This window comes from Cryptosporangium minutisporangium (assembly GCF_039536245.1).
GTDB lineage: Bacteria > Actinomycetota > Actinomycetes > Mycobacteriales > Cryptosporangiaceae > Cryptosporangium > Cryptosporangium minutisporangium.
This window is the reverse complement of record NZ_BAAAYN010000023.1, coordinates 1-457106: the sequence shown is the minus strand read 5'-3', so window position 1 is coordinate 457106 and position 457106 is coordinate 1. Positions and strand designations below refer to the sequence as shown.

The window sequence follows — 457106 nt, the reverse complement described above, 5'->3', positions numbered from 1 at the left end:
TGGTCGGGCCGACCGGCAGCTGGGACCGCGGTTCCGGATTCGCGCGGCTCCGGTGGTCGGCGCGTGCGGCCAGGTCGAGGCCGGGGTTGCTGTCGCGCTCGACCGTAAGTCGCATCAGGAAGCCCAGCGGATCGGTGCACCGGCCGCCCGCACCGAACTCGGCGACGAACCGGTCGACCAGGAAGTCGTAGACGTGCGACCGGAAGATTCCGGGGCGTACCAGAGCCGCGTACGAGGTCAGGTCGGCGCGGACGGTCGGCGTCCCGGTGGGGTCGGTGAGGTCCAGGTCGGTCTCCCGGTCCTCGTAGATCAGCCCGCTGGGCAGGTTCCCGGCGTCGTCCTCGGTCATCCACAGGCTCGCCAGTCGGCTGACCTCCGTCGCGGCTCGGAGCCGGGCCGCGGTGTCCTGCAGCGCGACCTGCTCGCCGCACTCGTACGCTCGGCGCAGGTCGGCATGGAGGTCCACGTGCTGTTCGGCGTTCGACCCGTCGGTGACCAGCGCCGCCAGCGCGGGCAACGGCGTCGCTCCGAGTTGCCAGGGCGGCACCGGCTGGAGGAGCCCGGAATCCAGCAGTCGCAGGTAGCGCCGGAACGGGATCGCACCGCCGATCGCGGCGAGGATCTCGTCGAGGGTCATCCGGTCCCCGCCGGCGGTCGACAGCCGGTTCAGCCAGCTGATCGCGTGATCCGCCTCGACCACGCGGTCCTGCCGCCAGATCGTTCCGTCCGCGATCATCAGCTCGGCATGGAGCAGGACGCCGTTCGGTTCGTCCGGACCGCCCGGGCGCACCGGTGCCGTCCGGTAGCGCAGCAGGCCCGCCGTGGCGGGGTCGCGCGCCAGGCGCAGCAGCGCGAGATACCCGACGGTCACCGACGTCTGGCTCCGGACGGCGCCCCGGCCCCGGGTGCCGGCCGAGCCGACGGTCGTGAGCCCGGAGAACGGGCTGGTCTTGAGCGCCGCACGAGTGACGTAGGAGTAGAGCGTCTGCAGGCTGCGGGCGGACAGCGCCTTCGGCTCGTCGAACCGGCCGTAACGCAAGAAACTCGGTGCGGCCAGCGCGAGCGAGGTGCGGAACGCGGGATCGTTCAGCGTCGCGGCGAGCGCGCGGCCGACTTCGGTGTGGTGGTCGGCCAACTGCACGTCGAGTTGCTCCACGAGCGTCGCTCGGCGGGTGACGTGGCGTTCCCAGGCGTCGAGTGTGGCGGCGTCCTCGGCGGTGAGCCGGTCGGTCAACCGTTCGCGGGTGGTGTCCGGCCACGACGGCAGCTGCCGGCGATTGATCGCGCGCTTGCCCGCCAGCACCGCTCGGCGCAGCGCGACGTCGTCGTCCAGCTGGGGGACCAACCGGTACAACACGTCGACGGCCGCGGTCGTGGCCTGGGTGAGTTCGTCCTCGATCGTCAGCACGTCGTCGACCGTCGTCCGGACATCGGGGACGACGACGTCGGCCGCGGTCGAGGGCAGGCCGCCGATGCGGGTCAGGATCGGACCGAGGCGCGGGATCACAGCACGACTCCGATCAACAGGTCGGCCACCGGCCATAGCGCGCTCAGCACCCAGACGACGAGGAAGCAGCCGTAGAGGAAGCAGAAGAGGCCGAACGCGGCATGGAGTGCCTTGCTCCAGTCGGGGAGATTGGCGAGGTAGGACGGCAGCGGCTTGCGCCGGGCGGTGAGTCCGAGCAGCGCGAGCGACCGGCCGCGGACGTCGATCCAGCCGGTCGATGCTTCCAGCGCCGCGTAGCCGTCGGACGGCAGCAGCGGGTTGAGGTTGACCAGCAGCGCGGTGAGCTGGATGCCGATCAGAGCGACGGCCACGTTCTGGACGAACCCGTCCGCGACCACGGCCACGATCGCGGTCACTCCGCACGCGATGCCGTCACAGACCACCCCGGCGAGGGCGAGCGCGATTCGTCCCGGGCGCTTCCGGACCCGATAGGCATCGGTCCGGTCGACGTAGGCGACCGGCAGGAAGTAGAAGAGCAGGGCCACGCCCAGGCCGCGCACCGGTACCCGGAGGTACTGGGCGACGAGGGCGTGGGACAGTTCGTGCAGCAGGATCAGTCCGAGTTGGAGCACGACGGCGATCAGCACGGCCGTTCCGTGGTGCAGGATCCGCTCCGGTGACCAGGAGATCGTCCAGGCGCCGGCGGCGAAGCCGAGGACTGCGAGGACGGCCGCGACGACGCCGAGCCACCGCGCCGCGCTGATCGCCACCACTCGGGTCACGGGCTCGAGCAGGCGGGGGAGCGATCGGCTCACCACGAACCGGGGCATCAGTCGCTCGCGGCTGATCCGGCGCCGGTGCGACGCCTCGGGGGGCGCCGAGCCGACGAGCAGGCCGCTGGTCTCCAGGTTGTCCAGGAACGGATCGAGCAGGCGGCGGGCGCTGCCCACGTTCTCGGGCCCGCTGGCCAGGAGTTCGGCCAGGTCGTCCGTGGTACGGCGGCCGTCGAGAAGCTGGATCAGCCGCTCGGCCGACGGGGAGATGCGGTGGTACCGGCCGCTGACCGGGTCGAAGATCAGCGGCAGATCGTCCATGCCTCGGAGCAGTTCCAGATCCTGCCGCAAAGCCGGCGCCGAGATAGTCATGCCTGTGCCTTCCTCGGACGGTCCAGGAGGGGTTCGGGTCGTGCATCGGATGCGGCCGCCGGACCGCGTGGTGCGCCCACGCGGTCCGGCGCCGCGATCGGTCTCAGCCCGACGAGGACGCCGAGGCGACCGTGCTGGCCGAGCTGGCAGGGCAGCTCATCGTGGTTGCGGTGCTGGACGTGCCCCAGGTGCCGAGCGCGTTGCCGTCCGGCAACTCCTCGACGCCGAGGTCATCGATGGCCTGCAGATCGAGCTCTGACTCGTTCATGACTCTCCTCCCGAGTGGGGTCGGTGAGCTGACGCTCAGCTGATCGTCGAAGCGCTGCTGGCCGTGGCGGCCGAGCTGCCCGGGCAGGACGCGGTGGATGCGCTGCCCGCGCAGGCGAAGCAGCCGGCGAGGGCGTCGCCGTCGGGCAGTTCCTCGACGGTCAGGTCCTCGATGGCGACCAATTCGAAGGTGTCGTTCTGGTTCATGGCTCTTCCTCCAGTCGATGGCAGTCGATGGGTTTGTCAGCCGGCGCTGCTGGCAGATGAAGCGGTTCCGGCGGTGCTCGCCGGGCAGCTCCCGGTGCCGACGCTGGACGTCGTGCCCCAGGTGCCGAGCGAGGTGTCTTCGGCCAGTTCCTCGATGTCGAGGGATCCGATGGCCTGCAGGTCGAAGTCGTCGTCCTGAGTCATGTGCACTCCTCCCGGGTGACCGGCAGCGCCGATCACGTGTAGGTCGACGCGGAGCTGACCGACGACGCGGAGGTCGCCGGGCAGGACGCCGTGGAGGCGCTTCCCGCGGTGGCGACCGACGCGAGGGCGTTGCCGTCGGCCAGCGACTCGAACTCCAGGTCCTCGGCGGACGCCGACAGTTCGAGCTCGTTCCTCTGCTCGTCCATCTCGTTCTCCTTCCTGTTCTCCGTGGTTTCTCCACGGAGTCGATTCCGTGGCAGTCCCACGGAAGTTCTGGTGTTCCGCGCACTCGGGCGCGGACGCGGCGCTCAGCCGACGGCGGTACGGGGCGCGCCGAGGGCGAGCGCGAACAGCTGGTGGCGGGAGGCGCCGTCGCTGCGCAAACTCGTGCGCACGGTCGCCGGGATGAATCCGGCGAACACCGACCCGATCAGTCCGCGGGCGATGCCCTCCAACCACGTGCGGTAGAGGACCGCCCCCGCCCTCGTCATCAGCTCGCGGTAGCCGGCTGCGCCGTCGCGGGTCGCGACGTCCTGCAGATCGGCGGCGACCGAGACGAGTACCGGCGCGTAGCTGAACTCCTGCTGCAGAGTGAGATCACGCAGCCGGTCCTCGGGCGGTAGCGGCGCGATCAGCTCGGTGGTTCGCTCGGTGCGGCTGAACCGGTAGATCCCCGGGGCGAGCGGGCCCATCCGTACGGCCAGCAGCGTGATCTCGAACGGAGCGGCGTCCGGCCCGGCGGTCGTGGAGTCGGCGTCCAGGGCGACGGTCAGCGCGTCGAGGACGTCGGCGGCCTGGATCGGGGCGTCCGCGAAGTCGCGGATCGAGGTGCGCCCGCTCAAGACGTCGAGGACGGAGGCGCCGACGGGTGTCGGCGAGGTGCCGACCCGGACCGGTGACTCGAGGGCGGGCAGCGGCTGTGGCCGGTGCGTCCGGTCGGTACTCGGCCCGGCGACGCCGGACGCGAGCTCGTCGAGCAGATCGACGGCGTACTGGCTCATCGGGCACCTCCGAGGTCGGCGACGGCCGTGATCGGTTCGGCGGCCAGGTCAAGGCCGAGCGCGGTACCGATCGCCGCGTCGTCCCAGGACGTCCGGAACCGAGGCGGGACACCGAGCGCCTCACCGACGACCTGCGTGGTCGTGCGGGCGCACCCGGCGTCGAGGAAGACGATGCGCAGGGCGAACGCGTTGTACTTCTCGGCGACCTTTCGGAAGTCGCCGGTCAGCACCATCGTGACGGGGCCCGGGCCGGCGAACGTCGGTACTCGGGCGGACAGCTGAGCCAGCGCATGGTCGGCGCTCGCGTACCCGTACAGGCCGGGCGCGAGTCCGTCGCAGTCCCGGACCGCGAGGTACGCCACGCAGGAGCCGATGTTGCCGCCGCTCGCGGTCCACCGCTGGACCTTTCCGGTGTCCGGACCGGGGCGTCGACCCGCCACCGTGCGCAGCAGGAGCGACAGCTCCGCCGGCGTCGGCCGCGGCCGCGCCTCCGGGGCGGTCACCCACGGCACCGCGAGGCGGGTCAGCTCGGCGTCCGGAAGGGCGACCGAGCGGGCGGCCGGCCAGCCGCGCGAACGCTCCTGGAGCGCGATGTTGGAAGCCCGGTAGTGCACCTGATGAGCCTTGAGGTCCGCGAACTCCTTGGGCGGCATCGCGACCGACGCCTCGTAGCGGACCGGCAGTGGCGCGACCGGGACGGGGTCCGCCGGCGCGGCGGAGCAGCGCGGGCATCCGGCTCGGGTGGCGCCGGACACGTCGGCGGTGGTCAGGTCGGCGAGGTCGACGCGGCGCCAGCGCCCGGCCAGGCTGACGGTGACGCTGCGGGAGAGCAAGCCGAGCAGGTCCCGCGCGAACAGGGCGAGAGCCAAGCGCCGATCGGCTGTTTGGCCGGTGCGCTCGTCGTCGAACGGCTCGGCGTCCAGGCAGTCCAGACAGGGGGTCAGCCGCGGATCGACCAGCGGGCCGATCTCGGTGGTGCGGCCGTGCAGGCGGAGCCGGACCAGCCGGATCCCGCGCTGCCAGCACGTCTCGATCACCGTGGAGTAGTCGGTCTGCCCGTCGTCGACCAGCGCGACGAGTGTGGTGTCCGCCGACGGGCGGTCGATGCCTGCACGACACTCGACGACGTCTCGCAGGGACTCGGTGAGTGTGGCTGCGGTGACCGGATCGGCGAACACCTCGACCTGGGCGCCCTGCAGTCGTGCGGCGGCGGTCTCCCAGGACGGGTTCGCCGCGGTCGCGTCGCCGATGCGCGAGAGGAAGTCGGCCAGCTCGTCGTCGATCGGGTCGATCGGCGCCGTCTCGGCCGGTCCTTCCTCGATCACGCCGCTGGTCCAGAGCAACGCGAGGCTGCGGAACACGTGCTCGGCGGGCACGCCGAGCGCGTCGGCGAGCTCCGGGTAGGTCCGTTCGCCGTCGAGCGCGTCGAGCAGAGCGGGCAGCAGCGTCGTTGCGGACCGTCCGCGGAACCGCTGGCGCCGTGGTCCTCCGTGGACGGCGAGCTCGGCGTCGCCGGGCACGAGCGTCAACCCGCGGCGCAGCCGTGGCCGGACCGGAACGCTCAGTTGAGGGTCGTAGTGGGCAGCGAGGCCGATCCGGCCGGCGTCGACTGCCGCGTTCGCGCTCACCGGAGCACCGCCTCGGACGGCGTGGCTGCGGGATGCGCGGCTACGGGATGAGCGGCTGCGGGTTGGGCGGCCGCGGCCGCCAGGTGCTGCCAGAGTTCGCTGTTCTCTTCGTCCTCGAGCTTCGGGCGGCATCGTCGGCACCGGTTCACCGCGAGCACGCTGCTGCGACTCAGCCCACCGGAGACCTGGTCGAAGGTGCGGACGGTCGCCGCGCCCCCGTGGAGGACCTCGTCGAGCGACTGCTCGGCCAGCGCGACGGCGATGTCGACGTGCGGCGTCGGCTGAGCGAACTCGACGTCGGGGCGCCCGGCGTCGTCGGCGCCTCGGTGCTGATCCCGGCGACGGGTGTAGCACTGGTAACACGCGGTCCGGCCCGGGACCACGACGGGTCCGCTCACCAGCGTCGTCGCGGTCGCGAACACCGGGAACCAGGAGCGATCCCAGTGGAACGCCATCCGGTCGACGAGTTCCGCGAGCCGCGGCCGCTCGAACCCGGTCGCCAGCACGACGAGGTCGGCGTGCGGCCAGAAGCCCGGATGGGTGCCGTGCGGATCGACGGACTGGACCGTCGCCGCGCGGCTTCGGCGGAGTAGTGATCCCACGCGGTCGCCGAACGTGCCGCCGGTGAGGACCAGGATCGAGGGCTGTGAGGGAAATGTCGAGTGCGTCATCGTCCGACCCCTAAGCGAAGGGTTGCAGGTGGGGGTTGATCTCCGGCTCCGGGTGCACCTGTTGACCGATTCGGGCCGGCGCGCGATAGAGCCGCGGATGGCCGAGGTACCGGGCCCGGTGGACGAAGCTGAGCGGCATCGCCTCCGGCACGAGTACACGGACGACGGTGGCTCCGACCTGGCGCGCCTCGTCGGTGGTCAGGTCCACCACGATCACCTCGGCTCCGGCGTCGTGGACCCGCCGCAGAAGCCAGGGCAGCGTCGCCTCACCGGACGGGACGGTGGGCAGGTCCGCGAGCCGTCGGGTCGTCCGGTCGCCGTCGAGCAGGAAGTCGAAGTAGTTCCGGTTCTCCGGTAGGCCCGCGTTGAGTGCTCCGCCGGTAACACTGACGTTGTCCGCGAGCGTGTCGACCGACGGCCGGGCGCCACGTGCGCTCATGGCCCGGAGCGCGATCCGCAGACAGGAGCTCTCGCGGTACAGCTTGGCTACGGCGCGTCCGGGATGGACGTCGCACGTGGCAGCCACCAGCTGCGCCAGCTCCGTGTCGTGCGGCGCGAGCTGCAGCCCGTAGATCACCGGGATGCCGAAGTCAGTGGTGGCGTCGAACAGGAGGGTCTGGATGTTCTCCGATCGACCGGCCCGGACGAACGACCGATACGGCTCGTCGAGCTCGTCCGGATCGACCGCCAGCCGCGGCAAGCGCATCCGCTGCAACCAGGTCAGCGCGATCGAGTCTCGCTCGACGACCTCCAGCAGACCGTTGACGACGGCGTCCACCGGATCGGCGTGCGCCGCGCAGCCGGTGGACACCGGATGGGTGTAGCGCTCGGCTGTCGACTCGAACGTGAACTTCATGAAAGCGCTGACCGCCGGGACGTAGACGGGCTTCGCCCGGGTCAACGACCAGCCACGGACCCACCGCAGCGGCGTCCGCGGGTCCCAGGCCACCAATCCGCAGCGAGGGTCCGCCAGCTCCGTCTCCGAGCAGGTCGGGAACGACGACGGCGGAATCGCGTCGGCGCCGAGGTCGCCGGCGGTGGCCCAGATCAGGCGATCCTCGGACCAGGCGCAGGACGAGTAGCGCTCGAGCGACTCGGCGACCGCCAGGTGGGCGGCGGTCTCCGGATCGGTACTGCCGCCCGCGCCGTCGAAGTTTCCCGACGTGGGGTCGTGTTGCCAACCGCTCTGGGCATCGAGCGCGCGGCCCGGGTCCCCGAGCGAGGCGGAGTAAATCGCGAAGTCGATGTCGCCCTCGGTGACCGGCAGTCGGTCGACGCGCGAGACCAACCCGTACGGCCCGACCAATTTGCGCATAGGTCGCAGCGAGGGAGGTACCTGTGGCGCAGGTAAAAACATTGCCATGCGATCCTCCTCCGGAATTGCATTCCGAATGCCGACACGGATTGCCGATGCTCGGAATGAACTCCGGCTGATCGGCGAGTTGTGCACTGACCGCTCTCGCGGCTACCGATCGGCGTGTCGTCGTCTGCCGCAATCTTGGCGGCACTCGCTGAACGGCCGCTTAACGTCGTTTACGCACCTCTGCGGGATGCACCGTGAAAGATGCATAGAGATGCTGTGATCCAGCTCACAGAGGACGCCTCACCTGGGATCGGCCGCTCATTCGACGCGTCGGGTGTTGACGTCTTGTCTCGCTGTGGTAACAAATTCTTATCGAGCAACACATTCGCAGGTACACGGGGGTGTGTCATGCAAGTGTCGCTTCTCGGGCCATTCGATGTGCGGGCAGGTGCGCGGCCGGTGCGGTTCTCCAGGCCACGTCAGCGCGCCGTATTCGCAGCTCTGGCCTTATCCGCGAACAGGCCGGTCAACGCCGAGGCGATCGTCGACATGCTCTGGGGTTGGTCGCCGCCGGCCGCAGCGCGGAATCAGATTCAGGTGCACATTTCGCACATCCGGAAACGGTTACGCGAGGTGGGTGCGGACGATCGACTCGAAACTAGGACAGACGGGTACGTGCTTCGACCGGTCCGCTCCGACGTCGAGGTATTCACGTCGCTGGCCGACGAAGCAGCCGGCGATTTCCGCGCGCATCGCTATCATTCCGCAGCTGACGGTTGCCGACGCGCGCTACAAGCGTGGAGCGGTCCGGCGCTCAGCGGTCTGGACGCGGAATTCGTGTCCGGACAAGCGCGCATCCTGGAAGAACAACGAAGCGTGGTGTTCCGCCGTCTGGTCGATTTGGAGCTGAATTTCGGGCATTTCGAAGCCCTCATTCCGGAGCTGACCGAGGCGGTCCAAAAAGACCCCCTCGACGATGGACTGCGTCTCCGGCTGATGACCGCGCTCCAGCGGTCCGGACGCAGCGCGGACGCTCTCGACGTCTACCAGGACGGGCGCCGGCAGCTGAATCGGGAGCTCGGTCTCGACCCGACGAGAATGCTGCAGAATGCGGAGACGGCGGTATTGCACAGCCGGCCGATCGAGCACGAGGCGTGGGATTTCGGCGACTCGACCGACTGACCGGGACGGCGAGCCGCGCCGGTGGCGCGTCCGTCGACTGTGTCGCGAGGCGAACACTCGGGGCGTCACGGTGGCGAGTGAGCCGGTCGCGGATTCGCGGGAGTCTTCTGGTGCAGGCGGAACGGGCACCGGCCCTCCGCCACAGACTTCGAGGAGATGGCGACGATGAGCGACTACAACCACTGCGGTTACGAGCAGTCCTGGGACTACAACGACTGCCACAAGCCGCGCCGGCACCGTCGTCGTCGCCACCAGAAGCGCTACGACGACTGCTGGAGCTACAACTCGTACTGAACAACCCGATAGCCGCACCCAGCGGGGCCGGAGAGCAATCGCTCCCGGCCCCGCCGCTGTTGTGCGGGAACGCTTCTCAACCTGCCACTGATGTCTTCGGACGGGGCCGGGATTCGCGGGGTTGATGCTGCTCAACCGACGGCTGAACTGCAAATGTCCGCAGCTTCGGGGTAACCGCAACGACACCATCGCCTACCGCGACTCGGGATGATGGACCAGCTCGACGGCCGCCCGGTCGTGGCCGACGGTGGCTACCAGGCCAACCCGGACGTGATCCTGCCCTCGAGCTCCGTATTCTTGCCGCGGCTGACGAACGGGTGGTGCGATTGATCGCCGAGGCGTGGGCGCGCATCGAGGACTGGCTGGCGTCGCACGCTCCGGTGAGCGCGGCAGTGCTGGCACCGCCGGCTGCCCCGGAGGTGATCACTGCCGCCGAGGCCGCGCTGGGGCTGGAGTTTCCCCGGCAACTCGTCGAATCGCTGCGTCGGCACGACGGGCTGACCGAGTGGGCGAACGTCCTGCCGGAGTCGCGCCCGCTGGCCGTTGCCGAGATCCTCGAGCATCACCGGATCCGGATGGAGATCGCGCCGTCCGTCGACGGGTTCTCCACGGGCCCGGACACGGAGGCGTGATGGCACGGGCGGTGGCTCCCGTTCGGTGACGTCGAAGGCGATCTGCAGGTCCTTGACCTGCGGCCCGGCCCGGGGGAGGGCCGGTTGGGCTGGGCCCCGCACGACAATCCGGCAGATTTCACCGATGCCTGGCCGTCGCTGGCCACCTACCTGACCGCGGTCGCGGACGCACTGGACACCGGCGAACCGGTCGGCGCCTTCTCCGCGTTCCTCACCGTGGGCGGATCGCTCTGGTGGGACCTATCCGGCGCGACCGAACTCAATGGCGAGCCGCTGCGGTCGGCGCCGGTTGGATGCGTCTGACCGGCTGGGTCAGCCGACGAGAAGCTGCGGGCGGCTTCGTCCAGCGCAATCCGGATGACTCGCCACCCATCGAAGCGCGACAGTGCACGCATGCCCAACCAGATGATCAACCCGCCAGGCCTCGCCACCACCGCGCCCTACGCCTACGCCGCCCTCGCCACTGCAGGGCAGATGGTGTTCACCGCCGGAGCCTGCCCCCTCGACCCAACCGGCCGCACCACACCCGTCGGCGACCTGGACGGTCAATGTCATCAGGCCATCACCAACCTGACGATCGCTCTGCAGGCGGCCGGCGCGGACCTCTCCGACGTCGTCAAAACCACCATCTACGTCGCGTCCGATCAGCGAGAAGACCTCTCTGCCGCATGGACGGCCATCAGCGCCTACTTCACGCCCCACCCACCCAGCACACTGCTCGGCGTCACCGTCCTCGGCTACCCCGACCAACTCGTCGAGGTCGAAGCGATCGCGGTGATACCAGCCTGAACGGCGTGCCGGTACGACCGGCGCTCTGGCGTACGGCGTGACGGCGCGGCAGCGGATGTTTCACGCACGGTGCAGCAGAGTCTTGACTTGCGGACGATGACTACGTAGACATAGTGCCCATGACTACGTAGACATCGATTGCGCTGGAGAACGGTTGACAGACATTGGGTTGCGACGCGAGGGACAGGATCGTCGGCCGGGCGGTACCGACGTGGCTCGGCTGGCCGGCGTCTCCCAGAAAACCGTGTCCCGGGTTTTCAACAACGAGACGAACGTTTCGGCAGAGACCAGGGATCGCGTCCTCACCGCCGCTCGACGACTCGGCTATCGGCCGAACGGCGCCGCACGTGCTCTGCTCACCGGTCGTACCCACCGGATCGGGGTCGTGTCGCTCGGCACGGCCCACTTCGGACCGTCGTCCCTGCTCGTGGCGCTCGAACGGGCCGCACGCCGGATCGACTACTCGCTCACGATCGCCAACTCCTTCGAGGAGGACGTCACCGGTCTGGTCCAAGCCGCTGACAACCTGCTGGCTCAGGGCGTCGATGCCATCATCCTGTCGGAGCCGGTCGACGACGGCGAAGAAGCACTACGCGTCGACGTTCCGGTCCTCACCCTCGGTGCCGCGCCCGCCGTGCACGCGCCGACGGTGCTGTCGGTGCAGGCGGCCGAGGGGGGCGATGCCGCGGCTGAGGTGACCGAGTACCTGCTCCGGCTGGGCCACCGGACGGTTCACCACATCGCCGGGCCGCAACGATGGTGGGCGGCCCGCGAACGTCTGCAGAACTGGCGGAAGACGCTGATCGCGGCCGGCGCCGACGTGCCGGCAGCCGTCGAGGGCGATTGGACGGCGGGTCGTGGCTACGAGATCGGGACGGCGCTCGCACGCGATCCGGACGTGACGGCCATCTTCGCTGCCAACGACGAGATGGCGGTCGGGGCAATCCACGCCCTGCACGAAGCGGGTCGTTCGGTGCCGGGCGAGGTCAGCGTGGTGGGGTTCGACGACATTCCGGTCGCGGCCCACGTCTGGCCACCGCTGACCACGGTCAGCTCGGACAATGCCGAACTTGCGACGGTCGGCCTGACCTACCTGGTCGACTTCCTGAACAACCCGGACAGTCCACCCGCACCGCCGCCGAGGCACGTGCATCGCCTGGTGATTCGGGCCTCGACGTCCCGGCCCTCGTCGCGACCCGAGGGAGGCGATACCGGCACCTGACCGTGGCGTCACCGAACCGAGAGAAACGTCGGCCACATCCTTGCGACCCGACGGCTGCGAACCGACGGGCCGGACGGATGCGGCCGACGCAGAAGCCATCCCGCTCCCGGGAGCCAGCCTGCCAGCCCTCCCGGGAGATGTTCCGACGTGCGCAAAAGCGTCGTCGAAGACACGGAGGAGTGATCTCCCATGCCGACTTCCGCTCCGCATTTTACCCGTCGAAGGTTACTGAAACTCACCGCAGTTACCGCGGCGGCCGCCACTCTCGCCGCCTGCTCGGGCTCGGCGTCGAACCCGGCGTCAGGCCCGACAGAGGCGGTCAGTCAGGACGACATCGACAAGGCCATGATGACGCCGACCACACTGACCTTCTGGACCTGGGTACCGAATATCGACCAAGAGGTCGCACTCTTCCAGAAGAAGTACCCGGCCATAAAGGTCGACGTGGTGAACGCCGGCCAGGGTCTGGATGCCTACACCAAGCTTCGCACGGCGCTGAAGGCCGGCACGGGCGCTCCGGATGTCGCCCAGATCGAGTACCAGTACGTTCCGACGTTCTCCATCACCAAGAGCCTGGTGGACCTGCGCCCCTACGGTGCGGCGGCTAACCGGTCGAAGTTCGTCGACTGGACCTGGCAGCAGGTGACCGGGCCGAACGGAGAGGTCTTCGCGTATCCCCAGGACACCGGCCCCATGGGCATGCTCTACCGGGCCGACCTGTTCGAGAAGTACGGCATCGAGGTGCCCCGGACCTGGGACGAGTTCGCCGCCGCTGCCCGGAAGTTGCATGCTGCCGATCCGAAGGTGTACCTGACCAACCTGGCCGCCAACGAGACCGCGGGCTGGCACGGCTTGATGTGGCAGGCGGGCTCCGAGGCCTACTCGGTCAAGGGCACCGAGGTGGGATTGGCCGTCAACGACGCGGCCTCCAAGAAGGTGGCGAGCTACTGGGGCGGACTGGTCCGCGAAGGCGTGGTCTCCACCGACCCCGACTTCACGGACAACTGGTTCCAGGGCTTCAACAGCGGTAAGTACGCCACCTGGCTGACCGCTGCGTGGGGGCCGGTCTTTCTCAGCGGCAGTGCGAAGTCGACCACCGGCAAGTGGCGCGCGGCCCCGTTGCCGCAGTGGGACACGGCCGAGCCGGTCTCGGGCAACTGGGGCGGATCCACGACCGCAGTCATCACCGGCAGCAAGAATCCCATCGTCGCGGCCAAGTTCGCCGAGTTCCTGAACACCGACCTCAACGCCACGAAGATGTTCAGCGAGGTCCAGAACTTCTTCCCCGCGTCCACGACGCTGCTGGCGGACCCGTCGTTCGCCGGTCGGAAATCCGAGTTCTTCGGCGGCCAGCAGGTCAACAAACTCTTCGCCCAGATCAGCGCCACCGTCGACGTCGGCTGGCAGTGGCCGCCGTTCCTGGACCAATCAGTGAAGGACTGGACCGAGACCGCCGGAAAGTCGCTGGCCGACAAGAGCGACGTGGCCGCGGCCACCGACGAGTGGCAGGCGCGGCTGAAGGCGTACGCCAAGGATCAAGGTTTCACCGTCAGCGCCGGTTGACCCGCCGTAAAGCTTCCCGCCGGTCTCGGCGGGAAGCGCCGCGCCGAATGTTGCTGCTGTCGCGAAACGAGACCTCGCCATGATCACCAGAACTGCGGCGTCGTCCCGCCTCGGCGGGCGCCGCTCGCACCCGGGCAACCACGCCTATATTTTCGTCGCCCCATTCCTCGCCTGCTTCGTCGTGCTGTTCCTGCTGCCGTTGGGGTACGCGGGCTACCTCAGCCTGTTCAAGGACCAACTCGTCGGCGGCACAGTCTTCGTCGGACTGGACAACTATCTCCGCGCCGTTCAGGACCCGCAGCTACTCGACGGCCTCCGCCGAGTTCTGCTGTTCTTCCTCATTCAAGTGCCCCTCATGCTGCTGGTCGCGCTCGGCTTGGCTCTCGCTCTCGACAGCGGCTTACTCCGCCTGCCGAAACTGATCCGATTGAGCGCCTTCATCCCGTACGCGGTTCCGAGTGTCGTCGCCACCTTGATGTGGGGCTACCTGTACGGACCCGACTTCGGCCCACTGACCCAGCTGGGCGACCGGCTCGGGTTCACCGCCCCCGACCTGCTCGGCGACGCCTGGATGCTGGCCTCGCTCGGCAACATCGTCACCTGGGAATTCGCTGGCTACAACATGATCATCCTGTACGCCGCTCTTCGGACCGTGCCCTCCGAACGTTATGAAGCCGCGGCGGTCGACGGAGCCGGACCGTGGCGAATCGCCTGGCACATCAAGATCCCCGCGCTGCGACCGGCACTGTTGCTCTGCCTCATCTTCTCGGTGATCGGCAGCTTCCAGCTGTTCGCCGAACCCAACCTCATCCAACGGCTCGCGCCCACCGTCATCAACTCGTCGTACACCCCCAACGTGTACGCCCACAGTCTCGCCTTCGTCTCCCAGCAGGTGAACTACGCGGCCGCGGTTTCGTTCCTGCTCGGCTTCGTCATCCTGGCCGTCTCGTACGCCGTGCTGTTCGTGTCGAGCAGGAACCGACGCCGATGACTGCGACCATGACCGGACGTCCCCCATCCCGGCGCGCCCGTGCCGACGGCCCGGTGGCCACGCGTCGGCGACCACACGACCGACGCAGAAGCAACGTTCTGACGCTGGGGATGATGGCGCTCCTCGCCTATTTCCTGTCCCCGCTGTTCTGGTTGGCCGTCGCGTCCACCAAAACGACCGAAGACCTCTTCTCCACCTTCGGCCTGTGGTTCGGTGACGACTTCGCGCTCTTCAGCAACGTTCGCGCGACCTTCGCGCACAACGGGGGCGAGTACGCCCGCTGGATGGCCAATACCTTCCTGTACGCGGGGGTGAGCTCCGTCGGCGCGGCTTCGCTGGCGACGTTCGCCGGCTACGGTTTCGCCCGGTACACCTTCCGCGGCCGCGGACCGATGCTCGGGTTGATCCTGGGCACGATCATGGTGCCGACCACGGCGCTGGCGATCCCTACCTATCTGCTGTTCAGCAAGGTGGGCCTGGTGAACACGCCGTGGGCCATCATTCTGCCGTCGCTGGTCAGCCCATTCGGGGTGTTCCTGATGTGGGTCTACGCCCGCGACGCGGTTTCGGACAGTGTCCTGGAAGCGGCCCGGATCGACGGTGCCGGTGAGTTGGCCATTTTCTTCCGGGTGACCTTGCGGAGCCTCGTCCCGGGCTTCGTCACGGTCCTGCTGTTCACGCTGGTCGCCACCTGGAACAACTACTTCCTACCGTTGATCATGCTCAACGACCCGGCCTACTACCCGATCACCGTCGGGCTCAGCTCCTGGTCGGCACAGGCGGTCGGCGGCAACGGCTCGAACGCCGAACTACTGGCTTTCGTCGTGACTGGGTCACTGCTCTCGGTCATCCCGCTGATCGCCGCATTCGTTCTTCTCCAGCGGTACTGGCAGTCCGGCCTGTCGGCCGGTGCCGTGAAGGAGTAATTCGCACCGCCCTTATTGCGTTCTGACTCTCGCTTGGAGCCGATGATCCATGCCTTCGTTGCCCAACCATGTCCTCTTCGGAGCGGCGTACTACCACGAGTACCAGCTCACCGATCGCCTGGACACCGACCTCGATCAAATGGCCGACGCCGGTTTCACCGTCATCCGAGTCGGTGAATCGGTGTGGTCCACCTGGGAACCCGAGGAGGGCCTGTTCGACCTCGACTGGTTGCAACCGGTCCTGGACGGTGCCCACGACCGAGGTATCGCCGTCATCCTCGGCACCCCGACCTACGCCGTCCCGCCCTGGCTGGCCCGGTTGTATCCGGAGGTCGCCGGCGAACGAGCCTCCGGGCACCGCATTCCGTGGGGCGCGCGGCAGGAAGTGGACTTCACCCATCCCGCTTTCCGTTTCCATGCCGAACGGATCATCCGTTGCGTCGTCGGCCGCTACGCGCGGCACCCGGCCGTCCTCGGCTTCCAGGTCGACAACGAGCCCGGCCTGGAGTTACTGCATAACCACGGCGTGTTCCAGCGCTTCGTCGACCACCTCCGCCAGGAGTACGGCACGGTGGAGAACCTGAACCGCCAGTGGGGCCTGGTCTACTGGTCGCACCGGCTCTCGACCTGGGCCGACCTGTGGGCGCCCGACGGCAACGCCCAACCCCAGTACGAGCTCGCCTGGCGCGCGTTCCAGGCCCGGCAGACCGAGGAGTTCATCGCCTGGCAGGCCGCCATCGTGCGCGAGTACGCCACCGCAGAGCAGTTCGTCACCACCTGCATCGCCTACGACCGGCCGGCCTTCGACGACGACCGCCTGACCGATGCACTGGACATCTCCGCGGCCAATGCCTACTACGTCATGCAGGACGGCCTGAGCGTGCCGGATGAGCGCACGCCCACCCAGACCTGGACTACCGACGGCACCTGGGCCCTGTACCTGAGCGCTGACCGGATGTACTCGTCGAAGCAGGCACCGTTCCTCGTCACCGAAACGAACGCTTCGCACATCGGCTTCTCCTGGGACAGCCGGCCCGCCTACGACGGGCAATGGCGCCAAGCAGCCTGGGCGCTCATCGCCCGCGGCGCCCGCATGATCGGCTACTGGCACTGGCACACCCTGCACTTCGGCACCGAGACCTACTGGGGCGGGATCCTTCCGCACAGCGGCCGGCCAGGCCGTACCTACCGCGAACTCGCCGAGCTCGGCAACGAACTCAAGCAGGCCGGCGAACTCGTCGCCGGACTCACCCCGGACGCCGACGTCGCCCTGCTCTTCTCCATGCCCACTCGCTGGATCATGCAGAAGTACCCCGCCCTGTCCCACCCCGACGGCACCCCCGACGAACGCGCCTACCAAGGACTCATCGAGCCGTTCTACCGCGGCGCCTTCGACGCCGGCCTCCAGGTGCGAATCGTGCACGCCGCCCGGCTCGCGAACGGGGCCGACCGGCGCCTCGAAGTCGACGACGCCGTCCGACAGTTCCCTGTGCTCGTCGCAGCCGGTCTCTACCTCACCGACGACGAAACCCTCGACTGGCTGCGAAAGTACGCGCTCGCCGGCGGTCACCTCATCGTCGGACCGCGCACCGGCTACGCCGACCAGGAAGCGCGTGCCCGCACCGACAGGATGCCGGCCCGGCTCGCCGACGCTGCCGGGGTCTGGTACGACGAGTTCAGCACCATCCACGCCCCCATCGAGGTGGACACGGCGGACCCGACCAGGCTGTCGGTACCCCCCGGAGCAACCGCGACCCGCTGGGTGGACGGGCTGCTACTCGACGGAGCCGAGGTTCTGGCGCACTACCGGCATCCGCACTTCGGCCGCTGGCCGGCGATCACCACACGAATCGCGGGCAAGGGCCGGATCACTCACGTCGGCACCGTGCCCGACCACACGCTCGCCGAGGCGCTCTTCCGGTGGGCCCAGCCCTCATCCGCCACCGCCTGGAGTGATCTGCCGAAGTCCGTGACGTGCACCGGGGCCACCTCGGCCGACGGCAGTCGGCTGCGCTTCCTGCACAACTGGTCCTGGCACCCCGCCGCCGTCACCGTACCGACCGACTGCCGGGAGGTGCTCACCGGCAAGCCGGTGCCGGCCAACGACGCGATCGACCTGACCGCCTGGGACGTCCGCGTCCTCGTCGAAGACGCGCCACGGCGGAAGGAAGGAACACCATGAACCGTCGATCAGCCAGCCAATACCTCCGCAGCCCCGACCTCCGGACCCGGAAATCGCTGCTGCGGACCACGGTAGGCCTGTTCGTCCTGCTGCTCTCTCTGGTTGGGTCGGCCCTGCCTGCGCAGGCCGCCAGCCCGACGCCCCGGACGCTCTACCAACTGCCCGGCAACGCCCAGTGCACCAAAGGTCTCGGCAACTGTTCGGTGTATCCGAAGGCCGCGGCGCTGCCGAGCGGACGCCTGGTCGCCGCCTTCGAGAGAGCCACCGTCGGACCGACCGGCGCGGCCGCCGGTCAGGTCATCCCGGTGTACCGCAGTGACGACGACGGCACGACCTGGCAGTGGTTGTCGGACGTCCGCGCGCCGGCGGCCCTGTCGAACGATCCCGCGTACGCGCGGTACACGAGCAGCTGGACCAACCCGTACTTCTATGTACTACCGCAGAATGTCGGGGACCTGAGCGCCGGCACGTTGCTGCTCTCCACGGTGGTGTCGGGCGAAGACGTCTATTACACCGAGCAGAAGGCGGCGAATCCGGCCTGGGTGCCGACGAACGACGGCGACCGGCGTGACCTGGCGATCGCCCTCTACTCCAGCACGAACCAGGGTGCTTCCTGGACCTTCCTCAACATCATCGCCACGGGTGGCTGGCAGGGCGGCAGCGCCGGCGCCATCGGTCAGCGCGTCGCACGTGCCAACGCCCACCGGCAGGTCGACCCGGTGTGGGAGCCGTACCTCATGGTGTACGACGACCAACTCGTCGCGTACTACTCCGACGAGAATGACTACACCGGCTACAACCCGTCCACCGGAGTGCTCACACGGCGCGGGGACAACGACACGGCCGGGGACTCCCACGGCCAGGTCATCGCGCACCGCACCTGGAACGGCGACACCGGCAGTGGATGGAGCGCGCCCGTGCTCGACGTCGCCGGCTTCACCCAGAACGTCGGTGGGGTCGGACAGATCGGCGGCGGGCGCCCCGGCATGCCGAACGTGGCGCAGACCAGTGACGGCCGGTGGATGCTGACGTACGAGTACTTCGGTGGCGGCGACAACGTGCGCTACGAGATCTCGTCGAATCCCTTGAACTTCTTCTCCGCCGGCGGGGACGCCGGAACGAACATCACCGCCCTACCTGTCACGGCGGGATCTCCCGCGTTGACCACGGGCGGGAGCCCGGTGATCGTCCGACTTCCCGACGGCCGGCTGATGTACAACGCGGCGGGAAGCGGCGACGTCTGGGTCAATCCCACCGGTAGCAGCACCGGCAGATGGACCCGGCAGCACACCACCATCGAGGCCGGATACAGCCGAAACCTCACCTACGTGCCACGCACCGGCCGGGTGCTCGTCCTTTCCGGTGCGAGCACGATTCGGTACGCCGACATCGACTTCGGGCGGTCCGCTGGCGCCTACTACAAGCTGGTCAACCGGCGCAGCGGCAAGGTGCTCGACGCGTTCGACGCCAGCTTGGCCGACGGTGCGAACCTCGTGCAGTGGGTGGACAACGGCGGGCTCAACCAGCACTGGCACGTCACCGACATCGGCGGCGGCTACCGCTCCCTGCTCAACCGCAACAGCGGCCGCGCCGTGTCCGTTTGGGAGACGAGCACCACCGACGCTGCCCGAGCTGTGCAGTGGGTCGAGAACCGCGGCCTCGACCAGGCCTATGCGCTCGAACCGGTGGGTGGCTACTACGAGATCCGAGCCCGCCACAGCGGCAAGCTCTTGACCGTTTCGGGAGGATCGGCCGACAACGGCGCGCAAGTCATCCAATGGCCGGACCAGAACTTGACCGAACAGCAGTGGTCGCTGGTGCCGGTACCCAGCTGAGCACTGCACAACCGGAACGAGAGCTGCGGCGGCGGACCAAATCGGGACACACGGCAGAGGCGAGCCGATGCGGCGAAAGCCACCCGAGTTCGCGGTCTCCCTCGGAGAGGGGAGGCGGCTCCCTCCACGCGGGGAAGGCACGGCCGCGCCCGCCCACCAGGCTCGTAGGCAGCGCTTCCACCGCTCGAGGAGAACCGATGTCCCGCTCGCCGTCGCACTGGCCCGCTCTGGCCGCCGCAGCCCTCCTGGCCTTTACTCTCCCTGCCGTCGCGGACACACCCGCCGCCGCCTCATCGACGATCCGCTCGAGCATGAGCAGTTTGACCGGCACCGCCCGCCTGTCGTATCCGATCGCCGCCGACAACGTCCGGTTCTCGTTCGACGTGCACGCCGATGCCACCGGGTCCGGTCCGCAGAAGGCCCACGGAACCCTGCACATCCGCCATTACGTCTCTGGAGAGCGCACCAGCTATTTCTGGACGGCCAGGGCCGAATGTCTGCTGACCAGCGGACGGGTCGCCGTGGTCACCGGAACCATCACCGACACCTCGCCGAAGCTCGAGCCGTGGAGAGGGCAGCGGCTCTCGTTCACGGTCGTCGACGGACAACCCGACCAAACCGGCACCTCGGGCCCGCGGCCGGTGTCGGAAGCACCGGCGTGCCAAGTCGGCAGCAAGACGCCGGCGACGGCCCCCGCCCCCCTCATGCAGGTCACCTCAGGCGGCTACCGCGTGCACGACGGCCAAGCCTGAGGCGTTCCCCGATGGTGGGGACCTCATCGCGTGGCTCGAGCCCCTTCCACAGGAGGAGTACGAGAAGGCGAACCAGCCGGCGTATAGCCCGCATGAATCGGAGGGATAGCGAGGACGCATTTCCGCTCGGCGGCGTGAATTCCTAGCGTCTTCCCCAGGTCATCCGAATCACATCGGGGTGACAGCCGCTCGGCATCGAGGAGAACAATGATGTCTGCTCCGTCGACCCCTCCCAGACGTGGACGCGTCGCCGTGCTCGGCGGCGGACCGGCCGGCATGGCCACGGCGCTCTCCGTCCACCAGGCCGGTCACGAGGTGGTGATTTTCGAGCGCTACCGAGAGGCCCGTCCGGCCGGCAACGTGTTGAATCTGTGGCCGCCGCCGCTGAAGGCGCTCGGGTTGATCGGGGTGGACACCACGGACCTGGGTGCGCCGTGCGTGTCGCAGTTCCGTAACGACAAGGGGCGGGTTCGGGCCACGATCAAGAGCGACCCGGAGATCGAGAAGCGGTACGGCCGTGGCGGGGGCTTCATCGGGCTGCTCCGGCCGGAGCTGTACGAGCGGATGCTCGCCGCGCTACCGCCGGGTGTGCTGCGCACGAATCAGACCGTGGAGCGGATCGAGCAGGACGACCGGGCCGTCATGCTGCACTTCGCCGACGGCACCAGCTACGAGGCGGACGTGCTGGTGGGGGCGGACGGGATCGACTCGCTGGTGCGGCGCACGCTGTGGGGCGATTCGCCCAAGCGGGAACACCGGCTGCACGCGATCGCGGGGTACACGTTCGCCGAGGACATCGGCGGCGACACGGGTTTCTGTGTGATCGGGCACGGCCGCGAGGTGCAGGGCAGCTGGACCTCGATCCGGTACAAGGGCCGGGACGGCTATCAGTGGTGGGTCCTGGAGGCGTGTGATCCGGACGCGCCGCCGCCGCCTGATCTGCTGGCCCGGGCCAAGCAGCTGGGGCGGACGTTTCCGCATCCGTTGCCGCAGCTGATCGAGCGGACCGAAGCGCAGCAGGTGCAGCGGTGGGTGTTGCGGGACCGCGGTTTCCTGCCGCAGTGGTCGAAGGGCCGAATAACGCTCGCGGGCGACGCGGCGCATGCGACGTCGCCGTACGCCGCGTACGGGGCCGGGATGGCGATCGAGGACGGTTACTTCATCGGCCGGCGGTTGCGTGGCGTCGACCTGACCGACGCCGACGCGGTCCAGCGTGCGCTGCAGGCCTACGAGGAGCCGCGGAAGCCGCACACGGCGTTCCAGGTGAAGATGGCCTATCGCAATGGGCAGATGTTCCACCACGCCCCGCGGTTGCTGCGGCCGGTCCGGGACTTCCTCTTCGACCGCACCCCGTTCCTGCAGAAAGTCGTCGGGGACACCAACCCGGCCGAGATCAACAAGCAGCTAGCCCTGATCACCGACTGACGTTCCGCGAAGCGGCGGGCCCCGGACTTCGGGACCCGCCGTTTTCACACGTCCAGGACGAGCCGGGCGCTGTCGGCCGCGGACACGCAGGTGACGACCGAACGCCCGGAGGCTCGTTCGGTGTCGGTCAGGATCGAGTCCCGGTGCCGGACGGTGCCGTCCAGCAGCGGGACGATGCACGCGCCGCAGATGCCGACTCCGCACGAGACGGGCACCGGGACGCCCGCGTCGAGAAGCGCGTCGAGCAGAGACGTGCCGGCCGGTACGGGGATCGTGTCACCGCGCCGGGCGAGGACCAGCTCGCAGGCCGGCGTCCCACCAGGCACCGGCTCGGGGCGGTCGAACTGTTGGCGGTGCAGATCGAGCCGATTCCCTGCCAGCTCGGCCACCGCGTCGACGAAACGGGCGCTGCCGCAGGCGTACACCGCGGTGCCGTCCGCAGCAGCGCGCACGGCGTCGGCGACCAGGCCGAACTCGCCGACGGTCGTGCCGAGCGTCTCGTCCGCGAGGAGCGAAGCGTCTCGGTCGAGGTGCAGAAGCTGCCACGGGTAGATGCGCGCCGCTGCGACCCACCGCACCATCGGCAAGAGCGGAGCGATGCCGGCCCCGCCAGCGAGGAACAGATATCGCGCGGCGGCGACCAGGGGAAAGCGGTCGCGCGGTCCCCGCGCGTGGACGACGTCCCCGACTTGCAGCCGGTCGTGCACGTAGGCCGAGGCGTCGCCGGCGCGCCGCACCAGCAGCCGCCAGGACGTGGTGTCGTGCGGGTCCCCGCACAGCGAGTACGGACGGACGAGCCCGCTGGGCAGCACCAGGTCGATGTGTGCGCCCGGCGCCCACCTGGGCAGGGCGCCTCCGTCGGCCGCCGTCAGGCGTATCTCGACCGTCACCGCGTCCGCTGGCCGCCGGGAGTCGACGACCAGCGGACGGCCCGTCACTGGTCCCGCACGCACGTGTTGCGCTGGGCGCCCAAGCCGGCGATCGCGGTGACCATGACGTCGCCTGGCTGCAGCCAGCGGTTGTAGTGGCCGCCGTTGCCTGCGGGGCTGCCGGTGAGGATCAGGTCGCCGGGGTAGAGGGTGGTGGCCGCCGATGCCTCGGCGATGAGCGCGGGGACGTCGAACAGCATGTTGCGCGGCAGATCCCGCTGGAGGCGTTCGCCGTTGAGGTCGAACGTGATCTCCAGAGCGCGGTGGTCGCCGACCTGGTCGGCGGGGACCAGGAACGGTCCGGTCGGCAGGAACGTCGGTCGGTTCTTCGCCCGCACCCAGTCGCCGCCGAGCGCCTTGTGCTCGGCCGGGAACTGCAGATCACGGGCGCTGACGTCGTTGCAGACCGTGTAGCCGGCGACGTAGTCGAGCGCCCGCTCGCGGGAGACCCGGCGGGCCACGGTGCCGATCACCACGGCCAGCTCGGCCTCCCAGTCGACCTGCGCAGCCTCAGAAGGCAGCAGGACGTCGTCGTCGGGGCCGCAGATCGCGGCCGGCATGCCGCTGAAGAAGAACGGGCTGCCGGTGCGGGCCCGCTCGTCCATCATCTCCTCGGCGAAGCGACGCAGCTCGTCGTCGGACCGGGGGTCGTCGGCGGCGCGGCTCGACACGATGATCTGGGCGACGTGGGACCGGTAGTTCGCGCCGGCCTGGAGAATCTGCCGCGGCTCGACCGGTGCCAGAATCCGGAGGTCGGCCAGCGGGACGCCGTCGGCCCCGGACGCGGCAAGGTCCGCCAGCCGAGGATGGGTCCACGCCCAGTCGTCCAGCAGCGCGCGAATCGTGGCCGGGCCCTTCGTCAGTCCGTCGTCCTGCAGCCGGATCGCACGGTCACCGACCACCAGCGCGGCGAACTCGCTCACGCCGTCGTCGAACCGGCCGAGCGCCCAGCCGTTCACGGACCTGGTCATCGGATACCTCCCAGAGCAGTGCGGCCCGCGTACTCGGCGCGGGAACCCAGCTCGGCCTCCAGACGGAGCAGCCGGTTCCACTTCGCGGTGCGCTCGGAACGGGTGGTGGAGCCGACCTTGATCTGGCCGGTGCGCCACCCGACGGCGAGGTCGGCGAGCCAGTCGTCCTCGGTCTCGCCGGAGCGGGCGGAGAGGACGGTGGTGTAGCCGGCGGCCTGGGCCCGACGGACGACCGCGCGGGCCGTGTCGAGGGTGCCGATCTGGTTCGGCTTGACCAGGACGGCGTTGGCGACGTGCTCGCGGATGCCTCGGTCGAGCCGGTCGGGGTTGGTGACGAACAAGTCGTCTCCGAGGAGCTGCCGCCCGGACAGGCGCTCGGTGGCGGTGCGCCAACCGGCCCAGTCGTCCTCGGCGAGCGCATCCTCCAGTGAGACGATCGGGTAGGACGCGCACCAGTCGGCCAGCTCGTCGACCAGGCCGTCGGCGGTCAGTTCGCGGTTCTCGGCGGCGAGCACGTAGCGGCCGTCCGCGCGGGCGAACTGCGTCGCGGCGACGTCGATCGCGATCCCGACGTCGTCGCCGGGCCGGAGACCGGCCCGTTCGATGCCCGCGACGAGGACGTCGAGCGCGGCGCGGTTGGTGTGCAGGAAGGGGCCGAGGCCGCCCTCGTCGGCCACCAGTGCGACCGGGAAATTACGGTGCTCCAGCTCCTCCGCCGCGCCGGCGCGGACCCGGGCCGCCCACTCGATCGCTTCGGCGAACGTGCGGGCGCCGAGTGGCACGGCGAGGAAGTCCTGGACGTCGATCGAGCGGCCGGAGTGCGCGCCGCCGGAGATGATGTTGACCATCGGAAGTGGCAGCAGAGGAGCGGCGCCCTCGTCGGCGACGGCCCGATGGAGCGGGAGACCGCGGGCGGCGGCACCGGCCACCGCCGCCCCGACCGAGACCGCGAGAACCGCGTTCGCGCCGAGCCGGCCCAGGTCGGCGGTGCCGTCCAGGGTGCGGAGGCTCACGTCTAGGTCGGCGACGTCCAGGCCTCGGACGGCGTCGGCGATCTCGCCGGTCACGTTCGCCACGGCTTTCCGCACGCCGTTGCCGCCGTAGCGGGCTTCGCCGTCGCGCAGCTCCCGCGCCTCGTGGCGTCCGGTGGAGGCGCCGGACGGGACGGTGGCGCGGCCGATCGCGCCGCCGTCGAGACGTACCTCGCAGCCGACGGTGGGTTTGCCGCGGGAGTCCAGCGCCTCCCAGGCGAACAGGCCGGTGATCGTGGTGTCGCTCATGCGAGTAGCTCCCAGGCGTCGAGCACGTGCGGAGGTGGGTCGGTCAGCAGCCGGCGGGCCAGGGCGCGGGTGCAGTGGCGCTCCGCGTCGGTGAGGTAGTCGGCCGGGCTCTTGCCGTCGACGCGGGCGAGCAGCAGGCAGCCCGTCTGCCGGACCAGTTGAACGGCATCGTGCTGGGTGCCCCAGGCCTCCAGAAACGCCCGCCCCGCAGCCGCATAGGGCGGACCCGGCCGGTGCACGGTCTTGAGCAGCAGGTGTCCGATCGTCCACGCGGGGTCGAACGTGGGATCTCCGACGTGGGCGACCTCCCAGTCGATGACCCAGAGGCCGTCTCCCTCCGGGTCGACCAGGACGTTCTTCGGCGTGTAGTCGCCGTGCACGAGGCAGGACGCCGAAGCCTCCATCACCGCGATCGTGTGGTTCACGACGTCGGCCAGATCCGGGTGGCGCTGAGCCACCGTCCGGTGGAACGGGTCGACGCGAAGCTGGCCGAACGCGGTCCGGTCGCCGAACTCGCGGGCCACGTGGGCGTCGCCTGCCGTGCCGCGTTGCCAATCCCCGAGGGCACGCCCCAGCTGGGCGGCCACCTCGACGTCGACGGCACCGCCCAGCAGGTCCTCTTTCCAGGTCCGCCAGCTCTCCGGCGCGCGTTCGATCACGAGGTAGCCGTCGGCCAGGTCGTAGACCTGCGGCACCGCCCCGGGCAGCAGCCGACCGGCGAGACGCAGCGCACGGCCCTCGGTGTCCAGGCGCGCGGGGTCCGCCAGCCACTCCTCGGCGACCCGCAGCCGACCGAGGGCCTGCTTGACCACCGCGTCGAGACCCGGCGCGGTCACCGCGACGACGTCGTTGGAGACGCCTCCGGTCAATGACTGCACACGGACGTCGGACGAGGACGTCAGCCCGCGCCGCACCAGGTGATCAACGAGTGCGGTCATCGCGGCAGCCGCAGCGCCGGGCTGTCCAGCACGGCCGTGTTGACGACGGTCGCCGGAACCCGCCCTTCGAGCACGTCGACGACGTTCGTCGCGGCTTTGCGGGCGAGCTCGGCCAGCGAGCCGTCCGAGGAGAACGCGGTATGCGGGGTGAGGACGACGTCGTCGCGCGTGCGGAACGGATGATCGGCAGGTAGCGGCTCCGGGTCCGTGACGTCCAGCGCAGCACCGGCGATCTCCCCGCGTTCCAACGCGTCGAGAAGAGCCGCGTTGTCCACCAGGGGCCCGCGGGCGGTGTTCACCACCCACGCCGTGGGCTTCATCGTCGCGAGCTCGGCGGCGCCGATCAGGTGCCGGGTGCTCTCGGTGAGCGGCACGTGCAGCGATACGACGTCGGCCTCGGCGAGCAACTCCTCCAGCGACGCCGCCAGGCGCACGCCGGGGACCGGTCGCCGGTCGAAGGCGACGACCTCCAGACCCAGGGCCTGGGCACGTACGGCCAGCGCGCTGCCGATCGTCCCGACGCCGACCAGGCCCAGCACCTTGCCGCGGAGCCGGGTGCCGGCTCCGGGCACGTCCCGCCCCCACCGCCCGGCGGCGACGTCACGGGTGAGCGGAAGCAGGCGCCGTGCCAGCGCGAGGATGCCCAGCAGCGCCGAGTCGGCCACCTCGTCGACGCAGTAGACCGGCACGTTGCTGACGACCATGCCGAGCCGGGTGGCGTGGTCGACGTCGATGTTGTCGACTCCGACGCCGTACCGCGCCACCGTCCGGCAGCGGGTCGCGGCGTCCAGCACCTCGGCGGGCACCTTGGCGAAACAGGTCAGGATCGCGTCCGCGTCCCGAGCGAGCTCGACCAACTCGGCCGTGTCACCGGACGCGGCGAGGACCAGCTCGGCGCCGGCGTCGGCGAGGACCGACCGTTCGACCTCGACGGTCGGCCAGGCGACGTCGGTCACCAGCACTCGGGTCATGGGTGATCTCCTTCAGGCCGGTTGGCTGACGACGGCGGCGACCCGGCGGGTCACCGTGGGGACGTCGCCCTGGACGTGGTCGAGGTTCCACTGCGCGATCTGCACCGAGGCGTCGACGACGGTCTTCACCCGGTCGTGGCGGCGCGCCATGAACGCCTCCCAGAGCGTCTCGTCGACCCGGTCGGACGTCGTGAGCAGCTCGGCGAGGACGGCCGCGTCCTCCAGGCCCATCGCCGCGCCCTGCGCGATGGTGGGCGGACAGACGTGGGTGGCGTCGCCGATGAGCACGACGCGGCCGCGGTGCCACGGCGCGTCCAGCAGGTGGGTCTCGAACCACGTGTAGTGCAGCTTCGCGGGGTCGGTGAACGCGTCCCGGACCTCGTCCCACGGGCCGTGGTAGCCCCGGGTCAGCTCCCGGAACGTCGCCAACCGTTCGTCCGGGCTCTGCCCGCTGCGGTCCTGCGCGTCCTCCAGGAGCGACCAGTACGCGGTGTCCTCCGAGGTCGGGCACACACTGACCATGTGCGAGGGCCCTCCGAAGATGACGTTGAACGCCGTGATCTCCGCCGGCCGCGGACCGAACATGCGCCAGGCGCCCAACCCCACGGACCGGGTCTCCAGCTGGATGCCCAGCGCGCGCCGCAGGGCTGAGCGCACCCCGTCGGCGCCCACGACCAGGTCGTAGCGTCCGGACGTGCCGTCGGAGAAGCGGACGTTCACCCCGTGGTCGTCCTGCTGGAAGGTGTCGACGGTGGTCGAGAACCGAACCTTGGCGCCGGCCCGATCGGCGCGGGCCATCAGGATCCGCGCGAGGTCCGGCCGGTACATACCCATGGTCGACGGCAGGTCGGGACCGCCGAACGGGAGGTCGTCGACCTCGGCGACCACCGTGGCGGCCGGGTCCGGAGCGCGGATGACCAGCTTCGAGAACGGGTAGCCGAGCGCGAGGCAGTCGTCGAGCACACCGAGCTGCCGGAGCACGCGCAGGGCGTTGCCCTGCAGCGTGATGCCGGACCCCAGGGCGGTCACCGCGGGCATGACCTCGACGAGGTCGACGGCCACACCGGCGTCCGCGAGCAGGATGGCGGCGGCCGCTCCGGCCGCTCCGCCGCCCACGACCAGGACGTGGTTCACCGCGGGCATGACAGGACTCCTTTGTCCGGTTGAAGGCGGTGATCAGGCCTGATACGGGTGGACGGCCTCGTTCGGCTGGAAGCGGAACTTGTGGCCCCACATCTCCTGCCGCTTGCCGTTGCGGAAGTTGAGGTTGTTGGGCGAGCGCTTGTCCATCTCGTCGATCGCCAGGCCGCCCCAGCCGTACTCGATCATGAAGCCGCCGGGGGTATGGATGTAGTAGGAGATGACCTGGTCGCCGATGTGCCGGCCGAACGCCATCTGCAGGTCGGGGTTGGCGTCGCCACCGAGCACGTCGAAGTAGGAGTAGCCGACGTCGTCGAGGTCGACCGACTCGAGGTAGACGTGGTGCAGGCCGACCGAGTTCGGGACCTCGAGGAACGCGACGCTGTGGTGGCGCGGGTTGACCCGGAGGAACCACATCTCACCGAGCGGCTCGTTCATCGTCAGCACCTCGCTGGGGATGAAGCCCATCGCGTCGATGTAGAAGTCGACGGCCTTTCGCGCGTCCGGGACGGCGAAGACGACGTGCCCGAGGCCCTGCTCCTTGGTGACGAAGCCGGCGTGCGGGCGCGGCGGGTGCCAGTAGTGGTAGTTGGCCTCCTGGTAGCAGAACAGCTCCAGGGGCAGGCCGAACGGGTCCTCGAACTGCACGAGCCGCTGGACGCCGCGCGCGGCGGTGGTGGCCTCGTCGGCGTAGCGGGGCTTGGCGCCGTTGTCCTCCAGGCGCTTGATCGCCGCATCGAGGTCCCGGTGGTTGAGCACCTCCCAGCCGGCGTAGGCGGTGCGGTACTCCTCACCGGGGTGGAACGACAGCCGGTAGTCGGCGTCGTCGATCTTCAGGCGGACGGCGCCGTCCTCCCCGTCGGGGCCGAGCATGCAGCCCAGCACCTCGGGTCCCCAGGTACGGAACTCCTCGTAGCGGGGGGTTTGGACGCCGACGTAGCCGAGTTTCGCGATGAGGCTGCCCATGATGTCTCCGATGACGGCGGGATTCCTTGCTGTCGACGACGCTAGGAATCAGCGGGGCGGGGCGGAAATGCATGGTTGCTATCGCTCCGATTCGTCAGCGGCATGGCCGGACTGCGCGTCGAGGTCGGTAACGTCAGCGCCGACCGGGATCGTGAGGAGAGCGATGAAGCTCGGACAGGTCGACCTGAACTTGTTGGTGGTGCTCGACGCGCTACTGCGGGAGAAGAACGTCACGCGTGCCGCCGAGAGCCTGCACATGTCCCAGCCCGCCACGAGCACGGCGCTGGCCCGGCTGCGCAAGGTCCTCGGCGACGAGCTGCTCACCAAGCACGGCCGCTACCTGGAGCTGACGCCGCGGGCGGAGTCGCTCATCGAGCCCGTGCGCGAGGTCTTGGCGACGATCGAACAGACGATCGTCCGGCCGCCGGTCTTCGATCCGGCGAGTGACAGCCGGAGGTTCACGGTTATCGCGAGCGACTACGTCGGGGCGATGCTTCTCCGGCCGCTGCTGGGCCGGCTGTCGGGCCTGGCGGCCGGCCTCCGGTTGGACGCGGCGCCGGTCGGTGCGCGCTACCTGACCGCGCTGCAGCGGGACGAGCTGGACATCGCGATCCTGCCCGACCGGATCGTCGGTGACGACGTCCTCCCGGCCTGCTCCCGGCTGCCGGTGCTCAGCGATCGCTTCGTCGGCGCGGTATGGACCGGCCACCCCAGCGCGGGAGATCGGCTGGACGCGGAGCTCCTGGCCGCCTCGCCGTACCTCATGTACACCGTCGAGGGCGCGCGCGCGATCTTCGAGGACGAACTGGACGCCGCCGGGTGCGTGCGGCATGTCGTCGCGACCGCCAGCACCTTCATGACGATGCCGTTCATGCTGGCCGGAACGGAGCTCGTCGCGATGGTGCCCGAGCGGTTGGCCCGGCGCGTCGCCGCCGCCGCGGACATCCGCATTCTCGAGCCGGAGATCCCGCTCCAGCCGCTGCAGCAGTCGGCGTACTGGCACACCCGGCGCGACCGGGACCCCGGCCACGTGTGGCTGCGCGGGGAACTCTTGGCGGTTGCCACTGCCGAGAACGCGGGTCTGCCTGATTGACGCATCATTGATGCGCTGAATGCCAGGGCATACGGAATCGCAAGTTCCCCTGTCGCCGCCGACGTTCGATGCTGTTCGCACGCCGTGGCAATGCCGTCGCGGTGGCGAAGGGATGAGATGACGTGACCCAAGCGATCGATGTCCACGCCCACCTGGCGGTCCCGGCAGTCGACGCGCTGATCGACGGCCACCCGGGCTTGGTCCGTCAGCGGCAGATCGACGCGGCCACACTCGGCCCCGCATCGCTGGCCGTGAACGTCCAGCAGATCGCCGAGCTGGGACCCAGGCTGACCGACCTCGAGGTGCGCCTCGCCGCGATGGACGCCGCGCGGGTGGACGTCCAGGCGGTGAGTGCGGTGCCGTTGCCGCACGCGTGGGCTGATCCGGATCTGGCGTCGCGCATCGTGGCTACCACCAACGAGGGCGTGGCTGCCTACTGCGCGAAAGAGCCGACCCGGCTGATCCCGATCGGCACGGTGTCGTTGCAGCATCCGAGCCTCGTCGTGTCGCAGTTGCGGGCGGCCGCTGACCTGGGCCTGCGCGGGGTGCAGATCTCGACGGCCGCAGGGCCGGACCGCGAGCTGGACGACCCGTCCCTCACGGAATTCTGGGCCGCCGCCGAAGAGCTGGACCTCGCTGTGTTGATCCACCCCTGGGGGTGCACGCTCGGCGAGCGGCTCAACGCGTACTACCTGTTCAACAGCGTGGGGAACCCGACCGAGACAGCGTTGGCGCTCTCCCGTCTGCTCTTCTCGGGAGTGCTCGAACGCCATCCGCGGCTACGAGTCTGGTCCGCGCACGGCGGTGGTTACCTGCCGTCGTACGTCGTTCGCGCCGACCACGCCTGGGCCGCCCGCTCCGACGCGCGGACGACGACCGAGCCGCCGAGCGCGCTGCTGCGCCGGACGTTCGTCGACTCGCTGGTCTACACACCCGAACAGCTGCGGCATCTCGTCGCGGTGATGGGGGCTTCGCAGGTGACGCTCGGCTCCGACTACCCGTTCGACATGGGCGTCGACGACCCGGTCGACCGGCTGGAGGCCGCCGGTCTCGACGCCGCGACGACCGACGCGATCCGCGGCGGCAACGCCGCCCGACTCCTGGGGCTGGAACAGTGATCGGCTACGACGTCACCGCGGAGTTCGGGTCGGATCCCGAGGCAGCGATCGCCGAGGCGGCGAAGCGGCACAGCAACTGGAATCGGTGGGGGGCCGACGACGGCGTCGGAACGGTGAACTTTCTTGACGACGCCAAGCGCGCCGCGGCCGCGAGCCTGATCCGGCGTGGTGCCAGCTTCAGCCTCTCGCTGCCGTTCGACGAGAACGGGCCGCAGTTCGGGTGGAAACGCCGGGTCAACCCCGTGCACACGATGACCTCGACCGGCATGGACACCCCGGAACAGATGGGGTTGCCGCACGGGCTCTCGGTCGCCGACGACGCGGTGTTCATGCCGCTGCAGTGCAGTACGCAGTGGGACGGGCTGGGGCACGTGTTCGATCACGGCGTGGCCTGGAACGGCCGGGCCGGTCGGGAGGTCGTGACCAGCGAGGGCGACTTCGCGACCGGCATCGAACGGATCGCCGCGCCGGTGATCGGCCGAGGCGTGCTGCTCGACGTCGGTCGGGCACTGGGCGAGAACGGCGAGCTGCCGGACGGCTGTCCGATCACGAGCGCGGATCTGGACGAGACGATCCGCCGCCAGGGCACGAGCGTCGGCCGGGGCGACCTCGTACTGGTGCGGACCGGTCAGCTCACCCGCGTCCGGCGACGCCTCGCCGCGGGCGAAGGCTGGGGCTCCTACGCGGGCGGCCCGGCACCGGGTCTGTCGTTCGAGACCGCCGGATGGCTGCACCGCACCGAGATCGCGGCGGTCGCCACCGACACCTGGGGCGTGGAGGTGCGACCCAACGAGTGGCCGGACGCGATGCAGCCGCTCCACCAGGTCGCCCTGCCGCACATCGGCCTTCTGCTGGGTGAGATGTGGGATCCGGACGCGCTCGCCGCGGACTGCGCGGAGGACGGCGTCTACGAGTTCCTCCTTGCGGCGCAGCCGCTGCCGTTCACCCGGGCGGTCGGCTCGCCGGTCAACCCCGTGGCGGTGAAGTGACATGCGGCTGACGACGGTGCTGACCGCGGAGGGCGCCCGCGTCGGTGTCCTGGACGGGGACGTGATCCGGCTGGCTGCACCGGGGCCGACGCTGCTCGACGTCATCGCCGAGGGTGTCGAGGCGCTCCGCACCCGCGACGCGATCGGAGTCGAGGAGGCGGTGTTCGGGCCGCTGCTGGCGCCGCCGTCGGTACGGGACTTCCTGACCTACGAACAGCACCTGGCCGCGCTGGCCGGTGCGGTCCCCGAGGAGTGGTACGACCAGCCGCTATTCTACTTCTCCAATCCGGCCGCGATCGTCGCGCCGTACGGCGAGGTCCGGATGCCGCCGCTGGTGACGCAGTACGACTACGAACTCGAAGTCGCCGCGGTGATCGGCAAGGCAGGCTCGGATCTGACTCCGGAGCAGGGCGCCGCGCACATCGTCGGCTACACGATCATGAACGACTGGTCGGCCCGCGACCTGCAGGTCGCGGAGTTCAAGCAGCCGATGGGCCCATCCAAGTCCAAGGACGCGGCGATCACGCTCGGGCCGTGGCTGGTGACCGCCGACGAGCTCGCCGACTTCGTCGAGGACGGCCGGCTCGCGCTGCGCACCGAAGTCCGGCTCAACGGCGCGCGGACCGGCGGGGACACCACCGCGAACATGTCGTGGTCGTTCGGGGATCTGGTGGCCTACGCCTCCCGGGGCACGGTGGTCCGGCCCGGGGACGTGCTCGGATCGGGTACCTGCGGCACCGGGTGCCTCGCGGAGATCAAACGGACACAGCCGGAGACCGCACCGGACTGGCTGAAGGCCGGGGACGTCGTCCGCATCGAGGTCGAGCAGCTGGGCTCCATCGAGAACCGGCTGGTTCCCGGGTCTGCTCCGGTGGAGATTCCCAAGGCACGGCGGAGAATCAAGGAGAGCGTTCAGTGAAGGTCGAGAATGCGGTCGTGGTCGTCACCGGTGCCGGCAGCGGCATCGGTGCGGCGCTGGCCCGGCGCTTCGCCGCCGACGGCGCGGCGACGGTGATCGTCAGCGATCGCGACGGCACGGCGGCACAGCAGGTCGCCGACGAGATCGGCGGAACCGCCGACACCACGGACGTCACCGACGAGGCGGCCGTCACCGCGCTCGTCGACCGAGTGCTCGCCGAGTACGGCCGGATCGACCTGTTCTGCTCGAACGCCGGCGTGTTCACCGGTGGTGGCGTCGAGGTCGAGACCGACGTCTGGCAGCAGGTCTTCGCGGTCAACGTCCTCGCGCACGTGTACGCGGCACGGGCGGTGACGCCGTCGATGCTGGCGCGGGGGAGCGGCTACCTACTCAACGTCGCCTCGGCCGCGGGGTTGCTGACGACGCCGGGGGATGCACCGTACACCGTCACCAAGCACGGAGCGGTCGGGCTGGCCGAGTGGCTGGCCGTGACCTACGGCGACCGGGGGATCGGCGTCAGCGTGGTGTGCCCGCTCGGCGTGTCCACGCCGTTGCTGCTGAATCCGCTGGAGGAGGGCAGCGCGGCTGCGTCGGTGGTCGCCGCCTCCGGCGAAGTGATCTCGCCGGAGGACGTCGCCCAGTCGGTCGTCGAGGGCCTCGCCGAGGAGCGGTTCCTGATCCTGCCGCATCCGGAGGTCGGCGCCTACTGGGCGCAGAAGGCCGCCGACCCGGGCCGGTGGTTGTCCGGCGTCCGCCGCCTGGTGACGAAGACGGCTCCGCAGGAGCGCTGACTCGGAGCGTCAGCAGCTGGCGGCGATTTCCGCGAGGAGCGCCGCCACCTGCTCGGGGCGGGTCAGCGCGGGGCTGTGCCCGCTCGGCCACTCAACGGTGCGGGTCGCACGGCGGGCCATGGCACGCTGCAACTCCGGGTGGACGACGCGGTCCTCGGCGCAGACGAGATAGGTGGACGGCGTGGAGCGCCACGCGATCGGTGCCGGTACACCGCGGAACAGTCTCCGGCCGACCGGGCGCAGGCGGGCGGTGGCCGCCGAAGCGACATCCGCCGACGCATCGCTGTAGAGCAGCTGCGCGCCGAGCACGGGGTCGAGGCCGACCTCCGTCTCTTCCACCCGCATCGCCTCCGGCAGCGAGGTCTCCGGGAAAGACTCGCCGGGCAGGAGTCGGCTGACCGACTCGCCCTCGTCCAGTTGGAACGCCGCGACGTACAGCAGGTGCCGTACCAGCGGGTGCGACCCGGCCGCGGTGATGACCGCGCCGCCGTAGGAATGGCCGACCAGCACGGCAGGTCGTCCGAGATCGTCGAGCGCGGCACGGGTGGTCGCCACATCCGCGTTCAGATCGGTCAACGGCAGCTCGACCGCGACACTGTCCACGCCGCGATCGGTGAGCGCCGCACGCACCGCATCCCACGTCCACGCGCCGTGCCACAGCCCGTGGACGAGAACTACACCCACCGGGGTGCCCGTTTCTCCGCGAACGCGGTGCGGCCCTCGACGTGATCGGGGTGCGCGGCGGCGTCGCCCTGGTGGCGCGCCTCCAACGCGAGGGCGGCCTCGAACGAAAGCTCGGAGACCGCACGGAACTGCCGCTTGGTCAGCGCGAGCGCGTGCGCGGGCCCGGCCGCGAACAGCTGGGCCAGCCCGTGAGCACGGGACGCCAGTTCGTCGTCGGCAACCACTTCGTTGAGCAGCCCGAGCCGGTGCGCCTCGGCGGCGGGAATCGGCCGACCACTGGCCGCGAACCAGAACGCGCGCGCGTAGCCGAGCTCCCGGACCAAGTACCACGACACCGCGGTGTCGGGTACGAGCCCGACCTTGCCGAACGCGCAGGAGAACGACGCGGACTCGGCGGCCAGACGCTGGTCACAAGCGAGCGCCAGGCCCATCCCGGCACCGACCGCCAATCCGTTGACCGCGGCGATCACCGGCTGGGGCATCGTCGCTATCGTCTGCGCGATCGGGTTGTAGGTGCCGGCCACGGTCTCGTCGGCGTGCTCGAGTTCCTCGACGGCGGCCAGGTCCTGCCCCACGGAGAACGCGCGGCCCGTGCCGGTCAGCACGACCGCGCGCACGGTCGCATCGGCGGCCACGCTCCGGAGCGCCTCGATCAGTTCCCAGCGGGTGCTGCGGTCCAGCGCGTTGAGCTTGTCGGGACGGCTCAGCGTGACGGTGGCGACGGCACCGTCCCGGGCGACGGCGATCATCGCGTTCCTCCTGGATGGATGGCGCTGTTTTCGCGGCCGGGTACCGAGTAGCCGCGGTCGGCGTAGGGAAAGCCGTCGAGTTCGGTGGTCTCCGGCCGCATCTGGTAGTACGAGCGGATCTCGGTGATGAGACCGTCGGCTGTGGTGAACCACTCGGCGCCGCGGGTGGCGACCCGCTCGGCCGCGCCGTCGGGCAGCCACCACATCGTCCACTCGATCACGGCCTGCTCGGGTGTGGCGCAGATCGTGTCGACGACCCAGCGGGCCTGGATTCGCCTGGCCACCTTGCGCCAGTAACGGGCGAGGTGTTCACCTCCGGCGACCGCGGCCGAGCCGGTGTTCGGGGCGAGGAACCAGTGGACGACGTCCGGGTGGAGCGTCTGGAGCATGAGCTCGACGTCTCCGGTGCTGCACCCGTCGTAGTAGCGGGTGATCAATGCGGTCCAGGCGGCGGTCGGGTTGGTCGCCGTCCGCGGGTCGGCCAGGGGAGTGGTCATCGTTGGGGCACCTTCGGTCGGCGTGGCGTCGTCTCAGTCGTAGGTGTAGAAGCCGCGGCCGGTTTTGCGGCCGAGCCGACCGGCGGCGACGAGCGAGCGCAGCAGCGGTGCGGGCTCCAGCCGTGGATCGGGGTCGACCGCGGCCATCGACTCCAGCGCGGCGACCGTAACGTCCAGCCCGATGAGATCGACCAGCGCGAGCGGCCCCATCGGGTGGCCCGCGCCGGTGCGCATCCGGTCGTCGATCTCCGCGGCGTCGACGCCGGCGGCGTGCGCGTGGACGGCGTCGTTCAGGTACGGGATGAGCAGCCGGTTGACGATGAAGCCGCGCTCGTCGGCGCTGAGTACCGGAGTCTTGCCCAGGTCACATACCCAGGCGCTCGCGGTGGTGCGCAGGTCGGCGGGCGCGACGACCTCGACGAGCTTCATCACCGGGGCGGGGTTGAAGAAGTGCAGCGCGAGCACCGGCCGGTCGGGGGAGACGGCCGAGCGGAGATCGGCCACCCGGAACGACGAGGTGTTCGTGGCGATCGGCACGCCGGGGGGCAGCGCGGCGTCCAGCCGGGTCAGGACGGCCGCCTTCACCGCGGCGTCCTCGGTGACCGCCTCGACGACGACGTCGACGCTCGCGCCGGCCAGGTCGGTCGGGTTCTCGGTGGGGGAGATCCGGGACAGGACGGTGTCGCGCCCGGCTTCGTCGAGGCGACCGCGGGCGACCGCCCGGTCGAGGCTGCGCGCGACGCGGATCCGTAACGCCTGCCCGGACTCGGCGCTGCGGGCCAGTACCGCGACGGGCCGGCCGCTGCGGGCGATCGCCTCGGCGATCCCGGACGCCATGTGCCCGGTGCCCACCAGACCGACTGCGCCGGTCCACGCAGTGGCCGCGCCGGACGCATCTTCCGTGCTGGTTGGGTGGGGCGTGTGCGTGCCGTCGGGCGCGATCGCGGCCGCACGGGCTTCGGCGGCCAGGCCTAGCGCGGCTCGGCGGTTGGGTGGGAGTCCGGCCAGCAGCGCGAACGGGCCATCGGGGTGGCCCGCGCCGAGGCGCATCGCCACGTCGATGTCCTCCCGGGTCGCCACCGCGCGCTCGGCGAGCGTCACCGCGTCGCGCAGGAGCCCGGACAGCAGCGTTGCCGCGTGCGGCGTCAGCGTCGTCGCCATGAGATTTCCTCTCTACCGGCCAGCCGGTAGGTAAATTATGCTGCGCGGCAGCGGACTGTCAACGAAGGGAGTCCCATGGCCCTGGACAAGGTTCTGGCGGACGCGGCCACCGCGATCGCCGACGTCGAGCGCGCTACCGCAGCGTCGCTACGGGTGCCCGCGGGCCTGCGTTAGCGTTGCCGGTCGACCAACCGCACCGGAAGGAAACCGATGGCGCAGCGCACTGACGGGGCCACCCGCCGGGCCCAGATCATCGACGTCGCCGCCGGGCTGTTCCGGGAGCGCGGCTACCACGAGACGTCGCTGGAGACGCTGGCCGCCGCGGTCGGCATCCGTAAGGCGTCGCTGTACTACCACTTCCCGAGCAAGGACGCGATCCTGCTCGAGATCCACGAGGAGATGATCGAACACCTGCTCGGTCGGGCCCGGCAACGGACCGGCAGCCCGACCGAGCGGTTGCGCGGCGTCATGCGCGATCTCGTCGAGCTGATGGAGCTGTTCCCGGGCCGGCTGCAGATCTTCTTCGAGCACTACCGCGAGTTGCCCTCCGCGCAGCGGGTGGCGAGCACCGCGAAACGCGACGAGTACCACGCGATCCTCGTCGGCATCCTGCGCGACGGCGTGGCGGCCGGCGAGTTCGCGGTCGACGACGTCGAGCTGACCGCGCTCTCCATCCTCGGGTCGTGCAACTGGACCTACCAGTGGTTCCGGCCGGGCGGTCGGCTGTCCGCCGCCGAGGTGGCCGACGGCTTCCTGCGCGTGTTGCTGGGCGGGATCGCTGCGAGCGGTCAGCCGTCGACCAGCTGATCGCCCTGGTCACGTGCTCAGTGGGCGCCCCGGCCGGAGTACCGTGCCTCCCACAGGCATGCGTAGGCGCCCCGCGCCGCGACGAGTTCCTCGTGGGTACCCGCCTCGATGAAGCGGCCATGGACTACTTGCGTCGCATCGGTACTTCCGGCGGGTCAGGGCTCGACGTGCCCGCCGACCTCCAGCGGACCTTCCACGAACAGACCGGTACGAGCTTCGCCCGGTGGTGCTACGCCGCCCGCATGCGCATCGCCCGAGACATGCTCGCCGGCGGTGCCAAGCCCAGCGCCGTCTCACGCCGCGTCGGCTACGCCCACCTGCCGACTTCAGCGCCGCCTTCACCCGCTTCCACGGACTATCGCCGCGCGACTATCAGGAGCGCGAGACCAAGGAAAGTCTGACCCACGTCAAGCCGTCCGGATAGCCGAGGGGAGCGTTGGTCTCGGAGGGCATCCGGCCTCCGAGACCTAGGCCTTGCGCGCCAGGCCACCGTACTGCGGCACATCCAGATCGACGTATTCAGTCGATGGATCGGGCCGCCACTGCGGTAGCTGCACCACGCCCGGCGGCACCAACTCCAGGCCGTCGAGGAATGCCCCGATCTCTACGGCTGTCCGCAAGGTGATCGGGGTGGCGCCGCTGGCGTTCCACAACTCTGCGGCCTGCGGCAACGGGCCCTCCGAGGCGCTACTGGCGACCGCCACATAGCTCCCCACCGCAAGGGTCTGCTTGATCACCGCGAGAATCTGCGCGACCTGATCGTCGTCGATGAACTCAAGAATCCCCAGCACGGTCACCGCTACCGGCTGACTGAAATCCAGTAGACCGGAGGCAGCCTCCAACACCCGGCCGACGTCGCGAAGGTCCGCGTCGATGTAATCGACGGTTCCCGGCGGTGCCGCCACCAACAGTGCCCGCGCATGCGCAAGCACGATCGGGTCGTTGTCGACGTACACGACCTTCGACTCGGGAGCGACTGCCTGCGCCACCTCGTGGGTGTTTCCTGCGGTCGGAATCCCGGTACCGATGTCGAGGAACTGCCGGACCTCGCAAGTACCGGCCAGGTACCCGACAGCTCGGCCAATGAATTGGCGCTCGGCACGCATCACGACCGGCAGGATCGGGGCGCCCGCGACGATCTGCTCGCCCACCGCCCGGTCTGCGGCAAAATGATCCTTGCCGCCGAGCCAGAAATCCATCACCCGCGCGGGATGGGGTACACCGGTATCGATCGCCACTGGTTTCCTGTCAGGGTCGATCGGTCGGGTCATGAAGTCTCCCGCCCGGTCAGAGGGTGTCTCGGTAGCCATTGGCCCCTTCTCGGCTTCTTCGGACAGCATGGACCCAGCTGAATCGGGTGTTCCCCGGGTCGGAGCAGCGGGCGATACACAAAGGATGTTCGGCCGCCACGCTAGTACACGACCGACACTTACACCCCCAACCGGGCGGTTAGCTAGTCGGGCGCGTATTGGTACACACGGGCCTCCCCCGCTTCGTGCAGGTACTTCGCGCGTTCCTCGGGTGGTGCGCTGCTCGGCGAGCGCGAGTACCTCGTCGATCGGTCCGCATACTTCGCAGGGCATGATGCGGAGGTTGGTTGCGTACACGGTATTGAGCTGCCGTCCGTCGGCGCTGAAGACGAGTTGCAGAGCGTCGGCGGGTTGGTCGAAGGTGAGGGCTTCGCCGCTGCCGTCGGTGTTCCACAGGCGCACGGTGCCGTCGGTGCCGACGCCGGCGATCAGCGTGCCGTCGGGGCTGAAGCCGATCGCCGTGATCTGTCCGACGGTGCCGGTGAGCACGACTGGGTCGCCGTCCCCGGCGATGTCCCAGACCCGTATTGCTCCGTCATCGCCCGCGACTGCCATCAGCCGTCCGTCCGGACTGAACCGGACGTGATCGACACGCCCAGGCATGCCTTCCTGTCCGCTCAAGCCCCTCAGCGTCCGCACGACCCGCCCGGCGGCTGGATCCCAGAGGACCACCTCGTGCGCGCGCTCGAGCATCCGGCGGTGGGCGCGCTCGTCGCGTGACGACCACGCGACCGCCGCACTGGATCCGCGGGCCGAACTGGAAATCTTCGGCCGGGCGGGCACCTGGGCGGTGGCGAGCGCAGCGTCGTCTTGATCACCCATCGACTCGCGTCCGTTTGCCGAGCGAACCGGATCTACGTGCTCGAGCACGGTACCCACGCCGACCTGATGGCTCGGAACGGGCGCTATGCCGAGTTGTACCGGCTGCAGGCCGACCAGCAGCGCTGACCGCGACGGTCACGGAGCGCTGCACTCGACACCGCATAGCGCCGGGGCCGCTCCCGCGAGAGGTTGCCCCTCCTCGGACCGTCCCAGCGCGGTGAGGAGAGCGGCCGCGGTGGCGTCCTCGGCCTGCGCGGCCGCCGGATCGTCGTGCCGGAGTGCCGCGGCCGCTACCTGCCGGGCCGCTGCCTCGCCCAGCCGGTAACCGGAGGCCCGGAAGAGGTCCGTGGCGGCGGCCACGGTGGCGGCCGCCAATTCGCAGCGCCCGGCCGCCAGCTGCGCCCGCGCGACGATCATCCGCGCGGCGCCGCTGAGAAGGCGCATTCCCCTCCGGTCGGCCTCCCTTCGGGCAGCGTCGGCCAGCGCCGCTGCGGTCGCCGGCTCGCCGTCGTCCAGCGCCAGGTGGGCCAGGCCCAGCTGGGCCTCACAGATCCACCGCGGCAGCCGAGCCGAGTCGGCGAGGTCCGCGGCCCGGCCGTAGATGGTGCGGGCCTGGTCGATTTGGCCACTGCGCTGGTACAGGTCGGCCAGGATCGTGAGGGCCGTGCACAACACTCGTGGCGAGCGCATGCCGTCGGCCAATTCGCTGGCCTGCTGCGCCAGGGGAAGCGCTCGGCCGGGCCGTCCGGCGTCCCGGTGGAGCGCGGCGAGGTGGGCCAGCATCTCCGCCTCGTCGATAGCCGACCCGAGGACGCCAACCGCGTCCAAAGCCTGCGACAGGTGCTCTTCGGCTTCCGCCCAGAGGCCCAGCGCGGTGCAGGCCTGTCCGAGGTTGGACCGCGCGATCGCGCCGGCCAGCGCGGCACCCAGTTGATCGCATGCGTCGACCGCTTCGACGCTCGTCGCCCTGGCTTCGGCGAGCCGGCCCAGTTCCAAGTAGGCGCTGGCGGCGTTCACCGCGGAGTTGGCGACGACGAACGGCTGCCGACGGGAACGTCCGAGCTCGACGGCCTGCCCCAGGTAACTCAGCGCCTGCTCCGCCTCGCCCCGGTCGAGATGGACGATGCCGAGGTTGTTCAGGGCCGCGCCGGCCAGAGCGGGCAGCTTCGCGGTCCTGCTCGCGGTGAGTGCCTGCTCGAGTTGCGTGATGGCCTCCCGCTGGTGGCCCTGGGACCACTCCAGGTTGCCTGCCGACAGACGCATCGCTGCGATCGCCGCCGGGGCACCGTCGGCCGTTGCTGCGTCCAACCCGACGCGCACGGCCGACGCCCACGCCCCGGTGGCGTGGTGCGCGGCGAACTCGCCGCGGAGCGCGTCAGCGAGGTGCCAGGAGTAGGGCCGGAAGGTCTCGTCCCGGGCAGCCTGCGCGGCAGTGGCCACGAGATTCCAGCATTCGGCGTCGAGGAAGGCGCGAGCGGCCACGGTGTCCATCGACGGAACCACGACGGCGAGGCGGCCGCGTGCGAGGCGGCTCAGGTCCGGGTGGAGTGCGGCGGCGGCTGCGTCCGCGGTGCCGAGGTAGTGGGCGTACAGGTTGCCGAGCGCAGCCCGCCGCTGGGCGGGCGTCAGGTCTCTGGTTCCGTACTCCGCGGCGCCCAACTTGATCACGTCATGCAGGCTGTACCGGCCCGGCGTGGGTCGATGGACGAGGTGGTCGACGACGAGGGCGTCCAGTCCGGCCTCGGCGAGGTCGAGCGGCGCGCCGATCAGGGCGGCCACACTGGCGACCGAGAAGTCGCGGCCGGGCGCGAGCCCGAGCAGGCCGAAGACGAATTGCTCGCGAGATTTCAACCGGGCGTAGGACTGGCCGATGGTCCGGCGGATCGTGGCCTCCCGGTCACCAGGCACACCGAGCCGGTCGAGACGCGCGTCGCCCCGTAGGTCGGCGAGGTAAGCCGACGTCTCAGCCGCCGACCGGCCGACGAGGTTCGCGGCTGCCAAGCACAGGGCGAGGGGGAGATGCCCGCAGAGCTCCGCGACCTCGTCGAGCCACGGGGGGAGGGATGCTCCGTGGTCCAGTCCCAGTAGCCGCACCAGCAAGGTCCGGGACTGGTTCGCCTGGAGCGGTCCGACATCGACGAGGTGTGCTTGGTCCAGCGCGGCGAGGCCACGAAGATCGGTCCGGCTGGTCACCAGCACGGCGCAGCCGCGACCACCCGGCAGCAGCGGGCGAACCTGCGCCGAATCGACGGCGTCGTCGAGCACCAGGAGCACCGCACGGTCGGCCAGCCGGGCCCGAAGCATCGCCGCCCGCTCCTCCAGGCTCTCCGGCAGCAGCACGGGATCGGCGCCGGAGGCCTCCAGCAGGCCGGCGAGGATCGCACTGGGCGTCCGCGGGCACAACCCCAGACCGCCCAGCTGGACGTACCACTGCCCGTCCGGGAACCGCTCCCGGACCTGATGAGCGACCCGGACGGCCAACGTCGTCTTGCCGGCACCGGGTAAGCCGCAGAGCGCGACGACCGGTGTGCCGTCGCTGTCAGCCGTGAGCAGCGCGGCGATCTCGTCGGTCAGCCCTGCGCGATCCTGGTAGACCCGCCGGTCGGACGGCAACTGGTCCAGTACACGCCAGGCGGGCGCCGGATGGGTCGGTGGGTCACAGGGCCCGGCGTCCTCTGCCGCGCCGCAGCCGTCCGCCGGACTCGCGGGGCTGCCGGGATCGGCGGACCGTGTGGTCAGCTCACCGGTCAGCACGCTCTGGTGGACGGCGCGGAGAGCGTCCCCGGGGTCGATCCCGAGTTCGTCCCGCAACCGTCGGCGGACGGCGTGGAAGGCGTCGAGTGCGTCGGCGCGCTGGCCGGTGCGCGCGAGCGCCTCGACGAGGTAGGCCGAGAGTCGTTCTCGTAGCGGGTAGACGCGGGAGAGTTCGCGCAGCTCCGCGACGAGCGGCTCGTAGCGTCCGAGCCGGAGGTCGAGCCCCACCCGGGTCTCCAGTGCGGTCAGCCGCTCCTCCTCCAGCCGCACGACCGTCGGGCGCAGCGAGGTGGACGGTACATCGCTCAATGCGGGTCCGCGCCACAGCGCGAGCGCCGACCGCAGCAACTCGGCGCGCGCCGCCAGGTCCGCAGCGGGGCCGGCCTTCTCCTGCGCGACCGTGCGGCGGAACCGATGGAGGTCGACGGTCTCCGGGGGGACGCGAAGTCGGTATCCGCTACCGCCCGTGACGATCAGCGTGGGATCGCCCAAGGCCCGCCGCACCCTGGCCACGTACGACTGCACCGCACCACGCGCGCCCCGCGGTGGGTGACCGTCCCAAATGTATTCCGCGAGCTGCTCAGCAGATACGACCCGGTCCGCCTGGACGAGGAGAGCCGCGAGAACGATGCGGTGCTTCGCCGCGGACAGCACGACCGTACGGCCGCCGACGACCACCTCCATCGCGCCAAGAATGCGGAACTCGACCTCAGCGTTGAACACGCGTTCCTCCCCCGTGGAATTCTCCGTTCCGGCTAGCCTCACCTGCCGGGGCGCGCGGAGTCTCCCGGGTTAGTGCCGGGTCGCACGGTACGAGTGCCGCTTCGAACGGTTCCCGGGGACGGCCTGCGCCCCGTCGACCAGGTGGTCGACGGGGCGCTGAGGGTGACGAGCCGCCGGTTCGGCGGGTACTACTACCGAACCGAGCGGTCAGAAGTCGCGGTTCTGGATCCCTACGTCACCGGCCGACTGGGTGACGTCGTCGGTGATCCGAACCGAGTCCCCGTCCCCGGCGACGTGAACAGGGGACGCACCGTCCTGACCGCTGCCGGCCGCTGCGACAACGCCGAACGTCGCAGCAACCGCCAGAGCCGCTCCGACAACGATGCGTGAGATGACAGCCATTGCACTCCTTCGATTCCACTGCCCTACTTTCGGGTCGTCCAGCACTGAATCACCTCGCGCTGACGCGACGCTTTCGTCTCGCTGTCGCCGCGGTCAGAGGCGGGATGGACGCCCCGGAGGCCGCGCACCTCGAGTAGCCGCAGCCGATCCGTGCGGTCGGGTCCGCACCGCGGAAAGGCTGCCGGCAACGGCCTCAGGGGTTACCGGCGCACCGTCCATACCACCGGGCGGGTTCCGTCGGCGGTGGTGATCGAGCCGGCGATTTGGCCTCGGTTGTTGATCGCGGTCGCGGTGCTGGCCGTCTCGCCCGGGGCGAGGTCGATCATCCGGCCGCCGGTCCACAGGAAGGCGTGCGTCTCGCCGGACTCGGTCGTGCTGGTGCCGACGATCTGACCGAGATCGTCGACCGCGGCCGGTGTGCTCGACGGCCCGCCGAGCGTCCCGATATCAGTCATCCGGCCCAGTCGCCAGCGGAAACCGTGGGTCTGTCCGGACGCGGTGACTGAGGTTCCGACGATGTCGCCGATCCGGTTCACGCCCCGACCGGTCGTCAGTGGCGCACTGGTCGGACCGCCGAGCGTGCCCAGCCGGATCATCCGGTCGCCCACCCAGACCACGGCCTGTTCGGGGATCAGGGTGAAGCCCCAGACTCCGGACGAGCCCGAGCTGAGCGTCGGTTGTCCGAGGGCGCCCACCACCGTCCCGGCCGGCCCGAAGTCGTAGACATGCCCGGCGGTGCCCTCTGGTATCGGTAGGTACACCGGGTCCGCGCCGGGCCGCACGATCGTGGGTCGATGCTTGCGCTCGGCGACGAAGACCGTGCCACCGCCCACCCGGCCCGCATCGTCGATCCCGTAGGCCCGGACGAAGTAGCCCCCGGTTGGCGTGACGTGCCCAACGGCGGGGCAGAACAGCACTCCGTTCGAGCCACCGCCCCTGGGCTGGCTCGTCTCCAGGACCGACTGGTCGCGCTCGTTGAGCCGCAGGAGCCCGGTGAAGTAGTAACCCGCGGCGCAGTCCTCGGTGGAGCCATCGGCGCGCCAGAGCCGGGCGAAATTGTAGGTGCCCGCGCCGCCCCCGACGATGCCGAACACCGTGCCGGCATCGTTGATCTCCGCCGCTCCACCCGCGGGTAGCTCGCCGATCGGCAGATCCACCCGGGTGCTGCCGTCCCAGCGGACCGGCTGCCTGGTGGCACCGCGCTCTACCGAGCCCGCGACCTGACCGGAGGAGTTGATGTCCTCGGCTGAGCCGGTATATCCGGCCGGGACCGGCAGCGCGACGGTGACTATCCGTGGAGCCGCGGCCCCGGCCGGATCGCCCACCAGGAGCGAGGCCAGCAGGAGCGTCAACACGGCGAGTGTCCTCACCGGACGGTAGACGCTACGCGGTCGCCGTCGCACTAGCATTGCAGCCCCCGGCGGCTTCGGCAGTGGGACGCAGAGTGTCCCATCGATCACTCGGCTCAGGCGGGCGTCGCCGTACTGGACCGATCGTGCACTCAGTTCGGCCAGCCGATGGCGTCCAGGAAATGCTCGACAGTGTTCTCGAAACTCCGTCTCGTCCGCTTCAAGCAGCCGCGAGGCGCGGCCCGCCGAGCCGAGTGTCTCCAGCGCTGATATCCGGAGCAGTAGTGCGGGCCAGTTCCTCGGCTTAGCCGACTGCACACCTCCGCGGCCGTGGGGCGGCAGGTGGCGGCCCGCGAGGCAAAGCCACCGCGGACCTGCCTATCCCCGCGCGCGGGAGATGCTCGACGCGCTGCGCAGCAGCCTCCGCGCCGTCGATGATGTCGCGCATATCATCAGCGGAGCCGCCCGGCAGACCAATCTGCTCGCGCTCAACGCCACCATCGAAGCCTCTCGCGCCGGGCAGGCCGGGGCCGGCTTCGCCGTGGTCGCCAACGAGGTCAAGACGCTGGCCGGGAACACCGCCGACTCCTCGGCGTCGATCACCGAAACGCTCGGGCAGCTCAACCGCGACACGACCGCCGTTGTCGGCGCCATCCAGACCGTCAGCGAGTCGATCTCCGGCATCGACACCACGATCTCCGACGTCCGGGCGGTCACGGCCGCGCAGCAGGCCACCCTCGACGAGGTCATCCGACGGCTCAACGATGCCACCGCGCAGGTCACCGCATCGACGACCGGTCAGTGACCGCTCTCGGTCGACCGCGGCACCAACAGTCAGGCGCGCCCACCGAGCACGATATCCTTCTCTGCATTATATTGTGGCGGTGAACAAGCGGCTGACGGAACCGACCTTCTTCCTCCTCACTGCGCTCGCCGACGAACCACGGCACGGTTACGGCATCGTGAAGGAGGTCGCCAACCTGTCGAACGACCAGGTGCACCTCAAGATCGGGTCGCTGTACGGGATGCTGGACCGGCTGGTCACCGACGGCCTGGTCGAATACGACCGGGAAGAGGCCTGGCAGGGGCGGCTACGCCGGTACTACCGGATCACCGACGCCGGTCGACAGGCGCTCGCCGCCGAGGCAGCACGGATGGTCGTGAACGCCCGGCTGGCGGCGCGCCGGCTCGACGCCCCAGGGCCGGCGCCGGCTCTGGGCGGTGAGTCGTGAATCAGCTGGAGGAACGGTACCGACGGGTGCTGCGGGTCCTGCCGGCGTCGCATCGGGCCGCGTGGGAAGAGGACATGGTTGCGGCGTTCCTGGAGAGCGCGCTGACCGGAGACCCCGAACACGACGAGTACATCGCCGACTTCGGCCGGCCGGACTGGTCGGAGGTGGCCAGCGTTCTGGCGCTGGCGGTTCGGCTGCGCCTGGCCCGAGTCGGTTCGCCGCCCTGGCCCGCGGCCATCCGGTGGGCCGTACTGACCGCCCTTCTGGCGTCGGCGGTGGTCTCCACCGGCGGGCTGGCGATCCAGGCGTGGGCAGCCGGGTCGCTCACTTGGCTGCCGGCGGCCCCGCCCGGCTGGACGCTCGGGCAGCAGCACTCGACGTGGTCCGCGGCGTCGATGGTCGTCGGCTCCGCCTGGGCGCTGCCCTACCTGGCGCTGGTACTCGGCAACCGCCGCGCCGCCCAGGCGCTGGCCCTGCTGGCGACCGCCGCCGCGCTGACGCCGACCCTGACGACGATCCTGACGACGACGGGTGATGCCCCGTGGCGCGTCTACCCGTGGGTGCATCTGCTCGTCGGTCTCCTGCTGGTCGCGGCGATGTCCGCGTTCACCGACGAGGCTCCGCCGCTCGCCGCGACACCCTGGCTGATGGCGCTGGCGATCGGCACGGTCGCTGCTGTGCCAGTACTGCTGGGCGTCGAGCAGGCGAGCCGGTATGGCACGGAGTACGCCCTCGACCCGGTCGGACTGTCGTGCGCGCTGCTCGTCCTCGCCGCCTGCGGCCACCTGCTGCGTCAGGCCGTGGCCCCGAATCCGGCCGGCGACGCGTGGGCCAGGGCGCTCTTGCTCCTCGCCAGTGGTGCGCTGGCCCAGCGACTGCTCACCCTGCCCGACCTGCTCGGCCAGCCGACGTCGGCGTCGCAGGTCGCGATCGCTCTGGCCGAGGCGTCCGCCGTCGCGGTCGTCGGCCTTCTCCTGCTGCGTTCGAGCACTGCAGCCGGAGCTGCGGCGGCCTACGGCGAGCGGTCCGCGCTCGGTCCTGGCTCCGAGCCGGACTCCCACCTCGACGGTGACGTCGTGCGTCGCCCGCCGCGCTGAGTCAATTCCTCGCGGCAGCGAGTCGGGCCACCAGCGTGCTGTTGCGTTCTTCGGGCTCGGTCCGACCTGGACGAGGCCAAATCAAGCTGGGGCTGGTTTTGTCGGTGCGCGGACCTAGTATCCGGAGCATGACGCGGTATGTCGATGAGGATCTGCACGGTGCCGAGTTCCGCGAGTGCGACCTGACCGGGGCACGCCTGGTCGGCGTCGTCATGCAGGATGCCGTGATCGACGGGCTCGTCACCAACCTCGTGGTGAACGGTGTCGAGGTCACCGAGTACGTCGAGGCAGAGCTCGACCGGCGTCATCCGGTGCGGGTGCTGATCCGCTCCGAGGACCCTGCCGATCTGCGCGAGGCATCGCGTCAGCTCCATGCCGGCTGGGCCGCCACGGTCGAGCGGATCCGCCGTACGCCCGGCATCGAGCGCCTCAGCGTGAACGACGAGTGGTCGGCGGTGCAGACGATGCGCCACCTGGTCTTCGTCCACGACTCGTGGTTCCGCCGCTGCTGCTTGGGCTCGACGGAGCTGTTCACGCCGATGGGCCTCGGGACGACCGTCGAGCCCTACCGTGGAGCGCACGGGCTTGACCTCTCGCTCGATCCGGTGCTCGACGAGATCGTGCGCGTGCGTGAGGCGCAGGCCGCTGAGCTCGAGGGCTGGCTCGACGAGGTCACCGCTGTGCAGCTGGCGGCGCGAGCGCCGGTGCCCGACGACGATGTCTGGCCCCCGTACGCCCGGGGCCGCTCGGTCCGGCAGTGCCTCGGCACGGTGCTCAACGAGACCTTCCAGCACCACGGCTTCTGCGTCCGCGACCTCGACCTGATCGAGGCACAGGGCGCTGAGTAGGGCCCCGAGCGATCCACGACGCGAGTTTCGCGACGCGGCCAGCTTCCGGGGGCCTAGACGTGGTCGCCGGTGCCCGCGGGGCACCGGCGAGCACGCTTCCTCCCCTACCCAGTGACGCAGATGATGCTGGAACGGAGCTGCCAGGTCGGCTCATAGCCGTCGTCGTCCTCGGAGGCGCCGGTGTCCGCCCCGAGTTCTCCGGTGTTGACGGAGGTGATCAGCGTCTGGCCACCGCCAGTGGCGGTCCACCCCGCCGCGAGCGACTTGTCGCCGGTCGCGCACCGGGCGGTGTCGAACCTGACTGCATTGCTGCTGACCTGGGATCCCTGACCGGGAAGGATCTTGTACCCCGGCAGCGGATTCGCGCAGACCGCCGTCACCAGCAGCCTCCTGTTTCCCGCACCGCCGTCCTGGTCCTCGAAGTCAGTGGCGAAGACGCCCGTCGACCCGAAACCGAGCGATGCGATCGAAACCTGACCGAACAACGGAAAGGCCGGGTCGAGTTCCACTCCGTAGCCGATCAACTGCTTGCCGGGAGTGCAGTCCGCAGTCGACTGGGACACGGAATTCGACGTGACCGACGCCGGCCCGGGCTTGTACTCCAGGCCCGGGAGCGGGTTGGCGCACAGGACCCCGCCGCTGATCCGCCAGTTGGCGGTCGTCCCGTCCTGGTCCTCGGTGGCGGTGATGGTCGCCTTGGTCGCGCTGATCCTCTGAGCGGTGAGCGCGACGTTGCCCTCGGCGCCGATCAGGGCGAACCCGGATGAGATGGCGCGCTTACCGGACGGGCAGGACACCTCCAGTTTCTTGAACGTATCCGAGTTGAACGCGGTGCCTCCTGGCTTGAACTCGTAGCCGGGCACGGCGGCCGACGCCGGTGCCGGAGCCACGAGCGCCAGGAGTGCGCTCGCGAACATCGCCGCGATGATGCCGAGCACCATCGTCGTCGGTGGCCGCACCGTGAATCGTCTTTCCACGCGCTTCGGATTCGCCGCCGCCGCGGCTGTCACCCCCAGCAGAAGGAGAATTCGCAGTGCTTTTCGTTTACTCACTTGGTTCCTTTCGGTCACGAGACCTACCAGAACTAGTAAATGGCTGGCGCTATCGCCGGACATCCGTGGCCGCTACGGACTCGCAAGTCCGTAGCGGGCTCCGTGCTCGGCGCGGATGCTCGGCATCTACGGCCGTGCGCTCGGCGGCGGCGCCTTTCTCCGCTACCGCAACGCGGGGCGTTGCGGTGTGCACAATCGTGACGTGGTCCAACGGGGGATCGAGGTAGACATCTCCGCCCGGGAGGCGGAGGTGCTGGCCGCGATCGGCGAACATTTGACCAATGCGGAGATCAGCGCGCGGCTCTTCATCTCCATCCGCACCGTCGAGAGCCATGTCTCCTCGTTGCTGCGCAAATTGCAGGCGCCGGTCGCCGGTCGCCGATCGCCGATCGCCGATCGCCGATCGCCGATCGCCGATCGCCGATCGCCGATCGCCGGGAGCTGGCCACGATCGCGCCGAATCATCAACCCGGTCGAGAATCCATCGCCGCGTCGCTGCCGTCGACGTTGACGCCGTTCGTCGGGCGGGTGGCCGAGCGAGCGGCGCTCTCCGCGGCGCTGCGGCACCATCGTCTGGTCACGGCCGTCGGGCCGGGGGGCGTCGGCAAGACGCGGCTGGCGTTGAGCGTCGCCCCTGACCTGGGCGAGCGGTTCGCCGACGGGGTCTGGTACGTCGACCTGGTGCCGATCGCGGACCCGCTGCAGATCGCGTCCGCGATCGCCGGTGTGCTGGGCCTCGGCGAGCGTGCGGGTAGCTCCGCGGTGGACGACGTCCTCCAGTGGCTGGCCGACCGGGAGACGCTGCTCGTCCTGGACAACTGCGAGCACCTGCTGGGCGGCCTGGCAGCCGTGCTCGAACGGCTGCTGGCCGGTAGCCCACGCCTGGCGGTCCTCGCGACCAGCCGCTCCCGGTTGCTGGTTCCGTTCGAGCGGGTCTTCCCGGTCCCCGGACTGTCGGTCGAGGCGGACCACCGCGGTCCGGGCGATGCGGTCGAACTGTTCCTGGGACGGGCAGCCGCCGGGGGAAGCCCGATCCGACCCGACGACACGGCACGCGTCGCCGCCGTGGCGCCGTCGTCGACGATGCGCGCGCACCTGCAGCGAGTCACGGGGCTGTACCAAATCCCGATGTTCGAGTCCCTCGACCATGCCCTCCTGAAGGCGCCGCTCCTCCCTCTACCGGTCCTTCGGGTTCACCGCGCACTGCGTTCGGGAACGGTGGCATTGCCGCAGGCACGCGCCTTGGTCAGCGACGCATGCAGCGGTGGGACCTGGGGGGATCCGGCGGTCGCCGCTGAACTCGTCCTCTCCGAGTTGGTCAGGAACGCGGTGCAGCACGCGGGCACTGACTTGACCGTCGACGTGTTTTACCAGCGCGACCTGCTGCACTGACGGCTTTCGATGGGAACCCCGACCCGCCGCGCCCGTCCCCAGCCCCGACCACGGACGACCGCCGACGCCCGGTCCGAGCGGTTGGCGAGGCAAATGCCAATCAGGGCCCGGTCGGCGGAGTACCGAGCGTCAGCGGTCGATCGGGCTCGATCCGCAGGCCGCTGGCGCGGAACGCGGTCTCGAAGACGCTCCAGACCCAGTCCGTGAGCTGGTCGGCGAACTCCTCGCGAATGAGGCCTGCCGGGCGGTCCATCCATCTGGTCGCTGCCGCGTCCACCATCGACACCAGCCCGTAGGCGAGGGGCTCCGCGATCTCGACCTCCAGCGACTGAGCGCGGACCACGTCCTGAACGAGTGCGCCGACGTGCGCGGCGATACCGCTGCGGGCGGCGTCGACCGGGTCAGCCACATCGGTGACGCCGATGTGGGCGCGGTGGTCGCTGGCAACGTCCCGAGCTGCCCGGAGCGCGTAGCGGTGGAGCTGGGGATGCGTCGAGAGCCAATCCAGATGCGCGTCGACCGCTGCGCGGACCATCTGCCGTGGCGTTCCCTGCGGACGCCAGACCGGGGCGAGGCCGGCCTGGTACAGCGCGAGCGCGCGGTCGACGACCGCGTGGCGCAGGTCTGCGGCGTCGTCGAAGTGCCGGTAGAGGTGCGGTCGGGCGACGCCGGCCGCGGCCGCGATCTGCCCGGCGGTGACCTCCGGACCGTGCTGCTCGATCGCCGCGACGGCGGCGTCGACCAGCTCGGCACGCCGCCGGGCCCGGTGGGCGCTCCAGCGGGCGGACCGGCCGTCGGGCCGGCTGTTGACACTGTCGGACATCGACCCCACCATATTCCTGGTACAGCGTGTACCAGATAGATTATTCCTTCCGAGGGAGACATCATGAGCCCCTCCGCTCCGCTGCGGAACCGGGACGAGGTCGGCGCCCGCCTGCTCACCGCGTCGGCCCGTCACTCGTTCGACCCGGCCGTCGACGTCGATTGGGACGCGCCGCTGGTGGACGGTGCGCCAGCGATGCCGCTCCATCGCGTCACCCTCTACGGCACGCCGCTCTGGGACGAGCTCAGCGAGGAACAGCGCATCGCTCTGTCGTTCCACGAGACCGCGAGCATGCTGAGCGTCGGGCTCTGGTTCGAGATCGTCCTGATGCAGATGCTGGCCCGGTACGTGCAGCGAATGGACGTCCGGCGTCCGCACGCCCAGTACGCGCTGACCGAGGTCGGCGACGAGACCCGTCACTCGGTGATGTTCGCCCGGACGCTGACGAAGTTGGGCTGCCCCGACTACCGGCCGGGACGTCACCTGCAGCGGCTGGGCGGCCTCTACGGGCATCTGTCCGGTGGCCCGTCGCTGTTCGCCAGCGTCCTCGTGGTGGAGGAGACGCTCGATCGGCTGCAGCGGGAGGGCATGGCCGACGAGACGGTCCAGCCGTTGCTGCGGACGGTCAGCCGGATCCACGTGGTGGAGGAGGCCAGGCACGTCAGTTACGCGCGCGACGAGGTCGCGCGGACGGTGCCGAAACTGACGAAAGCGCAACTCGAACTGCACCGGCTGGTCACCGCGTCGGTCGCGGCGATCGTGGTGGACGCCTATGTCCGGCCGCGGGCGTACGCGTCGATCGGGCTGGACCCGGCCCGGGCCCGCGCGGAGGCCAGGGCGAACCCCCACCACCGCGAGACGCGCCGGTGGATGGCCGAGCGGATCACCGCTTTCCTGACCGAGGTGGGCTTGCTCGGCGGGCGGAGCGAGAAAATCTGGCGCCGCGCCGATCTGCTCTGACTGCTCGGTGCCGGAGCGCGCGAGCCGCTGCTGCTCGAGGGTGTCCGGGCTCCTGTACCTGGCCGTCAGCTCTCGGTAGCCTGTGGATCATGTCCCTGGCGATGACGGCCGCCGAACGCGAGGCATTCCTCGCCGAGGTGCACGTCGCGGTCGTGACCGTGGCCGACGACGACGGCCGAGGTCCGCTGGCCATCCCACTTTGGTATGCCTACCAGCCCGGCGGCGAGATCATCGTGGTGACCGACGGTAACAGCCGCAAAGCTCAGCTGATCCGCAAGGCCGGCCGGGTCACCGTCTGCGCACAGACCCAGGAGATGCCCTACCGGTACGCCTCGGTCGAGGGGCCGGTCACCACGATCGAGGACACCGTCACCGTCGAGCAGCGCTGGGAGCTCGCCCGCCGTTACCTGGGCCCCGAGGGCGCCGACGGCTACATCGCGGCGACCCGGGACGTCACCGACCGCATGTGCGCGATCCACATCCGCCCCGAGCACTGGCTGACCCGCGACTACACGAAGGCCGGTGGATAGGTCTTCGACGCTGCTCGCCGGGCCGGTTCGACCGGGCTCGACGTGTGCCGGACCCGCGCGGCGCCGACGCGGCCAGCCGACGAATCGGGGTCAGCGCCTCGCCCGGTCAGCGAGGAGCGACCGGATATGGGGGCCACCGGCTGGGCGCCGCGCGGCGTCCGTCTACTTCAGACGCCTCCGCCGGCCTCTTGCCGGGGTCGATCGAGGAAGCTTCGCAGGCCGTCGCGTACGCCGTCGCTGGCCACTGTGGTGGCGAACCAGGATGCTTCGACCGCGAGGGCTTCGTCGATCGGCAAGTTGATGCCCCGGGTCACCGCGCTCAGGCAGGCCGCGACCGCCGACGTCGGATGGCGCGTGATGCGCTGGGCGAGCCGGTGCGCCGCCTCGAGCAGGTCATCGACCGGAACGATCGCGTTGACCAGGCCGATCGCTTCCGCCCGTGTGGCCGGAATGGGGTCGCCGGTGAGGATCAATTCCAAGGCGCGTTTGCGCCCGACGTGGCGTGGCAAGCGCTGGGATCCGCCGAACGGCGGTGGGAAGCCGAGCGTGATCTCGGGCTTGGCGAACGTCGCGTGCTCGGCGGCGATCGCCAGCGGGGCGGCTTCGACGATCTCGCAACCACCGCCGTAAGCCAAACCGTTGACTGCGGCGATCACCGGCTTGGGGAACTCCTCGATCCGCCTGGTCAGGCCCTGGCCCCGATGGACGATCTCGCGGAGGGCCCGCTCCACCCCGCCCGCGATGCTGCCGGCAAGCGACGGGATGTCAGCACCCGCGCTGAACGCGCGGTACCCGGTTCCGGTCAGAACCACCGCGCGGACGTCGGCGTCGGCTTCCAAGCGATCGAAGGCAGTGCGGAGCTCGTCGATCATCTCGTAGTCGAGGGCGTTGAGCTTTTCCTCGCGGTCGAGGTACACCGTGGCGACCGCATCGGCCTGGTCAATGTGAACAGCCATGCAGAGCAGGCTAGGCATCCTAAAGTGTGACGATCGAAATATTGTCCTAGATACAGGTGCTCCGTGCGTCCACCCTCGTACAAGGCCGTTGTCGACGAGTTCGCCGCGACGATCCGCAGTGGCTGCCTCTCACCCGGCACCCGGCTACCGACCCACCGCCAGCTGGCCGCGCAACGGCGCATTGCGCTCGGCACGGCCACCCGGGTCTATGCCGAACTGGCCGCGATGGGGCTGGTGCTCGGCGAGCCCGGGCGCGGCACCTTCGTCCGCGAACAAGCCGGGTTCGACGGCCTGGAGCCGTCCCGCAACTTGCCGGTGCGGCGCACCGCGGACCTCTCTTTCGCCCAGCCGCTCGCCGACGAGCAACCCGACCAGCTCCGCCACGCGCTGCGCGAGCTGGCCAACTCGGGCGACATCGGCTCCCTGCTGCGCCAGCAGCCACCGGGCGGGCGCCAGCACGAGCGGGCGGTGGTGGCAACGCACCTGCTCGACCGGGGCATCGACACCGCGCCGGCCGGCGTGCTGCTGACCAACGGCGCCCAGCACGCACTCGACACCGTCCTGCGCGTCGTGGCCCGCCCCGGCGACGTCGTCGCCGCCGACGCGCTGACCTACCCGGGTCTGCGGCTGCTCGCGGCGGCCCACCACCTCGAGCTGGCCCCGGTAGCCGGCGGCGCGGCAGGCCCGGATCTCGACGCCCTCGACCGGCTCTGCCGGGCCCGACGCGTCCGCGTCCTCTACACGATCCCGACACTGCACAACCCGCTCGGCTGGGTCCTCGACCGTGCCACCCGCGAGCGTATGGCCGACCTCGCTCGCGAGCACGACGTGACGATCGTGGAAGACGGCACGTACGGGTTCCTGGATTCGTCCGCCCCGCCGCCGCTCCAGACGTTCGCCCCGCAGCGCACCTGCTACGTCTCAGGCCTCTCGAAGAGTCTGGCCAGCGGGGTGCGCTTGGGCTTCGCGGTCGTCCCCGAGCCGCTCGCCAAAGCCTGCGCCGCGAGCTTGCGCGCCTCGACCTGGGGTCTGCCCGCGTTGGTCAGCGCGCTGGCCACCGGCTGGATCGCCGATGGCACACTGACCCGGCTGGAGAAGCGTCGCCGTGACGACGCCCGGGCTCGACAGATCGTCGCGCGGACAGCCCTCGCCGACTTGGACGTGACCGCGCACCCGGCGTCCTACTTCAGCTGGCTGCGACTCGAGCCGCACCTGCGCAGGGACCGCGTCGCTGCCGCGCTCGCCCAGGAGGGAATTCTCGTCTCCACTGCCGACGCCTTCGCTACCGACGGCAATCCGCCGCAGGCGTTGCGGCTTGCTCTGAGCGAGCCGCCGCTGGAAGACCTGCCCGCCGTCCTCACCCGCCTCCGCGCGGTACTGGAGGCCTTCCCGCTTTAGCTCTCGGAAGGCGGGCAGTCCGTCCCACGACCGGGTTCGGCTGACCGTGATAACCAGACAGAGCGGGCCGCGGATGCAGGTAGTGGTCGATTTTTCGGGTTTAGGCAGGTTCTCGGAGGGTAATTCGCCCCAAATTTGGCGTGCTCAGGCCGCCGTGGACCGGGACGCAGGGCCGGGGTGCAATCCGACACCGGAGGCTACCCGTGACTCGATCGGCAACAACCCGGCAGGCGTTGAAGGCCAGGCAGGACGAGGTGCAGCGGCGGGGCCGTGGACTCGGCTGGATGAGTCTCGGTCTGGGTGTGGCTCAGCTGGCGGCGCCGGACACAGTGCGTCGGCTCAGCGGTGTTGACGACTCTCCGACGTCCCGGGCGGTGGTGCCGCTGGTCGGGGCGCGCGAGTTGGTCCACGCGGCCGGGCTGCTGACGAGCCGGCGGAAGGGCGCCTGGGCGTGGACCCGGGTCGTGGGTGACGCGATGGACCTGACCGCGCTCGGCATGGCCCTCGTGCGCCGTGGCGGGCGCCGTCGGCGGCGGCTCATCGGTGTCACCGGCGCCGTCGTCGGGATCACGGTGGTGGACCTGCTGACCGCCGTGCAAGCCACCGGGGCGAAGGAGATCGACTCCGTGCCGAAGGTGCGGAACTCACGAAAAGGAGGGTTCATGGAGCTGACAGCCACGACAACCATTCGTAAATCCCCGCCGGAGGTCTATACGTTCTGGCGTGACTGGAGAATCTTCCGACGTTCATGGCGCATCTGGAGGCGGTCCGCGCCACCGGTGACCGTACGAGCCATTGGTCGGCCAGCGCTCCGTTCGGCAAGAACGTCGAGTGGGACGCGGAGATCGTCGATGAGGCGCCCGGCGAGAAGATCGCGTGGCGGTCTACCGGGGACGCCGACGTGCCGAACACCGGCGCGGTTCGGTTCGTGCCCGCCCCCGACGGGGTGAGCACCGAGGTGCACGTCGTCCTCACCTACGACATTCCGGGCGGTTCGGTCGGCAAGGCGGTCGCCAAGTACCTCGGCGAGGAACCGCATCAGCAGCTCGACGACGACCTGCGTCGGCTCAAGCAGGTACTGGAGACCGGCGAGGTGGTCCGGTCCGACGGCGCCCCGTGGGGAAAGAAGGCCCGCAAGGAGTTCCCGCAGCGCCCGGCGCAACCCCTGTCGGACGCCGAGCTGGAGAAGGGAGCGGACGCGTGAGGGCGAACACCTGGGCGGGTCGCAACAAGGTCAAGGTCCGTGACGTGCCGGACCCGAAGATCCTGAACAAGCGCGACGCCATCGTGCGGATCACCTCCACCGCGATCTGCGGCTCGGACCTGCACCTGGTCAACGGGTACGTGCCCACCATGCAGGACGGCGACGTCATGGGGCACGAGTTCATGGGCGAGGTGATCGAAGTCGGATCCGCGGTGCCCGCAGAGAAGCTGCGGGTCGGGGACCGGGTCGTCGTGCCGTTCCCGATCGCCTGCGGCGCGTGCGGCGCCTGCACCGCCCAGCTGTACTCCTGCTGCGAGAACTCCAACCCCAACGCCGGCATCGCGGAGAAGATGTTCGGTCACCCGGTCGCCGGGATCTTCGGCTACTCACACCTGACCGGTGGCTTCGCGGGCGGTCAGGCGCAATACGCGCGGGTACCGTTCGCCGACGTCGGCCCGCTCAAGATCGAGTCCGATCTGACCGACGAACAGGTCCTGTTCCTCTCCGACATCCTGCCCACCGGCTACATGGGCGCCGAGATGTGCGACATCCAGTCCAGCGACGTGGTAGCGGTGTGGGGCGCCGGCCCGGTCGGCCAGTTCGCCATGGACAGCGCCCGGGTGCTCGGCGCCGCGAAGGTCATCGCCATCGACAAGGAGCCCTACCGGCTGCAGATGGCCGAACGGGCCGGCCACATCCCGGTGAACTTCGAGGAAGTCGACGTGCGGTCGCGGCTGCTGGAACTGACCGGTGGGCGGGGACCGGACAAGTGCATCGACGCGGTCGGCCTGGAAGCCACCCACGGAAGCGCGCACATCGCCGCCTACGACCACCTCAAGCAGGCCGTGCGGTCGGAGAGCGACCGTCCGCACGCGCTGCGCCAGGCGATCATGTCCTGCCGCAGCGGCGGCGTGGTCTCGGTGATCGGCGTCTACGGCGGTCTGGTGGACAAGTTCCCCGCCGGCGCCTGGATGAACCGGTCGCTGACCCTGCGCACCGGACAATGTCACGTGCAGCGCTACATGAAGCCGCTGCTGCAGCGCATCGAACGCGGAGAGATCGACCCGACCCGGATCATCACCCACACCCTGCCGCTCGACGACGCATCACGCGGCTTCGACATCTTCAAGAACAAGCAGGAGGACTGCGAGAAGGTCGTCCTCAAGCCCTGACGGCACCCGCACCCGGCCACCGCGGGCACGTGCGGTCGCCGCAGGTCGGCGTCGCCTCGGCGCCGACCTGCGATGCCCGCTCGGCGGAGAACGGATGCCACTCGCTCGTCGGCTACAGTGCCGGGCGTGAGGCTGCCACGGTTGTCCATGTTGGAAGTCGCACCGGTCGAGCACGGCCATTCCGCGCGGGAGGCGCTGGCCGCGGCCGTTTCCGCCGCGCGGTTCGCCGACGAACTCGGTCTGCATCGCGTGTGGTTCGCCGAGCATCACGGGGCACCATCGATCAGCAGCGTCGCTCCACCGGTACTCGTCGCGCACGCCGCAGCGATCACCGGACAGATCCGAGTCGGCTCCGGTGGAGTGCTTCTGCCGAACCACGCACCGCGAGCGGTCGCCGAGCAGTTCGCCACACTCGACGCCCTGCATCCCAATCGGATCGACCTGGGAATCGGCCGCGGACCCGGTACCTTCGACGCCTCGATCGTCGCCGCGTTACAACGCGGTACCCGGCCAACGACCGACGACAGCTATCGCGCAGGCGTCATCGAGCTGCTCGGCTACCTGTCCGGAGAGCACGCCGCACCCGTACTGCCCGGCGGTTCGGTCGCCGTTGCGCCGTGGCTGCTGTCGTCGAGCACCGCGGGCGCATCGCTCGCCGGCGAGCTCGGCCTGCCGCTCGCGTTCGCCCATCACATCCGTCCGCAGAACACCGCCGAGGCGTTGCACCGCTACCGTGAACGCTTCCGGCCGTCGCGCTGGCGGGAGCGCCCGTACGTGCTGCTCGCCGTCGAAACGGTCTGCGCGGACTCCGACGCGGAGGCTGCGCACCTTGCACGACCGCTGGACCTCGTCAAAGCTGGTCTGTTCGCCGGCCAAGCCGACCAGCCCCTGCTGTCTCCCGAGGCCGCTGCCGCAGTGAGCCTGCCGGACCACGTCGAGCAACAACTCGCGGGATACCGGGCCCAGCAGGCGCAGGGCTCATCGGCAACCGTCATACGACAACTGGCGGCGCTCGCCGTCGACACCGGAGCCGATGAGATCATGCTCGCGAGCACGGTCTACGACTCAGCGGCCCGACGGCGCTCTCTCGAGCTGCTGGCGAAAGCAGCGGGCTGAGCGCTGGCTGACCCATCCCCTCAGGTGGAGCGCGGGATGAGCTTCGGGGGGAAGATGCGGCTGGTGATGGGCGCGTCGGGGTCGCCGATGCGGTCGAGCAGGCTCAGCGTCAGCGCCTTGGCCATCTCCTCGACCGGCTGCCGGACGGTAGTGAGCGCCGGCCGGGCCTGGGTGGCGGCGACCGAGTCGTCGAAGCCGACGACTCCCACGTCCTCGGGCACCCGCAGCGCGTGCTCGCGCAGCACCGCCAGTACGTCCAGCGCCATCAGGTCGGAGGCGACGAACACCCCGTCGAAGTCGACTCCGCGGGCGAGCAGCTCCTCCATCGCCCGGGCGCCGCTTCCCCGATCGAAGTCCCCGTACGCCACGAGCTCACGGTCGGCCGGCAGCCCTCGTGCGAGCAAGGCCTTCCGCCAGCCGCGGAGCCGGTCCTGGCCCGCCGGCATGTCCTGCGGACCGGCGATGGTGGCGATCCGGCGGCAGCCCCGGCTCACCAGATGCTCGACGGCGAGGCCCGCGCCGGCCACGCTGTCCACGTCGACGTAACTGATCGGCAGCCGTCCGACCGGCCGGCCGGACAGCACAGCCGGCAACCGCTCGGCGACCAGGATCCGAGGCAGTGGGTCGGCGGCGTGGGTAGAGACGAGCAGCACACCGTCGACGTGGCCGCGCCGCAGGTAGTCGAGCAGTTGGTCGCGTGCGTGCTGGTCCTCGGCCAGCATCAGCACCAGGTGGATGCCGAGCGGCCGGACCACCTGGGTGGCGCCGCGCACCATGCTGGCGAAGAACGGATCGCTGAGGATCCGCCCGTGCGGCTCGGAGACCACCAGGCCGATCGACCCGGTCGTCCGAGTCACCAGGGTGCGGGCGGCTCGGTTGGGCTGGTAGCCGGTTCGAGCGATGACCGACAGCACCAGCTCCCGCGCCTTCGGGCTGACACCCGGCGTGTCGTTCAGGACCCGAGACACAGTGGACTTGGACACCCCGGCGACCGCGGCGATCTCCTTGATCGTCCGCGCCTGCGGGGCGTCCATGTGGCCGGCCATGGCCCCGTTATACCGCGCCCGGCACGCACTGGGACCGAATGCCGGTCTTCGTCCAGCCTAGTGACTTCTTGGGATCGCTCCCAGCGGCACTCGGGGGGTTCGCCATCACCTCACCACGCCTGACGTCGACCGAGCAGCTCCGGACCGTGCTGAAAAGCACCTATTGACCGTCGAACATCGGCGGGTCTACCGTCCTTATTGGGAACGGTCCCAGGAGTTCCCACCCGTGGGGGGCTTGTCGCGAAAGGGAGCCGTCATGCCCGCACCCACGTTCGCGCGTCGTCTGCGATGGCGAGCCCTCGCCGCCGCCGGGTTCGCCGCCGCTCTAGTCGCCGCACTCTTGGCCGCCCTGCCGAGCGCCGCCGGCGCGGTCCCCGCCCCGGCCGCCGGGTACACCTTGGTCTGGGGCGACGACTTCACCGGCGCGGCCGGCGCTCGCATCAACGAGAGCGACTGGCTGTACAGCCTCGGCACCAGCTACCCCGGGGGAGCGCCGAACTGGGGCACCGGCGAAGTGGAGCGGATGACCAGCGACACGCAGAACGTCAGCCTGGACGGGGCCGGTCACCTGGCGATCACCCCCCGCCGAGACGCGGACGGCAACTGGACCTCGGCCCGCATCGAAACCCGGCGCACCGACTTCCAGCCGCCGGTCGGCGGCAAGCTGCGGATCGAGGCGTCGCTGCAGCAGGGTGACGTCACCGGGGCCGAGGCGGCCGGCTACTGGCCGGCGTTCTGGGCGATGGGCGAGGGAGCCCGGCCGGTCGGCGCGACGAACTGGCCCAGCATCGGCGAGATCGACATCATGGAGGCGATCAACGGGCGGAGCACCCACTTCGCCACGCTCCACTGCGGACCGAGCATCCCCGGGACCTGTAACGAGACATCCGGGCTGGGCAGCGGCGAGCGTGCTTGCCCCGGCTGCCTGAACAGCTTCCACACCTACGGCGTGGAGTGGGACCGGAGCGTGACCCCGGAGACGCTGCGGTGGTACCGGGACGGCAGCGTCTACTTCACCCTCGACGCGAGTCAGGTGGACGGCCCGTCATGGACCGCAGCCACCAATCACGGCTACTTCATCATCCTCAACGTCGCGATGGGCGGCGGCTTCCCGGCCGCGTTCGGCGGCGGCCCGACCGCGGCCACCCGGCCGGGTGTGCCGATGCTGGTCGACTACGTGGCGGTCTACTCGAGCGGCGGCGGCGGCACTCCGCCGACCACGCCGGCCAGCCAGCCGACTACGTGAACGGCAACTGGTTCACGTTCGCCCACTAGCAGCGCGTCCCCGACCGAGCGCTCGACGCCACCGAGAGCCCGCCGTCGACCGAATCTCACGTCTACTTCCGCGGATGGAGCGCTGCGTGCCCGAAGAACCGAATCGGATCGAGTCTGCCTTCGGCGGCCCGCTCGCGGGTGCTGAGTGGAACCCGGCCAACGGCTGGTACGTCCGCTTCCTCGAGACGCCAGGGTATGAACACGCCATCTCCATCACCGCACCCTGGCGCGGAGCCGACGACACGCTCCACACTCCGCTCGACGATGCTCGTCGGCTGGTCGCAGCCGTGCAGGCCGCGATCACCTGGGCTGACGCGCGCATTCGCGGTGAGGCACCGCGGGCCGGTTCGCTCGGCGACCGACTCCGACAGTTGCGCACAAGGGCGCGCCTGGAGGTCGACGAACTCGCCCGCTGCCTCGGCCGGGAGATCGGTCAGGTGCGGGCGGTCGAATCCGACGAGGTCGTGCCGTCGGCGGTGGAGATCGGCATGTGGGCGGCGGTCTGTTGTGCAGAGCCGGAGACCGCCGAGGCGCTCGAAGACATGGCTGCCGGCCTGCGGCGCAAGCCATGACGCGCTTGGCCTGGCGCCTGCGAGCCCGGACGGAACGGTACGGCCGGGGAGCGTCAGCTCCCCGGCCGCGCCGCGCTGCGGTTCCTACCGCTGGATACCCGAACGCGACATGAACGTGGCGATGTCCATGCACAGCTGACGGGCCCGGTCGGCGTCGGTGACGTCACCCCGTGTCGCGACCTCGGTCCGAACCTCGTCGCAGGTGGTTTGGTTGAGCGGCTGACCAGCCACCGCCTGGCGGCAGATGTCGCCTGCTCGGTCCCCTCGTGCGCGGCCTCTTTCCCCGGCGACTTCCTCCGCGATCGCCGCACACGCCGCCTCAGCCGTCGTGCCGCCCTGAGCTAGCACCCCGCACGAACTCTGCACGGCCCGGATGTGTTGCCGCTCCGCGCCGGTCTCGGACATTCCCGCCACGGCGACCTTGCACGCCGCCCCTTCCCATGTGGTCTGCCCGGTGACGACCTCGCAGGCGCCGCCGACGGCGGCTCCAGCCGTCTGGCTCTGCGTGGCGTCCTGGGCACCCGCAGCCGCGGTGTCGCACGCTACTTCTTCGGATGTGGCCCGTCCGTTCCATACCCGGCAGGTGCCTTCGCTGGCCGTCGCACCGGCGCGTGGGGCTTGGAAGATTCCGCCTACCACTCCGCCGCCGACGCCGATGACCGCGCAGGTGTAGTCCTGCGGAGTACCGCCTCGAGTGATGCGCTGGCAGATTCTGAACATCGGGTCGACGTCGTCGTCGTCACTCTGCGGTGCCTGGGTGTTCGTCGCCTGAGCGCACGCCTCGGTGAAGTTCCCGCTGGCGCCGTCCCGCCACGCCTGCTGGATGTCCTGCCAGGCTTGCTGCGGGCTCCGGATGGGTCCGCCCGGCAGCCTCCCCGGTACGGCCGGTATCGAGCCGGTGGAACCTCTCGGCCGATCCGGTAGATGCTCTAGAACATCTGCCGGGTCGGTCGGAACCCTCGGCACGCGCGGCGCGCCTTGTGCCGTGTCGCTGATGACCTCCGGCAACGTCGGCAAACGAGGCCCGCGAGGCCCGCGAGGCCCGCGAGGCCCGCGTACGTCGGGTACGCGTACGTCGGTTACGCGTACGTCGGGTACGCGTACGTCGGGTACGCGTACGTCGGGTACGCGTACGTCGGGCACGCGCACGTCGGGCACGCGCACGTCGGGCACGTTCGGTACCTGGGCCGTGTCGTTGATGACCTCCGGCACGCCCGGTGCCGGAGGTGCCCCGCCGGTGGACCCGCCCGGTACGCCGGGTATGTGCTGGAGGATGTCTCCCGGGCTGGTCGGAAGGTCCGGCACGCGCGGTACGAGGTCTCCCGGTTCGGTCGGAATGCCCGGCACCGGCGGGTCCCACTGCGGCAAGGCCTGCGGCCCTCCACTCGGCACCGCCGCCTCGGCCTGTGATGCGGAACCAGTCGCCGCGGCGGTGAACACCGCTGCCGCGAGGCTCGCAGCGGCGGCGAATCGGATCGCTCTCACATCACGCCTCCTAAACAGTTAAAGCTCGCTAAGGAGGTATAACGCCCAGAACTATCTCGAGATATGAGGGAGTTCCCTCCCTCGGGAGGAGGTCGATGCGGCTGCGACCCCTGTCCTACGGGGCTGAGGGCGCAGGTGAACTCGAGGAATGCTTCGTGGCCGGAGGCCCGGGCACCGATGGGGTCGTATCTGCCAATTCCGGACCGGGAATGCGCTGAGCAGGGCGGCGCGGGGTAGCAGGCCAGCATTCGTTGTCATACGCTGATGAGCGGTATGGGCGATATAGGGGATTTCCCTATGGTTCGCTTAGCGTGCACGGTCGGGAGCTGCGGTCACCGAAGGAGCGGGACGGGCGCATGGGAGCTGAGCTGCCGATGGAGCCGGATGTCGGCGACGGGGTGGTCGGCAGATCTAGCGAACGGGAGATCCTGGCAAGTGCCTTGGCTGGCCTTCCGGCCTCCGGTCGAGCGATCCTCCTTCGTGGCGACCCCGGCGTTGGTAAGACCACGCTGCTCGAGTGCGCCGCCCGGCAAGCCGCCACGCGGTACCGGGTCTACCGGATCAGTGGCGTGGAGAGTGAGGCGACGCTGCCCTTCGCCGCGCTCGGCGAGTTGCTCGTGCCGTTGGCCGGCTACTTCCCCGCCCTGCCGCGGGCGCAGCAGGAGAGTCTTGAAGGAGCGCTCGCGCTGGGTGCCCGCTCCGGCCCGGTGAATCCGTACGCGGTGTGTGTTGCTGTCCTGAACGTTCTCTCGCTGGCCGGTCAGGAGCAGCCGCTGGTCGTCCTCGTTGATGATCTGCAATGGGTGGATCCTGACTCGCTGCGGGTATTCCAGTTCCTGGCTCGACGAATCGCCGCAGAACCTGTCGTCCTGGTCGCTGCAAGTAGAGAGCACCTGGACGCCCGGGACGGAATCGTCGCCGTGGATGTGGGCGGGTTGCCGGAGCGGGAATGCCACCGGATCCTGCATTCACGCGGTCTGGACCTGGCGGCTGGCGTGTTCCGTGCGCTGCTGGACTTCTCTCGGGGAAACCCTCTGGTGCTACTCGAATACGCCTCGCGGCTCTCCGCTGAGCAGCGCAGCGGGCAGTGCCCGCTGCCGAGATCACCGGACGTCGGTGGGCGAGCCGAGCGAGGCTGGTTCATCCGGCTGGAGGCCCTGCCGGTGCCGACCCTGCTCGCACTGACGGTGGTCGCGGCCGCTCGTCACGCCACCGTTGAGTTGCTCGAACGCGCTGCGCCGGATCGGCGTCACGATCCACGACCTCGATCCCGCGGAGCGGGCTCGCGTGGTCGTGGCCGATGACCGCGGTTATGAACTTGTACATCCGATCGTGCGCGGTGTCGTGCTGAACATGGCTCCGGCCTCACGTCGCCGGGATGTCTACCGGGCGCTGGCGGAGGAGTCGACCGGTGCCCAACGCGCGTGGTACCTGTCCTCAGCGGCCGTCGCGCCGGACGAGGACATCGCCCAGGAACTCGTGCGTGCGGCGACCGACGCGCGGCAGTGCGGTTCGTACCTGGCCGCCGCGCAGGCCTGGCACCGGGCGGCCGAGCTGACTCCGCTGTCTGACCTGTCCGCGAGCCGGTTGCTCGAGGGTTCGGCCGACGCGTTCCTCGGCGGAGCGTGCGGCGACGCGGCCACCTGGTGCGAGGTTGCCCAGAACGTCGCAAGCGATCCTCGGCTTCGCGCCGATCTGGCGCTGCTCTACGGCCGGGTGCTCACCTGGATGGGGCACGTCAGCCGTGCCTACCGCCTCTTGGCCGGCGCGGCCGAACAGATCGCCGCAATCGACGCGGGCCGGGCGTATCTGCTCAGCAGCGAAGCAGCGCTTCCGGCGGCGATGTACATGGACATGGCAGGCGGTATCCGGGCCGCTCGACGATGCCAGGACTTCCCGCCCCCGGCGACCGTAGCCGCCGGTAACGGTCCGCTGCTCCTCTCCCTCAACCTCGCCCTGATCGGCGACGTACCCGAAGCCAAAGTCGAACTGCAGCGCGCGATGACGGCCCTGGCCGACGTCGACCCCGCCGAGGCCATGATGGAACTCGGTGTCCTCGGCCAAACCTGCACCGGCCTGGAGTACTACGACGATGCTCAGCGCCTGCTGCAGACAGTCTTGGACGAGGCACGACGCGCGGTGAATCCGTTGGCGTTCGCCTATGCCTGCGGCGCCCGGTGCGATCTGGGGTGGTGGCTAGGGCAATGGTCCGCGGCCTACTCGGATGCCCTGGAATCGGCGTCCACGAGCATGTCCCTGCGGCATCCCGGCATCGCGGCGTTCGCGTCACTGTCGCTGGCCCGGATCGACGCCGCCCGCGGCGATCGTTCCGCCTGCGCACGTCACATCGCCGACGCGCAGGAGTCCGCCGACTTCACCGAAATACGCAACATGTCGATCATCCGGGACGCGGCGCTCGGCCTCGACAGCCTGAGTCAGGGCGCCTGCGCAGATGCCGTGGTCCACCTCGACCAGGCATTCGCCGACTACACGCGCTTGGGGCTGGGGAACCCGAACCTTCCTCCGTTCGCTGCTGACCTCGTCGAAGCCCATAGCCGGGCCGGCAATCCGATGGCCGCCCGAGAAGTTCTCGCGTGGCTGGAAGACGCAGCCAAACGGACCGGCTTGATCTGGCCGGCTGCCGTGACCGCCCGTTGCCGCGCGTTGCTCGCCGACGACCCGGATGAGGCCGCAGCCGCGTTCGAGTACGCGCTGGCCGAACACGAGCAGCATCCGGTGCCGTTCGAACGTGCGCGGACGCTGCTCTGTCAGGGAGCGGCGCTGCGTCGGATCCGGCGTAAAGGCCAGTCGCGCGCGCCCCTGCTCGCCGCGCATCGCATCTTCAGCGCCCTCGGGGCGACCCCGTGGACCCAGCGAACGGTTGCCGAACTAACCGCCAGCGGTCACCCGCCGCCCGGCGACCGCCCCGCCGACCTGCCCGGCGGCGGGGGCGGCAGCGGCCTCGACGGACTCAGTCCTCAAGAACTCCAGGTGGCACGGATGGTGGCCGACGGCCTCAACAACGTGGAGGTCGGCGCCGCCCTGTTCATCTCGGTCAAGACCGTCGAGGCGCACCTCGCCCACATCTACCGCAAACTCGGGCTACGCTCACGAACCGCGCTGACGCGATTGGTTTCCACGAGCGGCCTGTAGCGGCGCACAGCCCGGCTTCGCCAGGTAGGTGCGTATTCAACGTCGGTAACTCTCGGTGAGCGAGTGCAGTTCGGCCACTACCTCGTTGGCGGACGGCGCGTGCTCGAGGTCAACCAGCCACTGCAGCATCAGGCCGGTCAGCAACGCGAGCGGTACTGAACGGCCGAGCCCTTCGCGTCCCTGGCGCTGCCCCTCGGCGAGGTGTTTGCGCACTTCCGGTGATCGTTCGGCCTGTACGACTGCTTCGAGTTGGGCGACCCACAGTGCGCGATGCGTGGTGAAGGTGTCGATCAGGGCGTGCCACTGCTCCTCCGGGTTCTCCGCGGGCACGCTGCGTGCGAGTTCGTCGCCGAGTTCGTCCACCGCTTGCACCGCTGGTTGCACCGCGACGGCTACCAGGTGACCGTTGTGGAGAGCGCGCTGTCGGTGCGCGACAGCGGATACGCGGTCGATGTCCGCGGTGCGGCTCTCGGCTTGTTGGAGGAGATGGGCATCCTCGGTGAGGTTCGCGAGCACGAGACGAAGATGCGTGGCACCACGCTGGTCGACGAGACGGGCGCCGAGACCGGACGGCTACCGGCTGAGGCGTTCGCCGGCGACGCGGATCGCCTCACGGTAAGTCTCTCCTTCGCGACCGATACTGCCGCGCTGGACCAGCGTGATCGGGACGGACAGGAACAGGCAATCCGGGCGGCGTTCGCCGGGAACGGCTGGGAAGCGCCTCGGCTGCTGGACGAGATGGCGCAGGCAGCGGACTTCTACTTCGCCTCAGCCTGCCAGGTGGAGCTGGACCGCTGGTCGCACGGCAGGATCGCCCTGATCGGCGACGCGGGCTACTGCGCGGCCCCGACCAGCGGTATGGGCACCTCTCAGGCACTGATCGGCGCCCGGGTACTGGCGCGCGAACTCGCCGAATCCGGAGGCGACCACCGGGCTGGGTTCGTCGCCTACGAGCGGGAACTGCGGCCCGACGTTCTGAAGACCCAGGCCATAGGCCGGGAAGGCGCGAAAATGTTCGGCGCTGCCGCCTGACGTTTCACCTGACTCCACAGGGGCCCGGCGTGTGGAGGACGCCGTCGAGGCGACGCGGGATCGAGTCGAAGCCGTCGCGCAACTCGGCCGGGAGTATCTCCTGCGGCGCGTTCTGCCAGGTAACCGGCCGGAGGAACCGGCGAACGGCGGTGGCGCCCACCGACGTGTGCTGGGTGTTCGTTGCGGGCCACGGCCCCCCGTGGTGCTGGGCCCAGGACACGGCGACGCCGGTGGGGTATCCGTCGTAGATCAGCCGTCCGACGCGCGACCGCAACCGGCGGCTGAGCCGTGCCGGTAGTGCGGTCTCGTCCGGTCCGCGATGGATGGTGGCGGTCAACGAGGACGGGAGCACGTCGATCGCGGCGAGCAGCTCGTGTTCGTCGCGGTAGCGGGCGACGACCGCCACCGGCCCGAAGAGCTCTTCGGTGGCTTCGCGCGGCAAGTCGGCGGCGGTTGTGGTGAGCAGTAGGGGAGACACGCGGAAGCCGCCGTTCGTACCGCTTCGGCCGGAGGCGATGGGGGCGACGGCTGCCGCCTCGCTCAGCCGGGTGGCCCCCTCGTGGTAGCCGGCGGCGATCCGGTCGTTGAGGGCGGTCATCTCCGCGGTGACGGAGACGGCTCGCTGCATCGACGCGACGAGGAGGTCGCCGTCCGGGCCGGTTGGGACGAAGGCGAGTCCGGGCTTGGTGCAGAACTGGCCGGCGCCGAGCGTGAACGAGGCGACGAGTTCCGAGCCGATGCTCGCCGCACGGTCGGCGGCGGCTGCAGGCGTCACGATCAGGGGGTTGAGGCTGCTGAGTTCGCCGTAGAACGGGATGGGGTCCGGTCGCCGGTTGATGATCGCGAGGAGCGCCTGGGCGCCGGCGGTGGAGCCGGTGAAGCCGGCGGCCCGGATCGCGGGGTGGGCGACGAGATCGGCGCCGGCCTGTCTGCCGTGGACGATACCGATCGTGCCGGCGGGCGCCCCGGCCTGACGTGCGGCAGCATCGATGAGGTCGAAGCACAGCTGGGCGGTCGCCGGGTGCGACTCGTGGGCCTTGACCACGACCGGACAGCCGGCGGCGAGGGCGGACGCGGTGTCGCCGCCGGGGACGGAGAACGCGAGCGGGAAGTTGCTCGCGCCGAAGACGGCGACCGGGCCGATCGGGACGAGCAAGCGGCGCAGGTCGGGCCGGGGGCCCATCGGGGTGTCGTCGGCGTGGTCGACGGTGGCCTCGAGGTAGCTGCCTTCGCGCACCGCGTCGGCGAACAGGCTCAGCTGGTAGCAGGTGCGGGTGAGTTCCCCGCCGAGGCGGGTCGCGCCGAGCGCGGTCTCGCGGTCGGCGACCGCGACGATCTCCGTGCGCTGAGCCTCCAGCGCGTCGGCGAGGGCGTCGAGTAGCGCGGCGCGTCCGTCGCGGCCGAGCGCTTCGAGTGCGTCGGTGGCGTCGGCGGCGAGGCGGCAGGCTTCGTCGACCTCGGCCGTCGTGGTCGCCGTCGCCACGATTTCGACGGTCGCGCCGGTGCGGGGATCAACGCTGAGTACCTCGGTCATGGTGCTTCTCCCTGGAGAACGGACCGGTCTGTGGTCCAGGCGCGGGCCTGGTCGCTGATCGTCACGCCGAGCCCGGGCCGGTCGGAGAGGTGGAGGCGGCCGTCGGCGATGTGCAGCCGTTCGTTGAACAGCGGGTGCAGCCAGTCGAAGTGCTCTACCCACGGCTCGGAGGGGTAGGCGGCGGCGAGGTGGACGTGGATCTCCATCGCGAAGTGCGGTGCGAGGGTCAGATGACGCTGTTCGGCGAGGGCGGCGAGGCGTAGGAATTGGGTGATGCCGCCGATCCGGGGCGCGTCGGGCTGGAGGACGTCGACGGCGTCGTAGTGGATCAGCTCGGCGTGCTCGGCGACACTGGTCAGCATCTCGCCGGACGCGATCGGGGTGTCCAGTGAGCGGGCGAGCGCGGCATGGCCGGCAGCGTCGTAGGCGTCGAGGGGCTCTTCGATCCAGACCAGGCCGAACTCCTCCAGCGCGCGGCCCATCCGCTGTGCGGTGGTGCGGTCCCACTGCTGGTTCGCGTCAACCATCAGCGGGACGTCGTCCCCCAGGCGTTCGCGGACCGCACCGACCCGGGCGAGGTCGACGGCCGGAGACGGGTGACCGACCTTGATCTTGACGCCGCCGATCCCGGCGCCGCGGGCCGCAACGGCGTTCTCGACGATCCGCTCCACGGGCTCGTGCAGGAAACCGCCGGACGTGTCGTAGCAGCGGACCGAGTCGCGGTACGCGCCGAGCAGCTTGGCCAGGGGCAGCCCGGCGCGCTTGGCTTTCAGGTCCCAGAGTGCGACGTCGATCGCGGCGACGGCCTGGGTCGCGGCGCCGCTACGGCCGACCGAGGCGCCGGCCCAGACGAGCTTGGTCCACAACCGGCCGATGTCGTTGGGATCCTCGCCGAGCAGTTCCGGGGCGACCTGGTTCGCGTGGGCGAATTGAGCCGGACCGCCGGCCCGCTTGCTGTAGCTGAACCCGACGCCCTCGTGGCCGTTGGCCGTGCGGACCTCGGCGAACAGGAACGCGACCTCGGTCATCGGACGCTGGCGGCCGCTGAGGACCTTCGCGTCGCTGATCGGATTCTTCAGCGGCAGTGTGACCGAGGACAGCACGACCTCGACGATGCGATCGGTCATGGCGGGTTCTCCGCCAGGCACGGCCGTTTGGGATCGAACCGCCAGCCTGGGACGAGGTACTGCATCGCCGCGGCGTCGTCGCGCGCACCGAGGCCGTGTTCGAGGTAGAGCGCGTGTGCGGCGGCCAGCGCGTCGCGATCGAGTTCGACGCCGAGCCCGGGGCGATCGGGCACCGCGATCCGGCCGTCGCGGATGCGGAAGGGAGCCCGGGTGAGCCGCTGTCCGTCCTGCCAGATCCAGTGCGTGTCCAGCGCGGTGATGGCACCGGGCGCCGCGGCGGCGACATGCGTGAACATCGCCAGCGAGATGTCGAAGTGGTTGTTGGAGTGCGAACCCCAGGTCAGGCCGAAGTCGTCGCAGAGCTGCGCCACCCGGATCGATCCGCGCATCGTCCAGAAGTGCGGGTCGGCCAGCGGGATGTCGACCGCGTCGCTGCGCACGGCGTGCGCCAGCTGGCGCCAATCGGTGGCGATCATGTTGGTGGCGGTGCGCAGACCGGTGGCGCGCCGGAACTCGGCCATCGTCTCCCGGCCGGACAGGTCGCCCTCGGCGCCGACGGGATCCTCGGCGTAGGCGAGTACCCCGTGCAGGTCGCGGCAGAGCGCCACGGCGTCGGCGAGCGGCCAGGCACCGTTCGGGTCGATCGTGATCCGGGCCTGCGGGAACCGGGCGGCGAGCGCGCGGACGGCGTCGATCTCCTCCTTCGCCGGGAAGACACCGCCCTTGAGCTTGAAGTCGGCGAAGCCGTACCGCTGCTGGGCCGCCTCGGCGAGGGCGACGATCGCGTCCGGGGTGAGCGCGGGTTCGCGCCGGAGCCGCTCCCAGTCGTCGGCGGGTGCCTCTTCCACGGCGTAGGGCAGGTCGGTCCGGGTGCGGTCGCCGACGTAGAAGAGGTAGCCGAGCACCGGCACGGACGTGCGCTGCACGCCCTCGCCGAGCAACTCGGCGACCGGCACCCCGAGGTGCTGACCGAGCAGGTCCAGCAGGGCGGACTCCAGGGCGGTGACCGCGTGGACGGTGGTGCGCTGGTCGAACGTCTGGCGGCCCCGGCCGGAGGCGTCGAGATGTGCGTACGCGGTCGTGACCTCGCGCAGCAGGCGGCTGTACTCGGCGATCGATCGACCGAGCAGCTGTTCCCCGGCCGCCTCGATCGTGGCGCGGATCGCCTCTCCGCCGGGCACCTCGCCGACGCCGACGTTGCCCGCGCTGTCGGTGACCACCGCGACGGTTCTGGTGAAGAACGGACCGTGTGCGCCGCTGAGGTTGAGCAGCATGCTGTCGTGGCCGGCGACCGGGACCACCTCGACCCGCGCGACCGTGGGCGTCATTTCACGTCCTGGATCAGGGCGGCGAGGTCGGCCCTCTCCTCCGGCGTCAGGTCGGTCAGCGGCGGTCGGACGCGTCCGCCGTCGCGTCCGACCGCGGTCAGGCCGGCCTTGACGATCGAGACGGCGTAGCCGCGCGAGCGGTCGCGGATGTCCAGGTACGGGATGACGAAGTCGTTGAGCATGCCGTAGACGGTGACGCGGTCCTGCGCGCGGACGGCGGCGAAGAAGCGCAGCGCGAACTCGGGCAGGAAGTTGTAGAGGGCCGAGGAGTAGGTGCTCACCCCGAGTTGCAGCAGCGGCAGCGCGAACGTCTCGGCGGTGGGGAGGCCCCCGACGTAGATCAGTCGGTCACCGACCTTGGCGTACGTGCGAGTCAGCCGCTCGATGTCGCCGACGCCGTCCTTCAGGCCGATCAGGTTCGGATGCCGGTCGGCGAGTTCCGCGACGCTGACGTCGTCGAAGACCGCGTTGCCGCGGCTGTAGATGATGACGCCGAGCTCGGTCGCCCGGCAGACGGCGCCGACGTGGGCGATCAGCCCGGCCTGATCGGCTTCGGTGAGGTACGGCGGTAGCAGCAGGACGCCGGCGGCACCGGCCTCCTGTGCGGCGGCGGCCTGCGCGGCGGCCGGGGCGGTGCCGCCGGTGGCCGGGGCCACCACCGGGACGAGGTCGCCGACCTCGCCGACGGCGGCGCGGACCACCGCGTCGATCTCGGCTGGGGTGAGCGAGAACCCTTCGCCGGTGCCGCCGGCGGCGAACAGGCCCGCGACACCGAAGCCTGCCTGCCAGCCCAGGTGCGCGCGGTAGCGGGGCTCGTCGAACGCGAGCTGGTCGTCGAAGTGCGTCACCGGGAACGAGAGCAGGCCGGTTGCCAACCGGGCGGCGAGCTCAGGGGGAGGCATCAGCGTCACGCGGTCACGGTAAGAACCCGCAACGATGCCTGTCCAAGAGTGTTTCGGCATCGTTGGATACCTGGGCGGCATCGCTAGTACTCGACGTCCCGCAATGCCTCGAGTACCCGGGCGAGCGCGGGGTTGTGGGTCCGGCGTGGCCAGAGCAGGTGCAGCTCGACCGGCTCGGGGACCGGCGTCGCCAGCGGGATCAGTGCCACGTCCGGAATTGCCAGCAGCGTCGCCGACGCGGGCACGAACGCGATCCCGCGGCCGGCGGCGACCAGCCAGAGCATCGTCAGGATCTGGCTGACGCTGTGCACGACCCGCTCCTGCGCCAGCGGCACCATGCTCACGACGAGGTCGTAGAAGTACCGGGCCTTCTGCTGCGAATGGAATATGAGTGGCTCGGTGGCGAGGTCCGCGGGGACGGCCGGGCGGTCCAGTGAGGCCAGCGGGTGCCCGCTCGGCACGGCCAGCAGCAGCGCTTCGCGGTGCAGCAGTCGGGAGTCGAACAACTCCGGGTCGAACGGCGGGCGGGCCAGCCCGAGGTCGAGGTCCTCGTTCGCCAGCGCCGCGATCTGTTCGCGGGTGACCATCTCGAACAGCTCGATCCGGACCTCGGGTAACTCGCGCTCCAGCCGGTCGAGTAACCGTCCGAGGATGCCGAACGTCGACGCTGCGGTGAACCCGAGCCGCACCAGACCGCGTGAGCCGGACGAGACCCGCTGTGCGAGATCGGGTGCGGCCTCCGCGATCGCCAGGATCCGCCGGGCCTCGGCGAGGAAGGCTTCGCCGGCCGGGGTGAGTGCGACCCGTCGGTTGTCCCGATCGAGCAGTCGGACCCCGACCTGGGCCTCCAGCTTCTGGATCTGCCTGCTCAGTGGGGGCTGGGTCATCCGCAGCCGGGCCGCCGCGCGTCCGAAATGGAGCTCCTCGGCGACCGCGACCAGACCGCGGAGTTGCTCCAGCGTGTAGGTCATGCTGTGAAGGTATCAATCAATGCAGTAAGAGAGTTAGACAGGCATTTACTCCGATCATAGGCTGCCCCGAAGTCCGGATCGTGACCCGCTTCACAGACTCCCCGCTCAGGAGGAGAGACCCATGCAGAGCAGCATTCGGGCTCGCCGCCGCGTCATCGCGAGCGCCGCGCTGGCCGCCGTTCTCGCGCTCACCGGCTGCGGCGGCAACCTCGGCGACGAGGAGTCCGACGCCGCGTCGTCCTATCCGGAACGGCCGGTGCAGCTACTGGTCGGGCAGGACGCCGGCGGCAGCACCGACCTGATCGCCCGGGCGCTCGCCGACGAGGTGGGCAAGGATCTCGATCAGTCGATCACCGTGCTCAACCGGCCGGGGGCCAACGGCGGGGTCGCCGCGAAGGAACTCGCCTCGGCCAAGCCCGACGGGTACACCGTGATGATCTTCGTCGGCTCTCTCGCGTACATCACTCCGCTGGCCGTGCCGCCGGCGGAGGCAGTCGACATCAACGACTACACGGTCGTCACCGGTATCTCCCAGGACGACTACGTGCTGGTCGCCCACCCGAAGACCGGCTTCCGGACGGTCAAGGACATCCAGGACGCCAAGCGGCCGATCAAGTACGCCACCACGGGGGTCGGCACCGGCAGCCAGCTCACCTCGGCGCTCCTGTTCGCCCAGGCCGACGTGAAAGCCACCGCGGTGCCGTTCGACGGCGGCGCCCCGGCGCTGACCGCGGTACTGGGCGGCCAGGTCGATGTCGCCTCCATCCAGCTCGGCGAAGCCCAAGAGCAGATCAAGGCCAAGAAGCTCCTTCCGATCGTCACGTTCGCCACGAAGCGGCCGTCGTACCTGCCGGACACGCCGACCGCGAAGGACGCCGGGTTCGACGTTCCGGTGCAGCAGTCGCGGGCGATCGTGGCACCGAAGGGCACGCCGACGGAGGTCGTCGACCGGCTCCGCGCAGCGTTCGGCAAGGCCTTCGAGACGCAGGCCTACCGCGACTTCAACACCGAGCGGTCGCTGACCCCGAACGAGGTCGACGGCCCGACGCTGCTCGAACAGTGGACGGAAGCGCTGAGTAAGAACCGCGAGCTGACCACCGAGTACAAGGTTGATCTGAGCGGTACGGAATGACCCCGTCGATCGGCGACCGGCCGGCTTCGAACGACGCTTCGAAGCCGGCCGATGCCCCGCCGTCCGTCGACCCGACCGGCGATGCAGACCCGCCCGACGGTACGGAGGTCGCACCCGACGACATGGCGGAAGTGGAGTCGGAGCGACCGCCTGCCGCGGGGCCGGTGGCGAACATCGTCGCCGGCGTGCTCGTGACGGTTCTCGGTGCGGCGTCGCTCGTCGGTTCGCTGAGCCTGGGCGCCGGCTCCGCGGCCTCGCCCCGGCCCGGCACGTGGCCGGCTCTGGTCAGCGCTGGACTCATCGCGCTCGGCCTGACGCTGATCGTGCGGGCCCGCACGGCGGGGGACGCGGAGCGGTACACCTCCGCCGCGCTCCTCGTACTGGCCGGCGTGGCCACGATGGTCGTCTACGTGGTGATGCTGCCCGTCGTCGGCTTCGAAATCCCGACCGCCCTGCTGGCCTTCGTCTGGCTGCGGTACCTCGGCCGGGAGGGCTGGCGGATCTCGATCGTCGTCAGCCTGGGCGCTACCGCCGCGTTCTACGCCCTGTTCGTCGGCGCGCTCGACGTCGCGATACCGCACCTGTTCTGACTCACCGCACGCTGGGAGGACCGTTGGACAGCCTGTCCCCGGTGCTGGACGGGTTCGCCGTCGTCGCAGAGCCGAAGAACCTGCTGTACTGCTTCATCGGTGTCGTCATCGGCATGCTCATCGGCGTCCTGCCCGGCCTCGGACCCGCTGCCACGATCGCCATCCTGTTGCCGCTGACCTTCGGTCTGGAGCCGGTCACCGCGATCATCATGCTGGCCGGCATCTTCTACGGCGCTCAGTACGGCGGCACCGTCACCTCGGTTCTGCTCCGCCTTCCGGGTGAGGCGTCGTCGGTCGTCACGGTGTTCGACGGCCACGCGCTCGCCCGGAAGGGCAAGGCCGGCACGGCCCTGGGAATCGCGGCGATCGGGTCGTTCGTCGGCGGCACCCTCTCGATCGTCGCGCTGAGCCTGGTGGCGCCGCTCGTCGCGGACTTCGCCCTGAAGTTCGGCCCGCCCGAGTACACGGCACTGGCACTGCTCGGCATCCTGCTGCTGGCGGCGATCACCGCGACCGGAACACTGAAGGCCCTCATCGCGGCCGTGCTCGGACTCCTGCTCGCCACTGCCGGGCGGGACGCGTTCACCAGCGCGGAGCGGTTCACGTTCGGGAACCTGTCGCTCGCCGACGGACTGGACTTCGTGCCGATCGCGATGGGCCTCTTCGGCCTCGGGGAGATCCTCTACAACCTGGAGGAGCGCCACCGCGCCGTCCGCGCTCCAGCCCCCGTCGCCGACGTCTGGCCCAGCCGGAGCGACCTCCGCCAGGCTTCCGGCGCGATCGGCCGGGGTGGGGTCCTCGGCTTCTTCCTGGGCATCCTTCCGGGCGGGGGAGCGGTGCTCTCCTCGATGGCCGCCTACGCGCTGGAGAAACGCCGATCCCGGCACCCCGAACGCTTCGGACAGGGGGCGATCGAGGGTGTCGCCGCGCCGGAGACCGCGAACAACGCGGCCGCAACCTCGTCGTTCATCCCGCTGCTGTCGCTCGGGCTGCCGGCCAACGCCACCATGGCCGTCCTGTTCGGAGCGCTGCTCATCCAGGGAGTCACCCCGGGACCGCAGCTGGTCACCGAGCAACCCGAGCTGTTCTGGGGCGTCGTCAACTCGATGTACGTCGGCAACGTGCTGCTGCTCGTCATGAGCATTCCGCTGGTCGGGCTGTTCGTCCGCATCCTCCGCGTCCGGGCGGGCATCCTCGCTCCGATCACCGTCCTGATCACGTTGATCGGGGCCTACACGGTCAACAACAGCGTGTTCGACATCGGCCTGGTCGTCGCCTTCGGCGTCGTCGGGTACCTGATGAAGAAGGCCGGCTTCGACCCCGGCCCGCTGGTGCTGGCCTTCGTCCTCGGGTCTCTGCTGGAGACCTCGCTGCGCCGATCGCTGTTGCTGTTCGACGGCGATCCCAGCGGTTTCTTCACCCGTCCGATCTCCGGCACGCTGCTCGCCGTGTTCCTCACCGTGGCACTGCTGCCGGTCGGTCGGACGCTGTGGCGCATCCAGCGCGCCCGCAGCCTCGGTCGTGATCACGCCGACGAGCGTGAGAGCGAGGACGTCGTCACCTAGTGTCCGCCGACGCTGGGAGGCCTGCGATGCTCCGGGCGCATCACCCCTTGCGCGCGTAGTGCCCACCGCCGAAGTCCAGACGCGAACCGGAACAGGAGAGCGGTACAGCATTGTCATTCATCCAGGACGGTTGGCTGTCCTGCAGTACTCCGTCGGTGTAATATTCGATCTCGCCAGTGGTATAGGTGGCGTACGTGGTGATCGTGCCGTCTCCCAGGGTGTACGTGAAGCGGGTTTGGCCGACTATTCGCACCTCGGCTCCGTTGGGTCCAGCCAAGGTCACGTCGGAACTAAATGCGGCGGTACCGCTTGGAGTGAAAACGTAGGCCTGAGCACCGTTGGTGATTTCGTAGGTGCTGCCATCGTCGGCGGTGACGCTGACCAGTATCCACGTATCCACGATGCACGTCTCTAATTGGTCCGCCGAGGATTTTTCCTCCTGCGAGTAGGTTGGCGTGGAGCTGTTCTGATCTTTCAAAACCACCGCAACGGCCGCCAGCGCGCCGAGCACGGCGATGACCAGAACCGCCCGGAACAAGCGTGCACCACTCCGTCGCCGCGTTGGCCGATCGAGGTCCGACGTCCCTGGATCGGCCGAAGCCGGTACAACCACTGGCGGTGCGGCTTCGTGGAACTCCACGGTCGGAGTAGTGCGGGGCGGTGGTGATCGGGGCGGTGGGGGCCTGGGCGGCGATGGCTTGGGCGGCTCTGGATTGGGCGGCTCGGGAGCGGGCCCGGGGGACGTTCGCTCTCCGGTCAGTTCCTCGGTGAACCGCCGCGAGAGCTCTGACTCGATCGCGGCCCGGTCGGCGGCCGGCGTATCGGCGCGGCGCAGGCGGTCTTCGAGCTGTTCGGTCGAGAGGTCGGCGTGCCGACTCCGGGGGGCGTTGTCCATGGCGCTCCGTCACATTCCGAGCAGTCGACGGACGCGGGACTCGTTGAGCGGAGCAAGCCGAAATCCTTGGAGCGTGTCCACCGTCGGACGGATCGAGTCGGAACTCTGTTTCAGAAAATTCAGCATCGCGACGAGTTGCAGTGCGGTGATCTGCCGCTCGGCATTCTCTCGGATCGTCTCCAGCGTAGGTATGCTGCGCCGAACTTCGTCGATTCGACCGCGCATGTCGCCCATCTCGCCCAGGTACCGATCCCACTCCCGGTCGAGCAGATCGAGTGCCTCCTCGCGGGCGCGTATATCGGCGAGCGTCTGCTCCAGCACGCCAACCTCCACCTCTCGCTCGCGGATGCGGGCAGCGAATTCCTTCTCCGCCCGCCGTGCGTCGTCGACACGCTTTTTCGCATCGGCACGCAGACCTTCGAGGTCGCCGCCTAGGGTGAAAGACCGGATGTAGCCGATCACGAAGTCGGTCAGTTCGTAGATCATCACGGCGTTTCCGAACATCATGTTCGCCTGCCGGCTTCGCGACTGCTCCTCTTCGATCCGGCTGAGAACGCTACGATTGATCTCACTGAAGAACTCGACGGTGACCCGGAGAGACTCATAGGAAATGTGGAGCAGCTTATCCGCTTGCACCAGGCGGTCGGCCCGCTGTCGTTCAGCGAGCCCGGCAGGAAATTCTTCGACTGCCGCCTCGACCTCTCGATAGCGGGACTCTTCAATAGTGGTGGATATCTGCTGGATGACCTGTCGCATCCGATGGCGTAATTGGGTCGCGCTGTCCCGGATTGCGAGCGGAACTTCTGCCGCGCTGCCCTTGATGTTGCCGGAAAGAAGGTCTCTGTCCTCCACAAGGTGTCTCGACCGTACTGCGAGAACCTTACTCAGGTGCTCTTCGAGTAACCCGCTCACCACTTTCATTCCGGTGGTCCGTCGAAGATCTGCAACCGGATCCGTTACGACGGCTTCGGAATGACTGGAGCGCTCTGGGTTCTCCACCAGGTCGGTGAGCTCTCTGGCCAATCTCATCAGCTCGGGATCGTTGTCGGCGCCCGCAGTGCGCAACCGCCAGGCCAGGTCGCTTTGATATTCGAGGGACCGGGGATTCTTCTCGAGTTGCGCGACGCTGACCTCGACCTCGGTACCGTAGCGCTGGGTGAGATAGCGTTTGAACGCGCCATAACCCTCGGTGGCTGCCTTTTGAGCGACGGTATTCAATATCCCATTCACGAGGGCTAGTACCACAAAGCTCACGGGATCGAACACGGGTCATCTCCTCTCGGATTCACTCCCCGGATCCGCGCTATCAGGCAGGCCGGAGGTGGCGCTCCGCGCGCTGGGGCGACTTCGAGGATTCGCGGGCCCAGTTTCGGGCCGCTACGGGGGAAACCCTCGATCACTCCGGGCCGGTCCGGGTGAGAAGGTCGCGGCGTCCACCGGCGTCCACCGGCACCCGCGTCCACTGGCGACGATCCGGTGCTCTACGCGCTGCTGATCGGCCTGCACACCGGGACAGCCCGCACGCGCGGTGTGTCTGCGTAGTTGGGCCGGACCCGCGGATGTATCTGACGCAGCCCGCGGCCCTCCTTACAGTCAGATGGATCTTCCAACGCTGCGCACGCGCCGGTCGTGGGAGTCGGGATGGACGAGGTGTCACGGAGCTGTGCCCTGGTCGAACAGGCCGTGCAGGGCGACGCTGCCGCATGGCGGGAGATCGTCGACCTCTACGGCATGCTCGTCGTCGGCGTGATCCGGCGGCACCGGGTCGAGCCGAACGAGGTCGAGGATGTCGCGCAGACGGTGTGGCTGCGTGCCGTGGAACACCTCGAGACTCTGCGGGATCCGCAGGCACTTCCGATGTGGCTCATCGTCACCGCGCAACGCGAGGCGATCCGGGTCCGATCGTTCCGGCAGCGCACCGACGCGCACGCTCCGGCTGATCCGGTCTGGGACGACGAGACCGTGGTGGTCGCCGACCTCTTCTCCGAGCGATACGCCGACATGGTGCGGCTGGAGCGCCGGGAGGCCCTCCTGGCGGGCCTGGCCGAGCTGACCCCCCGTCACCGGGAGCTGCTGCTCCTGCTGCTCGTCGATCCGCCGCTCAGCTACGCCGAGATCCATCGGCGAACCGGCATCCCGGTCGGCAGCATTGGACCCACCCGGGCCAGAGCTTTGCAGCGGCTGCGCGGTACGTCGGCGTTACGAACGCTGCTCGCCGAAGCTGATCAGCCGGACGGGGCAGGAGGTGACCGGCATGACGAAGCAGCGCTGGGATGACGACGACAATCTCTTCGCGGACCTCGCAGAGGTCGTCCGGGAGACCGGTCCGATCGCGCAACGCGTGGCACTGCACGCCCAGCACCTGTTCTCCTGGCGCACGGTCGACGACGACCTGCACGTTGCCGGTCTGGTTTTTGATTCCGACGTCGAGCAGGACGCGTTGAGCACGATGCGCGCCGGGCCCGGGGACGTGCGTGTCCTGGTGTTCGACGCGGCTCGGCTCTCGGTCGAGCTGGAGGTGGCGTCCGACCAGATCATCGGCCAGCTCATCCCGCCGGGGCCGGCCGAGATCTTCGTGGAGAGCGAAGGCGGCGCGCTGCTGCAGCTCAGCGCCGACGACCGCGGGCTGTTCGTGATGTCGCCCCTCCCCTCGAACCGGATCCGGCTCCGCTGCGACACCACCGCGGGCCGCGTGCTCACGGATTGGGTGCTGCTGTGAGCCTCAGCTTCCGAGCGCGATGAAGGCCTCCGCGACCGTGCGTGTCACGGTCTCGTGCGTGCCCGACTCACCCCGGGCGCGCGCGAGCGCCTCGCCCGGTGGGCAGCCCTCCTTCAAGTGCTGGTGCACCGTCGACATGAACGGCACCGTGGCAGGGTCGTTGACCGGTACGACGCTGGCCACCATCCCCGCCGCGCCCAGCCCGATCAGCGACGTCACGACCCCGACGAGCTCGTCCGCCCCGGCCGGGGCGCCGACGGCCGAGTTGCAGCTGGAGAGGACGACCCGGTGCGGTGCGCGGCGCAGCCGCTCGAGGTCGTACACGGTCAGCGGGCCGTCGTCCAGCTCGAGCGCCGAGAACAGCGGGCTGTCCGCACGGAAGGTGCCGTGCGCGGCGATGTGGACGAGATGCGCGCCGTCGATCGCGGCCATCACCCGTTCCGCGGTCGCAGCGCCGTGGGCGAGGACCTCCGCTCGCGGGTACAGACTGCTCAGCGCCTGGATCTCCGCGGTCCCCGTGGACAGCTTCGGACCGCCCACCAGCACGACCTTGGCGTCCGGCGGAGGCGCTGCCCGCCGGGACCGCAGCCACGCCGCCGCCGAGGGCATGACGCTCGTCGGCCGGTCGCGGAGCGAGGGCAGCAGACCCCACGGCACCGCGTGCAGCCGTCCGGTCGGGATGACGACGATCGATCCGTCATCGCCGAGCAGCGGTACGGCGCCGCCGAGCAGATCGGCCTCCAGGCGGGCGCCGATGACGCCGAGATCGAGCCGGTGGACGCCCCGACGGCCGCCCTCGCGACGGAGCGCGAACAACGCGTGCGCCAGCGAGCGCGCCGCTTCCGCGGTCGGTCCGACCCGGTGCAGACGCACCCGATGGCTCCGGACGACGACCGCGATCAGCTGGCCGTCCAGATCGATGAGTTCGAGCAGCGTCGTCGCGCTGCCGAGCTCGGCGAGCAGGTCCCGGATCCGGAACCGGGCGGTGGACCCCGCGCTCCCCGGCGCGAGCAGCGCGCGCCGCCGGATCGCGTCCTCCAACCGGCGCCGATCGCGCTGCAGCGTGCCGGGTGTTCCGGGCGGACCTGCGCCCTCTTCGAGACGGCTGACGAGACTGCGCAGCGCCGCGAGGTCCCGGTCGGCCGTCGGGGTGTCATCCGGCGGCCGGACCTGGGGCACCGCGAGCGCGGCGGCGCGCCAGCGCTCGCTCCACTGCAGAACTTGCCGGGCGTCGGCGCGCTCGACGGCGTGCCGCAGCGCCAGCGTGGCCAGATCCGATCCCTGTGCGCTGGCCAGCACTCGCAACTCGGTCGCGCCGAGCGTCCGTAAGTACGCGTCCAACTGGCGGAGGCCGCGGGCGCACGCGCCGAGCATCGCGCGGTGGCGTCCCTCCGCCTCGGCGAGCAGCGCCTGCGCGAGACAGGCGGAGACCCGGCCGGACAGGCCGCTGGGCCGTCCGGCCGCAGCCGCACGCAGGTGCGACCGGCCGACGGCGGGCTTCCCGACGGCGAACGCGGTCCGGGCGGTGAGCAAATGAGCGCTGATCGCCTGCTCGGGATCGAGCACGTCGAGCTGCCGGGAGAGGCGGCGCGCACGTCGGAGCAGGCCGTCTCCGGGGTGCTCCTGCGCCTGCAGGAACACCAACTCGGTGCGGGCGGCCCACCAGGGGCGCTGCTGCTGTCGGAACGCGCGCAGCGCCTCTCGGGCGTGGGCCCGCGCGGTCTCGCTCTTCCCGGCCGCGTGCGCGGCCAGCGCGGCGCAGTGCAGCAGCTCCGACCGCTGCGTGGCCGACCCGCGGTGTTCGCTGATCCGCGCCAGGGCGTACTCGACTGTCGTCAGAGCGTCCCGGTGCAGGCCCGCGGCGAGCAGCACGGTCGTTTTGGTGACGTACAGCCCGGCATCGAAGACGCCGAGCTTTTCGACGATCCGCTCGGCGTCGTCCAGATGAGCGAGCGCGACCGGCATGTCCCCGCGGGCGAACGCGGTGGCGCCGCGCTCCTGCCGCGCCGATGCGTATTCGAGGTCCTGCTGCGCCTGGGCGTAGAGCGCGCCGCACCGTGCGTAGTCCCGGTCGGCCCGCGTCGTGTCGCCCATCGCGAGCAGCAGCGCGGCCCGGTGCTGATAGGCGCGGGCAGCCCAGACCGCGTCCCCGTCGGCCAGCAGATCGACGGCGCGCTGGGCATCGTCCAGCGCTTCCGCGTACCGGCCGAGCGACCACAACACGTACACCCGCCGGATCAGCACGCGGCCGGTCAGCTGCCCGTCCGCAGCGCGGACGGCCCGCTCCAGCGTGCTCAGCCCTGCGCGAGTCCGGCCGGACATGACCAGCGCGACACCGAGGCTGGCCAGCACGTCAGTCTCCCGGTCGTGGTCCCGGGCGGCCCGAGCCCAGCGCGCTGCGGCGCGCAGCTCGGCGATCGCGTCGGAGATGTTCCCGAAGTCGCGCAGCACGACGCCGACGGCCTGGTGTGCCACGGCGGCCCGGGCGGGGCCGGGGTGCTCCGCGAGGATCGCGCGCGCGGCGGCGAGCGCCTCGTTCGGGCGAGCCAGGGCGAGCGTCAGTAGCTCGTCCGTAGACGGTTGTTCGATGTCGTCGCTCGTCGCCGACATCCCCCGATCGTAAATCGATCCGAGTACGCGTCACAGAAGGGAAACCGACGGAATGCCTGAAGATCCTCGACTGATCGCCCAGGTGCAACTCGTGCTCAACAACCTGAAGGGCTCAGCTGCCTCGCCACTCTCCTGGCGGGAAGACGGGCTGGATTTCCTGTATCGCGAGCACAGCCTGCTCGTCCGGCTGGCGGATGTCCCGAGGGTTGTCCCGGCGCTGCGGTCGTACCTGCGGGCCGTGCTCCGCAACGGCGCCCGCGACTGGCCGGGCGACGGGGGATACGACCCGGAAAGGTCGGATCGGCCGGGCGCCCGCCGCGACGACGACGGGGAGCCGATCATCCGGCAGCGGCCGGTGATCGCCGACGTCATCAGGCTCGACTACGAGAATGACGCGTGGGACAGCGATGATCCGCTGTCTCCCAGCGACGACCGGCGCGCGAGCGAGGCGCGAGTGCCGGCGGTCATCGACGCGCTCACCGAGCACGCGGTCGGGCGGGGAACGATCCGGCCGGAGTCCGTGCTCTACGTCGCGCCGCACCCGTGCCCGGCCACCGAGCCGGAAGAAGTCCCGCGTGGTACGCACCGGCCCTACCCGGAGATCAGCACGCGGGCCGGCTGCGGCTGTGGCCCCGAACACTGCACGGGCGCCGGGATCACCGTGACCGTCGCGGACCTCGGAGTCGACCAGGCGTCGGTCGCGCGCCACGACTGGCTGACCGGCGTGGACGGTGAAGCGGAGGACCCGTACCAGCCGGGCGGGACGACGATGATCCGCCCCTACGCCGGCCACGGCACGTTCGTTGCCGGGTGCGTCCGGGTGACCGCGCCGGACGCGGAGGTCTACGTCGAGAAGTTCGTCGAGATCACGCAGCCGCCGGACCCCACCATTCCGAACGCCGGCGCGGTCTTCGAAGCCCTTGCCGTCGAGAAGCTCGCCGAGACGCTGAGCCGGTCGCCGGACGTCGTCATGTTCGAGTTCACCACGTCGACCATGGACGACCTGCCGCTGATGGCGTTCGACGCGCTCTACGAGTCGCGGATCAAGCACCTACCCGGCATGGCGATCGTGACGCCGGCCGGGAACGAAGGCGAGCGGCGCGTCAACTGGCCGGGCGCCTACGAGTGGGCGATCTCGGTCGGTGCGCTGTCGTCGAACGGGCGGAGCCGTGCCGACTTCAGCAACTACGGCTTCTGGGTCGACGTGTATGCGCCGGGAGAAGGCCTCGTCAATGCATTCCCGAAAGGAAAGTACCGCTGCACGGAGCCGCCGAACGCGGGCGAGAAGCGCCGGTTCCCAGATGGGATGGCCCGCTGGAGCGGGACGTCGTTCTCGGCTCCGCTGGTCGCCGGGCTGATTGCCGCCCGGGTGTCGTGCACCGGCGAGAGCCCGCGTCAGGCTGCCGACACACTGCTCGGAATCGCACGCGAGCAGCACCTTCCGGGCGTCGGACCGGTGCTGTATCCGGGCCGGACGTGCTGCGGTGCCGCCGACGAAAAGCGGTGTGTATCCAGCGAACGGCGGTGCCCTCCTACTAAGTAGAAGCCCACGACGCGGGTGCGGCCGGCCGGAGGGGTCCGGCCGCGCGGCGCGTCTCGTCGTCACGGGGGTGACATGACGCTCCTCTTGGGCCGGGAATCAGAACTCGGAATGCTACGGCGGTTGCGGGCCTCACCCGAGCGGTACGGCTCGACGCTCGTCGTCGCCGGGCCGCCGGGAATCGGCCGCACCGCGTTGCTCACGGAGATCGCCAGGGCCGACGACGCGCAGGTCCTCTCCGCCCGCGGCAGACGGGCGGAGAGTGACCTCCCGTTCGCGGTCCTCGCCGACCTCGTACAGCCACTGCGGACGCAGATCGACGCGCTACCGCCGACCCAGCGGTCGGCACTGGAGCAGGCGCTGGCACTCGCGAACGGCGCCGGAGCGCTCAACCCGTACGCGGTGGGTACCGCGACCCACACCCTGTTCGACGCGGCCGGCGCCCGGCGTTCGCTGCTCGTCCTCGTCGACGACGTGGAACGGGCCGACGAAGCGTCGATCCGGACGCTGATGTTCGCGCTCCGACGACTTCCCGCCGGGCGGGCGACCGTCGTCTGGGCCGGACGGGACGTGGCGCGTTTGGATGCCGAGCGGGCCGGATGGGCGCGGACCGTACTTCGTCCGCTCCGGCGCGTCGAGGCGCGTCGCGTCCTGGCTCACCGCGGGTTCGACGTCGCCGATCGCGTGCTCGACGCGCTGTTCGACGCCGGCGGGGGCAACCCGGCGGCACTGCTGGCCGCGGTCGCCACGCTCGGGCCGGCCCAGCGCTCCGGGCACGAGTCGCTGCCGCCGGTGCTGCCGGTCGGGGAGCGGCTCGCCGCCGCCTGGACCGAGCGGCTGGCGCCGCTGGACGCCGCGGCCCGCACCGCGCTCACGCTGGTCGCTGCGTGTCGTCGACCGCTGGTGGAGGTCCTCGACGCCGCGCTCGCCGAGGCGGGTCTCGACCTCGCCGACCTCGACGTGGCCGAGTGGGCCGGCTTGCTGCGAGTGGCGCCGGACGCCCGTTACGAACTGAGCGATCCCGTGCTGCGCGGAGTCCTCCTGCACGCCGTGCCGCAGGCGACCCGCCGCGCCGCGTACCGGGCGCTGGCCGCGGTGTCCTCCGGACCGGAGCGGGCGTGGTACCGCGACCGGGAAGCAGGCCCGGGCAGCCCGGCGGCGGAGCAGTTCGTGCGCACCATTGTGCGCGCGCTGAACAGCGGAGACGCGTGGCTGGCGGCACGTTGGGCGGAGCAGACCGTGCCGCGCACGCGTACCGACCCGCGCCTGCGCGCCGACCTGGAGCTGTCCCTCGGGCGCGCCTACGGCTGTCTGGGTCTGCTGGAGCGAGCGCAAGCCACGCTGGTCGAGGCCGCGGACACGGTGCGTCCGGTCGACCCGCAACGCGCGGACGCCCTGCTGGTCGAGGCACTGCTGCCGGCCACGCTGAACGGAGACGTGAACGGGGCGCTGCGCATCACCGGGCAGCTCACCCGGCCCGCCGAGGGGCTCCTGCGATTGCATTCGACGCACCCGACGACACTGACGTGCGACGTCTTCGCGGTGGACGATCTCCTTCTGGGTCCGCCGGTCTGCCCGGAGCCGGCGACGCGCCTGGTGCTCGCCCGGTCGTGCGTGTACGCCGAGCGGTTCGGCGACGCGCGGACGGTACTCGACCGGCCCGGCGAGCCGACCCCGGTGACGCTGCCCGCGCTGCTGCTGACCCGCGCCGAACTCGACCGCTGGAACGGCCGGTGGGCGTCCGCGCGGGCGGCTGCGGTCCAGGCCGGCCGCGCGGCCGAGGATCTGGGACAACGGCACGTCGTCGGTGCGGCGTCCGCGTTCCTGGCCTACGTCGAGGCGGCCTGCGGCCGCGAGGAGCGTCTGGCGGCCCACGTCGAGAACGCTCAGGCCGCGTTCGCCGATGCGGACGCCGGGCTCGCCGACGTCGTCCTCTCCGCAGCACTGGGTTTGGACGCGCTGGCGCGGGGCGACGCGGGCACCGCGGCGTCGCATCTGGACGCCGCACACGACCGTGCCCTCGAGGGTGGGATCACCAATCCGAGCGTCGTCCCGTACGCGGCCGACCGGGTCGAGGCCCATCTGCGGGCAGGTGACCGGACCGCGGCGGAGAAAGCGCTCGAATGGCTCGCGGGCGTCGCGGACGTGAGCGGGCGCGAATGGCAGTCGGCGGCTGCTGCGCGGTGCACGGGAATGCTGGCCGGAACCCTCGCGGAGGCCGAGGAGCAGTTCGCCCGGGCGGAACGGCACCATCGGCGGACCGACACCCCGTACGAATTGGCGCGGACGCTGCTGGCCGCGGGTGAGGCACTGCGGCGGTTCCGCCGCCCGGCAGCGGCCCGGGAGCCGTTGCTCGCGGCCGAGCGGCTGTTCCGGACGCTGTCCGCGGTGCCCTGGGCGCGCCGGGCAGCGACGGAGTCGGCGGCGACCGGGGCCAGGGCGTCGTCGTCCGGCGGGCGCGAGTCGTCCGAGCGGCTGACACCGCAGGAGATCGAGGTGGCGACGGCGGTCGCGCGGGGAGCCACTAACGCCGAGGCGGCGGGTGCGCTGTACCTGTCGCCGAAGACCGTCGAGGCGCACCTGAGCCATACGTACCGCAAGCTCGGGGTGCGTTCCCGCGTGGACCTGGCGCTCCGCTTGGCTCGCGACGGTTGCCTGGAATGACGGACAGCGGCCCGGCGCTGGATGCGCCGGGCCGCGATTGTCACTGGCTGACGAGGAACGTCGTGGTGGTGGCGGCGTCCTGGTCGTCGATCGAACCGGTTTTGTAGAGCAGCGAGACCAGCACGTCCAGTACGTCACCGGTATTGGCGACCCAGCCGGCGGGGATCTCGATGGTTTCCGGAACCGTCGTCGGCTCCAGTGTCTGCTGGCCGGCCAAGCTGCCGCTCTTCGAGACCGTGGCGACCGGGGCCAGCGTGGTCTGGTTCCGGACCGTCGCGTAGAGCGTGTAGTCGCCGTTGAATGCGCGAACCGCGCTGCCGACCTCGAACTCGACGAGGACGTCGAATCGCGCGCCCGGCAGGATGACGTCGATCGCGGAGGTCTTCTTCTCGTCGACGGCGCGGGCGGAAGTGAGGTTGACGTCGTACTGGCGTCCCATGAAATCCCCCAGAGAGTTGGTGGTGTTCTGAGCACCTCCAACGGTCCGCTCCGGGGGGACCGAGGGCTTCGGGAGGATCCCTCGGTATCGGGGCGGGGAAGCGGTTACCCCTGCGACAGGTGGGCACTAGCGCTCAGCCCGGGCCATCCGCGTAGGTAGGATCCCTCGACGGCCAACGGTGGGGGAGGAATGTCGCAGGTCTTGGAGCTCTGGGGACAGCGAGGCTGGGCCAGCCAGGAGGTGGTGGGCGAGTCGCACCACGTCGCGGCGATTCGCCGGCTCTTCGGTCCGGTGCTACCCGACGACGGGGCCGACATCGAAGTTCCCGCACTCCTGCTCCCGAACCCGAACAACCGCTACGACCGCAACGCGATCGAGGTGCGATGCGAGAGTGGGCTGGTCGGGCACCTGCCACGCGAAGACGCTGCTCGCTACGCCCCGGTACTCACCGAGTTGGTGCGCCAGGGTTGGTCTCCGCAGATCACTGCGGCGGTGTGGTGTGGATACGACTACGAGTACCACTTCGACGATCGTCGGGACGAGCCGGTGCGCCGTCAGCGCGGCGAGGTCGGCCGGGTCCGGCTCCGGTTAGCCGAGCCGCATCTGCTGGTGCCGCTCAACCTGCCGCCCGCCGAGGCTCATGTCTGTCTTCCGGCGGGCAGTTCGATCCAGGTGACCGGGGAGGAGAAATACCTCTCCGTGCTCCATCCCTTTCTGCGCCCAGAGGGGGAGGCGTGGGTCTACGCCACTGTGCACGAGCTGACCGAACAGCGACCGCGGTCCACCCGGACGGTGGCCGAGGTCCGGATCGATGGACGGGCCGTCGGTACGTTGACGCCGAAGATGAGCGCCGAGCTGCTTCCCGCCGTGTCGTTCCTCGCCGAGCAGGGACGAGTGACGGCCGCGCGCGCGATCGTGAAGGGCAACCGCCTGAAGGCCGACGTCACGCTCCACGCCGCACGGGCAGGCGAACTCTCCCACGAATGGCTCGAGAGGATGTCGCGTGGCGGGGGAGCCGTTCGCGTACACAGTGACGACCTGAACGGCGGCGGGCCACCGGTTGAGCCGCGTCCGGTGCCGGCGCGCGCCACCGTGCGGCGGTTCAACCCGCCGCCCGGCTGGCCAGAGCCCCCACCGGGATGGGTGCCGCCCGAGGGCTGGCAGCCTGACCCCCGCTGGCCGGCGCCACCGCGGAACTGGGCATTCTGGCTACCAGCGTAGGGACTGGCAGACTGTCGTGCACGACGGCCTTCAGCCGACGGGAAGGCGGATGAATGACCAGCGGCCCCAAATCTGACCTGCAGTCCCGGTTGCGCACCGACCAGCCGGCCAGCGCGCGGATGTGGGACTACCTGCTCGGCGGCAAGGACAACTTCGCCGCGGACCGGGCCGCCGCCGACGCCGTCACCGCTCAGCTTCCGGAGATGGCCGAGTTCGCCCGAGCGGGCCGCCGGTTCCTGTCCCGTGCCATCGGGTTCCTGGCCGGCGAGGCCGGCATCCGCCAGTTCCTCGACATCGGACCAGGACTACCCACCGTCGAGAACACGCACGAACTGGCCCAGCGCATCGCCCCCGAGTCCAGGGTCGTCTACGTCGACAACGATCCGCTGGTTCTGGTGCACGCCCGCGCGCTGCTGACCAGCAGCCCGGAAGGCGCTACCGACTACGTCGACGCCGATGCCCGGGATCCAGCGCGAATACTGCAAGCAGCGGCGGCCACCCTCGATTTTTCCCGTCCGGTCGCCGTCATGTTGATCGGCATTCTGGGCCACATCCCGGACGAAGACAATCCTGCGGAGATCGTGCGCGCCCTCGTCGACTCCCTGGCCCCCGGCAGCTACGTCGCCATCAACGACAGCATCACCACGCCGCAGAACGACGACGCAGCCCACACCGCGCACCGGAAGGGCGCGGCGGACTACACCCTGCGGACCGTCGAGCAGATAACCGCGTTCTTCGACGGCCTCGAGCTGGTCGAGCCCGGCATCGTCTCGAATCCACTGTGGCGACCAGAACCCGGCACCCGCCCGGCGGAACTGGCCGTCTACTGCGGTGTGGCTCGCAAAGTCTGAGGCGCTCCACAGATGCTGCGATGCCGTTGTCTGGGCACGCTGGAAGTCCGCAACGGCGACCAGTGGCGTCCGATTCGAGGTGGACGCGCTCGTGCGCTGCTCGCCGTTCTCGTCCGGCACCGCCGCGAGCACGTCTCGGTCGGCCGACTGGCGGACGAGGTGTGGGACGGTCGGCCGCCGCCGTCCGCGGGCACTCTGGTCCGTGGATACGTGTCCGCGCTGCGCCGGGCGTTCGGCGCCGACGGTGCACGGGTCATCGTCGGCCATGGTGGTGGCTATCGGCTCGACCTACCTCCCGACGCGGTCGACGTCGACCTGTTCGACGCGTTGTGCAGTGACGGCGAGACGGCCCTGCGACGCGGCGACCCGGAGGGTGCCGCGTTGCTGCTGTCCGACGCGCTCGCTCTCCACCGGGGACCGGCCTGTGCCGACGTGCCCCGGACGCGAACGCTCACGGCGTTCGTCGACGGGGTGGAGGAGCGTCGTCTCGTCGCGGTCGAGGCACGGATCGAGGCGGAACTCGGCTGTTCCCGCCACACCGAGGTGCTCGGCGAACTGTGTCGCCTGGTCGCTGAGCACCCGACCCGCGAGCGACTGCTGGCCCAGTGGATGCGCGCCCTGCACGCCGACGGTCGGCAGGCGGAGGCGCTCGACGTCTATCTGGCCATTCACAAGCGCCTGGTCGAGCAGCGCGGCATCGACCCCGGCCCGGAGCTGCGCGCGGCCCACCGGATGATCCTGGCGGCCGAGGACGCGCCGGCCCCGCGCACCCGCGATGCGCTGCCCGACGTCCGGGGCACCGGCTGGACCGGGCCGTCCCAGGCGCCTGCCGGGATCTCCGACTTCACCGGGCGCGACACCGAGCTGGCCCACTGCCTGAAGGTTCTCACCGAGGCCGAGGCGCGGGCGCTCCGCGTGGTGGCGATCTCCGGACGCGCCGGAGTCGGCAAGAGCGCGCTGGCGGTCACGCTCACGCACGGCCTGCGTGCGTGGTATCCGGACGGTCAGCTCTACGTCGACCTGACCAGGGAGACGAGCCGGTCGGTTGAGCCAGCTGACGTGCTTGGCATGTTTCTGCGGGCCGTCGGCGTGCCGGGCTCCGCCGTACCGGACCGGACCGACGAGCGGGCCGCGCTCCTGCGCAGCATCGTGGCCGACCGTCGCCTCCTCATCGTGCTGGAGAACGCGACCGACGAGCGCCGGATCCGCGCGTTGCTTCCCGGCGGGGTCGGCTGCGCGGTGCTCGTGACCAGCCGGATCCGTCTGTCCGCGCTGGAAGGCGCGCACTTCGTCGAACTCGACGTGTTCACGCAGGAGGAGGCGCTGGCCCTCTTCGAGCGGATCGTCGGGACGGAGCGTGTTCACGATCAGATCGACGCCGCTCAACGGCTGCTCGCCCTCTGCGGCCGTCTTCCGCTCGCCGTGCGCATCATGGCGGCCCGGATCGCCAGCGCGCCGGAGACGTCGCTGGAGTGGTTCGTCGAGCGGCTGGCCGACGAGCACCGGCGGCTGGACGAGCTGCGTCTGCACGATCTCGACGTCCGCGCCAGCATCGGAGCCGGATACGCGTTGCTGAGCAGCCGGCAGCGCCGGGTCCTACGGATGCTGGCCGTGCTCGACCTCGCCGCGTTCCCCGGCTGGCTGGCCGCCGTCGTCACCGGTCTGGACGAGAGCGCCGCCGACGAGGCGGTCGACGTCCTGGTCGAGCAGCGGCTGCTCGACGTGGCGGGCCCGGACAGCAGCGGTCGGCCCCGCTACCGGTTCCACGCCCTGGTTCGGCCCTTCGCCCGAGAACAGGCCGCGACCGACCCTGACCTCGCGCCGCCCACGGTGCTGGAGCGCGCCGTCGGGGGATGGCTCACGCTCGCCGATCAGGCGAACGCCCGGCTGCCTGCCCGCACGCTGGCGGCCATACCCGAGGTGACGCCGGCTGCCCCGCTGCCCGAGTCGGTCCTGGCAGGCGTCGCGCGGGCGCCGTTCGCCTGGTTCGAGGCCGAGCGCGAGTCGATCGGGGAGCTGGTCGCGCAGAGCGTCGAAATCGGCCGCGCCGACCTGGCCTGGACGCTGGCTGCGGCTGCGCACTCCTGCTACGAACTCCGCGATTTCACCGACGACGGCAGCCGGGTCCACCGCCTGGCCCTCCGCGCGTGCCAGGTCGCAGGAGACACGCTGGGGGAGGCGGTGATGAACCGCAACCTCGCCGATCTCTACACGACGAAGCCGGGATCGGACATCACCGAGAAGCTGGCCCACGCGGAGCGGGCGCTGGAGTTGTTCCGCGCGGCTCAGCACGCGCCGGGCGAGGCTGACGCGCTCTACCTGGCCGCCACCGTCCACCGTCTCCTCGGAGCGGCCGACCGGGTCGAGTCCTGCCTCGACGCGAGTCTGGAGGTGGCCAGCCGGGTCGGCTACCGCCTCGGCGAGGTCCACGTCTGGCAGCTGCGGGGCATTCTCCGACGTCAGCAGGGACGCCAGGCAGATGCCATCGCCGCCGCCGACCGGGCGCTCGCGGTCGCCAGGGAGCTCGGCAGCTCCCGCGACGAGAGCGTCCTGCTCGGGCTGATCGGCCTGGCCCACCGCGATCAAGGCGACCTGGTACGGGCGGAGGCCGCGCTGGCGGAGGCGGTCGCGATCTCGGAAGACACCGGTGACCCGGTGCAGCTCGCGTTCCTCTGTGCGCACCTGGGCGGCGTCTACGTCGACACCGACGACGTCCGGGCGCAGCAGGTGCTGGAGCGCGGCCTCGCGCTCAGCACCACCAGCCGGTCCGAGTTCGGACAGGCGATGGCGTTGTACGGGCTGGGCCGGTTGGCGCTCCGCTGCGGGGCACCGCGCCGGGCGGTGGCGCGCTTCACCGAGGCGGTCACCCTGCATCGGACGGCCAGCAACCTGCAGGCCGAGGCGAAGGCACTCGCGGGCCTGGCGTCGGCCTGGCTACTGGCGGGAAATCCGGTGGAGGCGCGCGCCTCCGGCCTGGCCGCCCGGGAGATCTTCCGCCCTGGGCTACCTGCGGCAGGCGACCCGTCATCTCGGGAACCCCGGCGGTGATAGCCATCGGTGGTCCCTCGTCCTGTTCGAGTTAGGTCGGGCGCACGCACGGCTCGACCACCGCGTCGTCGCCCCGCTGCTGTTCCGCCGGGCGATCACCAACTTCGAGGCATACGGCAACCAGATCGGGGTTGCCGAGGCTCTCGCGGAGCTCGGCATCGTCCGCCTCCGCGCCGGATACGTCTGTGAGGCCCGCCGTCTGCATGAGGAGGCGGTCGAACGAACGGACCGCGCCGGCAGCCCGCAGAGTCGCTGCTATGCCCACAATCGGCTCGGCGGCACGCTTCTGCGAGCCGGACAGCCTGCATCCGCCGCCACCTGCCATCGACAGGCACTAGCAATCGCCCAGCGCGTCGAGGCCAGGTACGAGGAGGCCGTGGCGCACGTCGGCTTGGGGAAGGCGCTGGTCAACACGGATACCGAACTGGCCGACCGCCACCGCCGAGAAGGACGCCGGCTATTCGCAATGATGCAGGCCGTTGACCCCTACCATGTCGCGGGAATGGGACCGACCATCATTGATGAAGCCTCGACCATGGCGGGCGGGATCGCGTCGACTAATCCAGAGGGCGGTATTCATCCCACATAATGGTGGGACCTCGTGCCGACGATCCGGGCGGCCCCTTCTAGGGTCCGCAGTGGGTGCCGGTGGTGAAGCGGTCCAGCTCGCCGGTGGTCGAGACCGACCAAAACGTCGCTTGCATACCCGTCCTCATCGTCGTCGTCGACCACACTGTTTTGGACTGGCGGCCGATGACGCCGTCCAAGCGCACAGTGGTGACCCCCGGCCCGGTGCGTTCGGTGATCCAGACGACCTGCCCGGCGGGGCACGCTAAATACCCGCTTTCACTAGCGGCCGCGGCCATTGAACCGCTCGCTGCGTGCGCCGTAGAGGTCACCCCGACCATCGTGAGTAATAGCGGAACGGCGGCGATCATCACCCGCTCCGGCCAAGCGTTCGTCGTCGCCCGAATGCGCATTCGTAACCCCCTCAGCTCGGTCATCCGTGAAAGAAGCGGTCCTCAGCTGGCCGAGCGGCAGCCGCTCAACTCGGGCGAGGCATGCCTCGACGACAAGCATCCATCCAACTCGTGTTCGCTCCACAGGACACAGGGCGGTCGTTCATCGGCCATTCGACATCGCGGGCCGCCCTGCGACGGCGGCTAGGTTCGACGTGTCCCACGGGGCCGGGACTGCGGGACTCGGCGAAGAAAGACCGACGGCGCGCCTCTCCGAGGAGGCGCGGGCGGTGTCGGAATCATGACGTCCACAGTGGCCGGACAACAGGCGACCGGCACTCTCGGGCGGGTGAACTTCCACTCCCGCAAGCCGTTGCTCTGGAGCATTCCGCGACGATGGTCCTGATCCCCTCGGTGGCGCAGTGGCGCTCCAGGCGGTCAAGTTCGTCGGCTGGGGATATCCGCTCCTCGCTGCTCCCCTCGTGTTCTTCGTCGGTGCCTGCCTGCTGCACGCGGTGAACCCGTGGGTCCACGCGGCCTTTCCGTTCCTCGGCGGCAACATGTGCTTCTTCGCCGGCATGGCCGGCTACGGAGTGTTGGTCCTGTCGGGCCAGGGCGTGGTGGCCGGCCCATTGCTGATCGGTGCCGGCGGTTTCGGCATGTGGCGTCAGTGGGTCGCCTACTGGGCGTTGCGGACCACCGCGTCGGCGAAGGAATCCATCAGCCTCCTCGACGCGCTGAGCGCGAGCAGCCCCGCTGAGCCCGGGCGCCAGCACGGGTCGGGCCAGGCGTCCGAGCGCAGCAGCAGGCGGCCGGCGAGGACCAGCGATCCCTCGTGATCGGCTCGTACGCCGCGCAGGGGCCTAGTGCCGCTCCACCGCAGCACGACGTCTATTCTCAAATCTATCATTACGGAATAAAGGTGTATCCGATGCCAAGGGTGCAGGCCGATGACGGCCTTCGGAGTCCCGAGAGGCCTCACCATGCTCACAGACGTCGCGCAACGGAACTACGCGCAGGCCGTCGACGCCGCTGATCGTCGGACGGGCATCAAGGTCGTCCACGACGCGCTGTCCTGCGGGACCGATCCGCTCCAGGTGCTGACCGGTCTGATCGCACCGATCCAGGACGCAGTCGGTCAACGCTGGCAGGAGGGGCAGTACACGGTCGCGCAGGAACACGCGGCGACCGCTGTCGCCGATGCAGCGGTGGCGGCCGTCGAGGCGTGGATCCCGAACCCCACCGAACCACACGGTCACGTCGTCGTGGCCTGCCCCGAGCGGGAGTGGCACGCGCTGGCCGCCCGGATCCTCGCCGAATCGCTTCGACATCTCGGATGGCGTACGACGTTCCTCGGAGCGTCCACCCCCGCACGCTATCTGCCCGGATATCTGCGCCGTCTTCGACCGGACGTGATGGCCGTGAGCTGCACGGTGCCCGCAGCGCTGCCCGGTGCCCGGCGGATCGTCGAGGTCGCAGCCGCCGCCGGTATGCCGACGATCGTCGGCGGCAGAGCCCTGGGCGTCGACTCGTCCCGAGCAACGGTCCTGGGCGCGAGCGGATGGGGTGCCTCACCGCAGGAGACCGCTGACGTTTTGGCCGAGACGCACCCGCTCGACCAACCGGTGCCGGCACTACCCCGTCCCGGGGCTGCCGAGCGGGCCGAGGCGCTGCTGCGCGACCGGCAGCTGCCCGGCCTCGTCCGAGTCGCCTGGGACGGGACCGTCAGCGACACCTGCTTGCCGGACCTCGACGTGGAGGCGGAGTTCGCGGTCGATCACGTGATCCAAGCGCTGGCCGCCGCCACGCTCCTCGACGACCCGTCCCTTCTGCGCGACGCCAACGAGTGGCTGGAAGCACTGCTGACCGCGCGCGGCTGCCGGCCGGACACGGTCGCGCCGTTGTGGACCGCGCTCTTCCGGGTGCTCGACCATCGGTGCCCGCCGGCCGACGTCCTGCTGCGTGAAGGACTTGGGGGCAGCTGAACTCCTCGCTCGAGTCACCGCAGCGCGCCGATGATGCGGGCGGCCGAACCGTTCTAATTCGCCAGCGGTGGATGTCCTGGACGGTACGGTGCTGCACGTGTCCGCACCCCTCGCGCCTCCCGCGCCACGGCCGGGCGCACGCGTTGCGCTCGGCCTCGGCCTACTCACGCCAGCCGTCCTCGCCCTCCTCTGGTCCTACGTAGCGCCAACCGTGACCACGGTGCTCGGCAGCTTCCAGGACTTCCGGCTGACCGAAGCCGAGGAGTACATCGGCTTCCAGAACTATGACGCCGTCTGGCAGAGCGGAGTGGGTGGCCGCTTCGGGTTCGCGATCGTGCTGGCGCTGGCGCCCCTCGCCGTCGGCCTGGTCGTAGCTCCGCTGCTCGCAGTCGCAGCCCAGCTCGGCGGCCGGTCGGCGCGCTGGGTCGTGCGGGGCCTGCTGGCGCTGCCGCTCGCGACGTACGCGCCGGTCGCGTACGCGGTCGGATGGGCGACCTCTCGCCGCGAGTTCCACGATCAGGCGCAGCCCCGAGGGTGGGTCCTCTCGGAGGTGGCCTGGACGACGGCCGGTCTGGCGCTCGCGGTGGGGGTGACCATCTATCTGGCGGCGCTGCGTACTCCCAGCGTCCCGGCGGTTCCCCAGCCGGTCCCGCCGGCGACCGCCGGGTACCCGCCGACGGTGGCGGAGAGGCCGGCGACCGGTCCCTCCGTCGGACGTCGGGTCGGCGCATTCGTCGTCGGCGGGATCGTGCTGGCGCTCGGCGTGCTCGCACTCTCGCTCCAGACGTTCACCGGGCCGTTCGTGCTCTCGGCCGGGGTCGGCCCGGCCGAGACACCGCTGACGTTCATGATCTCCAGCGCATTTCGCACGTTCGGGTTCGGGCCCGGGTACGCCGAGTCGACGCTGTTGCTGATCGTGTTGGCTGTGCTGGGCATCGCCGCGGTCGTTGTGTTACTGGCGACCCGTACCCGGATCGAGCTCGAGGACGGGCCGGGCAACGGCCGTGTCCGTCGGCCGGCGTGGTTCGGCGTCGTGATCGGGCTCGTGCTGGCGCTCGTCGCGCTCGGGTACGGCGCTTGGCCGTGGCTGCACACGAGCGGCACAGCAGGCACGAGTCCGGTCGACTTCTCGCCGTGGCGGGCATTGCTGCACACCTGGGCGCCGCCGCTGTTGCCGGCGGTGGTCGGGGTGCTGTTCGCGGCGTTGGCTGGGTTCGGGATCGGTGCGGTGCGGCCGTTCGGGCGGCGGAGCGAGTTGCTGCTCCTACCGTTCGCGCCCTGGCTGTTCGTCGGGGTGGGTCCGCTCGTGCTGGCACATTTCAACCGCGCCGGCGACGCGGACAGCGTCGGGACGTTCCTCGGTTCGATCCCGCCGGGCTGGATCTCGATCCCCGCGCTGGTCGTGTTCACCCTGTTCTTCCGGGGCCAGCACGGCCGCGGCGCGCGCGGCGTCCGCCTGCTGGTTCCCGCGCTGCCGATGGTCGGGATCGCCGTCGTGCTCCACTGGGTGCTGGGCGCACAGGGTCTGATCTGGCAGTACGCGACAACCATCGATGGGGATTCGGCAGCGACCACCCTGCACGCTGCGCGCACCCTCCAGAACTTCCAGGCCGTGCCGAACCCGGCGCTGTCCTGGATACTTCCGATCCCGATCGCCGTGGTGCTGTTCGCTCTGGCTCTCGCAGCGCAACTGGCCTACCTGGATCGGCTCGCGCTGCGGATCGGAGAGCAGGGTGCCCCGGCACTGCCGCCACCGCCCGCGTCGTCGTTCCCGCCCCAGCCGATGCCGGCCGGTGCACCGGCGGGGGACGGGCAGGGTCAGATCAGCAACAGCAGCAGGCAGACCGCGACGTCGACGACGAAGCACCACTCGGCGTAGGAGCGGGAGACCACCCTGTCGAGCTTCAGGTGGACGACGTCCCAGACGCCGTGCGTCAGCCAGCCCGCCGCCACCAGGTAGCGGCCGAGGTCGGGGTCGACGATCATCCCGGCCAGCGCGATCGCGCCGAACCCGAGCATGCCGGCGGCCTGCAGGTTGAAGGTCGCCCGGCCGTTCGGCGTACCGGTGACCGCGCCCCAGACCAGCAGGATCAGGGCTAGCGCGACGAGCACGGTGGACAGCGGCACCACGCCGGTCAGCTCGACCACGAAGATGACCACGACGAGGCCGCCCAGCGCCCACCAGCTCGCGTCCCGCCTGCCGAGCTGGTTGATGAGCAGGTAGTCCAGCGGCAACACCAGTAGCGTCGCCGCGATCCCGGAGATCGCGTCCTGGCCCACGTCGGCGCCGATCAGCAGGGCGCACGGCAGGGCCAGCAGGGTCGGCCAGCGACGGGCCAGCGTCGTCGTGAACTCAGCCATGGGTGTACTCGCTCCGACGGCGCAGCATCACGACGAACATCAGCGGGAGCATCAGCGCGTGCTCGACCATCATCAGGTCGTCCGCGGTGATCACACCGGCCCAGAGCAGCGGGAACAGCAGGACCAGTGGCACGAACATCGACGCGCACATCTCCAGCGTCGCCGGCCAGCCGTGGCCACGGATCCGCATCCAGACGAGCATGCCGACCGACATGTCGAACGCCATCTCCACCGAGGCCAGCTCGGTCGACAACTCGGCTCCGGTCAGCGCGAGGACGCCCCGCACGGCGGCGCCCAGGACCAACATCCCGGCCGCCATCGCGATCAGCATCTCGACGTAGTGCCGCGCGAAGTGGCCCCAACCGCCGCGTCGTTTCGTGGAAACGTCCTGCATGGTGTTCTCCTCCCGTGTTCTCCGACGTCCTCACGGTGTCGTGCGGCGGGGGCCAACCCGTAGTGGCGGATCACTACGTCTCCGAATGACATCTGTCATGCGACGACCGGACGGATGACACTGCGCCTGGTCAGCGGCCCGCTGGGAGAATGGCGGGGTGAACGAGACCGGTCTGGACGGCTTCCGCCGGTACACCTGGTGGGTGGTGCCGGGCAGCAACGCGATCGTGTTGATCCTGTTCACCGGTGAGTGGGTGCTCGACGGGGACGTCCCGGCGCCGGCGCGGCTGTTCAGCGCCGGAGCGCTGGTCGTCGAGGTGGCGGCCGTGCTGGTGCTGCTCACGCTGCGGCTGCGGGCCGGCGAGCGGATCCGGTTGCCCGCGGGTTGGCCGGTCGCCGGGGCACTCGCCGGGGCGGTGCTCGCGGCCTGCGCGCTGCCGCTGCGGAACTACGGGCTCTGGGCGGTCGGCCCGGCGGTGATGGTCGCGGTGGTCGCGACCTACCTGGAGCCCCGCGCCCGGCGCCGGCTGATCCTGGGAGCAACGGTCCTGGCCGCGGTGCCGGGCGGTGTCGTCAGCCTGCTCGCCGACGACGGCCGGCTGCTCTACGCGACGCTGTTCCCGCCCGGCATGACCGCGTTCGTCAGCTGGGCGGTCCTGGGCCCGCTCTGGGCCTGGGACATCGCCGGACGGCTGGAGGAGGCCCGACGGATATCGGCGGAGCTGGCGGTCAAGGACGAACGGCTGCGGTTCGCCGCCGAGTTGCACGACATCCAGGGTCATCATCTCCAGGTGATCGCGTTGAAGAGCGAGCTGGCGGCCCGGCTGGTCGAGACCGACCCGCAGCGGGCCGTCGCCGAGATGGGGGAGGTCCGGCAGCTGGCGGCCGACGCGCTGCGTGATACCCGCGCAGTGGTGCGGGGCTACCGGCGCACGAGCCTGGACGACGAGATCACGAACGCGACCCGGGTGCTGGCATCGGCCGGCATCGACGCCCGGACGACGCTGGAGCCGGCCACGATCCCGGAGGCCGCCCGGCACCTGCTCGGGCTGGTGATGCGGGAGGCAGCCACGAACGTGCTGCGCCACAGCACCGCACGGGAGGCGTCGATCGAGTACCGGGTGTCGTCCGGGACCGCCTGTCTCCGGGTGAGCAACGACGGCGCCGGGCCGGGCCCCGACACCGAGGGCACCGGTCTGCGGGCACTCGCCGAGCGGCTGGAAGCCGGCGGTGGGGTGCTCGAATGGACCCGCACCGATGATCGGTTCACGGTGAGCGCCTCGATACCCGGGAGTAGCCGATGATCCGCCTGCTGCTCGCCGACGACGAGGACCTCCTGCGTAGCGCGCTGACCGCACTGCTCGCGCTGGAGGAGGACCTGGAGGTCGTCGCCACGGCGTCCACCTCGACCGACGCGGTGCGGCTGGCGCGGGAGCTCCGGCCGGACATCGCGGTGCTCGACCTGGAGATGCCGCCGACCGACGGTCTGCGCGCGGCGGAGGAGATCCGCGCCGGGTTGCCGACGCAGATCGTCCTGGTGACCCGCCACGCGCGTCCCGCCGTTCTCCGGCGCGCGCTGGCCGTGGGTGTCCGCGGGTTCGTGCCGAAGACCACCTCCGCTGCCCGGCTCGCCGAGATCATTCGGGACGTTGCCGGTGGCCGACGTTACGTCGACCCCGACATCGCCGCCTCCGCCCTGACCGAGGACGACTGCCCGCTCACCGACCGCGAGCTGGAGGTGCTGCGGGCCGCGCGCACCGGTGCCTCGGTGAACGAGATCGCCGCCGCCGTCCACCTGGCGCCGGGCACGGTCCGCAACTACCTGTCGGCCGCGATGACCAAGCTGCAGTTGCCGACCCGGCACGCGGCCGCCCATCACGCGTGGCAACAAGGGTGGATCTGACTACGATCCAGCGCTCAGGCGGTACCGAAATCCCCCAGACGCCGGATCAGCGGCTCCCGCCCGACCGGCTGTCGCACCGGCTCCACCGTGGGCGCGGGTGGGATCGCGGCGGTCACCTCCTCGGACGCGCCGACGACGAGTCGCTCGCCGTGATGGAGGAACTCCAGGTCCGGGCCGTCGAGCAGGCGGTAGCGCGCCTCCCTGGGAGTGATCTCGGTTCGCAGCCGCCTGCCCCGCCAGCGGATCATGAACGTGATCCGGTTCAGTTCCTCGGGTAGGCGAGGGGCGAACGAGAGCCCCGCCGCCATGTGACGCAGACCCCCGAAACCGAGGACGATCCCGGACCACACGCCGGCCAGCGCGGCGATGTGCAGGCCGTGGTCGGTGTTACCGGCCAAGTCGTGCAGGTCGAGCATCGCGGTCTCGCAGAGGTACTCGTACGCCAGCCGGAGGTGCCCGGTCTCGGCGGCCAGCACCGCCTGGCTCGCCGCCGAGAGCGACGAGTCCCGGACCGTGATCTGCTCGTAGTAGGCGAAGTTCCGCTGCTTCTCCTCGAGCGTGAACGCTTCCGGGCAGAGCTGCATCGCGAGGACCAGATCGGCCTGCTTGATCACCTGCATCCGGTAGAGCTGCAGATAGGGGAAGTGCAGCAGGAGCGGGTACTCGTCGCTGCGGGTTCCGGCAAAGTCCCAGACGGCGTACTCGGTGAAATTTTGCGCCTGCGCGTGGACGCCCCGCTTCTCGTCGTAGGGAATCGCCATCGCGTCGGCCGCCGCACGCCAGGACGCGAGCTCCGCGCTGTCGACGCGCAATGCAGCGGCCTCCGCCGGATGCCGCTCGCAGGCGTCGGCAGCACCCCGCAGGTTCCGCTGCGCCATCAGGTTCGTGAACAGGTTGTTGTCGGCCAGCGCGCTGTACTCGTCGGGCCCGGTGACGCCGTCGATCCGGAAGTCGCCGTCGGCGCAGTAGTGGCCGACCGAGCGCCACAGCCGGGCGGTCGCGGTCAGCAACTCGATCCCGACCGTACGCTCGAACTCCTCGTCACCGGTTGCGGCGACGTGCCGCAGCACGGCGTCCGCGATGTCGGCGTTGACGTGCAGCGCGGCGGTCCCGGCGGGCCAGTAGCCGGAGCATTCCTGGCCGCGAATCGTCCGCCAGGGGAACGCCGCACCCGCGAAGCCGAGCATCTCGGCGCGCTCCTCCGCGAGCGGAAGCGTCAACTGCCGCCACCGCAGGGCGTCGGCGGCGGCGTCCGGGAGCGTGTGGCTGAGCATCGGCAGGACGAACGTCTCGGTGTCCCAGAACGTGTGGCCGTCGTAGCCGGGACCGGTCAGGCCCTTGGCGGAGATCGCCCGCCCCTCGGCCCTGGCGCCGGCCTGCAGAACGTGGAACAGCCCGAAGCGGACGGCCTGCTGCAGCCGGCCGTCACCCTCCACCTCGACGTCGGCGCTCTCCCAGAACGCGTCCAGGTACGCGCGCTGCTCCTGCCGGAGCCCTTCCCACCCGCGGTAGCGGGCGGCGCTGAGCGCCGCTCGTACCTGGTCGTTGAGCGCGGGCAGCGACCGCTGGGACGACCAGCCGTACGCCAGGTACTTGATGATCCGCAGCGGACGGCCGGGCTGGATCCGGCAGATCACGGTCGTGCGGCCGATGTTCTCACTGGCGTCGGAGCGGATCTCGACGTCGCCCGGGCCGTCGACCTCGTGGTCCATCGCGGCCGCCATCCGCAGGCCCATGCCGTCGAGGCTGTGCAGCAGCGTCGCGCCGGTGGGCTCGGCGGTGTGGATCTCCGGGCGTAGCGGACGAGCGAGTGCTGCCTCGATCCGCGGGTCCTTTCCGCTGGGCGGCAACTCCTCGTTCGCGAACAACTCGGACTGGACCACGAGTTGCACCGGTGTCTCGGCGCTCACCGTGTAACAGATCGCCGCGACCGACCGCTGGGCCAGCGAGACCAGCCGCTCGGTCTCGAGCCGGATCGCGGTGCCCGCTGGGGAGACCCAGTCCAGTCGCCGGGTGAGGATGCCCGCGCGGAAGTCGAGGACCCGCTCGTGGGTCAGCGTCTTCCCGTACCTGACGTCGAGCGGCTCGTCGTCCACGAGGAGGCGGAACAGCTTGCCGTTCGTCACGTTGACGATCGCCTGGCCGCTCTCCGGATAGCCGTAACCACCCTCGGCGTAGGGCAGCGGCCGCAGCTCGCAGAACGAGTTGAGGTACGTGCCCGGCATCCCGTGCGGGTCACCCTCGTCGAGGTTGCCGCGCATTCCGATGTGACCGTTGGCGAGCGCGAACACCGCCTCGCTCATGCCTAGCCGGTCGAGGTCGACGCTCTCCTCCCGGATCGCCCACGGGTCGACGGCGAACGGTCCCGGCCGCGTCATGCGTACCCCAGCAGATCGGTCAGCGCCGTCACCACGACGTCGGCGCCGTGCGCCTTCAACTCGTCCGCCTGCCCGACCCGGTCGACGCCGACGACCAGGCCGAAATCGCCCGCCCGCCCGGCTTCCACACCGGCGAGCGCGTCCTCGAAGACCACGGCCTCGTGCGGGCGCAGGTCGAGCAGCTCCGCACCGGCCAGGAACGTGTCCGGAGCGGGCTTACCCGCCAAACCGCGCTCGGCGGCGACGAGTGCGTCCACCCGAACGTCGAAGAAGTCGATCAGCCCGGTGACGGTGAGCACCTGTACGGCGTTCGCCGACGACGTCACCACCGCGCGCGCGAGGCCCGCGTCGCGCACCGCGTTCAGGTAGCGGACCGCGTCGTCGAACACCTCGACGCCTTCGGCGTCGATCAGCCGCAGGACCAGCGCGTTCTTCGTGTTCGAGAGGCCGAGGACGGTGTGGGCGGACGCGGTGTCGGACGCCGTTCCCTCCGGCAACGTGATACCCCGGGACGCGAGGAACGCCCGCGTGCCGTCGAGCCGCTTCCGCCCGTCCACGTACCGTACGTAATCGGTGTCGACGTCGAACGGCTGTTGGCCGTTCCCGTACTCGGCGAGGAACTGGTCGAACGTCGTCTTCCAAGCCTTGGCGTGTTGCGCGGCGGTCCGCGTCACCACACCGTCCAAATCGAAGAGGCAGCCCCGGGCTCGTGCGGGAAGTCCGAGTGTCGTCGGCGAGTGCATGCCGCCACGCTAGCGAGGCCGCGCTCGTTCGGTGGTGCCGCGGTCGTGGCGAGTCGCGGCGCGCCGGTGCGCGCCCCTCGGGCGAGGGCCGGCGTCCGCCGGCCGGGCTTCTGTCCGAACCGGGCCTCCGGTGACGACGGACCGGCGCACCCTGGAGATATGACGCTGCAGCGGGCACGGCGAGCCGGGGTCGAGATCGCGTACGACGTCGAGGGGCGACCGGCGGACGAGCCGGTACTACTGATCATGGGTCTGGGTCTGCAGATGCTGTTCTGGCCGGACCACTTCCGGCAGCTGCTGGTCGACCGGGGATTTCAGGTGGCGCGGTTCGACAATCGCGACGTCGGACTCTCCACCCATCTCCACGGGCTGGGGACGCCGTCGCCGCTGGTATTCGTGAGCCGCCGCTGGCGCGGCTACCGCGTCGCGGACATGGCCGACGACGCGGTGGGCGTCCTGGACGCGCTCGGGTGGTCGAGCGCCCACGTCGTGGGGGTGTCGCTCGGGGGGATGATCGCGCAGACGCTCGCCGGCCTCCATCCGGACCGCGTGCGTACCTTGACCTCGATCTCCTCCACCCCCGACGTCCGGATCGGTGGCGCCCACCCACGCCTGCTGCCGGCACTGCTCGGCGGCCGGGGCAGGACTCGGGAGGGTGCAGCTCGGCACGTCGTCCGGGTGTTCCGGACGATCGGCTCCCCGGCCTACGCCCGGAACGAGCCGTGGCTGCGGGAGATGGCCCGACAGTCCTTCGACCGGGCACACGACAACGCCGGTGTACGGCGTCAACTCGCCGCGATCATCTCCTCGCCGGACCGACGGCCGCTGCTGGCCGGCGTGCGCGCGCCCACGCTGGTCGTGCACGGCGAGGCCGACCTCCTCGTCCGCCCGTCCGGCGGCCGCGCTACCGCGGCCGCCGTGGCCGGGGCCCGGCTGGTGACCTACCCCGGGATGGGCCACGATCTCCCGGACGCACTGCAGCAGCCGATCGCCGAGGAGATCGCCGCCTTGGCCGCGCGCTGGCGTGCCGAGCGCAGCAATCCCTGAATCCACTCCCCAACGCCCGGCACGGTCAGCGGCGGAGCCGACGCAGCAGTAGTCGCCGCTGTTCGGCGGAGAGGTCGCGAACCGACGTCGAAGGCTGCCGGTTCGGTCCGGTCAGCGTCGCCTCGATCAGGTCGGCGGCGGACTCGCTACCGCTGGCCGGGTCCTGGCGGGTCACCTCGTCGGCACGCTCGGCGTAGTCGTGGTCGGCCAGGGCCTCGGCGAGCTGGCCGGCGACGGCCTCCGCCGACCAGCGGGCGGCGTCCAGCCATCGGCCCAGCCGGTGGCTCGCGAGGCGTTCGGCGTTGTCCGGGCGGTCGGCGCCGTGGGCCATGATGACCTGCGGTGTGCCGGATCGCAGCGCCCTGACCGCCGTCCCGATGCCGCCGTGGTGCAGAAGCGCACCGACCTCGGGGATCAGCCTCGGGAACGGCAATCGGGGATGCCAGTGGGTTCCGGGCGGTAAGCGCTCCGGGAGCATGGTCCGGTCCGGTGCGACCACGACGGCATCGCGACCCGTCGCCGTGATCGCGTCGAGTGCCACGGCGTAGAACCGGGGGTGCAGCATCGCGCCGGTGCCACCGGTGACCAGGATCGGAGCCCGTTCCGCGGCGAGGAGAGTTGCTACCTCGGGCGGCAGTTGCTCGTCGCTGTCGTCGCCGGTGACAAAACCGACCAGATCGACGCCGCCCGGCGCGCGTGTTCCCGCCTCGTCGAACCAGCGCGTCCACAGGCCCAGAGTTCGGTCGGCCGAGCCGAGCCAGCGCAGCCAATCGTTCCGCGGGAGCAGCCCGTGCTCGGCGCGCACCGCGTCGATGCCGTCGGCGAGCCCACGCGCGAGGTGGAGCGCGGCGACCGGTGCGACGAGCAGCTGGATCGGTGCCACCGCGATGGACACCGTGGGTGCGCCGAGGGCCTCCCCGGCGATCAGGACGGACAGCGCCGACGTGTGCCGCCCGACCAGCACCGTCCGACCCGGACGGTGCCGGGCCGTCAGCGACGCTACCTCGTCGCGCAGCTGTCTGAACAGTCCCCTCTCGTCGTAGTACCGGCGGAGGTCGGCCGGGCTTCGGACGTCGAGCAGATCCCGCGATCGCGCCTGGCTGTCGCGGTAGGCCGACTCCGTGTCGATCGGCACGAACGCGAGTCCCGCGCTGCACACCTGCTCGGCGTAGGGCGCGTGGGTCAGCAGGCTGACGTCGTGGCCACGGGCGGCGAGCGCCGAGCCGATGCGGACGAACGGCAGCACGTCGCCGGCGGTGCCGTGGGTGACCAACAGGATGACCGCCATCGGCCGAGTATCCACAGGACGGTGCGCGTCCTCAATGACTAGTCCGGTCTGGACGGCTCGCCGGGAGATGACGAACGGGTTAACTCAACTCTTGACGCTACGTAGCACGGTTAGTACCGTTCGCCACGTCTGAAAGCGCTCTCATGAGACCCGGCGGCTCATCGAGCCTTCCCGCACTGTCGATCCGCAACACATCCAGACAATCGCGATGACGTTTCGGGGGTTACGTTCATGGCTCTCCCTGTCGTCGGCTCGTTACCCGCCGACCCCCACCTGAGTGCCGGTCCGGGCGCCGGATCCGGCGCCGACCGCCTCGCCGGACTGGATCCGCGGCGGCGTGCGGCCCTGGCGGCCCTCCTCGCCGCCCGCGACCGTGGCGACCACGGGGTGTCAGCCATCCCCGTCCTGCCCCGGGACGGGCGCGCGTTCCCGTGCACACCCGCGCAGACGCGGATGTGGCTCGCCGACCAGGTCGAGTCCGGGCGGGTGGTGGTGCCGAACGCGACGTTCGGCCTCCGGCTGCGCGGCGCCCTCCGACCCGAGGCGCTGCGCACGGCGCTGTCCGAGGTGGTGGCCCGCCACGAGTCGATGCGGACCCGCTACCAGGTCGTGGGCGGTGCGCCCCACCAATTCGTGCTGCCGACGACCGAGGCGCGGCTCGACGTCGTCGACCTCACCGATCTGCCCGTCGACGACCGCGAGGCGCGTGCCGGGGAGGTCACCGCTGCCGCCGCTGCCGAACGGTTCGACCTGGCCCGGGGCCCACTGTTCCGGGTGACGCTCTGCCGCCTCGGCGACGACGACCACGTCCTGCTCTTCGCCGGCCACCACATCGCCTTCGACGAACAGTCCGTCGACATCGTGCTGCGTGATCTCGCGGCCGGGTACGCGAGGGCGGTCGGTGCGACGACGAGGATTCCGGAGGCGTCGGGAGTCGAGTACGCGGACTACGCGTCCTGGCTCGCCGACCAGGCCCCGTCGACGTCGAACGCGGAGTACTGGCGGAACCGGCTCGCCACCCCGCCCGCCGAACTGAACCTGCCGTTCCTGCTCCGACCGGCGGGCGGTGGTACCGAGAGCGTGCGCCTGCGCCTGGCGTCGGGCCGACTGGACCGGCTGCGCGCGATCAGCGGGAACCCCACGCCGTTCGTCACCCTTCTCGCGGTGCTCACGGTGGTCCTCGGCCGGTACACGCAGTCGAACGACATCACCGTGGGGACGGTCTCGGCCGGCCGGACCCGGACGGAGCTGGAGCCGCTGGTCGGCTGCTTCCTCAACCCGCTGGTGCTGCGGACCGATCTCGACGGCGCGGAGACCTTCGTCGACGTGGTGCAGCGCGTGCGCACCACGGTGCTGGAGGCATTCGCCCACGAAGTGCCGTTCGACGAGGTGGTCGCGCGGACCGCGACGATCCGCCGCGGCGGTGCTCACCCGCTCTTCCAGGTCGCACTCCACGTCCATCGGCACCGGGCCGACGAGGGCGCCTGGCCCGGACTGGCGACCACGGTGTGGCACCACGAAGTCGGCGCGGACGCCCTCGACCTCACTGTCGAGGCGACGCCGCTGCCCGGCGGAAGCACCGACCTGACGTTCCGCTACCCACCGGGGGCAGCGGAACCCGGGGCGGTCGAACGGTTCGCCGACACGTACCGGACGCTGGTCGACGTCCTGGCCGACGAGCCGGGCGTCCTTCTGGCGACGGCCGCCCTTCCCACGCTGGGGGACCGGGAGACGCTGCGCCGGTGGAACGACACCGCGCGTCCGGTGCCGACGGCAGGCGTGGCCGAACTCATCGCCGAGCGGATGCGAACGACGCCGGACCGGATGGCCGTGATCGGCACGGGGGCCGAACTCATCGCCGAGCGGATGCGAACGACGCCGGACCGGATGGCCGTGATCGGCACGGGGGCCGAGCTGACCTACGGCGACCTGGGCCGGGAAGTGGACGCCCTGGCCGCGCGGCTGCGCGCGGCCGGCTGCCGTCGCGGCACGCTCGTGGCGGTCTGTCTGGAGCGCTCGCCCCGAATGGTGGTCGCCACGTTGGCGGTGTGGCGTGCGGGAGGAGCGTACGTACCGATCGATCCGGAGTACCCGGCCGAGCGTCAGGCCTTCGTGCTCGCCGATTGCCGAGCCGCGGTGCTGGTGACCGAGAGCGCGCTGCACGATCGCCTGCCGACGACCGGGGCCACGGTGCTCCTCGTCGACGAGCCGGACGCCGAGCGCCCCCACGACGAAGCGATCGTGGCCGCTCCCGACGACGTCGCCTACGTCCTCTACACCTCGGGCTCCACCGGACGGCCCAAGGGCGTCGCCGTGGAGCACCGGGCGCTGGGCAACCTGATCGCCGATTTCGCGCGTCGGCTGGGCGCCGGCCCGGCCGACCGGTGGCTGGCGGTGACCTCGCTCGCGTTCGACATCGCGGCGCTCGAGCTCTACCTGCCGCTGGCGTCCGGAGCGCGGCTCGTCGTGGCGGACGAGGCGGCGGCCCGGGACGGCGTCGCGCTCACGGACCTGATCCGCCGCACCGGCGTCACCCACGTCCAGACCACGCCGTCGCGGTGGCGGCTCCTCCTCGCCGGCGGATTCGACGACCCGGAGGTGACCGCCCTGGCGGGTGGCGAGGCACTGCCGCCTGCGCTCGCCCGGCAGCTGCGGTCCCGAGTCGGTCGGCTGGTCAACGTCTACGGACCGACCGAGACCACGGTGTGGTCCTGCGCGTGGGAGGTGCCCACGGACGTCGTCGACGTGGTGATCGGCACGCCGCTCGCCAACACCCGGGTCGATCTGCGCGCTCCGGACGGACGCCCGGTGCCGATCGGGGCGCCCGGCGAGCTGTGGATCGCGGGCCTCGGAGTGGCCCGTGGGTACCTCGACCGCCCGGCACTGACCGCCGACAAGTTCCGGCCGGACCCCGAAGGCCCACCCGGCGCACGGCTGTACCGCACCGGCGACCTGGCCCGCTGGCGCGGCGACGGGCAACTCGTCTTCCTCGGTCGGACCGACGACCAGGTGAAGCTGAACGGACACCGCGTCGAGCTCGGCGAGATCGAGAACCACCTGGCCGGGATCCACGGCGTCGCCGAGGCCGCGGTCGCCGTCGGCGGGGACGTGACCGGGGAACGACACCTGGTCGCCTACGTCGTACCGGCCCCCGGCGTGCCGTGGGACCCGGCCGGCCTGCGCACCGGACTGGCGGGGGCCCTGCCCGACTACCTGCTGCCGCGCCGGTACGTCGCCCTGGAGCGGTTGCCGCTGACGCCCAACGGCAAGCTCGACCGCGCTGCGCTGCCGACGCCCGAGGTCGGTGCCGAGCCTGCCGACGACTACCGGCCGCCGCGGACACCCACCGAGGAGGTCGTCGCGGAGGTGTTCCGGGACGTCCTCGGCCGCGAGCGGGTCGGCGCGACCGACGACTTCCTGCTGCTCGGTGGCCACTCGCTGCTCGCGATGGCGATCGCTGCCCGGCTGTCGGGCCGGCTCGACCGCGAGGTCGGCGTCGCGTCGCTCTTCGCCCACCCCGTCGTCGCCGACCTGGCCGCCGCGCTCGACGCGGGATCGGCCGTCGTGCCCCTGCCGCCGGTGACCGTCCGGTCCGGAACCGCCGGTCCGGCGCCGCTCTCCCGCGGGCAGGAGCAGCTGTGGTTCCTGCACCAGCTCGATCCCGCGGACGCCTCCTACAACATGCCGCTGGCCTACCGGCTGCACGGTCGGATCGACTCGGATGCCCTGGAGCGGGCGCTCAACGAAGTGGTCGATCGCCACGAGGCACTGCGCACCCGGTTCGTGCTCGGGGAGGGCGAGCCGGTGCAGGAGGTGCTGCCGCCAGCGCGGGTGCCGCTGGAGCGGGTGGACGCATCCGGCGCCGAGGAGGCCTGCCGGGTCGTGGCCGGATGGACGAACACCCCGTTCGACCTGGCGCGTGGGCCGCTGGTCCGGGCGGGCCTCATCCGGCTGGGCCCCGACGACCACGTCTGGTGCCTGGTCGTGCACCACATCGGGGGCGACGGCCAGTCGTTGCGGATCCTCGTCGACGAGATCCGCGCCGCATACGCCGTAGGGGCGCTTCCCGACCTGCCGGTCCAGTACTCCGACTTCGCGGTCTGGGAACGCGACGTGGTTCGCGCCGGAGAGGACGAGGCGCTGGCGTACTGGCAGGACCAGCTCGCCGGCGTGCCGGTGCTGGACGTGCCGACCGATCGACCGCGGCCGTCGACGCCCAGCTCCCGCGGTGCGTTCGTGCGCCGCTCCCTGCCGGCCGAGCTCACCGAGGCGCTCGAACGACTGGCCACCGCACACCGGTGCACGCTGTTCATGGTGCTGCTGGCGGGATACCAGGCGTTGCTGTCCCGGCTGAGCGGGCAGACCGACCTCTGCGTCGGCACGTCGATCTCCGACCGAGCCCGGCCCGAGCTCGCGCCGCTCATCGGGATGTTCACCCACACGCTGGCGTTGCGGGCCGACCTGGCCGACGATCCGAGCTTCGGTGAGCTACTGAGCCGGACCCGGGAGACCGCGCTCGCCGCGTACGCCCATCCGCGCATTCCGTTCGAGCGGCTGGCCGCCGCCTGGAACCTGCCGCGCGACGCCGGCTACTCGCCGATCTTCCAAACGATGCTGATCTTGCACACCGAGGACAGCGCGGGCACCGACGTGCTGCCGGGCGTCCGGGCCGAGCTCTTCGCCGACGGCGTCGCCCAGGCGAAGTTCGACCTGCTGGCGGAGCTCTGGCGGGAGCCGACCGGCCTCGAGCTCTCGATCAACTACCGGACCGACCTGTTCGACTCCTCGACCGTCGCCGGCCTGGCCGAACGGCTGGAAGACTTGCTGCGAGCCGCGGTCGCCGGGCCGGACCGACCACTGTCCACCCTGGATCTGATACCGGCGGCGGAGCGCTCCCGGCTGCTGGCTCTCGGCGAAGGCCCGGCGGACGGCCCGGCCGAGGACGTCGTGGCGCTGGTCGCCGCCCGGACACTGGCCCGGCCGGACGCGATCGCGGTCCTCGACGGGGAGCACGAACTCACCTACGCGGAGCTCGATCAGCGGGCCGACGGGCTCGCAGCCCGCCTGCGGACGCTCGGCGTCGAGGCCGAGGTCCCGGTCGCCGTGGCACTGCCGCGGACCGCGGATCTGATCGTGACGCTGCTCGCGGTGCTCAAGGCCGGCGGCGCGTACGTGCCGATCGACGTCGGGTACCCGCGCGCACGGATCGAGTTCCTGCTGCGCGACAGCGGCGCCACCGTCCTGGTCACCGAAGCCCGACGGGCCGGGCAGCTGCCGCCGGTGGAACACCTGGTGTGCGTGGACGACCGCACCTCCGAGCCCGGGTCGACCGTTCCACCGTCCTCCGGTGCGACGGCGTACGTCATCTACACCTCTGGCTCGACCGGGACGCCGAAAGGCGTCGCCGTGTCCCGCCACGCGCTGGCCGCCCGGGTGGCGTGGATGCGCAGCCGGTACGCGTTGACCCCGGCCGATCGGGTGGTGCAGTTCGCCTCGGTCAGCTTCGACACCCACGTCGAGGAGGTGTGGCCGGCGCTCGCCTCGGGGGCGCGGCTGGTGCTCCTCCCACCCGGTCGGGATCTTCCCGAGTTACTGGGCGGCGCCGACATCACCGTGCTCGACCTTCCTACTCCCTACTGGCACGAGCTGGTGGCCACGCTCGACCAGGTTCCGATCCCGGCCGGGCTGCGGCTGCTGATTCTCGGCGCGGACCAGGTGCACGCCGACGCGCTCGCCACTTGGCGGCACCGGGTCGGCGACCGGGTCGAAGTACTCAACACGTACGGCCCGACCGAGACCACGGTCATCGCCACCGCCGCCGCCCTCGGTGAACGCGACGTCGAGGGACAGCCGCCGATCGGCCGGCCGATCGGGCGGACCCGGCTCTACGTCCTCGACGACCGGGGCACGCTGGCGCCGACCGGGGTGCCGGGGGAGCTGTGGATCGCTGGCGCCGGCCTGGCCCGCGGCTACCTCGGGCGCCCCGGGCTCACCGCGGACCGTTTCCGGCCCGACCCTTTCGGGCGGCCCGGAGCCCGCATGTACCGCACCGGCGATCGGGTGCGCTGGCGGGCCGACGGCCAGCTGGAGTTCCTCGGCCGACTCGACGACCAGGTGAAGATCCGCGGTTACCGCGTGGAACTGGGGGAGGTCGAGGCGGCGCTGACCGCGCAGCCCGGGGTTCGCCGGGCGGTGGTGGTTCCCCGGACGGATGCGGCGGGCCACCGGACCCTCGTCGGCTACGTGACCGGCGAGCGGGCCGACCAGGGTGCGCCCGGCGACCTGCGCCCGGCGGACCTGCGCGCCGGACTGGCCGAGCGGCTGCCCTCCTTCCTCGTTCCGGCACACCTTGTGGTCCTCGACGAGATCCCGCTGACCACCAGCGGCAAGGTGGACCGTCGCGCTCTGCCCGCTCCGGAGACCCGGTCGGCCACGGACTTCGTGGCGCCGCGCACGCCGACCGAGGAACTGGTCGCCCAGGTGTGGGCCGCCGTCCTCGGTCCGGACCGCATCGGGGTGCACGACAACTTCTTCGCGCTCGGCGGCCACTCGCTGCTTGCCATCAGCGCGATCGCCCGACTGTGCACCGCTGCCGACTGCGCCCTGACGGTCCGGCACCTGTTCAGTGCGCCCACGGTCGCCGGCCTGGCCACGGTGATCGACCGGCTGCGGGCCCGGCCGGGCGCGGTGGACCGGCCCGTTCTCGCCCGTCCGGCCGACGCCGGTCCGGTCCCTCTCTCCCTCGGCCAGGAGCGGCTGTGGTTCCTGCAGCAGCTCGATCCGGACGATGCCTCCTACAACATCTACCTGGCGTACCGACTGCGCGGCCCGGTCGATCCCGACCTCCTCGAAGGCGCACTCGGAGTGGTCGTGAACCGGCACGAGGCGCTCCGGACCCGGTTCCTCGAGTTCGACGGCGAGCCGGTTCAAGAAGTCCTGCCGCCGACCGGAGTCGAGCTCGTCCGGGCCGACGGCGATGGCGAGGCGGAGGCCCGGCGGATCGTCGCCGGGTGGACGAACGCGCCGTTCGACCTCGCCACCGGACCGCTGATCCGCGCCGGGTTGGTCCGGCTCTCCGACGACGACCACGTGCTGGCCGTCGTCGTCCACCACATCGCCGGTGACGGCCGATCGGCGGGGCTGCTCGTCGCCGAGGTGCACCGGGCCTACGCCGCCCTCGCCTCGGGGTTCGAACCCGAGCTACCCGACCTGCCCGTGCAGTACGCGGACTACGCGCTGTGGCAGCGAGTCCAGCCGGCGGGCGACTCGTTGGCGTACTGGCGGCGGCAGCTCGCCGACGTGCGTCCGCTGGACCTGCCGACCGACCGCCCGCGCCCGCCGGTGCCGGGGTCGGCGGGCGACTTCCTGGTGCTCGACCTGCCCGCTGCGGTGTCCCGCAGCGTGCAACGCCTCGCCGCCGAGACGACCGGCACCCCGTTCATGGTGCTGCTCGCGGCGTACCAGGTGCTGCTCGCGCAGCTGACCGGCCACGACGACATCTGCGTCGGGTCGCCGATCGAGAACCGGCCCCGTGTGGAGGTGGCCGACCTGATCGGCTTCTTCGTCAACACGCTGGCGCTCCGGGGTGACCTGTCCGGCGACCCGACGTTCCGGCGGCTGCTGGCCCGGACCCGGGACGTCGCGCTCGAGGCCTACGCACACCAGGACGTCCCGTTCGACCGGCTCCTCGGAGCGCTCGACGTCCCCCGGGACCTGAGCCGCACACCGCTGTTCCAGACCATGTTCGTCCTGCACACCGAGGAGGCCGCCGGAACCGAGGTCCTGCCCGGTGTCCACGCCGAGTTCTTCGACGGCGAGCACCGCCAGGTCAAGTTCGACCTCAGCCTCGACGCCTGGCGGACGCGCTCCGGGCTGCGGTTGGTCTTCGGGTACCGCACCGAGCTGTTCGAGCGGGACACCGTCCGGCGGGTGGCGGACCGCTTCGGCGCGCTGCTGACCGCCCTGCTCACCGATCCCGACGCGCCGCTGTCCACGGTGGCCGGCCGCGGGTCGGCCGCGCCACCCCCGCTACCCCTGCCACGGGCGACTCCCTCGCGCCCGGCGCCGTACGTCGCGCCGCGGACGGCCGCGGAGGAGCTGGTCGCCGAGGTCTGGGCGGACGTGCTCGGCCTGGATCGGGTCGGGCTCTACGCCGACTTCTTCGCCGGAGGCGGGCACTCGCTACTGGCGATGAAGATGCTCGCCCGGTTACGCGGCGCGGCGGGAGTGCGCGTACCGCTGCGTGCGGTGTTCCAGTACCCGGTGCTGGAGCAGTTCGCCGCCGCGGTCGAGGAGGCGCTGCTCGCCGATCTCGCCGACCTCTCCGACGTCGAGGCGGCGGCACTGCTCGCCGACGAGACCCTGCCCGCCGCCGACGAGAGGCCGACGCGATGACGACGACGTCCGACGCAGGGTCCCGGGCTGCTGCGTCCCGGGCCGCGCTGTCCCCGGCGAAGCGTGCTCTGCTCGAACGACGGCTCCGCGGGCGGCACACCGCCACCGTGGCGATTCCCGTGCGCGCGGGCGACGAGTCCCCGCAGCTGTCGTTCGCGCAGGAGCGGCTGTGGTTCCTGGAGCAGCTGAGCCCTGGCAGCGGCGCGTACACGATCCCCGTGGTGCTGCGGGTGCGCGGCCTGCTGGACCGGTCCGCGCTGGTCGCCGCGGTGCGCGGCGTGGTGGCCCGGCACGAGACGCTCCGCAGCCGGATCCGCGACGCCGGGGACGGCCGTCCGGTGCTCACGGTCGAACCCTCGTCGACGGCCTCCGCGCTCGACATCGACGTCGTCGAGGTCTCCGCCGACGACGCGCAAGCGCTGATCACCGCCCACGTCACCCAGGCGTTCAACCTGGCCAGCGGCCCGCTGGTGCGGCCGCTCCTTCTCCGCTTGGCCGCCGACGACCACCTGTTCGTGCTGGCCATTCACCACATCGTCACCGACGGCTGGTCCATGGACCTGTTCGTCAACGAGATGTCGGCGCTCTACGACGCGGCCCGGAACGGCTCGCCCCCCGACCTGGCCGACCTGCCCGTGCGCTACCGGGACTACGCGGCGTGGCAGCGGGAGCGGATGGCCGGACCGGAGAAGGACGCCGACGTCGCCTACTGGCGGGGCGCGATCGCCGGGCTCGAGCCGTTGGAGCTGCCGATCGACCACCCCCGCCCCGCTCGGCAGACGTTCGCCGGCGCCGAGTACACACTCGACCTCGGTGCCGACGTGCAGGCCGGCGTGGCGTGCCTGGCGGAGGAGCGCGGCGCGACTCCCTACATGGTTCTGCTCGCCGCCGTCCACGCGGTGCTGGGCCGGTACAGCGGGCAGTCCGACTTCGCCGTCGGATCACCGGTGGCGGGCCGTGCTCACGGTGAGCTGGAAAAGCTGATCGGGATGTTCGTGAACACACTGACGCTGCGCGCCTCGCTCGACGGCGACCCGACGTTCGCCGAGCTGGTCGACCGCACCAAGGAGACGTGCCTGGACGCGTTCGCCCACGCGGAACTTCCGTTCGAGCAGCTGGTCCAGGCGCTGAACGTGCCGCGGGACGTGAGCCGCTCGCCGCTGTTCCAGGTGCTGTTCGCGGTGCAGAACTACGCCGAACACGGCGGCCGGGCACCCACCGGGATCACCTTCGGCCACTGGCCGGCTCCGGTCACCGCGACCCGGTTCGACCTCGAGATCTACGTCAAGGAGGACGCCGGGCACCTGTGGGCGACGTTCGTCTACAACACCGATCTGTTCCAGGCCGGCACCGTCGAGCGTCTCGCCGGACACCTGCAACGCTTGCTCGACGCCGGGCTCGGCGACCCGCACCGGCGGCTGTCGGAGATCGAGCTGGTCACCGAGGCGGAGCGGGCCGCTCTGGTCGCCCCGCCGGTCCACGTCGAGGTACCGAGCGACGCCACGCTGCCGTCGTTGATCGCCGAGGCGGTGCGCCGCGATCCCGCGGCGATCGCCGTGACGTTCGAGGACACCCACCTCACCTACGCCGACCTGGACGAGCGCGCCACCGCGCTGGCGGGCCGGCTGGGCGTCGGGCCGGGTGATCTGGTGGCGGTCTGTGCCGAGCGCTCGCCGGAGCTGGTCGTCGCGCTGTACGCGGTGCTCAAGACCGGAGCCGCGTACGTGCCGCTCGACCCCGAGTACCCGGCGCAGCGGCTGGAGTTCATGCTCGCCGACAGCGCCGCCTCCGTCGTCCTCACCCAGCGGAAGTTCGCGGCCCTCTTCTCCGCGGCGTCCACGGTCCTGCTGGACGAGGCAGCCGAGCCCGGCCCGCCGTCGGCACCCCGGCCGGGCCCCGTACCCGGCGACGCCGCCTACGTCATCTACACCTCCGGCTCGACCGGCAGGCCGAAAGGCGTTCCGAACACCCACCGGGGAATCGTCAACCGGCTGGACTGGATGCAGCGCACGTACCGGCTGGGCGCCGACGACGTCGTGCTGCAGAAGACCCCGGCGAGCTTCGACGTGTCGGTGTGGGAGTTCTTCTGGCCGTTGCTGGCCGGTGCCCGGTTGGTCCTGGCCAAGCCCGGCGGCCACAAGGACGCCGAGTACCTGCGTGATCTGGTGCGCGCCGAAGGCGTCACGACGCTGCATTTCGTTCCGTCGATGCTCGCTGTCTTCCTCGCCGCCGACGGGGTCTCCGGCTGCACGTCGCTGCGGCGGGTGATCTGCAGCGGTGAGGAGCTGCCGGTCGACCTGGCCCGCCGCTGCCTCGCCACGGTGCCCGCGGAGCTGCACAACCTGTACGGGCCCACCGAGGCGGCCATCGACGTCACGTCCTGGCAGTGCACGGCCGACGCGTTGACCGGCCTGGCGCGGGTCCCGATCGGCACCCCGATCCAGAACCTGGCTCTGTACGTGTTGGACGACCGGTTGCGGCCGGTGCCGGTCGGCGTGCCCGGTCAGCTCTTTCTCGCCGGTGTCGGCCTCGCCACCGGATATCTGCACCGCCCCGCGCTCACCGCGGAGCGGTTCCGGCCCGACCCCTACGGCCCGCCCGGCTCGCGGATGTACGCCACCGGTGACCTGGCCCGGTGGCGGCCGGACGGAACGCTGGACTTCCTCGGCCGGATGGACAGCCAGGTCAAGCTCCGAGGACTGCGGATCGAGCTCGGCGAGATCGAGGCGGAGCTGCGACGGCAACCCGGTGTGCGGGATGCCGCGGTGGTCGTCCGGGAGGACGCGCCCGGAGACAAGCGCCTGGTCGGTTACCTGGTGACCGAGGCTCTCGACGAGGCGGCGTTGCGAACCGCGCTGCGGAGCACGCTGCCCGACTACTTCGTGCCGAACGCCTTCGTGGAGGTGCCTGCCCTGCCGCTGAGCCCGAGCGGCAAGCTCGACCGGCGGGCGCTCCCGGCCCCGGTCGTCCGGCGGGACGCGTCCACGGCGCTGGTCGAGCCGCGGACCGAAACCGAGCGGCTGATCGCCGGCCTCTGGCGCGAGCTGCTCGGCGTCGAGACCGTCGGCATCGACGACGACTTCTTCGACCTGGGCGGCCACTCGTTGATCGCCACCCAGGTGGCGGCCCGGCTGCGCCGGACGTCCGACGCCGGTGTCTCGGTCCTCGACTTGTTCACCCATCGCACGATCCGGGACCTCGCAGCTCTCGTTGAGCAACCGGCGCGGACACGGGGGCCGCGCCGGTTGCTCAACGAGCTCACCCGCCCCGTCCCGACCGACCAACGCGTGGCGACGCTGGTCTGTGTCCCGTACGGCGGTGGGTCTGCCGTCGTTTACCAGCCGCTGGCGGACGTCCTGCCGACCGGCTGGTCGCTGTACTCGGTGGCGATCCCGGGGCAGGACATCGGGTTGCGCGAGGACCCGCTGCCCTTCGACGAGCTGGCCGCCCGCTGCGCCGCCGAGGTGATCGAGCGGATCGAGGGGCCGGTCGTGGTCTACGGGCACTGCGGAGTCGGCTCGTCCCTCGCCGTCGAGCTGACCCGGCGATTGGAGGCGGCCGGGCGGACCGTCGACGCGGTCTACATCGGCGCCGTGTTCCCGTTCGCCCGCCCGACCGGTCGGCTGCTGTCGCTGCTGTCGAAGATCGCCGGACGCGAGGCGCTGGTCGGCAACCGGATCTACGAGAACTGGCTGCGGTCGATGGGCGTCGACATGACGGAGCTGGATCCGGCCGAGGCGGACGTGATCGTCGCGAACATGCGCAAGGCGTCCGAGGTGGCGGAGGAGTACTTCACCGCGTTGTTCACCGCGCGGACCGCTCCGCTGCGGGCACCGATCGTCTCGGTGGTGGGCAACCAGGATCCCCAGACGGAGTTCTACCAGGAGCGGTACCGCGAGTGGCACTTCCTGACCGGGACGGCGACGCTGGTCGTCCTGGACGAGGGCGGTCACTTCTTCCTCAAGTACCGGGCCGCCGAGCTCGCCGACATCGTGACCACCGTGCACCGCACCGACGAGCAGATCGGTGCTGCCGATGGCGGCTGGGCCGTCGCCGGGCGTTCGACCATGGCGCTCGCGGACACCCCGGACGACACCCCACCGGTAGGCGGCACGCCGTCCGGGGAAACCGGGCCGGAACCGAGCCTGCGGCGCTTCGGAACGGTCGCGGCCGGCCAGCTGCTGTCGATCGTCGGCTCCGCGTTGAGCGAGTTCGCGATCCCGCTCTGGATCTATCTGGAGACCGGATCCCTGCTGAAGTTAGCGACGTTCGCGGTACTCGGCCTGGTCCCCGGGATGCTCGTCGCCCCGTTCGCCGGTGCGGTCGTCGACCGCTACGACCGGCGGCGGGTGATGCTGCTGGCTGATCTCGCCGCCGGTAGCAGCCAGGCCGTGCTGCTGGGCCTCGCGCTGACCGGCAACCTCGGGCCCGTACCCATCTACGTGATGCTGGTGACGCTCTCGGTGGCGCTGACGTTCCAGCGGCTCGCGTTCGCCTCCGCCGTGCCCCAGCTCGTGCCGAAGCGCTACCTGGGGCACGCCAACGGCATCGTGCAGATGAGCTTCGGCGCCGGCCAGTTCCTGGTGCCGCTGGCAGCAGCAGGTCTGATCGCGACGATCGGTCTGGCCGGGATCCTCGTCATCGACGTGGTGAGTTACGCCTGCGCGATCGCGGTGCTGCTCTGCGTCCAGTTCCCGAAGACGATGGCGTGGGTTCGGCGGGAGACGTTCTGGCAGGAGGTCGTCGGCGGCTGGCGGTACTCCCTGGGCGACGGCGGCCTCCGCCCGGTCCTGCTCTTCTTCGCCGTGCTGAACCTGTTCATGACACCGCTGTTCCTCCTGCTCTCGCCGCTGGTGCTGTCCTTCTCCGATCTGGACGCGGTGGCTCGCACCAGCATGGCCGGCGGTCTCGGCGCGATCCTCGGCGGCTTGCTGATGAGCATCTGGGGTGGCCCCCGGCATGCTCGGGTGCGCGGAATGCTGCTGGTGGTGCTCGTGCTCGCGCTGTTCAGCGCGGTCCCCGGTCTGCGCGTTTCCGAGTGGCTGGTCGCGGTCGGCGCGTTCGGGATGTCGTTCGGGCTCACCCTGGCCAACGGCGTCTACACCACGGTCGTGCAGGTCAAGGTTCCCCAGCGGTTCCACGGCCGGGTGTTCGCCGTCAACACGGTGATCGCGTTCTCCACGATCCCGATCGGCTACGCGGTCGTGGCGCCGCTCGGGAGCCAGTTGCTGGAGCCGCTGATGGCGCCCGACGGCGCGCTGGCCGGCAGCGTCGGTGCGCTCATCGGCGTCGGACCGGGCCGGGGGACCGCGCTGCTGTTCCTGCTTCTGTCCGCGGCGATGGTCGTCCAGGTAGTGGTCTCGCTGCGCCTGCCCAGCCTCGCCCGGTTCGACGACCGGGTGCCCGACGCGGTGCCCGACGACCTCATCGGGGCGGAGGTGCGGGCGGCGAAGGTACGCGGCCGGCGAGGCGTCCGAACGAACGACACGACGGCCGGAAGGCCGGAACCGAGCCGGATCGAGAAGGAGCTGACCCAGTGAGCGAGCCGGTGGAGCGGGAGTACCAGGTCGTCGTCAACGACGAGGAGCAGTACTCGATCTGGCCATGCGACGAGGAGCGCCCGGCCGGCTGGCGGGCGGAGGGCACGGTCGGTGCCCGGCAGCAGTGCCTGGATCACATCGACGCCGTGTGGACCGACATGCGCCCGTTGAGTGCGCGTACCCGAGGGGAGGCCTGATGACGACGACAGCGGGAGTACCGGAGGGCGCCGACGCCACCGAGGCGGCGGTCGCGCGGATCTGGATCGGCCTGGGTCTGGCGCCGACGTCGGTGCAGGACGACTTCTTCGCGCTGGGTGGTCAGTCGTTGACGCTGGTCCGGTTCCTGGCGACGGTGCAGGAGGAGTTGGGCCTGGAGCTCCCGATCGACGCCCTGTTCGAAACGGACCTGACGATCGCGGCCGTGGCGAGGGTCGTGACCGCCGCCCGGCTGGAGGCCGCCGACGCCGACGAACTCGCGCTGGCGCTCGCGGAACTGGACCGGATGTCCGAGGACGAACTGGCGGCTCTCCTGGCCGAGAACGAATGACGATGCGGATCCTGCTGGCGCAGAACATGCGGTACCTGCCCGGCCACGGGGGCGCCACCAAATCCAACCGGATCCTGCTGGAGGACCTCGCGGCCGCGGGGCACCGCTGCGTCGCGGTCACCCCGTTGCACGGGTCCTCGATCGAGTCGCTGCCGGAATCGCGGCTGGTCGACGGCGTCCTGACGTTCACCCATCGCGGTGTGGAGGTGCACGCGGTCGCCTCCGCCGCCGGCCTGGCGGCCCACGTCGCGCGGGTGGCCGCCGCCGAGCGACCCGACTGGACCCTGGTGCCCTCCGACGACCCCGGCCTGCTGATGCTCGGCACCGCCCTGCGCGCGACCCCCGGGCGGGTCGTCTACCTGCTGCACACGCTCCAGCAGCTCCCGTTCGGGCCGCGGTCCTTCTACCCCGGCGGCTCCGGAATGCGGCTGGTGCAGCGCTGCGCCGGGGTGGTGGCCGTGAGCCGGACCGCGGCGGAGTACGCACACCGGTGGGGCGGCCTGGACGCGACGGTGATACACCCCGCGGTGTACGGCCGTGGACCGCACCCGGGACTCGGCCGTCCGGACCGCGGCGCGGTCACCCTCGTCAACCCGTGCGGTTTCAAGGGCCTGGGCATCCTGCTGGAGCTCGCCGACGCCGAGCCGGAGGTGGATTTCCTGGCGGTCCCGACCTGGGGAACCGAGCCGTCCGAGGAGGCCGAGCTGGCCCGCAGGCCCAACATCGCGCTCGCCGAGCCGGTGGACGACATCGCCGATCTGCTGGCGCGGACGCGAATCCTGCTGATGCCGTCGCTGTGGGACGAGACGTTCGGGTACACCGCCGTCGAGGCGATGCTGCACGGCGTGCCGGTGCTCGCCAGCGACGTGGGCGGGCTCCGCGAGGCGAAGCTCGGCGTGCCCTACCTCCTCCCGGTCGAGCACATCCGGGAGTACCGGCCCCAACGCGCCGACGAGGCCTATCCGCGGCCGATCGTGCCTCCGCAGGACATCACTCCCTGGCGGAGCGCGTTACGGCGGCTCCTGGACGACCCGTCGCACTACACGGAGCTGGCGGAGCAGGGGAGGCAGGCGGCCGCGGAATTCGTCGGCGGCCTCGACGCCGGAGCGCTGGAACGGTATCTGGACGGCCTGTCGCCGGCCGCGCCCTCGGCGGAGGGCGCCGCGCTCAGCCCTTCCCGTCAGCGGGCGCTGGCGGCGGTGCTCGCACGGCGAAGGGCGCGGACGTGAGCGACGACGACCTGCGGCTGATGCTGCTGATCCGGCACTTCGAGTACGCGCTGCTCGACCTGTTCGCGCGCGGGGAGTTGCACGGGACGACACACACCTGCCTGGGGCAGGAAGCGGTACCGGTCGCCCTTCGTGCGCTGCTGAGCCCGGACGACTTCGTCTTCAGCAACCACCGTGGCCACGGCCACTACCTGGCCCGGTTCGACGACCCGGCTGGGTTGCTCGCCGAGATCCTGGGCCGGGTCGGGGCCGTCAGCGGGGGGATGGGCGGCAGCCAGCACCTGCGACGCGGCCGGTACCTGTCCACCGGGGTGCAGGGCGAGAGCCTCCCCGTCGCGGCCGGTGCCGCGCTCCACGTGGCCCACCGCGAGCCCGGTCGGTTGGCGTGCGTCTACATCGGTGACGGCACCTGGGGTGAGGGAGCCGTCTACGAGGCGCTGAACATGGCGGCGCTGTGGCGATTGCCCGTCCTGGTCGTGGTGGAGCACAACGGCATCGCGCAGAGCACTCCCACGAGCGCGGCGATGGCCGGCACGATCGCCGGCCGAGCCGCCGCGTTCGGCGTCGCCCACCACTACGTCGGCACCGACGACGTGCCGACGATCCGGCAGTCGCTCGACGAGCCGGTGGGCCGGGTCCGGGCCGGCGCCGGTCCGCTCGTGGTGGAGTTCGCCACCCAGCGGATCGGCCCGCACAGCAAAGGCGATGACTCGCGACCACCGGAGGAGCTCGACCGGCTGCGGGCCACCGACTGGTACCAGCGGTACCGCGGACCGGTGTTCCAGCGGCTGGACGCCGAACAACGGAGCCGGGTGGCCGAGGTGGTGCGCGACGTCACCGCCCGCCCACCGGCGCGGCCGGGCACGTCGTCCTCCCTCGTCGTCGTGGAGGAGGAGCAATGGCAGCGCGCCAACGCGTAGCGGACCACCTCAACGCCGCGCTCTGCGCGGCGCTCGCCGCTGATGACCGGCTGTACGTACTGGGGCAGGACATCACCGATCCCTACGGCGGCGCCTTCAAGATCACCCGCGGCCTGTCCACGCGCTTTCCCCGCCAGGTCATCGGCACACCGATCAGCGAGGGCGGGACGGTCGGGCTCGCCAACGGTCTGGCCCTCGCCGGGAACCGGGCCATCGTCGAGATGATGTTCGCCGACTTCGTGACGCTCGCCTTCGACCAGATCGTCAACTTCGCAGCGAAGTCGGTGAGCATGTACGGCCGGCGGGCACCGATGCCGATCCTCGTGCGGTGCCCGACCGGTGGCCACCGCGGCTACGGCCCGACCCACAGCCAGAGCCTGCAGAAACACTTCCTCGGGGTCCCGGATCTCGACGTCTACGAGATCAGCCCGTTCCACGACTACGGCGACCTGCTCGACGGTGCGCTGGCCTCCGGCGTTCCGTCCGTGGTGTTCGAGGACAAGGTCCTGTACACGGGATGGAGACGACCGCCGGGCACCGCGGACGACCTGTTCTCCTACCACCTGATCGGCTCCTGGCCGGGCACCGCGGTGGCGCGGATCGAGGAGGCACCGCCGGACTGCGTGCTGATCACTCCCGGCGGCGTCGCCGAGCGCACGCTGACCGCGATGCGGGAACTGTTCGTGCGCTACGAGATCAGCTGTGAGCTGTACGTGCCCGCCCGGCTCGACCCGATGGACGTCGAGCCGATCCTTCCGGCGGCCGCGCGGGCCGGGCAGGTCGTCGTCGTGGAGGACGGGACGTCCGGCGGCACCTGGGCGGCGGATCTCGCCCACCGGCTGCACACCGCGTTGTGGGGCCGGCTGTCCCGGCCGGTGCGCGTGCTCTGCGCGGCGGACAGCGTGGTGCCCAGCGCCGCACACCTCGAGCGCGAGGTCCTCGTGCAGGCCGAATCGATCAGTACGGCGGTCCTGGAGGGACGCTCGTGACCGAGGTCAGGATTCCGAAGCTCAACTCCAACGACACGACGTACACGCTGGTCTCCTGGCTGGTCGCAGCGGGTGCGGCGGTGCGTGCCGGGGACCTGGTCGCGACCGTCGAGACCTCCAAGGCGGCCGAGGACCTGGCCAGTGACGCCGACGGGGTGCTCCACCAGCTGATCGGGGAGGGGTCCGACTGCGCGGTGGGCCAGGTGATCGGCCGGGTGCTGCCCGTGTCGGTCGATCCGGCCGGTGCCGCGACTGCCACGGACGGCGATGCGGGACCGATCATCACCGAACCGGCGCGGCGCCTGATGGCCGAGCGCGGAATCGACCTCGCCGCCGTCCGAGCGCTCAACCGGCCCTTGATCCGCACCGCGGACATCGAGGCGCTGGCCCCGCGGGCCGAGGCGCCGGACTCGGCACCGGCCGAGGCCGGTGCGGAGTCCGGCCGGGTCGAGCCGTTGTCCCCGGTGCAGCGGGCCGTCGCCGCCGTGGTCAGCGCGTCGCACCGGTCGATCCCGACCGGCTTCGTCGCGATCCGGGTCCCGGTCGACGCGGCCCTCCGGCACGCGCAGGAGCTCACCGGAGTCCATCGCTGCCTCATCGGCCTGCCGGAGCTCGTGGTGGCGTCGCTCGGAGCGGTGGCCGAGCGATTCCCGTACTGCTTCGGCGCGTACGTCGAGCCCGACGCGGTACGCCTCGCCGAGCGCATCGACGTCGGGGTGACGATCGACGTGGGACAGGGCCTTCACGTGCCGGTCGTCCGGGACGTCGCCGCGACGCCGCTCGCCGACATCGCCAAGACGCTCATGCGGTTCCGGCTCACCGCGATGCGTGGCACGTTCCGCGCCGGTGACCTCACCGGCGCGAGCGTGCTGCTGGCGCTGCACACCGACGAGGACGTCAGCGTGGCCGTCCCGATGGTGCTGCCGGGCACCGTCTGCGCGCTCTCGCTCGGCGGCAACGAGCGAGTCGTCCAGCTGGATGCGGCTGGTGCACCGGTGGCGCACACCGTCGTGCAGCTCGGCGTGGCCTACGACCACCGGGTGGTGAACGGCGCGCAGGCGGTCGAGCTTCTGCGCGCGATCCGGGAGGTCCTGCTGGCGCCCGCGACGCTGGCTCCCGCCTCGACGCCGCGGTCGTCGTGAGCGCCTCTGGCGGAGGGCTCCCCGTCCGGATCACCGGTGGGCGGCGATGTGGTTGGCGGCGACGTAACCGAAGGTCATCGCGGGCCCGATCGTGGAGCCGGCCCCCGCATAACTGCGACCCATCACCGCCGCGCTGGCGTTGCCGGCGGCGTAGAGGCCCGGGATGACGGCTCCGCCGGGGGTCAGGACCCGGGCGTCGGCGTCGGTCACCATGCCGCCCTTGGTGCCCAGGTCGCCGGGGACGATCTTGAACGCGTAGTACGGGGGGAGCCGCAGCGGCGCGAGGCAGGAGTTCGGCTTCACCGCCGGATCGGTGTAGTAGTGGTCGTAGGCACTGTCGCCGCGCTGGAAGTCCAGGTCCTTGCCGGACGCTGCGAACCCGTTGAACCGGGTGACGGTGCTCTGCAACGTGGCGGCCGGGACGCCCATCTTCGCCGCGAGGCCCGCGATCGTGGTGGACCTGACGACGGCGCCGCTGTCGTACCAGGCGTCCGGGAACGGCAGCGCCGGTGCGATGTCTTTGAACAGGTAGCGGTTGCGGTAGTTCTGATCGATGACCATCCAGGCCGGGATGTCCGGAGCGGCAGCGTGCTTCTCGTACATCACGTGGACGACGTCGCTGTAGGGAGCGGCCTCGTTGACGAAGCGGTTCCCGGCCTGGTTCACGATGATGCTGCCCGGGAGCGTGCGTTCGGCGAGACAGAAGTACGGCTCGTCGGGCAGCGGAATCGCCGGTCCCCACCAGGAGTCGTCCATCAGGGCGAGCGCCGCTCCGACCTGCTGCCCGGCCCGGATACCGTCCCCGGTGTTGCTGGCCGCGCCGACCGTCCACTCGGTGCCGATCGGCTCCTGCTGGTACTGATCGCGCATGGCGCCGTTGTGCTCGAACCCTCCGGAGCCGATGATGACGCCGTGCCGGGCGGCAATCACCGTCGGCGCGCCGTTCCGCGTGACCAGCACACCGGTGACCCGTCCGCCCTCGACCCTCAGGTCCACCATCGGGCTGCTCAGCCAGACCGGCACCCCAGCCGTCTTCAGTCCCGCACGCAGGGCACCGGCCAGCGCCTGGCCCATGGTCAGTGGTGTCTTCCCGGCCGCTGCGGCCGCCACCCAGCGGGCCACCGTCTCGGCGGCGACCGCGGTGCCCTTCGGATTGACCAGCGCCAGATTCAGCCATTTGTAGTCGGCGCTGAACACCACCGTGCCGGTCGGCACCGGAATGTAGGCCGGGTTCAGATCGGCGAGGTCGGCACCGAGGCGCTTCCCGTCGAACAGGTCCGGCTCGATCGACCGGCCGTTGGGCATCCCGCCGGGAAGCTCCGGGTAGTAGTCGGAGTAGCCGGCCATGAAGCGGAAGCGCAGCGGACTGTTGGCCATGACGAACGAGATCATCGCCGGGCCGTTGTCCAGGAACGCCGCCTGCCGTGCCGCGGGCACCTCCGCACCCACGACGGCCGCCAGGTAGGTGGCGGCCTTCGCCGGCGTGTCGGGCACTCCGGCAGCGCGGATGACCTGGTTGTTCGGGATCCAGATCCCGGCGCCCGATCGTGCGGCCGAGCCACCGTACTTCGCCGCCTTCTCGACGACGAGTACGGTCATCCCGCGCTTGGCCGCCGTGAGCGCCGCGGTCATCCCGGCAGCGCCGGATCCGACCACCACGACGTCGTACGTCGGGGTGTCGGCGGCAGCGGCCGTGGTCGCGGCGACGGCGCCGAACACCTGGGAACCGGCGACGGCTCCCGCTCCGGCGGCCAGACCTTGCAGGAAGCGACGGCGGGTCGGTCGGGGACTCGTGGGTGGCATGGCAAGCCTTTCGCGAGAGGCCACGTCGTCGTCGACGTTGGAGCTCGGGACGGCGCGGTGAACCGGAGGAACTCTGCCGAGCGAAGGAGCGAGCGCGCCGAATCATAGGCGACCAAGCGATTGCTTGGCTACGCGCGCGCCGGGATTGTGATGACCCGGAATACTGGCGCCATGTCCACGAAGGCGCGCTCCCAGGAGCGCGACGCCGGCTCAACTCGGCGACCGCTCGTCTTTCTGTGCCTCTTCGCTACCGCCACGCTGCTCCTCGCCGCGTGGATCGCGTCGTTACCTGGCACTGCGGTGCTGTGGCTCATTGGATGCGGCTGCGCGGTTGTGACCACTGTGGTCGCTGGCGTGGTGGCCGGGGCGAGGGCGAGACCGGGTGGCCGTGCGCCCTGGTTCGCGATCGCCGCGCTGACACCCGTGATCGCGCTCGTGGCCCTCTGTGCCGGTCTGCCGCTGAGCGTTCGCTGGGGAGTGAGCCAGTCCGCGTTCGAGCGGGCGCTGGGTGACGCGGAACCGTCCTGCCCTGACCTCGAAGCGCCGCATGACCCCCGACTGGTCGGCGCCTATCGGGTGACCCTCATCTGCCGACATGCGGGCAACGTCTTCTTTTTCGAAGTCCATGGCGAGCCGGATGGCTTCGCGGGTTTCGTTCGGGCGCGGCAGGCCCTACCGGAGCAGGGTCGGCCAGACGACTTCCCTGGTGGAGTGGTCGGGGGTCCGGTTCACTATCGATCTCTCGGCGACGGCTGGTACGCCTTCAGCGCCATCTACTGACTCACTTCGGACCGGCCAATCCGTTGAGCAGCAGTGCGGTAACGGTGCCGATGATCTCGTCGTCGGACGCCTCGAGGGCGCCGGAGGACAGCGTCGCGTAGGCGAGCATCGAGAGCATTCCACCCATCGCCGCGGCGACGAGCGTGGGGTCGCCGGGCAGCGTGCGACCGAGCTCGCGGCCGTACTCCAGGTGGTCGCGGAGCATGTCGGTGTCCTGGGTGAGCCGGCGCCACATCGCGTCCGACTTCGGCCCGGCCGCCACCGTCGACTCGAACAGCGCGACGACCACCGGAAGGTTCGCGCGCATCACCTGCCAGGTCGCCGCGACGTGCTCGCGGAGCACGTCCGGGTCGGTCAGGTCGTGTTCGCGCGGATGCGTCCCGCCCGCCAGTCGCTCGCGCGCCTGGCCGTGCATCTCCATCAGCAGCGCCTGGAGCAGCTCTTCCTTGTCCGCGAAGTGGTCGTAGAACACACCGGTGGCCCGCCCCGCAGCCGAGGTGATGTCGACGATCTTCGTGTTGAGGTACCCGCGCTCGACGAACACGGTGCGGGCCGCATTCAGCAGGGCGGCCCGGGTCTCGGCCGCCTTGGCCTTACGAACACTCATCTCGACGCTCCCTTGACGACGCTCCGACGGTGTCAGCATACTGAACCCCAGTTCGCCGAATGAAGATTCGGCGAATCCTGATTCGGAGGATGGGTTCATGACCGCAGGAACCGCTTTACGGCTGGTGGACGTCAGCAAGACCTACGGGGACGCCGAGAACGCGCTGCGTGCGCTGGACGGCATCTCGTTGAGCCTGCTGGCCGGCTCCTTCACCGCTGTCATGGGGCCATCCGGCTCCGGCAAGTCGACGCTGCTGCAGTGCGCCGCCGGACTCGACCGCCCGGACTCCGGGTTGATCGAGATCGACGGCGCGCCGATGGCGGTCGGCAGCGAAGCAAAGCTGACGAAATTTCGTCGGGAACGAATCGGCTTCGTGTTCCAGCAGTACAACCTGCTGCCGACGCTGACCGTGGTGGAGAACACGACCCTGCCGCTGACTCTCGCCGGCCGGCGGGTCGATAAGGCCCGGGCTCGCCAGATCCTCACCCAGGTCGGCCTCGGCGACCGTCTCGACCACCGGCCCGACCAGCTCTCCGGCGGACAGCGTCAGCGTGTCGCCATCGCGCGGGCGCTGGTCACCGAACCGCCGGTCGTCTTCGCGGACGAACCAACGGGCGCCCTGGACACCCGCAGTGCTCGCGATGTTCTGCGCCTGCTGCGGCGGGCGGTCGACGAGCACGGACGCACCGTGGTGATGGTGACGCACGATCCGGTCGCTGCGTCGTTCGCCGACTCCGTGGTGTTCCTCGCCGACGGTCGGCTGGCCGGCGAATTTCGGGCGCCGACGGCAGACGCAGTCGCCGAGCGGCTGGCGCACCTCGCCGACACCGTGTCCGTGGGGGTGTGAGACAGATGTTCCGACTCGCGATCCGATCGATCCAGCAGCGGCCGGGGCGCCTCGTCGCCACGCTGCTGGCCGCCTTCCTCGGCAGCGTCATCGTCATGACGTTCAATTCGCTGCACGACACGGCCGCCGGGGCGGGCGTCGACCCGGCCAGCGCCGAGTCGCTCAGCCTCACCGGAGGTGTCGTCGGCGGTTACGGCACGCTGTTGGTCCTCTTCGCCGTCGCGTCGACCTTGACGGTGAACGTCCGCCAACGCGGCAGCGAGATGGAGCTGCTTCGCTCCACCGGCGCCACGCCGGGGCAGATCAGCCGGATGATCGTCGGCGAAGCCGCGATCGTCGCCGTTGCTGGTGCCCTGCTCTCGGTGTGGCCGGCGATGCTGGCCGGCCGGTCCCTGGTGGATCGCTTCCACGCCAGCGGCCAGGTCGCGGAATCGACGCCCTACGTGTTCGGACCGATCGGGCTGGGCGCCGGTTTCGCCATCACCGTGATCGCGTCGGTGGGCGCCGCGTTCCTGGCCGTGCGCCGAGGATTGTGGTCCGCCGCGGGCACGCGGTCCTCCCGCGGGCGGCTCCGGCAGGTGGCGGGCGTGGTCGCACTGCTCGCCGGTGCTGGTGCGGTCAGCGCGACCTTTGCGATGCAGGCGACCGACACCGCGTTGATGGCCGCGCCCGCCTACGGCGCCATCCTGTTGTCGATCGGCCTCGCGGTCTTCTCGCCCCTGCTGCTGCGCGCACTGCTCGCGGTGGCGGAGCGTCCCCTCCGTCGGGTGCTCGGAGCCGGTGGCCACCTCGCCGTGCTCAACCTGCGCCGACGTGCCGACGAACTCGCCGGCATCCTCATGCCGCTGGTCGTCTTCGTCGGAATGGCGACCGCCACCCTCTACCTGCAGGCCGTCGAGAGCGACGCGATCGAGTCCTCCGGCGTGACCAAGTCGGTCGAAGACAAAAACCTGGAGACGCTCAACGTGGTGGTCGTCGGCATCATCGCGGCGTTCTCCTGCCTCATGCTCGTCAACGCGCTGTACGCAGCCACCTCGTATCGGCGGCAGGAGTTCGGACAGCAGCGGCTGGCCGGCGCGACACCGGGGCAGGTGCTCCGCATGGTCGGTGGTGAGGCGGCCGTGCTGTCACTCGCCGGTGTCCTGTTCGGGACGACGGCGGGCGTCGCCGGAATCCTCTCCTTCACGCTCGTCCGTACGGATGCCCTGCGTCCGGACGTGGGCCCGGGGATCTGGCTCGGCATCGTGGCCATCGCGGCGGTCGCGACGCTGGCCACCAGCCTCGGTACGGCGATCCGGACCCTCCGTGCACCGGCGATCTCCACGGTGGCCGCGTAGGTCGCACGCGGACTACGTCTCCGGTCGCATGCGATCGAGACCGGGGACAGATGTGGCGGGGCATGCCCCGCCCGGAGGATTGCCGGGTGACCGAGACCATCCCGGGCCTGTACCTGTCTCCGCTGGAATTCCTTGTCCTGCTGGGTGGCGTTCTGCTGGTGGTGGCGCGTTGGTTTCCGCCCGCTGCGCGCGCACGCGTCACGATCGCGGCGGGGACGATCTTCGTACTGTCTGCGAGCGCGCTGAGTGTGGTGGGGATTCGCTGGCAGATGCTGCCGGTACTGGCAGGCGCCGCCGTCGCGTTGCCGTTCACCGTCTCTCCGCTGCTACGACGCCGTACCGGCCGGCCCGTACGGCGGGCCCGCTGGTGGCTGGCGTTGCCGGGATCGATGGCCTGCCTCGGCCTGATCGCGACGAGTCCGGCGGCCGCCTGGGCCTTTCCGGTACCCGAGTTCCCCGAGCCGTCGGGCCAGTTCGCGGTCGGCACCCACGTGGTGCAGTGGACCGACCCCCACCGCCCGGAGAGCTTCACCGCCGTTCCGCACGACCGGCGCACGGTCGTCGTCCAGCTCTGGTATCCCGCGCAGGAAGGCCCCACGAACGCGCCGCGGGCCCGGTACCTCGGGCGCACGGAGCACGAAGCGCGCACCGTCTCCGAGGCCCTCGCCCGCCAGGTCGGCTTGCCGGGCTTCCTGGTCGACGGCGTCCCGCGTGCCCACACCCGGTCGGTCGTCGACGCCCCGGTCGCCGGTGGGGGCGGACGGTTTCCGGTCGTGCTGTTCTCTCCCGGGTCGGGCGGAGTGCGTACCCAAAACACCGCATGGGCGGAGGAGCTGGCCAGCCATGGCTATGTGGTCGCCGCACTCGACCACCCGTACGACTCCGCCGCCGTCGTCCTCGCCGACGGCCGGACGATCCGCACGAGGACCGTCTCCACCGGAGACCGGAACGAGGACGACAAGTTGGCGGTTGGCTGGACGGTGATTCGGGCGGCTGACCTCAGCTTCGTCCTCACCCAGCTGGACCATCTCGGCCGAGGCGAGATCAAGGGCCCGCTGACCGGACGCCTGGACACCTCCCGGGTCGCGGTCACCGGCCACTCCATGGGTGGTGCCGCGGCTCTGCAGGCAGCCCGGCAGGACGGCCGGTTCGACGCCGTCATCGATCTGGACGGCTACCCCCACGGCCTTACCTCCCCCTCTCTCCAGCAGCCGACGCTCGCGCTCACCCAGGCCATCACCGCCGGAACCGACCCGCGGTACCTACCCCGCCTCACCAAGGCCCTCCGGTCCAGCACCGCGACGAGCTACCGGCTCACCATCCCCGGCGCCGCGCACCTCACCTTCTCCGACGGCCCGCTGTACCTGCCGCCGGTGCCCTCGATCGTCGGCTCGCTGGGCCGCACCGAGAGCCCGCGCGTCGTCGCCGCAGCCACGCTCGTCTTCCTGGACAGCGCTCTACGGCACGAACCGGGTGACCTGGCCGGGGTGCTGTCGGCCCACGGCGAACTCAGCGTCTACCGTCCGGGCAACAGCCGCTGATCCGAAGCGCGGAGAGGAGCGCACTCCCGGCGTGTCCCACACGAAGGATTGGCTCAGGCATGCCCTGTCCGCACCGATGGGTCGATCGGTGCGGAGGGCGGGTGAGAAGATTGACGAGGTGGCCGCGGGCGTCGGCGCAGGCGTGGCCGGTGCATGCCCGCTTCGCGGGGGCTGCGGCGCTGTGCGGGATCGCTTATGCGGTGGCCGGGCCGGGCCCGCGTGCGGTGATCTTCGCCGTGGCGTCGGCCCTGCCGATTCTGATGTGCGCCCTGGCTCTGTGGGCCCGACACCTGATCGACCGGGCCCCGTGGCTCACGGCGACGGCGGGAATGATCATGCTCGCGGTCAGCATGAACCTGTGGCCGGAGTGGATCACCGAGCATCATCTCGGCCGGGCCGAAGGGCGGCCGGTCGACCTCGTCATCGCGACCGCGCACGGGCTTCTCTTGGTCGGCACCGCCTGGGCGCTGCGCCTGCACGGAAAGAACGACTCGGGCGGAATGCTGGACGCCGGCCTTCTCGGGCTCTGCGCGGCCGCGCCGCTGTGGGTGGGGTTGGTCGCTCCCAATCTGACCCCTGACGCGACCCTGCTCGGCGAGACCCTGATGCTCGTCGACCTGATGTTGCTCTGCGGCGTGATGGGCTGTCTGCTCCGGATCGGGTTCCGGGCGAGGAAATCGCGCGGACCGATCTTCTACCTGCTGCTCGCTGCGACGACGACGCTCGCCGCCGAGGTGTGTGCGGTGCTGACCGTGAACGGCACCACGACGTGGACCAGCGAGTTGATCATGATGGCATACCTGGCCATGGGGACCGCTGTCCTGCTGCCCGCCGCGCCGCACATCACCTTCCCGAGCGGCCGGATCAAGCCCGCCACGGGTGAGCCGCCGCTCGGCTGGATCGGCGCTGCGTTGTGTACCAACCCGCTGATGGGTGCGGTGCAGGCTATCCGCGGTGACGACGGTGCGAGCGTACTGCTCGCGGTCGGCTCGATGCTGATCGTCCCGCTGGTCCTGCTCCGCCTCAAACTGTTGTCGGCGCAGCGGTGCGAAGCCGAACGCGAGCTAGCGCACTACGCGCACCACGACGAGCTGACCGGCCTGTTCAACCGGCGGCACATCACCGCCCAGATCGACGAGGCGTTGGCTGAGCTGCGCAACGGCGACCTCCGGCACATCACGCTGCTGCTCTGCGATCTGGACGGTTTCAAGCCGATCAACGACCAGTACGGGCATCGAGCCGGCGATTCGGTCCTCAAGGCGATCGCGGTGCGGCTGGCCGGCGCCGTAGAGGATGCCGACGTGGTCGGCCGGATCGGTGGCGACGAGTTCCTCATTCTGATCAAGGGCGAGGTCGCCGACGACGCGGCCGAGCGCATCGCCGAACTCGTGCGTCAACCGATCCAGCTCGACGAGTCGGCCGTTCGCGTCGGCGTGTCCATCGGCGCAGCCACCGCGTCTCACGGAGGCGCCTACCCCGATCGGGACGCATTTATCAACCTGGCGGATACCGGAATGTATGCCGCGAAGGTCGCCCGCAGCGAGGCCGGGGTGCCCCGGCCGATCAACCCGGCGCGGGGCCAGACAGCCGCCGTCACGCGACCGTCTCAGCGGGTGGAAACGGATCGTCGAGGCAGGTCGGGGACCCGTGGGGCGGTGGCGAGTGCCGCCAGCGCTCCGGGCGGACCGGGGCGCCCGAAAAGCCAGCCCTGACCCGCCTTGCATCCGTGCGCGATCAACGCAGCGGCCTGGTAGGGCTCTTCGATACCCTCGGCGACCGTGGTCATCCCGAGGGCGTGCGCCAGCGCGACGATCGCGGTGATCACCGGCGCGGCCGGAGCGTCCGGCCGGAGTGCGGTCACGAACGAGCGGTCGATCTTCAGGATGTCGACGGGCAGCCGCTCCAAGCGGCCCAGTGACGAGTAGCCGGTGCCGAAGTCGTCCACGGCGATCCGGACGCCGTCGGCCCGGAGTGCCTGCAGGGCAGCTAGCGCGATCGGTGCATCGGCGTGGAGCAAGCTCTCGGTCACCTCCAGCACGAGCTGGGTGGGCGGCAGACCGGTCTCGGCGTCGCGATGAGCAGCGTCCCGACGACGACGAGATGGAACGTCCATCGCGACCAGCGGGGACCGACCACTGCTCGATCAGCGGGGACGAAGACGAGGACGTAGTGTCCTATCGACTCCGCAGCCAGGGTCCTGAGGACGCGGAAGCCACCGCTAGAGGTCGATTCGTCGTTCGATCGCGGTGGGATCGTCGGCCTCGCCGTAGCGGAGCACAGCGTGGCCAGGCCGCGCGGGAAAGGCACGCAACGCTGGCTCCATCACCGCGAACAGTCGGCTGGCATCGGGGCCGTACGCGTAAAGCACCGCCTCGCCTCCGCCGAACTCATCGCCGTCGAGCTCCCCGGCGCCTGCGGCCTCGATAGCGGTGGTCAAGCGCTTCTCCAGCGCGTGCACCGACTCCCGCTCCTGAGGTTCTCCGAGGGCGTTGCCGGACAGGGAGTAGGTCACTATGACCGCGTGCTCCGGTGAAACCATGGCTCCTCCGATGTCGCCGCCGAATCGTGGTGTTTACCGGCGATCATCCCTCCCAGGAGCTGCGTTCCGCTGGCACCCGGGGGCGCCGGCGCAGTCGGCGTCCGGTCAGCTCGGTCGGCGCTGGATCGGGACCGGACGGCCCGGCGTGATCCCGTTCTCGTCGAAAGCGTCCACTGCGACCCAGTAGTCGGCTTCGGCGTTGAGTGCACGCAGGTCGAGATCGGTCTGCTCGTACACCAGCCAGCTGCGGTAGAGCTTCTCCGGGTTGAGCCCGTAGCGGACGTTGTAGCCCTGGGCGTCGTGGGCGGCGTCCCACTCGATCAGGGCCTGTCGTCCGTCGACCCGCGTCGCTCGCGGTGTGACCTCGGTCGGGGCCTGACCGCTGCCCAGCCCGAAGACCCGGAGCCCGCTGACGGCGAACGCACCACCGAACGGCAGGTGCCCGGCGGTGACCCGGACGTACCGGACGGGGCGAACCTCGTCGAGGACGACGAACGAGTGCGGCATGTCCCGACCGATGCCCGCGTGCCGGGTCATCCAGGCGCCTCGAGGAACGGGGCGTCGCCGACGTACTGGGCGATCAGCCGGTCCCGCTCGGCGCGGGGCGGCTGCTTGATGTGGTTGTCCCCGGAGTTCTCCCAGCCGCGTGCCGCTGGGTCCGAGTGGGTCACCTCGACGCGTTCACCGATCGGTGCGAACGTCGACGGATCGATCCGGGTCCCGTAGACCGGAGTCTTGTTACTGCATCCCCAGTAGAAGTAGGTCGATCCGTCGTCGTCCTGGAACAGGTTCGGATCCCAGAAGTCGAACGAGCCCGGCGTCACCTCGACGAAGTCGTCCGCCAGCGGTTCGACCGAACGGAAGAACGGGCACGGTTCGTCGCGGCGTGACGCGGAGATGTAGAGCGCGCCGTCGATCTCCCGGACGTCGGGCGTGTAATCCAGCGGCGGCAACTTGTCGGTCTGGCGGTACTCCCACGTCACCAGGTCGGTCGAGTGCCAGAACCCGTAGGACATCGATGCGAACAGGTAGAACCGGCCGCGGTACAGCACGATCGAGGGATCCGCCGCTTCGCGGTGCACGGTCCGAGGGTCCAGCGGGAGCTGATCTCCTGGTACCGGTAGGACAGGTCGAGCGGATTGCAGATGACGCGGTTCATGGGACGTCCTCGATCGGAGCGCATGTCCGCACCAGTAGCGTCGTCGCTGGGCGCCGCCGGCAACGGGTTGCCAGGAATTGCCGACCGGCTGACGGCGGCCGTGCCCGGCCTCAGTCGTTGACGTTCATCGGCTGGTGCGGCGGTGCGGACTGGAGGTCGGCGTGGGAGTCCGGCGGTGCGGGACTGGTCCACTCGGCGAGCAGGACGGTGGCGTCGTCTCGGAGATCGTCGTTCTGGAAGTCGAGGATGGCGTGCACCAGTCGCCGGGTGGTCTCTGGTGCGGGGAGCCGGTCGGCTTCGGCTTTGACGGCGTAGTCGATGAGTCGATCGATGCCGAAGGATTCGCCGTCGGGGGAGCGCGCTTCGGTGACGCCGTCGGTATAGAGGAGCACCCGGTCGCCGGGCTCGAGGGCTTCCTCGACCACCACCGGTGGGCGGTGGTCGCCGAGGCTGACCGGGAGCGCGGTCGGGCTGGGAAGTACCTTCACCACCTTGCCGCGGCGCAGCACGATGCCGTTGGGGTGTCCGGCGGAGATCACCCGGAGGATGCCGGTCCGCAGATCGATCTGGGCGAGTACTCCGGTGATCATTCCGGCGGGGTCATGAGCGCGGATCGCGTCGTCGAGGTGGTGGTAGGTGGCGATCAGGTCGTGGTCGGCGCGGCGGGCGTTGCGGTAGGCGGCCAGAGTGATGGAGGCGAGCACGACCGCGCGCATGCCGCCGGCCGAGCCGTGGCCGGGTGCGTCGAACAGCGCGAGGTGGGCGGTGTGGCCGTTGACGGCGTAATCGAACGCGTCGCCGCCCACGTCGTAGCAGGGTTCCAGGATGCCGCTGATGACCAGGCGGCCGGTGGAGTAGGTCAGCGGGGGCAGCTGAGCGCGCAGCATCTCGGCGGCGAGTTGCATCGGTTCCCGTCGCCGTATCCGCTCGATGGTGTCGCTGTAGAAGCTGCGGGACACGACCAGCTCGGCCAGGATCGCGGCGGCTGCGGCGCAGTCGTCGAGAGCGCTCTCGCTCAGTGGTCGGTCGGCGCAGACTTCCAGCACCCCGAGGCGTTCGGCGCCGTTCAGCAAGGGTAGCCAGACGCGGATTCCGCCCTCGGCTTCATGAGTGACCGTGCTGACCTGGGAGTAGGCGCGGCCCGCTACGGTCGCGTCGATCCGCATGGGTTCCCGAGCAGGAGTCGATTCGCCGGGCATCGGCAGTAGCAGCCGCTGCCGGTGGTCGACCAGGTAGATGACCAGCGTCTGTGCCTCCAGCAGGGGCGCGGCGCGCATCGCCATCTCCGGTAGGTCTTCCGGCCGTGCGTGATGCGATTGCCGCAGAAGCTGCTGCAGAACCGTCAACTCGGTCACTTCGTCTCCTCAGCAGCTGCCCGGCGATCGCCGCGCCGCAATGATGCCGGAGGAGCGGGCCCACCGGTATGCGCGAACGTACGTCCCCCGTGTGACATGCGCCCGCTGGCGGGTGCGGTGGGTCTGCCGTTCGGGTTTCTCGGAGTGGTTCGCCTGCTCATGCTCAGGGAACCGCATGGCGCGTCGATGAGAGAGGTCGGGAGATCGCGGCTCGCGCGGAAAGGGAAGGCCCGTTCATGGCTCGAACTCGTTCCGTGCGCCTTGACCGACTAGCGGCAACAGCGATGCGCAGGTTGACCCAGCTGGGGCCGGTCGGCTGGTGGCAGGCACCCGTGGTCGCCACCCCTTGGCTGATGGCTGCGGTCACCGGCGCCTGCTCGGTCGTGGCCGGCCTCGTCGCCATGATCATCGCGTGGTGCAACGAACCGCTCCGCGAGGCGGTAGGGGAGACCGCGGTGGGTGCCGCGGCGATCGTCGTCGGAGTGTTCCTCGGGGTCCGGGCGCGCCGCTGGCCACGCATCGCCTTCCACGGCGTCGTCGGGAGCGCGGTGGCCGTGACGACGCTGCTGATCTGGCTCGCCAGGGACGAAGGTCACGCCACGGCGTACGTCATCATCTATTCGCTGGTCTCGCTGTTCACCTTGTTCTTCTTCTCCTGGCCGGCCGGAGTCGTCCACCAGGTCGTCATCGCGGCCTCGCTGGCGGTCGCCCAGCTGGTCTGGCAGGCCGTCCCGGGCAGCGTCGTGTTCGCGCTCGTCTCGATCAACGCGTTGGTGGCGGTGATCATCGGGATGTTGGTGCGGATGGCCGCCGACGCCGACATGGACCCGCTCACCGGCCTGTTCAACCGCCGAGGGCTGGATCGGGCCCTGGACGAGGCGTTCGCTGATCGGGAGGTGACGGGGCGGGCGATGAGCGTGGCGATCGTCAACCTGGACGGCTTCCGCGTGGTCAATCAGCGCATCGGACGCGCCCAGGCGGACCGGCTGCTGCGCGCCACGGCGCGCGCCTGGCGGCTCGCCCGGCCGGCCGGCGGGACGCTGGCCCGCACCCGGGGTGACGAATTCGTCCTCCTGTTGCCGGGGGCGGACGCATCCGCCGCCGCCACCCAAGCCGACGCGTTGCGGGCTCTGCTGGAGCTCCCGTGCGGCCTGTCCGCGGGGGTGGCCGAAGCCAGCCAGGCCGAGAGCGCCTCGCATCTGCTCGGACGTGCGGACGCCGCTCTTCGCAGGGCCAAGCGTGAGGAGCCCGGCAGCACGGTCGTCGATACTCCAAGCGATGCGCGGAATCAGGACATGGTCCGCGCGCTGCCGGCCGGAGAGTTCGCCGTGGTCTACCAGCCGATCGTCAACCTGGCGACCGGCGCGGTGCGCGGCGCCGAGGCGCTGCTGCGCTGGACCCACCCCGAGCGTGGCGCCATCCCTCCGGTCGAGTTCATTCCGGTCGCCGAGCAGTCCGGATTCATCCTCGACCTCGGGCGCTGGGTTCTGCGTACGGCCTGTCAGGAGGCGGCCGGCTGGGACTGGGCGGACAACCCGCGGGTGACGGTTAACGTGTCCGGCCGGCAACTGCACGATCCCTGTTTCGTCCAGGACGTTCGGCAAATACTCGCCGAGACCGGCCTGGCGCCGTCCCGGCTGGTTCTGGAGATCACCGAAAGCATGGTCGAAGCCGACGCACCCTCGGCTTTCGCGGCACTCTCCACGCTGCGCCGCGACGGCGTACAGGTGGCGATCGACGACTTCGGAACTGGCTACTCGTCGCTCAGTCGCCTGGACCGACTTCCGGTCGACATCCTCAAGATCGACCAGTCGTTCGTCCGGGCGCTGCGCCCCGAGGGCGCCATCTCGCCGGTCATCACGGCCGTCGTCGCCCTGGCCCGCGCCATGGGCATGACTACGGTCGCCGAGGGCATCGAGGAGCCCTACCAAGCCGCAGCGCTCCGCGCCCACGGCGTCGACGCCGGACAGGGCTGGCTCTACGGTAAGCCCGGCACACCGCACGCCCTTGCGACCACGGCGGCCACGGAGCATCACCTAATCGCCGCGGGCTGACCGGACGAACTGGCGGGTGCTGATCTCAGTTCTTCAGGTAACTGTCCGATAGACGAACATGTCCGAACAGACTTTCCTGCTCGGCAATCTGGTGATCATGGTCTCGTACGCCGCGATCATGGTCGCTATTCTGGTGCCGCTGGCCCGAGCTGGGCAGTTGCGGTCGAACAAGCTGGCTATGGCGACGGCGTTGATCTTCTTCAGCTGCGCCATCGGGCACGGTCTGCACGCGGTGATGTCCTACGAGATGATCCTGCACGCGGCGTCCATGGGTGGAACAGCGATGGACGCGAGCGGGATACCGTGGCCGTCGGCGCTCTGGGACCTGCTCACTGCCGGCGTCGGCATTTACTACTGGTCCTTGCGCCGGAGCTACGGCGTGCTGCTCGGCAAGGGCGCCATTTATGTGGATCCGTGGGGCCAGCATCGGCTCGACGAGGCCGACGCGCGGGAACGTGCCGCCCGTCACGCGGCCGAGAACCATCGGGCCACGCTCGCCGCGGTGGTCGAACATACGAATGACGCGATCATCGGGGCGACGCTGGACGGCACGGTCAACGCGTGGAACCGCGGCGCCGAGCGGCTCTTCGGGTATGCGGCTGAGGAAGTGATCGGGCGGCCCGCGGCGATCCTCGCGGACGACGAGCATGCCGGTGATCAGGCGGCCGCCCTCGCGCGCATCATCGCGGGCGAACAAGGGCTCCACTACGAGGCGCGACGCCGGCACAAGGACGGCTCGCCGCTCGAGGTCTCGGTCGGTGTCGCGCCGGTCCAGGACGACGTCGGAACCCTCATCGGTATCTCCGTGGTCGCTCGCGACATCAGCGCGATGAAGGAAGCGGCCGAGCGACAGCGCGCCATCGAGGAGCGCACCCACCAGGCCCAGCGTATGGAGAGTCTGGGGAAACTGGCCGGTGGTGTCGCCCACGACTTCAACAACATCCTGGCCATCATCGCCAACTACACCGAGTTCGCCGCCGAGGCCACCGGAGACAACGACGCGGTGCAGGCCGACCTCGCCCAGGTGCAGAAGGCGACCGAGCGCGCGATCGGTCTCACCCGCCAGTTGTTGACCTTCACCCGCGGAGACACCATCCAGCCGCAGGACGTGGACCTCAACGCCGCGATCGCCGAGGTGCACGCGATGCTCGAACGCACCATCGGTGAGCACATCATCGTGCAGACCGTGCCCGCGCCGGAGGCTCCGGTGATCCATGCCGATCCCGGTCAAATTCAGCAGGTTCTGCTCAACCTCGCCATCAACGCCCGAGACGCCATGCCGGACGGTGGCACGCTGGTCCTCGAGGCCCGCCGAACCGCGCTCGACGGACGCGAGGTGAACATGCAGCCTCCCTTGGAGGCGGGGGTCTACGCGTGCCTGCTCGTCAGCGACACCGGGGAAGGTATGCCACCGGACGTAGCCGAGCACATCTTCGAGCCGTTCTACACCACCAAGCCACGGGGCCGAGGCACCGGATTGGGCCTCTCGACCGTCTACGGCATCGTCACCGAGGCCGCCGGCAGCATCAACGTGTACTCCGAGCCCGGGGTCGGCACCACGTTCCGCATGTACTTCCCGCTGGCGACAGCGCCGGAGAGCGCGGGCGAAACCGCCGACCCGGATGCCGAGCCAGCTCCCGCCGAGGGAAGCACGGTCCTGGTCGTCGAGGACGAGCCCGCCCTGGCCCGCGTCATCACCCGCATCCTGACCAAAGCCGGGTATCACGTCCTGTCGGCGACCAACGGGCAGGACGCGCTGGTCCTCCACGAGCAGCAGGGCTGCGACCTGCTGCTCACCGACGTGATCATGCCCGAGATGTCCGGGCCGAGGCTGGCTGAGCTACTCCAGCATCGCCATCCGGGGCTCCCTGTGCTCTACATGTCCGGATACAGCAACGGACTGCTCGGCACCACCCACGTGCTCGACGAGGACGTCGCCTTCATCGAGAAGCCTTTCACCAGCAAGGACCTCCGCGCCAAGATCGGCGACGTCTTGGCCAGCGCGGCAAGGCTCTAGCGTCGTCGTTCGCTCGCCGGGGAGGAGAGCAGTGCCTCGACACGCTCGCGTAGGACGCGGGGCCGGAAGGGCTTGGCCAGGCTGCTGGTCACACAAGGCAGGCCGGCCTCGACTTGGGCTTCGGTCAGAGACCCGCTGATCATCAGCACGGGGATGTGACGCGTCGCGGCCGACTCTTTCAACCGCTTGCACAGCTCGAAGCCCGAGATCCCCGGCATGTCGTTGTCGGTGATCATCAGATCTGGGCGGTGGGCGTACGCCTCGGACAGTGCGCTGACACCATCGGGTGCGCCGACGACCGTATGCCCTTCCCGCTGCAAAAGGGCGATGATGAGCTCACGGACATCGGGATCATCCTCGGCCGTCACGATGAGCGCCATCGATACCCCCTTTCTGCGTCCGGGTGGGGTACCCGACCAGGACTGGGACAAACTTCGCTTTCAGGGAACCGTTCTGGCCAACTTACTTTACCAACCGGATGGTATAGTAAGCATATGACGCTCGGGAATGCTCCGCACCGGCCCTCCCAGCGGGAGGCGGCGTTGGACCACGCCCTCGACCTGCTCCGTGTCGGCGGAGCCCTGTCGCTGGAATCGGCCGCCCGCGCCGCCGGCCTGAGCAAACCCGGGCTGATGTACCACTTCCCGACCAAGGAAGCGCTCATCACGGCGATGGTCGACCACCTGGTCGACGGCTACGAGCGCGAACTCTTCGCCCTGCTACCCGAGCCCTCGGTATCGACGCCCACTACGGCCGAACGGCTCACTGCCTACCTGCGGTGGGCACTCACCAGCACTCACGACGCGGCCGACCTGGTCATACTCAGCGACCCGAAACTACGGGACCGCATGATCGTCCGCTGGACCGACCGGCTCCGCGCCTGGATCGAAGTCCCCGCCGACCTTCCCGCCGAGCACCGCGCTCGCCTGCACGCGCTGCGCTTCATCGCCGACGGCTGCTGGTTCGCCGACGCCAGCAACGTCCTGCCGCTGCCCGCCGCCGACCGCCCGGCGCTGCTTGCCATCGCACTCGAACTGCTGAACGGAATCGACTCATGACCAAATGGCTGCTGCTGGTCGGTGCGATCGCCAGCGAAGTCGTCGCCACGCTGTCCCTCAAGGGCGCCCTCGACCACCCCGCCCTCTACGTGTTGGTCGTCGTTGGCTACACCGCATCCTTCATCCTGATCACCGGCGTCCTCCGTCAGGGAATGGGCATCGGTGTGGCCTACGGCATCTGGGCCGCTCTCGGCGTCGCGAGTACCGCGGTCCTCTCCGCGCTCATCTACGACGAGCCCTTCACCCTCGTCATGGCCGGGGGCCTGCTGCTCATCATCGGTGGCGTCCTCCTCGTCGAACTGGGCTCCCAAGCCGCCCACGCCAAGCAGGCACGCCTCGAAACCGGAGTCAGCTGATGCAGTGGGCTTTCCTCGCCGCCGCCATCCTGTTCGAACTCGGCGGCACCCTCTCTCTCCGCGCCGCCTCCACCGGGCGCTCCGCCTGGTACGTCGGCGTACTCATCGGCTACGTCGGTGCCTTCGCCCAACTGTCGCTGGCGCTCGACCACGGTCTCGCGCTCGGCGTCGGCTACGGGATCTGGGCTGCCAGTGGCGTCGCCCTCACCGCGATCGCCGCCCGCGTCCTGTTCGAAGAACCCCTCACCGTCGTCATGCTCGGCGGCATCGTGCTCATCGTCGGAGGCGTCCTCCTCGTCGAGCTCGGCGCCGCCCACTGACCTCCGTCGAACGCTGCTCCGCGATCGCGGACGGGGCGGCGAGCAGGTGGATGCCGTTGAGGTAGCGGGCGTCGATTGCCCTAGCGGATCTCCGTCCGGCGGTATCGGATGTGGGTGGCGAGCGGTGAGTGAAGCACCTCGACGGGTTCGAACCCGAACGATTCGACGCCGTCGAAGATGCGCTCGCCGGAACCGAGCAGAACCGGTGCGACGTCGAGTGTGAGCTCGTCGATCACGCCGGCGATCAGTGCCTGCCGGACGGTCGAGGCCCCACCGGCGATGTCCACGCCCTGGTCGCCGGCGGCCTGGCGCGCCGCGGCGTAGGCCGCGTCGAAGCCCTCGGTGACGAAGTGGAACGTCGTCCCGCCGTCCATCCGGATCGGGTCGTGTGCGTGGTGGCTCAGCACGAACACCGGCGCGTGATACGGCGGCTCGGCGCCCCACCACCCGGTCCATTCCTCGTCCCAGTCCCCGCGGATCGGGCCGTACATGTTGCGACCCATCACGTACGCGCCACGCGGGCGCATGAGCCACTCGTTCGCGATCTTGTCGGCGTCGTTGGCCCGCGGGTCGCCGATGTGCCAGGTGTGCAGCTCCAGACCTCGCTTGCCCAGGGGCTGCTCGCGGCTCTGGCCAGGCCCGGCGACGAAGCCGTCCAGAGAGATCGACATGTGGCACGTGGTGTCCGACACCGGGAACCTCCAGAAGCAGTGCGACGAACTCTTCTCGGCAGGGTGTCGGAGCCGGCTGCGCCTGCTCGACGTCCGAGAGTGTGACCTGGGCCACAACCCGGGCGGGCCGCGCGGGTTGCTGGTGGTCGCTGTAATCGTGGGGGATGCGGGACAGTTCGAGAGGATCGATCGTGCGGGACGTGGTGGTCCAAGGATTAACGGCTCCGGTGACGGCAGCCGAGCGCGAGGCCGCCGCCAAACCTCCCTATCCGGTGCCTGCTTCCCGCGTCGCGCCGCGCGAACGCCTGATCCGCGAACTCGTCGCCCGGCTTCCGGCAACTGGCGACGGGCCGCGGACAGTCACCAGAATCCTGGGAACACCGCGGACCTACCGCGGAGTGGTGCGGTCGTTGTCCAGGCCGGGTGGCTTCCGGTTCGCCGACGCAGCCTGCGCCCTGCTCGCGGTCGGGGCGCTGGACGATTCCGACATCGATGCGCTGATCCCGCTCCTGCCGCAGTCGTGCAGGATCCGACGGCAACAGGTCCTGAACCGTCTCGCCGCCGACGACCTCGCCGGTGCCCTCGAGGCCGCCGATCGGATCACGGGCGGCACGTCGTGGGCCGGCCACCGCGACGTCGCCGCCGTACTCGCCGACCGAGGAGACGTGGCGGGGTTCTTCGCCGGTTGGAGCCGCTACTCCGCCACGCAGAGCCGCGACGGGATGGTCAGCCTCAAGATGAGTCTGGTAGCCGGGGTCGCACGCGCCGAAGGCTGGCGGGCCGCGCTGGCGGTGACTCGGGACAAGCGGCTAGGCCCCAGTTTCGCCCAGAACGCGTTCAGTGCGTTCGGCGCCGACGTCGAGGGGCTCTCCCGCGTCTTGACCGGGGAGGCCGCGGGCGTTCTCTCGGAGATCGACGAGCTCGGCGTGCTCGCACAGGCGCTGCGGAAGGCCACCGGTAGAGATCCTGAGAGCAACCATCCGCTCCTGGACCAGACCGTGGACCGAATCATCGCCGTCGACCCGACCACCGACAAGGCCACCATGCGCGCCCGTGACGGACTGCTGTTCTCCCTGTGGCCGGCGATCGGCGAGCAGGCGACGCTCGATCGCGTACGCAAGGCGGTCCGCACACCCAATTTGCGGCGGGAACTGACGACGCTGGCCCGCGACGTGCCCGTTCGCGTCCAGACGGCGACCGATGGCCCTTCGCACGACGTACCGGGGCCGTAAGCGGACCAGCCGGAATCAGGTTGCCGGGCTGCGACAGAATGCCTTCGCCTCTCGCGATGCGGGGCGCCGGCCGATCCGGAGGAAACGCGTGTCCGGGCAACGAACGTTCAAGGTCGATCTGCGTGGGATGGTCGACCTGCTGAGCCACCATCTGTACTCCAGCCCTCGGGTCTACATCCGGGAACTGCTGCAAAACGCGGTGGACGCGATCACCGCGCGGCGAGCGTCCGATCCGGCGGCACCGGCACGGATCGCGCTCACGACGGACGGTGAGACGCTCACCGTCGTCGACACCGGCGTTGGCCTGACCGAGACGCAGGTGCACGAGTTCCTCGCGACCATCGGCCGGAGCTCCAAGCGCGACGAGATCGGCTTCGCGCGCCACGAGTTCCTCGGTCAGTTCGGCATCGGACTGCTGTCGGCGTTCCTCGTCGCCGACGAGGTGCGGGTGGTCACCCGCGCGGAGGGGTGCGCCGCCGTCGAGTGGGTCGGGCGCTCGGATGGCACGTACCGGGTCGGCCCGACCGACCGCGCGGAGACCGGGACGACCGTCACGCTCGTCGCGCGTCGCGGAGCCGAGCAGTGGTTCCGGCCGGTGACGGTGGCCGAGCTGGTCGCGCACTACGGAGCGATCCTGCCGTTCGAGGTCACGGTCGACGGCGAGCCGGCGACCGGGTCCGTTCTGCCTTGGCGGATCGACGGCTGGGGTGACGCCGAGCGCAGGGCAGCGCTCGTCGGCTACGCCCAGGAAACGCTGGGCATCACACCGTTCGACGTGGTGGACCTCGACGTTCCCGAGGCCGGTCTCACCGGCGTCGCATATGTACTGCCGGTCGCGACCAACCCTGCCGACCGCGGCGGCCACCGCGTCTACCTCAAGCGGATGCTGCTCTCCGAGACCGCGGAAGGGCTGCTACCGGACTGGGCCTTCTTCGCCCGCTGCGTCGTCGACGCCACCGAACTGCGCCCGACCGCCAGCCGTGAGGCGCTCTACGCGGACGGGCTGCTCGACCGGGTCCGGGACGCGATCGGCGACCGGCTGCGCGGCTGGCTGGTCGGGCTGGCTCACAGCGCGCCGGCGCGGTTGACGAAGTTCCTCGAGATCCACCACCTCGGCGTGAAGGCGTTGGCGCTGCACGACGACGACATGCTGCGGCTGGTCGACGAGTGGTGGCCGATGGAGACGAACGTCGGCCGGATGCCGCTGGCCGACTTCCGGGCCCGCTACGGCGTGATCCGCTACACCGCGACGACCGACGACTTCCGCCAACTCGCCGGAGTCGCGGCCGGGCAGGACATCGCGGTGGTCAACGGCGGCTACACCTACGACAGCGAGCTGATCGAGCGGCTACCGGGCCTCGGCGACGGCGTCGTCGTCGAGCGGCTCGACCCGACCGACCTCGCAACCCGGTTCGATTCGGTGGAACCGGAGGTCGAGCTGTCGCTGCGACCGTTCCTCGCGGCCGCGCAGACCGCGATGGATCGACTCGGCTGCGAGGTCGTCCTCCGCACGTTCGAGCCGTCGTCGGTACCGGTGCTCTACCTCGTCGACCGGTCCGCCGCGTTCCGCGCGGAACTGCGGGCGACCCGCGATCAGGTCGACGAGCTGTGGGCCGGCGTCCTCTCCGCGTTCGACAAGCCCACCGACGAACGGCCGCAGCTCGTGCTCAATCACCGCAGCCCGCTGGTCCGGCGGATCTGCGCACTGACCGATCCGCACTTGGTCGCGCTGGCCGTCGAGGCGCTCTACGGACAGGCGCTGCTGCTGGGCTACCACCCGATCCGCCCAGCCGACGCCGCGCTCCTCAACCGTTCGTTCATCGGGCTGCTGGAGCAGGCCGTGCCGATGGGAGACACCGACCGATGAACCCCACCCCGCACGATCTGCGCCACCTGCTCGGCACGGCCTGGCAGATGCCCTACGGGCGCGCGCAGGTGGCCGCCGTCGAAGAGGTCATCCGGCACGCGGACGCCCAGCAGCTCGCCGATCTGCAGTACGCCGCACGCATCCTCGCGATCAAGGCGTACAACTACGCCGGTGAGAAAGCGAAGGTGTTCGTGCCGTTCGCCTGGTGCCTGTCGGTCTACGACCGTGGCGACGCCGACCCGCACTACGACCACTCGCTGATGTGGGCGTTCAAGTACGTGGTCAGCGGGCTGTCGGGGTTTCCGGAGGTTCCGCTCGACCGGACCCGTGCGGTGCTGGACGACATGGAGCGTCGGTACCGGTTGGCTGGTCAGTCGTTGAACCCGGTGTACATGCTCCGCACCGAGCTGGCCGATCACCTCGGGGACGAGGCCGACGCGGCGGAGCAGTACCGGCTGTGGTGCGCCGCGCCGCGCGGCGAGTTCTCGGACTGCATCGGGTGCGAGCCCACGCAGAAGGCGCGGCACCTGATGGTCGCCGGGCGGTACGAGGACGCGATGACGGTGGCGGCGCCGGTGCTGAGCGGATCGCAGACCTGCGTCGAGCAGCCGGCGGCGATCCTGACCGCGTTGCTCGAGCCGTTCGTCCGTACCGGCAGGCACACCGAGGCGGCGGACGCCCATCGACGGGCCTACCGGCAGCTGCAGACCTCCCGCAGCGACCTCGCGCTGATCGGCGAGCACGTGGCGTTCTGCGCGCGGACCGGCAACCTGCCGCGGGCCGTGGAGCTGATCCAGCGGCACGTCGGTTGGCTGGACGACCCGGCGACGCCAATGGCCGACCTGGTGTTCAGCGCGTCCGCGGCGGATGCGCTGCGGAAGACCGCATCGGCCGGGTACGACGAGCTCGTCATTCGGTGGGGCGGCGAGGAACATTCGGCTGCCGTGCTCGGGGAAGAGCTCGCTGCGCGAGCGTTGGCGCTGGCCGCACGGTTCGACGCGCGGAACGGGACGCCCGCGGTGGGGATCCGGACGCGCGAGCGGCTGGCAGCGGAACCGCTGGCCGACACGTTGCCGCTGTCGGGGGTCGCGCGCCGACGGGCGGCGTCGTCAGGCGATCCGGCCGGTGGGACCGTCGGGAGCGCGGCCGACGGGCCGACGCCCGAGCTGCCCGCGACGCCCGAGGGACTGGCCGACTGGGCGGATCTGCAGGGATACCTCGACAACGACGTCGCGATCGCGGCGGCTTGGGCGCGCTTCGACGAGCTCTGCCCGGAGCCGACCGGAGTGCTGCGGGGAAGGCGCCTGATCGCCGCGGGCATCGAGCGGGCTCAGGTCGGCGACGTGGCCGCTGCCGACCGGTTCTGGTCGGAGGCCGCGGACGTCTTCGCCGGCCACGACGACGTCCGCGCGGCCGCGGCACGGCAGCGGCGAGGGCTGCTGCTGTGCCTGACCGACCGGGCGGACGAGGGCTTACCGGCCGTCGAGATTGAGGCCGCGCTGGTGGACACGGAGGGAAGCGCCGGGCAGCGGTGCGCGTCCGCCCTCCGGCTCTCGCAGGCCCGTTGGATCGTCGGTCGCCGGGAGGAAGCGGTCGAAGCCGCTCGCCGCGCGCTGGCGATCGCTGACTCGGCGTCCGACGCGGACGCGCCCGCCCGTCGAGCCGACGCGGAGCAACTGCTCGCTCAGCTGCTCACCGAGTTCGGACCGGCCCACTACGCCGAGGCGGCGGAGCACGCCGACCGGGCGATCGCGCTGTTCACACCGCTGGCGCCGGCCGAGGCCCTGCACGACGCGCAGCTGCTCGCCGGCCGGCTCCGTGCGGTCGGCGGCGAGCTGGAGGACGCGTACGCGCTCCTCGGCGAGGCAGCGCGCCTCACCGACCCGGTCGAGCGCGCGGAAGCCCTCGGGCTGCGGGGACGGGTGGCGTTCCAGCTCGAGCGTCCGGCCGACGCCGCCGCGGCGTTCGCCGACGCCGTCACCGCGCTCGACGCCGCGGCCATTCCCCGCGCCGCGGGCCATGTTCGGGTCGACTTGGCCCGTGCGTGCCTGGCCGGAGAGCGGCCGGACGAGGCGGTGGACGCGCTCGAGGAGGCGATCGGCGCGCTGACCGCCGACGAGGACGCCGACACGTTGCTCGACGCGAAGTCCCTGCTGGCCGACTGCTACATCGACCTCCGCTACCACGAACAGGCGCTGCTACTGCTGGACGAGACCGCCGAGGAGTACGCGGTGCGCGGCGAGCACGGCGCGCTGGGCCGGGCGCGTGGCGTCGCCGCCGATGTTCTCGACAGCCTCGACCGCGACGAAGCCGCCGCGATCCGCTACGAGCAGGCCGCCGATGCGTTCGCCGAGATCGACGACGTGCTCCGGCACCTCCACAACCGTCGCGGCGCCGGGCTGTCCTGGCACTGGGCCGGCCGCCCCGAGCGGAGCCTCGCCGCGCTGGAGGCTGCGGCGAAGCTCGGCGACACGATCGCCGAGGAGACGCCCGCGAAGACGTGGGAGCTCGGCATGATGCACTACGACACCGCACGTGTCCTGGCTCGGCTGAACCGCCTCGACGACGCCGTGACCCACGCCGCGACGTCGGCCGAGCTGTTCGTCGCGCTCGACGCCACGCTGCAAGTCACGGCGGCCCACACCCTGCACGGCCGGCTCCTTGCCGAGCTCGGCCGAACCGCGGAGGCCCGGACCGCGTTGAGCGCGGCCCTCGAGCTGCTCTCCGATGAGGACCACGGTTTACGTGCGGAGATCGGCGAGCTGCTCCAACAGCTCGACGAGTGACCTTGGGCCACCGACTGGACGGATGCCCAGTCGGGCGAGAATCAGAGGCAGCTCCACGTCTCAGTAAGAGCTGTGCCTCTCGCGAGAACGTCGCGCAAGGGCCAATCGTGTGGCCCGCAGCGGCTACGTTCCCGATGCGCCGCTTGGATCTCTGTCGCATTAGAACCAGTGGAGGATCTCGTAGATCTCTTCTGCCCACGCTGAGTCGAGGCCGTTGTCGCCTAGCGTGGGATCGAGCAATGCCATCCGGGCGAGGAAGGTTGCGCACGACAGTTTCAACTCTGCGTAGTACCAGTGATGCGCTTCGAGGGGCGCGCTGTCGTCGGGTCCGGGATGGTCTCCAATCAGTCGGTCGGCGGCATACCAGCGCCAGGCGACCTCGACAAACGCCGATACCGATCCGTTGTAGTGGCTGACGGCCGGGTAGTACAGGTCTGGCTTGAACGGGCGCAGCCCTGGAGCGAGGTCATCGGCGGTCATCGGACGCGCGCTGATGCCCATGACTCGCCCGGTGCCGGCGATCGCACCGACTTGAACCATTAGTTCCGGATCGGTGTCGGTGCCATCGATTCCTAACAGGTAAAGCTGTTCGTCGCCCGAGACCAGCTGACGTTCTCGCTCACCAGCTACGGTGGGTCTCAGCGTAGGGAGCGCGCCGGGTTGCGGCGCCGGGCGCAGTGCGGGCCCGACGGGTAGTCCCCACGTCAGCAGCGCCGAACGATCTGATTCGGGCAGGTCCCAGCGCTCGACCACTCGATCGAATCGAACCTGGACCTGCGGCACGACCAGCGCGGACAAGGGCGCCTCGATGAGGACCATCATCTCGTCATACAGACCTGACACTCTCACCCCCCGTTGCACCAGCTACCCAGGTGAGCATCGCAGGGCGCCGGACACCCCAGCACAGCCCTCGCCGAATACGCTGGCCGCGGCCAGGAGAGTGCGCCAGGAGAGTGCGCCGCGCTCCGCGCAACTTTGAGTGCAACTTCGTGGCCAGGAATTATTCGCATGAGAGCCCAGCGTCGGTCGTCGGCAAGTTCTAGAGTGGATGGCCCGAGGAGTTGCCGTGGCTGTCTACGAGCGTCGTGCGGAAGCGGTTCGGGTCGCCTTGATCACTGCATCGTGGGCATGGGTTCCCGCACTGGCGTTCCGGCAGAGCGCGATCGCGTTCCTTCTGATGTGGCAGGGAATCGTGTCAGTGCCGATCTGGTATTACCTGTGCGACGCGCGGCGTTGGAGTCATCGCACCATCTTCGGCGGTTCGTTCATGCTGGTCGGTGTGGCGTTGACCGCCTGCTTACTGATCGCGGTCGGGTGGCTAGCCGGGCTTCTGGCGGTGTTGGTGTTCGCGCCGGTTGCAGTGCTCATGCCGTTCACCGATTTCGACCAAGCCGGCAGCGGCCTCGACATGCAGGACTAGCCGAGCTCTGTGACGTATACGATTCCGCTGGCACTGCGATGGTGCTGGTCTCCAGCAGGATCGACCTCGTAGAACAGTGCGCAGCGAGAGAACGCACCGCCGCCGTGCCTACGCAGTCCCACCGAACGCCCGCTGCGCGGCATAGTAGTGCGTTCGCGCGAAGCACCATGTCCGCCGGTGACTTCGGGGTAATTCGGGCGCGGGTTTACTCCGATAGGTCGTCGACCGAAGCGACGATCTGACACGCACTCTCGTCGGCACGGTCGCGCATCCGCGTTACGTTCCGGAGGCCATGTAGGCGGCGAGTATGTAGTTGGGGTGTCGGTCGAGGTTCTTGCGGGCTCGGTCGTAGCGCATCGTGGTGCGCGGGCCGGCGTGGAGGGCGGCGATCTGTGTGTCGCGGAGGCTGACGCCGGCGTCGAGCATGGTGGTGACGAAAGTGTGTCTGAGCATGTGCGGGTGCATCCTGGGCATCCGGATCCCGGCGGTGGCCGCGAGGTGCTCGAGGCGGCGGGTCGCGGCGTGCCGATCCATCCGGCCCCCGGGGTGTTGCGCAGGATCGGTCCGCCGGATCGTTCGTCGACGGCGCGGTCGAGCGCTCGTCCGACGGCAGGGGGTAGTGGGGCGAGGACGACCTTGCCGCCTTTGCCGCGTACGCGTAGGACGCGGTGTCCGTGTTCCTCGCCGAGGTCGGCGATGTTGGCTCCGGTGGCTTCGAATGTGCAGCACCTGGATGGCGATCAGTGGGAACGCTCCGAACGCGAGCCGCGTGCCGAGGGCGCTGGTGACGTAAGCGCCCAGAGCCACCCGAACTCCCGCCCCAATCGACCGGCACTTCTCATGTCGGCATTCCTCATTCGCACAACCAAATGTTGGTCGGGGGAAATCAAAGCGGGGGATGTCGTCCGAGGCCAAACAACCACTACGGCGAACTGAACAACGATCGGTTGTGTCGGCAGGGTGTCCGCGGAGGTCGCCGAGCGGATCGCGGTGCTGTGTGATCGCCGCCCACCGTGGCTCAGGGATGGGTGTCCAGGGTTCGGCGTGCCATGGCGTTTCGATCCTTGGAGAGGCTCTCGGCGTGCTTGCGGGCGGCGTCGGCATCGGTGTCGGTGGCGTACCCGAACACGACGAGCAGGATGAACCGCGGACCCGTGGTGTAGGCGAACGCCTGATAGTCCCAGTAGGTGTGCGTGGACGGCCGAGGATCGTCGAAGCGCTTCCACTCCTCGTGGACGAGTTGAGAGAGCCGCATGCCGCTTCGCCCGTCGATGGTGTCCGGCGAGCTCTGGAGCGGTCCAGCCGTGGTGGGTGGCTGTGACGGGTCCTTCTGCGAGTCGTCGTGCCTCGTCCGCAGGTAGGCGTCCCACACCTCGGCGGCCTGACGGACGAGCGGTCCGGAGGCGTCGTTCTCGACGATCTCGACGATGTCCAGGACGTTGCAGAGGCGGGCGAGCGGTCCGGGCCGGGGAAGCCAGCGAAGCTGCGTCGCGCCCTGCTGCTCCTCCGCGAAGACGATGAGGGGGTCGCGGTGGAGGCGCAGGCGGACAGAAGCGTCCGGGCAGCGTGACGTGCCTTTCCCGACGCTCAGAGGGAGTAGGTGCCAGGGCTGGTAGCCGATCCCGACGAGTAGCACGATCGTCAGGGCGGCCGCCGTCCACCGCTGTCCTCGGGTCATCGCGCCGAGAGGCCCTGGATCGCTGGCACGGTCAGCGCCGGATGGTCAGGCTGGAGCGGACCGCGTCGACGCGTTCCTTCGCGAGTTCCTCCGCCTCCGCGCGGGCGACGTCCGGGCCATACATGTCCGTGACGCTGGTGCCGATCACGACGACCATCATGAGCTCCCGTGACGTGGTGTAGGAGAACGCCCAGAGCTCCGTATGGGTGTGTTCCCCCAACCGGAGGTACTCCGCGTCGGGCGAGGGAGCCCATTCGACCTGCAGACTCTGGTGGAACTCGACGCCCTGCTGGCCGTCGAGGATTGCGGGGCGTCTTTTCAGTGGTCCGCTCGTCCGCCGGGGGTCGGCCCCCTCCCTGGGTGGGTCGTTCTGGTACGCCCGCACGACGCTGCTCCAGACGTCTGTCATGCGTTCGCTGGGCACCGTGGCGATCACGTCGACCACCCCGTCGACATGACAGAGGTGAGGAGGCACCGAACTGTGCTGCGCCAACGCGCTCAGGAGCGCCGGCCCTCGCCGGTAGAGGACCACCTCCGGCTCGGTGTCGACCGGCAGCTGGAACCGGACGTCGAAACCCGCGCAGTACGAAGGAGCATCTCCTCCCGTCGGCTCCGCGCGGAGCTGCAGCTCATCGGAGCGGCACACGGACACGAGGAAGACCGCTACGGCGACCAGCCACGAGCACCGGCCGAGGCGGACGGGCCGTCGGCGTGGTGCGTGGCGCCTGACCGGCATACCGTTCAAATTCGAGGTTCCCCTGCTCGCAGCCGGAGAGACTGTCCGTAATGGAACGCCTGGCGACTCGGAGAACCTATCAGTGGGGGCGGCCGAACCATCGGCGCGCAGCGAGTCTGCGCTGCAAATCGGCCGGTCGCCCACCACAGGACGTTACCGATGCCGGACAGCGTGGCATCGCTCGGTCGCAATGCTCCGGCCGATGAGCGCGTCGTCGCTGACCGAAAGGTGTAGTTTGTCGAACTCGGAGCATATGCGATTCAGTGCTCTTGGGCGGCTGCGTTCATGGTGTGACCCGACATGCCTGCGACGTTCCGAGCCCGCGGGGCGGGTCCGACCGTGTCGGCAGGCCGGATCGGCTGGAGGTCGCCGTAGTAGATGGCCAGGGTGTTCAGGACGCTTTTCCAGCCGCTGGTTTGCCGGTGACGTTGGCCCGGTTGGGTCGCGGGGACCGGATGACCAGGTAGAGCACTTTCAGCGCGGCTGGTCGTTGGGGAAGTGCCCGCGCCGGCGGGTGGTTTGCCGGGAATCGGGCGTTGAGCGACTCGATGGCGTTGGTGGTGTAGATCAGCCGGTGCAGCTCGGGCGGGAAGTCCAGGAACGGAACGAATTGCTCCCACGCGTTGCGCCAGAGTCGCACGATCGCCGGATACTTGCCGCCCCAGACCTCGTCGAACTCCTCGAATCTGCTTTGGATCGCAGCGAAGCTCCGGGCCGCGCACGGGGTAGTCGCCGACGGCAGGCGGCTAGTGTGGATCGATGATGACGCGATACCCACGGCGGGCACTGACCGCGACGCACTGGTCGTCGGCGAGCGCGCGCTGCTGATCTCTCCAGACCACCGGCGGGGACTTCGACCCGGCGACCTCGATGCGATCGAGAAATTCTTGCGCCGCACTTGACGCCTGACCCTTGCCTGCCAACGGCAGATGAGTGCCTTCGCCTGGGGGTCGTGGCTGCGGTGCGAAAGCGGTGTTGAGCAGCCGCGTTGACTCCATAGCGATTTGGCGTCGATGCAGGCGGTCCGGGCCGGTCGTTACCGGGTTGCCGTGGCTGGTTCGGCGGTCATCTCACCTTGAGAGGTTGACCCTGACGCAGGGTCAATGTCTGAGCATGGCTGGCATGACGAAAACCGGTGCTATTGACGTTGACGGACCGCGCGATTGGTCCGGCGACGAGACGAAAGGGCTCAAGCAAGACGACAGGACGGTTCGGCACTTCACGGTCCACCACGACGGGGTCGCGATCCCGGTGTCTCGCGGCGGCCGGGGGCGACCACTCATTCTTTGCCCTGGGCTGAACTCGACACAGGCGGATCTGCACACGCTGATCGAGTTGCTCCGGCACGACAACGACGTGATGACCTTCGACCTCAGAGGGCACGGCCGCACCTCAGCCACCGACCGGTACTCCTTCGAGGCATTTCTCGGCGATCTCGTCGCCGTGATGGCGGAGTCGCGGCGCCTCGATCTGTCTTCGGCGCCCGTGCTCGTCGGCTATTCCCTGGGCGCGGATCTGGCCGTGCACTATGCCTCTGAGCGTCCTGAGACGGTGGCCGAACTCGTTCTCATCGACGGGGCGAACCCGGTGCCCGAGCGGTTCATCACCGAGGCCGACCTGCCGGATTTCCGTGCGATGTGGGAGGGTCTGGCGACGCAGCAGGAAGCCAAGCGGGGGACCGCGGGTCAGGTTCTGCTCACGGGCCGGGATATTCTCGAGGTGAACCTCGAGGTCGACGCGGTTCGGTCCGGCATCCTCGACCGATACCGGCAGATCGACCAACCGATCACGATGATCATGTCGACGTCGATGGCCGGCGCCAGCGGCGACGAGCGTGCACTGCGGCTCAATCTGAACTGGCGTGCCGGCGTCGATCGGCTCGCCCGTGCCCGGCCGCACGTCTCCACGTTCTGGTTGGACGCCGATCACGGGCTCGTCTTCTCCCACGCCGAGCACATCGCCCAGATCATTCGGGGCGAGCGACGCTCAGCTGACTAGGTGTCTTTCATAAGCGCTTCCGGCGAGGAGACTGGTCTGATGCTGACCATCGGTGAGCTGGCGTCCTACGCCGGAGTGACCGTGCGCGCGGTGCGGCACTATCACGCCAAGGGACTGCTCCCGGAGCCGGAGCGCGACCAGTCGGGATATCGACGGTATGACGCCCGCGCCGTGGTGGAGCTGATCAAGATCCGGACTCTCGCCGAGGCCGGGGTTCCACTCGCTCGCGTTCGGGAATTGCTGCGGGCCGACGAGGAGACGTTCGCGGCAGCGATCGCAGAGATCGATGGGCGGCTGCGGGCAGAGATCCGGGAGCGGCAACGACACCGCCAGCGGATCGCCCGTCTCGCCGTCGGGGACAGCCTGGCGCTACCCCCGGAGGTGGTGGAATATCTCGACCGACTGCGGGCGCTCGGTGTGGACGAGCGCATCGTCCAAGTCGAACGCGACGGCTGGATTCCGCTGGCCGCGCATTCACCTGAGCGAGTTCCGGAGTGGATAGCACGCAAGCGCGAACAGATCGCCGACCCGCAGCTCATCGACTTCTATCTCATCTTGGGCCGGGCTTTCGACCGGGCCCACGACGACACATACCTGGTCGAGTTGGCCGACAAGCTAGCCGCCTACCTCACCCAGATAGCCGACGAGCACGGCGAGAACCACGTGAGCGACGTCGACGTCGAACCGCCGCTCGCCACGCTAATGGACACGCTGGCGTTCGACGCGGTGCCGCCGGCTCGTCGATTGATCGAACTGATGAGGAAGCGAGGCTGGACCGGGTGGACCAAGCTCGAACGCGCACAGCCAACTGATGCACAGCAAGACCCGTAACAGCGCACGGCCTGCGGCCAGCGCACTAACGGTTCGATGAACCTCAGGATGCGGCCAACGGATACATCACCTATTGGACGCAACCCTTCAGGCGACCTTCACACCCGCCATGCGGCGTGACGCCGATTCGTAGGCGCGGCAATGCCTTCTCTGACGCTTCTAGTTGCCATGAACGCACGTTCGGCGACCGCGTGATCGGAAGGGGCGAGCAAGGGCAATGGCGTTCTGAGGTGCATTCAATGCGCGGCTATAGGCCTTCGTGCGGCTAATTCTGTCGGCGCCGTTGGCGCTGTAGTAGACACAGACTTCCGTCGGCATCCGCAGGGATTTTCTGAGTACTCCGATTGCAACGCCCAGACCAACTGGATCAGCGTTGGCACGGGCCAGGTGGTTGTGATGGCGGGATGTCTTAGCGAATCCATCGGTGGGCTCTCGTCCGGTCATGGCAGGGCAGGGACGACTCGCTTGGCGTAGGCGGTGATCGGGGCGGTTTCGACACGCTCGACGCCGCGCAACGCTCCGATCCGATCGCTGAGATAGGCGTAGAGGGCGGTCTCGTCGCGGCATACGGCGATCACGAGCAGATTCGCCGCGCCGGTGATCGCGCCGACGAACGCGGTCTCAGTGTCCCCGGCCACGGCCTGGGCGACGACGGCCAGCCGCGGCGGAGCGACGGTCAGCCAGAGCAGGCATTGGGTGGAGAAGCCGAACAGTGCCGGGTCGGCTTCGACGTCGAACCGGACTGCGCCAGACCGCCGCAGGTCCTCCAGGCGCCGCCGGACCGCGGATTCCGACCACCCTACAGAGCGGGCCAGATGCGGGTACCCGGCACGGCCATCAGCGGCCAGCGCGGGCAGCAGCCGACGGTCGAGATCGTTGAGGGCGATCGGTGCGGCGTTGTCCGAGAGGGGCGCTTGCAGCGCGGCAGCCTGATCGTCGGAGAGGGCGGAGGTCCGGCCTGCCCAGCGGCGGTTCATCAGGTGTCGCAGCACTCGGTGCGCATAGGCGTCGCGGATGTGCGGGTGTCGGGTCAGCGTTTCCAACGGAGCCGGAGCTCCGGCAGGTGCGCGCACGAGGCACACGATCTCGGTTCCGCTGGACAGAACCGTCACCCAGGACGTGTCGGGACGCCCGGCCAGCGCCCGAGCCAGGGCGCCGGCTCCCGAGGGCATGACCCGCAGGCGAACCAGCCAGTCCGCGGAGCCGGTGGCGCGGTTGTCGACCACGGCGGTGACCCGGGCCGCACCGGTCGCGCGTAGCCGGGCGACGCGTCGGCCGACCGTGCGGTCAGATACTCCGAGGACGTTGGCGATGGTGGCGAAGGGAGCCCGCCCGTCGAGGTGCAACGCGTGCAGGAGCTGCCGGTCCAGCGGGTCGAGCGTGTCCGCATCCACCGGCCGAGCATAGTCCGGTGTCCGATCCCGGCGTCCGCGACAGTTCCGAGAGCCGGGGACCCGTATTCGGCTCAGCATCGGTGCCATGACAAGCGTTATCAACGGCTTCCACCACGTCGGCTTGCTGACCTGTGACCTGGACGGGCTCGAGCGCGCCTATACGTCCTTCGGCTTCACCCTTAGCCCCCGCTCGCGACACCTGCTGACCGAGCATCCCGGCGCGGCGCCGGTTCCCGGCTGCACGGCCAACCGGTGCGCCCTGTTCGGCGATGCCTACCTGGAACTCCTCGGGATCGTGGACGACGCGGCGCCCGACCCCTGGCACACCCGGGCGATCGCAGCGGAGTACGAGGGCTTCCGGCTGCTCAACTTCGACACCACCGACGCCAGCGTCACCGCCGCACACCTCGACGACGCCGGACTCCGCACCTCGGGCGTACTGGATCTGGAACGCGACGTCGACACCGAGGACGGACCGCGGACGGTGCGAGCCCGGGCAGTGCACGTCGATCCGCGCTCCACACCGGAAGGGCACCTCGGCTTCGCGCAGCACCTCACCCGCGAGTACGTGCATCAACCGCGCTACTTGCACCACCGCAACGGGGCACGCGCACTGGACGCGGTGCTGATCGTCGCCGAGGACGACGCCTTCGATGACACCACCGACCGATACACCCGCGTCCTGCGACCCACCGTCGAGCGACGCGGGCCGGTCACCGTGCTGCGTATGAGCACCGGACGGCTGGAGATCGTCCGAGCCTCGGATGCCCCCGCCGTGCTGCCCGACCAGCCCGTCCCCGCCCCGTCCTACCTGGCTGCCCTGACCATTCGGGTCGACGACCTCGCGACCGCACGTGACGTCGTGGAGAACGGCGGCACCGCGACCCGGACCACCGGCGACGGCTTCTTCGTCTCGGCCCGCGATGCCTACGGCGCAGCCCTGTTCTTCACTGCGCGCTGACCGAAGGACGAAAATGTTCGACACTGTTCTCCTGCTCATCGGCCCCTGGCTGGGTTACCGGCTGCTGGGGGTCCTCGGCATCCGCCGATTCGCCGACTGGCGGACCAGCGGAGCCCACGCGCTGGCCACGATGCTGCTCTTCACCGGCGCGGCACACTTCGCGCCGGACAGCGTCTCGGCGATGCCCAGCCACGCCGACCTGACGGCCATGGTTCCGCCGCTCGTGCCCTTCCCCGACCTGATGGTCTATGCGACCGGTGCGCTGGAACTCCTCAGCGCGCTCGGACTCGTCATCTCCAAAACCCGCGCCGCCACCGGGATCGGCCTCGCCGTCCTGTTCTTACTGATGCTCCCGGCGAACGTCTACGCGGCGATCGAACACGTGCCTCTCAACGGCGACCCCGCGACCCCCCTTGTGGTTCCGAATCCCGGAACAGATCCTCTTCATCACCGTCGCGCTCTGGTCGACCAGGTCTATCTGCCGACCGGCTGGCTTGCCGCACAGGAGCGTCGCATCAAGCACCCGACACCTGTCCGACCACGATCACCGCCACGGGAATAATCAGCGGCGATAGCAGACGTGCGCGTTGTGCTCGGCCGTCAGCGCGGTTGTCGTCACGCCGTCGCCGACGACCGGCGCGGACTCGTCGAGCCACGCGTCGCCGCCGTCGGCGTACACGAACGCGATCGACTCCTGCAGGAGCCGGGGTACGCGGGCGGCACTGGCAGCGCGCGCGATCGCCGTCGACGCCTCGGTGCGCACGCGGTCGTTCTCCTCCCAGGCGGACGGGTCGGCCATCCGATCGGCGCTCGGGATGTGCGTCAGCAGGTTGACGACGGCGTCCGCTCCGTCGAACGCGCGGCGCAGCGGCGCCTCGTCGAACACGTCGGCCTCGATGGCCCTGGCCCCGAGGCTCTGCAGCCGCTCACGGCCGCGCGCGGATCGCGTCACGCCGGTGACGTGGTGGCCGGCGGCCAGCAGGTCGCGAACGGCGCGCCGCCCGATGACGCCGGTGGATCCGGTGGTCACGATGTCGTTCATGCCGACCTGACGAGGTACCCCGCGAGACCGTGACATGCCTCCGCGCGGAGGGGGGTCGCTAGCGGTGCCCGCCCATCGGGCCGATTTCCCGAATATCAACCTCCGCGCGCGTCCGGAGAGGTTGGGTTCCCGAAGACGCGCTCGGCGCTTCCCTCTCGCCCCGGCCGCCGTGCTGTGTTCCTCGAGGTCGAAGACACTCGCTGATCTGCGCCCGCCGGTCGCTGATTGACCGTTTCAACCCCTCTTCAGTGCAGGAACGTAGACTGCGTCGAGACGTATCGAGGCGAGGGGACCGACAGGATGACAGACGGGCTCTGGCCCGCGGCCGGCCTGGCGGAGAAGGCGGGTCCCTCCGACGGCGACACGGCTGAGCGGTTGCTCGACGCGACCGAGCGTCTGATGAAGCAGATCGGCATCGGCAAAACGAGCATGGCCGACGTCGCGCGCGCGGCCAACGTCTCCCGCGGGACGCTGTACCGGTACTTCGACTCGCGCGAGACGCTGCTCGACGCCTTGTCGCAGCGCACGACCGATCGGTTCTTCGCGGACGCCGCCGCGGCGATGGACGCGAGCACCGGCCTCGCCGAGCAGGTCGGGAAGTTCTCGGAGACGATGATCCGGGCCCTTCACCCGGGCCCGGATCAGTTCGGCAACAGTCGGACGGCGATGATCCGGATGCTGATCACCCAGAGTCCTCAGGCGCTGCGCCGGACGTCGAAATTCTTGCGTCCCTACATCCAAGCCGCACTGGAACGCGGAGAGGTGCGGACGGACCTCGACGTCGACGACGCCAGCGAGTGGCTGGCCCGGATGCTCTTGTCGTTCACGGTGTTCCAGACCTCGATCGCGTACGAGGCCGACGATCCGGAGTCGGTGAGCTCGTTCGTGCAGCGGTACGCCATCGATGGCCTGACCGGGGCGTGATTCCGGCGGCGACCCGTCGCCGGGCCACTGCCCGTAGTCAGCTGTCGATCGTCGCGTTCGTGAGCTGATCCCGCAGGATGCTTTTGACGAGTTTCCCGCTCGCCGTCCGTGGCAGCGGCTCTTGCGTGAGGTGCCACTGTGTCGGCACCTTGTAGTGGGCGAGGCCGCTGCGGCACCACGCGGTCAGCTCTGCGGTGCCCACGGAGCTCGTCGGCCCGGTGACCACCACGGCGCACACCGCGTCGCCCGTGAGGTCGTCGTCGACCGCGAAGACGGCGGCTTCCAACACGTCCGGATGCTCGTCCAGTCGGTACTCGACCTCGGTGGGGGACACGTTCTCGGCACTGACGAGAATCATGTCCCGGGCCCGGGAGTCGATGTACAGCAGACCGCTCCGGAGGCGCGCCATGTCGCCCATCGCCAGCCAGCCTCCGGTCTTGAGCACCGCGGCGGAGGCATCCGGGTCGTTCCAGTAGCCGAGCATCACGTACGGGCTGCGGACGTGGACCTCGCCGAGTTCGCCCTCCGGGACGGGTGCGCCGAGGGGATCCCGCAGCTCGACCGTGGTGGTGGGGAAGACCCGGCCGGTCGAGGTCGGATGAGCGACGTACTCCGGCCCGTTGATGCTCGCAACCGTGGCGCCGGCCTCGGTGCTGGTGTAGCCCATGCCGAGTGCCTGAGACGCACTGGGGAACGCCTCCCGCAGGCCGCGCTGCACCGCCGGGCTGACCGGGGCGCCGCCGACCCCGAGCACACGGACACTGCTGGTGTCGTAGCGTCCAAGAGCAGGGGAGGCGCACAGCCGCGGGGCAGCACTGCCGAGCGCCATCCACATGGTCACTCGCTCCTGCTCGATCACCCGGAGGACGCGTTCCGGGTCGAAGCGGCCGGGGACGACAACCATCTGGGATCCCTTGGCCAGCGTGGGGAAGACCGCGCCGTACAACATCGAGACGTGGAACAGCGGGGACGTCAGCAAGACGACGTCGTCGCTCACCGGGACCGGATCGTCGGCGGCCGGCACCGGCTGCCCGAAGAACGCGACCCGGGCCGCGGTCTCGGCGAGGCCGACCAGCTGGAGGTGTCCGGACACCGCCCGGTGGGGCACGGCGACCGCTTTCGCCCGGCCGGTCGTGCCGCTGGTGAAGATCAACATCGCCGGGTCGTCCTCGCTGACCGGCGCCGGCGTGGGACTCAGGCGGCGGTGCCGATCCAGCACGGCCGGGAGATCTTCGTCCATTCCGAGTAGGCGCAGCGCCAGCCCCGACTCGGCCGCGCGTTCGAGACGAGGTCCGTCGCCGATCAGTAAGACCGGCTCCACCAGGCGGGCGGCCGCGGTGAACTCGTCGACGCTCCACCATCCGTTGAAGGCGCTCGGGATCGCGCCGGCGACGGTGATCGCCCAGAAGCAGACGATCCACTCCCAACGGTTGGCGGCGTAGAGCGCGACCCGGTCGCCGGGCCGCACGCGGAACTCCGTCTGCAGGGCGGCCGCGAGCGCGTCGACCAGCTCCGCATGCGTCCGGAAGTCGAGTCGCACGTCGCCGTCGACGACGTACGTGCGGGTGTCGTGTCGCCGCGACGTCTGGAACAGGTCGGATAACGAGGGGATGCGATGGCGGAACACCGGCATCCGGTTGCCCCGGACGTCCTCCTCGAGGATCTCGAACGGTGTACCGGGCGCGGTGAGAGTCTGACGTGCCTGCCGCAGCAGGGCGGTAGTCGTTTCGTCGGCTGTGGGTTGTGATTCGCTGAGGGGCATCGGTCAGCCGACCCGGCCGGACCAGTTCTGGGCATCCCGGAGCACGTCGCGGAACGGCTTGCGGGAGTCGAACGACGGCTCGCGGGGTAGCCCGAGCACGCGTTCGGAGATGGAGTTGCGTTGCATCTCGCAGGTCCCGCCGGCGATCGACATGAACCTGCCGTTCAGCAGCCCGGTCGCGGCGTCGGCGGCGGGGGAGTCGCTGCTCTCCCAGACGACCGCGTGGTCGGCGGCGAGCTCCATCGCGAACGCGGCCCGACGTGGATCGAAGACGCCGGACATGAGCTTGCCGTACGAAGCGATGTTGGCGCCCCGGACCGGATCTGCGGCCATCAGTGCACCCACCCGGCGCGCCATCGCCGCGCGGACCAGGTCGTCGACATGGGCCTTGGCGAGGAGGTCGCGAGCGTGTGGATCGCCGAGACGGCCGGCCGCCGTGGCGAGCTCTACCAGATCGGGCGCGATTCCGATCGGCCGTGCGGCGTGGGCGGTCGCGGTGCCACCGCCGCCGCGTTCGAAGTACAGCATGGTCTGGGTGACGGTCCAGCCGTCGTTGACCTGCCCGACGATGTCGTCATCGGTCAGCTCGACGTCGTCGAAGAACTCTTGGCAGAACTCGGCGTCGCCGTTGATCTGCTTGATTCGCTGGACGGTGACGCCCTGGGCGTTCGTCGGTACCGCGAACCAGGTCAGGCCGCGGTGTTTCGGGGCGTCCCAGTTGGTGCGGGCCAGGCAGAGCCCGTAATCGGCGAGGTAAGCGCCGCTGCTCCAGATCTTCGAGCCGTTGAGGATCCAGCGGTCACCGTCCTTCACCGCTTGAGTGCGCACACCAGCGAGGTCGGAGCCGGCTTCGGGATCAGAGAAGAACTGGGCGATGAGTTCGTCCCCGGCCAACACCCGGGGAATGTGGCGCTCGAGGAACTCTGGTGATCCGTGGGCGAGCATGGTCGTCGCGCAGACGCCGAACGTCGTGCCGCCGATGACGCCGAAGTCGGGGCGAGCGTAACCCTTGGCTTCCTCGTCGAAGGCGCGCTGGTACTCCGGCCCCAGCCCCTGCCCGCCGTACTCCGTCGGCCACGTGATACCGGCGTAGCCGGCTTCCCACAGGCGCCGCTGCAGGGCGCGCTGCTCGGCGATGTACGCGTCGGTGCGGTGGTCACTTCCGAACATCGGGTTGCGGCCGCCGGGAGTGCGGCGTTCCAGGTTGGTGGCGATCCACTCCCGGGCTCGTGCCCGGTAGGCGTCCAGGTCCTCGCTCATAGGTTCCCCAGCTTCAGAAGTTGGTCGCGGTGCCAGGACGGTGAGCCGAACGCGACCCGCTCGGCGGCGAGCCGGCGGAGGAACAGGTGCTGATCGTGCTCCCAGGTGTAGCCGATCCCGCCGAAGATCTGGAAGCAGTTCTGCGTCAGCTCGGCGCTACGTTCGCCGACGAACGACTTCGCGGCGTGGGCGAGGGCCGCTCCGCCGGTCACGTCGCGTTGTCCCAGCGCTTCGGCCGCGTTGGCGACGATGGCCTTGGACATCTCCAGCCACAGGCTGGTGTCGGCCAGCAGATGCTTGATCGCTTGGAACGACCCGATGGGCCGTCCGAACGCGATGCGCGACTTCGCGTACTCCAGCGCGAGCGCGAAGTTCGCGTGCATCGCGCCGACGGCTTCGGCAGCCGAGAGCACAGCGGCGATCTGCTCCTGTCGTGCGACAGCCCGTGCGGTCTCGGCGCCGGGACCGCCGATGACCGTGTCCGGCACCACGCCGTCGAACTCGACGCGGAACCAGCGACGCGTCAGGTCCAGGCCATCGAGGGGGTGGACCGTCAGGCCGGGCGCGTCGGTCGGTACGAGCAGCTGTGCCGGCCCTTCCGGCGACCGGGCGGTGACCAGCAGCCAGGCGCAGTCATCGATCTCGGCCGCAGCCCCGACGACGCCGTGCAGCGCCGAACCCCGTAGCTCGGCGCCGCCGGGGATCCACGTCGCCCACGAATTGCCCTGCAGGAGATCCGGGAGCCGCGGGTCGCCGCCCGCGGTGGACAGCGCATGCACGACGACGCTGTGCCCCACGTACGGCCCCGGCTGGAGGACCGCCCCGCGTTCCGCGGCGATCATCGCGGCGTCGACCAGGCCGTTGTCCGACGCGCTGCCGCCGCCGTGCGTCTCGTCGGCGAGCATGCCGAACCAGCCCAGCTCGGCCGCGCCTTTCCGGTACCCGCTGCCGACGCCGTCCCGGCCGTCGACCCGCTCCCGGACCCTGGTGAGCGGGAACTCGTTCTGGATGAACCGGACGGTGGCGTCGAGCACCATCGCCTGCTCCTCGGTAGGAGCGGGTATCAGATCGACGGTCATGGCCTCACGCACCCGTGAAGTTCGGGTCGCGGCGTTCCAGGAAGGCCTGGATGCCTTCTTTCATGTCCTCGGTGGTGTACGCGATGTGCTGGGCCCGTGCCTCGTCCTCGAGGGCCTGCTCGAAGCTTCCTTCGGCATCCAGCAGGCGTTTGATGAGGCTCAATGCGGTGGTCGGCCCGGTCGCGAGCCGTCGGCCCCACTCCTGCGCGGCCTTGGCCAGATCGTCGGCCGGAACGACGTCGTTGACCAATCCCCACTGCTCCGCCTGCTGGGCGTCGAGGAAGTCTCCGAAGAACGCCAGCTGCTTCGCCCGTCGGAGCCCGATCTGGCGGGGGAGCGTCCACGACGTCCCGCCGTCGAGCGCGAGCCCTCGTTTGACGAAGACCTCCGCGAAGCGGGCCCGGTCGGAGCAGACGATCAGGTCGCAGGCGAGAGCGAGCCCCAGGGCGACTCCGATCGCCACGCCGTCGACCGCGGCGACCGTGGGTTTCGGCAGTCGCTGGAGGCGGTGGACGATCTCCCCGGCCGCGCGCATCTCGTGCACGATCGCCTGGGTCGGCCGTCCGGTCAGCCCCGTGCCGCTGGGACTCCCGCCGAGGTCGGCGCCTGCGGAGAAGTGCCCCCCGGACCCGGTGAGGATCAGCGCGCGGTCGGCCGGGTCGTACATCACTTCGGTCAGGACACCGTCCAGCGCGTTCCACATGGACGCGTTGATCGCGTTCTTCTTCGCCGGCCGGTTGAACGTGACCGTGACCAGGCCGTCGGAACGTTCCACGAGGAGGTCACTCATGCGTGGACTCCCAGGTTCTGGAAGAAGAACTGCTCGGCGTTGCCGTAGAGGTAGTTGTCCATGACCTCGGGCGGCAGGTCGAGCTTCGTCGCCTCGCCGACCGTGCGGGTGATAGAGAGCACCGGGGCGTCGGACGCGAAGATGACCTTGTTCTTGCCGCGGGTGCGCATGAAGTGCAGCAGGCTCTCCGGCAGGTACTTCGGTGCCCAGGCCGAGGTCATCAGGCGCAGGTTGGGGTACTTGCCGAGCAGCCGGATCGCGGTGTCCCACCACGGGTCGGCGCCGTGGATCATGCAGAGCTTGAGCTCGGGGAACCGGACGCAGACCCGGTCGAGGTAGATCGGGTTCTGCGCCTCGCCGGGGATCGGGGGGCCCGGCAGGCCGGTGTTCATGCAGAGCGGCAGTTCCAGCTCGGCGCACTTCGTGTACAGCGGGAAGTACACCGCGTTGTCCGGCGCGTACATTCCGTCGCCCCAGAACGCGGGGCCGACATTGGCGGAGGTGACCGGGTAGTCCGCGACCATCGACTGCAGCGTGCGCAGCGTCGGCATCGGTTTGAGCAGGTCGAATCCACCCAGCGCGAGGGAGAATCGGTCCGGGTGGGCGTCGACGAACTTGTACGGCGAACCACCCGGCTTGCGGACGTCGGCGGTCAGGACGGCCCGCTCGACACCGTTGGCGTCCATCTCGTCGAGGACGGCGGACATGTCCCAGGGGTCGAAGATGGAGTCGGCCCGCTTGAAGTACTCGTTCTTGACGCGGTGCATGTACTCGGCCTGCTGCTCGTCACCGAAGTGGACGTTGATGAGGCAGTCGTGGACCCGCGGCATCAGTAGGCCAGGCCGAGCAAGTCGAGGGCGTTGGTGCGCATGATCTGGTCCTTCTCCGCCTCGTTGAAGGCGTGCAGCTCCTTGACGAAGTCGGTCGGCGTCTCGAGACCCTCGCCGTGCGGCCAGTCCGAGCCGAACAGCACCTTGTCGACGCCGATGACGTCGGCGAGCTTGCGGATGTCCTCCTCGTAGTAGGGCGTCACCCACAGGTGCTTGCGGATCGTGTCGGCCGGGTCCTCGTGGAACACGTGCGGGCTCTGGTTGGCCTGCTTGCGCAGCCGCTTGATCAGCAGGTGGACGAAGTCCGAGCCGTTCTCGATGCTGGCGATCTTCAGCGTCGGGTGCCGGTGCAGAACGCCGCCCATGATGACGCTGGCGAGGGTGTCGTGAATGGCGCGGTCGGAGACGAGGACGCTGGACAGCGGGTTGTGGTTCCGGAAGGGCACGAACCGCTCGGGACCGCCCCAGGCGGCGGCTAAGGAGTTGTAGCCACTGTCGCTGAGGTGGAAGGCGACCACGATGCCGGCCTCGGCCAGCTTCGCCCACACCTTGTCGTACTCCGGCGCACCGAAGGGCTTGGAGCGGCCGTACCCGGCCGGGATCGGGGCCGGTCGCACGTAGACGACGCGGGTACCCCGCTCGATGAGCCAGTCGAGCTCGGTGACCGCCGCGTCGGGGTCGGCGAACGAGAGCATCGGGGCGGAGAAGATCCGGCCCTGGTACGCGAAGCCCCAGTCCTCGTCCAGCCAGCGGTTGAACGCACTGGCGCTGGCCATCAGCGCGGGGATGTCCTTCTTCAGAGCCTCTTCGACCCCGCAGGCGAGCGTCGGCAGCATGAGCACGCCGGACAGGCCCTGCTCCTCGATCATCCCCAGTCGCACGCCGTGGTCGCGGTAGGCGGGGCTCAACGGCTCGACCTTCATCAGGTCGCGCGGGCTCACACCCTCCGGGATCTGGCCGCGGAAGAGCAGGTCCTGGCAGCCGGGAACGATGACGGGGTCGAACGTCGGGTTCGGGACGAACTCGAACAGCTCGCTACCGGCCAGCAACTCGGTGCGCTTGCCGCGCTGGATCACGCGGATCCCGCGGTCCTTGTACTTCGGGTCCAGGTGGCGGGTGAATGCGTCCAGCGTCTCGTAGTAGTGGTTGTCGCTGTCGAACGGGCGGTCGTAGACCACCGTGCTGGTCGTCTGCTCCGAAGCCGTCAACGTCATGGGAACCCCTCCGTGGATCGGCGACCCTCGCCCCGTGCGGACCACCGTTGCGGTTGCCGAAACGGTAAGACACAATCTGTTCAAGTGTCCAGCAGTGGCGCCGACGATCTCGGCGGATGAGGCGAGGGGCTCGGATGACCGACCGAGCCGGATCGAGCGGCGATGTGATTCCGCTGCGCAGAGGGGCCGGTGGTGGCGTGATACTGGACGGGGCGGTCCGCGATCGACTGCTCGACGCGACCGATCGGCTCGTGCAGCAGATCGGTTCCGGGAAGACGAGCATGGCGGACGTCGCACGAGGGGCGGGGGTCTCGCGCGGGACCCTCTACCGCTACTTCGAGTCGAGAGAAGTCCTGCTCGACGCGTTGTCGAACCGTGGCGCGGACCGGTTCTTCGCCGAGGCGGCGGCCCTGATGGAGCCGCAGCCGACGCTCTCCGCCCGGCTCGGCGCACTGTCTGAACTCATGGTGCGGGCGATCCATCCGGATGTCGACGATCCGGAAGCCAATCGGGTGGCCATGGTCCGCATGCTCGGCACCCAGGGCGCGCACGCGCTGGTGCGGACGGCGCGGCTTCTCCGCCCGTTCCTGGAGAGCGCGCGCCGGAACGGCGAGGTGCGGTCCGATCTCGACGTCGCCGATGCCAGCGAGTGGCTGGCCCGAATCATCCTGTCCTTCACGGTGTTCCAGGCGTCGATCGCGTACACGGCGGACGATCCGGCGTCGGTTGCCTCGTTCGTGCAGCGGTACGCGATCGACGGCTTGACGTAGGGCCGGTCAGGTCTCGTGCTGCATCAGGTCGATCACGGTCTTCGCTCGCTGGGCCAGCATCACGCGGCCGACCACCTTCATGTGCTCGGCCCAGTGGGATTCGGCGGCGGTCGCGTCGCCGTCCTCGATCAGCGCGGCGAGTCGTGCCTGGGCGCGGAGGCCTTTCAGCCGGACGACGCTCCGATCGATGCCTTCTTCGCCGGTGCCGGAATCGGGGCTGGGTTGGCTGACCGTCGCTACGGCTCTGGCGACGATCTCGTTGAGCATTTCGGCGACGATGCCGAGCGTCTGATTACCGGCCATCTCGACGAGGCGGGCGTGGAACTGCGAGTTGGCGAGCCCGAACGCTGCCGGGTCGCTCACGGCCTCGAGTTGCTCGGAGATCAGCCGCCGCAGCTCCGCGGCGGCCTCACGGTGAGAAGGCGACGCTGCCACCGTCCGCGCAGCGATCGGCTCGAGCAGCCTCCGGGCCTCCCAGACGTCGGAGAGGGGCACGTTCCGCGCCTGGAGAACCAGGGCTGCGGTGCGCGCGGTCATCCGGTGGTCGGGGCGATGGGCGACGACCCCGCCGGTGGCACCCCGTTTGACCGAGATCAGACCTTCGGCCTCGAGGGTGCGCAGGGCTTCACGCAGCGAGGGCCGGGAAACGCCGAACCGCTCGACGAGGTCGGGCTCGCGTCCGAGCGACTCGCCTTCCGCCAGCTCGCCCCGCAGGATGAGCGCGCGGATCTCGTCCGCGATCTGCAGCGGCTTCTCCCGTGCCGGGGCGCTGCGCCCGTTCTCGCTCCGCCGTGCCGCGGCAGCCATGCCGGCCCCTTCCTCCGTCCGCTGCTCCGGAGCGAACGTCATCCGTCGGACCTCGATGTGGGATGCCGATACCTCTGGATCTTTGTGGCGAAGTCTAAAGCAGCGTCATTGGGGTCCGCCGTGCGGGCTCGACGGCTGCGGGGCGGGCACGTCGAAGTGGGCGTCCCGCAGTTCGAACGCGCGGCGGGTGCCGTGCTCGGCGCGGGTCTTCACGAAGTTGAACTCGTCCTCTTCGAACTGCAGGTTGGTGCCGAATGCATGGAACAGATAGCTGGCCACCTCTTCGCCCTGGTAGCCCTGCAACTGTTCGACGAGCCGGAACGCCTCTTTCGCGATCACCAAGCCGTCGGCGGGCATCCGCGCGATCTTCCGGGCCCACCAGTCGGCCCGGGGCGCGACGTCGGCCGCGTTCACGACCTCGGTGAAGATCGACAAGTGAGCCAACTCGCCGGCCGGGATGACGTCGCCGGTCAGCAGCAGGCGTCGGGCCAGCGTCGGTCCGAGTCGGTAGAAGAACATGTGCAGCGATCCCAGTGCGGGGCCCAGGAAACGCGTCGCGGGCATGCCGATCTTGGTGTCTTCGGCGATCACCGAGATGTCGGCCATCAGTGCCAGTTCGAATCCGCCGCCGAGGGCGAACCCCCGGACCTCGGCGATCGTCACCTTCGGGTAGCCCATGAAGTCGTGGTAGAAGCTGAACGACTTCCGATCGACGGTCAACCGCCGCCGCTGACTCGGGCGACGCCGGCGCTCGGGCCCGCCCTCGCCGTACCAGCCGTAGGCATTGTTCATGTCCGCGCCGGTACTGAACGTGTCGCCGCTTCCGCGCAGAACGACGACCTTGATCGCGTCGTCGGCGGCGAGATCGTCGAGATGGCCGCCGAGCTGCTCGCGCATGCCGGGGTCGTAGGCGTTCCGCCGTTCGGGGTTGTCGATGGTGAGGCAAGCGATGCCCGCCTCGGTGTCGCGGTCGAGCTCTATCCGGCCTGCGTCCATCGGTGACCCCTTCGTTCGCGATCGTCGACGCCCACGGTGCCATACATCTAGATCTTTCGCGGATGCCTTGGTTAGCATCGCAGCTAGTGATCCGTCGTTTCGTGTAGTGCCACGAGGAGGGACGGCCGGATGGAGAACACTTCGACCGGCTTCGCCGTGAGCCGGGACGGTGGCGTGCTCCGCATCGACCTCGATCGGTCGGCGCGCAAGAACGCTCTCGACGCGGCGACGGTGTGCCGGCTGATCGAGGTGTTCACCGCTGCCGCGACCGATGACGATCTGCGTGTCGTCGTGCTCGGGAGCCGCGGCCCGGACTTCTGTTCCGGCGCCGACTGGGTGAGGACCAATCGCGGGGATCAGCCGCGACCTCGTACCGGCGCCGTGCAGCGGCGTACCGCGGTCGAGGCGCACCGGCTGGTCCAGCTGATCACCGAGGTCCAACTACCGGTCGTGTGCGCGGTCCGCGGGTACGCGGCCGGGCTGGGGTGCCAGCTAGCGCTGGCCGCTGACTTCACGGTCGCCGCCGAGGACAGTTGCTTCTGGGAGCCGTTCGTCCAGCGCGGGTTCAGCGCCGACGGCGGCGCGACCTGGCTACTGCCGCGCCTGGCCGGGGTCGCGCGGGCCAAGGACATGTTGCTGCTCGGGAGGAAGGTCACGGGCGCCGAGGCCGCCGCTTGGGGCATGATCCACCGGGCCGTGCCGGCTGCTGACGTCGAATCGGCCGCTGCGGACGTCGTCGAACGGCTCGCCGTGGGCCCCACGGTCGCGGTCGGCCTCACCAAACGCGCGATCCACCGTGGCCTCTCGCTCGGCCTGGGCGACGCGATGGAGTACGAGGCGACGGCGCTCGAACTGTCGTCCCGGACGACCGACTTCAAAGAAGGACTCGCGGCGTTCACCCAGCGCCGCCCGCCCCGCTTCACCGGACGGTAGGTGCCGATGCAGTTCGAGACGATCCAGTACGAGGTGGCCGATCGGGTCGCCACCCTCACGTTCAACCGACCCGACCAGCTCAACGCGGTGAACCCACTGATGGCCCGCGAGCTGCGGACCGCGTACGCGGCGGCCGAGGCCGACGAGAACGTGTGGACGATCATCGTCACCGGCACCGGGCGGGCGTTCTGCGCCGGCGCCGACGTGGGGCAGATCCCCGACGACGGGCGGGTGATCTACGACGAGCCGTACCTCTCCACGTACCCGCAGTGGGAAGCGCCCCAAGAGGCCACGCCACCGTTCCGGACGATGACCAAACCGGTGCTCGCGGCGGTCAACGGCCTGTGCTGCGGCGCCGGGCTGGATCTCGTCACGACCGGCGACATCGCGATCGCGTCGGAGCGGGCGGAGTTCTTCGACCCGCACGTGAGCATCGGCCTGGTGTCCGGACGCGAGTCGGTCCGGCTCGCACGGGTGCTTCCGCCGGGTATCGCGCTGCGGGTGGCCCTGATGGGAAAGCACGAGCGGCTGAGCGCCGAACGGGCCTACCAGTTCGGGCTGGTGTCCGAGGTCGTCCCGCACGATCAACTGATGGCCCGGGCCCGGGAGGTCGCCGAGTTGATCAACCGGAACGCGCCGCTGGCCGTGCGGGGCACCCGGCTCGCGATCCGTCGCGGGCTCGACCTTCCGCTGCACGACGCGGAGATCCTCGCCGAGGCCTACCGGGAGCGGGTGGTGCGCACCGAGGACGCTCGGGAGGGGCCACGCGCGTTCCTGGAGAAGCGCGCGCCGAGGTGGCAGTGCCGATGACGATCTCGTACCAAGTCACGCCGGATCACGTCGCCACGATCACGCTGAACCGGCCGGAGGTCCTGAACGCGTTCGACCGACAGATGTGCCACGACATCCGGGACGCCTGGCGACAAGTCAAAGCCGACCCGAACGTGCACGCAGTGGTGCTGCGGGCGGCGGGGGAGCGCGCGTTCTGCGCCGGGCTCGACGTCACGAAGCCCTACGGGCAGCCCGACGACGTCTGGAACCACGAGGACCCGGGCGAGTTGCTCAGCCCGAAGTGGCAGAAGGTCTGGAAGCCGGTGGTCTGCGCCGTGCAGGGACTCTGCACGGCCGGCGCGTTCTACTTCGTGAACGAGGCCGACGTGGTGATCTGCTCGACCGACGCCACGTTCTTCGACTCGCACGTCAGCGGCGGCCGGGTCAGCGCGGTGGAGCCGGTCGGTCTGATGCGCCGGATCGGGCTCGGCGAGACGCTGCGGATGGCGCTGCTCGGCAACGACGAGCGGGTGTCCGCCGCGACCGCGCTGCGGATCGGACTGGTGACCGAGGTGACCGAGCCGGACGCGCTGCACGGCCGCGCCCACGAGATCGCCGCGGCGATCGCGGAGAAGCCGACCGCAGCCACCCAGGGCACCGTGCGTGCGATCTGGGAATCGCTGGACCGGCCCTACCGGGCCGCGACCGAGCAGGCACTGATCTACACGCGGCTGGGCAACCCGGTCGGGATGGCGGCGGCGGATGCCGCGGCGCCGCGGCGGGGGTGGGTCCGATGAGCGGGCCCGGCAGCGGCCGTACCCTCGGCGAGCGCAGCGCCGCGGTGACCGCGCTGGACCCGGACCGACCGGCGATCGAGTTCCAGGGCCGCTGGTGGACGTGGGGCGAGCTCGGTGCGACCGCCGAGGCTGTCGCCGCACACGTGCCGGAGCCGGGAACCCGGGTCGCGGTGCTGCTGCGCAACAGCCCGGTCTCGGTGGCGTTCGTGCTCGGGGTGCTGCGCGCGGGTGGCTGCGTCGTGACGGTCAACCCACACCGGGGCGCCGAGCGGGTCCGCGCGGAGATCGCCGCGCTGCGACCCGCGCTCGTCGCCGGCGGTCCGGCCGACCTGGTGGGCCTCCCGGGAGCCGTGCTCGCGGCCGACGAGCTCGGCGCACCGGTCGAGGCACGCGGTACCGCCGCTGCGGCAGAGCCGCGGCCGGGCGTCGCGGTGCAGATGTTGACCAGCGGCACCACCGGACCGCCGAAGCGGGTCGACCTGTCCTACCGGATGCTGGAGCGGGTCTTCGCGGGCGCGAAGCACTACGAGGGTAATCGCGACTCCGCCGTCCGGCTGCGGTCGGGCATCGCGGTGGTCAACGCGCCGCTGGTCCACCTGGGCGGGCTGTTCCGGGTGCTGCAGTGCGTCGTCGACGGGCGGTCGTTCGCGCTGCTCGAACGTTTCACGGTCGAAGCCTGGGCGGACGCGGTCCGGCGACACCGTCCGGCGACGGTGAGCCTGGTCCCGGCCGCACTGCGGATGGTCCTCGACGCCGACCTGGACCCGTCCGACCTGCGGTCGGTCCGGTCGGTCGTGTGCGGCACGGCGCCGCTCTCCGCCGACGACGCCGACGCGTTCACCGGGAAGTACGGAGTCCCGGTGCTGGTCTCCTACGCCGCGACCGAGTTCGGCGGCGGCGTCGCCGGCTGGAACCTCGCCGACCACCAGCGGTACTGGTCGACGAAACGCGGCAGCGTCGGGCGGGCCCACGCGGGGTGCGCGCTGCGGGTGGTCTCCTCGGAGACCGGCGCCGTGCTACCGCCCGACCAGCCGGGCCTGCTGGAGGTGCGGGCCGCCCAGCTGGGCACCGGCGACGAGTGGATCCGGACCACCGACCTGGCCCGGATCGACGCCGACGGGTTCGTCTGGATCCTCGGCCGGGCCGACCAGGCGATCATCCGCGGCGGCTTCAAGATCCTGCCGGACGACGTCCGCGCGGTGTTGGAGCGGCACCCCGCGGTGCGAGCCGCCGCGGTCGTCGGCCTCCCCGACCGGCGGCTGGGTGCGGTGCCGGTGGCCGCCGTCGAGATCCGGGCTCCCGTCACCGCCGACGACCTGGCCGCGCACGTCTCGACCCAGCTGGCCCCGTACGAGCGGCCGGTGGAGATCCGGATCGTCGACGCGTTACCCCGCACCCCGTCGGCCAAGGTCGATCTCGGCGCCGTGCGGGCGTTGCTGGGTGGTGGGCGGTGACGTTCGGCCCTCCGCTCACGCTCCCGGCGTTGCTCCGGGAACGGGCCGGTCGCTACGGCTCGCGGCCTTTTCTCGTCTGCGACGACGACCGGTTGACCTACGCCGACGCCGACCGCTGGTCCGGCTTGCTCGCCCGCGGTCTGCTCGCGATCGGGGCGGGTAAGGGCACCCACGTCGGTGTGCTGCAGCCGAACGGCGGCGATTTTGTCGTCGGGTGGCTGGCGGCGGCCCGGATCGGGGCGGTGACCGTGCCGGTGAGCACGTTCTCGACCAGCGTCGAACTGCGGAGACTCCTGCGCGACGCCGACGTCGAGGTACTGCTGAGCGCGCGGTCGTATCGTTCGCACGACTACCTGGCGACGGTCGCCGCAGCAGTGCCCGAACTCGACCTCGCCACCGGCGGCCCGACCCTCGCGGCCTCGGTACCGGCCCTGCGGCACGTGTTCGTCCACACCGACGACGGGATTCCTCCACCCCGGACGGCCGCCGCGTTGCTCGCCTCGGGTGACGCGGTGTCGCGGTCCGTGCTGCGCGCCGCCGAAAACGCCGTCGACCCCGGGGACCGGCTGGTGATCGTGCACACGTCGGGCTCGACCAGCGCGCCGAAGGGCGTCATCCACACCCACGGCGCGCTGCTCCAGCACCTGGCGAACCTGAACACGATTCGCCGCTACACCGACGACGAGGTGCTGTTCTCCAACTCGCCGTTCTTCTGGATCGGCGGCTTCGCGTACGCGCTGCTCGGAACCCTGCTGGCCGGCGGGACGCTGGTCTGCTCCAACGCGTCCGACGCCGCCGGAGTACTGGACGTCCTGGAGCGCGAACGCCCCACCATGGTCAACGGCTACGCGCAGTCGGTCGCGCACCTGGCGCAAGACCCGACGTTCGCACGGAGGAATCTGACGTCGATCCGGCGCGGAAACCTGTACCCGATCATGCCGGCCGAGGTCCGGCCGGCCGATCCGCAGCTGCGGCACCAGATGCTGGGGATGACCGAGACCGGCAGCGTCTGCCTGGTCGACCCGGACGAGAGCGACCAGCCCGAACGGCGGCGGGGCTCGTTCGGGCGGCCCGCGCCGGGGTTCGGGGCCCGAATCGTCGACCCGGAGGAGGGGACGGACTGCGGCCCTGGAGCGGTCGGCGAGCTCTGGTTGCGCGGTCCCTTCCTGATGGAGGGCTACTACGGACGCGAGCGGCACGAGGTGTTCGACGCGGACGGCTGGTTCCGCACCGGCGATCTGTTCCTCGTCGACGAGGAGGGTTTCTACTACTTCCGCGGCCGCGGCGGTGACGTCATCAAGACGTCCGGCGCCAACGTGTCCCCAGTTGAGGTCGAGCAGGTGATCCGCGAGGTCGCCGGGCTGACCGCGCACGTCGTGGGCCTGGAGGACCCCGACCGCGGGCAGATCGTGGCGGCCGCGATCCGCGTCCCGCCGGGCGAGGGCATCGACGCCGAAGACTTGCGGCGACGGTTGGCCGATCACCTCTCGACCTACAAGATTCCCCACCGCATCGTGCTGTTCGCCGAGGGCGAGGTACCGATCATGTCCAGCGGAAAGTTGGACGTCCCGGCGCTCAAGGAGCGGCTTCGTGCCGGCGGATGACCTGACCGTGCCGACGCTGCTCGCCACCCACCGGCGGCACGCGGGGGACCGGGACGCGGTCGTGGACGACGACCGGACGATCACCTATGCCGACCTCCACCGCGACAGCCGTGCCCTGGCCGCGAGGCTGGTGCACGCCGGTATGGGGACGAGCAGCCGGGTCGGACTGCTGCTCCCGAACAGCGTCGACTGGGTGGTCACCGCGCTGGCGGTCACCCGGACCGGTGCGGTTCTCGTTCCACTCAGCACGCTGCTTCGGCCGCCAGAGCTGCTCGCGCAGCTCCGGTCCGCCTCGGTGACGCACCTGATCGCCGCGCCGCGCTTCCGCGGTCGGACTTACCTCGAGGAGCTGGACGCGGAGGTGCCCGGTCTCGGCGGGGTGGCCGAGGACCGGCGGAGTGCAGCGGTGCCGTCGCTCCGCCGAGTGTGGACACCGGACAGTGTGCCCGGCGAGGCGGCGCCGCCGGCGCTGGTCGACGCTCTCGAAGCCGGCGTCCGGCCCGCTGATGACCTGGTGGTTCTCTTCACCTCCGGCAGCCGCGGCCGGCCGAAGGGCGTCATCCACACCCACGGGAGCGCGCTCCGGGCTGTCGGTGCGGGGCTCGAGGCCCGCTGCGTCGGCGCCGACGACCGGCTGTACCTGCCGATGCCGTTCTTCTGGACCGGCGGTTTCGGTGCCGGGATTCTCTCCGCGCTGGTCGCCGGCGCCACGTTGGTGACCGAGGCGGAACCGGAGCCGGGGCGGACGCTCCGGTTCCTCGAACGAAGCGGTGTCACGCTCTTCCGGGGCTGGCCGGACCAGGCGCAACGCCTGGCTGCGCACCCGGACTTCCGGGCGACCGACCTGTCGCGGTTGCGCCCGGCGAGCCTGCCGGCGCTGCTCCCGGACGACCGGCGTCCGCCCCCGGGCGCGCGGGCCGCGCTGCTCGGCATGACCGAAACGATGGGCCCGTACTCCGGCGCGCGGCTCGACGAGGATCTGCCCGACGGCAAGGCCGGGAGTTGCGGGCGCCCGTTCGCCGGGATCGAGGCGCGGATCGTCGCGCCCGGGACCGAAACCGAGGTCGACGCCGGTACGGAGGGGGAGATCCGCGTCCGCGGCCGCGCCGTGATGCGCGGTATCTGTGGCCGGACACGCCCCGAGCTGTTTGATCGCGACGGGTTTTACCCCACCGGCGACCTCGGCGTCCTCGATGCCGACGGTTACCTCTGGTATCGCGGACGGCTCGACGACATGTTCAAGGTCAGCGGCGCCACCGTGTACCCGATCGAGGTGGAACAGGCCCTACGTGGGCTCGCCGGCGTTTCCGAGGCCTCTGTCACCGACTCCGTCGACGATCAGGGCATCTGCCGTGTCGCCGCGATGGTCGTGGTGGAGCACTCGGTCGACGTGGCGACGCTGGCCGACGGCGCGCGGCAGCGGCTGTCCGCCTTCAAGGTGCCGACGCGCTGGGTCATCGTGGACGATCCAGGCCGGGTGCCGCGGCTGGCCAGCGGAAAGGTCGACGTGGCGGCGCTCCGTCGCCTCGTTCGGACCGACGGCCTCACCGCGTGAACAGCCGCGGACGGTGGTCTACCGACCGCCGTCCGCGGTCAGCTCGCGCTTGACGACCTTGCCCATCGCGTTGCGCGGTATTGCGTCGGCGAGCCGGAAGTCCTCCGGCCACTTGTACCGAGCCAGGCCTGCGCGTCGGCAGTGCTCCACCACGTCGGCCAGGGACACGTCGATACCGGGCACCGTGACGACGACCGCGCGGACCCGTTCACCGGTGCGTGCGTCCGGAACGCCGATCACCGCGGCGTCGGCCACTCCGGGGCACCGCAGCACGACCTCCTCGACCTCCGAAGCGGAGATGTTCTCGGCGTTGCGGAGGATCACGTCCTTGCGGCGGCCACTGATCCGGACCCGGCCGTCGCCGTCCACGACACCGAGGTCGCCGGTTCGCACCCAGCCGTCATCGTCAAAGGCCTCGGCGTCGAGGGACGCGTCGACGTAGCCGAGGAACTTCTGTGGGCCGTTCAGACGCAGCTCCCCGCCGACGACGCGGACCTCGACGCCGTGGGCGGGCCGTCCGACGCTGCACCCGACGCCGTCGTCCGCGGGTGTTTCGCTGGTCGCGACCGGGAACTCGGTCAGTCCCCACGAACCGGCCACGCCCGGCACGCCGAGCACGTCGGCGACCTGCTGGTTGATGGCTTCCGGAGTCGGTGCGCCGCCGCCCACGCAGGCCCGTAACTCCGGGAAGAGCGGCCGGTCGCCGTGGCGTCGTTGGGCGGCCACATAGGCCTGGAAGAACGGCGTGGCCGAGCCGAGGATCGTCGGCCGGTGCGCCGCCATCCGGTCCGGCGTCGTCGGTGGGTCGAACGTGTCGAACAGAACGAGGCGAGCACCGGTCCGTAACGCTGCTCCGAGCATCGCCACGCCGCCGATGTGCGCGATCGGCCAGGCGATCGGGTAGACGTCGTCCGCGCGCAGGCCCAACTGGTCGACGACACCGTTCGACGCGGCGAGCGCCGACCGGTCGGTGTGCCGCGCGCCCTTCGGCTCGGCGGTGGTCCCCGACGAGTAGTAGATCCACCGGCAGGCCGTCGACGGCCCTGAGGGTGCGGGAAGCGGGTCGGTGATGTCACCGGGCAGCCGGATCGCGGCGCCGGGCGGACCGTCCAGCGCCACCGGGAGGACGTCGCGCCCCAGCGTCCTGGCCATGTCGCCGTGGTCGAAGCCGTTCCAGGCCTCGGGTATGACGACGAGCCGGGACCGCACCTGGTCGACGATGAACGTCACTTCCCGGGCACGGAAGTTCGGAATGATCGGGTTCTGCACCGCGCCGAGACGTGCGCACGCGGCCATGAGCACGGCCGCTTCGAGCGTCGTCGGTAGTTGCCACGACACCACGTCTCCGGTCGTGACGCCGCGAGCATGCAGCCCGGCCGCCACCCGCTCCGCCTCGGTGCGGAAGGCCACGGTGGTCAGGGAACGACCGTGGTCGTCGGAGAGCATCACGGCGGCGGGCCGCCACTGGGCGGACTCCTCGACGAGATCCCAGAACGCTGCGACTGTGGTCGGCATAGAGGGATTCTCATACATCTAGAGGTTATAACGCTAGTCCACGTCAGGAGCGCAAGATCGCCTCTGGTGTGGCGGGCAAGCATCTATAGATTTCGGTGTGTTTCCCGTCTTACGTCGGCTCCCGCTGGAGCACGAGGTAGGGTTTCCGCGCGGTCGTCATGCCGAACGTGTGCATCGCGTGCTCACCCGGCTCGACGACGAGACGTGTTCCCTCGCCCGGAGGCACGTTCACCTCGAGTGGGTGGCTGCCTTGAAGTCGATCAACGCCTGCATCGTGCAGGAACCGCGCGGTGACGGCGTCAGGGTCCCTCGACCGTGACTCGGCGACGCGCCGACGACTTATCGTGGTAGTGACCGGCCTCATGACAACGATGAGTCGTCGTCACGCCGGGCGGGCAACGCGCGGACGCAGATCAGTGCGTTCGGCCGGGGCGGCGCGGTGTCCGGTTGCGGTCGGCGGCTCCGACGTCCCCTGCGACAGCGCTCTCGCGGAGAGAGCCGATCGTGGAGAGGTTGAACCATGAAGTACCTGATCATGATGTACAGCTCCCAGCGCGACCACGACCTGATGGCAGGACGAGCCGCCGACGGCCCGGCGTTGACGCCGGAGGACTTCGCGCCGATGCACGAGTTCATGGAGTCCTTCACGAAGGAGCTGGTCGACTCCGGTGAGTTCGTCGACACCCAGGGCCTCGACGCGCCGGTCCACACCAGGCGCGTGCAGGTGCGGGACGGCGTACCGGTGGTGACCGACGGCCCGTACGCCGAGACGCAGGAGGTACTGGCCGGTTACTGGGTCGTCGACTGCGCGAGCTTCGACCGGGCCACCCAGATCGCTGCCCGGCTGTCGGCCTGCCCCAGCCCCGGTGACGTCTTCGCCGACAGCTACGCCGATGTCCGGCCGATCCTCGACCACGCGCCAGAGCCGGAGCTCTGACCAGCTCTGTCGATGTCCGGCCCGTCCGCCGTCGAGGACCTGTTGCGCGAACTGGCGCCGCAGGTCCTCGCCGCGGTCGTCCGGCGGTACGGCCACTTCGACGTCGCCGAGGACGCGACCCAGGAAGCGCTGCTCGCCGCCGCGCTCCAGTGGCCACGCGACGGGCTTCCAACCGATCCGCGCGCCTGGCTGATCCGCGTCGCGGCTCGCCGCCTGACCGACCTGCTCCGCAGCGATCAGGCGCGGCAGCGCCGGGAAGGCACGGTGGCGAGCCGGTCCCTGCCCGGCGACTGGCTTGCGCCGGCTGCCGACCAGGTCGCCCCGGCCTCCGACGACACACTCATCCTGCTGTTCTTGGCGTGTCACCCGTCGCTGCCGGTGGCCTCGCAGATCGCGCTGACGCTCCGCACGGTCGGCGGCCTGACCACGGCCGAGATCGCCCGCGCGTTCCTGGTGCCGGAGGCGACGATGACCCGCCGCATCACCCGGGCCAAGCAGCGCATCAAGGACAGCGGCGTGCCGTTCGCGCTTCCGTCGGCCGCCGACCGGAACGCCCGCCTCGGCGCGGTCCTGCACGTGCTCTACCTCGTCTTCACCGAGGGTTACGCCACCACGGCGGGGCCGTCCCTGCAGCGGGTCGACCTGACCGAGGAGGCGATCCGGCTCACCCGGATGGTGCACGCCCTGCTGCCTGCGGACAGCGAGGTCAGCGGTCTGCTCGCGTTGATGCTTCTTACCGACGCGCGGCGCGCGGCGCGGACCGGGCCGGACGGCGCGCTGGTTCCGATGTCCGAGCAAGACCGGACGCGGTGGGACGCTCAACGCATCGCCGAGGGGATCGAGCTGCTCACCGCGGCGCTGCCCCGCGGGGCGACCGGCGCGTACCAGGTGCAGGCGGCGATCGCGGCGCTGCACGACGAGGCGCCGACCGCCGAGGAGACCGACTGGCCGCAGATCCTCGCGCTCTACGAGGTGCTGCTGCGGATCGCCGACAACCCCGTCGTCCGGATCAACCACACGGTTGCGGTCGCGATGGTGCACGGGCCGGACGCCGGCCTACGGCTACTCGACGAACTGGCGGACGACGGGTGGCTCGCCGCCGATTACCGGGTTCCCGCGGTGCGGGCGCATCTTCTCGAGCGTGCCGGCGACGCGGCGGGAGCGCGCGCGGCGTACGAGGAAGCGGCCGGCCGGACCGGCAGCCCGCCTCAGGCCCGGTACCTCCGCGCCCGCGCGGCACGCCTTCCGGGCTCAGCGGCCTGCCCTCCGGACTGAAAGGGCTGCCCTCTCCGAAGAGCATCCCTCCGCCGGGCAGCGAGCCGTCCGGATCGCGGACGCCGCTCCGACGTCCCGGATACGAGGCGCCACCGCGGCGCCGGAATCCCGGAGGAGTTCGCGAATGTCCGCTCTGCGCCCCACCCCCGTCCGCCCGAGAGTCCGAGCGCTCGACGCCGGTCTCGCCGCCGGACCGCTGTTTCTCGTCGTTTGGGCCGCTCAGGCGTTCACCCGGAGCGGGTTCGAGCCGGATCGCCACCCGCTGAGCCTGCTGGCGCTCGGCGCTCTCGGCTGGATCCAGATCGCGAACTTCGTCGTCACGGGCACTTTGCTCATCGCGGCGGGAGCAGGGCTGTGGCGAACACTCGGGCCCGGGCGGAGCGTCGGCTGGGGCAGTGCACTTATCGCCGGCTTCGGCGTCGGCATGATCGTCGCCGGGGTGTTCGTCACCGATCCGGGTGCCGGTTTCCCGGCCGGGGCACCGGCCGGGGCGCCCGAGCGTTTCACCTGGCACGGCGCCCTGCACGAGATCGGATTCGTGGTCGCCTCCCTCTGCTGGACCGCCGCCGCGGTTCTCTTCCTGGTCCGCTTCCTGCGCCGTCGCCGGTGGGTCGCGAGCGCGGCGACCGCGGTGACGTTCTCGGCAGTGCTCACGCTCGCGGCCTGGCCGGACCTGGACGGGCTGAGCGTCCGGCTCGTCGTCGCGACCGCTCTGCAGTTCGCGTTCGTGGCGGCGCTGACCGTGGACGCGCGTCAATTCGCCCGTTACCCAAGCGCTTGAGGCCGGTCACCGGGCCGCGGGGTAGCCAGGAATCTGCCGACGCTGCGTCGCACTCGCTGCCCAGTGTCCGACGTCCAGAACCGCCGCTAACCCGACCCAGAACCACCCCCAGCCCGTCAGGCCGACGCCCGGGGCGTAGAGGATGACGTACATCAGGGTGGCGAACGGCAGGAAGAGGATTCCGAGCAGGGGCAAGATCCAGGTGTCGAAGGCCGCGTTGACCAACGCCGGGCGGACGAGCCAGACGATGAACAAGCCCAGCCGGGGGAAGGTCCCTGCGAACAATGCGAACAGACAGCCCATGGCCGTCCTCCTCTCGGGGCTCCGGCCCCTGATGGTCGCGGCCGGGTCGGGCGCGCGCTTCATCCCCGAGGGGTGGCTGGTCAGTGTGCGTCGGCCGGAACGAGGGCTGGCAGACACGCTCTCGCTCTGTCCATCACCAATCCGCGCTTACTTGCGGCGGATCGTGTAGTGCAGGACGAGGAACGGCAAGCCGTACAGCGAAAACGCATGCTCGGCGCGTAGCTCGCCGTCCGTCGTGTAGACGTCGAGTTGCTCGGCGAAGCCGGGAACGCTCAGCGTGGTGAGCTCGCGGGTGCCGGGGTCGATGTAGGTCAGGTAGTGGCCGGGGTGGGCGAGCGGGCTGTGGCTGGTCAAACGGAGCCCGCCGTCCGGGCGGGGTTGGGGCAGCAGGGTGGCGGTGAAGCTGCCCTGCGGCACCGGGAAGCCGACGCTCACATAGCCGCGTCCCTCGTGCCGGTACGTGGTGTAGATGCCTACGTAGATGGGCTCGTCGGTGTCGGCGAACGAGCGAATCCATCCCCGAACACCGATCAGGTCGGTGCCGTCCGGCGTGATCGTGTCGATGCGGCTGTGCACTCCTCGTACGATCTCGCGCTGGTTCATCGGCACGTTGGCCTGGCCCACCGGACGCGCCACGAGCGTGCGGTAGAGCAGGTAGCCCGGCCGCACCCAGAGCCGCCACTCGGGCACGATGTCGAGCCGGAACCGGGTGGTGTGCTCGTAGAACTCGCGGACCAGCGGCTGGACGCCCGCGGGGTCGAACTGCGGACCGGCCACGTCATCGAGAGAGGCCACGATCCCCACGTCGGGGGCGTCGGCCTCGTACTTACCGCCGATCACGTCGGCGAGCTCGCGCACGTAGTTGGTGCCGACGTAGCGCGCACGGGCTTCGAGCGGCACGACGAACGGCAACTCCTCGGCCTGCACGCCTTCGGCCAGCAGGCTTACCTGGGCGTCGCGGAACAGCAGAGCGGACAACACGCGGAAACCGACCACCGCGGTGGCCGCCACCGCACCGGGTTCCTTGCCGCCGGCCACCCGCCAGGCAGCTCCTACGGCAGCACCCGCCACCGGGCCGAGCGCCACCTTCTGCGGCCGCAACCCGAGCGCGCCCGCCATCGCGCCGGCCGTCGTACCCACCGCCACCGGCCCGGCGTTGGTGAGTCGCCCACCGAGCCAGCCCACCGGCGCCGCCAGCGCACCGCTCATCAGGACCCGCGACCACCACGCAGGAATCTCACCGGGCCGCTGCCGGGCGCGCGCCACCGCTTCGATCGCGGCAAGCGCCACCGCCCCAGCTACCGCCGCGCGCCCCTTCCGGCGTGGCGTCACCGAAGCGCCGGCCAACGCTCCCACCGCTGCGGCGAAGACCAACCCGCCGACACGTTCGCGACTTCCTGCAGGTCGGCTGGGTCCGGTCGCCGTCATGGGCGCACGCTAGCGCACCCTCCCCGGCCTGCTGCCGGCCGCATACGGCCACCAAGAACGGCGGCGCGCTCTCGGATCTCCCCGTTCGATCCGCGGCCCGGCCGGGAGTTCCCGGCCGGGCCGCCAATCGTGTTTCAGTCCAGCAGTTCGGTGACCGTGCCGGCGGCGACCGTGCGATTGCCCTCACGGACGGCGAAGCCCAAGCCGACCTCGAGCGCGACCGGCTTGCTCAGGTCCACCACGACCGAGTCGAGAGTGTCCCCCGGCATCACGATCTCCACCCCGTCCAGCTCCAGCCCGCCCGACACGTCGGTCGTGTGGAAGTAGAACTGGGGCCGGTAGTTGGCCTCGAACGGCGTGTGGCGGCCGCCCTCGGCGTAGGTCAGTGCGTACAGCGTAGCCCGGAACCGCTGGTGCGGCGTCACGCTGCCGGGCACCGCGACCACCTGGCCACGCTGCACCTGCTCGCGCTTGACCCCACGGAGCAGGACCGCGGCGTTGTCGCCGGCCTGTGCCGCGTCGAGGGACTTGCCGAACATCTCCAGGCCCGTGGCGACGCTCGCCACCGTCGGCCCGAGGCCGACGACCTCGACCGGGTCGCCGACGCGCAGCGTGCCGCGCTCGACCTTGCCGGTGACGACGGTGCCCCGGCCGCTGATCGACAAGACATTCTCGATCGGCATCAGGAACGGCTCGCCGAGTTCGCGCGGCGGCACCGGTACGTAGTCGTCGACCGCGTCGAGCAGGTCGGCTATGGACTGCACCCAGCGCGGGTCGCCGTCCAGCGCCTTGAGCGCGCTGACCGGAACCACCGGCACCTCGTCACCGGGGAATCCGTACGTCGACAGCAGCTCGCGGACCTCCAGTTCGACCAGGTCGAGCAGCTCGGGGTCGTCGACGGTGTCGCTCTTGTTGAGCGCCACCACCAGGTACGGCACGCCGACCCGCCGGGCGAGCAGCACGTGCTCGCGGGTCTGCGGCATCGACCCGTCCTGCGCCGACACGACGAGAATGGCGCCGTCCACCTGCGCCGCCCCCGTGATCATGTTCTTCACGTAGTCGGCGTGGCCGGGCATGTCCACGTGCGCGTAGTGGCGCGTCGGCGTCTCGTACTCGACGTGCGCGATGGTGATGGTGATCCCGCGGGCAGCCTCCTCCGGCGCCTTGTCGATGCCCTCGAACGCGACGTACCGGTTGGCGGCCGGGTCGCGGTCGGCGAGCACCTTCGTGATGGCGGCGGTCAGGGTCGTCTTGCCGTGGTCGACGTGCCCCATCGTCCCGATGTTGACGTGCGGCTTGTTACGGACGAACTGGCTCTTGGCCATGATTTCCTCACTGGTTGTAAGGCATTCTCGACGGTGAACCGCGGCTTCCGCCGCGTCAGAACCCACGCAGGGGACAGCGACCCTTCCCCGGGGTTCTGCTGCCAGTGGGGAAGGGTCAGCTTCGGGTATCGACGCCGCTGACCCAGAACGCGCGCACGGGAGCCACCGACGAGGGCAGCTGCAGACCGAACGCGAACATGAGGATCACGGTAGTCGGAAACACCACACGACCCGATTCAATTTCCGGTGCGGTCGACCGACCCCGTGACCAGCGCGGGCACCATGCCCCAAGTGATCGTCGGCGCTGATCAGCTCGTCCGGCGCTCACCTCAACTCCGACGATGCGGCGCCGACGTAGCGAGGGCCCCGTCCGACGATCAACGTAGGCGCAACGCCCTCGTTGGTACATGCCGCCCTGGAGTCCGCGTGATCACCAATAACCGTCTTTCTGTCAAGGACCTGCTCATCGACGATGGGTTCGCGCCCGAATGGGTGTCCACGTACGCGGCCATCGTCAGCCGGATTTACTACCACGACGTGATGAAGGGCGTCGGAATGCGCAAGGACGCGCAGGGCGCGGTCTACGGGCAGTCCCATGCTTCCGGACTGCTCCAGGTAGCACGGGGACTGAGAGACAACCCCAATGGCGTCGCACGCGCCCAGTCGGAGAAGGCGGCGTGCCAGAACGACAAATGCGCGATGTGGATGACTGTGCACGGTGGGCCGTGCGATTGACCAACGGCTGCGTACTGGAGGCGCTGCCGGATGTACGTCGACGAGCCACGCGGTGATCCGTCCGTGGCCGGTGATCAGCTCGGTGGCGACCTGGCGGTGCTGGCCACGGCCGAGCACGGCGTCGGCCGCTCTCAAGCGGGCTGCTTCTCGCGGGGCCGCACCGTGTCCGGGTTGGACCGGCGGTGGCCGCGCGAGCGCGCGGCGACAACGAGCAGCCACACCATCAGGATCACCTCACCGACGAACGTCACCGCGGCGACCTGCACTGGATATGGGGCCGAGTACAGCGCGCCGATCGAGTCGGCGAGGTAGCCCGCCCCGGCGATCGCGACGAGTACCGCCAACCAGGTCGGCACGGTGCGGGACCGCCATGCCAGCCACCCGATTATCAGCAGGTGGACGCCGAACACGGTCAGGCCCAGGCTCCAGATCTCCTCGAATTCCGTGACCCGTGCGTACACCCTGGAGCTGAGCTGGTCGGTCGCCGCAGCGTCGCGCAGGAGACCGGCGGCGGCGATCAGGTGGGTGATCGCCACCGCGAAGACGACCGCGTACACGGTGCGACACCAGGCCGACAGCTGTGCGACGGCGCGGTGGGTGTCGTCGAAGAACGCCCGCAGCGCCCAGGCGACCAAGACGTCGAGGCAAGCGACCGCGAGCAGGGCCACGACGGCGAGGACGAACGCCCGTTGGTTCGACAGCAGCCGGGTCGTCGTCTCGGTGGCGTCAGTGGAGACCAGCCGATCCACGACGCCGAAGTTGGCGAGCCCGGCGAGTACCACCATGAGTAGGAGGCCTGCCCCGGCGGCCAGTGCCGCGCGCTGTGCCCGGGCGTCGCCGGGGCCGGCGGCCGCCGAGCTCGACGCCTCGTCGGGAACGGTGCCCGGCGGAACAGCGCCAGACGGCGCGAAGCCGCGAGCGAGCAACAGCAGACCGAAGGCGAACTCGAACAGGCCTCCCGGGATCGCGAGCACCAGCCCGACCGAGACTCCCATCAGCTCGGCCACCGCGCCCGTCGCGAACAGCGCGTATCCGGCGAAGCCCCAGATCGCCAGCCAGTTCGGTACCCAGCGCTGCCGCTTGAGGGCCAGACAGAACGGCAGGCTGCCCAGCGACAACGACAGCATGGCCGCCTGATAGGCGATATCGGCAGCACCGTCACCGACCGAGTCCAGCAGCACCATGCCGGCGGTGAGCAAGAACGCTTCCGCGCCGCGCGCGACTAGGTACGTCCAGGCGATCGCCGGATGCGCTCGGCTCAACGCCCCGAAGGCCAGGACGCCGATCGCGGTCACCATCGCGGAGTTGAGCACCACCAGCGCCGACCCGACGAGCTGCCCGGCCAGAGCGCTGCCGAGGCCGTAGGCGACGAACGCCGACAAGAACAAGGCGCCGGCAAATCGCCCGCGCGTGCGGAGGGACATCATGCCTCCCGGCGTTCGTACTAAGTAAGGGGTACTAAGTACGATAGGCATAATGCGGTGGCGGGTCAACGCAGCGTCGAGGAGATGGGAACCGAACGGTGGGCGAACAAGGGCGGCAGCTGAGTCGCGAGCGAGTGCTGCAGGCCGCCGTCGGCATCGCCGATGCGCACGGCCTGGCGGCGCTGACGATCCGGTCGCTCGCCGCCGAACTGAACGCCAAGCCGATGTCGCTCTACTACTACATCCGCAACAAGGACGAGTTGCTCGACGCCCTCGTCGACGGGGTGTTCGCCGAGATCGAACTGCCGCAGGTGGGCGGCGACTGGCGCGCGGAGGTGCGCCGCCGGTCGCTGTCAGCCCGGAAGGTCCTCGCGCGGCACGCCTGGGCGCTGGCCCTGGTGGAGAGCCGGACCAGTCCGGGCCCGGCCACGCTGCGCCATCACGACGCCATGCTCGGCGTGCTGCGAGCCGGGGGGTTCTCCCTGGAGATGACGGCCCACGCGTACGCAATCGTCGACGCGTACGTCTACGGCTTCGTGCTGCAGGAGGCGTCGCTGCCGTTCGACCGCGCAGGGTCCGCCGGTGCGGTCGCGGATTCGATCATGGAAGCCTTCGCGGCGGGGGAGTACCCGCATCTGGTCGAGTTCGCCACGCAGCACGTCCAGCAGCCCGGCTACGACTTCGGCGGGCAGTTCGAGGTCGGCCTCGATCTGATCCTCGACGGGCTGGCGGTGCACAGCGGCGCTCCGCGTCCGTCGTGAACCGTTCCGCGGCCCGGCTGTCCTCTGCCTGAGCCGACCGGGTGAACGTGGATTGTGAGCCACCGCACTGCGCAGTCCTCGGTGGACAAATAACCGCAGCTGAATCCAGCCCCGATTGGGAAGACCCGACCGCTGGGGTACGCCGGCAGAGCTGGCCCGTCAGCAGAACGACGCGCTGGGTGTCACTGACGATGCCAAGCTGCACCCCGTGAAGATCCGGACCAAGATCGTCATGTCGGTTGTGCTGATCGCGGTCGGAGTCTGGTGGGGTGCGTTCACCTCGCCGTGGATCGGCGACTGGCTTACCGAGCCGCACCGGCACGGCACAATTGGGAAATGCGACTTCATCGGCACTGAGTACGGCTGCTCCGCACAGACTGACGACGGCGGGGCCATAGTCGCGGACCGAGGCCAGAACTTCGAGCCCGGCGATGAGTTCACGTACATCACTACCGAGCACTACCGCTGGCGGAACGACTCCGGCGAGAGGATGCTCGTGCCAAACCCGACCGACTGGGGGCACGTGGCGCTCGCGGTCGCGCTGGTGCTCGGCGGGTACGGAACCGCTATGACCGCTGGTACTCGTCGTGGAGACGCAGCCACTGCATGGTCGGGGTCTGCGGCCAGCCTGCCGGTGAGTCCTCCCAGGCTTCCTGCCGACCGTAGGGGGTGAGGTCGAGCAGGTTGAAGTCCAGTCGTAGCCGGTCGACGCCTCGGCCGCGGGTGAAGTAGGTCCGAAATACTTCGTCGCCGTCGCGGAGCAAGACGCTGAGGCCGAAGCCGCCGTCGAGCCCGATGTCGTCGTTGAAGTCGCTGCCGTAGCTGGAGTACCAGGGCACTGTCCACGTCATCCGCTGCTGAACCGAGCGGATTTGGTCCTGCGCGGCGCGGGACATGAGGATCAGCCTCGTGTCGCGTGCACGGAGATGCGAGGCCGTGTGTTCCGCGAGGTTGTCGGTGAAGGTGCTGCAGCCTTCGCAGAGGTGCTGCTCACCAGGCTCGAGCATGAAGTGGTAGATGACGAGCTGGCGGCAGCCGTCGAAGAGGTCCACGAGGCCGACCTCGGCGCCGTCCGGTGCGGTGAAGCGGTACGGCTTGTCCAGCCGGGTCATCGGCAGTCGGCGTCGTTCGGCGGCGAGTCGGTCGAGCGCGTGGGTGAGCTCTTTCTCCTTCGTGAGGAGGGAGTCTCGTGCTTCCTGCCACTCCGCTAGGGACACGACGGGCGGGCGATTCATGCGCAGCCTCCACTCTCTGAGGAATCTCGCTCCGTTACCGTAGCAGGTGTCAGTCTCCTTAGGGAACCGACTGAGTTATGCTCCGTCCATGCAGCGCACGCAGTTTGCCGAGATGGCCTGCTCGATCGCCCGAACGCTCGACGTCATCGGGGAACCGTGGTCGCCGCTGATCCTGCGCGACGTCTATGTCGGCATCAATCGGTTCGATCAGTTGCAGGGCGACCTCGGTATCTCCCGCAAGGTGCTCGCGCAGCGCCTCGCGTGGTTGGTGGAACAAGGCGTATTGGAACGACGCCAGTACTCCGACCGGCCGGTCCGGCAGGAGTACGTGCTGACCGTGAAGGGGCAAGAGCTGTGTGACCTGTTACTGGTGATGGTGCGCTGGGGAGACCGCTGGACCGCCGGGGACGCGGGGCCACCCGTCCTCTACCGGCATCACGCCTGCGGCGAGATCGGCCAGGTGGAGCTGTGCTGCTCGCACTGCGGCGAGACGATGCGAGCCACCGACGTCGACGTGCTCCCCGGTCCTGGCGCTCAACAGGTCTGAGGGCGGCGAGGCGGGCGGCGGTGCTTGATCAACGCGGAGCCGGGCGGGGGCAACAACCCCGGCCTGGGCGTGGGCTTCGCACGCGTCACTCCTCCTCGAGGGCGTCGAAACGGAGGCGCATGGTCGGTGGTGCAGCCAGTGGTAGGCGCCTGCGCTGCAGCCACAGCACGGGTTCTCCGTCGACTCTGCGGCCGAGTTGGTAGCGCCGCTCGATCTGCAGCCCGTCGACCGGGACGGCGGAGGGCTGGAGGCTGTGGATCCGCTCCCCGCCGCCTGGCGTCGGCCGGAGCAGCGTGGTGATCGGTGCGGGCATGGGCGGCGGGCGTCGGCCGGGGCGGTCGGCGACGCCGGCCAAGTCGGCCAGACGCGCCTGGACGAGGAGCCGGGAGGTCGGACGCTCCTCGTCGACTAGGTACGGATGCCAGTGCGCAGGGACGTCGGCACCGGGGACGTAGGTGTAATGGTGCGCCGCGGTCGCATCGGCGCCGGTGCCGGCGGCGTCTGTGCCGCCGGTTCCCTCGGCGCCCTGCGGAGTGAGGAGGTCACGCCCACCGACCCGGCGTTCGACCGCCCACACCAGGTTGGCGTCCTCGTCGACGCCGAGGTCGACTTGGTCGAGGACGGAACCGGTCAGCGCCGTGGTCACCGTGGACCACACCACGAGCGAGCGGGGATCCAGACCGGTGACGGTGAACATCGTCCAGCCGTCGTCGGGAGGCCGGACGACCCACGGTTCGCCGGTCGAGTCGATCACGGTGACCTCGTGCAGCGTCAGGACGCTGCCCACCGGTGCGACGATCGGGAAGGTGTACCAGTCGTCGGAGTGGGAGCTAATCAGTTCGACTAGCAGGAGCGTGCCGAAGTGGCTGCGGTCAGTGTCGTAGGCGCCGAGGTCGGCCGCGGACTCCTCGATCTGCCACCAGCGCGGGTTGGGCGCGCCGGGGTACTGGATCCGGGTGGCGACGACGGACGTGACGTCTGGGGGACGCGCGGGATCGGGCACGGGCGCCGTGGCGTCGACGGACCACCAATCGACGGTGCCGCCGTCGTGCCGACGCAGGGCGAGCGTGGCTGGCCCGGCGGTGAAATCGGCGTCGTAGGCGAGTTCGGCGGAGTTCCACAAATCCCGTGGCGCCGGTCGGGGCGGGCTTTCGGGGAACCACGCCTCGGGCAGCTCGAGTTGGGCGCGGTCCCGGAACAGAACCCGGCCGTCGAAGGCGCCGTTGAGCAGGTCGTACGGGGGTGCGAGGTCGGCGAGGCGCAGCGCGTCGTCGTCGGGGAGCGGCCGCCCGGCGTCGGCGGCGGCACGCTCGACGCCGCGCCCCACCGTGACGCGGCGCCCGACGGTCCAGAACTCGTCCGGTTCGGACTCGACTATGGCCTCGGTCGGAACCGATCGCGGATCGAGGCGCGGGTCGGCGTCGAACGGCCGGATCGGCGATCGTTCGGCCCGGTATTCGACGCGGACCGGTGAGGCGGCGTCCTCGCCGCGGTGCTCGCCCAGCTGCCACTGCCGACCGAGGAACCACACGGGGTCGGCGATCTCGGCGCGCAGCCCCCGCGTCAGGTCGGAGTACGGGTGGGCCGGCTCCAGCCGGAGGACCGAGTCGTAGCGGTAGGCCATTATCGCTCCAGTCGGACGGCGGTGTCGCCGCTCGCAGGGAGCAGCGGGAGCGGCACCAGGCCAGTGACGTCGTCGAGGTCGTCCGGCGTGGCCATGCGCGCCCGCGTCAGCTCGCGGGTCTCGGCGACGATCCGGATGAGGGTCGCCGGATCGAGATCACGGTCGGGATCCGGCGGAACCGCGAGCAGAATGGCTTGCGGCGCGCGGGCGCCCGGCGCGTCGAATCCGAACGCGGCCGTGGTCGTGTGCTCGGCGTCGGGGATCGTCTCGGAGAATCGGTCGAGCAGGCCGGCGGCCATCGTCCGGCCCGGTGGCCCCGCGGTCGGGTCCAGGTCGTGCGGGGTGTACGCGGCCACCAGGCGCCGCATGTCCTCGGGATCGGTCTGCCACGGATCGGTCGGCCGGTTGGTCCAGCCGGTCAGCGGCGGTCCGAGTCCGGCTACGACGCCGGCCCCGAGTTGGAACGCTTCGAGCCGCGCGAGCGGCGGCCGCACCGGCGCAACGAACGGCAGCCATGTCGCGTCCAGCCCGGTGGCGCCGGACTCGCTGCGTTGCAGCGGAGCGAACGCGTCCCGGCGCAGCCGGCCCAGCACCGCGATCTGCCCGGTCGATGAGGTGAGTGCGGCGAGTGCGGCGGCCAGCGCGAGGTGGTCGAGGCTCGCGGAGGCGGTGTCGTCGGGGGCCGCGGCGAGCCGGTCGAGGAAGTGCTCACGAGCGCGATCCCGCCGATCGGCGAGGGCGTCCGCCGCGCCGGAATCGGGCTCGGGAGCGATGCCCCACCGAGCGGCGAGCGGCAGGGCGCCGGCGTCGGTACGCAGCCGTTCGGCGAGTACCTGCGCGGCGGTGCGCAAGTCGGCCAGGCGGCTCCGCAAGTCGGCTGCGGCAGTCCCGTCCGGGTCCGGCCGGGGGGAGCCCTCGGCGGCGTCCGCCGCGGTGGCGGGTGAGCGGCCGAGGAGTGCGGCCAGTCGGGCGGCATGCTCGTACCGGACGCTGCCGTCCCGGTCGATGATCGTGGCGCCGGGATCGGGTACGGCCTGCCGGACCAGTCGTTCCAGCACACCCAGCGGCAGCGCCAAGGCGTCCGCGGGTTCCAGGTCGAGATCGGCGAGCGTGATCTCCCGCGCTGTGCCCGCGACGTCGAGTCGCCACCGCCACTGGCGGGCCGTGCCGGTGCGGGCGGCGAGGAACGCGGCGGTGGCCGGATCGGCCAGCAGAGCCGGGTGGACGGTGGCCGGATCGTCGGGCAGCGCCAGGAACGGTGCGTCGGGTATGGCGATCAGGCACGTGGACTCGGCGGGGCGTCCTTCCCGCCGGGTGCGCAGCACGTCGAACGTCGGGGGCCGGGCCAGTCCGGCGGCGGCGTCCAGTGCCGCTCCGGCCTGACCGGTGCGACCGTCGACCACGTGCTGAACGGCCTCGGCGACGAGCAGATCGGCGTAGACGTCGACGGACTCGCGCAACAGAAGCAGCTCGTGTCGTACGGGGTCAGGGAATTCGAGGTCGTCGAGATCGGCGAGCACTCGCAGACCGTCGCAGGTACGGCGGCCCGCGTGCTCACCGCGCAGTGGATACCGCTGACGCAGTGCCCGGATCCGCAGCGGATCGTCCACCACTCGTTCGGCCTCCCGGCCGAGCGCCTCGGCGGGGTGCGCCCCGCCGCGGACCTCATCGGCGAGCCGCGCGGCCCGTCGTGCGCGGGCGGAGGTGATGTCCAGGTGCCACCGGTCGGGCTCGGGGTCGTTGATCATCCGGTCGCGGATGAGCGCAGCGGTAAGCGCCTGCGGGTACGAGGGAGCGTGCAGCAGCCCGCCCGCCGTGGGCCCGGGCTGCCCCGGACGTGGTCCGTCCACCCAGCCGTAGGCACCCAGCAGCGGGGGCTGCTCGGGAAGTCGCCGTAAGCGGGCCCGGGCCAGCCCGACCACCCACGGGTCGATGCGGTGGCTGGTGCAGTCGACGGCAGCCGGGACCAGCTGCTCCAGGTGCCCCAGCGCGTCGCCGCTGAGGCGGATCAGGGCTTCGGTGAGACGGCGCAGGTCGCGGGCGGCGTCGGTGTCGGCGTCGAGGTCCTCCGGGGCGACTGCCCGGATCCAGTCCGAGAGCAGTTGAGGGGTCTCGGCGGGCACCGCCGCGGCCTGGTGCTTCTCCGGCGGGATGTCGAGCTTCTGCCGGCCGAGGTCGCCGAGGGCGACCTGCAGGGAGCGGACGGCCAGCCGAAGCAGCAGGCTGCCGAGCGGTGCGGCGACGGACGCCTCGACCGCCGCGGTGGTGGCAAACGTCGTCGGCGCTTGCCTGGCGAGGTCGACCAGGCGCCGCAGCACAGTCGCGACGCCGACGCCGCCGGGCAGACCGCGGGGCGTGACCAGCGGGAGTCGCGTCCGGTGCGCCCAGCCCCTGGCGCCGTAGTACCGCCGTGGACGCAGCGCGAACTCCGCGGCGAGCGGATACCGGTCGTGCCATGCCTCTACCAGCCGCCGCCAGCCCATCGCCCGGTCCGTCGGCCCGGGGATCTGTCCGTGCCCGGTGGCCAGCAGACCGAGCAGCCACAGCTCCATCGCGTGCATCGGTCGAAGCGCGTACGCCGACGACGCCGGGGGCTGGCCGAGGAGGCTGAGTAGCTGATCGGTGTCGGCACCGTCTACCGCACCGCGCCCGCCTCGCACGGCCGCCGCCGCCCACCGTGCCCGCAGGGTACTCAGCCGCCGGCCCAGCACCGCCTCGAACGGCGGGTCGTCGCCGGCGGGTACCCAGTCGCGCAGGGAAGTCGCGGGCAGCAGCCCGTAGGGCTGGCTCCCGACCCGCAGCGCCGGAAACGGTCCGATCGGGTCGACGTTGTCGGCAACCCAGCGTGGGGTCTGCGCGGAGTTCAGCACGTCCAGCACGTGGGTGAGAGTGTGTCCGGCCAACGCCGGCCACAGCGCGGTCAGCACCTGCCGGGCCCAGAACTGGTAGGGCCGGTTGTCGCCAGGCAGCGCGCCGAGCAGCTCGCGGTCGCCGGTGAGCGCGAAACCAGCGATTCGCTCGGTCTCGTCGGCCGACCGTCGCAGCAACCGCAGCCAGGGCAGCGGGTCGCGGCCGAGGTCGGCGGTGGGCACGCCGTCGACCGAGTTGGTCGGCGTGCCCGGCGCCAGCAGGCCGAGCTGACCGGCGTCGCGGTGCCGGGCGAACAACGCCGCCGCGGTCGTGTCGGCCAGTCCCACCACGTACAGCGCCTCGATGTCGTCGCTGCGCTCACCCAGGTCGATCTCGACGCCGAGTCCGGCCCGCTTCGCCTCGTCCCACGACTCCCACCACCGCTGCTCCGGGTCCACCTCGGTTTCGGGACCGTCCGGCTCGGACGGCTCGGGCGCGGGTGGGTTGGGATCCGGCGGGTCGAGCCGGAGCCGGGCGGCGTCGATCGGCAGGGTCGCGGCGAGCGCCGGTTCGGAGTCCCCGCGGGCGATCCAGACCTGGAGTTCGGAGGGGAAGTCGGGGAGCGCGGTGAACCAGAACTCCTCCCGCAGCTCCGACGGTCGGTCGAGAAGGCCGCGGGCACCGCCGGGCGCCCGCGGGAACGTGCGGACCAGCCAGGCGGCTCGGCCCGGTCCGTGACGGCCGGCGAACAGTCGCCACGGGGCCTGCGCTGGCGGCTGGTCGAGGTCGCCCCCGGCCGCGGCGTAGAACCGCTCCAGGTCGTCCAGTTCGGCCGCGGTCGGGATCGGATCGTGCCGGTCGAACCAGGGCTCATCGGGCACGACCAGCACGCGCAGCGTGGTACCGAGAAACCGGGTTTCCAGGCGCAGCGGTAGCAGCACGGCGGTGGTGGTCACGACGATGCTCCGGGTACGAGGTGGTCGCCGCGGATCAGCACCCGAGTGGGGTCGTCGAACGCGACGTGGGCGAACTGTGCGCCGTCGTCGACGCCGGTCGCGGGCTGGTCGTTGCGGAACCGGAACCCGGACGGCGGTTCCTCCAGCGCGATCCACAAGCCGGTCACCGCCTGCGGACGCACCCCGACGAAGCCGAAGAACGTGACGTCCTCGCCGATGCGTCCCTGGAAGGTCGGGAGCGTTCGCGGTGCGTCGTCGTCCGGCGGTTCGGTGAAGCCCGAGCTGTCGGAGACGAGGTACAGCAGCGTGTGCGGGTAGCGCTGGAAGAGTCGCGTGCGGAAGACCAGCACGAGGTCGCTCTCGGTTGCGCCGGGTGGGCGGGGCAGGATGTGGCCGAGCGAGCTGTCGTCGGCCCAGTCGGCGATGCCGGCGATGTCGTCGAGGCGGTCACCGGTGGACTCGTCGGTGCGGAGCCAGAACGCGCGGATCGGGGTGCAGCCGGTGGCGATCCGCAGGTTGCGCCAGCGCAGTTCCTCCAGCAGGCGGGTGTTCAGGCCGATCAGGAACGCGTCGACGAAGGCGGGATTGGTGCCGAGCGCGAGGACGACGTCCTCGCCGAGCTGACCGATGCCCGGCAGCAGCCAGTCCGGAGCCCGATCGGCCAGGCGACGCCAGACCGGGAGGTCCAGGCGGGGGCACTGCTCCGGCGGTTCGAGCGGCCGGGCTGGATCCAGACCGGTGAGCGTGGACAGCACCCGGCGTCGTGCCGGGGCGGCGATGCCGGTCGGGTCGAACGCGGCCGCCAGCTCGGTGCCGAGCCCGCCGAGGTCCACGGGCCGGAAGAGCGGTGGCGGGTCTTCGTCGTCACCCAGCTCGCGCAGCAACGCGGGCAGCACGTCCGCGTCGTCGTTCTGCTCGTCGAGGTCCGCGGCGAGACCCGGCAGCAGGTCCCCCACGGTCGCCGCGTCGAAGCCGGGATCGTCCTCGCCGTCGGCGAGCGCGGTCAGCAGGAGCGTGAGCCGCACCCAGGGGAGTTCCCGGCGCGACCGTCGCAGCTGCAGGCTGTCCCGGACCTCGAGGAGATCGTCGGTGTGACTGCGGAAGCGGCTCATGTCGAGGCTGCCGAACGCGTGGGCCACGGCGCCGGCGTCCACGCGTTGGCTCTCGGCGGCCTCGGCGCGCTCGCGGTCGAACTCGGCGGCGCCGAGGCGACCGAACGACGGGAGGCCCGGGTCGGCGAACGATGGCCGCGTCGGCGGGCGGTTCGCGACCTGGTTCAGCGGTGCCGGATCCGCCGCGGCCGGGTGCGCGAGGGCGACGCGCGCCGGTCCGCGCCGCAGGGTCCGCCGCGCTGCCGGGGAGAACCAGCCGCGCGGCAGCGGCCGGTCATCGGCGGTCGCCCGATCGGCCACCGGTCCGGCGGCGGTCACCACCCGCCGCAGCGCCGGTCCGAACAGCCAGACACGGCGCGCGGGGTCGGTCGGCAGGCGGCGGCGCCAGAGCGCTTCGGACGCGGCGAGCCCGAGCGTCAGATGGCGGATCCGTTCCTCCGCGGCGTCCTGGGCGCCGGCCTGCTGAGCGACCCGCTCGGCCAGTTCCTCCTGGAGCACGACACCCAACTCCGAGCCGAGACCGGCGATCCCGCGATGGCGTGGGTCGGTGTTGAGCGGGCCGCCCCACGCCGTCTCGTCCGGCTGGTCCTTCCAGGCCCCGCCGTACGTCGGCAGCCCGAGGATGCGCCGGCCGATTCCGTCGGTGGGTCGCCCGCGGAGGAGGTCCACGTCGTCGCGGATCGCCTGCGGTGGGACGTCGGCCGGCGGATCGACCGCGGTGAGGGCCCCGCCGACGCTCAGCACCGGCTGGTCCGGCAGCCGCGGATAACGCACGGTGGTCAGGCCGGTCGACGCATCCGCCGCACCGGGTTCCAGCGCATCGGCCAGCGTCCGGAAGTCACCGCCGGGCCCCGTCCGGAATCGCCACCGGGCGTAGACCGGCAGTGTCACCGGACCCGGCGGAGAGGCCGCCCAGGCGTTGGCGAGCTCGCCGTCGCCACCGACGACGAACGTGGGCACCAGCAGCGCGTGGTAGGTCACCCGCGGTTGCAGGAGACGGCGGCACAGCAGCCGGGCCAGCCGATGGCCGTCGAGCTCCTGGACGTGCGCCCAGGTGGGCGACTGCCGCAACGGGTGCTCGCGGAGCGCCGCCGCACCGATCGTCGCCGTCTCGCCGGCGAGCTCGACCTCGTCGTCGGTGCCGACCACCAGCGCCAGCCACGGCCGCAGGCTCAGGTCGTCCGCTCTCGGGTTGCCTGCCGGGGTGTACCGCCAGGGCAGGGTCGGATCGGCGAACTCCACGTGCGGGCAGAGGGGGGTTTCCGCATCCGGGGCACCCGGCGTCGGGTACCGGCCGGTGATCGCGTCCGGCGCAAGCGCCCGGACGTCGCCGGGCCCGGCGGTCCGCACGGTGAGCCTGGCCGTGGTGGTGCGGTTGACTTCGCCGTCTGGAGCGAGGCTGCGCGCTTGGGTAGCCAGTCGCACCCGGGCGCGCGCGCCCTCGACGCCGTCGACGAGGTCGTAGATCGCCGGCCGCTGCCAACCGAAGAAGGTGAGCTCGATGGGCATGCGTCCCCCTCACAGGCCGATGTCGACGACGTCGCCGGCGGCCACCGCGACGAAGCCGCGCGCACGAGCGATCTGATGTGCTTGTGCCTCGCCGACCTCGGTCAGCACTCCGCCGTCCTGGTCGAGTACCTGCCATCGCTCCGGTTCCACACGGTGGACGGGCTGCGATCGGCGACCGTCCGAGCGGCCCTCCCGGACCTGGGCGGCCTCGATCAGCCACGGCGGGGCGGCTCTCGGCGTCCGCGCCGAGGGCGGCTGCGGCGTCGGGGCGGGCAGGATGAACTCGCGCGTCGTCACGTCGTGCCGGACGCCGGCGGAGACCACATCGTTCTGGGTGCCGAACCGGACGCCGGACGGCAGCCGCTCGAACGAGCGGCGGTTGAGTGCTTCGGCGTCGCTCAGCTCCGCGAAGCCACCCGGCGCGAACCAGTCCCGCTCCTCGCCGGATGCCGCGTCGCCGATCACCTCGACGATCTCCGCGCGGCCCAGCGGAGTGCCCTCGAACCGATCCAGCAGCAGGCCGAGGGGTGCCCTGGTCTGCTCCCAGATCAGGCCGGTCGGCGGGAACACCGAGCTGGGCATCCGGCGCAGGACCACCGTCCGGTCTTCCGCCGCTGCGCGCAGGTTGGCCGGGTTCCGCAACTCGTCCGCGACCACGTCCAGCACGTTCGGCGCCGGCCCGACCGCGGGCGGCGCCTCACTGCCCAGCGTGAAACTCGCGCTCGCGCAGATGTCGAAGAACAACACCTCGATGCAGGCCTTGCCGGTGAATCGCACCGGGCCAGGGCCGGAGAGCGTGCCGCGCACCTTCAGGCCGAGCAGCGTGCGACCGCGCCACTCCGCGCGCATGCCGGCCTCGAACGTGATCTGGAAGAAGAACGGCTCGAACCGGATCAGCGCGTTGAACGCGAGGACGCCCCGGACCCGGATGGGCCCTAGCTTCGCCGCCACCTCGACCGATGCGCCGAACTGGACGGTGTTCGGTGTGAGCGCGAAGTAGCCCTCGAATCGGAGGTACAGCCGGTCGCCGGGAGAGCCGGACGACATCGCCAGCCGGGTGAGCGTCTTCGGCACCTTCAGCGGCCCGGGCGCGAAGTCCGGGTGGAACCCCCCGACGCTGAACACCGCGTAGGGCTCGTCGCCCCAACTCGCGCGGACCAGCAGCCCGCCGGTGACCGGGAAGCTCTCCAGGAGGCGCGAGTCGACCAGCACCGCGTCGAACGCCAGCGTGCTTTTGACCATGTCGAGCACACCGACGAAGTCGGCTCGCAGCCGCAGCAGGGGACCGGCCGCGAGGGGATTGGTGACGTCGGCCCGCGCGGTGCCGAGCACCACGACCCGGGTGGGACCGGGGAACTCCAGGAACACCCCCACATCGAGCGTGACGATCTTCGCCCACTGCAGTCTCAGCGTCGGCCCCACCACGAACACGCCCGGGGCAGGCGGGAAGATCGCGGACAGCTCGGTCACCGCGGCGGGCAGGTCGCGCACCGGGTCCTCGGCGGCCAGGATGCGGGCGGCCGTGCCGCTGGCGTACCGCTCGTACAGGGCGTCCACGTCGATGCGGCGGTTGACGCCGACCAGGCCGCCGACGCCGGTCAGCGTCACGCCGAACCCGACCTGGATGCCCGGGGAGAACCGGGCGGACAGCAGGACCAGCAGCGAGAAGCCCCGCTGACCGCCCGGCAGCCGGGTGTCGAGCAGTCCGATCGCCCGGACGCTGATCCGCGTCAGCTGCAGTGCCAGCGCGCCTGTGTACCGCCCGGTGCTCTCGTCGAAGCCCACGACGCCGCCGCCGGTGACCGGTCCGGCCTCGAGCGCTAGGCCGATCGCGTCCGGCGCACGCACACCGAGCCCGACGTCGAGCGGGCCGGCGTTGCCCGCAGCGAACGACAGCTCCAGCCTCAGGCCGAGGTCGCGGACCTCGAGTCGGACCGGCCCCACAGCGGCGCTGACCGACAGCCCCACCTCAACGAACGCTTTCGGTACCGCCCCCGGGCCCGCGGTGCCGGCCACCCGAACCCGTCCGGCGAGGACGGTGAACGCACCGAGCCGATATCCGGCGGCGATCGCGCGTTCGAGACCCGCACCGGCGACGAAGCCCACCCCGGTGCGGCTCGACCACTGCAGCGCCAGGGGGATCGGGATACGGCCCTCCGCGCTGCCCAGCAGGTCGCCGAGAAAGCCGTCGAGGTCACCGGCGGAGAGGGTGAACACGAGCCGGTCCACGGCCAGGCCCAGCCGAAGCTCGAGCGCGTCGCCGACGCGGTCCACCTCGAACGTCCCGGTGGCGCCCTGCGCCTCGAGGCGGGTGCCGCCGGGTCGGCCCAGGAGCACGCTGGGCGCGTCGGCGCGATACTCGACGGCGACGCCGAAGCCGGCGGCCGGCAGGGCGGTTCCGGGTTGGAACGGGTACCGCACCGCGACCTCGCTCCCGCGCACGAGGATGCCGAACGTGTTCTCGACGTCTGACCCGGCGCGTACCCGGAACGTGGTCCGGTCGTCGACCCGCACCTCCCCCTCGACGGACCCTGGCACAGCCGGTTGCAGGATCACGCCCGCGGGTGCCGAGCCTTCGGCCGGCAACTCCAGCAGTACGAGCGATACGTTGACGGGGACGTCGTCGACCCGCAGTTCCAGCAGCGGGATCAGCAGGGAGAAGCCCGGCTCCCCCGTCGCATCGTCGGGAGCGGGTTGATAGCCGCGCGCCTGCTCCGGCCCCACCGGCTCGAGGACCACCGGCAGCCGGAGCGCCGAGGACAACCCCAGCAGGTGCTCGGCGAGCAGGTCGGTGTCGACGTCGTCGGTGCCCCAGCCGTAAAGCCGCCCGGGAACCGAGCCGGGGTCGTCGAGGGCCCGGGCGAGCAGGTCGTAACGGAGCCGGGTCCGGACGAAACCCGGCCGGCCCGCGGTTTCCGGATGATCCTCGTGCTCGATCGCCCCGAGCAGCCGCAGCCCGTCGTGGAGGGCGGGGAGGGCCACGGCGAGGTACTCGACGAGCAGGAGTTCGAACAGGCTCTCCCCGATCTCGGCGAGGAACTCGGCCGGTTCGACGCCCGCGGGCGCCTCGGTGAGTTCGCCGATCGCGTCGTAGAGCTCCTGGACTCCGGCCAGCACGTCGAGCACGCGCTCCGGATCGTCGGAGTCGGCGAGCGTCGCCGCGCTGTCCAGCACGCGTTCGACCCGCGTGGCCAGTGCGGCGAAGCCGGAAGGCCGCGAGTCCACCGTCCAGCCGAGGCGCAGCATGAACGCCTGGAAACTCGCCAGATCCGTCGTAGCCCGGCGTAGCGGGGCCACCGCCTGCGCGAGGTGGCGAGCGATCGTCGCGAGAGTGCTCATGGCCGGGGGTAGTCCGGTGCGTAGTACGCGTCGACCTCACCGTGCCGGGTCGGGTCGAGCACATCGACGAGCAGGTAACGGCACACCGGGCAGAAGCCGGCGAGGTGAGGGAGCTTCTCGACGAGCGACCTGGTGTCGCGCATGAGACACGCCCCGGTCGGGTGGTACACCCCACAGTTGAACTCGGCGCCGCCCTCGCTGAGGCCGACGAGCAGCTCCCGGAAGCGGGGTCGGCGGGGATCCAGACCGCTCGGCAAGCTCGTCGGCTTCTGCACCACCGATGCGTCGAACCCGCAGCCGGCCACCGGATTGGCATAGAGCGGACGCCGGGTCGTCCGCAGGTGTCGCTGGATCGCGGGTGCCACGAGCGTCAACTCGGTGGTGCCGTCGGCTGCGCGGACCGGCGCGTACACGATGCTGTCGAGCTGCGGATCGGCCCCGGCCGGGAACAGTGCGGGATCCAGCGCGGTCGGCAACCCCTCGATCTGCTCCGCCGACAGTTCGTCACCGGTCCTGGCCGTCACGCGGAGCGCGAACGACGGGTCGGGTCGCTGTGTCAGCGGGCGTCCTCGCAGCCGAACGAGGTCGTCGACTTGGAACGGGAACGCGTCGCCCGGCCGCAGCCGCAGCGTGTACTCGTTGTCGCCGCGCGGAACGGGTGCGGTGGCGAGCACGCCGCAGCGCGCGATCCGGTGCCAGGTCCATATGATCCGGTCGGCATCGATGTTCCCGGTCGACCCGAGGTCGCTCGCGAGCTGCACGTTGCCATGGCGGCGAACTTCGGCGGCCTCGGTCACCGTAGGCGGGCCGGGCGCCCGCCCGTACTCGTCGGCGAGGTTCACGCAGTGCGAGAACTCATGGGCCGCACTTCCGACCGCGGTCAGCGGCACGGTGCGGGGAACCGCGGGAACGACGAGGTCCGTGCCGTCGCCGCTCGCGGCGTCGCGCACCAGTAGCTCCTGCTTGCTGCCGAGCGCCATCGAGAAGTGATGGCCGAACGCGTTGCCGCTGATGAACCGGCTGCGGAGAACGAGGCACACGAGCCGACGGTCCTTGCCGGTCGTCCACGTGGGTCCGATCGGCTCGGTGCCAAACCGCAGTGAGCCGAGGAAGTCGAGGAAGGGCGCTTCGCGCAGGCGTCGACGGTGGAACGGCTCGGTGTCGGGGTCCTGGAACGTGGGCCGCTCGCCGTACCCGAAGCCGAAGGCGGTGTCGCGTTCGTTGACCAGGATGCGCCCGGCCTGCGCCCGCCAGTCGGCGTACACCTCGGGGGTGACCGCGTCCGCGGGAACCCGGCCCGGGTACAGGCGCTCCCAGTCGCGGAGTTTTTGCTGAAGCGTCGTGTTCGTTCCCGGGCCGTCGTCGACCGGGACGGGTAGCCCCACGGCGTCCACGAGGTTCGCCACGGACCATTCGGACGTGGCGGTCAATGGCAGGGCGGGGCGGGTGACCAGTCGCGCGCCCGTCGTCCGGTTCCGGCGTGGCGTGGTGTAACACTCCGAGAGGAAGCTCACCCCGGCCTCCCGGGAGGGCCGGAAGCAGGTCCAGACGTTGAGGAAGTCCCCCACCAGGTTGTACGGCCGGGCGGAGGGCCAGGTCCGCAAGTTCTTGACGACGGCCCGCACCACCCGGAGGAACTCCTGCGCCTCGTCGGCCTCGAAGCCCTCGGACAGGAACAGGACATTCGGGCGCTGCCGCCAGTCGCCGCCCGGGCGGCGCGCGAGCGGTGTGACCTGCGTCGGCGTCGACCATGCCGGTTCGGTGCGCACCGTGGCGGTCGCGGTGCGGCGTGGCGGGCCGGGGAACGCGACGGAGACCTGTGCCTCCCGGCCCACTGCGAGCGTCTGAAGGCCGACGTCCGGGGCGAACCGTACGGCCTGGCTCGGCGTGCCGGCGCCGGGCTCGGTGACGGTCCAGATCAAATTCGGCCAGTTCGTGACGTCCCCGATGGTCCCGTCATCGAACCGTGCGAGGACGGTGAACCGAGAGCCGTCCGCGCCGCTGCGGATCGCGAGTGTCGCTGGCGTCAACCACATGCGCGCGACGGAGGTGTGGAGGTGAACCCGGATCCGCTGCTCGAATGTCTTGCCGGAGACTTGATCGATCACTCCCGCGACGACCATGAAATTGCGCACCAGCGCACCCGAAGGGGGATTGGTGTCCGCGTCGAGGAAGCCGTCGGCCGCGCGGATCGTGACCCCGTGTCGCGGCCGGTCGAGGACCGTACGGGCCGCGAAGCTCACCGAGACGTTGAGGCCGGCCGGAAGGTTCTGGGCGCTAACCGGAGGCCCGTCGTCGCGTTCCAGGATCAGGCTCTCGGCGAGCAGCCGGGTGGTGCCGCGCAGTAGGTGCACGTCGTACTGCTGCTCGTCGGCCCAGCGTATGGCCGTCACCGCCACGGTCGGCCCCTTTGCCGTCGCTTGCCGCGGTCATTCAGGCGTTCAGCGCGTATGGAGCATCTACTTCATGCTTGCACAGGGCCGGCGACGTGCGCCGCGTCAATGAACTCTTTTCGACCTCCGGCCCTATCCCGGGTCAAGCGACCTCAGCAGACACCGGTCGAAAACAACCCATCGGCTAGGTTGCGCTTCATGGCGAACAGAGACGTTCGGACGTTCTTCAGCGGCGGCGCGTACTTCGAGGGACCCCGGTGGCGGGACGGCAACTGGTGGGTCTCGGACTTCTATCGGCACACGGTCAGCACGATCACCCCGGACGGCCGGGAGACGGTCATCGTCGAGGTCGAGCAGCAGCCCTCCGGCCTCGGTTGGCTGCCGGACGGTGCGCTCGTGATCAGCTCGATGAAGGACCACCGGCTCCTCCGGTTCGCCGGCGACGGCCTCACGCCGCTGGCCGACCTGACCGAACACTGCGGCGGTCACCTCAACGACCTCGTGATCGACGCCGTCGGGCGCATCTACGTCGGTGATTTCGGGTTCGACATCATGGCCGGCGCCGCGCCCGCGACGACGAGCCTCAAGCGGGTCGACCCGGACGGGACGGTCACGATCGTCGCCGACGGCCTGCACTTCCCCAACGGCTCGGTGATCACGCCAGACGGCACGACACTCATCGTCGGCGAGACGCTCGGCAATCGGTACACCGCGTTCGACATCTCACCCGACGGGTCGCTCACCAACCGGCGCATCTGGGCGGAGTTCGGCGCGATCCCGACCGGAACGACGACCGAGGAGGTCATCCCGCAGCTGGCCGTGGCCCCGGACGGGTGCTCGCTCGACGCGGAGGGTCACATCTGGGCCGCGGACGCGGTGGGCGGCCGAGTGGTTCGGGTCGCGCCCGGCGGCGCGGTGGTCGACGAGATCCGCGCTCCGGACGGACTCGGCGTTTATGCCTGCGCGCTCGGCGGCGACGACGGACGGACGCTGCTGATGTGCGCGGCCCCGGACTTCTACGAACACCTCCGTGCCCCCACCCGGGAGGCGGTGCTCCTCGCCGTCGGTGTCGACGTCCCGCACAGCGGTCGTCCGTAGCGTCCCGGCGGCGCGGTCGCAGCCACCGAGGTGCGGCTGCGGCTCGCGCCGCCTTACGGAAGGAGTGCGGTCAGCGCTGGCGGACGTTCCCTCTGGCCCTCAACGAAGCCTGGTCGTCGGTTAGGCCGGCGCGTCTGCGCGCGCCGCCCGCCCCCGGACAGAACCAGGGAGGCTGCCGCATTCCAGTGCTGGGTGCCCCGTCACTGACCGCACGGCGCCACCATAGGGAAAGCCTCCGACAGTTCCAGTGCGGCCTCTACCGGTACCGGGTGCATCCACGAGGTCCTGCCACCGTCATCACTCGTGGCCGCCACCCTGACCTTGCGTGAAGACCTACCGGGGCTGTAGCCGGGGTACGTCTTCACGCACGACCGACGCGGGCGACGCGCACGCCCCGCGCATCCAGGCTCTCCACCGCGAAGTCTCCCGGAGCGAGCGGACGAACCGTGTCCCCGACCACGTCCTCGATCTCGGCATGCGACGACAGGTAACGCGGCCGAGGTCGCCCACCGTCGAACAGCACCTCGTTGGTGACTGCGCCGATCGACCCGATCGGCGGGCTGATCGTGATCCAGCGCCCGACCGAGCCGAGCTGCTCCATCGTCGTGTCAGGCTGGTCGAGCAGCGTGCGAGCGGTAACCCAGGCAACGACGTCGATTTGGTTGACGACCGACGCCTCCGGGATGTTTCCGGTATCGGCCAGCACGATCACGGGCTGAGCCTCGGCGCTCTTCCGGAAGATACGCACGTAGTAATACCCCGGCTGGCCAGCGAGGAGGAAAGAGTGGCGCAATAAGTCCGGATCGATGCTCAGTACTGCCTCGGTGACCAGGCTCGTACCGTCAGAAGCTGCTGGTGAGGGCGGCATGCGAGGAGGGTAGCGTCGGGGAACAAAGAGAACCGCGAACGCGAATGTGGATCGCGCCGCTAGCCTCGCTTTCGTGACGGGGGACTGGCGAGTCGGTGACGTCGTGCAGGGCCTGTATCGGGTGCTCGCAATACACGGCGAGGGCGGTATGGGCCTGGTGTACCGGGTCGGACACCTGGCGTGGGGCGTCGACCTGGCGGTCAAGACTCCCCGGCCGCAGCTGTTCCGCAGCGACGCCGATCGGGACCGGTTCGTCCAGGAGGCGAACATCTGGGTGGACCTCGGCGTCCACCCGCACGTGTGCACCTGTCACTACGTGCGCACGATCGACGGGGTCCCTCGGGTCTTCGCCGAGTACGTCGCCGGTGGGAGCCTCCGCGACTGGATCGCCGGCGAGTTGCTCTACCGCGGCACGCCGCAGCAGGCGCTCGGCCGGATCCTCGACCTCGCGATCCAGGTGGCCTGGGGCCTGGCGTACACACACGACCAGGGCGTGGTGCACCAGGACGTCAAACCCGGCAACGTGCTGCTCGACGAGGAGGGCACGGCCCGGGTCACCGACTTCGGGCTCGCGCGGGCGCGTCAGCTGGGCACCGCGGAGTCCGCGTCGGACTCAGCGCGCGCACGCTCGCCGCTGGTCACCTCGGCAGGCATGACCCCCGCCTACGCCTCGCCCGAGCAGGCCGGCGGCCAGCCGCTGGATCAACGCTCGGACGTCTGGAGTTTCGCCGCCACCGTGCTGGAGATGTTCACCGGCGGTGTGTCCTGGGCCGTCGGCCCGGTTGCCGGTGCGGCGCTGGCGGACTACCGGCAGCGCGGCGCACCGAGGCCTGGCCTGCCTGTGATGCCTGCCTCGGTGGCTGATCTGCTCGAGCCGTGCCTGCGCACCGACCCGGCGGACCGCCAGTCGTCGCTGACCGAGGTCGCGGCGGGACTCGTGAGCGCGTACGAGCAGGAGACGGGGAGCGAGTATCCCCGCCGGAGCCCGAGCCCGGCGCAGTTGCGCGCCGACGACCTGAACAACCGCGCGCTGTCCTTACTCGACCTCGACCGACCCGATCAGGCGGACGAGGCACTCGCACACGCATTGCGAATCGACCCGCAACACCCGGAGGCCACCTACAACCAGGGACTCCTGGGCTGGCGGGCGGGGACGCTCGGCGACGACGAACTGCTCAACCGGCTGGGCCGGGCCGCCGCCAGCCCGTCCACCGGCGCCAGGGTTCCGGCGTTGCTCGCGCACGTCCACCTCGAACGGAGCGATCCCGCGGCGGCCGAGAAGGCCCTGCAGCCCGCGTTGGACGCCGATCCCGACGCGCCGACGCTGGTCGCCCTGGCCTCCGCCACCACGACCGCCCTCGACCGCGCGGCCGGCCGGACGCCGTTCACGGTCACGCTGAATCTCTCGGACGATCTGGGGGCGGAGGTGCGCGCGCTGAGCGTGACCCACGACGGACGGCTGGTGCTCGTCGGGGCCGTGTTCGGGTTGCTGGTGCTCTGCGACACCGTGGGGCATCGCGTTCGGGTGCTCTCCGATGGCCGGGACGTCCACCGCTCGGGCGTGGACGCGGTGAGCTTGAGCGGCGACGGTGCGCTGGCGTTGAGCGGCGATCAGGACGGCAACCTCTTCACCTGGGACCTTTCAGCCGACCGCCTGGTCGACCACCGGGTCCACCCGCAGAGGGTCACGGCCGCGTGCCTGTCGTCCGACGGGCGTTTGGCCGCCAGCGCGGGCCGCGACGGCACCCTCTACTGGTGGGAGACGTCCGCACCGCAGCGTTCCGTGCGGGAGGTGGTCGTCCGGCTGCCGGAGCAGTGGTCGGAAGCGTTCCGGAGGTCCGGGCACGCGGGCCTCCCGGATCGCGACGAGGTGACCTCCTTGCAGTTCTCGGCCGACGGCCAGACGCTCCTGGCCGGGCTCCAGCACGGCGGCGTGGCGCTGTGGCATCTCCCGACCGGTCGTCGTGTTCTCGACCTGACGCAGGCCCGCGTTCCGGCGGTGATCCCGGCGGACGCCGCTCGCGTCCTTGCCACCGGCGTCGGGGACGGGCGCCTGTCGTGGTGGTCGTCGGGTGAACCGGCGTCCGGCGCCGCGTCGGCGGGGAGCACGCCGCTCCGCACCCAACAGGTGGCCGCCGCGGTGTCCGCCCTCGCCATGACGCCGGACGGCACGGTCGGCGTCAGTGGCCACCGCGACGACGTACTGCGCTGGTGGGACCTCACGTCGTTCCGGTGCCTGCGCACGGACCACACTCCGCACGGTCACGTGGGCGCGGTGGCGCTCAGCGGCGACGGCAGCACGGTCGTGACCGGCACCGCGTGGGGAGTCGTGGAAGCCGCGCCGGCTCCGCGGTTCGACGCCTCCCCGGCGCCGTACCAGCTGTGCCGCCCGGGTTCGTCGCGGAAGCTCGCCGACCGGCGAAGCCACGTCGACCAGCTGCTCGACCAGGCGCGGGAGGCGACGAACCGCCGCGATCTGCGCCGCGCGCACGCGCTGATCACCCAGGCGCGGAAGGTGCCAGGGCACGAGCGCGACGAGCGGGCCCTGTCCGCCTGGCACGGGCTCGCCGGTCACCTGACCCGCACCGGCCTGCGCGGGGCCTGGGCAGCCGGCACCGTGCCCACCTCGGCCGGCTCGATCAAGCAGGTGCGGCTCCTGCCCGATGGGCACACCGCGGTGTGCGGCGGCTGGGACGGTCTGCAAGTACGGGACTTCGAGAACAGCACCGACGTCCGGCAACTGACCACCGAGATGGTCAACTGCCTGGCGGTGAGCCCGGACGGGCAGCGCGCGCTGACCGGGGGCTCGGACGGCCTGGTGCGGTACTGGGACCTGGCGACCGAGCAGTGCCTGCGCACCGAGCCGGCCGGCGACCCGAAGCGCGTGCCCGACTCGTCGGATCGCTGCTGGGTCAGGACCGTCTGTTTCAGCCCGGACGGACGCCGATTCTTCGCCGGCGCGGACGACGGCTGGGTCCGCGGCTGGGGCATCGCCGACGAGACCTGGACGGTGGCCTATCGCGGTCACGAACGGTCGCTGGCGGCCCTCTGCCTGTCTCCCGACGGGCGCACGCTGCTCTCCGGCGGGAACGACCCGGCTCTGCTCTGGTGGGATCTGGAGGCGCACCGAACCGTTGGCGCCCAGCCCGAGTTGCACGGGCAGTGGATGGGCGGAAGCATGGCCGCTCCGGCCGCCCTGGTCGACGCCCAGCTCACCCCCGACGGCGCCCGGTTGGTCACCGCGACCTCCGACAACTCGGTGCGGATCTGGGACACCGACGGCAGGCTTCAGCATGCGATCCAGGTCGGTGCGGGCTCCCGCTACGGCGACGAGGTCATTCCGTTGTCGATCGGGACCGACGGCCGGTTCGCCGTCGTCGGCGGCGCCGACGGCCTCGTGCGGGTGCTGGACCTGCGCAGCGGGCAATGGCTGCAGACGCTAGCCGGACACGGGCGCGGGGTCCGTTCGGTGCACCTCGGTAGCGACGGCCGGTACGCCGTGTCGGTCGGCGATACGGACGACGCGCTGCGGCGCTGGGAGCTCGACTGGGAGCTGGATCCCGATGACGCGAACGGATCGATGACGCGATGACCGCCAGCGTCACCCTGCGGGTGGTCCGTGGCCGGCTGCGGCCCGACACCTACGTGTTCGACGAACGCACGACCTGCCTGATCGGGCGAGCGCCGGTCTGCTCGCCGCAGATCCCCAACGACGAGCACCACCGCACGATCTCCCGCCACCACTGCCTGCTCGACCTCAACCCACCACACGCCCGGATCCGCGACTTCGGCAGCCTCAACGGCACCTACCTCAACGGCCGCCGGATCGGTCGTCGCAAGAGCGGGCAGACCCCGGAAGAGGCCGCGGCGGAAGATTTTCCCGAGCACGACCTCGCCGACGGTGACGAGATCCAACTCGGAGACACCGTGTTCCGGGTGACGATCCGCCCGAAACCCACGCTGCGCATGGACTCCCCCGAACCGGACGACCAGCACGGCGCCGCCGGACCCGGTGTGGCTGCCACGCCGGACGACGCGGGTGCCCGCCCGGATCCGCGCGTCGTCCTCGAACGCATCCTCCGGTTGGCCCACCGCGACGGCCACCTGGCGCCGATCGCCGGTTACGAACTGCTGGACGAACTCGGCCGGGGTGGCAACGGCGCGGTCTATCTCGCCCGGCGCGACGGGGGCAGCCCCATCGCGCTGAAGGTGATGCTGCCCGCGGTCGCCGCCGACGAGGAGACTCGCCGCCGGTTCCTCCGCGAGGTAGAGATCACCCGCAGGCTCCGCCATCCCCACATCGCCGCGCTGTACGAGGCCGGTACCGCCGAGGGCGGCTTCTACTTCACGCTCGAATTCTGCGACGGCGGGAGCCTCGATCGCCTCCTCGCCCGGGCCGGCGGCACGCTGCCTGTCCCGGACGCCGTCGGACTGGCTCTGCAGGCCCTCGAAGGCCTCGAACACGCCCACGCCGAGGGCGTCGTGCACCGCGACCTCAGTCCACAGAACATTCTTCTCACCCGCACCGGTGGCGGTCTGGTCGCGAAGGTCGCCGACTTCGGCCTCGCCAAAGCGTTCGACCAGGCCGGCCTCTCCGGACTGACGCGCACCGGCAGCTTCGCCGGCAAACCCGTGTACCTGCCTCGCCAACAGATGATCAACTTCCGCGACGCCCGACCGGTCGTCGACGTCTGGGCCCTCGCGGCCTGTCTGTACCACGCTCTCACCGGCGACTACCCGCGGGACTTCCCGCCCGGCCGCGACCCGTGGCTGGTCGTCCTGCAAGACGCGGCGGTACCCATCCGCGACCGCGACCCCGGTATCCCGGCGGCCGTGGCGGACGTGATCGACGAGGCACTTCGCGAGGATCCCGAGCCGGGTATCACCACGGCCGCCGCACTACGCCAGGCCCTTCGCGCCGCGCTCCGCTGACCCCCGCTGGCGGAGGTTGGACGCTCGGAAGACCGCTGATCAGGCCTTTGCGTCGCGGACGTCTTGTCCCTGCTCGGCGAATGCTTTGAAGTCCTGCAGGTGCTGCCGCGACTGCTTGCGAAAGGCGCCGGGCATCAACAGCCCCACCAGCCGCATCATCACACCGCTGAACCGGTACTCGTTCTCGCTCTGCCAGAGCGTCGTCTCCGGACCGGCTTCGGTCAGCCGGTCGCGCACGGCGCTCCACATGCCCTCGCCGACGATCTCGCGGTCGAATCGAACGACGGTCTCCCGTGGAATCCCGTGCAGGTCCACCGGTTCCCGGCGGGTGATCGTCTCGATGCACTCCATCTTCTGCTTGCCCGTCTGAAACACCACTCGCGACGTGGTGCCGAGCTGTCCGTGCGCGCCGCTGATCGGCTCGTGCAGCACCAAGCCCCGCAGCCACTTCGGCAGATGTGCTGGATCTGCCAGCAGCTGCGCCACTCTCTCCCGCGGCAGGGCGATCTCGATCGAGACGGTGTACTTCATCGTGGCGCGCTCCAACCCCTCGAGTGCACCAGCGCAACCTAGCAGCGCCGCGACCCGCGTGGGCGGCATGACAGTGCCTTCACCCGCGCGAGCGGCCCGGCGCCACTAGCCGGGCAGCGGCGGCGACCGGCCCGCTGCCCGGCAGAACGTGCCTGGCGTCGTGGAGAGCGGCGTCAGCGCGGGGTGGGGCGGTAGACGAGTTCCTGGGTGTGGCCGTCGAGCGTCCGGCTCTCCAGTAGTTCGAGGTCGAAGTCGCCCGCGCCTCCGAGGATCGGGCTGGCTCCGGTCCGTCCGGAGATGACCGGGAAGATCGTGACCTGTAGACGGTCGACCAGGCCGGCGGCCATCAGTGCCCGGTTCAGGCTCAAGCTGGCCTGCGAGCGCAGCGGCACGTCCGACTCCTGCTTGAGCTGCGTGACGATCTCCACCGCGTCACCGCTGACGATGGTGGCGTTCGGCCAGCCGAGGGTGTCCTGCAAGGTGGAGGAGAGCACCGTCGCTGGCGTGTGCATGGTCCGGACGTTCCACTCGTCGAGCGTGTTGGGATCGATGCCGGAGGACATGATCTGGGCGGTCTCTCGGAAGGTCGTGGCGCCGAAGACCATCCGCTGCTCGGTGTCGAAGAGGGCGGCGCGGTGCTCGAGCAGCTCGGGGCCCTGCTTGCTCCAGTAGCCGCCCCAGTCGGCACCTTCGGTGTAGGTGCCGTAGCCGTCGAGGGTGGAGAAGACGTCCCAGGTGTAGATCGCGGTCATGTCGAGTTCCTTAGTGTTCGTAGTACTGGCCGGGTGCGGCTCCGGGCATCGCAGACCTCGCTGTTCGGGCGATGCCGCCAGCCGCCTCTGACACCTCCACGAACGACTCGCTCGGATCCGACACCGCCCGAGGGAACAATTTCGGCGAGCGCGTCCAATGGTGGTCAGTCGTCAGCTGTCGACGTCCGGGTGATGGTCGAACGGTCTGCCAGGAGCCGTCGGCAGGCTTGCGCGGCGGGGGAGCCGGTGGTCTCGGTGGTGGATCAGGCCGATGGGCGGATGGGGCGGGAGTGCGGGAGTGCGGTAGACGGCGATCGGCGGCCCGGGGCTCTCGGTAGTGGAACGCGCGAGCAGCGCGACACCGAGTCCGGCGCTGACCAGTCCCCGGATGCTGGTGGGACTGTGGGCCTCCAGACGGATGTGCGGCTGGAAGCCTGCGGCGGCAGGCGCGGAATCCAGTAGCCCGCGCATACCGCTACGGCCGGGCAGGCAGACGAACGGCTCGTCGCGCAGGCGATCGACAGGCTTTCGCGGCGCAAGGCTCGACCCGCACGTCCGTATCCCGCTGACGCGGATCGGGTATCCGCCGCCGAGAGCAGGACGTCCTGGTCCGTACCGGTTACGGCGGAGGAACCAAGGGACGGCAAGGTGCGTTCTTCCCTCGTCGTCGAGGGTGTCCGACGATGCCGTCATGACCACCACTGCGCCGGCCTTCGCCGCGATCGAGGAGCAGTTCGACGCCTACCTCGGCGACATCAAGTACGCCACGATGACCACGGTCGACGCCAAGGGCCGGCCCCGGACCCGGATTCTGATCGCCGTCTGGGAGAAGGTCGACGGGCAGCCGCTGGGGTGGCTGGCGACGTACCGCACACCGGTGAAGGCGGCCCACCTGGCCCACAACCCGCACACCACGTTCTCGTACTGGAGCCCTCGGCAGAACGTCGTGGCCATCGATGCCGTCGCCGAGTGGGTCGACGACCCCGCGGTCAAGGACCACGTCTGGCAGTTGTACGAGCGGACCAGCCCGACCGGCGTCGGCTACCCGCTCGGCAAGTTCTGGAAGAGTCCGCTCGACCCGAAGCTGCACGTGCTGCGGCTGACACCCTGGCGCGTCCAAACCATTCGCGGCACGGATCTGCGCAGCACCATCTGGCGCCCCGGTAAGGACTGAACTCGCCCGGCTGGCGGCTACTGCCCCAGCGCCTCCGTCAGCAGTGCGACCAGCGCCTCCAGTTGCACGTCAGCCGAGGGGACGATCTGCTCGTCCGACCCGTCCAGCGCGCGGGCGGCGAGCCCCGCCTTGGTGTCGATCAGCTCGGCGATCCGCGCGTCGATGGTCTGCGCCGCGATGATGCGCCACGCGGTGACCGGCTCCGTCTGGCCGATGCGGTGACTGCGGTCGATGGCCTGGGTCTGCTCCGCGTCGGTCCAGGACAGCTCCGCGAGCACGACGTTCGACGCGACCTGCAGGTTGAGCCCCACCCCGGCCGCCGTCAACGAGCACACCGCGATCGCGACCTCGGGGTCGTTCACGAACGCGTCGATGTTGCGCTGCCGCACCTTGGGGGTCTGATCGCCGCGGATCGACGAGAACCGCACGCCCTGCTTGGCGAAGATCTCCTCGGCCCCGTCCATCACGTCGACGTGCTTGGCGAAGAAGATGACCTTGCCGGCGCTGCGGGCCAACTGGGCAGCGTAATCGGCGGCGGGGCCGGCCTTCGCCTGCCCGATGCGCCGCATCATGCTGAACACGTTCTCGCCGGACGACTTCGTGGCGTCCTTGAGCTCGGCCTTGGCGATCCGACGCACGAGCTCGTGGTCGATGCCGTCCCCGGGCGACGCGCTCCGCTTGTACTGCGTGACCAGGCGGCGAGCCAGGTTCCGCTCGGCCGCGCGGATCGACCGGCCGGCCGAACCGTCGAGCTCGACGGGCAGGTCGGCGATGCGGCGGTCGGGGATGTCGGCGGCGACGTCAACCTTGCGGCGCCGGACGATGCCACGGTCGATGACGCACCGGCGGGCCGCGGGGTAGAAGCCCGGGTCCGCGGGGGTCAGATCGGTCTCCTCCAGCGCCTGCATCAGCTCGCCGAGCGGCTTCGTCTCGTCGATCCAACCGAGGAACTGCCAGATCGCCCGGAAGTCGTCGATGTCGTTGATCAGCGGGGTACCGGTCAGGGCCATCAACAGCGGCTCCGCGGTACGCGACCGAATGCGCTCGGCGAGCTCGAGGACGTGCTGCGAGCGCTGCGAGGTCTTGTTCTTGATGAAGTGGGCCTCGTCGACGACCATCCCGCGGAAACCGAAGTCGCCGAGCCAGCCCACGTGGCGGTCGAGCACCTCGTAGTTGACGACGACGATGTCGGCGTAACCGTCGACGGTGTCGCCGTTGCCCTGCACGACGGTGGCGGGGCGGTGGGGCGTCCAGAGGTTCGCTTCACGGGCCCAGTTCGTCTTGACGACGTTCGGCACGACCGCGAGCAGCGGATATGCGCCTGCCGCCTCCGCAGCGAGCAGCGCCTGGGCCGTCTTGCCCAGGCCGGGTTCGTCAGCGAGCAGGAAAGTCCGGTGACCGGCGGCGGCCGCGGCGACCAGCTGTGCCTGGTGCGCCATGAGCTTCGGGTACCGCTTGGACGGAGCCGGCAGAGTCATGCACGCGGAATCGCCGCTCCCGGCGCGCTCGAACGAGCTGAGCAGCGGACCGAGCAGCTCCCAGCTGGCCAGGCGGCGCGGACGGGCGGTGGAGCGCTGCGCGAAGGCGGAGTAGTCCGGGGCCAGGAACGGAGTGGCCAGCTGCCGGGTGGCGACCGACTGCGGCACTACTCGGCGCTCGGGGGCGGCCGGGGTCTCGGCGGGCGGCGGCGCTTCCTCGGGTGCCGGCTCGACGCCGGCGGAGATGAGCATCTCGCGCTTGAGCGACCGGACCGCGTCGGCGACCACGGCGTCCTCGTCGAGCAACGCCATCAACTCGACGTCGCGGACCGCGGTCGTCGCGAGGATCTGCGCGATCCCGTCCAGGCGCTTGAGCTGCTCGGCGCGGTGACTTTCGGAACCGGCCGCTTCCGTGCGGAGGCGGGCGCGCTCTTCCCTCAGCAGAAGGGCGACGGCGTGGAACTTCGTGCGGACGGCGGGCGTCACGCGTCCGTGCTGGGCGGCCGCCTCGACTTCGCGGGCGGTGCCGGCGAGCAGCGCGATGACGTCGCCGCGATGGCGGCCTCGCTGGTTGCGCGGGGCGGTACGGCGAGCACCCGTTCGGCGCTGGCCTGGTCGAGCCATAGAAATCTCCTTCGAGTGCAGGCACGCCTGTGAGGGCCTCGGTGGGTGTCCTCCGGGCGCCGGCATCCAGCGGGTACGCGAGCCGGCGAGCGTGCCCCGCTGATGTCAACGCCTGCGAGGGCGCGGTGTTCCCGTGAACTCGTCACAGCGACGGGAGAACAGGTGCTGATCGCCGTCCCCCAGGAGTCCAACCCAGGCCTCCCGCCGGCTGCTCGAACACGTCGGCGCGACGCCGACGGGACGTTCGAGCAGTACGGTGCGGTGCGGGTGAGGTACGAGTTCGGCGGGCGCACCGTGCCGGGTGGCTGTGCCAGTAGCCACGACATTGCCTCTGCAGACGATACCGTCATCCGGCAACCACCGCTGCTCGGGGTCCCCTGAATCGCAGCGGCGGTTCTGCCCGCCCGTCAGTTCGGGAGCGCCCGTTCGGCGAACCACTGGACCGCGGTGACCGCAAATCGATACCGGCTCGACCGTTCCGTCACGGTCGAGGGAGTCGTCGATGAGCAGCATCGCCCGCCCGTGCACGGTCGCCCAGGCGGTCACGGCGGCGACGTCAGCGTCGGATCGGCTCCGCCCTCTCGATAACGGGGGGAACCGGCGCCGGCTGATCTCCTCCCTCGACACGAGCCGGAGGCAGCTTGGGCCGAGACGCCCCGTCGTGCACGGGTGATGGTCTACTTCTGTGCCCAGACGACGTAGTCGTCGAGCAGTTGCCAGACCGTGCCGACGGCCCCGAACCCGGCTTGACGCAGTGCGGCGAGCCGGAAATCCACGGTGGTCTCCGGCGTCGAGGTGCGCCGCCCGTAGCGGCGGTCTCGCTCGGCGACGTGCGGCTGCAGCAGCGGATGTGCCGATGCGGCGTCCCACCAGCTCGCCCAGTCCTCGGCACCCGCGGCGAACGCAGCCCGCTGAGTGAGGTCGTCGTGGTCGGCGGCGATCGTGCGCAGCGCGGGATCACGATCGCCGAAGCGGAAGTGGTCGCCGTCGAGCAGTACCCCGCTGGGGCTGAGCCGGTCGCGGATTTGCGCATAGAGCCGGATGAGCTGATCGGGGGCGAGCCAGTGCAGCGCGGTCGTGGAGACCATCGCCGAGACCTCGCCGGCGAAGGAGGCCCAGCCTGCGTCGCGCAGGTCGGTGTCGAGGACGGTGACCCGGGACCCGTACTCGGTGAGGGTCGCGCGGGCGAGGGCGAGCAGGACTGGGTCGTAGTCGACGGCCACGACGCGTGTGTCCGGGAAGCGGTCGAGGAGGCGGCGGGTCAGGGATCCAGGTCCGCAGCCGAGGTCGACGATCGTGCGGTCGCCGCCGACGGTGAGCTCGACGACGTCGAGCATCGCGGTGAAACGTTGCTCCCGGCCGGCGATGTAGGCGGCCTGCTGGGCGTCCCAGCGCTTCACGAGGTCGGGCAGGTCGGAGATGCGGTCCTGGACGCTCATACGAGGACTCCCTTCGGGTGGAACAGCAGGTGGATCGCACCGTCGAGTTCGAGCCGGTGGATGCCGATTCCGTAAACCGGTTCCAGGACGGCCGGGTCGAGGACGTCGCTCGTCGGGCCGGCCGCCACGACCTCGCCGTCGCCGAGCAGGATCAGGTCGTCGCAGTAGCGCGCGGCCAGATTGAGGTCATGGAGCACGACGACCGAACACGTCCCCAGGCCCTGCACGAGTCGGAGGATCTCGTGTTGGTAGCGGATGTCGAGGTGATTGGTCGGCTCGTCGAGCAGCAGGTGCGTGGCCTCCTGGGTCAGCGCGCGGGCGATGAGCACCCGTTGCCGCTCACCGCCGGACAGCTCCGCGAACGACCGGGCACCCAGGTGGCTGGCGCCGACCCGTTCCAGCGCGCGGGCGGCGATCGCGTGATCCGCCGGTCCGGTGCGCTGGAACGTCGACAGGTGCGGCCCGCGGCCGAGGAGCACCATTTCGCCGACGGTCAGCGAGGTCTCGCCGCCGGTCTCCTGAACCACGACGGCCAGCCGGCGGGCGGCCTCCCGAGGCGGTAACGTCGCCAGCTCCGCACCGTCGATGCGCACGTTCCCGGTGGGGCTGCGCAGCGCGCCGTGGAGCAGCCGAAGAAGCGTGGTCTTGCCGCTGCCGTTCGGCCCGATCAGTCCGAGTACCCGGCCAGGTGTGGCATCCACGTCGACCCCGTCGATGACCAGCTTGGAGCCGTAGCGCCAGGAGACGCCGGTGGCGGTGATCATCCGAACCGCTTCCGGATCATCTCCAGGCCGGTGATCGAGAGCGGGGTGGGCGGCTCGGTGAAGTTGAACAGCTGGGCCAGGACGTTGCCGTTCTGGACGGCCTTCAGCTGGTCGGCGCCCGGCAAGCTGGTGATTGCCTGCTCTACGGCCTTCGGGTCGCCGTCGCTGTAGAGCAGGATCAGCACGTCGGGGTTGCGTCCCAGCAGCTCTTCGCGGGTGACTTCGAAGACGCGCTCATCGACGTTGCCGAAGACGTTGGTGAACCCGGCGGCCGTCAGCTGCGGGTCGGCCATGCTCAGCGTGCCGTAGGCGTAGGTGGTGCCGCCGCCGACGGTCGGGTAGAGCACGGCGGCGGTGCGGCCGGAGGGCTTCGGCGCGGTCGCGGCTTCGGTGCGTTTCTTCAAAGCTGCCACGGCGCTCGCAGCCTCGTCATACCTGTTGAAGACCTTGCCGTAGTTCTGTGTCTGCTCGTAGATGTCGTCGAACGTCGGCTTGGTCTTCGTGGTCTCGCAGAGCGCGGGCTCCTCGAGCAGCGGGATGTCGACGGCCGAGAGCGTCTCGCGGGAGAGGTTGTCGACCTGGCCGAGGACCAGGTCGGGCTCCTGCGCGATCACCACTTCCTTGGAGATCTGCAGGTGGCCGCTGGTGTCGGTCTTGTCGGTCAGCAGCGGGATCCGGTCGAGCTCCGCGATCGTCTCCGCGTCGTAGTACGCCTTCGGGTACTGACCGGCGCGGGCGGTGACGCGGTCCATGACGCCGAGCTCGTGCAGGAACGGCACGGCGGCGCTCTTGAGCATGACGACGCGTTCGGGTTCGGCGTCGAACGTCACGTCGGTGCCGCAGTTGTTGATCGTGACCGGGTAGATGCCGTCGGATGACGTCGTTCCCGGGTCGCTACCGCCGCCGCACCCGGTGGTCAGCAGGAGAGCAGCCGCGGTCAGCGCGACTGGGAGTTTGCGCATGAGGGTCCTTAAGCGCTGGTGGCGTGGAAACGGCGGATCAGGACGAGGAGGAAGGGGGCGCCGAGCAGGGAGGTGATGATGCCGATCGGGATCTCCTGCGGCTCCAACAGCACGCGCGCGATGACGTCCGCCCAGATCAGCAGGATCGCCCCGAGCAGCGCGGCGACCGGCACGACCCGCACGTGGGTAGCCCCGACCAGCCGGCGCGCGACGTGCGGGACGACGAGCCCGACGAACCCGATGCTGCCGGCGGCTGAGACGAGGACGCCGATGGTGAGCGCGACGAGGACGAGCAGCCGGACGCGGAAGCGTTCGGGGGAGATGCCGAGGGTGTGAGCGGTTTCGTCGCCGATGGCCAGCGAGTCCATCTGCCGACCCCAGATCGTCAGCAGGAAAGTCGTCACCATGATGACGACGGCGACCACCGTGAGGGGTGCGTCCCACTGCGCGAGGCCCAGCGAGCCGAGCAGCCAGAACATCACCGACCGGGCGCCTTCGGCGGAGCCGGAGGCGAAGATCAGGAAGCTGGTCGCGGCATACAGCGCGTAGCCGACCGCGACACCGGCCAGCAGCAGCCGCAGCGACGTGACCCGGCCGCCGCTGCGGGCGAGGAAGAACACCAGGAATGACGCGGCGAGCGCACCGAGGAACGCGCTGAGTGGCAGGGCGTGCTCACCGAAGCCCGCGCCGAAGCCGAACAGGATCGCCGCGGCGGCACCGCTGGACGCGCCGGAGTTCACGCCGAGCAGGTAGGGATCGGCGAGCACGTTGCGGACCATGGCCTGCAGCGCGACGCCGCAGACCGCGAGCCCGGCTCCGACCAGCGCGCCGAGGAGGACGCGGGGGAGGCGGACGTCCCAGACGATCGCGTCCTGAGCCAGGTCCCAGGTCGCCTCGCCGGGCCAACCGACCAGGTGGTGGCCGATGATCCGGGCGACGGTGGCCGGGTTGATGCCGACCGCACCGAACCCGACACCGGCGATCACCGTGGCGACGAGGCCGACGATCAGCGCGGCCAGCCAGAGGGCGGTGCGACGGCGCCGGGCCCCCAAGCCGAGTGCATCGACGGGCGCAGCCGGATCACGGCCTCCGATCACCAGCCCGGATCCCACACCGCCTCCTTGATGCCAAATTGATGCTGTTGCAAGATACTTGCATCAAGGGCGGCGCGAGAAAACGGAGGGCGACGAGCATCACGGCTGGCGCGTCAGTCGCTGAGCCTTGGTGTCGGCGTGCGCAGCGCCCAGCGGAACGCGCCGACGAGCAGGTCGAAGAGCAGGAACGCGCCGAGGGTGACGCCGAGCAGGGGCATGGCCCAGGCGACGAACAGCGTCACCGGGGCGCCGACCAGCAGGAACCAGCGTGGGAGCGTCCGCCAGCCGCCGCGGGGTGGAGCGGAACCGAGTACGGCGCGCCGGTCGCTTCGGGTGGGGCGTCGTTGCCACCACATCCGGTAGCCCCAGATCAGAACGCTGAGCAGGCCGAGCGCGAGCGCGGCGAGCAGGATCTGGTTGACGACGCAGAACAGCTCGCCCATGTGCGCGCGGATACCGAGCTTGCTGAGCTTGGCCAGGAACGGCCAGTCGGCGTAGTCGACGCGCTGGGTGACCTCGCCGGTCGTGGGGTCGACGGCGACTTGGTCGAAGCTGGCCGGCCACTGCCCCTTGTCCTGGGCGACGCGGTACGCGGTGTCGGCGTCGGCCGGGATCGTGACGTCGATCCGGCCGCCCATGGGTCCGGCGGCGATGATCTCCTCGAGGGGCTTGCCGGCTGGGAGGTCGTTTTCGCGAGGTTCGGCCGGTGCGCCCGCGTCGTGGTGCCCACCGCCCTCGGCGGGGGCAGCGCTCTCGCCGAGGGCGGTGTTCAGCGCCGGGGCGGAGCCCTGGACGGCGTCGAGCGCGGCGTCGAAGCGGGCGCCGGCGTACTGCGACCAGGTCAGGCCGGTCGCGGACAGGAACAGCAAGCCGACGATGATCCAGACGCCGATCGACGCGTGCCAGCCACGGGTCCGCCGCACACCGCGCGCGGTCAGATCCGGTAGCACGGCCCGACGCCGGGCGGCGCGCTCACCACGGTAGGCGCGCTTGCGGCCGATCCAGAGCGCGAGACCGCCGAGCGAGATCACCCAGAGCCAGGACGCGGCGAGCTCGGAGTACATCCGGCCGACGTCGCCCAGGTGCAGGCTGCGGTGAAAGCCGTCCAGCCAGGTCTGCAGCGGCGTCGCGGTGAACCAGGTGGTCAGCTGGCCACGGACCTCGCCGGTGTAGGGGTCGACGTAGACGGTGTGCACCTTGCTCTCGGCCGCGAGCTCGGGCACCGAGAAGGCGATCTGCGTGGTCGCTTCCGGGTCGTCGAAGACGGAGACGGTGGCCAGGGTGCCGTCCGGGTGCGCCTCGCGGGCAGCGGCGACCTGTTCGGCGAGCGGCACCGTGGTGTCGCCCACCTCGTCCACGGACAGCTCGTGGCCGTGGACGATCTGGTTGAGCTGCGGCGCCAGTGTGTAGGCCAGGCCGGTCAGCGCGGCGACGAACAGGAACGGCGCGACGAAGACCCCGGCGTAGAAGTGCAGCCGCCGCAGCAGCGCCCACCGGGCCGGACGCATCGGTACCTTCATTCGGGCCGGTTCGACCGGCGGCGGTTCGACGACCGCCGTGACGGTGCTGGTCTCCGGCTCGGACTCGCGGGGCGGATCGGCGTTCACGGTCATGCGGAACTCCAGAAGTCATCGCGGCGGCACGCGGTGCGGCGTCCGCCGAACAAGGCAGTGGGAGCCGCTCAGTCAGCGGCAGCATCGAACGCGCCGTACCGGCGGAGCCGGCAGGCGAAGAGTGGAGGTCAGACGGCCGGAGCAGTGGGGCCGCGTCGGACGCACGACGCGCCAGACCGCGACCTCACGCGCGTAGAGCCAGCCCGCGATCAGCGCACCAACGACACGGACAGGCTCAGACCGACCAGCGCGAACATGACGGCCCGCGCCTCGCGGAGGAGGCTCGGCTCCGCCACGTGGCGGCGGTCGGTCCGGGTCATGGCGTGCGACGCCTCCGCGCCAACGCGACGATGCCCACGATCACGACGAGAGCACCCACACCCGCGGCAGCGAGCAACAGCCCGTTACCGCCGTCCTCGTCGTCCGACGGCGCGGCGGCCCGGGACGGCTCCGGAGTCGTCGCCGGGGGCGCCGCGCTGGTGGCGCTCGGAGTCGGTTCGGCGACGGGCAGGTCGGCGGTGAACGTGAAGACGCCCTGCAGCGGATGACCGTCGCCCGCCACGATGCGCCAAGCCACGGTGTACCGGCCGGAGACCAGCGGTTTCACCGGCTGATGCAGTGTCCGGTCGATGGCACGGGGCTTCCCGTCGCCGTACGTGGCGCCGTCCGGGCCGGTGACCACAACCGTGCTGAAGTTTCCGCGGATCGCCCCGGCGAACGTCAGGGTGATCTCGTCGGGCGCGGTGGTGATCGTGCTGTTGGCGGCCGGGTTGCTGCTGGCGATTCCCGAGTGCGCGTGCGCGGGAGTGGCGAGGAGCACCGTCAGGACGGCGCCCACGAGTACCAGGGCTGTCCTCACGAGAGCACCTGCTCGCCGACCCAGCCACCCTCGGCGCACCCGGGCGGAATCGCGAACACGGCCGATCCGATCGGCGTCGTCCATTCGTTCATCAGGTCCTGTTCGGCGAGGCGCTGCTGGATGGGGATGAACTGCTCGGTGATGTCAGCCTGGAAGGCCGCGAAGATCAGACCACTGTCCGGAACGCCTGCCGCGTCTGGCTCGCCGTCATAACTGTAGGGACGACGCAGAATGCGGAGCCGTTCATCGCTGACGTGCGCGCGAGTGACGTGGGCGAAGTCCGGCATCACCGGCAGACCGCTGGCATCGACGGCGGTGAAATCCGGTTCGTCGTGCTCGGCTGTGCCGGTGAGTGGGGCACCGGTGTCCAGGCGGCGGCCGGTGACGAGCTCCTTGTCGGTGCGGGACAGCTTGTCCCACGTCTCGATCTCCATCCGGATCCGACGGAGCACGAGAGTCGTGCTGTCGCCGGACCAGACCGCGGGGTCGTACGACGGGGTGCCCGGCTTCGGGTTGACGGTGCCGTCGAGCTGGCCCATCAGGTTGCGGTGCGTGGCGCCGTCGGCCTCGACCCCGCGTCCGCGCCGGAAGCCGCGCTGCACCCACCGCACGCTCGCGAACGGCCGGGCGTCCTTGATGAGCATGCGCTGGGCGTGGGCGACCGTCGTCGGATCGTCCGCACAGACCTGCAGCAGCAGATCGCCGCCGGACCACCGCGCCTGCAGCCGGTCGATGGGGAACCTCGGCAGGTCGGCCAACGGGGATGCGAGGCCGGCGGCCCGGTAGAGGCCGGGACCGAAACCGAACGTGACCGTCAGCCGCGCGGGCGTCGTGGCCAGGTCGGCCTCGGTGTCGCCGAGAGCGGGGCGCCCCTGGGTGAGACGGGCCGCGTCGTCGGAGAGCAGGCGCAGCATGCGGCGGAGCGCGGCCCGATCGGTGCCCGGCTTCAGCGCGAACGCGAGGAACGACGCGAACGCCTGCGGGCGGGTGTCGACGCCGGCTTGGCGGCGGCCGTGGAACGGCTCGCGCTGTTGCCCGTAGTCGGCAGGTTCGGTGCGCGGGGCGGGTGCTGGATCGGTGGTGGAAGCGGCGACCGCCGTGGCGGAGGCGGCGCCCACCAGGGCACCGCCCACCGCCGCGGCACCGCCGGTGAGCAGACCCCGCCTGCTCACCCCGCGGCTGTTCGGACGCTCGCTCATGCCGACGGGCTGGCGCTCGCGTCCGCGCCGTTGTGGGAGTCGGTCATGTCCATGCCGCCGTCCGGTGCATAGCTCTCCTCGGCACCGGAGTACGGCTTGCCGACCGCGGTGAACGGAACGCTGCTGCCGTCGGAGAGCTTCAGGGTGATCGTGACTTCGTCGCCGGCCTTCACCGGCGTCTTCACGTCCATGAACATGAGGTGGTCGCCGCCGGGGGACAGCTCGTGCGAGCCCTTGGCCGGCAGCGTGAAGCCGTTCGTCTTGGGCTGCATGATCATTTTGCCGTCCTTCATCACCATCTCGTGCAGTTCCATGACCGAGACGGACGAGGACGCGCTGACCACCGTCAGCGGCTTGTCGGTGTTGTTCACCAGCGTGCCGAACGCGGCGGTCATGCCCTTGTCGGCGGCCTTGACCCAGGGGTCGGTGATCGAGACGGCTGTGGCCGCCGACTCCGACACCGTCGGGCTCACCGACGTGGAGGGGGTCGACGTCGACGAGTTGTCCGAGTTGCCGCAACCGGCGAGCAGGCCTGCGGAGACGACGGTGAGGGTGAGGACGGCGAGTCCACGGGCACGACGGGTCGAGCAGTACATGGATACCTCGAGAGATCTCAAAGCGGGCAGGGGAAGGCCGCTAGTTGGGCGGCGGAAGACCACGCCATGACCCGCTCAGGTACTCGACACGCGCATCGCCCGGCGCGCACCCCCTCAGGCCGCGCCTCGGCGAGGCACGGCGGGAAGACGCCGGATCAAGTAATCGGCGCCGGGGGGAGCAAGGAGGCGTCCGCAAACGCTGCGGGTGGCCGCACTGTCCTCGCGACCGGGCTGGCGACGGGTCGAAGTGACCAGCGTCGGACCTGCCGACCGGAAGAGACGTCGAGTCAGGAAGTCACGGCGCGCACGCGCGGCGGACCGCGCCGAACCACACTGCGTAGCCACGTGGGCTCCGGCAGAGGCGCCGCCAACTCGGCGAGCCGGGCCCAGAAACGACGCGGCGCCGGCGCGGGCACCCGCAGTGCCGCCAGCGCGAACAACCCAGCGAACGAGGGCAAACGCCGGGCGAGCCAGTGGACCAGGCGCCAGACCGCGACCTCACCGGCGTAGAGCCAGAGCGCAGTCAGCCCACCGGCGACGACGTGCGCGGTGAGCATCGCACCGGGCGCGGGCGTCGCCATCATGGCGTGCGCGTCCGCCGACGGAACGACGCTGAACAGTCCGTGCAGACCTACCTGAGTGACGGCGAGACCGGCGGCGATGACCGGCAGGCCGCGCTGCCGACCGGTCAGCAGCATCGCCACCGGAATGACCGAGCCGGCGCCGGCGAGCAGCGCCATCAGCGGCGGCAGTCCACCGTGCGCCCAGCTGTGCAACGTCACCGACAGGCTCAGGCAGACGAGGACGAAGACCAGAGCGCGCGCTTCGCGCAGCAATCCCTGGCTCGTCATGGCCCGAATGATGCCAGACGCCGGTAGCGCTCCGTATTCGTGTCCCGACTTTCACTCGCGGTCAAAGTTGGAGCGTGTGGTCGGCTAACGATGCTTCGGCGGTGTCGTGGCTGGCCAGGACCACGGCGGCGCCGCCCCGGCTCCGTTCGGCGAGTAGCTCGTGCACACGGTGCCTGCTGCGGGTGTCGAGCGCGGCGGTGGGCTCGTCGAGGACGTAGACGTCGGCGTCCTGGACGAGCGTCTGGGCGATGAGAGTGCGCTGCCGCTGCCCGCCGGACAGTTCGCGGAGCCGTCGGCGGGCCAGGTGCGCGAGGTCCAGCCGCTCCATCATTCCGGTCACGGCCGCGCGATCGGTACGGCCGAGGCGTCGCAGCAGTCGGCCGGGGGAGAAGCGTCCGATCGCGACGCATTCCGCGACCGTCAGCGGGAGTGCGTCGATGCCCTGGGTGCGCTGGGGAAGGAGGGCCACGCGGGCGCCCTCGCGGCGGTGGACGCAGCCTTCGGTGGGTGTCTCGACGCCCGCCAGTAGGTGCAGGAACGTGCTCTTGCCCGAGCCGTTCGCGCCGACGACCACCAGCGTGGACGCGGATTCGACGCCCAGGCTCATCGCGCGCAGGACGGGGACGCCGGCGTAGCGGAAGCCCACGCCCTCGACGGTGACGACCTCGACCATGCGACCTCCAACTAGAAATGACAACCGTTTTCAGTATAGTGGGCCGCGTGATGTCGTCCCTGGTCGAGCCGTTCACCGTTCCGTTCGTCGTCCGCGCGCTGGCGGGCGGTGTGCTGTTGGCGGCGGTGTGCGCGCTCGCCGGGGTCTGGGTGATCGCCCGTGGGATGACCTTTCTCGGCGAGGCGATGAGCCACGGCATGCTGCCCGGCGTCGCGATCGCGTCGATCCTGGGCGGCAGCCTGGTCGTGGGCGCCGCGGCGAGCGCGTTCGCCATGGCGATCGGCGTCAACGCCCTACGGCACAGCCGCGAGTTCGGGCGGGACACCAGCATCGGCCTGCTGTTCGTCGGGATGCTCTCGGTCGGGGTCATCGTCGTGTCCCACTCCCGGTCGTTCGCGACCGACCTGACGGCCTTCCTCTTCGGTGACGTGCTGGCGATCCGGGCACCTGACCTGCTCTTGCTGGGTGGGGCCGTCCTCGTCGTCGCGGTCGTCACCTTCGTCGGTTACCGGCCGTTCCTGGCCTTGACGTTCGATGCGCGCAAGGCCCGGACGCTCGGCTTACGCCCGGATCTCGCGAACGCGGTGATGCTGGTCCTGCTCACGATCACGATGGCGGTGGCCTTCAGCGTCGTGGGCACGCTGCTCGCCTTCGGCATGCTCATCGCGCCCTCGGCGGCGGCGCTGCTGGTGGCACGACGGCTGCCGATCGTCATGCTCACCGCGTTCGGGATCGGCTCGGCCGCCACCGTGCTCGGACTGTGGATCTCCTGGTTCGCGGCGACGGCGGCCGGCGCCACGATCGCCGCCGTTGCCGTGTCCCTCTTCTTCGTGATCCTCGGCGCGCGCCGGACCGCGTCCGCGGTGCTGCGCGCCCGGTCGTCGACGGTCGCGTCCACCGCTGCCGAGAAAGGATGGCTGTGATCAACCGCAGGACGCGCCCGGCTCGTTGGCGCCTGCTCGGGACCGCGGTGAGCGTCGTCGTGGCGTTATCGGCGTGCGGCTCACCGGAGAACACACCGCGGGGCGCGGACGAGACACCGCACGGCTACGTCGAAGGCGCACAGGAGTTACCCGAGCCGCAGTCGGCCATCGCCTACGCGAGCCGCGGTTCGGAGCGGCTGCAGCTGCTGGACCTGACCACGCAGAAGGAGAAGGACGTCGAGCTGTCGCTCGGCGCGCAGCGCATCGCCGAGGACGGCCGCTTCGTCTACGTCGACGACGGTGATCGACGGCTCGAGATCGTCGATTCCGGCGTCTGGACGGTCGATCACACCGACCACGTCCACTACTACCGCGCGCCGGCCCGATCGGTCGGCGTCGTCTCGCTCGACGCCGCGATCGACACGATCACCGGCTCCGAAGCCCACACGACGATCGGCACGGCCGACGGACGAATCACCGTGCTCGATCGCCGGAAACTCCAATCGGGCGACGTGGCCGAACTGTCGACGATCGATACCCGCAGTTCGACGCCGTTGGCCGTGCCGTACGCGGACGCGCTGCTCGTTGCCCTCGGCGACGATCCGGGTCGGCCGGCGAACCGCATCGTCGCGATGGACGCACGCGGCACGCCGACCGGCGCCCTGGACGTCCCGTGCGCGGCGCCGCGCGGATGGGCGGTTCTGCGCGGCGGTGCGGTCATCGCGTGCGAGACCACCGTCGTCCGCGTCAAGCGGCAGGGCGATCGGCTCGCGGCTACGGCAGTGGCAGCTCCCGAGGCGCCGATCCCGCCCGACGGACTGGCCTACCGTCCGCGCAGCAACGAGGCGGCCGTGGCGGACCGCACCGGCATCTGGTCGGTGAACGCCGCCAAGGCCACCGTGCGGTACGTGCCCGCCGGCGACCGGCGCCTCGTGGCGGCCGCGTCACCGGCGGACGGCGACACCGTGCTGGCCCTGGACGAGTCCGGCGCGTTGACCAGCTACGACGTTGCGACCGGCAAGGCTCTCGCCACGGCGTCCGTGCTGGGCTCGCCCAGCGGCGCAAGCCTGACGCTCGACATCAACCGGGCGTACGTCGCCGAGCCGGAAGCCCGGGTCATCCGCGAGATCGACTACCGCGACGGGCTCCGGACGGCCCGCACGTTTCGGGCTTCCGAACGACCCGATCTGGCTGTCGAGGTCGGCCGATGAGACCTCGGCTGCTGACGGCGCTCGTCGCCACTATCGGCCTGCTGGCCGCCGGCGTCGCCTGCACGCCGTCCGCGCGCACCCACATCGTCGTGACGACGAACATCCTCGGCGACGTCGTCCGGGAGATCGTCGGCGACGAGGCCCGCGTGACCGTTCTGATGAAACCCAACGCCGACCCGCACTCCTTCGCGATCTCCGCCCGCGAGGCCCGCACCATGCAGACGGCCGACCTGCTCGTCTACAACGGCCTCGGCCTCGAGGAGGGCGTGCTCCGTCACGTCGAGGCGGCGAAGGACGCTGACGTGCCCACCGTCGAGGTGGGCGCGCGAGCCGACCCGATCGAGTACCAGGACGGCGACGCCGCCGGACTACCCGATCCGCACTTCTGGACCGATCCGATCCGTATGCAGACGGCGGTGCGCCTGCTCGCGGACGAGATCGTCGAACACGTCGACGGTGTGGACGCAGACGTCGTCCGGCAGCGCGCGAAGTCGTACCAGGTCGAACTCGGCGAACTGAGCCGCGAGCTGGCGACGGGCTTCGCGGGGATACCGGCGGACCGCCGGGTCCTCGTCACCAACCACCACGTGTTCGGCTACCTCGCCGCCCGCTACGACCTGACGGTCGTCGGCACGATCATCCCGAGCGGAACGACGCTCGCGTCGCCGAGCGCCTCCGACCTCGCGTCGCTGACCACCGCGATCAAGACCCACCGGGTGCGGGCGATCTTCGCCGACACCTCGCAGCCCGCGCGCCTCGCCGAGGTGCTCGCATCGTCGGCGAGAGTCACGGTGCGCGTGATCGCGCTCTACTCGGAATCGCTCAGCGAGGCGGACGGTGAGGCCGCGAGCTACCTGGCGATGATGCGCTTCAACACCGACGCGATTCTCGACGGCCTCACCGGCTGATCCCACGCCTGCGCTGTCGCGGACCCCTGCTCGTTTCTGAATGAAAATGATTGTCAAACTCATCTAGGAGGATGTGGTGACTCACCTCGGGACGCGCGGCCTGGTAGCCCTGGCTGCCGCCGCGTTACTGGCGCTCAGCGCCTGTGCGAACGAGGCGGACGGTGGGACGGCTTCGCCCTCCGCGTCGTCCGCCACCACTTCGGCGAAGAATCCGGTAGCGATCACCTACGACGGTGGCATCTACGTGCTCGACGGCGAATCCCTGGCCGTGGCGCACGACGTGAAGCTCGACGGCTTCAACCGCGTGAACCCGGCCGGCAACGACACCCACGTCGTCGTGACAGCCGCGGACGGGTTCCGAGTGCTCGACGCGGTGACCGGCCGGATGACCGACATCACCTACCCGGGCAGCAAGCCCGGTCACGTGGTGCTGCACGGTGATCGCACGATCCTGTTCACCGACGGCACCGGCGATGTGAACAGCTTCGACCCGAAGGACCTCGCGAAGGGCAAGCCCGAGGGGCGTACCTACCAGACGGCGCAGCCGCACCACGGCGTAGCCGTCGAGCTGAGCGACGGCACGATGGTGGTCACCCTCGGCACGGACGAGTCACGCCCGGGTGCGATCGCCCTGGACGAACAGGGCAAGGAGATCGCCCGCAGCGAGGAGTGCGAGGGCGTCCACGGGGAGGCCGTCGCGAAGGGCGAGGTCGTCGCGCTGGGCTGCGAGGACGGCGTGCTGCTGTTCAAGAAGGGCACGTTCGTCAAGGTCAAGGGCGACCGGGCCTACAGCGCCGTCGGTACGCAGGTCGGCAGCGAGGTGTCGCCGATCGTGCTCGGCGACTACAAGGTCGACCCGGACGCGGAGCGGGAGTTCCCCGAGCAGTTCGCGCTCGTCGACACCGCGGCCCACACGTTGCGGGTGGTGCCGATGCCGAAGGGCGTGAGTTACAGCTTCCGCTCGCTGGCGCGTGGCCCGGAGGGTGAGGGACTGATCCTCGGCACCGACGGCAAACTGCACGTCGTCGACCCGGCCGTCGGCAAGATCGTGAGCTCGTGGCCCGTGGTCGGCCAGTGGAAGGAGCCGATGGACTGGCAGCAGCCGCGTCCGGCCCTGTTCGTGCGCGGCGGCGACGCGTACGTGACCGAGCCGGCGACGAAGAAGGTGCACCGGCTCGACCTCGCCACCGGCAAGGTCGTCGGATCCACCTCCCTCGGTGGCATCCCCAACGAGATCAGCGGAACGCTGTCCACGCACTGACGGTGCGTGCCATTGCGACGGCCGCCGAGCACGGCGGCCGTCGCAGTCCGTTGCTGTCCGGTCAAGCCGACTGAGCTTGGTGCAGGCCGAAGCGCACACCCTGGTCGTCCTGGCAGAAGCGAATCGGCCGAAACCCGGTTCCGCGGGGCCGGGATCCTCGGCCTTCCCACCGAGTTCACGGACGGCCGCGACGGCCGCGACGATGTCCGAAACCGCGAAGAAGACATCGATGCGACGCTCCTCGTCGTCGTCGTGCAGCCCACCACGGATCGTCGGGGTCTCGACCCATGCCTGGTCGCCGCCGCCCATCGGATGGAAAGTCCACTCCAGCAACGAGCCGTAGAACGCCTTCGCGCGTTTGGCGTCCGGGACGCCGATCTCGAAGAAGCCTGGTTCCCCGCTCATGAGTGTTCCCTCGGTCGTCGCGACGTTGATGGCACCGACGGTAGGGGGACGGCCCGCGGCGGTCTTGGACGTTTGTTACCAGGGGAGCGCACCGGGCTGCAGGCCGGCCAGGTCAGTGCCCGGTGCCCGGTAGGTCAGCCAGTTGCGCGGCGAGGTACTCCGTGGGCGTGCACTGCCCGAGCGCCTGGAAGTCCCGGTTCAAGTGGGCCTGGTCGTAGTAACCGCAGGCCAGCGCGATCGACGCGAGTGACCGATGGCCGGGGCGGGTCAACAAGTCCCTGGCGCGGGTGAAACGCAAGATCCGCGCTGCGGACTTCGGAGTGAGCCCGGTCTGTGTCCGGAACCGTTCCGCGAGCCTGCGCCGACTCCAACCGGTGTCCGCGATCAGGTCGCTGATCGGCAGATCGCCGTGGCAGCGTTCGAGCCGTTCCCATGCGGCGACGAGGGTCCGGTCCGGACGGGGGCCGGTGGCGGCAGCGCGGCTGAACACCGTGTCGAGGACCGCGAATCGCGTCCGCCAGTCGGTGGCATCGGCCAGCCGCTCGCTCAATCGTGTGCCCGCGCGCCCGAGCACTTCGTCCAGGCCGACCACGCGCCCTGCGATCTCATCGGTGGGCACGCCCAGCAGTTGGTAGGCGCCCCACGGACTGAGCCGAACCTCGACCCCGTCCTGCACGCCGGCATGCTCGGTTCGCGTCACGCCTTCACCCGGCCCGGCCACGAACGACGACAGCCGGCGCCCGCCGTCGCGCCCGGACGCGTCGGCCACCAGCAGCGGGTCACCGAAGCACACGATCAGGACGACGTTCGCGGCCCCGAACTCTCGCCGGGCAACCGGCCGGAGCGACTTCTCGGAGAACCCGTGGTACGACCCGACCAAACCCGCCAAGCCCGCGCCGGGAGCACCGTGGGTCGTCTCCCAGTGCGCGGTCGAGGACTCGCCCCGCTCGACGCGCAGCTCACCGGCCATGCCAGCAGTATCCACGGTAGGAGCGAGGTAGCCGGCTAGCGAGATGCGAGTGCTCGGTACGGTGCCGGCATGGACGACGACCTGCGCGAATCGATGATCGATCATGTCCGCACCGAGGTCGGGCGCGGCTCGGCGACGTTCCTCGAGGTCGTTGAGAGCACCGTCGAGTACCTCGAGGACGAGGTGGACTCGGACGACCTGCGGGCGCTGGCGTGGTCGGTGGCGAGCGAGGAGTTCGCGGCCGCGCTGGCCGCGCAGGCGACCTGGCCGGAGCGCACCGACAACGACCGGCTCACGGAGGCGTTTCGTGCGCTCGACGCCGCCGGGATCGTCGCCAGGCAGGATTTCGCCTGCTGCCAGAACTGCGGGCTCGCCGAGATCGGCGGTACGGTGCCCGACCCGACCGCCGCTCGCGGGTACGTCTTCTACCACCAGCAGGACGCGGAGCACGCGGTCGAAGGCGGCGGTGTCTTCCTCGCCTACGGGCTGTTCGGCCAGGCGCCGACGGCGGAGATCGGCGCCGAGGTGGCGGCCGCGCTGACCGCAGCCGGCCTCACCGTGAACTGGGACGGCGCCACCGAGAAGCGGATCCACGTGTCGCTCGACTGGGCGGTTCGCCGGCACGGCCCGCGGGCCGCGTTTCCGTCCGGCCCGGCGCCGGAGCTCGACGTCGAGGTGGAGGTCGTCTCCGGTGCGAAGTGGTTCGCGATCGAGGGCGAGCAATCCGCCGAGGTGCTGGCGCTGCTCGACCTGCCGTGGCTGCCGACCGACGTGCGCTTACGGGTCACCGGTGAGGGCGAACCGGTCGTCGTCCACCGGGAGTTCGACCGGCTCCTCACCGGCGACGGACGGGTCGCCGGGCGCTTCGACGGCCTGCGGCTGCTCCGCGGCGAGGCGTCCGGGGAGTACACCCCCGAGCCGAACCTCCTGGAGGTCCGCTACGACGACGGCAGCTACCACCACGACCGTCCGATGACACTCGCCGAGACCCTCGACGTGGTGCGGGCCGTGCCGACCGCCGGAACGTGGCTGTGCGCGTTGGGCCGTAGCGGTGGCGTTGTCCAGATGAGCTGGTCGGACGGGCGACTCTGGGTGGAGTCGCCGAACGCGGCCGAACAGACGACGACCGGCGCGCACGCGTCGATCGCGGACGCCGAGCGGATGCTGAGGGTGCTCGCGACCGAGGACCGCGTCGCCGTCCACGAGCTGGACGGCGTCGGCACAGCGCCCTGGTAGCGGTCCCCACACCCTCTTGGGTCTTCGGTAGCGGTATATCTTCGTCACCGATATATTACTCAGTATGACGATGCCGCTCCGGGAACCCACGTTCCTGATCCTCACCGCCCTGGCGCGCCGGCCGTTGCACGGGTACGGGCTGATCACCGAGGTCGCCGAGCTCTCCGAGGGGCGCATCACGCTGCGACCCGGAACGCTCTACGGCGCGCTCGACCGCCTCACCGACGACGGCTTGGTGGCCCTCGACCACGAAGAGGTCGTGGACGGCCGGCTTCGCCGGTACTACCGGCTGACCGACGAGGGCCTGCAGGTGCTCGGCGCGGAGACCGAGCGCATGCGCCGCAACCTCGAGGCCGCGACCGCCCGACTGAAAGCCTCCGGGTGGGTCGCGCGTCCGCGGTCGGCGGGCGGTGCGGCATGAGCGACCGTCTGGAGCGACGTTACCGGCGGCTGCTCCGCGCCTACCCCGCGGACTATCGGGCCGAACGCGGCGACGAGCTGGTCGGCACCTATCTGGACACCGTCGCGCCGGGCCGGAGCCGGCCGGGAGTTCGTGACGCCGCCGACGTGCTGGCCGGCGCGTTCCGGCAGCGCTTACGGGCGCGGGGAGCGTCCGGGTTGCCCGGCGGCGTCTCGATCGCCGCGGTGCTGGCGCTGGCGACCGGTTCGATACTGGCCACCTGCTGGCTAGTGACGATCGAACTCGCACCCCATACGTTCAACTACACACCGGGGCGTCCGTTCGGGCCGTTCCACACGTCCGCCGCGTTCGCCTGGCTCGCGTGGCTGGCCGCGGCCGTCGCGTTCGCCGCTGGAGCGGGCCGGTGGTGCCGGTGGCTGATCGGGTCCGCGCTCGTGTTGATGGTCCTCGCGAAACCGATCGGGGTAGTGGCCGCCCGCGCCGTGGACGCCGAGCCGTGGTTCGACCTCTACGAGCCGTCGTTCGTCGTCCTCGTCCCGCACGCCGCACTCAGCGTCCTGGCGCTGGCCGCGCCGAGCCGCCCGGGGCCGGTCGTGCGGTGGATGCCGCTGGTCGTGGCTCTCCTGTCGGTCGTACCGGCCGTGCGGAAGCAGGACGCGGCCTACTGGGAATACGCTGTCTTCGGTTCGCGCCTGTTGCTGGGAGTAGCGGCGCCCCTCCTCCTGCTCGCCACCGTCCTCGTGGTCATCTACTTGCTGGCGCGGCGGGACGCGCGAGCGCTCTGGGTCCCGTTCGCGGTGTTGCCGCCCCTGGCGCTCATGTCGGTGGACCTGACCATCTACTTCGGGCTAGTGCTCTCCGACTACCCGGGCGGTCGGGACTCCACCCCGATGTGGTTGTGGCGGTCGACGGTCAGCGTCGTGTCGGCGACCGTCACAGTCGGCGCGTTCTGCCTGGCGGTTGCGCTCAGCGGCCGCCCCTCGGCCCGGACGACCCGGGGGAGCGGCCACGGCCTTCAGCCTGTTCCCGGGGAGAACGCGTGATCTGTCGGCGTTCCTGGGATGATCAGAGCTGACATCGTTTGACCCGAGAACCAGCGCCGTGGTGGTAGGTGGGTGCGCTGGCGTGTTCGTGCTGGTCGCGAACGCGCCCGACCCACTAGGAGTAGAGGTGTCCCACCACCATGACGCCGACGTTGTCGTCGTCGGCGCCGGTATGGCCGGTCTCGTCTGCGCTGACCGGCTGCGGCTGCGCGGCGTCCGCGTCGTACTGCTCGAGGCAGAACCGCAGGCCGGCGGCCGGACCGCCGGCCTCGACCTCGACGGCGAGGCCGTTGACCTCGGCGGCCAGTTCATCGGGCCGGGCCAGGACCGGGTGTATGCGCTGGCCGCGGAGCTCGGTGTCCGCGCGTTCCCGACGCACACCGCGGGGGCGAATGTCCTGGAGACCGAAGCCGGCGAGGTCCGGCGCTTCCGGGGCATGGTGCCGAAGCTCGGCCCGCTGGCTCTGCTGGACGTCGCACGCGCGCAGAGGCGTCTTGACCGGCTCGCCCGCACTGTCGATCCCGAACGGCCGTGGGCCGGCACGAACGCGGCCACCCTCGACGGGCAGACCTTCCGGTCGTGGATCGACCGCACCGCGAAGACAGCGGGTGGTCGGCGCTTTCTGGACCTGGCCTGCCGGGCGATCTGGTGCTGCGAGCCGAGCGAGGTCTCGCTCCTGCACGCGGTGTTCATGGTCAGGGCCGCCGGCAGCATCGCGGCGCTGACCGACTTCGAGGGCGGTGCCCAACAGGACCGGCTGGACGGCGGAGCCCATGGTCTCGCCCAGCGGCTCGCCGACCGGCTCGGCACGGCGGTACGACTCGGCGCACCCGTGCGGCGGATCACGCAGCACGAGTCGGGGGCCACGGTGACCACCGCCGACGGCACGGAGTGGTGCGCCGGACACGTCGTGGTCGCGGTGACTCCTCCGCTCGCGGGACGCATCGAGTACGACCCGCCGTTGCCCGCCGACCGCGACAACCTCACCCAGCGGCTACCGATGGGCAGCGTGATCAAGTGCGTCGCCACGTATCCGGAACCGTTCTGGCGGAGGGCCGGCCTCAGCGGTGCCGCGCTCAGCCTGCGTGGTCCGCTCACGCTGACCGTCGACAGCAGCCCGCGGTCGGGACACCGAGGGATCCTGATCGGGTTCGCGACCGGGTCTCCCGCCCGCGACCTCGCCGGCCGGACACCCGCCGACCGCAGAACAACTCTTCTCGACGCCCTGTCGCGGCTGTTCGGCCCGGAAGCCGGGACGCCGACCGGCTACCTGGAGCGTGATTGGAACTCGGTGGCGTTCACCCGTGGCGCCTACGCCGCGGTATTTCCCCCGGGTGCCTGGACCCAGCTCGGCGCTGCGCTCCGTAAACCGGTCGGACGGATCCACTGGGCCGGGTCGGAGACGTCGTCGCGCTGGTACGGCTACATCGAGGGCGCGGTGCGCTCCGGGGAGGCCGCTGCGGATGCGATAGCTCCGACCTGAGCCTGTGCACGCGTGAAGATCCGGCGACCGGCAGCCGCCGGATCGTCACGGCGCGAGGGCCCGGCGGCTCGGGTCGGGTCCGGTACGGCAGCTGTCGACCGGGCCGATGGCTCCCGCGGCCATGCCCCGTCATGTCGGTTTGTTAGGGTCTGAGGCGGCGTATCCGAACAACTCCCCGCGGGAGCAAGCAATGGCTGACGAAATTGAGCCGCAGGACACGCCTGACGGTGCCGAGGCGGAGGCCGAACCGTTCCTGAACCGGGCCGCCCGCCGGGCGAAGGGCAAGGGCGGCGCCACCACGAGTCAGCCGACCTCCGATGGAGGCAAGATCGGTAACCGGGGACCGGTTGCCAGTCAGCGCCAGTGGGCGAACCGGCGCAGCGGCGGCTGACCTTCAAGGGCTAGCCGGAGTGGGGATCGGCGATGGCGCGCACTGGCGCGCCCGCTGATCCCCTGGCTCGTTTTGGCCCGACGACGAACTGGCAGGGCACGCCGCGATTGCCCTGCCTTCACTGACCGTTCGGCACGGGGGCGCGATCCGCGTCGCACGTAGGCAGGACGGCATGGACGAGGTCCCGCACGGCGGCATCGATGTCGGCGGCATCCAAAGGCTGGTTCGCGTTGGCCCCGGCGATGTTGTCGAAGAGGATCCCGTCGATACAGGCCACTAGCCACCGCGCTTGGCGAGGCGGATCGCTGGCGCCGAGCCTGGCGAGGATCGCCGCGATTCGTTGGCGCAGGTCGGTGCCGGAACGGTGGAGCGCTGAAGCGACCTTTGGCCGGCGCACCGACTCGAGCGTGAGTTCGTATCGGGCGAGGTGGCGTCCTCGACCGGTCGTCAGCCACCGGTGCAGGACCTCGGTGAGGGCTCGGACGAGAGCGGTCCGGTCCGCCGCTGTGATCAGCGGTGCCAGCGCGTCGAGTTCGGCGTGGTCGTCCTCAACCAGTCGCTGGACGCAAGCGCTCAGGAGCGCTGCACGGGTGCGGTAGTAGTACGAGGTGGAGCCGGGCGGCAGGTCGGCGGCCGCGTCCACCGCGCGGTAGGTCAAACCTCGCGAACCGTGTTGCGCGAGGACCTCGAGGGCGGCGTCGGCGACGAGTCCATGCCGGGAAGAGACCACCGGCACACTCTATCGATGTAGAGCCGAGCGAATCGCGACGGTAGTGTCGCCTCTATGGATGTAGAGGGACGTCGGTCGGCTGTGGTGGTGGGTGGCGGCATCGGAGGACTCGCCGCCGCCGTGGCCCTGCATCGCGCTGGGTGGACGGTGGCGGTCTACGAACGGTCTCCGAGCCGGGAGCAGATCGGCGCGGGACTGACCTTGTGGCCGAACGCGGTGCGGGCTTTGCATGCCCTGGGGCTCGCCGAGGCGCTGCAGGCCCGGGCCACGGCCCTTCTCGGTTCGGGTGTGCGTCGCCCGGACGGGCGATGGCTGTCGCGCACCAACGCTGATCAGGTGACCGCCCGTCATGGTTGTCCGCAGCTGGCGATCTTGCGAGCTGATCTGGTGGACCTGCTCGCCGCTGCGCTGCCGTCCGAATGTCTGCAGCTGGGCGCGAACGTGACGGACGTCGACGCCGGGGGCGCGGACCGGCAGGCGAGCATTCGCTGTGGTGACCGGCTCGTCTCCGCCGATCTCGTCGTTGCGGCCGACGGTGTGAACTCCCTACTGCGCCGGACGCTGTTACCGGCCCAGCCGCCGGCGGAGTACCGCGGATATGTCGCCTGGCGCGCCGTGGTGCGTGTCCCGACGATGGAGGTCGGCCCGGCCAGCGAAACGTGGGGGCGGGCAGACCGCTTCGGCGTCGTGCCGATGGGTCCTGACCTGACTTATCTTTACGCCACCGCGAACGCCACGGCCGGCGAGCCGAGCGCGGATGAGCTGGCCGAACTCCGCCGCCGCTTCGGGCACTGGCACGATCCGATCCCGGCGTTGCTCGACGCGATCTCGCCCGGTGACCTGTTGCGCCACGACATCGTGGCCGTGCAGCCGTCTCTGCGGCGCCTTCATCACGGCAGGGTGGCGCTGCTCGGCGATGCCGCCCACGCCATGGAACCCAACCTCGGACAAGGCGCCGGCCTCGCCCTCGAAGACGCCGTCGTCCTGGCGCACGCGGTAGCCGCAGGGCCGTCGATCGTCACCGGTCTCACGTCCTATGACCGAGCCCGAGCCGGACGGGTCACCCGGCTTGCTCGGCAGTCGCGTCTACTGGGTCAGCTCACGCAGAGCCCGTCTGCCACCGTCGCGGCGCTGCGCGACATCACCACCCGCCTGATTCCCGACCGCTTCGCGCTGCGCGGGTTCGACAGTGCCGCGAGCTGGCGTCCGCCGACGTCGAGTCCCGTACCCGCCAGCCAGTCGGAGCTCTGAGTCCTCGAACCCGCCCCGACAATGCTCTCGAGAACCCCCGGACCCCCTATGCTCTGGCCGTCCATCCAGGAGCGACAACGGGGCGCGTGATGAGCACTGGTACCGCGGAGCCGAAATTACCCAGCCAGGTGGCGGAGCTCGCCGCCCAACAGGGGTTGGGCGAGCTGATCGACCAGCGCAGTAACGGCAATCCGTTCAAGGGCGCAGTGATGGCGCTGGCCGGTGGTCTGCTCTCCACCGTGCTCTCTTGCGGCGTGCTGGCGCTGGCGGCCCAGACGGTGAAGTTCCTCCGGGTGATCGCGATCTTGTTGTTCGCCGTGGGCATCGTATCGGTGGCTTGGTCCGTCGTGATGCTCTTCCGCGGGTTCCAAGCGATCTACGTGTACCAAGGCGGCGTCGTCTACACGCGCAACGGCAAGGCCCGCGCCGCGCGCTGGTCCGACGTGAGCGAGGTAGAGGTCCAGGTAATCCGCGAAGGCAACCTGTTCGCGGGCAACATCTCCAACTACGTCGTGAAGCCGGTCGGCCAGGCGCCAATGCGGGTCAGCGCAATCGACATCGCGCTCCCCGACGGGGAACGGGATCCGATCGGCGCCTTGCTGATCCGTCTCGCGAACGAGACGGGACGGCCGGTCAGTCAGCGGCTCGTGGGCAAGAAGTAACTGCGAGGACTTCCCGGCACGACGGAATGGTTCAACAGCGACGGTTCTGCCTACTGAGGAAGTAGCCGTGCGCTCCGCCGCTATAGTCGGAAGATGCGGTCGGTCGACGGGGAATCGATCATCGAGGTGCGCGATCTGCGGATGCGCTACGGGTCGACCGATGTGCTGAAGGGCGTCGATTTCACCGTAGGCAGAGGTGAGGTCGTCACGCTTCTCGGGCCTAACGGGGCTGGCAAGACCACCACCATCGAGATCCTCGAAGGCTTCCGTCTGCCTTCGGACGGCACGGTCGCCGTGCTGGGAGCCGATCCGGCCAAGGGCGACGAGGACTGGCGTGCCCGCACCGGTGTGGTGCTGCAGTCCTGGCGCGACCACGCGCGTTGGACGCCCCGGAAGCTCCTCACCCACCTGGGTCGCTACTACCTGCCCTACTCCACGCCCGAGCGCACCCGGCCGTACGGCGTGGAGGAGTTGATCGCCATGGTCGGGCTGGCCGAACAAGCGGACCAGAAGATCCGCACCCTGTCCGGTGGGCAGCGCCGCCGCCTCGACGTAGCGATCGGCATCATTGGCCGCCCCGAACTGCTCTTCCTCGACGAACCGACGGCGGGATTCGACCCGCAGGCCCGTCGCGAGTTCCACGACTTGATCCACCGCCTGACCGACCTCGAAGAAACGACGATCCTGCTCACCACCCATGATCTGAGCGAGGCGGAGAAGCTGGCCGACCGCATCCTGATCCTGGCCGGTGGCCGGATCGTCGCCGACGGCAGCGCGGACGAACTGGCCAGGCAGGTGGCGGCCGAAGGCCAGGTGCGGTGGAGCCGCGACGGTGAGCACTTCGTGCAGTCCACAGCCGAACCCACGGAATTCGTCTGGGACCTGTTCGCCCGCTACGGCAGGGAGATCACGGATCTCGAGGTCCGGCGGGCCAGCCTCGAGGACACGTATCTGACGATGGTCCAGCAGTACGAGTCCGGCCGCGCCGACCAGGCGGCGATGGCGTTCGGACCGGCCGACGCGGAGGCCGAGACGGAGGACGCCCGATGAACAGCATCCAACACCGCACCGTGCACGCCGTCCGCGTCGGCCTCGCCCGTGGCTGGACGGAGTTCCTACTCAGCATCCGCAGCCCGCAGGACCAGGGGTTCTACCTGTTCACGGCGGTCGCGATCGTCGGCTACCTCTTCCTGCGGCGCGACACCGAGGTGGAGGGAACCTCGCTGCTGCTGCCGTCGGTCGTGATGCCGAGCATCCTCGGTGCACTGGTGGCCTTCGGCGTGATCATCGGCCCGGCATACGCCCTCGCCATGGAACGCGAGGACGGCACGCTCCTGCGCGCGAAGGCGGTGCCGCGCGGAATCCTCGGTTACGTCAGCGGCCAGGTGCTCTACCACTCGCTGAACTTGATCCCGTCCCTCGTGACCATCCTGATCCCGAGCCTCCTGCTCTTCGAGAACCTGGTCCATCGTGGCGCTGCGGGATGGCTCACCGTGGTCTGGGTGCTGGTGCTCGGGCTCCTCGCGACGATGCCGATCGGTATCGTCATCGGCTCCCTGGTGCCGAACGTGCAGAAGGTCAGCACCTGGGGCATGCTCCCGGTCATGGTGCTCACCGGCATCTCCGGGATCTTCTACCCGATCGACGCGCTGTGGGGCTGGGTTCAGGTCGTCGCCCAGCTCTTCCCCATTTACTGGCTCGGGCTCGGCATGCGCTCCGCCTTCCTGCCGGAATCCGCGGCGGCCCTGGAGGTCGGCGGGTCCTGGCGCACGCTGGAGACGGTGGGCGTCCTCAGCGCCTGGGCTGTCCTCGGCGTGCTGGTCGCTCCGATCGTGCTGCGGCGGATGGCCCGTAGGCAGTCGGGTTCCCAGGTGGAGGCGGCTCGTCAGGAAGCCGTTCAGTGGGTGCGGTAGCTCTCTGACGTTGCCGAGGGCCGCTCCGCGATACTCGACGGGTGGGCACAGTCGACGATCTGCTGGCTCTGGCCAGGCAAGCCGGTGCGCAGCGCGACTTCTCCGAACAGTACCGATGGTCGGTCGAAGCGATGAGGGTCAGCCGCGTGCTGGTTGCGCGACAGCCGGACGACCGGCAGCCGCTCGGATTGCTAGCCCGCGGCCTGTATCACCACGCGTACCGCGCACTGCAGGATGGGCGCACGAGCGTGGCTCAGGACGCCCTGACCGAAGCTGCTCGGCACTACACGGCGCTGGTCGCGGCCGAGCCGGAGGTTTACGCCGTCGAAGCCTGCGATGTCCGCTTACGAGAAGCCTTGGTCTGGTACGCCCGGGAAGACTTCGTCGCCGCCGCGCGAGTCGCCGAGGAAGCGGCGGCGGTCTATGAAGCCGTGAGCCATGGTGATCCCATCGCACGGGACCTCGGAGTACTCCGCGCGTATGCGATGGCCGGGCGCGCCTGGCTTTACGAAGGGCACCCGGCCGAGGCGATGGCAGCGTTCGATGAAGTTCTCTTCGTTCTCGAAGGCTGGCTGGAGAATGAGGAGGTCGAACCCGACGACCTCGATTGGTTCGCCGCCGCTCCGGCCGATTTCCGCCGGTCGGCACCCGAGCTGCTGGGTGCGGCGGTGGCCGGCGCCGAGTTACACGACGCTGCCGGCGAGCTGAGCCTCGCGAACGCGGCGGCGGCCATCGCGGCACAGATCGTCCGAGGCCTGGCCAGCACCGGGAACGAGTCGGCTGCCCGCCGGGCCGAACCCATCCTCGCCCGGGCACAGGAAATCTCCTCGAGGCTAGAACAGGCGGCCCTGGCCGAAGGCCTCACACCAACACTCTTCACCGGGGGCCTGGCCGCCGTCCGGGGCCCGTGGCGACCGGTAGACGTCGAGTGGATCATCGGGTCCGCCGGTTGGCGAGAGTCCGTCATCGAATGACGTCCCCTCGTGCTCCGCAGCACTGCTCACAGTGCGGCCAACATTTTCACCGCCTCGGTCTCGGCGGCGTGGACCGCGCGCAGCCGCTCGGCTAGCACGCCGAGGTCTGGTGCCACCGGTGGCCGCCGGTCCAGCTCGGCCCGGCTCGCCCAGAGCTCGGCGGCCGCCTCGGCCCGGACGTCCGCGCCGTCGTCGCCGAGTGCGACTCCCTCGGCGACCGCGGCCACCAGTTCGCGCAGGCGCGCGTACTCCGGTACGTCGGTCGGCACCGCCGCCTCCGCGAACGCGTGCCAGCGTCGGCCGGATTCGCGGAATGCCTCCGCTGCCTGTGCTGCTCGCTCGCCGAGCAGCGGCGTCGCCTCGTCGAGGAAGTCCGCGTACAGATCGCGCAGGTGACCGCCGGTCATGCCGACCGGCTCGATCCCCTCCCACGCGGTGAGCAGCGCGGTGGCCAGGCCGCGGCCGTTCGCGAAGACGGTCGGCCAGCCCTTGGCGTTGCGGCGGTCGGTGAGCAGCTTGGCCCACTTCTGCCAGGCCGGGAGCGCGAACGACGCGGACGTGCCGCCCAGCTTTTCGGCACACTCCCGAACTGCTTCGCGGACCAGGTCGGCGAGCTTGTCGGGCGCGGTCGCTTCCTCGACCACCAGCATGCGGTTCCGGTACGAGCTGACCCGCGCCCTGGCTCGGTGCAGCACGTCGGCCGGGACGGTCAGCGGACGGGTGTTGCGGTCGTCGATGCGGATTCCCGCCTCGCTCGCCGTGTAGGCGATCACTGAATGCCCGCCGTGCGCCTCGAGGTGCGCTGGCAGGTTCCAGTAGCCGACCAGGTACCGGTCCGGGACGACGATGGCCCGTTCGCCCGCCGCGAGCGCCGCGTCCAACGCGTTCGCCGCACCCTTCGCTCCGGCCGTGGTGTGCACCCGGTACCGGGCGCCGATCCGGTCGAGCACTCGGTCGGTCCAGTCGAGGTAGTTCCACCGGTGCCGGAAGCCCAGCGTCAGGTGGGTGGTGTCGTGCGCGGCGAACTCCCAGAGGATGTACCCGGCGCCGACACCGCCGCCGAGGCCGAGAACCATGGCCTCGGACAGCTCCACACCCCGATCGGCGAGTACGTGCGCTACCGCGGCGGTGTCCGGGTGCAGTCCGCCGCGCAACGTCCAGCCGTGGTCGGTACCCGGCTGGTCGGTGTCGCCCACCAGGTGTCGGCGCGCCACGGTGTACCGCTCGCCGGTCCGAGCCATCCGCGCACGGATGCGGGCCTTGAGATGCTTCTGCTCGGTCATCGCTATCCCGTCCGGTTCCGCGCACCCCGGGACCCCCACGCAGCGGAGATGCGCACAACCGTCGGTTCCAGGCAGCGATGGACGGTCGCTCTCCCGAGGCCGGACACCCCTTTGCCTCCGCGATGCCGAGCGGCGTGGGCGCCCGGAAGGAGGTTGGGCACGGGAGCGTGCCAGCCGTCACGGTAGCGCCACAGCGCGGTCACGTCGAGCGTCGTCGATCCTCACGCATGGACGAGCGATCGCCGCGGACGGCCTCCACTGCGAGCTGATTGCGGAACCGACGTTCTGCGCCGGAGGCACCTGGGTAGGACTGCCCAGGATTGGATGCGGGAGAGCGAGGAGTGAGCACGTTGGCCGTCGTTGCTGTTCGCGGTGGACGTGCCGGGTCTCCGCCTTCGTCGTCCGAGAAGGCTGAGCGATGACGACCGAGACGCATGCCCCCGACCGGAGCTCGGGAAGCGGGCCTCTGGCCCGGAGTCTGGTGAAGCTGGCCGGCACGCCCGACGACGCGTCGGACCTCGACGCGCAGTTGGTCGCGATCGCGCAGCTCGCGGTGGAGTGTCTGCCTGCGGTGGCGTATTCGTCGACCACGGCGCTGCGCGAGAAGGCCTACACGACGGTCGCGGCGACGAGTGCCTTGGCGGCGGCCGTGGACGACGCCCAGTACGACGCGCGCAGCGGCCCTTGCCTGGAGGCGCTGGAGTCCGGTGCGCCGGTAGCCGTTCCGGACATGGCGACGACGATGCAGTGGCCGGGGTTTCGGCGGACGGCTCGCCGCCTCGGTTTGGACGCCTCCCTGTCGATACCGCTGTTCGCCGGTCGCGGCGACGCGGTGGCGTCGATGAACCTCTACAGCCGGGACAAGACTGCGATGGCAGACGTGGCGGCGCACGTCCGGGCGGCCTTCGGCACCGGCGACTCCGCGCCACCCAAGCGGCGACACACCGCCCGGCCCCCCGCGACGGGTGCCGACGAGCTTGCCGCGGGGCTCGTGGAGGCGCTCGCCGTTCGCGACCGCATCCAGTTGGCGATCGGCATGGTCGCGGGGCGCGCCCGGTGCACCGCGACGGACGCGTACGTGTCGCTGCGGGTACGAGCCGCCGAAGCCGGAGTGCCGCTACTCGAAATCGCCACCAGGACACTGCGCCGGCTGCCCTGATCGGGGCATAGGGCGCGGCGTCCCCCGACCGGCGCGACTCCCTCCGGCCCGGAGAGGCGCGGACCGCAGGGATGTCACACTGTCTGACGCCATCGTGGGGCAGGCGGGTCTCGCGAGGTGGACGAGGGGGAGCCGCAGGGTGGCTTCGGGTGAGGCGTTGCCGACGCGCGAGTCGCGACTGACCACGCAGGGTTGGCTCGGTGTGGTCCTGTCGGTGCTTGCTGTCGTCGTGGTGGCGGGCGCGGTGGTGGGCGCCGTGATGCTGCAGCGCACCGCGGTGACGTCCAACCGGCTCGCGGACCGGATCTCCCCGGCCAGCACCGGGGTGCAGCAACTCGTGACCGCGCTCGCCGACCAGGACGGCGGTCTGCGTGGGTATCTGACGACCGGGGATCGGCAGTTCCTCGCCCAGTACCAGGCGGGCCGGCGTGCCGAGCAAGAGACCGTGGCCAGACTGCGAATCCTGCTGGGGTCGGAGCCGGAGCTGCTCACTCGGATCGATCAGGCCGAGGCGATGGCTGATCGGTGGCGGGCACGGTTCGCCGCCGGCCCGCTGGCCGGACCGGCAACGACCGGGCGAGGTGTGAGCAACGTGGCGGAGGTCGTGGAGGCAGGTCGAGGCTCCCAGGAGATCCGGACGGTGCTGAGTCGGCTCAGCCGCGACCTGCAGAACGCGCGCGATGCGGCGCGGTCGGACCTGAACACGGCGCGGGCGATCCGGGACGCCACGTTCATCACCATTCTCGTCACCGTGCTCGTCGGCGGCGTCCTGATGATGCTGCTGCTGCGAACCGTGGTGCTCAAGCCGCTCAGCCGGCTCCGCGCGGAGGTACGGGCGGTCTCCGCGGGCGACTTCGAGCGCGTCATCGTCGGGCACGGTCCGGCCGACCTGGTGGAGCTCGCCGACGATGTCGAAGTGATGCGTCGCCGGATCACCGGCCAGCTGCGCGCCACGGCCGAAGTTCGTGCCCGGCTGGAAGCTCAGACCGAAGAGCTCAGCCGATCCAACGCCGAGCTCGAGCAGTTCGCCTACGTCGCTTCGCACGATCTGCAGGAGCCGTTGCGCAAGGTCGCCTCGTTCTGCCAGCTGTTGGAGAACCGCTACGGCGATGTGCTGGACGAGCGCGGACGAAAGTACATCAGCTTCGCGGTCGACGGCGCGCACCGCATGCAGTCGCTGATCGTCGATCTGCTGACCTTCTCCCGCGTCGGCCGGGTACACGACAAGGTGCGGGAACTCGACCTCGACGAGGCGCTCGACAGGGCGCTGAGCAACCTCGCTCGCTCCGTCCGGGACAGCGGAGCGACGATCCACCGGGAACCGTTGCCTCGGGTGACCGGCGAACCCACCCAACTCACCATGCTGTTCCAGAACCTGCTCGGCAACGCCCTCAAGTTCCGCCGCCCGGACACCCCTCCGGTGATCAGCGTGGCCTGCAGTGCGGTCGACGACGGCTGGCAGATCACGGTGACCGACAACGGGATCGGTATCGAAGCGCAGTACGCGGACAGGATCTTCGTCCTCTTCCAACGACTGCACACGCGGGACGCGTACGACGGAACCGGCATCGGGTTGGCGGTCTGCCGCAAGGTCGTCGATTACCACGGGGGCCGCATCTGGCTCGACGCCGACTATCACGACGGCACCCGCATCCACCTCACACTTCCCGCGGCACAGAGCGGGGACAGCGGTGCCGCGGACGCCGGTGACGACAGCGACCTTGCTGCGGTGCCCGCCGCCCACCAGTCACCCTCGTGACCCGCTAGGGCACCCGCAGGGCGAGGATCGCGACGTCGTCTTATTTCTCAGCTCCGAATGGACTATCTCGGCCCTGCGACGGGCCCACGAAGTGTGTGGTAGTTGACTAAGCAGCGTGCCGTTCCCACGGGCCGGAGGATGTGTCATGTCGGACGAGCAGGTCCACCCCGAGACCGATCCCCAGGCGGTGGTCGTCGCGTTCCTGGCGGCGCTGGAGCGAATGGACCTGGAGGCCGCGTTCCTCCTCGTCTCCGACGACGTCGTCTACCAGAACGTCCCGCTACGGCCCGCGCGCGGACGCCGTGCCGCCGAGCGGACGCTGCGGCAAATGATGCGGTACTGCACCGGGTTCGAAGCCCGCATGCGCCACATCGCAGCGAACGGACCGATCGTGCTCACCGAACGGATCGACGTGCTCCGGTCCGGATCGTGGGAGGCCGAGTTCTGGGTGTGCGGAACGTTCGAGGTGCACGCGGGCCGCATCACGCTCTGGCGCGACTACTTCGACTGGACGACATTCCTGGCGGCCGGCGTCCGCGGCGCCGGCAAGGCGGCGCTGGCCCGACTCACCAAGAACCGTGCGTTTCGTCCTCGGCGTGCACAGCCCTGAAGCGCTACGCGGCGGGGGAGTGCGCCGCACTCCGCGCTGCACGCAGGTCGCGAGTTCCAAATCGGATTGACGCCTGCCTCGTGGCGATCCACCGTGAGGGCCATGGACCAGATCACGCGGGGCAACTTGAAGGCCTGGGAGACCGCATCCGAGAAGTACGTCCGGGAATACTCCGACTGGCTGGCGGTGGCCGCGGCCGGCTCCTCGCTGATCGACCTCGAGCGTGAACTGCTGCACGACATCCTCGAGCGTTCCCCGGAGGTCGTCCATCTGCAGAGCGGTAACGGCACCGACGACGTCGCGCTGGTTCAGGCGGGTGCGCGGTCGGTGGTCGGGGTGGATTTCAGCGAGGTCGCGGTCGATGCGGCGCAACGGCGTGCGGACGAGCTCGGCGCTGAATGCCGCTATGTCGTCGGAGTGTTGCCCGGCGCCCCGCTGCCCGACGCGAGCGCCGATCTGGTCTACACCGGCAAGGGCGCGGTGATCTGGATCAGCGACCTGACGGCGTGGGCGGCGGACGTCGCTCGGCTCTTGCGCCCGTCGGGGCATCTGTTCGTCTACGACGAGCACCCTGCCTTCTCGCTGTGGACGTGGGACGAGGACGAACCCCGCATCCGACCGGACCGCAGCTACTTCGCCCGAAGCCATATCGACGACACGTACCCGGCCAACGGAGCGGTCCAGTTCCAGGCGACGCTCGGCCAGATCGTCACCGCGGTGGCGGCAGCCGGACTGGAGATTCTGCACCTGGGGGAGTACCCCGAGCCGTTCTGGCGGATGGACGGGGTGTCGGCGGCCTCTTGGAACGGGCGCCTGCCCAACTCCTTCTCACTGCTGGCCCGACGGCCCTGACCCTTTCCGGGGGCGGCGCAGCCATTGCGCGCCGCGAGCGCTCAGCGGCACGAGAGCGCGTTCACGGTTCGGCGCCGACGGCATGTGGTCGTAATCGCAACCATCGATAGGTCCGTATGGCGTCAACCGCGAGGCGCGCTCAACCACCGATCGTCGCCCGCGCGCTATCCGCGGCCAGTAGCGGACTTACCCGCGTGGCTACTCCGGGCAGCGTGAGTATTCATTAGCGTCGACCTGGAGGAGCGGCCACGACGCTGGCGGGTGCGGACGGCGGCGGGGTAAGTGCTGCGGTCGGGGCGATGGAGCTCGTCTGCGCCTGCTGTACGAAGGTAGCGAGCCATTGGAAGCGGCCGCGCTGGTTGAAGGTGAAGACGACGCTGTTTTCGTCGTGTATGGCGTCCATAGTCTGACGGCCGACTGAGAGCGGCGTTCGATTCCGCGACCGACGCCGAAGGCTATGGAGCCACTGATGACTTGCCCTGCCGGCTTGAGCTTGCCCGCTGACTGACGTCTGATCTCTTAGTTCCTATGCCGACGGTTGGGCGTGCCACGCCGCCGGTGCGTTGTATCTCGATCCATTGACCGTCGAAGACGGCTGTGCCGTCGCGTCCGCGGGCAGCAGTGGTTGCGGCGGGCTGGGGTTCCGGAGCGGTTGGACCGTGGACCGCATCCGGGTCACCCGCCTCGAGTACGGCCAGCGCGACGGGGGAGGAGCGCTGGGCGACGTACGCGACGAGCGTCGGCCCAGCAGGGTGCGGCACGCCAACCATCGGGCCCCGCGGCGAGGATGGTCTCCGCCCGAACGGCAGACAGAAGGACGACGGCGCTGGCAGGCTATCCACTCTCGAATCCGTTGCGGGTGAGGTGACGCGGTGACGGCACGGCGCCGTGCCTGGTGGATCGCGGCATTCGTCGGCGTTCTGCTGCTCGCCGTCACATCTGTCGGCGTGCTGTACCTCCGCGACGAGCCGATCCCCCGCCTCGCTCGTGCGTCGGCCGCGGCGCCGACGGCCTTGGGTCTGTACGAGACCCGCTTCGAGCCCGGCTGGCTCCCCCGCGAGTTCGCGCTGGAGCACCGCTGGTCGCAGACCACCCAGCAGGGCTACCTGGCGCGGCGCAGAGGCGACCACGAGTGGGAGCGGATTGAGATCCAGCTCGGCCCGCGCAACGGCACGCTGCTCGGTTGGCGTGCGCCGCGACAGCCCACCTGGAAAGGGCCCCCGCTCCCTGGCGTGGCGTACCTGCTCTGGGAGTGGGCCCCTGGTGCACCGGCATTGGTCCAGGTGGGGAACCGGAAGGACGCCAGGGAGGTCGCACAACGGGTCGCCGCCTCCCTGCGGATCACCGACCCGCAGCCGGTCCGGTACCCGTTCACCGTGCGGCAGCCCGCCGGGTACACGGTGGAGATCACCAGCACGTTCCACGGGACCGGTGCGGTCAGGTCCAGCGTGGGCTTCGGCCCCGGCGACCCGAACATCGACATCGGGGTGCTGGTCTACCCGTCCGAACCGCCGCTCGCGTCCGCGAACACGACAGTGCGCGGCCTTCCAGCCCGGGTCTACGTCGCCGATCAAAACGCCTCGTTCGACGTCCAGCTCGCCCACGCCGTCGCTCAGGTGAATTGCCACCACCCGGACCAGCCCGCGGCCGACCTGCGTGCCGCGTGTCTGGCGACGGCCGAGACCGTTCGGCTGGTGGGTAACCCCCGCGATCCCGCGACCTGGCGCACGCCGCCGGTGCACCGCTGACCGGCCGGGGAGCGCCTATTACCTTTTGCCCTGCTTCACAGGCTGCGTGGCTTCTGTTGCTTGCCGGCGGGCAGCCGGAAAATCTGACGGGCGACGTCTCGTGGTGACCTGATCGGATGACTGGCCGTATTTCAGTCGACGACACCCGCTGTCACGTCGGCGCCGTGAGAGTGCGGACGAGCCGGCCGGCCTCGGTCACCATGCGGGTGTGACCGCCACGGATGGCGACGTTCTCGACCTCGGGAATGGTCTCGCGCGCTCCGACCGCTGATGCGGCGGTGCTCGCCAGCGCCAGCAGGTCCGGTCCGCCTGCGCTCGCGGTGAGCGCGGCGGGTACGAGGGCGCGGGCCGCAGCCCACGCTTCGGCAGCGGCACCTGCGCGAAGAGCACCGGTCAGGGCCTCGGCGACTCGGCGCAGGACGAGAACGCCGTCGTCGTGGAGGGCAGCCAGTCCGTGGCCCACCAGAGCGCCGAGGTCGGCGCCGTCGAGGTCGGTGCGCGCGGCGGTGAGCACGAACGCGTCGGTGGCGGCGAGCCGTTCGGCGGGTCGACCGGCGGTGAGGCCGTAGGCGAGGCAGAGCGCGAAGGCCGGGCCGAGCGGCCCGGACGCGCGGGCGAGGGAGGGCAGGAGGTCGCCGGCGCCGCGGACGTTGCCGTCGGCGGCTCGGGCGAGCGCCGGCTGCACGTACGCGGCGACCAACTCCCGGTGGCTGGGTAAGGCCAGCGGCCAGGGCACCATGCTCAGTGTGTAGTGGTGGAGATAGACGTGCTGATAGGCGTGTTCCGGCGGGCGGCTGAGCAGCTCCTGCGGGAGCGTGAGATCAGGGTGCGCCAGTGGCGAGAACGTCACGGAGCGCCGGTGCGCCACCGTGGAGCCACACTCGCACGGCAGGTACCGGCCGTGAGTCTGGTGCCCGGGACGGCACCGCTTCTGCTGCACTGCGACGATGTTGATGTCCGGGTCGGCGAGCGCGCCGCCGGCCACCCACCGCGCGAAGGCGCGCCCGGCAGGTGAGCGCAGCCGGGCGGCGGCCTCGGCGACCTCAGGTTCGATCACGCGAGGTAGGCGTAGCAGCGCCTGGGTGAGGTCGTAGGGGGCGGGCGAGGGGCCCGCGGCCTCGGCGGCGGCAACAAGGTCGAGCACGCGTACCGGGTCGACGTGCCCGTCGACCGTGGCAGGCGTGGCGAGCAGTGCGGCCGGAGGTTCGCCTGCCAACTGCTCGGCCAGCTCGATCGAGCGTCGGGCGGTGAGATGCGACGGGTAGGCCGGGTCGCGCTCGTATTCGTTGAGCGCGTACGTCCGCTGGCGCCCGGTTACCGCCGACTGCAGCATCAGCACGAACGAATCGGTCCAGTACTCCGGGAGCAGCGGTGCCAGGGCCGCCGCCACGGCCGGCCGGTCGGCGCGAACGAACACCGGCAGCGCGGCGACGAACCGTTCGAACAGGATGGGATCGTCGCGGTGGCGCAGCAGGCACGCCGCTGCGGCGGCCAACTCGGCGACCGACGCGATCGGCGGCGGCAGCGCGGCTGGCGGCGGCAGCGGGGCCGGGCGGGCAGCGGTCCGGTCCACGGCCGCAGCGGCGGTGCCGCCGTGCGGTCCGCCCAACAGCGCGTCAGCCTGGCGACGTAGGTCACCGTCGAGGGCGTCGGCGACGTCGCGCAGCACCGCGCGCCCGTCGTCGCCGAACACCGGCAGGTGCCGGGCGGTCAGCGCGAGAGTGCGCTCGGCGAGGTCGACGGCCTCGTTGTCGATTCCGGCGGTCAGTGCCGCGAACAGCTGCGGGTCGCGGGTGCGGCGCAAGGCCTCGTCGAGCCAGTCGAGGGCAGCCCGGACGAGCTTCTTCTCCGGCCGAGGCAGCACCGCGTAGGCGGCCTCCGCGATCAGGTCGGCGGGAAGCCGACCCGCGTCGTCCACGGCCCGTAATGCCGCCAGCGCCAAGGCGGCGACAGCCACGTGGGGCGACGACAGCATGCCGAGGTACTCCTGGCGATGCTCGGCGCATTCGGCCGTGGTGGGCGCCAGTATCCGGTGGACCCGTACGACGACCCGGACGGCTCCGGGGCGATCGCCAGCGCGCAGCCGCAGCAGGACATCAGCGAGCAGGTCGGCGCGCGGGTAGCCGCCGTCGGCGACGAGCCGGGCCAGCGCGGGCGGCCACTCCTCGCGCAGCTCGACGGCCACCCTCGGGATTCGGAACACGTGCGGCAGCAGCAGGGCGGTGTGCGGATGCGCCTGCAGACGTTCGGCGACCTGGGCCCATCCGATCTCACGGATCCAGCCCCGCACGACCGCTTCGGTCGTGGGCGGGGCCAGCCCGGCCGCGGTCAGCAGCCCGCTGACCATCGGCCACTGCCGGTCGACCTGAGCCGGTCGCAACCGGTCCGCGAGCTGTCGAGCGACGCTCGCCAGCGCCGGGCGCCCCGGAGCGGACAACACCCGGACCAGGGCGTTCACCGCTACGAGCTGCGGTTGCTCCCAGAATCTGTCCGAGCGCAGCCAGGACACGACGTCGGCAGCACGCGGCAGGCATGCAGCGCCCGCCACACGCAACGCATCCTCCCGATTCCGCTTCAGCGTCTCCCACTGCTGCCATGCCTGCTGGTACCTGTACTCGGTGGACTCCGAGGGGTCGTCGGAGTGGTACGGGTTCTCAAAGCCGGAGACGGCGGACCCATTTGACTGGTACGCCTTCAATCGCGGGCCGAGCGCGCGCCGCTCGGCCTCTGAGGCAGCGAGCAACGCGTCCGCCACCTGCTCGACGCTGCCAGCCTCGATCCACGAGATCAGCTGCTCGACGGTGAGGGCACTCATGCCGGGCCGTCCGCCGCGAGCAGGGATACAGCGAGGATGTGCTTGCACGGCCCGCGCCGCCCGTACCGTTCCGTCCACCACGGGCAGGTACACCCCCAGGTGCCATCGGCAGCGCGGTGCACGAGCCGGGTCCTGACCTGGTAGCCACTCGCGGTCGGCCGTACCTCGCCGGCGGCGACGAGTGCGCGGGCCGCTACGTGCCGGGGTTGCAACGCGGTCAGTAGGTCTGACCGGTAGGGCAGCTCACGGTGGAACCAGCCGGCCTCGGACCAGTCGTAACCCACCTTGCCGGAGATGGCCAGCGCAGCGAGCGCACTGCGGACCTGTTCGCCGGTCAGGCCCTCGGCGGCCGCCAAGGCGGCAGGGTCGACCGTGCCGTCCCAGCCGAGCCGGTCGGCGAGTGCGTCAGCATCCTCCAAATACGACAGCAGGCCACCCTCGCCCGACAAGCCACGGAATACCCCCGGCGACAGCAGCACGGAGAACCGGACGGCGCCCAGGTCGAACTCCCAGCCGCTGGGCATCGGCCCGCTGCCCGCGGTCACGGAGGGCCCGTAGAGCCGCAGGGTGCGGGTGTACGGCAGCAACGGACGGAAGAGGCTCAGCCGGTGCGCACCCGCCAGGCACACCGCGCCGGGCGCAGCGACGGCCGCGGCACGCACCGAGCGGCCAGCGGGCACCAGCCAGCGATCGTCGCCGCGATGTGCCGGGAGCCGGTGCAGCAGCGCCGCGGCTTGCCCACCGGAGATCTCGGCATGCAGGTCGAACCCGGCGGCGAGGAAGCCGGCCTCGGCCAGACCGCGCAGCCAGCGCTCAGGCAGCGGGACACGCTTCTCGACGACATGTGCGCCCAGCGTGGTGACGGCGAGCTCATCGGGCCCGACCGTCAACCGCAGCGGATCGCCGCCGCCGACCTGCGTCAGGGCGGTGTAGAGCGGCGGATTGATGTCGACATTGGTCGTGCCGCGCGCATTGACCGCCCCGTCCAGCGCGGCCGGCAGCACGTCGAGGCGGGCGTAGAGCCCGCAGCAGCCCGATAACGATTCGAACCGCAGCCGCTCCCCGCCGCAGGTGACCACCGGATCCCGCAGCCCCCGGGAGCCGAACTGGTCTCGCCGGAAGTCTGCAGCGGCGACGTCGGCCAGCGTGGCGAGGCACATCGCGGCCGGCCGTGCAGCGGTGAGGAAGCCCGTGAAGTAGGAGGCGTGCAGCCCGGCCGTCTCGAGTGTCAGCCCGTCGTCGGCCAGCGCGGAGGGCCGCCGGTAGACGACCTCCTGGATCCCTGGGGTCATGGATCGGCACGCTATCTCCGGCCACCGACACAATCCCGATGAACGGCCGCCATCGCCGCCGCGGCCTCGGCGGCTCCCTCCGTTCCATGGGCCGGCGTACCAGCGGGCGATTCCTCGTCCTGGTGCGACAGCCACACTCGTTTGCATGCTTGTCGTGGGGTCAGATGCTCCAAGAGGCGCGCGATGCGCTGAGGCGGGATTCCACTGGGCCGCTGAGCATGCCCACGGAGCGGCAGAAGCGGATGTCCTGCGGCGGTCAAGACTTCCGCGGAGTGATGACGGATTACGCGAGTGCCCGCTGCAGTAATTCGTCATCACTCCTGGCGGCACACGGCCAGAAGTGACTGGGACGGCGCGAGTTGCCGAGTTATCGCTCACCTCGTTGCTGCTCATGAGGTCGGCCGAGACGACACCAAACCGGGGTGGAAGCGGCGCTCACAGCCCGATCTGTTGTCGGCGGAGCCCGGAAGCTTACGGCGCGCCCGCCGACCCGCGGACGCTACTCTCCTGGTCCACGTCGGTCGCCGACCGACGCGGAAGCATCCGGTGCACCGACTCGACCATCGCGATCATCCCGGAAAGCACCACGACCGTATCGGTTGCTCCGAGTCCGAACGCCGCCCCACCACCGATGGCAGTGGCCGATACCGCGAGCGCCGCCACCAGACGCCACGAGACCGCAGTTCTCCACCGCCGCTTCACGGCCCCTCACACCCAGACCTCGGGACGGGCACGGTGCTGGTACGAGCCCCATGCGATCTGGTCCGCGGCGAGTTGGAGACGGCGTGTGAGGTCAGGTGTTCCGTGTCCCGGGTTGAACTCGACGACGATGCCGCGGGCCATGGCTTCGGCGGCGTCGGGGAGCTCCTGACAGATCGCCTTCGCTAATCCGATGTGCATGATCATCGCGATCTCGGCTGGCTGCTCCGGGTAGTAGCTCGCGGTGCCGACGACCCTCCCACGGCTGGGCGGCGCGCACCGCTGGAGCCGGTGTTCGAGGGCGAGCTTGACGTTCGTTGCGTCCGCCGCGAAGAACGGATTGCCGCTGGCAGTCAAGATTCGCGTATGGAAAAGTACGTCCGTAGCGCCGAACTGGTCGCGATTCTCCGCGAATTGGTGCGGATCGACGGATCCCAGTGCGTCGATTCGTTCCGCGAGGAGGGCGATCTCCCTGGCGTCTTCACACGATCTGCGTGCGGCGTGGGCTGCGGCGATCGGTTCGATCGCCTCTCGAACCTCGAGTAGCCGACGAATCGTCACATCGTAATTGTGCGCAAGCATCCAGCGCACCAACTCCGGGTCGCGATGATTCCATTGGTCCTGCGGCTGAACCAGGCTTCCGGCGCCTGATTTGCCCTTGAAGAGCCCCATCCTGATCGCGACGTGGCGCACTTGTTCCGCGATATTCGGGATGACACCGAGATCGGCTTGGAGCTGATTCGGCCTGATCGCCTCTCCGACTGGCCAGTCCGCGTTCAGTACCCGCATGACCATTGCTCCGGTAGCGTTCTCGACCTCATTCATGGAATCCCCCTCGCCGATCGGCAGACATTGCACCCGGCTCATGGAGTTATTTTTCCGTCAACCCGGCGAAGTACTCAAGCGCACGTCTTCGCGGGGTTCGCGCGGAGAACCAAGAGGGTTCGGGAATCGATCTCCGGGGGTGCGCCTCCGCGAAGCGCTGGCCGTCGACGAGGGCCGCGCGGTCCGGCCGTCGGCGCTCGACCGGACCGGTGCGCTGCACCGACAGGAATCGACGCCTCATCGTCCACTGCGGCTGCGGTAGCGGTAGCGAACCTCCTCCAGCGGAGCTCCTCGAGTGTCGTTCCTCTTGCTCGCTCCGTCGGCACGCCAGCCGCCTGCCTCGTAGAAGCGCCGCGCGGACGCGTTGGTCTCCAGAACCCACAGCACGACCTCTCGGTAACCGCCCTGCGCCAACCTGCTGAGACCCGCATCCATCAACAGCCTGCCCACGCCCCGACCCTGGTGCTCCGGCAGCAGATAGATGGCCTGCACCTCGCCGACGTGCTCCGGGTCTGTGTCCGCGTCCCGGCTCGGCGAGACGCTGACGAACCCGACGACACCGCGTGCTTCGTCCTCGGCGACCAGGGTGGCGGCCGGTGGCCTGGCCTCCTCGACCCAGCGCCGCCATGGTTCGTGGCGGCGCGAGGGATCGAGTTGATCGAGGTGTTCCTGCGGAACCTGTCCGCGGTAGGCGTCCTGCCAGGTGCGTACCTGCACGACCGCGAGCGCTTCGGCGTCCGCGGCAGTCGCCGGCCTGACGATCACCCCGGCATTCTCCTAGGGTTCGACGCGGTCCGCACCACCCTTTCCGCGAGCGCCTGCAGCCGCTACTGTCCGCCGCGCCCGGAGTTCACACACGGCGAATCTGTCCACTGGCAGCCCCGTGGTTCCGGCCGGTCGTCGACAGGCCGGTTCTCGGCAGGCCGACGGCGAGCAGTGCGCCGAGCAGGGTCGGCACTGCCACCACGACGAAGGCGACGCCGGTCGGCCCGGCGACGGTGAGCGCGCCGGCCGCGACCGCTACTCCGAGCGCCGATCCGACGTTCATCGTGGTCTGCTGCACGCCACCGGCCACGCCGGCGCCGGCCACCGGAACGCTCGTGACGAGCACCGCGGTCGCGACCACCAGCACGGTGCCGAACCCGGCCCCCAGGAGGATGAACGCGCCGGTCAACACCCATCCGGACGGCGGCCGGACGGCCGGCAGCGTCGCCAGGACCAGTGCCCCGGTCGTCGCCATGGTCAGCGCGCCGGCCACAGTGGTGCGGGCGCCGACCCGGCGGGCCAGCCGTGGGGCCAGCGGTGCGGCGGCGGCCACTGCGGCGGCGAGCGGAAGGCCGCGCAGCGCGCTGTCGAACGCTTTCAGGCCGACGACGTCCTGGAGGTAGAAGCTGCCGACGAACAGGACGCCCAGCATGGTCGCGGACGCGGCCACGAGGACGCTGATCGCGGTGACGACCGGCCGCGTGGCGAACGCAGCCGGCGGTGTCCCGCGTCCGCAATCCGGCCCACTCGGCCCCGCCGGCTCCACCCACCGCAGTGCCAGCAGGCCCGCGAGCAGGGCCGGAACCGCGGTCAGCACGAAGATCGCCCGCCAGCCGACCGCCGCGGTCAGCGCGCCTCCGAGCAGTGGCCCGAGCGCGGAGGCCACCCCGATCGCGGCGGCCCGCGCTCCGATCGCGGAAGGCAGCCGGTCGGGTGGGTAGGCCACCCGCAGCATGCCGAGCGTCGCCGGTTGGAGGAGCGCCCCGCAGACGCCCTGTGCCACCCGTAACGCGATGACGGCCTCAACGGTCGGCGCGACGCTGATCGCGGCGGAGGTCGCGGCGAACCCGAGCATGCCGACCGCGAACAACCGGTAGTGGCCGTGGCGGTCACCGAGACGGCCGGCGACGATCAGCAGAGAGGCCACCGCGAGCAGGTAGCCGCCGCTGACCCACTGCGCCTGGGCGTAGGACGCGGCCAGGTCGTGACGCAGGTCCGGTTGGGCCAGCGCGAGCGCCGAACCGTCCACCGCGACGATCGCCGCCCCGGTGACGCTGGTGCCCAGAGTCACCGTCGCCCGGCTCACGGCGCTCCGAGGTGTGCGTCGAGCGCGGCGCGGATCAGCGGGTCGACGTCGTCCAGGCCGGTCGCCAGCGGCAGGCTGCCCCACCCCCACAGTTGGGCGATGCCGTGCAGGTTCGCCCAGAGTGCGGCCGCCACCAACGGCGGGTCCGCCCCCGAGGCGGGTCCCGCATCGGCGACGAGTTCCGTCAATCGATGGAACAGCGGCAGGCTGGTCTCGCGCAGGCCCAACCGATTGCTCTCCAGCAGGTCGTGCCGGAACATCAGCTCGTACATGCCCCGCCGCGTCAGCGCGAACTCCAGATAGCAGCGGGCGCCGGCGGCCAGCTGGGCCCGCGCGTCCGACCCACCCGCCGACGCGGCATCGGCCATCGCGGCGGCGGCCCGCTCGGCCAGGTCACGGAAGCCTTCGCGGGCGATCGCGGAGAGCAGCTCCAGGTGAGTGGGGAAGTAGCGGCGGGGCGCGCCGTGCGAAACGCCGGCCCGGCGGGCGATCTCCCGCAGTGACAGCGCCACGACGCCGTCGCTGGTCACCAGCGCAACCCCGGTGGCGACCAACCGATCCCGCAACCCCTCGTCAGCACCCATAGACACTGTCTACCGGATGGACGTAGACGTTGTCTACCGGCACTCTCACATTGTGCGGCTGCGTACGACGGATGTACCGTCGTTCTATACGAGACCGTATAACTTACCGCGCGTCAGCGCGCGCGAGAGAAAGGACATGCAGGTGACGAGACCAACTCGGGCATTCTCCGACGTGGCTCTCCCGACGACCTTGCTCACCGCCTCCGGGATTCGAGACGACTGGAGCGATCGCCAACGCCAGCCGGTGTCGCCGTGTGCGTGCACCGATCCGGGTGAATGGGCAAGAAGCCTGTTCCACAATCCACCGTCGTGGGTTGCCTCTGCACTTTCGCTGCGCGACAAGGCGGTTGCGTTGCTGGGGATTCGGGCCGCCACGCCGGAGACGTTCCGGGTGCTGGCTCGGAACGAACACGAGGTGCTGGTCGGCAGCGACGACAGGCATCTCGATTTCCGCGCATCGGTGCGGTGCGCCGACGGCACGGTCGACGTGGTCACGTTCGTCCAGATCCACAATCTGCTCGGGCGGCTCTACTTAGCACCGGTGAGGCTCGGGCACGCGTTCATGCTTCGACGAATGCTGGCGCGGGCGGCCGCGCAACTGGATCCGTTCTAAGGCTCTCGTCTGGTTGTGCGGTTGCGTATAACGGGTGTACTTTCGATCTGTACGTATCCGTACAACGCGAGAGGTAGTCATGGCAGCCGTCGCAATGACTGAGGGGTCGCGGTGTCGATGAGGCTTCCCGACACCGAGCACACCACCCGCCCGTGGCGGATCCACGAGATCGCGCACGACTTCCGGATCGAGGACGTGTGGGCCTACCGCACGCCGGGTGCCGGGCCTGACGACTTCCCGGCCATGCTGGCCGCACTGCGTTCCGGGGGCGGGGTCCACGACAACCCCACGGTGGTCCAGTTCCTGTTCGACGTGCGTTGGAAGCTCGGCGCCGTGCTCGGCTGGGAGAAGCCGGAGCACGGCCTCGCCGGGCGGGTTCGTTCGTTGTGCGACAGGTTGCCTTCCGACCTGCGTCAGGACACGGCCGGTGGGGCGGAGCCGGACACCCCGTTCACGCTGGTGTACGAGCTGCCCGACGAGTGTGCCCTCGAGTTGGCCAACAAGACCGTCCACACCGTCTGCCACCTCGGCTGGGTGCCGACCGGCGACGGCGAGTACGAGCTGCGGATGGCGGCGCTGGTCAAGACCAACGGCGTTCTCGGACGGGTGTACATGGCCGCGATCAAGCCCTTCCGTTACCTGATCGTCTACCCCGCACTGACCCGGAAATGGGAACGCGCGTGGCTGAACCGGGACCGGCACACCCTGGGCGCGTGATCGCGGGTCGGGCAGGACCGCCGATCGTCCTGCGGCTGCAGTCTGCCGCGCACGCGGGGATGCTGCGGCGCACGAGCGGCCGGCTGGTCGGCAGCGCGGGTGGCCTCCGCTCGTTCGAATCGACCCGATAAGAGGACTCGAATGCCCAACATCCTGATCATCGGCGGCGGCTACGTGGGCATGTACACCGCGTACCGGCTGCAGAAGCGATTGCGACGCGGCGAAGCCACCGTGACCGTGGTCGACCCACAGCCCAACATGACCTACCAGCCGTTCCTCGCCGAGGCTGCGGCCGGCTCGGTCGAGGCGCGACACGTCGTGGTGCCGCTGCGTCGGGTGTTGCCCAAGACCCGGGTGCTGGCCGGTTCGCTCACCGGAGTGGACCCCGTCCGACGAACGGCCACCGTGATGACTACTGGCGGGGAGACCACAGAACTGGCGTACGACCACCTCGTGGTCGCCGTGGGCTCGGTGTCCCGCACGCTGCCGATTCCGGGCCTGGCCCAGGCAGGAATCGGCTTCACCACGATCGGCGAGGCGATCTGGCTACGCAACCACGTGCTCTCCAGGCTGGATGCGGCGGCCTCCACCGATAGCGCGGCCCGTCGCAGGCGGTTGCTGACCTTCGTCGTCGTCGGTGGGGGCTACTCCGGGGTGGAGGTCTTCGCCGAGCTGCAGGACATGGCGCGACATGCCACGCGTCGCTACCCCGAGCTCGGCCCGGCCGACATGCGGTGGGTGCTCGTCGACGCGGCCGATCGCATCCTTCCCGAGGTCAGCGCCTCGCTCGCGAGTTACACGGTTGAGCGGCTCGCGAAGCGGGGGATGGAGGTCAAGCTCGGCACCCGGGTCGAGTCGATGGTGGACGGCCACGTGGTCCTCTCCGACGGAGAGCGGCTCGAGTCCGACACCATCGTGTGGACAGCCGGAGTACGCCCCAACCCCGTGGTTGCCCGGCTCGGATTGCCGACCGACGCCCAGGGCCGGCTGGACGTCACGGCCGAGTTGAAGGTCGCCGGCGTTCCTGGCGTGTGGTCCGCGGGCGACGCAGCGGCCGTACCCGACCTGAGCCGGGCCGATGACCCCGGCGCACGGTGTGGCGCGAGCGCGCAGCACGCGGTGCGCCAGGCCAGCAGGCTGGCCGACAACATCGTCGCCACGCTTCGGGACCGCCGCACCCGGACGTACCGGCACGCGTATGTCGGCTCGGTGGCCAGTCTCGGCCTGCACAAGGGGCGTCGCCGAGCTCTACGGCGTCAAGCTGCGCGGGTTTCCGGCTTGGTTACTGCACCGCGCCTACCACCTCAGCCGCGTCCCCACGCTCAACCGGAAGGCGAGAGTCGTCGCGGACTGGATCCTGGCGCTGTTCTTCCGCCGTGACGTGGTGTCACTGGATCAGGTCCAGCACCCGCGCGACGCGTGGGACTCGTCGAACGAAAGGCACGGGCCGGCCGTGGGCTCCGCCCTCTCCTCAGACCGGTCACCGCAGGCCGCGGTCTAGTTGGACCCCACGATCACGACGAGCCGCCCCCGCGGCTCCGCCACAGGAAGGGAATCCACATGGTCAAGTGGGCTGGTCGGCTCATCGTCTTCTACGGGGCGGCGCACGTGCTCGGCGCCTTGTTCGGTGAGGGCGCCGCACGCCACGTCGGAGCATGGTTCAGCGGGGAGTTGTGGGGGCAGAGCCTCGCCGACATGAGCCCCGCGATGAGCGCATATTGGCTGACCCTGAACAGCTTCGCCCCGGCCCTCATCCTCGTCGGGCTCACCGTCCTGTGGCTCGACCGCCGCGGCATCACCCCTCCGCAGTTCCTCGCGTGGTCGATGGCGGCGTGGGTCGTGGTCGGGATCGTCATCGCCGGACCGGGGATCGGGCAGGACGTGATCCTCCTGATCGCCGCTGGGCTGCTGCTGGCCGGAGCCCGCGCCACGGCGCCGGCCACGAGCGCCGGCCATACACTCTGACCATGGTGGAGGCCCGTGCACAGAAGGTCATGGCATGCGCTTCCGATGAATTTCTCGAATTCGTGATGGATGTCGAGCGCTATGCCGTCGTCGACGACAAACTCGGCCCATTCGACTGGGTTCGCCGCGAGGGAAGCCTCGCCCAGTTCAAATTCCGTCCCAAGATGCCCGGACTTCCCGGTCCGGCGCCAAAAATGGTGGCACAGGCAATTCTCACGCCGGGCGAACGAGTCGACGTCAGTCTCGTCCCACCGCCGCAGAACAAACTGTGGAACCGGCTGATGGAATTCACCGCGAGCTTCGCCTGCGAACCGGTGGACGACGGCATCCTGGTAACCAGAACGATGACGGCCGAACTGAGCCCGGTGGTGCGGTGGCTGGTCGAGCCGATTCTGCAGCGCAATCTGCCGAGGAACCTCGAGACCGAGTTGGAGCAGGCGAAGGTCTACCTCGAAAGTCCTCGCAAGGACTGACCACCGAAGGCCGACCGTGCTCCGAGCCGGTGCGCCCACCCGGAGACGGCCAACCGCTCTTATACGATGCCGTACACACGAGAGGTTCTACGCAAGTTAGAGAGCGAGCTGATCACGCCATGGGCGCGTTGCGCACACCGCGCGAGAAGTGGGTCGAGGCGGGATTGCAGGCGCTAGCCGCAGGTGGCGTGGACGCCGTGCGGGTCGAGGCCTTGGCGAAGACGCTCGGGGTGACCAAGGGCGGTTTCTACGGGTATTTCGCCGACCGTGACGCGCTGCTGACCGAGGTGCTGGATGCCTGGGAGCGCGAGAGCGTCGATGACGTCATCGATCGGGTGCGGCGCATGACCGATGACCCACTGGAGCAGGTTCGCCTGGCCGGTCAGCTCACCTTCTCCGACAAGCGCCTGCTCCCGATCGACCTCGCCATCCGCGACTGGGCCCGCCGTGATCCGGAGGTATACCGGCGGCTTCGCCGGGTGGACAACCGACGAATTCAGCTCCTGCGCGATGCGATCAGTACCTTCTGTTCCGATCCCGACGAGGTGGAGGCCCGCAGCCTGCTCGCCTTCTGCATGGCGATCGGCATGCACATCGTCGCGGCCGACCATGCGGGTCGCAGTCGTGACGAGGTGGCCGCTCGTGCTAGTCAGCTCCTTCTCAGTCTTTCCACGGGGAACGAGCCGGCCTGAGGGTCGCCGACGCCGAGCGCCGGCGAGATGCAGGTCGGCGCTCACTGTTGGGTGAGGTCGACGCGTCGGCCCAGGCCGAGTTCTCGGAACGTGAAGCTCGACGAGGAGGGCCATGCGGATCAGGATCCCGGGCCTCGACGGGTGAGGCCCGCAGCGGCAGGAGCGGATGGTCGCTCCTGCACGACGGGCCGTACGCCCGGCGCTGGTGGCATCGCGGCCGCTAGAGCAGCACTGGGTTGACCAGATCGGCAGCGACGGTCAGCAGGGTGAACGCCGCGAAGAGAAGGATGGCCGCGACCGTCAGCGGTGCGAGCTTGTAGTAGTCGACGCTGCCCGGATCCGGGCGCCGTAGCCGTCCGTACAGCCAGCTCCGGGTTCGCTCGAACCAGACGATCGTGATGTGACCGCCGTCCAGCGGCAGGAGCGGCAGCAGATTGAAGGCCGCGAGGAAGAAGTTCAGCCCGGCGAGCATCAGGAGGAACGAGGGCCAGTCGCCGCGGTCGGCGAGCTGCCCGCCGACGTGACTGGCGCCGACCATGCTCAGCGGACTCTCCGGATCGCGTTCGTCGCCGGTCAGCGACCTCCACACCGCCGGGATCCGCTCCGGGAGGTGGACCAGAGCGGTGAACGTGCCGCCGATCATGGTGGCCGTCTGGTCGGCGGTCGCGCCCACCGCCCGGATCGGCCCGGCCGTGGTTCGTGGCACCTCCGCGCTGACCCCGAGCTGACCGGCGCGGTCGACGACGGGGATCCGGACCGCGCCGGTACGGGCGGCGCCATCGCGCTCGTAGCTGATCTGGAGCGTCCGGCCGCCGGAGGCACGCACCGAAGCCGTGAACGCGTCCCATCCGCGGACTTCCCGACCGTCCAGAGCGGTGATCACGTCACCCGGGCGCAGGCCCAGCCGGGCCGCGGCGCTCGACTCGCCGACGGCCGCCACCCGCACCGGCTCGCTCTGGAGCCGACTCTCGTCCGGAAGCGGCGTGAAGGCGAACATTCCCCAGATCAGCACGACGCCGAAGACGACGTTCACGGCCACTCCGGCGCCCATTACGACCGTTCGCTTCCACGCCGGGAAACGCCACATGGCGCGGGGCTCGTCGTCGGTGTCGTCGAACTGGCGCACCATTCCGACGATCGACACGAACGCTCCGGCCGGGATCGCCTTGACGCCGTACTCGATCTCGCCGCGTCGGAAAGCCCACAGCGTGCGTCCGTACCCGACGAAAAATCGAGTCACCCGCATCCCGAAGGCACGGGCGGCGACGAGGTGACCAGCTTCGTGCAAGCAGAGCGACAACACGATGCCGAACACGAACAGAACGATCCCGAGGACCTCGAACACAGCCGGGAGGGTATCGGCCCACTGCCACCCGTCCTCCCGCGCGGAGTGCGCCCCGGTGCCTCGGCGCGGTCTTGCGCATCCCGCGTCCGTAGGCTGCGGCGGTGCGTGTTCCGATCTTCCAGCTCGACGCTTTCACCACTCGTCGGTTCGCCGGCAATCCGGCCGCCGTCGTGGTGCTGGACCACTTTTCCGACGACGCCCTGCTGCAGGCCGTGGCGGCGGAGAACAACCTCGCCGAGACGGCGTTCCTCGCGTTCTCCGAGGGCCGGTACCGGCTGCGGTGGTTCACACCAACGGTGGAAGTGCCGCTGTGCGGACACGCGACGCTGGCCGCCGGAGCGGTAGTCCTCGAACGGTTGGAGCCCGGCCGCGACAGCGTCACGTTCGACACCGCGAGCGGACCGCTGACGGTCGACCGGGAGGGCCACGCGTACCGGATGGACTTGCCGGCTCGTACGGTGTCCACGGTCGCGCCGTCGCCGTCGTTGTCCGAGGCGCTCGGTGTCACTCCGCTGGAGACGGCGATCGATGGGACCAACTACCTCGCACTGCTGTCCGGGGCCGACGAGGTTCGGTCGCTCGCCCCCGACCTCGTCGCGATTGCCCGGCTGGACCGCATCGGGGTCGTGGTGACCGCCGCCGGTGACGGCACGTACGACTTCGTCAGCCGTTACTTCGCCCCGGCCAAAGGCATCCCCGAGGATCCGGTGACCGGCGGAGCACACTGTGCGCTGGTGCCTTTCTGGAAAGCACGCACGGGCAAGGACGCCTTCTTCGCCTACCAGGCCTCGCGGCGCGGCGGTGAGCTGAACTGCCGGCTCCTCGGCGACCGCGTGCAACTGCAGGGCGCATGCGCGTTCTACCTCGAGGGTCACATCGAGATCTGACGCTTCCGCGGAGTGCGGCCGCCCTGTCCCCGGCGCCGCGTCAACTCGAATCACCCACACGTCAACCCGCGGGATGCCACAAGTGGGCACAGCACTTCGCGGCTGACCTCTTGGCGTGGTGTGGGCGATCGCCCACACCACGCCAAGAGGTCAGTCCGGGTCGTGGACCGACGCACCCAACCCGGGATGCACTCAACTCGGCTACTTGCGTAGGACGTTGCCCAGCGGGGTAGTGGCCCGGCGGCGGCATGGCCGGATGTTCACGGCGGCCGGTGCGGGTATCGTCCAGTACGGTCATGTCGTCGTCGATGGCTCGGGTGCGCCGAGAAGCACCCTGACTGTGGCAACAGAGATTTGGGGCGGATCCGCCTCTCTGCGATGAGCCCGGCGATCCGGGTCAAGCCCCGGAAGGAACTGCGCCGGACCCGACGTGAACGCGCGCACCAATGTTGGGGACACCTGCTGGCCGCTCCGCTGTGGCCGATGCACGGGGCGAACCTGGGCACGCTGCTGCGCACCTGCGACGCGGTCGGGGCGTGCCTGGCGGTTCCACCGTTCCGCTGGGTGGACGAGGCCCTCGCCCGCGGCAACACTCTGCGCCGACCCGGATGTGTCCACCGGATCGGCAACCCGACCGACTGGCTGACCACGGAACGCGCTGCCGGTTCACACATCGTCGGGGTGGAACTGGCAGACGAGGCGGTCCGCCTCGCCGATCTGCCGGCTGCCCGGCGGCGGACCGTCATCGTGCTGGGTCACGAATCGACCGGCATTCCGCCCGACGCGCTCGACCTTCTCGATCTCGCCGTCGAGATCCCGATGATCGGGACCGGTCACAGCCTCAACGTCGCCGTCGCCGGCTCGCTGGCGCTCTACAAACTAGCCGGACTCCTGTAGAAGCGATGCGCTGTCGCGGCGAGCGGCAAGGCTATCGACCTGCTCTGGGCGTGCGGGGTGGCACCGGCGTGGCGACCACGAACGAGCTGTGGGTTTGGCCGTGGAGTAGGAACTGGTCGAGGACGCCTTCGAGGTCTTCGATGGTGGGCACGTGCACCTTCAGCAGGAAGCAGTCCTCGCCGGAGATGCGATGACACTCGCTGACCTGCGGAGTGCGGTTGGCGAGTTCGGCGATCCTGGGCAACTGACCGGGGCCGGGCCGGATCCGCACCCAGGCGGCGACGGGTAGGCCGAGCGCGGCGGGGTCGACGTCGAGGCGGTAGCCGCGGATGACGCCGGCCTCCTCGAGCCGTGCGAGCCGTTCCCGCACGGCGGGCGCGGACATGCCCACGCGGCGTGCCAGCTCGGCGGCGGTCGCGCGCGGATCAGCGGCGAGCGCGTCGAGCAGCCGTACGTTGACCTCGTCCAGCAGCGACTTTCCTGCAGGAAGGCCATTCGCGCCTTTGCTTTCCCGAGGCGGCATATCAGGACTCCCGCGCTTCCGTTCGTGCATGGCCTTATCGCATTTTCCTTTCGAGAATAGAGGCATGGCAGAGACCGCTAGGGCGCCGATCGTGCAGCGGATTCCGCCACACGCGTACTTCGTGGTCAGCGCGGTGTTCCACTACCTCGGCCCGGCGCTGGCGGTGCTGCTGTTCGCCCGCATCGACGTGCTCGGGGTCGCGTGGCTGCGGATCGCGGCCGCCGCGGTGGTGTTCGCGGTGTGGCGGCGGCCGTGGCGGCTGTGGCAGTGGCTCGACCGCCCCACCAGATGGCTGCTCACCGGCTGGGCGGCCGTGCTCGCGGTGATGAACAGCGTGTTCTACTTGGCCATCGACCGGCTCCCGCTGGGTAGCGTCGCCGCGATCGAGTTCCTGCCGGTCATCGTGCTCGCCGCGTTCGCCGCCCGGACCCGCCGCAACATCGTCGCGCTGATCGCCGCGGTGGGCGGGGTGTACCTGCTCACCGACGTCCAGCTGATCGCCGAACCACTCGGCATCGCCTTCGCCGTCGGCAACGCCGTGCTGTTCGCCCTCTACATCGTGCTCGGGCACCGCGTCGCGCGGAGCCGCCACGTCGCCGGGATCGACGGTCTCGCGCTGTCGATGCTGATCGCCGCGGTCATCGCCCTGCCCATCGGCATCGGGCAGGCAGCGTCCGCCTTCGCCGACCCGATCGCTTTGGCCGCCGCCACGGGTGTGGGGATCTGCTCGTCGGTCATCCCGTACGTCAGCGACCAACTCGCGATGGCCCGCCTGCCCCGCGCCACCTACGCCCTGATGGTGTCGCTGTTACCGGCTACGGCCACCGTCATCGGCGTCCTCGTGCTCACCCAGATCCCCAGTCCCACGGAGATCATCGGTGTGGGGCTGGTAGTCGCAGGCGTCGCCTTGCACCAGGAACGGCCATCGGAGCCGGCCGAGCCGCCAGGATCCCGCGACGTCTCGGCCGCGCGCTGACCCGCTACCGCAGCCCTCGAAGGAACTTCTCGGCCACGGGCACCGACACCGAGGTGCTGTGACCGCCGTTCTCGACGAACACCGCGAACGCGACGTCGCCCTGCCAGCCGATCCACCACGCGTGCGCATGCTCCGGGTTGTTGTCGAACTCCGCGGTGCCGGTTTTCCCGAACACCGGGCCGCCGGGCACGTCGCTCAAGGAGGTCGCCGTGCCGTCGGTGACGACCTGCCGCATCATCGCGCGCAGGGGCTGCAGCGCCGCAGGCTTCAACGGGGGCCCGCTGGCCGCGGTCGGCGACGACGCCGGTTCCGTCACGAGGATCGGCTGCGTCCAACGGCCGGACGCCACCGCGGCGGTCGCCGAGGCCATCGACAGCGGGCTCACCACGGTCGTGCCCTGGCCGAACGCCGCGGCTGCACGTTCCGCCGCGTCGCCGCCGGTAGAAGTCTTGCCGGAGAAGGCGGGCAGACCGAGCTTGTAGTCCGCTTCCAAGCCGAGCATCCGGCCTGCGTCGGCCAGCCCATCGGGCCCGAGCCGGGGTGCCAGTGCGACGAAGGCCGTGTTGCACGACTCGGCGAAGTCGGTCCGGAACGGCACGTTGCCCAGCTCGAAATCGTCGAAGTTCTTGAACTCGCGGCCACCCGCGGCGAGGCGCTTGGGGCAGGGCACGGTTTCGTCGGCCTTGACCGCGCCCTGCTCGAGCAGACCGAGCGCGGACACCATCTTGAACGTCGAACCCGGCGGAACCTCGGCCTCGAACGCGGCGTTGAACGACCCGCCATCGGGCCCGTTGGCGGCCGCGATCACCGAGCCGTCGCTGATTCGCACCGCGACCAGAGCGCTCGGTTGGGAGATTTCCTCCAGCGCCGCGTCCGCGGCAGTCTGAACGCGCTGGTCAAGGGTGGTGCGGATCGGCTGGCCGGGCTTCGGTTCGGTGGTGAACAGTTCGGTCGCCGGGGCGTCCGCACCAGCGGCCGCGCGACGCACCACGACCGTCAGTCCGGGGGTGCCACGGAGCCGCTCGTCGAACGCTGCCTGTAGGCCGCCGTGCCCGACCTGGTCACCGACGGCGTAGAGACCGGGCTTTTTGGTCAGGTCGTCTTTGGTGGCGTCCGAGACCGACCCGAGCAACGCTCGGGCGAACTGGCGGGTCGGCGCAAGAGCACGCATGGACTTCACGACGCTGGTGCCGGCGACCGCGGTGATCTGCGACGCGATCTTGTCGTACGCCTCCTGGCGGAGGACGACGACGTCGACCGTGTTCCCCGGCTTGGTCTCAGCCAGCCGCGCGGGGAGATCCGACAGGTCGACCTCGGTGTCGATCTTCGAGAACGCGGCGGTGAGCTGCTTGGCGGCCGCTGCGGCGTCGGTGACCCTCGCGGGATCGAGCAGGACGGTGACGACCGGGCGGGGGCGAACGATCGGGTTTCCGGCTCCGTCGAGAATGCTGCTGCGGGGAGCTTCCTGCCGACGGAGCCCCAGGGTCTCTCCGGGCTTCATGTCCTTGTGGACGAGAGCGGGCTCCACGACGACGTCCCAGTCGTCATCGCGCTTCTGCAGCCGCACCGACGTGTCGTACGACCAGGTCACGCGGCCCGGCAGGGTCCAGGTGACTTTTACCGCGCTGACCGCGGTATCGCCTTTCACCACCGCGTCACCTGCGCGCTCGACCTTCGTGGGCGTTCCGGGAAGATCTCCGGCGAACTTCCCCAGCTGCTCCTCGACGTCGCCCGCCGGGATGGACTTGCCTGCCGGGTCCACGAAGCTGACCTTGTCGAGCTGGGTCTGTCGCCAGCCCTTGAGGAAGGCGTCGACGGTGGGTTCGGGACCGCTGTCGCCGCTGCAGGCCGTCAGGACGCCGGCCACCAGGACGCTGAGGGCGGCGGCGACCGCACGGCCTTTCGGGACGCTCCTCAGTGAAGGGTCTCCGGTCATTGACTTCCGCTCCGCCACGTCACCCCGTCCGTACGACGACCTGCCGACGACGGAAAGATCCGCACATCGGCCGAATAGTGCGATCGGAAGGGTACGCGGGACGCGCAACATCTCTGCACAGCGGATGCGGCGGTCACCGCGACCGGTTAGCTGGGAGCGTGGCTCTCGCGCCGTTCGAGCGGGCGACCCAGCATGCCCATGCCGTCGCCAGAGAATAGTTCGGCGGTTCCGAACTCGGCGAAGTAGGCGGCGCATTCGTCGTCCGCCGGGTAGTAGGACTCGATCGCTATCTCGTCCAGCGTGATGTCCGTCGGCGTGCCGAACGTGGTGATGGTCGAGAACAATCGCAGCTCCCGGCCGCCGATGCGAATAATCATCGGAATCACCGCGTCGAATTCAGCCTGTTGGCTCGGCGTCTCCCCGAGTTCGGGCGCCAGCAGTTCCTCGTAGAGAGCGGTGAGGGCGGGGTCGGGAGCGGCGGCGAGTTGGCGCGAGATCCGGGTGCGGAACGCCGCTCGCACGTCGGCCAAGTTCACGACCATCGACGCGAATCCGCGCGGGTCCAGTCCCAGCCGTACGAGATTGACCGGTGGCCGTAACAGGTCGGGAGCCACCTGCGCCAGAAACGGCGCGACGGCACGATTGGTCATCACGATGTTCCACCCGCGGTCGAAGACCAGCGCGGGATAGGGCTCGTGTGCGCGCAGCACCCGGCGAATGGCGTCGCTGGCCGCCGACAACGCGACGTCGTCGAGCGGACGCTCGGTGTACCGGGGCGCGAAGCCGGCCGCGAGCAATAGCCGGTTGCGGTCGCGCAGCGGTACGTGGAGCTGATCCGCGAGCCGGACGACCATGTCGGCGCTCGGCCGGGACTTGCCCGTCTCGACCAGGCTGACGTGACGAGCCGAGACATCCGCAGCGATCGCGAGGTCCAGCTGACTGAGCCCGCGGTGCTGCCGCCACTGCCGCAAGAGTTCACCTACCGTGTGCACGCTCCGGAAGCGTACTCAGGGCCGAGCTCAGCGCCATGAACTGCCATTTCATCGACATTCGGAGCGACCGTCGAAACACTGCGCTGGTGACTACCGAGAACAAGATCCTCGTCCAACAGGCGCTGGCGGGACTGATCGAGACCCACGACGCCGATGCGCTCGCCCCCTTCCTCAGCGACGGCTTCGTCCATCACCGGCCGGACTCGACTACCTCGACCAAGACCGAATGGCTCGCCGCGGTCCGTGCCGCCCTCGTGCCGCTCGCCGACATGCAGGTCGAGGTCCTCCAACTACTGGCCGACGGAGATCACGTGGTCGTCCACTCGCGGCGCTGGCTTCCCGGCCCTGGACCGGAGATCACCGTCGTCGACATCTGGCGGGTCGAGGACGGCCTGATCGCCGAGGGGTGGGAGATCATCGAGCCGGTGGCCCAGGCGGCCGCCAATCTGGTGTGGTGGAACTCGGCTCAGCAGCACGTCAGCTGAACCTCGACGGCGCCGCGCGATCCACGGCATCCTCCTCTGTCATGAGCGGCACTGACCATTCCCGAGCGTGGTCGCCGGGTGTCTGGCTGGTCGTGACACTGCTGGTGCTCGTAGAGATATGGGCGGCCTGGGTGGCGATGGTGATGGTGACGTTCGTGGTGAGCTCGACGTGTTCGGAACCCGCCTACCGAACGCAGATAATCGCCGGAGAGGTGACGCTCCTGGTCGCGGCCGCAGCGGGCCTGGTGCCGTGGATATTCGGCGCCGTCCGCTCCAAGCTGCCCGGACGCACGCTTCTGGCCGGGGTGATCGCAGTGAGCCCGCTTCTGGTAGCGGTCGTCGCCGGCCTCCGCCCGAGTTTCTGGGTCGGCGAGTTCTGCTTCTGAAAAGGCTGATGGGACACTCCGGCGGTGAGTTGGTCGCTCTTCATGGTTCCTCTCCACAGCCTCGCCCGGGACGGCCTCGCGGAATGGCTCGCGTCCGCGACGTCTACGCGAGGACTGCCTGACGAGATCCCCCTGCCGCGACCCCTCCCGACCGTCGCCGAGGTTTTGGACGCCTTCCGGTTGGCGGGCTGCCACGGGACCAACTGGTTCGAAGTCATCGATGAAGACGCGGGCACACGCTTACCGGAGTGTCCGGAGCCGACCACCTGCGCGAGCGTCGGAGGACTGGACCTGGGAGAGGTCAGCCTCTACGCCACCGGACAGACCAGTAGCCTGCCGCCGATACCGGCCGATGTGCCGGTTGAGACAGTGACGTTCCGGAAGCCGAGCGCTGCCGCGGTGATGCGTGCGGCGTGCGCGTTGGCGTCGAGTGCCGGTCCTCAGCTGCTCTTCGATCACTCGGGCGACCCGGTCTTCGTCGTGTGGCCTGGCGAGGTCACCCGCGAGCTGGAGCTCGACTGGCCCTGGTGAGTGCTGAGCGCAGCCGCCGCCGACGTCGCTCGCGGCCGCTGGAAACGTGGCTTCAGCCGCCACGCGGAGCGGTACTAGCCAGGGCAGAATCGGCCGGTCACTTCCCTGCGACATGGACGTAACCAACAACCATGGTCACAAGGAGGGTTATCGAGAGCAGGCTGAGAATCAGCGCCATGACCGCCATCCCGGTGCCGCGCTCGCCTCGTTCTTTGATCTGGCGCAAGGCAAGGACGGCTAGGATGAGACCGAGCGGCCAAAGGAAGATTGCAACGATCAGTGACGCCGTCGCCAGCCCGTTGCGCGGCCGGGTATCCATTGGGATCTGGTAGTCGGACGTTGTCTTGGCGCCACCGAGATCGATTTGGCCGAGCCCTTCCGGTCGACCGTGCCGCCAGCCGCCGCCGTGTCGAAGTCCGGATACGTCGTACCCTGATTCAGACATTTTCCCCCCTCGAATCACCCCGTAAGGCTGAACCCTAGAATCTCAGGCGGCCGATACCAAGGCGTGCGCACGAGTTGGCCCCCATTCGGGGTCTCTCAGTAGGCCATGGCAGAGCGGAAAGCCGGATCACTGTCGTTTCCGGGTTCCTCACGGGTTTGACCACCAAGCGGACTGCAGCGCGCTCGTCCGCTTGAGTCTAACCTCCAATTGGGAGGGACGTGATGGGGTATTGGGAGGACCATGGACTTCAGCCGTCCACCCCTTCGGAGGGTGGACTGGAAGGCTGCATAGGCTGTCTCGGGGTTCTCGCGATAGCTGGCTTCCTTATGTTCATTGCGATGGTCGTTGCCAACTTCACGATTTTCGCGCGATAGGGCGGCTGCCGGGGGATAGGTGGACCGCCGAGGTGCTGCGCGATTCTAGCTGCCATTTATTGGGGGGATCTGTGTGTCTCAACTTTCCGATGCTAGTCAACTGGGTGCCGAGGAACGCCAGCGATTGGCCGGCATGGTCGAACAAGCGTCGAGCAGACCGCTGACTGTCGCCATAATGGGGCAGACTGGCGTCGGCAAGTCGTCGCTACTCAACGCGTTATTCGGTACTAGTTTGAACGTTGGCGACGTGCGGCCGACCACCAAGCTTCCCGAGCCCGTCAGCGTGCGCGGTGCCACTGGGCACCCCATGACTTTCTGGGACATGCCAGGGATCGGTGAGTCCGATTCTGCCGATGCTGGTTACCTGGATCTGTATCGCGAAAAGTTGGTCGAAGCGGACATCGTGCTGTGGGCAATACATGCAGATACACGCTCGACGGCCTTCGACTCCATCGCCTTGCGGGAACTGGTCTCCACGGCTTCGGATCCTGAAGAGAAGCAGCTCCTGATCGCAAAGATCTCGTTCGTTCTCACTAAGGTCGACTTGCTCACGCCACCACCGTGGATCTACTTCCGCGAGGGGAAGAGTGGCACATTCGGGCCGAGCTCGAGAATCCGGGCGAGGATGCAGGAGAAGGCCGAGTTTTACCAGGAGATGCTGGTTCGGCCCTTCGGAATTCTTGGTTTGACCGAGACATTCGTTCCCGAGGGATTCTGCTTGGTTGCGCCGGGATTCGAGCACGATCAGTTCCACGTGCGGTATTCCGGCCTCATGACCGACGAACTGTGCGCGGAGTTCAGCGGGAAGCACCCACGCTGGGCAGATGTTTTTGAGCGGTTGCGCGACAACCAGCGGGTGATCCCTTGCTCCGCGCTGTTCAGATATAACCTGCTACCGCTTCTGATTTCTACGGTGAATCGGCTCGGAGAGGATGCAATCGGTCGTTTCCAGCGAATTCTCGGAAATACCGAGGTGCTGACTTCCGTCCCAGTGGATGTCGCAACCAAGTACGGCAACATCGTGGTCTTCGACAAGACAAAGGGCGGAGTGGAATTCGATCTCGATACGATCGGGTTGGGGCGGTAGAAGCGATGGGAAGCCTTTCCGACGACGACATCCTCGACGCCGTCGCTTACAATATGCGTACGAATCGGCAGTACCGTGATGATCTCGTAAATGCGATCGACACTAAGAACCATAGCTGGATGAACACGCTGATCCGCCGGGCGCTCGGCTTCGTCCGAGAGGTTGGCAAGGCGGTGCTCAGCGTGATCGTCGGCTGGTTCATCCCGAAGCCATGGTGAGGGCAGGCGCCGCAGCTATCGCCTGCCCGGGCGTCGGTCATCGGCGCGCGTAGAACGCCCGGCTGCTCCGGGCCAGAAGCAACAACACCACGGCGACGCCGAGCGCGAGCTGGATGAGCGAGATCGCGCCGTTTCCCGGCCACACCCCGCTGCCCGAGGAATCGCCACCGGGAACGACGGCGGACGCTCCGTCGATCAACGCCGACAAGATATTCAGCGCGGCGAGGACGAGCGCGATCGTGAACGCGCCGTGTCCGCCCTGCCAGAGTCCCTTGAGTACCAGGACCCACAGGACGCCGAAGGCGAGCGGAAAGAGCCCGATCAGGTCGCCGCGCAGCAGAAGCCAGAAGGCGAGATAGACCGAAGCGAGCGTGAGCAACACGATCGCGATCAGCGCCGGTGTCGGCGGACGCATCGGGCGTGTGGGCGCGGTGGAGAGCGGAGCGGCGTTCACATGGACCCCCGTGAGAGTGACGTATCGACGTCCACAGGGTCGGAGGCGGAAGAGGAACGGTTGGTTACATCACCGACATCACGAACGTACGGCTCGTAACACTCTCGAGCGCCGAGCACGGGTTGCCGACGGCCGTCTCAGGTGAGGTGGCCGCGGATGGCGTCGAGCGTCGTGGCGAGGCCGATCGTGTCGTCGAGCGGCATCGTCGGGCTCTCGCTGAGGCCTGCGGCGAGGCAGCGGTGCACCTCGGCGATCTCGAACCGCAATCCGTTGCCCAGGTAGGACGCGTCGTTCTGCTCGAGGCCGGCGAGCGTCTGAACAGTGAGCGAGTCGGGGCAGTGCATGAACGCGGGCAGCGCGATCCACCCGTCGGTGCCGGTGATACGGGCCGTGCAGGCCATGCCGACGCGGATCGCGGCCTTGACGACGCCGAGCTTGCCGCCGGCATGGTGCAGGATCGCGGCGACCTGCTCGTCGACGCCGGTTTCGCCGAGAACGCCGTCCGCCACCACCTTCTCGACCGGGCCGAGCACCAGCGAGCTGAGCTGCACCGGATAGATGCCGAGATCCAGGAGGGCGCCGCCGTCGAGAGCCGGGTCGAACAGACGGTGGGTGGCGTCGACCGGCATGCGGAAGCCGAAGTCGGCCTCCACCAGGAGCGGTTCTCCGATCCGACCCTCGGCCAGAATCTCGGCGAGGGTCCGATAGGCCGGGAGGAAGCGGCTCCAGATCGCCTCCATCAGGAACAGTCCGCGCTCGCGCGCGGCCGCCGCCATGCGTCGGGCCTGCTCCGCGTTGAGCGCGAACGGCTTCTCGCAGAGGACGTGCTTCCCGGCGTCGAGGTAGGTCAGGGTGTCGGCCTCGTGGCGCGACTGCGGCGTCGCGATGTAGACGACGTCGACGTTGGGGTCGGCGGCGAGCGCTGCGTAGTCGTCGTACCGGGTGGGGACATCGAAGCGGTCGCCGAATGCGTTGGCTCGCTCCGCCGAACGGGACGCGACGGCGACGATCCGCCCGTCGTCGACCATCGTCATGGCTTCGGCGAACCCGGCAGCGATAGCACCCGGACCTGCAACACCCCAGCGGATCACGCGCGAACCCCGTTCGGTCGGTGGCTGAGAAACGGAGGTTACTCGTGTTACGGCACAACGGCCGCGGAGGCCCGATCAGCCCACGCCCACCGGCTGCTTTGACGCCGGGACAGGGACGTCGCTGGGCCGGTCGGGACGCTTTCCGCGCAGTTGCAGCACGGCGACGGAGGACAGCACGAGCAGTCCGCCCGTCAGCTGCAACGGTGTCAGGAGCTCGCCGAGCGTGAGCGCCGCCAGCGTCGTGGTGACGACCGGTTCGAACGTCGACAGGATCGCCGCGGTCGAGGGACCCGTCCGCCGCAGGCCGGCGAAGAACGTCAGCATCGCCACGACGGTGGAGACGACCGCGATGCACGCGAGCCAGAACCAGCCCTGCACTCCGAAGCCGAGGTCCACCCCGCCCGTCACCAGAGTGCGAGCGGTCATCGTCACGGTGGCGCCGGTCATCACCAGCGCCGCCAGTACCACCGCAGGCACTCGCCCCACGACGGTGTCCGCGACGAGGATGTAGACGGTGTAGGTGGCCGCCGTACCGAACGCCAGGGCCGCGCCGAGTGGGTGGAGGTCGACGCTTCCGGCTCCGATCAGGACCAGCAGCGTCCCGCAAGAGGCGGCGACCAGCGCGGCGCACCGGCCAGGCGTCAGGCGGTCCCGGCCGAGCAGCACCGCCACGAGAGTGACCAGCAGTGGGTATGTGTAGAAGATCAACGACAGCACCGAGGCGTCCATGAGCTCCAGGGCCGCGAAGTACAGGCTCGCCTGGGCGGCGTACCCGACGGCACCCAGACCGAGGCACGTTGCCAGCAGCGTGGGGGTGCTCAGGACCGAGTCAGTCGTCCGCTCGGGGCTCCCCGGGCTCCGGCGCAGTCCGGGCCGCAGTAGCAGCAGCGCCCAGAGCAGCGCGGCGGCGAGACCGAAGCGCACCAGGAGCAGTGCGGCGGGCGAGACGTCTGCGGCGTAGGCGAGCTTCCCGAAGATCGCCATGGCGCCGAAGCACGCGGCGGACAGCAGGCAGAGAGCAATACCCATGCCGTCGAGCATCGTCGCCCGGATACTTCGGGTCCAGCGATGATTTCCGGGGTTCATTCGATAGGTTTTCCGAATGATGGACCTGGATCTGCGGAGGCTCCGGTTGCTCCGCGAACTACAGGAGAGGGGCACGCTGGGCGCGGTCGCGTCGGCGTTGGGCTACAGCCCGTCGTCGGTGTCCCAGCAGCTCAGCGTGTTGGAGAAGGAGGTCGGCGCGCGCCTGCTGGAGAAGGCCGGGCGGGGCGTGCGGCTCACCGAGGCGGGACGTCTGCTCGCGCAGCACGCCGGTGTCCTCCTGGCGGCGGCCGAGGCCGCGGTGACCGACCTGGCCGCGCTCGGCGCTGAGGTGCGAGGCACCGTGCGCGCCAGTGGCCTGCAGTCCGCGACGCGCCGGCTGCTGATTCCCGCGGTCGCGGACATGAGGAGCCGGCATCCCCGGGTACGCACCGAGATCAGCGAGCTCGAACTCGAGCAGGCGTTGCCGGGGCTGCGGCTCGGGTCGATCGATCTCGTGATCAGCGACGAGTACGACGGTCACCCGCGCCCTCGCCCGGCGGGGCTGCGGTTCACGCTGCTCCTCGAAGAGCCCTTGAAGCTGGTCCTCTCGGCGGGTCATCGGCTGGCCGGGCGCGACGGTCCGGTCGCGTTGTCCGAGCTCCGGGACGACGTCTGGGTGGCCTCCGGCCGAGGCACCGGCCACCACGAGATGGTGGTCGGGAGTTGTCGATCCATCGGCGGTTACGAGCCGGACGTGCGCCATCGCTCCAACGACGCGGACGTCCAGCTCGAACTCGTACGCACGACCGGAGCGGTAGCGCTGCTTCCGGCGCTGACGCTGCCCACCGTGGGTGATCCCGCCGTGGTCATCCACGACATCGCGGAGGTCAGGCTGAGGCGCCGGCTGGTGGTCATCGTCCGGGAGGGCCCGTCGGCCCCCGCGCTCACGGCGTTCCTGACCGTCGTCACGGAGCAGGCGCACCGGCACGCGGCGGTCCTCCGCTGAGGGTCGAGGCGTCCGCTCGGCCGCCGACGGCGCGCTAGACGTAGGCCGCGACCGTCATTGCGGCCCGCAGCGGCCCCGGAGAGTGGCGACGCCCGGACCGGTGAGGTCGTCGCAGTACGCGGCGCGGCCGGCCAGGGCCATCGTCAGCGCGAGTGTGGTGCCGCTGACCAGGGGGCCGGTGCCGGCGGCGAACGGGCCGTCTGTCGCCTCCAGGCGGAGGCCGGCCGCTGCGGTGCGGCTGGCGACGGTGAAGTTCCGGGCCGTGAAGAAGCGCGCGACCGGGGTGACGGACTCGACCGGCGGGGTGCGGGGGAGCCCGAGCGGGCGGCGGATGTCCTGGGCGTGGACGACGACTTCGCCGAGCCAGGCGGCGGTGTCCCCGGTCGCGGCGGTGGTGCTGGTGACCACGGCCCGGAAGCGCTCGAGGGTCTCCGCGTGGGTGGCGCCGCGGTGCTCGGCGAGGCGCCGGTCGTTGTGCCGGTCGGCGTCGAACCGAGCGCCCACGATGCTGACCAGCCATCGCGCCGTGCCGATGCTGGCCGCGGCCGTGAGGTGCGCGACGACCTCTTCGACGGTCCAGCGTCCGCAGAGCGTCTGCCGGGCCCACTGGGCGTCGGCGAGGTCGGCGAGGTCCTCGGCCAGCGCGGCACGCTCGGCGTGCGTGGCCGCCCACAGCGCGGCGCGGGTGTCGGTCTTCGTGCTCACGGAGTCCTCCGGTGGTTGGGGCTGTCACCGGGTTCGACTCCGCCGGGGCTCCGAAATCATCGCAGTCCCGACGTCGGTCCGAGGGGGCCTCCGACCGACGTCAGGACCGCTAGATGCGCCGGGTCTACTTGGGGGGCATCCTGATGCCGCCGTCGACGCGGATGACCTCGGCGTTCATGTAGCTGTTGGTGAGCACCTCGACGACCATGCGGGCGAGCTCGTCAGCGGTACCGAGCCGTTTGGGGAAGAGCACGCTCTGCCCGAGCTTGGCCTTGAACGCCTCGGCGCCTTCGCCTTCGCCGTAGATCGGGGTGTCGATCAGCCCGGGTGCGACGGTGTTGAGGCGCACGCCGACAGCGGACAGGTCGCGGGCAACCGGAAGCGTCATCCCGACGACGCCACCCTTCGAGGCGGAGTACGACGCCTGGCCGATCTGCCCGTCGAACGCGGCTACCGACGCGAGGTTGACGATGGAGCCCCGGGAGCCGTCGGCGTCGGGCTCGTTGCGGCTCATCGCGGTCGCGGCCAGCCGCACGACGTCGAAGGTGCCGATCAGGTTGATCGCGATCACCTTGCGGAAGGCTTCGAGGTCGTGGGCGGAGTCGAACGCGCCGTCGCGCCCGACGGTGCGCTGCGCCCAGCCGATGCCCGCGGAGTTGACGACCGCGCGCAGCGGGGCGAGCTCGGTCGCGGCGTTCACGGCCGCCTTGATCTGGTCGGTGTCGGTGACGTCGACCCGGACGAAGACGCCGCCGATGTCCTTCGCGAGTGCCTCGCCCTTGTCGGCCTGCAGGTCGGCGACCACGACGGTCGCCCCCTTCGCGGCCAGCTGGCGGGCGGCGGCGGCACCGATGCCTGACGCGCCACCGGTGACGATGGCGCTTGCGCCGTGGATCTCCATGCTCGGGCGTCCACCAATCTATTGCGGAACAGTTGGATGCCGCACGACGACTCAGCAGTGCTGTCGCGGGCAATCAGGCGTTCACTCTAGTGAACAGCGGTTCTCATTTTGCGCGTAATGGTGAAACACCGACCAGCAGTCCTCCGCCGGCGTCGCGGCGGTACCGCTGACGGTACGGGAGGGGCTGCTGAGGTGATCGGCCGCTGTGCCTTCGCGGTGTTGCGCCGGGAGGGCACAGCGATCTCAAGGTGGCCCGACGGCGGCCGCGCGGAGCGCGTTGAGCACGGCGTGGATGTCGTCGTCGTTGGTGAAGTAGTGGACGCCGAACCGGACCCGGTCGCCGTGCGTGCTCGCGCGGATCCCTCGCCGCGCCAACGTGTGTGCGACCCTCGCGGGATCGTCGACGCGGACAGCGACGATCTGGGACCCGCTGCCGCACGGCGTCAGGCCGAGGTCCGCGGCGCCCTCGACGAGCAGCTGCGCGAGGTGCAGGCAGTGTTGCTCAACGGCCCTCGGGTCGAGGGTCGTGAGAAGTTCGAGGGCCGCGACCGCCCCGACCCACGAGAACCAGGCCGGTGACGAGTCGCAGCGGGACGCGTCGGGGGCCAGTGCGGCGGCACCGAAGTAGCCTCGGGGGACACCGGTGGAGTGCCAGTTGGGGCTCAGCGGCCGCAGTTGTTCCACCCGGTCGGGGCGGGCGACCAGCCAGGCCGCCCCGCGTGGGCAGAGCATCCACTTGTAGCCGTGTACGGCCAGGTAGTCCGCACGGACAACGGCCGGATCGTGCGGCAACACCCCGCAGGACTGGGTGAGGTTGACGAACAGCCGGGCTCCGACGGCATCTGTCGCCGCGCGCAACGCGGGCAGGTCGAGCCGTTCTCCCGCCCAGGTGGTCACCTCGCTAACCACGAGCAGGTCGCAGCGCTCGTCCAGCGCCGCGATCAAATCTTCGGTGCGGGTAACGCCGTCGCGCGAGGGCACCGGCACCACCTCGTGCCGGTCCTGCCAGGGCAGCAAGTTGCTGCGGAATTCGTTCTCCCCGAGCACGACCCGCCCCGGCGGCAGCGAGTTCGCTACGGCGGAGGCCGCCTCCGCGAGCGATCCCACTCCGGCCACGGTTTCGGGTTGGACGCTCAGTAGGCATGCGAAGCGCTGGCGTGCGTCGTCGATGGCGTTGTCCCACGCCGGCCAATCGAACTCACCCGACGACCAGTCCGCGACGGCCTTCTGCAGCGCCGCCGCGACCGGCGCGGCCGCGGGTGGCGCGGCCGGAGTGTCCAGCCAGATGATCCGCCGCAGCGCGGGGAAGGCGGCGCGGAAGTCCCCGTGTCCGGTGGCGGCCGCTTGAGTCCCGGTGGAAGGGATCATCGCGTCGACGCCTGCGTGAGCGCCCAGACCAAGAGGGTGCCGGTGGCGCCGAGCGTCGTCAGGCGGATGTAGTTCAGCCTGGCCCAGCGCCGCGCCAGCATGACTTTCTGCTCCGCTGGTGTGTCGGCGACGAAGAACAGCGGAAGGTTGACCCGAGCCACGATGTAGCCGGTGACAGCGGCGCTGATCAAGGACAATGCGACCCCCAGCCCGAGCGCGGGATGGGGTCCGTCCGGGGTGCGCCAGCCGGCTATCCCGGCGGAGACGGTCACCAGGACGGTGAGCGGGGTGATCGGGACGTAGTAGCGGACCGGGCTTCCAGGCGCGAGTACACCACCCCCCACACTGAGCGGTTCGTCGGCCATCGATCGCCAGCCTGGCGCGAGCACGATCGCCTCGTACAGGTTGCCGAAGAACCAGTGCGCATGGCCGAGGACCGCAAGACAGGTCAATGCCACGAGGGGGTCGCTGACTGTCATGTCCGACTCCGGACGTGTTCACGCACGCGCAGGCCTTTCGATCCCTCATTTGTTGGCTGTGGTGGTCGTGGTGGTGCGGACGAGGTGGGCCACCGATCGGTCGGGTGCCGGTCGGCCGGGCCACCAACTGGACCGGCCGGTCAGGCGGACGATCGCGGGCACGAGTAGCCCTCGGACGAGGAAGGTGTCCAGCAGGATGCCGAACGCGAGCGCGAAGCCGAACTGGAACAGGGTGTCCAACGGTTGGGTCATGAGTACCGCGAAGGTGCCGGCGAGGATGAGTCCGGCCGAGGTGATGACGCCTCCGGTCCGGGTCAGGGCGAGGCGCAGTCCCTCGGTGGTGCCGTGTGCGGCGGTCTCCTCGCGGATCCGGGTGGCGAGCAGGATGTTGTAGTCGACGCCGAGCGCGACCAGGAACACGAAGATGTACAGGGCAGCGCCCTCGGCGATGCCGGCTCGACCGCCGAGAACGACGGCGGTGAGCACGGTGGCTCCCAGAGCGGCGAGGAACGAAGCCACCATCGTGGCGACCAGGTACAGGGGTGCCAGCACGGAGCGCAGCAACGCCGCGATGAGGATCGTGATCAGCCCGAGCAGGAGGATCGCGATGATCGTGGCGTCCCGGGTGGCGGCGGTGCGGCGGTCCAGCGCGGCGGCGCTCTCCCCGCCGACCAGGACCTCGACGGAGGGCAGGGTGGCGGCGGTGGCGGTGTGCACGATGTTGCGTAGCTGCCCGGTCCGGTCCAGTGCTGCCGGGTGGTACGGGTCGTCGGCGTAGACGACGTCCAACCGGGCGGTGCGTCCGTCCGGGGACAGGTAGGACCGTCCGGCGCCGTCGGCCAGGGCGGTGAGGCTGGCCGGCCCGTCCGGCGCGGTGCCGCCGGGTCGGGTGGGGCCGGTGACCTGCCGGACGCCGGGGATGGCCGCGATCCGTGCGCTGAGCTGCTCGACCGCGTCGAGATGGGGGTGGAGAGCGGTGCGCGCGTCCAGGACGACGTGGGTGGGTGCGAGTCGGCCGGCCGGGAACGCGTCGCTGAGCACCTGTTGGCCCCTGGCGGAGTCCGTCTGGGCCCGGAAGCCGGCGATCGCGTCGTAGCTTTCCCGGTAGCCGACCAGACCGGCGGAGAGCGCGGCCAGCACAGCGAGGCAGGCGGCGGCGGTGAGTGCCGGGCGTCGGATGACCACAGTGGCGACCCGGCCCCACGGAGAAGACGTCGCCACCGTCCGGGTGTGTGTCTTGAGCGGCCAGAACGCGTACCGGCCCAGCAGCAGTACCAGCGCGGGGACGAAGGTCACCGCGACGACGAGCATCACCGCGACGGAGACGGCCAGGTAGGGGCCGAGCGACCGGTAGGCGGGAAGGTCGGCGGCGAGCAGGGTGAGCAGGCCGACGATCACGGTGGCGGCGCTGAACACGATCGCCGGACCGACCCGGCGAAGTGCGACGGCCATCGCGGCGTAACGGTCCGGGGCGCCGGCGAGCTCCTCGCGGTACCTCATGATCAGGAACAGGCAGTAGTCGGTGCCCACGCCGAAGAGCAGGACGGTTCCGATCGAGGCGGTCATCTCGCTGACGCTGACCACCCCGGCGCGGGCGAGCACCGCGCCGATCGCGCTGGTGACCGCCATCGCCACGCCGACCGCCAGCAACGGCACCGCAGCCAGCACGGGTGACCGGTAGATCACCAGCAGGAGCATCAGGACGAGTCCGACGGTGACCGTCAGCAGGGTGGTGTCCGCTTGGCGGAACACGGTCACGCTGTCGCGGATGACGCCCGCCGGCCCGGTGACCAGAATTTCCAGGTCTCCGGTGCCGTCGCCGGCGATGGTCCTGATCGCCTCGACGGTGTCGCCGAAGGCCGGGTCGGCCGGGTCGAGCTCGATCCCGGTGACGATCATCGTCGTGGTGCCGTCCGCGGACCGCAGGCCGGCCGCCTCGGAGCTGGTCGCGACCGACACCACACCCCGCACGCCGGCCGGTCGGCCGTCACCGGTCAACCGCTCGGTGATCCGCCGGACCTCGGCCAGGTCGCGGTCGGTCAGGCCGGTGGGATTGCGCAGCACCACGATCGCCGGAGTGCCGGCGCCGTCCGGAAACGCTTCGGCCAGCAGCTGCGTGGCCCGTACCGACTCGGCCGTCGCGGGCGCGGCGCCGGGACCCTCGTTGTCGGTCACCTCGTCCGTCGTGGGGGCCAGCATCGGTGCGATCGCCGCCAGCACCAGCCACCCGGTCACGAGGCCGAGGGCTAGGCGCTTGATGCGGACGGAAGGACCGGTCACGACACCTCCAGGCAGAGTTTTACCGACGCAGCGTCGACAAGTTACCAACGAGGTGTCGGTAAAACAAGGTATGAGCTAGTGGCATGACTAGACTGCCGATGTGCCTCGGATCACCGCGCCGACCGTTGCGGAGCACCGCTCTCGGCAGCTCGCGGTGCTGCTCGACGCGGCACGTGATCTCGTCGTCGAGGAGGGGCCCGCGGCCCTCACCCTGGCCGCGTTGGCCCGCCGAGCCGGTCTGTCCCGGCCGGGCCTGTACGAGTACTTCCGCTCCCGCGAGAGCCTGGTGGCGGCGATCGTCGAGGACGAACTGCCCCGCGCCGCGGAGACCGTCCGGCAGGCCCTGGACGAGGCCGGCCCCGACCTCGCTGCCCAGATCCGCGCCTATGTGCACGTCCAGATCGAGATGATGCGCGATCCCCGCCACGCCACCGTAAGCACGCTCGCGGTTCAGTCGCTACCCGCCACCGACGTCCAGCGCATCCTCGACGGACACGGCGCCGTGATCACACCGCTCGCCGACGTCCTCACCAGAGCGGGCGTACCCGACCCGGAGCTGCGAGCCGAACTCGTCCAAGCGGTGGTGGACGCCGCAGCCCGCCGCGTCCAGCACGACGGGGCGACCGCCGACGCCGTTGCCGGCGCGGCGGTCGCCCAGATCCTGCACGGTCTGACGCCGGTCAAGCCTCCCCGCCGTCGGCGTACCGCCGCGCCTCCGAGCTGACCACCGTCCGCAGCCCGTTCGCCTCCACCGACCCGGTCCGGACGCTGATCACTGACCGGCGAGAGCCGGTGCACGGTCGAGCTCGTCCGTCGGGGGCGGCGGATCATCGGGACGCCGAGAGAGCTGGCTGGGCCACCACATCCACCAGCCCACATCGAGGGTCAGGGCGGTGACCAGGATCGAACGGACGATCAAGGTGTCCAGCAGGACGCCGAAGGCGACCGCAAATCCGAGTTCGGCCGCGAACACGAGCGGCAGCGACGCCATCGCCGCGAAGGTTCCGGCCAGCACCAGTCCCGCTGAGGTGATGACGCCGCCGGTGGCGGACAAGCCCTGGAGAGCGCCGCGTCGGGTGCCGTGCCGAAGGGCCTCTTCACGCACGCGGGTGACGAGGAAGATGTTGTAGTCGATGCCGAGGGCGACCAGGAACACGAACGTCAGGAGAGGGAACGAGGCCTCCGCCCCGGCGAAGCCGAAGAGGTGGTTGAACACCAGGCTGCTGACGCCGAGGGCGGCTGCGAACGACAGGACCACCGTCGCGATGAGCAGCAGGGGTGCGACGATCGCACGCAGCAGCAGCACGAGGATCAGGAAGACGGTGACCAGGACGGCGGGGATGATCACTTCGGAGTCGCGGGCCGCTGCGTCCTGCGTGTCCAGGCTGATCGCCGTACTGCCTCCGACCTGGGCGTCCGCACCGTCGATCCGGTGGACGGCAGATCTGGCCTGTTCGACCGCGCGGATCGCGGCCTCGCTACCGGCGGGACCGGCGAGCTCACCGACGAGGAGCGCGTCGCCGTCTTCGATCAGCGGCGGAGAGACCGCCACGACTCCGGGTACCTCGGACAGAACGGTTCGGACCTGCTCCGCGGTGGTGGCCTCGGCGACGACGTAGAGCGGGTCACCCGACCCAGCCGGGAAGTGCCTGGACTGAATCTGCTCACCGACGGCCATCTGCGGTTCGTTGGTGAACTGGTCGGAGTTGGCGAGCCCGTCAGCCTTGAGCCCGATCACCCCGATCGCCATGACGCCGAGCGCGAGTGCGGTGCCGACCCACACGAGCCGCGGGCGGCCCGACACCGCCGTCCCGAGCCGCGTCCAGATGCCCGCCTTGCTCTCCTCGACCGCTCCGTACGTCGGCTTGACCGGCCAGAAGATCCACCGGCCGCAGATGACGAGAAGGGCAGGCATGAGCGTCACCATCGCGAGCAGTCCGACGAGGATGCCGACGGCGCAGGCGGGTCCCAGCCCCTGGGTGGAGTTGAGGGTGGCGAGCATCAGCAGCGTCAGGCTGACCGCGACGGTCGCCGCACTCGCGATGATCGCGGGACCGGACCGGCGCAGCGCCTCCGCCATCGCCTCGTGCCGGTCTTCCTGCCGCCGCAGTTCCTCTCGGTACCGGGCGATGAGCAGCAATGCGTAGTCGGTGGCGGCCCCGAACACCAGCACGGTCAGGATGAAACTGGTCTGTTTGTTGACGACGAGCCCGGCGTGTTTCGCCAGCAGATAGATGACGGCCTCGGACATCAGCAGTGCCCCGCCCGCGGTCAGCAGCGGCAACAGTGGCAGCAACGGGCTGCGGTAGGTGAGCAGCAGGATGAGGACCACCACGATCGCGGTGATCGTGGTCAGGCCACCGCCGCTGCTGAAGGCCTTGATCGAGTCGGACGCGTACCCGGCCGGCCCGGTGACGTGGAAACCGAGACCGTTGGCGTTGGCTTCGCCCACTTCGGTCATCGCGTCGACGACCTTCCCGATCCCTTCCCAACCCTCCTTGTCCGTCCGCACCTCCACCACCGTTTGGATGGCCTTACCGTCCCGGGAGGGCAGAGGGCCCTGGGGCAGCCCCGCGACGTCCGGAATGCCGGTGAACGCTTCCGCGTCGGCTCGCGCCTTGGCCAGGTCAGCAGGGGTGACACCGGCGGGTCGGTCGTAGATCACGATCGCGGGCACGGTGTCGGTGGGCCGGAACTTCGCGGCGCGGTCGATGACGGCGGTCGACTCCGCGTTGCCGGGTAGCCAGGCGGCGTTGTCGTTCTGCTCGACGTCACCGAGCTTTCCCGCCAGCAGGAAGGCCGGGATCAACAAGGCGATCCACAGCGCGACGATGACCCACTTCGCCACCCGCCCGCTCGGCAGCGACGCCAGTTTTCGCATGGTGAGTAGTCCTTCGTCGTCAGTCGAGGTGGGCGAGCTTGTCGGGGTTGGAGACCGTGTAGATCCCGCACACCTGGTCGCCGTCGGGTGTCAGGTCGAGCACGAGGACGGCGTGGACGGTGTCGCCGGCGTAGAGCACCGCCGAGGGATCGCCGTTGACGCTGCGGTACGCGATGTCGAGACGCTTGTCGAACCGGCCGCCGACGAGGGCGAGTAGGTGGGCAACCCGGCTCCTGCCCCGGACCGGCCGCAACTGGCCCGCCGTGGCCTTACCGCCCCCGTCGCTCCACAGGGTCACGTCCGGCGCCAGGACCTCCAGGAGAGCGTCCAGGTCGCCACCGAGCGCGGCGGCCAGGAACCGTTCGGTCACCTGCCGCCGGACGCCCGGGTCCGGCTCGTACCGGGGCCGTCGGGCATGGACGTGTTCCCGGGCTCGATGGGCGAGCTGGCGTACCGACGAGTCAGTCCGGTTGAGGATGCCGGCGATCTCGGCGTGCGCGTAGCCGAACACCTCGTGCAGGACGAACACCGCCCGCTCCATCGGAGTGAGCGTCTCCAGCACCACGAGCAGCGCCATCGACACCGACTCGGCACGGACGACCGCGTCAGCGGCGTCGTCGGCGTCGGAAGCGCTGGACAGGGGTGTCACCAGCGGCTCGGGCAACCACGGTCCGACGTAGGTCTCCCGGCGGCGGCGCACGGCGGCCTGCTGGGCGAGAGCCCGGTTCACCGCGATCCGCACCAGGTAGGCGCGAGCGTTCTCGATCCGGCCGGTGCTCGGTACTGCGTTCCTGCTCATCCACGCCAGCCAGGTCTCCTGCACCACGTCCTCGGCGTCGGCGACGCTGCCGAGCATGTTGTAGACCACGGAGAACAGCAGCTCGCGGTGGTCGTCGAAGACCTGTGTCGGGTGCGTCGCCGGAGCTGAGCCAGGCGAAGTGTCGGGCATCGTGTGACCTCCCGGTTGGGCGATTGCATCCTGAGAGCGATCCCGGGGCGCGGATGTGACACTCCGCGCCGTGTTGTGACGGGCATCTCACCAGGGAGCCTCGCCGACCACCGAGCCGGTCGGCATTGACGAATAAGCGCGACGCCGGAGGTCAGCAGGCGCCGGTTCTGGCCACAATGGTCCGTGCTAATTTCCGCACATGGTCGAATCGAGGTTTCGTGACGCAGTAATTCGGAACCCGCTCGCCGACGATCATCCGCGTATTCTCCGCGTGCTGGATCATTGGTGGGGCGAGTTCGAGGGAAGTGCGGGAAGCCTGCAGCGCGCAATGCTCCTACCGCGCTTGTATTTTCAGCACTTCACCTCGGGGAGCTTCCTCGCGGAACGGAACGGCGAGTTGGTCGGCTTCTTGATCGGGTTCCTCTCGGAAAGCCGACGGGGCGAGAGTTACATTCATTTCGTCGGGGTAGCGCCGGAATGGCAAGGAGGCGGTCTCGGCGGGTACCTCTATCAACTGTTCTTCGATTACAGCCGAGCTCATGGCCGCACGGTCGTGCGGGCGATCACTTCTCCCGGAAATGCAGGCTCCTACACCTTCCATCGGCGGATGGGTTTCGACGTGGAGCCAGGTCCGGTGGCGTTCGACGGCCGGCCTGTGCATCCCGACTACGACGGACCCGGCCTCGATCGGGTCTGCTTCGTCCGCAGCCTCTGATGCGCGGCGGTCAGCAAGCGATCGAACGGCCCGGTGTCAGGGGGCGGTCGCTCGAACCTTCGTCGCAGCGTCGCGGAGGACACCCGGCGTCAGTCGCCGGTGCACGCGGGACAGCGGACGCCAGATCCATCCACCCAGTCGTCGGTCGTAGCGGATGAAGGTTCCCAGCGAGACCTGCCCGTCGGCGGCTTGCACGACGAGGTTCGCGGACAGGAACCAGGACGCGGTCTCCAGGCGGATCCAGCCGTTCCCGCGTTCGCCGATGCGCCAACCGGCGACGGTGTCGGGCGATCGCCCGGGGCTGAGGCGAAGGCCGAGCAGGCCGCGCCAGATGAACCGCTCGCCGGGATTGGGCACGTCGCCGAACATCGCCCGTGCCCACTGCTCCGGGGTTGCGTCGGCCGCCGAATCGGTGACGAGGGCAAAGTGGTCGGCGTAGTGGGCGTCGGCCAGTGAACTGAGCGCACGAACGGACTCGGTGACGTTCAGCCTGGTCACTGTACGAGTGGTCATCGCGGCGTCCTCCTCTATACGGTGCCGTATAACGAGCAGCATAGCGGCTTAATACGGAGGCGTATATAGAAGGAGTGCCCGATGCTCGAGCCATGGGCACCCGACTGGCGACGTTCCGTTTCCCGGACGGCACCACGCTGTACGGGACGCACCACACGACGACCAACGCCACCGGCGGCCCGCTCTACCGTGATCATGCCGAGGACGGCTACCGCGACCGCCCGTGCGGCGAGCCGGTGCCCGAGCGGCCCGACGTTCCACCGGCCCCGCTCGACCGGCTGATCCGGGTGGTCGTCGGCTATGCCTACGGCGACTACGAGTGGTACGGCCTCTACGATCCCGAGCGGTGCGAGTTCCTCGGACCGGTCTCGGGCACCTGGTACGGGTACCTCCAAGACCAGCAGGACCTGGTCCGTGGCGACGACGGCCGCCGCCACCTGATACCCGAGGATCTCCCGGTCCGGCTCCGGGTCCGCTCCGGACGGACGGTGTGCGGTGCCGACGTGACCGACGTCCCGGTCCTGCCGTACCACCGGCCCGACGTCGTCCTCGGGCTCTCCGAGGACGAGATCCGCCAGTTCGACGACGTGGAGGACGTCGACCTGCTCGCCGACTGGGACGAGCCGGACCTCTGTCGCGCCTGCGTCAAGACCGCCGCGACGCGCAACCGTGGCTGGTGGTGCTAGTCCGGTTCGGACGCTTGACCAGGTCGCGCAGTAAGTCTTAGTTTGTGACGCACGCCACACTCCGCGCCGTCGGATCCGGACAGCCCGCCACCGAAGAGGTCTTGGTGAGGAGCCCGTATGCGCTCACGACGACGCGCCTCGATGATCGCGACGGTGGCGGCGGTGATCTGCGCGCTCCTCGCCGGAGGCGGTGGCGCGACCGCGACCGAACGCCCGTGGTACGAGCCGGTGAGCAGGCCCAGCCCCGACGCCGAGATCGGCGTCACGGGTGCGCCCTTCAAAGGCACGGACGCGCGGGGACGGGTGCGCGGGTTCGTGGACACCCACAACCACGTCATGACGAACGAAGCGTTCGGCGGGAAGGTCATCTGTGGTCGGCCGTTCTCCGCGAGCGGCATCGCCGACGCGCTCAAGGACTGCCCGGAGCACTATCCCGACGGTGGTGGCGCTCTCCTGGAGAACCTCACAGTGGACTCCGACGGGCGCCACGACCCGGTCGGATGGCCGACGTTCCGCGACTGGCCATCGCACACCACGCTGACGCACCAGCAGAACTACTACGCGTGGATCGAGCGCGCCTGGCGAGCGGGCCAGCGCGTCATGGTCACCAATCTCACGTCCAACGCGGTGCTCTGCACGATCCACGTGCGCGACCGCGGCTGCGACGAGATGGAATCGATCCGCCTGCAGGCGCGGAATACCCGTGAGCTGCAGACCTACATCGACACGATGTACGGCGGGCCCGGCAAGGGCTGGTTCCGGATCGTCTCGTCGCCGGCCGACGCCCGCAGAGTGATCAAGGCGGGCAAGCTCGCGGTGGTTCTCGGTGTCGAGACGTCCGAGCCGTTCGGCTGCAAGCAGACCTTCGACTTCGCCCGGTGCACAACCGCCGACATCGACCGGGGCCTCGACGAGTTCAAGGCGCTCGGAGTGCAGAGCATGTTCCTCTGCCACAAGTTCGACAACGCGCTCTGCGGCGTCCGGTTCGATCAGGGTGCGACCGGCACGATCCTCAACGTCGGCCAGTTCGTCTCCACCGGAACGTGGTGGCAGACGGAGGCCTGCAAGGGACCGCAGAAGGACAACCCGATCGGCAGCGTCCCGGTCCCGGCGATCGAGAACTGGTTGCCGCCGGGGACGACCGTTCCGAAGTACCCGAGCGGCGCGCAGTGCAACGTCCGCGGGCTGACGGAGCTGGGGGAGTACGCGCTCCGCGGAATGATGAAGCGCGGCATGATGGTCGAGCTGGACCACATGAGCGTCAAGGCCGCCGGGAGCGCACTCGACCTGCTGGAGGCCCGGCGCTACGGCGGGGTGATCTCGAGCCACAGCTGGATGGATCAGGCCTGGATCCAGCGGCTCTACGCGCTGGGCGGGTTCATCGGCTCCTACGGTATGGACAGCGAGAGCTTCGTCAGGGACGCCGGCGCCACCGCCGCACTCCGGCGGCAGTACGGCGTCGGGCTGGGCTTCGGGTCCGACTTCAACGGTCTCGGCAGTCACCCGACGCCTCGGGGAGCCGACGCGCCCGACAAGGTCACCTACCCGTTCCGGACGTTCTCCGGCGGACCGCTGGTCGACCGTCAGGTAACTGGTCAGCGCACCTGGGACGTCAACACCGACGGTGGTGCCCACTACGGTCTCGTGCCCGACTGGATCGAGGACGTCCACCGCCTGGGCGGCGACGACGTTCTCCACGAGTTGCTGGCTGGTGCACAGTCCTACCTGAACACCTGGAGCCGCGCCCGCGGACGAAAGGCGCCACCGTCCTGACGGAGGGATGGTGTGTCGGGCGCGGTCAGCCGCGCTCGCGGACGATCGCGAGGGCAACGGACCGCAGTTCGTCGTGGTCGGGCGCGAAACCGGCCGCGATATCGGGGTGCAGGCCCATCTTGGTCTGCGTCACCAGCTCCGCCACCACCTGCTCGACGTCCTGCCCGGCGTAGGCCGCGCCGACGGTCTCGATCGCGTTCTGGAGCGCGGACGTCAGCTGCTCCTCCAGCGGACCGCGCAGCCTCTCCACCGCCGGACTCAGCGACGCGGCGTCGAGGCTGACGTGTGCTTCGGTCATGAGGTTCCTCCGGAGAGAGCGGTGCCGGGATGTGCTGGGACGCGTTCCGGCCAGTATCGCCGGTCAGGGCTCCCGCCGTTGTCGCGGATAGACACAACATTTGATCCGGTTTGCACTAAAGCGCACGTCTAGTCCATGTTTAACCCTAGATTCTGAGTAATCTACGGCCGCCTGCCCATTTGGGTGGCATCACAGGGTCATCCAGGCCCACGGGGGAGAACCATGGCTGGTCGCAGAATGACGATGCTCGGACGGCTCGGGATCGCGGTGCTCAGCGTGCTGGGGGTGATGCTGACCTCCGTCGAGCCGGTCACCGCGCAAGTCCGCACGGTCGATCCGCCCGACGGGCACTTCGGAATGAGCGCCGTGTCGGTGCGGGGCACCGGGTGCCCGGTCGGCACGACCAGCGTGATCGCCAACAGCGACAAAACCGCGTTCACGGTGACCTACAGCAACTACACCGCGCAGAACGGGGGCGGGGTTGCCCTCTTCCAGGCGCGTGCGCAGTGCGTCATCGGCGTCAGCGTCAGCGTTCCGCAGGGCTTCACGTTCGGAATCAAAAGCACCACCTTCCGTGGCTACGCCGACCTCGCCGCCGGGGCCACCGGAACGCTGGACACGCAGTACTGGTTCGTCGGACAGCCGATGACCGGTCGCATCCAGCGGGAGTACCGAGGCCCGTTCCAGGACAACTGGCAGGCCACCGACGAGGTCCCGATCTCCGCTGTGCAGTGGATGCCGTGCCGAGCCAACTATCCGTTGAACATCAATTCTCAATTGATCGTCCGGGCCGGCAGTGTCAATCCGAACACCACCAGCCTCATGACGATGGACGCCACCGACAGCCAGATCACCACGCTCTACGGCGTCACCTGGCGTGCTTGCTAGCGAGCGCGGTCGCTCATCCTGCTGGTCGTCCGGGGGGCGTGCTGCGCGTCCCGGGCGACCGGCTCGGCAGGTCAGAAACGAACGGAGCGAATCGACATGCTCGATCAGTCAGACAAGGCTCTCCGCAACAAGACCTCGCTCGGTGTGCTGGCGGTTGCGCTGACCGCTCCGCTGCTGGCCGGCGGGCTCACGACGCCCCACGCGGCGGCTGCGGTCCCGTCGACCGTTGATCCACCGGCCGGGCGGTTCGTCGTCCAGTCGATCAACGGCACCGGGTGCCGTGCCGCCGATACGCAGGTCACGACGCGCGGCCTGGGCAGGCTCAACGTGAACTTCGGCGCACTGCAGGCGCGGACCGGCGGTGGTGCACCCGCCACCGCTGCGCGCGCGAACTGCGTCGTGTCGGTCCGGGCCAGTGCCCCGCGTGGGTACACCTTCGGCGTCGACAACATTCTGGTGCGGGGACGTGCGTCGCTCCCCGCGGACGCGGTCGGTACGGCGAGTGCGAGCTTCTGGTTCGTCGGCCGGACCGACACGGCAACCACTGACCGCACGGTCCCTGGCCCGTACATCGCGACCTGGGACCTGCGCCGGGTGGTTCGTCCCGCGTCGATCGCGTGGATGCCGTGCCGGGCGAACTACCCGATCAATCTCAACATCGCCGTGGCCGTCCGGGGTGGGGCACGTGCGGGCGCCCCTGCGTCGATGACGATCGGCGACGGCACCAATGAGCCGTCGGCGTCCTATCGCTTCGCGTGGAAGCGCTGCTAGCCGGTCGACGCGTCCGGCCTAACCGGCCCGGATTCGCCCAGCGCCAACACCTGCCTCCGAACGATGTGGCGCCGAGCTCGTGATAACGAGCCTGGCGCCACATCGTTCGACTCGATTCCATCGTAGAACCCCCATGAAGGCGGACAACGCGCACAGGAGTAGCGGGATCGGACTAGCTGTCTCGAGTAGTGAGAAAGCGCCCGCATCGTGGAACGAGGACGTCCGCGATGCCGTCCGGCCTTCCCGCGATCGCAACGCCCGCTCCTCGAGGGCGTTGGCGCGGAACGCGCGGGGGATTCGGTGTGTGCGGCGAGCGCCTCCAGTTCGGTGCCTGCGCGGATCGCGGCCCGGGCGCCCCGGACGACGGAAAGCGCCGCCTGCCCGCGCCCCGGTCGTCCCAATCTCCGGAATCCTAGTTGACAGATAGGATTACAGGGCTAAGGCTCTAGGCACTCCGACTCCCGTGGAAACGCGAAGGAGCCTTCATGTCTTCATCCGTGCTCGACCGGCGCACCCCGCCGGCCGTCCCGGCCTCCGCGTCCCGCGGTACCAGCCCCGCGGCGCCGCCACCCTGGCGCCGCTTAGCCACCGCCCTCACCCCTGCACGCCGGCTCGTCGGCCTGCTGTCCGTCCTGATCCTGTGGCACGTCGGTGCCGGCTCCGGATGGCTCGGCAGCACGACACCGTCCCCGGCCGACGTGTTCCGCGCCGCCGATGAGCTGATCAGCTCGGGCGAACTGGCACACCACCTCGGCGTCTCGCTGACCCGGGTAGCCAAGGGCCTCGCCATCGGGCTCACCGCCGGGCTGCTGCTCGGCCTCGCCGCCGGCCTGCTCCGGCTCGCCGAGGACCTGGTCGACGCCCCGATCCAGGCGCTCCGGATGCTGCCGCACCTGGCTCTCGTACCGATCTTCATCATCTGGTTCGGCATCGGCGAAACCTCGAAGATCGCTCTGATCGCGATCGGGCCGATCTTCCCGCTCTACCTCAACGTGCTGCACGGCATCCGAGGCGTCGACGAGCGGCTCGTCGAGTCCGCACGCTCCTGCGGGGTGGGCCGGTTCGGGCTGATCCGCCGGGTCATCCTGCCCGGTGCACTGCCCCAGATCCTGATCGGACTGCGGCAAGCCCTCGGCATCGGGTGGCTGAGCCTGGTCGTCGCCGAGCAAACCGCCACCACGAGCGGGGTCGGATTCCTCATGAACGATGCGCGCGAGTTCCTCCGGACCGACGTCATCTTCGTGGTCCTCGTGCTCTACGCCCTGCTCGGCCTCGGCACCGACCTGTTCGTCCGGTTGATCGAGCGGCGCGCGCTGGCGTGGCGTCGCGGATTCGCGGGGGAGTGAGATGACCGCGGTCGTAGTGGAGGACGCGCGGCGCGAGTTCGACGGGCGCCTCGTGCTCGAAGGGGTCGACCTGACGATCGCGCCCGGCGAGTTCGTCGCGCTGCTCGGAGCGAGCGGCTCCGGCAAGAGCACGCTGCTGCGCGCACTCGCCGGACTGGATCGGGGCGCTACCGGCAGCTTCGACGTGCCCCAGCGGCGGGCGGTCGTGTTCCAGGAACACCGGCTCATGCCGTGGAGCCGGGTGTGGCGCAACGTCACGCTCGGCCTGGACGGCCCCGACCTGCGGAACCGGGCGCTCGCCGCGCTGACCGAGGTGGGGCTGGCGGCCCGCGCCGACGCGTGGCCGCGGACGCTCTCCGGCGGTGAATCGCAGCGGGTCGCGCTGGCCCGCGCGCTCGTCCGCACCCCTGAGCTGCTGCTCCTCGACGAGCCGTTCGGCGCACTCGACGCGCTCACCCGGCTCAAGGCGCAGGGCTTGGTGGCACGGCTCTGGGCCGAGCACCGGCCCGCGGTGCTGCTGGTGACCCACGACGTGGAGGAGGCACTGCTGCTCGCCGACCGCGCGCTGCTCCTGCGGGACGGCCGAATCGCCGAGGAGTTCGTGGTCGACGTGCCACGGCCCCGCGTCATCGACAACCCCCGACTACTCGCACTGCGCCGCGCGCTGCTCAGCGGGCTGGGCGTGAACACCGAATCGGAGGATTCCGATGATCACTCTTGACCTCACCGCCGACGTGGTCGTGGTCGGCGGCGGACCGGCCGGCACCTGGGCCGCGCTGACCGCCGCCGAAGCCGGCGCCGACGTGATCCTGCTGGACAAGGGTTACTGCGGCACCAGCGGTCCGACGGCCTCCGGCGGCACCGGCGTCTGGTACGTGCAGCCCGACCCGGCCCAGCGCGAGAAGGCGATGGCCAGCCGCGAGGCGCTGGGCGGGTTCCTGCAGGACCGGCGCTGGATGAGCCGGGTGCTGGACCAGACGTACGAGAACATGAACCGCCTCGAAGCCGAGGCCCGCTACCCGTTCCCGGTGATCGACGGCGTGCCGCACAAGCGGGGCGTTCAGGGCCCCGAGTACATGCGCCGGATGCGCTCCTGGATCAAGCGTGCCGGGGTGACGGTCCTCGATCACAGCCCGGTCAACGAGTTGCTGGTCGACGGCACCGGCACGGTCGCCGGGGTGCGCGGGCACCGGCGTCAGCACAACAGCGACTACCGGGTGCGTGCGGGTGCGGTGGTGCTCGCCACCGGCGGGTGCGCGTTCCTCAGCAAGGCGCTGGGCTGTGACGTGGCCACCGGGGACGGGGCGCTGTTCGCGGCCGAGGCGGGCGCGGAGATGTCCGGAATGGAGTTCTCCACCGCGTACGCGATCGCGCCCGCTTTCACGTCGGTGACCAAGACCGCCTACTACGGGTTCGCGACGTTCTTCCGAGGCGACGGCACCCCGCTCGAGGGTGCGGGCAGCCAGGGTGGCCGGTCCGTGATCGCCAAGGAACTGCTGCGCGCCGGAACCGTCCTCTGCCAGATCGATCAGGCCACCGCGGCACAGCAGCAGCAAATGCGGCTGGGCCAGCCGAACTTCTTCCTTCCGTTCGACCGGCTGGGCATCGATCCGTTCGCCGAGAAGTTCCCGATCACGCTGCTGCTCGAGGGCACGGTCCGCGGCACCGGCGGCATCCGGATCGTCGCCGACGATTGCGCCACCACGGTCCCCGGCTTGTACGCGGCCGGTGACGCCGCCACCCGCGAACTCGTGTGCGGTGGCTTCACCGGGGGAGGGAGCCACAACTCGGCGTGGGCGATGTCGTCCGGCACGTTCGCCGGCCGGGGTGCCGCGGCGTTCGCCGCCGGACTGGGCGCGGCCGCCACCAGGCGCAAGCTCACCGGCGTCGGCGCGACCGGCATTCGACCGGCGTCCTCGGCGACGGGCGTGGGCCGCGCCGAGGCGATCGACGTGATCCGCCGCGAGGTGCACCCGTACGACAAGAACTACCTGCGCAACGGCTCCCGGCTACGGCCGGCGCTGGCCGAACTGGACGCGATCTGGGAGAGCCTGCGCGGCGGAGCCGTCGCCGACGGCGGGAACCTGGCCGGACTGCGGCAGGCGGCCGCGATGGTGGCGCACGCGCGGTGGATGTACACGAGCGCGCTGGCCCGTACCGAGAGCCGTGGCATGGCCCGGCGGGAGGAGTTCCCGGAATTGGACCCGAACCAGTACCACCGGCTCGCGGTCGGCGGGCTGGACTCACTGTGGACCCGAGCCGAGCCGGTCACCGGGCGCGAGTTGGCGATCGCCTGATGATCGAACTGGTCTCCGAGAGCCGCTGCGTGACCTGCGACGTCTGCGTCGCCGTCTGCCCCACCAACGTCTTCGACCGCGGGCCCGACGGGATCCCGGTGATCGCCAGGCAGGGCGACTGCCAGACCTGCTTCATGTGCGAAGCGCACTGCCCGGCCGATGCGCTGTTCGTCGCGCCGCTGACCCATCCGGTGCCCGAGGACTCCCCACTGCGCGACGAGGCGCATCTGGCCGAGGCGGGGCTGCTCGGCAGCTACCGCCGGGAGATCGGCTGGGGGCGCGGGCGCAAGCCCGGCGCCCGCCTGGCCGTCGGCCCCGAACTGGGTCGAGCCCGGATCACCCCCGCAGCGTTGTCATGAGGAGAGAGACGATGTTCCGAAAGTTACTCGCCGCCGCTGTGGCCGCCGCCGCGCTGCTGGCCACCGGTGCGTGCGGCGGAGCGTCCCAGGCCGCAGCGCCCGGCGACAAGTTCGTGCTGCGCGTGGGCTCGATCGGCAACTCCAACGCGATCAGCGGCCCGATCGGGTACTGGCACGAGCAGGGCAAGCTCGTTCCCGCCCTGGAGTCGCTCGGGGTCACCGACATCAAGGTCGTCACGTTCCAGAACGGCCCGGACCTGAACCAGGCCCTCGCCGCCGACGAACTGGACCTCGCCCTCTACGGCGACACCCCGGCGCTGGTCGCGAAGGGGGCGGGGCAGCCGACCCGGCTGATCGCACAGTCCCAGATCAAGCTGGACGCGGGCATCCTCGCCAAGAAGTCCGGCGGCCCGGCCTCCGTCGCCGACCTGGCCGGTAAGAAGGTGGCCGTGCAGACCGGCTCCTACATCCACCGGTACCTGCTGGGTGCGCTCGCCGACGCGAACGTGAAGCCGGCCGAGGTCGTGCACATCTACAGCACCGACGTGGAGGCGGCGCTGGAGCGCGGTGACGTGGACGCGGCCGCGGTGCCGATCGCGAACTACGTCGCGCTCAAGGCGAAGGGCTACCCGTCGATCGACCTCGCGTCGCAGACCCACCCGAAGTACCTGGGCACCAGCTCGGCTGTCGTCACCGAGAACTTCCTCGAGGCCAAGCCGGGCATCGTCGACGCGTGGCAGAGCGCCCACCGCGAGGCGGTCAAGGCAGCCAAGGCGGACTGGGCCGGTTTCGTCGACTACTCGGTGAGCATCCAGGGCTTCCCGAAGAAGATCCTCGAGGAGTCGCTGAAGCCCGAGCAGTGGGTGGAGGAACCCTTCTCCGAGGAGGGCCTGGCCCTGCTCACCGGCACCAAGCAGTTCCTCGCCGAGAACAAGTTCATCCGCAAGGACTTCGACCTCGACGCATGGCGGGTCAAAGACTCCGCCTGACGACGGTGATCGGCGGACCGCGCCGCAGCCGGTGCGGTCCGCCGAGGAGCCGTTCACGGCAGCGGCGCGGCCTCGGCGACAACACGGACAGGAAGGCCGCGCGGCGTGCGCAGGGTTTCCGGCGTGTGTCCAGAGACGGCGGCCAGAATCACAAACACGGCCCCGCGGTGGTCCGTTCCGGGGCGAGGTGCCAAGCTGCAGTCCAAAGCTGGCTCCGGCCGCACCGTCGAACGAGCCAGAGGACCATCGCCGCGGTGACCCCGCGGGAGCGATCGATCCGGAGAGCGACCCGATGACCGGACCAGGGCAGCCGCAACAGGCCGACGACGTATCGGAGGAGTTCGACCTCCGCTTCGGCGACGAGAGCCTTCCGATACCGGTTCGGAAGGCCACCGAGGGCGCAGACGGGCTCGACATCGGGCCTCTGCTCAGCCGCACCGGCAAGGTCACCCTCGACACCGGGTTCGTCAACACGGCGTCGTGCACCTCGGCGATCACCTACATCGACGGCGCGGCCGGCATCCTGCGCTATCGCGGATACCCCATCGACCAGCTCGCCGAGCGGTCCTCGTTCCTCGAGGTCGCCTACCTGCTGATCTACGGCGAGCTGCCGACCGAGGCCGAGCTGGGTGGCTTCGTCGACCGGATCAAGGAGCACACGCTGCTCCGCGAGGAGATGCGGCGCTTCTTCGACGGTTTCCCGCGGGACGCGCACCCGATGGCGGTGCTCTCCTCCGGGGTGAGCGCGCTCTCGACGTTCTACCAGGACAGCCTCGACCCGTTCGACACCGCGCAGGTCGAGATCTCCACCGTGCGCCTGCTCGCGAAGCTCCCCACGATCGCGGCCCACTCGTACAAGAACTCGATCGGGCACCCGACGCTCTACCCGGACAACTCCCTCTCGTACGTCGAGAACTTCCTGCGGATGACGTTCGGCCTGCCGACGACCCCGTACGAGGTCGATCCCGTCCACGCGCGCGTGCTGGACATGCTGTTCGTCCTGCACGCCGACCACGAGCAGAACTGCTCCACGTCGACGGTCCGGCTGGTCGGGTCGAGCCAGGCGAACCTCTTCGCGTCGGTGTCGGCCGGCGTCAACGCGCTCTTCGGCCCGCTGCACGGTGGCGCCAACGAGGCAGTGCTCACGATGTTGAGCCAGATCCAGGCGAGCGGCGGAGACGTCTCGGCGTTCGTCCGCGCGGTCAAGGACCGCACGGCCGGTACCCGCCTGATGGGCTTCGGTCACCGGGTGTACCGCAACTACGATCCGCGCGCGACGATTGTCAAGAAGGCGGCGCGGGAGGTCATCGATCGGATGGAGCGTCCCGACCCGCTGCTGGACATCGCCGTGCAGCTGGAGGAGATCGCGCTCTCCGACGACTACTTCATCGAGCGCAAGCTCTACCCGAACGTGGACTTCTACACCGGGCTGATCTACAAGGCGATGGGCTTCCCCACCCGGATGTTCACCGTGCTCTTCGCGCTCGGGCGGCTGCCGGGCTGGATCGCGCAGTGGCGCGAGATGATGGCCGACCCGGCGACCAAGATCGGCCGTCCGCGGCAGGTGTACACGGGCTCGGGGGCCCGCGACTACCAGACGTTCGACCAGCGCTGACCGTGCCAATCGCGGGTCGGGGCCTGGACAGCTGCCGCTGAACCCCGGAAGAATTCGTCCGGGCACAGCCGCACAGCCAGTAATGCCGGCCTCCACTCGACCCTCGATCGGGCGTGTTCCCCGCGGGTGACGCGTCGCCCAGGCAGGGGTGCCATGGCGTTCACGTCGCTGCAGAGCCGCCTCGGTCAGCTCCCGCTGGTCCTGGCCGGCCCGATCCTGCGCCGCACCGACGCGCGGACCGTCACCGTGTGGGTCGCCCTTCGGGAGGCCCGCTCGGTCGCGGTGGAAGTGTTCGCCGACGGAGCCGGAGCCGTACCACTTCTCCGGGGCGAGCGAGCCACGGTGCGGCTGGGCGAACGCTTGCACGTCGTCGCGGTCACCGCCCGGTCGAGCCAGGCCGTGCTCGAGCCGGGGAAGATCTACCTCTACGACCTGGACTTCGGGAACAACCAGCGGCTGGCCTCGCCGAACGTCCTGTCCTCCACCGGTGGAGTCACCGCGATGGCCGCGGTCGCGTACGCGGGCTTCTCGAAGACCCTGCCGAGTTTCGCGCTCCCGCCGTCCTCGCTCGGACAGCTGCGCATCGTGCACGGGTCCTGCCGGAAGTCGCACGGCGGCGGGGCGGATGCGCTCACCGCCCTGCACACCATGCTGCTCGACAGCGTCACCGATCCGTTCGCACGCCCCCACCACCTGCTCCTCACCGGCGACCAGATCTACGCCGACGACGTGCCCGACGTGCTGCTCCACCTGATTCGCGACGCGCGAACGGCGCTGGGGCTGCCGGGCGAGGCGCTACCCGATATCGCACCCGACTCGCCGGAACTGGAGCCGGGGCATCGCGGCCTCTACGCCACCGATCAAGCCGGCATGACGGCGGTCGTCGGTATCGGGAGCTCGTCGGATTTCAAGGTCGCGAAGAGCCATCTGCTGACGTTCGCCGAGTACGCCCTGATGTACCTTTTCGCGTGGTCGCCCGTCCTGTGGCCGGCCGCCGGCGATCTGCCCGCCGTCGACCGCGTGCACCCGCCCGGGACGACCGTCGACGGCAAGGATCCACGCAAGTACTACGCGGAGGAACTAGCTGCTGTCACGCGCTTCCGCGCGGCGCTGGCCGACGTGCGGCACGGGCTCGCCAACGTCCCGACGTACATGATCTTCGACGATCACGACGTCAGCGACGACTGGTTCCTCAACCAGGCGTGGTCCCGGCGAGTGCTGACCAAACCGGCGGGCAGGCAGGTGGTGCAGAACGGGCTCCTGGCTTTCGCGCTGTTCCAGGCCTGGGGCAACACCCCGGAAGCATTCGAGAGCGGCTGGGGCGCCGGGCTGCTTGCCGTCGCCCCCAACTGGGCCGGCAGTACGCCGATCCTCGAGTCGACCCTCGAGAACAACCGGTTACGGCACCCGAGCGACTGGCCGACCTGGAACTTCCGCGTCACCGGGCCGGACGTCGAGGCGGGCGGGGTCACCGGGCCGCGTTACGAGCTCATCGTGCTCGACGCACGGACCTGGCGGTCCTTCCCGGGAGGCATGTCCGACCCACCCGCGTTGATCGAGGACGGACGGATGGCGCTGCAGTTCCCACCGCGGGAGCAGACGGTCGAGGTCTCGTTCGTCGTCGCTCCGGCGCCGGTGGTCGGGAACCCGCTTCCGGAGCTGATCCAGGAGAAGGTCGGCACCGGACCCTACGGAGCGTTCATCGGCGACCGGGAGACGTGGGAGCTGCACCGGGGCACGTTCGAGGCTCTGATCACCCGGCTCGCGGCCCGCGGCAGGCCCGGTGCCGACGGGCGTCGCAAAGCGCGCGTCGTCCTCCTCAGCGGCGACGTGCACTACGGGTTCACCACCCGCCTGCAGTACTGGGGCGACCGACCGTTCCGCGAACTGGCCCCGGCCGGGAGCGATCTCGTCGCGGCCCAGCTCACCGCGAGCGCGTGCAAGAACCAAGAGATCAAGACGTACGTCGTCCACGCAGCCGGGTACGGGGGCCTGCCCGAGTCCGGGAGCAAGCGGACGCTCGGCTGGCGCGCGCGACCGCAGGTCCGGACAGGACTGCCGAGCGTTCTCCCCGCCGCCTGGGTGAAGACTCGCTGGCAGCCGTGGCTACTCGCGGGCGAGCCGCCGGTGCTGGAGCTCGAGACGACGCCACCGCTGATCGACGTCACCCCGCCGCCCGACTGGGCCCACCGTCGTGACTACCTCGTCGCGGCGGGAGACCTGCCGACCGCGCTGGACTGGGCCGCCATTCTTCCCGTGGGAGTTCCCGGGAACCCCGACCCGGAACAGTTCCGTCGGGCCATCGGGAAGTTCCTCGGCCGACGCGCCGTCGGCGTCAACAACTTCGGAGAGGTCCGCCTGACCTGGGGGTCCGGCGAGGACAAGGCAGTCGTCCACACACTCTGGTGGCGCAGGAAGGGCGAATCCACGGTACCGATCGAACCTCTTCGCGTCTTCACGGTCTCGCTGTCGTTCAGCGATGCGAACTATCCCCGGCCGACGGCGGCGGGTGCACCGTGACCGCCGATGCACTCGGGGCGCTGCTGCGCGAACTCGAGCGTCTCGTTCAACCGCTCGACGACGCGGTGGAGAGCGAGGAGGCACGACGGCTGCTGCTGATCAGCCTCGGCTGGGATCTCGATGCGGTCGACGGTTACCCGATCCCGGAGCTGCTCACCGGACTCGGGCAGATCGGCGGGGCGCTCCGGGCGCTGACCACGCGCGGCGAACCGACCGGCCTGTCCGACGTCGTGGCTACGCTCGGCGACCTGGGTGAGGCGGCATCCGGGCTCCAGCGCCTCGCCGAGCTCGCCGACCAGGTGAGTGCCCTCGGGGCCGGCGAGGTCGCCGCCGCGCTCGGGCACCTCGGCGCCGAGCTCGGCGAACTCGTCGTCTTCGTCTACCTCGCCCGGTACCGGCCGACCGCCTTGCAGGTGGCGCGGCTGCTCACCCTGGCCGTGACGCCGGATGACGTGCCACTCGACGAGCGCACCGAAGTCCTCGTCGACGACGCCTCCGGGCTCGTCCGGCGCTATCCGGTCGCGCGGCCGAGGCTGCGATTGGACCGGCTCCCCGACCTGGTGCGCGATCCGGCCGGGCTGCTGAAGGCCGAGTACCCGCTGCACGACATGGCCGACGACGCGGCAGCGCGGGAACTGGCCGCCCACCTGTTCGGACGGCTCGGACCGCTGCTGGCCGGGCTCGGCGTCGACGTCACCGTGGGCGCGCCGCTGGACCCCGGCGACGGCGCCACACCCGCCGCGGCGAGCCTGGTCGCCCGCTCCCTCATCCTGCGGTTCCCGGCCGACGCTCCGGCAGACGCGTCGGCGCTCGAGCTGACCCTGGCGCTCGTCCCGGCGTCGGACGGTGGACCCGCGGTCACCGCCGCGCTGGCCGGTACGGTCGCATTCACCTGGGAGGGCGGCGCCTGGCGAGTCGGGATTTCGGTGACCGGCACCGTGACGGGCTTCGGCGTCGGCCCGAACGGGGTGACGCTGCCGGACGGCGTCGAGGACGCCGACGTCCGGGCTACGGTCACCGCGGAGCGCGTCGGTGTCGACCCGAACGCACCGGCACTGCGGATCGGCGGCGCGGAAGGCACCCGGCTCGAGCTCGGCCGCATCGGCCTGCGTGCCGACGTGGGGCTGACCAGCGAGCACCAGGAGTACGGGCTCGCGCTCGAGATCGGGACCGCCGCGATGGTGATCGCGGCGGGGGACGGAGACGGCTTCCTGCAAAAGATTCTCCCCGCCGAGGGGATCCGCGCTCCGTTCGATCTGGCCCTCGGCTGGTCCAACACCCGCGGTCTGCACTTCCGCGCGGGAACGCCGAGCGGTGGCGGCGGCGCGCCGGGCCTGTCGACGACGATCGACGTCCCGCTCGACCTGGGGTTCCTCAAGATCCCCTCGGTCTACCTGGCGGTCGAGCCGACCGACGGGGAGGTCGCCGCGACCGTCGCGCTGAACGTCGAGGCCAAGCTGGGACCGTTCTCCGCGTCGGCTGAGCGGCTCGGGCTGCGCCTCGTGCTCACGTTCCCGGAGGACGGCGGCAACCTCGGGCCGGTCGATCTCGCCGTCGAGTTCCAGCCGCCGATCGGCGTCGGACTGGCGATCGACAGCAGCGTCGTCACCGGGGGCGGCTACCTGTTCATCGACCGGGTCAACCGGCAGTACGCCGGAGCCCTGGAACTGCAGTTCGCCGGCATCGCGCTGAAGGCCGTCGGGCTGCTCGCCACCCGGATGCCCGACGGTTCCGACGGGTTCTCGCTGTTCGTGTTGATCTCGGCGGAGTTCACGCCGATCCAGCTCGGCTTCGGCTTCACGCTGAGCGGCGTGGGCGGGTTCCTCGGCGTGAACCGCCGCATCGCCATCGACGCGATCCGCGACGGGCTGCGCACCGGTGGACTCGACTCGGTGTTGTTCCCCCAGAATCTCGCCGCGAACGCCCGCCGCGTGGTCAGCGATCTCGGGCGATTCTTCCCGATCGCACCGGGCCAGTTCCTGCTGGGTCCGATGGTGAAGCTGAACTGGGGCTCGCCACCGCTGATCACGGCCGTGCTCGGCGTGATGGTGGAGCTGCCGAACCCGGTACGCGTCGTCCTGCTGGGCAGGTTGACGATGGCTCTGCCGAAACCGGAGTCGCCGGTCGTCGACCTCAAGATCGACGTGCTCGGGACGCTCGATTTCGCCGCTCGGGAGCTGGCCATCGACGCCGTGCTCCGCGACTCCCGGATCGCGGCGTTCACCGTCGCCGGCGAGATGGCGATCCGGGTCAACTTCGGTGCCCGGCCCGAGTTGATCATCGCCGTGGGCGGCTTCAACCCCCGCTTCGCCCCGCCCGCCGGCTTCCCACGCCTGCGGCGGATGACGATCGCCCTGGCCAGCGGTGACAATCCCCGGCTCCGGCTGGAGACCTACCTGGCCCTCACGCCGAACACTGCGCAGATGGGCGCCCGCCTGGATCTGTTCGTGGGCGTCGGCCCGTTCAGCATCGAGGCCAACTTCGGCTTCGACGCGCTGCTGCAGTTCGTGCCGTTCGCGTTCCTCGTCGACGTGCACGCCGGAGTGGCGTTGAAGTGGGGCGGCTCGCCCCTGTTCGCGATCCGGCTGGAGGGCACGCTCAGCGGACCGGCGCCGACGCGGATCGTCGGCGCAGCGACGTTCGACTTCTTCGGCTCCCACACGATCCAGGTCGACCACACGTTCGGCCTACCCGAGCCGCCGGTTCCGCCGGAGGTCGTGGACGTCGGGGATCGGCTGCGGAAGGCACTCGGCGACCGGACGAACTGGCGCGGCCAGCTCCCGCCGGACGGCACCACGATGGTGAGTCTCCGCGCCGGCGACCCGGACACCGACGACCCGGACACCGACGAACCGCTGCTGCTCCATCCGTTGGGCACGATCGCGGTACAGCAGCGCGTCGTACCGCTGGAGCTGGAGATCACCCGCTACGGCAGCGCCCAGCTCGCGGGGGAGGAGCGGTTCTTCGCGATCGGCGCTGTCCGAGTCGGGAGTGAGAGTCCGAAGCTCGCGACCGTCCGCGAGCCGGTCGCGCTCGGCCAGTACCAGGATCTCTCCGATCCGCTCACCGCCCCGTCGTTCCAGCAGCTACCGGTGGGCAAACGAGTAGAGCCCGCCCGGTACGGCCTGCCGCCGACCGGTTCCGGGGCCCTCACGATCGACCTGGGCTACGAGGACCGCGTCTACGACCGTGCTTCGCCCGACAGCGACGACCTCGTCGTGGCCTCCCGGAGCACGCGCGACCTCACGGACGAACGCGCGACCGGACTCGCGGCCGGCGGGGCGGCGGGCCGCACGGAGCTGCGCCGCCTCGGTGGGAGACCGCTGGACGTCAGCCTGCAGGAGTCGGCGTGGGTCGTCGCCGTCACCGGCGAGCGTGTCCCGGCCACGCCGTTCACCGCGGAGTTCGACTCCGGCGTCGGGTACGGCCAGGCGGCCGGGCTTCTGCGGCGGCTGCGGATCGAGCAGCCGGGCCTCGCTCGCGGGCTGCGCCTGACACCCGCGCACGAGGTGACGCCGTGACCACCGCACGTTCGACGCTGCTCTCGTGGGTCCGCGAAGGAACCGCCGTGGGCATCGAGGCCCGCGACGGGCAGGACGGACTGACCAACCGCGTCGAGCTGACCCTCACCGCCGAGGTGAACGGTGTGCCGGCTCCGGACGTCCGGGCGCATCTCCTCGGCCCGGGTGACGTCGTCGGCCTCGATCCCCGGCTGGTCGTGCGGACCGATCCGCCGCACCTCGGCGTCGACTACGAGCCGAACAACTTCCCGAGCATCGAGTTCGACCCGCCGGCGTTGCCGTGGCTGTTCACTCCGGCCAGCGCCGACGACAACGGTCGGCTGCGCCCGTGGATCAGTCTGGTCGTCGTTCCGCAGCAGGGTGCCACGGTGACCGCGGATCCGCAGCAGCCCACGCCGGTCCTGCGTGTTCCCGGCGCCGAGCTGCCGAACCCCCGCGAGGCCTGGGCCTGGGCGCACACCGAGGTCACCGGGGTTCCGGCGATGCCGGACGCGTTGACGACCATCCTGAGCGACGCGCCCGAGCGCACGGTCTCCCGCCTGATCTGCCCGCGGCGGCTCCGTCCGTACACGGCGTACCTCGCCTGCGTCGTGCCCACGTTCCTGGCCGGGCGTCTGGCCGGTCTCGGCGAACCCGTGGAGAACCGCGGACCCCTGCTGCCCGCGTGGGAGCCGACCGATGCCGAGGTCGCTCTCCCGGTGTACTACTCGTGGCAGTTCTCCACCGGTGAGCAGGAAGACTTCGAGTCGCTCGTCAGTCGGCTCACCGGACGGCGGGGGATACCGGGCGTCGGCACGCGGGTGCTCGACCTCGGCGGCCTCGGTCATGAACTGGCCGGGCTCGACCTGGGACCGGACGAACGCCGGCTCGGCTTCGAAGGAGCGCTCCGGGTCCCGGAAGCCGATCGCGCCGAGGAAGCGGATCCCGACGTCGCCGTCGATCTGCGGGCGCGTCTCGCGCAGCTGGTCAACGCCGGAGCCGCGGACGGGACCCCACGGCTCACCCCACCGTTGTACGGCGGCATCCAGACGACGGCGACCGGGGTCGATCCCGACGCGCCCGGGTGGTTGGCGGAGCTCAACCTGGACCCGCGGTTCCGCGCGGCTGCCGGACTCGGCAGCCGCGCGGTGGCCGATCGTCAGGAAGAGTTGATGGCTGCGGCCTGGACCCGTGCCGGAGACCTCCCCGCGGTCAACAGGCTGCACGCTCGCGCGCAGCTCGCCCGCAGCGCCGCGGAGTCGCTGCTCGCCCGACATCTGGGACCGCTCCCCGCCGACGCGCTGCTCCGCATCACGGCGTCCGTTCAGGCCGGTGTCGACTTCGGATCCTCCACGGTCACCGGAGACCTACGGACCGCTGGACTACCGCTGGCGCTGCTCTCGGTGCCCGCTCGTCGGCTGCTGCGCCCGCGCGGACCGCTGCTGCGGCGCGCTGGACTCACCGGGACGCCCGACGGCGAGCGCCTGCTGCGGATCAACCGCGCGCCGGACGCGCCGTCGGACGCGCCCCCGGTGATGAACACGCTGGACACGTCGATGCTCGATCTGACGTCGACGGCCACGGACTCCGCCGCGGCCTCCTTCCGGACAGCGACGACCCGGGTGCTCGACCCGCTGACCGCACTGGCGCCGGTACCCGTCCCGACGATTCCGGATCTCGCACTGCCCCAGCTGCGGGCGGCACTGCTCCTCGGCCTCGCCCCGCGGAACACGGTCGGCCGTCGGGTGCGGGCGCGGGTGCGGCTTCCCGCCGGACATCAACCGGCGGGCGACGACCTCGCGCCGGCACTCGCGCCGCCCACGTTCACCGACGCGATATACGAGGCGCTGAAGCGGATCAGCGACGACCTGCTGCTGCCCGGCGCCGAGCGGATTCCCTCGAACACCGTCCTGCTCCTGGAGACCAACCCCCGTTTCGTCGAGGCGTTCATGGTGGGTCTGAACCACGAGTTCGCCCGCGAGCTTCGCTGGCGCGGCTACCCGACCGACCTGCGCGCCACCTACTTCCGGCACTTCTGGGACGTTCGCGGTACCGGTCGGGCAGCGGTCGACGGGGACATCCTGCCGATCGACGAGGAGAACTGGCCCGCAGGCTCCGCACTCGGCAGCCACCTGACCGCGCAGCACGCCGCCGACCAGCTGGTGATGGTGCTCCGGAGCGATCTTCTTCGCCGCTATCCGCGGACGATGGTCCGTGCCGTCCTCGCCGCGCGCGAGGCCGGAGCCGCGCAACGCACGCTCGCCGACGACTCGATCGCCGCGAACGTGAAGGAGCCGGTGTTCGCCGGCAGCATCGGTACCGACCTCAGCTTCTTCGGCTTCGACCTGGACGAAGAGGAGGCCCGAAGCGGCGGGGGCCCGGGCGAGGGCTGGTTCGTGGTACTCGAGCAGCCTCCGACCGAGTCCCGCTTCGGTCTCGATCAGCCGGACGAAACGCTGCCCGAGGCGGAGTGGGTCGGCGGCCGGCCCGGACGCGGGGCCGACCTCAGCTGGGGCCACCTCGCCGACTCGCGCGCGGAGTACGACCAGTTGACCTACGCGCCCGCCGTCGTCGATCGCCTCGCGGACCTGCCGATGCCGGACCGCGCCGGAGCACGGTGGGGAGCGGGGTCGGCGGATCTGGCGGTTCTGACCAGGCAGCTTCCCGTGCGGATCGCCCTGCACGCGGACCTGCTGCTGCCGCCGCGCCGAGCCGAGGAGCCGCGGCAGTGATCGGGGTCGACGAACTACTCGCGTGGGCGGGCGTGCAGGCCGATCTCGCCGCGACGGCGGCTGCCGGGCAGTTCCCGGACAACCTGACGCGGTTGCGAGCCCTGGAGTGGGCGGTGCGCACCGAGCAGTGGCGCGTGGATCTCGGCGCGCTCGCCGGGGCGCTGCGCCGCGTTCCCGCCGATCCGGGTGTCCTCCGGGCCGGGGATCGCGCGCTGGCCGACATCTCCGACCAAGCCGGTCAGGGCAGGGTCGAGTGGGAGCCGCGGACGGGCCTCCAGCTCGACCGGATCCGGGCGGCGATCGCGGTGCTCCTCAGCGGGGACGCCCCGGGGGGCTGGCCGGTCGCGCTGTTCCCGGTGCGGCTCGAGGTGTGCCTCAGCGACGGTCCCGACGGTAGCGAGCTCGTGCTGCGCGTCTTCACCGATGAGGTTCAGCAGTACGCGTTCGAAGCCGAGCTGACGTCCGACGAAGCCGAGTGGGGAGCCAACTATTGGGCCCAGCGCGGAGCCGAGGGCGGAACCCCCGCCGACCGCGCTGCCTGGCGTCAGCTCGCCGAGCGGTACGGACCGCGGCGAGCGGCCTGGATCGCTCGGCAGTCCGCCCCCGGTGCGCGCGGCGCCGGAACTCGCACGCATACCTGGAACCGAGCTGACGAGGCGCGTCTGTTGCCGGACCGCTGGGTCGTGTTCGGATACCGGGGCGGCGAGCGGGTGCTGGTGGCCGCGGGCGCCCCGATCCGCACTCCACTGCAGACCGGGCCGTCGCCGAACGCGGACCAGCCGGGTGGTCCCGCCGTCGACGAGGGGATCCGCTGGCTGGTCGAGATCGACGAGGCGGTCGCGGCGGGTATGGCGGTGCGCGTACCGCTCGACCCGGACGCGGCGGGCGGGCTCGATCGGCTGCTGGTCCTCGGAGTGCGCACCGGGGAAGGGCCGGACATCGGCGCCACCGCGCTGGCGGAGGTGCTCGACGGTCACCACTACACCGACGGGTTGGCGTTGGTTCCGCGCGGGACCCCGACGAACAATACGGTCGAGGGCGGTTCGGGATGGTCGGCGAAGCCGTCGGCCGAGAGCACGTTCTCCGCCGAGCGCGGCGCACCGTTGTGCGCGAGCGGCGACGGCTCCGACGGTGATCGGCTCGCGGTGGCACTCGGGCTGGACAGCGGCGTCTTCGCCCACGTCGCCGGTGCGGACGGGCGGCAGGAAACCGACGCCCTCGCGATGAACACCGCACTGTGGCCGGCCACTTGGGGATACTACCTCCGCCAGCTGATGGCACCGACGCTGAGCGATACGGCGATCGCACACGGACGTCGTCACTTCACGGACTGGGTGCGGGCCGGCGGTCCGCTTCCGACCGTCCGGATCGGCCGTCAGCCGTACGGCGTGCTGCCGGTGACCAGCCTGGACCGGTTCGTCCCGGACGACGGCGCCCCGATCGACGCCGCCGTCACCGGCTTCCTCCGACGCGTGCGCGAGCTGTGGCGCGCGGCCGCGGCGACCACCCCACGGGTCCGCCCGGAGGGAACGAGCAGCGACGAGTTCCTCCGCATGCTCCAGCAGGAGCCGGTGTCGGCGAACTACACATGCCGGGCCGTCTTCGGTACCGAGTGGGTCCGCAACGCCCTGTCGTTCATGGGCATGCCCCGCGCCGAGATCCTCGACCTGCTGGCGCGCCAGCGCGCACTGATCACCGAGGCGCTCGCCGGAGTGGGCAAGCCCGACTGGCAGCCACGGATCGCCGGCGCGTTCTTCCTCCCACCCGACCGGTCGTGGGCGCTCGCACCACCCGTGGTGCAGCCGGGGAACGGGTCGGCCCCGGTCTGGTTCGCCGAATTGCGGGGCACCGACCCGATCGCGCTCGCTGCGCGCGCGCTCGATCCGGACACCAACTCGCTGCTGTTCCTGTTGCTCCGGCACGCGCTCCTCCGGCAGTACCTGGCGGCCGGTGACGCGCTGCTGATCGAACACGGCCTGCTCGCGCCGGACGCCACCGACGAGACCGAGCTGGTCGGTCTGGCCGGTGGGGGCCCGCTGCCGCGGGAGCGACTCGCGACCGCCGTTCCCGCGGTCACCGGCGCGACTCCGCTGGGCACCTGGCTCCAGCAGCAGCACGTCGCCACCCCGGCAGACGACCTGCGCTCACTCGCGGCGCTGGACGCGCCGCGGCGACCCTCGGCCACGCCGTCGCAGGCACTGGCCGAGGTCCGCGACGGCCTCGTGCACCTCGAGTCGTGCGCGCCGGCCACCCTCGACCGGTTGCTGCGCGAGACCCTCGATCTCTCCGCTCACCGGCTAGACGCCTGGATCACGTCGTTCGCGACCAAACGGCTCGCCACGCTGCGGGCTTCGTCGCCCGAACGCTCCCGCGGTGTGCTGGTCGGCGGGTGGGGAGTGCTCACCGGGCTTTCGCCGGCGCCCACGCGTCGCCCGGTGACGGTGCCGCAGGAGGTGGCGGAGGGCGACGTCAGCGAGGCGGTCGACAACCACGGCTACGTGCACGCGCCGTCGATCCCGCAGGCCGCTGCCGCCGCCGTGCTCCGCAACGGTCACCTGAGCCACCCCGGTGACGCGTTCACCTTCGATCTCTCGTCGGCGCGGGTACGGCTCGCCCACGGCTTGCTCGAGGGCTCGCGGCAGGGACAGACACTGGGAACGTTGCTGGGTTACCGCTTCGAACGGGCGCTGCACGACGCCCGGCTGGACCGCTGGATCGACCCGTTCCGGCGGCTCGCCCCGACGGCGGTCACCGTCGCGGCCGACCCGCCGCTCGCCGCCGGGATCGTCGTCGACGGGTTGAAGCTGGTGGAGCTGCACACCGGTGCCGGGATCCCGTTCGGTACCGGTGACCTGCCGCCGTCCGGCGGGCCGGATGCCGAGAAGATCCTCGCAGTACTCGCGGAGCTGGCCGACGTCCTGGACGCGACCAGCGACCTCCTGGTCGCGGAGAGCGTCTACCAGGCCGTACAGGGCAATCCCACCAGGTCCGCGGCCGCGCTGCAGGCGGCGGCAACCGGTGACGAGGCGGCCCCGGAGCCCGAGTTCTCCCGCACACCGCGCACCGGCGTCGGCATCACCCACCGCGTCGTCCTGCTGTTCGGCGGCGCGCCCCCGACCTTCCCGCACTGGCCGACCGGCGCCCGACAGGTTCGTGCTCACGCGGAGCCGCAGCTCAACGCCTGGGCGGGTGCGCTGCTCGGGGATCCGGCGCGGATCACCTGCCGGGCCCGGACAGTCGGCAGCGACGGGCAGTCCACCGAGCGCCGGGTGGGCCTGGACGAACTGCAGTTGTCCCCGCTCGACTTCGTGCACGTCGCCGGGCGCCCGGCAGAGCTCGAGGAGCGGTTGCGCTGGCTGGTCGGGCGGGGCGCGCCACCCGGCGCGGTCGTCGAGCTGATCGTCGGCCCCGAGGGATCCGGTGCGGACGAGCTCAGCATCGCCGAGGCGCTGGAGGTCGCTCGTACCGCCGGCGTGCTGATCGCGTCCGCCAGGGCGCTCGACGACCGGGACCTCGCACCGTCTGGCGAACGCGTCGAGTCCGGCACGGACCCGGAGGACCTGGCCGATCGAGCCGAGTTCGTCGTCGGCGTCCTCGACGAGATCCGCGCGGTCCTGGCGGCGAACCTGAACGGCGACGGAACGGTCAGCGACGCCGAGGCCGTCCGGTCCACGCTGCTGGACGCCGCCGGGTTCGACGACCCGGACGCCGTTCCGCGCCTGGACGGCCCGGACGGCCCGGACGGCCCGGATGGCCCGGACGGCCCGGACGGCCCGGGCGGCCCGCAGGCAGCGGCGGCCCTCGGCAGGCAGGCCGGCCTGGTCGCCGCCGAGATGTCGCGCCGGGCCCGCATCGCGACGGAACTGGCCGACGCCCTCACCGCGCCCGGCCGCACCGCACCACCCACGTCCGACGAGCGGGCAGCCGCGCACCTCGGTCGGTTGCACGCGCTCCTCGGAGCCGAGTTCCGCGTCCTTCCCCGCTTCGTCCTCGCCGAGCCCCATCGGCTCGCCGAGGCGTTCGCCACCACCGATGCGACCGGCGAGGACCCGGCCGACCATCCGCTCACCTGGTTCGCCCGGGTGGGCCGGGTCCGCCCGGCGCTCGCGGTCTTCGACGAGGTCGCGGCCTACGGCGAGGCCCTGGGGACCCGTCCGCCGCTGGCGCTCCGAGTCGGACAGTTGCCGGTACCGGGCGGCCGTTGGGCGGGTCGTGCTCTCGACGGAGCGTTGCGGCCACCGGGCGGGCGGCTCTCGCTGGTCCACTGTGCGGAGGCCCTGCCCGCGCTGACCGGCCCGCTCTGCGGCCTCCTCGTCGACGACTGGGTCGAGGTGGTGCCCAGCCCTCGGGAGACGACCGCGATCACGTTCCACTTCGACACGCCCGCCTCCGAGCCGCCACAGTCCGTCCTTCTCGCGGTTCCACCCGACCCGCGTGCCGAGACCTGGGACCTCGCCACGCTGGAGGCGGTCGTCGACGAGACCGTGGACCTGGTCCGGCTGCGCCTCGTCGAGCCCGGCACCGTGGGCTCGGCCGAGCAGTTCCTGCCCACGGTGTGGCTGGCCAACAACGCCGACGGCGACACGATCACGGTTCCCGCCGACGCGCTGGGCTCCCTCCCGGAAGGCTTCGGCGTCCCGCAGGTGGCCGGGGTACCGCGGGTGACCGCCCTGGATCGCGCCCAGGCCGAGCAGGGCGAAGGCCCGTTCGACGTGGTGGTCACCGGCGAGCGCTTCCTGTCCGAGATCGGCCTGGCGGTCACCGGGGGCGGCGTCCGCACCGAGGTCCTCGGCGTCGCCGGGCCGACCAGGGTCCGGCTGCGGGTCACGGTCGAGCCGGATGCGGTCCCCGGGCCGCGTGGGGTTCGCGTGGAGACGATCGGCGGTGCCACCGAGACGCCCGGGCTGTTCACCGTGGTGCACCGTCCCGTGATCTCCGGTGTCCGTCCGACACAGATCCGGCGCACGCGAACCGACCAGACGGTGTCGGTCACGATCACCGGACAGCGTCTCGCCACTGCACAGTCGGTCAGGTTCAGCTTCGGCGGGCAGCGGTTCGCGGTGCAGAGTTCGGACACCGAGCTGGTCGTCAACCTCCCGCTCGCCGGTCACCAGCCACCGGCGTTTCCTCCCGGCGTCTGGATCGACGTGCGCGAGGAGGTCCCGCTGGGAGTGATCGTGACGCTCGCCGACGGTCGAGAGCTGGACAGCGGTCCGATCGGGACGTTCATCGAGCTCGATTTCCGGGAGCGGTTCGGGTGAGCGGGCGGGGGAGGGACCCACGATGGCGTCGGTGACCGGCTGGACACGACTCGAGCCACACGTGGTCGACCGCGAGTTGACCGGGGCGCTCCAGGCCCGCATCGCCGATCCGCTCTGGCTGGTCGCCCGCCAGTACGCGATCGGTGCGCTGCACGGCGAGACCGGTGCGGCGACACCGGTCTGGGTGCAGGTACGCGGCGAGGCCGGACGTCTGACCCGGTTCCTTCCGTCGAGGCCGGACGGATCCCCCGGCGTGCTCTACGACAGCGCGACCGTGCCGCTGGAGGAGCTGGTGGAGGCCGAGCGGTTACCGGTCGACGCCGAACACCGCCGGGTCCGGCTCGCACCGCTCGCCGGTCTCCAGTTCCTGCGCTTCCTCGCGGACGCCGGGCAGAGCGCGTACCGGAACGCCTATCGGGAGCGCTATCGCTCGCTCGACTCCGCCGACTCGCCGTTCGGATCGGTCCTCGGCCGTCGGGCGCCCGACGGCGTGAGGCTCCACGACGAGCTCCGGCAGGCCTTCGACGCAGCCGGAGGCGCAGTGGGAGGCGCAGCGGCCTGGCTGCCGAACGAGCCCTCGATCGCCGGGCCGGACGTCCCGGCGGTCACCGCGGCGGCCGCGCGATTCCTGGCCTGGTACGAGGTGCTGATCGGCCGGATGCCGGAGGGCGAGCCGGCGTGGCGTCCCGAGCGGCTGGAGTACTCGTTCGCGGTCTCCGCCCGCCTGTCGGATCGCGAGAAGGTTCTCACCGCCGGCGAGTACGCCGAGGGGAACCTGGACTGGTACGCGTTCGACCTGGATCCGGACGCGGAGCTGGGGGCATCGAGCCTGGACCCGGGTGGCGAGCTCGCCACCCTCAGCCACGCCGGACCGCCGGTGCCGCTCTCCTACCGCGGCATGCCGTCGGCGCGTTTCTGGGAGTTCGAAGACGCCGAAGTGGACTTCGGGGAAGTCACCGCGGCCACCGACGATCTGGCGACGCTCATGCTCGTCGAGTTCGCCATCACGCACGGCAACGACTTCTATCTCGTTCCGGTCGAGGTCGATGTCGGCTCGCTCTGCCGGATCAACTGGCTCGTCGTGACCGACTGCTTCGGGCGGCAGACGCTGGTTCGCTCCAGCGCGGAGCGCGACGAGGCGGACGGCCGGTTCCGGCTGTTCGAACTCACCGTGCCCGGGTCGACACGGCAGAGCGTGCTGTTCGTCCCGCCCGCGCTCGGACCCAGCGCAGAGTCGTCGCCGCTGGAGCACGTCGTGGTGTTCCGCGACGAGGCCGCGAACCTGGCTTGGGCCGTCGAACGGATCGCAGGCGGGCCCGCCGGGACACCCTCTGACCGCGCCGAGGCCTATCAGGAACGCCGTCGCCGCGAGGAAGCCGCCACGCAGACGGCGCCGCAGCCGGCGACCGGTGCCGTGCCCGACTTGAGCTACCGGCTCCGAACCGACCTTCCCGACCACTGGTACCCCTTGCTCGCCGCTCCGGCCGGGGCCGGAGCGAGGCAGCTGGTGCTCGGGACCGTGCCGAGGGCGGACGGCAGTCCGGGACCACCGCCCTGGGGGCGGGTGCTGAGCGAGCTCACTGACGTCGCGGTGCCCGAAGAGGAGGTTCCGCGGAGCGGCGTCGAGGTCACGCGGGCCTGGCAGTACGCCCGCTGGACGGACGGCGGGCACCGGCTCTGGGTGGGCCGACGTAAACGCCCGGGATGCGGGGAGGGCGTGAGCGGGCTCCTGTTCGACGTCGCCGTACCGCGCTCGGGCGCCGCGGGGCCGCAGTGACCCGGCTGCGGATCACGTCGTCGGCGGATCCGCCCGGCGGGCCGTCCGCGAACCGCGGCGGGCATGGGTGCTGGACTCCCGCACCACCAGCTCCGGCTGGAACACCACCTGTCGGTGGCGGTGACGCTCCGCGAAGTCGATCGAGTCGAAGAGCAGATCCGCGGCCACCTGCCCGAGCTCTTCCCGGGGCTGCTGCACGGTCGTGAGGGGAACCGCGGCGCCCGCGGCGTAGTCGATGTCGTCGTACCCGACGATCGCGACGTCCTGCGGCACCCGCAGCCCTTCGCGCGTCACGGCTTGGAGCAATCCCAGGGCGAGCAGATCGTTCGCGCAGAACGCCGCGGTGGGCCGGGTACGGCTCGCGCGCCGGGCGATCGCGGCCCCCGCGGCCCGACCGGCGGCGACGGTCAGGCCGGGAGTCTCGATCACCTCCACCGCGGTCCCGGTCTCGTCCGCCACCTCGCGGGCGCCCGCGAGGCGGTCGGTCACCTGCGGCACCACCAGCGGGCCGCCGACGAAGGCCAGCCGTCGATGTCCTTGCTCGACGAGGTGCTCGGCGGCGAGGCGACCTCCCCAGACGTCGTCGACGGCGACCGAGCAGACGTCGCGGCGAGCGGAGTGCCGATCGACGAGGACCACGGGTGTGCCCCGGCGCAGCAGCTCGTCGAGGTGCCTGCTCTGCTGGTCGACCGGTGTCACGAGGACGCCCTGTACCCGACGTTCCTCGAGCTGCCCGAAGTAGCGCAGCTCGCGCTCGGGCGAGGCGCCGGTGTTGTAGAGGATCACGACCACGTCGTGCCGGTCGGCCACCGCCTCCGCGCCGCGAGCCACGTCGGCGAAGAACGGGTTGGTCACGTCCGGCACGACCAAGCCGACGGTGCGGCTGCGACCGGCGCTCAGCGCGCGGGCGGCCTCGTGCGGAACGAAACCGAGCTCGGCGATCGCGGCGCGGACGCGCTTCAGGGTGGCCGGCGCGACCGCTTCGGGCCGGTTGAGCACGTTGCTCACGGTGCCGGCCGAGACTCCGGCGTGCGCAGCCACGTCCTCGATCCTCGCCACGCGCTGAGCGTACGTGAGTAGTGATGTCGCGAGCCGCACGCTCGGCCGCCACCCTTGATTGAACCGTTATAAACGCCTTCCCGCAGGGGAGAGTGCGTATCCGGCAGGTTAATGCGCGGTATCAGCTTCACCTTCTTGACGCGTACGCGCAGCGCCCGCACTATTTAGACGCTTCAACTAACCCCCAGTCAAGGAGGACCTGTGGCACGTGCATTCCGGTGGGCCGGACATCGGCCCGCGTACACGGCAGCGGTTGGCGCCGCGGCTCTCGTGCTCTCCGTCGCGGCCTGTGGCGGCGACGGTGGCGGGAACTCCGGGGGGTCGGCCAAGAACTTCACGTTCCTGGCCATCAACGAGAACACCACGATCCCGACGACGCTGACGACGCTGAGCAAGTCCGCGTGTGCGGACGAGAACAAGACCCAGCCGTTAGTGATCAAGAAGCAGGCGCAGGGCAGCCTCGACCAGCAGTTGCAGCTGCTGGCCGGTCAGGGCGCGCTGCCGCAGGCGTTCATCGCCGCGAACGCTCCGGCGCTGACCCAGCAGCTCTTCGACAACGGCTCGGTGCTCGACCTGGGCAATGCGGTCAAGTCCGCCGGGCTGGAGGAGAACATCCTGCCGGCCGCCGGTTCGACCATCGAGGCGCTCTACGACGGCAAGCAGCTCGTGCTGCCGTCGGAGCTGAACATCGAAGGCATTTGGTACAACAAGAAGCTGCTCCAGGACAACGGCATCGCAGTGCCGACGACGTGGGAGCAGCTCGTCGCGGCGTTCGCGAAGCTGCAGGCCGCGGGCGTGCAGCCGATCTCGAACGCCGGCAAGGGCGGCGACGGCTGGGGCGTCACCCGGTGGGTCGGCAACTACATCGTGCGCGAGCAGGGTCCGGACGCGCTGAAGAAGGTCGCCGACGGGGACGCGAAGCTGACCGACGCGGCGTACGCCAAGGGCGCGCAGGCCATCTCGGATCTCGGCAAGAAGGGCTATTTCGGCAAGTCGCCGACGTCGATCGACTACGCCACGGCGCTCAACACGTTCGCCACCGGCAAGGCGGCGTTCATCTACATGGGCTCCTGGGCGCTGTCGGCCTTCAACGACCCGAAGCAGACCACCATCGGTGCCGAGAACATCGGCTTCCTGAAGTTCCCGACCGTCTCCGGGGGCACCGGGACGGCCGACCAGGTGTCGGCCAACGTCGGTACGGCGATCGCGATCTCCAAGAAGGCCTACGACGGCGACAAGAACACGCAGGCCTGGGTCGAGTGCATCGTCGAGAACTACGGCAACGTCGCGCTGCGCGACTCCAGCCAGATCACCGGCTTCAAGACCGACGGCAGCGTCGAGGTGCCTGCGCTGACCAAGCAGATCCAGGACGAGATCAGCAACATCCAGGACAGCGTGCTGTGGTTCGAGGCCTACTTCCCGGCCAAAGCCACCACGGTCAGCCAGAACAGCGGCGGTCAGCTCGGTAGCGGCCAGCTCTCCGGAGAGAAGTTCATGCAGACGGTCAGCGCGAACCTGAGCTGACCACCGCCCGGCAGTGGCTCCCTCCGTCGACGTACCGAGGGGCCGCTGCCGGGTCGAGAAGTACTCGCAGGACGCTCAGAGCTGAGAGGACAGTCGATGCACAGCGTGTTGGGCGATCGCCGATCGATCGCCATCCTTCTAGGACCGGCACTCCTGGTCTACTCCCTGGTGATGCTGCTGCCCATGCTGTGGTCGCTCGGCTACACCTTCTTCACCGGCAGCGTCATCTCCGGCTTCTCCTACGCCGGCACAGCCAACTTCGAGAAGCTCTTCAACGATCCGGCGCTGCCCAGCTCGCTCTGGTTCACGGTGAAGTACGCCGCCGCGATCACCCTGGGCCAGGTCTTCGTCGGGTACGCGCTAGCGCTGCTCTACGTGTTCTTCCTCCGCAAGGCGGGCTCTGTCGTTCGCACGCTCGTGTTCTTCCCGGTCGTGCTGCCCACGGTGGCCGTCGGCCTGCTCTTCCAGAAGTTCTTCGAGTTCGCGCCGCAGACCGGCCCGGTCAACTCGATGCTGGAGACGTTCGGCTTCGAAGCCGTCGACTGGTTCGGTACGCCGGGTAAGGCGTTCTTCGTCATCGCGGTGATGGACATCTGGCGGTCGATGGGCTTCTACGCGATCTTGCTGTACACCGGCCTGCTCGACATCCCCGACGACGTGATGGAGGCCGCCGCGATCGACGGCGCCTCGACGTGGCGGCTGATCCGGAGCATCATCGTCCCGCTGTCCCTGCCGGTCCTGGTGTCGTCGCTGGTCTTCAGCATCAACGGGACGCTCAAAGCGTTCGACTCGATCTACGCGCTCACCGGAGGCGGGCCCGGCAACGCCACCACTCCGTTGACGCTCTACATGTACCAAACGTCGTTCGCGTACGGCGACTACGGCTACGGGGCGACGATCGCACTCACGCTCACCGTGCTGTGCCTGCTGGTCACCGCGTTCATCTTCCGCGCGACCCGCCGCGCTCCGGAGCAGGGGTAGACATGGCTCTCACCATCGACTCGCCACCCAGCTCGCCCGCCGCTCAGGTTCGGCCGCGCCCGCGGAAGCCGCGCCGGGTGCTGCGCTTCGTACGTCGTATCCCCGGTTACCTCTGCGTCGCGGTGCTGCTGCTTCTCGTCGCCTACCCGCTCGTCTGGCTGTTCCTCGGGTCGTTCAAGACCCAAGCGGAGTTCCTCAACGACTCGACGCTGGCGTTGCCGGACAGCTTCACGAACTTCGACAACTACTCGCAGGCGTGGTCGTCGGTCGCGCTCTATCTCCGGAACAGCCTGCTCACCGTCCTGCCGGCGCTGGCGATCATCGTGGTGATCGGCACGGCGGCCGGCTTCGCGCTCGAGGTCATGGTGTGGCGCGGACGGGGCACCACCCTGCTGCTGTTCCTCGCCGGAATCATGATCCCCGGCCAGATGATCCTGCTGCCGCTGTTCACGGCCTACTTCGAGCTCCACCTCACCGGAACGCTGTGGCCGCTGATCATCACGTACACGGCCACCGGTCTGCCGCTGACCGTGTTCATGATGGCGACGTACTTCCGCGCGATCCCGCGTGAGGTCTTCGAAGCCTCCACCCTCGACGGCGCGAGCATCATCCGATCGTTCGTCTCGGTGGCCTTCCCGATGATGCGCAACGCGGTGCTGACGATCGCGCTGGTCCAGTTCTTCTTCCTCTGGAACGACCTGCTGATCGCACTGACGTTCACGACCTCGGACGAGCTGCGGACCGTCCAGGTCGGGCTGCTCAACTTCACCGGCCAGTTCGGCGCGGTGGAGTACGGCCCGACGTTCGCGGCCATCTGCATCAACGTGCTGCTGATCCTGGCGATCTACCTGTTCCTCAACCAGCGAGTGATGCGCGGGCTCGCCGCCGGCGCCGTGAAGGGCTAGGCGTGACGTCGCACAACAGCCTGGTATCGGCACCGCGCGTCGAGCAGCACACGGAACCACTCGGTATCGGCGAACGGACGCCTCGACTGTCCTGGCAGGTGCAGACCGGTGCGCGGGGCTGGCGCCAGCGGGCGTACGAGATCGAAGCGATCGGAGCGGACTCGGATCGGTCCTGGTGCAGCGGCCGAGTGGAGTCGTCCGACAGCGTCCTGGTGCCGTGGCCAGGGCCGCCGCTGCAGAGCCGGGAGCGCGTCGACGTCCGGGTCCGGGTGTGGGGTCTGGACGAGAGCGACCCCATGCCGTGGAGCGAGCCGACCACGGTCGAGGCCGGGTTGCTCGACCCGGACGACTGGACCGCCACGTTCGTCGGCTCGACCGAGGAATCGGACGGGGACCGGCCGCCGGTGCTGCTGCGCCGCGAGTTCGCCGTGCGGGACGGGCTCGTGCGTGCCCGCGCGTACGCCACCGCGTGCGGGGTCTACGAGCTGGAGATCAACGGCGCGCGCGTCGGGAACGAGGTGCTCGCCCCCGGCTGGACGAGCTACTCCCACCGGCTGCGCTATCAGACCTACGACGTCACCGACCTGATCCGCCCCGGCGCCAACGCGGTGGGAGGGTGGCTGGCCGACGGTTGGTGGCGGGGAAGCTACGGCTGGAACCGCGTCGGTGAGCGTTACGGGGCACGAACCGGGCTGACCGTGCAGCTCGAACTCACCTACGACGACGGGTCGGTCGACACCGTCGTCACCGATCGGACCTGGACCTGGACCACGAGTCCGATCACCCGCGCCAGCATCTACGACGGCGAGCGCTACGACGCCCGGCTCGCGGACCCGGACTGGTCCCGGCCCGGTTCCGTGGCCGGCTGGTCGAGCGTCGACGAACTCACTCCGAACGTCGGCGCGCTGGTCGCGCCGATCGGGCCACCGGTGCGCCGCATCGAGGAGGTCCTGCCGGTCGCCGCGACCCGCCTCGACGACGGCACCTACCTGCTCGACTTCGGACAGAACCTCGCCGGACGGTTGCGGCTGCGGGTCAGTGGACCGGCCGGCACCACCGTCGGCCTGCGGCACGCCGAGGTACTGGAGAACGGGCGCCTCTGCACCCGTCCGATCCGCACGGCCGCCGCTCATGACGAGTACGTGCTGAGTGGTGTCGGAGTCGAGACGTGGGAGCCGCGGTTCACCTACCACGGGTTCCGGTACGCCGAGGTCAGCGGCTGGCCGGGTGACCTCGAACGCGGTGACGTGGTGGCGGTGGTGTGCCACGACGACATGGCGCCCGCAGGTGAGTTCACCTGCTCGGACCCGCTGCTGCGCCGTCTGCACGAGAACGTGCGCTGGAGCATGCGGGGGAACTTCGTCTCGGTGCCGACCGATTGCCCGCAGCGCGACGAGCGTCTCGGGTGGACCGGTGACCTCCAGGTGTTCGCTCCCACGGCGGCCTACCTGTACGACTCGACCGGCAGCATCGCCGACTGGCTCGCCGACGTTGACGCGGAGACCGGCCCGGACGGCCTCGTACCGCTCTACGTGCCGCACATCGAGACGTCGTTCCCGCAGTTCCACTGCGCGGTCTGGGGCGACGCCACCACGGTGGTTCCGCTGGTGCTCCTCGAACGCGCCGGTGACCTGGGGCCGCTGACCAGCGGATACGAGACGGCGCGGGCCTGGGTCGAGGGATGCAGGCGCCTGCTCGACGAGCGGAACGTGATCTCCGCCGGGCTGCAGCTGGGGGACTGGCTCGACCCGGCCGCGCCGGCCGACCGCCCTCAGGAAGCACGTACCGATCCCTATCTGGTCGCGACCGCCTACCTCGTGCACTCCGCCCGGCTGCTAGCCCGGCAGGCGGACCTGATCGGCAAGACCGACGACGCCGCGGAGTACCGCGACCTCGCCGACCGGGTGGCTGCGGGCTTCCGCCGGGAGTTCGTGACCGGCTCCGGTCGATGCGTCTCGGACACCCAGACCGCGTACGCGCTCCTGCTCTGCTTCGACCTTCTCGACGACGCGGCGCAGCGACGCCACGCCGGTGACCGATTGGCTCGGCTGGTGCGGGACGCCGAGTTCCGGATCGGGACCGGGTTCGCGGGGACACCGCTGGTGCTCGACGCGCTCAGCGAGTCCGGGCACCTGGAGGAGGCCTACCGGCTACTCCTGGAGAAGGGCTGCCCGTCCTGGCTGTACCCGGTCACGATGGGCGCCACCACCATCTGGGAACGCTGGGACAGCCTCCTGCCGGACGGCACGGTGAACCCCGGCAACATGACCTCGTTCAACCACTACGCGCTCGGGGCGGTGGCCGACTGGATGCACCGCGTCGTCGCGGGGCTCGCCCCGGCGGCGCCCGGCTACCGCTCGATGCTGGTCCGGCCCCAACCCGGCGGGGGCCTGACCTGGGCGGCCGCGCGGCACCGAACCCCCTACGGGCTGGCCGCCGTCAGCTGGCGCCGGGAGGGCACCACGCTGCGCGTCGAGGTCAGTGTCCCGCCGGGATGCGACGCGACGGTCGCACTGCCCGGCGCCGGGACCGTTCCGGTCGACGCGGGCCACCACATGTTCGAGGTGGCGTACCGAGCGGCGCACGACGACCCGATCGAGCCGCTACCCGCCCCTCACCGCTTCTGACGCCACGATGGCTCCCGTACCCTGGCTACGGGAGCCATCGTCGGCGGACAGTCCGACGCGAGGTGCATAGGACCAGGTGAGAGCTGTGGCGCGCGCGACCATCCGCGACGTGGCGCGCGTGGCCGGGGTGTCGGACGGCACCGTGAGCAACACGTTGAACCGACCGCATCTGGTCAACGAGACCACGCGGGAACGCGTGCTGCGCGCGATCGAGACGGTCGGCTACATCCCGAACGCCGCCGCCAGAGCCCTGCGCGTCGGCCGGAGCCGATCGATCGGCCTGGTGGTGCTCAGCGTCGGCAACCCGTTCTTCGCCGATGTCGCCAACGGAGCCGAGCAGGCCGCCACCGACGCCGGGGCCGATCTCGCGCTCTTCGAGACCGGTCTCGGTGAGCGGCAGCGCGAAGAACGCCTGCTGCGCCGGCTCGGCGAGCGCCGGCTCGATGGCCTGATCATCACGCCGCAGGACGTGGAGGATCCGCTGCTGGAGGACCTCGAGCGGCGCGGCACACCCGTCGTGGTGCTCGCCCGGGAGGTGCCCAGCCGTCGTCGTAGCGCGGTGCGCAGCGACGACGACCTCGGTGGCGTCCTCGCGGCGCGGCATCTGCTGGAGATGGGCCACCGGCGCCTGGCGTTCGCGGGGTGGCGGCGGGACGAGCGCTACGACGGTGCGATCCGAACGGCCAGTGCGGCGGGCGGCTCGCTGACCTGGATGGATACCACCAGCGACCGGATCACCGACGGGATCGCCGTCGGTACTCACCTGGTGTCCCTCGACGCGGCCGAGCGCCCGACGGCGGTGTTCTGCGCCAACGACTTGATCGCGGTGGGTCTCGTCCGCGCGGCCACCCACGCGGGCCTGCGTATCCCGGAGGACCTGGCCGTGGTGGGGTTCGACGACACGGATCTGGCCAGCGCGGCCAGCGCCGTCGAGCTGACCAGCGTGCACCAGCCGGCGACCGAGATCGGCCGGGCCGCGGTGCGGATCGTCCTCGACGAGATGGCCGACCGGACGCGGGAACGCCGTGACCTGGTCTTCGAGCCCGAGTTGGTCGTGCGGGAGTCGAGCACCGCCCGCCAGGCGCGCCGCCGTTCGTCGGGGCGCCGGACCTAGAGTCCGTTCTTGCGCAAACGAGCCGGATTCAGCGGCATCGTGCCCCAGGGCACCCGGATCAGCAGGCGGACCAGCAACAGCCCGAGCAGGTAGCCGCCGATGCTGTCGGTCAGCCAATGCCAGGCCAGATAGACGGTGGCGACGAAGACGAGGACGCTGGGGACCCAGCGCAGCACCTCGCGCAGGGCCGGACGCAGGAAGCCCGCGAGGAGGAAAGCCAGCACCGCGAAGTAGACGAGGCTGTTGCTGACGTGCCCGGACGGATACTCCACCGCCGGGTCGCCGCTGAACATGCGGATCGATCCGTGGTGTGGCGCGCCCCGTGAGGTCCACTGCTTCAGTACCTCGATGACCACGCTGTTGACGGTTGCGGCCACGACGACCAGCAGGACGGGCCGAACCGTGCGCCATCGCACCGCCAGCACCACCGCGACGACCAGCGCGACCGGCAACACGAGTGCGCGCTGACCGAGGCGGTCGGCCCCCACCGCGATCGTGTGCGCCCAGGAGGGCCGGTGCGCGTCGCACCAGTCCCGCACGGCGCGGTCGAGGTCCAACAGCGGCGGCCACCAGACGAGAGCGGCGGTGAGCGCGACGAAGCCGCCGAACAACAGCCCTTCCACCCACCAGCCGGACGGGGAGATCCGGAGCGGAACGAAACCGCGCGGCGCCCGGGCCCGCGAAGCGGCGGCGGATGGCTGCATCGATTGACGCTACCGCGCATCGGTCGTCCACCGGTCCGTCCGTTGACCAATCCGCCGCCAAGGGCGAACGTTGGTTTACAGAGCACATGAACCAAAGGAGTCTCATGTCTCGACCGGCGTCCGACCTCACCACGTCCACCCCCGCCCGGCGGCGGGTAGCGAATTGGCTCGGCGACTTCGAAGCAGCGCTCGCCGCTCGCGACGCGGAGCGCGTGGCCCAGCTGTTCGCGCCGAGCAGCTTCTGGCGCGACCTCACCGCGTTCAGCTGGAACATCACCACTGTCGAGAACCCCGACGGGGTGCGGGATCTGGTGGCCGCGACCGCGGAAGCCACCGACGCGTCGAACTTCCGCATCACCGAGGGTGAGGAACCCGACGAGGCCGACGGTGTCACCACGGCGTACTTCACGTTCGAGACGGCGGTCGGGCGAGGCTCCGGCCTGTTACGGCTCCTCGACGACGGCGCGTTCACCCTCCTCACCACCCTCGACGAGCTGAAGGGCCATGAAGAGAGCCGCCCCAAGGGCGTCGAGCACGGCGCCCGGAGGGACCGCGTCACCTGGCGGGAGCGGCGCACCGCGGAGATCGAGGGCCTCGGCAAGGACCGTCAGCCCTACGTCGTGGTCGTCGGTGGCGGGCAGGGCGGTATCGCGCTGGGCGCGCGGCTGCGCCAGCTCGGCGTCGACCATGTCGTGGTCGACAAGCACGAGCGCCCCGGTGACCAGTGGCGTAGCCGCTACAAGTCGCTGTGCCTGCACGACCCGGTCTGGTACGACCACCTGCCCTACCTCCCGTTCCCCACCAACTGGCCGGTGTTCGCGCCGAAGGACAAGATCGGCGACTGGCTGGAGATGTACGCAGCCGTCATGGAGGTCAACTACTGGGGTTCCACCACCGCGAAGAGCGCGGTCTGGGACGACGTCGGCAAAGAGTGGACGGTCACCGTGGACCGCGCGGGGGAGGAGGTCGTGCTCCGTCCCCAGCAGCTCGTCTTCGCCCTCGGTGTCTCCGGGAAGCCCAACGTTCCGGTCATCCCGGGACAGGACGTGTTCGCCGGCGAGCAGCACCACAGCTCGCACCATCCCGGCCCGGACGCCTACCGGGACTCTCGTGTCGTCGTGATCGGGTCGAACAACTCGGCGTTCGACATCTGCGGCGCGCTGTGGGAGGCCGGGGCGGACGTCACGATGGTGCAGCGCAGCTCGACCCACATCGTGCGGTCCGACTCGCTGATGGAGTTCGCGCTCGGCGACCTCTACTCCGAGCGAGCCCTCGCCGCGGGCGTCACCACGCACAAGGCCGACACGATCTTCGCGTCGCTGCCGTACCGGCTCCTGCCCGATGTCCAGATCCCGGTCTACGCGGCGATCGCCGAACACGACAAGGACTTCTACGCCCGCCTGGAGAAGTCCGGCTTCCGCCACGACTGGGGCGACGACGGGTCCGGGCTGTTCCTGAAGTACCTGCGTCGCGGATCGGGCTACTACATCGACGTCGGTGCGGCGGACCTCGTGGCCGATGGCGAGGTCAAGCTGGCGCAGGGCCAGGTCGTCGCTCTCACGGAGAACTCCGTTCAGCTCGACACCGGTCAAGAGCTGCCGGCCGACGTCGTCGTCTACGCCACCGGCTACAACTCGATGAACGGCCTGGCCGCGGACGTCGTGGGGCAGCCCATGGCCGACAAGGTCGGCAAGGTGTGGGGGCTCGGGTCCGACACGGCCAAGGACCCGGGCCCCTGGGAGGGCGAGGAGCGCAACATGTGGAAGCCCACCCAGCAAGAAGGACTGTGGTTCCACGGGGGCAACCTGCACCAGTCGCGCTACTACTCCCTCTACCTCGCGTTACAGCTCAAGGCCCGGCAGGAGGGCATCCCCACGCCCGTTTACGCACTCCAGGAGGTACATCACACGTCCTGACCGCGGCTCGTCGCTCACTGATCACTCCGGTGACGAGACCTGCGGCGATCGCGGAGACGCCGGCTGCGGCGGCGAAGCGAACGCTGCGCGGTCTGCTGGACGTGAGCGCCGTGGTCAGCAGGCCCCACCCGGCGGTCGCGGCAAGTGCTGCAGCGCCGCGTCGGCTTCCCGCTACACCGGCGGCTACCGCGGCGCCGACCCCGATCAGCCCGGCGACCGAGGCTCTGACGGTGCTCGGCGAGGTCTTCTGCGCCGCGGCGAGGTTCGCGCCGGCGGCGATGTTGACCGCGCTGGCGAGCGTCGTCCAGCCCAGCAGCAGGCCGGTGCTGACCGGCGTGACCCGCGCGAATCCGTGGTCGGCTTCGGCCGGAAGATCTTGCAGGCGGACGTGTGCAGCGGCGGCGAAGGCGGCCGCCGTCGGCAACAGGAGCGGCGTCAGTGTGAAGCGGTCGCTCTGGGCGGCCAGGGACCAGAGGGCATTGGTGGCGTAGGCGCCGACGAGTGGCCAGCCGGTGCGGCGGCTCAAGGCCAGGCGACGGCCGTCGGGCGCGCATTGGCCGACCGTCGAGAGTGCGCAGCCGGCGAAGATCGGCGCCCAGACGACGAAGGCGTAGTTCGGAGGGGTGAGGACGGTGTCGTATCGCTCCGTCTGCTCGCCCTCGCCGATCAGGGCACCGACGTTGGGAACCGCGATGAAGGCCGTGCACGCGCCGGCCAGCGCGAGGGAGCGGATGCGGTCCTGTGTGTCCGGGTCCATGGCGGCCTCCCCAAGCGAGGGTAGCTCAGATACTAAGCTACCCTGGCCGGCGTGGAGCTGGATTGGGCCGTGCACCACTTCGCAGCGGCCGCAGCGGAGCTGGATGCCGCCATGGCCCACCGGATGAGCCTGACGGCCGGGGACTTCCTCGCGTTGAAACACCTGTTGGTCACCGACGAGCCTGTCGGCTCGGTAGAGCTCGGACGCCGGCTCGGCATCACGTCAGGTGCCGCGACGGGGCTGGTCGACAGGCTGGAAGCGGCCGGGTACGCGCAGCGCCGACCTCATCCGCGCGACCGCCGCCGCCGGATCGTCACCGTGACCCGGCGCGCGGAGGACGACATCGTTCGCGAACTGCGCCCGTTGGCCGAGGAGATCAGCCACCTCGCCACCGGCCTCACCGCCGACCAACGGCAGGTGGTCAGCGAGGTGCTCGCCCAGCTGGCCACGCTGCACCGACACTACGCCCGAGGGCGGTGACCACACCCGGCGAGTTCTTCGCCGCCTCGGATCTCAGGAAGCGCTCGGGAACCAGGGGCGTCCGGGACGGCGGGAAGCGAGCCTGGTGCGGGCCAACTCGAGGGCGACCGACACACTGTCGGTGTGCGTGGCCTGAGCGCGGCTCAGGATCGCCACCGCGGTGTCGCCGATGCCGTCGACCCGGTCCAGCACCCCGGAGTCGTCGCCGCGGAGCTCCGCCTCGCAGGCGATGAGGCCACCGGCGTTGGCGACGAAGTCCGGGACGTGGACGATCCCGCGCTGCATGAGTCCACCGGCGAGGCTCTGGTCGGCGAGCACGTTGTTGGCGGCACCGATGACGTAGCGCGCCTTGAGGCGGTCGAGTACCGGCTCGGTGATCGCTGCTCCGCCCGCGCAGGGGCAGACGACGTCGGCGTCGGTGATCAGCACCTCGTCCGCCGGGACGGCCGTGGCCCCGAATCGATCGCGAACCTCGCGGACCCGTGCCGCGTCGATGTCGCCGACGGTCAGCCGGGCGCCCTCCTCGGCGAGCAACGCGACGACGTGCCGGCCGACGTGACCGAGACCCTGCACGGCCACGTGCGCGTCCCGCAGGCCGGTAGCGCTGGTGAGCCCGAGCGCGGCGCGGATGCTCGCGACCACACCGCGCGCGGTGAAGTACGACGGATCGCGACGCTGGCTCGCGACCGTCGGCACGTAGTGACCGACGAGCTCCAGGTCTTCGGGGCTGGTGCCCATGTCGACCGCGGGAATGTAGCGGCCACCCAACCCGGCGATGTAGCGCGCGTGCGCGGCCAGCAACTCTCGACGGTGGGGGGACGTCGGATCCGCGTTGATGACGCTCTTGCCGCCGCCGAGCTCCAGACCGGCGAGGGCGGCCTTGTAGGTCATCGCCTCGGCGAGGTCCAGCGCGTCGGCCAGAGCGGCGTCCTGGCTGGGGTAGGCCCGCATGCGGATGCCACCCAACGACGGGCCGAGGGTGGTGTCGTGCACGGCGATCACCGACTCGAGGCCGCTGTTCGGATCACGGCAGACCACGACCTGCTCGAAGTCGCGGGCGGCCATCGTCTGGGACAACGTCATTGAATTCTTTTCGACCGACCCCTGCGGACGGCGCTCACCCTGCGGAGATGTGTGAGGTTGAAAAGAGTTCATCGTTGTTCCTCTCCGAGGGATGTGAGCAGGGCTGCTGCCTGCGTCCGGAACCGTTCGACGTTCGCGAGCTTGATGTCCTCGTATCCGCGGACGACGTCGGGAAGGCCGGCGAGCGCCTCGACCCGGTCCGCGGTGCCCGCGTCGAGATGGCGGAGCGCACGGCGCACGAGCGCTCGGTACTCGCCGATGAGTGCCCGCTCGACCCGGCGGACCTCGGCGTAGCCGAACGCGTCGAGTCGGGTGCCGCGCAGACGCCGCGCGGCGCGCAGAGTGGTGAAGGCGGCGGTGGCGCTGCGGCCGCCCAGCCGGATCTTGCGCTTCATCCCGAGGGCCCGCAGCACCGGCGGGTGCAACAGGACGGAGACAGTGGCGTCGGCGCCGAACTGCTCGGCCCGGCGAGCCCGCTCCACCGGATCGAGGTGGAGCCGGGCCACCTCGTACTCGTCCTTGTACGCCATGAGCTTGTGCAGGCCCCGGGCGTAGGCGAGGCCGATCCGGTGCCCGGCGTCGACACCGGCGCGCTCGGTCGCCAGCGTGGTGACCCGGCGGACGTCCTCGGCGTAGCGGGCCGCGTAGGCCTCGTCCTGGAAGCCGGTGAGGTCGGCGACCCGGGTGGCCAGCACGGAAGTCAGCGCATCGGCCCCCGCTCCGGCGAGCGCGCGGTCGCGCGGGCCGACCTCAACCACGGCCTGCGCGGGCGTGGTCACCGCGGCGAACACCGCCTCGCGGTCGAGCACCGCGGCGCGGCCCCAGCGGAACGCGGCGAGAGTCTTGTCGACCGCCGACCCGTTGAGCCGGATCGCCGCTTCGATGGCCTCAGCCGGGATCGGTATCACCCCGTGCTGGTAGGCGGCGCCCACCAGCAGCATGTTCGCCGGCAGGTGGTCGTCGAAGAGCAGTTCGGAGAGGCGCTGCGCGTCCAGGTGGAGCGGGTCCACCGTCGTCGCGGCGATCCGCTCCAGCGCGTCGTCCGGAGAGCCGGGCAGCACCCGGCCGGTGACCATCGCCGCCGTCGGAACGATCGCGGAGTTGATTACTGCAACGGTGTGGCCGGGCCGGGTGACGGCGAGATTGGCGGCGTCGGCGGCACCGAGCAGGTCGAAGCCGAGCAGCACGTCCGCGGTGCCGCGCGACGCCCGCAGCGAGCCGCTCACCCGGCTCTTGGCGATTCGGACGTCGGAGACGACCGGACCACCCTTCTGCGCCAAGCCCACCTGCTCCAGCCCCGCGGCGAACCGCCCGTCGAGGTGGGCGGCCATCTGCAGGATCTGCGAGACGGTCACCACGCCGGTTCCGCCGATGCCGGGCATCCGGATCAGCGTGCTGTCCCCGGTGAGCCGCGACTCCGGCTCGACCAGGTCGACGGGGAGCGCGGGCACCTCCCGGCGGGCCCGGCTGCCGGGCTCGACCAGCAGGAACGAGGGACAGTCACCCTTGAGGCAGCTGAAGTCGGAGTTGCAGGACGGCTGGTGGATGCGGGTCTTGCGGCCGAACTCGGTCTCGACCGGCTGCACCGACAGGCAGGTGGAGACGTCACCGCAGTCGCCGCAGCCCTCGCACACGCGCTCGTTGACGACCACCCTCTCGGCGGGAGTCGGGAGCGCTCCCCGCTTGCGCAGCCGCCGCTCCTCGGCCGCGCAGCGATCGTCGTGGATCAGCACGGTGACGCCGTCGAGCGCGGTGAGCTCGTCCTCCGCCGCGGCGAAGTCGTCCCGGTGGCGGACCGAGGCGATCGGGTCCAGTGCGACGCCCCGGTACCGATCCGGGTCGTCGGTCGTGACGACGATGCGGCGCACACCCTCCAACGCCAGGAGCCGGGTGATCGTGGGGACGTCCATCCGCCCCTCGGCGCGCTGCCCACCGGTCATCGCGACCGCGTCGTTGTACAGCAGCTTGTAGGTCATGGTCAGGCCGGCGGCGACCGCGGCGCGGACGGCCAGCGACCCGGAGTGGAAGAACGTGCCGTCCCCGAGGTTCTGCACGAACGTCCGGTCGTCGGTGAACGGCGCCAGACCGATCCACTGGGCGCCCTCCCCGCCCATCTGGGTGAGGCCGATCTGGTTGCCGCGGCCTTCCCCGGAGATCGCGATCATCGCGTGGCAGCCGATGCCGACGCCGACCAGCGTGTCGTCGGACGTGCGGGTCGAGGTGTTGTGCGGGCAGCCGGAGCAGAAGTAGGGGGTGCGGCGGCCGGAATCCGACGCCAGCGGCAGCGCGATCCGAGCCGTGCGGACCGGCCGGATCGACTCCAGATACGCCGTCGCGCTGCGCGGCAACCGGTCGGGGCCGAGCACCGTCTCGATCCGAGTGGCCAGCGCGCGAGCCACGTCCTCGGCGCCGAGCTGTCCACGCGGCGTCAGCAGCGGCCGCCCGCGCTCGTCCCGCCGCCCGACGACGTTGGGCGCCTCCGCCCGACGGTACAGCGACGCCTTCAGGTGATCCTCGAGGAACGGCACCTTGTCCTCGACGACGAGCACCTCCTCGAGGTCACCGGTCAGCTCGGCGAGCGTGTCGGCGTCGACCGGGAACGGCATCGCCAGGCGGATCAGGCGCAGGCCGAGCGTCGCCATCGCCCCCTCGTCCAGGCCGAGGTCCTCCAGCGCCCGCTGCACGACGGCGTAGCCGGTGCCGGAAGCGAGAATGCCGAGGCGGGCGCGGTGTGCCGAGAACGCGACGCGGTTGAGCCCCGCCTCCCGGGCATAGGCCCGAGCCAGGTCCAGCCGGCGGGTGAGGACGTCGAACTCGGCGTCGAGCGCGGCCGGACCGACCAACGGCGGTGAGACGGAACGGGCAGCAGCCGACGTCCTCGGGATCCCGTGCCCGCACCCACCGATGTCGATCACGGCCGAGGCGTCGGCGATGTCCGCGACGATCTTCAACCCGGTCCACAAGCCGGAAGCCCGCGATATCGCGACGGCGTGCAGGCCGAACTCGATGATCTCGGCCACCGACCCCGGAGCGAGCAGCGGCATCGACAAGCTTTGTGCGATCGGCTCGCAGGAGCTCGGCACGGTCGAGGACTTGCTGGCCGGGTCGTCCCCGATCCAGGCGACTGCCCCGCCGAGCGCGGACGTGCCGGCGAGGTTGCCGTGGCGGATGGCGTCGGCGGCCCGGTCGAGGCCGGGGTTCTTGCCGTACCAGTAGCCGGTGACCGCGTCGTGCCGTCGACCCGGCAGCGCGCCGAGCAGCTGGGTGCCGGCGACCGCGGTCGCCGCGAGCTCCTCGTTCACGCCGGCCCGGAAGACGACCCCCCGCTCGTCGAGGAAGCGCTTCGCCCGGCCCATCTCCGCGTCGACCCCACCCAGCGGCGACCCCTGGTAACCGGAGACGAAGGCTCGCGTGTCGAGTCCCCGCGCCGCATCGATGCGGCGTTGTTCGAGGGTCAGCCGAACCAGTGCCTGGATGCCGGAGATCAGAACGTTGCCGCGTTCGGCGAGGTACTTGTCGTCGAGGGTCACGGTGCTGGTCATGCGTCCTCCGTCCTGGGCGAGGAGCCGAGGATGTGCCTTCGGTCGAGGAGTACAGGAGAAGGTGTCGCCCATCACAGACGCAACCTTCTGACGCAATCAGGCGAAGGCAACGCAAAGGAAGTGTTGAATCAGCGCCGGAGCCGGCAATAGTTTGCGCAGACGGATGGAGGGTCCGAGCGTGACCACCAGCGAGATCGACGAGATCGACGAGCGCCTGCTCACCCTGCTGCGCGAGGACGGCCGGCGCACCTACTCGGACATGGCGAGCACCGTGGGGCTGTCCGTCGCCGCGGTCAAGCGCCGGGTGGACCGCATGCGGGAGATCGGGGTGATCACCGGCTTCACCGTGCAGGTCGACTACGCGCGCCTGGGGTGGGGGATCGAGGCGTTCACCGAGTTGCGCTACACCGGCCGGACCCGGGTGAGCGAGATCGTCGCGTCGGCGTCGAAGGTGCCTGCGGTCCAGGCCATCTACGGGATCGCCGGCGACCCCGACGCCCTCATCTACCTGCGGGCCCGCGACGTGGCGCATCTGCGCGAGACGATCGACACCCTGCGCAACGCCGGCCCGGTCACCGGCACGAAGACGCTGATGGTGGTCGGGACGTGGACACGCGACCAGTGAACAGGCACCGGGTTTCAGTGCCTGCCTGATCCGCCCCGCCGCAGCGCCGGTCCGTCCTCGCCCCGGGCGGCGCCGCAGCGGGAGAGGTCAGCAGCACCCGGGCCGGGTGCTGTACGGCGACGAGTAGCAGGAGTTCTCCCGCATCGCAAAACAGTACTGACCGCCGGACACGTACTTGTTCCAGTAGTAGACGCAGGTGCCGCCGCCGCAGGCGGTGTAGGCATGCCGGCACATGATGCCGCACGCGGACGCCTTCGCCTTGGGCAGCATGCTGGCGAGCATCTTGTCGCCCATCCGGTTGAGGAGCTTGGTCATGGTGTTCCTTCCGCCGCTGGAGCCGACGCCCTGTCGGCAGAGGGACCCTTACACGTGCCCTTAACGTTCCGCTAACGATGTGCTATCGGCCCGGGACTGCCGGATCGCGCCGATCAGGCGGCTGATGCGCACCCCCGGTGCCGCGCCGAGATCTCCCGCGAGAATCCGGCACAGCTGCTCGTGCACCGCGAGTGCGGACGCGAGATCGCCGCGTCCCAGGTGTGCGCTGATCAGGTGCTCCCACGCACGTTCCCGGTAGGGCGTCAGCCGCACCAGCGACTGCATCGCGTCGATGACGGCGTCGTGGTCGCCGAGCGCCAGCCGCGCCTCCGCGAGGTCCTCGGTGGCCCGTCGTCGGCGCTCGTCCAGCGACGCCGCCACCGCGGCCACCCAGGGGGAGGGGACGTCGGTACATGCGTCCCCGCGCCAGAGCCGCAAGGCCTGCTCCAGTGCGGCCGCGCGCCGGGCCGCGCCGGACGGAAGCGGCGTGCTCCGGGCCTGCTGCACGAGGTCGTCGAAGGCGGCGAGGTCAGTAGCCGCGTCCGGCGCGCAGAGCACGTACCCGGGGCGCCGCGTCCGGACGACCCGCGCGGCTCGCGACCCGCCGAGCCGCCCGAGTCCTTGCCGGAGCGCGCACACATGTCCCTGCAACTTGGTCGTCGCCGTAACCGGTGGGCGGTCGTCCCAGATGGCCTCCAGTAGCTGGGAGACGCCGACCACGGTGCCGACGTTGAGCGCGAGCGCCGCGATCAGCGCTCGGCGTCCGGGCCCGCCGAGCCCGAGCGGCTGGCCGGCGACGGTGACCTCGATCGGGCCGAGCAGGGATACCTTCACCGGGGCGTCGGTGCTCACGGCGCGATCCGATCGGCGTGCGCGTCGTCGTACCCGGACGCCTGCAGGCGGAAGAGGTCGGCGTAGTGCCCGTTGGACGCCATGAGTTCCGCGTGGGTGCCGATCTCGGCGATCCTGCCCTCCCGGAGGACGGCGATGGCGGTGGCGTCGCGCACGGTGTTGAGTCGGTGGGAGATGAGGAGGCCGGTTCGCTGCTCCCGCAGCGCGGTGAGCCGCCGATGGACCTCGTGCTCGGCCTCGACGTCGAGCCCCGCGGACGGTTCGTCGAGGATCAGCACGTCGGCCTCGACGCGCAGTGCCGCCCGCGCGAGCGCCATTCGTTGCCACTGCCCGCCGGAGAGCACGACGCCGGTGCTGCGGGGGCCTCCGTCGTCGTCGTGGAAGGCCCGCGTCAGCAGGGTGTCGTAGCCACGCGGAAGCCCCTGCAGGGTTTCGTCCAACCCGGCGGTGCCCGCCGCCGTCCGTACCTCGTCTCGGTCGTCGAGCATGCGCAGCTCGCCGAGGGCGATGTTCTCGTGCGCGGACAGGTCGTAGGTCATGAAGTCCTGGAAGGTGGCGCCGATACGGGCCCGGACCGAATCCGGGTCGTACGAGCTGATGTCGACGCCATCCCAGCGGATGACGCCCCGGGTGGGGGCGTAGAAGCCGCAGAGCAGCTTCACCACCGTCGACTTCCCGGCGCCGTTGCCCCCGACGAGGGCCAGCGACGTCCCGCGCGGGATCCGGAGCGTCAGGCCGCGTAGTACCCAGTCGTGGTCGGCCGCGTACCGGAACCAGACGTCGTCGAACTCCACCGCGTCCAGCAGCCGGGGAGCGGGCGGGAGCGGGGCGGTGCTCGCGGACTTCCGGGCCCCGGCGGTGACATCCACGTAGTGGCCGAACATGATCAGGGTCTCTCCGAGGCTGGCGATCTGCTGCACCAGGCTGGCCATCGACATCTGGAGGGCTCCGAGAGCGGCGATCACGACGATCAGGTCGCCCACGGTGGCCCGCCCGGCGGCGACCTCCCGGACGAACACCGCGAGCGCGGCCAACGACACGAGCCCGGTGAGGGTGGCCAGCGCACTGTCGACGCGGAGCGCGAGCCGGTCCTGGTCCCGTTCCTGCCGCTGCGCCGCCCGGAGTTCGCGCAGCATGCGGCCGCGGAAGAACGTGCTCAGACCGAAGAGCCGGATCTCCTTGGCGGCGCGCATGTCGAGGAGGAGAGCGGCGTAGAACGCCTGGCGTCGGAAGATCGGGGTGACCCGCTCCATCATCGCGCCACGGAGTCGTGCCAACCGCACCTGGGCGACGAAGGTCGGGACGGTGGCGAGGAGGATGAGCAGACCGACCAACCCCGACCATCGCAGCAGCGGAGCCGCGAACCCGACGATCGTGATCACCTCCTGACCGACGCCGAGGAAGACCATGCTGAGCTGGGCGGGTGCGAACTGGCTGGCCTCCCGGGCCAGGCGGAGGCGGTCGTGATAGGTGCTGTCCTCGAGTTCAGCCAGGCCGGGGTTGGCTGAGACGGCCGTGAACAGCTCCACCTGGGTCCGCACCGTCACCCGGCGTTCGGTCTCTTGACGTACGTAGCCGGAGAGGTGGCTGACGACCGGTGCCAGGACCGCGAGCGCACCGAAGCCGAGGACGCCGACCCAGATCCGTGTGTCGTCCCGCGCGGACAGACCGTCGACGATCGCGCGAGTGGACCAAGCCAAGGCCACTGGCGCCAGCCCGGCCACGATCATGACGACGACGCTCATCGCGGCCGCCCACGGCGCCGCTCCGACGTAGATTCCCAACGCGCGTCGGAAGATCGACGCGGCTCGGCGGACCTCCCGCAGCGACCGCCGGGTCATCCGCTACCCAGTACGTCGCTCAGTTCATGCCCCTTCCGCATGAGCCGTCCCTCCGCGTCGAAGAGCAGGAAGCTGGGCGTCGCGGTCTCGCCGAACACGGCCATCAGGCCGTCCGGACCACTCTCGGTGAGCAGCCGTCCGGCCTTCCGGAGCGTCGGGGTGAGGTCGTCGGTCGTCCCCTCGGCCACGGCCAGCACGCTGACCACTCGTGTGCCGTGGCCGGCCAGCTCGTCGGCGCGTGCGGCCAGTCGTTCGGCCTGAGCGGGGCAGTGCGGACAACCGGTGGAGAAGAAGGCGATCACTGCGGGCTCGCCGACGAGGTCCCGGCTGCTCAGGTCGCCGTTGACCGCACTGAACTCCGGCATGGTCGCCCCCACCGGCAGCCCGGTGTCGGGAGGCGTACGGAGCTCGATGAGGGTCGTCTCGGTTTGCCGAAGGCGGCGGATGATCGCTGCGCTGAGCACGAGGTCGACGAGGACGAGGACCGCCAGTACGGCCACTATTGCGGCGAGTAATTCCACGTGAACTCCCCTGTGGAGACGGCTACGCCCGATCCGGGTCAGGAGGGGGACGCAGGGCGGCGGAAGAGCCAGACCAAGTCGTCGAGCCAGACGAGGCCCGCCACGAGAATTCCGGCGGCCGCCAGCGCGGCGATCAGCTGTGCCGCCGGGAGGCCGGTCAGTCGTTCGGACGAGGTGGTCGCGGCGCCGCAGAACGCGGCGAGTGAGGTGACAGCGAGAAATCCGCTGCGCACCACGTGACGTGGGGCGACCGGAGCGCTGGTCACGCCGAAGCAGTGGCAGCCGACGGTGGCCCGTCGCCGAACCGCGACGGACAACGCCACAGTGAAGCCGGCGAAAAGAACCGCGCCCCCGGCCAGGCCGACGACGGTGCCGCCGGGCCACAGGAGAGCGCCGACCACCGCCATCTCGGCCGCGACGGACAGCCCGGCCAGCGCAGGCGCCCAGCGGCCGGGAACCACTCGGAGTGCGGCCAGGCCGTCCGCGAATGCGCGGAAGGCGGCGCGGCTGCGGAGCTTGCTGAGAAGTGACACCGAAAGTACCCCGATGACCAGTAGAGCCACCGTGGCGACGACGACGCGCATGAGGCCCCCCGTGGGCCGATGGTCGGGTCGTGGAGCTACGAGTCCTGAAGGAATGGCTACCTACGGAGAATCGCAACGTACGCTTTGTTAGCGTTAACGTCAACTGGCTGCCGAGGCGCCGTAACGAGCGACAGGTAGGAACGTGAACCACTGTGGACGCTGGCGATCCACCCCCCGCCCGGTGTGGCCGGTGGTCGCCCTAGCCGTCGCGGGCGCCCTTCTTGGAGGCGTCTGGCTGGCGCGCCGGCGCCTACTCCTGGTCGAGGTGGTGGGCGACAGCATGTCGCCGGTCTTCGACCACGGTGACCGCCTCCTGGTCCGTCGGGCGCGTCGGTTCCGGGTCGGTGACGTGGTGATCGCCCACCATCAGATCGGTGGCCGCCGGACGGTCAAGAAGGGCTCTCCCGAGACGAATTGGCTGGTCAAGAAGTTGGCAGCGATGCCAGGAGACCCGGTTCCGGCGTCGGTCGCCGCCGCAGTCGGCAGCGACCGACGAACCGTGCCGCCCGGCGCGGTGGTTCTCCTCGGCGCCAGTCCCGACAGCGCGGACTCGCGGATGTGGGGCTTCGTCCCGGTCGAGGATCTCGCCGGGGTGGTGATCACCGGCCTCGGCACCGGCCGCGGTGCCGATCAAGGGCCGGACACGCCCGGCCGCTGATCGAACGGCGCCGCCGGACGCGGCAACTGATCCAAATAGGAGATGCGTTCTGGATGTTAACGGTCCCATTCGCCACCGGCGATTTCGGTCGAATGGGGTCGGCGTCGGGTCGTGATGGATGTCCCTACGGGCCGGGAACGATCGCGATCGCCGCGATCTCGATCTGCCAGTCCGGAGACGCCAGGGAGCCGATCTGCGCGATCGTGTCGGCGGGAAACGGCTGCGAGAAGAACTCCCGGCGTAGGGCGATCACCTGGTCGATCACCGCCATGTCGGTCACCAGGATCGTCACCTTGACGACGTGCTCGAGGCCTGAACCGGCGGCCTTGCTGGGCCGCAGCCTCGTCCCGTTGCTCGACGAGCTGCGCAGCTGGGGCCAGCAGTACGGGCGTCGCTACGCCGCGATGGTCGAGGTGGCCGAGGGTCAGTAGCGCCGTACGAAGGGGATGGTCTGCGGCCCTTCCGGCAGCACGCAGACCCGCGCGTCCGGGCCTTCGGCGGCGATCGCCGCCGCGATGTCGTCCACCTTCGCCAGGTGCGCGCTTCGCAGGTCGTCGGCGGAGAGGTGATCGGTGTAGACGCCGACCCGCGCGTGGTCGAGCACCCGAGCGAGGATCTGGACCTGCCATTGGTCGGGGACCGTGCGCTCCCGCGCGGCGATCGTGGCCAGTAGCGCCTGCGGGGTAGGAGCCGAGGCCAGCACCTCGCGGAACTCGCCGTGGTCGGGGAAGCCGTCGGAGCACTCCGCGGCACAGATGATCAGGCCGCCTGGGCGGACCACGGTCGCCGCCGCGGACATGCCCTTCACCGACTGGTAGAGGTTCTGGTCCAGGGGATAGCCGGCGTTGGTGGTGACGACGACGTCGAACAGTCCGTCGACGGGACACATCGAGATCTCGCGCACCGTGTCGCGGGCCACCGCGTGCATGCTCAGCACGTCACCGCCGAACGCGGCGATGATCTGCTGCTCCCGGTTGAGCACGACGTCCAGCGCGTAGTCGACGCCGGTCGCCGCGGCGATGGCGCGGACGTCGTCGTGGACCGGGTTGCCCTCGCAGACCGCCCAGGTCGCCCGCGGATCGCCGATCCGGCGCGCGTCGTGGAGGACGAGGACGGTCTCCAGGCCGGCGAGTCCCGGTGCGACGAGTTTCGGGCCCCCGCTGAAGCCGGCGAAGAAGTGCGGCTCGACGAAGCCGGTCGTGATCCGCACGTCCGCCTCGACCCAGTGCCGGTTGAGCCAGACCGGCACCCCGTTGCCGTGGACACCGCACCAGCGCAGTGCGTCGGCGTCCCGGGCGTCGTGGTTGACGATGCGCATCGTGTCGACCAGTTCGTCGCCGAGCATGCTGCGCAGCTCCGCGTCCGTGTTGCCGCGGTGCGTACCGGTCGCCACCAGCAGGGTGACGTCGTCGCGCGACACGAGCCCGGTGAGCTCCGCGAGGAGCGCCTCGACCATCTCCCGCCGCGGCTGCGGCCGGGTGACGTCGCACAGCGACACCGCCACCCGCTGGCCTGGCCGGACCTTCTCCCGCAACGCCGGCCCGACGACCGGTGTGCGCAGCGCGGCGGCGAGCGTCGCCGCCGGGTCGGCTGCGGGTGCGTGGTGCTGCGGCGTCACCACCGTCGTGCGGTCGTCGGGGAACCGGACGCGCAGCCCGGTTCGGCCGTACGCGAGCCGAACGTCGGGCATCTCAGGTCCGGGGCCGCAGCCTTAGCCCGGCCATGCCGCCGTCGACGGCCAGTTCGGTACCGGTGGTCGACCCCGCACGGGGAGAGGCGAGGTAGACCACGGCGTGGGCGATCTCCTCGGCGCTGACCAGGCGACCGTGTGGTTGCCGTGCCTCGAGGGTGGCACGTTCGGCGTCCGGGTCGGGCGCGGCGGCCAGCAACCGTCCGATCCAGGGGGTGTCGGCGGTGCCGGGGTTGACCGCGTTGACGCGGATGCCGTCCGGCATGCCGTCCGCCGCCATCGCGCGGGTCAGCGCGAGCACGGCGCCCTTGCTCGCCGAGTAGATCGCGCGTTCGGGCAGACCGGCGACGGCCGCGATCGAGGACGTGTTGACGACCGCCGCGTGCGCCGACGCCCGCAGGTGCGGCCAGGCGGCGCGGGAGACCCGGGCGGTGCCGACGACGTTGACGTCGAGCACCCGCTGCCACTCGGCGTCCGTGCTCCGCTCGACGGAGCCCTGCGCGCCGATCCCGGCGTTGTTCACGAGGATGTCGAGCCCGCCGAGCGCTTCGGCGGCGGACGCGACGGCGGTGCGCACCGCGTCGTCGTCGGTGAGGTCGGCGCGCAGGTAGAGCACGTCGGCGGGTCCGGAAGGAGCGACGTCGAGGACCGCGACGCGCGCGCCCTTGGCGCGGAAGGCCTGGGTGATCGCCAGGCCGATGCCGGACGCGCCGCCGGTGACCAGCGCGATGAGGCCGTCGAGTTCGCTCATCTCAGGCCTGCCGGAAGATCTGGCGCTGCCGGCCGAGGCCGCTGATCTCCAGCTCGACGACGTCGCCATCGCGCAGGAACGCGCCGTCGGGGCGGCCCAGCGCCACCCCGGCGGGTGTACCGGTGTTGATCACGTCTCCGGGGTAGAGCGTCATGAACTGGCTCACGTACCGGACCACCTCGTGGACGCCGAAGATCATGTCCTTGGTCGTGCCGTTCTGGCGGAGCTCCCCGTTGACCGAGAGCCGCAGCGCGAGGTCCTGTGGATCCCCGGCCTCGTCCGGGGTGACCAGCCACGGGCCGAACGGATTGAACGTCTCGCAGTTCTTGCCCTTGTCCCACTGCCCGCCGCGCTCGATCTGGAACGCCCGCTCGCTGACGTCGTTGCTGATCGCGTACCCGGCGATGTACGCCGCGGCGTGCTCGGCCGACGGCAGGTACCGCGCCGTCGTGCCGATGACGACGGCCAACTCGACCTCGTAGTCGGTCTTCACCGACGTCCGCGGGATCAACACGTCGTCGTCCGGGCCCACCACGGTGTCGGGCGCCTTGAGGAACAGGATCGGCTCGTCCGGCGGCGGCGTGTTGGTCTCCGCGGCGTGGTCTTGGTAGTTCAGGCCGATGCAGACGATCTTCCCGATCCCGGACAGCGGTGGCGCGTAGGCCGTGGGGGCGTCGACCTCCGGCAGTTCGTCGGCGTCGAGCGCGGTGCGGATGCCGGCGAGCGCGGTCGGACTCAGCGTGGCCGGAGCGATCGCGGCGGTCAGCGGACGGAGATCGAACCACCGTTGGTCGTGGCTGACGACGGGCACGTCACCGGCGGCGGTGCGGGCATGGGCGAGGCGCATGATCAGTGCCCTTCTGGGGTGAGACGGTAGATCCGTTCCGCGGTGCCGCCGAGGACGGCGTCGCGTGCGTCCGGGTCGAGTGCGGTGACCGTGCCGCGCAGCGCGGCGTGCACGTGGGCGTAGGAGTCCGCGGCGAGCAGGGCGAACGGCCAGTCGCCGCCGTACATCAGCCGGGCCGGGCCGAACACCTCCAGGGCATGGTCGACGTAGGGCTGGAAGCTCGCCGCGGTCCAGCCGTCCTCGGCTGCGGTGTTCAGTCCGGAGAGCTTGGCGACCACGGTGGGCGCGGCGGCGGCGTCCCGGAGTAGACCCGCCCACGGTTCCCAGCCGCGCGAGCGGATCGGTGGCTTGCCGAGGTGGTCGACGACGAGCGTCAACGTCGGGTGGGCGGCGGCGAGCGCGGGCACCTGCGCCAGCAGCTCCGGCGTCTCCGCGCAGACGTCGAAGGTCAGGCCGCGTTCGGCGAGCAGCGCCAGTCCGTCCGCGACGTCGGCCCGCAGCAGCCACTTCGGATCGGGATCGCGGTGGACCATGTGCCGGACCCCGACGATCGGGCCACCGGCCCAGCGGTCGAGGAGGGCGGCGGCGTCGTCCGGGCGCGCCAGCGGTATCCAGGCCACCACTCCGGCGATGGTGGGGTCGGCCGCGGCTTCCCGCAGCATGTTCTCGGTGTCGGCGACGTTGTCGGCGGCCTGCACCAGCACGGTCCGGTCGACTCCGGCGGCCCGCAGTTGGTCGGCGACGTCCGCCTGCGTGAAGACCCGGTCGAGAGGCACGAGGTCGGGCGTCAGCCACGGGTAGTCCGCGGTCGCCGGATTCCAGAGGTGCTGGTGCGCGTCGACGACGGTCATGGCTCCTCCGTACGGTGTCCGCTCGTCGGCTCGTCGGGCAGGTGCCACACCTCGGTCGCCGGGGACCACTGCGCGCCGGGCGGAGCGTCCGGTAGGCGCTCCTGGCAGGGGTCGGTCAGCGCCCACCACCGACGAGTCTCCGGGTCGGCGGCGATCCGCGCTTGATCAGCCGCGAAATCGTCCCCGTGGTACTCGTAGTAGCCGAAGAGCAGGTCGTCGTGCAGGAAGATCGTGTAATTGCGGATCCCGGTCGACCGGAGCGTCGCCTCCACCGACGGCCAGACGGCGGCGTGCAGCGCGAGGTACTCCTCCCGGCGCTCCGGACGGAGCCGGATCACGGTGCCGTAGCGCTTCATCGACTGTTCTCCGGTCGGCCGACCGGCCAGCCGGCGTCCCGCTGGTCGCCGAGGATCTCCTCGACGGCGGCGAGCAGCTCGGTGTCGGGCGGCTCCGCGGTCCACGCCAGGTTCCGCGCGACGGTCTCCGGATCCGCCATCCCCACGATTGTGGACGCGACGCCGGGCAGCGCCAGCGCGAACTGCAGCGCGAGCCGGGCCAGTTCCGCACCCTCGCGGCGGCAGAACGCCGCGGCCTCGGCGCACGCCGCCCGCAGCTCGGCCGACGCCGGGTGCCAGTCCGGCGGGCCGGCGTCGGTGAGCAGGCCCATGCCGAGGGGCGAGGCGTTCAGCACGCCGATGTCCCGCTCGGCGAAGAACGGTAGCTGCGGGGCGAGCGTCCGATTCTGCACGGTGTAGTGGCAGTAGGAGAGAACCGTGTCGACGGGGGCGCGGCCGGCCACCGAGACGAGCGCGGGCAGTGGGTAGCCGGTGATGCCCACCGCCCGCACCAGGCCCTTTTCCTCCAGTCCGCGCAGCGCGGGAAGTGTCTCGTCGACGACCTGGTCGAGGTCGCCGAACTCGATGTCGTGGCACTGGATCAGGTCGATGTGGTCGGTGCCGAGCCGGCGCAGGCTCTCCTCGACACTGCGGACGACCCGGTCGGCGGAGAAGTCGAACTCCGCGACGTCGTAACGACCGACCTTGGTGGCGAGCACGTAGGAGTCGCGGTCGACGCCGCGGAGGGCGTCGCCGAGAACCGTCTCCGCCGCGGTCCGTCCGTAGTACGGGGAGACGTCGATCAGCGTGACGCCGGCGTCGAGAGCGGTCCGGACGGTGGCGGTCGCGGTCGCAGGTTCGATCGTCCCGTACTCGCCGCCCAGCGGCGCCGCGCCCAGCCCGATCGAGCTCACGGTCAGCGTCGTGCCGGGCAGTGGCCGATAGATCATTCCTGGGCCCTTCCGCTGGTGATTCGCGAGATGATCAGCGCACAGAGGATGATCGCGCCGTTGAGCGCGGCGATCCACTGGGCCGGCACACCGGCCAGCGTCAGCACGTTCTGGATCACGTAGAGCAGCAGGATGCCGGTGAACGCGCCGAAGACGGTTCCCTTGCCGCCGTTGAGGCTCACCCCGCCGATCACCGCCGCCGCGAAGACCGTGAAGATCGCGCCGTTGCCCTGGGCGGCGGCGACCGACGCGAGCCGGCCGGAGAGCATCAACCCGCCCAGCGCGGCGAGCATCGACGCGATCACCAGAACCGCCCACAGCACACGGTCGGTGCGGATACCGGCGGCGCGAGCGGCATCGACGTTGCCGCCGATCGCGTAGAGCGAGCGGCCCACCCGGGTGTAGCCGAGGGCGACGATCCCCAGCCCGAAGAGGGCGAAGCAGACGTAGACGCTCACCGGGACCCCGAGCCAGACGGTGCTGCCCAGGTAGAGCATCGAGGTCGGGAGCCCGAAGAACGTCTGGCCGCCGGAGATGCCGGTGAGCAGCCCGCGGAGCACGATGAGCATGCCCAGCGTGACGACGAAGCCGTGCAGCCGGAACCGGACGATCAGCAGCCCGTTGATCAGCCCGATCACCGCACCGACGGCGAGCGTGATCGGAACGCCCGCCCAGCCGGGCACCGCACCGAGCCCGTGGGTGACGCCGGGTTCGACGATCAGCCACGCGGCGAGGCCGGGAGCCAGGCCGAACGTCGACTCGAGGGAGAGGTCCATCTTGCCGGCGACGAGTACCAGGGTCTGGGCGAGTACCAGCAGGCCGATCTCGGCCATCGTCTGCAGGATGTTGACCAGGTTCTGCGAGCTGAGGAAGACCGGGTTGACCAGGTAGCCGACGACCGCGATCGCCGCGATCGCGGGCACCAGAGCCAGGTCCCGCAGGCGGGCCAGCTGGAGCCGTCGCGGGGAAGTAGCGGCCACGGGCGGCGGGCCCAGACGGTCAGTGGTGGTTTCACTGGTCATCGATGCGCCGTCCTTTGTCGTCAACATCCAGGCCCTCCATCGCCGCGACCAGGTCGTGATCGCTCCAGTCGCTTCCGAATTCGGCCACCGTGCGGCCTTGGAACAGCACGAGCACCCGGTCGCACGTGCGGAGATCGTCGAGCTCGTCGGAGGCGATGAGGACGCCCGTGCCGCCCTCCCGGACGCGGTCGACGACGCCGAGCAGCGTCTCCTTCGAGCGGACGTCGACTCCCGCGGTCGGCTGGATGAGCACCAGCACCTTCGGGTCGTTGGCGAGCGCCCGGCCCATCACGACCTTCTGCTGGTTGCCGCCGGAGAGGGCGGAGACCGGTAGCTCCGGGCCGGGCGTCTTCACCGCCAGCTCGTCGATGAGCGTGTGGGCGATCGTGTCGCGCCGCTTGCGGGAGATCGTGCCGAACCGGCCGAGGCGCCGCGGAACCGTCATCGTGAGGTTCTCGGCGATCGACAGGTCCGGGACGAACCCCTCGTGATGACGGTCCTGCGGCACCAGCCCGACGCCGGCGGCGAGCGACGCCGGGACGCTGCCCGGCGCGAGCGGCGTGCCGCCGACCCGGACCGTGCCCGCCCGGGCCCGCCGCAGGCCCACGACGGCCTCGGCGATCTCCTTCTTGCCGCTGCCGCCGCTGCCGGCGAGCCCGACCACCTCGCCGGCCCGAACCGTGAACGACACACCGTCGAGATCCCGGACCTCCAGGACCGCCGGGGTCTCGGCGGGCAGCGGCGGACGGGAAGCGCGCTCGGTCAGCCGGGTCGCTTCCCCGGTCATCGCGGCGACGAGGTCGGCCGGTGGGAGTTCGGAGACCGGGCCGGTGACGATGTGCTGCGCGTCGCGGAACACCGTCACCTCGTCACAAACCCGGTAGATCTCCTCCAGGTGGTGGCTGATGAAGAGGAACGTCACCCCGCGGTCCTGCAGACCACGCATGCGATCGAACAGCCGGTTGATCGCCGGGCCGTCCAGCTGGGCCGTGGGCTCGTCGAGGATGATCAGCCGCGCGTCGTAGGAGAGCGCGCGGGCGATCTCCACGAGCTGGCGCTGCTCGACGGTGAGCTCACCAGCCGGCCGCGTCACGTCGACCGCCACGTCCCAGGTGGCGAGTAGCTCGCCGGCCTTGCGGCGGAGCGCCGACCAGTTGATCACCCCCCGGCCGGCGGGATGCCGGTTGAGGAACAGGTTCTCCGCGACGGTCAGCTCGGGGATGATCGTCGACTTCTGGTAGACGCACGCCACCCGCTGACGCCAGGCGTCGCGATCGGGGAGCGGCGGCGCCGGTTCGCCGCCGAACGTCACCGTTCCCTCGTCCGGTGCCTGGAGTCCGGTGAGGATGCTGACCAGGGTGGACTTGCCTGCGCCGTTCCGTCCGACGAGGGCGTGGGTGGCGCCGGCGCGGACCACGAGCCCGGCGTCGCGCAGCGCCAGCGTGGTGCCGTAACGCTTGGTGACGTGAGCTGCCTCGACGAGGTGCTCAGCTGACATTGTTGCCCCAGAGGCTCTTGTCGTCGAAGCGGAGCGTCTTCTCGCCGTCGATCGTGGCCCCGTCCCGGGTGACCAGCGGGGCGGCGAGCTGGTCTTCGAGGACACCGTCGCGCACCTGGATGATCGTGCTGTCGTGGTCGGTGGGGCCGGGCTTGAACGTCTTGCCGGCGAGGGCCTGCTGGACGTAGAAGAGGCCGTACTTGGCGTACAGGTCGGCCGGCTGCGAGACCGTGGCGTCGATCTGACCGGACCCGATGTTCTTGAGCTCCTCCGGGATGCCGTCGTTGGAGACGATGAAGACGTGCTTCGGGTCGGTCGGCGGCACCAGCAGGCCGCGCTGCTTGAGAACCTGCAGCGTGCCGGAGAGCGCGAAGCTGGCCTGCATGTAGATGCCCTTGATGTCCGGGTGGGCCGCGAGCCGGGTCTGCAGCTGGTTGGCGGCCGTCGCCCCGTCCCACTTCGACGGCTCGGCGAACACCGTGATGCCGGGGTAGTTCTTCTTCATGCAGTCGTTGAACGCCTCGGTGCGGTCGCGGCCGTTGATCGAGGCGACGTCGCCCATCAGCATCACGACCTTGCCCTTACCCTGCAGTTTCGTGCCGAGGAAGTGGCAGGACTTCTCGCCGTAGGCGCGGTTGTCGGCGCGCACGACCATGAACACCTTGCCGGTGTCCGGGCGGGTGTCGATCGTGACGACCGGGATCTTCTTGCTCTCCAGCTGCGCGAGCGTCGGGGCGACGGCTGCGGTGTCCTGCGGGGCCATGACGATGCCCTTGGAACCCTGGCTGAGCAGCGTCTGCACGTTCGCGGTGAGCTTGGCGATGTCGTTCTCGGAGTTGGTGGTCTTCAGATTCGTGATGCCGAGCTTCTCGGCCTCGTCCGGCGTGTAGCGGACGTAGGCGTTCCAGAAGTCGGTGTCCGACCGCGGATAGTCCGACCCGATCACCGGGTCGGAGCCGGAGGAACCTCCGCCTTCGGAATTGCACGCGGCGAGCACAGCCGCCAGCGGGATAGCGGTGGCGACTGCTAAGAGACGAAGCATTCTCGGACGCACGGGGACTCCTTCGTCGGTGCGGATGGGCCGTGATGCGGTCGGCGGAGTGCGATCAGGTCGACGAGGCCCACGCGGGGCCGTCGGGATACGTGAACTCGGCCAGCGACGCGGCGTGCATGCGGGCGCCGATGCCGGGCGTCGTCGGGGCGCGGTACCGGCCGCCGCGCAGCTCGACGGGGTCGACAAAATGCTGGTGCAGATGGTCGACGTACTCGATCATCCGGCCGTCCTGGGTGGCGCTGACCGCCATGTAGTCGAACATCGCCAGGTGCTGCACCATCTCGCAGAGGCCGACCCCGCCGGCGTGCGGACAGACCGGCACGCCGAACTTCGCGGCCAACAGCAGGATCGCGACGTTGTCGTTGATGCCGCCGACCCGGGTGGCGTCGATCTGGACGACGTCGATCGCGTGTGCTTGGAGCAGTTGTTTGAACAGCACCGGATTGGCGCCGTGCTCACCGGTGGCGACCCGGATCGGGCCGACCGCCTGCCGGATCCGCGCGTGCCCGAGGATGTCGTCCGGTGAGGTGGGTTCTTCGATCCAGTAGGGACGGTACGGCGCGAGCGCGGCCATCCACTCGATCGCCTCGTCGACTCCCCAGATCTGGTTGGCGTCGACCGCGATCGGAACGTCGGAGCCCACCGCGTCGCGGGCGATCCGCAGCCGGCGCAGATCGTCCGAGAGGTCGCTGCCGACCTTGAGTTTGATCATCCGGAAGCCGTCGGCCACGGCTTCCTTCGACAGTCGGGCCAGCTTCTCGTCGTCGTAGCCGAGCCAGCCGGGGGTGGTCGTGTAGGCGGGGTAGCCGTCGGCCAGCAACCGGCGTTCCCGTGCGGCGCGGCCGTCGGATGCGGCTCGCAGCAGGTCCAGGGCCTCGGCCGGCGTGAGGGCGTCGCGCAGGTAGCGGAAGTCGACCAGGCCGACGATCTCCTCGGGGGAGAGCCCGGCGAGCAACTGCCAGAGCGGGAGCCCTTCCCGGCGGGCCCGCAGGTCCCAGGCGGCGTTGACGATCGCACCGGTGGCCATGGCGATGACGCCCTTGTCCGGGCCGAGCCAGCGGAACTGGCTGTCGCCGGCCAGCCGCCGTCCGAACGCGCCGAGGTCACCGAGGACCTCGTCCACCGGCAACCCGACCACCAGGGACGACAACGCCTGGATGGCGGCGACCTGCACGTCGTTGCCCCGGCCCACCGTGAAGACGAGCGAGTGGCCTTCGGCGCCGTCGCTGGTGCGCAACACCAGATAGGCCGCCGAGTAGTCGGGGAACGGGTTCATCGCGTCCGAGCCGTCGAGGAAACGTGAGGTGGGGAACCGCACGTCCCGCGTCTCCAACTCGACGATCGAGGTCGTCACTGAGGCATCCACCTTCCGGCAGCTCGGCGGGCAGACCCAGTCCTCCGAGCGATTTCACTGAACAGCGGGTCATGAGTGAGGCGCAGGTCTCATTGGTGGCCGAGACATAGGAGGTTTACACCTGATCTCCTCGCGATGGCGAGGGGTCCGTTGGTAACGAACCGGTAACAACCCTCGGAGGTCTGCCGCTCTTGCCGGGCGAGGAGAGCCCGTCTAGCGTGGGTTCGCCGTAGATCCCTGGGATGTTTGCAACCGAAGAGGTGGTACCGCTGTCGCTGACCGACGAGGCGATCGCCCGCATCCGCGGTCTCATCCAGGCCGGCGACCTCGCGCCCGGTAGTCGGCTGCCCCCGGAGAACCAGCTGGCCGCGCAGCTCGGCATCTCCCGCAACTCGATGCGGGAGGCGGTCAAGGCGCTGCAGTTCGCCCGCGTGCTCGACGCCCGGCCGGGCGACGGCACCTACGTCACGAGCCTCGCTCCCGATCTCCTGCTGGGCGGGCTCGGCTCGGCGGTCGAGCTGTTGCGTGACGACACGCTGCTCGAGGTGATGGAGATCCGCTCGATGCTCGAGCCGGCCGCCACCTCCGCCGCGGCTCTCCGAATCACCGCCGACGACCTCGCCGAACTGGAGTTCCTACTCGGACGGATGCGCGCCTCGGCCGCCGACGCCGAGGAGTTGGTCCGCTACGACATGGACTTCCACCGCACCGTGGTGGCCGCGACCGGCAACCAGTCCCTCACGTCGGTTCTGGACGGGCTCTCCGGGCGAACCGCGCGGGCCCGGGTGTGGCGTGGACTGCTCAACGCCGATGCGGCGGCGCAGACGCTCGCCGAGCATCAGGCGATCTACGACGCGCTCGCCGCCGGCGACCCCGAACTGGCCCGCGCGGCAGCGCTGCTGCACGTCAGCTCCTCCGCGCGGTGGCTGCGGCACGCGCTGGCGGAGGGATCCGCCGGCTCGATGGTCGGTCCGGCGCTCGACCCCGGTCGCTGACCGGGGGAGGTGCTCCGACCGAGCCGGAACTCTCCGCCAGCTTCAAGCTATAGCGCACCCCAGGGCTTGCGGCAAGACCCACCTGGTGCCGCAGAATCCTCCGCCGACGGGGTTCACCAGCGGAAACAGGAGAGTGGATACGTGAGCGATGCCGACGTGATCATCGTGGGCGCCGGCCCGACGGGCCTGATGCTCGCCGGTGAGCTGTGCTTGGCGGGCGTGCGACCGCTGGTGCTGGAGCGGCATCCGCAGATCCGGGACATCCCGAAAGCCAGTGGGCTCGGCGGTCAGATCCTGGAGCTCCTGCGCTACCGCGGGCTGCTGGCCTGGTTCAGCTCGGCCAGCGACGATCCTCACCCGCCTCTGCGAGTCCCGTTCGGTGGGGTGCACGTCGACCTCACCGAACTGGTGGAGTCCCCGCTGCACGCGATGGCGATTCCGCAGTCGCGACTGGAGCGCTTGCTCGACGAGCGCGCCTGCGAACTCGGCGCCGAGATCCGCCGCGGACACGAGGTGACCGGGGTGAGCCAGGACGGCGCCACGGTGACCGTGGACGTGCGTGGCCCGGCCGTTCCGTACCAGGTGTCCACCGGCTACCTGGTGGGCTGCGACGGTCCGCGCAGCCGCGTCCGTGACCTGACGGGCATTCCGTTCCCGGGTACTACCTACCCCGAGGTCAACCGGCTGGGTGTGGTCACCGTGCCCGACTCGGTGACCCGGCTGGACAACGGCGACCTCGAGGTTCCCGGGCTGGGCACGATCCGCACCGGCTTCACCCGGACCGAGCGCGGTCTGTTCGGGTTCGGCGGAGCGAACGGCGGCACGATGTCGGTCTTCACCATCGAGGACGAGCCCGTCGAGTACGACGACGACGAACCGATGACGCTTCCCGAGTTCCGGGCCAGCGTCCGGCGGGTGCTCGGCGGGGATCTGCCGCTCGGCGAGGCGCGGCGGCTGTCGCGCTGGCAGTTCCAGGACCGGCAGGCCGAGCGGTACCGGGACGGGCGGGTCCTGCTGGCCGGCGACGCCGCCCACCTGCTTCCCGCCACCGGCGCGGCGCTCAACCTCGGCATGCTCGACGCGGTGAACCTCGCCTGGAAGCTGGCCGCGGAGATCCAGAGCTGGGCACCGCCCGGCCTGCTCGGGACCTACCACGACGAGCGGCAGTACGCCGGTGCCCGTGCGCTGCTCCAGACCCGTGCTCAGGTCGCCCTGCGGCGCGGACACGACCCCGCTGCCGACGCGCTCCGTCAGGTCTTCCAGGAACTGCTCGTCGACGAGCCGGCGCGGCGCCGGATCGGAGCCCTCATCGCCGGCGCCGACCTCCGCTACCCCGGCGGGAACTCGCATCCGCTGATCGGCACGTTCGCACCCGATCTCACGCTGCAGACCGACCGGGGCGAGACCAGCGTCGCCGGGCTGCTGGACCGCGCCCGGCCGGTCTTCCTCGACCTGGCCGGTCGCACCGATCTCCGGGACATCGCGGGGGACTGGGCGGACCGCGTCGAGATCCGTACCGCCAAGACCGACGATCGACCGGCCGACGCCCTGCTGATCCGCCCGGACGCCCACGTCGCCTGGGTGGCGGCGGTCAGCGAACCGGCGGACACCGCGGCGCCCGCGCTCCGCGAAGCGCTCACCCACTGGTTCGGCGCGCCCCTGGAGCCGGGGGGCTGACTACGAATCGGCGACCTCTCACAGTCCTTACGGTCGTCACGCTCATGAGATAGCCTCGTCAGGAGACCAGGGGGACGGAGACTTCTCATGAGCATCAGCAACGGCGAGCGCCCGCTCGAAAGCGGAGTGCGGACGGACTTCCGGGACGCGATGAGCTACGCGTCCTACCTCCGTCTGGACCTGGTTCTCGGGGCGCAGCAGCCGCTGAGCGCCCCGGCCCACCACGACGAAATGCTGTTCATCATCCAGCACCAGACGTCCGAGCTCTGGCTCAAGCTGATGCTGCACGAGCTGCGCTCCGCGCGGGAGCTGCTCGACGCCGATCAGCTGTCGTGGTCGCTCAAGCGGCTCGCGAGGGTCAAGCGGATCCTCGAGACGATGACCGAGCAGTGGGCGGTGCTGGCCACGATGACGCCGAGCGAGTACGCGGAGTTCCGTACGATCCTCGGCCCGTCGTCGGGCTTCCAGTCGCACCAGTACCGGGCGGTCGAGTTCCTCCTCGGCAACAAGAACGCCGACATGCTCGCGGTCTTCGAGGCCGACCCACCCGCCTGGGAGACGCTGAACACGCTGCTGGGAGAACCGAGCCTCTACGACGCGTTCCTGCGGATGCTCGCTCGTCGTGGCTACGCGATCCCGGCCAGCGTGCTCGGCCGGGACGTGCGGCAAGGCTGGGTCGAGGCGCCGGAGCTGATCGGGGTGTTCGAGGGCGTCTACGACGACCCGGCCGCGGCCTGGGACGTCTACGAGGCTTGCGAGGACCTGGTCGACCTGGAGGACGCGTTCCAGTTCTGGCGCTTCCGTCACCTGCGCACGGTGCAGCGTATGATCGGCACCCAGCCCGGCACCGGCGGCTCGTCCGGTGTGCCGTTCCTCCGCCGGGCCCTCGACCTCACGTTCTTCCCCGAGCTGTACAGCGTCCGCGCGCGGATCGGGGGCTGAGATGACGCTGGACCGCGCGGAAGCATTCGACGCCGCCGACCCGCTGGCCGCGTTCCGCGACCGGTTCGTGCCGGCCGACGTCGTCGCCTACCTGGACGGGAACTCGCTGGGCCGCCCGCTGCTGGCGACCCGGGACCACCTGGTGCGGTTCGTCGACGAGACCTGGGGCGGCCGGCTGATCCGCGCCTGGAACGAGGGCTGGACCGAGACGCCGACCACGCTGGGCGACACGATCGGCCGGGTGGCGCTGGGCGCGGCGCCTGGGCAGACCGTCGTCGGGGACTCGACGACCGTGATGCTCTACAAGGTCGCCAGGGCCGCTCTCGACGCGCGTCCCGGCCGCGCCGAGATCGTGCTGGACACCGAGAACTTCCCCACCGACCGATACGTCCTGGAGGGCATCGCCGCCGAGCGCGGCGCGACGCTCCGCTGGATCGACGCCGACCCGTCGGCTGGCGTGACGCCCGCGCAGGTGGCCGCGGTGGTGGGCCCCGACACCGCGATGGTCGTCCTCAGCCAGGTCGCGTACCGCTCCGGTTACCTGGCCGACGTGTCCGCGATCACTGCGATCGCCCACCGTGCCGGCGCGCTCGTGATCTGGGACCTCTGCCACTCCGTCGGCGTCGTCCCGGTGGAGCTGGACGCCTGGGGCGTCGACTTCGCGGTCGGCTGCACCTACAAGTACCTCAACGGCGGTCCCGGAGCACCGGCGTTCGCCTACGTCGCCAGCCGGCTCCACGACGAGGCCCGGCAGCCGATCCAGGGCTGGATGGGCTCGGCCGATCCGTTCGCGATGAGGCCGGGTTACCAGCCGGCCACCGGCGTCCGCCAGTTCGTCAGCGGCACCCCGCCGGTGCTCGCCATGCTCCCCATGCGGGACATGCTCGACCTCATCGACGAGGCCGGCCTGGACGCCATCCGCCGCAAGTCGATCGCGCTCACCGAGTTCGTGCTGGAGCTCTCCGACGAGCTGCTCGCCCCGCTGGACGTCCGGGTCTCCACTCCCCGCGACGCCGCCCTGCGCGGCGGCCACGTGACGCTCGACCATCCGGACTTCCAGGAGCTCGTGCCGTTGCTCTGGGAGCGCGGCGTCGTGCCGGACTTCCGCCACCCGGACGGCATGCGGGTCGGGCTCTCCCCGCTCTCCACGAGTTTCACCGAGGTCGCCCGCGGCCTGCTGATCGTCGCGGAGGAGTTGGGCGCCGGGCACCGGAAGAAGGCCGCGTGATCCTCGACGACATGGAGTCCTCGCCGGGCAGCACCACGTCGCTGCTCCGGACGATCGTCGGCACCTCGCTGCGCCGGATCGGTGGCTGGATCGCGGTCGCGCACCTCGTCGAGCTGGCCGGAACCGTCGGCCTCCCGGAGTCGCGCACCCGGACCGCGCTGGCGCGGATCAAGGCCAAAGGGCTGCTCGAGGCGGACAACCGAGAGGGTGTGCCCGGCTACGCGCTCGCCCCGGACGCGGTTCCGATGCTCGAACGCGGCGACCGGCGCATCTTCCAGCCCCGTTCGATGGCCGATAACGACCGCTGGTGCCTGATCTCCTACTCCGTGCCGGAGCAGAACCGCGACGTGCGTCACCAGCTGCGGCGTCGACTGACGTGGATCGGCTGCGGCGCCGTGTCGCCGGCCCTCTGGATCTGCCCGGAATCCCTGACCGAGGAGGTCGAGGACATCCTGGCCGACCTGGACCTCTCGGCCAACGCGACGGTGTTCCTGGCGAACGAGGTCCGGGGGCCCGGCGAGCCGGCCCGCTGGTGGGACCTCGCGTCGATCCGGGCCCGGCACGACGCGTTCCTCGGGGCGCACGCCGACGCGGTGGCCACCCTGGGCGACGCGCCGGAGGACGCGTTCCGCGCATGGATTCACGGGTTGGACAGCTGGCGGATCATCCCGTACATCGACCCCGGCTTGCCGGCCCGGTTACTCCCCGACGACTGGCCCGGCCACCAGAGCGCCGCCCTCTTTCTCCAGCTCCGCGACCAGGTGCTGCCGCGCGCCCACGCCTACGTCGCGCGGGTCACGGGCACGCCCTCCCTCGGATGACGCACGGACCGGTTCCCCGGCGTCCCGGTCGCTGAGGGCCCCCGCGCAGGTGACCTCTCGCGAGACGATGCGTGTCGAGAACGGCCCGACGGCTCCGTCCCCGGGGCGGTTGCGGCCAGGCGGCCGCACGGATCAAGGAGGCCCGGCATGACGCTTCAGCGGATGGACAACGTTCTCATCGTTGTCGACGACCTCGACGCAGTGATCTCGTTCTTCCTCGAACTCGGCATGGAGCTGGACGGCAGGGCCCCCATCGAGGGCCGCTGGGTGGAGCGCGTCATCGGGATCGACGACGTCCGACAGGAAATCGCCATGCTGCGGACCCCGGACGGCCAGGGCCGAATCGAGCTCGCGATGTTCCACGCACCGAAGGCGATCAGCGCCGAGCCGAAGAACGCACCCGCCAACACGCTGGGCATTCGCCGCATCATGTTCGCCGTCGACGACATCGACGACGTGCTGGAGCGCCTGCGCAACCACGGCGCCGAACTCGTCGGGGAGTTGGTGCGGTACCAGCACCAGCCGGGTGATCCCGGCGTCGACGACAGCTATCGCCTCTGTTACGTCCGCGGCCCCGAGGGCATCCTCGTCGGGCTCGCCGAACAGGTCCGCTGACCCACGGTCTCGTGGTGGGTTGACACGGTCACGTCCGGGCGCAACAGTAAACCGTATGGTTCACCGTCAGTTCGCGGCTCTGGGCGACCCGACCCGCCTCGCCATCGTCGAGCGGCTCGCCCGCGGGCCGACGACCGCCGGTGATCTCGCGGCGCCGACGTCGCTGTCGCTGCCCGCCGTCCTCAAGCACGTCCGCGTGCTGGAGGAGGCGGGCTTGGTGACGACGGTCAAGCGCGGCCGCGTGCGCGAATGCCGGCTGCGAGACGACGCCCTCGTCGCCGTAGCCGAGTGGACCGCACAGCAGCAGGCGCTCTGGTCGACCCGGCTGGACGCTCTCGGCACCCTCCTGGAGGACATGTGACCACCGCCCCGCTCCTCTCGTTCGACCTCGACCGCACCTACCCGGCGCCGCCCGAGCGGGTGTGGGCCGCCTTCACCCGCGCCGACCTGCTGGAGCGCTGGGCCTGCCCCGACCCCGACTGGCGTGTGTCGACGTGCGAGGTCGACGCCCGCGAGGGCGGGGGCTACCGGCTGCGATTCGGCCCGCGTCCGGCCGGCGAGGGGTACCGCGAGACGGCGACCTTCGCGGTGTTCGAGCCGGTGGAGCGACTCGTGCTCGACGTGCTCACCGAGGGGGAGGGCATGCTGGAGCGCTCCCGCTGCACGGTGCTGCTCCTGCCGGTCGAGGGCGGGACCCGACTGGAGCTCACGGTCGAGGGCTTGGCGGACGCGAAGGCGGTCGACGGCCTGCGGGAGGGGTGGCAGTGGTGCCTGGAGGGCATCGGCACGCAGCTCGACGTACCTACCACGGCATCCGGTTGCGGCGCTCCCCTGTCCGTGCAGGTCCGCTGCGAACACGATCACCACGTCGCGGCAGCCGAAATCGAGACCGTCCCAGGCCCGGGCTTCCGTACGAGAGTGGCCTCGGACGACTAGCCCTTGATCGACCGGCCAACGCGAAGACGTCGGAATCAGCTACCGGATCGGTGCCGTGCTCCAGGTCTCCGGCCGGTTGAGTTCGCCGACTGGCCGGACGCTGCCGATGAATCGCATGCACTCGTCGCGCAGGCCGATCCCCGTCAGACCTTTCCAGGGCAGGCAGAACACGGTGAGCTCGTGGCCTCCGAGCATCTGCACCGCCTCGACCCGCTCGCCCTGCACGGCGACCATGGTCGGCCGGCCACCGGCCGTCGTGTTCGGCTCGAAGCGGGGCCTGCGGTTCGGCGAGTACCGCGAGAGCATCAGCCGTGCGGTCGGCTGCTTCTGACCTCCGCGGCCCTCGAACGACAGCACTACGTTGCCGGAATCCGACCGGCTCTCGGCCATCTCCGACACCCGCAGCCCTGGAGGGACCTCCACCGTGAACGGCAACGCCGCCGGGCGTTCGGCGCCCACCCGCAGGTCGGCGGCCACCCGAGCGACCAGCGCCCGCAGGTCGGGGTAGCCCTTGAAGGGCAAGATGTCGATGTAGACGAGAGCATCCGGTGCCCATTCCCAGCTGAGCCGGCCCCTCTGTCCGTCCAAGGAGACGGTCCAGGTCGAGGGGGCCCCGCGGACCGCCGGACCAGGCTCCGACATCGCGACGAAGGCCGGTGGCGTGCCCCCGCGCGGCAGCAGCGTGATCGTGACCATCCCGCCCTCGACCCGTGACGCGCTGTGCGCCTCCCGGCGTGGGTCGGCGAGGTGCCCGCGGTTGTCGATGCCGTCCGGCAGCCAGCCGGGGACGATCCGCGTCGTGCGCGGGTCGAAGCTGGTCGGTGCCACGGTGGGCGGCGGTGGCTTCTCCCCGTCGGGGCGGAGCAGCGCGACGGTGGTGATCGTCAGGAGCAGAACGACTGCCGCTGCCGCGGCGACGATCCATCGAGGTGCTCGCTTGCGTCGGCGTCGGCCAATTTTGACGATGCCGGCCAGGTCGACGCCGGTAGGCGGAGCGGCGTCGGCCGCAATGGTCGTGAGCAGGGCTCGGGTCCGTGTCTCGTCCATGGTCAGCTCCTCGGCCCGCTCGTGAACCGGTCGATGTGCTCGGGATCCGGCAGGGCGCGCCGTAACGCGGCGAGGGCCTTGGACGTCTGGCTCTTCACCGTGCCGGTGGAGCACTCCAGCGCCTCGGCGGTCTGCTCGACCGACAGGTCGGAGAGGAACCGCAGCACCAGCACCGCCCGCTGCCGGGCCGGCAGCCCGGCAAGCGCCGCCCGCAGCGTCACCGACGCCGCGGTGTCCGGCTCGCGGGTGACCTCGCGGTCCGGCACGTCGTCGACCAGCACCACGCGCTTACCCCAGAACGTGCGCTTCTCGTTGAGGAAGACACGCATCAGTACGGTCCGCGCGTAGGCGGCCCGGTCGGTCGCGGCGCTGACCGTCTCCCAGTGGACGTAGAGCTGCACGAGCGCGCCCTGCACCAGGTCGTCCGCGCGGTGCCAGTCCTGGCAGAGCACGTAGGCCAGACGGCGCAGGACCGGCAGGCGTTCCCCGGCGAACTCCAAGTACGCCTGTTCCCATGGGTCGAGCACACGTTCCCTTCGCCCCGGACTGCCCCGTCGATGAGGAGAGGCAGCGAGAACGGGATTCGGTTGCCTGCTAGCTTGTCGCTCCGACGAGGCGCCGCACCTCGTCGAGGTCGCCGATGACCTCTTCGGCGCGGTCGGGCGTCCGATGGAGTGCCAGGAACCGCCCGCGCGCCGCCGCCGCTCACACCCTCAGTTGGGGTGTTCTCAGGAAGTCGGGGCCGGGTCGCAGGAGGCGATCGGCCAGGAAGAAGTTGAGGTAGTCCGGTGTCGCGCCGCCGGTGACGGTGCCTCGCGCGGTGATCGTGCCGGTGTGGTCGAGTGTCCACAGTTGCGGTGCGCCTTCGGCGGGGCTGGTGCCTTGGATGGTCCAGGCGATCATGTCCGGGCTCTGGCCGGCGAGGCTTGTTTCGCAGGAGACCGGACAGCGGGCGGGTGCGTATCGCCGGGGCGGCTCGGTGCTGCCCAGTAGCCACACGCCGGAAGAGGTCAGAAAGAGGGGTCGGTTCTCTCCGTCGAAGGTGCCCGTCGCTCCGTTCAGCTCGTCGGCGGTGATCTCCCGCGGAACCGGATGGTCGCCGAGGAGCGCGCCGGTGGTTGCCGAGCGTATGCGCAGGCGGTTGCGTCCGTAGGTCAGGATGCGTCCGTCCGCTGACAGTGCCCAGATGTTCTCCGCGTCGTCCAGGGCGAGGTTCGCTCCGGTCGACTCCCATCCTTCCGGCGTGTGTTTTCGTAGTCGCGCCCGCTCGCACTCGCGCTGGATCAGGGTGCGGGAGTCGGTCGCGAACACGATCAGGGGGATGCCGCCGCACGTCTCCGAATGCGTGATCTGGGTGGCCTCGCCGGTGGTCAGGTCCAGAAGGGTGGTGCTCGTCGGAAAGCCGTTGGGCTCGAGGTCCCCCTCGATCGCGGCGTACCGGCCGGAAGGATCGAATCTGACGTCACCGGGGCCGCTGCCCGAGTAGACGTCCGGCAAGGTGGCCCCGTCGGGAGCGCCGCGACCGACCAGGCGCACTCGGGCCCCCAACTCGGAACCGTACGACGTCACCGCTGAGTCAGCGGGTCCCGGTGGGTCGTCGAACTCGAAGTCGCTGGGGTTGAGTGAGCAGCCCGAGACCGCCAGCACCGTGGCCAGAAGGGCGGGGCCCAGCCGGGAACCGGTACACCACCGCATCGCCACCTCGACATCCTGACGTAGCTCAGCCAGTCTGGCTTTCGTGGCCGAGCTTTCCGACGGGGACGAAGCGTTGCGTGAGGAAGTCGAGGAGCTCACGGAACTGCTTCGCGAAGACTCCGACTTCGGCGACCTCCGAACGCTGCTCCGGGCCCACGGCATGCACGAGTCGGACGTCATCCTGGCGGGACTCATCGGAGGAGAAGACAACCGGCAGGATGGCGTTTTCATCGACGCCGACCTACGGTGCATTCGGTTCGAGATCGATTCGGCTGGCCGAGGCGCCCGGTGGGAGGAGACCGACGTCGAAAGCCTCGCGCAGTACTTCGGAGCCGTCGCGATCGGCTTGGCGATGAGGCGCGCCGGCGACCTCGCCTGACGCGCCGAGGCGGCCGGGCGCGGGCGACTTGGTCGATGACGCAGACGGCGGCGGCGGGTTCCCGCAAGGTAGCGACATGACGCAGAAGCAGCAGCCCATCGGTACGGGCTTCACCGCCGCCTCAACGGCCGACGATGTCCTCTCGGGCATCGATCTGTCCGGTACGAACGTCATCGTCACCGGCGGCCACGTGGGGCTCGGTCTGGAGACCACCCGTGCGCTCAGCAAGGCCGGCGCGTCGGTCGTCGTGGGCTCGCGTGCTCCGGACCGCGCCGCCCCGCCGCTGGCCGGAATCGAGCGGGTCGAGATCAGCCGGCTGGACCTTCTCGACCCGATGTCGATCGACGCCTTCGCCGCTCGCTACCTCGACTCCGGCCGTCCGCTGCACATTTTGATCAACGGTGCCGGGATCATGGGCGGCCCACTGGTGCGCGACGCCCGGGGCTACGAATCGCAGTTCGCGACCAATCATCTCGGCCATTTCCAGCTGACGTTGCAGTTACTGCCCGCGCTGCGCGCCGCACACAGTGCTCGTGTGGTCAACGTGTCATCCGCCGCCCACCACATCGGGGGCATCCGCTGGGACGACCCGCACTTCACCACCGGGTACCGGCCCTTCGTTGCGTACGCCCAGTCCAAGACCGCCAACGTCCTGTTCGCCGTCGAACTGGATCGACGCTGGGGCGACGCGGGGATCCACGGTTACGCGGTGCACCCGGGCATGGTCGTCGGCACCAGCTTGGGATCGTCGATGCCGGAGGACAAGGTTCGGGCGACGAATTCAGCCATGGGACTGATCGACGAGGCCGGCCGACCGATCATCGAACCCGAGCACGACAAGAAGACACCGCAGCAAGGCGCCAGCACCATCGTGTTCGCCGCAGCCAGCCCACTGCTCACCGGCATCGGCGGCGTCTACCTGAAAGACAACGACATCGCCCGGCTGCGCGATTCTGTGGCGTCCACCGACTCCGGCGCGCCCGAGGCCGCCACGTCCGACGTCGCTGCGCACGCCGTCGACCCGCAGTCCGCCCAGAAACTCTGGGAGCTGAGCGAACAGCTGCTCAAAGCATGACGCCCACCGCTGCCCATCAGCGGGCGGCGGCCCGGCTGTGCCGGGCCGCCGTTCGCTCGCGAGTCACTTGATCTGGCCGGCGAGATCCGAGACGACCGCGACCAGCTGCTCCTTGGTCACCACTTGGTTGTGGGCCTCCAGGATCAGGACGCGCTTCTCCGGCAGCGCGATCCGCACCTCGGTGTAGTCGGCCTTCGGCGAGATTCGCCAGTGCCGGACCGTCATCGCCTGGCCCTGCGGACCTTTCCGTGCGCTGCAGTCGCCCTGCGCCGTACACGTGAGGGACCTGACCGCGTCCTGGTTGACGGCCTCCCGGACCTCCTCGCACTGTGCCGGGCTGCCCTTGCACGGGCCGGGGTCGTACGGCCCCTCCACCCTCAGCAGCAGCAGGCCGGAGCGGCCTCGGTAGTCGATCGATCCGGTCACCGTGAACAGGTCTGTTGCCTCCCGGTCCGTGATGACCGGCGGGTGACCCTCGCGCCAGCGGAAGCCTGGCGCCGCCTTCGTCAGCGCCTCGTCGTACGCCTCGCTCAAGCGGGCGCCGCTGACCTCTGCCGCCTCCTCGGTGTCGACGACCAGCCGGAACCGGGTATCCACCGCGACCGGTGGCGCGGCCGACTGCGTCCCGGTCTGGAAGTAGCTGGCACCGGTGGCCATCGCGAGGACGACGACGAACGCGAGCGCTGATCGCTGCAGCCTGCGCACGCGGCGGACCCGGCGGACGATCCGATGGACGTCGACCGTCGAGGGCGGCGGCTCACCGATCAGGTCATCGAACATTTGCTGGTTCATGGTCGTCTCCCTAGGGGTGGGGCGGCTGGTCACGGACGCCGAGGGGTGGACCGCACCCGGAGGGAAGCCAGCCCGCGGGCCGCCTGGCTCTTCACGGTGCCGGGCGCGATCCGGAGAATCTCTGCGGTCTCCTCGATGCTGAAGTCGAGGTAGTAGCGCAGGACCAGTACTGCGCGCTGCCGCGGGCCGACCGAGTCGAGCAGGGCCTCGAGCGACGCCTGGTCCTCGACGCGGTCGTCGGGTAGGGATCCGCGGTCGGGCAATTCGTCGCTCGCGTGCTCCCGGCGCCACGGACGACGACGCTCGTCCAGCCACGATCGCGTCAGGATGCGCTGTGCGTACGCCTCCGGATTGCCTGCGGCGCACACCTTCCGCCAGTTCTGGAACAGCTTGGTGACGGTCGTCGAGACCAGATCGTCGGCGGTGTGCCAGTCGCGGCACAGCAGGTACGCGCTGCGTCGCCAGCGGTCCATCCGCTCCTCGACGAAGGCCGTGAACCGTTCGTCGTCTGCTCTGCGCATGGCCGGACTCCTGTCGGACGAGAGATACCCGTACGACGGAGCGATCGAGGCTCGGGGTTGCAGGGCAGGCGATGCCAGGCACCATGTGACGCCGCCCGCGGCGGCAGTGTCGCCGCTCGGGCATTATGTCCTGGTGTCCACCGAACCGCCGTCCGGAATAGACGCCCGTGGTCCTGCGGACGGTCCGCACCCAGCGCGATGGGCTGTCTGGCGACAGGACGACAACGGCAACCGGTACGAGATCGTCCGGAAGGATTCGCGGGCGGAGGCCGAAGCGCTCGCGGCGGAGTTCGAGGCACGTGGCCACAAGCAGATGTACTGGGTGGCCGAGGTGCCCGCGCCGCCGCCCTGATGCGACAGAGCGGCACCATCGGCCCGGATCAAATGTCGATCGCTGCGGACCCTCTCGCGCTCAGCGCGGCGGGACGCGTGGTTCCTCGGATCGCTTCCGGAGTGCGACCACGCCGGCGACCAGTCCGGACGCCATCGAGAGCAACGCGAGCACGGTGAGCGACCACCCGAGGGCGTTCGGTCGAGCGAGGTGGGCGAAGCCGTTGAGGGCCGCTCCCGTTCCGAGCAGTGCGAACTGCGCGCAGAACCACCACAGCGCTGGCGCGTTCAGCTCGTGGGTGCCGCTCATCCGCCTCGCGAGCCGCTGCGGGAACGAGGGCTCCTGGCGCTGAGGACCGTTCGTCAGCGCGCGCCTGTTCACAGCCGTCCAGACGCCGGCACCGGCGAAGGCGAAGAGGATGGACGCGCTCAGGAACGACGCCCAGTGCATGCAGTCCTCCCGTCATAGTGAACGCGGCACCCTGGCTGATGCCCACTCGGGCGGCGGACCACTCCCGTCACCGTTCGGCGAGCCATAGACGGACCTGGGTGAGGTCCGGCGGGATTTGCGGGGGTGTGGAAGGTTCAGAACGGCACCACGTCTCGATCGGTGTGTGATGCTTCGCCGGTGTCCGTGATCTGGGTGACCGGGAATTCCGGCGCAGGAAAGTCCACGGTCTGCGAGCTACTGAAGCGCCACGGGCACGACGCGGTCGATGCCGACTGGGAGGGCTACAACCACTGGGTGGATCGGACCACCGACCGAATCGTGGTCAGTCCGCCCTACCCGGCGCCCCGCGGGTGGTTGCATCGCTTCGGATGGAAGATCGACCGTGCGCGCGTCGAGGCTCTCGCGGCGCGGGCCGCCGGTAAGACCGTGTTCCTCTGCGGATCAGTCGAGAACGAGGACGAGGTGCGGGATCTGTTCGACCTCATGATTTGCCTGGTGGTCGACGACGAGACGGTGGCGACGCGGTTGGCGAGCCGCACCACGAACGCGTTCGGCCAGCACCCGGAGGAGTTGGCCGCAGCGTTGGACGACAACGTCATTACAGAGTCCACGTACCGGCGGCTCGGCGCGACGATCATCGACGGCACGCAAGCTCCCGAGGCGGTCGTGGAGGAGGTTCTCGCTGCCGCCAGCGCCGTTCAGCGAGAACGACGAGCCGCCGACAACTAAGTGTGGTGTGGGCGATCGCCCACACCACACGTAGTTGTCAGCCGGGTCGCGGGCGTGGAAAGGGGCTGTTTATCGGAGCAGCGGTCCCGACCCGCCGTCGACGTAGAACCAGCGGCCGTCAACGCGCGTGAACGTGCTGCGCTCGTGCTGCACGTGACGCTCGCCGTCCGCCGAGCGCGCGATCGCCCGGAACTCCACGACCCCGGTGTCGTCGTCCGGGCCGCCGTCCACGGTGTCGACGATCTGTAGGGCGCGCCAAGTGATCTCGGCGTCCAGATCGAGATGATCGGGGCGCGTCGAGGGGTGCCAGGTGCGCAGCAGGTACGGAGCGAGGCTGCGGGCGAAGGCGCTGTACCGGGAGCGCATGAGCGCCTCGGCGGTCGGCGCGGCGGCCCCGAGGTGGAACGGCTCGCAGCACTCGGCGTACTCCCGGCGGGAGCCGCACGGGCACCGGTCGGGAACGCTCATGCGGTGCGGCGCAGTGTCACGCCGGTCATTCAGGCACCTCCGCGAGCTGGGTCGATGCCAGTGAGGGTATCGCGTGACAAACCCGGCGAAGTCGATGGTCATCCCCGCGAAGATGACCGCATGGAGGTCGAGGTAGTCGTCGCGCACTCCGAGCGCGCGACCCTGCGCGTCGGTGTTCACGCACGGGGACCTGCAGGTCACGCACGTGTTCGTCGACGGGGACGAGATCACCGGCGTGGTCGACTGGTCCGAGGCAGCTCGGGGTGACGCGTATTACCAGCTGTAGTTCGGTCGGCGCCGGCGGGCGGAGGGTGGCGCCTCGCTCGTCGGCGAGGCACTCGCCGGGAGGGAATCACTCCGGCCGGGTGAGCCGGACGCCCCCGCGTCGGCGGCACGCTTCGCGTCGGGGCCCGCCTACGGGCCCGCGGCCGCAGGGGAGGACGACGATGGCGACGCGATCAGTGGGGCGGACGACCGGGCCGAGCGGCGCATGGCTGGGGGAGGCCGCCCTCGGGATGGCGTGGGTCGCACTCGGAGTGGCGGTTCTAATCTGGCCCGAGGCGACCCTGCGGGTAGTGGCCGTGCTGCTCGGCCTCGGCCTCGTGGTCGTCGGAGTGGCCCGGGTGTTGCTGGGTCTCTCGATGAAACGTCCGGCGGGAACCCTCGCGATCGGAGTGGTGCTCGTGGTGGGCGGCGTGCTGTGTCTCGCCGACGTCGCCGCCAGTGTCGGGGTGCTGGCCGCCCTGGTGGCGGTGCTCTGGATCCTCGACGGCACGTCAGCGCTGTTCCTCGCGTTCCGGGTGCACGGCAGCGTGCGGATCTGGTTGATCGTGGTGGGGACCGTGACCGTCTTGGCCGGCTGCGTGTTCCTGTTCTGGCCGACGCTGTCGCTCGCCACCATCGTTCTCACGATCAGTATTACGGCGATCGTCATCGGCTTCTGCGAACTGGGGCTCGCCGCGTCGATCCGGCGCGAGGCGATGCTCCGGAGCGACGTGGCGCCGCCCGCCGCTGCGGCGTGAGCCGCCTGCTGCTGCGGCGTGACGGACGCTGACCGGCCGGTGCCCACCCCCCTCGGGGTGGGCACCGGCCGGTCGCCACGTGCGCAGGGGTTCAGTCCACGACGGCCAACGCGTGGCTGGTCTCGTTCAGGCGTTGGCCGCCGTCACGGGTGACCGTGACGATGTCCTCGATCCGGACACCGAAGTGTCCCGGTAGGTAGACGCCCGGCTCGATCGAGAAACACATCCCCGGCTCCAGCGGCTGCTTCTCACCCTCGACGATGTACGGCGGCTCGTGAGTGGTGAGGCCGATCCCGTGGCCGGTGCGGTGCACGAAGTGCGGGCCGTACCCGGCCTCGGTGATGACTTGCCGCGCGACCCGGTCGATGGCCTCGCAGGTCACCCCCGGGTATACCGCGACGAAGGCAGCCTCCTGTGCCTGACGGACCACCTCGTGGACGTGCCGTACTTCGGCGGACGGTTCCCCGATGCTCACCGTCCTGGTGGTGTCCGAGCCGTAGCCGGCCTTGAGGCCGCCGAAGTCCAACACCACGGTGTCGCCCACCCGCATGACCCGGTCACCGGCCTCGTGATGCGGGTTCGCGCCGTTGGGGCCGGAGCCGACGACCGTGAAATCGACCTGCGAGTGGCCGTGCTTCGTCAGCAGGTCGGCGAGGTCGCGGGCAACCTCGTTCTCCCGGCGACCGGCGAAGCGGACACTCAGAATCTCACCGTACGTCAGGTCGGCGGCGGTCGCGGCAGCCGCCAACCGCTGCAGCTCGTCGGCGTCCTTGACCGCCCGGAGCATCGGCAGCGCGGTGGTCAGCGGAGCGAAACCGGTGCCGGGCAGCTGGGCCTGCAATCCGAGCAACTGCAGAGCCCACGCCGAGTCGGAGATCGCGTACCGACCGCCGGCGTCGAGCACGCCGGCAGCCAGGCGGTACGGATCACTGCCGTCTCCCCAGTCCCGCACGATGAGCCGCTCGGCGGCCGGCGCCGCCTCGGCGTCCGGGCGTTCGAGCGTCGGCACGATCAACGTCGGGTCACCGTCCGCCGGGACGATCAGCAGCGTGAGCCGCTCGGTGACCGCCACCGGGGCGTAGCCGGTGAGGTAGAGCAGATCGGGTCCCGGCGTGGCCAGGATCCCGCGGAAGCCGGCCTCGCCGGCGGCGCGGGCGGCCCTGGCCATCCGGGCAGTGAAATCGTCCGGGGTGAACGGGGCGGGTTCGCCGGTGGCGCGGTGGCTGTTGCCACGCAGGGATCGTCGCTGATCGGCTTGGGTCACGATCGCTCCTCGGGTCTACGAGTACCGGAGACTGTCGCGATAGCGCTCGAACGTCGCCAGCTGGTCCGGGCAGTAGACGCCGAGGACGATGGCTTCGGCGCGCACCAGGTTGCGGGTAACCAGCACCGGCCGTACGCCGACGTGGGCGGCCCCGTTGGTCAGCTGCAGGTTCCAGACCGCCTTCTCGAAGGCGCCGCCCGGGTCGCGGCACGGGAAGCCGCCGTCGGTGCCGAGCGTGCGAACCAGGAAGTCCCGGGACGGCGTCGGCAATCCGGCCTCTTCCATCGCGTCGATCGTCCGATCGGCCTTCTGCCTGGCCTCAGCGTTCTCGGTGACGCCCGGGTAGGCGATCAGCCCCCAGATCGCCAGGATGACGAAGACAGCGGCGATGATCGAGTAGAGGAGCAGGTGGCTCCGGTCGCGCCTCGGCGCGTCGGTCTCGACGGACATCAGATACTCCTCACACCTTGGCTGCGTCGGCGTCGACCGGGGCGTCGGGCTCGTCCGGGGTAGCCGTCTTCCAGCTCGGCTTCCGGAACCGGTAGAGCAGGAACGGGATCAGCAGGCCGATGAGGACGGTTCCGCTTCCCACGATCGCGATGTAGCTGGCCGGGTTGCCGCCGCCGAACTGCGACGGGGGTACGAAGCCGATGAAGAGCGCGGCCAGCGAGGCGGCGAACCCGACCCCGCAGAGCAGGACGAGCCCAGGCGCGCGGTAGCCGCGCGGGTGGTCCGGCTCCTTCCGACGCAGTCGCACCGCGGCGACGAACATCAGCAGGTACATGATCAGGTACACCTGGGTGGTCATCACCGAGAAGATCCAGTAGACGCTGGACACGTCCGGGATCAGCCCGTAGGCCAGGGCGATCACCGTGGTGAGGACGCCCTGGGTGACCAGGATGTTCTGCTGGACACCGTTCTTGTTCATCTTCTGCAGGAACGGCGGTAGGTAGCCCTCGCGCCGACTGATCAGCAGGAGGCCTTTGGAGGGTCCGGCCAGCCAGGTGAGCATGCCGCCGAGCGAGGCGCAGACGATCATCAGCGCGAGGATCGGCGTCAGGAACTCGATCCCGAACTCGGCGAAGAAGCCTTGGAACGCCTGCATGAGGCCGGCGGTCAGGCTGAGGTCCTCGGCCGGGATGACGAAGCTGATCGCGAGCGCCGGCAGCACGAAGATCGCCAGGACCAGGCCCATGGCGAGGAACATCGCGCGCGGGAACTCCTTGGCGGGGCGGCGGAGGGAGGAGACGTGTACGGCGTTCATCTCCATGCCGGAGTAGCTCAAGAAGTTGTTGACGATGAGCACGAGGCTGGCCAGCCCGGCCCACTCGGGCAGCAGGTGCCCGGCGTCCATCGGTGCCGCGGACTCGTTGCCCTGGAGCAGATAGACGATGCCGAGCACGACCAGGGCGACGCCGGGGATCAGCGTTCCGATGATCAGGCCGCTACTGGCGAGCCCGGCCAGTGCCTTGGTGCCGCGGGACGAGACGTACACGCCCAGCCAGTAGACGATGATGATCACGGCGGCGACGTACACGCCGTTGCTGGCGAGGTCGGGAGCGAAGACATAGGCCAGCGTGCTCGCGACGAACGAGAGCAAGCTCGGGTAGTAGAAGATCGTCATCGCGAACTGGCACCAGACGGCGAGGAAGCCGGCGGGCGACGAGATGCCTCGGCTGACCCAGTTGTAGACGCCGCCCGACCACCCGGACGCCAGCTCCGCCGAGACCAGCGAGGTCGGCAGGAGGAAGACGACGGCCGGAACCAGATAGAGGAAGACGCAGGCCAGTCCGTAGACGGCCATCGTGGGGGAGGGCCGGAGACTCGCCACCGAGGACGTGGTCATGAACGCCAACGCGGTCCAGGCGAGGAACTGCGGGCTGGTGGCGACGGTCCGGACCCGGCTCACCCCCGAGTCCGAACCGCCTGACCCTGGAGCGCGGGGCTTGGCAGAGTCCGCGCCACTCAACGCATCCGTACTCATGCGTCCTCCGTAAGCCTCGTCGTTCCTGCCACGTCGCGGCCGACTGTGGGCAGTGGACGGTGGTCGGCCGTGTGGGCAAGTTAGCCATCGCGACACGCCCACGCCTCACCCGCGAGGAGTGACTGCTACCGAGCGCGTCGCGGGCGCTGCCAGGGCCGATACGACGGCGGGGCCGTTCACCCCAGCGGGACGAAGCCAGGTCGAGCCGGGATGACGAGGGTCATCGGCAGAGGCGACATGCGCTTCCTCTCTCGAGGGAGCCGGCACACCCGAGGAGGCGGTATGACCCGCAGGTATCCCAGCGAAGGAACGGCCGGAGGGCCACCGGGGCTGGCGGTGGACGCCGGACGTCTCTGGGCGGGCGGATTCGCCACGGCCCTGGTCGCCGCGCTGATCGTCGTCACCGGCATCCTCATCGCCCGCGGCGTGTTCGACATCGCGATCATGGCGCCGAAGGGCCAAGGGGTCTGGGGCGATGCGACCACTGTCGGGTATGCGCTCGGTGCCGGCCTGCTGAGCCTGGCCGCGACCGGCCTGATGCACGTCCTGATCCTCTCGACGCCGCGCCCGATGCGGTTCTTCAGCTGGATCGTCGGGCTGGCGACGGTCGTCGGCGTGGTCGCCCCGTTCGCCGGCGAGGCGCCCCTGTCGGCGAAGTTCACCACGGCGGTCCTCAACCTCGTGCTGGGCGCCGCGATCGGCGCGTTGGTCGCCGGCACGGCGCGGAGCGCGGTCCGCACCGTTCCGCCGGGCGGTGTGCGGGACCGCTACCGCTGATCCGGACCCCGGCGGGTGCCTCGACCGGGCCTCGGCGGCTCGTCGTGTGCCGGGCCGCCGGGCGTCGCCGGCTTCGAGCGGCGGACGAGCCGCGCCGGCCACGAGGTAACCGTCGCCATCCGGGCATCGACCGCGGCCGGGCCAGGCGTGTTCCAGCCGAACCGCAGGGAGCCGAGCCGCATCAGGACGGTGAGGGCCAGCGCGGGCACGAACCAGACTGCGGTGCTGCCGCCGAGCGCCAGGGCGACGGTGAACAGCGTGGTGCCGCCGGCCGCGGCCGATGCGTACACCGCGCCGGGGAGCAGCAGCATCGGCCGATCGCCGACCAGGATGTCCCGGAGCAAGCCTCCGCCCACGCCGGTGACCACGCCCAGCAGCACGCACGAGAGCAACGGGAGGTCCGCACGGAACGCCTTCTCGGTGCCCACGATCGAGTAGATGCCCAGGAAGAGGGCGTCGAGGAGCGTCAGCAGCAGGGTGAGGCGGACGACCGGACGCGCGAACAACAAACCCACCAGCGCGGCGCCGAGCGCCGTCGGGACCAGCCACGGATTCGTCAGCGCGGCGGGGGTGCCTCGCTGGAGCAGCGTGTCGCGGATCAGCCCGCCGCCGATCCCGGTCGCGACCGCGATGAAGAGCGCGCCCATCACGTCGAGGTCGGCCCGCCGGGCGGTGAGCGCGCCGAACACGCCGCCGACGGCGGCTGACATCGCGTCCAGCCAGACCGGCGTCGCCAGCTCCGCCGGAGGCAGGACATCCGACGAAGCCAGCAGCACGAGGCTCTACCCCGCGCTCGTCGACGCGTAGTGGCGGAGGAACAGTGCCTCGGCGAGAGCGATGTGGGCTATCTCGTCGGGATCGACGCTCTCGTTCGGCGCGTGGATGAGGCAGCGCGGCTCCTCGACGCCCAGGATCATGATCTCGGCGTCGGGGTAGGTCTCCCGCAGCACGTTGCAGAGCGGGATCGAGCCACCCTGTCCCTGCGTCGTCAGCGCGGTGCCGTACGAGTCCTCCAGCGCGGTGCGGAGCGCGGTGTACCCGGGGCCGTCGGTGGTGCCGGCGAACGGCTGACCGAAGGACTCCCGCTCGATCTCGAGCTGGACGTGCCAGGGTGCCACGGCCTCCAGATGCGCGATCAGTGCGTCCTGGGCCTCCCGGGCGTCGGTGCCGGGTGGGACCCGCAGGCTGAGCCGGGCCCTGGCTTCCGGTTGCACGGCCGCCGACGATCCGACCACCGGCGGGCAGTCGATGCCGAGCACGGTGAGGGCCGGACGCGCCCAGAGCAGGTCGGCAGGGTCGCCGCTGCCGATCAGATCGACGCCCTCGCGGACGTTCGCGTCCACCCGGAACTGGTCGGGCGAGTAGGCGACGCCCGGCCACTTCTGCGTCGAGTCCAGGCCGCGTACGGTCGTGTTGCCCTCGGCGTCGTGCAGCGTCGCGAGCATCTGCACCAGCGCCAACAACGCGTCCGGTGCCACGCCGCCGAACTGCCCGGAGTGCATCGCGCTGGTCAACGTTCGCACGGTGACCACGACGTTCGCCAGTCCGCGCAGCGTGGTGGTGAGCGTCGGGACGCCGGCCGCGAAGTTGCCGGCGTCGCACACCAGGACGGTGTCGGCGCGGAGCAACTCGGCGTGCTCGGGGACGAACGCCTCCAGGCCGCCGGTGCCCTGTTCCTCGGAGCCCTCAGCGATCAGCTTGACCGTCACTGGGAATTCGCCGTCCAACGTCCGCAACGCGGCCAGGTGTGCGGCGATGTTGCCCTTGCAGTCGGCCGTGCCGCGCCCGTACCAGCGTCCGTCCTTCTCGGTGAGCTCGAACACCGGTGTCAACCAGGCCGCTTCGTCCAGCGGCGGCTGCACGTCGTAGTGGCAGTAGAGGAGCACCGTGGGCGCTCCTGGTGGCCCTGGCGCCCAGCCGTAGACGGCCTGGCTGCCGTCCGGCGTCTCGTAGGCACGCAGGTCCGTCAGCCCGACCCCGCGGAAAGCTTCGATCAGGTAGTCGGCAGTGCGGGTGCACTCCTCCGGCGGGTACTGCTTGGGGTCCGCCACCGACCGGAACGACACCATCCGTGCAAGGTCCTCCTTGACCTGCGGCATCAGGGCGCTGATCCGCGCACGGACCTCTTCGGTCTCGATCTGCCCGATCGTCATCCGAGCCTCCGCCGGTCGACATTCATGCGGGTGCGCGGTCCGGGCGGAGCGCGCTGGGGTCAGCATCGGTGGCCGGGCGCGCCGATTCCTCACCCGCGCCGGGTGAGCGCCGGACGCCGTCGACCCCGCACCGTCGAGCCGGAGGGCTCGAGCACCGCCCGGCGGCAAAGATCAACCCGCCAGGGTGAGCCCCGAGCCGAGGCCGCCCGCCAGGGTCTGACGTGCGCCCGGATCGTCCCGGCGCCACCACCAGATCGTCGATCGTGGGCACCGAGAGGCTGATCACCGTGACGACGCACCCGAACACCGATCCGACCGAGACCGCCCCCAGCGACGCGGCATCTCCCGCCCGAGCGGCGCAGGCCCCGCCCGAGATGACCAAATGGGTGGGCTGGGTTCTGTTCGGCGGGCTCCTCCTGTCCCTGTCGGGCATGGTCAACGTCATCGAAGGCCTCGTCGCGGTCTTCAACGAGTCGTACTACCTGGTCACCCCGTCGGGACTCGCGCTCGAGGTCGACTACGCGGTCTGGGGCTGGATCCTGATCCTGTTCGGACTCGTCCTGACCGTCACCGGATGGGGTGTGATGGCGGGCCGGACCTGGGCGCTCGTCGTCGGCGTCGCCGCGGCGGGACTCAACGCCGTGGTCAACCTGGCGTTCCTCGCTGCGTACCCGGTGTGGACGACGCTTCTGGTCGCCCTGGACGTCATCGTGATCTATGCGCTCGTCGTCCACGGACGCGAAGCGCGGGCGTTCCGCTCCTGAGCGTTCGGCCCGCGCCGCCTTTCCGGAGACTGGAGCAGAGGATGACATCTCGAACGCCGCCACCGGACGTACCCGACGCCGGTGCAACGTCGGCGACCACCGTCGAGGGGCGTGACACCCCGACCCCGGAACCCGCCCTGACCACCGACCGCCCCCAAGCGGAGGAGACTGCTCCGGCAGCCGCTGCGCCGACGGCGGCGTCGGCCGCTGCGCCGGCGGAGGCGTCGGCCGCTGCGTCGGCGGAGGCGTCGGCCGCTCCGGACGCCGAGGTGGCGAGGCTGCGCGAGGAACTCGCCGCACTGCGCGGGCGGCTCGACACCCGACGGCGGCGCGGCGAGACCGTGTTGGCGCTGCGCCGGATCGCTGCGGCGGTCTTCGTCATGCTGGCCGCGTTCGCCCTCACCGCCAGCGTCGTCGGGGTCTGGGCGGCACGCACCGCGCTCGACACCGACCGATGGGTGACGGCCGTCGCCCCACTGCCGCGTGATCCGCAGGTCTCGGCGGCGGTCGCCCAGTACGCGACCACCCAGTTGTCCGAGGTCCTGCAGATCGAGCAGCGGCTCCGGGACGTGCTTCCACCGCGAGCCGGGTTCGTCGTCGGACCGCTGGCGGGACAGGTCCGCACTGCCGTGCAGCGAACCGTCACCAACGTGATCCGCAGTGACCGATTCCAGCCGATCTGGGTCGAGGCGAACCGGCGGGCACACCAGCGTGCGCTCGCCATCATCGAGGGCCGCAGCACGATCGTCACCGCCCGCGGCGATCGGGTGGAGATCGACCTGCTTCCCTTGATCAACCAGGCGTTGCGGCAGTTGAGCGCCCAGCTCCCGACGTTGTTCGGCAAGCAGATCAGCCTGCCGGACCTCGGGAGCGGCGCGATACCGGAGAACCTTCGGCAACGGATCGAGCAGGCCCTCGGGGTCTCGTTACCGGCGAACTTCGCCCAGTTCACGGTCTACGACGCCGGGCGGCTGCGCGCCGTGCAGGAAACCGTGGTGGCCGTGAAGCGGGATCTGGCGTTGCTGGTCGGCGCCGGGATCGTGCTGCTCATCGCAGCGTTCGCAGTGTCACCGCGGCGTCGACGCACGCTGCTGCAGTTCGGCGTCTGGTTGGTGCTCGCCGCGGTGACCGTGACGGTCTCGCTCCGCGCCGGCCGCACGCAGCTCCTGCGACAGGTGCCCGAAGGCACGTACCGCGACGGCGTCGCCGCCACGATCGTCACGGTCACCCGGTCGCTGCACGACCGCGGTGTGCAACTGGTGGTCCTCGGCGTCGTGATCGCGGTGCTGGCGTACCTGATCGGACCCGGCAGGCTGCCGGCCTCGCTGCGGCGGAACGCCGTTCGAGGCGGACGGGCGGGTGGCCGGTGGACGGTGGCGCGGGGACGCGACGTCCGCACCCACGGGCGCGGATGGACCGCGCAGCACCTCGATCCACTGCGGATCGCCGGCGTCGTGGCCGCCGTCCTGCTGGCCCTGGTGCTGTCGTCGTGGGCCGCGCTGGTCGTCATCGTCGTTCTCCTCGCGGTGTTCGAGATCGTCGTGACGCTGCTCGGCCGACCACAGCGTGCGCCCGTGTAGTCCGTGCTTTCCAGCTCTGCGTGGCGACGGCGAGAGGGGGCGGACATGGAGGCCACCGCATTCGCCGTCGTGGCGGCGGTGGTCTTCCTCTGGGGCGCGGTGTCGGCCCGGATGGAGCGGGCCGACCTGACGGCGCCCATCGTCTTCACGGCAGTGGGCGTCGTCGTGGCCGGCGTCGGTCTGATGCCGGGAACGGTGGCCCCCGAGACGCTGAAACCCTTGCTGGACGTCACGCTGGTCTGGGTGCTCTTCGCCGATGCCGCCCGGGTGCGAGTGCACGACCTGCGCGGGGACCTCGGCATGGTGGTGCGGCTGCTCGCCGTCGGTCTGCCGCTCACGCTCCTGGCAGGCTGGGGGCTCGCGGCCTGGCTGCTGCCGGGGCTCGGCGTGTGGCTGGCCCTGCTGGTCGGTGCCGCGCTCGCTCCCACCGACGCGGCACTGGGCGTGCCGGTCGTCACCAACCCGGTGGTGCCCTCCCGGGTGCGCCGTCTGATCACCGTCGAGAGCGGTCTCAACGACGGGATCGCCACCCCGGTCGTGCTGGTCGCCGTGGCGGGGGCGGCGTCCATGGCAGAGGTCGACGAGTGGGGTGCCGGCAGCGCGCTGGTGGAATTGGCGATCGGCGCGGCGATCGGGGGAGCCGTCGGTTACGCCGGTGGCTGGCTCCTGCGCTGGGCGCGGGAACGAGGATGGGCCGCCGAGGACTTCGTCGGTGTCGCGGTGCTGGCGCTGGCGCTGCTGTCCTACCTGGTGGCGCTGTCCGTGCACGGCAACGGGTTCGTCGCCGCCTTCTGCGGAGGGATCGCCTTCGGTGCCGCGGCCGGTCGGCGTGGCCCGGCCGAGCTGGTCTTCCTGGAACAAACCAGTGGCGCGGTCTCCTTGCTCGTCTGGCTGGCATTCGGTGCGATCGCTGTCCCGATCATGCTCGACCGCTTGGACTGGGCCCGGCTGTTGTACGCCGTGCTGAGCCTCACGGTGATCCGGATGGTTCCGGTCGCCCTCGCGTTGATCGGCGCCGGGCTCGACCGTAAAACCGTTCTGTTCGTCGGCTGGTTCGGTCCGCGTGGGCTGGCGTCACTCGTTTTCGCGCTGCTGGCTCTCGAACAACTCGGAGCCGACGCAGACGGCGCGGTGGCGGTGATCGCGGCGACGGTGCTCTTGAGCGTCGTCGCGCACGGCATCAGCGCGAGTCCGCTGGCGGCGCGATACGGCAGGTCGGTCGCTGCTGGAGCCGGTGAAGAGGAGCCCGGCGATCCGATCCCCGATGTTCCGGTCCGCGGATTGCCGCGTCCACGGGCTCGCTGAGCCGCCAACGGTGAGTGTCGATCATCCCTACCGGATGAGGACTCCGGCCGACGCGGGCGGAAGGGTGATCGGTGTCCCGCGGTACCGCTGCCGCGGACGCGTCCGAGCCCGCGCACCGATCGTGCGGACCCGACCGTGACCCCGACCCGGGAGGCAGAGATGGCCGCTGACAGCAGAATTGGTGACCGGAGCTACGTGGACCGGCGGATGGTCGTCGGCAGCGTGGTGCTCCTGACCGGCGGTCTGCTGGTCTGTCTGGCCGGCGCGACGCTGGGCACGGTCGCAGCGGTGAAAGGATGCCGTCGGTATGTCGCCGATCTGAAGGAACCGCCGACGGTCACCGCGCGCCGTCGCTTGGGCCAGGCCCGCACCGCGACGATGGCGGGGGTCGGCGCGTGGCGGGACTACGACGGGCAGATCCGGGCCGACGCCCTACGGTCCTAAGCCGCGCGCAGCCGAACACTGGGGGAGAGGGGCGCTCGTCGCGCTGATCGTGGCGGGCTCCCTCGCGGCTGCCCCGAGCTCCGCGGTGGCGTTCGGGACAGTTGACGGCGGCTCGCAGAACCGGGAGCACGAGCGCATCACGCGAGCCGCGGTCGCGTGTTCGGCGATGCCGCGCCCGGCCGGCGGCTGCTTCGAACCGGTGTCGATGGACCAGCTCGCCGGCCGTGGGAGTGGTTTCGGAGCGGTCGGATCCCCGGATTCGACCGAGGTGTCCGACCCGGCGGCGCACTGCGACGACGCGGACCACCTCGTCGGCGGGTATCCGCGGACGCTCGGCGAGGCGACGACCAGCCTCCGCGACTGCGTCACCCACCTCCGTCGGCGCTTCGCCGAAGCGGTCGACGGTGCCGCCGACCTGCTCGACGACGAGGGGCGGGTCGTCGGCGCGGAGGTCGATCTGGACGCCGACTGCGAGCTGGGCCCGACCGAGATGCGGGCCAAGTGCACGGCTCTGGAGGCCTTCGGTCGAGCCTTGCACGGCGTGCAGGACTTCTACTCGCACAGCAATTGGACCGACGTGGCGGACCCGACCCGTCCGATCGGCGCGGAAAATCCCCCCGGCTTGTCTCGCCCGGCGCCGAGCTCGCTGCTCGACCTGCGCGGCAGCGGCATCCCGACGGTCCCTCGCGGCTTGACGACCGGGTGCTTCGTGCTTCCCGATCGTGTCACCGGCGTCCGCGTGTGCGAACGGAGAGTCACCCACGCCGCCCTCAACAAGGACACGGGGACGATCGATCAGCGCACCGGGAGGGCTGCGGACCCGACGACGCCGCGAGGCGAGGTGGGCGACAACTTCGCGAGAGCGGTCGCGGGCGCGGTGATCGAGACCCGCCATCAGTGGCAGGAACTGCGGACCGCGCTGCGGAGCGCCTACGGTGCGGAGCGCGCGTCGCTCCTGGCATGTGCGCTCACCCACGACGATCCGGTGAGCGAGTGCGCGCAGCGGAACCAGGCCACGAGTTCTGGGCGGGTCCCGGCTGTCGCCGTGGTGCTCGTTCTCCTCGGAGCTCTGGCAGCGAGCGCCCTGTTGCTGCGACTCCGCCGTCGTGGTGCGGCGTAGGCACCGGCCACGGATCCGCGGTTACGGACGGGCCGGTGGCCCCGCGCCACCGGCCCCGCCGCTCAGTACTTGACCTCCCGGCCGTGGACCGTGAGCGCGTAGATGATCAGGACGTCCACGGTGACGATGATGATCGACCAGATCGGATAGGCCGCTCCGAAGAGCAGGTGGGACAGGGCGCTGATCACCGCGAAGACGATTCCGAGAACCCGCGCCCACATCTGGCCGTAGAGCATCCCGAAGCCGGCCGCGAACGCGATCACGCCGACGAGCAGGTGGATCCAGGCCCAGGCGGTGAGGTCGATCGGCAGCATCAGGCCGCTCGAGCCGACCAGGTAGAACTCGTCGCGGAAGAGGGCGACGATTCCCTCGAAAATCTGGAAACTGCCGACCATCAGCAGCAGCATCCCCGCGAAGGCCACGAGACCGACCCACCCGGTCTGCCTGCGCTGCTCGGTGGGGGCCGACGACAGCCGGTCGGAACCGGCTCGGGCGTCCGTCATGGTTTTCTCCTCGGCTTGGTCAGCGAAGTGGGCTGAGCCTTCTCGTGATCGCGCCGATCGTGCGCCGGTGGGAACGTGTGCGCGCCACCCGCGGCGGACGAGATCGCCGTTCGACTCGGACCGTCCGGCCGTCCGCCGAACCGAGCCGGACCCGCCACCGCAGCACACCGGGGTCATCCCGCCAGGATGGCGCCCATACCGCGGTGCGCCGGAACACTGCTGGCATGTCCGCCCTCCTCACGATCGGTCTCGGCGCGCTGGTGCTCGGCATCACCATCGCCGTGCTCCCGGGCGTCACCGCCGACAGCGGGTGGGCCGTGCTACTGGGAGCGGCCGTCGTCGGACTGGTCGGGACCCTGCTCCGGCCGGCACTGGTCCGCCTGCTGTCCGCCATCGGCTGGGTCGGTGTCGTCGTCGGCTGGTTGGTGGTCCAGGCCGTGCTGGTCTACGCAGCGCTGCTGCTGACGCCGGGAGTCGAGGTAGACGGGTTCTGGGCCGCGTTCTGGGCGGCGTGGCTGAGTGCGGCTCTGATGAGCGTCGGCTGGTGGGCGGTGACCGCCGGGCAGCCGGGCGCGGCGACCCAGCACCTGCTCCGGGCCAACCGGCGGTTCCGGCGGGACGTGCCGCGCAGCGACGCGCCCGGCGTCGTGATGATCCAGATCGACGGGTTGTCGGCACCGCTCGCCCGGTGGGCCGTCGAGGCGGGCAACCTGCCGACGCTCGGCCGTTGGCTCCGCGACGGCAGCCACACGCTGACCGAGTGGTACGCGGAGCTCCCGGCGACGACGCCGGCCAGCCAGGCCGGTCTCCTGCACGGGGCAAGTGACCACATACCGGCGTTCCGCTGGTACGAAAAGGACTCCGGCCGGCTCCTGGTGACGAACCGGCCGCAAGACAGCGCGTTGATCGAGTCCCGGTTTTCGGACGGGCGCGGTCTGCTGGCCGACGGGGGCGTCAGCGTCAGCAACGTCTTCTCCGGCGATGCCGCGACCTCGCTGCTCACGATGAGCACGGTCGCGGAACGGCGGCGGACGAGCGGGCCGGCCCAGTACGTCAGCGCTTACCTGCTCGACCCGTTCGGGCTGACCCGGTCGATCGTGCTGACCGTCGGCGAGATCGCCAAGGAGCTCTATCAGGGCCGACGCCGGCGGCTGCGGCACGTGTGGCCACGCTTGCGACAGACCTGGGACTACGTGCTGCTCCGGGGCGCGACGAACGTTCTGCTCCGGAGCCTGAACCTCGCGGTCGTGGCCGAGCAGATGATGCGCGGCGCGCCGTCGATCTACTGCGACTTCGTCGACTACGACGAGATCGCCCACCACGCCGGTCCGGCCCGGCCGGAGGCCCTGGCGTCGTTGGAAGGACTCGACGGTGTGCTCGCCACCCTTGAGGAGGTGGCCGCCGCCGCGCCGCGCCCGTACCACTTCGTCGTGCTGTCCGACCACGGCCAGAGCCAGGGCGCGACGTTCGTCCAGCGCTACGGCGTCGGGCTGGAGGAGCTGGTGCGGCGGTTGACCGCCGGGGGCACGCTGCTGGTCACCGGCGACGACGAGCGCAAGGGCCGGACCCGGCTGTTGCGGGCGGGACTGCGCCGCTCCCCGGAGAAGACGCCGCCGGACGGCGCGTCCACCACCGTGGTCACCGATCGTCCGGAGGTGGTCGTCGCGGCCTCCGGCAACCTCGCGATGGTTTACCTGGCCCGGCTCCCCGGCCGGGTGTTGCTGGAGGATCTCGAGGTCCGGCATCCCGAACTGCTGCCCGGCCTCACCAGCCATCCGGGCGTCGGCTGGGTGATGGTCCGGTCCCGCCGGTGGGGCGCGGTCGTGCTCGGCCCGGCCGGGCGTCGCCGGCTCGCGGACGACTCCGTGGAGGGCGTCGACCCGCTCGCCGGATTCGGGGACCGCGCCGCGGACGACCTGCGTCGGCACGACGGCCTCGCGAACGTCGGTGACCTGCTCGTCAACAGCAGCTGGGATCCGGTCACGCAGGAAGTCGCGGCGTTCGAGGAGCTGATCGGCTGCCACGGCGGCCTCGGCGGCTGGCAGAACCGGCCGGTGCTGATTCATCCGCAGGCCTGGACGGTGCCGGACGAGCTGGTCGGAGCCGACGCCGTTCACCGGGTGCTCTGCGGGTGGCTCCAGGACGTGGGGTGCCGGACGATCGCCGACCCCTCGGTTGCGGGCGCCGCCGATCGCCCCGCCGCGGACCGATAGGTGGACCGGATGCTGGTCGTCGCACACGTCTCCGACCTGCACCTCGGCGCTCACCTGCCGGGCGCGGTGGATGATCTGGTCGCCGACGTGGTGGCCGCCGCGCCGGCGTTGACCGTCGTGACGGGCGATCACACGATGCGGGCCAGGACCGGCCAGTTCCGCGCGGTGCGGACGCTCCTCGACCGGCTGCCGCACCCGCTGCTCGCGGTCCTCGGCAACCACGACGTGCCGCTCGGACCAGCGCGGGCGTTCACCCCGTACACCCGCTACCGGCGCTGGGTCGAGGCCGATCTGGATCCCGTCGTCCGGATTCCCGGGCTCACCGCCCTCGGGCTGCAATCGATGCCCCGCTGGCGTTGGAAGAACGGCCGCGTGTCACGCCGCCAGGCGTCCCTGCTCGTGGGGACGCTCGGGGCCGCGCCCACCGGCGACGTCCGGCTGCTGGCGCTGCACCATCCACCGTTCGCCCGTGGGACGGCGCAATTGGTGGGGCGTGGTCGGCTCGGGCGGGGGGTCGCCGAGGCAGGCGCCGATCTCGTGCTCGCCGGCCACACCCACGTGCCCGACGTCCGGGAGAAGACGCTGGTAGCACCGGACGGTACGCGACGCCGAGCAGTGGTGGTGATCGCCGGTACCGCCACGAGTCGCAGGCACCGCGGTGTCGGTCTGTCGTGGAGCCGGATCATGGTCGACGACGACGAGATCGTGGTGGACGAGCGCTATTGCGGTGACTCCGGATGGCGCACCGGCAGGACCGTCAGCTGCCGTAGGGCCGACCACACCAGCCGGTGACGACCGCGCCGGCAGATTCACCCGCCGCGGGGGACCCCGCCCGCAACGGAGGTGGCGCATGGTGCCGGAGCTACCGACCACCATCGACGTCGGAAGGGTGTGCGTAACCATGACCACGCTGGTCGCGATCGGATATGCGGACGAGACGACCGCCACCGTGGCAGCCGAGGAGGCACGTCGGCTAACCAAGGACCTGATTCTTCAACCGGACGCCATCGCCGTCATCACCCGCGATCTCGAAGGCAAATTCCACGTCACGACCAGCCACCGGCCGGTCGCGTCGGGTATGTCCTGGGGGATGTTCTGGGGCCTGCTCTTCGGCATGCTGTTCTTCGTCCCGTTCCTCGGCATGGCCGTCGGCGCGGGGATGGGTGCGCTGATGGGCAAGATGACGAAGGGCGTGGTGAACAAGCAGTTCGAAGAGCGCGTGCGTGAGTTGCTCAAGCCGGGCACCTCCGCGCTGTTCCTCGTCGTCGAGAAGGCCACCCCGGACAAGGCGATCGAGGCGCTGGCACCGTACGGCGGCACCGTGCTCAAGTCGTCGCTGTCCCACGAGGCCGAGGCAGAGCTGCAGGAGGCCCTGCACGGCCCGCAGGCGGCCGCGACCGTCTGACCGGAGGCAACCACTCAGTCGGGCGCGCCGGACTCCCTGTCCTTCGGCGGGGAGTCCGGCGGGGAGTCCGGCGGGTGAGCGGCGACGAATGCGCGGATCGCGTCCTCGATCGTCGGGTAGAAGTGGGTCGGGTCGATCGTCCTGGTCAGCTCGTAGCGCGCGACCTTCTCCCGGACCGGGGTCTTCAGCTCGGCGAACACCAGCGAGACCCCGCGCGCGTTGAGGTCCTGGTCGAGCTCCTCGAGCATGTCCGCGGCCGTCGTGTCGACGTCGGTGATCGGCTCGGCGGCGACGACGATCCACTGCGGGCGGGGGTCGGCGTCGGCCAGCCGTTGGACCTCGGTCCGGAAGGTTCGGGCGTTCGCGAAGATCAGCGGCGAGTCGAACCGGTAGAGAACGAGTCCGGGGACCAGCTGCGCGTCGGGGTGGACGCTCACGTCGTGGTACCCGTCGATGCCGCTCACTCGTCCCAGCACCGCCTGGTACGGCCACCAGATCCGACGGAACACGTTGAGCACCGAGAGCCCGACCGCGATGGCGATGCCGGGCAGCACACCGAAGACGACGACACCGACGAACGCGGCCATCGACACCGCGAACTCCAGTGGGCGCTGCTTCCAGAGTCGCTTGGTCGCCGAGACCTCGGTCAGGGAGAGCGCAGCCACGATCACGACCGCCGCCAGCGTGGCTTGCGGCAGCGTCCGCAACAGCTGGGGAGCGAGCAGAATCAGCAACAGGATGCCGGCCGCGCCGACCAGGCCGGTGACCTGGGTCCGGGCGCCGGACTGGTGGGCTACCGCGGTGCGCGAGCCGCTCGTGCTTACCGGAAAGCCCTGGAAGAAGCCGGCCGCGACGTTCGCGGTGCCGATGCCGATCATCTCCTGGTTGGGGCGCACCGCGCTGCCGGTTCGGGCGGCGAACGCGGACGCTGTCGAGATCGTGTCGGTCAGGGCGACCAGCGTGATCCCCAGCGCGGCAGCGGCGAGCAGCCCGAGTTCCGACCAGGAGGCGTGCGGAATCGTGAACGGGGGCAGGCCCTGCGGCAGACCGCCGACGACGTCGACCCCGCGCTCGTCGAGGTTCAGCAGCCAGGTCAGGCCGGTGGCCAGCACGACCGCGAGCAAGATGCCGGGGACGCGGGGAGCGACTCGCCGCAGCCCGAGGATGAGCGCGAGGCTCAGCAGCCCGATCGCCGCCGCGATCCCGTTCGCCTCACCGGTGACGACCGCGCGGACCGCACCGACGAACTCCGCGGCGACGCCGTCGGCGTCCACGGACGTGCCGAACAGCGAGGGCAGCCGGCCGACCAGGATCGTCAGCGCCAACCCGTTGAGGTAGCCGATCCGGGTGGGCTTGGCCAGTAGGTCGGCGACGAAGCCGAGGTGGCCCGCTCCGGCCGCGATCATGAGGGCGCCGACCATCAGCGACAGCATGGCCGCGAGCGTTACCGCCTTCGCCGGATCGTCGCCGGCGACCATCAGCGGGAGAATCGCGGCGGCGATCATCGGCCCGAGCGAGGAGTCCGGGCCCAGCACCAGCACGCGGGACGGCCCGAACACCGCGTACGCGATCAAGCACGTGATCGAGGTGTACAGGCCGGTGATCGGCGGGAGCCCGGCCAGTTCGGCGTAGGCCATGCCCTGTGGCACGAGCAGCGTGGTGAGTACGAGGCCGGCGATGACGTCCCGCCGGGCGTAGCCGGCCCGGTAGGTCTTGAGGACGGTCAGCCCCGGCACCCAGCGGGCCCACCCGGCCGACGGCCCCTCGTCGGCCGGGCCGGAGCCGGTCGGGGTGGAAATGTCCGGTGGCGGCGGGGCCGGTTCGGCCGTCGGGTTCGTCGACGAGGACGGCGGGGTGGGCCCGGATGGCGGGCCGGTCTCGGTGGACACCCTCAGCCTGCCGCGACAGCGCCGCGGGTCGCTCGGTGCCGGCGCGCGGCGAGCTTGCCCAGTTCCCAGAGCACCAGGACGACGATCGCGGGTACCAGCGCCCACAGCGTCTCGGCGAACGTCAGCTGGGTGGTGCCGAGCACGGTGCGCAGGACGTCGGTCTGCGTGGCGAGGATGGCGAGCACGAACTCGGCGAGCACGGCCCGGTTGAACACCCGGCTCTCCAGCGAGGCTCGGCTGAACGCGGTCGCGGTTTGGCTGCGGCACTCGAACGCGGCGACGATCAGGCAGAACGCGAACGAGGTGAACGCGATCGACCGGCCGGTGTCCAGGCTGTCGAACTGCTCTTGGCCCAGCACGATCAGGGCGAGGAGGCCCGCGCTGATCACCAGGCCGGTGAGCACCACCGTGACGACGACGGCCCGATCGGCGATCGACTGCCCGCGCCGACGCGGTGGCCGGGCCATCAGCCCCGGACTCTGCGCGTCGAAGCCCAGCGCGAAGCCGAACGCCGCGTTGACGAAGAAGTGGATCCACAACACCTGGATCGGGGTGAACGGTGCGCCTTCCGCGATGTTGAAGAGCGACGCGCCGAGGAACGTCAGCACGAACACGACGAGCAAGACCAAGACGAACCGGATGTACTTCAGCAGGTTGTCGAAGATCTTCCGGCCCTGCTCGACAGCGAAGACGATCGTCGCGAAGTTGTCGTTCGACAGGATCATCCGGCTGGATTCCTTCGCCACCTCGGTGCCGCTGCCCACCGCGATGCCGATGTCCGCGGCCTTGATCGCCGGGGCGTCGTTGACACCGTCCCCGGTCATCGCCACCACGTCACCGTTGGCCTGGAGCGTCTCGGCCAGCATCACCTTGTGCTCCGGAGCGACTCGGCCGAGCACCCCGATGTCGTTGATCTTCTCCCGTCGTTCGGCCTCGGAGAGTGCGGCGAAGTCCGCGCCGAGCATCGCCTCGCCGGGGATGCCGACCTGGCGGGCGACGGCCGCGCCGGTACCCACGTCGTCGCCGGTCACCATGCGGACGCGGATGTGGGCGCTCTGCGCGCCGGCGACCGCGTCGGCGGACTCCTTCCGCGGCGGGTCGACCATCGCGACCAGGCTGGTCAGTCGCAGGTCGCGGACGAAGTCCAGGAGATCACCGTCGGGTTGGAACTCGGCGGCGTCGATGTCCCGGGTGGCAGCGGCCATGACCCGCAGGCCCGCGGCGGCCATCCGCTGTTCCGGCTCGACCGTCCAGGACGCGGGGGCGGCTTCCTCCGAGGCCGGCAGCGTGCGGGCGATGACCGCGGGCGCGGCGCCCTTCACGTAGCAGCGGACGAGCTCGCGTCCGCCCGGGTCGGTGATCCGGTGGAACGTCGCCATCAGCTTGTAGGTGGGGTCGAACGGAAGTGTCGCCAATCGAGGCGAGCGCGCTCGGGTCGCGTCGATGTCCAGGCCCGCTTTGTGTGCGAGGACCAGCAGTGCCCCCTCGGTGGGGTCGCCGACCACCTTGTCGTCGACGAGCGTGGCGTCGTTGGCCATCACGTAGGGCAGGATCGCCTCGTCGATCCGGTCGGCCGCGCCGGCCTCGTGGTGGATGCGGCCGGTGAGTTCGTAGCCGGACCCGGAAACGGTGTACCGGTTGGTGGCGTCGACGACCTCGACCGCGGTCATCTGATTCAGCGTCAGCGTTCCGGTCTTGTCCGTGTTGATCGCCGAGACGAACCCCAGCGTCTCGACCGACGGCAGGTCCTTGACGATGGCTTCCTGGTCGGCGAGTTCCAGGCTGCCGCGGGAGAGGATCGCCTGCGACACCGTGGGCAGCGCCTCGGGGATCGCGGCGATCGCCAGTGAGACCGCGCTGAGGAACAGCACGTCCCAGTCCTCGCCGCGGATCCGCCCGAGGATGAACATGACGAGCATGGTGAGGGCGGCGGCACCGACGATCCAGAGCGTGAGCCGGTCGAGCTGCCGGGCCAGCGGAGACTTCCTCCGCCCACCCCCGGCCAGCATCCCGGAGATCTTCCCGACCTCGGTGCTCTGCCCGGTACCGGTGACGACGACGACCGCGGAGCCGTGCGTGACCAGCGTGTTCATGAAGACCATGTCGGCTTGGTCGCCCGGGCCGACCGGGTCGGACGGTAGCGTCCCCGGGCTCTTCGCAGAAGGTACGCTCTCGCCGGTCAGCGCCGACTCGTCGATCTGCAACGCGTTCGCGGAGACGATCCGCCCGTCGGCGGGCACTTGGTCACCGGCGCTGAGCAGCACGACGTCACCGGCGACCAGCCCGGAGGCCGGAATCGTGGCCTCGGCGCCGCCGTCGCGCCGCACGCGCGCGGTGGCCTCCGTCATCGAGCGCAGCGCGGCCATCGCGTCCTCGGCTTTGCCCTGCTGACGCAGGCCGAGGACCGCGTTGAGCACGGTCAGCGCGAGCAGGATGACGACCGTGCTCCACTCGGGGATCAGCACCGCGACGATCGCCGCGCCGAGCAGGATGAGCTGCATGTAGCTGCGGTACTCGTCGACGAACCGGCGCCAGCCGGGCACCGGCGGGCTGGCCGGCAGTTCGTTCCGGCCGTCCCGCCCGAGCCGGTCGGTCACCTGCTCGGCGGTGAGCCCGTGCAGCGGGTCCACCGAGAGCGAACGCCCCACGGCCTCCGGGGTGACTGCATACCACGGTGCGTCGGTGGCGCGGTCGAGCTGCTCCGTCACGACTTCGCCTCCCGCCGCGCCCGCTTCTTCACCCCGGCGGCGTACGGATCCGCCGGCCTGCCCGCGGGCGCCTCCTTCTCCAGCGCCCGCTTCACCTTCGCCAGGTCCCGGTGCGCGGTCGCCCCGACGTCCGGGTACTGCGGATCGAGGTCGATCAGCGTGTGGACGAGCACCGCCGCGGCGCAGATCCGGGTGAACCACTTCCGGTCGGCGGGGAGGACGTACCACGGTGCCCACGGCGTACTGGTCGCCGACAGCATCTCGGAGAACGCACTCTGGTAGTCGTCCCAGTAGCGGCGCTCGCGCGCGTCGGCGGCGGAGAACTTCCAGTTCTTGTCCGGCCGGTCGATCCGGCGCAGGAACCGTGTCCGCTGCTCTTCCTTGGACAGGTTGAGGAACATCTTGACGACCCGGAACCCGTTCTCGGACAGGTAACGCTCCCAGTCGTTGATCTCCCGGTACCGACGCTCCCAGATGTCGCCGGCCTTGGCCGCCGGTGGGAGGTGCTGGCGGTCGAGCAGCTCCGGGTGAACCCGGACAACCAGCACCTCCTCGTAGTGCGACCGGTTGAAGATCCCGATGTCACCGCGCCCTGGGAGCTCCTTGGCGTATCGCCACAGGTAGTCGTGGTCGAGCTCCTCGGACGAGGGCACCTTGAAACCCCGCACTCCGACGCCCTGCGGATTGACTCCGCTCATGACGTGGCGAATCGTCCCGTCCTTCCCGCCGGCGTCCAGGGACTGCAAGCAGACCAGGACACCGTGGGTGTTCTGCGCGGCCAGCCGCGCCTGGTAGTCCGCCAGCATCGCGATCCCGGCGCGGAGCAGCTCGTCGCCGTCCCGCTTCCGGATCAGATCGGCCTTGTAGCCGGGATCGAAGTCCCGGGAGAGAACTACCTCGGACCCTGGTTCGACGCGGAGTACGCGGACGAGCTCCGCGATCCGCGCGGCTCTCGATTCGGCGGCGGCCATCGGTTATCGCACTCCTTCGTCGACGGGCGGGGCGGGCACCTCAGCGGCGTGACTTGAGTTCCCGGCCGTGCACGACGATCGCGTAGATGACGAGGACGTCGAGCGCGATGAGCATCGTCGACCAGATCGGATACGCGGCGAGGAACGCCAGGTTCACCAGTGCGCCGAACGACGCGAGCACGACCCCCACCACCCGGGCCCACATCTGCCCGGCGATCAGACCTGCGCCGGCGCCGATGAGCAGCAGGCTCAGGATCAGGTGCACCCAGCCCCAGCCGGTGTAGTCGATCTCGATCGCCAGGCCGTTCTCGGTCACCGCGTAGTAGCCCGGGTCGAAGATGGCGACCAGCCCTTCACAGGCGTGGAACGCGCCGATCAAGATCAAGAGGACGCCGGCGAATATGACCCAGCCGGCCCATCCGGTCATTTCGGCCCTCGGCTGCGTATGGCTGGCCGGTCCGGTCGGCGCGACCGCCGGAGCCTCGGTGTCAGACATGTCTCTGCCCTCCGTTGTCCCACGAGCGTCCGCTTCAGAGTGGCGGCGGAGGCGCCCGGCAGGGTCATCCCTGGAGGGTGATCAGTCATTGTCCGCGCAGGTACTGCACGCTCCGGCCGGTGCGCCATCCGCCGTCCAGCAGGTGACGTTGCTCGACGGTGATCGAGTGCGCGTCGACGCGGAGCAGGCTCCACGACAGGGAGCCGGACCGCGTCGCCGAGGCGCCAGGGCATTCGGAGACCACCTCCACCACCGGATACCGCAGACCACCGCTCCACAGCTGGCTGCGGCGGACGCTCGGTACCCGGGAGGAGCCCGCGAGCACGACGTCGACGCGCGCATCGACCAGGGCGCCGGTCAACGACCGGGGCCCGCCGGGGCTGGACAGGGCCGGGCGATGATGCAGTGCGACCAGGCGCGCGGTGGAGGGCGGGGTGTCGACCAGCGCCCGGCGCACCGCGGCCGCATGCCGTGCCGGGATCTGACCGGTGGCGCACTGCCAGGCGGACATCGACTGCAGCCCGACTCCCCGGACACCCGGCACGTCTGCCAACGGATCCGGCGTCTCCTGCTCGGGGCCGTTGGGGCGGGTGATCGGCCCGGACAGGCGGTCACGGAGCCGGGGCGGAACGTGCGCGCCGAACAGCGTCAGCCGGGGGAGCGGAAGGCGGTTGAGGAGAGCGTGTACCGCGCCGAGCTCGTCGTCCCCGAACGGTGTCGTGCACTCCCCGGTCACCACGGTCAGCGTCGGCTTGGCCGCGACGACGTCTGCGGCCAGCGTCTCGATCGCGGCCGACAGGTGGCTGCCGGCCCGGGATCCGGCGCGCCGGGGCCGAGCGACGTGCGGACCGGCGACGTGGGCGACGAGGATCGGCGGTCCGTCGGCGCCGCGACGGTCAGGCATCGACGGCGCGGTGGCCGGTGGACAACGCCAGCCGACCCAGACGCCGCCAGTTCATCGTCGGCCTCGGCGGCCGGACTCCCGGCCGGTTCCGCGGCACCCGGACCCGGAGCGCGCGCGGTCGGAGTGTGCACCGCACCGGGGTGTGCAACCAGAACGACTCGCCGTCGATCCCGACCGGAATGGACGGAGCGTCCGCGTCGACCGTCACTTCGCGGCCCTGTACGACCTGGAGTGACCGGGATCGGCGCCCGCGCAGCAGGCGGGTCGCGTCCCGGGCCCCGCGGACGGTGACCGCCAGGACGCCGAGCACTCCGACGTCCAGCCGGGAGCGGCGCCCGAAGTGCGCCACGTCGTCGACGCAGTAGGGATTGTTGCTCACCAGCGCGGCGACCGGTCCCTCGAGCACGGTCTGCCCGACGGTCACCCGCAGCGCGGGACCGGTGTGATCGGTCAGCAGATCGGGCAGGACGTCGAGCGCGGTGCCCGCCTTCTTGCCCCGGTACGACGGTCGATCCACCACCGTCGCGTAGGCACCGAACGACGCGTTGTTGACGAACGTACGGCCACCGACCCGGCCGAGGTCGACACGCAGCTCGACGCCGTCGGTCAGCGCGTCCAGGCAGGCCATCGGATGCTCGCGATCGAGCCCCAGGTCGAGCGCGAAGTGGTTACGGGTGCCTGCCGAGATGACCATGAACGGCACACCGGTCTCCGCTGCGACATCGGCGACGAGGGCCTGGGTGCCGTCACCGCCGGCGACCCCGAGCAGGTCGGCTCCGGCGTAGACGGCCTCCCTGGCCAGGCTGGCGGCGTTCTTGTGCTCGTCGTCGAGCAGTACGACCTCGGCGCCACGGGCTCGTGCGGCGTCCGCGAGTCCGAACCGGGTGACCTTACCGCCGCCCGAGCGCGGGTTCATGATCAAGAACGGGTGACGGGGTGAGGGCGTGTCGTACTCGGCCGGTGGGGCCGGGCGGGGCAGCTCGGACAGCGCGGTGCGGCCGAGCCCGAGCGCGAGAACCCAGAGGAGCGCGGTGACCACCACCACCCAGAGCAGCTCGGCCCGGATGTACCAGGCAGCGACAGCAAGGGGAGTCACGAGGAGCACGCCTGCGGCGACCCAGCGCAGCACCCCCCTGCGGCTGAGGAACCACCACCCGGCCGCCAACGTCAGCGCCGCGCCACCGAGTCCGATCAGCAGCAGGCCGACGCTACGGACACCGGCGACGGCGAGCGGCAGTACCAGGCACGCCGCGGCCGCGAGGAAGGCGGACCGGGCCAGCCAGCGTTGCAGGTAGACGATCCGTCGCGGTATCGGGGCGGTCGTCGTGACCATGTCCAGCACGGGCTCCTCGTCGCCCACGGCCGCGCTACCGCCCGTGCGTCGGGCCGCCGACGCGCTGCTGCTCGACGCGAGTCGCGTCCATGATGCCTGCTGCGGATGACATGTCGGCCACCTCCCCGGTAACTTTCTCCGAACCCACGATCGAGCATCGGCCGGTCCCGGGGGTCATCCGCAGCGGGCGAGAACGGCGGCCCGGTCCGCGGCGCCGGCCGGCAGGTCGGCGCGGCGGCGTCAGAACCGGTCCCGGCGCAGCATGGCGTAGGTAGGCATCGTGTGCACAGCTGAGGCGGTCGCGACCGCGTAGTCGGCCCTCCGCGGCCGCTCCGGACGGTGGCGCGCGGCGAGTGCGGCCAGCACCACGCCGAGTGCCGACACCACGGCCAGCAGAACGTTGGCGCGGGCGAAATGGTCCGCCGCCGACGCAGCGTGCTCCGGGTCGGCCGCGGGTGCTGCGTTCCCGTACATCGCCGCCACGACCGCGACGAAGACCGACGCACCGACGTAGCGAGCCATGTTCGAGATGCCCGAGCCGGCGCCGACGTCGTCCTCCGAAACCGCGCTGGTCGCCACGGACGAGCAGGGACCGTTGGAGAGCCCGAGACCGGCGGCGACCGCGACCAGCGGGATGACGAACGCCGCGTAGCTCCACTCCGGGCTGACCGGGACGAGGAACACGAATCCGGCGGTGCTGATCGCGAAGCCCAGGCCGATCACGGTCCGGGTGCCGAGCCTCCGAGCGAGACCGACCACCATCGGCGCGACCAGGACGAGGGTCGCCGTGAGCGGTAGCGTCGCCAGGCCGGCCTCGAGGGCACTCATACCCAGCGTCGCCGGGTCCTGGAAGTAGATGCTGATCAGGTAGCCGAGGGCGTTGATCGTTCCGGAACCGATCAGGATGCCCAGCGTGCCGGCCATCAGCAGCCGGTTGGAGAGCAGCTCCGGGGCGATCAGCGGGGCCGCCGACCGTCGCTCCGCCCAGACCAGCGCGATCGCCGCGACGACGCTGACGAGCAAGGACCCGAGCGTCGACGGGGACGTCCAGCCCCAGTCGCCGCCCTTCGTGACGGCCAGGATGAAGGGGGCGAGCACCGCGGCGACCAGGATCGAACCGACGACGTCCAGGGACCCGGAATGATGCTCGTCGCGGGACTCCGCGACCGCCCGCAGGGTGATGGGGATACAGATGGCTGCGACCGCCGCATCGAGCCAGAACAGGCCCTGCCAGCCGGTCAGGCCGGCCAGCGCGCCGCCGACCAACGGTCCTGCGGCTGCGCCGACGGCCGCGGCCGCGCCCCAGAGCGAGATCGCAGCCACCCGGCCCGCCCCCGCCGAGCCCAGCGTCAACAGACTGAGTCCGCACGCGAGGATCGTCGCGCCGGCCGCGCCCTGAACTGCCCGGCCGAGCACGACCCCGGCGCCGCCGGAGGACAGCGCGATCCAGACGCAGGACGCGATGAACAGGCCGAGACCCCAGAGGAAAACGCGCCGCCGCCCGAGCATGTCGCCCAGGGCGCCGGCGGTGATGATCACGGCGGCGCCCACCAGGCTGTAGCCGGTCACCGCCCACTGCAGCACCGACAACGGGGAGTCGACGTCCTCGCTGATCGCCGGCAGCAGGATCGAGACCGCCGAGGTGTTCGCGTTGACCACGAGCGTCGAGAGGCAGGCGACGAAGAGGAGGCCGCCGGCGGCCCGGTGGCCCGGCGTGGTGGTCACGGGTTCGGCGCCGGTCATCGGCACTCCTTCGGTCGTCGGGTCGCACCCAGGCCGCGGCGCGGGCCTCCCGCAGGGCCCGGCCGGTTCTGCCTCGGCCCCATGCTCGGCATTTGCACCACGCTGCGGCTCATCCCCGACGGGTGACGCGGGCGCGGGCGAGGGAATCGCCCCTCCGGGATGAGGTCCGGAGACGAGCGGGCGGAGACCGTGGAACTCCCGCGGTGAGTCACCGTGCACCGCCCCGGTCCGAGGAGCACGAGCGATGACCCAAACGCCGTATCGGCCCCGGCGAGGCCGGTTTTCGCTCAGCGACGGCCACGGGCCGACAGAGCTCGCGAAGGACTTCGACGGACGCCTGGAACGCGTCGCCGCCGACGCCGCGCGCGCCGGCTTCCAGGGGATTCTCGTGACGGTCGGACCCGACCTGAGGTATCTCTGCGGCTACTCACCGCCGTCCGGCGCCGACCGGCTGACCGTGCTCGTCGTGTCGGCGGGGCAGCCACCGACGCTGGTTCTGCCGCGCCGGGACCTACCCGCCGCTGCGGCGATGCCGGTCGTCGAGCCGCTCGTCATCGAGTCCTGGGACGACGGCGAGAGCCCGTACCAGCGGCTCATCGACGCCCTCGACCCGGTTGGTGTCTACGCGGCGTCCGACTCGATGTGGGCGCGCCACGTCGTCGGCATCGAGCGCATCGCGCCGGCTGTGGTCATCCATCCCCTCACCGAGGCGCTCCCGATGCTGCGGGCGCTGAAGGACGAGGGCGAGGTCGCGCGGCTGGCCGCGGCCGCGGCGGCGACCGACGCCGCCTACACCCGGATTCTCCGCATTCAGTTCGCGGGCCGCACCGAGCGCGAGGTCGCCGCGGAGCTCAGCGAGTATCTGACCGCGTACGGCCTGTCCGAGGTGGTAGCTGGTGTGGCCTCCGGCCCGAACGGGGCCGATCCGGAGCACGAGCCGGCTTCCCGGCCGATCCAGTTCGGAGACACCGTCGTGCTGCGCCTCGGCGGCGCCGTCGAGGAGTACCGCTCCGAGCTCGTGCGGACGGTGAGCGTCGGGCCGCCGGGCATCGCCGTGGCGCGGGCGCACGACGTTCTCCAGCTCGCCGCCCGCGCAGCCTTCGACGTCGTGCGGCCCGGCGCGCCGAGCCAGGAGGTCGAGCGGGCGGTGCGACGGACGGTGGTCGACGCCGGTTACGCCGAGGCCGACGTGCGGTACGCGGGGCACGGCATCGGCCTCACCGCCGACGAGCCGCCGTGGACGGTCGAGGGCGAGATGCGACCGCTGAACGTCGGGATGTGTTTCTCGGTCGAGCCCGGAATCCAGCTGGCGCACGGGCTCGGCGCGCGGCTCGGCGACGTCGTCGCGGTGACCCGGACCGGTGCGCGCCGGCTCGGCCGGACCGAGCACGAGGTCGCGGTGGTCTACTGATGCCCGCCAGGAGACCGTCGCGGACGTGGAGAGGAGAGCCGTGGCAACGGAGACGACCGGGGCCGAGCGGCCGGGTACCCGGGTGCGTGGCCGCGGACTGAAACCGGTCCCCGCGACGCTGCTGCGGTCCGCGATCACGACGACGCTGCTGCTCGGCACGTACTACGCGGTTCCGGCGGTGCCCGCCCGCACGAGCTGGGGCGTGCTGGTGCTGGTAATCGCCGGTGCGGTCGCCGTCGTGTCGGTTCTGATCCTGCAGTTCCGGGCGATCAGCCGGTCGCCGGTGCCACGCCTCCGCGCGATCCAGGCGCTCGCCGTCGCCGCCCCGCTGTTCCTCGTCGTGTTCGCCACGGCCTATCTCATGCTGGCCGGGGTGGACAGGGCGAGCTTCAGCGAGCCGCTGTCCCACCACGATGCGCTCTACTTCACGATCACCGTGTTCTCCACGACCGGGTTCGGTGACGTCGTCCCGCAGACCGGCGCCGCGCGGCTCCTGGCCAGCGCGCAGATGATCGGCGGCATGGTCTTCCTCGGGCTCGGTATCCGCTTCCTGGTGACCGCCGCGCAGATCGGAGCCGCAGGTCGCCGGACCGAGTGATCCGGCGACCCGCGCTCACGCTTCCTCGTCGCTCGCCGTACCCGCCGCCTCGAGCCTGCCGACGCGCACGGCCTCCTGGAGGGCCGCGTAGTCGCGCTCCGACTGGTCCGCGTAACGCTCGGAGAATTCGACCAGCGCCTCGTCGAACGTCGGTTCGTCGCCGAGGTACGCCGCGATCGCGATCCGATCGCCGGTGCGGGCGTGCGCGCGGGACAGCGTCCACGCACACAGCTCGCCGTAGGTTCGCAACCCAGCACGGTCCATCTCCTCGACGACCGCGGATCCTTTCCAGTCCCGGAGCTGGCGCACGTAGAAGTCGCGGGTTTGGCCGTCCGATCCCGCTGCCCGTTCCCAGCCCAGGAAGATGTCGCTGGCCACCTGCATGAGCCGTTGGCCGTTGACCACCCGCTGGCCCTCGTTCAGTCGGTGCGGCAACGCCAGGCCGGACGGAACATGCCCGGCCAGCACCGATCGTTGGGCCTCCTTCACCTGGAGGAGCAGCGGATCGTTGTCGTCGCGTCCGCGGAGCAACACGATCCAGCAGCGAGTACCGACGCTGCCGACGCCGACCACCTTGCGGGCCATGTCGACGTACTCGAACGCGTCGAAGAGCCGGCGGCGCTCGGGAGCCAGGCTTCGTCGGTAACGGCTGAGCAGCCCGCGGATCTCAGCGGCGAGATCCTCGCTGTCGCGGCCGGGGAGCAGATCGCCCACCGGCACCAGGAGCGGCGGGTCGGCGACGATCCGCCGCCGACCGTTCTGGATCGCGGTGAGCTTGCGGTAGGCCTGCAGACTGTTCCGCGACCGGGCCTTGGCCTGCGCCTTGCCCAGCTGCTTGCGCCGCTGTGCGGTGCTGAGTTGGGCCGACAACTGCGGAGCCAGCTGATCGAAATCGGCGTGGGCGTACCAAACCTCGAGTTCGCCGGCCGCGGCGAACTCTGCCATCGCGCCTCGATACCTGGCGACCGCAGCCCGGACGATCTCGGCGCGGGCCTTCCGGCGGAAGCCGTTGGCTCGAGCCGCGACGACGAGACTGGCCGCCAACCGTTTGATGTCCCACTCCCAGGGACCGGGATGCGTCTCGTCGAAGTCGTTGACGTCGAAGAGCATCCGCCGCTCGGGTGATCCGAACACTCCGAAGTTGGACAGGTGCGCGTCCCCGCAGAGCTGAACTGGGAAGCCCGAGTGCGGTGTCGCAGCCAGGTCGGCGGCCATGATCGCGGCCGCGCCCCGGTAGAACGTGAAGGGGGAGACCAGCATCCGTGCGTGTCGTACCGGCACCAGTTCCGGCACCCGCTCAGTGGCCTGTGCCGCGAGAATGGCGACCGGATCGACCCGGTCGAGGGCCGGCGCGTAGTCCGCGTGGCTCGCCAGCGGCGCCCGTTCCCGCGCGGACAACCCGGCCTCGGCTCGCCCGGCCGGATCCCGGTGGCGCGCCGACGGGACCGTCGCCCTCATGACGCGGGGGCGATCGGCTGGAACGGATGAGTCTCCTGTTGGCTCTGGCGGACGAGCGCCCAGGAACCCTCGGGGACCTCCGACCAGGCGCCGGGCAGGTCTCGCAGCGGCTCGGAGACGATGAATCGGCTGTCGTCGAGCTCACGCAGGTTCTGGTCGGTCCAGGCCGGGTGGGTGCCCTTGCACACGGTCGGTGACGTGCGATCGTCGATGCCGTACCACCCGATGCCGAAACCGTCACCGTTCGTGGTGATGCCGCCGAGGTCCGCGTGCAGACTCTGGTCGATGATCGAGTGCTTGGGCCGGAACAACAAGTCGTCGGCGAGGACGGGGCCGCCTGAGTAAGCCATTAACCTGCACATCGCTCCCACGCCCTCTCGGTCGTGCGCTTCGGCATCCGCGGCCCACAACCAACCACGCGGCGCCGGGGAGGGGCCTCACCCAGCCGGGGTGAGTTGGGCCGGCGTCAGCCCACTGGGCCGGCGCTCGCCTCGGGGCCGTAGCGTCGGCGGAGGTCCGCGACCACTTCGAGGTCGACCAGCCCGTCGGCGTGGATGCGGTTGTCGTAGTTCTCACTGCCGAGGAAGAGCTGGAACCGTCGCTGTGCGGGCTCGTCCCACGAGGCGTCGAGCTCACCCCGGAAGTAGCCGGAGACCGCCATCAGCCGCTTGAGCTCGAGCGCGAGGTCCGGTGTGATCGGCACCAGGTTCGCCGGGTCGCTCGGGAAGTACGCAAGCCGGTGCAGCGCGTAGCAGCGGATCAGCTCCGCGATCGGCCGCTCGTGGTCGTAAATCGAGATCACCACGTGCCGGTCGTCCAGCGACCCGTAGCCACCGTCGCGCCGCACGATCAGCAGTGCCGCGGACTGCTGGCCGCGGATGTCGCCGCCCGCCTGTTCGCCCGCGTCGAGGCCGGCCATCAGCCGCTCGGCCAGCGAGCCGGGCGCGCCCTCGAAGGTCCGAACCATCCGCTCGACGACGTCGCCGCTCGCCAGGCCGTTCCCCAGTGCGACGCAGTCGCGCCCCGAAACACTGCCGGACCACCCGTCCCAGGTCTGCAACTCCCCGCCGGTGTGGGCGGCGACGCGGCCGTCCCGGTCGATCAGGGCGAACTGCCGCTTGTGCTGGTCGGGGTCGCCGTTGAGCAGGATGTCGACGGCCTGGCGAGGCGTCGCCCCGCACCGCAGCAGCTGCAGGCCGACCGATCCGTGGCGCGGATTACCGAATCCCTGGGTAGCGACGGCACCGACCTCGGCCTCGCCGTACGGGACGAGGCTGCCGACGCCCGGGAACTTCGACTGCACGGCGGTGCCGAGGTCACCGTTGGTGGCATCGCGGCCGAGGAGCGAGTACGTCATCGTCGTTCTCAGCCGCGGTGGTCGCCGAACGTCTCGAAGAGGATCTCCCGCTCACCCTCGGTGAGGTTGGTCGCCACCAGCGTGCTGTGCATGCCGTGGAACCGCTCGCCCAAGCGGTCCAGGTCACCCTTGTCGGTGACGAGGAACAGCGCCGACGTTCCCTCGGTCACCTGCGTGCGGATCCTCTCCAGATCCTCCTTGGTGATGCCGGTGCCCTCCGTCGCCTTGCTGATCGCACCGATCGAGGCGCCGACCACCCCACCCACGACCGGAACGAAGAACAGCGCACCGACGACGAGACCCCAGAGCGCCCCCCACCCAGCGCCTTTCCGGACGCTGTTGTGCTTGTGGTCGATGTCCGGCCGGTCCGCGCCTTCCGGCCAGCGGACGACGGCGTGGTCGACGATCGTGACCAGTCCGTCGTCGGCCGCCTGTTGGAGGGCCGAGTAGATCCCGTCCGCGTCCGTGGTGTTGTCGAACTTCCATACCGTGAAAGTGGTCATGGCCGTGCCTCCCGCCGAGTGGGCTGAGATGTGGTCCTTCGCCGTCGCAGAGCGTGCGCCGATCCGCGTACGCGCGCGCCATCCGCAGCGGGCGAGTTCGTCGGGGCGGCCGGTGGCCGGGCCGTTCAGCAGGTTCCGGCCAACGCGTCGCGCAGCTGCCGCGCGCTCTCGCGGACGCCACCGACCGCGCTCCGCACTGCGGCGATGTTCTCCGTGTTCGGGTCGGCCTTCGCGGTGTCCACGCGTGTCGAGAGCTCGTCCACGGAGGTCCGCAGAGCTTCGGCCTGCGGCGCGTACTGCGTCTTGGCGTCGGCGTAGAGCTGTTGCAGATCGGTCCTCAGCTGTGCCAGATAGGGCCTGAGCTGGCTGAGTCCGTTCTCGGAGTCGTTGGTTTCCCGGATGTGGTCGACGGTCACCTGAGCGGCGGCGAGGCTCTCGCACACCGGGGGCTCGGTCGGATCGTCCGCGCATCCTCCGACGCCGAGGGCGACGAGAACGGCGGCGGCGGTGAGCAGTCTGCGGTATCGCCTCATTCCGGCAGGTTGCGACGGACTCGGCGGTGGCACCTCATCTAGGGAGGGTGAATCCCGCGCGGCAGTGCACGCACGACAGCTGAGGCGGCTTTCCGTCCAGAAGGGATTGGCCTCAAGACAACGATTACTCATCCAAACTCACCCGATTCGGGGGATCCGCCCGCGTCGCGTCGTGTGGTGTCATGCCGGGGCATGGTCGCGTCCGGAAGGTCCGGGTGGCCCAGCGCCTCCATGCCGGGTCCCGGCAGACCCGCTGTGTGCGACGTCGCTCTGGACACTTGCCGCTGCCGCACCGGAACGCCCAGCCGGGACGGCGGAACGCCTGCGCTCGTCGTCACCGGGCGTTGATGCCGTTCCGTCCACGCGCGAGGCGCCGGAACCTCGGGGCCCGCCGCGAATCGGGCGGCATCGACCGGCGGCGAACCGGGATCGAGCACAGGAGGTGTGCGGCGGCGTGCGCGAACCACGCCCCGTAGGGCGGCGAGGGGTGGTCGAGCAGCGTGCGAGGCAGGGACGGACTACAGAATTCTGACGGTGCACCGCGGCGCTATGCCGAACCAGCGATTCGGAGCCGACGGCCCGTGCGGAGCCGCACGTCCGAACGGCGGGGGGCGGAGATCCTTCGCTACCGCCCGCCGGAAGACGAGTCTCCGCGACTACCTCCCGTTCTGATCGAACGAGAACGGCTGACCGCCACGATCGAGGCGAGCACCCGACAGGGCACCACGCTGGTGTGCGCCGGCGCGGGGTGGGGGAAGACGGTGGCCGTACGGGCGTGGGCCGCGACCACGTCGCGGTCGGTCGGCTGGCTGACGCTGACCGCGGCGGACAGCGATCCGGACACGTTCCGATCCCGCCTCTTCGCCGTCCTCGGACGCGCCGGCGGCGTCGGCCCGGCATCCGCGCCGCCCGCCGACTGCGCGGTGGCGGCCCACGAATGCGCAGCCACCCTCGACGACTTCGTCCTCGTTCTGGACGGCGTTGACGAGATCTGCGAACCGCGGGTCCTCGAGGACATCCGCGCCCTGCTGCGCTACCCGTCGAATCAGCTGGCGGTGGTGCTGCTGGCGCGGGTCGAGCCCCGGCTGTCCCTCCACCGGGAGCGGGTGAGCGGGGAACTGACCGACCTCCGCGACAGCGACCTGCGCTTCTTCGACGACGAGTGCGCGCAACTGCTGGCTCGGCACGGTGTGGAGCTGACCGTGGGCGATGCGCGCCGAGTACAGCGACGAACCGGTGGCTGGCCGGCCGGCCTGAGTCTCGCCGCCGCGTTTCTCGGCGGCGGCTCGGGTGCAGATCGTCGGGTCGAGGGTTTCACCGGCGCGCTGCCCGCGGTCGCGGCGTACCTGACCCACGAAGTGCTCAGCGGCCTACCCGCATCGGTGCGCTCGTTCCTCCGACGGACCAGCCTGCCCGACGAGGTGTGCGCCGGGCTGGCGGACGCGCTGACCGAAGGATCCGACAGCGCCCGCCTCCTGGAGAACCTCGAACAAACGAACGCGCTCGTCACCGCATGCGGAGAGAAGGCCGGATGGTACCGGTACCACCCGCTGCTTCGTGATCTGCTCCGCTACGAGCTGAGCCGGGAGGAACCAGGAGCCGGCGCCGAGATCCACCGCCGAGCGGCGCGGTGGTACGACGACGAGAACGACACATTGGCCGCAATTCGGAGCGCGGTCGCGGGCGCACACTGGCCGTTCCTCGCCCGTCTGCTGGAGACCGGGGGCGGGCCGCTGGCGCTCGCCGGCGATCACACCGCGCTCGTGGCGGCACTGAACCGGGTTCCCGCGAGCGCGTACCTGACGGACGCGCGGTTGGAGCTGTGCACGGTGCTTCTCCGGTACTGCGCCGGTGACTACGAAGCGGTACCGAAGTACACGGGCCGGATCAGGCGCCGCCTCGCCGGGCGGTTCGAGGTGGAGCGACGATCGATCGAGGTCACGCTGCGGACCCTCGAGCTGGCCGCCGCGACGGCCCAGGGCAACTTCACCACTCGGACCGCCGCCGCGACCGACATCCTGGATCGGCTCGCCGCTGTCCCGACCGCGCAGTTCCCCGCATTACTCCAGTACCGGTCCCTCGCGCTGGGCAGTAAGGGCGTGGGTCTGTTCTGGACCGGCCGTCAGGACAAGGCCGAACGGTATCTGGAAGCCGCCCGGGCCGCGGCGCGGATCGCCGGCGTCCAGCGGGTCGAACTCGACGCACAGGGCCACCTCGCGCTCCTGGCCTACCTGCGGGGCTTCCCGGAGGAGGCGCGGGAGCACGCGGTGGCCTGCCACGAACTCGCCGTGCAGACCGCCGCCGACGGGTCCCGAACCGGGCAGTCGCACAGCCCGGACTGCGTTGCCGCGTACGTCGCCCTGGTGCTGGTCGAGTCCGACCGGCAGAACGTCCCCGCGGCGCGGCAGGCGCTGCTGGCCGCGCAGGCCGCCCGAGCAGGTTCCGACGCGCTGTCCTCGGTCCTGGTCGACGTCGCACACTGCGTCTACTCCCGCCTGATCGACGACGTTCCGACGGCCCGGACGGCTTTGCGTCGGATCCGGTCGGAGACGCTGCTGCTCCGCACCGCGTCGACGGTGGCCCGCTGGGTGGCGCTGGTGGAGGCCGAGATCGATCTGGTGGACGGGCATCCCGAACGGGTGGAGGCGCAACTGGCGGGACGTGATCCACTCACCCGGCGGGAAGCGATCTGCCTGGCCCGCGCCGAAATCGCGCTCGGCGACTTCCGAGGCGCCGAATCCCTCCTGGCCCGACTCGGCACCACGCCGGCGGACCTGGCGGGCGTCGTGGACTCCTGCATCCGCGAAGTCTTGCTCGGCCTCGCGCGCCGACGCACCGATCGGATGCTCGGCCTACCTGCTCCCGAGGCAGTCGGGTTCGGCTCCGAGCGCTGGCTGCCCGACCGCCCGTCACCGCTGATCGCCGACCTGCTGACCGACTCGAGCTCTGGGGGGAGCATCGGGGGTACGGCCGGCGTCGTGGTCCCACCGGTCGATCGGCTCAGCGAGCGGGAGGACGACGTGCTCCGCTACCTGCCGACGATGCTCAGCGCCCAAGAGATCGCCGACGAGCTGCACGTCTCGGTGAACACCGTGAAGGCCCACCTGAAATCGATCTACCGGAAACTGGGTGCCTCGCGGCGGCGGGAAGCGGTCATGCGCGCTCGGGGTCTGGGAATCCTCGGCGCACCGGACTGACTCCGCAGCGACCCAGGTCGCCGAACCCACACCGGGACGGGATCGAGCGCGCGGGCGAAGTTCACCTCTGGCGGAGGAGTCCGGCCACCGGCGGATGTGGCGCACTGGGCGGAGCCTCTGCTAGCCCGGAAGGATGGCGCACATGACCGAGCACAGTTCGGCCGAGCGACACCGCCTGCGGGATGCCGACCGGCCGGGTAGCCACTGGCGCCGGTGGGGTCCGTACCTCAGCGAGCGCCAGTGGGGCACGGTCCGCGAGGACTACAGCGCGAACGGCGACGCGTGGTCCTACGTCACCCACGAGCAATCCCGGTCTCGGGCCTATCGGTGGGGTGAGGACGGCATCGCCGGCGTCAGCGACGACGAGCAGCAGCTCTGCTTCTCGCTGGCCCTGTGGAACGGCCGGGACCCGATCCTCAAGGAGCGGCTGTTCGGCCTGACCAACGCGGAGGGCAATCACGGCGAAGACGTCAAGGAGTACTACTTCTACGTCGACAGCACGCCGACCCACTCGTACATGCGGTACCTCTACAAGTATCCGCAGGCGGCGTACCCGTACACCGAGCTGGTGGCCACCAACCGGTCGCGGGGGCGTGGTGACTTCGAGTACGAGCTGCTCGACACCGGCGTGTTCGAGGAGAGTCGCTACTACGACGTCGAGGTGGAGTACGCGAAGGCCGCGGAGGAGGACCTCCTGGTCCGGATCACGGTCCACAACCGGGGACCGGAGGCGGCCACGCTCCAGGTGTTGCCCACGCTGCTGTTCCGGAATACCTGGTCGTGGACGTCCGGGCAGAAGCGGCCGCAGCTCGCGGAGATGCCCGGACCTCCGGGGACCGTCCGGGTCGCGGCCGACCACCCGCGGCTGGGTCGTCGGTGGCTGACCTGCGCCGGGTCGGTGCCGCTGCTGTTCACCGAGAACGAGAGCAATACCGAGCGGCTGTTCGGGACCCCCAACACCTCGTTGTACGTCAAGGACGGCATCGACCGGTACGTCGTCCGCGGGCAGCACGGCGCGGTCAACCCCGCGCAGCGCGGCACCAAGGCGGCCGCGCAGTACGTGCTCGACGTGCCGGCCGGCGGGTCCGCGACGATTCGGCTCCGCCTGTCGGACTCCAACGGGGGCGCCGGAGCGCCGGGCGGACGAGTGGGCGGGCCGTTCGGAACCGAGTTCGACGCTCTCGTCGACACCCGGCGCGCCGAGTGCGACGAGTTCTACGACGAGCTGTACCCGCCGTCGACCAGTGTCGAAGAGCGCCTGGTCATCCGGCAGGCCCTCGCCGGCCTGCTCTGGAACAAGCAGTACTACCACTTCGACGTCGAGACCTGGCTGACCGAGCACGGGTTCGATCCGGTCGCCCAGAACGCTCCGATTCGCAACCGGGAGTGGCCGCACCTGCTCTCCGGTCACGTCGTGTCGATGCCCGACAAGTGGGAGTACCCATGGTTCGCCGCCTGGGACCTGGCCTTCCACGCGGTGGCGTTCGCGCTGGTCGACGTCGGCTTCGCCAAGCAGCAGATGGATCTGCTCCTGCGCCGGTTCCATCTGCACCCGAACGGCCAGATCCCGGCGTACGAGTGGAACTTCAGCGACGTGAACCCACCGGTGCACGCGTGGGCGACGCTCTTCGTCTACCAGGTGGAGAAGGGCCGGACCGGGCACGGGGACCGGGCTTGGCTGGAGAACGCGTTCCACAAGCTGGCGAAGAACTTCACCTGGTGGGTGAACCGGAAGGACGTCGACGGGAACAACGTCTTCCAGGGCGGGTTCCTCGGGCTGGACAACATCGGAGTGTTCGACCGGAGCGCTCCGCTGCCCACCGGCGGTCAGCTCGACCAGGCCGACGGCACCGCGTGGATGGCGCTCTTCGCGCAGAGCATGATGGCGATCGCGATCGAGCTCGGCCGGGACAACCCGGTCTACCTCGAGGAGGCCGAGACGTTCTTCGAGCACTTCGCCTGGATCGCCGCGGCGATGAACCACGTCGGCGCCGACCGGGTGTCGATGTGGGACGAGGACGACGGGTTCTTCTACGACGTGCTGCGGCGGCCGGACGGCAGCGCGGAGCGGCTCTCGGTCCGATCGATGGTCGGCCTGCTGCCGCTGACGGCGGCGACCGTGCTCCCCGGTGACCTGCGGACCGAGTTCCCCGAGCTGGTGGACCGGGCGCACGACTTCCTGCGGCGCCATCCGGAGATCCTCGCGACGGTCGCGCCCTCCACGATCGTCGGCCTGGAAGACCGGATGCTGTTCGCGCTGCTGGACGAGGAGCGTCTGCGGCGGGTGCTCGCCAAGATGCTGGACGAGGACGAGTTCCTGAGCCAGTACGGGATCCGCTCGCTGTCCCGCTTCCACGCGCAGCACCCGTACCACGTCGACGTGCACGGCGACGACTACGGCGTGGGCTACTTGCCTGCGGAGTCGGACAGCGGGATGTTCGGCGGCAACTCGAACTGGCGCGGGCCGATTTGGTTCCCGGTCAACGCGTTGGTGATTCGCGCGCTGCTCAACATCTACACCTTCTACGGCGACGAGTTCACCGTGGAGTGTCCCACCGGCTCGGGCCGGAAGATGACCCTGTTCGAGGTGGCCGAAGACCTCGCCGGACGACTGACCAGCATCTTCCTACCCGATGCGCACGGTCGACGGCCCGTCTACGGCGGGCAGCGACGCTTCCAGGAGGATCCGCACTGGCACGACCTGCTGCTGTTCTACGAGTACTTCCACGGGGACAACGGCGCGGGCCTCGGGGCCAGCCACCAAACCGGGTGGACCGGGCTCGTCGCCCTGTTCGCGGGGCTGTTCAAGAACCTGGACCCCGGCGAGCTCCGCGCCGAGGGAGCGGTCGCCGCGTACCGCGCTTTCAGCACTCTCCGCACCCAGGCGCCGACCCCATGAGCAGGTCGGCGCCGTGGCCGGCGCAGCCGGTCATCCACGAGGTCGACACCTGGGTCTGGCTGACCGCGCTGGCACGCCGCTACCAGCGCCCGGTGACGCTCGCCGACGTCCCGGCCGAAGCGTGGGACGAGGTCACGCTGCCCGGCATCGATGCGATCTGGCTGATGGGCGTCTGGGAGCGGAGTCCGGTCGGGCTGGAGATCGCGCTGGGCAACGACGAGTTGCGGGCTGCTTTCCGCGCGGCGCTGCCGGATCTGGAGCCGGGAGACGTGGTCGGCTCGCCGTACTGCGTGCGCAACTACCGGGTCGACGCCCGCCTCGGCGGACCGGATGCCCTCGCAGCGGCGCGGGCGCTGCTGGCGGAGCGGGGCATCCGGCTGGTGCTCGACTACGTGCCCAACCACGTCGCGCCGGACCACCCGTGGGCGCTGAGGCGGCCCGAGCTGTTCATCCGCGGCACGTCCGACGACCTGGCCCGCTCGCCGGACGCGTTCGTCGAGGTCGGCGGCGCAGTGCTCGCGCGGGGGCGGGATCCCTTCTTTCCGCCGTGGCCGGACGTCCTACAGCTCAACGCGTTCCATCCGGAGGTGCGACAGGCCACCGTCGAGGTGCTGTCGGACATCGGCGACCAGTGCGACGGGCTGCGCTGCGACATGGCGATGCTGCTGCTCACCGACGTCTTCGCCGCCACGTGGGCGGAACGAGCGGGCCCGGCGCCTGCGGAGGAGTTCTGGCCGGAGGTCCTCCGCCGCGTCCGGGAGCGCCATCCCCACTTGCTGTTCGTCGCGGAGGCGTACTGGGACCGGGAGTGGACCCTGCAGCGGCAGGGCTTTGACTACTGCTACGACAAACGTCTCTACGATCGTCTCCTCGGCGACGCCGACGGTGTCCGGGGGCATCTGCGGGCGGGCTCGGACTACCAGCGGAAGCTGATCCGGTTCATCGAGAACCACGACGAGCCACGGGCAGCGTCCACGCTGTCGCCGCCGGAGCGGCTCCGGGCAGCGACGGTCGCGATCGCCACGCTGCCGGGCGCCACGCTCTGGCACGAGGGACAGTTCGACGGGCGGCGGGTCCGCGTGCCGGTGTTCCTCGGACGGCGGCCCGACGAGCCCTCCGACCCCGAGCTCCGGCGGTTCGCGCTGGGGTTGCTCGCCGCGATCGGACGCAGCGGACTGCGATCCGGTGAGTGGTGCTTGTCGGAGACGACCGGCTGGCCGGACAATCCCACCCACCGCAACCTGCTCGCGTGGACCTGGGAGAAGGGGCCGGAGCGACAGCTGGTGATCCTCAATCTCTCCGCCGATCCCGCACAGGGCCGTGTCCGCTTGCCGTGGGCAGACCTGCGGTCGCACCGGTGGACGCTGACACCGCTGCTCGACGAGGACCCGTACGACTCGGACCCGTTCGTTCGGGACGGTAGCGAGATGGCGGACGTCGGGCTCTTCGTCGATCTGCCCGCGTGGGGCTGGCATCTCGTCGCGGTAGAGCCGTCGGTGTGAGGCCCCCGGTGGAGCTCTCGACGCGACTGCGGCTTCGGCGGGCCACCGAGGAGGGAACGGCTGCCGCGATCTACGGCCTGATCCTCAGCGCCGCCGTGCTCACCGCTTCGCACTCGGCGACCGCGTGGCAGACGTCGGTGGTGGTGGTCGGAACGCTCGTCATCTACTGGAGCGCGGAGCGCTACGCCCGCGTGGTCGCCGAGCGACTGCACAGCGATCGCCGCCCCAGCTGGAGCCACATCCGCCGGCAAGTGACCGAGGGGTGGGAACTGGTCACCGCCTCCTACCTGCCGTTGGCGTGCCTCCTCCTGCTCCGCGCGACCGGGATGGAGCTGCGAACGGCGATCTTGTGGTCGCTGGGCTGCGCGACGGCTCTACTGGGCCTCGCCGGCTGGGAGATGGGCCGGTCCGGACAACTGTCTCGCTGGGAGCGGGCCGTGTCGGCGGCCGTGGCGGCGCTGTTCGGCCTGGCGACGGTAGCTCTCAAGCTACTCACGCATTGACGGTGCTCGGGGTCGCCGGGTCTACTCGCCGGGGCCTACTCGCCGGGGCCTGGTCGCCGGGTCTCGGCGCAGTCAGATCAGGCCGAGCGCCCGGGCCCGGCGGACCGCCTCGCTCCGCCGCGAGACCGAGAGCTTGCGGAAGATGCTGCGCACATGGGTCTTCACCGTGTTGATCGAGACGTACAGAGTCGCGGCGATCTCCTCGCTCGGCAGCATCGCGGCCATCTGGAGCAGGACGTCCATCTCGCGCTTGCTGAGCGGCTCCACGAGCACCGGGTCGTCCTCCGGCGCCGGTCCGCGGCGGGGCGCCTCGGCCTGGTCGGTGCCCGGTAGCCGGAGGCGGTCGCGCAGCTCGGGAGCCTCCCGGAGCAAGCGACGGAGCGCCGGACCGATCTCGTTGAACGGTCGGCGTAACGACTCGGGGGACGCCGCCCGCAACGCTTGGCGCACGGCTCGGTGCGCCCGGTCGGGATCGTCGTCCTCCGCAGCGATCGTCGCCAGCAACAGCCAGGCGTCGACCAGTACGGAGGCCGGTGCGTCCGTGGTGCTGACGACCGTCTGTACGAGCTGCTGCGCCCGGTCGAGTTCCCCGACGGCGAGCTGGACGGCGGCACGAACGACGGTGGTGTCCGCGTCGTCCGGGCCGTCCAGGGTTCGGAGGATCACCTCGGCCTCGGCCGGCTGACCGGCGGCGATCGCCAGCCGGGCCCGGTTGAGCGCGAGCTCGCGTTCGAGCCAGAGCGGGGGAGGGTCACCAGCGGACACGTCCAGGGCCGCGCGCGCCTCCCGTAGCTCGCCACGGGCACGGAGCAGTCGGGCCCGGACCAGGGCGGCGCCTGCCCGCACCGCCGGGTCGCACGGCGGATGCGCTGCGGCAGCGCGCAGGTGATGCCAGGCCTGCTCCACGTCGTACCGCTCGGCGGCCACCCACGCCAGCGTCAGCTCCGCCACCGACGAGGGGTGGACCCCCGCCGTCCCGCCGTGCTCCGCGGCCTCCCGCGCCTTGCCGGCGAGCGCCGCCGCCTGACGGAGCCGACCGCGGTGGGCTTCGATCAGTGCGAGCTGCTCGAGTGCTTCCCGGCGTGGGCCGGCGCAGCCCGCGGCGCCGGCTGCGGTGACCGCTGCCCGGAGGGTGCCGACCGCGTCGTCGAGCTGCCCCAGTCGGCTCTCGGCCACGCCTCGCGCCGCCAGGAGGATCGCGTCGGCCTCGGCGCGACGTTCGCGGACCTCGGGGGGAGCGCGACGGAGCAGCACGTCGGCGACCCGCGCGGAGTGCACGACCCGCACGGAGTGCCGTAGGTCCTGTGCGAGCAGCACTTCCAGCAAGATTCCGGCGAGCGCGATCGGATCGGGACAATCACCGCCGTTGCGCTCCAGCAGGAGGGCGCGGGCTTCGTCGAGCAACCGCGCGCACCGCTCGGTCTCGCCGTCGGCTGTGGCCAGCGCGGCCAGGACGAGTGCGCTCTCCGGGGTCTCCGCAGGCTCGGGGGTGGCGGCGAGAAGCTCGCCCGGTCGGCAGCGTCGGCCGTGCAGGGCCAGTTCCCCGATTGCGTAGCCCTGGATTACAAGGGCGGCGGCCGCGGCCGGGTTGCCGGCCGCGATCGCGTGTTCGACGGCCCGGATGAGGTCGCCGTTCGCGGCGTGCCACCGGGCCGCGCGCTCTTGTAGCCCGATCAGCCGGTCCGGAGCGTCCAGCGCCAGCTGGGTCCGGAGCAGGTCGGCGAAGAGCCGGTGGTAGCGGTAGACGGCGGCATGCCCGTCCACCGAGACGACGAACGCGTTCACCCGGCGGAGAGCGGCCAGCATCCGTCGGCTGTCACTGCGTCCGGTCACCGCGTCGGCCAGTTCCGGGGTGAACACGTCGAGGATGCTGGTTTCGAGCAGGAAGGTCCGGACGTCCCTGTGCTGGGTGCGAAGCACCTCGCCGAGGAAGTACTCGGCGATTCCGGCGTCGTCGCCGGTCAGGTCCGCGATCTGCTGGTCCGCGTCGACTCGTCCGGCCAGGGCCATGGCCACCAGCCGAAGGCCGGCCGCCCACCCTTCGGTACGTTGGAGCAGCGCGGCCATAGCGCCGTCCGTGAGCGTAATCCCGTGTAGATCCATGAGCTCGGCGGTTTCGGCCGGGCTGAACGCCAGCTCGCGGCTGTGAATCTCGGTCAACCGACCGGCCAGCCGATACCGGTGCAGGGGGAGCGGCGGATCAGACCGTCCGATCAGGATCGCCTGGAGCCGGCCGCGGGCGTGTCGCAGCACGAAATCGAGATCGGTGGCCCACTGGTAGTCGTCGTCGATGCAGGAGGTGCCGTCCAACACCAGCGTCACCGGCTGGTCCATGGTGGCGAGTTCACCCGCCAGCCACGCGAGGAAGGATCGGTGTGCGGCGGCGCCGGGAAACGGCCGCTGCGCGGAGGTGGGCAGGTCGAGTCCGGCGCGGCGAAGGCCCTCGAGCACGTAGGTCCAGAGGACGGCTGGGTCGCCGTCGCCCTCCTCGAGCGTGATCCAGACGGCGCGTCCATCGCCGGTCCGGCTGCGGAGCCAGGACGCGACCAATTGGGTCTTCCCTGCGCCCGCCGATCCGACCACGACCGCGACCGGGTCGTGTGTTGCGGCGGTCAGCGTGCCCCAGAGCCGGGAGCGGGTGACCAGGAACGGTGGCGGTTCGGGGATGGCGAACTTCGACTCCAGGAGTGGGTTTCCGCCCGGAGGCGAGAAGGCCGGGCTCCCGGAGAGCGTGATTGCGACGTCCGTGGCCACACGACCCCCAAGCCGACATCGGGAACCAGGCGAGTCCCGCTCAGCCTGGCGCGATCGTCGCTCCGGCGCATCACCCGATCCGGATAGTCGCATCACTCATCGTCGTGGAAGAACCACTCAGTCGGGGGCCGCGCTCAGGAGGTAGCGGGCGGCGGTCTCGCCCAGTCGAGCCACGAACGCCTCGTCGTCCTCGATCACCGCGGTGGCGAAGCCGGGCCCGTAGGCCACCCGGATCATGGTGGTGGCGAACACGGTGTCGAAACACGTCGACGTGGCGGCGTCGGCGTCGTCGTGCGTGAAACGGTCGCGCAGCGGCGCGAGCACAGCGACGAACTGCTCGCCGAGCGCGCGGCTGTACCTCGACCCTCGTCGCCGGATCTCGGGATGGGAGGCGGAGAGCAGCACCACCGGGCGGAGAAAGCGCTGATGACGCAGCGCGATGCGCACGGTCTCGGCGACCACCGCCCGTACCAGTTCGGCGGGTTCCCGGTCGGTCCAGTGGTCGGCCGGGTCGAGCGCTTCCTGGTCGGCGACCAGGCGGGCGATCCCGTGCTCGTAGACGGCGAGGAACAGTGCCTCTTTGCTGGTCGTCCGGGCGTAGATCGCGGGTGGCGCCACGGTGGCGCGCGCGCAGACCGCGGCGATGGTGAACGCCTCGTAGCCGTCCTCTTCGAGGATCGCCACGCCCGCGTCCAGGACCCGGTTCCACGCCTCCCGGCTACGGCGCTGCTTGGGGGGCCGGATCTCCAGCTCGGCGTCTGCCACGGCGCGCGCTCTCCCGTCGTCCGCGTGATGTCTTGACAGAACAGTAGCGGACGCTAAAGTTTCGCTCTAATAGTAGCGCCAGCTACTGTTTCCTCCGACACATTGAGGTGTCCGATGACTGCTGTCTCCCGTCGTGGTCGCGTCGCGGTGCTCGGTGCGGGGCCCGCCGGAATGGCGGCCGCTCTCGGTGCCCTGCGAGCCGGCCATGACGTCGTGGTCTACGAGCGCTACTGGGAAGCCCGCCCGGCCGGCAACATCCTCAACCTGTGGCCGCCGCCGCTGAAGGCGCTGCGGCTGCTGGGCGTGGACACCGAGGACCTCGGCGCCCCGACCGACACCCAGTTCCACAACATCCGCGGCAAGGTCCGCGTGGACGTGAAGCTCGACCCGGACGTCAAGGCCGCCTACGGCGGTGGGTTCATCGGCCTGCTCCGCCCCGAGCTCTACGAGCGGATGCTCGCCGCGATCCCTCCCGGCGTTCTCCGGTTCAACCAGCAGGTCGAGCGCATCGAGCAGGACGAGCGCGTGGTCACGCTGCACTTCGCCGACGGCAGCAGCGCCGAGCACGACGTGCTGATCGGCGCCGACGGCATCGACTCCCTCGTCCGCCGAACGCTCTGGGGCGACTCACCGAAACGCGAGCACCGACTGCACATCTTCGGCGGCTTCACGTTCGCCGACGTCGCGGGTACCGCACCGAACAAGTGCATCCTCACCCACGGCCGCACCGTTCAAGGCAGCTGGACTTCGATCCGCCACAAGGGTCGCGACGGACACCAGTGGTGGATGCTCACCGCCACCGACCCCAGCGCGCCGCCGCCGCCGGATCTGCACGCTGCGGCGGCCGAGCTCGCCACCGGGTTCCCGGCACCGTTACCAGGGCTGATCGCCGAGACCGACCCGCAGCACGTCCAGCGCTGGGTGCTCCGCGACCGCAAACCCCTCAAGCAGTGGTCCAAGGGGCGTGCCACCCTCGCGGGCGACGCCGCGCACGCCACCTCTCCGTACGCCGCCTACGGAGCGGGCATGTCGATCGAGGACGGCTACTTCCTCGGCCGCGCCCTGCACGGCGTCGACCTCACCGACCTCGACGCGGTCCGCGGCGCACTGCAGGCCTACGAGGACCCGCGCAAGCCGCACACCGCGCGGCAGGTGCAGCAGGCGTGGATGCTCGGCAAGGTCTTCCACCACACGCCCGCGCCGCTGCGCCCGCTCCGCGACTTCGTCTTCGACCACACCCCGTTCCTGCAGAAGGTCGCCGGGGATACGAACCCGGCCGATATCAACAAGCAGCTGGCGCTGATCGAGGCTTCCCGGTAGCGATGCCCGGCTTGCGTCCCTATGACGGCGCAAACCGTGCAGCGCTTCCCGCCGCCGCGGGCGCGGTGTCAGTGCGATTCGCGGCTGACTTCCGAGCCGCTGGAGCCGACGAGGAAGTCCAGGTCCGCGCCGGTGTCGGCCTGCAGGACGTGGTCGACGTAGAGCCGCTCCCAGCCCCGCTTCGGCGCGGCGAACCCGGCCACGGTGGCCTCGTTCGGGACGCGCCGGGCCAGCTCGTCGGCAGGAACGTCCAGGTCGAGACGGCGCGCCTCGACGTCCAAGACGATGAAATCGCCGGTGCGCACCAGGGCGAGCGGCCCACCGGCTGCCGCCTCGGGCGCGACGTGCAGGACGACCGTGCCGTAGGCGGTGCCGCTCATGCGTCCGTCGCAGACCCGCACCATGTCCCGGACGCCCTGCGCGAGCAGCTTCTGCGGCAGCGGCATGTTCGACACCTCGGGCATGCCGGGGTACCCACGAGGGCCGCAGCCGCGCAGCACCAGCACGGAGTCGGCGTCCACGTCGAGGTCGGGGTCGTCGACGCGGGCGTGGAAGTCCTCGATGGAGTCGAACACGACCGCTCGGCCGCGGTGGCGCAGCAGGTGCGGGGAGGCCGCGGCGGGCTTGATCAGCGCACCGGACGGGGCGAGGTTACCGCGCAGAACGGCGATGCCGCCCTGGGCCACGAGGGGCGCCTCGCGGGGGTGGATGACGTCCGGGTCCCAGATCGGTGCGTCGTCGAGGTAGTCGACCAGCGGCTTGCCGGTCACGGTCAGCGCGTCCGGGTCGAGCAGGTCGCGGACCTCCCGCAGGACCGCGAGCAGGCCGCCGGCGCGGTGGAAGTCGTCCATCAGGTACCGGCCGGCCGGGAGGAGATCGACGAGGACCGGGACGCGGGAGCCGATCCGGTCGAAGTCGTCGAGCGTCAGTTCGACGCCGAGGCGTCCGGCGATCGCGAGCAGGTGCACGACCGCGTTGGTGGAGCCGCCGATCGCGGCGAGCGCGACGATCGCGTTGGCGAAGTTGGCCTTGGTCAGGAACGTGCTCGGGCGTCGGTCCTCGGTGATCAGCTCGACCGCGAGCCGTCCGGTGCCGTGCGCGGCCTCCAGCAGCCGGCTGTCCGGCGCGGGCGTTCCGGCCACCCCGGGCACCACCGTGCCCAGTGCTTCCGCGACCAGCGCCATCGTCGAGGCGGTGCCCATCGTGTTGCAGTGCCCGCGGCTACGGATCATCGAGGATTCCGACCGGGTGAAGTCGGTCTGCGACAGGGTTCCGGCGCGGACCTCCTCCGACAGGCGCCACACGTCGGTGCCGCAGGCGAGTGTTACGCCGCGGAACGTGCCGGTGAGCATCGGACCGCCGGGCACCACGACGGCGGGAAGGTCGACCGAGGCGGCGGCCATCAGCAGCGACGGGATCGTCTTGTCGCAGCCGCCGAGTAACACCACGCCGTCGATCGGGTTGGCCCGGAGCATCTCCTCGGTAGCCATCGCGGCCATGTTCCGCCAGAGCATCGCCGTGGGCCGGACGTTCGTCTCGCCGAGCGAGACAACCGGCAGCTCGAGCGGGATGCCGCCGGCTTCGTAGACGCCATTCGCAACCGAGCGAGCGACCTCGGTCAGGTGGGCGTTGCACGGCGTCAGGTCCGAGGCGGTGTTGGCGATCGCGATCTGCGGGCGTTCGAATCCTTCGGTGGGTATGCCCCGGCGCATCCAGGCGCGGTGGATGTAGGCGTTGCGGTTCTCTCCGGCGTACCACTGCGCGCTGCGGAGCGTCATCGCGACCGCCGCCTTTCCAACTATCGACACGGTGGACTACGTTTCGGAACGCGATGGACGCTACACAGACAGCAACCCACCGTGCACCGTGCGCTCGGGTCGCTACGCCGGGCCGGGCTGGCCAGCCAGTCCTCGGACCTCGATGAAGGCGTTCGTGCTGCACGCACCGGGTGAGGCCGCCGTCGAGGAGGTACCGGACCCGGTCGCCGTCCCCGGTGAGGTCGTGGTCGACGTCGAGCGGGTCGGCGTCTGCGGCACCGACGTGGAGTTCTTCACCGGCGAGATGGCCTACCTCCACGAGGGCCACTCGTCCTACCCGATGCGGCTCGGTCACGAGTGGGCCGGCACGGTGTCCGCGGTCGGCGACGGCGTCGACCCGGCCTGGGTCGGCCGCCGGGTCATGGGCGACACGATGCTGGGCGATCAGACCTGCCGCCGCTGCCGCCGAGGGCACCAGCACGTCTGCGAGAACCGGCAGGAGGTCGGCGTCCGCGACGGCCGGCCCGGCGCGTTGGCCGAGCAGCTCGCGGTCCCGGCGTGGTCGCTGCGTCCGCTGCCCGACACGGTCGACCCCGTGCTCGGCGCACTCGTCGAACCGGGTGGCAACTCGCTGCGTGCGGCGCAGGCGGCCGCGGTGGGCCCGGGAGACCGGGCTCTGGTGCTCGGCCCGGGGACGATCGGGCTGCTCACCGCGATGTTCCTCCGCGCCGCCGGTGCCGAGGTCCACCTCCTGGGGCGCGACTCCCTCGACTTCGCCCGCAGCCTCGGCTTCGACTCCGTCTGGACCGAAGACACCCTGCCCGGCGTGCCGTTCGACGCGATCGTCGAGGCCTCGAACGCCGCCCACCTGCCCGCGCTGGCACTCGACCGCGTCGAGCCGTCCGGACGGATCGTCTACATCGGCCTGGCCGGCAGCCACAGCCTGATCGACACCCGGACGGTGGCGCTCAAGGACGTCACCGCGGTCGGCATTCTCTCCGCCTCACCCGGCCTGGACGCCGCGATCGAGGCGTACGCGACCGGCGCGGTCGACCCCCGGCCGCTGGTGGCCGCGACCGTCGGCCTGGACGCGGTCGCCGCGGTGCTGGCGGGGGAGCGACCGGCCGGTGCCGGGCCGGGCCCCAAGATCCACGTCGACCCGAGACAGCGCTGACGGCGCTGTAGGCGCCGGGCCCTATCGGCGGCGTATCCAGAAGCACATACGTGCTGGCAACCCCCCGCTTCCTTGACTGGTGACGTGAGCTACCGCGAGCCAACGGACCGCAGCCTGTGGTACGTGCTGGTGGGCTTCCTCGTGTTCTGTGTCGTGGTGGGACTGCTGTTCGGGCGGATCGCGTACGGAGTGGTTCAGACGGTGCTCGGCGCCATGTCCTGACTGCCTCAGCGCTGCGGCACGAACCAGACCCCGTTCCAGCGGTACGCGGTGGGAGACCCTTCGGTGCTGCCTCCCAGCCGCGGATGGACGGTGACCACCCCGGACTCGATGGTGAACGTCGGTCCGGTCGTCAGCGGCGATACGTATTCGACGACGCCGATCGGCACCAGGCGCCCGCCCTCGGCACCGGCGTAGGCCACGACGACGTACGACGACTCCGGCGGTCCCTGATCGCCGTAGCCCCACTGTTCGATGGAGACCACCACGTCGGTGAGGCCGTCGCCGGTCACGTCCCCGTACTGGGCGGTCTGGCCGTCGCCGATCGCGTACTGCATCCGCACCCCGCCCGGCTGTTCGACGATCGCGACGCCGTCACGGAAGCGGGCCGTGACCGCCGCCCCCAGCGCCCAGCCGGTGTCCGGCACGAAGAGCGTGACGTTCCGCCAGTCGCGGGCTGTGACGGGACGCGAAGGGCCAGCGGGGACGATCGCCGGGCCGCGTCCCTGGCCGTCCTCACCGAAGCCGCCGGCCAGGTCGGGGTCCTCGTACGCGTGGGTACGGTCACCGAGGACCGCGACCGCGCCGACGTCGATCACCATCCGCTCCTCCGCGCCGTCGGCCGCGAGCACCAACGCCGGTCCCGGCTGGTTGCCGAGCGCGACGTCGCGGGGGACGAATCGGATGCCCGGGAGCTCGGCGGCGGCCCGGAAGAGGGTGGCGCGAAGCCGAGGAGGGATCGGCGCGGTCGTCAGCATCGTGCGGACCGTCCGGAATGCGGCCAGCGACGGGTCGCCGGTCAGGCCGACAACGTCCGCGCGGAGCTGGGCACGAAGGGCCCTCGGTGTCACGTCCGCGATCGCGCGCAGCGTCTCGTAGGTCGGGTATCCGGTCGCCCGGGCGAGGTCGGGCAGGTCGCCGGGCTGCGGCACGTAGGTCGTCACCGGTGCCGGGATGCCGTCCACCCGGAGCAGGCCGGTTCGCCCGTCCAGCGAGGTCCACGTCTCCCGCAGGCTGATCCGGCCGTCCGAGCCCGCGACCTCGGTCTGGCCGTACACGACCTGGCCGACGCCGGCGCGGACGTCCGGCAGGCGCTCGGCGGCGTCGTCGATACCGGCGAGCAGCTCGGTGAGGCTCCGGACCGGCGCGGTCTGGCTGGGCGCCGGTCGGTCGGTGTCCCGGTCGACGACGGCGGCGCCGACCGCGCTCAGCCCCACGGTGACCACGAGAGCCCCCGCGGCCAGCGCCGGCTTCGGGACGCGGAACCGCGGAGGCCGCTCGGGCTCGGCGATCGTCCGCAGCAACTGGTACCGGCGGGCTTGCCGGCGGGGGAGACCCGCGGCGGGCACCGCGGGCGGCAGCAGGGCCGCGAACTCGGCGCGCTCGTCGTCGGTGAGTTCCGGCGCGGTGTCCTGGGTGCTCATCAGGGCTCCCTTCGAGGTGCGAGGGCGACGGGCCGGTGTTCGTCCGGAGCTGGCGAAACAGCGGCGCGCAGGCGGGCCTTGGCGCGGGAGAGCCGTGACCGGACGGTGCCGATCGGCACTCCCAGGGCCTCGGCGGCGTCGGCGTAGTCGAGCCCCGCGTAGACGCAGAGCGCGACCACCTCACGCTCTTGCCTGCGCAGGGCGTGCAGCGCGGTCCGGACGGCGCGCAGCCGCTCGGCGTCGTCGAGCCGGCCGGCGAGATCTTCGGCGAAGTCGGGCTCGCGGTCGGCCTCCGGTAACCGACTCATCGCCGCTGCCCGGCGGCGGCGCGACCGGACGCTGTTGCGGGCGACGTTCGTGGCGATGCCGAGCAGCCAGGGCAGCGGCGACCCGTCGGACGGTTGCAGACGTTCTCGGGTCCGCCAGGCCTCGAGGAAGGTCAGCGACGTCGCGTCCTCGGCCGCGGACCAGTTCCCGAGCAGCCGGCAGAGATGCTGGTACACCCGGTCGGCATAGTCGTCGAACAGTTCGCCGAAGGCATCCCGGTCTCCTGCACGCACCCGGCTCCGGAGATTGGTGGTCACACCTGAGTAGTGTCCACACCCCTCGGATGAGTTCCGTCCCGCCGCAGGGCGGCGTCGGGCGGGTGCCTAGGGCTCACGGGCGACGCCTCCGTACATGCCGACCTGGTAGTCCTCGACACCGGCGGTCTCGGCGTCCGGGTGCCAGCGGTGGACGAGGACGATTCGGGATCGACGAGGTCCAGGCCGGTGAAGAACTTCTCGACCTCGATCTCGTGGACGTTCGGGCTGGTCGGCAGACCGGTTCCGAGGTCGAGGAACTGGTCCAAACCGGCTTCGCTGGCCAGCCAGGCCGAGACTCGGCGCAGCCACGCTCGGCTCTGCCGTATGGAGATGCCCATCGTGGGCAGCGCCGCGAGCAGCGCATCGCCGGCTTCTCGATCGGGAGCGAAATGGTCCTTTCCCCCGATGATGTGGTTGTAGACCCGGGCCGAGTGCGGTCGGTCGGTCTGGAGGTCGACTGCGTGCTCAGCCACTGCCTCCGGATCCGGCGTCATCCAACCGAGCGTGGTCTCGTCCACAGCGGACTTCGTGTGGGATGGCAGCGCTTCGTGCGAAGCGTCCCATGCGTCCGCCACCGCCTCAATCCCACCCCGGGCCCCACCGCACTGCCCTCGGCAGGGCACGGCGGATACCCGGCTCAACGCACTGATACCGGTGCTGGGCGACACTGCTCCGACGGCTCGTCCGCTCTACTGCGCCACCAGCGGCGCGAGGCCAGCGCGGCCAGCGCCGCGCCGACGGCGTTGACCAAGACGTCATCCACCGAGGACACCCGGTCGAGCCGCAGGACGTACTGTGCGGTCTCGACCAGGAGCGAGCAGGCGGCGCCGAGCGCCAGGATCCGCGGCACGGACGCCACCACCGCGAACCGCATCGGAGCGAAGAACCCCAGGGCGGCGAAGATCAGGAGGTTGCCGACGATCCCGAGCGATCCCATCGTGGCCAGGTCCTGGAGCGGAACCAGGCTCAGTCGGCCGGGGACGACGCCGGCCCCCGCGCCCGGCATCAGGGTCAGCCACACGAACGGCACCGTCCCGTAGACCATCCCCACCTCGGCCAGCGACATCCGCCACGCCGACGGAACGCCGGCGGCACGCCGACGGTGCGCGAGCGCCCACACCGCCAGAGCAGGCAACGGCAGCCCGATCAACATCGTGAACAGCAGACCGTTCTCCGTGTCGAGGCAGCCGTGCCACTGCCCGGCCAGGCACGTCGGAGCTGACATCAGGAGCGGTCGCCGCAGGACGAACAACATGCCCGCCAGGCCGAGGATCCCGAGGCTCACGAGCACGACGCTGCGCGTGCGGTGGGGCGGTGCTGATGGGGATGCGCTGTGGTCCACGCGCCCATCGAAGTCGGTGGGCTGTTGCGACGGCGTATGCATTTTTTGATACGCCCGCGATATGCGCGGCAGCGCGCCGAGCAGCGCTCAGATCCCGGCGTCGGCGAGGGTCGCCTCGATGTACTCCGGCGGTAGGTGTGGGTTGTTCAGCGCGGACTTGACGGTCTGCGGGTCGTCGAGGAACGCGGCGAGCACCGCCGGGTCGAGCCGCGCGTGCCTGGCCATCCATCGACGCACGATCAGGCTCTCGTCCCGGGCCAGGCGTGCGATCAGCTCGTCCGGGGCGTCGCGGTCCAGGGCTACCAAGCCCCGCGCCACCTCGTCGGATGAGTCCGCGAGGTGGGTGAGGCCGGTGCGGGGGAAGTTGGGGTGGCGGAGGCCGTCGAAGCGGGTGACGAACTCGGAGCGGAGCACCACGTCGAGGAGCACCGCGGCGGGTGGCTCGGGGTGGCTCTCGGTCAGGATCAGCCGGACGATGAAGTCCTCGTCCTCGGCGAGCACGGCTACCAGGTCGGGCGGCAACTTCGGGTTGTAGGCCGCGGCCCGCCGCAACCCGACGTGCGCGGAGTACACGCATCGCCGCACGATGTCCGGGTCGGTAGCGTCCGTGACCCACGTCGGCGGCTGGATTCGGTCGGACGGGTCGATGTGGTAGTCGATGGCGGCGCGTTGTTCCTCGGTCAGCTCCGGTCGCATCGACACGGCCACCCGCACCCGGTTGTCGGGGTCGGCCACCAGCCTGGCGACGACGTCGGCGGGCAGGTGGCCATCGCGTGCCGCCCTGGCGCGGATCCACGGGTCCGGGTCGGCCGCCTCGCGCAGATCCTTGGCGGTGTCACGGGGCTGGCTGCGCCGCTCGGCCACCACGCGAACCTGTTCGTCCGGGTCGTCGAGCAGGGCGGCGAGTACGTCGCGGGGCGGGCGTTCCAGTTCCTCCAGCGCTTCCCGCCGCACCCGGGCCTCCGGATCGCGGGTGAGGGCGGCGCGGACGTCGTCCGGCGTGTGGTAGCTGAGCGCCGCCCGGAGCCGGACGGCGACCTCGGGGTCGGCCAGCACGACCCGGTAGGCCTCGGCCGGCATCGGTGAGCGCGGCAGCCGGAAGAAGTCCGTCGGGTCGGGACCGTACGCGGCCTGCTTGCGCACCGCCGGGTCAGGATCTGCCACGAGCAGCGCCCGTTGCGGACCGGTAACGCCCGGCGCGCGACCGAGCAGCATGCGGAGGGCCGGATCCTCATGGGTGGCCAGCCTCGCGGAGAGCTCGTCCGAGAACGCCCGGAGGTACTCCACCTCGCCGGGCGCTCCCGGGACCGCCCGCAGGATGCGCATCATCGCGTCCACGGGAAGCGCCGGGTTGGTGATCAGCGCGGCGGCGCGTCCCAGCGGCGTCTCGAACGGCGGTGTCTTCTCCACGGCGGTCCATCCTGGCACCCGCGGGCTACTCCGCTCCAAGCAAGATCATCGGATCGGCGCCCTCCGGGTGTCGAGAATCCGGTGCCGGCTCCGTCCCAGGGGCGCAAGCGGCCGGAAGGGGCCGCCCGACGACGGAGGTGAGTGCCGTGCACGCGACCGAGATCACCGAGATCCTCAACCGCCCGCTCAGCCAGGAGCTGCTGGCTCGCGACCTGACCCGGCTGGCCTACGTCGCCAAGGACGGCACACCGCGCAACGTCCCGATCTCCTTCGTCTGGAACGACACGCACGTCGTCATGTGCACGACGCTGAACGCTCCGAAGCTGCCGTCGCTGCGCCGCAACCCGACGGTCGCGTTGACCATCGACACCGAGGTGCACCCGCCCAAGATCCTGCTCATCCGTGGCCGCGCCGAGCTGGACGTCGTCGATGGCATCCCGGACGAGTACCTGCAGATGAACGGCGGCTACCAGATGACGGCCGAGCAGCGCGTCGAGTGGGAGGCGGAGGTCCGCTCGCTGTACGACAGCATGGTCCGGATCGTGGTGACCCCGACGTGGGTGAAGCTGATCGACTTCGAGACGACCCTGCCGACGGCGGTCGAGGAGCTGGTCCGCGAGCGCGCCGAGCGTCAGCGCGCCTGAACCGCCGTCCGTACACCTCGCGACCATCGAAGGAGCCCACCATGAAGTACCTGTTGCTGAAGCACTACCGAGGCGCCCCGGCTCCGGCCAACGACGTCCCGATGGACCAGTGGACGCCCGAGGAGGTCGACGCGCACATCCAGTTCATGCGCGACTTCGGCACCCGACTGCAGGAGACGGGTGAGTTCGTCGAGACCCAGGCCCTGTCGCCGGAGGGCACGTTCGTGCGCTACGACGGCGAGGGGCGTCCGCCGGTGACCGACGGCCCGTTCGCCGAGACCAAGGACCTCATCGCCGGCTGGTACGTCATCGACGTGGAGTCCTGGGAGCGTGCGCTCGAGCTGGCTGCGGAGCTCTCCGCCGCACCCGGGGCGGGCGGGAAGCCGATCCACGAGTGGCTCGAGGTCCGGCCGTTCTACGGGGTGCCGCCTACCATGACCGAGTGACCGGGTCGCTCTTGCCGGATCATCGCGTGGGCCGGCGCCGGTTGGGGAATGATGACTGCGTCGCCGAGAGGGACGAGGGTGTCGCATGTCCGTGTTTCATCCCGATCTGAAGGCCGGGCGTTTCATCCCCCGCTTCTCGACCGGTCCGCGCCTGACGCGCCTGATGAACCGGGCGCAGTTCAAGCCGGGTCCGCTGCCGGACGAACTGGTGGCCGAAGAGGTGGAGGCGCCGGGGCCTCCGGGGGCACCGGCGGTGCGGCTGCAGGTGTACCGGCCTCGGGATCTCACCAGCCCCGCGCCGGCGCTGCTCTGGATCCACGGCGGCGGGATGATCTCCGGTAGCAACCTCCAGGACGAGACGACGAACATCGCGTTCGCACGCGCGCTCGGGATCACGGTCGTCTCGGTGACTTACCGGCTCGCGCCGCAGCATCCGGCGCCCGCGGCGGTCGAGGACGCCTACGCCGCCCTGCGCTGGCTGGTCGCCTCCGCCGGGGAACGGCTCGTCGATGCCGACCGGATCGCGATCGGAGGCGCCAGCGCCGGTGGCGGTATCGCGGCGGCACTCGCCCAGTACGCGCTGGACCAGGGAGAGATCCGCCCGGCGTTCCAGTTGCTGATCTACCCGATGCTCGACGACCGCACCGTCGTGCGGACCGATCTGGACACGACGAACGTCCGGGTGTGGACGCCGGGGAGCAACCGTTACGGCTGGACGTCCTACCTCGGGGGCCTGGCGCCGGGCGATCCCGGGGTCTCGTCCTACGCCGCGCCGGCTCGGCGTGAGGACCTGAGCGGGCTGCCGCCGGCCTGGATCGGGGTGGGGGATCTCGATCTGTTCCTCGACGAAGACACCCGCTACGCCGAGCGGCTACGCGCCAGCGGCGTGCCGTGCGAACTCCACGTCGTCCCGGGTGCCTTCCACGGCTTCGACGCCCTGTTCCGTCGGAAGAACGTCTCGAAGGAGTTCTGGCGGGTCCAGGCCCGGGCGCTCCGCGCCGCGCTGTTCCCGCCCACCGCTGGGTAGCGAGTTCTCCGGCTCGAGTGAGGGCAAATCCCGCGCTCCGGCGCGGGCGCTAAGCGTGCGCCCTCACATGCGAAACGGAGACCGCGTGTCAGCAGTCTCCGCCATATCGAACATATAGCACAGAGGGGGACTTGTGGCAAGCCCCCGGTCGTGCCGCACAATCACCGACCGAAGCTAAAACTGCGATCCCGAATTACCCGGTGGTCGGCTCTCCGTCGGCCCACTCACCTCGCATTCACTGACCTCGCCGATGTCGCGGGGCGTACACCCCTGCCCATTTTCCGCAATTCCTCGGCATCGAAGGGAAGGGTTTTGACGCAATCAACCACTCCGCCGCCTCCTGTGGGGACGGCGGCGGATGGGCCGGAAAAACTGGATCGACGAATTCTCGCGATCGGCGGCGTCGTGGTGCTCGGCGCCCTGATGGCGATGCTCGACGCCACCGTCATCAACGTGGCGTTCGACCAGCTCATCGTCGAGTTCGGCACCACGCTGGACACGATGCAGTGGGTCGCGACCGGCTACACGCTCGCCCTCGCCACCGTGATCCCACTGTCGGGCTGGGCCGCCGACCGGTTCGGTACGAAGGCCGTCTATCTCGCCGCGGTGGCGCTTTTCATGACCGGCTCCGCGCTGGCCGGAACGGCTTGGTCGGTCGAGTCGCTCATCGGGTTCCGGATCATCCAGGGACTCGGTGGCGGAATGTTGCTGCCGCTCAGCATGACGATCCTGACCAAGGCGGCCGGGCCGGAGCGGATCGGCCGGATGATGGCCGTGCTCGGCATCGCCATGGGACTCGGCCCGATTCTCGGCCCCATTCTCGGCGGTTGGCTCGTCCAGGACGTCTCGTGGCGGTCGATCTTCTACCTCAACGTTCCGATCGGCATCCTGACGCTCCTCCTCGGGGCGCGCGTCCTCCCCGACGACGAGCGGCGGCCGGCGGCGAAGCTCGACGTGCTCGGGCTGTTCCTCCTGCCGCCGGGGTTGGTCGCGTTGATCTACGGCCTCGCCCAGGTGCCCTCGCGCTCGGGTGTCACGCACCCGGAGGTCTACCTGCCCGCGGGCATCGGCGCGGTGCTGGTGGTCGCGTTCCTCTGGCATGCGGCACGCACTCCGCACGCACTGATCGACGTGAGGTTGTTCCGCAACCGGCAGTTCTCGATCGCGACGGCCACGATGGCGCTGTTCCTCATCGCGTTCTACGGCACTCTGCTGCTGTTGCCGCTCTACTTCCAGCAGGTGCGGGGCGAGGGCCCCTTGAACGCGGGTCTGTTGATCGCGCCGCAGGGCATCGGCGCCATGGTCATGATGTCGATCTCCGGACGGCTCGTCGACCGCGGCTACGCGGCCAGGCTCGTGCCGGTGGGCATCGTCGTGATCGCCGGCGCGATGGTTCTGTTCACCCAGCTCACCGACGCCACGCCGTACTGGGCGATCGGCACGGCCCTGTTCGTCATGGGGCTCGGTATGGGCATGGTGGGGATGCCGAACATGTCGATCGCGCTGAAGGCGCTGCGGCCGCAGGACATCGCCCGCGCGTCGACGAGCTTGAGCATCATCCAGCAGGTCGCCGCGTCGATCGGCACCGCGCTGCTGTCGGTGATCCTGTACGACCAGCTCGCGACGTCGCTGCGAGAACTGCCCGAGCAGGCCGGCGGACTCCTCGTTCCGGCCATCGCGGACGCGTACCGCTCGACGTTCGGATGGGCGCTCGCGCTGCTCGTCCTGTCGCTGATACCGGCGTTGCTCCGGCTGCGGGGGAGTGCCAGGGCTGACTAGCTACTGATCTGCCTCGTGCAGGCGACCGCGGAGGAACGCGAGGATCTCGTCCCTGGCCCGCAGGGTGGGATGACCCTCTTCGTCGACCAGATGGGCGGTGACCACGCTGTGCGGCGTCTGCACGAGGTCGCGGAAGAACGGTGGTGGCTCGGGATTCGCGCAGGCGCCGGGGAGCACGCGGCCGTCGAATCGATCACCGAGAAGTTGTGCGTACGCGGCGAAACGCTGGCCCGTGCACCACTTGTCGTTGTCGAAGCGGTAGCCGATCGCGGTCAGATCGTCGCGAAGGAATCGCTGCTTGATCGCCTCGGCGTCCTCGGCCGAGAGCTCCAGCTCGGCCGGGGCGTCGAGCGGCAGGGAGGGGTGGTTGAGGACCGGGGCGATGACGGACGGTTCCAGCGTCATGGTCAGGGCGAAGTTGCCGGTGAAGCACATCCCCACCGCACCGACGCCCGGGCCGCCTCGCTCCTCGTGCGCCGTCCGCGCCAGGGCCCGCAGCCAGGTCGTGATCGGACTCGAGCCGCCCCCGGCGAACGCACGGAACTCCTTGCTCACGCACGCTCGCCGCATGATCGGCTCGCCGAGCTCGACGGTGGGGTAGGCGCCGTCGACGCCGAACAGGGACGGCACGTAGACCGCGAACCCCGCGTCGCGAACCCACCGGGCGAAGCGCATCACGTCGAGACTGATCCCCGGCATCTCCGGCATCACGATCACGGCCGGCCCGTTCCCGGCGACATGGACCGTCTTCTCCTGTCCGGCCAGCGCAACCGTGCGCCGGGTGAAGCCGCCGAACACGTCGTCGGATGCCGCGTCCATCAACGATCCTCCCCACTATGCGACCGCTCGGTCGCATAGTGGAGGAGGCTATACGTCCGCTCGGTCGCATACAATGGCCGGATGCCGACTCGCCCTGCCTCGTCGCACTCCGACGGCCGCCGCGCCCGGGGCGACCGCACGCGACACGAGGTCGCCCGCGAGGCGGCGAGGGCAGCGACCGTCTACGGCCTGGACGCCCTCACCGTCGGATCGCTCGCCGCGCAGACCGGGCACAGCAAGAGCGGGATACTCACCGTGTTCGGCAATCGAGAGGCCATTCAGCTCGCCGCCGTCGCCGAAGCGCGCACTCTGTATCGCGACCACGTCATCGGCCCGGCCTGGCACGTGGAGTCCGGCCGGCCCCGGCTCCGCGCTCTCCTCGAGAACTGGGTCGCCTACCTGCGGAACGGTGTCTTCCCCGGCGGATGCTTCATCACCGCGACGTCGGTCGAGTACGGCAATCGGAGCGGGCCCGTCGCCGACGCGGTGCGCAGCCTCACCCGCGAATGGCTGGACCTGCTGGAGTCGGAACTGAAGGTGGCGGGGAGTGCCGACCCCGTCGAGGACGCGTTTCGCGTCGACGCGTTCCTGCGGGCGGGGAACACCAGGTTCCAACTCTTCGGCGACGTGCGAGAACTCGACCGCGCCTACCGTGCGGCGATCGGTTGTTGTGACGAGATCGGCGCGCCCCGGCCCTCGTCGGAGTAGTCCCGCGCGGCGATCGGACGCGGTCATCCCGCCGGTAGGGCCAGGTGGCAGCGGCGCCGACTCGGGCGGCGCGGCAGCAGCCGGCGCCACACGGGCCGTCGGCGAGGAGCGTCCGGCACGACCGGGGCGTCCGGCAGCGCGGACCAGACCCCGGCCTCGGCCTGCCACTCGTCGATTACCCCGCGGAACAGCGGGTGGATCCCGGTCGGTAGCGAGCGCCCCGGAGAAGCCATGACGTTCCTCCATCGTTCCACGACGTCTTGGTCGACGCCGTTACCGTTAACGTGAACGGTAACGAGCGTGCCTCAGGAGTTGGTCGGCGTCAACCGGCAAGCTCCGGCGCCAGCGGGTTCTGGTTGAGTAGGAGCGTGGTGGAGAAGAACGGCACGACGTCAGCGCCGGCAGGCAGGCGGGTGACGCTCAGGGACGTCGCCCGGGCGGCGGGCGTTTCGCATCAGACGGTTTCCCGCGCCATCAACAGCAAAGGGGAGATCGACCCGGAGACCCAGCGCCGGGTCCTCGAGGTCGCCCGGCAGTTGCGCTACCGCCCCAGCCGGTTCGGACGCGGACTCGTGCGGCCCGACGTGGTCACGATCGGCCTGATCGTCCCGGACGTGGTGAACCCGTTCTACCCCGAGTTCATCGCCGGAGTGATCGAGGCGGCCGACGGCCGGGAGTGGCAGGTAGTCGTCGCCAGCACGGAGAACGACCGCGCCCGCGAGCTGGCGTTGCTGCGCTCACTCGGCCAGCAGGTCGACGCGCTCGTCGGCTACGTCAGCCACACCGACGCCGAGCTGGAGCCGTACGTCGCGGGCGTGCCGCTGGTCATCGTCGACCGGGGGCTGGACTCGGAGACCTACGCGCTGGTGCGCGTCGATACCGAGACGGGTGTGCGGGCGGGCCTGGGGCACCTGGTCGAACGAGGGCACCGGCACATCGGCCTGATCGACTGCGTCACCACCGGTCACCCGGACGTGCGCCGCCGGACGCTCCTCGACCTCGCGCACACCCACGGGTTGCCGGTCGACGAGGAGTGCATCATCGTCGGCGAGCAGTCGATGGCCGGCGGCGGTCGCGCGTTCGAAACGCTGCGCGCCGCCCGGCCCGAGTTGACCGCCGTTCTGGCGTTCAACGACCTCGTCGCGATCGGAGCGTTCCAGGCGGCCCGCCGGCTCGGCGTGGCCGTGCCGACGGAGTGCGCGCTGGTCGGTCACGACGGTTTGAGCATCGGCGAGCTGCTGGATCCGCCGCTCACCACGATCCACCTCGACAAACGGCGGATCGGCGAACTCGCCGTCCGCCAGCTGGACCAGCTGCTCGTCGGCGAACTGCCTCGACCGGAGGTGCTCACCCCGAAGCTGCTGGTGCGGGGCACGACGTGAGCAGCCGTGAGGGTCAGCGGACCAGATGGGCCGGCGCCACGTAGCCGTTCGCGTCGATCGCGACGTTCCGCTCGCCCGCGGCCGCGACGACGGCCGGGTCCCAGTCCAGTCGCGTCCGGCCGTCTCCGCTGGTCAGTACCGCGAGCTGCCCGGCCTCCGACCCGATGCTCTCGAACCGTCGCCAGGCTCCGGCCGGCACCGACAGCGTGTCGAACGGCCCGAGCTCGGCGGTGACCGGGTTCTCCGCGTTCAGCGTGACCCGCCACCGGCCCGACTTAGCGATCAGCACCTGCGGCTCGGTGATCCGGTGCCGATTGACCCCGGCTTCGGGCGCGGCGCGTAACCAGGCGAGCGAGAAGCCGTGCGGATCAGCGAGCCGCGGGGCCTGGTCGCGGTGCTCGGTCAGGCCATAGCCGATCACGAGCGCGAGTTCGGCGCCGCCGCCGGGCAGTCCGGAGTCGAGCAGCGCATCCGGTCGCCACACCAGGTCCCCGGGGCGAGTCAAGCGGGTACGCATCTCCTCGACCGAGACTCGACGCAGGCCAGCCAGGTCCTGCTCCGACATCGGCTGGACCAGGTCGACGCCCTCGGGAACCGTTCCGGGCTCCACCTCGATGAGGCGGTGATCGGTGCTGAGGAACATCCCGGTCTTCGCCGCCGCGGAGATCACCGACGGGGCCCAGAGGAGGCCACCGCTCTCGTCCCGACCCAGTGCGGTGTAGAGCCAGGCGTCGTCCGACTCGCTGGTGAAGCCGCGGAAGATCCAGGTCGGGATCGAGATGACGTCCCCGTCGCTGACCGTCGCCTCGCCGTCCTTCCCGTCGACACCCCAGCGGAAGGTCCACGAGCCGGCGAAGCACAGGAAGACCTCGGCGGTGAAGTGGAGGTGGAGGTTGTTCACCGTGTCGGCGGGCATGACGGCGCCACCCAGGTTGAACCCGTGCGGCTCGTCGACCGGCACGATCTGCTCACCGTTCTCGGAGACACCTGGTCCGATCAACGGGTAGTTGATCTTCGCTTGGCTGCCGGGAATCTTCGTGTCCAGGAACGCGGCCGTGTCCGGGACCAGGTTCCTCCGCAGAATGGTTCGGCGCTCCAGCTCGGCGTCGGTGACCTCGCGATCGGTCGACATGGTGCTTCCTCTCAGCGGTTGCGTATACGTATGCATAGTACAGGCCAGCGTGTTTCAGGTTGTCAATCGTCTAGTCTGTGCATACGTAGTCGACCGGGAAAGGTGAGCCATGCGGACGAGTGCCGTGCGGGCGCTGCTCGCAAGCGGGAAGACCGTGGTCAATGCGTGGGTCTCCGGCGACAGTCCTTACCTCGCCGAGACGCTGTCGTACGCGGGCTTCAACGCGGTGACCGTGGACCTTCAGCACGGCATGTTCGGCCTCGACGGTGCGATCCGGCTGATCCAGGCCGTGAGCGCGGGGCCGGCCGAGCCGTTCGCGCGCTGCCCGAGCCACGACCCCGCGGTCATCGGAAAGCTGCTCGACGCCGGCGCGTACGGCATCGTCTGCCCGGCGATCGACAGCCCGGTCGACGCGGCGGCGTTCGTCGCGGCGTGCCGGTACCCACCGGTCGGTCGGCGGAGCTTCGGCCCGGCACGCGCCACCCTCTACGGCGGTCCGGGCTACGTCGACGGTGCGAACGCGACGGTGATGACGTGGGCGATGATCGAGTCGGCGGAGGCGCTCGACGCGGTCGAAGAGATCGCGGCCACCCCCGGCCTGGACGGCCTCTACGTGGGGCCGAACGACCTCGCGCTGGCGCTCGGCGTCCGGCCGGGGCAGGTGCCGGCGCCCGCGGAGGTCGAGCGGGCCTGGGAACGGGTCGTGGAGGCGGCGCACCACGCCGGGATCTACGCGGGCAGCTTCTGCGCCGACGGCACGGTGGCGGCGCATCTCGTCTCCCTCGGGTACGACCTGGTGACGCCCGGCAACGACGCTGCGCTACTGCGCGCCGGAGCCGCCGCCGCGCTGACCGCGGCCCGCGGAGGGGCCGGGTCCGCGCCCTCCGGCGCCCGGACGGGGTACTGATCGTGGGATCGCGCAAGGTCACGAGCTTCGACGTCGCGGAGCGCGCCGGCGTTTCGCAGGCCACGGTCTCCCGCGCGTTGCGGCGCGACCCCAGCATCGGCGCCGAGACGGTCCGCAAGGTCCTCGACGCAGCTCGAGCCCTCGACTACGTTCCCAGCGCGCGGGCCCGAGCCCTGTCCACCGGCGCGACCCAGCGGATCGCGATGGTGGTCGATCTCGACAACCCGCTCTGGTCGCTGCTGGTCGGCCGGCTCCACGACGAGCTGGCGTCGCGCGGCTACCGGCTCACGCTGCTGGCCGGCCACGGTGACCCGGCCGACGTCGAGGAGCACCTCATCGGCGGTGGTGTCGACGGCGTCATCGTCAGCACGGCGCGGATCGACTCGGCGTTGCCGGCGACCCTGCGGAGGCGGGGCGTTCCGGCCGTGCTCCTCCACCGGTACGTCGAAGGCTCCGATCTGGACGCCGCGGTCGCCGACGACCGTGCCGGAGGAGCCGCCGCCGCGCAGCTCCTGCTGGACGCCGGACACCGGCGCATCGGCGCGCTCCTCGGCCCGGAGGACACCAGCACCGGCCGGGACCGCGCCGCGGGGTTCCGCACGCGCCTCGCCGAGGCCGACGTCGAGCTCCCCGACGCGTGGGTCCGCACCGGCGCGTTCGAGCAGGCCCACGGTGCCGAGTCGCTCGCGGCGGTGCTCCGGGGGCGACGCAGACCCACCGCGCTGTTCTGCGCGAACGACATCATCGCGATCGGCGCGATGAACGCGGCGCACGCGGCCGGTGTCCGGGTGCCGGACGACCTGGCGCTGGTCGGGTTCGACGACCTGGAGAGCGCCGCCTGGCCGATCCTGTCCCTGACCACGATCCGCGTCCCGTTCGCCGACATGCTGCGGACCGCGGTGACGTTGCTGCTGGAGCGGATCGGCGGCTTCGACGGCGGTGGGCGACGGGTGCTCCACCCCGTCACCCCGGTACTGCGCGCCACGCACCCGCTGCCGAGTCCGGACTCCGCGGTCAGTTCAGCGGGAGCGGGTAGGCGTGGATCTCCCTGAACGTCGACGCGATCAGCATCTCCTCCACCACCTGCAGATGGACGCCGATCGAGAGGCCCTTCTGGGTACGCAGCGGCTTGCCGTCCCGTAGTTGCCAGGCCTGGATGACGGAGTCTTCGCCGGCACCTTGGCTCACGAAGACGGCGTCGTCCGACGTCACCGGTCCCGGCACGAGGTCTCCGCGCGATTCGGTGGTCGACCAGAGCTCCTCTCCGGAGTCGCGGTCGAGGACGACGAACCCATAACCGCTACCGGCGCAGACCGCGTCCAGCCCGACGGCGATCACGGTCTGATCGGAGCGCTGCAGCATCGCGACGACGCGATCGGTCGAGGACCGGCGGCGTGAACTGATCGGTGCTGATACCTGCGCGCCAGGCACGCGGGCGGATCGTCGCCGTCGATCCGGGCTCGGGCGCGTCGTCCCGGAGGCTGGCCCAGGCGACGCCGCCGGCCGCGGTCGCTGCTCCGACACCGGCGAGGACGAACAGCGCGGAGCGGCGCGTTATCCCGGTCAAGAGCCCACCTCCGGCCCCTAAAGTATGGGACCGGAGCGCCACCCGTCCTGGCGCCGCTCAACGCGGGCGCCGACCGTGCCGATACTGCCGGCTCAGCGGTCCAGCCACTCCCGGAGTAGGGCCACCACCGCATCCGGCGCCTCGAGCGGGGACATGTGGCCGACCTCCGGCAGGACGTGGAGTGTCGCGTCCGGGATGCCGTGGGCGAGCTCGTGCTGCATCGGCGCGGGGCTGACCTGGTCCAGGTCACCACGGATCACCACCGTCGGGACGGTGATCGCGGCGAGCCGGGGCCGGGCGTCGGTGCGGGACTGCTGAGCGGCGAGCTGGCGTCGGAAGCCGACGGCGCCCACCGCGGACGCCATCCGGGCGTTCCGCTCCACCAGGTCGGCTCGGGACGCCGGGAGCGTGGCCACCGCCAGTTCGCGCGCCACCGCGTCGAACTCACCGGCCGCGATCCGCGCGTCCCAGCCGCGCCAGGCCGCTCGCTGGGCGTCCGTCGGGGGCCTCGCGCTGCTGTTGAGCAGCGCGAGGCGGCGGATCCGGGACGGCTGCTGCCGGACCATCTCCAGCGCGACGATCCCGCCGAGCGAGTGCCCGGCGAGCGCGAACTCCGACGGCGAGCCGGCGAGGACACCGGCGGCGAGGCCGGCGATCGTGTCGTGCTGGTCGATCCGGCCAACGTGGATCGCAGTGTCGGAACCCAGCCGGAAAACGACGTCGGCCCAGCCGTCGGCGCTTCCCAGCATGCCCGGCAGCAGCACCAGCGTCATCGACCCACCATGCCCGCGGACAGGTCGATGTCGGCGCAGTGCAGGCCGGTCATGCTGAGCATCGCGACCAGGGCGTCCGCCACTTCGGACTCCTCGACCATCCGGCCGAGCGCCGCCCGGGACGTGAAGCTCTGCTCGGCCTCCTCGTACGTGATGCCGCTGCGCTCGGCCTCCAGCCGGAAGTTGCGCTCCATCCGCGGCCCGCGCACCGGCCCCGGCGACAGCGTGTTCACCCGCACCCCGGCCGGTCCCACCTCGGCCCCGAGCGTCGTCGACAGCCCGATCACCGCCATCTTCGACGCGCAGTACGGCGTCCGGTTTGCCAGTGGACGCTTGCCGCTGATCGACGCCAGGTTGATCACGTCTCCGGCGCCGCGAGCCACCATCGGCGGCACGAACGCGCGGCACACCAGGTAGATCCCCCGGACGTTGACCGCGAAGACGTCGTCCCACTCGTCCGGCTCGATCTCGACCAGCGATTTGACCGGCCCGGGAACCCCGGCGTTGTTCACCAGGATCGAGATCTCCTCGTCCGCGAGCTCCGCGGCGAGCGCCGCGACCGACTCCGGCGAGGCGACGTCCACGGTGGCGACGCGCGAGTCGGTGAGCAACGCGCGTGTCTCCTCCAGCGGCTCGCGCCGACGCCCCGCGAGGATCGTTCGGACGCCGCGCGCGTCGAGTGCGAGCGCGAACGCCCGGCCGAGACCGTTCCCGGCGCCGGTGATCAGCGCGGTCCGGGCGACGAGACGGTCAGGCACGGCTGGCCGCGAACGTGTGGTCGGACCAGGGCAGCGGCGCGCCGGCGTACTTGGCGGCCCGGACGTCACCCGAGCGGGCGTGCCCCTCGAACAGCTCGACCCGGGACGCCCGGCCGCACACCTCGCCGAGGTACGCGCTGGAGCTCAAGTCGGTGACCTCCTGGTAGGTCACCGTGCGGAGGTACTTGCCGACCCACAGCCCGCCGGTGAAGCGGGCGTTGCCTCGGGTGGGCAGGACGTGGTTGGTGCCGATCACCTTGTCGCCGTAGGACACGCAGGTTCCCTCACCGAGGAACAGCGCCCCGTAGTGCCGCATCTTCTCCAGCGCCTCGCGCGGCGAGCGGGTGAGCACCTCGACGTGCTCGCTGGCGAACGAGTCGGCGACCGCGTACGCCTCGTCCAGGTCGTCGACCAGCAGGATCTGGCCGTGGTCGCGCCACGCGGGCCCGGCCAGGTCGCGGGTCGGCATGTCCACCAGGATCCGCTCCACGTGCTCGGAGACCGACACGGCCACGTCGCGCGAGGTGGTGATCAGGACGGCGGGCGAGTCCGGACCGTGCTCGGCCTGGCTGAGCAGGTCCACCGCGACGACGAACGGGTCGGCGTGCTCGTCCGCGATCACCAGGATCTCGGTCGGCCCCGCGAACAGGTCGATGCCGACCTCGCCGAACAGGCGCCGCTTGGCCTCGGCGACGTACGCGTTGCCCGGCCCGGCGATCAGGTCGACGCGGTCGATGGTCTGGGTGCCCAGCGCCATCGCGGCCATCGCCTGCACGCCGCCGAGCAGGTAGATCTCGTCGGCGCCCGCCATCGCCATCGCCGCCACCGTGGCCGCCGGTATCGAGCCCCGGATGGGCGGCGTACAGGCCACGACCCGCGAAACCCCCGCGACCTTCGCGGTCACGATCGTCATGTGCGCCGACGCGGTGAGCGGGTACCGCCCACCGGGAACGTAGGCGCCGACCGCGGCCACCGGCACCTGCTTCTGCCCGAGCCGGACCCCGGGCAGCGTCTCGACCTCGAAGTCGGTGAGCGAGGCCCGCTGGTGCTCGGCGAACCGCCGCACCTGCGCCTGAACGAACTCGATGTCGTCGATCACCTGCTGCGGGAGGCTGCGGATCAGCCCGTCGATCTCCGACGAGCTGAGCCGGAACGACTCCGGTGACCAGTTGTCGAACTTCGCCGAGTACTCCGTGACGGCGACGTCCCCGCGCTCGCGGACGTCGTCCAGGATCGCCGCGACCGTGGCGGCCACGGCCGGGTCGGTGACCGCCGCACCGCGCGGCGTCGGCGGAACAGACTTCAGGTAGGTGATCATGCGAAATCTCCCAGGGAGAGGATCAGAACTGGTCGTAGACGTCGGTGCGCCGGTCCGCCAGGACGTGGTTGACCGCCGAGATCGTCTTCCGGCGCGCGGCGCCCAAGTCGCACGAGGCCAAGGCGGACGCGACGCCGGGGCCGGCGGAAGCCACCACCCAGCCGTCCGGGTCGACGATCGCGGTGCCCTCGGTCCAGGCCTGGCCGCGCTCGGTGCCGGTCCGGTCGCAGCAGGCGAGGTAGACCCGGTTCGCCCGGGCTGCGGCCATCGCGGTGACGACCTCGGGCGGACGCTCGCCGGACGGCCGGGGCACCAGCGGCCAGTTGGTCGGCACTGCGAGGAGGTCCGCTCCGGCCAGCGCGAGACCCCGGGTCATCTCCGGGAACTCCATGTCGTAGCAGATCAGGACGCCGATCCGGCCGGCCCGCGTGTCGAGGACCGGGGGAGCGGCGGTCCCGGGCGAGAACACCGTGCGCTCCGCGTCCCACAGGTGGGTTTTGCGGTAGACGGCCAGCACCCCGGAGCGGTCGACGACCGCGGCGCTGTTGTAGACGGCGGAGTCCTCGCCGGCTTCGCAGAAGCCGCCCACGACGACCGCGTCACCCGCGGCGCGGCCCCAGGCCGCCAAGAGCGGGGAACCGGGGTCCAGCGCGGCTGCTCGCGCCTCATCGGTGGACGAGAACAGGTACCCCGAGGTGACCAGCTCGGGGAGCACGATCAGGTCGGCACCGTCCGCGGCGGCCGACGACACCGCCGCCGCGGACATCGCGGCGTTGTGCCGCAGGTCCCCGATCTCCGGGGCGACCTGCGCGCACACCACTCGGATCACGGGACCATCGGCAACGGTGCGTCGCTCAGGATCTGCGCCATCACGTCGAACTCGTTGAACAGGTTCCACTCCTCCGTGACCTGCCCGTCGGTCACGTAGAGCTGGGAGATGCCCCAGAGGTGGACGCGGCGACCGGTGGGCGCGCCGTACAGGCCGTGGCCGCGGTGGGTGCCGGACGCGGTCCAACGGACGACGATCCGGTAGCCGTCCGCGTCGTTGCCCATCCAGTACACCTCGTCGACCTTCATGCCGAGGTCGGGAAAGGTCGCCATCAGGCTGCGGGCCATGCCCTTGACGTCGGCGCGGCCGTAGCCGACGCGGTTCGACGTGCCCTTCCAGCGCACCGTGCTGCTGTAGGACCGCTCGAACGCGCTGAGGTCACGGCGGTTGTAGACGTTGTGGAAGAGCGCACGGGCGAAGTGCTCGGGGTCGAACTCCGGGGCGTCGTGGGACGGGTAGTACTCCGGCTTGCGTCCGCCGGAGAGGCGGTCGACCTCGGCGAGGTAGCGCTCCGCAGCCGGAGAGGCGGCGACCTCGTTGCCGTACCGGCGAGCTGCGTCGGCGACGTCGATGCCGAGCTGCGCCAGCTTCGAGCACATGTTGTAGAGCACCCACTCCTCGAAGATCTCGTTTTCACGGATCACGCAGTTGGCGATGCCCCACATGTTCACCCGGCGGCCGGTGGCCGGGCCGTGCTCCCACGGGCCCAGGTGGTGCCCGGTGGTGATGTACCGGTGCGACGTGACGAAGCCCTGGACGTCGTCCCCGGCCCAGATCACGTCGTCGGCGTAGGACCGCGTGTCGGGAAAGGCGTGGATGCTCTGCATCGTGCCGGACACGACCCGCTCGACCCCGTAGTGCGGCCCGTGGTCGTCGTGGACGAAGCAGCCCGGCGCGTACGTGTCGTAGATGTAGCCGACGTCCTGGTCTTCCCAGATGCGGTGGGTGATCCGGACGATGTAGTCGATGATGTCGACGTACGTGTCCTCGAAGCCGCGCATCGACTGCCGGCGGTCGCCGCGCTCGGCGGCGGCCCGCGCGGTGTCGGTGCCGGTCGCCGGGCGGACCGCGATCGAGTAGTCGCGCGGCATCGTGCGGATCGAGGGTCCGTCCCCGATGTGCTGGCCGATGAGAACGGTTTCTGCCACTGCATTCCCTCCCGGGGCGGAGGAGGCGCCGCCAGGCGCCCCCTCCGGTGCGTCCTGGGTCACGAGCAGGTCATCTTGTAGATGTACTCCTGCACCTCGGGCGTGTTGAGGTTCTCCTTGGTCGCCACCACGAACGGCGACGTCTGCTTCTTCGGCACCGACTCGCCCTTCCAGATCTTCTGGGCGGACACGATGCCCTGCTTACCCTCGCCGAACGGGTACTGGACGACGAGGGCGTCGGCGCCACCGTTCTTCAGGGCCTCGACGATCGGGTCGGACGTGTCGTACCCGATGACCTTGATCTGACCGGTCTTGCCCGCCTCGCGGATGCCGGTGACGGCGCCCTCGGTGTTGTTCGTGGTGACACCGAAGATGCCGGACAGCTTCTTGTTCGACCCGGCGGTGGTCGACGCGATGTTCGCGGCCTTGGCGGTGGCGTTCTGGGTGTACTGGACACCGAGGAACTTGATGCCGGGGAACTCCGCGATGCCCTGCTTGAAGCCCTCGACCCGGGCGTCGCCGATCGGGGTGCCCGGCGTGTTGTTCAGCGCCATCACCTCGCCGGTGCCCTTGAGCAGCTCGCCCATCTTCCGGCCGGCGAGCTTGCCGCCCTCGATGCTGTCGGACTGGATGAACGTGTCCATGATGCTGTCGTCCTGGACGTTGTCGTCGATCCCGATGATCGGGATACCGGCCGCCTTCGCTCTGGCCAGCGGACCGATCATCGCCTTGGTGTCGGTCACCGAGATCATGATCGCGTCGGGCTTCCCGGCGACCACGGCGTTGACGATCTGGGTCTGCTTGGCGACGTCCCATTCCGAGGCGCCCTGGTAGGAGAACTCGATGCCGTCCTTCTTGGCCTGCTCGGTCGCTCCACACGCGACCGTTTGGTAGAACGGAATGCCGGACATTCCCTGGATGTAGACGACCTTCTTGGTGCCTGACGACCCTCCGTCATCCGAGCCGCCACATGCGGTGAGCAGTAGTGGTAAGACAGCGGCCAGCACGAATACCTTGCGCATCGACGTTCCTCTTTCAGATCGTGCGTGGGGGTTTGATGGAACTCAGCCGCGGTCGCGGCGGCTGCGGCGACGCTGGTCGATGAACACGGCGACGATCAGGATGAAACCGATCGCCACCTCCTGCCAGAACGGCTTCACGTCGATGACGATCAGGCCGTTGTTGAGCACGGCGGAGATGAACATGCCGACGGTCGTGCCGACGATGGTTCCGACACCGCCGAACAGGCTGGTCCCGCCGAGCACCACCCCGGTGATCACCTGCAGTGCGTCCTGGGTGTGGCCGGCGATCGTCGTGGTGGCGAACCGGGTCAGCGACATCATTCCGGCGGCGCCGGCCAGCAGGCCGGAGAGCGCGTAGAGCTTGAGCAGGTGCCGGTCGACGTTGATGCCGGCCCGGCGGGCGGCTTCGGCGTTCGACCCGACGATGTAGGTGTGCCGGCCGAAGCGGGTGTTGGCGAGGTGGAGGCCACCGACCACCGCGATCGCCGCGGAGATCCAGACCAGGGCAGGCAAGCCGAGCCACTGGTCGACCGAGAGTTTGATCAGCGACAGCGGAACGGTCCGGACGTCGTTTCCGTCGGTGATCAGCCGGGCGATACCGAGGGCGGCGCCCATCGTGCCGAGCGTCGTGATCAGCGCGGGAACCCGCAGCCGGGTGATGCAGAACCCGTTGAACAGGCCCCAGGCGATGCCGCTGATCAACGCGACGCCCAGCCCGGCGAACACCGGCAACCAGCCCTCGCCGCCGACCGCGCCCATCGTTTTCGCGGCCATCACGCCGGAGAACACCAGGATGGACCCGATCGAGAGGTCGAAGCCGCCCGCGACCATCACGTACGTCATACCGACCGCCATCACCAGCAGGATGCTGACATCGGTGAGGATGTTGCGGCCGTTGGCGACCGTGGGGAACGCGTCCGGCCGCAGGCTGGAGAAGACGATCGCCATCAGCACCAGGACGCCGGCCAGGTAGAACGGTGTCGCGGACAGCAGCCTGGTGAGCGCCCGCTTGCGCGGCGAGACGTTCTGGCCCACGGCGTCCAGCGGTGCGGCCGTCGTTTGTGTGTCCACGCTCATCACGCCACCCCGTCCAGGGCGCCGGTCATGGCGCCCACCAGCTGTTCGACGTCACAGTCGGAGGCCTGCAGCTGCGCCACCCGCTTGCCGAGGCGCAGCACCTCGATCCGGTCGGCGACCTCGAGGACCTCGGTCATGTTGTGGCTGATCAGCACGACGGCGACGCCGGAGTCGGCGACCGTGCGGACCAGCTTCAGGACGTTCCGGGTCTGCCGGACGCCGAGGGCCGCGGTGGGCTCGTCCATGAAGATGATGCCTTTCGCCCACATCACCGCCCGGCAGATCGCGACGCTCTGGCGCTGACCGCCGGAGAGCGCGGCCACCGGTGCGTCGAGATCCTTGACGTCGGTGCCGAGCGACCGGAACGCCTCCGCGGCCTTGGTGCGCATCGTCTTCCGGTCGAGCACCCCCAGCTTGCCGAGCAGGCCGGGCTTGAGCAGCTCGCGGCCGATGTAGGCGTTCTCCGCCGGGCCGAGCTCGGGCGCCAGCGCCAGGTCCTGGTAGACGGTCTCGATCCCCAGGTTGCGAGCGTGCAGCGGCGACTGCAGCGTCACCCGCTCGCCGCGGAGCAGGATCTCGCCCTCGTCCGGGCTCTGCACCCCGGAGAGGCACTTCACCAGCGTGCTCTTCCCGGCGCCGTTGTCGCCGATCAGCGCGACCACCTCGCCGGCGTCGACCTGGAAATCGGCACCGGAGAGGGCCTGAACATGTCCGTACCGTTTCGTGATGCCGCGGGCCTCGAACAAGACGGTCATCAGTTCGTCCTTCCTGACCTCGTGCAGTGGAGGGGGAGCTACTGCGCGGTCAGGCCGACCAGCGGTCGAGGCGGAGGGTCGCCGTCGCCCGGTGGGCCGCCATGCCTTCGTAGGCCGACATCTCGTCGACCGCGACCGCCAGGTCGGCCGTCGCCGCCGACGCCACCCGCTGGAACGTGAGCGGCTTCAGGAACCGGGAGACCGAGAGTCCGGCGCTGTGCCGGGCGCCGCCTGCGGTCGGTAAGACGTGGTTCGTGCCCGCCATTCCTTTGTCGGAGTAGGCCACCGTGGACGCGCGTCCCAGGAAGAGGGAGCCGTAGTTGGTCAGCTCCCGCCAGTACCACTCGTCGTCCGCGGTCTGCACCTCGAGGTGCTCGGGCGCGAACTCGTCCATCAGCGCGACCGCGGTCGCCCGGTCTTGGGCCCAGACCACGCTGCCGTGGTTGTGCCAGGCCGGACCGGCGATGCCGTTGGTGGCCAGGGTCTCCAGCTGACGCTCGACCTCGGTGAGGACCGCGATGGCCAGCTCCTCCGACGTCGTGACGAGCGCGGCTGGGCTGTCCGGGCCGTGCTCGGCCTGGCCGAGCAGGTCGGCGGCGACGAGCTCGGGGTCCGCTGTCTCGTCGGCGATCACGGCGACCTCGGACGGTCCGGCCAGCAGGTCGATCGCAACCCGGCCGAAGAGTTGGCGCTTCGCTTCGGCGACGTAGGCGTTACCGGCGCCGACGAGCATGTCGACGGGGAGCTCACCGAGCAGTCCGAACGCCATCGCGGCCAGCGCCTGGACGCCGCCGAGGCAGAAGATCCGGTCGGCCTTCGAGATCTGCGCCGCGTACAGAACGGCGGGGTTGGGCTTGCCGTCCGGCTGCGGCGGCGTGCAGGCGACCACTGTCGGGACGCCGGCCACTTTGGCCACGTTGACGGTCATGAACGCGCTGGCGAGCAGCGGGAACCGCCCGGCAGGCAGGTACGCGCCGACGCGAGCGATCGGGATGTACCGGTGCCCGACGGTCAGCCCCGGCACCAACTCGGCCTCGAAGTCGACGAGCTTCTCGCGCTGGAGCGCGGCGAACGCCGCGGTGCGCTGCTGACCCAGTTCGAGCGCCGCGCGCAGCTCCGGGGTGAGCGCGTCACCGGCGGGTGCGGCCGGGTCGATCTCGACGTCCTGACTGTCCCACTTGTCCAGTTCTCGGGCGTAACGCAGCACCGCGTCCATGCCGCCGCGCTCGATCGTCGAGAGCATCTCGCTGACCCGGGCGATGACCGCGGGGTCGCGCTGCGCTTCGGGGCCATCGACGGCGGGCGCCTTGAGGACCTTGTACGCACCGGCCAGATGGGCGATGCGAGAGGGATTCAGCTGCATGAACGGGGAGCGTAAGAGCGGTCAGGCCGCAGGTCTAGCCTGATGTTTCTTGTACTTCCCTTCGTGTTTCCCTATGGCTAGCCTCGCGGTCGTGACGCTCAACCAGTTGCGCGCCTTTCTTGCGGCAGTCCGTACCGGTTCGTTCACCGCGGCAGCCACCTCGCTGCAGATGTCACAGGCTTCGGTGTCCGAGCTGATCCGTCGGCTGGAAGAGGAACAGGGGCTGCCGCTGTTCACTCGTGGGCCGCGGCGACTGATCCTGGCCACGGCCGGTGAGGAGCTGCTGCCCTACGCCGAGCAGGCGGTCGCGGCGGCCGAGAGCGGACAGCAGGCGCTGCGCTCCTTACGCTCGCTCGGCGGTGGGGTGGCCACGTTCGGCGTCCTGCGCAACGCGGACTACTACCTGCTGCGGAACCTCGTCGAGCAGTTCCATGACGCGTACCCGAACGTCCGGGTGCGACTGGTCGGACAGAACTCGGTCGAGGTCGCCGCGTCCGTCGCCGCCGGCGATCTGGAAGCGGGCCTGGTCGTGCTGCCGATCGACGACGAGGGCCTCACCGTCCGGCCGCTCCTGCGCGACGAGGTGGTGTACGCCAGCGCCGATCCCACCCACCTGACCGAACCGATCACCACCCGGCAGCTGGCCGAGGCCAAGCTGATCCTCTACGACGCGCACTACGGCTGGAAGGACCCGACCCGCCGCCAGCTCTCCGACCGCGCTCAGCTGGCCGGGGTGAAGCTGGAGGCCCGGATCGAGGTGGAGCACGTCGAGGCCGCGCTGGGGCTCGTCGCGCGCGGCGTCGGCGATACGTTCGTGTGCCGGGCGGTGTCCCAGGGCATCAGTTTCCCGGCCGGCGTCGGAACCGTGCCGTTCGCCGAGCCGCTCTACGACACGATCGCGCTGATCCAGCGGGAGTCGACCGTGCTGTCACCGGCGACGCGGGAGATCGCCCGGCTCGCCCGGGAGATGCTGCTCTCGCGCCGCCGTCGCGGTTCGGCGGTCACCGGCCCGGCCTGAGTCGCCCGGCCTGAGTCGCCCCGCCTGAGTCGCCCCGCCTGAGTCGGCCGGCCTGAGCCGCCCGGGTTCGCGTCACCGTGCCGATCGTCGCGTGCTGCTCCGGGTAGATCGTTCGGACAGCCGTGCCGTCAGCGGCACGACGATCCGGTAGGGCCAGCGCAGCGCGGTGGCTGGGAGGCGGGAGTGCCGCTCTTCCCGAGTCACCCGGGCGCGAGGGTGTTCCTTGGGGCCGAAGGTGCTCTCCGGAGTACGGACGAAGACCTCGAGATGGCTCACGTGCTTGATGTTCTTGTAGCCGTACTGCTGCGGGCTGACGAACCGCAGCGGTGCGCCGTGCACCGGGCTGAGCGGCGCTCCGTCGAGTTGATCGGCGAGCAGGACGTCGGGCTGCAGCGCGTCACGGAGGTCGATGATCGCCTGGACGCCGTCCGCCCCCCGGACGACGACGCCGATGCTGTCCGGATCCGGCTCGCACCGCGGAACGATCACCTGTCGCCAGACCTCGGCGAACGAGAAGCCGCTCCAGGTGAGATCGCGCACCGACCAGGTGGTCACGCAGTGGAAGTCGGCGGTGAGCTGGGTTCGTGGGACGGCCCCGGCCAGGGCGGAGAGGTCGAGGTGGAGCGGGTGCACCACGGCGCCGCCGATCGTCAGCTCGGCCGTTGCGGGTAAGGGCGGCAGCGGCCGGCGCGGATCGTCGGAGAAGCGCGGGAAGACCTCGAGCAGCCGCTGGCCGGGCGGCAGGGCGGCTCCCGGCGCGCGGCGGGGCCAGAGCCGGGCCAGCGAGATCTCGTCCACGTGTCGTCGTCCGCTCCGCAGGGCGACGACGGTGAGGGCGGCGACGACGAGGCAGGCCGGGGAGTAGACGAGCAGATCCAACCGGTAGTACGGCACGTCGGCGCCTCGTCCGACCAGGGCGTGCGCCGAGGTGATCGCTCCGAGGACGCCGCGCGCGGCCAGCGCCCCGGCCAGGAGCACGAGCCCGAGGCGCTGGAGGCCGGTCGGCAGGACGGGCGGGAGGAGCCGTGCGCGGATCAGCAGCAGGGCGGCGGCGCCGCCCAGTAGGGCCGCCACCGAAGCGGTCGCGAAGGCGGACGGAAAGTGGACGGTGTCGCCGACGACGCGCTGCGCCAGCGATGCCTCGTCCCAACCCGGCCAGCGTCCGCCCGCCGCCCAGTAGCCGTGGACGGCCGCAGCGAGAACCAGCACCACGCCGGCCGCGCTCGCCGCGTTCCGGCGGACCGCCATCGACGGCCCGGTGGGGCCGGTACTTCGCTGCGCGGAGTGAACCCGGTGCGACTCGGGGGAGGACACGGTGTCGGCCATCGAAGCCACCTCCTGATACTCAGTATCAGTACAGTAGGCCTATCCTGATACTGAGTATCAAGAGAGGAGTGGGGTGTCTCTCACATCTGCACGGCGGGCACGGGTCCGTACCGCGCTGCTCGACGCGGCCGAGCGACTGTTCGCGACCAACGGGTACGGCGCCACGACGGTGACCGAGATCGCGGTCGAAGCGGGCGTCTCCCGGCCCACCGCGTTCCGGTACTTCCCGACCAAGGCCGACTACGTGTTCGCGGTCCAGGACGAGTGGCGAGAAGCCCTGCAGCGGGTGGTCGCGGAGGAGCCCGCCACCGGCTGGGTGCTCGTGCAGCGTGTCTGCGCGGCCGTCGTCGAACTGATCGAGCGCGACACCGACCGCGTGCTCGCGGCCTATCGGCTGGCGATGGCCGAACCCTCCCTCGCCCAGGCCGCCGCGGCTCGCGACCGCGCCTGGACCGAGGCGATGGCGCAGCTCCTCGCCTCCGACGTCCCGCGCGAAGAGGACGCGCTGCTCGGCGGTGCCGCGATCATGGGCATGATCAACATGGCCATCCTGCGCTGGGCCGAGTCAGGTGCCGCCACCGACCTGGGCGCCGTCATCGCGCACGGGCTCGACCTGCTGCACGATGGCCTCGGGTCGGGCCGGGACGATCGACGGATTCGCTAATTGCGGTCAGTACCTGACCGGTATGGATGCGACCGTTGAGGCATGCTCACCCGACTGAGTGCCCGCGCGCTGAACCGTGCGGCGCTGGCCCGCCAGTTTCTGCTCGAACGGGCGGATGTTCCGGTTCTGGACGCCGTCGCTCATCTCTGCGGTCTGCAAGCGCAGGAGCCGCAGGAACCGTTCGTCGGGCTCTGGTCGCGGCTGCGCCGATTCGACCCGGCCGAGCTTTCCGACCTCCTCCTGGACCGCCAGGTCGTCCGCACCGGCCTGATGCGGCGCACGATCCACCTCCTCACCGCCGACGACGCGCTGGCCTGGCGCTCCCGTCACGACGCCATGCTCCGCCAGCGGATGCTCGGGGTGTACCGGCGCGACCTGGACGGCGTCGACCTCGACGAGCTGGCCGCCACCGGAGCTCGGCTGATGGCCGACGGGCAGCCCCGCTCGACGAGCGAGGTCGGCAAGGTGCTCGCCGACCGCTGGCCGGACGTCGGCGCGCGTGTCCTGGGTGATGCGGTCGTCGGCTCCCTGATCCCGATGGTGCAGCTTCCGCCGCGGGGGGTCTGGCGCGCGACCGCCGGCGTCAAGAACCTCCCGATGGAAGCGTGGCTGGGGCGGGCGGTCGATCCGCCGGCGGCGCCGGGCTCGGACCCGGTGGGTGAGGCGCTGGTCCGCCGCTACCTCGCCGCGTACGGCCCGGCCGCCACGGCTGACCTGCGTGCCTGGTGCGGCCTCGCCGGCCTGCCGCACGCGGTGGCGGCGGTCCGGCCCGAACTCGTCGCATTCCGCGACGAACGCGGCCGGGAGCTGCTCGACCTTCCCGACGCTCCACGTCCCGACCCGGACACACCGGCCCCGGTCCGCTACCTGCCCGCCTTCGACAACGCGATCCTCGGCTACGACGACCGCACCCGGATCGTGGACGACGCCCACCGCGGGCTCTCGGTGGCCGGTCAGCGCGCCGTGCTGGTCGACGGGCGGGTCGCAGCACTGTGGACCGTGGAGGCCGGCACCGTGGTCGTGACGCCGCTGCGCCCCTTCTCGGCGGCCGACCGGACCGCCGTCGCCGAGGAAGGCCGCGAGCTGGCCGGCTTCTTGTCGAACGGGGAGAGCGACCGGGTGGAGGTGGCGGCGGCGCCCGAGTAAGCGGTGCTCAGCGGCGAAGGACGAGTTTGTGGGTGTGTCCGGCCCACGCCGCGGGTGCGTCCGACCAACCCGCGGTGTGGCCGGTGACGACCGAGGGAGCGAGGGCTCCGGCGGCGATCAGGTCGAGTACCGCGGGGAGGTCGCGGCGACACTGGGCGCGTCCGGTCACGAACGTCAGGCCCGTGGTGTACATGCGCATCAGCGGCATCGGCTGCTCCGCGGGGAAGATCCCGGTGTCGACCAGCGTGCCGCCGGGCTCGGTGGCCTTGATCGCCTGCCGCAGCCGACCCGGCCGGCCGGTGGTGTGGACGGTCAGCGGCGCCAGCTCCAGGCGGGCGTTCTCCGCGACCTCCCGGGCGGTGGCGCCGAGTTGCTCCGCCACCGCGAGGCGGCCGGGGTCGTCGTCGACGTAGGTCACCGCGGCGCCCAGGGCACGGGCGATCGCGACCGCGTACAGGCCGATCGACCAGGCCCCGAAGACGAGGACCCGCCGGTCGTCTTCGGTGTCGGAGAGGTACGGCGCGACGGTGCGCCAGGCGTCGGTGAGGTTGTCCGCACTGGCCGCGGCGGCCGGATCGACGCCGGGAGGCATCGGAACGAGCATCGCGTCGGCGAACGGCACCCGGACGACGTCGGAGACCGCGCCGCCCCAGTCGCCGCCCATGGCGCCGAGGCCGTACGCGGAGAGCGGCGGCACCGCGTTGCAGTCGCCGGTTCGTCCGCGCCGGCACGACCGGCACACGCCGCAGCTGATCTGGAACGGCACCACGACGAGATCGCCGGGCGCGGCCACGGTGACGCCCTCGCTGACCGTGAGCACCTCCGCGACGAACTCGTGGCCGAGCGCGTAGGGCAGCGGCAGCGGGTAGGAGCCCGCGTTGATCATCGTGTCGAGGTCGCAGGTGGCCACGGCGACCGGCCGGACGAGAGCCTCACCGGGTCCGGTCAGGACGGGGACGGGCACCTCCGTCCACTCCGCGCGGCCGGGGGTGGTGAGGACCAGTTGAGGCTGCGTCTCTATACCAACCGTCATAGTCCAGCACCGTGCACTATGTTGGTCGTCATAGTCAAGGGGAGGTGGACGTGGGATCTGACAGCCGGGACCGAATGATCCGGGCGGCGGTCGAGTTGTTCCGCGAGCGCGGCTACGCGGGCACCTCGTTCGGCGACGTCATCGAGCGGAGCGGCGCTCCGCGGGGGTCGATCTACCACCACTTCCCCGGCGGCAAGGTCCAGCTGGCCGAGGAGGCGCTGCGTTGGTACGCCCAGCGGAGTACCGAGGCGCTCAGCCGGCTGACCGGAGGATTCCCGGCGGACGAGGCGGTCGCGCTCTTCCTCGACGCCTCGCAGGACGCGCTACGCCGCAGTGAATTCGGCCAGGGGTGCCCGGTCGCCGGGGTGGCGCTGGACCTCGCGCCGTCCGATACGACGCTCGCGACGGCGTCGACCGAGACGTTCACGGCGTGGCAGTCCGTGCTGGCGGCGGCGTTCACGCGGGACGGAGCCGCTCCTTCCCGTGCGGCGCGTGCCGCGACGCTGGTGGTCGCCGCCGTGGAAGGAGGGCTCCTGCTGGCCCGGGCGGCGCGGAGCACGAACCCGCTCGACGACGTGCGGAGCGAACTCGCCGGCTACGTTCGCGCCGTTCTCGGTCACCCGGCCTGATCCGTTTCCTGCCCGCCGAGGCGGGCACCGAATCGTCGGAGCGCGGTGCGGAACGCGTCCGGCTCGTCGACGGTGAAGTCGGCGTCGAGGAACGCGAGGTTGAGCAGCAGCCACTGCCAGGAGTCGACGCGCAGGACGGCGCGCGTGCGGTCGGCGGCGAGGGGGACGAGTTCGACGTCCTGGTACCGGAGCGCGTCGGCCACGGCGATCGCCGGTGCGTCGATCGTCAGGACCACCCGCTGCCGCGGCTTGCGGAGACCCTGGCGCAGGTAGTCGACGCCGGTGTCGGCGGGGAGGGGGCGAGGCGCGAACTCCTGACTGCGCTCCTGGAGGTCGGTGATCCGGTCGGTGCGGAACACCCGCCAGTCGTGCTTGTCGACGTCCCAGGCGAGCAGGTACCAGCGCAGGCTGTGGTGGATCTGGCGGTGCGGCTCGACCCGGCGTTCGGTCGTGGACCCGGACGCTCCGACGTAGTCGAACGTCACCACGTGCCGGCGGTGGATGGCGTCGGCGAGCGCGCTCATCGTGTCGACACCAGTGCTCGGGGCGTGCACCTGCCCGGCTTCGACGCTGGCGCGGACGGCCGCCGCTCGGGCACGCAACCGTTTGGGCAGGTACTGATCGACCTTCCCGTAAGCGCGCGTCGCCGCGTCGCCGATGCTTCCTTCGCTGGCCATGCCGGTGGAGGCGAGGAGGGCCAGCCCGAGCAGGGTCGCGATGGCCTCGGCGTCCTCCAGAAGTAGTGGCGGCATCGCGCTGCCGGCCGAGAGCCGGTAGTAGCCGCCGGGGCCCGGCTGGGTCTCCACCGGGTAGCCGTAACCACGGAGCCGATCCACGTCTCGTCGCAGTGTGCGCGGGTTGACGTCCAGGCGGCCGGCGAGCTCGTCGCCGCTGAACGCCCGCCCCGTCTGCAGCAGCGCGAGCAGAGCGAGGGTGCGTTGAGTGACGTCGCTCATGACCCCATTGTCGGAGCAATCGCGGACAGATTCTGACCACATCTCGTCCTACCGTCGGTGATATGTCGCAGCGAATGATCGAGATTCGGGAAGCGCGAGCCAACAACCTGAAGGCCCTCGACGTCGACGTGCCCCGCGGCCGGATCGTGGTGTTCGTGGGAGTGTCCGGCTCCGGCAAGTCGTCGCTGGTGTTCGACACGATCGCCGCCGAGGCCGGTTACCAGCTCAACGAGACCTTCCCCCCGTTCGTACGCAACCGGCTGCCGAAGTGGGCGCGGCCGGAGGCCCGGCGGATCGACGGCCTCTCCTCGGTCGTGGTGATCGACCAGCGACGCATCGGCGGGAACGCGCGCTCCACGGTCGGGACGATCACCGACGCGTGGACCTACCTCAGGCTCCTGTTCTCCCGCGTGAGCACGCCGCACGTCGGCGAGTCCAATCGCTTCTCGTTCAACGACCGCACCGGCATGTGCCCGACGTGCTCCGGCATCGGCGAGGTCGTCGTCAGTGCCGTCGAGCGCTTCCTCGACCTGGACAAGTCCTTGAAGGGGGGCGCCATCCTGCTGCCCGGGTTCGGCAACGGCGGCTACTGGTACGCCCAGTACGCCGACATCGGCACGTTCGACGCCGACACCCCGTTGCGCGAGTGGACCCAGGCCGAACGCGACGCACTGCTGTACGGCGGCGAACACGCCGCACGTCTGAGCGGCAGGCTCCCCAAGCAGTACGAGGGCGTCGTCGAACGCTTCGAACGCATCTACCTGCGAACCGCCGACAACCTCTCCGACCGGAAGCGCGAGACCCTCGCCCGGTTCACCCGCTCGGCGTTGTGCCCGGAGTGCCGCGGAGACCGGCTCAACGAAGCCGCCCGCACCGCCACCGTGCTGGGGTTCACCATCGGCGAGCTGGCGCGCACGGAGATCAGCGAGCTCGCCGCGCTGGTCACCACGGTGACCGATCCGAACGTCGCGCCGGTCGTGGCCGCTCTGAAGGCACGGCTGGATGCCCTGGTCGCGATCGGGCTGGGATATCTCCACCTCGGCCGCGGCACCTCGACCCTGTCCGGCGGCGAGTCGCAGCGGATAAAGACCGTCAAGCACCTGGGCAGCAGCCTCGTGGAGATGCTCTACATCTTCGACGAACCCACCGTCGGCCTCCATCCGCGCGACGTCGCGTCCATGACCGAGCTGCTCCAGCGTCTGCGGGACAAGGGCAACAGCGTCCTCGTCGTCGAACACGACCCGGCGGTGATGGCCATCGCAGACCAGATCATCGAGATCGGCCCGGGAGCCGGCGAGCGCGGCGGCACACTCGTCTTCCAGGGAACCTTCGCGCAGCTGCGCCGAGCAGACACCCTCACCGCGGCTGAACTGTCCCGGCAGCAGCCGCTCGAGGACCGGCCCCGGACGCCGCGCGGGCGCATCATCGTCACGGACGCCACCCGCAACAACCTGAAGAACCTCACGGTCGACATCCCCGCCGGAGTGATGACCGTGCTCACCGGGGTCGCCGGCTCGGGGAAGTCCAGTCTCGCCGCCGAGCTGGTCGCCCAGCACGACGCGGTGGTGATCGATCAAAAGCCGGTCGCCGCCAACCGCCGATCCACGCCCATCACCTACACCGGCATCGCGACGCCCATCCGCAAGCTGTTCGCGCGCTACAACGACGTTCCGGCCGGCCTGTTCAGCGCCAACTCCGACGGCGCCTGCCCCGACTGCCGCGGCCTCGGCGTCATCTACACCGACCTCGCGTTCATGGAAGGGCAGGAGACGATCTGCGAGACCTGCGGCGGACGACGCTTCGTCCCCGAGGTGCTCGGCTACACGGTCGACGGGCTGTCCATCGCCGACGTGGACGACCTGACGATCGACGACGCCATCCGCCGCCTGCCCGACCGGGCGATCACGAAGGCGTTGAGTTCCCTGCAGGCCGTCGGCCTGGGCTACCTCCGGCTCGGTCAGCCGCTCACCACCCTCTCCGGGGGCGAGAGCCAGCGCGTCAAGATCGCCAAGGAGCTCCGCGAGGCACTCGAACCGACGCTCTACGTCCTCGACGAACCCACTACCGGGCTGCACCTGCGGGATATCGGCACGCTCTTGAACGTCCTCGACAACCTCGTCGAACACGGCCACACGGTGGTGGTCATCGAGCACAACCTCGACGTGATCCGCCGCGCCGACTGGCTCGTCGACCTCGGGCCAGGGCCCGGCAAGTACGGCGGAACGGTCGTCTACGAAGGCCCCGTCGCCGACGCGACCGGCACCGCCACCGCGGAGGCGCTCCGCGTCTGAAACCGCTCTCCGCGATGGTCGCGCCGGCTGTCCGTTTCGAGGGCCGCTTCAGTGGGGAAGTGTGATCCAGCTCATCCACTGACGAGCAGCTCCGCGTCCGCCCCGTCCCACGGGAGGAGAGACGGTGAGCAACCGGGATGGAACGAAACGGCCTCCGTACACCCCGCCGGCACCCCTCGCGCCGGTCAGGACGGCCAGACAGGTACCGAAGTGGTCGGAGCTGCGTGACGTCGCGCAGTTCCGCAGGCCCCAACTGGGCCGGACGCAGCGCCGGCTCGAGCGCGCCCTCTCGATCCGCGGCCTGCGCGAGGCGGCCCGTCGCACGACCCCGCGGGCCGTCTTCGACTACGTGGACGGCGCGGCGGAGGAGGAGATCACCGCGGCGCGGAACATCGCCGCGTACCGCCGTGTCACGTTCCACCCGGACGCGCTGCGCTCGGTCGCCGAACCCGATCCGAGCGTCGTCCTCCAGGGACGGCGTATCAGTCTGCCGCTGGTGTTCGCGCCGACCGGCTACACGCGGATGATGCACCACCACGGGGAGGCCGCCGTCGCCGCGGTGGCCCAGCACGTCGGGGTGCCGTACGCGCTCTCGACGGTGGGCACGACGTCGATCGAGGACGTGCGGGCCGCAGCGCCCGACGGCGACCTGTGGTTCCAGCTCTTCTTCACCGCCGACCCGCGGATCAACGAGGACCTGCTCTCCAGGGCGGAGGCGGCCGGGTACTCGACGATCCTGCTGACGGTCGACACCACGGTCTCCGGAATGCGCCTGCGGGACGTCGTCAACGGCCTGACGATCCCGCCGACGCTGACCGCCCGGACCGTGCTGAACATGTCCCGCTATCCGATGTGGTGGTTCAACAAGCTGACCACCGGCGGGATGACGTTCGCCTCGCTCACCGACGTTCCCGGCAGCCCGACTCCGGGCGAGGTCGCGAGCATGATGTTCGACCCGGGCCTGGACCTGAACTCGTTGACCTGGTTACGCCAACGATGGCGCGGCAACCTCGTCGTCAAGGGCGTGACGACGCCGGCCTCGGCGCGGGAGGTGCTCGAGTACGGCGCGGACGGCATCGTGGTCTCGAACCACGGCGGTCGGCAGCTGGACCGCTCGGCGGCCACCCTCGACGTGCTCCCGGCCATCCGCGCCGCGGTCGGACCGGAGACGACCGTCCTCATCGACGGCGGCGTGCTGCACGGACAGGACGTCGTCGCCGCCCGTGCGCTCGGCGCGGACGCGGTGATGATCGGCCGCGCCTACCTCTACGGCCTCATGGCCGGCGGCCGGGACGGTGTGCTCCGTACCTACGAGATCCTCGCCGAGGAGTACCTGCGGTCGATGCAGCTGCTCGGCGTGCGGCGCAGCGAGGACCTCACCGACCGGCACGTCGCCTTCACACCGCACGCAGCAGGCGACTACCCGCACGTCTCGGTCTGACCGACCTCGCTCGGGACCCGCCGGGTCCGGCACGAAGCCTGTTCCGCCGCGGCAACGACGCAGCGCACGGATGAAGGAGGCACCATGGTCAGCGTCCCTTCGACCGGAGGAAGCCCCACCTCGGTGGTGGACCGGTTCCCGACCAAGCACCTGGCCGCACCCGAAGTGCGGGAGCTGCCCGAGCCACCAGCGAGATTCCGAAGCGTCATCGGACCGGGGGTCATCGCGGCCGGCGTCGGCATGGCCAGCGGCGAGTTCATCCTCTACCCCTACATCGCGTCCCAGGTCGGGCTGGTGTTCGTCTGGGCCGCGTTCGTGGGCCTGGCCACCCAGTACTTCCTCAACATGGAGATCGAGCGCTACACGCTCGCCACCGGGGAGACCGCGCTCACCGGCTTCAGCCGGTACTGGCGGCACTGGGGGCTGGTCTTCGCGATCATGGCGTACTTCGCCAACATCTGGCCGGGCTGGGCCACGAGTTCGGCCAGCCTCATCACGTACCTCCTCGGCGGCAACTCGACGCCGATCGCGATCGGCATCCTGGTCCTGATCGGCTTCACCCTGACCATGGCCCCGGTGGTGTACCAGGCGCTCGAGAAGATCGAGATGGTCAAGGTCGCGGCCGTCCTGCTGCTGATCGTCGTCGCCGCGGTGGCCGCGATCAGCGCGACGGCCTGGGCCGACAGCCGCCAGATCGTCACCAAGGCAGGGATACCGCACGAGGAGCTCGGGTTCGCACTGCTGCTCGGAGCGCTGGCGTTCGCCGGCGCCGGAGGTGGCCAGAACCTGTGCCAGAGCAACTGGATCCGGGACAAGGGCTTCGGCATGGGCGCGTACGTGCCGCGGATCGTCAGCCCGGTCACCGGCCATCCGGAGGCCGCACCCTCGACCGGCTTCGTGTTCGAGCCGACGCAGGAGAACCTCGCCCGGTGGCGGCGCTGGTGGCGGTTCGCCAACCTGGAGCAGCTGAGCACGTTCGTGCTGATCAGCTTCCTGACGATCTTCTTCACCTCCCTGCTGGCCTACGCCACCGTGTTCGGCCAGGAAGGCCTGGCCAGCGACATCTCCTTCCTGGAGGCGGAGGGAGACGCGCTCAACGACTCCGTCGGCGGCTGGTTCGGCACGTTCTTCTGGATCATCGGTGCCTTCTCGCTGTTCGCCGCGGCGCTCGGAATCGTGGACTACACCAGTCGGCTGGGGGCCGACGTCCTGAAGACCGCCTATCTGAAGTCGACGAACGAGAGCAAGATCTACTTCGCGCTGGTCTGGGGCCTCGTGACGATCGGTGTCATCGTCCTGCTGGCCGGGCTCACCCAGCCGCTGATCCTGCTCGTCATCTCCGCGGTCACCGGCGGGTTGATGATGTTCATGTACTCGGCGCTGCTGCTGCTGATCAACCGGCGGGTGCTGCCGAAGGAGATTCGCCCCGGCGCCGGCCGGATCGCGGCGCTGATCTGGGCGTTCCTGCTGTTCGGCGTCTTGTCCGTGCTGACCTTCAACCAGCAGTTGCGAGAACTGTTCAATGGCTGAGCCGTGGCCGGTTCCCCGGCCACGGGTCGTCACGGCCGGGGAGACGATGGTGCTCGTCGCCCCGCCGACGCCGGGCCGGCTGCGGCACGCCGGAGCGGTGACGCTGTCGATCGGCGGTGCGGAGAGCAACGTCGCGATCGGACTGTCGCGGCTCGGCGTCCCGGCCGGCTGGGTGAGCGCGCTGGGCGAGGACGAACTCGGCGAGCTGGTGCTGCACCGGGTGCGCGCCGAAGGCGTCGACACCAGGGCGGTACGGCGGGTCGCGGACCGGCCCACCGGTCTCTACCTGCGGGAGGAGGTCGTCGGTGCGCTGCGGGTGTACTACTACCGCTCCGGGTCGGCGGCCTCGACCCTGGCGCCGGGGGAGTTCGACGCGGCGGTCCTCGATGGCGCCGAGTACCTGCACCTCACCGGGATCACCGGAGCCCTGTCACCGGAGTCGGCCGAATTCCTGCCGTGGGCGGCGCGAACCGCCAGGGAAGCCGGCGTCCGGGTGTCCTACGACGTCAACTACCGCAGCCGGCTGTGGGAGCCAGCGGCGGCGCGGGCCGCCAGCGAGGCGATGCTGCCCAACGTCGACGTCCTGCTCGTGGGGGACGAGGAGGCCCGCGCCCTGTGGGGCTGGGACGACCACGCCTGTCTGGACCAGCTCGCCGATTCCGGCCCCGCCGAGGTCGTGCTCAAACGCGGTGCGCGCGGCTGCGTCGCGGTCGTGGACGGCGAGCGACTCACCTCGCCGGGCTTCCCGGTCCGCCAGGTGGACCCGATCGGGGCCGGCGACGCGTTCGCCGCCGGCTACCTGGCCGCGTCGCTCGACGGCCTGGGTCCGGCGGACCGGCTGCGGACGGCGAACGCCATGGGGGCGTTCTGCGTCCAGAACCGGGGCGACTACGAAGGGCTGCCGAACCGTCGCGAACTCACCGCGTTCCTGAACCAGACCGTCGACCTGGGGAGATGACGATGCAGCCGCAGGACTCCACCGGCGTCCTCGAGGGCGTCTACGCCGCGAACGTGACGCCGTTCCGCGACGACGAGCGTTGGAGCATCGATGTCGACGCCTACCTCGGGCACGTCCGCTGGCTGGCCGAGCGGGGCGTCACCGGCGTCATCCCGTTCGGTACCAACGGCGAGGGCCCCTCGGTCGCCACCCACGAGAAGCACGCCGTGCTCGACGCGCTGGCTCCGGTCGCCGGCTCACTGCAGATCGTGCCCACGGTCGCGGAGGGGAACCTGCCCGACACCCTCGACCTGCTGGCCCACCTGGAGGACCTGCCGGTGGCGGCGGTGATGGTGCTGCCGCCCTACTACTTCAAGCCGGTCTCGGCCGACGGCCTGCGCCGGTTCTACGAGCGGGCGCTGGCTGCCACCCGGCACCCGGTGGTGCTCTACCACATCCCGAAGTACGCGATCCCGGTGCCGACGGAGGTGGTCATCGACCTGCCGGTGTGGGGGGTGAAGGACTCCGGGGGAGAGGCGGGTTACGCGGCGGCGGTCCGTGCCGCGGGGAAGGGCGTCCTGGTCGGCACGGAGGACGACCTGCCCGCGCGACTGCGGACGGCACAGGGCTCGATCTCCGCGCTCGCCAACATCGTCCCGGAGCAGGTCGTCAGCCTCTACGCGCACGTCCGCGCGGACCGCACCGCCGAGGCGGCGGCGCTCTCCGCGCACCTGCAGGAGGTGCGGGCGATGACCAAGGAGTACGCCGCTCCCGGGGTGCTCAAGAAGATCGCCGAGCAGCGGCACGGGTATCCGATGGGGACCGTGCGGCCGCCGTTGACACCGGTCCCGACGACGTTCGCCGCCGCCGCGGCGGCCGAGCGCGACGTCGCCGGGCCGACGGGGTGAGCTATACCGATCCCGCTCGAAGGAGCGCACGGTAGGTGTCCCGGATCACCTCGAGCCGGTCCCGGTCGAAGCGCCCCGGCTCCTCCTCGTAGACCGCTCGTCCGAGTTCGCTCCGGACGGCGTCCGGCGGCACGGCGTCCGCATCGGTCGGAACGAAGGCCAAGACTTCGTCCATCGCCGCCGCGGCGGCCCCGATCCGGACGCGTACCTGCGCGCGCGCCGCGTCGTCGAGGCCGGAGGTGTCGGCGGGCACCGAGCCGGCGTACCGGTCGGCGACCCACAGCCACTCACCCGGGTCGAGCAGCTCGGAGGGTGTCCCGTCGCCATAGACGACGACGCCGGCCGGCGGGAACACCGCCTCCGCGGGGAGCCGGAACAGGAACTCGCGGGCGGCGCCGCACGCGGGGCACTCGCCGTCGTACCGGCTGCCCAGCTCGTCGTCACCGAACTCCACGATCGCGCTCGATCGGGGGAACGCCGTCTCTCCGCACGCGCAGGGGCGTAAATCCAGGTAGAGGTGGGCCTCGGCGCTGGTGCGCGCCAGCGGAGGCCGCGGTGGCGCGGTCGGCATGCGTCGACGGTAACGGTGTGCTCCCGCCGGATCCGACTAGGCCGCAGGCGAACTTCTGGTGAAGACCGGACGGCTGAACGGTTCGTGTGGCGGCTGACTACCGCGCTGACCTGCGTCGTCACCTCGCTGGGGCGTTCACCGGCCTTCGATAGGGTCCGGGCATGCCATTGCTGCTGCTCCCGGTCGGACACTCGCTGGGCGCGACGGTGGACCCGGTCTCGGGCGCGCCCGTGCACCGGGTCCGGGTCGGTCCGGACGTCGTCCGGCTCTCCGAGCCGCAGTTCGCGCTCTGGGCGCTCACCCACGGGGCCGCCGCCGACCAGGACGCGCTGCTGAGCACCGCCGCCGACCTGCCGGACGCGGCCGCGCTGCTGACCGGGCTGGTGGACGACGGGCTGGTCGCGGCGGTGGAGCCGGGGACCCCCGCCGCGCCGAAGTTCGCGGAAACCCACCAGCTCAAGCCGCTGATGCTGGGCCTGGGCAACCTCCCCGACGACCCGGACACGTACGAGATCGGCCTGCCCGGCCAGCCGGTCGCGGCGGTCGGCGCGGTGTTGTACCGGCTGTACCAGTGGGGCCACCTGGAGACGGACCTGTGGGCGGCCTGCCGTGCCACGGCCGCACAGTCCGGGGCCGAGTTCGCGGACCCGCACCGCCTGCTGGACGCGGTCCTCGCGGCCGTCGCGACGTTGCTCGGGCCGAACGCGGCGTATCTGGACACGGCGGTCTGACGCATGGTCACAGCACCACCCATAGTCCTTCCGATCGGCCATTACCTCGGAGCCGTCCATCCGGGCGACGGGCGACCGCCCAGCTACCACGTGGTGCGGGCCGGCTGGGAACCGTACCGGCTCGCCGACGAGACCGAACTGGACGTCTGGGGCATCGCCCACGGCCTGCCGGACGAGCTGACGCTCCGCGGCGCCTGGACGCGTGCCGCGGTGCTGGCCGCCGCGGCACAAGCCGGCCACGCGGACGTCGAGCCGGTCCTCGACAGCCTGCTCGACCGCGGCCTGGCCGTCGAGGTCCGCCCCGGCACCGAGCAGGCGCGTGAGTTCGCCCGGCACCATCGGATCCAGCCGCTGCTGCTGGGACTCGGCCGGGCACCGGGGGAGGAGCTGGACGGCATCGGCGTCCCCGGCCTGGTGCTCGCACTGCGCGCGACGCCGCGCGTCCTCGAAGTCTGGGAGTGGGCGCACCTCTGGCCCGACCTGTGGTCGGCCTGCGAAGGCCTCGCCGAGGCCGCGCGCGACACCGGCCGCACCGAGCCGTCGGACGCCGATCCCGACCAGGTGCTGACGTTCGTGCTGGGCGCCGTCCAGACGCTGATCGCGCACGGCGCGGCCTACCTCGACCACCGTCCGCGTCCGGAAGCGCGATCATGACCCAGGGGACCGAGCCGGTGATCGCACCGGCTGGCCACCTCCACGGCGTCGTCCGGGGCGCGCGGACGACGATCAACCTTCGGCTCGGTACCCGCACCGTCGAGCTGGACGAGGTCGAGTACGCGGCGTGGCTGCTCGCGCACGGCCTCGCGGACGTCGGCCCGCACCTGCTGAGCGCGGCGGCGCTGGGCACGCTCGTCGGCGACCCCTCGCCCTTGGAGCGGCTCTACGACCGTGGTCTGCTGGTCGAGGTGCCGAGCGACCCGGCGCGATACCGCGCGTTCGCGGAGGCGTACCGCCTGGTGCCGCTCGTCCACGGGCTGGGGAACTCCCCGGACGGGTCGGCCTGGCAGTTCCGGATCGGTCTTCCGGGCGAGTCGGGGGCGACCGCCGGTCTCGCCGGGGCCTGGGCCGAGCTCCACACGCTCGGGTACGAGATCTGGCGCTGGTCGGCCGCGACGCGCTCGCTGGCGGAGGCAGGAGACCTGCTGGTCGCCGCAGCGGACTCGGCGCGTTCGTCCAACCCGGCACACGAGGGGCTGGGCGGCCTGGACGACCGGATTGCGCGCGACCACGGGATCGCGATCGTCGCTCCGCTGCTCACCGGCTGGGCGGCCGCGCTGCAGCCCGCCTCCCCGACGCCGCTGGTGCCCGGGCCGCGCGGAGCCGGATCGCCGCTGCCGCCGCCGGAGCCGGTGGATCCGTTCACGGCGCTGGACCCCGAGGAGATGCTGTCGGTTCCGTGGGAGCCCGGCCGGCCGGACTCCCCGGTCGCGCGGATCCCGCGCTGGGAGGCCGAGCCGGGGCATCCCGGTGCGGCCGGCTGGCTGTTCGCGGTCGGGCACGACGGCGGGTCGTTCTACCACCCGGCGGACAGTTCGTTCGTCAGCCGCACGGTCCGGGTCGGCGCCGACGACCACCAGCTCGACGACGGTGAAGGCCGGATCTGGGAGCTCACCCGCCGCGCGGCCACCGATCGGCTGTGGACCCGGACGTCGATCGCGGCGACGGCGGTCGGCGAGGGGGTGCCGGATGCCGGTCGGCGCCTGGACGGCCTGATCGAGCGGGGCCTGATCGTCGAGGTGCACCCGGGAACCGACCGGGCGGTCGCGTTCGCGCGGGCGTATCGGCTGCACCCGCTGCTGCACGGGCTGGGGAACCCGGAGGACGACCCGGCCATGTTCGAGTACGGCGTGCCCGGCCGGTTCCGGGTGGGAGCCACGACGGGTCGCACCGCGCTGCTCTGGCGGACGGCCGGGCAGTGGCCGACGCTGTGGGACGCGATCACCGCGGTGTCCGGGAACGACACCGAGCACTACCTCACGTACTGGGGGCTGCACGGCGTGCGCGACCTGCTCTGCGACGGCCTGGCCTATCTGGACCTCGCGCCGTAGCCCTGGTCCGAGATCGATGTGGCGCCGGGCTCGCTATGACAAGCCCAGCGCCACATCATTCGCCCGGTACTGACGTCGTCACGGCTGGCCGCCGGATGCGGGATCGCCCGGATCGGGGATCGACGGCGGTAGCGACGGCGCCGCGGACCGCCGATCGGCGAGGGCGCGTCGCAGGGCGATCAGCCGGGCCCGCACGCTCTGCGCCAGCCTCTCGGTGTCCTCGCGCTGCGCGTGCTGGCGGTTGGTGACCTGGGCCATCCGGTCGGCGTGCGGAGCCTGGCGCGTGGTGGCGCGGTCCTTCTCGGCGGCGTCGGCCCACTTGTCGCCCAACGCGCCCACCACTGCGGCGACCCGCCCGGCCAGACCGGGCAGGAGATGGGCGACGGCGCCCAGCAGGAGGGCGAGCGGCACGCCGACACCCAGGTGGAGAAGGGCAGCGGGGACCGTCCGTGGCAGGTAGGCGCTGTCGAGCAGCTTACGGAAATCGGGCCCCTCGGGACGCCGGGTGGGTGTCGCGGGGGCGGGCGTGGTCGGCGCCGGGGCCGGTGCGGTGAGCTCCGGCACCTGCCACGCAACGCCGAACGCGTGCAGGATATCGGAGACAGCCCGCAGATCGTCGACCACCGCCGCGTACTCCGCGGACCGGTCGGCGGCCGTCTGCGCGTCCAGTTCCCCCTCGTCGCGCTCCCGCTCGCGGCGGAGCCGGTCCCAGTGGTACTGCATTCGGGACTCCGACACGCCGCCGACGACGGTGCCGATCGCACCGCCGGCCAGGCCCGCCCAGAGGACGACGAGCGGTAGCGGGGTGCCGAACAGCGCGGAGACCCCGACCAGCGCCGCCACCTGCACGGTCGTACCCAGGCCGACCGCGGAGGTCCCCGACTTCACCAGGTGTTCGACCAGGGACGGCAGCTCGGTGCGCAGTGACCACGGCGCCAGGTCCCCCGGCTGCAGCAGGTCGTCGCTGACCACGCGGTTCGGCCCGGTCGCCGGGCCGGCCGCGCGAGGCCCGCCCGGGAGGGCGATCCCCTGTTGGGCCGCGAGTTCGGTGAGCTGCTCGCGGAGCGTCGCGGCCAGCTCCCGCAGCCGGTCCCGCTGCTCGNNNNCCCGGGCCGCCCTCCGGCACCTGCGTCTCGAAGTCCCGGTCGTGCTGCCGGTCGTCGTCCCGGTCCTGCTCCCGCTCCTGACCGCGGTACTTGAGCCACTCGCCGATCGAGCCGGTCACCCCGGCGACCGCGCCGGTGATGCCGGCCGCCGCGGGGGTGAAGACGCCGATCGAGGCGGCGACGTAGCCGAGCCGGCCACCGTAGAGCAGCGGCGCCGGTGCGGTCTTCCGCAGGTAACTGCGGCTCGAGAGGACAGCGCTGCGCGGCCGCCGGTACGGCAGCGGGTTCGCGTCCGGGTCGAGCCGGTCCGTCGGTACGACGACGTCGGTGTCGGGCGCCTGCGGCAGCGGGACGCCGAGCAACGCGGCGGCCGCGGTGAGCGCGTCCAACTCGCCGACCGCCGCGGACTCCTGAGCGGCCACCGCCCGTCGTGCCGCGTCCTCCGCGGCGCGCCTCTCGACGGCCCCCGCGTCCGCACCGCGCCGACTCCGGTGCCGGGTCACCCACTCCCCGGTGCCGGCGACGATCGGCACGGTAGCCGCCAGCACGAACGACACCACAGCCTGGGGCAGCCGGTTCTGCGCGAGCGAGAGCACTCCGGCCGCCAGGAGCGCGCTGCCGGTGGAGAGGTACGCCTTGCCGATGTAGGTCCGCGTCGACGGTACGCCGGTCGGGAACCCGGAGGCGTTCCGGTTCCGCGCCGCTCGCGTCCACGGGTCGTCCAGCTGGGTGAGCTGCCGGGCGAGCACGTCCTGCTCGTTGCGGAGGACCAGCGTGGACCGCTCGACGGCACCGGCTTGATCGGGGTGCAGACCGAGCCGGGCGACGGTCTGCACGAACCATGGTGACGGCACCGCCCGGACGCCGTCGAGCCGCGCGACCGTCCGCAGGTAGGCGACCTCACCCCGATCGGCAGGCGAGAGGTCCCGGCTGCCCGCCGGTAGCCGGGCGTCCGGCCGGAGCAGATCGGCGGACGAACCAGTGGGCGGACCGGTGGGCGCGGCCGAGCTGACGCGCTCGGCCTGGCGCACGATCTCCCGGGCCAGCGCGGCCTGGATCCGCTGCGGGGACGCGGTGTCGGACAGCCGCACCCGGGTGGGGTCGGCCGGGTCCGGCGCTGCGGCGACCCCGGGATCCAGGCTGCCGACCGCGACCAGGAAACTCACCGTGGCGCCCGACCGCTTCAGCGTCACGGTGAGCCGCTGCCACCCGTCGGCGTCCGGCGTCAGGACGACGCTCTGCACGTCGGCGTCGGCGGTCAGTGCGTCGATGGTTTCGGCCGCCGTCTGCAGCGTGCGGCCCGCGTCCGGATCCAGATCACCGTCCAGTCCGGACAGATCAGCCCGGAGGTCGGCCGGTAGCGCGGAACGAGCCGCGGCCGCGCCCGGCTGGTCGGCGGCGAGCCCGGCGCGGACCAGGTGCAGCCGCAGCGCCGCCTCGCTCGGCTCGTCGCCGGTCGCCGCGCGGTCGCCCAGAGGCAGGCCCGGGCGGTTCGCGGCGAACGCCCTGAGCCGGGCCCGAAGCCGGCTGCGTGGGCTCGGCGTACTGCGCCGGTCCAACAACAGCCGCAGGGTCGCGAGCCCGGCCGGGTCGGGCCCCGACGCCTGCCCGGCCGGATCGAGCGCGGTGAGCAGCCGCGCGGCCTCGACGACAGCGGCGGACTCGATCTTGAGGTCGGTCGCCGAGGGCGACACCAGCAGCACCGCCGTGTCCGGTCCGAGGCGGTGGCCGGCCGCCACCTGACCATCGCGCAGCTCCGGGACGGACGAGCCGACCGGAGGGGCGGTGGCCACCGTCAGGTGAATCCGCGCCGCGCCCGGGAACCGCACGACGAGCCCGTCGGCGGCCGGTTCGATCCGGACGTCCAGGCCGTCCTGCGCCCGGTAGGTGGCGGCCAGCAGGACGGCGTCCTCGGCGGCCGAGAGCGCGGCGTCCGGATCGGGCTCGGGGCGGCTGCCGTCGTAGCGGGCCACGATCGGGCGGAGCGCGTCCGGCAGTGCGGCCCGCAACGCCGGGGCGTCCGTCGCACCGGCTGCCAGGCCCAGCCGGGTGACGAGATCACGGGCGGCGCGGGTAGCCCGGCGCCGCGCTGCGCGGCTCGGCCGGGGGTCGGCGGGATCCGGATGCGCGATCCGGTCCAGTGCCCGCAGTTCGGCCAGCGCCGCGAATCGGGCGGCGCTCAGCCGACCACCGGCCAGGTCGCCGAGGAGGTCGTCGGTGGCGGTGTCCGGCACGCCGAGACGGTGGCCCGGCCAGGGCGCACCGGCGGCGGTGACGTAACCGCCGAGCGCGTCGGCGAGTTCACGGGAGACCGCCGCCCGAATCCGGTCCGGTGTGGCGGTCTCCGAGACGTCGAGCGTGATCAGGTCGGTGCCGCCGGGCACCTGCTCGGCGCCGACCCGGGCGACGACACCCGGTCCGAGGGAGTCGACGAACACCCGCACCCGGACCAGCTCGCCGTTGGGGAGCGTCACCGCGTACCGCGGCTGGCCGTCGGAGACCGTCTCCGGCGCATCCGGGTCCCGGCCGACCCGGCTCACCGGTAGGCCGAGCTGGTCGGCGAGTGCGGTCAGCGCAGCGTCGGCCACCCGCGTCCGAGGGCCGATGGCCTCCGCACCATCCAGTGTGGCCAGGAGCGTGCCGAACTCGGCGGGTAACGCCGCCCGCCGGTGGGCGCCGCCCGGCTCGTCGGCCAGCACCCCGGCGGCCTGCGCCACCACGTCCACCCGGCGGGCGATCCAGCGCTGGCCGCGTCGCCCGGGGCCGGCCGCGGCGGCGCGGGCCAGGAAACGGCCCTCAGCGGCCAGCGCCCAGTCGTCGGGGGCCAGGTCGGCGGGGGCGAGCGGCGTCGTCCGGGGGCCCGGACGGAGCACCGGGGCGGCGTCCGCGGGCAGCCCTCGGGAGAGCCGGTCCAGCTGCGCGGCGACCCGCGCCAGCTCCCGCACGAGCGCCGCCTGCCGCGCCAGGCCCTCTGCCCGGGTGTCCAGGCGCAGCACCGGACCGACGACCGGGTCGACGTACCCGTCGGCCAGGCTGCCCTCGCCGGCCTGATCCGGGACGATCAGCAGAGAGTGGACGGTGCCGTCGGCCAGGGTCACGTCGACCCGGTGCGGGTCGGCCGCGTCCGGGGCGACGCCGGCCACGCCGGCGTGCGCGGCCAGCCGCGCGAGCTCCGCGGAGACGGCCGGTAAGTCGACGGTGGAGCGACGGCCCAGCTCGTCCGCGCGGCGCAGCTCGGTGAGTACCTCCGGGCGACCGCCGAACAGGGCCCGCCGATTCGCGACGCCCGGGGCGTCCCGGTCGAGGCCGAGCCGGTGGGCGACGTCGGCCAGCTGCCTGCGGAGCCGTGCCCGGCTGATCGGGCTGCGGGCCTGCCCGATCCGGTCGACGAGCGCGGCGACCTCCAGCACCCGGCCGCGGTCGGTCGCGACGTCCGGCGACGCGGCCGTCAGCTCGCCGATCGCCCTGGCCACCACCTGGTCGACCTGACCGTCGTCGAGCCAAGGGGAGAGCGCGAGCACGACGGGACCCGCTCCGCTCGGCGGAACGACGACGACGCCGCGCCCGTAGCCGGCCGCGGTGTCGTCCCGGTGCGCGTCGGAGGCCACGAACCGCACCCGGATGGTGGTCCGGGTGGACGGGTCGTGCAGCTGGTACTGGCCCGGGGACGGCTGGGACACGGTGAGCCCGCCGAGCCGGGCGGCTCGGTCGAGCGCGGCCCGGGCCCGGTCGACGACGGCCTCGGGCGCTGCCCCGGCGCGCCCACCGTCGTGGCGCTCCAGGATCGCGCGGACGTCGTCGGGCAGGTGCGCGCGCAGCAGGTGGACGCCGGGCGCCCCGGCGTCCAGGCCGAGCAGGGTCAGTTGCTCATTGAGCCTTCTCGCCATCCGGGCGCCACTCAATCGGGCTCCCGCCCGGGCCGCCGGGCTGCGCGTCTCGTCCAGGCTCGCCGCCCGGACCCCGCCGTACTGCCGGACCCACCGGTCGAGCCGGGCCAGCGCGACATGGTCCTCCGGGGTGAGCGGCGCGAGGGCCGCGATCCCGCGACGGAACACTCGATTGGTCGGTGTGACGGCCCGGGTGGACGCCGCCGAGCGGCCCGGGGGCGGCTGTCGCGTGGCGAGCGCGACGGTCTGCGCGACCGCCTCGCGCTCCATCCGCCGCCGCCACTCGACGCGACTGACGAAGGTCGGACGGCGCTGGTTGACGACGACGCTGGCCAGCCGGTGGGTCGGGTCGATCGGCCCGTCAGCGGCCTCCGAGGCGACCAGCGTCCCGGCCACCACCTCGAGCTCGAAGCTGCGCCCGTTGTCCAGCCGGACGTGGTAGGTGCCGAGGTCGGTGCTCCACGAGACCGGCTGCCAGCGGATCTCGGCGATGCCGTGCTCGCCGGCCAGCTCCTCGATCGCGCGCCGTGCGGCGTCCACCGCGTCTTGGCGGTGGCGGTCGTCGGCCCGTCGGATCGGCTGGACGCGGCTGGGCCGGTCGACCTCCAGCATGGCCAGCGCGTCCGCCGCGCTGAGCTGACCGGTGGAGACGAGCAGGTCGAGGCGGGAGACGACGCGGCCGACGCCCCGGTCGAGGCCGAGTTGGCCGGACAGCTGCCGGATCCGGGAGCGCAGCACGGCGTCCCGGAGGAGGGTCCGGCCGACGGCTGTCCTGGCGGCGGGCAGCTGGCGGAGCAGGACCCGCAGCGACGCGACCGCTGCGTAGTGCGCCGGGGTCCACCGCTGCGGGTCCAGCGGCAGCGTGAGCCGGCCGGGTCCCCACGCGGCCGGTGCGGCCGGAGTCAGTTGCAGGCGGGTCCAGCGGGTGAGCGCCACGGTGAGCGCGTGCTCCAGGAGCGCCTCGGACGCGTTCTCGTTGACGATCACGGTGAGGCCGCGCGTCGCGTCGTCGTCGAACGTGACCAGGTCGGCGCCCGGATCGGTGCTGCGGTACACCGCGATGTCGACCTCGAGGTCGGTGCCGGAACCGGCCGGGTCGGCGAACCGCACTCGAAGCACGTTCGGCCGGGTGTCATCGATGCGGACACCGGCCCCGTCGCCGCTGGTGGTGAGCGTCGCCAGGACCGTGGCCAGCCCGGTGCGCACCGCGGGTGCCGATCCGGCCGCGCCGTCCAGGCGTGCGACGTCGGCCCGCAGGTCGGCCGGGAGGGTCGCCCGGCGTTCGGCCGCGCCGACGGTGTCGTGGGCGAGGCCCAGCTCGGCGATGATCCCGGGGACCTCCGCGGGCGCGGCGGTGAGCGCGGTGCGGAGGCGGGCCAGACCGGCGACGTCGGTGACCCCGTGAGCGGCGAGCGGCCAGTCGACGGGGCCGGGCCGGAGCACCGGGTCGTTCGCACGTCGTCCCTGGCGCCGGGCCAGTTCGGCGGCGACCTGTCCGGCCAGCGCGACGAGGTCGGTGCCGCTGTGGTCGACGGAGATCAGCCCGGTCGGCGCCAGGGTCGCCGGTGTGACCGCTACCGGGAGCGGTCGGATCGCGTCCGGGCGCAGCACGGTGACGACGTCGCCGCCGTCGACGCGGATCGTGGGGTCGTGGTCCCCGTCGGCGACCTCCAGCGTCACGTGCGTGCCGTCCGGCAGCGTGACCACCGCGACCCCGTCGCCCACCGGTGTGACGGCGGTGGCACCGGCTTGTTCGGCGGCGGTGACCAGCGCGTCCCGGGTCGCTCGGCGGGTCGCCATCGCGTCGGCGTCGAGTAGCGCGGCGAGTGCGGTGTGGCTGTCCGGATCGATCAGCCCGGCGGCGCGAAGCCGCTCGTACCGTCGCTCACCGCCGGGTCGAGCCGGATCCAGGTCGGCCGCCGCCCGCAGAGTGACCACCGCACGTGCGGCCGCCCGCCGCTGTCGACGCCCGATCGACCGGTCCGCGGCGTGCTGGGCCAGCACCGACAGCTCGGCGGTGTCGGCGACGTCGTCGCTGGTCACGTTCGCGGGAAGCCCGGCCCGAGTGGCCAGCTCGGTCGCGACCGCCCGGGCGATCAGCCGGTCGAGCGCGAGCGGATCGGCGGCCGGGTGGACGGTCAGCACGGGGCCCGGGTGGAGCCCGCTGCCTCCTCCGATCCGGACGGTGAGCGCCACGCTCGTGCTGCCGACCTCCAGCCGGATCTGGTTGGCGTCCAGGCGGGTGCCGCGGGCCGTCTCGCCGCCCACCACGTACCGCGCGGCGACCGCCTCCACCTGCTGGCGGGCGCGCGTCAGCGCCTCGGGCTCGGCGTCGCCCAGGGCCGCCAGCGCCCGCTCGGTGTCCGGGTCGACGAGGCCACGGCGGACCACCGCACCGTCACCGGTGCCGAGCAGTCCGAGCTCGCGGCCGAGCGCTTCCAGGATCTCGGCGGCGGGCACCGCCCGGCCGCGCACCCGGCGCTGGGCCGCCGCGGCGCGGACCTCGGCGAGGGACCGTGCATCAGCGACGGTCAGAGGCGTGCTCGTGGGTGGTCCGGGCCGCACGGCTGGGGGACCCGTGGGAAGTCCGGCCGCGCTGGAGACCACTTCGGCGATGGCGCCGGCCAGCGCGACGCCGGCGGCCGTGGGGTTCGCGCGATGGTCGAGAACGATGGTCGCGGCGTCCGCCCGGGCGACGGTGCCGCTGGGCACGACTCCGGCTTGGAGCTGGATCCGGAGCGGGTTGCCCGAGTGCGGTGTGACGACGAGGACGTGCGGGTCGGCGGGGTCGATCTGGACGTCCGCGACGCCGACGGCGGCGGTCAGCGCCCCGGCGTCGGGGTTCAGTACGGCTTCGGGGTCGGGTGCCGGGCGGCGTCCGTCGACGAGCTCGGCGAGTTCCTCGGCCAAGTTCGGCGCCGCGGTGCCGGGAACCGTGGCCGCGGGGGCGAGCGCCCCGGTCGGCTCGGTTCCGAGCAGTGCC

At 70.6% G+C, this 457106-nt stretch carries 403 protein-coding genes and 4 pseudogenes (1 of these 407 running past the window's edge); 213 read left to right on the top strand and 194 right to left on the bottom strand.

Annotated elements, in window-relative coordinates:
- The 10 genes from ABEB28_RS18785 to ABEB28_RS18740 all read right to left on the bottom strand — a co-directional run.
- Nucleotides 1-1507: the 5' portion of a lantibiotic dehydratase family protein gene (locus tag ABEB28_RS18785; protein WP_345729423.1), read on the bottom strand. Its footprint begins 962 nt before the window's first position; 1507 of the gene's 2469 nt are visible here — the first part of the coding sequence; the start codon lies at nt 1505-1507; its stop codon lies beyond the left edge, outside the window.
- On the bottom strand, nt 1504-2592 hold the full coding sequence (locus ABEB28_RS18780; RefSeq protein WP_345729422.1) for a PqqD family peptide modification chaperone: 1089 nt from the start codon (nt 2590-2592) through the stop codon (nt 1504-1506). Before ABEB28_RS18780 ends, ABEB28_RS18785 begins: the two co-directional genes overlap by 4 nt.
- Before the next feature lie 103 nt (nt 2593-2695).
- Entirely contained in the window at nt 2696-2860 is a 165-nt protein-coding gene (locus ABEB28_RS18775) for a thiocillin family RiPP (protein ID WP_345729421.1), read from the bottom strand.
- A gap of 35 nt (nt 2861-2895) precedes the next feature.
- Nucleotides 2896-3066, bottom strand: a complete 171-nt coding sequence (locus tag ABEB28_RS18770; protein WP_345729420.1) for a thiocillin family RiPP — start codon at nt 3064-3066, stop codon at nt 2896-2898.
- Nucleotides 3067-3102: 36 nt separating this feature from the next.
- Nucleotides 3103-3270 carry a thiocillin family RiPP gene (locus ABEB28_RS18765; protein ID WP_345729419.1) on the bottom strand — a complete coding sequence of 56 codons (168 nt, stop codon included), beginning with the start codon at nt 3268-3270 and terminating at the stop codon, nt 3103-3105.
- A gap of 32 nt (nt 3271-3302) precedes the next feature.
- Nucleotides 3303-3476, bottom strand: coding sequence for a thiocillin family RiPP (locus ABEB28_RS18760; RefSeq protein ID WP_345729418.1), 174 nt, complete (start codon nt 3474-3476; stop codon nt 3303-3305).
- A 102-nt stretch (nt 3477-3578) separates the two neighbouring features.
- Nucleotides 3579-4271, bottom strand: coding sequence for a nitroreductase family protein (locus tag ABEB28_RS18755; RefSeq protein WP_345729417.1), 693 nt, complete (start codon nt 4269-4271; stop codon nt 3579-3581).
- Nucleotides 4268-5899, bottom strand: coding sequence for a tpaE (locus ABEB28_RS18750; RefSeq protein ID WP_345729416.1), 1632 nt, complete (start codon nt 5897-5899; stop codon nt 4268-4270). Before ABEB28_RS18750 ends, ABEB28_RS18755 begins: the two co-directional genes overlap by 4 nt.
- Entirely contained in the window at nt 5896-6570 is a 675-nt protein-coding gene (locus ABEB28_RS18745) for a TOMM precursor leader peptide-binding protein (RefSeq protein WP_345729415.1), read from the bottom strand. The genes ABEB28_RS18750 and ABEB28_RS18745 overlap by 4 nt, the downstream gene beginning before the upstream one ends.
- A gap of 10 nt (nt 6571-6580) precedes the next feature.
- Nucleotides 6581-7885, bottom strand: a complete 1305-nt coding sequence (locus tag ABEB28_RS18740; RefSeq protein WP_345729414.1) for a YcaO-like family protein — start codon at nt 7883-7885, stop codon at nt 6581-6583.
- 396 nt (nt 7886-8281) lie between these two features.
- Between ABEB28_RS18740 and ABEB28_RS18735 the strand changes: the two genes are divergently transcribed.
- The 14 genes from ABEB28_RS18735 (at nt 8282) to ABEB28_RS18670 (ending at nt 21666) form a co-directional block, all read left to right on the top strand.
- Complete coding sequence (locus ABEB28_RS18735; protein ID WP_345729413.1) at nt 8282-9055, top strand: AfsR/SARP family transcriptional regulator; 774 nt, start codon at nt 8282-8284, stop codon at nt 9053-9055.
- A 165-nt stretch (nt 9056-9220) separates the two neighbouring features.
- Nucleotides 9221-9349, top strand: coding sequence for a hypothetical protein (locus tag ABEB28_RS18730; protein ID WP_345729412.1), 129 nt, complete (start codon nt 9221-9223; stop codon nt 9347-9349).
- 207 nt (nt 9350-9556) lie between these two features.
- A complete protein-coding gene (locus ABEB28_RS43165) occupies nt 9557-9679 on the top strand; it encodes a hypothetical protein (RefSeq protein ID WP_425558966.1) in 123 nt (40 codons plus the stop codon).
- A complete protein-coding gene (locus ABEB28_RS18720) occupies nt 9667-9981 on the top strand; it encodes an SMI1/KNR4 family protein (RefSeq protein WP_345729411.1) in 315 nt (104 codons plus the stop codon). Before ABEB28_RS43165 ends, ABEB28_RS18720 begins: the two co-directional genes overlap by 13 nt.
- 84 nt (nt 9982-10065) lie before the next feature.
- A complete protein-coding gene (locus tag ABEB28_RS18715; RefSeq protein WP_345729410.1) occupies nt 10066-10284 on the top strand; it encodes a hypothetical protein in 219 nt (72 codons plus the stop codon).
- Between the two features lie 90 nt (nt 10285-10374).
- Nucleotides 10375-10770 carry a RidA family protein gene (locus ABEB28_RS18710; RefSeq protein ID WP_345729409.1) on the top strand — a complete coding sequence of 132 codons (396 nt, stop codon included), beginning with the start codon at nt 10375-10377 and terminating at the stop codon, nt 10768-10770.
- A 211-nt stretch (nt 10771-10981) separates the two neighbouring features.
- Nucleotides 10982-11992 carry a LacI family DNA-binding transcriptional regulator gene (locus tag ABEB28_RS18705; RefSeq protein ID WP_345729408.1) on the top strand — a complete coding sequence of 337 codons (1011 nt, stop codon included), beginning with the start codon at nt 10982-10984 and terminating at the stop codon, nt 11990-11992.
- A 189-nt stretch (nt 11993-12181) separates the two neighbouring features.
- Nucleotides 12182-13555 (top strand): extracellular solute-binding protein, encoded by a 1374-nt coding sequence (locus ABEB28_RS18700; RefSeq protein WP_376980217.1) that lies wholly within the window; start codon nt 12182-12184, stop codon nt 13553-13555.
- Nucleotides 13556-13634: 79 nt separating this feature from the next.
- A complete protein-coding gene (locus tag ABEB28_RS18695; protein ID WP_345729407.1) occupies nt 13635-14546 on the top strand; it encodes a carbohydrate ABC transporter permease in 912 nt (303 codons plus the stop codon).
- Complete coding sequence (locus tag ABEB28_RS18690) at nt 14543-15472, top strand: carbohydrate ABC transporter permease (RefSeq protein WP_376980219.1); 930 nt, start codon at nt 14543-14545, stop codon at nt 15470-15472. The genes ABEB28_RS18695 and ABEB28_RS18690 overlap by 4 nt, the downstream gene beginning before the upstream one ends.
- Before the next feature lie 49 nt (nt 15473-15521).
- A complete protein-coding gene (locus tag ABEB28_RS18685) occupies nt 15522-17654 on the top strand; it encodes a beta-galactosidase (protein ID WP_345729406.1) in 2133 nt (710 codons plus the stop codon).
- Entirely contained in the window at nt 17651-19489 is a 1839-nt protein-coding gene (locus tag ABEB28_RS18680; protein WP_345729405.1) for an RICIN domain-containing protein, read from the top strand. The genes ABEB28_RS18685 and ABEB28_RS18680 overlap by 4 nt, the downstream gene beginning before the upstream one ends.
- 197 nt (nt 19490-19686) lie before the next feature.
- Complete coding sequence (locus tag ABEB28_RS18675; RefSeq protein ID WP_345729404.1) at nt 19687-20241, top strand: hypothetical protein; 555 nt, start codon at nt 19687-19689, stop codon at nt 20239-20241.
- A 210-nt stretch (nt 20242-20451) separates the two neighbouring features.
- Nucleotides 20452-21666: an FAD-dependent oxidoreductase gene (locus ABEB28_RS18670; protein ID WP_345729403.1), complete on the top strand. Its 1215-nt coding sequence runs from the start codon at nt 20452-20454 to the stop codon at nt 21664-21666.
- A 44-nt stretch (nt 21667-21710) separates the two neighbouring features.
- Here the strand turns inward: ABEB28_RS18670 and ABEB28_RS18665 are convergent, their stop codons facing one another.
- The 7 genes from ABEB28_RS18665 to ABEB28_RS18635 are packed head-to-tail and all read right to left on the bottom strand — an operon-like array spanning nt 21711 to nt 28861.
- Nucleotides 21711-22604 (bottom strand): PDR/VanB family oxidoreductase, encoded by an 894-nt coding sequence (locus tag ABEB28_RS18665; protein ID WP_345729402.1) that lies wholly within the window; start codon nt 22602-22604, stop codon nt 21711-21713.
- On the bottom strand, nt 22601-23566 hold the full coding sequence (locus ABEB28_RS18660; RefSeq protein WP_345729401.1) for a fumarylacetoacetate hydrolase family protein: 966 nt from the start codon (nt 23564-23566) through the stop codon (nt 22601-22603). The genes ABEB28_RS18665 and ABEB28_RS18660 overlap by 4 nt, the downstream gene beginning before the upstream one ends.
- Nucleotides 23563-24846 (bottom strand): phosphopyruvate hydratase, encoded by a 1284-nt coding sequence (gene eno, locus ABEB28_RS18655; RefSeq protein WP_345729400.1) that lies wholly within the window; start codon nt 24844-24846, stop codon nt 23563-23565. The genes ABEB28_RS18660 and eno overlap by 4 nt, the downstream gene beginning before the upstream one ends.
- Complete coding sequence (locus ABEB28_RS18650; protein WP_345729399.1) at nt 24843-25784, bottom strand: phosphotransferase family protein; 942 nt, start codon at nt 25782-25784, stop codon at nt 24843-24845. Before ABEB28_RS18650 ends, eno begins: the two co-directional genes overlap by 4 nt.
- Nucleotides 25781-26755 (bottom strand): C-terminal binding protein, encoded by a 975-nt coding sequence (locus ABEB28_RS18645; RefSeq protein WP_345729398.1) that lies wholly within the window; start codon nt 26753-26755, stop codon nt 25781-25783. Before ABEB28_RS18645 ends, ABEB28_RS18650 begins: the two co-directional genes overlap by 4 nt.
- A 12-nt stretch (nt 26756-26767) precedes the next feature.
- Nucleotides 26768-27898 (bottom strand): FAD-dependent monooxygenase, encoded by a 1131-nt coding sequence (locus ABEB28_RS18640; RefSeq protein WP_345729397.1) that lies wholly within the window; start codon nt 27896-27898, stop codon nt 26768-26770.
- A 33-nt stretch (nt 27899-27931) separates the two neighbouring features.
- On the bottom strand, nt 27932-28861 hold the full coding sequence (locus ABEB28_RS18635) for a VOC family protein (RefSeq protein ID WP_345729396.1): 930 nt from the start codon (nt 28859-28861) through the stop codon (nt 27932-27934).
- A gap of 163 nt (nt 28862-29024) precedes the next feature.
- On the opposite strand from ABEB28_RS18635, the gene ABEB28_RS18630 reads away from it, so the two are divergent.
- From ABEB28_RS18630 to ABEB28_RS18610, 5 genes are all read left to right on the top strand, one after another.
- Nucleotides 29025-29954 (top strand): LysR family transcriptional regulator, encoded by a 930-nt coding sequence (locus ABEB28_RS18630; protein ID WP_345729395.1) that lies wholly within the window; start codon nt 29025-29027, stop codon nt 29952-29954.
- Between the two features lie 122 nt (nt 29955-30076).
- Nucleotides 30077-31072: an amidohydrolase family protein gene (locus ABEB28_RS18625; protein WP_345729394.1), complete on the top strand. Its 996-nt coding sequence runs from the start codon at nt 30077-30079 to the stop codon at nt 31070-31072.
- A complete protein-coding gene (locus ABEB28_RS18620; protein WP_345729393.1) occupies nt 31069-32061 on the top strand; it encodes a cyclase family protein in 993 nt (330 codons plus the stop codon). Before ABEB28_RS18625 ends, ABEB28_RS18620 begins: the two co-directional genes overlap by 4 nt.
- Nucleotide 32062: 1 nt before the next feature.
- On the top strand, nt 32063-32980 hold the full coding sequence (locus ABEB28_RS18615; RefSeq protein WP_345729392.1) for a fumarylacetoacetate hydrolase family protein: 918 nt from the start codon (nt 32063-32065) through the stop codon (nt 32978-32980).
- Entirely contained in the window at nt 32977-33771 is a 795-nt protein-coding gene (locus ABEB28_RS18610) for an SDR family oxidoreductase (RefSeq protein ID WP_345729391.1), read from the top strand. Before ABEB28_RS18615 ends, ABEB28_RS18610 begins: the two co-directional genes overlap by 4 nt.
- Nucleotides 33772-33780: 9 nt before the next feature.
- Here the strand turns inward: ABEB28_RS18610 and ABEB28_RS18605 are convergent, their stop codons facing one another.
- The 4 genes from ABEB28_RS18605 to ABEB28_RS18590 are packed head-to-tail and all read right to left on the bottom strand — an operon-like array spanning nt 33781 to nt 36862.
- Nucleotides 33781-34455 carry an alpha/beta fold hydrolase gene (locus ABEB28_RS18605; protein ID WP_345729390.1) on the bottom strand — a complete coding sequence of 225 codons (675 nt, stop codon included), beginning with the start codon at nt 34453-34455 and terminating at the stop codon, nt 33781-33783.
- A complete protein-coding gene (locus ABEB28_RS18600) occupies nt 34446-35204 on the bottom strand; it encodes an enoyl-CoA hydratase/isomerase family protein (RefSeq protein ID WP_345729389.1) in 759 nt (252 codons plus the stop codon). Before ABEB28_RS18600 ends, ABEB28_RS18605 begins: the two co-directional genes overlap by 10 nt.
- A complete protein-coding gene (locus ABEB28_RS18595) occupies nt 35201-35701 on the bottom strand; it encodes a nuclear transport factor 2 family protein (RefSeq protein WP_345729388.1) in 501 nt (166 codons plus the stop codon). Before ABEB28_RS18595 ends, ABEB28_RS18600 begins: the two co-directional genes overlap by 4 nt.
- A gap of 33 nt (nt 35702-35734) precedes the next feature.
- Entirely contained in the window at nt 35735-36862 is a 1128-nt protein-coding gene (locus tag ABEB28_RS18590; RefSeq protein WP_345729387.1) for a 3-hydroxyacyl-CoA dehydrogenase family protein, read from the bottom strand.
- A gap of 210 nt (nt 36863-37072) precedes the next feature.
- Here ABEB28_RS18590 and ABEB28_RS18585 point away from each other — a divergent pair, with 210 nt between their 5' ends.
- The gene (locus ABEB28_RS18585) at nt 37073-37669 is read left to right on the top strand and encodes a TetR/AcrR family transcriptional regulator (RefSeq protein ID WP_345729386.1); all 597 of its coding nucleotides are present in this window, start codon (nt 37073-37075) and stop codon (nt 37667-37669) included.
- A 467-nt stretch (nt 37670-38136) separates the two neighbouring features.
- Here ABEB28_RS18585 and ABEB28_RS18575 read toward each other — a convergent pair whose 3' ends face one another.
- Together ABEB28_RS18575 and ABEB28_RS18570 are read right to left on the bottom strand one after the other, a co-directional pair.
- A complete protein-coding gene (locus tag ABEB28_RS18575; RefSeq protein WP_345729385.1) occupies nt 38137-39801 on the bottom strand; it encodes an SAM-dependent methyltransferase in 1665 nt (554 codons plus the stop codon).
- Nucleotides 39802-39936: 135 nt separating this feature from the next.
- Complete coding sequence (locus tag ABEB28_RS18570; protein WP_345729384.1) at nt 39937-43278, bottom strand: AfsR/SARP family transcriptional regulator; 3342 nt, start codon at nt 43276-43278, stop codon at nt 39937-39939.
- A gap of 93 nt (nt 43279-43371) precedes the next feature.
- Here ABEB28_RS18570 and ABEB28_RS18565 point away from each other — a divergent pair, with 93 nt between their 5' ends.
- On the top strand, nt 43372-43668 hold the full coding sequence (locus tag ABEB28_RS18565; protein ID WP_345729383.1) for a hypothetical protein: 297 nt from the start codon (nt 43372-43374) through the stop codon (nt 43666-43668).
- 212 nt (nt 43669-43880) lie between these two features.
- On the opposite strand, the gene ABEB28_RS18560 is transcribed toward ABEB28_RS18565, so the two are convergent.
- Nucleotides 43881-45050 carry a hypothetical protein gene (locus ABEB28_RS18560; protein WP_345729382.1) on the bottom strand — a complete coding sequence of 390 codons (1170 nt, stop codon included), beginning with the start codon at nt 45048-45050 and terminating at the stop codon, nt 43881-43883.
- Nucleotides 45051-45426: 376 nt separating this feature from the next.
- On the opposite strand from ABEB28_RS18560, the gene ABEB28_RS18555 reads away from it, so the two are divergent.
- The 4 genes from ABEB28_RS18555 to ABEB28_RS18540 all read left to right on the top strand — a co-directional run bounded on the left by ABEB28_RS18555 (nt 45427) and on the right by ABEB28_RS18540 (nt 48206).
- Nucleotides 45427-45834 carry a methyl-accepting chemotaxis protein gene (locus ABEB28_RS18555; RefSeq protein WP_345729381.1) on the top strand — a complete coding sequence of 136 codons (408 nt, stop codon included), beginning with the start codon at nt 45427-45429 and terminating at the stop codon, nt 45832-45834.
- A 79-nt stretch (nt 45835-45913) separates the two neighbouring features.
- On the top strand, nt 45914-46261 hold the full coding sequence (locus tag ABEB28_RS18550; RefSeq protein WP_376980225.1) for a PadR family transcriptional regulator: 348 nt from the start codon (nt 45914-45916) through the stop codon (nt 46259-46261).
- Nucleotides 46258-47358 (top strand): hypothetical protein, encoded by a 1101-nt coding sequence (locus ABEB28_RS18545; RefSeq protein WP_345729380.1) that lies wholly within the window; start codon nt 46258-46260, stop codon nt 47356-47358. The genes ABEB28_RS18550 and ABEB28_RS18545 overlap by 4 nt, the downstream gene beginning before the upstream one ends.
- A 128-nt stretch (nt 47359-47486) precedes the next feature.
- Nucleotides 47487-48206, top strand: a complete 720-nt coding sequence (locus ABEB28_RS18540; RefSeq protein ID WP_345729379.1) for a DinB family protein — start codon at nt 47487-47489, stop codon at nt 48204-48206.
- Nucleotides 48207-48310: 104 nt separating this feature from the next.
- Here ABEB28_RS18540 and ABEB28_RS18535 read toward each other — a convergent pair whose 3' ends face one another.
- Entirely contained in the window at nt 48311-49321 is a 1011-nt protein-coding gene (locus ABEB28_RS18535) for a hypothetical protein (protein ID WP_345729378.1), read from the bottom strand.
- Nucleotides 49322-49508: 187 nt separating this feature from the next.
- Here ABEB28_RS18535 and ABEB28_RS18530 point away from each other — a divergent pair, with 187 nt between their 5' ends.
- Nucleotides 49509-49769, top strand: a complete 261-nt coding sequence (locus ABEB28_RS18530; RefSeq protein ID WP_345729377.1) for a response regulator transcription factor — start codon at nt 49509-49511, stop codon at nt 49767-49769.
- A 17-nt stretch (nt 49770-49786) separates the two neighbouring features.
- The gene (locus ABEB28_RS18525; protein WP_345729376.1) at nt 49787-50650 is read left to right on the top strand and encodes a hypothetical protein; all 864 of its coding nucleotides are present in this window, start codon (nt 49787-49789) and stop codon (nt 50648-50650) included.
- A gap of 100 nt (nt 50651-50750) precedes the next feature.
- Here the strand turns inward: ABEB28_RS18525 and ABEB28_RS18520 are convergent, their stop codons facing one another.
- Nucleotides 50751-51473 carry a TetR/AcrR family transcriptional regulator gene (locus tag ABEB28_RS18520; protein ID WP_345729375.1) on the bottom strand — a complete coding sequence of 241 codons (723 nt, stop codon included), beginning with the start codon at nt 51471-51473 and terminating at the stop codon, nt 50751-50753.
- 63 nt (nt 51474-51536) lie between these two features.
- On the opposite strand from ABEB28_RS18520, the gene ABEB28_RS18515 reads away from it, so the two are divergent.
- Nucleotides 51537-52433 (top strand): AurF N-oxygenase family protein, encoded by an 897-nt coding sequence (locus ABEB28_RS18515; RefSeq protein ID WP_345729374.1) that lies wholly within the window; start codon nt 51537-51539, stop codon nt 52431-52433.
- A gap of 89 nt (nt 52434-52522) precedes the next feature.
- Nucleotides 52523-52963, top strand: coding sequence for a pyridoxamine 5'-phosphate oxidase family protein (locus tag ABEB28_RS18510; protein ID WP_345729373.1), 441 nt, complete (start codon nt 52523-52525; stop codon nt 52961-52963).
- Between the two features lie 167 nt (nt 52964-53130).
- Here the strand turns inward: ABEB28_RS18510 and ABEB28_RS18505 are convergent, their stop codons facing one another.
- Entirely contained in the window at nt 53131-53919 is a 789-nt protein-coding gene (locus tag ABEB28_RS18505) for an enoyl-CoA hydratase-related protein (RefSeq protein ID WP_345729372.1), read from the bottom strand.
- Between the two features lie 63 nt (nt 53920-53982).
- Between ABEB28_RS18505 and ABEB28_RS18500 the strand changes: the two genes are divergently transcribed.
- The 4 genes from ABEB28_RS18500 (at nt 53983) to ABEB28_RS18485 (ending at nt 58809) form a co-directional block, all read left to right on the top strand.
- Nucleotides 53983-55317: an aminotransferase-like domain-containing protein gene (locus ABEB28_RS18500; protein WP_345729371.1), complete on the top strand. Its 1335-nt coding sequence runs from the start codon at nt 53983-53985 to the stop codon at nt 55315-55317.
- A gap of 748 nt (nt 55318-56065) precedes the next feature.
- Entirely contained in the window at nt 56066-56521 is a 456-nt protein-coding gene (locus ABEB28_RS43160) for an SRPBCC family protein (RefSeq protein WP_425558965.1), read from the top strand.
- Nucleotides 56518-57693: a zinc-dependent alcohol dehydrogenase gene (locus ABEB28_RS18490; protein ID WP_345729370.1), complete on the top strand. Its 1176-nt coding sequence runs from the start codon at nt 56518-56520 to the stop codon at nt 57691-57693. Before ABEB28_RS43160 ends, ABEB28_RS18490 begins: the two co-directional genes overlap by 4 nt.
- Nucleotides 57694-57765: 72 nt before the next feature.
- Entirely contained in the window at nt 57766-58809 is a 1044-nt protein-coding gene (locus ABEB28_RS18485; RefSeq protein ID WP_345729369.1) for an LLM class flavin-dependent oxidoreductase, read from the top strand.
- A gap of 20 nt (nt 58810-58829) precedes the next feature.
- On the opposite strand, the gene ABEB28_RS18480 is transcribed toward ABEB28_RS18485, so the two are convergent.
- Nucleotides 58830-59855, bottom strand: a complete 1026-nt coding sequence (locus tag ABEB28_RS18480) for a LacI family DNA-binding transcriptional regulator (protein WP_345729368.1) — start codon at nt 59853-59855, stop codon at nt 58830-58832.
- Between the two features lie 256 nt (nt 59856-60111).
- Between ABEB28_RS18480 and ABEB28_RS18475 the strand changes: the two genes are divergently transcribed.
- Nucleotides 60112-61101, top strand: a complete 990-nt coding sequence (locus ABEB28_RS18475) for a glycoside hydrolase family 16 protein (RefSeq protein WP_345729367.1) — start codon at nt 60112-60114, stop codon at nt 61099-61101.
- A 115-nt stretch (nt 61102-61216) separates the two neighbouring features.
- A complete protein-coding gene (locus ABEB28_RS18470; protein ID WP_345729366.1) occupies nt 61217-61702 on the top strand; it encodes a helix-turn-helix domain-containing protein in 486 nt (161 codons plus the stop codon).
- Nucleotides 61703-61786: 84 nt separating this feature from the next.
- On the opposite strand, the gene ABEB28_RS18465 is transcribed toward ABEB28_RS18470, so the two are convergent.
- Nucleotides 61787-62668, bottom strand: a complete 882-nt coding sequence (locus ABEB28_RS18465; RefSeq protein ID WP_345729365.1) for a hypothetical protein — start codon at nt 62666-62668, stop codon at nt 61787-61789.
- 875 nt (nt 62669-63543) lie between these two features.
- Here ABEB28_RS18465 and ABEB28_RS18460 point away from each other — a divergent pair.
- Both ABEB28_RS18460 and ABEB28_RS18455 read left to right on the top strand, forming a co-directional pair.
- Entirely contained in the window at nt 63544-64491 is a 948-nt protein-coding gene (locus ABEB28_RS18460) for an ATP-binding protein (protein ID WP_345729364.1), read from the top strand.
- 283 nt (nt 64492-64774) lie between these two features.
- Nucleotides 64775-66340 (top strand): helix-turn-helix domain-containing protein, encoded by a 1566-nt coding sequence (locus tag ABEB28_RS18455; RefSeq protein WP_345729363.1) that lies wholly within the window; start codon nt 64775-64777, stop codon nt 66338-66340.
- A 36-nt stretch (nt 66341-66376) separates the two neighbouring features.
- On the opposite strand, the gene ABEB28_RS18450 is transcribed toward ABEB28_RS18455, so the two are convergent.
- On the bottom strand, nt 66377-66703 hold the full coding sequence (locus ABEB28_RS18450; protein ID WP_345729362.1) for a hypothetical protein: 327 nt from the start codon (nt 66701-66703) through the stop codon (nt 66377-66379).
- A 45-nt stretch (nt 66704-66748) separates the two neighbouring features.
- On the opposite strand from ABEB28_RS18450, the gene ABEB28_RS18445 reads away from it, so the two are divergent.
- Entirely contained in the window at nt 66749-67372 is a 624-nt protein-coding gene (locus ABEB28_RS18445) for an FAD-dependent monooxygenase (RefSeq protein WP_345729361.1), read from the top strand.
- Nucleotides 67373-67376: 4 nt separating this feature from the next.
- On the opposite strand, the gene ABEB28_RS18440 is transcribed toward ABEB28_RS18445, so the two are convergent.
- The 5 genes from ABEB28_RS18440 to ABEB28_RS18420 form a co-directional block, all read right to left on the bottom strand.
- Nucleotides 67377-68906, bottom strand: a complete 1530-nt coding sequence (locus ABEB28_RS18440; RefSeq protein ID WP_345729360.1) for an aldehyde dehydrogenase (NADP(+)) — start codon at nt 68904-68906, stop codon at nt 67377-67379.
- On the bottom strand, nt 68903-70033 hold the full coding sequence (locus tag ABEB28_RS18435) for an L-talarate/galactarate dehydratase (protein ID WP_345729359.1): 1131 nt from the start codon (nt 70031-70033) through the stop codon (nt 68903-68905). The genes ABEB28_RS18440 and ABEB28_RS18435 overlap by 4 nt, the downstream gene beginning before the upstream one ends.
- A complete protein-coding gene (locus ABEB28_RS18430) occupies nt 70030-71361 on the bottom strand; it encodes an enolase C-terminal domain-like protein (protein ID WP_345729358.1) in 1332 nt (443 codons plus the stop codon). Before ABEB28_RS18430 ends, ABEB28_RS18435 begins: the two co-directional genes overlap by 4 nt.
- A complete protein-coding gene (gene kdgD, locus ABEB28_RS18425; protein ID WP_345729472.1) occupies nt 71358-72263 on the bottom strand; it encodes a 5-dehydro-4-deoxyglucarate dehydratase in 906 nt (301 codons plus the stop codon). The genes ABEB28_RS18430 and kdgD overlap by 4 nt, the downstream gene beginning before the upstream one ends.
- Before the next feature lie 83 nt (nt 72264-72346).
- Nucleotides 72347-73234, bottom strand: a complete 888-nt coding sequence (locus ABEB28_RS18420; RefSeq protein WP_345729357.1) for a LysR family transcriptional regulator — start codon at nt 73232-73234, stop codon at nt 72347-72349.
- 121 nt (nt 73235-73355) lie between these two features.
- Here ABEB28_RS18420 and ABEB28_RS18415 point away from each other — a divergent pair, with 121 nt between their 5' ends.
- The 3 genes from ABEB28_RS18415 to ABEB28_RS18405 are packed head-to-tail and all read left to right on the top strand — an operon-like array spanning nt 73356 to nt 76521.
- Nucleotides 73356-74366 (top strand): tripartite tricarboxylate transporter substrate binding protein, encoded by a 1011-nt coding sequence (locus ABEB28_RS18415; RefSeq protein WP_345729356.1) that lies wholly within the window; start codon nt 73356-73358, stop codon nt 74364-74366.
- Nucleotides 74363-74956 (top strand): tripartite tricarboxylate transporter TctB family protein, encoded by a 594-nt coding sequence (locus ABEB28_RS18410; RefSeq protein ID WP_345729355.1) that lies wholly within the window; start codon nt 74363-74365, stop codon nt 74954-74956. The genes ABEB28_RS18415 and ABEB28_RS18410 overlap by 4 nt, the downstream gene beginning before the upstream one ends.
- A 23-nt stretch (nt 74957-74979) precedes the next feature.
- Nucleotides 74980-76521 (top strand): tripartite tricarboxylate transporter permease, encoded by a 1542-nt coding sequence (locus ABEB28_RS18405; RefSeq protein WP_345729354.1) that lies wholly within the window; start codon nt 74980-74982, stop codon nt 76519-76521.
- 40 nt (nt 76522-76561) lie between these two features.
- Here ABEB28_RS18405 and ABEB28_RS18400 read toward each other — a convergent pair whose 3' ends face one another.
- Nucleotides 76562-77059 carry a hypothetical protein gene (locus ABEB28_RS18400; protein ID WP_345729353.1) on the bottom strand — a complete coding sequence of 166 codons (498 nt, stop codon included), beginning with the start codon at nt 77057-77059 and terminating at the stop codon, nt 76562-76564.
- 366 nt (nt 77060-77425) lie between these two features.
- On the bottom strand, nt 77426-78682 hold the full coding sequence (locus ABEB28_RS18395; RefSeq protein ID WP_345729352.1) for a hypothetical protein: 1257 nt from the start codon (nt 78680-78682) through the stop codon (nt 77426-77428).
- A 375-nt stretch (nt 78683-79057) separates the two neighbouring features.
- Between ABEB28_RS18395 and ABEB28_RS18390 the strand changes: the two genes are divergently transcribed.
- A complete protein-coding gene (locus ABEB28_RS18390; RefSeq protein ID WP_345729351.1) occupies nt 79058-79693 on the top strand; it encodes an RNA polymerase sigma factor in 636 nt (211 codons plus the stop codon).
- The gene (locus tag ABEB28_RS18385) at nt 79671-80135 is read left to right on the top strand and encodes a hypothetical protein (protein ID WP_345729350.1); all 465 of its coding nucleotides are present in this window, start codon (nt 79671-79673) and stop codon (nt 80133-80135) included. The genes ABEB28_RS18390 and ABEB28_RS18385 overlap by 23 nt, the downstream gene beginning before the upstream one ends.
- Before the next feature lie 3 nt (nt 80136-80138).
- On the opposite strand, the gene ABEB28_RS18380 is transcribed toward ABEB28_RS18385, so the two are convergent.
- Complete coding sequence (locus ABEB28_RS18380; RefSeq protein ID WP_345729349.1) at nt 80139-82745, bottom strand: CHAT domain-containing protein; 2607 nt, start codon at nt 82743-82745, stop codon at nt 80139-80141.
- 52 nt (nt 82746-82797) lie between these two features.
- On the opposite strand from ABEB28_RS18380, the gene ABEB28_RS18375 reads away from it, so the two are divergent.
- On the top strand, nt 82798-84288 hold the full coding sequence (locus ABEB28_RS18375; protein ID WP_345729348.1) for a S8 family peptidase: 1491 nt from the start codon (nt 82798-82800) through the stop codon (nt 84286-84288).
- Nucleotides 84289-84360: 72 nt separating this feature from the next.
- Nucleotides 84361-86949, top strand: coding sequence for a helix-turn-helix transcriptional regulator (locus tag ABEB28_RS18370; RefSeq protein WP_345729347.1), 2589 nt, complete (start codon nt 84361-84363; stop codon nt 86947-86949).
- Nucleotides 86950-86989: 40 nt separating this feature from the next.
- Here ABEB28_RS18370 and ABEB28_RS18365 read toward each other — a convergent pair whose 3' ends face one another.
- Nucleotides 86990-87388: a hypothetical protein gene (locus tag ABEB28_RS18365; RefSeq protein ID WP_345729346.1), complete on the bottom strand. Its 399-nt coding sequence runs from the start codon at nt 87386-87388 to the stop codon at nt 86990-86992.
- 189 nt (nt 87389-87577) lie between these two features.
- Between ABEB28_RS18365 and ABEB28_RS18360 the strand changes: the two genes are divergently transcribed.
- The 3 genes from ABEB28_RS18360 to ABEB28_RS18350 are packed head-to-tail and all read left to right on the top strand — an operon-like array spanning nt 87578 to nt 92508.
- Complete coding sequence (locus tag ABEB28_RS18360; protein WP_345729345.1) at nt 87578-88609, top strand: HIRAN domain-containing protein; 1032 nt, start codon at nt 87578-87580, stop codon at nt 88607-88609.
- 53 nt (nt 88610-88662) lie between these two features.
- Nucleotides 88663-89460: an SAM-dependent methyltransferase gene (locus ABEB28_RS18355; protein WP_345729344.1), complete on the top strand. Its 798-nt coding sequence runs from the start codon at nt 88663-88665 to the stop codon at nt 89458-89460.
- A 12-nt stretch (nt 89461-89472) separates the two neighbouring features.
- Complete coding sequence (locus ABEB28_RS18350) at nt 89473-92508, top strand: AfsR/SARP family transcriptional regulator (RefSeq protein ID WP_345729343.1); 3036 nt, start codon at nt 89473-89475, stop codon at nt 92506-92508.
- Nucleotides 92509-92539: 31 nt separating this feature from the next.
- Here the strand turns inward: ABEB28_RS18350 and ABEB28_RS18345 are convergent, their stop codons facing one another.
- Entirely contained in the window at nt 92540-92833 is a 294-nt protein-coding gene (locus ABEB28_RS18345; RefSeq protein ID WP_345729342.1) for a hypothetical protein, read from the bottom strand.
- Between the two features lie 51 nt (nt 92834-92884).
- Between ABEB28_RS18345 and ABEB28_RS18340 the strand changes: the two genes are divergently transcribed.
- From ABEB28_RS18340 to ABEB28_RS18320, 5 genes are all read left to right on the top strand, one after another.
- On the top strand, nt 92885-93097 hold the full coding sequence (locus ABEB28_RS18340; RefSeq protein WP_345729341.1) for a hypothetical protein: 213 nt from the start codon (nt 92885-92887) through the stop codon (nt 93095-93097).
- 53 nt (nt 93098-93150) lie between these two features.
- The gene (locus ABEB28_RS18335; RefSeq protein WP_345729340.1) at nt 93151-93675 is read left to right on the top strand and encodes a hypothetical protein; all 525 of its coding nucleotides are present in this window, start codon (nt 93151-93153) and stop codon (nt 93673-93675) included.
- 214 nt (nt 93676-93889) lie between these two features.
- Nucleotides 93890-94306 carry a hypothetical protein gene (locus ABEB28_RS18330; RefSeq protein WP_345729339.1) on the top strand — a complete coding sequence of 139 codons (417 nt, stop codon included), beginning with the start codon at nt 93890-93892 and terminating at the stop codon, nt 94304-94306.
- 144 nt (nt 94307-94450) lie between these two features.
- Nucleotides 94451-95452, top strand: a complete 1002-nt coding sequence (locus ABEB28_RS18325) for a cobalamin B12-binding domain-containing protein (protein ID WP_345729338.1) — start codon at nt 94451-94453, stop codon at nt 95450-95452.
- Nucleotides 95453-95549: 97 nt separating this feature from the next.
- Nucleotides 95550-97331, top strand: a complete 1782-nt coding sequence (locus tag ABEB28_RS18320; RefSeq protein ID WP_345729337.1) for a sugar ABC transporter permease — start codon at nt 95550-95552, stop codon at nt 97329-97331.
- Here ABEB28_RS18320 and ABEB28_RS18315 read toward each other — a convergent pair.
- Together ABEB28_RS18315 and ABEB28_RS18310 are read right to left on the bottom strand one after the other, a co-directional pair.
- Nucleotides 97271-97813, bottom strand: a complete 543-nt coding sequence (locus ABEB28_RS18315) for a hypothetical protein (RefSeq protein WP_345729336.1) — start codon at nt 97811-97813, stop codon at nt 97271-97273. The two genes, ABEB28_RS18320 and ABEB28_RS18315, sit on opposite strands and share 61 nt — an antisense overlap.
- A complete protein-coding gene (locus ABEB28_RS18310) occupies nt 97806-98207 on the bottom strand; it encodes a hypothetical protein (protein ID WP_345729335.1) in 402 nt (133 codons plus the stop codon). The genes ABEB28_RS18315 and ABEB28_RS18310 overlap by 8 nt, the downstream gene beginning before the upstream one ends.
- A 157-nt stretch (nt 98208-98364) precedes the next feature.
- Between ABEB28_RS18310 and ABEB28_RS18305 the strand changes: the two genes are divergently transcribed.
- The gene (locus ABEB28_RS18305) at nt 98365-99510 is read left to right on the top strand and encodes a sensor histidine kinase (RefSeq protein WP_345729334.1); all 1146 of its coding nucleotides are present in this window, start codon (nt 98365-98367) and stop codon (nt 99508-99510) included.
- On the top strand, nt 99507-100109 hold the full coding sequence (locus ABEB28_RS18300) for a response regulator transcription factor (RefSeq protein WP_345729333.1): 603 nt from the start codon (nt 99507-99509) through the stop codon (nt 100107-100109). The genes ABEB28_RS18305 and ABEB28_RS18300 overlap by 4 nt, the downstream gene beginning before the upstream one ends.
- Nucleotides 100110-100123: 14 nt before the next feature.
- Here the strand turns inward: ABEB28_RS18300 and ABEB28_RS18295 are convergent, their stop codons facing one another.
- Both ABEB28_RS18295 and ABEB28_RS18290 read right to left on the bottom strand, forming a co-directional pair.
- Complete coding sequence (locus ABEB28_RS18295; RefSeq protein ID WP_345729332.1) at nt 100124-102487, bottom strand: glycoside hydrolase family 65 protein; 2364 nt, start codon at nt 102485-102487, stop codon at nt 100124-100126.
- Complete coding sequence (locus ABEB28_RS18290) at nt 102484-103230, bottom strand: beta-phosphoglucomutase family hydrolase (protein WP_345729331.1); 747 nt, start codon at nt 103228-103230, stop codon at nt 102484-102486. Before ABEB28_RS18290 ends, ABEB28_RS18295 begins: the two co-directional genes overlap by 4 nt.
- A gap of 159 nt (nt 103231-103389) precedes the next feature.
- On the opposite strand from ABEB28_RS18290, the gene ABEB28_RS18285 reads away from it, so the two are divergent.
- Nucleotides 103390-104277, top strand: a complete 888-nt coding sequence (locus ABEB28_RS18285) for an alpha/beta fold hydrolase (RefSeq protein ID WP_345729330.1) — start codon at nt 103390-103392, stop codon at nt 104275-104277.
- A gap of 25 nt (nt 104278-104302) precedes the next feature.
- Here ABEB28_RS18285 and ABEB28_RS18280 read toward each other — a convergent pair whose 3' ends face one another.
- Nucleotides 104303-105565: a glycosyltransferase gene (locus tag ABEB28_RS18280; RefSeq protein WP_345729329.1), complete on the bottom strand. Its 1263-nt coding sequence runs from the start codon at nt 105563-105565 to the stop codon at nt 104303-104305.
- 231 nt (nt 105566-105796) lie between these two features.
- On the opposite strand from ABEB28_RS18280, the gene ABEB28_RS18275 reads away from it, so the two are divergent.
- Genes ABEB28_RS18275 through ABEB28_RS18240 form a run of 8 tightly spaced genes read left to right on the top strand, consistent with a single transcriptional unit; the run spans nt 105797 to nt 124326 of the window.
- Complete coding sequence (locus ABEB28_RS18275; RefSeq protein WP_345729328.1) at nt 105797-113959, top strand: amino acid adenylation domain-containing protein; 8163 nt, start codon at nt 105797-105799, stop codon at nt 113957-113959.
- The gene (locus ABEB28_RS18270; RefSeq protein ID WP_345729327.1) at nt 113956-119499 is read left to right on the top strand and encodes a non-ribosomal peptide synthetase/MFS transporter; all 5544 of its coding nucleotides are present in this window, start codon (nt 113956-113958) and stop codon (nt 119497-119499) included. Before ABEB28_RS18275 ends, ABEB28_RS18270 begins: the two co-directional genes overlap by 4 nt.
- Nucleotides 119496-119696, top strand: coding sequence for an MbtH family protein (locus ABEB28_RS18265; protein ID WP_345729326.1), 201 nt, complete (start codon nt 119496-119498; stop codon nt 119694-119696). The genes ABEB28_RS18270 and ABEB28_RS18265 overlap by 4 nt, the downstream gene beginning before the upstream one ends.
- On the top strand, nt 119696-120046 hold the full coding sequence (locus ABEB28_RS18260) for a phosphopantetheine-binding protein (RefSeq protein ID WP_345729325.1): 351 nt from the start codon (nt 119696-119698) through the stop codon (nt 120044-120046). Before ABEB28_RS18265 ends, ABEB28_RS18260 begins: the two co-directional genes overlap by 1 nt.
- Nucleotides 120043-121275, top strand: coding sequence for a glycosyltransferase family 4 protein (locus ABEB28_RS18255; RefSeq protein ID WP_345729324.1), 1233 nt, complete (start codon nt 120043-120045; stop codon nt 121273-121275). The genes ABEB28_RS18260 and ABEB28_RS18255 overlap by 4 nt, the downstream gene beginning before the upstream one ends.
- 20 nt (nt 121276-121295) lie before the next feature.
- Nucleotides 121296-122195 (top strand): thiamine pyrophosphate-dependent dehydrogenase E1 component subunit alpha, encoded by a 900-nt coding sequence (locus ABEB28_RS18250; RefSeq protein ID WP_345729471.1) that lies wholly within the window; start codon nt 121296-121298, stop codon nt 122193-122195.
- The gene (locus ABEB28_RS18245; protein WP_345729323.1) at nt 122174-123184 is read left to right on the top strand and encodes an alpha-ketoacid dehydrogenase subunit beta; all 1011 of its coding nucleotides are present in this window, start codon (nt 122174-122176) and stop codon (nt 123182-123184) included. The genes ABEB28_RS18250 and ABEB28_RS18245 overlap by 22 nt, the downstream gene beginning before the upstream one ends.
- Nucleotides 123181-124326 (top strand): 2-oxo acid dehydrogenase subunit E2, encoded by a 1146-nt coding sequence (locus ABEB28_RS18240; protein ID WP_345729322.1) that lies wholly within the window; start codon nt 123181-123183, stop codon nt 124324-124326. The genes ABEB28_RS18245 and ABEB28_RS18240 overlap by 4 nt, the downstream gene beginning before the upstream one ends.
- Nucleotides 124327-124356: 30 nt before the next feature.
- Here the strand turns inward: ABEB28_RS18240 and kstD are convergent, their stop codons facing one another.
- The gene (gene kstD, locus ABEB28_RS18235; RefSeq protein WP_345729321.1) at nt 124357-126129 is read right to left on the bottom strand and encodes a 3-oxosteroid 1-dehydrogenase; all 1773 of its coding nucleotides are present in this window, start codon (nt 126127-126129) and stop codon (nt 124357-124359) included.
- Nucleotides 126130-126300: 171 nt separating this feature from the next.
- Between kstD and ABEB28_RS18230 the strand changes: the two genes are divergently transcribed.
- Entirely contained in the window at nt 126301-126909 is a 609-nt protein-coding gene (locus tag ABEB28_RS18230; RefSeq protein ID WP_345729320.1) for a hypothetical protein, read from the top strand.
- Between the two features lies 1 nt (nt 126910).
- Here the strand turns inward: ABEB28_RS18230 and ABEB28_RS18225 are convergent, their stop codons facing one another.
- On the bottom strand, nt 126911-127516 hold the full coding sequence (locus ABEB28_RS18225; protein WP_345729319.1) for a TetR/AcrR family transcriptional regulator: 606 nt from the start codon (nt 127514-127516) through the stop codon (nt 126911-126913).
- A 97-nt stretch (nt 127517-127613) separates the two neighbouring features.
- Between ABEB28_RS18225 and ABEB28_RS18220 the strand changes: the two genes are divergently transcribed.
- The 4 genes from ABEB28_RS18220 (at nt 127614) to ABEB28_RS18205 (ending at nt 132953) form a co-directional block, all read left to right on the top strand.
- A complete protein-coding gene (locus ABEB28_RS18220) occupies nt 127614-128363 on the top strand; it encodes an ABC transporter ATP-binding protein (RefSeq protein ID WP_345729318.1) in 750 nt (249 codons plus the stop codon).
- A gap of 5 nt (nt 128364-128368) precedes the next feature.
- Nucleotides 128369-129700 carry an FtsX-like permease family protein gene (locus tag ABEB28_RS18215; protein ID WP_345729317.1) on the top strand — a complete coding sequence of 444 codons (1332 nt, stop codon included), beginning with the start codon at nt 128369-128371 and terminating at the stop codon, nt 129698-129700.
- 50 nt (nt 129701-129750) lie between these two features.
- Entirely contained in the window at nt 129751-131241 is a 1491-nt protein-coding gene (locus ABEB28_RS18210) for an alpha/beta hydrolase family protein (protein ID WP_345729316.1), read from the top strand.
- Nucleotides 131242-131342: 101 nt separating this feature from the next.
- A complete protein-coding gene (locus ABEB28_RS18205; protein ID WP_345729315.1) occupies nt 131343-132953 on the top strand; it encodes a GGDEF domain-containing protein in 1611 nt (536 codons plus the stop codon).
- Here ABEB28_RS18205 and ABEB28_RS18200 read toward each other — a convergent pair.
- From ABEB28_RS18200 to ABEB28_RS18180, 5 genes are all read right to left on the bottom strand, one after another.
- Nucleotides 132848-133354 (bottom strand): EAL domain-containing protein, encoded by a 507-nt coding sequence (locus ABEB28_RS18200; protein WP_345729314.1) that lies wholly within the window; start codon nt 133352-133354, stop codon nt 132848-132850. The two genes, ABEB28_RS18205 and ABEB28_RS18200, sit on opposite strands and share 106 nt — an antisense overlap.
- 105 nt (nt 133355-133459) lie before the next feature.
- Nucleotides 133460-133780 carry a hypothetical protein gene (locus tag ABEB28_RS18195; RefSeq protein ID WP_345729313.1) on the bottom strand — a complete coding sequence of 107 codons (321 nt, stop codon included), beginning with the start codon at nt 133778-133780 and terminating at the stop codon, nt 133460-133462.
- Between the two features lie 105 nt (nt 133781-133885).
- The gene (locus ABEB28_RS18190) at nt 133886-134317 is read right to left on the bottom strand and encodes a hypothetical protein (protein WP_345729312.1); all 432 of its coding nucleotides are present in this window, start codon (nt 134315-134317) and stop codon (nt 133886-133888) included.
- A complete protein-coding gene (locus ABEB28_RS18185; RefSeq protein ID WP_345729311.1) occupies nt 134314-134862 on the bottom strand; it encodes a family 43 glycosylhydrolase in 549 nt (182 codons plus the stop codon). The genes ABEB28_RS18190 and ABEB28_RS18185 overlap by 4 nt, the downstream gene beginning before the upstream one ends.
- A 187-nt stretch (nt 134863-135049) precedes the next feature.
- Nucleotides 135050-136294, bottom strand: coding sequence for a PP2C family protein-serine/threonine phosphatase (locus tag ABEB28_RS18180; protein ID WP_345729310.1), 1245 nt, complete (start codon nt 136292-136294; stop codon nt 135050-135052).
- A 284-nt stretch (nt 136295-136578) separates the two neighbouring features.
- Here ABEB28_RS18180 and ABEB28_RS18175 point away from each other — a divergent pair, with 284 nt between their 5' ends.
- Together ABEB28_RS18175 and ABEB28_RS18170 are read left to right on the top strand one after the other, a co-directional pair.
- Nucleotides 136579-138348: a putative bifunctional diguanylate cyclase/phosphodiesterase gene (locus ABEB28_RS18175; protein ID WP_345729309.1), complete on the top strand. Its 1770-nt coding sequence runs from the start codon at nt 136579-136581 to the stop codon at nt 138346-138348.
- A 58-nt stretch (nt 138349-138406) separates the two neighbouring features.
- Entirely contained in the window at nt 138407-140365 is a 1959-nt protein-coding gene (locus ABEB28_RS18170; protein ID WP_345729308.1) for a PAS domain S-box protein, read from the top strand.
- On the opposite strand, the gene ABEB28_RS18165 is transcribed toward ABEB28_RS18170, so the two are convergent.
- Nucleotides 140362-140745, bottom strand: coding sequence for a response regulator transcription factor (locus ABEB28_RS18165; protein ID WP_345729307.1), 384 nt, complete (start codon nt 140743-140745; stop codon nt 140362-140364). The genes ABEB28_RS18170 and ABEB28_RS18165 overlap by 4 nt on opposite strands.
- Before the next feature lie 114 nt (nt 140746-140859).
- On the opposite strand from ABEB28_RS18165, the gene ABEB28_RS18160 reads away from it, so the two are divergent.
- Genes ABEB28_RS18160 through ABEB28_RS18150 form a run of 3 tightly spaced genes read left to right on the top strand, consistent with a single transcriptional unit; the run spans nt 140860 to nt 142099 of the window.
- Nucleotides 140860-141423, top strand: coding sequence for a TetR/AcrR family transcriptional regulator (locus ABEB28_RS18160; protein ID WP_345729306.1), 564 nt, complete (start codon nt 140860-140862; stop codon nt 141421-141423).
- Nucleotides 141420-141779, top strand: coding sequence for a DMT family transporter (locus tag ABEB28_RS18155; protein WP_345729305.1), 360 nt, complete (start codon nt 141420-141422; stop codon nt 141777-141779). The genes ABEB28_RS18160 and ABEB28_RS18155 overlap by 4 nt, the downstream gene beginning before the upstream one ends.
- A complete protein-coding gene (locus ABEB28_RS18150) occupies nt 141779-142099 on the top strand; it encodes a DMT family transporter (RefSeq protein WP_345729304.1) in 321 nt (106 codons plus the stop codon). The genes ABEB28_RS18155 and ABEB28_RS18150 overlap by 1 nt, the downstream gene beginning before the upstream one ends.
- Nucleotides 142100-142179: 80 nt before the next feature.
- On the opposite strand, the gene ABEB28_RS18145 is transcribed toward ABEB28_RS18150, so the two are convergent.
- Nucleotides 142180-142791, bottom strand: a complete 612-nt coding sequence (locus tag ABEB28_RS18145; RefSeq protein WP_345729303.1) for a dihydrofolate reductase family protein — start codon at nt 142789-142791, stop codon at nt 142180-142182.
- A 170-nt stretch (nt 142792-142961) separates the two neighbouring features.
- On the opposite strand from ABEB28_RS18145, the gene ABEB28_RS18140 reads away from it, so the two are divergent.
- The 3 genes from ABEB28_RS18140 to ABEB28_RS18130 are packed head-to-tail and all read left to right on the top strand — an operon-like array spanning nt 142962 to nt 148655.
- Nucleotides 142962-144002, top strand: a complete 1041-nt coding sequence (locus tag ABEB28_RS18140) for a hypothetical protein (protein WP_345729302.1) — start codon at nt 142962-142964, stop codon at nt 144000-144002.
- Nucleotides 143971-145869: an HSP90 family protein gene (locus tag ABEB28_RS18135; protein WP_376980232.1), complete on the top strand. Its 1899-nt coding sequence runs from the start codon at nt 143971-143973 to the stop codon at nt 145867-145869. The genes ABEB28_RS18140 and ABEB28_RS18135 overlap by 32 nt, the downstream gene beginning before the upstream one ends.
- A complete protein-coding gene (locus ABEB28_RS18130; RefSeq protein ID WP_345729300.1) occupies nt 145866-148655 on the top strand; it encodes a hypothetical protein in 2790 nt (929 codons plus the stop codon). Before ABEB28_RS18135 ends, ABEB28_RS18130 begins: the two co-directional genes overlap by 4 nt.
- 159 nt (nt 148656-148814) lie before the next feature.
- On the opposite strand, the gene ABEB28_RS18125 is transcribed toward ABEB28_RS18130, so the two are convergent.
- Nucleotides 148815-149474, bottom strand: a complete 660-nt coding sequence (locus tag ABEB28_RS18125) for an SUKH-4 family immunity protein (RefSeq protein WP_345729299.1) — start codon at nt 149472-149474, stop codon at nt 148815-148817.
- A 247-nt stretch (nt 149475-149721) separates the two neighbouring features.
- Between ABEB28_RS18125 and ABEB28_RS18120 the strand changes: the two genes are divergently transcribed.
- Nucleotides 149722-150075 (top strand): hypothetical protein, encoded by a 354-nt coding sequence (locus ABEB28_RS18120; protein ID WP_345729298.1) that lies wholly within the window; start codon nt 149722-149724, stop codon nt 150073-150075.
- Nucleotides 150076-150351: 276 nt separating this feature from the next.
- Here the strand turns inward: ABEB28_RS18120 and ABEB28_RS18115 are convergent, their stop codons facing one another.
- The 4 genes from ABEB28_RS18115 to ABEB28_RS18100 all read right to left on the bottom strand — a co-directional run bounded on the left by ABEB28_RS18115 (nt 150352) and on the right by ABEB28_RS18100 (nt 153267).
- Complete coding sequence (locus tag ABEB28_RS18115; RefSeq protein ID WP_345729297.1) at nt 150352-150609, bottom strand: tyrosine-type recombinase/integrase; 258 nt, start codon at nt 150607-150609, stop codon at nt 150352-150354.
- A gap of 484 nt (nt 150610-151093) precedes the next feature.
- A complete protein-coding gene (locus ABEB28_RS18110) occupies nt 151094-151753 on the bottom strand; it encodes a hypothetical protein (protein WP_345729296.1) in 660 nt (219 codons plus the stop codon).
- A gap of 31 nt (nt 151754-151784) precedes the next feature.
- Nucleotides 151785-152399, bottom strand: coding sequence for a hypothetical protein (locus ABEB28_RS18105; RefSeq protein WP_345729295.1), 615 nt, complete (start codon nt 152397-152399; stop codon nt 151785-151787).
- 481 nt (nt 152400-152880) lie between these two features.
- Nucleotides 152881-153267: a transposase gene (locus ABEB28_RS18100; protein ID WP_425558964.1), complete on the bottom strand. Its 387-nt coding sequence runs from the start codon at nt 153265-153267 to the stop codon at nt 152881-152883.
- Nucleotides 153268-153611: 344 nt separating this feature from the next.
- On the opposite strand from ABEB28_RS18100, the gene ABEB28_RS18095 reads away from it, so the two are divergent.
- Both ABEB28_RS18095 and ABEB28_RS18090 read left to right on the top strand, forming a co-directional pair.
- Nucleotides 153612-154487 carry an alpha/beta fold hydrolase gene (locus ABEB28_RS18095; RefSeq protein ID WP_345729294.1) on the top strand — a complete coding sequence of 292 codons (876 nt, stop codon included), beginning with the start codon at nt 153612-153614 and terminating at the stop codon, nt 154485-154487.
- A gap of 39 nt (nt 154488-154526) precedes the next feature.
- A complete protein-coding gene (locus ABEB28_RS18090; protein ID WP_345729293.1) occupies nt 154527-155318 on the top strand; it encodes a MerR family transcriptional regulator in 792 nt (263 codons plus the stop codon).
- A gap of 440 nt (nt 155319-155758) precedes the next feature.
- Here the strand turns inward: ABEB28_RS18090 and ABEB28_RS18085 are convergent, their stop codons facing one another.
- Nucleotides 155759-156712 carry an Lrp/AsnC family transcriptional regulator gene (locus tag ABEB28_RS18085; protein WP_345729292.1) on the bottom strand — a complete coding sequence of 318 codons (954 nt, stop codon included), beginning with the start codon at nt 156710-156712 and terminating at the stop codon, nt 155759-155761.
- Between the two features lie 85 nt (nt 156713-156797).
- Between ABEB28_RS18085 and ABEB28_RS18080 the strand changes: the two genes are divergently transcribed.
- Both ABEB28_RS18080 and ABEB28_RS18075 read left to right on the top strand, forming a co-directional pair.
- Nucleotides 156798-157673 carry a VOC family protein gene (locus tag ABEB28_RS18080; protein WP_345729291.1) on the top strand — a complete coding sequence of 292 codons (876 nt, stop codon included), beginning with the start codon at nt 156798-156800 and terminating at the stop codon, nt 157671-157673.
- Between the two features lie 13 nt (nt 157674-157686).
- Nucleotides 157687-158235 carry a DoxX family protein gene (locus tag ABEB28_RS18075; protein ID WP_345729290.1) on the top strand — a complete coding sequence of 183 codons (549 nt, stop codon included), beginning with the start codon at nt 157687-157689 and terminating at the stop codon, nt 158233-158235.
- On the opposite strand, the gene ABEB28_RS18070 is transcribed toward ABEB28_RS18075, so the two are convergent.
- Nucleotides 158236-158715 (bottom strand): NAD-dependent epimerase/dehydratase family protein, encoded by a 480-nt coding sequence (locus ABEB28_RS18070; protein ID WP_345729289.1) that lies wholly within the window; start codon nt 158713-158715, stop codon nt 158236-158238.
- Between the two features lie 300 nt (nt 158716-159015).
- Between ABEB28_RS18070 and ABEB28_RS18065 the strand changes: the two genes are divergently transcribed.
- Nucleotides 159016-159639 (top strand): TetR/AcrR family transcriptional regulator, encoded by a 624-nt coding sequence (locus ABEB28_RS18065; protein ID WP_345729288.1) that lies wholly within the window; start codon nt 159016-159018, stop codon nt 159637-159639.
- 37 nt (nt 159640-159676) lie between these two features.
- Here ABEB28_RS18065 and ABEB28_RS18060 read toward each other — a convergent pair whose 3' ends face one another.
- Genes ABEB28_RS18060 through ABEB28_RS18035 form a run of 6 tightly spaced genes read right to left on the bottom strand, consistent with a single transcriptional unit; the run spans nt 159677 to nt 166574 of the window.
- On the bottom strand, nt 159677-161401 hold the full coding sequence (locus ABEB28_RS18060) for a class I adenylate-forming enzyme family protein (RefSeq protein WP_345729287.1): 1725 nt from the start codon (nt 161399-161401) through the stop codon (nt 159677-159679).
- Between the two features lie 3 nt (nt 161402-161404).
- Nucleotides 161405-162661, bottom strand: coding sequence for an acyl-CoA dehydrogenase family protein (locus ABEB28_RS18055; RefSeq protein WP_345729286.1), 1257 nt, complete (start codon nt 162659-162661; stop codon nt 161405-161407).
- The gene (locus tag ABEB28_RS18050; RefSeq protein WP_345729285.1) at nt 162658-163740 is read right to left on the bottom strand and encodes an acyl-CoA dehydrogenase family protein; all 1083 of its coding nucleotides are present in this window, start codon (nt 163738-163740) and stop codon (nt 162658-162660) included. The genes ABEB28_RS18055 and ABEB28_RS18050 overlap by 4 nt, the downstream gene beginning before the upstream one ends.
- 4 nt (nt 163741-163744) lie before the next feature.
- Nucleotides 163745-164530: an enoyl-CoA hydratase/isomerase family protein gene (locus tag ABEB28_RS18045; RefSeq protein ID WP_345729284.1), complete on the bottom strand. Its 786-nt coding sequence runs from the start codon at nt 164528-164530 to the stop codon at nt 163745-163747.
- Complete coding sequence (locus ABEB28_RS18040; RefSeq protein WP_345729283.1) at nt 164527-165360, bottom strand: amidohydrolase family protein; 834 nt, start codon at nt 165358-165360, stop codon at nt 164527-164529. Before ABEB28_RS18040 ends, ABEB28_RS18045 begins: the two co-directional genes overlap by 4 nt.
- Nucleotides 165360-166574, bottom strand: coding sequence for an amidohydrolase family protein (locus tag ABEB28_RS18035; protein ID WP_345729282.1), 1215 nt, complete (start codon nt 166572-166574; stop codon nt 165360-165362). Before ABEB28_RS18035 ends, ABEB28_RS18040 begins: the two co-directional genes overlap by 1 nt.
- Nucleotides 166575-166708: 134 nt before the next feature.
- Here ABEB28_RS18035 and ABEB28_RS18030 point away from each other — a divergent pair, with 134 nt between their 5' ends.
- Nucleotides 166709-167344 (top strand): TetR/AcrR family transcriptional regulator, encoded by a 636-nt coding sequence (locus ABEB28_RS18030; protein WP_345729281.1) that lies wholly within the window; start codon nt 166709-166711, stop codon nt 167342-167344.
- A 6-nt stretch (nt 167345-167350) separates the two neighbouring features.
- On the opposite strand, the gene ABEB28_RS18025 is transcribed toward ABEB28_RS18030, so the two are convergent.
- Entirely contained in the window at nt 167351-168151 is an 801-nt protein-coding gene (locus ABEB28_RS18025; RefSeq protein WP_345729470.1) for a FadR/GntR family transcriptional regulator, read from the bottom strand.
- 105 nt (nt 168152-168256) lie between these two features.
- Nucleotides 168257-169147 carry an enoyl-CoA hydratase/isomerase family protein gene (locus ABEB28_RS18020; RefSeq protein ID WP_345729280.1) on the bottom strand — a complete coding sequence of 297 codons (891 nt, stop codon included), beginning with the start codon at nt 169145-169147 and terminating at the stop codon, nt 168257-168259.
- A 129-nt stretch (nt 169148-169276) separates the two neighbouring features.
- Between ABEB28_RS18020 and ABEB28_RS18015 the strand changes: the two genes are divergently transcribed.
- The 6 genes from ABEB28_RS18015 to ABEB28_RS17990 are packed head-to-tail and all read left to right on the top strand — an operon-like array spanning nt 169277 to nt 176261.
- Entirely contained in the window at nt 169277-170080 is an 804-nt protein-coding gene (locus tag ABEB28_RS18015; protein WP_345729279.1) for an enoyl-CoA hydratase-related protein, read from the top strand.
- Nucleotides 170081-170086: 6 nt separating this feature from the next.
- A complete protein-coding gene (locus ABEB28_RS18010) occupies nt 170087-170890 on the top strand; it encodes an enoyl-CoA hydratase/isomerase family protein (RefSeq protein WP_376980238.1) in 804 nt (267 codons plus the stop codon).
- Nucleotides 170887-171648 carry an enoyl-CoA hydratase/isomerase family protein gene (locus ABEB28_RS18005; RefSeq protein ID WP_345729277.1) on the top strand — a complete coding sequence of 254 codons (762 nt, stop codon included), beginning with the start codon at nt 170887-170889 and terminating at the stop codon, nt 171646-171648. Before ABEB28_RS18010 ends, ABEB28_RS18005 begins: the two co-directional genes overlap by 4 nt.
- Nucleotides 171645-173102 (top strand): class I adenylate-forming enzyme family protein, encoded by a 1458-nt coding sequence (locus ABEB28_RS18000; protein ID WP_345729276.1) that lies wholly within the window; start codon nt 171645-171647, stop codon nt 173100-173102. Before ABEB28_RS18005 ends, ABEB28_RS18000 begins: the two co-directional genes overlap by 4 nt.
- On the top strand, nt 173099-174706 hold the full coding sequence (locus ABEB28_RS17995) for a class I adenylate-forming enzyme family protein (RefSeq protein ID WP_345729275.1): 1608 nt from the start codon (nt 173099-173101) through the stop codon (nt 174704-174706). Before ABEB28_RS18000 ends, ABEB28_RS17995 begins: the two co-directional genes overlap by 4 nt.
- The gene (locus ABEB28_RS17990; RefSeq protein ID WP_345729274.1) at nt 174693-176261 is read left to right on the top strand and encodes a class I adenylate-forming enzyme family protein; all 1569 of its coding nucleotides are present in this window, start codon (nt 174693-174695) and stop codon (nt 176259-176261) included. Before ABEB28_RS17995 ends, ABEB28_RS17990 begins: the two co-directional genes overlap by 14 nt.
- Nucleotides 176262-176279: 18 nt before the next feature.
- Here ABEB28_RS17990 and ABEB28_RS17985 read toward each other — a convergent pair whose 3' ends face one another.
- Entirely contained in the window at nt 176280-177776 is a 1497-nt protein-coding gene (locus ABEB28_RS17985) for a class I adenylate-forming enzyme family protein (protein ID WP_345729273.1), read from the bottom strand.
- 109 nt (nt 177777-177885) lie between these two features.
- Entirely contained in the window at nt 177886-178008 is a 123-nt protein-coding gene (locus ABEB28_RS17980) for a ubiquitin family protein (RefSeq protein WP_345729272.1), read from the bottom strand.
- Nucleotides 178009-178296: 288 nt separating this feature from the next.
- Between ABEB28_RS17980 and ABEB28_RS17975 the strand changes: the two genes are divergently transcribed.
- The 3 genes from ABEB28_RS17975 to ABEB28_RS17965 all read left to right on the top strand — a co-directional run bounded on the left by ABEB28_RS17975 (nt 178297) and on the right by ABEB28_RS17965 (nt 180769).
- Nucleotides 178297-178713, top strand: a complete 417-nt coding sequence (locus ABEB28_RS17975; protein ID WP_345729271.1) for a YciI family protein — start codon at nt 178297-178299, stop codon at nt 178711-178713.
- Nucleotides 178714-178725: 12 nt separating this feature from the next.
- Nucleotides 178726-179988, top strand: coding sequence for an RNA polymerase sigma factor (locus ABEB28_RS17970; protein ID WP_345729270.1), 1263 nt, complete (start codon nt 178726-178728; stop codon nt 179986-179988).
- A gap of 124 nt (nt 179989-180112) precedes the next feature.
- Nucleotides 180113-180769, top strand: a complete 657-nt coding sequence (locus ABEB28_RS17965) for a DUF998 domain-containing protein (protein ID WP_345729269.1) — start codon at nt 180113-180115, stop codon at nt 180767-180769.
- Between the two features lie 6 nt (nt 180770-180775).
- Here ABEB28_RS17965 and ABEB28_RS17960 read toward each other — a convergent pair whose 3' ends face one another.
- The 3 genes from ABEB28_RS17960 to tuf all read right to left on the bottom strand — a co-directional run bounded on the left by ABEB28_RS17960 (nt 180776) and on the right by tuf (nt 183825).
- Nucleotides 180776-181072, bottom strand: coding sequence for a hypothetical protein (locus ABEB28_RS17960; RefSeq protein WP_345729268.1), 297 nt, complete (start codon nt 181070-181072; stop codon nt 180776-180778).
- A 147-nt stretch (nt 181073-181219) separates the two neighbouring features.
- The gene (locus ABEB28_RS17955) at nt 181220-182500 is read right to left on the bottom strand and encodes a hypothetical protein (RefSeq protein ID WP_345729267.1); all 1281 of its coding nucleotides are present in this window, start codon (nt 182498-182500) and stop codon (nt 181220-181222) included.
- Between the two features lie 134 nt (nt 182501-182634).
- The gene (gene tuf / locus ABEB28_RS17950) at nt 182635-183825 is read right to left on the bottom strand and encodes an elongation factor Tu (RefSeq protein ID WP_345729266.1); all 1191 of its coding nucleotides are present in this window, start codon (nt 183823-183825) and stop codon (nt 182635-182637) included.
- 426 nt (nt 183826-184251) lie between these two features.
- On the opposite strand from tuf, the gene ABEB28_RS17945 reads away from it, so the two are divergent.
- Nucleotides 184252-184560 (top strand): hypothetical protein, encoded by a 309-nt coding sequence (locus tag ABEB28_RS17945; RefSeq protein WP_345729265.1) that lies wholly within the window; start codon nt 184252-184254, stop codon nt 184558-184560.
- A 131-nt stretch (nt 184561-184691) separates the two neighbouring features.
- Here ABEB28_RS17945 and ABEB28_RS17940 read toward each other — a convergent pair whose 3' ends face one another.
- Nucleotides 184692-185984: a DUF4386 domain-containing protein gene (locus ABEB28_RS17940; protein ID WP_345729264.1), complete on the bottom strand. Its 1293-nt coding sequence runs from the start codon at nt 185982-185984 to the stop codon at nt 184692-184694.
- Nucleotides 185985-186082: 98 nt separating this feature from the next.
- On the opposite strand from ABEB28_RS17940, the gene ABEB28_RS17935 reads away from it, so the two are divergent.
- On the top strand, nt 186083-186745 hold the full coding sequence (locus tag ABEB28_RS17935) for a TetR/AcrR family transcriptional regulator (protein WP_345729263.1): 663 nt from the start codon (nt 186083-186085) through the stop codon (nt 186743-186745).
- Between the two features lie 566 nt (nt 186746-187311).
- Here ABEB28_RS17935 and ABEB28_RS17930 read toward each other — a convergent pair.
- Nucleotides 187312-187980 carry a DUF899 domain-containing protein gene (locus tag ABEB28_RS17930; RefSeq protein WP_345729262.1) on the bottom strand — a complete coding sequence of 223 codons (669 nt, stop codon included), beginning with the start codon at nt 187978-187980 and terminating at the stop codon, nt 187312-187314.
- Between the two features lie 88 nt (nt 187981-188068).
- Between ABEB28_RS17930 and ABEB28_RS17925 the strand changes: the two genes are divergently transcribed.
- Nucleotides 188069-188527 carry a winged helix-turn-helix transcriptional regulator gene (locus ABEB28_RS17925; protein WP_345729261.1) on the top strand — a complete coding sequence of 153 codons (459 nt, stop codon included), beginning with the start codon at nt 188069-188071 and terminating at the stop codon, nt 188525-188527.
- Between the two features lie 85 nt (nt 188528-188612).
- Here the strand turns inward: ABEB28_RS17925 and ABEB28_RS17920 are convergent, their stop codons facing one another.
- From ABEB28_RS17920 to ABEB28_RS17900, 5 genes are read right to left on the bottom strand one after another with little or no spacing between them, the layout of a single operon-like run.
- Nucleotides 188613-190151, bottom strand: coding sequence for a hypothetical protein (locus ABEB28_RS17920; protein ID WP_345729260.1), 1539 nt, complete (start codon nt 190149-190151; stop codon nt 188613-188615).
- Nucleotides 190151-193957, bottom strand: a complete 3807-nt coding sequence (locus tag ABEB28_RS17915) for a hypothetical protein (RefSeq protein ID WP_345729259.1) — start codon at nt 193955-193957, stop codon at nt 190151-190153. Before ABEB28_RS17915 ends, ABEB28_RS17920 begins: the two co-directional genes overlap by 1 nt.
- Nucleotides 193954-196578, bottom strand: a complete 2625-nt coding sequence (locus ABEB28_RS17910) for a hypothetical protein (RefSeq protein WP_345729258.1) — start codon at nt 196576-196578, stop codon at nt 193954-193956. Before ABEB28_RS17910 ends, ABEB28_RS17915 begins: the two co-directional genes overlap by 4 nt.
- A gap of 9 nt (nt 196579-196587) precedes the next feature.
- The gene (locus ABEB28_RS17905) at nt 196588-199917 is read right to left on the bottom strand and encodes a DUF6603 domain-containing protein (RefSeq protein ID WP_345729257.1); all 3330 of its coding nucleotides are present in this window, start codon (nt 199915-199917) and stop codon (nt 196588-196590) included.
- Entirely contained in the window at nt 199914-202310 is a 2397-nt protein-coding gene (locus ABEB28_RS17900; RefSeq protein WP_345729256.1) for a hypothetical protein, read from the bottom strand. Before ABEB28_RS17900 ends, ABEB28_RS17905 begins: the two co-directional genes overlap by 4 nt.
- Before the next feature lie 198 nt (nt 202311-202508).
- Here ABEB28_RS17900 and ABEB28_RS17895 point away from each other — a divergent pair, with 198 nt between their 5' ends.
- Nucleotides 202509-203408: an SMP-30/gluconolactonase/LRE family protein gene (locus ABEB28_RS17895; RefSeq protein ID WP_345729255.1), complete on the top strand. Its 900-nt coding sequence runs from the start codon at nt 202509-202511 to the stop codon at nt 203406-203408.
- A 361-nt stretch (nt 203409-203769) separates the two neighbouring features.
- Here ABEB28_RS17895 and ABEB28_RS17890 read toward each other — a convergent pair whose 3' ends face one another.
- Nucleotides 203770-204276: a hypothetical protein gene (locus ABEB28_RS17890; protein WP_345729254.1), complete on the bottom strand. Its 507-nt coding sequence runs from the start codon at nt 204274-204276 to the stop codon at nt 203770-203772.
- A gap of 73 nt (nt 204277-204349) precedes the next feature.
- Between ABEB28_RS17890 and ABEB28_RS17885 the strand changes: the two genes are divergently transcribed.
- Nucleotides 204350-207868 (top strand): WD40 repeat domain-containing serine/threonine protein kinase, encoded by a 3519-nt coding sequence (locus ABEB28_RS17885; protein ID WP_345729253.1) that lies wholly within the window; start codon nt 204350-204352, stop codon nt 207866-207868.
- Nucleotides 207865-209208, top strand: a complete 1344-nt coding sequence (locus ABEB28_RS17880; protein ID WP_345729252.1) for a protein kinase domain-containing protein — start codon at nt 207865-207867, stop codon at nt 209206-209208. Before ABEB28_RS17885 ends, ABEB28_RS17880 begins: the two co-directional genes overlap by 4 nt.
- A 39-nt stretch (nt 209209-209247) precedes the next feature.
- On the opposite strand, the gene ABEB28_RS17875 is transcribed toward ABEB28_RS17880, so the two are convergent.
- From ABEB28_RS17875 to ABEB28_RS43155, 3 genes are all read right to left on the bottom strand, one after another.
- Nucleotides 209248-209739 carry an SRPBCC family protein gene (locus ABEB28_RS17875; RefSeq protein WP_345729251.1) on the bottom strand — a complete coding sequence of 164 codons (492 nt, stop codon included), beginning with the start codon at nt 209737-209739 and terminating at the stop codon, nt 209248-209250.
- Between the two features lie 173 nt (nt 209740-209912).
- The gene (locus tag ABEB28_RS17870) at nt 209913-210491 is read right to left on the bottom strand and encodes a dihydrofolate reductase family protein (protein WP_345729250.1); all 579 of its coding nucleotides are present in this window, start codon (nt 210489-210491) and stop codon (nt 209913-209915) included.
- Nucleotides 210492-210662: 171 nt separating this feature from the next.
- A complete protein-coding gene (locus ABEB28_RS43155; RefSeq protein ID WP_376980242.1) occupies nt 210663-211184 on the bottom strand; it encodes a LysR substrate-binding domain-containing protein in 522 nt (173 codons plus the stop codon).
- On the opposite strand from ABEB28_RS43155, the gene ABEB28_RS17865 reads away from it, so the two are divergent.
- On the top strand, nt 211183-211665 hold the full coding sequence (locus ABEB28_RS17865) for a pyridoxamine 5'-phosphate oxidase family protein (protein WP_345729249.1): 483 nt from the start codon (nt 211183-211185) through the stop codon (nt 211663-211665). The two genes, ABEB28_RS43155 and ABEB28_RS17865, sit on opposite strands and share 2 nt — an antisense overlap.
- A gap of 17 nt (nt 211666-211682) precedes the next feature.
- On the opposite strand, the gene ABEB28_RS17860 is transcribed toward ABEB28_RS17865, so the two are convergent.
- From ABEB28_RS17860 to aztA, 11 genes are all read right to left on the bottom strand, one after another.
- Complete coding sequence (locus tag ABEB28_RS17860; RefSeq protein ID WP_345729248.1) at nt 211683-213767, bottom strand: DEAD/DEAH box helicase; 2085 nt, start codon at nt 213765-213767, stop codon at nt 211683-211685.
- A gap of 677 nt (nt 213768-214444) precedes the next feature.
- Nucleotides 214445-215206 carry a class I SAM-dependent methyltransferase gene (locus ABEB28_RS17855; protein ID WP_345729247.1) on the bottom strand — a complete coding sequence of 254 codons (762 nt, stop codon included), beginning with the start codon at nt 215204-215206 and terminating at the stop codon, nt 214445-214447.
- The gene (locus tag ABEB28_RS17850; protein WP_345729246.1) at nt 215203-215970 is read right to left on the bottom strand and encodes an ABC transporter ATP-binding protein; all 768 of its coding nucleotides are present in this window, start codon (nt 215968-215970) and stop codon (nt 215203-215205) included. The genes ABEB28_RS17855 and ABEB28_RS17850 overlap by 4 nt, the downstream gene beginning before the upstream one ends.
- Nucleotides 215967-216932, bottom strand: coding sequence for an ABC transporter substrate-binding protein (locus ABEB28_RS17845; protein WP_345729245.1), 966 nt, complete (start codon nt 216930-216932; stop codon nt 215967-215969). Before ABEB28_RS17845 ends, ABEB28_RS17850 begins: the two co-directional genes overlap by 4 nt.
- A gap of 8 nt (nt 216933-216940) precedes the next feature.
- Entirely contained in the window at nt 216941-218044 is a 1104-nt protein-coding gene (locus tag ABEB28_RS17840) for a FecCD family ABC transporter permease (protein WP_376980244.1), read from the bottom strand.
- Between the two features lie 95 nt (nt 218045-218139).
- A complete protein-coding gene (locus ABEB28_RS17835) occupies nt 218140-219639 on the bottom strand; it encodes a PepSY-associated TM helix domain-containing protein (protein ID WP_345729244.1) in 1500 nt (499 codons plus the stop codon).
- Nucleotides 219640-219955: 316 nt separating this feature from the next.
- Nucleotides 219956-220498, bottom strand: coding sequence for a copper resistance CopC family protein (locus ABEB28_RS17830; protein ID WP_345729243.1), 543 nt, complete (start codon nt 220496-220498; stop codon nt 219956-219958).
- Nucleotides 220495-221697, bottom strand: coding sequence for a Dyp-type peroxidase (locus ABEB28_RS17825; protein ID WP_345729242.1), 1203 nt, complete (start codon nt 221695-221697; stop codon nt 220495-220497). Before ABEB28_RS17825 ends, ABEB28_RS17830 begins: the two co-directional genes overlap by 4 nt.
- Nucleotides 221694-222293 (bottom strand): copper chaperone PCu(A)C, encoded by a 600-nt coding sequence (locus tag ABEB28_RS17820; protein ID WP_345729241.1) that lies wholly within the window; start codon nt 222291-222293, stop codon nt 221694-221696. Before ABEB28_RS17820 ends, ABEB28_RS17825 begins: the two co-directional genes overlap by 4 nt.
- A 287-nt stretch (nt 222294-222580) precedes the next feature.
- Nucleotides 222581-223144: a hypothetical protein gene (locus ABEB28_RS17815; RefSeq protein WP_345729240.1), complete on the bottom strand. Its 564-nt coding sequence runs from the start codon at nt 223142-223144 to the stop codon at nt 222581-222583.
- Between the two features lie 61 nt (nt 223145-223205).
- A complete protein-coding gene (gene aztA / locus ABEB28_RS17810) occupies nt 223206-223817 on the bottom strand; it encodes a zinc ABC transporter ATP-binding protein AztA (RefSeq protein WP_345729239.1) in 612 nt (203 codons plus the stop codon).
- Nucleotides 223818-223867: 50 nt separating this feature from the next.
- On the opposite strand from aztA, the gene aztB reads away from it, so the two are divergent.
- The 4 genes from aztB (at nt 223868) to aztD (ending at nt 228120) form a co-directional block, all read left to right on the top strand.
- Nucleotides 223868-224740 (top strand): zinc ABC transporter permease AztB, encoded by an 873-nt coding sequence (gene aztB, locus ABEB28_RS17805; protein WP_345729468.1) that lies wholly within the window; start codon nt 223868-223870, stop codon nt 224738-224740.
- The gene (locus ABEB28_RS17800; RefSeq protein WP_345729238.1) at nt 224737-225951 is read left to right on the top strand and encodes a YncE family protein; all 1215 of its coding nucleotides are present in this window, start codon (nt 224737-224739) and stop codon (nt 225949-225951) included. The genes aztB and ABEB28_RS17800 overlap by 4 nt, the downstream gene beginning before the upstream one ends.
- On the top strand, nt 225948-226859 hold the full coding sequence (aztC, locus tag ABEB28_RS17795) for a zinc ABC transporter substrate-binding protein AztC (RefSeq protein WP_345729237.1): 912 nt from the start codon (nt 225948-225950) through the stop codon (nt 226857-226859). Before ABEB28_RS17800 ends, aztC begins: the two co-directional genes overlap by 4 nt.
- 73 nt (nt 226860-226932) lie before the next feature.
- Nucleotides 226933-228120, top strand: coding sequence for a zinc metallochaperone AztD (gene aztD / locus ABEB28_RS17790; protein ID WP_376980246.1), 1188 nt, complete (start codon nt 226933-226935; stop codon nt 228118-228120).
- A 517-nt stretch (nt 228121-228637) separates the two neighbouring features.
- Here aztD and ABEB28_RS17780 read toward each other — a convergent pair.
- On the bottom strand, nt 228638-229495 hold the full coding sequence (locus ABEB28_RS17780; RefSeq protein WP_345729235.1) for an AraC family transcriptional regulator: 858 nt from the start codon (nt 229493-229495) through the stop codon (nt 228638-228640).
- Nucleotides 229496-229564: 69 nt separating this feature from the next.
- Between ABEB28_RS17780 and ABEB28_RS17775 the strand changes: the two genes are divergently transcribed.
- The 5 genes from ABEB28_RS17775 (at nt 229565) to ABEB28_RS17755 (ending at nt 234069) form a co-directional block, all read left to right on the top strand.
- Nucleotides 229565-230731, top strand: a complete 1167-nt coding sequence (locus ABEB28_RS17775) for a DUF6891 domain-containing protein (protein WP_345729234.1) — start codon at nt 229565-229567, stop codon at nt 230729-230731.
- Nucleotides 230732-230795: 64 nt separating this feature from the next.
- The gene (locus tag ABEB28_RS17770) at nt 230796-231152 is read left to right on the top strand and encodes a PadR family transcriptional regulator (RefSeq protein ID WP_345729233.1); all 357 of its coding nucleotides are present in this window, start codon (nt 230796-230798) and stop codon (nt 231150-231152) included.
- Nucleotides 231149-232195: a hypothetical protein gene (locus ABEB28_RS17765; protein WP_345729232.1), complete on the top strand. Its 1047-nt coding sequence runs from the start codon at nt 231149-231151 to the stop codon at nt 232193-232195. The genes ABEB28_RS17770 and ABEB28_RS17765 overlap by 4 nt, the downstream gene beginning before the upstream one ends.
- A 127-nt stretch (nt 232196-232322) precedes the next feature.
- The gene (locus ABEB28_RS17760) at nt 232323-233678 is read left to right on the top strand and encodes a flavin monoamine oxidase family protein (protein WP_345729231.1); all 1356 of its coding nucleotides are present in this window, start codon (nt 232323-232325) and stop codon (nt 233676-233678) included.
- 190 nt (nt 233679-233868) lie between these two features.
- A complete protein-coding gene (locus tag ABEB28_RS17755) occupies nt 233869-234069 on the top strand; it encodes a hypothetical protein (protein ID WP_345729230.1) in 201 nt (66 codons plus the stop codon).
- A 118-nt stretch (nt 234070-234187) separates the two neighbouring features.
- Here ABEB28_RS17755 and ABEB28_RS17750 read toward each other — a convergent pair whose 3' ends face one another.
- The gene (locus ABEB28_RS17750) at nt 234188-234799 is read right to left on the bottom strand and encodes a TetR/AcrR family transcriptional regulator (RefSeq protein ID WP_345729229.1); all 612 of its coding nucleotides are present in this window, start codon (nt 234797-234799) and stop codon (nt 234188-234190) included.
- Nucleotides 234800-234853: 54 nt separating this feature from the next.
- On the opposite strand from ABEB28_RS17750, the gene ABEB28_RS17745 reads away from it, so the two are divergent.
- From ABEB28_RS17745 to ABEB28_RS17725, 5 genes are all read left to right on the top strand, one after another.
- Nucleotides 234854-236050, top strand: a complete 1197-nt coding sequence (locus tag ABEB28_RS17745; protein WP_345729228.1) for an FAD-dependent monooxygenase — start codon at nt 234854-234856, stop codon at nt 236048-236050.
- 89 nt (nt 236051-236139) lie between these two features.
- Nucleotides 236140-236712 (top strand): DUF6585 family protein, encoded by a 573-nt coding sequence (locus ABEB28_RS17740; protein WP_345729227.1) that lies wholly within the window; start codon nt 236140-236142, stop codon nt 236710-236712.
- Between the two features lie 93 nt (nt 236713-236805).
- Nucleotides 236806-237762, top strand: coding sequence for an ABC transporter ATP-binding protein (locus ABEB28_RS17735; RefSeq protein ID WP_345729226.1), 957 nt, complete (start codon nt 236806-236808; stop codon nt 237760-237762).
- Nucleotides 237759-238625 carry an ABC transporter permease gene (locus ABEB28_RS17730; RefSeq protein WP_345729225.1) on the top strand — a complete coding sequence of 289 codons (867 nt, stop codon included), beginning with the start codon at nt 237759-237761 and terminating at the stop codon, nt 238623-238625. Before ABEB28_RS17735 ends, ABEB28_RS17730 begins: the two co-directional genes overlap by 4 nt.
- A 41-nt stretch (nt 238626-238666) precedes the next feature.
- On the top strand, nt 238667-239599 hold the full coding sequence (locus tag ABEB28_RS17725) for a hypothetical protein (protein ID WP_345729224.1): 933 nt from the start codon (nt 238667-238669) through the stop codon (nt 239597-239599).
- A 26-nt stretch (nt 239600-239625) separates the two neighbouring features.
- On the opposite strand, the gene ABEB28_RS17720 is transcribed toward ABEB28_RS17725, so the two are convergent.
- Complete coding sequence (locus tag ABEB28_RS17720) at nt 239626-240882, bottom strand: BtrH N-terminal domain-containing protein (protein WP_345729223.1); 1257 nt, start codon at nt 240880-240882, stop codon at nt 239626-239628.
- 418 nt (nt 240883-241300) lie between these two features.
- Between ABEB28_RS17720 and ABEB28_RS17715 the strand changes: the two genes are divergently transcribed.
- The 5 genes from ABEB28_RS17715 to ABEB28_RS17695 all read left to right on the top strand — a co-directional run bounded on the left by ABEB28_RS17715 (nt 241301) and on the right by ABEB28_RS17695 (nt 247010).
- Entirely contained in the window at nt 241301-242041 is a 741-nt protein-coding gene (locus tag ABEB28_RS17715) for a GAF and ANTAR domain-containing protein (RefSeq protein WP_345729222.1), read from the top strand.
- A gap of 139 nt (nt 242042-242180) precedes the next feature.
- Nucleotides 242181-243800, top strand: a complete 1620-nt coding sequence (locus ABEB28_RS17710) for a sensor histidine kinase (RefSeq protein ID WP_345729221.1) — start codon at nt 242181-242183, stop codon at nt 243798-243800.
- Between the two features lie 145 nt (nt 243801-243945).
- Nucleotides 243946-244410 carry a limonene-1,2-epoxide hydrolase family protein gene (locus ABEB28_RS17705; protein ID WP_345729220.1) on the top strand — a complete coding sequence of 155 codons (465 nt, stop codon included), beginning with the start codon at nt 243946-243948 and terminating at the stop codon, nt 244408-244410.
- Nucleotides 244411-244512: 102 nt separating this feature from the next.
- The gene (locus tag ABEB28_RS17700) at nt 244513-245262 is read left to right on the top strand and encodes a class I SAM-dependent methyltransferase (protein ID WP_345729219.1); all 750 of its coding nucleotides are present in this window, start codon (nt 244513-244515) and stop codon (nt 245260-245262) included.
- 872 nt (nt 245263-246134) lie between these two features.
- Nucleotides 246135-247010 carry a hypothetical protein gene (locus ABEB28_RS17695; protein WP_345729218.1) on the top strand — a complete coding sequence of 292 codons (876 nt, stop codon included), beginning with the start codon at nt 246135-246137 and terminating at the stop codon, nt 247008-247010.
- A 151-nt stretch (nt 247011-247161) separates the two neighbouring features.
- On the opposite strand, the gene ABEB28_RS17690 is transcribed toward ABEB28_RS17695, so the two are convergent.
- From ABEB28_RS17690 to ABEB28_RS17665, 6 genes are all read right to left on the bottom strand, one after another.
- The gene (locus tag ABEB28_RS17690; RefSeq protein ID WP_345729217.1) at nt 247162-249825 is read right to left on the bottom strand and encodes a hypothetical protein; all 2664 of its coding nucleotides are present in this window, start codon (nt 249823-249825) and stop codon (nt 247162-247164) included.
- The gene (locus ABEB28_RS17685; RefSeq protein ID WP_345729216.1) at nt 249822-251117 is read right to left on the bottom strand and encodes an SWIM zinc finger family protein; all 1296 of its coding nucleotides are present in this window, start codon (nt 251115-251117) and stop codon (nt 249822-249824) included. The genes ABEB28_RS17690 and ABEB28_RS17685 overlap by 4 nt, the downstream gene beginning before the upstream one ends.
- Before the next feature lie 708 nt (nt 251118-251825).
- Nucleotides 251826-252683, bottom strand: a complete 858-nt coding sequence (locus tag ABEB28_RS17680) for a FadR/GntR family transcriptional regulator (RefSeq protein WP_345729215.1) — start codon at nt 252681-252683, stop codon at nt 251826-251828.
- Between the two features lie 195 nt (nt 252684-252878).
- On the bottom strand, nt 252879-253406 hold the full coding sequence (locus ABEB28_RS17675; protein WP_345729214.1) for a GNAT family N-acetyltransferase: 528 nt from the start codon (nt 253404-253406) through the stop codon (nt 252879-252881).
- Nucleotides 253407-253491: 85 nt separating this feature from the next.
- Complete coding sequence (locus ABEB28_RS17670; RefSeq protein ID WP_345729213.1) at nt 253492-254712, bottom strand: MFS transporter; 1221 nt, start codon at nt 254710-254712, stop codon at nt 253492-253494.
- The gene (locus ABEB28_RS17665; protein WP_345729212.1) at nt 254709-255296 is read right to left on the bottom strand and encodes a TetR/AcrR family transcriptional regulator; all 588 of its coding nucleotides are present in this window, start codon (nt 255294-255296) and stop codon (nt 254709-254711) included. The genes ABEB28_RS17670 and ABEB28_RS17665 overlap by 4 nt, the downstream gene beginning before the upstream one ends.
- Nucleotides 255297-255312: 16 nt before the next feature.
- Between ABEB28_RS17665 and ABEB28_RS17660 the strand changes: the two genes are divergently transcribed.
- From ABEB28_RS17660 to ABEB28_RS17635, 6 genes and pseudogenes are all read left to right on the top strand, one after another.
- On the top strand, nt 255313-255909 hold the full coding sequence (locus tag ABEB28_RS17660) for a DUF2867 domain-containing protein (protein WP_345729211.1): 597 nt from the start codon (nt 255313-255315) through the stop codon (nt 255907-255909).
- A 117-nt stretch (nt 255910-256026) separates the two neighbouring features.
- Nucleotides 256027-256626: a DUF2867 domain-containing protein gene (locus ABEB28_RS17655; protein ID WP_345729210.1), complete on the top strand. Its 600-nt coding sequence runs from the start codon at nt 256027-256029 to the stop codon at nt 256624-256626.
- A 141-nt stretch (nt 256627-256767) separates the two neighbouring features.
- A pseudogene (locus ABEB28_RS17650) lies at nt 256768-258127 on the top strand (NAD(P)/FAD-dependent oxidoreductase).
- Nucleotides 258128-258186: 59 nt separating this feature from the next.
- Nucleotides 258187-258591, top strand: coding sequence for a DUF6463 family protein (locus ABEB28_RS17645; RefSeq protein WP_345729209.1), 405 nt, complete (start codon nt 258187-258189; stop codon nt 258589-258591).
- A 2-nt stretch (nt 258592-258593) separates the two neighbouring features.
- Nucleotides 258594-259064, top strand: coding sequence for an SRPBCC family protein (locus tag ABEB28_RS17640; protein ID WP_345729208.1), 471 nt, complete (start codon nt 258594-258596; stop codon nt 259062-259064).
- A 119-nt stretch (nt 259065-259183) separates the two neighbouring features.
- Nucleotides 259184-259756: a TetR/AcrR family transcriptional regulator gene (locus ABEB28_RS17635; protein WP_345729207.1), complete on the top strand. Its 573-nt coding sequence runs from the start codon at nt 259184-259186 to the stop codon at nt 259754-259756.
- 220 nt (nt 259757-259976) lie between these two features.
- Here the strand turns inward: ABEB28_RS17635 and ABEB28_RS17630 are convergent, their stop codons facing one another.
- Nucleotides 259977-261101, bottom strand: coding sequence for a M50 family metallopeptidase (locus ABEB28_RS17630; protein WP_345729205.1), 1125 nt, complete (start codon nt 261099-261101; stop codon nt 259977-259979).
- Nucleotides 261102-261202: 101 nt separating this feature from the next.
- Here ABEB28_RS17630 and ABEB28_RS17625 point away from each other — a divergent pair, with 101 nt between their 5' ends.
- Both ABEB28_RS17625 and ABEB28_RS17620 read left to right on the top strand, forming a co-directional pair.
- On the top strand, nt 261203-261988 hold the full coding sequence (locus ABEB28_RS17625) for a PhzF family phenazine biosynthesis protein (protein ID WP_345729204.1): 786 nt from the start codon (nt 261203-261205) through the stop codon (nt 261986-261988).
- A 378-nt stretch (nt 261989-262366) separates the two neighbouring features.
- Nucleotides 262367-262885 (top strand): TrmH family RNA methyltransferase, encoded by a 519-nt coding sequence (locus ABEB28_RS17620; RefSeq protein WP_345729203.1) that lies wholly within the window; start codon nt 262367-262369, stop codon nt 262883-262885.
- A 31-nt stretch (nt 262886-262916) separates the two neighbouring features.
- Here ABEB28_RS17620 and ABEB28_RS17615 read toward each other — a convergent pair whose 3' ends face one another.
- The gene (locus ABEB28_RS17615) at nt 262917-263408 is read right to left on the bottom strand and encodes an Lrp/AsnC family transcriptional regulator (protein WP_345729202.1); all 492 of its coding nucleotides are present in this window, start codon (nt 263406-263408) and stop codon (nt 262917-262919) included.
- 64 nt (nt 263409-263472) lie between these two features.
- On the opposite strand from ABEB28_RS17615, the gene ABEB28_RS17610 reads away from it, so the two are divergent.
- On the top strand, nt 263473-264384 hold the full coding sequence (locus tag ABEB28_RS17610) for an EamA family transporter (protein WP_345729201.1): 912 nt from the start codon (nt 263473-263475) through the stop codon (nt 264382-264384).
- A 4-nt stretch (nt 264385-264388) separates the two neighbouring features.
- Here the strand turns inward: ABEB28_RS17610 and ABEB28_RS17605 are convergent, their stop codons facing one another.
- Together ABEB28_RS17605 and ABEB28_RS17600 are read right to left on the bottom strand one after the other, a co-directional pair.
- Nucleotides 264389-266320: a penicillin-binding transpeptidase domain-containing protein gene (locus ABEB28_RS17605; protein ID WP_345729200.1), complete on the bottom strand. Its 1932-nt coding sequence runs from the start codon at nt 266318-266320 to the stop codon at nt 264389-264391.
- Nucleotides 266321-266466: 146 nt separating this feature from the next.
- On the bottom strand, nt 266467-267312 hold the full coding sequence (locus tag ABEB28_RS17600) for a helix-turn-helix domain-containing protein (protein WP_345729199.1): 846 nt from the start codon (nt 267310-267312) through the stop codon (nt 266467-266469).
- Between the two features lie 86 nt (nt 267313-267398).
- Between ABEB28_RS17600 and ABEB28_RS17595 the strand changes: the two genes are divergently transcribed.
- The 3 genes from ABEB28_RS17595 to ABEB28_RS17585 are packed head-to-tail and all read left to right on the top strand — an operon-like array spanning nt 267399 to nt 268714.
- Entirely contained in the window at nt 267399-267797 is a 399-nt protein-coding gene (locus tag ABEB28_RS17595) for a nuclear transport factor 2 family protein (protein WP_345729198.1), read from the top strand.
- 41 nt (nt 267798-267838) lie between these two features.
- Nucleotides 267839-268183 carry a hypothetical protein gene (locus ABEB28_RS17590; RefSeq protein WP_345729197.1) on the top strand — a complete coding sequence of 115 codons (345 nt, stop codon included), beginning with the start codon at nt 267839-267841 and terminating at the stop codon, nt 268181-268183.
- Nucleotides 268184-268207: 24 nt separating this feature from the next.
- Complete coding sequence (locus tag ABEB28_RS17585; protein WP_345729196.1) at nt 268208-268714, top strand: hypothetical protein; 507 nt, start codon at nt 268208-268210, stop codon at nt 268712-268714.
- Between the two features lie 97 nt (nt 268715-268811).
- Here the strand turns inward: ABEB28_RS17585 and ABEB28_RS17580 are convergent, their stop codons facing one another.
- Nucleotides 268812-269159, bottom strand: a complete 348-nt coding sequence (locus ABEB28_RS17580) for a DUF4190 domain-containing protein (RefSeq protein WP_345729195.1) — start codon at nt 269157-269159, stop codon at nt 268812-268814.
- Between the two features lie 447 nt (nt 269160-269606).
- Between ABEB28_RS17580 and ABEB28_RS17575 the strand changes: the two genes are divergently transcribed.
- A complete protein-coding gene (locus tag ABEB28_RS17575) occupies nt 269607-270620 on the top strand; it encodes a GTPase family protein (RefSeq protein WP_345729194.1) in 1014 nt (337 codons plus the stop codon).
- Nucleotides 270621-270625: 5 nt separating this feature from the next.
- Nucleotides 270626-270838, top strand: coding sequence for a hypothetical protein (locus tag ABEB28_RS17570; RefSeq protein ID WP_345729193.1), 213 nt, complete (start codon nt 270626-270628; stop codon nt 270836-270838).
- Nucleotides 270839-270875: 37 nt separating this feature from the next.
- Here the strand turns inward: ABEB28_RS17570 and ABEB28_RS17565 are convergent, their stop codons facing one another.
- The 3 genes from ABEB28_RS17565 to ABEB28_RS17555 form a co-directional block, all read right to left on the bottom strand.
- On the bottom strand, nt 270876-271292 hold the full coding sequence (locus ABEB28_RS17565) for a hypothetical protein (RefSeq protein ID WP_345729192.1): 417 nt from the start codon (nt 271290-271292) through the stop codon (nt 270876-270878).
- Nucleotides 271293-271429: 137 nt separating this feature from the next.
- Nucleotides 271430-272383, bottom strand: a complete 954-nt coding sequence (locus ABEB28_RS17560; RefSeq protein WP_345729191.1) for a Gfo/Idh/MocA family protein — start codon at nt 272381-272383, stop codon at nt 271430-271432.
- Nucleotides 272384-272458: 75 nt separating this feature from the next.
- Nucleotides 272459-273412, bottom strand: coding sequence for a DMT family transporter (locus ABEB28_RS17555; protein ID WP_345729190.1), 954 nt, complete (start codon nt 273410-273412; stop codon nt 272459-272461).
- A 73-nt stretch (nt 273413-273485) separates the two neighbouring features.
- On the opposite strand from ABEB28_RS17555, the gene ABEB28_RS17550 reads away from it, so the two are divergent.
- On the top strand, nt 273486-274415 hold the full coding sequence (locus ABEB28_RS17550; protein WP_345729189.1) for a LysR family transcriptional regulator: 930 nt from the start codon (nt 273486-273488) through the stop codon (nt 274413-274415).
- Nucleotides 274416-274469: 54 nt separating this feature from the next.
- Here the strand turns inward: ABEB28_RS17550 and ABEB28_RS17545 are convergent, their stop codons facing one another.
- The 5 genes from ABEB28_RS17545 to ABEB28_RS17525 all read right to left on the bottom strand — a co-directional run bounded on the left by ABEB28_RS17545 (nt 274470) and on the right by ABEB28_RS17525 (nt 280148).
- Nucleotides 274470-275120 carry a maleylpyruvate isomerase family mycothiol-dependent enzyme gene (locus ABEB28_RS17545; protein WP_345729188.1) on the bottom strand — a complete coding sequence of 217 codons (651 nt, stop codon included), beginning with the start codon at nt 275118-275120 and terminating at the stop codon, nt 274470-274472.
- Between the two features lie 124 nt (nt 275121-275244).
- On the bottom strand, nt 275245-276021 hold the full coding sequence (locus ABEB28_RS17540) for an SDR family NAD(P)-dependent oxidoreductase (RefSeq protein WP_345729187.1): 777 nt from the start codon (nt 276019-276021) through the stop codon (nt 275245-275247).
- A gap of 243 nt (nt 276022-276264) precedes the next feature.
- The gene (locus ABEB28_RS17535; RefSeq protein ID WP_345729186.1) at nt 276265-277389 is read right to left on the bottom strand and encodes an aminotransferase class V-fold PLP-dependent enzyme; all 1125 of its coding nucleotides are present in this window, start codon (nt 277387-277389) and stop codon (nt 276265-276267) included.
- The gene (locus ABEB28_RS17530; RefSeq protein ID WP_345729185.1) at nt 277386-277868 is read right to left on the bottom strand and encodes a hypothetical protein; all 483 of its coding nucleotides are present in this window, start codon (nt 277866-277868) and stop codon (nt 277386-277388) included. The genes ABEB28_RS17535 and ABEB28_RS17530 overlap by 4 nt, the downstream gene beginning before the upstream one ends.
- 45 nt (nt 277869-277913) lie before the next feature.
- Complete coding sequence (locus ABEB28_RS17525) at nt 277914-280148, bottom strand: MMPL family transporter (RefSeq protein ID WP_345729184.1); 2235 nt, start codon at nt 280146-280148, stop codon at nt 277914-277916.
- Nucleotides 280149-280248: 100 nt separating this feature from the next.
- On the opposite strand from ABEB28_RS17525, the gene ABEB28_RS17520 reads away from it, so the two are divergent.
- Nucleotides 280249-280872 carry a TetR/AcrR family transcriptional regulator gene (locus tag ABEB28_RS17520; protein ID WP_345729183.1) on the top strand — a complete coding sequence of 208 codons (624 nt, stop codon included), beginning with the start codon at nt 280249-280251 and terminating at the stop codon, nt 280870-280872.
- Nucleotides 280873-280920: 48 nt separating this feature from the next.
- Here the strand turns inward: ABEB28_RS17520 and ABEB28_RS17515 are convergent, their stop codons facing one another.
- Nucleotides 280921-283029 (bottom strand): MMPL family transporter, encoded by a 2109-nt coding sequence (locus tag ABEB28_RS17515; protein WP_345729182.1) that lies wholly within the window; start codon nt 283027-283029, stop codon nt 280921-280923.
- 19 nt (nt 283030-283048) lie between these two features.
- Nucleotides 283049-283978 carry an RNA polymerase sigma factor SigJ gene (gene sigJ, locus ABEB28_RS17510; RefSeq protein ID WP_345729181.1) on the bottom strand — a complete coding sequence of 310 codons (930 nt, stop codon included), beginning with the start codon at nt 283976-283978 and terminating at the stop codon, nt 283049-283051.
- A gap of 199 nt (nt 283979-284177) precedes the next feature.
- Between sigJ and ABEB28_RS17505 the strand changes: the two genes are divergently transcribed.
- Nucleotides 284178-284693 (top strand): GNAT family N-acetyltransferase, encoded by a 516-nt coding sequence (locus ABEB28_RS17505; protein WP_345729180.1) that lies wholly within the window; start codon nt 284178-284180, stop codon nt 284691-284693.
- A 36-nt stretch (nt 284694-284729) separates the two neighbouring features.
- Here ABEB28_RS17505 and ABEB28_RS17500 read toward each other — a convergent pair whose 3' ends face one another.
- Complete coding sequence (locus tag ABEB28_RS17500) at nt 284730-285206, bottom strand: hypothetical protein (RefSeq protein WP_345729179.1); 477 nt, start codon at nt 285204-285206, stop codon at nt 284730-284732.
- A gap of 92 nt (nt 285207-285298) precedes the next feature.
- Between ABEB28_RS17500 and ABEB28_RS17495 the strand changes: the two genes are divergently transcribed.
- Both ABEB28_RS17495 and ABEB28_RS17490 read left to right on the top strand, forming a co-directional pair.
- Nucleotides 285299-285892, top strand: a complete 594-nt coding sequence (locus ABEB28_RS17495; protein WP_345729178.1) for a hypothetical protein — start codon at nt 285299-285301, stop codon at nt 285890-285892.
- Between the two features lie 117 nt (nt 285893-286009).
- A pseudogene (locus ABEB28_RS17490) lies at nt 286010-287653 on the top strand (discoidin domain-containing protein); the annotation flags it as partial.
- 37 nt (nt 287654-287690) lie between these two features.
- Here the strand turns inward: ABEB28_RS17490 and ABEB28_RS17485 are convergent.
- Nucleotides 287691-287963: a hypothetical protein gene (locus tag ABEB28_RS17485; RefSeq protein ID WP_345729177.1), complete on the bottom strand. Its 273-nt coding sequence runs from the start codon at nt 287961-287963 to the stop codon at nt 287691-287693.
- Between the two features lie 222 nt (nt 287964-288185).
- On the opposite strand from ABEB28_RS17485, the gene ABEB28_RS17480 reads away from it, so the two are divergent.
- From ABEB28_RS17480 to ABEB28_RS17420, 13 genes are all read left to right on the top strand, one after another.
- Nucleotides 288186-288851 carry a DUF4360 domain-containing protein gene (locus ABEB28_RS17480; RefSeq protein WP_345729176.1) on the top strand — a complete coding sequence of 222 codons (666 nt, stop codon included), beginning with the start codon at nt 288186-288188 and terminating at the stop codon, nt 288849-288851.
- Nucleotides 288852-288947: 96 nt separating this feature from the next.
- The gene (locus ABEB28_RS17475) at nt 288948-289622 is read left to right on the top strand and encodes a DUF4360 domain-containing protein (protein ID WP_345729175.1); all 675 of its coding nucleotides are present in this window, start codon (nt 288948-288950) and stop codon (nt 289620-289622) included.
- A gap of 485 nt (nt 289623-290107) precedes the next feature.
- Nucleotides 290108-290968, top strand: coding sequence for an ABC transporter permease (locus ABEB28_RS17470; protein WP_345729174.1), 861 nt, complete (start codon nt 290108-290110; stop codon nt 290966-290968).
- A 1-nt stretch (nt 290969) separates the two neighbouring features.
- Nucleotides 290970-291689: an ABC transporter ATP-binding protein gene (locus ABEB28_RS17465; RefSeq protein WP_345729173.1), complete on the top strand. Its 720-nt coding sequence runs from the start codon at nt 290970-290972 to the stop codon at nt 291687-291689.
- Nucleotides 291676-293265: an FAD-dependent oxidoreductase gene (locus tag ABEB28_RS17460; protein ID WP_345729172.1), complete on the top strand. Its 1590-nt coding sequence runs from the start codon at nt 291676-291678 to the stop codon at nt 293263-293265. The genes ABEB28_RS17465 and ABEB28_RS17460 overlap by 14 nt, the downstream gene beginning before the upstream one ends.
- Nucleotides 293265-293624 (top strand): 4Fe-4S dicluster domain-containing protein, encoded by a 360-nt coding sequence (locus ABEB28_RS17455; RefSeq protein ID WP_345729171.1) that lies wholly within the window; start codon nt 293265-293267, stop codon nt 293622-293624. The genes ABEB28_RS17460 and ABEB28_RS17455 overlap by 1 nt, the downstream gene beginning before the upstream one ends.
- An 11-nt stretch (nt 293625-293635) precedes the next feature.
- On the top strand, nt 293636-294613 hold the full coding sequence (locus ABEB28_RS17450) for an ABC transporter substrate-binding protein (protein ID WP_345729170.1): 978 nt from the start codon (nt 293636-293638) through the stop codon (nt 294611-294613).
- 292 nt (nt 294614-294905) lie between these two features.
- Nucleotides 294906-296228, top strand: coding sequence for a citrate synthase (locus tag ABEB28_RS17445; RefSeq protein WP_345729169.1), 1323 nt, complete (start codon nt 294906-294908; stop codon nt 296226-296228).
- A gap of 153 nt (nt 296229-296381) precedes the next feature.
- Complete coding sequence (locus ABEB28_RS17440; protein WP_345729168.1) at nt 296382-298748, top strand: metallophosphoesterase family protein; 2367 nt, start codon at nt 296382-296384, stop codon at nt 298746-298748.
- Entirely contained in the window at nt 298745-302269 is a 3525-nt protein-coding gene (locus tag ABEB28_RS17435; protein WP_345729167.1) for a DUF6603 domain-containing protein, read from the top strand. The genes ABEB28_RS17440 and ABEB28_RS17435 overlap by 4 nt, the downstream gene beginning before the upstream one ends.
- Nucleotides 302266-304980 (top strand): hypothetical protein, encoded by a 2715-nt coding sequence (locus tag ABEB28_RS17430; RefSeq protein WP_345729166.1) that lies wholly within the window; start codon nt 302266-302268, stop codon nt 304978-304980. The genes ABEB28_RS17435 and ABEB28_RS17430 overlap by 4 nt, the downstream gene beginning before the upstream one ends.
- Nucleotides 304977-310241, top strand: a complete 5265-nt coding sequence (locus tag ABEB28_RS17425) for a hypothetical protein (RefSeq protein ID WP_345729165.1) — start codon at nt 304977-304979, stop codon at nt 310239-310241. The genes ABEB28_RS17430 and ABEB28_RS17425 overlap by 4 nt, the downstream gene beginning before the upstream one ends.
- A 22-nt stretch (nt 310242-310263) precedes the next feature.
- Nucleotides 310264-312018, top strand: coding sequence for a hypothetical protein (locus ABEB28_RS17420; RefSeq protein ID WP_345729164.1), 1755 nt, complete (start codon nt 310264-310266; stop codon nt 312016-312018).
- A gap of 12 nt (nt 312019-312030) precedes the next feature.
- On the opposite strand, the gene ABEB28_RS17415 is transcribed toward ABEB28_RS17420, so the two are convergent.
- Complete coding sequence (locus ABEB28_RS17415) at nt 312031-313077, bottom strand: LacI family DNA-binding transcriptional regulator (protein WP_345729163.1); 1047 nt, start codon at nt 313075-313077, stop codon at nt 312031-312033.
- A 201-nt stretch (nt 313078-313278) separates the two neighbouring features.
- On the opposite strand from ABEB28_RS17415, the gene ABEB28_RS17410 reads away from it, so the two are divergent.
- The 5 genes from ABEB28_RS17410 to ABEB28_RS17390 all read left to right on the top strand — a co-directional run bounded on the left by ABEB28_RS17410 (nt 313279) and on the right by ABEB28_RS17390 (nt 320228).
- The gene (locus tag ABEB28_RS17410; RefSeq protein ID WP_345729162.1) at nt 313279-314601 is read left to right on the top strand and encodes an ABC transporter substrate-binding protein; all 1323 of its coding nucleotides are present in this window, start codon (nt 313279-313281) and stop codon (nt 314599-314601) included.
- Nucleotides 314602-314697: 96 nt separating this feature from the next.
- Complete coding sequence (locus tag ABEB28_RS17405) at nt 314698-315582, top strand: carbohydrate ABC transporter permease (RefSeq protein WP_345729161.1); 885 nt, start codon at nt 314698-314700, stop codon at nt 315580-315582.
- A gap of 2 nt (nt 315583-315584) precedes the next feature.
- Nucleotides 315585-316487, top strand: a complete 903-nt coding sequence (locus tag ABEB28_RS17400; protein WP_345729160.1) for a carbohydrate ABC transporter permease — start codon at nt 315585-315587, stop codon at nt 316485-316487.
- A 2-nt stretch (nt 316488-316489) separates the two neighbouring features.
- Nucleotides 316490-319114, top strand: coding sequence for a glycoside hydrolase family 78 protein (locus ABEB28_RS17395; RefSeq protein ID WP_345729159.1), 2625 nt, complete (start codon nt 316490-316492; stop codon nt 319112-319114).
- 85 nt (nt 319115-319199) lie between these two features.
- Nucleotides 319200-320228: a LacI family DNA-binding transcriptional regulator gene (locus ABEB28_RS17390; RefSeq protein ID WP_345729158.1), complete on the top strand. Its 1029-nt coding sequence runs from the start codon at nt 319200-319202 to the stop codon at nt 320226-320228.
- Here the strand turns inward: ABEB28_RS17390 and ABEB28_RS17385 are convergent.
- Entirely contained in the window at nt 320225-320932 is a 708-nt protein-coding gene (locus ABEB28_RS17385) for a phosphatase PAP2 family protein (protein WP_345729157.1), read from the bottom strand. The two genes, ABEB28_RS17390 and ABEB28_RS17385, sit on opposite strands and share 4 nt — an antisense overlap.
- Before the next feature lie 104 nt (nt 320933-321036).
- On the opposite strand from ABEB28_RS17385, the gene ABEB28_RS17380 reads away from it, so the two are divergent.
- Nucleotides 321037-322848 (top strand): flavin-containing monooxygenase, encoded by a 1812-nt coding sequence (locus ABEB28_RS17380; RefSeq protein WP_345729156.1) that lies wholly within the window; start codon nt 321037-321039, stop codon nt 322846-322848.
- Here the strand turns inward: ABEB28_RS17380 and ABEB28_RS17375 are convergent.
- Nucleotides 322781-323605 (bottom strand): hypothetical protein, encoded by an 825-nt coding sequence (locus tag ABEB28_RS17375; RefSeq protein ID WP_345729155.1) that lies wholly within the window; start codon nt 323603-323605, stop codon nt 322781-322783. The two genes, ABEB28_RS17380 and ABEB28_RS17375, sit on opposite strands and share 68 nt — an antisense overlap.
- 51 nt (nt 323606-323656) lie before the next feature.
- Here ABEB28_RS17375 and ABEB28_RS17370 point away from each other — a divergent pair, with 51 nt between their 5' ends.
- Nucleotides 323657-324085: a MarR family transcriptional regulator gene (locus ABEB28_RS17370; protein WP_345729154.1), complete on the top strand. Its 429-nt coding sequence runs from the start codon at nt 323657-323659 to the stop codon at nt 324083-324085.
- Nucleotides 324086-324118: 33 nt separating this feature from the next.
- On the opposite strand, the gene ABEB28_RS17365 is transcribed toward ABEB28_RS17370, so the two are convergent.
- Both ABEB28_RS17365 and ABEB28_RS17360 read right to left on the bottom strand, forming a co-directional pair.
- Nucleotides 324119-325168 (bottom strand): Glu/Leu/Phe/Val dehydrogenase family protein, encoded by a 1050-nt coding sequence (locus tag ABEB28_RS17365; protein ID WP_345729153.1) that lies wholly within the window; start codon nt 325166-325168, stop codon nt 324119-324121.
- 68 nt (nt 325169-325236) lie between these two features.
- Nucleotides 325237-328710, bottom strand: coding sequence for an indolepyruvate ferredoxin oxidoreductase family protein (locus tag ABEB28_RS17360; RefSeq protein WP_345729152.1), 3474 nt, complete (start codon nt 328708-328710; stop codon nt 325237-325239).
- A 163-nt stretch (nt 328711-328873) separates the two neighbouring features.
- Between ABEB28_RS17360 and ABEB28_RS17355 the strand changes: the two genes are divergently transcribed.
- Nucleotides 328874-329335, top strand: a complete 462-nt coding sequence (locus tag ABEB28_RS17355) for an Lrp/AsnC family transcriptional regulator (RefSeq protein ID WP_345729151.1) — start codon at nt 328874-328876, stop codon at nt 329333-329335.
- Between the two features lie 87 nt (nt 329336-329422).
- Here ABEB28_RS17355 and ABEB28_RS17350 read toward each other — a convergent pair whose 3' ends face one another.
- From ABEB28_RS17350 to ABEB28_RS17330, 5 genes are read right to left on the bottom strand one after another with little or no spacing between them, the layout of a single operon-like run.
- On the bottom strand, nt 329423-329650 hold the full coding sequence (locus ABEB28_RS17350; protein WP_345729150.1) for a hypothetical protein: 228 nt from the start codon (nt 329648-329650) through the stop codon (nt 329423-329425).
- A gap of 60 nt (nt 329651-329710) precedes the next feature.
- Entirely contained in the window at nt 329711-330502 is a 792-nt protein-coding gene (locus ABEB28_RS17345; RefSeq protein WP_345729149.1) for an AfsR/SARP family transcriptional regulator, read from the bottom strand.
- A complete protein-coding gene (locus tag ABEB28_RS17340) occupies nt 330499-332343 on the bottom strand; it encodes an ABC transporter ATP-binding protein (protein ID WP_345729148.1) in 1845 nt (614 codons plus the stop codon). Before ABEB28_RS17340 ends, ABEB28_RS17345 begins: the two co-directional genes overlap by 4 nt.
- Nucleotides 332340-332864 (bottom strand): peroxiredoxin family protein, encoded by a 525-nt coding sequence (locus ABEB28_RS17335; RefSeq protein ID WP_345729147.1) that lies wholly within the window; start codon nt 332862-332864, stop codon nt 332340-332342. The genes ABEB28_RS17340 and ABEB28_RS17335 overlap by 4 nt, the downstream gene beginning before the upstream one ends.
- Before the next feature lie 38 nt (nt 332865-332902).
- A complete protein-coding gene (locus ABEB28_RS17330) occupies nt 332903-333448 on the bottom strand; it encodes a MauE/DoxX family redox-associated membrane protein (protein ID WP_345729146.1) in 546 nt (181 codons plus the stop codon).
- 190 nt (nt 333449-333638) lie between these two features.
- On the opposite strand from ABEB28_RS17330, the gene ABEB28_RS17325 reads away from it, so the two are divergent.
- A complete protein-coding gene (locus ABEB28_RS17325) occupies nt 333639-334106 on the top strand; it encodes a S26 family signal peptidase (protein WP_345729145.1) in 468 nt (155 codons plus the stop codon).
- A 124-nt stretch (nt 334107-334230) separates the two neighbouring features.
- Here ABEB28_RS17325 and ABEB28_RS17320 read toward each other — a convergent pair whose 3' ends face one another.
- Nucleotides 334231-334398, bottom strand: coding sequence for a RidA family protein (locus ABEB28_RS17320; RefSeq protein ID WP_345729144.1), 168 nt, complete (start codon nt 334396-334398; stop codon nt 334231-334233).
- A 1-nt stretch (nt 334399) separates the two neighbouring features.
- Between ABEB28_RS17320 and ABEB28_RS17315 the strand changes: the two genes are divergently transcribed.
- Nucleotides 334400-334537 carry a hypothetical protein gene (locus ABEB28_RS17315; protein ID WP_345729143.1) on the top strand — a complete coding sequence of 46 codons (138 nt, stop codon included), beginning with the start codon at nt 334400-334402 and terminating at the stop codon, nt 334535-334537.
- Here the strand turns inward: ABEB28_RS17315 and larA are convergent.
- The 10 genes from larA to ABEB28_RS17265 form a co-directional block, all read right to left on the bottom strand.
- A complete protein-coding gene (larA, locus tag ABEB28_RS17310) occupies nt 334531-335796 on the bottom strand; it encodes a nickel-dependent lactate racemase (RefSeq protein ID WP_345729142.1) in 1266 nt (421 codons plus the stop codon). The genes ABEB28_RS17315 and larA overlap by 7 nt on opposite strands.
- A 1-nt stretch (nt 335797) precedes the next feature.
- Nucleotides 335798-336547 (bottom strand): SDR family NAD(P)-dependent oxidoreductase, encoded by a 750-nt coding sequence (locus ABEB28_RS17305; protein ID WP_345729141.1) that lies wholly within the window; start codon nt 336545-336547, stop codon nt 335798-335800.
- 1 nt (nt 336548) lies between these two features.
- Nucleotides 336549-337394 (bottom strand): fumarylacetoacetate hydrolase family protein, encoded by an 846-nt coding sequence (locus tag ABEB28_RS17300; protein WP_345729140.1) that lies wholly within the window; start codon nt 337392-337394, stop codon nt 336549-336551.
- A gap of 2 nt (nt 337395-337396) precedes the next feature.
- A complete protein-coding gene (locus tag ABEB28_RS17295; protein ID WP_345729139.1) occupies nt 337397-338245 on the bottom strand; it encodes an amidohydrolase family protein in 849 nt (282 codons plus the stop codon).
- The gene (locus ABEB28_RS17290; protein ID WP_345729138.1) at nt 338242-338601 is read right to left on the bottom strand and encodes an L-rhamnose mutarotase; all 360 of its coding nucleotides are present in this window, start codon (nt 338599-338601) and stop codon (nt 338242-338244) included. The genes ABEB28_RS17295 and ABEB28_RS17290 overlap by 4 nt, the downstream gene beginning before the upstream one ends.
- On the bottom strand, nt 338598-339530 hold the full coding sequence (locus ABEB28_RS17285; protein WP_345729137.1) for an aldo/keto reductase: 933 nt from the start codon (nt 339528-339530) through the stop codon (nt 338598-338600). Before ABEB28_RS17285 ends, ABEB28_RS17290 begins: the two co-directional genes overlap by 4 nt.
- Nucleotides 339527-340552, bottom strand: coding sequence for an ABC transporter permease (locus tag ABEB28_RS17280; RefSeq protein ID WP_345729136.1), 1026 nt, complete (start codon nt 340550-340552; stop codon nt 339527-339529). Before ABEB28_RS17280 ends, ABEB28_RS17285 begins: the two co-directional genes overlap by 4 nt.
- Nucleotides 340542-342050 (bottom strand): sugar ABC transporter ATP-binding protein, encoded by a 1509-nt coding sequence (locus ABEB28_RS17275; protein ID WP_345729135.1) that lies wholly within the window; start codon nt 342048-342050, stop codon nt 340542-340544. The genes ABEB28_RS17280 and ABEB28_RS17275 overlap by 11 nt, the downstream gene beginning before the upstream one ends.
- Entirely contained in the window at nt 342040-343092 is a 1053-nt protein-coding gene (locus ABEB28_RS17270) for a sugar ABC transporter substrate-binding protein (protein WP_345729134.1), read from the bottom strand. The genes ABEB28_RS17275 and ABEB28_RS17270 overlap by 11 nt, the downstream gene beginning before the upstream one ends.
- Nucleotides 343093-343156: 64 nt before the next feature.
- Nucleotides 343157-344458, bottom strand: a complete 1302-nt coding sequence (locus ABEB28_RS17265) for an enolase C-terminal domain-like protein (protein WP_345729133.1) — start codon at nt 344456-344458, stop codon at nt 343157-343159.
- Nucleotides 344459-344727: 269 nt separating this feature from the next.
- Here ABEB28_RS17265 and ABEB28_RS17260 point away from each other — a divergent pair, with 269 nt between their 5' ends.
- The 8 genes from ABEB28_RS17260 (at nt 344728) to ABEB28_RS17225 (ending at nt 351672) form a co-directional block, all read left to right on the top strand.
- Nucleotides 344728-345453, top strand: coding sequence for a FadR/GntR family transcriptional regulator (locus ABEB28_RS17260; protein WP_345729467.1), 726 nt, complete (start codon nt 344728-344730; stop codon nt 345451-345453).
- Nucleotides 345454-345594: 141 nt separating this feature from the next.
- Complete coding sequence (locus tag ABEB28_RS17255; protein ID WP_345729132.1) at nt 345595-347130, top strand: FAD-dependent monooxygenase; 1536 nt, start codon at nt 345595-345597, stop codon at nt 347128-347130.
- 87 nt (nt 347131-347217) lie between these two features.
- Complete coding sequence (locus ABEB28_RS17250) at nt 347218-348072, top strand: tryptophan 2,3-dioxygenase (protein ID WP_345729131.1); 855 nt, start codon at nt 347218-347220, stop codon at nt 348070-348072.
- Between the two features lies 1 nt (nt 348073).
- Nucleotides 348074-349300, top strand: a complete 1227-nt coding sequence (kynU, locus tag ABEB28_RS17245; protein ID WP_345729130.1) for a kynureninase — start codon at nt 348074-348076, stop codon at nt 349298-349300.
- Nucleotides 349297-350121 carry a PaaX family transcriptional regulator gene (locus ABEB28_RS17240; protein WP_345729129.1) on the top strand — a complete coding sequence of 275 codons (825 nt, stop codon included), beginning with the start codon at nt 349297-349299 and terminating at the stop codon, nt 350119-350121. The genes kynU and ABEB28_RS17240 overlap by 4 nt, the downstream gene beginning before the upstream one ends.
- Nucleotides 350122-350268: 147 nt before the next feature.
- On the top strand, nt 350269-350736 hold the full coding sequence (locus ABEB28_RS17235; RefSeq protein WP_345729128.1) for a VOC family protein: 468 nt from the start codon (nt 350269-350271) through the stop codon (nt 350734-350736).
- 55 nt (nt 350737-350791) lie between these two features.
- On the top strand, nt 350792-351097 hold the full coding sequence (locus ABEB28_RS17230) for an ArsR/SmtB family transcription factor (RefSeq protein ID WP_345729127.1): 306 nt from the start codon (nt 350792-350794) through the stop codon (nt 351095-351097).
- Nucleotides 351094-351672, top strand: coding sequence for an SRPBCC family protein (locus tag ABEB28_RS17225; protein WP_345729126.1), 579 nt, complete (start codon nt 351094-351096; stop codon nt 351670-351672). The genes ABEB28_RS17230 and ABEB28_RS17225 overlap by 4 nt, the downstream gene beginning before the upstream one ends.
- Before the next feature lie 39 nt (nt 351673-351711).
- Here the strand turns inward: ABEB28_RS17225 and ABEB28_RS17220 are convergent, their stop codons facing one another.
- The 3 genes from ABEB28_RS17220 to ABEB28_RS17210 form a co-directional block, all read right to left on the bottom strand.
- Nucleotides 351712-352719 (bottom strand): hypothetical protein, encoded by a 1008-nt coding sequence (locus tag ABEB28_RS17220; protein ID WP_345729125.1) that lies wholly within the window; start codon nt 352717-352719, stop codon nt 351712-351714.
- 2 nt (nt 352720-352721) lie between these two features.
- Nucleotides 352722-353246: a SigE family RNA polymerase sigma factor gene (locus tag ABEB28_RS17215; RefSeq protein WP_345729124.1), complete on the bottom strand. Its 525-nt coding sequence runs from the start codon at nt 353244-353246 to the stop codon at nt 352722-352724.
- 178 nt (nt 353247-353424) lie between these two features.
- Nucleotides 353425-354216 carry a hypothetical protein gene (locus ABEB28_RS17210; protein WP_345729123.1) on the bottom strand — a complete coding sequence of 264 codons (792 nt, stop codon included), beginning with the start codon at nt 354214-354216 and terminating at the stop codon, nt 353425-353427.
- A 241-nt stretch (nt 354217-354457) separates the two neighbouring features.
- Here ABEB28_RS17210 and ABEB28_RS17205 point away from each other — a divergent pair, with 241 nt between their 5' ends.
- Entirely contained in the window at nt 354458-354793 is a 336-nt protein-coding gene (locus ABEB28_RS17205; protein ID WP_345729122.1) for a hypothetical protein, read from the top strand.
- A gap of 76 nt (nt 354794-354869) precedes the next feature.
- Nucleotides 354870-355868 (top strand): SDR family NAD(P)-dependent oxidoreductase, encoded by a 999-nt coding sequence (locus tag ABEB28_RS17200; protein WP_345729121.1) that lies wholly within the window; start codon nt 354870-354872, stop codon nt 355866-355868.
- A gap of 63 nt (nt 355869-355931) precedes the next feature.
- Here the strand turns inward: ABEB28_RS17200 and ABEB28_RS17195 are convergent, their stop codons facing one another.
- Together ABEB28_RS17195 and ABEB28_RS17190 are read right to left on the bottom strand one after the other, a co-directional pair.
- Nucleotides 355932-356660 carry a hypothetical protein gene (locus ABEB28_RS17195; RefSeq protein WP_345729120.1) on the bottom strand — a complete coding sequence of 243 codons (729 nt, stop codon included), beginning with the start codon at nt 356658-356660 and terminating at the stop codon, nt 355932-355934.
- Between the two features lie 29 nt (nt 356661-356689).
- The gene (locus ABEB28_RS17190) at nt 356690-357181 is read right to left on the bottom strand and encodes a SigE family RNA polymerase sigma factor (RefSeq protein WP_345729119.1); all 492 of its coding nucleotides are present in this window, start codon (nt 357179-357181) and stop codon (nt 356690-356692) included.
- Nucleotides 357182-357314: 133 nt separating this feature from the next.
- Here ABEB28_RS17190 and ABEB28_RS17185 point away from each other — a divergent pair, with 133 nt between their 5' ends.
- On the top strand, nt 357315-357533 hold the full coding sequence (locus ABEB28_RS17185) for a hypothetical protein (RefSeq protein ID WP_376980256.1): 219 nt from the start codon (nt 357315-357317) through the stop codon (nt 357531-357533).
- A gap of 60 nt (nt 357534-357593) precedes the next feature.
- On the opposite strand, the gene ABEB28_RS17180 is transcribed toward ABEB28_RS17185, so the two are convergent.
- Nucleotides 357594-357962 carry a hypothetical protein gene (locus tag ABEB28_RS17180; RefSeq protein ID WP_345729118.1) on the bottom strand — a complete coding sequence of 123 codons (369 nt, stop codon included), beginning with the start codon at nt 357960-357962 and terminating at the stop codon, nt 357594-357596.
- 177 nt (nt 357963-358139) lie between these two features.
- Between ABEB28_RS17180 and ABEB28_RS17175 the strand changes: the two genes are divergently transcribed.
- The gene (locus ABEB28_RS17175; RefSeq protein WP_345729117.1) at nt 358140-358691 is read left to right on the top strand and encodes an AAA family ATPase; all 552 of its coding nucleotides are present in this window, start codon (nt 358140-358142) and stop codon (nt 358689-358691) included.
- 69 nt (nt 358692-358760) lie between these two features.
- On the opposite strand, the gene ABEB28_RS17170 is transcribed toward ABEB28_RS17175, so the two are convergent.
- Complete coding sequence (locus ABEB28_RS17170; protein WP_345729116.1) at nt 358761-359159, bottom strand: YchJ family protein; 399 nt, start codon at nt 359157-359159, stop codon at nt 358761-358763.
- Nucleotides 359160-359316: 157 nt separating this feature from the next.
- Here ABEB28_RS17170 and ABEB28_RS17165 point away from each other — a divergent pair.
- A pseudogene (locus tag ABEB28_RS17165) lies at nt 359317-359442 on the top strand (phosphotransferase); the annotation flags it as partial.
- A 163-nt stretch (nt 359443-359605) separates the two neighbouring features.
- Nucleotides 359606-360181, top strand: a complete 576-nt coding sequence (locus ABEB28_RS17160; protein WP_345729115.1) for a DUF308 domain-containing protein — start codon at nt 359606-359608, stop codon at nt 360179-360181.
- Nucleotides 360182-360272: 91 nt separating this feature from the next.
- Here ABEB28_RS17160 and ABEB28_RS17155 read toward each other — a convergent pair whose 3' ends face one another.
- From ABEB28_RS17155 to gadC, 3 genes are all read right to left on the bottom strand, one after another.
- Complete coding sequence (locus tag ABEB28_RS17155; protein WP_345729465.1) at nt 360273-361349, bottom strand: M24 family metallopeptidase; 1077 nt, start codon at nt 361347-361349, stop codon at nt 360273-360275.
- 111 nt (nt 361350-361460) lie between these two features.
- The gene (locus ABEB28_RS17150) at nt 361461-361895 is read right to left on the bottom strand and encodes a hypothetical protein (protein ID WP_345729114.1); all 435 of its coding nucleotides are present in this window, start codon (nt 361893-361895) and stop codon (nt 361461-361463) included.
- A 10-nt stretch (nt 361896-361905) separates the two neighbouring features.
- A complete protein-coding gene (gene gadC / locus ABEB28_RS17145; RefSeq protein WP_486323380.1) occupies nt 361906-363414 on the bottom strand; it encodes a glutamate/gamma-aminobutyrate antiporter GadC in 1509 nt (502 codons plus the stop codon).
- A gap of 297 nt (nt 363415-363711) precedes the next feature.
- On the opposite strand from gadC, the gene ABEB28_RS17140 reads away from it, so the two are divergent.
- Nucleotides 363712-364206 (top strand): DUF6069 family protein, encoded by a 495-nt coding sequence (locus ABEB28_RS17140; RefSeq protein WP_345729112.1) that lies wholly within the window; start codon nt 363712-363714, stop codon nt 364204-364206.
- Here the strand turns inward: ABEB28_RS17140 and ABEB28_RS17135 are convergent.
- Both ABEB28_RS17135 and ABEB28_RS17130 read right to left on the bottom strand, forming a co-directional pair.
- Nucleotides 364197-364982: a trimeric intracellular cation channel family protein gene (locus tag ABEB28_RS17135; protein ID WP_345729111.1), complete on the bottom strand. Its 786-nt coding sequence runs from the start codon at nt 364980-364982 to the stop codon at nt 364197-364199. The two genes, ABEB28_RS17140 and ABEB28_RS17135, sit on opposite strands and share 10 nt — an antisense overlap.
- A gap of 6 nt (nt 364983-364988) precedes the next feature.
- Nucleotides 364989-366359 carry a dipeptidase gene (locus ABEB28_RS17130; protein ID WP_345729110.1) on the bottom strand — a complete coding sequence of 457 codons (1371 nt, stop codon included), beginning with the start codon at nt 366357-366359 and terminating at the stop codon, nt 364989-364991.
- A gap of 263 nt (nt 366360-366622) precedes the next feature.
- Here ABEB28_RS17130 and ABEB28_RS17125 point away from each other — a divergent pair, with 263 nt between their 5' ends.
- The 5 genes from ABEB28_RS17125 (at nt 366623) to ABEB28_RS17105 (ending at nt 371572) form a co-directional block, all read left to right on the top strand.
- Nucleotides 366623-367123, top strand: coding sequence for a DUF7144 family membrane protein (locus ABEB28_RS17125; RefSeq protein ID WP_345729109.1), 501 nt, complete (start codon nt 366623-366625; stop codon nt 367121-367123).
- 41 nt (nt 367124-367164) lie between these two features.
- A complete protein-coding gene (locus tag ABEB28_RS17120) occupies nt 367165-368703 on the top strand; it encodes a hypothetical protein (RefSeq protein WP_345729108.1) in 1539 nt (512 codons plus the stop codon).
- Nucleotides 368704-368748: 45 nt separating this feature from the next.
- Nucleotides 368749-370008 (top strand): cation:proton antiporter domain-containing protein, encoded by a 1260-nt coding sequence (locus ABEB28_RS17115; RefSeq protein WP_345729107.1) that lies wholly within the window; start codon nt 368749-368751, stop codon nt 370006-370008.
- 159 nt (nt 370009-370167) lie between these two features.
- On the top strand, nt 370168-370452 hold the full coding sequence (locus ABEB28_RS17110; RefSeq protein ID WP_345729106.1) for a hypothetical protein: 285 nt from the start codon (nt 370168-370170) through the stop codon (nt 370450-370452).
- 166 nt (nt 370453-370618) lie between these two features.
- Nucleotides 370619-371572: a CinY protein gene (locus ABEB28_RS17105; protein ID WP_345729105.1), complete on the top strand. Its 954-nt coding sequence runs from the start codon at nt 370619-370621 to the stop codon at nt 371570-371572.
- 62 nt (nt 371573-371634) lie between these two features.
- Here ABEB28_RS17105 and ABEB28_RS17100 read toward each other — a convergent pair whose 3' ends face one another.
- On the bottom strand, nt 371635-372075 hold the full coding sequence (locus ABEB28_RS17100) for a DUF7144 family membrane protein (RefSeq protein WP_345729104.1): 441 nt from the start codon (nt 372073-372075) through the stop codon (nt 371635-371637).
- A 224-nt stretch (nt 372076-372299) separates the two neighbouring features.
- On the opposite strand from ABEB28_RS17100, the gene ABEB28_RS17095 reads away from it, so the two are divergent.
- The 3 genes from ABEB28_RS17095 (at nt 372300) to ABEB28_RS17085 (ending at nt 375693) form a co-directional block, all read left to right on the top strand.
- Entirely contained in the window at nt 372300-374288 is a 1989-nt protein-coding gene (locus ABEB28_RS17095; protein ID WP_345729103.1) for a phage holin family protein, read from the top strand.
- Nucleotides 374289-374297: 9 nt separating this feature from the next.
- Complete coding sequence (locus ABEB28_RS17090; protein WP_345729102.1) at nt 374298-375080, top strand: metallophosphoesterase family protein; 783 nt, start codon at nt 374298-374300, stop codon at nt 375078-375080.
- Between the two features lie 109 nt (nt 375081-375189).
- Nucleotides 375190-375693 (top strand): DUF1269 domain-containing protein, encoded by a 504-nt coding sequence (locus ABEB28_RS17085; protein ID WP_345729101.1) that lies wholly within the window; start codon nt 375190-375192, stop codon nt 375691-375693.
- A gap of 14 nt (nt 375694-375707) precedes the next feature.
- Here ABEB28_RS17085 and ABEB28_RS17080 read toward each other — a convergent pair whose 3' ends face one another.
- The 7 genes from ABEB28_RS17080 to ABEB28_RS17050 form a co-directional block, all read right to left on the bottom strand.
- On the bottom strand, nt 375708-377429 hold the full coding sequence (locus ABEB28_RS17080; RefSeq protein ID WP_345729464.1) for a SulP family inorganic anion transporter: 1722 nt from the start codon (nt 377427-377429) through the stop codon (nt 375708-375710).
- Nucleotides 377430-377584: 155 nt separating this feature from the next.
- Nucleotides 377585-380290, bottom strand: coding sequence for a cation-translocating P-type ATPase (locus ABEB28_RS17075; RefSeq protein ID WP_345729100.1), 2706 nt, complete (start codon nt 380288-380290; stop codon nt 377585-377587).
- Nucleotides 380287-381261, bottom strand: coding sequence for a polyphosphate kinase 2 family protein (locus tag ABEB28_RS17070; protein ID WP_345729099.1), 975 nt, complete (start codon nt 381259-381261; stop codon nt 380287-380289). Before ABEB28_RS17070 ends, ABEB28_RS17075 begins: the two co-directional genes overlap by 4 nt.
- A 40-nt stretch (nt 381262-381301) precedes the next feature.
- Nucleotides 381302-381757 carry a DUF7144 family membrane protein gene (locus ABEB28_RS17065; protein WP_345729098.1) on the bottom strand — a complete coding sequence of 152 codons (456 nt, stop codon included), beginning with the start codon at nt 381755-381757 and terminating at the stop codon, nt 381302-381304.
- 85 nt (nt 381758-381842) lie between these two features.
- Complete coding sequence (locus ABEB28_RS17060) at nt 381843-382661, bottom strand: hypothetical protein (RefSeq protein WP_345729097.1); 819 nt, start codon at nt 382659-382661, stop codon at nt 381843-381845.
- Nucleotides 382654-384021: a diacylglycerol/lipid kinase family protein gene (locus ABEB28_RS17055; protein ID WP_376980260.1), complete on the bottom strand. Its 1368-nt coding sequence runs from the start codon at nt 384019-384021 to the stop codon at nt 382654-382656. Before ABEB28_RS17055 ends, ABEB28_RS17060 begins: the two co-directional genes overlap by 8 nt.
- 213 nt (nt 384022-384234) lie before the next feature.
- Complete coding sequence (locus tag ABEB28_RS17050) at nt 384235-385737, bottom strand: MFS transporter (RefSeq protein ID WP_345729096.1); 1503 nt, start codon at nt 385735-385737, stop codon at nt 384235-384237.
- 244 nt (nt 385738-385981) lie between these two features.
- On the opposite strand from ABEB28_RS17050, the gene ABEB28_RS17045 reads away from it, so the two are divergent.
- Both ABEB28_RS17045 and ABEB28_RS17040 read left to right on the top strand, forming a co-directional pair.
- A complete protein-coding gene (locus tag ABEB28_RS17045; protein WP_345729095.1) occupies nt 385982-387148 on the top strand; it encodes a M24 family metallopeptidase in 1167 nt (388 codons plus the stop codon).
- A 40-nt stretch (nt 387149-387188) separates the two neighbouring features.
- Complete coding sequence (locus ABEB28_RS17040; protein WP_345729094.1) at nt 387189-387746, top strand: potassium channel family protein; 558 nt, start codon at nt 387189-387191, stop codon at nt 387744-387746.
- 15 nt (nt 387747-387761) lie between these two features.
- On the opposite strand, the gene ABEB28_RS17035 is transcribed toward ABEB28_RS17040, so the two are convergent.
- The 5 genes and pseudogenes from ABEB28_RS17035 to ABEB28_RS17015 form a co-directional block, all read right to left on the bottom strand.
- On the bottom strand, nt 387762-389204 hold the full coding sequence (locus tag ABEB28_RS17035; protein ID WP_345729093.1) for a DUF2252 domain-containing protein: 1443 nt from the start codon (nt 389202-389204) through the stop codon (nt 387762-387764).
- A gap of 137 nt (nt 389205-389341) precedes the next feature.
- Nucleotides 389342-389554 (bottom strand): annotated as a pseudogene (locus ABEB28_RS43150) (class II glutamine amidotransferase); the annotation flags it as partial.
- A 116-nt stretch (nt 389555-389670) separates the two neighbouring features.
- Nucleotides 389671-390561, bottom strand: coding sequence for a DUF1028 domain-containing protein (locus ABEB28_RS17025; RefSeq protein ID WP_345729091.1), 891 nt, complete (start codon nt 390559-390561; stop codon nt 389671-389673).
- An 8-nt stretch (nt 390562-390569) separates the two neighbouring features.
- The gene (locus ABEB28_RS17020; RefSeq protein WP_345729090.1) at nt 390570-391064 is read right to left on the bottom strand and encodes a DUF1269 domain-containing protein; all 495 of its coding nucleotides are present in this window, start codon (nt 391062-391064) and stop codon (nt 390570-390572) included.
- 125 nt (nt 391065-391189) lie between these two features.
- A complete protein-coding gene (locus ABEB28_RS17015; RefSeq protein WP_345729089.1) occupies nt 391190-391597 on the bottom strand; it encodes a hypothetical protein in 408 nt (135 codons plus the stop codon).
- Nucleotides 391598-392178: 581 nt separating this feature from the next.
- Between ABEB28_RS17015 and ABEB28_RS17010 the strand changes: the two genes are divergently transcribed.
- The 4 genes from ABEB28_RS17010 (at nt 392179) to ABEB28_RS16995 (ending at nt 399698) form a co-directional block, all read left to right on the top strand.
- Nucleotides 392179-394794: a helix-turn-helix transcriptional regulator gene (locus ABEB28_RS17010; RefSeq protein WP_345729088.1), complete on the top strand. Its 2616-nt coding sequence runs from the start codon at nt 392179-392181 to the stop codon at nt 394792-394794.
- Between the two features lie 133 nt (nt 394795-394927).
- The gene (locus tag ABEB28_RS17005; RefSeq protein WP_376980262.1) at nt 394928-397693 is read left to right on the top strand and encodes an MGH1-like glycoside hydrolase domain-containing protein; all 2766 of its coding nucleotides are present in this window, start codon (nt 394928-394930) and stop codon (nt 397691-397693) included.
- A complete protein-coding gene (locus ABEB28_RS17000; protein WP_345729086.1) occupies nt 397690-399195 on the top strand; it encodes an alpha-amylase family protein in 1506 nt (501 codons plus the stop codon). Before ABEB28_RS17005 ends, ABEB28_RS17000 begins: the two co-directional genes overlap by 4 nt.
- A complete protein-coding gene (locus ABEB28_RS16995; protein ID WP_345729085.1) occupies nt 399192-399698 on the top strand; it encodes a hypothetical protein in 507 nt (168 codons plus the stop codon). The genes ABEB28_RS17000 and ABEB28_RS16995 overlap by 4 nt, the downstream gene beginning before the upstream one ends.
- A 72-nt stretch (nt 399699-399770) precedes the next feature.
- Here ABEB28_RS16995 and ABEB28_RS16990 read toward each other — a convergent pair whose 3' ends face one another.
- Together ABEB28_RS16990 and ABEB28_RS16985 are read right to left on the bottom strand one after the other, a co-directional pair.
- Nucleotides 399771-402452: a winged helix-turn-helix domain-containing protein gene (locus ABEB28_RS16990; protein WP_345729084.1), complete on the bottom strand. Its 2682-nt coding sequence runs from the start codon at nt 402450-402452 to the stop codon at nt 399771-399773.
- Nucleotides 402453-402569: 117 nt separating this feature from the next.
- On the bottom strand, nt 402570-403217 hold the full coding sequence (locus ABEB28_RS16985) for a TetR/AcrR family transcriptional regulator (protein ID WP_345729083.1): 648 nt from the start codon (nt 403215-403217) through the stop codon (nt 402570-402572).
- 114 nt (nt 403218-403331) lie between these two features.
- On the opposite strand from ABEB28_RS16985, the gene ABEB28_RS16980 reads away from it, so the two are divergent.
- Nucleotides 403332-404537 (top strand): FAD-dependent oxidoreductase, encoded by a 1206-nt coding sequence (locus tag ABEB28_RS16980; protein WP_345729082.1) that lies wholly within the window; start codon nt 403332-403334, stop codon nt 404535-404537.
- 68 nt (nt 404538-404605) lie between these two features.
- On the opposite strand, the gene ABEB28_RS16975 is transcribed toward ABEB28_RS16980, so the two are convergent.
- A complete protein-coding gene (locus ABEB28_RS16975) occupies nt 404606-406315 on the bottom strand; it encodes an IlvD/Edd family dehydratase (RefSeq protein WP_345729462.1) in 1710 nt (569 codons plus the stop codon).
- A gap of 142 nt (nt 406316-406457) precedes the next feature.
- Between ABEB28_RS16975 and ABEB28_RS16970 the strand changes: the two genes are divergently transcribed.
- On the top strand, nt 406458-407468 hold the full coding sequence (locus tag ABEB28_RS16970) for a zinc-dependent alcohol dehydrogenase (protein ID WP_345729081.1): 1011 nt from the start codon (nt 406458-406460) through the stop codon (nt 407466-407468).
- Nucleotides 407469-407552: 84 nt separating this feature from the next.
- Nucleotides 407553-407690 carry a hypothetical protein gene (locus ABEB28_RS16965; RefSeq protein WP_345729080.1) on the top strand — a complete coding sequence of 46 codons (138 nt, stop codon included), beginning with the start codon at nt 407553-407555 and terminating at the stop codon, nt 407688-407690.
- A 5-nt stretch (nt 407691-407695) separates the two neighbouring features.
- Here ABEB28_RS16965 and ABEB28_RS16960 read toward each other — a convergent pair whose 3' ends face one another.
- The 5 genes from ABEB28_RS16960 to ABEB28_RS16940 all read right to left on the bottom strand — a co-directional run bounded on the left by ABEB28_RS16960 (nt 407696) and on the right by ABEB28_RS16940 (nt 412447).
- Entirely contained in the window at nt 407696-409111 is a 1416-nt protein-coding gene (locus tag ABEB28_RS16960) for a hypothetical protein (RefSeq protein WP_345729079.1), read from the bottom strand.
- Entirely contained in the window at nt 409111-409695 is a 585-nt protein-coding gene (locus ABEB28_RS16955) for an RNA polymerase sigma factor (protein WP_345729078.1), read from the bottom strand. Before ABEB28_RS16955 ends, ABEB28_RS16960 begins: the two co-directional genes overlap by 1 nt.
- Nucleotides 409692-410213, bottom strand: a complete 522-nt coding sequence (locus tag ABEB28_RS16950) for an SAM-dependent methyltransferase (RefSeq protein ID WP_345729077.1) — start codon at nt 410211-410213, stop codon at nt 409692-409694. The genes ABEB28_RS16955 and ABEB28_RS16950 overlap by 4 nt, the downstream gene beginning before the upstream one ends.
- A gap of 119 nt (nt 410214-410332) precedes the next feature.
- Nucleotides 410333-410986, bottom strand: coding sequence for a VanZ family protein (locus ABEB28_RS16945; RefSeq protein ID WP_376980278.1), 654 nt, complete (start codon nt 410984-410986; stop codon nt 410333-410335).
- A 138-nt stretch (nt 410987-411124) separates the two neighbouring features.
- Nucleotides 411125-412447, bottom strand: coding sequence for an LRV domain-containing protein (locus ABEB28_RS16940; RefSeq protein ID WP_345729075.1), 1323 nt, complete (start codon nt 412445-412447; stop codon nt 411125-411127).
- A 146-nt stretch (nt 412448-412593) separates the two neighbouring features.
- Between ABEB28_RS16940 and ABEB28_RS16935 the strand changes: the two genes are divergently transcribed.
- The 4 genes from ABEB28_RS16935 to ABEB28_RS16920 all read left to right on the top strand — a co-directional run bounded on the left by ABEB28_RS16935 (nt 412594) and on the right by ABEB28_RS16920 (nt 416343).
- Nucleotides 412594-413091, top strand: a complete 498-nt coding sequence (locus ABEB28_RS16935) for a pyridoxamine 5'-phosphate oxidase family protein (RefSeq protein ID WP_345729074.1) — start codon at nt 412594-412596, stop codon at nt 413089-413091.
- Between the two features lie 41 nt (nt 413092-413132).
- Nucleotides 413133-413537, top strand: a complete 405-nt coding sequence (locus ABEB28_RS16930; RefSeq protein ID WP_345729073.1) for a YciI family protein — start codon at nt 413133-413135, stop codon at nt 413535-413537.
- Nucleotides 413538-413622: 85 nt separating this feature from the next.
- A complete protein-coding gene (locus tag ABEB28_RS16925) occupies nt 413623-414564 on the top strand; it encodes an alpha/beta hydrolase (protein WP_345729072.1) in 942 nt (313 codons plus the stop codon).
- A 312-nt stretch (nt 414565-414876) separates the two neighbouring features.
- Nucleotides 414877-416343, top strand: a complete 1467-nt coding sequence (locus ABEB28_RS16920) for a DHA2 family efflux MFS transporter permease subunit (protein WP_345729071.1) — start codon at nt 414877-414879, stop codon at nt 416341-416343.
- On the opposite strand, the gene ABEB28_RS16915 is transcribed toward ABEB28_RS16920, so the two are convergent.
- On the bottom strand, nt 416344-417162 hold the full coding sequence (locus ABEB28_RS16915; RefSeq protein WP_345729070.1) for a dienelactone hydrolase family protein: 819 nt from the start codon (nt 417160-417162) through the stop codon (nt 416344-416346).
- 81 nt (nt 417163-417243) lie between these two features.
- On the opposite strand from ABEB28_RS16915, the gene ABEB28_RS16910 reads away from it, so the two are divergent.
- The gene (locus tag ABEB28_RS16910; protein WP_345729069.1) at nt 417244-417870 is read left to right on the top strand and encodes a TetR family transcriptional regulator C-terminal domain-containing protein; all 627 of its coding nucleotides are present in this window, start codon (nt 417244-417246) and stop codon (nt 417868-417870) included.
- A 23-nt stretch (nt 417871-417893) separates the two neighbouring features.
- Here ABEB28_RS16910 and ABEB28_RS16905 read toward each other — a convergent pair whose 3' ends face one another.
- A complete protein-coding gene (locus ABEB28_RS16905) occupies nt 417894-418103 on the bottom strand; it encodes a hypothetical protein (protein ID WP_345729068.1) in 210 nt (69 codons plus the stop codon).
- Nucleotides 418104-418238: 135 nt separating this feature from the next.
- On the opposite strand from ABEB28_RS16905, the gene ABEB28_RS16900 reads away from it, so the two are divergent.
- Complete coding sequence (locus ABEB28_RS16900) at nt 418239-419252, top strand: LacI family DNA-binding transcriptional regulator (protein WP_345729067.1); 1014 nt, start codon at nt 418239-418241, stop codon at nt 419250-419252.
- A gap of 13 nt (nt 419253-419265) precedes the next feature.
- Here ABEB28_RS16900 and ABEB28_RS16895 read toward each other — a convergent pair whose 3' ends face one another.
- Nucleotides 419266-420384, bottom strand: coding sequence for a cupin domain-containing protein (locus tag ABEB28_RS16895; RefSeq protein ID WP_345729066.1), 1119 nt, complete (start codon nt 420382-420384; stop codon nt 419266-419268).
- A 109-nt stretch (nt 420385-420493) separates the two neighbouring features.
- Here ABEB28_RS16895 and ABEB28_RS16890 point away from each other — a divergent pair, with 109 nt between their 5' ends.
- Both ABEB28_RS16890 and ABEB28_RS16885 read left to right on the top strand, forming a co-directional pair.
- Nucleotides 420494-421291 (top strand): HpcH/HpaI aldolase family protein, encoded by a 798-nt coding sequence (locus tag ABEB28_RS16890; protein ID WP_345729065.1) that lies wholly within the window; start codon nt 420494-420496, stop codon nt 421289-421291.
- Between the two features lie 2 nt (nt 421292-421293).
- Nucleotides 421294-422343 carry a LacI family DNA-binding transcriptional regulator gene (locus ABEB28_RS16885; protein WP_345729064.1) on the top strand — a complete coding sequence of 350 codons (1050 nt, stop codon included), beginning with the start codon at nt 421294-421296 and terminating at the stop codon, nt 422341-422343.
- On the opposite strand, the gene ABEB28_RS16880 is transcribed toward ABEB28_RS16885, so the two are convergent.
- From ABEB28_RS16880 to hisD (ABEB28_RS16835), 10 genes are all read right to left on the bottom strand, one after another.
- Nucleotides 422306-422653: a hypothetical protein gene (locus tag ABEB28_RS16880; RefSeq protein ID WP_486323379.1), complete on the bottom strand. Its 348-nt coding sequence runs from the start codon at nt 422651-422653 to the stop codon at nt 422306-422308. The two genes, ABEB28_RS16885 and ABEB28_RS16880, sit on opposite strands and share 38 nt — an antisense overlap.
- Before the next feature lie 297 nt (nt 422654-422950).
- On the bottom strand, nt 422951-423631 hold the full coding sequence (locus ABEB28_RS16875; protein WP_345729062.1) for an alpha/beta fold hydrolase: 681 nt from the start codon (nt 423629-423631) through the stop codon (nt 422951-422953).
- On the bottom strand, nt 423628-424389 hold the full coding sequence (locus ABEB28_RS16870; RefSeq protein ID WP_345729061.1) for an SDR family NAD(P)-dependent oxidoreductase: 762 nt from the start codon (nt 424387-424389) through the stop codon (nt 423628-423630). Before ABEB28_RS16870 ends, ABEB28_RS16875 begins: the two co-directional genes overlap by 4 nt.
- Entirely contained in the window at nt 424382-425707 is a 1326-nt protein-coding gene (gene hisD, locus ABEB28_RS16865) for a histidinol dehydrogenase (RefSeq protein ID WP_345729060.1), read from the bottom strand. Before hisD (ABEB28_RS16865) ends, ABEB28_RS16870 begins: the two co-directional genes overlap by 8 nt.
- Before the next feature lie 22 nt (nt 425708-425729).
- A complete protein-coding gene (locus ABEB28_RS16860) occupies nt 425730-426536 on the bottom strand; it encodes a nitrilase-related carbon-nitrogen hydrolase (RefSeq protein ID WP_345729059.1) in 807 nt (268 codons plus the stop codon).
- On the bottom strand, nt 426533-427684 hold the full coding sequence (locus ABEB28_RS16855) for an ester cyclase (RefSeq protein ID WP_345729058.1): 1152 nt from the start codon (nt 427682-427684) through the stop codon (nt 426533-426535). The genes ABEB28_RS16860 and ABEB28_RS16855 overlap by 4 nt, the downstream gene beginning before the upstream one ends.
- 59 nt (nt 427685-427743) lie before the next feature.
- Complete coding sequence (locus ABEB28_RS16850) at nt 427744-428706, bottom strand: ABC transporter substrate-binding protein (protein ID WP_345729057.1); 963 nt, start codon at nt 428704-428706, stop codon at nt 427744-427746.
- Between the two features lie 42 nt (nt 428707-428748).
- Nucleotides 428749-429783: an ABC transporter permease gene (locus ABEB28_RS16845; RefSeq protein WP_345729056.1), complete on the bottom strand. Its 1035-nt coding sequence runs from the start codon at nt 429781-429783 to the stop codon at nt 428749-428751.
- Entirely contained in the window at nt 429783-430538 is a 756-nt protein-coding gene (locus ABEB28_RS16840; RefSeq protein ID WP_345729055.1) for an ATP-binding cassette domain-containing protein, read from the bottom strand. Before ABEB28_RS16840 ends, ABEB28_RS16845 begins: the two co-directional genes overlap by 1 nt.
- Nucleotides 430539-430587: 49 nt before the next feature.
- Nucleotides 430588-431901 carry a histidinol dehydrogenase gene (hisD, locus tag ABEB28_RS16835; RefSeq protein WP_345729054.1) on the bottom strand — a complete coding sequence of 438 codons (1314 nt, stop codon included), beginning with the start codon at nt 431899-431901 and terminating at the stop codon, nt 430588-430590.
- A gap of 73 nt (nt 431902-431974) precedes the next feature.
- Between hisD (ABEB28_RS16835) and ABEB28_RS16830 the strand changes: the two genes are divergently transcribed.
- Nucleotides 431975-432919: a LysR family transcriptional regulator gene (locus tag ABEB28_RS16830; protein ID WP_345729053.1), complete on the top strand. Its 945-nt coding sequence runs from the start codon at nt 431975-431977 to the stop codon at nt 432917-432919.
- 72 nt (nt 432920-432991) lie between these two features.
- On the opposite strand, the gene ABEB28_RS16825 is transcribed toward ABEB28_RS16830, so the two are convergent.
- Nucleotides 432992-434245 carry a molybdopterin-dependent oxidoreductase gene (locus ABEB28_RS16825; protein WP_345729052.1) on the bottom strand — a complete coding sequence of 418 codons (1254 nt, stop codon included), beginning with the start codon at nt 434243-434245 and terminating at the stop codon, nt 432992-432994.
- A 73-nt stretch (nt 434246-434318) separates the two neighbouring features.
- Here ABEB28_RS16825 and ABEB28_RS16820 point away from each other — a divergent pair, with 73 nt between their 5' ends.
- Together ABEB28_RS16820 and ABEB28_RS16815 are read left to right on the top strand one after the other, a co-directional pair.
- Nucleotides 434319-434909, top strand: coding sequence for a TetR/AcrR family transcriptional regulator (locus ABEB28_RS16820; RefSeq protein ID WP_345729051.1), 591 nt, complete (start codon nt 434319-434321; stop codon nt 434907-434909).
- 42 nt (nt 434910-434951) lie between these two features.
- Nucleotides 434952-436055: a winged helix DNA-binding domain-containing protein gene (locus ABEB28_RS16815; RefSeq protein ID WP_345729050.1), complete on the top strand. Its 1104-nt coding sequence runs from the start codon at nt 434952-434954 to the stop codon at nt 436053-436055.
- 7 nt (nt 436056-436062) lie between these two features.
- Here the strand turns inward: ABEB28_RS16815 and ABEB28_RS16810 are convergent, their stop codons facing one another.
- Complete coding sequence (locus tag ABEB28_RS16810) at nt 436063-437019, bottom strand: zinc-dependent alcohol dehydrogenase (RefSeq protein ID WP_345729049.1); 957 nt, start codon at nt 437017-437019, stop codon at nt 436063-436065.
- A gap of 119 nt (nt 437020-437138) precedes the next feature.
- Between ABEB28_RS16810 and ABEB28_RS16805 the strand changes: the two genes are divergently transcribed.
- Nucleotides 437139-437717 (top strand): TetR/AcrR family transcriptional regulator, encoded by a 579-nt coding sequence (locus tag ABEB28_RS16805; protein ID WP_345729048.1) that lies wholly within the window; start codon nt 437139-437141, stop codon nt 437715-437717.
- Here ABEB28_RS16805 and ABEB28_RS16800 read toward each other — a convergent pair.
- Nucleotides 437705-438673: a helix-turn-helix transcriptional regulator gene (locus ABEB28_RS16800; protein ID WP_345729047.1), complete on the bottom strand. Its 969-nt coding sequence runs from the start codon at nt 438671-438673 to the stop codon at nt 437705-437707. The genes ABEB28_RS16805 and ABEB28_RS16800 overlap by 13 nt on opposite strands.
- Before the next feature lie 62 nt (nt 438674-438735).
- Here ABEB28_RS16800 and ABEB28_RS16795 point away from each other — a divergent pair, with 62 nt between their 5' ends.
- The 5 genes from ABEB28_RS16795 to ABEB28_RS16775 all read left to right on the top strand — a co-directional run bounded on the left by ABEB28_RS16795 (nt 438736) and on the right by ABEB28_RS16775 (nt 445780).
- A complete protein-coding gene (locus ABEB28_RS16795) occupies nt 438736-440964 on the top strand; it encodes an ATP-binding cassette domain-containing protein (RefSeq protein WP_345729046.1) in 2229 nt (742 codons plus the stop codon).
- Between the two features lie 124 nt (nt 440965-441088).
- Nucleotides 441089-442405, top strand: a complete 1317-nt coding sequence (locus ABEB28_RS16790; RefSeq protein WP_345729045.1) for an alpha-hydroxy acid oxidase — start codon at nt 441089-441091, stop codon at nt 442403-442405.
- An 84-nt stretch (nt 442406-442489) separates the two neighbouring features.
- Entirely contained in the window at nt 442490-443935 is a 1446-nt protein-coding gene (locus tag ABEB28_RS16785) for an Nramp family divalent metal transporter (RefSeq protein ID WP_345729044.1), read from the top strand.
- Complete coding sequence (locus ABEB28_RS16780; protein ID WP_345729043.1) at nt 443928-444893, top strand: sugar kinase; 966 nt, start codon at nt 443928-443930, stop codon at nt 444891-444893. The genes ABEB28_RS16785 and ABEB28_RS16780 overlap by 8 nt, the downstream gene beginning before the upstream one ends.
- A gap of 2 nt (nt 444894-444895) precedes the next feature.
- Entirely contained in the window at nt 444896-445780 is an 885-nt protein-coding gene (locus tag ABEB28_RS16775; protein ID WP_345729042.1) for a dihydrodipicolinate synthase family protein, read from the top strand.
- Nucleotide 445781: 1 nt separating this feature from the next.
- Here the strand turns inward: ABEB28_RS16775 and ABEB28_RS16770 are convergent, their stop codons facing one another.
- On the bottom strand, nt 445782-446351 hold the full coding sequence (locus ABEB28_RS16770) for a hypothetical protein (protein WP_345729041.1): 570 nt from the start codon (nt 446349-446351) through the stop codon (nt 445782-445784).
- Between the two features lie 161 nt (nt 446352-446512).
- Between ABEB28_RS16770 and ABEB28_RS16765 the strand changes: the two genes are divergently transcribed.
- The 3 genes from ABEB28_RS16765 to ABEB28_RS16755 are packed head-to-tail and all read left to right on the top strand — an operon-like array spanning nt 446513 to nt 449130.
- A complete protein-coding gene (locus ABEB28_RS16765) occupies nt 446513-447082 on the top strand; it encodes a hypothetical protein (RefSeq protein ID WP_345729040.1) in 570 nt (189 codons plus the stop codon).
- 3 nt (nt 447083-447085) lie between these two features.
- On the top strand, nt 447086-447736 hold the full coding sequence (locus ABEB28_RS16760; RefSeq protein WP_345729039.1) for a hypothetical protein: 651 nt from the start codon (nt 447086-447088) through the stop codon (nt 447734-447736).
- Nucleotides 447733-449130 carry a hypothetical protein gene (locus ABEB28_RS16755; protein ID WP_345729038.1) on the top strand — a complete coding sequence of 466 codons (1398 nt, stop codon included), beginning with the start codon at nt 447733-447735 and terminating at the stop codon, nt 449128-449130. The genes ABEB28_RS16760 and ABEB28_RS16755 overlap by 4 nt, the downstream gene beginning before the upstream one ends.
- A 78-nt stretch (nt 449131-449208) precedes the next feature.
- Here ABEB28_RS16755 and ABEB28_RS16750 read toward each other — a convergent pair whose 3' ends face one another.
- A complete protein-coding gene (locus tag ABEB28_RS16750) occupies nt 449209-449541 on the bottom strand; it encodes a hypothetical protein (RefSeq protein WP_345729037.1) in 333 nt (110 codons plus the stop codon).
- Nucleotides 449542-457106: the final 7565 nt, after the last annotated feature.

What these genes read in the sequence shown, in the direction of transcription:
- ABEB28_RS18780 (WP_345729422.1), bottom strand. Translation starts at nt 2,592, where the DNA reads ATGACTATCTCGGCGCCGGCTTTGCGGCAGGATCTGGAACTGCTCCGA.
- ABEB28_RS18775 (WP_345729421.1), bottom strand. Translation starts at nt 2,860, where the DNA reads ATGAACGAGTCAGAGCTCGATCTGCAGGCCATCGATGACCTCGGCGTC.
- ABEB28_RS18770 (WP_345729420.1), bottom strand. Translation starts at nt 3,066, where the DNA reads ATGAACCAGAACGACACCTTCGAATTGGTCGCCATCGAGGACCTGACC.
- ABEB28_RS18765 (WP_345729419.1), bottom strand. Translation starts at nt 3,270, where the DNA reads ATGACTCAGGACGACGACTTCGACCTGCAGGCCATCGGATCCCTCGAC.
- ABEB28_RS18760 (WP_345729418.1), bottom strand. Translation starts at nt 3,476, where the DNA reads ATGGACGAGCAGAGGAACGAGCTCGAACTGTCGGCGTCCGCCGAGGAC.
- ABEB28_RS18755 (WP_345729417.1), bottom strand. Translation starts at nt 4,271, where the DNA reads ATGAGCCAGTACGCCGTCGATCTGCTCGACGAGCTCGCGTCCGGCGTC.
- ABEB28_RS18745 (WP_345729415.1), bottom strand. Translation starts at nt 6,570, where the DNA reads ATGACGCACTCGACATTTCCCTCACAGCCCTCGATCCTGGTCCTCACC.
- ABEB28_RS18740 (WP_345729414.1), bottom strand. Translation starts at nt 7,885, where the DNA reads ATGCGCAAATTGGTCGGGCCGTACGGGTTGGTCTCGCGCGTCGACCGA.
- ABEB28_RS18735 (WP_345729413.1), top strand. Translation starts at nt 8,282, where the DNA reads ATGCAAGTGTCGCTTCTCGGGCCATTCGATGTGCGGGCAGGTGCGCGG.
- ABEB28_RS18730 (WP_345729412.1), top strand. Translation starts at nt 9,221, where the DNA reads ATGAGCGACTACAACCACTGCGGTTACGAGCAGTCCTGGGACTACAAC.
- ABEB28_RS43165 (WP_425558966.1), top strand. Translation starts at nt 9,557, where the DNA reads ATGATGGACCAGCTCGACGGCCGCCCGGTCGTGGCCGACGGTGGCTAC.
- ABEB28_RS18710 (WP_345729409.1), top strand. Translation starts at nt 10,375, where the DNA reads ATGCCCAACCAGATGATCAACCCGCCAGGCCTCGCCACCACCGCGCCC.
- ABEB28_RS18700 (WP_376980217.1), top strand. Translation starts at nt 12,182, where the DNA reads ATGCCGACTTCCGCTCCGCATTTTACCCGTCGAAGGTTACTGAAACTC.
- ABEB28_RS18695 (WP_345729407.1), top strand. Translation starts at nt 13,635, where the DNA reads ATGATCACCAGAACTGCGGCGTCGTCCCGCCTCGGCGGGCGCCGCTCG.
- ABEB28_RS18690 (WP_376980219.1), top strand. Translation starts at nt 14,543, where the DNA reads ATGACTGCGACCATGACCGGACGTCCCCCATCCCGGCGCGCCCGTGCC.
- ABEB28_RS18685 (WP_345729406.1), top strand. Translation starts at nt 15,522, where the DNA reads ATGCCTTCGTTGCCCAACCATGTCCTCTTCGGAGCGGCGTACTACCAC.
- ABEB28_RS18680 (WP_345729405.1), top strand. Translation starts at nt 17,651, where the DNA reads ATGAACCGTCGATCAGCCAGCCAATACCTCCGCAGCCCCGACCTCCGG.
- ABEB28_RS18675 (WP_345729404.1), top strand. Translation starts at nt 19,687, where the DNA reads ATGTCCCGCTCGCCGTCGCACTGGCCCGCTCTGGCCGCCGCAGCCCTC.
- ABEB28_RS18670 (WP_345729403.1), top strand. Translation starts at nt 20,452, where the DNA reads ATGTCTGCTCCGTCGACCCCTCCCAGACGTGGACGCGTCGCCGTGCTC.
- ABEB28_RS18660 (WP_345729401.1), bottom strand. Translation starts at nt 23,566, where the DNA reads ATGACCAGGTCCGTGAACGGCTGGGCGCTCGGCCGGTTCGACGACGGC.
- eno (WP_345729400.1), bottom strand. Translation starts at nt 24,846, where the DNA reads ATGAGCGACACCACGATCACCGGCCTGTTCGCCTGGGAGGCGCTGGAC.
- ABEB28_RS18650 (WP_345729399.1), bottom strand. Translation starts at nt 25,784, where the DNA reads ATGACCGCACTCGTTGATCACCTGGTGCGGCGCGGGCTGACGTCCTCG.
- ABEB28_RS18645 (WP_345729398.1), bottom strand. Translation starts at nt 26,755, where the DNA reads ATGACCCGAGTGCTGGTGACCGACGTCGCCTGGCCGACCGTCGAGGTC.
- ABEB28_RS18640 (WP_345729397.1), bottom strand. Translation starts at nt 27,898, where the DNA reads ATGCCCGCGGTGAACCACGTCCTGGTCGTGGGCGGCGGAGCGGCCGGA.
- ABEB28_RS18635 (WP_345729396.1), bottom strand. Translation starts at nt 28,861, where the DNA reads ATGGGCAGCCTCATCGCGAAACTCGGCTACGTCGGCGTCCAAACCCCC.
- ABEB28_RS18630 (WP_345729395.1), top strand. Translation starts at nt 29,025, where the DNA reads ATGAAGCTCGGACAGGTCGACCTGAACTTGTTGGTGGTGCTCGACGCG.
- ABEB28_RS18615 (WP_345729392.1), top strand. Translation starts at nt 32,063, where the DNA reads ATGCGGCTGACGACGGTGCTGACCGCGGAGGGCGCCCGCGTCGGTGTC.
- ABEB28_RS18600 (WP_345729389.1), bottom strand. Translation starts at nt 35,204, where the DNA reads ATGATCGCCGTCGCCCGGGACGGTGCCGTCGCCACCGTCACGCTGAGC.
- ABEB28_RS18595 (WP_345729388.1), bottom strand. Translation starts at nt 35,701, where the DNA reads ATGACCACTCCCCTGGCCGACCCGCGGACGGCGACCAACCCGACCGCC.
- ABEB28_RS18590 (WP_345729387.1), bottom strand. Translation starts at nt 36,862, where the DNA reads ATGGCGACGACGCTGACGCCGCACGCGGCAACGCTGCTGTCCGGGCTC.
- ABEB28_RS18585 (WP_345729386.1), top strand. Translation starts at nt 37,073, where the DNA reads ATGGCGCAGCGCACTGACGGGGCCACCCGCCGGGCCCAGATCATCGAC.
- ABEB28_RS18575 (WP_345729385.1), bottom strand. Translation starts at nt 39,801, where the DNA reads ATGGGTGATCAAGACGACGCTGCGCTCGCCACCGCCCAGGTGCCCGCC.
- ABEB28_RS18555 (WP_345729381.1), top strand. Translation starts at nt 45,427, where the DNA reads ATGCTCGACGCGCTGCGCAGCAGCCTCCGCGCCGTCGATGATGTCGCG.
- ABEB28_RS18540 (WP_345729379.1), top strand. Translation starts at nt 47,487, where the DNA reads ATGACGCGGTATGTCGATGAGGATCTGCACGGTGCCGAGTTCCGCGAG.
- ABEB28_RS18535 (WP_345729378.1), bottom strand. Translation starts at nt 49,321, where the DNA reads ATGTCCGGCGATAGCGCCAGCCATTTACTAGTTCTGGTAGGTCTCGTG.
- ABEB28_RS18520 (WP_345729375.1), bottom strand. Translation starts at nt 51,473, where the DNA reads ATGTCCGACAGTGTCAACAGCCGGCCCGACGGCCGGTCCGCCCGCTGG.
- ABEB28_RS18515 (WP_345729374.1), top strand. Translation starts at nt 51,537, where the DNA reads ATGAGCCCCTCCGCTCCGCTGCGGAACCGGGACGAGGTCGGCGCCCGC.
- ABEB28_RS18510 (WP_345729373.1), top strand. Translation starts at nt 52,523, where the DNA reads ATGTCCCTGGCGATGACGGCCGCCGAACGCGAGGCATTCCTCGCCGAG.
- ABEB28_RS18505 (WP_345729372.1), bottom strand. Translation starts at nt 53,919, where the DNA reads ATGGCTGTTCACATTGACCAGGCCGATGCGGTCGCCACGGTGTACCTC.
- ABEB28_RS43160 (WP_425558965.1), top strand. Translation starts at nt 56,066, where the DNA reads ATGGCGCATCTGGAGGCGGTCCGCGCCACCGGTGACCGTACGAGCCAT.
- ABEB28_RS18485 (WP_345729369.1), top strand. Translation starts at nt 57,766, where the DNA reads ATGCCCGCTCGGCGGAGAACGGATGCCACTCGCTCGTCGGCTACAGTG.
- ABEB28_RS18480 (WP_345729368.1), bottom strand. Translation starts at nt 59,855, where the DNA reads ATGGCCGGCCACATGGACGCCCCGCAGGCGCGGACGATCAAGGAGATC.
- ABEB28_RS18475 (WP_345729367.1), top strand. Translation starts at nt 60,112, where the DNA reads ATGCCCGCACCCACGTTCGCGCGTCGTCTGCGATGGCGAGCCCTCGCC.
- ABEB28_RS18460 (WP_345729364.1), top strand. Translation starts at nt 63,544, where the DNA reads ATGGGAGCTGAGCTGCCGATGGAGCCGGATGTCGGCGACGGGGTGGTC.
- ABEB28_RS18440 (WP_345729360.1), bottom strand. Translation starts at nt 68,906, where the DNA reads ATGACCGAGGTACTCAGCGTTGATCCCCGCACCGGCGCGACCGTCGAA.
- ABEB28_RS18435 (WP_345729359.1), bottom strand. Translation starts at nt 70,033, where the DNA reads ATGACCGATCGCATCGTCGAGGTCGTGCTGTCCTCGGTCACACTGCCG.
- ABEB28_RS18430 (WP_345729358.1), bottom strand. Translation starts at nt 71,361, where the DNA reads ATGACGCCCACGGTCGCGCGGGTCGAGGTGGTCCCGGTCGCCGGCCAC.
- kdgD (WP_345729472.1), bottom strand. Translation starts at nt 72,263, where the DNA reads ATGCCTCCCCCTGAGCTCGCCGCCCGGTTGGCAACCGGCCTGCTCTCG.
- ABEB28_RS18420 (WP_345729357.1), bottom strand. Translation starts at nt 73,234, where the DNA reads ATGACCTACACGCTGGAGCAACTCCGCGGTCTGGTCGCGGTCGCCGAG.
- ABEB28_RS18415 (WP_345729356.1), top strand. Translation starts at nt 73,356, where the DNA reads ATGCAGAGCAGCATTCGGGCTCGCCGCCGCGTCATCGCGAGCGCCGCG.
- ABEB28_RS18410 (WP_345729355.1), top strand. Translation starts at nt 74,363, where the DNA reads ATGACCCCGTCGATCGGCGACCGGCCGGCTTCGAACGACGCTTCGAAG.
- ABEB28_RS18390 (WP_345729351.1), top strand. Translation starts at nt 79,058, where the DNA reads ATGGACGAGGTGTCACGGAGCTGTGCCCTGGTCGAACAGGCCGTGCAG.
- ABEB28_RS18385 (WP_345729350.1), top strand. Translation starts at nt 79,671, where the DNA reads ATGACGAAGCAGCGCTGGGATGACGACGACAATCTCTTCGCGGACCTC.
- ABEB28_RS18380 (WP_345729349.1), bottom strand. Translation starts at nt 82,745, where the DNA reads ATGTCGGCGACGAGCGACGACATCGAACAACCGTCTACGGACGAGCTA.
- ABEB28_RS18375 (WP_345729348.1), top strand. Translation starts at nt 82,798, where the DNA reads ATGCCTGAAGATCCTCGACTGATCGCCCAGGTGCAACTCGTGCTCAAC.
- ABEB28_RS18370 (WP_345729347.1), top strand. Translation starts at nt 84,361, where the DNA reads ATGACGCTCCTCTTGGGCCGGGAATCAGAACTCGGAATGCTACGGCGG.
- ABEB28_RS18365 (WP_345729346.1), bottom strand. Translation starts at nt 87,388, where the DNA reads ATGGGACGCCAGTACGACGTCAACCTCACTTCCGCCCGCGCCGTCGAC.
- ABEB28_RS18360 (WP_345729345.1), top strand. Translation starts at nt 87,578, where the DNA reads ATGTCGCAGGTCTTGGAGCTCTGGGGACAGCGAGGCTGGGCCAGCCAG.
- ABEB28_RS18355 (WP_345729344.1), top strand. Translation starts at nt 88,663, where the DNA reads ATGACCAGCGGCCCCAAATCTGACCTGCAGTCCCGGTTGCGCACCGAC.
- ABEB28_RS18350 (WP_345729343.1), top strand. Translation starts at nt 89,473, where the DNA reads ATGCTGCGATGCCGTTGTCTGGGCACGCTGGAAGTCCGCAACGGCGAC.
- ABEB28_RS18345 (WP_345729342.1), bottom strand. Translation starts at nt 92,833, where the DNA reads ATGGCAGGTGGCGGCGGATGCAGGCTGTCCGGCTCGCAGAAGCGTGCC.
- ABEB28_RS18325 (WP_345729338.1), top strand. Translation starts at nt 94,451, where the DNA reads ATGCTCACAGACGTCGCGCAACGGAACTACGCGCAGGCCGTCGACGCC.
- ABEB28_RS18315 (WP_345729336.1), bottom strand. Translation starts at nt 97,813, where the DNA reads ATGGCTGAGTTCACGACGACGCTGGCCCGTCGCTGGCCGACCCTGCTG.
- ABEB28_RS18310 (WP_345729335.1), bottom strand. Translation starts at nt 98,207, where the DNA reads ATGCAGGACGTTTCCACGAAACGACGCGGCGGTTGGGGCCACTTCGCG.
- ABEB28_RS18300 (WP_345729333.1), top strand. Translation starts at nt 99,507, where the DNA reads ATGATCCGCCTGCTGCTCGCCGACGACGAGGACCTCCTGCGTAGCGCG.
- ABEB28_RS18295 (WP_345729332.1), bottom strand. Translation starts at nt 102,487, where the DNA reads ATGACGCGGCCGGGACCGTTCGCCGTCGACCCGTGGGCGATCCGGGAG.
- ABEB28_RS18290 (WP_345729331.1), bottom strand. Translation starts at nt 103,230, where the DNA reads ATGCACTCGCCGACGACACTCGGACTTCCCGCACGAGCCCGGGGCTGC.
- ABEB28_RS18285 (WP_345729330.1), top strand. Translation starts at nt 103,390, where the DNA reads ATGACGCTGCAGCGGGCACGGCGAGCCGGGGTCGAGATCGCGTACGAC.
- ABEB28_RS18280 (WP_345729329.1), bottom strand. Translation starts at nt 105,565, where the DNA reads ATGGCGGTCATCCTGTTGGTCACCCACGGCACCGCCGGCGACGTGCTG.
- ABEB28_RS18275 (WP_345729328.1), top strand. Translation starts at nt 105,797, where the DNA reads ATGGCTCTCCCTGTCGTCGGCTCGTTACCCGCCGACCCCCACCTGAGT.
- ABEB28_RS18270 (WP_345729327.1), top strand. Translation starts at nt 113,956, where the DNA reads ATGACGACGACGTCCGACGCAGGGTCCCGGGCTGCTGCGTCCCGGGCC.
- ABEB28_RS18260 (WP_345729325.1), top strand. Translation starts at nt 119,696, where the DNA reads ATGACGACGACAGCGGGAGTACCGGAGGGCGCCGACGCCACCGAGGCG.
- ABEB28_RS18255 (WP_345729324.1), top strand. Translation starts at nt 120,043, where the DNA reads ATGACGATGCGGATCCTGCTGGCGCAGAACATGCGGTACCTGCCCGGC.
- ABEB28_RS18250 (WP_345729471.1), top strand. Translation starts at nt 121,296, where the DNA reads ATGCTGCTGATCCGGCACTTCGAGTACGCGCTGCTCGACCTGTTCGCG.
- ABEB28_RS18245 (WP_345729323.1), top strand. Translation starts at nt 122,174, where the DNA reads ATGGCAGCGCGCCAACGCGTAGCGGACCACCTCAACGCCGCGCTCTGC.
- kstD (WP_345729321.1), bottom strand. Translation starts at nt 126,129, where the DNA reads ATGCCACCCACGAGTCCCCGACCGACCCGCCGTCGCTTCCTGCAAGGT.
- ABEB28_RS18230 (WP_345729320.1), top strand. Translation starts at nt 126,301, where the DNA reads ATGTCCACGAAGGCGCGCTCCCAGGAGCGCGACGCCGGCTCAACTCGG.
- ABEB28_RS18225 (WP_345729319.1), bottom strand. Translation starts at nt 127,516, where the DNA reads ATGAGTGTTCGTAAGGCCAAGGCGGCCGAGACCCGGGCCGCCCTGCTG.
- ABEB28_RS18220 (WP_345729318.1), top strand. Translation starts at nt 127,614, where the DNA reads ATGACCGCAGGAACCGCTTTACGGCTGGTGGACGTCAGCAAGACCTAC.
- ABEB28_RS18215 (WP_345729317.1), top strand. Translation starts at nt 128,369, where the DNA reads ATGTTCCGACTCGCGATCCGATCGATCCAGCAGCGGCCGGGGCGCCTC.
- ABEB28_RS18210 (WP_345729316.1), top strand. Translation starts at nt 129,751, where the DNA reads ATGTGGCGGGGCATGCCCCGCCCGGAGGATTGCCGGGTGACCGAGACC.
- ABEB28_RS18200 (WP_345729314.1), bottom strand. Translation starts at nt 133,354, where the DNA reads ATGGACGTTCCATCTCGTCGTCGTCGGGACGCTGCTCATCGCGACGCC.
- ABEB28_RS18195 (WP_345729313.1), bottom strand. Translation starts at nt 133,780, where the DNA reads ATGGTTTCACCGGAGCACGCGGTCATAGTGACCTACTCCCTGTCCGGC.
- ABEB28_RS18190 (WP_345729312.1), bottom strand. Translation starts at nt 134,317, where the DNA reads ATGACCCGGCACGCGGGCATCGGTCGGGACATGCCGCACTCGTTCGTC.
- ABEB28_RS18175 (WP_345729309.1), top strand. Translation starts at nt 136,579, where the DNA reads ATGCGCAGGTTGACCCAGCTGGGGCCGGTCGGCTGGTGGCAGGCACCC.
- ABEB28_RS18170 (WP_345729308.1), top strand. Translation starts at nt 138,407, where the DNA reads ATGTCCGAACAGACTTTCCTGCTCGGCAATCTGGTGATCATGGTCTCG.
- ABEB28_RS18165 (WP_345729307.1), bottom strand. Translation starts at nt 140,745, where the DNA reads ATGGCGCTCATCGTGACGGCCGAGGATGATCCCGATGTCCGTGAGCTC.
- ABEB28_RS18160 (WP_345729306.1), top strand. Translation starts at nt 140,860, where the DNA reads ATGACGCTCGGGAATGCTCCGCACCGGCCCTCCCAGCGGGAGGCGGCG.
- ABEB28_RS18155 (WP_345729305.1), top strand. Translation starts at nt 141,420, where the DNA reads ATGACCAAATGGCTGCTGCTGGTCGGTGCGATCGCCAGCGAAGTCGTC.
- ABEB28_RS18150 (WP_345729304.1), top strand. Translation starts at nt 141,779, where the DNA reads ATGCAGTGGGCTTTCCTCGCCGCCGCCATCCTGTTCGAACTCGGCGGC.
- ABEB28_RS18135 (WP_376980232.1), top strand. Translation starts at nt 143,971, where the DNA reads ATGGCCCTTCGCACGACGTACCGGGGCCGTAAGCGGACCAGCCGGAAT.
- ABEB28_RS18130 (WP_345729300.1), top strand. Translation starts at nt 145,866, where the DNA reads ATGAACCCCACCCCGCACGATCTGCGCCACCTGCTCGGCACGGCCTGG.
- ABEB28_RS18125 (WP_345729299.1), bottom strand. Translation starts at nt 149,474, where the DNA reads ATGGTCCTCATCGAGGCGCCCTTGTCCGCGCTGGTCGTGCCGCAGGTC.
- ABEB28_RS18115 (WP_345729297.1), bottom strand. Translation starts at nt 150,609, where the DNA reads ATGGATCGGCACGCCGCGACCCGCCGCCTCGAGCACCTCGCGGCCACC.
- ABEB28_RS18110 (WP_345729296.1), bottom strand. Translation starts at nt 151,753, where the DNA reads ATGACCCGAGGACAGCGGTGGACGGCGGCCGCCCTGACGATCGTGCTA.
- ABEB28_RS18095 (WP_345729294.1), top strand. Translation starts at nt 153,612, where the DNA reads ATGACGAAAACCGGTGCTATTGACGTTGACGGACCGCGCGATTGGTCC.
- ABEB28_RS18090 (WP_345729293.1), top strand. Translation starts at nt 154,527, where the DNA reads ATGCTGACCATCGGTGAGCTGGCGTCCTACGCCGGAGTGACCGTGCGC.
- ABEB28_RS18080 (WP_345729291.1), top strand. Translation starts at nt 156,798, where the DNA reads ATGACAAGCGTTATCAACGGCTTCCACCACGTCGGCTTGCTGACCTGT.
- ABEB28_RS18075 (WP_345729290.1), top strand. Translation starts at nt 157,687, where the DNA reads ATGTTCGACACTGTTCTCCTGCTCATCGGCCCCTGGCTGGGTTACCGG.
- ABEB28_RS18070 (WP_345729289.1), bottom strand. Translation starts at nt 158,715, where the DNA reads ATGAACGACATCGTGACCACCGGATCCACCGGCGTCATCGGGCGGCGC.
- ABEB28_RS18065 (WP_345729288.1), top strand. Translation starts at nt 159,016, where the DNA reads ATGACAGACGGGCTCTGGCCCGCGGCCGGCCTGGCGGAGAAGGCGGGT.
- ABEB28_RS18060 (WP_345729287.1), bottom strand. Translation starts at nt 161,401, where the DNA reads ATGCCCCTCAGCGAATCACAACCCACAGCCGACGAAACGACTACCGCC.
- ABEB28_RS18055 (WP_345729286.1), bottom strand. Translation starts at nt 162,661, where the DNA reads ATGAGCGAGGACCTGGACGCCTACCGGGCACGAGCCCGGGAGTGGATC.
- ABEB28_RS18050 (WP_345729285.1), bottom strand. Translation starts at nt 163,740, where the DNA reads ATGACCGTCGATCTGATACCCGCTCCTACCGAGGAGCAGGCGATGGTG.
- ABEB28_RS18045 (WP_345729284.1), bottom strand. Translation starts at nt 164,530, where the DNA reads ATGAGTGACCTCCTCGTGGAACGTTCCGACGGCCTGGTCACGGTCACG.
- ABEB28_RS18040 (WP_345729283.1), bottom strand. Translation starts at nt 165,360, where the DNA reads ATGCCGCGGGTCCACGACTGCCTCATCAACGTCCACTTCGGTGACGAG.
- ABEB28_RS18035 (WP_345729282.1), bottom strand. Translation starts at nt 166,574, where the DNA reads ATGACGTTGACGGCTTCGGAGCAGACGACCAGCACGGTGGTCTACGAC.
- ABEB28_RS18030 (WP_345729281.1), top strand. Translation starts at nt 166,709, where the DNA reads ATGACCGACCGAGCCGGATCGAGCGGCGATGTGATTCCGCTGCGCAGA.
- ABEB28_RS18025 (WP_345729470.1), bottom strand. Translation starts at nt 168,151, where the DNA reads ATGGCTGCCGCGGCACGGCGGAGCGAGAACGGGCGCAGCGCCCCGGCA.
- ABEB28_RS18020 (WP_345729280.1), bottom strand. Translation starts at nt 169,147, where the DNA reads ATGGACGCAGGCCGGATAGAGCTCGACCGCGACACCGAGGCGGGCATC.
- ABEB28_RS18015 (WP_345729279.1), top strand. Translation starts at nt 169,277, where the DNA reads ATGGAGAACACTTCGACCGGCTTCGCCGTGAGCCGGGACGGTGGCGTG.
- ABEB28_RS18010 (WP_376980238.1), top strand. Translation starts at nt 170,087, where the DNA reads ATGCAGTTCGAGACGATCCAGTACGAGGTGGCCGATCGGGTCGCCACC.
- ABEB28_RS18005 (WP_345729277.1), top strand. Translation starts at nt 170,887, where the DNA reads ATGACGATCTCGTACCAAGTCACGCCGGATCACGTCGCCACGATCACG.
- ABEB28_RS18000 (WP_345729276.1), top strand. Translation starts at nt 171,645, where the DNA reads ATGAGCGGGCCCGGCAGCGGCCGTACCCTCGGCGAGCGCAGCGCCGCG.
- ABEB28_RS17985 (WP_345729273.1), bottom strand. Translation starts at nt 177,776, where the DNA reads ATGCCGACCACAGTCGCAGCGTTCTGGGATCTCGTCGAGGAGTCCGCC.
- ABEB28_RS17975 (WP_345729271.1), top strand. Translation starts at nt 178,297, where the DNA reads ATGAAGTACCTGATCATGATGTACAGCTCCCAGCGCGACCACGACCTG.
- ABEB28_RS17970 (WP_345729270.1), top strand. Translation starts at nt 178,726, where the DNA reads ATGTCCGGCCCGTCCGCCGTCGAGGACCTGTTGCGCGAACTGGCGCCG.
- ABEB28_RS17965 (WP_345729269.1), top strand. Translation starts at nt 180,113, where the DNA reads ATGTCCGCTCTGCGCCCCACCCCCGTCCGCCCGAGAGTCCGAGCGCTC.
- ABEB28_RS17960 (WP_345729268.1), bottom strand. Translation starts at nt 181,072, where the DNA reads ATGGGCTGTCTGTTCGCATTGTTCGCAGGGACCTTCCCCCGGCTGGGC.
- ABEB28_RS17955 (WP_345729267.1), bottom strand. Translation starts at nt 182,500, where the DNA reads ATGACGGCGACCGGACCCAGCCGACCTGCAGGAAGTCGCGAACGTGTC.
- tuf (WP_345729266.1), bottom strand. Translation starts at nt 183,825, where the DNA reads ATGGCCAAGAGCCAGTTCGTCCGTAACAAGCCGCACGTCAACATCGGG.
- ABEB28_RS17940 (WP_345729264.1), bottom strand. Translation starts at nt 185,984, where the DNA reads ATGTCCCTCCGCACGCGCGGGCGATTTGCCGGCGCCTTGTTCTTGTCG.
- ABEB28_RS17930 (WP_345729262.1), bottom strand. Translation starts at nt 187,980, where the DNA reads ATGAATCGCCCGCCCGTCGTGTCCCTAGCGGAGTGGCAGGAAGCACGA.
- ABEB28_RS17925 (WP_345729261.1), top strand. Translation starts at nt 188,069, where the DNA reads ATGCAGCGCACGCAGTTTGCCGAGATGGCCTGCTCGATCGCCCGAACG.
- ABEB28_RS17920 (WP_345729260.1), bottom strand. Translation starts at nt 190,151, where the DNA reads ATGGCCTACCGCTACGACTCGGTCCTCCGGCTGGAGCCGGCCCACCCG.
- ABEB28_RS17910 (WP_345729258.1), bottom strand. Translation starts at nt 196,578, where the DNA reads ATGCCCATCGAGCTCACCTTCTTCGGTTGGCAGCGGCCGGCGATCTAC.
- ABEB28_RS17905 (WP_345729257.1), bottom strand. Translation starts at nt 199,917, where the DNA reads ATGAGCACTCTCGCGACGATCGCTCGCCACCTCGCGCAGGCGGTGGCC.
- ABEB28_RS17895 (WP_345729255.1), top strand. Translation starts at nt 202,509, where the DNA reads ATGGCGAACAGAGACGTTCGGACGTTCTTCAGCGGCGGCGCGTACTTC.
- ABEB28_RS17890 (WP_345729254.1), bottom strand. Translation starts at nt 204,276, where the DNA reads ATGCCGCCCTCACCAGCAGCTTCTGACGGTACGAGCCTGGTCACCGAG.
- ABEB28_RS17880 (WP_345729252.1), top strand. Translation starts at nt 207,865, where the DNA reads ATGACCGCCAGCGTCACCCTGCGGGTGGTCCGTGGCCGGCTGCGGCCC.
- ABEB28_RS17875 (WP_345729251.1), bottom strand. Translation starts at nt 209,739, where the DNA reads ATGAAGTACACCGTCTCGATCGAGATCGCCCTGCCGCGGGAGAGAGTG.
- ABEB28_RS17870 (WP_345729250.1), bottom strand. Translation starts at nt 210,491, where the DNA reads ATGACCGCGATCTACACCTGGGACGTCTTCTCCACCCTCGACGGCTAC.
- ABEB28_RS17865 (WP_345729249.1), top strand. Translation starts at nt 211,183, where the DNA reads ATGACCACCACTGCGCCGGCCTTCGCCGCGATCGAGGAGCAGTTCGAC.
- ABEB28_RS43155 (WP_376980242.1), bottom strand. Translation starts at nt 211,184, where the DNA reads ATGACGGCATCGTCGGACACCCTCGACGACGAGGGAAGAACGCACCTT.
- ABEB28_RS17860 (WP_345729248.1), bottom strand. Translation starts at nt 213,767, where the DNA reads ATGGCTCGACCAGGCCAGCGCCGAACGGGTGCTCGCCGTACCGCCCCG.
- ABEB28_RS17855 (WP_345729247.1), bottom strand. Translation starts at nt 215,206, where the DNA reads ATGAGCGTCCAGGACCGCATCTCCGACCTGCCCGACCTCGTGAAGCGC.
- ABEB28_RS17850 (WP_345729246.1), bottom strand. Translation starts at nt 215,970, where the DNA reads ATGATCACCGCCACCGGCGTCTCCTGGCGCTACGGCTCCAAGCTGGTC.
- ABEB28_RS17845 (WP_345729245.1), bottom strand. Translation starts at nt 216,932, where the DNA reads ATGCGCAAACTCCCAGTCGCGCTGACCGCGGCTGCTCTCCTGCTGACC.
- ABEB28_RS17835 (WP_345729244.1), bottom strand. Translation starts at nt 219,639, where the DNA reads ATGACCGTGAACGCCGATCCGCCCCGCGAGTCCGAGCCGGAGACCAGC.
- ABEB28_RS17825 (WP_345729242.1), bottom strand. Translation starts at nt 221,697, where the DNA reads ATGAGCGAGCGTCCGAACAGCCGCGGGGTGAGCAGGCGGGGTCTGCTC.
- ABEB28_RS17820 (WP_345729241.1), bottom strand. Translation starts at nt 222,293, where the DNA reads ATGTACTGCTCGACCCGTCGTGCCCGTGGACTCGCCGTCCTCACCCTC.
- ABEB28_RS17815 (WP_345729240.1), bottom strand. Translation starts at nt 223,144, where the DNA reads ATGACGAGCCAGGGATTGCTGCGCGAAGCGCGCGCTCTGGTCTTCGTC.
- aztA (WP_345729239.1), bottom strand. Translation starts at nt 223,817, where the DNA reads ATGGTCGAGGTCGTCACCGTCGAGGGCGTGGGCTTCCGCTACGCCGGC.
- aztB (WP_345729468.1), top strand. Translation starts at nt 223,868, where the DNA reads ATGTCGTCCCTGGTCGAGCCGTTCACCGTTCCGTTCGTCGTCCGCGCG.
- aztC (WP_345729237.1), top strand. Translation starts at nt 225,948, where the DNA reads ATGAGACCTCGGCTGCTGACGGCGCTCGTCGCCACTATCGGCCTGCTG.
- ABEB28_RS17780 (WP_345729235.1), bottom strand. Translation starts at nt 229,495, where the DNA reads ATGGCCGGTGAGCTGCGCGTCGAGCGGGGCGAGTCCTCGACCGCGCAC.
- ABEB28_RS17775 (WP_345729234.1), top strand. Translation starts at nt 229,565, where the DNA reads ATGGACGACGACCTGCGCGAATCGATGATCGATCATGTCCGCACCGAG.
- ABEB28_RS17770 (WP_345729233.1), top strand. Translation starts at nt 230,796, where the DNA reads ATGACGATGCCGCTCCGGGAACCCACGTTCCTGATCCTCACCGCCCTG.
- ABEB28_RS17765 (WP_345729232.1), top strand. Translation starts at nt 231,149, where the DNA reads ATGAGCGACCGTCTGGAGCGACGTTACCGGCGGCTGCTCCGCGCCTAC.
- ABEB28_RS17755 (WP_345729230.1), top strand. Translation starts at nt 233,869, where the DNA reads ATGGCTGACGAAATTGAGCCGCAGGACACGCCTGACGGTGCCGAGGCG.
- ABEB28_RS17745 (WP_345729228.1), top strand. Translation starts at nt 234,854, where the DNA reads ATGGATGTAGAGGGACGTCGGTCGGCTGTGGTGGTGGGTGGCGGCATC.
- ABEB28_RS17740 (WP_345729227.1), top strand. Translation starts at nt 236,140, where the DNA reads ATGAGCACTGGTACCGCGGAGCCGAAATTACCCAGCCAGGTGGCGGAG.
- ABEB28_RS17735 (WP_345729226.1), top strand. Translation starts at nt 236,806, where the DNA reads ATGCGGTCGGTCGACGGGGAATCGATCATCGAGGTGCGCGATCTGCGG.
- ABEB28_RS17730 (WP_345729225.1), top strand. Translation starts at nt 237,759, where the DNA reads ATGAACAGCATCCAACACCGCACCGTGCACGCCGTCCGCGTCGGCCTC.
- ABEB28_RS17720 (WP_345729223.1), bottom strand. Translation starts at nt 240,882, where the DNA reads ATGACCGAGCAGAAGCATCTCAAGGCCCGCATCCGTGCGCGGATGGCT.
- ABEB28_RS17715 (WP_345729222.1), top strand. Translation starts at nt 241,301, where the DNA reads ATGACGACCGAGACGCATGCCCCCGACCGGAGCTCGGGAAGCGGGCCT.
- ABEB28_RS17705 (WP_345729220.1), top strand. Translation starts at nt 243,946, where the DNA reads ATGTCGGACGAGCAGGTCCACCCCGAGACCGATCCCCAGGCGGTGGTC.
- ABEB28_RS17700 (WP_345729219.1), top strand. Translation starts at nt 244,513, where the DNA reads ATGGACCAGATCACGCGGGGCAACTTGAAGGCCTGGGAGACCGCATCC.
- ABEB28_RS17690 (WP_345729217.1), bottom strand. Translation starts at nt 249,825, where the DNA reads ATGAGTGCCCTCACCGTCGAGCAGCTGATCTCGTGGATCGAGGCTGGC.
- ABEB28_RS17685 (WP_345729216.1), bottom strand. Translation starts at nt 251,117, where the DNA reads ATGACCCCAGGGATCCAGGAGGTCGTCTACCGGCGGCCCTCCGCGCTG.
- ABEB28_RS17680 (WP_345729215.1), bottom strand. Translation starts at nt 252,683, where the DNA reads ATGAGCCGGGTGCAATGTCTGCCGATCGGCGAGGGGGATTCCATGAAT.
- ABEB28_RS17665 (WP_345729212.1), bottom strand. Translation starts at nt 255,296, where the DNA reads ATGGGTGCTGACGAGGGGTTGCGGGATCGGTTGGTCGCCACCGGGGTT.
- ABEB28_RS17660 (WP_345729211.1), top strand. Translation starts at nt 255,313, where the DNA reads ATGGACGTAGACGTTGTCTACCGGCACTCTCACATTGTGCGGCTGCGT.
- ABEB28_RS17655 (WP_345729210.1), top strand. Translation starts at nt 256,027, where the DNA reads ATGAGGCTTCCCGACACCGAGCACACCACCCGCCCGTGGCGGATCCAC.
- ABEB28_RS17645 (WP_345729209.1), top strand. Translation starts at nt 258,187, where the DNA reads ATGGTCAAGTGGGCTGGTCGGCTCATCGTCTTCTACGGGGCGGCGCAC.
- ABEB28_RS17640 (WP_345729208.1), top strand. Translation starts at nt 258,594, where the DNA reads ATGGTGGAGGCCCGTGCACAGAAGGTCATGGCATGCGCTTCCGATGAA.
- ABEB28_RS17635 (WP_345729207.1), top strand. Translation starts at nt 259,184, where the DNA reads ATGGGCGCGTTGCGCACACCGCGCGAGAAGTGGGTCGAGGCGGGATTG.
- ABEB28_RS17620 (WP_345729203.1), top strand. Translation starts at nt 262,367, where the DNA reads ATGAGCCCGGCGATCCGGGTCAAGCCCCGGAAGGAACTGCGCCGGACC.
- ABEB28_RS17615 (WP_345729202.1), bottom strand. Translation starts at nt 263,408, where the DNA reads ATGCCGCCTCGGGAAAGCAAAGGCGCGAATGGCCTTCCTGCAGGAAAG.
- ABEB28_RS17610 (WP_345729201.1), top strand. Translation starts at nt 263,473, where the DNA reads ATGGCAGAGACCGCTAGGGCGCCGATCGTGCAGCGGATTCCGCCACAC.
- ABEB28_RS17605 (WP_345729200.1), bottom strand. Translation starts at nt 266,320, where the DNA reads ATGACCGGAGACCCTTCACTGAGGAGCGTCCCGAAAGGCCGTGCGGTC.
- ABEB28_RS17590 (WP_345729197.1), top strand. Translation starts at nt 267,839, where the DNA reads ATGAGCGGCACTGACCATTCCCGAGCGTGGTCGCCGGGTGTCTGGCTG.
- ABEB28_RS17580 (WP_345729195.1), bottom strand. Translation starts at nt 269,159, where the DNA reads ATGTCTGAATCAGGGTACGACGTATCCGGACTTCGACACGGCGGCGGC.
- ABEB28_RS17570 (WP_345729193.1), top strand. Translation starts at nt 270,626, where the DNA reads ATGGGAAGCCTTTCCGACGACGACATCCTCGACGCCGTCGCTTACAAT.
- ABEB28_RS17555 (WP_345729190.1), bottom strand. Translation starts at nt 273,412, where the DNA reads ATGGGTATTGCTCTCTGCCTGCTGTCCGCCGCGTGCTTCGGCGCCATG.
- ABEB28_RS17550 (WP_345729189.1), top strand. Translation starts at nt 273,486, where the DNA reads ATGATGGACCTGGATCTGCGGAGGCTCCGGTTGCTCCGCGAACTACAG.
- ABEB28_RS17540 (WP_345729187.1), bottom strand. Translation starts at nt 276,021, where the DNA reads ATGGAGATCCACGGCGCAAGCGCCATCGTCACCGGTGGCGCGTCAGGC.
- ABEB28_RS17535 (WP_345729186.1), bottom strand. Translation starts at nt 277,389, where the DNA reads ATGATCCCTTCCACCGGGACTCAAGCGGCCGCCACCGGACACGGGGAC.
- ABEB28_RS17530 (WP_345729185.1), bottom strand. Translation starts at nt 277,868, where the DNA reads ATGACAGTCAGCGACCCCCTCGTGGCATTGACCTGTCTTGCGGTCCTC.
- ABEB28_RS17515 (WP_345729182.1), bottom strand. Translation starts at nt 283,029, where the DNA reads ATGCGAAAACTGGCGTCGCTGCCGAGCGGGCGGGTGGCGAAGTGGGTC.
- sigJ (WP_345729181.1), bottom strand. Translation starts at nt 283,978, where the DNA reads ATGCCCGACACTTCGCCTGGCTCAGCTCCGGCGACGCACCCGACACAG.
- ABEB28_RS17505 (WP_345729180.1), top strand. Translation starts at nt 284,178, where the DNA reads ATGGTCGAATCGAGGTTTCGTGACGCAGTAATTCGGAACCCGCTCGCC.
- ABEB28_RS17500 (WP_345729179.1), bottom strand. Translation starts at nt 285,206, where the DNA reads ATGACCACTCGTACAGTGACCAGGCTGAACGTCACCGAGTCCGTTCGT.
- ABEB28_RS17495 (WP_345729178.1), top strand. Translation starts at nt 285,299, where the DNA reads ATGGGCACCCGACTGGCGACGTTCCGTTTCCCGGACGGCACCACGCTG.
- ABEB28_RS17485 (WP_345729177.1), bottom strand. Translation starts at nt 287,963, where the DNA reads ATGACCGAAGCACACGTCAGCCTCGACGCCGCGTCGCTGAGTCCGGCG.
- ABEB28_RS17480 (WP_345729176.1), top strand. Translation starts at nt 288,186, where the DNA reads ATGGCTGGTCGCAGAATGACGATGCTCGGACGGCTCGGGATCGCGGTG.
- ABEB28_RS17475 (WP_345729175.1), top strand. Translation starts at nt 288,948, where the DNA reads ATGCTCGATCAGTCAGACAAGGCTCTCCGCAACAAGACCTCGCTCGGT.
- ABEB28_RS17470 (WP_345729174.1), top strand. Translation starts at nt 290,108, where the DNA reads ATGTCTTCATCCGTGCTCGACCGGCGCACCCCGCCGGCCGTCCCGGCC.
- ABEB28_RS17465 (WP_345729173.1), top strand. Translation starts at nt 290,970, where the DNA reads ATGACCGCGGTCGTAGTGGAGGACGCGCGGCGCGAGTTCGACGGGCGC.
- ABEB28_RS17460 (WP_345729172.1), top strand. Translation starts at nt 291,676, where the DNA reads ATGATCACTCTTGACCTCACCGCCGACGTGGTCGTGGTCGGCGGCGGA.
- ABEB28_RS17455 (WP_345729171.1), top strand. Translation starts at nt 293,265, where the DNA reads ATGATCGAACTGGTCTCCGAGAGCCGCTGCGTGACCTGCGACGTCTGC.
- ABEB28_RS17450 (WP_345729170.1), top strand. Translation starts at nt 293,636, where the DNA reads ATGTTCCGAAAGTTACTCGCCGCCGCTGTGGCCGCCGCCGCGCTGCTG.
- ABEB28_RS17445 (WP_345729169.1), top strand. Translation starts at nt 294,906, where the DNA reads ATGACCGGACCAGGGCAGCCGCAACAGGCCGACGACGTATCGGAGGAG.
- ABEB28_RS17440 (WP_345729168.1), top strand. Translation starts at nt 296,382, where the DNA reads ATGGCGTTCACGTCGCTGCAGAGCCGCCTCGGTCAGCTCCCGCTGGTC.
- ABEB28_RS17420 (WP_345729164.1), top strand. Translation starts at nt 310,264, where the DNA reads ATGGCGTCGGTGACCGGCTGGACACGACTCGAGCCACACGTGGTCGAC.
- ABEB28_RS17405 (WP_345729161.1), top strand. Translation starts at nt 314,698, where the DNA reads ATGCACAGCGTGTTGGGCGATCGCCGATCGATCGCCATCCTTCTAGGA.
- ABEB28_RS17400 (WP_345729160.1), top strand. Translation starts at nt 315,585, where the DNA reads ATGGCTCTCACCATCGACTCGCCACCCAGCTCGCCCGCCGCTCAGGTT.
- ABEB28_RS17385 (WP_345729157.1), bottom strand. Translation starts at nt 320,932, where the DNA reads ATGCAGCCATCCGCCGCCGCTTCGCGGGCCCGGGCGCCGCGCGGTTTC.
- ABEB28_RS17380 (WP_345729156.1), top strand. Translation starts at nt 321,037, where the DNA reads ATGTCTCGACCGGCGTCCGACCTCACCACGTCCACCCCCGCCCGGCGG.
- ABEB28_RS17375 (WP_345729155.1), bottom strand. Translation starts at nt 323,605, where the DNA reads ATGGACCCGGACACACAGGACCGCATCCGCTCCCTCGCGCTGGCCGGC.
- ABEB28_RS17365 (WP_345729153.1), bottom strand. Translation starts at nt 325,168, where the DNA reads ATGACGTTGTCCCAGACGATGGCCGCCCGCGACTTCGAGCAGGTCGTG.
- ABEB28_RS17360 (WP_345729152.1), bottom strand. Translation starts at nt 328,710, where the DNA reads ATGACCAGCACCGTGACCCTCGACGACAAGTACCTCGCCGAACGCGGC.
- ABEB28_RS17355 (WP_345729151.1), top strand. Translation starts at nt 328,874, where the DNA reads ATGGAGGGTCCGAGCGTGACCACCAGCGAGATCGACGAGATCGACGAG.
- ABEB28_RS17350 (WP_345729150.1), bottom strand. Translation starts at nt 329,650, where the DNA reads ATGACCAAGCTCCTCAACCGGATGGGCGACAAGATGCTCGCCAGCATG.
- ABEB28_RS17340 (WP_345729148.1), bottom strand. Translation starts at nt 332,343, where the DNA reads ATGACCCGGCGGTCGCTGCGGGAGGTCCGCCGAGCCGCGTCGATCTTC.
- ABEB28_RS17330 (WP_345729146.1), bottom strand. Translation starts at nt 333,448, where the DNA reads ATGCGCGTCGTCGTCGCCACGGTGGCTCTACTGGTCATCGGGGTACTT.
- larA (WP_345729142.1), bottom strand. Translation starts at nt 335,796, where the DNA reads ATGCCCGACGTTCGGCTCGCGTACGGCCGAACCGGGCTGCGCGTCCGG.
- ABEB28_RS17305 (WP_345729141.1), bottom strand. Translation starts at nt 336,547, where the DNA reads ATGAGCGAACTCGACGGCCTCATCGCGCTGGTCACCGGCGGCGCGTCC.
- ABEB28_RS17300 (WP_345729140.1), bottom strand. Translation starts at nt 337,394, where the DNA reads ATGCGCCTCGCCCATGCCCGCACCGCCGCCGGTGACGTGCCCGTCGTC.
- ABEB28_RS17295 (WP_345729139.1), bottom strand. Translation starts at nt 338,245, where the DNA reads ATGACCGTCGTCGACGCGCACCAGCACCTCTGGAATCCGGCGACCGCG.
- ABEB28_RS17290 (WP_345729138.1), bottom strand. Translation starts at nt 338,601, where the DNA reads ATGAAGCGCTACGGCACCGTGATCCGGCTCCGTCCGGAGCGCCGGGAG.
- ABEB28_RS17285 (WP_345729137.1), bottom strand. Translation starts at nt 339,530, where the DNA reads ATGATCTATCGGCCACTGCCCGGCACGACGCTGACCGTGAGCTCGATC.
- ABEB28_RS17280 (WP_345729136.1), bottom strand. Translation starts at nt 340,552, where the DNA reads ATGACCAGTGAAACCACCACTGACCGTCTGGGCCCGCCGCCCGTGGCC.
- ABEB28_RS17275 (WP_345729135.1), bottom strand. Translation starts at nt 342,050, where the DNA reads ATGTCAGCTGAGCACCTCGTCGAGGCAGCTCACGTCACCAAGCGTTAC.
- ABEB28_RS17270 (WP_345729134.1), bottom strand. Translation starts at nt 343,092, where the DNA reads ATGCTTCGTCTCTTAGCAGTCGCCACCGCTATCCCGCTGGCGGCTGTG.
- ABEB28_RS17250 (WP_345729131.1), top strand. Translation starts at nt 347,218, where the DNA reads ATGAGCATCAGCAACGGCGAGCGCCCGCTCGAAAGCGGAGTGCGGACG.
- kynU (WP_345729130.1), top strand. Translation starts at nt 348,074, where the DNA reads ATGACGCTGGACCGCGCGGAAGCATTCGACGCCGCCGACCCGCTGGCC.
- ABEB28_RS17235 (WP_345729128.1), top strand. Translation starts at nt 350,269, where the DNA reads ATGACGCTTCAGCGGATGGACAACGTTCTCATCGTTGTCGACGACCTC.
- ABEB28_RS17230 (WP_345729127.1), top strand. Translation starts at nt 350,792, where the DNA reads ATGGTTCACCGTCAGTTCGCGGCTCTGGGCGACCCGACCCGCCTCGCC.
- ABEB28_RS17220 (WP_345729125.1), bottom strand. Translation starts at nt 352,719, where the DNA reads ATGGACGAGACACGGACCCGAGCCCTGCTCACGACCATTGCGGCCGAC.
- ABEB28_RS17200 (WP_345729121.1), top strand. Translation starts at nt 354,870, where the DNA reads ATGACGCAGAAGCAGCAGCCCATCGGTACGGGCTTCACCGCCGCCTCA.
- ABEB28_RS17195 (WP_345729120.1), bottom strand. Translation starts at nt 356,660, where the DNA reads ATGAACCAGCAAATGTTCGATGACCTGATCGGTGAGCCGCCGCCCTCG.
- ABEB28_RS17190 (WP_345729119.1), bottom strand. Translation starts at nt 357,181, where the DNA reads ATGCGCAGAGCAGACGACGAACGGTTCACGGCCTTCGTCGAGGAGCGG.
- ABEB28_RS17180 (WP_345729118.1), bottom strand. Translation starts at nt 357,962, where the DNA reads ATGCACTGGGCGTCGTTCCTGAGCGCGTCCATCCTCTTCGCCTTCGCC.
- ABEB28_RS17170 (WP_345729116.1), bottom strand. Translation starts at nt 359,159, where the DNA reads ATGAGCGTTCCCGACCGGTGCCCGTGCGGCTCCCGCCGGGAGTACGCC.
- ABEB28_RS17160 (WP_345729115.1), top strand. Translation starts at nt 359,606, where the DNA reads ATGGCGACGCGATCAGTGGGGCGGACGACCGGGCCGAGCGGCGCATGG.
- ABEB28_RS17155 (WP_345729465.1), bottom strand. Translation starts at nt 361,349, where the DNA reads ATGGCCAGGGCCGCCCGCGCCGCCGGCGAGGCCGGCTTCCGCGGGATC.
- ABEB28_RS17150 (WP_345729114.1), bottom strand. Translation starts at nt 361,895, where the DNA reads ATGTCCGTCGAGACCGACGCGCCGAGGCGCGACCGGAGCCACCTGCTC.
- ABEB28_RS17140 (WP_345729112.1), top strand. Translation starts at nt 363,712, where the DNA reads ATGACCCGCAGGTATCCCAGCGAAGGAACGGCCGGAGGGCCACCGGGG.
- ABEB28_RS17130 (WP_345729110.1), bottom strand. Translation starts at nt 366,359, where the DNA reads ATGACGATCGGGCAGATCGAGACCGAAGAGGTCCGTGCGCGGATCAGC.
- ABEB28_RS17120 (WP_345729108.1), top strand. Translation starts at nt 367,165, where the DNA reads ATGACATCTCGAACGCCGCCACCGGACGTACCCGACGCCGGTGCAACG.
- ABEB28_RS17115 (WP_345729107.1), top strand. Translation starts at nt 368,749, where the DNA reads ATGGAGGCCACCGCATTCGCCGTCGTGGCGGCGGTGGTCTTCCTCTGG.
- ABEB28_RS17110 (WP_345729106.1), top strand. Translation starts at nt 370,168, where the DNA reads ATGGCCGCTGACAGCAGAATTGGTGACCGGAGCTACGTGGACCGGCGG.
- ABEB28_RS17105 (WP_345729105.1), top strand. Translation starts at nt 370,619, where the DNA reads ATGCCGCGCCCGGCCGGCGGCTGCTTCGAACCGGTGTCGATGGACCAG.
- ABEB28_RS17100 (WP_345729104.1), bottom strand. Translation starts at nt 372,075, where the DNA reads ATGACGGACGCCCGAGCCGGTTCCGACCGGCTGTCGTCGGCCCCCACC.
- ABEB28_RS17095 (WP_345729103.1), top strand. Translation starts at nt 372,300, where the DNA reads ATGTCCGCCCTCCTCACGATCGGTCTCGGCGCGCTGGTGCTCGGCATC.
- ABEB28_RS17090 (WP_345729102.1), top strand. Translation starts at nt 374,298, where the DNA reads ATGCTGGTCGTCGCACACGTCTCCGACCTGCACCTCGGCGCTCACCTG.
- ABEB28_RS17085 (WP_345729101.1), top strand. Translation starts at nt 375,190, where the DNA reads ATGACCACGCTGGTCGCGATCGGATATGCGGACGAGACGACCGCCACC.
- ABEB28_RS17070 (WP_345729099.1), bottom strand. Translation starts at nt 381,261, where the DNA reads ATGGCCGCCGCCGAATCGAGAGCCGCGCGGATCGCGGAGCTCGTCCGC.
- ABEB28_RS17065 (WP_345729098.1), bottom strand. Translation starts at nt 381,757, where the DNA reads ATGTCTGACACCGAGGCTCCGGCGGTCGCGCCGACCGGACCGGCCAGC.
- ABEB28_RS17060 (WP_345729097.1), bottom strand. Translation starts at nt 382,661, where the DNA reads ATGCCTGACCGTCGCGGCGCCGACGGACCGCCGATCCTCGTCGCCCAC.
- ABEB28_RS17050 (WP_345729096.1), bottom strand. Translation starts at nt 385,737, where the DNA reads ATGACCGGCGCCGAACCCGTGACCACCACGCCGGGCCACCGGGCCGCC.
- ABEB28_RS17045 (WP_345729095.1), top strand. Translation starts at nt 385,982, where the DNA reads ATGACCCAAACGCCGTATCGGCCCCGGCGAGGCCGGTTTTCGCTCAGC.
- ABEB28_RS17035 (WP_345729093.1), bottom strand. Translation starts at nt 389,204, where the DNA reads ATGAGGGCGACGGTCCCGTCGGCGCGCCACCGGGATCCGGCCGGGCGA.
- ABEB28_RS17025 (WP_345729091.1), bottom strand. Translation starts at nt 390,561, where the DNA reads ATGACGTACTCGCTCCTCGGCCGCGATGCCACCAACGGTGACCTCGGC.
- ABEB28_RS17020 (WP_345729090.1), bottom strand. Translation starts at nt 391,064, where the DNA reads ATGACCACTTTCACGGTATGGAAGTTCGACAACACCACGGACGCGGAC.
- ABEB28_RS17015 (WP_345729089.1), bottom strand. Translation starts at nt 391,597, where the DNA reads ATGAGGCGATACCGCAGACTGCTCACCGCCGCCGCCGTTCTCGTCGCC.
- ABEB28_RS17005 (WP_376980262.1), top strand. Translation starts at nt 394,928, where the DNA reads ATGGCGCACATGACCGAGCACAGTTCGGCCGAGCGACACCGCCTGCGG.
- ABEB28_RS17000 (WP_345729086.1), top strand. Translation starts at nt 397,690, where the DNA reads ATGAGCAGGTCGGCGCCGTGGCCGGCGCAGCCGGTCATCCACGAGGTC.
- ABEB28_RS16980 (WP_345729082.1), top strand. Translation starts at nt 403,332, where the DNA reads ATGACTGCTGTCTCCCGTCGTGGTCGCGTCGCGGTGCTCGGTGCGGGG.
- ABEB28_RS16975 (WP_345729462.1), bottom strand. Translation starts at nt 406,315, where the DNA reads ATGACGCTCCGCAGCGCGCAGTGGTACGCCGGAGAGAACCGCAACGCC.
- ABEB28_RS16970 (WP_345729081.1), top strand. Translation starts at nt 406,458, where the DNA reads ATGAAGGCGTTCGTGCTGCACGCACCGGGTGAGGCCGCCGTCGAGGAG.
- ABEB28_RS16960 (WP_345729079.1), bottom strand. Translation starts at nt 409,111, where the DNA reads ATGAGCACCCAGGACACCGCGCCGGAACTCACCGACGACGAGCGCGCC.
- ABEB28_RS16930 (WP_345729073.1), top strand. Translation starts at nt 413,133, where the DNA reads ATGAAGTACCTGTTGCTGAAGCACTACCGAGGCGCCCCGGCTCCGGCC.
- ABEB28_RS16925 (WP_345729072.1), top strand. Translation starts at nt 413,623, where the DNA reads ATGTCCGTGTTTCATCCCGATCTGAAGGCCGGGCGTTTCATCCCCCGC.
- ABEB28_RS16915 (WP_345729070.1), bottom strand. Translation starts at nt 417,162, where the DNA reads ATGGACGCGGCATCCGACGACGTGTTCGGCGGCTTCACCCGGCGCACG.
- ABEB28_RS16910 (WP_345729069.1), top strand. Translation starts at nt 417,244, where the DNA reads ATGCCGACTCGCCCTGCCTCGTCGCACTCCGACGGCCGCCGCGCCCGG.
- ABEB28_RS16905 (WP_345729068.1), bottom strand. Translation starts at nt 418,103, where the DNA reads ATGGCTTCTCCGGGGCGCTCGCTACCGACCGGGATCCACCCGCTGTTC.
- ABEB28_RS16895 (WP_345729066.1), bottom strand. Translation starts at nt 420,384, where the DNA reads ATGTCGACCGATCGCGAGGTCACCGACGCCGAGCTGGAGCGCCGAACC.
- ABEB28_RS16890 (WP_345729065.1), top strand. Translation starts at nt 420,494, where the DNA reads ATGCGGACGAGTGCCGTGCGGGCGCTGCTCGCAAGCGGGAAGACCGTG.
- ABEB28_RS16880 (WP_486323379.1), bottom strand. Translation starts at nt 422,653, where the DNA reads ATGCTGCAGCGCTCCGATCAGACCGTGATCGCCGTCGGGCTGGACGCG.
- ABEB28_RS16875 (WP_345729062.1), bottom strand. Translation starts at nt 423,631, where the DNA reads ATGACGCTGGTGCTGCTGCCGGGCATGCTGGGAAGCGCCGACGGCTGG.
- hisD (WP_345729060.1), bottom strand. Translation starts at nt 425,707, where the DNA reads ATGATCACCTACCTGAAGTCTGTTCCGCCGACGCCGCGCGGTGCGGCG.
- ABEB28_RS16850 (WP_345729057.1), bottom strand. Translation starts at nt 428,706, where the DNA reads ATGCGCAAGGTATTCGTGCTGGCCGCTGTCTTACCACTACTGCTCACC.
- ABEB28_RS16845 (WP_345729056.1), bottom strand. Translation starts at nt 429,783, where the DNA reads ATGAGCGTGGACACACAAACGACGGCCGCACCGCTGGACGCCGTGGGC.
- ABEB28_RS16840 (WP_345729055.1), bottom strand. Translation starts at nt 430,538, where the DNA reads ATGACCGTCTTGTTCGAGGCCCGCGGCATCACGAAACGGTACGGACAT.
- hisD (WP_345729054.1), bottom strand. Translation starts at nt 431,901, where the DNA reads ATGCAGCTGAATCCCTCTCGCATCGCCCATCTGGCCGGTGCGTACAAG.
- ABEB28_RS16830 (WP_345729053.1), top strand. Translation starts at nt 431,975, where the DNA reads ATGGCTAGCCTCGCGGTCGTGACGCTCAACCAGTTGCGCGCCTTTCTT.
- ABEB28_RS16825 (WP_345729052.1), bottom strand. Translation starts at nt 434,245, where the DNA reads ATGGCCGACACCGTGTCCTCCCCCGAGTCGCACCGGGTTCACTCCGCG.
- ABEB28_RS16815 (WP_345729050.1), top strand. Translation starts at nt 434,952, where the DNA reads ATGCTCACCCGACTGAGTGCCCGCGCGCTGAACCGTGCGGCGCTGGCC.
- ABEB28_RS16800 (WP_345729047.1), bottom strand. Translation starts at nt 438,673, where the DNA reads ATGAGCGACGTCACTCAACGCACCCTCGCTCTGCTCGCGCTGCTGCAG.
- ABEB28_RS16795 (WP_345729046.1), top strand. Translation starts at nt 438,736, where the DNA reads ATGTCGCAGCGAATGATCGAGATTCGGGAAGCGCGAGCCAACAACCTG.
- ABEB28_RS16785 (WP_345729044.1), top strand. Translation starts at nt 442,490, where the DNA reads ATGGTCAGCGTCCCTTCGACCGGAGGAAGCCCCACCTCGGTGGTGGAC.
- ABEB28_RS16780 (WP_345729043.1), top strand. Translation starts at nt 443,928, where the DNA reads ATGGCTGAGCCGTGGCCGGTTCCCCGGCCACGGGTCGTCACGGCCGGG.
- ABEB28_RS16775 (WP_345729042.1), top strand. Translation starts at nt 444,896, where the DNA reads ATGCAGCCGCAGGACTCCACCGGCGTCCTCGAGGGCGTCTACGCCGCG.
- ABEB28_RS16770 (WP_345729041.1), bottom strand. Translation starts at nt 446,351, where the DNA reads ATGCCGACCGCGCCACCGCGGCCTCCGCTGGCGCGCACCAGCGCCGAG.
- ABEB28_RS16765 (WP_345729040.1), top strand. Translation starts at nt 446,513, where the DNA reads ATGCCATTGCTGCTGCTCCCGGTCGGACACTCGCTGGGCGCGACGGTG.
- ABEB28_RS16760 (WP_345729039.1), top strand. Translation starts at nt 447,086, where the DNA reads ATGGTCACAGCACCACCCATAGTCCTTCCGATCGGCCATTACCTCGGA.
- ABEB28_RS16755 (WP_345729038.1), top strand. Translation starts at nt 447,733, where the DNA reads ATGACCCAGGGGACCGAGCCGGTGATCGCACCGGCTGGCCACCTCCAC.